Origin of the sequence: Polynucleobacter sp. TSB-Sco08W16, from assembly GCF_018687455.1 — a bacterium.
Classification (GTDB): domain Bacteria; phylum Pseudomonadota; class Gammaproteobacteria; order Burkholderiales; family Burkholderiaceae; genus Polynucleobacter.
Genome location: NZ_CP061291.1, coordinates 1,204,389 through 1,664,187, shown reverse-complemented (window position 1 = coordinate 1,664,187; position 459,799 = coordinate 1,204,389). Strand labels below are relative to the sequence as shown.

At 45.9% G+C, this 459,799-nt stretch carries 466 protein-coding genes, 4 tRNA genes, 2 other RNA genes and 2 pseudogenes (2 of these 474 only partly in view); 291 read left to right on the top strand and 183 right to left on the bottom strand.

Annotation, left to right across the window (positions count from 1 at the left end; genetic code table 11):
* The 5 genes from lnt to FD961_RS08290 all read right to left on the bottom strand — a co-directional run.
* Positions 1–325 carry the 5' portion of an apolipoprotein N-acyltransferase gene (gene lnt / locus FD961_RS08310; protein WP_215393441.1) on the bottom strand. The gene continues 1,202 nt to the left of window position 1, outside the view, so only the first 325 of its 1,527 coding nucleotides appear in the window; it begins with the start codon at positions 323–325; its stop codon lies off the left edge, out of view.
* Positions 326–334: 9 nt separating this feature from the next.
* Positions 335–1,171, bottom strand: a complete 837-nt coding sequence (locus tag FD961_RS08305; RefSeq protein WP_215393440.1) for an HlyC/CorC family transporter — start codon at positions 1,169–1,171, stop codon at positions 335–337.
* A gap of 37 nt (positions 1,172–1,208) precedes the next feature.
* On the bottom strand, positions 1,209–1,688 hold the full coding sequence (gene ybeY, locus FD961_RS08300) for an rRNA maturation RNase YbeY (protein WP_215393439.1): 480 nt from the start codon (positions 1,686–1,688) through the stop codon (positions 1,209–1,211).
* A complete protein-coding gene (gene miaB / locus FD961_RS08295) occupies positions 1,678–3,024 on the bottom strand; it encodes a tRNA (N6-isopentenyl adenosine(37)-C2)-methylthiotransferase MiaB (protein ID WP_215393438.1) in 1,347 nt (448 codons plus the stop codon). Before miaB ends, ybeY begins: the two co-directional genes overlap by 11 nt.
* Before the next feature lie 67 nt (positions 3,025–3,091).
* Positions 3,092–4,354, bottom strand: coding sequence for a putative Na+/H+ antiporter (locus tag FD961_RS08290; RefSeq protein WP_215393437.1), 1,263 nt, complete (start codon positions 4,352–4,354; stop codon positions 3,092–3,094).
* Positions 4,355–4,412: 58 nt separating this feature from the next.
* On the opposite strand from FD961_RS08290, the gene FD961_RS08285 reads away from it, so the two are divergent.
* Both FD961_RS08285 and FD961_RS08280 read left to right on the top strand, forming a co-directional pair.
* Positions 4,413–4,823 carry a rhodanese-like domain-containing protein gene (locus FD961_RS08285; RefSeq protein ID WP_215393436.1) on the top strand — a complete coding sequence of 137 codons (411 nt, stop codon included), beginning with the start codon at positions 4,413–4,415 and terminating at the stop codon, positions 4,821–4,823.
* Between the two features lie 43 nt (positions 4,824–4,866).
* A complete protein-coding gene (locus FD961_RS08280) occupies positions 4,867–5,256 on the top strand; it encodes an OsmC family protein (RefSeq protein WP_071466147.1) in 390 nt (129 codons plus the stop codon).
* 43 nt (positions 5,257–5,299) lie between these two features.
* Here the strand turns inward: FD961_RS08280 and FD961_RS08275 are convergent, their stop codons facing one another.
* Entirely contained in the window at positions 5,300–5,587 is a 288-nt protein-coding gene (locus FD961_RS08275) for a lipoprotein (protein WP_251371257.1), read from the bottom strand.
* Positions 5,588–5,634: 47 nt separating this feature from the next.
* Positions 5,635–5,997 carry a Rap1a/Tai family immunity protein gene (locus tag FD961_RS08270; RefSeq protein WP_215393435.1) on the bottom strand — a complete coding sequence of 121 codons (363 nt, stop codon included), beginning with the start codon at positions 5,995–5,997 and terminating at the stop codon, positions 5,635–5,637.
* A gap of 103 nt (positions 5,998–6,100) precedes the next feature.
* Between FD961_RS08270 and FD961_RS08265 the strand changes: the two genes are divergently transcribed.
* A complete protein-coding gene (locus tag FD961_RS08265; RefSeq protein WP_215393434.1) occupies positions 6,101–6,625 on the top strand; it encodes a gamma carbonic anhydrase family protein in 525 nt (174 codons plus the stop codon).
* Positions 6,626–6,637: 12 nt separating this feature from the next.
* On the top strand, positions 6,638–7,567 hold the full coding sequence (locus FD961_RS08260) for an AEC family transporter (protein ID WP_215393433.1): 930 nt from the start codon (positions 6,638–6,640) through the stop codon (positions 7,565–7,567).
* Here FD961_RS08260 and maiA read toward each other — a convergent pair.
* Positions 7,535–8,227: a maleylacetoacetate isomerase gene (maiA, locus tag FD961_RS08255; protein WP_215393432.1), complete on the bottom strand. Its 693-nt coding sequence runs from the start codon at positions 8,225–8,227 to the stop codon at positions 7,535–7,537. The two genes, FD961_RS08260 and maiA, sit on opposite strands and share 33 nt — an antisense overlap.
* 89 nt (positions 8,228–8,316) lie before the next feature.
* On the opposite strand from maiA, the gene FD961_RS08250 reads away from it, so the two are divergent.
* On the top strand, positions 8,317–8,946 hold the full coding sequence (locus tag FD961_RS08250; RefSeq protein ID WP_215393431.1) for a trimeric intracellular cation channel family protein: 630 nt from the start codon (positions 8,317–8,319) through the stop codon (positions 8,944–8,946).
* Here FD961_RS08250 and ggt read toward each other — a convergent pair.
* A complete protein-coding gene (gene ggt / locus FD961_RS08245; protein WP_215393430.1) occupies positions 8,933–10,531 on the bottom strand; it encodes a gamma-glutamyltransferase in 1,599 nt (532 codons plus the stop codon). The two genes, FD961_RS08250 and ggt, sit on opposite strands and share 14 nt — an antisense overlap.
* Positions 10,532–10,707: 176 nt before the next feature.
* On the opposite strand from ggt, the gene FD961_RS08240 reads away from it, so the two are divergent.
* Positions 10,708–12,378: an MFS transporter gene (locus FD961_RS08240; protein WP_215393429.1), complete on the top strand. Its 1,671-nt coding sequence runs from the start codon at positions 10,708–10,710 to the stop codon at positions 12,376–12,378.
* 64 nt (positions 12,379–12,442) lie between these two features.
* Here the strand turns inward: FD961_RS08240 and FD961_RS08235 are convergent, their stop codons facing one another.
* Positions 12,443–13,054, bottom strand: coding sequence for an MOSC domain-containing protein (locus tag FD961_RS08235; RefSeq protein ID WP_215393428.1), 612 nt, complete (start codon positions 13,052–13,054; stop codon positions 12,443–12,445).
* A gap of 50 nt (positions 13,055–13,104) precedes the next feature.
* Between FD961_RS08235 and FD961_RS08230 the strand changes: the two genes are divergently transcribed.
* The 11 genes from FD961_RS08230 (at position 13,105) to FD961_RS08180 (ending at position 22,560) form a co-directional block, all read left to right on the top strand.
* A complete protein-coding gene (locus tag FD961_RS08230; protein ID WP_215393427.1) occupies positions 13,105–13,512 on the top strand; it encodes a hypothetical protein in 408 nt (135 codons plus the stop codon).
* 54 nt (positions 13,513–13,566) lie between these two features.
* A tRNA-Met gene (locus FD961_RS08225) sits at positions 13,567–13,643 on the top strand.
* Between the two features lie 61 nt (positions 13,644–13,704).
* Complete coding sequence (locus FD961_RS08220) at positions 13,705–14,238, top strand: DUF2878 domain-containing protein (RefSeq protein WP_215393426.1); 534 nt, start codon at positions 13,705–13,707, stop codon at positions 14,236–14,238.
* 119 nt (positions 14,239–14,357) lie between these two features.
* On the top strand, positions 14,358–15,449 hold the full coding sequence (gene recA, locus FD961_RS08215; RefSeq protein ID WP_201721694.1) for a recombinase RecA: 1,092 nt from the start codon (positions 14,358–14,360) through the stop codon (positions 15,447–15,449).
* Positions 15,450–15,453: 4 nt separating this feature from the next.
* Positions 15,454–15,972: a recombination regulator RecX gene (gene recX / locus FD961_RS08210; RefSeq protein ID WP_215393425.1), complete on the top strand. Its 519-nt coding sequence runs from the start codon at positions 15,454–15,456 to the stop codon at positions 15,970–15,972.
* A 187-nt stretch (positions 15,973–16,159) separates the two neighbouring features.
* Positions 16,160–17,329 (top strand): ADP-forming succinate--CoA ligase subunit beta, encoded by a 1,170-nt coding sequence (gene sucC, locus FD961_RS08205; RefSeq protein WP_215393424.1) that lies wholly within the window; start codon positions 16,160–16,162, stop codon positions 17,327–17,329.
* Positions 17,330–17,344: 15 nt separating this feature from the next.
* Positions 17,345–18,238, top strand: a complete 894-nt coding sequence (gene sucD / locus FD961_RS08200) for a succinate--CoA ligase subunit alpha (RefSeq protein ID WP_215393423.1) — start codon at positions 17,345–17,347, stop codon at positions 18,236–18,238.
* An 83-nt stretch (positions 18,239–18,321) separates the two neighbouring features.
* Entirely contained in the window at positions 18,322–19,026 is a 705-nt protein-coding gene (locus FD961_RS08195; RefSeq protein WP_215393422.1) for a TerC family protein, read from the top strand.
* A 121-nt stretch (positions 19,027–19,147) separates the two neighbouring features.
* On the top strand, positions 19,148–19,669 hold the full coding sequence (locus tag FD961_RS08190) for a pilin (protein WP_215393421.1): 522 nt from the start codon (positions 19,148–19,150) through the stop codon (positions 19,667–19,669).
* Positions 19,670–19,834: 165 nt separating this feature from the next.
* Positions 19,835–21,403 (top strand): tetratricopeptide repeat protein, encoded by a 1,569-nt coding sequence (locus FD961_RS08185; protein WP_215393420.1) that lies wholly within the window; start codon positions 19,835–19,837, stop codon positions 21,401–21,403.
* A 170-nt stretch (positions 21,404–21,573) separates the two neighbouring features.
* The gene (locus FD961_RS08180; protein WP_215393419.1) at positions 21,574–22,560 is read left to right on the top strand and encodes a glycosyltransferase; all 987 of its coding nucleotides are present in this window, start codon (positions 21,574–21,576) and stop codon (positions 22,558–22,560) included.
* A 5-nt stretch (positions 22,561–22,565) separates the two neighbouring features.
* Here FD961_RS08180 and FD961_RS08175 read toward each other — a convergent pair.
* Positions 22,566–22,664, bottom strand: a pseudogene (locus tag FD961_RS08175) (cyclic pyranopterin monophosphate synthase MoaC); the annotation flags it as partial.
* Positions 22,665–23,006: 342 nt separating this feature from the next.
* Between FD961_RS08175 and FD961_RS08170 the strand changes: the two are divergent.
* Positions 23,007–24,908, top strand: coding sequence for an acyltransferase family protein (locus tag FD961_RS08170; RefSeq protein ID WP_215393418.1), 1,902 nt, complete (start codon positions 23,007–23,009; stop codon positions 24,906–24,908).
* 213 nt (positions 24,909–25,121) lie between these two features.
* Here the strand turns inward: FD961_RS08170 and moaC are convergent, their stop codons facing one another.
* A complete protein-coding gene (gene moaC / locus FD961_RS08165) occupies positions 25,122–25,598 on the bottom strand; it encodes a cyclic pyranopterin monophosphate synthase MoaC (RefSeq protein WP_215393417.1) in 477 nt (158 codons plus the stop codon).
* Positions 25,599–25,621: 23 nt separating this feature from the next.
* Between moaC and FD961_RS08160 the strand changes: the two genes are divergently transcribed.
* Positions 25,622–27,322: a M48 family metalloprotease gene (locus FD961_RS08160; protein WP_215393416.1), complete on the top strand. Its 1,701-nt coding sequence runs from the start codon at positions 25,622–25,624 to the stop codon at positions 27,320–27,322.
* Here the strand turns inward: FD961_RS08160 and FD961_RS08155 are convergent.
* From FD961_RS08155 to FD961_RS08135, 5 genes are read right to left on the bottom strand one after another with little or no spacing between them, the layout of a single operon-like run.
* Complete coding sequence (locus FD961_RS08155) at positions 27,315–27,932, bottom strand: DUF2946 family protein (RefSeq protein ID WP_215393415.1); 618 nt, start codon at positions 27,930–27,932, stop codon at positions 27,315–27,317. The genes FD961_RS08160 and FD961_RS08155 overlap by 8 nt on opposite strands.
* A 6-nt stretch (positions 27,933–27,938) precedes the next feature.
* On the bottom strand, positions 27,939–28,373 hold the full coding sequence (locus tag FD961_RS08150) for a nuclear transport factor 2 family protein (RefSeq protein ID WP_071466128.1): 435 nt from the start codon (positions 28,371–28,373) through the stop codon (positions 27,939–27,941).
* A 20-nt stretch (positions 28,374–28,393) separates the two neighbouring features.
* Positions 28,394–29,428, bottom strand: coding sequence for a lipopolysaccharide heptosyltransferase II (gene waaF, locus FD961_RS08145; protein WP_215393414.1), 1,035 nt, complete (start codon positions 29,426–29,428; stop codon positions 28,394–28,396).
* Between the two features lie 46 nt (positions 29,429–29,474).
* Positions 29,475–29,657 carry a zinc-finger domain-containing protein gene (locus FD961_RS08140; RefSeq protein WP_215393413.1) on the bottom strand — a complete coding sequence of 61 codons (183 nt, stop codon included), beginning with the start codon at positions 29,655–29,657 and terminating at the stop codon, positions 29,475–29,477.
* Between the two features lie 24 nt (positions 29,658–29,681).
* Positions 29,682–30,605: a branched-chain amino acid transaminase gene (locus tag FD961_RS08135; RefSeq protein WP_071466126.1), complete on the bottom strand. Its 924-nt coding sequence runs from the start codon at positions 30,603–30,605 to the stop codon at positions 29,682–29,684.
* Between the two features lie 209 nt (positions 30,606–30,814).
* Between FD961_RS08135 and FD961_RS08130 the strand changes: the two genes are divergently transcribed.
* From FD961_RS08130 to FD961_RS08100, 7 genes are all read left to right on the top strand, one after another.
* Entirely contained in the window at positions 30,815–32,026 is a 1,212-nt protein-coding gene (locus FD961_RS08130) for a phosphoglycerate kinase (RefSeq protein ID WP_215393412.1), read from the top strand.
* 2 nt (positions 32,027–32,028) lie between these two features.
* Positions 32,029–33,465, top strand: coding sequence for a pyruvate kinase (pyk, locus tag FD961_RS08125; RefSeq protein WP_215393411.1), 1,437 nt, complete (start codon positions 32,029–32,031; stop codon positions 33,463–33,465).
* 63 nt (positions 33,466–33,528) lie between these two features.
* Positions 33,529–34,593 (top strand): class II fructose-bisphosphate aldolase, encoded by a 1,065-nt coding sequence (gene fba, locus FD961_RS08120; RefSeq protein ID WP_215393410.1) that lies wholly within the window; start codon positions 33,529–33,531, stop codon positions 34,591–34,593.
* 7 nt (positions 34,594–34,600) lie between these two features.
* The gene (locus tag FD961_RS08115; RefSeq protein WP_215393409.1) at positions 34,601–35,497 is read left to right on the top strand and encodes a phosphoribosylaminoimidazolesuccinocarboxamide synthase; all 897 of its coding nucleotides are present in this window, start codon (positions 34,601–34,603) and stop codon (positions 35,495–35,497) included.
* A gap of 51 nt (positions 35,498–35,548) precedes the next feature.
* On the top strand, positions 35,549–36,043 hold the full coding sequence (gene purE, locus FD961_RS08110) for a 5-(carboxyamino)imidazole ribonucleotide mutase (protein WP_215393408.1): 495 nt from the start codon (positions 35,549–35,551) through the stop codon (positions 36,041–36,043).
* 4 nt (positions 36,044–36,047) lie between these two features.
* Positions 36,048–37,232 carry a 5-(carboxyamino)imidazole ribonucleotide synthase gene (locus FD961_RS08105; RefSeq protein WP_215393407.1) on the top strand — a complete coding sequence of 395 codons (1,185 nt, stop codon included), beginning with the start codon at positions 36,048–36,050 and terminating at the stop codon, positions 37,230–37,232.
* Positions 37,233–37,234: 2 nt separating this feature from the next.
* Positions 37,235–38,323: an L-threonylcarbamoyladenylate synthase gene (locus FD961_RS08100; protein ID WP_215393406.1), complete on the top strand. Its 1,089-nt coding sequence runs from the start codon at positions 37,235–37,237 to the stop codon at positions 38,321–38,323.
* On the opposite strand, the gene dacB is transcribed toward FD961_RS08100, so the two are convergent.
* Genes dacB through FD961_RS08080 form a run of 4 tightly spaced genes read right to left on the bottom strand, consistent with a single transcriptional unit; the run spans position 38,269 to position 43,742 of the window.
* Complete coding sequence (dacB, locus tag FD961_RS08095; RefSeq protein WP_215393405.1) at positions 38,269–39,801, bottom strand: D-alanyl-D-alanine carboxypeptidase/D-alanyl-D-alanine-endopeptidase; 1,533 nt, start codon at positions 39,799–39,801, stop codon at positions 38,269–38,271. The genes FD961_RS08100 and dacB overlap by 55 nt on opposite strands.
* Positions 39,802–39,848: 47 nt before the next feature.
* Positions 39,849–42,257 (bottom strand): ATP-binding protein, encoded by a 2,409-nt coding sequence (locus FD961_RS08090; RefSeq protein WP_251371256.1) that lies wholly within the window; start codon positions 42,255–42,257, stop codon positions 39,849–39,851.
* Between the two features lie 19 nt (positions 42,258–42,276).
* Positions 42,277–42,900, bottom strand: coding sequence for a response regulator transcription factor (locus FD961_RS08085; protein ID WP_071466116.1), 624 nt, complete (start codon positions 42,898–42,900; stop codon positions 42,277–42,279).
* The gene (locus FD961_RS08080; RefSeq protein ID WP_215393403.1) at positions 42,900–43,742 is read right to left on the bottom strand and encodes a diguanylate phosphodiesterase; all 843 of its coding nucleotides are present in this window, start codon (positions 43,740–43,742) and stop codon (positions 42,900–42,902) included. Before FD961_RS08080 ends, FD961_RS08085 begins: the two co-directional genes overlap by 1 nt.
* Before the next feature lie 315 nt (positions 43,743–44,057).
* Here FD961_RS08080 and FD961_RS08075 point away from each other — a divergent pair, with 315 nt between their 5' ends.
* The 3 genes from FD961_RS08075 (at position 44,058) to oxlT (FD961_RS08065) (ending at position 47,490) form a co-directional block, all read left to right on the top strand.
* Positions 44,058–44,348, top strand: coding sequence for a co-chaperone GroES (locus tag FD961_RS08075; protein WP_071466095.1), 291 nt, complete (start codon positions 44,058–44,060; stop codon positions 44,346–44,348).
* A 28-nt stretch (positions 44,349–44,376) separates the two neighbouring features.
* The gene (groL, locus tag FD961_RS08070; protein ID WP_071466094.1) at positions 44,377–46,029 is read left to right on the top strand and encodes a chaperonin GroEL; all 1,653 of its coding nucleotides are present in this window, start codon (positions 44,377–44,379) and stop codon (positions 46,027–46,029) included.
* 216 nt (positions 46,030–46,245) lie between these two features.
* Positions 46,246–47,490 (top strand): oxalate/formate MFS antiporter, encoded by a 1,245-nt coding sequence (gene oxlT / locus FD961_RS08065; RefSeq protein ID WP_215393402.1) that lies wholly within the window; start codon positions 46,246–46,248, stop codon positions 47,488–47,490.
* An 86-nt stretch (positions 47,491–47,576) separates the two neighbouring features.
* Here the strand turns inward: oxlT (FD961_RS08065) and FD961_RS08060 are convergent, their stop codons facing one another.
* The 4 genes from FD961_RS08060 to FD961_RS08045 form a co-directional block, all read right to left on the bottom strand.
* Positions 47,577–48,554, bottom strand: coding sequence for a tripartite tricarboxylate transporter substrate binding protein (locus FD961_RS08060; protein WP_215393401.1), 978 nt, complete (start codon positions 48,552–48,554; stop codon positions 47,577–47,579).
* A gap of 112 nt (positions 48,555–48,666) precedes the next feature.
* Positions 48,667–50,034, bottom strand: coding sequence for an NAD(P)(+) transhydrogenase (Re/Si-specific) subunit beta (locus tag FD961_RS08055; protein WP_215393400.1), 1,368 nt, complete (start codon positions 50,032–50,034; stop codon positions 48,667–48,669).
* 29 nt (positions 50,035–50,063) lie between these two features.
* Positions 50,064–50,405 (bottom strand): proton-translocating transhydrogenase family protein, encoded by a 342-nt coding sequence (locus FD961_RS08050; protein WP_071466091.1) that lies wholly within the window; start codon positions 50,403–50,405, stop codon positions 50,064–50,066.
* 26 nt (positions 50,406–50,431) lie between these two features.
* Positions 50,432–51,562, bottom strand: coding sequence for a Re/Si-specific NAD(P)(+) transhydrogenase subunit alpha (locus FD961_RS08045; RefSeq protein ID WP_215393399.1), 1,131 nt, complete (start codon positions 51,560–51,562; stop codon positions 50,432–50,434).
* A 175-nt stretch (positions 51,563–51,737) separates the two neighbouring features.
* Here FD961_RS08045 and mnmA point away from each other — a divergent pair, with 175 nt between their 5' ends.
* A complete protein-coding gene (gene mnmA, locus FD961_RS08040) occupies positions 51,738–52,850 on the top strand; it encodes a tRNA 2-thiouridine(34) synthase MnmA (protein ID WP_215393398.1) in 1,113 nt (370 codons plus the stop codon).
* A 13-nt stretch (positions 52,851–52,863) separates the two neighbouring features.
* On the opposite strand, the gene FD961_RS08035 is transcribed toward mnmA, so the two are convergent.
* Entirely contained in the window at positions 52,864–53,478 is a 615-nt protein-coding gene (locus FD961_RS08035) for a glutathione S-transferase (RefSeq protein ID WP_215393397.1), read from the bottom strand.
* Positions 53,479–53,573: 95 nt separating this feature from the next.
* On the opposite strand from FD961_RS08035, the gene purB reads away from it, so the two are divergent.
* Together purB and FD961_RS08025 are read left to right on the top strand one after the other, a co-directional pair.
* Positions 53,574–54,953 carry an adenylosuccinate lyase gene (gene purB / locus FD961_RS08030; RefSeq protein WP_215393396.1) on the top strand — a complete coding sequence of 460 codons (1,380 nt, stop codon included), beginning with the start codon at positions 53,574–53,576 and terminating at the stop codon, positions 54,951–54,953.
* Positions 54,950–56,311, top strand: a complete 1,362-nt coding sequence (locus tag FD961_RS08025) for a 3-deoxy-D-manno-octulosonic acid transferase (protein ID WP_215393395.1) — start codon at positions 54,950–54,952, stop codon at positions 56,309–56,311. Before purB ends, FD961_RS08025 begins: the two co-directional genes overlap by 4 nt.
* 13 nt (positions 56,312–56,324) lie before the next feature.
* On the opposite strand, the gene secF is transcribed toward FD961_RS08025, so the two are convergent.
* From secF to queA, 5 genes are all read right to left on the bottom strand, one after another.
* Positions 56,325–57,299, bottom strand: a complete 975-nt coding sequence (secF, locus tag FD961_RS08020) for a protein translocase subunit SecF (RefSeq protein ID WP_071466085.1) — start codon at positions 57,297–57,299, stop codon at positions 56,325–56,327.
* Positions 57,300–57,302: 3 nt separating this feature from the next.
* On the bottom strand, positions 57,303–59,162 hold the full coding sequence (secD, locus tag FD961_RS08015) for a protein translocase subunit SecD (RefSeq protein ID WP_215393394.1): 1,860 nt from the start codon (positions 59,160–59,162) through the stop codon (positions 57,303–57,305).
* Between the two features lie 25 nt (positions 59,163–59,187).
* Positions 59,188–59,514 (bottom strand): preprotein translocase subunit YajC, encoded by a 327-nt coding sequence (gene yajC, locus FD961_RS08010; protein WP_071466083.1) that lies wholly within the window; start codon positions 59,512–59,514, stop codon positions 59,188–59,190.
* Positions 59,515–59,647: 133 nt separating this feature from the next.
* Positions 59,648–60,805 (bottom strand): tRNA guanosine(34) transglycosylase Tgt, encoded by a 1,158-nt coding sequence (tgt, locus tag FD961_RS08005; protein WP_071466082.1) that lies wholly within the window; start codon positions 60,803–60,805, stop codon positions 59,648–59,650.
* Positions 60,802–61,848 carry a tRNA preQ1(34) S-adenosylmethionine ribosyltransferase-isomerase QueA gene (gene queA / locus FD961_RS08000; RefSeq protein WP_215393393.1) on the bottom strand — a complete coding sequence of 349 codons (1,047 nt, stop codon included), beginning with the start codon at positions 61,846–61,848 and terminating at the stop codon, positions 60,802–60,804. Before queA ends, tgt begins: the two co-directional genes overlap by 4 nt.
* Before the next feature lie 30 nt (positions 61,849–61,878).
* Here queA and recG point away from each other — a divergent pair, with 30 nt between their 5' ends.
* Together recG and ubiA are read left to right on the top strand one after the other, a co-directional pair.
* On the top strand, positions 61,879–63,948 hold the full coding sequence (gene recG / locus FD961_RS07995; RefSeq protein ID WP_215393392.1) for an ATP-dependent DNA helicase RecG: 2,070 nt from the start codon (positions 61,879–61,881) through the stop codon (positions 63,946–63,948).
* A 7-nt stretch (positions 63,949–63,955) separates the two neighbouring features.
* Positions 63,956–64,819, top strand: a complete 864-nt coding sequence (ubiA, locus tag FD961_RS07990; protein ID WP_215393391.1) for a 4-hydroxybenzoate octaprenyltransferase — start codon at positions 63,956–63,958, stop codon at positions 64,817–64,819.
* Here the strand turns inward: ubiA and proC are convergent.
* Genes proC through FD961_RS07965 form a run of 5 tightly spaced genes read right to left on the bottom strand, consistent with a single transcriptional unit; the run spans position 64,816 to position 70,349 of the window.
* Positions 64,816–65,685, bottom strand: a complete 870-nt coding sequence (gene proC, locus FD961_RS07985) for a pyrroline-5-carboxylate reductase (RefSeq protein WP_215393390.1) — start codon at positions 65,683–65,685, stop codon at positions 64,816–64,818. The two genes, ubiA and proC, sit on opposite strands and share 4 nt — an antisense overlap.
* Positions 65,682–66,407: a YggS family pyridoxal phosphate-dependent enzyme gene (locus FD961_RS07980; RefSeq protein ID WP_215393389.1), complete on the bottom strand. Its 726-nt coding sequence runs from the start codon at positions 66,405–66,407 to the stop codon at positions 65,682–65,684. The genes proC and FD961_RS07980 overlap by 4 nt, the downstream gene beginning before the upstream one ends.
* A complete protein-coding gene (gene glcF, locus FD961_RS07975; protein ID WP_215393388.1) occupies positions 66,404–67,681 on the bottom strand; it encodes a glycolate oxidase subunit GlcF in 1,278 nt (425 codons plus the stop codon). Before glcF ends, FD961_RS07980 begins: the two co-directional genes overlap by 4 nt.
* A gap of 8 nt (positions 67,682–67,689) precedes the next feature.
* Positions 67,690–68,844: a glycolate oxidase subunit GlcE gene (glcE, locus tag FD961_RS07970; protein WP_215393387.1), complete on the bottom strand. Its 1,155-nt coding sequence runs from the start codon at positions 68,842–68,844 to the stop codon at positions 67,690–67,692.
* A complete protein-coding gene (locus FD961_RS07965) occupies positions 68,844–70,349 on the bottom strand; it encodes an FAD-linked oxidase C-terminal domain-containing protein (protein ID WP_215394405.1) in 1,506 nt (501 codons plus the stop codon). Before FD961_RS07965 ends, glcE begins: the two co-directional genes overlap by 1 nt.
* 27 nt (positions 70,350–70,376) lie before the next feature.
* Between FD961_RS07965 and FD961_RS07960 the strand changes: the two genes are divergently transcribed.
* Positions 70,377–70,946: a cob(I)yrinic acid a,c-diamide adenosyltransferase gene (locus FD961_RS07960; protein WP_215393386.1), complete on the top strand. Its 570-nt coding sequence runs from the start codon at positions 70,377–70,379 to the stop codon at positions 70,944–70,946.
* Positions 70,947–70,993: 47 nt separating this feature from the next.
* On the opposite strand, the gene FD961_RS07955 is transcribed toward FD961_RS07960, so the two are convergent.
* From FD961_RS07955 to FD961_RS07940, 4 genes are read right to left on the bottom strand one after another with little or no spacing between them, the layout of a single operon-like run.
* Complete coding sequence (locus FD961_RS07955) at positions 70,994–72,118, bottom strand: 3-deoxy-7-phosphoheptulonate synthase (protein ID WP_215393385.1); 1,125 nt, start codon at positions 72,116–72,118, stop codon at positions 70,994–70,996.
* Between the two features lie 30 nt (positions 72,119–72,148).
* Complete coding sequence (tldD, locus tag FD961_RS07950; RefSeq protein ID WP_251371358.1) at positions 72,149–73,639, bottom strand: metalloprotease TldD; 1,491 nt, start codon at positions 73,637–73,639, stop codon at positions 72,149–72,151.
* Positions 73,640–73,659: 20 nt separating this feature from the next.
* On the bottom strand, positions 73,660–74,493 hold the full coding sequence (locus FD961_RS07945) for a carbon-nitrogen hydrolase family protein (RefSeq protein ID WP_251371255.1): 834 nt from the start codon (positions 74,491–74,493) through the stop codon (positions 73,660–73,662).
* Positions 74,494–74,499: 6 nt separating this feature from the next.
* Positions 74,500–78,618 (bottom strand): YhdP family protein, encoded by a 4,119-nt coding sequence (locus FD961_RS07940; protein WP_215393384.1) that lies wholly within the window; start codon positions 78,616–78,618, stop codon positions 74,500–74,502.
* A gap of 78 nt (positions 78,619–78,696) precedes the next feature.
* Between FD961_RS07940 and glnE the strand changes: the two genes are divergently transcribed.
* Positions 78,697–81,495, top strand: coding sequence for a bifunctional [glutamate--ammonia ligase]-adenylyl-L-tyrosine phosphorylase/[glutamate--ammonia-ligase] adenylyltransferase (gene glnE / locus FD961_RS07935; RefSeq protein ID WP_215393383.1), 2,799 nt, complete (start codon positions 78,697–78,699; stop codon positions 81,493–81,495).
* Positions 81,496–81,501: 6 nt separating this feature from the next.
* Here the strand turns inward: glnE and recN are convergent, their stop codons facing one another.
* Both recN and FD961_RS07925 read right to left on the bottom strand, forming a co-directional pair.
* Positions 81,502–83,172, bottom strand: coding sequence for a DNA repair protein RecN (gene recN / locus FD961_RS07930; RefSeq protein WP_215393382.1), 1,671 nt, complete (start codon positions 83,170–83,172; stop codon positions 81,502–81,504).
* A gap of 26 nt (positions 83,173–83,198) precedes the next feature.
* Positions 83,199–84,104: an NAD kinase gene (locus tag FD961_RS07925; protein WP_071466374.1), complete on the bottom strand. Its 906-nt coding sequence runs from the start codon at positions 84,102–84,104 to the stop codon at positions 83,199–83,201.
* A 37-nt stretch (positions 84,105–84,141) separates the two neighbouring features.
* Between FD961_RS07925 and hrcA the strand changes: the two genes are divergently transcribed.
* The 5 genes from hrcA to dnaJ all read left to right on the top strand — a co-directional run bounded on the left by hrcA (position 84,142) and on the right by dnaJ (position 90,257).
* Positions 84,142–85,152 carry a heat-inducible transcriptional repressor HrcA gene (hrcA, locus tag FD961_RS07920; RefSeq protein ID WP_071466068.1) on the top strand — a complete coding sequence of 337 codons (1,011 nt, stop codon included), beginning with the start codon at positions 84,142–84,144 and terminating at the stop codon, positions 85,150–85,152.
* 40 nt (positions 85,153–85,192) lie between these two features.
* Entirely contained in the window at positions 85,193–86,284 is a 1,092-nt protein-coding gene (hemH, locus tag FD961_RS07915) for a ferrochelatase (protein WP_215393381.1), read from the top strand.
* 66 nt (positions 86,285–86,350) lie between these two features.
* Positions 86,351–86,899, top strand: a complete 549-nt coding sequence (gene grpE, locus FD961_RS07910; RefSeq protein WP_215393380.1) for a nucleotide exchange factor GrpE — start codon at positions 86,351–86,353, stop codon at positions 86,897–86,899.
* 190 nt (positions 86,900–87,089) lie between these two features.
* Entirely contained in the window at positions 87,090–89,021 is a 1,932-nt protein-coding gene (gene dnaK, locus FD961_RS07905; protein ID WP_071466065.1) for a molecular chaperone DnaK, read from the top strand.
* A 99-nt stretch (positions 89,022–89,120) separates the two neighbouring features.
* Complete coding sequence (dnaJ, locus tag FD961_RS07900) at positions 89,121–90,257, top strand: molecular chaperone DnaJ (protein WP_071466064.1); 1,137 nt, start codon at positions 89,121–89,123, stop codon at positions 90,255–90,257.
* On the opposite strand, the gene panB is transcribed toward dnaJ, so the two are convergent.
* The 6 genes from panB to FD961_RS07870 are packed head-to-tail and all read right to left on the bottom strand — an operon-like array spanning position 90,258 to position 95,540.
* On the bottom strand, positions 90,258–91,073 hold the full coding sequence (gene panB / locus FD961_RS07895) for a 3-methyl-2-oxobutanoate hydroxymethyltransferase (protein WP_215393379.1): 816 nt from the start codon (positions 91,071–91,073) through the stop codon (positions 90,258–90,260).
* A 17-nt stretch (positions 91,074–91,090) separates the two neighbouring features.
* Entirely contained in the window at positions 91,091–91,618 is a 528-nt protein-coding gene (gene folK, locus FD961_RS07890; protein WP_215393378.1) for a 2-amino-4-hydroxy-6-hydroxymethyldihydropteridine diphosphokinase, read from the bottom strand.
* Between the two features lie 52 nt (positions 91,619–91,670).
* On the bottom strand, positions 91,671–93,074 hold the full coding sequence (gene pcnB, locus FD961_RS07885) for a polynucleotide adenylyltransferase PcnB (protein ID WP_215393377.1): 1,404 nt from the start codon (positions 93,072–93,074) through the stop codon (positions 91,671–91,673).
* Entirely contained in the window at positions 93,071–93,751 is a 681-nt protein-coding gene (locus tag FD961_RS07880; RefSeq protein WP_215393376.1) for an HAD family phosphatase, read from the bottom strand. Before FD961_RS07880 ends, pcnB begins: the two co-directional genes overlap by 4 nt.
* Before the next feature lie 19 nt (positions 93,752–93,770).
* Positions 93,771–94,526: a DnaA regulatory inactivator Hda gene (gene hda / locus FD961_RS07875; protein WP_215393375.1), complete on the bottom strand. Its 756-nt coding sequence runs from the start codon at positions 94,524–94,526 to the stop codon at positions 93,771–93,773.
* Between the two features lie 24 nt (positions 94,527–94,550).
* The gene (locus tag FD961_RS07870; RefSeq protein ID WP_215393374.1) at positions 94,551–95,540 is read right to left on the bottom strand and encodes an AI-2E family transporter; all 990 of its coding nucleotides are present in this window, start codon (positions 95,538–95,540) and stop codon (positions 94,551–94,553) included.
* 72 nt (positions 95,541–95,612) lie between these two features.
* On the opposite strand from FD961_RS07870, the gene purM reads away from it, so the two are divergent.
* On the top strand, positions 95,613–96,665 hold the full coding sequence (gene purM, locus FD961_RS07865) for a phosphoribosylformylglycinamidine cyclo-ligase (RefSeq protein ID WP_215393373.1): 1,053 nt from the start codon (positions 95,613–95,615) through the stop codon (positions 96,663–96,665).
* Positions 96,666–96,680: 15 nt separating this feature from the next.
* On the opposite strand, the gene miaA is transcribed toward purM, so the two are convergent.
* Positions 96,681–97,685, bottom strand: coding sequence for a tRNA (adenosine(37)-N6)-dimethylallyltransferase MiaA (miaA, locus tag FD961_RS07860; RefSeq protein ID WP_215393372.1), 1,005 nt, complete (start codon positions 97,683–97,685; stop codon positions 96,681–96,683).
* Between the two features lie 58 nt (positions 97,686–97,743).
* Between miaA and FD961_RS07855 the strand changes: the two genes are divergently transcribed.
* Positions 97,744–98,388, top strand: a complete 645-nt coding sequence (locus tag FD961_RS07855; RefSeq protein ID WP_215393371.1) for a DedA family protein — start codon at positions 97,744–97,746, stop codon at positions 98,386–98,388.
* Positions 98,389–98,394: 6 nt separating this feature from the next.
* Here the strand turns inward: FD961_RS07855 and FD961_RS07850 are convergent, their stop codons facing one another.
* Both FD961_RS07850 and murJ read right to left on the bottom strand, forming a co-directional pair.
* The gene (locus FD961_RS07850; protein ID WP_071466056.1) at positions 98,395–99,237 is read right to left on the bottom strand and encodes a SirB1 family protein; all 843 of its coding nucleotides are present in this window, start codon (positions 99,235–99,237) and stop codon (positions 98,395–98,397) included.
* A gap of 5 nt (positions 99,238–99,242) precedes the next feature.
* Positions 99,243–100,796, bottom strand: a complete 1,554-nt coding sequence (murJ, locus tag FD961_RS07845; RefSeq protein ID WP_215393370.1) for a murein biosynthesis integral membrane protein MurJ — start codon at positions 100,794–100,796, stop codon at positions 99,243–99,245.
* Positions 100,797–100,947: 151 nt separating this feature from the next.
* Here murJ and rpsT point away from each other — a divergent pair, with 151 nt between their 5' ends.
* Positions 100,948–101,214, top strand: coding sequence for a 30S ribosomal protein S20 (gene rpsT / locus FD961_RS07840; RefSeq protein WP_071466054.1), 267 nt, complete (start codon positions 100,948–100,950; stop codon positions 101,212–101,214).
* A gap of 75 nt (positions 101,215–101,289) precedes the next feature.
* On the opposite strand, the gene FD961_RS07835 is transcribed toward rpsT, so the two are convergent.
* Positions 101,290–101,604, bottom strand: a complete 315-nt coding sequence (locus FD961_RS07835; RefSeq protein WP_215393369.1) for a DUF3579 domain-containing protein — start codon at positions 101,602–101,604, stop codon at positions 101,290–101,292.
* A 152-nt stretch (positions 101,605–101,756) separates the two neighbouring features.
* Here FD961_RS07835 and argF point away from each other — a divergent pair, with 152 nt between their 5' ends.
* From argF to FD961_RS07815, 4 genes are all read left to right on the top strand, one after another.
* The gene (argF, locus tag FD961_RS07830; RefSeq protein ID WP_215394402.1) at positions 101,757–102,704 is read left to right on the top strand and encodes an ornithine carbamoyltransferase; all 948 of its coding nucleotides are present in this window, start codon (positions 101,757–101,759) and stop codon (positions 102,702–102,704) included.
* Positions 102,705–102,756: 52 nt separating this feature from the next.
* Complete coding sequence (locus FD961_RS07825; RefSeq protein WP_215393368.1) at positions 102,757–103,989, top strand: argininosuccinate synthase; 1,233 nt, start codon at positions 102,757–102,759, stop codon at positions 103,987–103,989.
* A gap of 36 nt (positions 103,990–104,025) precedes the next feature.
* The gene (locus FD961_RS07820; protein WP_215393367.1) at positions 104,026–104,331 is read left to right on the top strand and encodes a pyrimidine/purine nucleoside phosphorylase; all 306 of its coding nucleotides are present in this window, start codon (positions 104,026–104,028) and stop codon (positions 104,329–104,331) included.
* Between the two features lie 66 nt (positions 104,332–104,397).
* Positions 104,398–105,138 carry a hypothetical protein gene (locus tag FD961_RS07815; RefSeq protein ID WP_215393366.1) on the top strand — a complete coding sequence of 247 codons (741 nt, stop codon included), beginning with the start codon at positions 104,398–104,400 and terminating at the stop codon, positions 105,136–105,138.
* Between the two features lie 13 nt (positions 105,139–105,151).
* On the opposite strand, the gene FD961_RS07810 is transcribed toward FD961_RS07815, so the two are convergent.
* Both FD961_RS07810 and FD961_RS07805 read right to left on the bottom strand, forming a co-directional pair.
* Positions 105,152–105,601: a DUF192 domain-containing protein gene (locus FD961_RS07810; protein ID WP_215393365.1), complete on the bottom strand. Its 450-nt coding sequence runs from the start codon at positions 105,599–105,601 to the stop codon at positions 105,152–105,154.
* Positions 105,602–105,685: 84 nt separating this feature from the next.
* Positions 105,686–105,889, bottom strand: coding sequence for a cold-shock protein (locus FD961_RS07805; RefSeq protein ID WP_011903586.1), 204 nt, complete (start codon positions 105,887–105,889; stop codon positions 105,686–105,688).
* Positions 105,890–106,165: 276 nt separating this feature from the next.
* Here FD961_RS07805 and clpS point away from each other — a divergent pair, with 276 nt between their 5' ends.
* Genes clpS through FD961_RS07790 form a run of 3 tightly spaced genes read left to right on the top strand, consistent with a single transcriptional unit; the run spans position 106,166 to position 109,090 of the window.
* Positions 106,166–106,522, top strand: a complete 357-nt coding sequence (clpS, locus tag FD961_RS07800) for an ATP-dependent Clp protease adapter ClpS (RefSeq protein WP_068949325.1) — start codon at positions 106,166–106,168, stop codon at positions 106,520–106,522.
* Positions 106,519–108,825 (top strand): ATP-dependent Clp protease ATP-binding subunit ClpA, encoded by a 2,307-nt coding sequence (clpA, locus tag FD961_RS07795; protein ID WP_071466049.1) that lies wholly within the window; start codon positions 106,519–106,521, stop codon positions 108,823–108,825. The genes clpS and clpA overlap by 4 nt, the downstream gene beginning before the upstream one ends.
* A 31-nt stretch (positions 108,826–108,856) precedes the next feature.
* Complete coding sequence (locus FD961_RS07790) at positions 108,857–109,090, top strand: hypothetical protein (protein WP_071466048.1); 234 nt, start codon at positions 108,857–108,859, stop codon at positions 109,088–109,090.
* 98 nt (positions 109,091–109,188) lie between these two features.
* Here FD961_RS07790 and FD961_RS07785 read toward each other — a convergent pair whose 3' ends face one another.
* Positions 109,189–109,977 carry a hypothetical protein gene (locus FD961_RS07785; protein ID WP_215393364.1) on the bottom strand — a complete coding sequence of 263 codons (789 nt, stop codon included), beginning with the start codon at positions 109,975–109,977 and terminating at the stop codon, positions 109,189–109,191.
* Between the two features lie 361 nt (positions 109,978–110,338).
* Here FD961_RS07785 and oxlT (FD961_RS07780) point away from each other — a divergent pair, with 361 nt between their 5' ends.
* The gene (gene oxlT, locus FD961_RS07780) at positions 110,339–111,589 is read left to right on the top strand and encodes an oxalate/formate MFS antiporter (RefSeq protein ID WP_215393363.1); all 1,251 of its coding nucleotides are present in this window, start codon (positions 110,339–110,341) and stop codon (positions 111,587–111,589) included.
* A gap of 80 nt (positions 111,590–111,669) precedes the next feature.
* On the opposite strand, the gene dut is transcribed toward oxlT (FD961_RS07780), so the two are convergent.
* The 5 genes from dut to FD961_RS07755 are packed head-to-tail and all read right to left on the bottom strand — an operon-like array spanning position 111,670 to position 117,690.
* Positions 111,670–112,119: a dUTP diphosphatase gene (gene dut, locus FD961_RS07775; RefSeq protein WP_215393362.1), complete on the bottom strand. Its 450-nt coding sequence runs from the start codon at positions 112,117–112,119 to the stop codon at positions 111,670–111,672.
* Between the two features lie 43 nt (positions 112,120–112,162).
* On the bottom strand, positions 112,163–113,374 hold the full coding sequence (gene coaBC / locus FD961_RS07770; RefSeq protein WP_215393361.1) for a bifunctional phosphopantothenoylcysteine decarboxylase/phosphopantothenate--cysteine ligase CoaBC: 1,212 nt from the start codon (positions 113,372–113,374) through the stop codon (positions 112,163–112,165).
* 9 nt (positions 113,375–113,383) lie between these two features.
* Entirely contained in the window at positions 113,384–113,872 is a 489-nt protein-coding gene (lspA, locus tag FD961_RS07765; protein WP_215393360.1) for a signal peptidase II, read from the bottom strand.
* Positions 113,873–113,885: 13 nt separating this feature from the next.
* On the bottom strand, positions 113,886–116,765 hold the full coding sequence (ileS, locus tag FD961_RS07760; protein WP_371817171.1) for an isoleucine--tRNA ligase: 2,880 nt from the start codon (positions 116,763–116,765) through the stop codon (positions 113,886–113,888).
* On the bottom strand, positions 116,740–117,690 hold the full coding sequence (locus FD961_RS07755) for a bifunctional riboflavin kinase/FAD synthetase (RefSeq protein ID WP_215393359.1): 951 nt from the start codon (positions 117,688–117,690) through the stop codon (positions 116,740–116,742). The genes ileS and FD961_RS07755 overlap by 26 nt, the downstream gene beginning before the upstream one ends.
* A gap of 39 nt (positions 117,691–117,729) precedes the next feature.
* Here FD961_RS07755 and purN point away from each other — a divergent pair, with 39 nt between their 5' ends.
* The 3 genes from purN to FD961_RS07740 are packed head-to-tail and all read left to right on the top strand — an operon-like array spanning position 117,730 to position 121,137.
* Positions 117,730–118,359, top strand: a complete 630-nt coding sequence (gene purN, locus FD961_RS07750; protein WP_215393358.1) for a phosphoribosylglycinamide formyltransferase — start codon at positions 117,730–117,732, stop codon at positions 118,357–118,359.
* Positions 118,356–119,915, top strand: coding sequence for an RsmB/NOP family class I SAM-dependent RNA methyltransferase (locus FD961_RS07745; RefSeq protein ID WP_215393357.1), 1,560 nt, complete (start codon positions 118,356–118,358; stop codon positions 119,913–119,915). The genes purN and FD961_RS07745 overlap by 4 nt, the downstream gene beginning before the upstream one ends.
* A gap of 28 nt (positions 119,916–119,943) precedes the next feature.
* Positions 119,944–121,137 (top strand): acyl-CoA desaturase, encoded by a 1,194-nt coding sequence (locus tag FD961_RS07740; RefSeq protein ID WP_215393356.1) that lies wholly within the window; start codon positions 119,944–119,946, stop codon positions 121,135–121,137.
* A gap of 66 nt (positions 121,138–121,203) precedes the next feature.
* Here the strand turns inward: FD961_RS07740 and rpmG are convergent, their stop codons facing one another.
* From rpmG to radC, 3 genes are all read right to left on the bottom strand, one after another.
* Entirely contained in the window at positions 121,204–121,371 is a 168-nt protein-coding gene (gene rpmG, locus FD961_RS07735) for a 50S ribosomal protein L33 (protein WP_015421876.1), read from the bottom strand.
* Positions 121,372–121,382: 11 nt separating this feature from the next.
* Entirely contained in the window at positions 121,383–121,616 is a 234-nt protein-coding gene (rpmB, locus tag FD961_RS07730) for a 50S ribosomal protein L28 (RefSeq protein ID WP_011903570.1), read from the bottom strand.
* Positions 121,617–121,770: 154 nt separating this feature from the next.
* Positions 121,771–122,493 carry a DNA repair protein RadC gene (gene radC, locus FD961_RS07725; protein WP_251371254.1) on the bottom strand — a complete coding sequence of 241 codons (723 nt, stop codon included), beginning with the start codon at positions 122,491–122,493 and terminating at the stop codon, positions 121,771–121,773.
* A gap of 3 nt (positions 122,494–122,496) precedes the next feature.
* Between radC and FD961_RS07720 the strand changes: the two genes are divergently transcribed.
* The 7 genes from FD961_RS07720 (at position 122,497) to FD961_RS07690 (ending at position 128,678) form a co-directional block, all read left to right on the top strand.
* A complete protein-coding gene (locus FD961_RS07720; RefSeq protein ID WP_215393355.1) occupies positions 122,497–122,943 on the top strand; it encodes a peptidylprolyl isomerase in 447 nt (148 codons plus the stop codon).
* Positions 122,944–122,946: 3 nt separating this feature from the next.
* Positions 122,947–123,888 carry a 4-hydroxy-3-methylbut-2-enyl diphosphate reductase gene (gene ispH, locus FD961_RS07715; protein ID WP_215393354.1) on the top strand — a complete coding sequence of 314 codons (942 nt, stop codon included), beginning with the start codon at positions 122,947–122,949 and terminating at the stop codon, positions 123,886–123,888.
* A 62-nt stretch (positions 123,889–123,950) separates the two neighbouring features.
* Positions 123,951–125,105, top strand: coding sequence for a branched-chain amino acid ABC transporter substrate-binding protein (locus FD961_RS07710; RefSeq protein WP_371817170.1), 1,155 nt, complete (start codon positions 123,951–123,953; stop codon positions 125,103–125,105).
* A gap of 70 nt (positions 125,106–125,175) precedes the next feature.
* Entirely contained in the window at positions 125,176–126,111 is a 936-nt protein-coding gene (locus FD961_RS07705) for a branched-chain amino acid ABC transporter permease (RefSeq protein ID WP_215393352.1), read from the top strand.
* A gap of 43 nt (positions 126,112–126,154) precedes the next feature.
* Entirely contained in the window at positions 126,155–127,192 is a 1,038-nt protein-coding gene (locus FD961_RS07700; RefSeq protein ID WP_251371356.1) for an ABC transporter ATP-binding protein, read from the top strand.
* Positions 127,192–127,965 carry an ABC transporter ATP-binding protein gene (locus FD961_RS07695; protein WP_215393350.1) on the top strand — a complete coding sequence of 258 codons (774 nt, stop codon included), beginning with the start codon at positions 127,192–127,194 and terminating at the stop codon, positions 127,963–127,965. Before FD961_RS07700 ends, FD961_RS07695 begins: the two co-directional genes overlap by 1 nt.
* Positions 127,965–128,678, top strand: a complete 714-nt coding sequence (locus FD961_RS07690; RefSeq protein WP_071466034.1) for an ABC transporter ATP-binding protein — start codon at positions 127,965–127,967, stop codon at positions 128,676–128,678. Before FD961_RS07695 ends, FD961_RS07690 begins: the two co-directional genes overlap by 1 nt.
* A gap of 20 nt (positions 128,679–128,698) precedes the next feature.
* On the opposite strand, the gene FD961_RS07685 is transcribed toward FD961_RS07690, so the two are convergent.
* Positions 128,699–129,889: an acetylornithine transaminase gene (locus tag FD961_RS07685; RefSeq protein WP_215393349.1), complete on the bottom strand. Its 1,191-nt coding sequence runs from the start codon at positions 129,887–129,889 to the stop codon at positions 128,699–128,701.
* Between the two features lie 63 nt (positions 129,890–129,952).
* Positions 129,953–130,993 carry a CDP-6-deoxy-delta-3,4-glucoseen reductase gene (locus FD961_RS07680; protein ID WP_215394399.1) on the bottom strand — a complete coding sequence of 347 codons (1,041 nt, stop codon included), beginning with the start codon at positions 130,991–130,993 and terminating at the stop codon, positions 129,953–129,955.
* Positions 130,994–131,020: 27 nt separating this feature from the next.
* Here FD961_RS07680 and FD961_RS07675 point away from each other — a divergent pair, with 27 nt between their 5' ends.
* Positions 131,021–131,917: an SDR family oxidoreductase gene (locus FD961_RS07675; protein ID WP_371817148.1), complete on the top strand. Its 897-nt coding sequence runs from the start codon at positions 131,021–131,023 to the stop codon at positions 131,915–131,917.
* On the opposite strand, the gene FD961_RS07670 is transcribed toward FD961_RS07675, so the two are convergent.
* The 3 genes from FD961_RS07670 to FD961_RS07660 form a co-directional block, all read right to left on the bottom strand.
* On the bottom strand, positions 131,898–133,670 hold the full coding sequence (locus FD961_RS07670; RefSeq protein WP_215393348.1) for a glutamine--tRNA ligase/YqeY domain fusion protein: 1,773 nt from the start codon (positions 133,668–133,670) through the stop codon (positions 131,898–131,900). The two genes, FD961_RS07675 and FD961_RS07670, sit on opposite strands and share 20 nt — an antisense overlap.
* Before the next feature lie 85 nt (positions 133,671–133,755).
* Complete coding sequence (locus FD961_RS07665) at positions 133,756–135,258, bottom strand: tripartite tricarboxylate transporter permease (RefSeq protein WP_215393347.1); 1,503 nt, start codon at positions 135,256–135,258, stop codon at positions 133,756–133,758.
* 18 nt (positions 135,259–135,276) lie between these two features.
* Positions 135,277–135,738: a tripartite tricarboxylate transporter TctB family protein gene (locus FD961_RS07660; protein WP_215393346.1), complete on the bottom strand. Its 462-nt coding sequence runs from the start codon at positions 135,736–135,738 to the stop codon at positions 135,277–135,279.
* Positions 135,739–135,858: 120 nt separating this feature from the next.
* On the opposite strand from FD961_RS07660, the gene alaS reads away from it, so the two are divergent.
* Together alaS and FD961_RS07650 are read left to right on the top strand one after the other, a co-directional pair.
* Positions 135,859–138,483, top strand: coding sequence for an alanine--tRNA ligase (gene alaS, locus FD961_RS07655; RefSeq protein WP_215393345.1), 2,625 nt, complete (start codon positions 135,859–135,861; stop codon positions 138,481–138,483).
* A gap of 11 nt (positions 138,484–138,494) precedes the next feature.
* A complete protein-coding gene (locus FD961_RS07650; RefSeq protein ID WP_071466366.1) occupies positions 138,495–138,722 on the top strand; it encodes a sulfurtransferase TusA family protein in 228 nt (75 codons plus the stop codon).
* Positions 138,723–138,803: 81 nt separating this feature from the next.
* Here FD961_RS07650 and galU read toward each other — a convergent pair whose 3' ends face one another.
* Positions 138,804–139,688, bottom strand: a complete 885-nt coding sequence (gene galU, locus FD961_RS07645) for a UTP--glucose-1-phosphate uridylyltransferase GalU (protein ID WP_071466028.1) — start codon at positions 139,686–139,688, stop codon at positions 138,804–138,806.
* A gap of 14 nt (positions 139,689–139,702) precedes the next feature.
* Entirely contained in the window at positions 139,703–142,594 is a 2,892-nt protein-coding gene (locus FD961_RS07640) for a valine--tRNA ligase (RefSeq protein WP_215393344.1), read from the bottom strand.
* Positions 142,595–142,618: 24 nt separating this feature from the next.
* On the opposite strand from FD961_RS07640, the gene FD961_RS07635 reads away from it, so the two are divergent.
* A complete protein-coding gene (locus FD961_RS07635; RefSeq protein ID WP_215393343.1) occupies positions 142,619–144,982 on the top strand; it encodes a UvrD-helicase domain-containing protein in 2,364 nt (787 codons plus the stop codon).
* A gap of 22 nt (positions 144,983–145,004) precedes the next feature.
* Here the strand turns inward: FD961_RS07635 and FD961_RS07630 are convergent, their stop codons facing one another.
* Genes FD961_RS07630 through FD961_RS07620 form a run of 3 tightly spaced genes read right to left on the bottom strand, consistent with a single transcriptional unit; the run spans position 145,005 to position 147,135 of the window.
* The gene (locus FD961_RS07630) at positions 145,005–145,778 is read right to left on the bottom strand and encodes a BPSS1780 family membrane protein (protein ID WP_215393342.1); all 774 of its coding nucleotides are present in this window, start codon (positions 145,776–145,778) and stop codon (positions 145,005–145,007) included.
* Positions 145,775–146,752, bottom strand: coding sequence for a homoserine kinase (locus FD961_RS07625; RefSeq protein WP_215393341.1), 978 nt, complete (start codon positions 146,750–146,752; stop codon positions 145,775–145,777). The genes FD961_RS07630 and FD961_RS07625 overlap by 4 nt, the downstream gene beginning before the upstream one ends.
* Positions 146,753–146,778: 26 nt before the next feature.
* On the bottom strand, positions 146,779–147,135 hold the full coding sequence (locus FD961_RS07620) for a hypothetical protein (RefSeq protein ID WP_251371253.1): 357 nt from the start codon (positions 147,133–147,135) through the stop codon (positions 146,779–146,781).
* 139 nt (positions 147,136–147,274) lie between these two features.
* Between FD961_RS07620 and polA the strand changes: the two genes are divergently transcribed.
* The 3 genes from polA to FD961_RS07605 are packed head-to-tail and all read left to right on the top strand — an operon-like array spanning position 147,275 to position 151,776.
* Positions 147,275–150,100 carry a DNA polymerase I gene (gene polA, locus FD961_RS07615; RefSeq protein WP_215393339.1) on the top strand — a complete coding sequence of 942 codons (2,826 nt, stop codon included), beginning with the start codon at positions 147,275–147,277 and terminating at the stop codon, positions 150,098–150,100.
* 23 nt (positions 150,101–150,123) lie between these two features.
* Entirely contained in the window at positions 150,124–150,999 is an 876-nt protein-coding gene (locus FD961_RS07610) for a dienelactone hydrolase family protein (protein WP_215393338.1), read from the top strand.
* A gap of 3 nt (positions 151,000–151,002) precedes the next feature.
* Entirely contained in the window at positions 151,003–151,776 is a 774-nt protein-coding gene (locus FD961_RS07605) for a ZIP family metal transporter (protein WP_215393337.1), read from the top strand.
* Here the strand turns inward: FD961_RS07605 and FD961_RS07600 are convergent.
* Both FD961_RS07600 and FD961_RS07595 read right to left on the bottom strand, forming a co-directional pair.
* Positions 151,773–152,603, bottom strand: a complete 831-nt coding sequence (locus tag FD961_RS07600) for a sulfurtransferase (RefSeq protein WP_215393336.1) — start codon at positions 152,601–152,603, stop codon at positions 151,773–151,775. The two genes, FD961_RS07605 and FD961_RS07600, sit on opposite strands and share 4 nt — an antisense overlap.
* A gap of 54 nt (positions 152,604–152,657) precedes the next feature.
* Entirely contained in the window at positions 152,658–153,764 is a 1,107-nt protein-coding gene (locus FD961_RS07595) for an SRPBCC family protein (protein ID WP_215393335.1), read from the bottom strand.
* Positions 153,765–153,925: 161 nt separating this feature from the next.
* Between FD961_RS07595 and xseB the strand changes: the two genes are divergently transcribed.
* From xseB to folE2, 4 genes are read left to right on the top strand one after another with little or no spacing between them, the layout of a single operon-like run.
* On the top strand, positions 153,926–154,159 hold the full coding sequence (gene xseB / locus FD961_RS07590) for an exodeoxyribonuclease VII small subunit (protein ID WP_215365543.1): 234 nt from the start codon (positions 153,926–153,928) through the stop codon (positions 154,157–154,159).
* Positions 154,160–155,056: a polyprenyl synthetase family protein gene (locus FD961_RS07585; protein ID WP_215393334.1), complete on the top strand. Its 897-nt coding sequence runs from the start codon at positions 154,160–154,162 to the stop codon at positions 155,054–155,056.
* A gap of 15 nt (positions 155,057–155,071) precedes the next feature.
* Positions 155,072–156,973 (top strand): 1-deoxy-D-xylulose-5-phosphate synthase, encoded by a 1,902-nt coding sequence (gene dxs, locus FD961_RS07580; RefSeq protein WP_215393333.1) that lies wholly within the window; start codon positions 155,072–155,074, stop codon positions 156,971–156,973.
* 25 nt (positions 156,974–156,998) lie between these two features.
* Entirely contained in the window at positions 156,999–157,826 is an 828-nt protein-coding gene (gene folE2, locus FD961_RS07575) for a GTP cyclohydrolase FolE2 (RefSeq protein WP_215393332.1), read from the top strand.
* A 6-nt stretch (positions 157,827–157,832) separates the two neighbouring features.
* Here folE2 and tsaD read toward each other — a convergent pair whose 3' ends face one another.
* Positions 157,833–158,906: a tRNA (adenosine(37)-N6)-threonylcarbamoyltransferase complex transferase subunit TsaD gene (gene tsaD / locus FD961_RS07570; RefSeq protein ID WP_215393331.1), complete on the bottom strand. Its 1,074-nt coding sequence runs from the start codon at positions 158,904–158,906 to the stop codon at positions 157,833–157,835.
* Positions 158,907–158,983: 77 nt separating this feature from the next.
* Here tsaD and rpsU point away from each other — a divergent pair, with 77 nt between their 5' ends.
* From rpsU to FD961_RS07520, 10 genes are all read left to right on the top strand, one after another.
* On the top strand, positions 158,984–159,196 hold the full coding sequence (rpsU, locus tag FD961_RS07565; protein ID WP_011903537.1) for a 30S ribosomal protein S21: 213 nt from the start codon (positions 158,984–158,986) through the stop codon (positions 159,194–159,196).
* Between the two features lie 121 nt (positions 159,197–159,317).
* Positions 159,318–159,764 carry a GatB/YqeY domain-containing protein gene (locus FD961_RS07560; protein WP_215393330.1) on the top strand — a complete coding sequence of 149 codons (447 nt, stop codon included), beginning with the start codon at positions 159,318–159,320 and terminating at the stop codon, positions 159,762–159,764.
* A gap of 27 nt (positions 159,765–159,791) precedes the next feature.
* Positions 159,792–161,750 carry a DNA primase gene (dnaG, locus tag FD961_RS07555; protein ID WP_215393329.1) on the top strand — a complete coding sequence of 653 codons (1,959 nt, stop codon included), beginning with the start codon at positions 159,792–159,794 and terminating at the stop codon, positions 161,748–161,750.
* A gap of 223 nt (positions 161,751–161,973) precedes the next feature.
* On the top strand, positions 161,974–164,580 hold the full coding sequence (gene rpoD / locus FD961_RS07550; protein WP_215393328.1) for an RNA polymerase sigma factor RpoD: 2,607 nt from the start codon (positions 161,974–161,976) through the stop codon (positions 164,578–164,580).
* A gap of 13 nt (positions 164,581–164,593) precedes the next feature.
* Positions 164,594–164,670 (top strand) — tRNA-Ile (locus tag FD961_RS07545).
* 368 nt (positions 164,671–165,038) lie between these two features.
* Positions 165,039–165,863: an ABC transporter ATP-binding protein gene (locus FD961_RS07540; RefSeq protein ID WP_251371252.1), complete on the top strand. Its 825-nt coding sequence runs from the start codon at positions 165,039–165,041 to the stop codon at positions 165,861–165,863.
* 17 nt (positions 165,864–165,880) lie between these two features.
* A complete protein-coding gene (locus FD961_RS07535; protein WP_251371250.1) occupies positions 165,881–166,675 on the top strand; it encodes an ABC transporter permease in 795 nt (264 codons plus the stop codon).
* A 28-nt stretch (positions 166,676–166,703) separates the two neighbouring features.
* Complete coding sequence (locus FD961_RS07530) at positions 166,704–167,675, top strand: ABC transporter substrate-binding protein (RefSeq protein ID WP_215393326.1); 972 nt, start codon at positions 166,704–166,706, stop codon at positions 167,673–167,675.
* 65 nt (positions 167,676–167,740) lie between these two features.
* Positions 167,741–169,045 carry an amidase gene (locus tag FD961_RS07525; RefSeq protein WP_215393325.1) on the top strand — a complete coding sequence of 435 codons (1,305 nt, stop codon included), beginning with the start codon at positions 167,741–167,743 and terminating at the stop codon, positions 169,043–169,045.
* A 52-nt stretch (positions 169,046–169,097) separates the two neighbouring features.
* Complete coding sequence (locus tag FD961_RS07520) at positions 169,098–169,922, top strand: sulfite exporter TauE/SafE family protein (RefSeq protein WP_215393324.1); 825 nt, start codon at positions 169,098–169,100, stop codon at positions 169,920–169,922.
* Here FD961_RS07520 and FD961_RS07515 read toward each other — a convergent pair.
* The 3 genes from FD961_RS07515 to FD961_RS07505 all read right to left on the bottom strand — a co-directional run bounded on the left by FD961_RS07515 (position 169,912) and on the right by FD961_RS07505 (position 172,268).
* A complete protein-coding gene (locus FD961_RS07515) occupies positions 169,912–170,679 on the bottom strand; it encodes an ABC transporter permease (protein WP_215393323.1) in 768 nt (255 codons plus the stop codon). The two genes, FD961_RS07520 and FD961_RS07515, sit on opposite strands and share 11 nt — an antisense overlap.
* A complete protein-coding gene (locus FD961_RS07510; protein ID WP_215393322.1) occupies positions 170,669–171,610 on the bottom strand; it encodes an ABC transporter ATP-binding protein in 942 nt (313 codons plus the stop codon). The genes FD961_RS07515 and FD961_RS07510 overlap by 11 nt, the downstream gene beginning before the upstream one ends.
* Before the next feature lie 76 nt (positions 171,611–171,686).
* Positions 171,687–172,268: a histidine phosphatase family protein gene (locus FD961_RS07505; RefSeq protein WP_215393321.1), complete on the bottom strand. Its 582-nt coding sequence runs from the start codon at positions 172,266–172,268 to the stop codon at positions 171,687–171,689.
* 147 nt (positions 172,269–172,415) lie between these two features.
* Between FD961_RS07505 and FD961_RS07500 the strand changes: the two genes are divergently transcribed.
* Positions 172,416–172,949 (top strand): superoxide dismutase family protein, encoded by a 534-nt coding sequence (locus FD961_RS07500; RefSeq protein ID WP_215393320.1) that lies wholly within the window; start codon positions 172,416–172,418, stop codon positions 172,947–172,949.
* 148 nt (positions 172,950–173,097) lie between these two features.
* Here the strand turns inward: FD961_RS07500 and FD961_RS07495 are convergent, their stop codons facing one another.
* Genes FD961_RS07495 through FD961_RS07485 form a run of 3 tightly spaced genes read right to left on the bottom strand, consistent with a single transcriptional unit; the run spans position 173,098 to position 175,130 of the window.
* The gene (locus tag FD961_RS07495; RefSeq protein WP_215393319.1) at positions 173,098–173,496 is read right to left on the bottom strand and encodes a dihydroneopterin aldolase; all 399 of its coding nucleotides are present in this window, start codon (positions 173,494–173,496) and stop codon (positions 173,098–173,100) included.
* A gap of 16 nt (positions 173,497–173,512) precedes the next feature.
* Positions 173,513–174,511 (bottom strand): NAD(P)/FAD-dependent oxidoreductase, encoded by a 999-nt coding sequence (locus tag FD961_RS07490; protein ID WP_215393318.1) that lies wholly within the window; start codon positions 174,509–174,511, stop codon positions 173,513–173,515.
* On the bottom strand, positions 174,504–175,130 hold the full coding sequence (locus tag FD961_RS07485) for an alpha-ketoglutarate-dependent dioxygenase AlkB (protein WP_215393317.1): 627 nt from the start codon (positions 175,128–175,130) through the stop codon (positions 174,504–174,506). Before FD961_RS07485 ends, FD961_RS07490 begins: the two co-directional genes overlap by 8 nt.
* Before the next feature lie 80 nt (positions 175,131–175,210).
* Here FD961_RS07485 and FD961_RS07480 point away from each other — a divergent pair, with 80 nt between their 5' ends.
* The 4 genes from FD961_RS07480 (at position 175,211) to FD961_RS07465 (ending at position 176,463) form a co-directional block, all read left to right on the top strand.
* Complete coding sequence (locus FD961_RS07480) at positions 175,211–175,609, top strand: MAPEG family protein (RefSeq protein ID WP_215393316.1); 399 nt, start codon at positions 175,211–175,213, stop codon at positions 175,607–175,609.
* A gap of 1 nt (position 175,610) precedes the next feature.
* Positions 175,611–175,790: a hypothetical protein gene (locus FD961_RS07475; RefSeq protein WP_215393315.1), complete on the top strand. Its 180-nt coding sequence runs from the start codon at positions 175,611–175,613 to the stop codon at positions 175,788–175,790.
* A gap of 63 nt (positions 175,791–175,853) precedes the next feature.
* Positions 175,854–175,997: a hypothetical protein gene (locus FD961_RS07470; protein ID WP_215393314.1), complete on the top strand. Its 144-nt coding sequence runs from the start codon at positions 175,854–175,856 to the stop codon at positions 175,995–175,997.
* A 37-nt stretch (positions 175,998–176,034) separates the two neighbouring features.
* Positions 176,035–176,463, top strand: a complete 429-nt coding sequence (locus FD961_RS07465) for a DUF2244 domain-containing protein (RefSeq protein WP_215393313.1) — start codon at positions 176,035–176,037, stop codon at positions 176,461–176,463.
* Here the strand turns inward: FD961_RS07465 and FD961_RS07460 are convergent.
* Positions 176,455–177,000: a DUF4149 domain-containing protein gene (locus FD961_RS07460; RefSeq protein WP_215393312.1), complete on the bottom strand. Its 546-nt coding sequence runs from the start codon at positions 176,998–177,000 to the stop codon at positions 176,455–176,457. The genes FD961_RS07465 and FD961_RS07460 overlap by 9 nt on opposite strands.
* A gap of 35 nt (positions 177,001–177,035) precedes the next feature.
* Here FD961_RS07460 and FD961_RS07455 point away from each other — a divergent pair, with 35 nt between their 5' ends.
* The 6 genes from FD961_RS07455 (at position 177,036) to FD961_RS07430 (ending at position 182,990) form a co-directional block, all read left to right on the top strand.
* Complete coding sequence (locus tag FD961_RS07455; protein WP_215393311.1) at positions 177,036–177,623, top strand: Rrf2 family transcriptional regulator; 588 nt, start codon at positions 177,036–177,038, stop codon at positions 177,621–177,623.
* Positions 177,624–177,642: 19 nt separating this feature from the next.
* Positions 177,643–179,058 (top strand): 3'-5' exonuclease family protein, encoded by a 1,416-nt coding sequence (locus FD961_RS07450; RefSeq protein WP_215393310.1) that lies wholly within the window; start codon positions 177,643–177,645, stop codon positions 179,056–179,058.
* The gene (locus FD961_RS07445; protein ID WP_215393309.1) at positions 179,055–180,317 is read left to right on the top strand and encodes a DASH family cryptochrome; all 1,263 of its coding nucleotides are present in this window, start codon (positions 179,055–179,057) and stop codon (positions 180,315–180,317) included. Before FD961_RS07450 ends, FD961_RS07445 begins: the two co-directional genes overlap by 4 nt.
* Before the next feature lie 55 nt (positions 180,318–180,372).
* Positions 180,373–180,771, top strand: coding sequence for a BLUF domain-containing protein (locus tag FD961_RS07440; RefSeq protein ID WP_215393308.1), 399 nt, complete (start codon positions 180,373–180,375; stop codon positions 180,769–180,771).
* A gap of 213 nt (positions 180,772–180,984) precedes the next feature.
* Entirely contained in the window at positions 180,985–181,950 is a 966-nt protein-coding gene (locus tag FD961_RS07435) for a cyclase family protein (protein ID WP_071465183.1), read from the top strand.
* 44 nt (positions 181,951–181,994) lie between these two features.
* Complete coding sequence (locus FD961_RS07430) at positions 181,995–182,990, top strand: tripartite tricarboxylate transporter substrate binding protein (protein WP_215393306.1); 996 nt, start codon at positions 181,995–181,997, stop codon at positions 182,988–182,990.
* Here the strand turns inward: FD961_RS07430 and FD961_RS07425 are convergent.
* The gene (locus tag FD961_RS07425; protein WP_215393305.1) at positions 182,977–183,657 is read right to left on the bottom strand and encodes a TetR/AcrR family transcriptional regulator; all 681 of its coding nucleotides are present in this window, start codon (positions 183,655–183,657) and stop codon (positions 182,977–182,979) included. The genes FD961_RS07430 and FD961_RS07425 overlap by 14 nt on opposite strands.
* A gap of 24 nt (positions 183,658–183,681) precedes the next feature.
* Between FD961_RS07425 and FD961_RS07420 the strand changes: the two genes are divergently transcribed.
* The 7 genes from FD961_RS07420 (at position 183,682) to FD961_RS07390 (ending at position 189,780) form a co-directional block, all read left to right on the top strand.
* Positions 183,682–184,566: a 3-keto-5-aminohexanoate cleavage protein gene (locus FD961_RS07420; RefSeq protein ID WP_215393304.1), complete on the top strand. Its 885-nt coding sequence runs from the start codon at positions 183,682–183,684 to the stop codon at positions 184,564–184,566.
* A gap of 8 nt (positions 184,567–184,574) precedes the next feature.
* The gene (locus tag FD961_RS07415) at positions 184,575–185,147 is read left to right on the top strand and encodes a cupin domain-containing protein (RefSeq protein ID WP_215393303.1); all 573 of its coding nucleotides are present in this window, start codon (positions 184,575–184,577) and stop codon (positions 185,145–185,147) included.
* 8 nt (positions 185,148–185,155) lie between these two features.
* On the top strand, positions 185,156–186,130 hold the full coding sequence (locus FD961_RS07410) for a tripartite tricarboxylate transporter substrate binding protein (RefSeq protein WP_215393302.1): 975 nt from the start codon (positions 185,156–185,158) through the stop codon (positions 186,128–186,130).
* A gap of 17 nt (positions 186,131–186,147) precedes the next feature.
* Complete coding sequence (locus FD961_RS07405) at positions 186,148–187,311, top strand: enolase C-terminal domain-like protein (protein ID WP_305848932.1); 1,164 nt, start codon at positions 186,148–186,150, stop codon at positions 187,309–187,311.
* Positions 187,312–187,335: 24 nt separating this feature from the next.
* Positions 187,336–188,097: an SDR family NAD(P)-dependent oxidoreductase gene (locus tag FD961_RS07400; RefSeq protein ID WP_215393300.1), complete on the top strand. Its 762-nt coding sequence runs from the start codon at positions 187,336–187,338 to the stop codon at positions 188,095–188,097.
* 44 nt (positions 188,098–188,141) lie between these two features.
* Positions 188,142–189,011 (top strand): fumarylacetoacetate hydrolase family protein, encoded by an 870-nt coding sequence (locus FD961_RS07395; RefSeq protein ID WP_215393299.1) that lies wholly within the window; start codon positions 188,142–188,144, stop codon positions 189,009–189,011.
* Positions 189,012–189,126: 115 nt separating this feature from the next.
* A complete protein-coding gene (locus FD961_RS07390; RefSeq protein WP_215393298.1) occupies positions 189,127–189,780 on the top strand; it encodes a cupin domain-containing protein in 654 nt (217 codons plus the stop codon).
* A gap of 21 nt (positions 189,781–189,801) precedes the next feature.
* Here FD961_RS07390 and FD961_RS07385 read toward each other — a convergent pair.
* Positions 189,802–189,876, bottom strand: a tRNA-Cys gene (locus FD961_RS07385).
* Positions 189,877–190,055: 179 nt separating this feature from the next.
* Between FD961_RS07385 and FD961_RS07380 the strand changes: the two genes are divergently transcribed.
* On the top strand, positions 190,056–190,403 hold the full coding sequence (locus FD961_RS07380) for a hypothetical protein (RefSeq protein ID WP_215393297.1): 348 nt from the start codon (positions 190,056–190,058) through the stop codon (positions 190,401–190,403).
* Between the two features lie 26 nt (positions 190,404–190,429).
* Here FD961_RS07380 and FD961_RS07375 read toward each other — a convergent pair whose 3' ends face one another.
* On the bottom strand, positions 190,430–190,609 hold the full coding sequence (locus tag FD961_RS07375; protein WP_215393296.1) for a hypothetical protein: 180 nt from the start codon (positions 190,607–190,609) through the stop codon (positions 190,430–190,432).
* A gap of 304 nt (positions 190,610–190,913) precedes the next feature.
* On the opposite strand from FD961_RS07375, the gene FD961_RS07370 reads away from it, so the two are divergent.
* The 3 genes from FD961_RS07370 (at position 190,914) to FD961_RS07360 (ending at position 193,269) form a co-directional block, all read left to right on the top strand.
* Positions 190,914–191,156 (top strand): hypothetical protein, encoded by a 243-nt coding sequence (locus FD961_RS07370; protein WP_215393295.1) that lies wholly within the window; start codon positions 190,914–190,916, stop codon positions 191,154–191,156.
* Positions 191,157–191,173: 17 nt separating this feature from the next.
* Positions 191,174–191,848 carry a CDP-diacylglycerol diphosphatase gene (locus tag FD961_RS07365; RefSeq protein WP_215393294.1) on the top strand — a complete coding sequence of 225 codons (675 nt, stop codon included), beginning with the start codon at positions 191,174–191,176 and terminating at the stop codon, positions 191,846–191,848.
* 107 nt (positions 191,849–191,955) lie between these two features.
* Positions 191,956–193,269: an alpha/beta fold hydrolase gene (locus tag FD961_RS07360; protein ID WP_215393293.1), complete on the top strand. Its 1,314-nt coding sequence runs from the start codon at positions 191,956–191,958 to the stop codon at positions 193,267–193,269.
* Between the two features lie 11 nt (positions 193,270–193,280).
* Here the strand turns inward: FD961_RS07360 and FD961_RS07355 are convergent, their stop codons facing one another.
* Positions 193,281–194,888, bottom strand: coding sequence for an MFS transporter (locus tag FD961_RS07355; RefSeq protein WP_071465197.1), 1,608 nt, complete (start codon positions 194,886–194,888; stop codon positions 193,281–193,283).
* Positions 194,889–195,074: 186 nt separating this feature from the next.
* Between FD961_RS07355 and FD961_RS07350 the strand changes: the two genes are divergently transcribed.
* The 6 genes from FD961_RS07350 (at position 195,075) to FD961_RS07325 (ending at position 201,615) form a co-directional block, all read left to right on the top strand.
* Complete coding sequence (locus FD961_RS07350; RefSeq protein WP_215393292.1) at positions 195,075–196,184, top strand: patatin-like phospholipase family protein; 1,110 nt, start codon at positions 195,075–195,077, stop codon at positions 196,182–196,184.
* Positions 196,185–196,271: 87 nt separating this feature from the next.
* Positions 196,272–197,225, top strand: a complete 954-nt coding sequence (locus FD961_RS07345; RefSeq protein ID WP_215393291.1) for a tripartite tricarboxylate transporter substrate binding protein — start codon at positions 196,272–196,274, stop codon at positions 197,223–197,225.
* A 90-nt stretch (positions 197,226–197,315) separates the two neighbouring features.
* Positions 197,316–198,860 (top strand): M20/M25/M40 family metallo-hydrolase, encoded by a 1,545-nt coding sequence (locus FD961_RS07340; RefSeq protein WP_215393290.1) that lies wholly within the window; start codon positions 197,316–197,318, stop codon positions 198,858–198,860.
* A 43-nt stretch (positions 198,861–198,903) separates the two neighbouring features.
* Positions 198,904–199,974, top strand: a complete 1,071-nt coding sequence (locus tag FD961_RS07335; protein ID WP_215393289.1) for an isocitrate/isopropylmalate dehydrogenase family protein — start codon at positions 198,904–198,906, stop codon at positions 199,972–199,974.
* A gap of 53 nt (positions 199,975–200,027) precedes the next feature.
* Positions 200,028–201,305, top strand: coding sequence for an alpha-hydroxy acid oxidase (locus FD961_RS07330; protein ID WP_215393288.1), 1,278 nt, complete (start codon positions 200,028–200,030; stop codon positions 201,303–201,305).
* A 10-nt stretch (positions 201,306–201,315) separates the two neighbouring features.
* Positions 201,316–201,615 (top strand): hypothetical protein, encoded by a 300-nt coding sequence (locus FD961_RS07325; RefSeq protein ID WP_215393287.1) that lies wholly within the window; start codon positions 201,316–201,318, stop codon positions 201,613–201,615.
* Here FD961_RS07325 and FD961_RS07320 read toward each other — a convergent pair.
* Entirely contained in the window at positions 201,612–202,370 is a 759-nt protein-coding gene (locus FD961_RS07320; protein ID WP_215393286.1) for an SDR family oxidoreductase, read from the bottom strand. The two genes, FD961_RS07325 and FD961_RS07320, sit on opposite strands and share 4 nt — an antisense overlap.
* A gap of 151 nt (positions 202,371–202,521) precedes the next feature.
* On the opposite strand from FD961_RS07320, the gene FD961_RS07315 reads away from it, so the two are divergent.
* Genes FD961_RS07315 through FD961_RS07305 form a run of 3 tightly spaced genes read left to right on the top strand, consistent with a single transcriptional unit; the run spans position 202,522 to position 204,487 of the window.
* A complete protein-coding gene (locus tag FD961_RS07315; RefSeq protein ID WP_215393285.1) occupies positions 202,522–202,791 on the top strand; it encodes a TIGR03643 family protein in 270 nt (89 codons plus the stop codon).
* Positions 202,788–204,323, top strand: coding sequence for a cryptochrome/photolyase family protein (locus FD961_RS07310; RefSeq protein WP_215393284.1), 1,536 nt, complete (start codon positions 202,788–202,790; stop codon positions 204,321–204,323). The genes FD961_RS07315 and FD961_RS07310 overlap by 4 nt, the downstream gene beginning before the upstream one ends.
* A 2-nt stretch (positions 204,324–204,325) precedes the next feature.
* Complete coding sequence (locus FD961_RS07305; protein WP_083393467.1) at positions 204,326–204,487, top strand: DUF2256 domain-containing protein; 162 nt, start codon at positions 204,326–204,328, stop codon at positions 204,485–204,487.
* Positions 204,488–204,500: 13 nt separating this feature from the next.
* Here the strand turns inward: FD961_RS07305 and FD961_RS07300 are convergent, their stop codons facing one another.
* A complete protein-coding gene (locus tag FD961_RS07300; protein ID WP_215393283.1) occupies positions 204,501–205,196 on the bottom strand; it encodes an SDR family NAD(P)-dependent oxidoreductase in 696 nt (231 codons plus the stop codon).
* 61 nt (positions 205,197–205,257) lie between these two features.
* Here FD961_RS07300 and FD961_RS07295 point away from each other — a divergent pair, with 61 nt between their 5' ends.
* Genes FD961_RS07295 through FD961_RS07285 form a run of 3 tightly spaced genes read left to right on the top strand, consistent with a single transcriptional unit; the run spans position 205,258 to position 206,770 of the window.
* Positions 205,258–205,671, top strand: coding sequence for a thiol-disulfide oxidoreductase DCC family protein (locus FD961_RS07295; RefSeq protein WP_215393282.1), 414 nt, complete (start codon positions 205,258–205,260; stop codon positions 205,669–205,671).
* A gap of 11 nt (positions 205,672–205,682) precedes the next feature.
* A complete protein-coding gene (locus FD961_RS07290) occupies positions 205,683–206,222 on the top strand; it encodes a chalcone isomerase family protein (protein WP_251371249.1) in 540 nt (179 codons plus the stop codon).
* Positions 206,222–206,770: a DUF3833 domain-containing protein gene (locus tag FD961_RS07285; RefSeq protein ID WP_071465209.1), complete on the top strand. Its 549-nt coding sequence runs from the start codon at positions 206,222–206,224 to the stop codon at positions 206,768–206,770. Before FD961_RS07290 ends, FD961_RS07285 begins: the two co-directional genes overlap by 1 nt.
* Before the next feature lie 35 nt (positions 206,771–206,805).
* Here the strand turns inward: FD961_RS07285 and FD961_RS07280 are convergent, their stop codons facing one another.
* From FD961_RS07280 to FD961_RS07270, 3 genes are read right to left on the bottom strand one after another with little or no spacing between them, the layout of a single operon-like run.
* Positions 206,806–207,510, bottom strand: coding sequence for an outer membrane protein (locus tag FD961_RS07280; protein WP_215393280.1), 705 nt, complete (start codon positions 207,508–207,510; stop codon positions 206,806–206,808).
* Between the two features lie 45 nt (positions 207,511–207,555).
* Positions 207,556–209,310, bottom strand: a complete 1,755-nt coding sequence (locus FD961_RS07275; RefSeq protein ID WP_215393279.1) for a hybrid sensor histidine kinase/response regulator — start codon at positions 209,308–209,310, stop codon at positions 207,556–207,558.
* 3 nt (positions 209,311–209,313) lie between these two features.
* Positions 209,314–209,907 carry a response regulator transcription factor gene (locus FD961_RS07270; RefSeq protein WP_215393278.1) on the bottom strand — a complete coding sequence of 198 codons (594 nt, stop codon included), beginning with the start codon at positions 209,905–209,907 and terminating at the stop codon, positions 209,314–209,316.
* 301 nt (positions 209,908–210,208) lie between these two features.
* On the opposite strand from FD961_RS07270, the gene FD961_RS07265 reads away from it, so the two are divergent.
* The 3 genes from FD961_RS07265 to FD961_RS07255 all read left to right on the top strand — a co-directional run bounded on the left by FD961_RS07265 (position 210,209) and on the right by FD961_RS07255 (position 211,473).
* Entirely contained in the window at positions 210,209–210,529 is a 321-nt protein-coding gene (locus tag FD961_RS07265; protein ID WP_215393277.1) for a hypothetical protein, read from the top strand.
* Positions 210,501–210,890, top strand: a complete 390-nt coding sequence (locus FD961_RS07260; protein ID WP_215393276.1) for a helix-turn-helix domain-containing protein — start codon at positions 210,501–210,503, stop codon at positions 210,888–210,890. Before FD961_RS07265 ends, FD961_RS07260 begins: the two co-directional genes overlap by 29 nt.
* A gap of 94 nt (positions 210,891–210,984) precedes the next feature.
* Positions 210,985–211,473 carry a cupin domain-containing protein gene (locus FD961_RS07255; protein WP_215393275.1) on the top strand — a complete coding sequence of 163 codons (489 nt, stop codon included), beginning with the start codon at positions 210,985–210,987 and terminating at the stop codon, positions 211,471–211,473.
* Positions 211,474–211,564: 91 nt separating this feature from the next.
* Here the strand turns inward: FD961_RS07255 and ahpF are convergent, their stop codons facing one another.
* Together ahpF and ahpC are read right to left on the bottom strand one after the other, a co-directional pair.
* Positions 211,565–213,145 (bottom strand): alkyl hydroperoxide reductase subunit F, encoded by a 1,581-nt coding sequence (ahpF, locus tag FD961_RS07250; protein ID WP_215393274.1) that lies wholly within the window; start codon positions 213,143–213,145, stop codon positions 211,565–211,567.
* Positions 213,146–213,245: 100 nt separating this feature from the next.
* A complete protein-coding gene (gene ahpC / locus FD961_RS07245) occupies positions 213,246–213,809 on the bottom strand; it encodes an alkyl hydroperoxide reductase subunit C (protein ID WP_071465220.1) in 564 nt (187 codons plus the stop codon).
* 218 nt (positions 213,810–214,027) lie between these two features.
* Between ahpC and FD961_RS07240 the strand changes: the two genes are divergently transcribed.
* A complete protein-coding gene (locus FD961_RS07240) occupies positions 214,028–214,678 on the top strand; it encodes a hypothetical protein (protein WP_251371248.1) in 651 nt (216 codons plus the stop codon).
* Between the two features lie 127 nt (positions 214,679–214,805).
* The gene (locus FD961_RS07235; RefSeq protein WP_215393273.1) at positions 214,806–215,354 is read left to right on the top strand and encodes a phasin family protein; all 549 of its coding nucleotides are present in this window, start codon (positions 214,806–214,808) and stop codon (positions 215,352–215,354) included.
* An 18-nt stretch (positions 215,355–215,372) separates the two neighbouring features.
* On the opposite strand, the gene FD961_RS07230 is transcribed toward FD961_RS07235, so the two are convergent.
* Together FD961_RS07230 and FD961_RS07225 are read right to left on the bottom strand one after the other, a co-directional pair.
* The gene (locus FD961_RS07230) at positions 215,373–216,272 is read right to left on the bottom strand and encodes a histone deacetylase (protein WP_215393272.1); all 900 of its coding nucleotides are present in this window, start codon (positions 216,270–216,272) and stop codon (positions 215,373–215,375) included.
* A complete protein-coding gene (locus FD961_RS07225; RefSeq protein ID WP_215393271.1) occupies positions 216,269–216,655 on the bottom strand; it encodes a DUF2237 family protein in 387 nt (128 codons plus the stop codon). Before FD961_RS07225 ends, FD961_RS07230 begins: the two co-directional genes overlap by 4 nt.
* A gap of 147 nt (positions 216,656–216,802) precedes the next feature.
* Between FD961_RS07225 and FD961_RS07220 the strand changes: the two genes are divergently transcribed.
* The 21 genes from FD961_RS07220 (at position 216,803) to FD961_RS07120 (ending at position 232,709) form a co-directional block, all read left to right on the top strand.
* Positions 216,803–217,237 carry a DUF2452 domain-containing protein gene (locus FD961_RS07220; protein ID WP_215393270.1) on the top strand — a complete coding sequence of 145 codons (435 nt, stop codon included), beginning with the start codon at positions 216,803–216,805 and terminating at the stop codon, positions 217,235–217,237.
* A gap of 35 nt (positions 217,238–217,272) precedes the next feature.
* A complete protein-coding gene (locus FD961_RS07215; protein WP_215393269.1) occupies positions 217,273–218,253 on the top strand; it encodes a quinone oxidoreductase in 981 nt (326 codons plus the stop codon).
* 82 nt (positions 218,254–218,335) lie between these two features.
* The gene (locus FD961_RS07210) at positions 218,336–218,746 is read left to right on the top strand and encodes a carboxypeptidase-like regulatory domain-containing protein (protein WP_215393268.1); all 411 of its coding nucleotides are present in this window, start codon (positions 218,336–218,338) and stop codon (positions 218,744–218,746) included.
* Between the two features lie 129 nt (positions 218,747–218,875).
* Positions 218,876–219,733, top strand: coding sequence for a metal-dependent hydrolase (locus FD961_RS07205; protein ID WP_215393267.1), 858 nt, complete (start codon positions 218,876–218,878; stop codon positions 219,731–219,733).
* Positions 219,734–219,851: 118 nt separating this feature from the next.
* Positions 219,852–220,265: a MarR family winged helix-turn-helix transcriptional regulator gene (locus FD961_RS07200; RefSeq protein ID WP_215393266.1), complete on the top strand. Its 414-nt coding sequence runs from the start codon at positions 219,852–219,854 to the stop codon at positions 220,263–220,265.
* Positions 220,266–220,298: 33 nt separating this feature from the next.
* On the top strand, positions 220,299–220,853 hold the full coding sequence (locus FD961_RS07195; RefSeq protein WP_071465229.1) for a flavodoxin family protein: 555 nt from the start codon (positions 220,299–220,301) through the stop codon (positions 220,851–220,853).
* A complete protein-coding gene (locus FD961_RS07190; protein ID WP_215393265.1) occupies positions 220,853–221,401 on the top strand; it encodes a cytochrome b in 549 nt (182 codons plus the stop codon). The genes FD961_RS07195 and FD961_RS07190 overlap by 1 nt, the downstream gene beginning before the upstream one ends.
* Positions 221,391–221,966 carry a YceI family protein gene (locus FD961_RS07185; protein WP_215393264.1) on the top strand — a complete coding sequence of 192 codons (576 nt, stop codon included), beginning with the start codon at positions 221,391–221,393 and terminating at the stop codon, positions 221,964–221,966. The genes FD961_RS07190 and FD961_RS07185 overlap by 11 nt, the downstream gene beginning before the upstream one ends.
* Positions 221,967–222,011: 45 nt before the next feature.
* Positions 222,012–222,587 (top strand): YceI family protein, encoded by a 576-nt coding sequence (locus FD961_RS07180; RefSeq protein ID WP_215393263.1) that lies wholly within the window; start codon positions 222,012–222,014, stop codon positions 222,585–222,587.
* Between the two features lie 196 nt (positions 222,588–222,783).
* A complete protein-coding gene (gene ccmA, locus FD961_RS07175) occupies positions 222,784–223,431 on the top strand; it encodes a cytochrome c biogenesis heme-transporting ATPase CcmA (protein ID WP_215393262.1) in 648 nt (215 codons plus the stop codon).
* Complete coding sequence (gene ccmB, locus FD961_RS07170; protein ID WP_215393261.1) at positions 223,428–224,093, top strand: heme exporter protein CcmB; 666 nt, start codon at positions 223,428–223,430, stop codon at positions 224,091–224,093. Before ccmA ends, ccmB begins: the two co-directional genes overlap by 4 nt.
* Complete coding sequence (gene ccmC, locus FD961_RS07165) at positions 224,090–224,860, top strand: heme ABC transporter permease CcmC (RefSeq protein ID WP_215393260.1); 771 nt, start codon at positions 224,090–224,092, stop codon at positions 224,858–224,860. Before ccmB ends, ccmC begins: the two co-directional genes overlap by 4 nt.
* Positions 224,860–225,048 (top strand): heme exporter protein CcmD, encoded by a 189-nt coding sequence (ccmD, locus tag FD961_RS07160; protein WP_215393259.1) that lies wholly within the window; start codon positions 224,860–224,862, stop codon positions 225,046–225,048. The genes ccmC and ccmD overlap by 1 nt, the downstream gene beginning before the upstream one ends.
* On the top strand, positions 225,045–225,479 hold the full coding sequence (ccmE, locus tag FD961_RS07155; protein WP_215393258.1) for a cytochrome c maturation protein CcmE: 435 nt from the start codon (positions 225,045–225,047) through the stop codon (positions 225,477–225,479). The genes ccmD and ccmE overlap by 4 nt, the downstream gene beginning before the upstream one ends.
* Positions 225,476–227,395 (top strand): heme lyase CcmF/NrfE family subunit, encoded by a 1,920-nt coding sequence (locus FD961_RS07150; RefSeq protein WP_215393257.1) that lies wholly within the window; start codon positions 225,476–225,478, stop codon positions 227,393–227,395. The genes ccmE and FD961_RS07150 overlap by 4 nt, the downstream gene beginning before the upstream one ends.
* Complete coding sequence (locus tag FD961_RS07145) at positions 227,392–227,922, top strand: DsbE family thiol:disulfide interchange protein (protein ID WP_215393256.1); 531 nt, start codon at positions 227,392–227,394, stop codon at positions 227,920–227,922. The genes FD961_RS07150 and FD961_RS07145 overlap by 4 nt, the downstream gene beginning before the upstream one ends.
* The gene (locus FD961_RS07140) at positions 227,919–228,398 is read left to right on the top strand and encodes a cytochrome c-type biogenesis protein (protein ID WP_215393255.1); all 480 of its coding nucleotides are present in this window, start codon (positions 227,919–227,921) and stop codon (positions 228,396–228,398) included. Before FD961_RS07145 ends, FD961_RS07140 begins: the two co-directional genes overlap by 4 nt.
* Positions 228,395–229,588, top strand: coding sequence for a c-type cytochrome biogenesis protein CcmI (gene ccmI / locus FD961_RS07135; protein WP_251371247.1), 1,194 nt, complete (start codon positions 228,395–228,397; stop codon positions 229,586–229,588). Before FD961_RS07140 ends, ccmI begins: the two co-directional genes overlap by 4 nt.
* A gap of 48 nt (positions 229,589–229,636) precedes the next feature.
* Complete coding sequence (locus tag FD961_RS07130; protein WP_215393254.1) at positions 229,637–230,941, top strand: TAXI family TRAP transporter solute-binding subunit; 1,305 nt, start codon at positions 229,637–229,639, stop codon at positions 230,939–230,941.
* Between the two features lie 11 nt (positions 230,942–230,952).
* Entirely contained in the window at positions 230,953–231,921 is a 969-nt protein-coding gene (locus FD961_RS07125) for a tripartite tricarboxylate transporter substrate binding protein (protein WP_215393253.1), read from the top strand.
* Positions 231,922–231,953: 32 nt separating this feature from the next.
* Complete coding sequence (locus FD961_RS07120) at positions 231,954–232,709, top strand: 2OG-Fe dioxygenase family protein (protein WP_215393252.1); 756 nt, start codon at positions 231,954–231,956, stop codon at positions 232,707–232,709.
* 8 nt (positions 232,710–232,717) lie between these two features.
* Here FD961_RS07120 and FD961_RS07115 read toward each other — a convergent pair whose 3' ends face one another.
* Complete coding sequence (locus FD961_RS07115) at positions 232,718–233,701, bottom strand: tripartite tricarboxylate transporter substrate binding protein (protein ID WP_215393251.1); 984 nt, start codon at positions 233,699–233,701, stop codon at positions 232,718–232,720.
* Between the two features lie 85 nt (positions 233,702–233,786).
* Here FD961_RS07115 and FD961_RS07110 point away from each other — a divergent pair, with 85 nt between their 5' ends.
* The 10 genes from FD961_RS07110 (at position 233,787) to FD961_RS07065 (ending at position 242,991) form a co-directional block, all read left to right on the top strand.
* Positions 233,787–235,013 carry an MFS transporter gene (locus FD961_RS07110; RefSeq protein WP_215393250.1) on the top strand — a complete coding sequence of 409 codons (1,227 nt, stop codon included), beginning with the start codon at positions 233,787–233,789 and terminating at the stop codon, positions 235,011–235,013.
* A 15-nt stretch (positions 235,014–235,028) separates the two neighbouring features.
* Complete coding sequence (locus FD961_RS07105) at positions 235,029–237,461, top strand: heavy metal translocating P-type ATPase (protein ID WP_215393249.1); 2,433 nt, start codon at positions 235,029–235,031, stop codon at positions 237,459–237,461.
* Between the two features lie 9 nt (positions 237,462–237,470).
* Positions 237,471–237,650, top strand: coding sequence for a cbb3-type cytochrome oxidase assembly protein CcoS (gene ccoS, locus FD961_RS07100; RefSeq protein ID WP_071465245.1), 180 nt, complete (start codon positions 237,471–237,473; stop codon positions 237,648–237,650).
* Between the two features lie 166 nt (positions 237,651–237,816).
* On the top strand, positions 237,817–239,259 hold the full coding sequence (gene ccoN / locus FD961_RS07095) for a cytochrome-c oxidase, cbb3-type subunit I (protein WP_071465246.1): 1,443 nt from the start codon (positions 237,817–237,819) through the stop codon (positions 239,257–239,259).
* 10 nt (positions 239,260–239,269) lie between these two features.
* On the top strand, positions 239,270–239,920 hold the full coding sequence (gene ccoO / locus FD961_RS07090; RefSeq protein WP_071465247.1) for a cytochrome-c oxidase, cbb3-type subunit II: 651 nt from the start codon (positions 239,270–239,272) through the stop codon (positions 239,918–239,920).
* A 19-nt stretch (positions 239,921–239,939) separates the two neighbouring features.
* Positions 239,940–240,107: a cbb3-type cytochrome C oxidase subunit 3 gene (locus FD961_RS07085; protein ID WP_071465248.1), complete on the top strand. Its 168-nt coding sequence runs from the start codon at positions 239,940–239,942 to the stop codon at positions 240,105–240,107.
* Positions 240,104–241,030 carry a cytochrome-c oxidase, cbb3-type subunit III gene (gene ccoP, locus FD961_RS07080; RefSeq protein WP_215393248.1) on the top strand — a complete coding sequence of 309 codons (927 nt, stop codon included), beginning with the start codon at positions 240,104–240,106 and terminating at the stop codon, positions 241,028–241,030. The genes FD961_RS07085 and ccoP overlap by 4 nt, the downstream gene beginning before the upstream one ends.
* A 12-nt stretch (positions 241,031–241,042) precedes the next feature.
* On the top strand, positions 241,043–242,500 hold the full coding sequence (ccoG, locus tag FD961_RS07075) for a cytochrome c oxidase accessory protein CcoG (RefSeq protein ID WP_215393247.1): 1,458 nt from the start codon (positions 241,043–241,045) through the stop codon (positions 242,498–242,500).
* A gap of 30 nt (positions 242,501–242,530) precedes the next feature.
* On the top strand, positions 242,531–242,734 hold the full coding sequence (locus tag FD961_RS07070; protein ID WP_215393246.1) for a FixH family protein: 204 nt from the start codon (positions 242,531–242,533) through the stop codon (positions 242,732–242,734).
* Complete coding sequence (locus FD961_RS07065) at positions 242,731–242,991, top strand: hypothetical protein (protein WP_215393245.1); 261 nt, start codon at positions 242,731–242,733, stop codon at positions 242,989–242,991. Before FD961_RS07070 ends, FD961_RS07065 begins: the two co-directional genes overlap by 4 nt.
* Here the strand turns inward: FD961_RS07065 and fnr are convergent.
* The gene (gene fnr / locus FD961_RS07060) at positions 242,988–243,755 is read right to left on the bottom strand and encodes a fumarate/nitrate reduction transcriptional regulator Fnr (RefSeq protein ID WP_215393244.1); all 768 of its coding nucleotides are present in this window, start codon (positions 243,753–243,755) and stop codon (positions 242,988–242,990) included. The genes FD961_RS07065 and fnr overlap by 4 nt on opposite strands.
* Positions 243,756–243,831: 76 nt before the next feature.
* Between fnr and FD961_RS07055 the strand changes: the two genes are divergently transcribed.
* Positions 243,832–244,551 (top strand): sulfite exporter TauE/SafE family protein, encoded by a 720-nt coding sequence (locus tag FD961_RS07055; protein WP_215393243.1) that lies wholly within the window; start codon positions 243,832–243,834, stop codon positions 244,549–244,551.
* On the opposite strand, the gene FD961_RS07050 is transcribed toward FD961_RS07055, so the two are convergent.
* Together FD961_RS07050 and FD961_RS07045 are read right to left on the bottom strand one after the other, a co-directional pair.
* Positions 244,548–246,173, bottom strand: coding sequence for a SulP family inorganic anion transporter (locus tag FD961_RS07050; RefSeq protein ID WP_215393242.1), 1,626 nt, complete (start codon positions 246,171–246,173; stop codon positions 244,548–244,550). The two genes, FD961_RS07055 and FD961_RS07050, sit on opposite strands and share 4 nt — an antisense overlap.
* A gap of 17 nt (positions 246,174–246,190) precedes the next feature.
* The gene (locus FD961_RS07045; protein ID WP_215393241.1) at positions 246,191–246,592 is read right to left on the bottom strand and encodes a DUF2177 family protein; all 402 of its coding nucleotides are present in this window, start codon (positions 246,590–246,592) and stop codon (positions 246,191–246,193) included.
* A gap of 87 nt (positions 246,593–246,679) precedes the next feature.
* Between FD961_RS07045 and FD961_RS07040 the strand changes: the two genes are divergently transcribed.
* A complete protein-coding gene (locus FD961_RS07040; protein WP_215393240.1) occupies positions 246,680–247,120 on the top strand; it encodes a universal stress protein in 441 nt (146 codons plus the stop codon).
* Positions 247,121–247,202: 82 nt separating this feature from the next.
* Here FD961_RS07040 and FD961_RS07035 read toward each other — a convergent pair whose 3' ends face one another.
* On the bottom strand, positions 247,203–248,636 hold the full coding sequence (locus FD961_RS07035; protein WP_215393239.1) for a M23 family metallopeptidase: 1,434 nt from the start codon (positions 248,634–248,636) through the stop codon (positions 247,203–247,205).
* Positions 248,637–248,800: 164 nt separating this feature from the next.
* Between FD961_RS07035 and FD961_RS07030 the strand changes: the two genes are divergently transcribed.
* Positions 248,801–249,934: a mandelate racemase/muconate lactonizing enzyme family protein gene (locus FD961_RS07030; RefSeq protein WP_215393238.1), complete on the top strand. Its 1,134-nt coding sequence runs from the start codon at positions 248,801–248,803 to the stop codon at positions 249,932–249,934.
* A gap of 80 nt (positions 249,935–250,014) precedes the next feature.
* Here the strand turns inward: FD961_RS07030 and FD961_RS07025 are convergent, their stop codons facing one another.
* From FD961_RS07025 to FD961_RS07010, 4 genes are all read right to left on the bottom strand, one after another.
* Positions 250,015–252,027, bottom strand: a complete 2,013-nt coding sequence (locus FD961_RS07025) for a TRAP transporter fused permease subunit (protein ID WP_215393237.1) — start codon at positions 252,025–252,027, stop codon at positions 250,015–250,017.
* 76 nt (positions 252,028–252,103) lie between these two features.
* A complete protein-coding gene (locus FD961_RS07020; RefSeq protein ID WP_215393236.1) occupies positions 252,104–253,054 on the bottom strand; it encodes a TAXI family TRAP transporter solute-binding subunit in 951 nt (316 codons plus the stop codon).
* Positions 253,055–253,089: 35 nt separating this feature from the next.
* Positions 253,090–254,016 carry a dihydrodipicolinate synthase family protein gene (locus FD961_RS07015; protein ID WP_215393235.1) on the bottom strand — a complete coding sequence of 309 codons (927 nt, stop codon included), beginning with the start codon at positions 254,014–254,016 and terminating at the stop codon, positions 253,090–253,092.
* Between the two features lie 12 nt (positions 254,017–254,028).
* Positions 254,029–254,958 carry a 2-hydroxyacid dehydrogenase gene (locus FD961_RS07010; RefSeq protein ID WP_215393234.1) on the bottom strand — a complete coding sequence of 310 codons (930 nt, stop codon included), beginning with the start codon at positions 254,956–254,958 and terminating at the stop codon, positions 254,029–254,031.
* Between the two features lie 84 nt (positions 254,959–255,042).
* Here FD961_RS07010 and FD961_RS07005 point away from each other — a divergent pair, with 84 nt between their 5' ends.
* On the top strand, positions 255,043–255,984 hold the full coding sequence (locus tag FD961_RS07005; protein ID WP_071465263.1) for a 3-hydroxyacyl-CoA dehydrogenase family protein: 942 nt from the start codon (positions 255,043–255,045) through the stop codon (positions 255,982–255,984).
* Here FD961_RS07005 and FD961_RS07000 read toward each other — a convergent pair.
* A complete protein-coding gene (locus FD961_RS07000) occupies positions 255,977–257,182 on the bottom strand; it encodes an MFS transporter (protein WP_215393233.1) in 1,206 nt (401 codons plus the stop codon). The genes FD961_RS07005 and FD961_RS07000 overlap by 8 nt on opposite strands.
* Positions 257,183–257,225: 43 nt before the next feature.
* Between FD961_RS07000 and FD961_RS06995 the strand changes: the two genes are divergently transcribed.
* A complete protein-coding gene (locus FD961_RS06995; protein WP_215393232.1) occupies positions 257,226–257,909 on the top strand; it encodes a cytochrome b/b6 domain-containing protein in 684 nt (227 codons plus the stop codon).
* Here the strand turns inward: FD961_RS06995 and FD961_RS06990 are convergent, their stop codons facing one another.
* Positions 257,910–258,356: a cytochrome c gene (locus FD961_RS06990; RefSeq protein ID WP_215393231.1), complete on the bottom strand. Its 447-nt coding sequence runs from the start codon at positions 258,354–258,356 to the stop codon at positions 257,910–257,912.
* 70 nt (positions 258,357–258,426) lie between these two features.
* Positions 258,427–259,089 (bottom strand): site-2 protease family protein, encoded by a 663-nt coding sequence (locus FD961_RS06985; RefSeq protein ID WP_215393230.1) that lies wholly within the window; start codon positions 259,087–259,089, stop codon positions 258,427–258,429.
* A 28-nt stretch (positions 259,090–259,117) separates the two neighbouring features.
* On the opposite strand from FD961_RS06985, the gene FD961_RS06980 reads away from it, so the two are divergent.
* Genes FD961_RS06980 through crcB form a run of 4 tightly spaced genes read left to right on the top strand, consistent with a single transcriptional unit; the run spans position 259,118 to position 260,644 of the window.
* Positions 259,118–259,285: a hypothetical protein gene (locus FD961_RS06980; protein WP_215393229.1), complete on the top strand. Its 168-nt coding sequence runs from the start codon at positions 259,118–259,120 to the stop codon at positions 259,283–259,285.
* 44 nt (positions 259,286–259,329) lie between these two features.
* Positions 259,330–259,467, top strand: a complete 138-nt coding sequence (locus tag FD961_RS06975) for a hypothetical protein (protein ID WP_201721761.1) — start codon at positions 259,330–259,332, stop codon at positions 259,465–259,467.
* A gap of 9 nt (positions 259,468–259,476) precedes the next feature.
* Entirely contained in the window at positions 259,477–260,256 is a 780-nt protein-coding gene (ygiD, locus tag FD961_RS06970) for a 4,5-DOPA dioxygenase extradiol (RefSeq protein WP_215393228.1), read from the top strand.
* A 10-nt stretch (positions 260,257–260,266) separates the two neighbouring features.
* On the top strand, positions 260,267–260,644 hold the full coding sequence (gene crcB, locus FD961_RS06965; RefSeq protein ID WP_215393227.1) for a fluoride efflux transporter CrcB: 378 nt from the start codon (positions 260,267–260,269) through the stop codon (positions 260,642–260,644).
* 53 nt (positions 260,645–260,697) lie between these two features.
* Here crcB and FD961_RS06960 read toward each other — a convergent pair whose 3' ends face one another.
* From FD961_RS06960 to FD961_RS06930, 7 genes are all read right to left on the bottom strand, one after another.
* Entirely contained in the window at positions 260,698–261,675 is a 978-nt protein-coding gene (locus FD961_RS06960) for a tripartite tricarboxylate transporter substrate binding protein (protein ID WP_215394394.1), read from the bottom strand.
* 20 nt (positions 261,676–261,695) lie between these two features.
* Complete coding sequence (locus FD961_RS06955; RefSeq protein ID WP_215393226.1) at positions 261,696–262,220, bottom strand: chromate transporter; 525 nt, start codon at positions 262,218–262,220, stop codon at positions 261,696–261,698.
* The gene (locus FD961_RS06950; protein ID WP_215393225.1) at positions 262,217–262,753 is read right to left on the bottom strand and encodes a chromate transporter; all 537 of its coding nucleotides are present in this window, start codon (positions 262,751–262,753) and stop codon (positions 262,217–262,219) included. Before FD961_RS06950 ends, FD961_RS06955 begins: the two co-directional genes overlap by 4 nt.
* A gap of 2 nt (positions 262,754–262,755) precedes the next feature.
* On the bottom strand, positions 262,756–263,733 hold the full coding sequence (locus FD961_RS06945) for a D-2-hydroxyacid dehydrogenase family protein (protein ID WP_215393224.1): 978 nt from the start codon (positions 263,731–263,733) through the stop codon (positions 262,756–262,758).
* Between the two features lie 22 nt (positions 263,734–263,755).
* Positions 263,756–265,129 (bottom strand): MmgE/PrpD family protein, encoded by a 1,374-nt coding sequence (locus FD961_RS06940; protein ID WP_215393223.1) that lies wholly within the window; start codon positions 265,127–265,129, stop codon positions 263,756–263,758.
* Positions 265,130–265,162: 33 nt separating this feature from the next.
* Positions 265,163–266,155 carry a tripartite tricarboxylate transporter substrate binding protein gene (locus tag FD961_RS06935; RefSeq protein WP_215393222.1) on the bottom strand — a complete coding sequence of 331 codons (993 nt, stop codon included), beginning with the start codon at positions 266,153–266,155 and terminating at the stop codon, positions 265,163–265,165.
* 81 nt (positions 266,156–266,236) lie between these two features.
* Positions 266,237–267,007 (bottom strand): sulfurtransferase, encoded by a 771-nt coding sequence (locus FD961_RS06930; protein WP_215393221.1) that lies wholly within the window; start codon positions 267,005–267,007, stop codon positions 266,237–266,239.
* An 88-nt stretch (positions 267,008–267,095) separates the two neighbouring features.
* Between FD961_RS06930 and FD961_RS06925 the strand changes: the two genes are divergently transcribed.
* Genes FD961_RS06925 through FD961_RS06910 form a run of 4 tightly spaced genes read left to right on the top strand, consistent with a single transcriptional unit; the run spans position 267,096 to position 270,716 of the window.
* A complete protein-coding gene (locus tag FD961_RS06925; protein ID WP_215393220.1) occupies positions 267,096–268,097 on the top strand; it encodes a tripartite tricarboxylate transporter substrate binding protein in 1,002 nt (333 codons plus the stop codon).
* Positions 268,098–268,106: 9 nt separating this feature from the next.
* On the top strand, positions 268,107–268,658 hold the full coding sequence (locus FD961_RS06920; protein WP_071465276.1) for a carboxymuconolactone decarboxylase family protein: 552 nt from the start codon (positions 268,107–268,109) through the stop codon (positions 268,656–268,658).
* Positions 268,659–268,680: 22 nt separating this feature from the next.
* On the top strand, positions 268,681–269,535 hold the full coding sequence (locus tag FD961_RS06915) for a pirin family protein (protein WP_215393219.1): 855 nt from the start codon (positions 268,681–268,683) through the stop codon (positions 269,533–269,535).
* A gap of 14 nt (positions 269,536–269,549) precedes the next feature.
* On the top strand, positions 269,550–270,716 hold the full coding sequence (locus FD961_RS06910) for a class I SAM-dependent methyltransferase (RefSeq protein ID WP_215394393.1): 1,167 nt from the start codon (positions 269,550–269,552) through the stop codon (positions 270,714–270,716).
* Between the two features lie 36 nt (positions 270,717–270,752).
* On the opposite strand, the gene ssrA is transcribed toward FD961_RS06910, so the two are convergent.
* The 4 genes from ssrA to ompA all read right to left on the bottom strand — a co-directional run bounded on the left by ssrA (position 270,753) and on the right by ompA (position 273,218).
* Positions 270,753–271,111, bottom strand: a transfer-messenger RNA (tmRNA) gene (gene ssrA / locus FD961_RS06905).
* A gap of 63 nt (positions 271,112–271,174) precedes the next feature.
* Positions 271,175–271,855 carry an HAD family hydrolase gene (locus tag FD961_RS06900; RefSeq protein ID WP_215393218.1) on the bottom strand — a complete coding sequence of 227 codons (681 nt, stop codon included), beginning with the start codon at positions 271,853–271,855 and terminating at the stop codon, positions 271,175–271,177.
* A gap of 8 nt (positions 271,856–271,863) precedes the next feature.
* The gene (gene ubiG, locus FD961_RS06895) at positions 271,864–272,553 is read right to left on the bottom strand and encodes a bifunctional 2-polyprenyl-6-hydroxyphenol methylase/3-demethylubiquinol 3-O-methyltransferase UbiG (RefSeq protein ID WP_215393217.1); all 690 of its coding nucleotides are present in this window, start codon (positions 272,551–272,553) and stop codon (positions 271,864–271,866) included.
* A 92-nt stretch (positions 272,554–272,645) separates the two neighbouring features.
* Complete coding sequence (gene ompA / locus FD961_RS06890; protein ID WP_215393216.1) at positions 272,646–273,218, bottom strand: outer membrane protein OmpA; 573 nt, start codon at positions 273,216–273,218, stop codon at positions 272,646–272,648.
* A gap of 159 nt (positions 273,219–273,377) precedes the next feature.
* Between ompA and gyrA the strand changes: the two genes are divergently transcribed.
* The 15 genes and pseudogenes from gyrA (at position 273,378) to cysM (ending at position 290,676) form a co-directional block, all read left to right on the top strand.
* The gene (gene gyrA, locus FD961_RS06885; protein WP_215393215.1) at positions 273,378–276,089 is read left to right on the top strand and encodes a DNA gyrase subunit A; all 2,712 of its coding nucleotides are present in this window, start codon (positions 273,378–273,380) and stop codon (positions 276,087–276,089) included.
* A gap of 26 nt (positions 276,090–276,115) precedes the next feature.
* Positions 276,116–277,213 (top strand): 3-phosphoserine/phosphohydroxythreonine transaminase, encoded by a 1,098-nt coding sequence (gene serC / locus FD961_RS06880; RefSeq protein WP_215393214.1) that lies wholly within the window; start codon positions 276,116–276,118, stop codon positions 277,211–277,213.
* Positions 277,213–278,292 (top strand): prephenate dehydratase, encoded by a 1,080-nt coding sequence (gene pheA, locus FD961_RS06875; RefSeq protein WP_215393213.1) that lies wholly within the window; start codon positions 277,213–277,215, stop codon positions 278,290–278,292. Before serC ends, pheA begins: the two co-directional genes overlap by 1 nt.
* Before the next feature lie 60 nt (positions 278,293–278,352).
* The gene (gene hisC / locus FD961_RS06870) at positions 278,353–279,471 is read left to right on the top strand and encodes a histidinol-phosphate transaminase (protein ID WP_215393212.1); all 1,119 of its coding nucleotides are present in this window, start codon (positions 278,353–278,355) and stop codon (positions 279,469–279,471) included.
* A complete protein-coding gene (locus FD961_RS06865; protein ID WP_215393211.1) occupies positions 279,468–280,349 on the top strand; it encodes a prephenate dehydrogenase/arogenate dehydrogenase family protein in 882 nt (293 codons plus the stop codon). The genes hisC and FD961_RS06865 overlap by 4 nt, the downstream gene beginning before the upstream one ends.
* Positions 280,349–281,677 carry a 3-phosphoshikimate 1-carboxyvinyltransferase gene (aroA, locus tag FD961_RS06860; RefSeq protein ID WP_371817147.1) on the top strand — a complete coding sequence of 443 codons (1,329 nt, stop codon included), beginning with the start codon at positions 280,349–280,351 and terminating at the stop codon, positions 281,675–281,677. Before FD961_RS06865 ends, aroA begins: the two co-directional genes overlap by 1 nt.
* A gap of 14 nt (positions 281,678–281,691) precedes the next feature.
* Entirely contained in the window at positions 281,692–282,354 is a 663-nt protein-coding gene (gene cmk / locus FD961_RS06855; protein WP_071465301.1) for a (d)CMP kinase, read from the top strand.
* Positions 282,355–282,484: 130 nt separating this feature from the next.
* The gene (rpsA, locus tag FD961_RS06850; RefSeq protein WP_011902345.1) at positions 282,485–284,158 is read left to right on the top strand and encodes a 30S ribosomal protein S1; all 1,674 of its coding nucleotides are present in this window, start codon (positions 282,485–282,487) and stop codon (positions 284,156–284,158) included.
* 52 nt (positions 284,159–284,210) lie between these two features.
* A pseudogene (locus FD961_RS06845) lies at positions 284,211–284,549 on the top strand (integration host factor subunit beta); the annotation flags it as partial.
* A gap of 66 nt (positions 284,550–284,615) precedes the next feature.
* On the top strand, positions 284,616–285,827 hold the full coding sequence (gene lapB / locus FD961_RS06840) for a lipopolysaccharide assembly protein LapB (RefSeq protein ID WP_215393209.1): 1,212 nt from the start codon (positions 284,616–284,618) through the stop codon (positions 285,825–285,827).
* A 42-nt stretch (positions 285,828–285,869) separates the two neighbouring features.
* Positions 285,870–287,234: a UDP-glucose/GDP-mannose dehydrogenase family protein gene (locus FD961_RS06835; RefSeq protein ID WP_215393208.1), complete on the top strand. Its 1,365-nt coding sequence runs from the start codon at positions 285,870–285,872 to the stop codon at positions 287,232–287,234.
* 30 nt (positions 287,235–287,264) lie between these two features.
* Positions 287,265–288,194, top strand: coding sequence for a D-glycero-beta-D-manno-heptose-7-phosphate kinase (rfaE1, locus tag FD961_RS06830; RefSeq protein WP_215393207.1), 930 nt, complete (start codon positions 287,265–287,267; stop codon positions 288,192–288,194).
* On the top strand, positions 288,191–289,210 hold the full coding sequence (rfaD, locus tag FD961_RS06825) for an ADP-glyceromanno-heptose 6-epimerase (RefSeq protein ID WP_215393206.1): 1,020 nt from the start codon (positions 288,191–288,193) through the stop codon (positions 289,208–289,210). The genes rfaE1 and rfaD overlap by 4 nt, the downstream gene beginning before the upstream one ends.
* Positions 289,211–289,333: 123 nt before the next feature.
* The gene (locus FD961_RS06820) at positions 289,334–289,723 is read left to right on the top strand and encodes a helix-hairpin-helix domain-containing protein (protein ID WP_251371245.1); all 390 of its coding nucleotides are present in this window, start codon (positions 289,334–289,336) and stop codon (positions 289,721–289,723) included.
* 41 nt (positions 289,724–289,764) lie between these two features.
* Entirely contained in the window at positions 289,765–290,676 is a 912-nt protein-coding gene (gene cysM / locus FD961_RS06815; protein ID WP_215393204.1) for a cysteine synthase CysM, read from the top strand.
* An 18-nt stretch (positions 290,677–290,694) separates the two neighbouring features.
* Here the strand turns inward: cysM and FD961_RS06810 are convergent, their stop codons facing one another.
* Complete coding sequence (locus FD961_RS06810) at positions 290,695–291,954, bottom strand: lytic transglycosylase domain-containing protein (RefSeq protein WP_215393203.1); 1,260 nt, start codon at positions 291,952–291,954, stop codon at positions 290,695–290,697.
* A gap of 83 nt (positions 291,955–292,037) precedes the next feature.
* On the opposite strand from FD961_RS06810, the gene FD961_RS06805 reads away from it, so the two are divergent.
* The 5 genes from FD961_RS06805 (at position 292,038) to FD961_RS06785 (ending at position 298,235) form a co-directional block, all read left to right on the top strand.
* Positions 292,038–292,958, top strand: a complete 921-nt coding sequence (locus FD961_RS06805) for a histone deacetylase family protein (RefSeq protein ID WP_071465309.1) — start codon at positions 292,038–292,040, stop codon at positions 292,956–292,958.
* Between the two features lie 25 nt (positions 292,959–292,983).
* Positions 292,984–294,636 (top strand): acyl-CoA synthetase, encoded by a 1,653-nt coding sequence (locus tag FD961_RS06800; RefSeq protein WP_215394391.1) that lies wholly within the window; start codon positions 292,984–292,986, stop codon positions 294,634–294,636.
* 86 nt (positions 294,637–294,722) lie between these two features.
* Positions 294,723–295,472, top strand: a complete 750-nt coding sequence (locus tag FD961_RS06795) for an electron transfer flavoprotein subunit beta/FixA family protein (RefSeq protein ID WP_215393202.1) — start codon at positions 294,723–294,725, stop codon at positions 295,470–295,472.
* Positions 295,473–296,408 (top strand): electron transfer flavoprotein subunit alpha/FixB family protein, encoded by a 936-nt coding sequence (locus FD961_RS06790; RefSeq protein ID WP_215393201.1) that lies wholly within the window; start codon positions 295,473–295,475, stop codon positions 296,406–296,408.
* A gap of 39 nt (positions 296,409–296,447) precedes the next feature.
* The gene (locus FD961_RS06785) at positions 296,448–298,235 is read left to right on the top strand and encodes an acyl-CoA dehydrogenase (protein ID WP_215393200.1); all 1,788 of its coding nucleotides are present in this window, start codon (positions 296,448–296,450) and stop codon (positions 298,233–298,235) included.
* A 53-nt stretch (positions 298,236–298,288) separates the two neighbouring features.
* Here the strand turns inward: FD961_RS06785 and FD961_RS06780 are convergent.
* Positions 298,289–298,365: transfer RNA gene (locus tag FD961_RS06780), tRNA-Met, on the bottom strand.
* Positions 298,366–298,534: 169 nt separating this feature from the next.
* Between FD961_RS06780 and FD961_RS06775 the strand changes: the two genes are divergently transcribed.
* From FD961_RS06775 to radA, 3 genes are read left to right on the top strand one after another with little or no spacing between them, the layout of a single operon-like run.
* On the top strand, positions 298,535–300,475 hold the full coding sequence (locus FD961_RS06775) for a potassium transporter Kup (RefSeq protein WP_215393199.1): 1,941 nt from the start codon (positions 298,535–298,537) through the stop codon (positions 300,473–300,475).
* Positions 300,472–300,981 (top strand): hypothetical protein, encoded by a 510-nt coding sequence (locus FD961_RS06770; RefSeq protein WP_215393198.1) that lies wholly within the window; start codon positions 300,472–300,474, stop codon positions 300,979–300,981. The genes FD961_RS06775 and FD961_RS06770 overlap by 4 nt, the downstream gene beginning before the upstream one ends.
* A gap of 35 nt (positions 300,982–301,016) precedes the next feature.
* Positions 301,017–302,381 (top strand): DNA repair protein RadA, encoded by a 1,365-nt coding sequence (gene radA / locus FD961_RS06765; protein WP_071465320.1) that lies wholly within the window; start codon positions 301,017–301,019, stop codon positions 302,379–302,381.
* 12 nt (positions 302,382–302,393) lie between these two features.
* On the opposite strand, the gene prmB is transcribed toward radA, so the two are convergent.
* The 3 genes from prmB to dapD are packed head-to-tail and all read right to left on the bottom strand — an operon-like array spanning position 302,394 to position 305,323.
* The gene (prmB, locus tag FD961_RS06760; RefSeq protein WP_215393197.1) at positions 302,394–303,290 is read right to left on the bottom strand and encodes a 50S ribosomal protein L3 N(5)-glutamine methyltransferase; all 897 of its coding nucleotides are present in this window, start codon (positions 303,288–303,290) and stop codon (positions 302,394–302,396) included.
* A 42-nt stretch (positions 303,291–303,332) separates the two neighbouring features.
* The gene (gene dapE / locus FD961_RS06755) at positions 303,333–304,484 is read right to left on the bottom strand and encodes a succinyl-diaminopimelate desuccinylase (protein WP_215393196.1); all 1,152 of its coding nucleotides are present in this window, start codon (positions 304,482–304,484) and stop codon (positions 303,333–303,335) included.
* 11 nt (positions 304,485–304,495) lie between these two features.
* Positions 304,496–305,323 carry a 2,3,4,5-tetrahydropyridine-2,6-dicarboxylate N-succinyltransferase gene (gene dapD / locus FD961_RS06750; protein ID WP_215393195.1) on the bottom strand — a complete coding sequence of 276 codons (828 nt, stop codon included), beginning with the start codon at positions 305,321–305,323 and terminating at the stop codon, positions 304,496–304,498.
* Between the two features lie 175 nt (positions 305,324–305,498).
* Here dapD and smc point away from each other — a divergent pair, with 175 nt between their 5' ends.
* From smc to ligA, 3 genes are read left to right on the top strand one after another with little or no spacing between them, the layout of a single operon-like run.
* A complete protein-coding gene (smc, locus tag FD961_RS06745) occupies positions 305,499–309,020 on the top strand; it encodes a chromosome segregation protein SMC (protein WP_215393194.1) in 3,522 nt (1,173 codons plus the stop codon).
* Complete coding sequence (locus FD961_RS06740) at positions 309,021–310,091, top strand: cell division protein ZipA C-terminal FtsZ-binding domain-containing protein (RefSeq protein WP_251371244.1); 1,071 nt, start codon at positions 309,021–309,023, stop codon at positions 310,089–310,091.
* Between the two features lie 9 nt (positions 310,092–310,100).
* Positions 310,101–312,116, top strand: coding sequence for an NAD-dependent DNA ligase LigA (gene ligA, locus FD961_RS06735; protein ID WP_215393193.1), 2,016 nt, complete (start codon positions 310,101–310,103; stop codon positions 312,114–312,116).
* A 4-nt stretch (positions 312,117–312,120) separates the two neighbouring features.
* Here ligA and FD961_RS06730 read toward each other — a convergent pair whose 3' ends face one another.
* Positions 312,121–314,718, bottom strand: coding sequence for a [protein-PII] uridylyltransferase (locus FD961_RS06730; RefSeq protein WP_215393192.1), 2,598 nt, complete (start codon positions 314,716–314,718; stop codon positions 312,121–312,123).
* 4 nt (positions 314,719–314,722) lie between these two features.
* Positions 314,723–315,559 carry a type I methionyl aminopeptidase gene (map, locus tag FD961_RS06725; protein WP_215393191.1) on the bottom strand — a complete coding sequence of 279 codons (837 nt, stop codon included), beginning with the start codon at positions 315,557–315,559 and terminating at the stop codon, positions 314,723–314,725.
* A 268-nt stretch (positions 315,560–315,827) separates the two neighbouring features.
* Between map and rpsB the strand changes: the two genes are divergently transcribed.
* From rpsB to FD961_RS06645, 16 genes are all read left to right on the top strand, one after another.
* A complete protein-coding gene (gene rpsB, locus FD961_RS06720; protein ID WP_071467757.1) occupies positions 315,828–316,577 on the top strand; it encodes a 30S ribosomal protein S2 in 750 nt (249 codons plus the stop codon).
* Positions 316,577–317,461 carry a translation elongation factor Ts gene (gene tsf / locus FD961_RS06715; RefSeq protein ID WP_071467758.1) on the top strand — a complete coding sequence of 295 codons (885 nt, stop codon included), beginning with the start codon at positions 316,577–316,579 and terminating at the stop codon, positions 317,459–317,461. Before rpsB ends, tsf begins: the two co-directional genes overlap by 1 nt.
* Positions 317,462–317,646: 185 nt before the next feature.
* Positions 317,647–318,357 carry a UMP kinase gene (gene pyrH / locus FD961_RS06710; RefSeq protein WP_071467759.1) on the top strand — a complete coding sequence of 237 codons (711 nt, stop codon included), beginning with the start codon at positions 317,647–317,649 and terminating at the stop codon, positions 318,355–318,357.
* Between the two features lie 11 nt (positions 318,358–318,368).
* A complete protein-coding gene (gene frr, locus FD961_RS06705; protein WP_071467760.1) occupies positions 318,369–318,929 on the top strand; it encodes a ribosome recycling factor in 561 nt (186 codons plus the stop codon).
* A gap of 23 nt (positions 318,930–318,952) precedes the next feature.
* Positions 318,953–319,726 (top strand): polyprenyl diphosphate synthase, encoded by a 774-nt coding sequence (gene uppS, locus FD961_RS06700; protein ID WP_215393190.1) that lies wholly within the window; start codon positions 318,953–318,955, stop codon positions 319,724–319,726.
* 19 nt (positions 319,727–319,745) lie between these two features.
* Positions 319,746–320,573: a phosphatidate cytidylyltransferase gene (locus FD961_RS06695; protein WP_215393189.1), complete on the top strand. Its 828-nt coding sequence runs from the start codon at positions 319,746–319,748 to the stop codon at positions 320,571–320,573.
* On the top strand, positions 320,573–321,763 hold the full coding sequence (ispC, locus tag FD961_RS06690; RefSeq protein WP_215393188.1) for a 1-deoxy-D-xylulose-5-phosphate reductoisomerase: 1,191 nt from the start codon (positions 320,573–320,575) through the stop codon (positions 321,761–321,763). The genes FD961_RS06695 and ispC overlap by 1 nt, the downstream gene beginning before the upstream one ends.
* 21 nt (positions 321,764–321,784) lie before the next feature.
* Positions 321,785–322,915, top strand: coding sequence for an RIP metalloprotease (locus FD961_RS06685; RefSeq protein WP_215393187.1), 1,131 nt, complete (start codon positions 321,785–321,787; stop codon positions 322,913–322,915).
* A 29-nt stretch (positions 322,916–322,944) separates the two neighbouring features.
* Entirely contained in the window at positions 322,945–325,260 is a 2,316-nt protein-coding gene (bamA, locus tag FD961_RS06680) for an outer membrane protein assembly factor BamA (protein WP_251371355.1), read from the top strand.
* Between the two features lie 18 nt (positions 325,261–325,278).
* Positions 325,279–325,806 (top strand): OmpH family outer membrane protein, encoded by a 528-nt coding sequence (locus FD961_RS06675; RefSeq protein ID WP_215393186.1) that lies wholly within the window; start codon positions 325,279–325,281, stop codon positions 325,804–325,806.
* 2 nt (positions 325,807–325,808) lie between these two features.
* Entirely contained in the window at positions 325,809–326,873 is a 1,065-nt protein-coding gene (lpxD, locus tag FD961_RS06670) for a UDP-3-O-(3-hydroxymyristoyl)glucosamine N-acyltransferase (RefSeq protein ID WP_215393185.1), read from the top strand.
* Positions 326,874–326,921: 48 nt separating this feature from the next.
* A complete protein-coding gene (fabZ, locus tag FD961_RS06665) occupies positions 326,922–327,371 on the top strand; it encodes a 3-hydroxyacyl-ACP dehydratase FabZ (RefSeq protein WP_071465359.1) in 450 nt (149 codons plus the stop codon).
* The gene (lpxA, locus tag FD961_RS06660; protein WP_215393184.1) at positions 327,371–328,168 is read left to right on the top strand and encodes an acyl-ACP--UDP-N-acetylglucosamine O-acyltransferase; all 798 of its coding nucleotides are present in this window, start codon (positions 327,371–327,373) and stop codon (positions 328,166–328,168) included. Before fabZ ends, lpxA begins: the two co-directional genes overlap by 1 nt.
* 7 nt (positions 328,169–328,175) lie before the next feature.
* Positions 328,176–329,387 (top strand): lipid-A-disaccharide synthase, encoded by a 1,212-nt coding sequence (gene lpxB / locus FD961_RS06655; protein ID WP_371817169.1) that lies wholly within the window; start codon positions 328,176–328,178, stop codon positions 329,385–329,387.
* Entirely contained in the window at positions 329,384–329,977 is a 594-nt protein-coding gene (rnhB, locus tag FD961_RS06650) for a ribonuclease HII (protein WP_215393182.1), read from the top strand. The genes lpxB and rnhB overlap by 4 nt, the downstream gene beginning before the upstream one ends.
* A 3-nt stretch (positions 329,978–329,980) precedes the next feature.
* Entirely contained in the window at positions 329,981–330,805 is an 825-nt protein-coding gene (locus tag FD961_RS06645) for an RNA methyltransferase (protein ID WP_215393181.1), read from the top strand.
* A 21-nt stretch (positions 330,806–330,826) separates the two neighbouring features.
* Here the strand turns inward: FD961_RS06645 and FD961_RS06640 are convergent, their stop codons facing one another.
* Positions 330,827–331,654, bottom strand: a complete 828-nt coding sequence (locus FD961_RS06640) for a pyruvate, water dikinase regulatory protein (protein ID WP_071467768.1) — start codon at positions 331,652–331,654, stop codon at positions 330,827–330,829.
* A 106-nt stretch (positions 331,655–331,760) separates the two neighbouring features.
* Here FD961_RS06640 and ppsA point away from each other — a divergent pair, with 106 nt between their 5' ends.
* The 4 genes from ppsA to FD961_RS06620 all read left to right on the top strand — a co-directional run bounded on the left by ppsA (position 331,761) and on the right by FD961_RS06620 (position 336,855).
* A complete protein-coding gene (gene ppsA, locus FD961_RS06635; protein WP_215393180.1) occupies positions 331,761–334,157 on the top strand; it encodes a phosphoenolpyruvate synthase in 2,397 nt (798 codons plus the stop codon).
* Between the two features lie 126 nt (positions 334,158–334,283).
* A complete protein-coding gene (locus FD961_RS06630) occupies positions 334,284–335,477 on the top strand; it encodes a CaiB/BaiF CoA-transferase family protein (protein ID WP_215393179.1) in 1,194 nt (397 codons plus the stop codon).
* A 26-nt stretch (positions 335,478–335,503) separates the two neighbouring features.
* Positions 335,504–336,430 carry a hydroxymethylglutaryl-CoA lyase gene (locus tag FD961_RS06625; protein ID WP_215393178.1) on the top strand — a complete coding sequence of 309 codons (927 nt, stop codon included), beginning with the start codon at positions 335,504–335,506 and terminating at the stop codon, positions 336,428–336,430.
* A gap of 20 nt (positions 336,431–336,450) precedes the next feature.
* Positions 336,451–336,855 carry a VOC family protein gene (locus FD961_RS06620; RefSeq protein ID WP_215393177.1) on the top strand — a complete coding sequence of 135 codons (405 nt, stop codon included), beginning with the start codon at positions 336,451–336,453 and terminating at the stop codon, positions 336,853–336,855.
* Here the strand turns inward: FD961_RS06620 and FD961_RS06615 are convergent.
* From FD961_RS06615 to smpB, 5 genes are all read right to left on the bottom strand, one after another.
* The gene (locus FD961_RS06615) at positions 336,852–337,757 is read right to left on the bottom strand and encodes a proteasome-type protease (protein ID WP_215393176.1); all 906 of its coding nucleotides are present in this window, start codon (positions 337,755–337,757) and stop codon (positions 336,852–336,854) included. The genes FD961_RS06620 and FD961_RS06615 overlap by 4 nt on opposite strands.
* Before the next feature lie 47 nt (positions 337,758–337,804).
* Positions 337,805–338,602: a transglutaminase family protein gene (locus FD961_RS06610; protein ID WP_215393175.1), complete on the bottom strand. Its 798-nt coding sequence runs from the start codon at positions 338,600–338,602 to the stop codon at positions 337,805–337,807.
* Between the two features lie 17 nt (positions 338,603–338,619).
* Positions 338,620–339,597, bottom strand: coding sequence for an alpha-E domain-containing protein (locus FD961_RS06605; protein WP_215393174.1), 978 nt, complete (start codon positions 339,595–339,597; stop codon positions 338,620–338,622).
* An 18-nt stretch (positions 339,598–339,615) separates the two neighbouring features.
* Positions 339,616–341,028 carry a circularly permuted type 2 ATP-grasp protein gene (locus FD961_RS06600; RefSeq protein ID WP_215393173.1) on the bottom strand — a complete coding sequence of 471 codons (1,413 nt, stop codon included), beginning with the start codon at positions 341,026–341,028 and terminating at the stop codon, positions 339,616–339,618.
* 132 nt (positions 341,029–341,160) lie between these two features.
* Positions 341,161–341,613 carry an SsrA-binding protein SmpB gene (gene smpB, locus FD961_RS06595; RefSeq protein WP_215393172.1) on the bottom strand — a complete coding sequence of 151 codons (453 nt, stop codon included), beginning with the start codon at positions 341,611–341,613 and terminating at the stop codon, positions 341,161–341,163.
* A 25-nt stretch (positions 341,614–341,638) separates the two neighbouring features.
* On the opposite strand from smpB, the gene FD961_RS06590 reads away from it, so the two are divergent.
* The 12 genes from FD961_RS06590 to FD961_RS06535 all read left to right on the top strand — a co-directional run bounded on the left by FD961_RS06590 (position 341,639) and on the right by FD961_RS06535 (position 350,991).
* Positions 341,639–342,070 carry a type II toxin-antitoxin system RatA family toxin gene (locus FD961_RS06590; RefSeq protein WP_215393171.1) on the top strand — a complete coding sequence of 144 codons (432 nt, stop codon included), beginning with the start codon at positions 341,639–341,641 and terminating at the stop codon, positions 342,068–342,070.
* On the top strand, positions 342,063–342,413 hold the full coding sequence (locus tag FD961_RS06585) for an RnfH family protein (RefSeq protein WP_215393170.1): 351 nt from the start codon (positions 342,063–342,065) through the stop codon (positions 342,411–342,413). Before FD961_RS06590 ends, FD961_RS06585 begins: the two co-directional genes overlap by 8 nt.
* Positions 342,414–342,439: 26 nt before the next feature.
* Entirely contained in the window at positions 342,440–343,903 is a 1,464-nt protein-coding gene (gene guaB / locus FD961_RS06580) for an IMP dehydrogenase (RefSeq protein ID WP_071465373.1), read from the top strand.
* 13 nt (positions 343,904–343,916) lie between these two features.
* On the top strand, positions 343,917–345,524 hold the full coding sequence (gene guaA, locus FD961_RS06575; protein ID WP_215394388.1) for a glutamine-hydrolyzing GMP synthase: 1,608 nt from the start codon (positions 343,917–343,919) through the stop codon (positions 345,522–345,524).
* Positions 345,525–345,544: 20 nt separating this feature from the next.
* Positions 345,545–346,342, top strand: a complete 798-nt coding sequence (locus FD961_RS06570; protein WP_215393169.1) for a ferritin-like domain-containing protein — start codon at positions 345,545–345,547, stop codon at positions 346,340–346,342.
* 26 nt (positions 346,343–346,368) lie between these two features.
* The gene (locus tag FD961_RS06565) at positions 346,369–347,067 is read left to right on the top strand and encodes a hypothetical protein (RefSeq protein ID WP_215393168.1); all 699 of its coding nucleotides are present in this window, start codon (positions 346,369–346,371) and stop codon (positions 347,065–347,067) included.
* Positions 347,043–347,771: a hypothetical protein gene (locus tag FD961_RS06560; RefSeq protein ID WP_215393167.1), complete on the top strand. Its 729-nt coding sequence runs from the start codon at positions 347,043–347,045 to the stop codon at positions 347,769–347,771. The genes FD961_RS06565 and FD961_RS06560 overlap by 25 nt, the downstream gene beginning before the upstream one ends.
* A 28-nt stretch (positions 347,772–347,799) precedes the next feature.
* The gene (gene queE / locus FD961_RS06555; protein WP_215393166.1) at positions 347,800–348,453 is read left to right on the top strand and encodes a 7-carboxy-7-deazaguanine synthase; all 654 of its coding nucleotides are present in this window, start codon (positions 347,800–347,802) and stop codon (positions 348,451–348,453) included.
* 38 nt (positions 348,454–348,491) lie between these two features.
* A complete protein-coding gene (gene queD, locus FD961_RS06550) occupies positions 348,492–348,956 on the top strand; it encodes a 6-carboxytetrahydropterin synthase QueD (protein WP_215393165.1) in 465 nt (154 codons plus the stop codon).
* A complete protein-coding gene (gene tadA / locus FD961_RS06545) occupies positions 348,957–349,415 on the top strand; it encodes a tRNA adenosine(34) deaminase TadA (RefSeq protein WP_215393164.1) in 459 nt (152 codons plus the stop codon).
* A complete protein-coding gene (locus FD961_RS06540) occupies positions 349,412–350,356 on the top strand; it encodes an LD-carboxypeptidase (RefSeq protein ID WP_215393163.1) in 945 nt (314 codons plus the stop codon). Before tadA ends, FD961_RS06540 begins: the two co-directional genes overlap by 4 nt.
* Before the next feature lie 68 nt (positions 350,357–350,424).
* Positions 350,425–350,991 carry a heme-binding protein gene (locus FD961_RS06535; protein ID WP_215393162.1) on the top strand — a complete coding sequence of 189 codons (567 nt, stop codon included), beginning with the start codon at positions 350,425–350,427 and terminating at the stop codon, positions 350,989–350,991.
* Between the two features lie 13 nt (positions 350,992–351,004).
* Here the strand turns inward: FD961_RS06535 and FD961_RS06530 are convergent, their stop codons facing one another.
* Genes FD961_RS06530 through FD961_RS06510 form a run of 5 tightly spaced genes read right to left on the bottom strand, consistent with a single transcriptional unit; the run spans position 351,005 to position 356,551 of the window.
* A complete protein-coding gene (locus FD961_RS06530) occupies positions 351,005–351,880 on the bottom strand; it encodes a 23S rRNA (adenine(2030)-N(6))-methyltransferase RlmJ (protein WP_215393161.1) in 876 nt (291 codons plus the stop codon).
* Positions 351,881–351,886: 6 nt separating this feature from the next.
* Positions 351,887–352,678 (bottom strand): phosphatase PAP2 family protein, encoded by a 792-nt coding sequence (locus tag FD961_RS06525; protein ID WP_215393160.1) that lies wholly within the window; start codon positions 352,676–352,678, stop codon positions 351,887–351,889.
* A gap of 5 nt (positions 352,679–352,683) precedes the next feature.
* Complete coding sequence (locus FD961_RS06520; protein WP_215393159.1) at positions 352,684–353,943, bottom strand: glycosyltransferase family 9 protein; 1,260 nt, start codon at positions 353,941–353,943, stop codon at positions 352,684–352,686.
* A gap of 18 nt (positions 353,944–353,961) precedes the next feature.
* On the bottom strand, positions 353,962–355,005 hold the full coding sequence (locus FD961_RS06515; RefSeq protein ID WP_215393158.1) for a lysylphosphatidylglycerol synthase transmembrane domain-containing protein: 1,044 nt from the start codon (positions 355,003–355,005) through the stop codon (positions 353,962–353,964).
* A 49-nt stretch (positions 355,006–355,054) separates the two neighbouring features.
* Entirely contained in the window at positions 355,055–356,551 is a 1,497-nt protein-coding gene (locus tag FD961_RS06510; protein WP_215393157.1) for a glycosyltransferase family 39 protein, read from the bottom strand.
* Between the two features lie 56 nt (positions 356,552–356,607).
* Between FD961_RS06510 and FD961_RS06505 the strand changes: the two genes are divergently transcribed.
* The gene (locus FD961_RS06505) at positions 356,608–357,408 is read left to right on the top strand and encodes a DUF3047 domain-containing protein (RefSeq protein WP_251371242.1); all 801 of its coding nucleotides are present in this window, start codon (positions 356,608–356,610) and stop codon (positions 357,406–357,408) included.
* A gap of 26 nt (positions 357,409–357,434) precedes the next feature.
* Here FD961_RS06505 and FD961_RS06500 read toward each other — a convergent pair whose 3' ends face one another.
* The gene (locus tag FD961_RS06500) at positions 357,435–359,711 is read right to left on the bottom strand and encodes a cation-translocating P-type ATPase (RefSeq protein ID WP_215393156.1); all 2,277 of its coding nucleotides are present in this window, start codon (positions 359,709–359,711) and stop codon (positions 357,435–357,437) included.
* A gap of 51 nt (positions 359,712–359,762) precedes the next feature.
* Here FD961_RS06500 and FD961_RS06495 point away from each other — a divergent pair, with 51 nt between their 5' ends.
* From FD961_RS06495 to FD961_RS06440, 12 genes are all read left to right on the top strand, one after another.
* Positions 359,763–359,957, top strand: coding sequence for a heavy-metal-associated domain-containing protein (locus FD961_RS06495; protein ID WP_071465910.1), 195 nt, complete (start codon positions 359,763–359,765; stop codon positions 359,955–359,957).
* Positions 359,958–360,078: 121 nt separating this feature from the next.
* A complete protein-coding gene (gene apbC / locus FD961_RS06490) occupies positions 360,079–361,167 on the top strand; it encodes an iron-sulfur cluster carrier protein ApbC (RefSeq protein ID WP_215393155.1) in 1,089 nt (362 codons plus the stop codon).
* Positions 361,168–361,199: 32 nt separating this feature from the next.
* Positions 361,200–361,715, top strand: a complete 516-nt coding sequence (locus FD961_RS06485; protein WP_251371241.1) for a DUF3305 domain-containing protein — start codon at positions 361,200–361,202, stop codon at positions 361,713–361,715.
* Positions 361,712–362,242 carry a DUF3306 domain-containing protein gene (locus FD961_RS06480; protein ID WP_215393153.1) on the top strand — a complete coding sequence of 177 codons (531 nt, stop codon included), beginning with the start codon at positions 361,712–361,714 and terminating at the stop codon, positions 362,240–362,242. The genes FD961_RS06485 and FD961_RS06480 overlap by 4 nt, the downstream gene beginning before the upstream one ends.
* Positions 362,243–362,252: 10 nt before the next feature.
* Positions 362,253–364,343 (top strand): 4Fe-4S binding protein, encoded by a 2,091-nt coding sequence (locus FD961_RS06475; protein ID WP_215393152.1) that lies wholly within the window; start codon positions 362,253–362,255, stop codon positions 364,341–364,343.
* Positions 364,340–364,972, top strand: coding sequence for a molecular chaperone (locus FD961_RS06470; RefSeq protein ID WP_215393151.1), 633 nt, complete (start codon positions 364,340–364,342; stop codon positions 364,970–364,972). Before FD961_RS06475 ends, FD961_RS06470 begins: the two co-directional genes overlap by 4 nt.
* A gap of 115 nt (positions 364,973–365,087) precedes the next feature.
* Positions 365,088–365,309, top strand: a complete 222-nt coding sequence (locus FD961_RS06465) for a hypothetical protein (RefSeq protein ID WP_215393150.1) — start codon at positions 365,088–365,090, stop codon at positions 365,307–365,309.
* Positions 365,310–365,376: 67 nt separating this feature from the next.
* Entirely contained in the window at positions 365,377–368,355 is a 2,979-nt protein-coding gene (locus FD961_RS06460) for a formate dehydrogenase subunit alpha (protein ID WP_215393149.1), read from the top strand.
* 27 nt (positions 368,356–368,382) lie between these two features.
* Positions 368,383–369,039 (top strand): formate dehydrogenase FDH3 subunit beta, encoded by a 657-nt coding sequence (gene fdh3B, locus FD961_RS06455; protein WP_215393148.1) that lies wholly within the window; start codon positions 368,383–368,385, stop codon positions 369,037–369,039.
* Positions 369,039–369,275, top strand: coding sequence for a hypothetical protein (locus FD961_RS06450; RefSeq protein ID WP_215393147.1), 237 nt, complete (start codon positions 369,039–369,041; stop codon positions 369,273–369,275). Before fdh3B ends, FD961_RS06450 begins: the two co-directional genes overlap by 1 nt.
* A 47-nt stretch (positions 369,276–369,322) precedes the next feature.
* Positions 369,323–370,378: a formate dehydrogenase subunit gamma gene (locus FD961_RS06445; protein WP_215393146.1), complete on the top strand. Its 1,056-nt coding sequence runs from the start codon at positions 369,323–369,325 to the stop codon at positions 370,376–370,378.
* 10 nt (positions 370,379–370,388) lie between these two features.
* Positions 370,389–370,676: a hypothetical protein gene (locus FD961_RS06440; protein ID WP_215393145.1), complete on the top strand. Its 288-nt coding sequence runs from the start codon at positions 370,389–370,391 to the stop codon at positions 370,674–370,676.
* A 7-nt stretch (positions 370,677–370,683) separates the two neighbouring features.
* Here the strand turns inward: FD961_RS06440 and FD961_RS06435 are convergent, their stop codons facing one another.
* Positions 370,684–371,403, bottom strand: coding sequence for an ATP-binding cassette domain-containing protein (locus tag FD961_RS06435; RefSeq protein ID WP_215393144.1), 720 nt, complete (start codon positions 371,401–371,403; stop codon positions 370,684–370,686).
* Positions 371,396–372,091, bottom strand: a complete 696-nt coding sequence (locus tag FD961_RS06430; RefSeq protein WP_215393143.1) for an ABC transporter permease — start codon at positions 372,089–372,091, stop codon at positions 371,396–371,398. The genes FD961_RS06435 and FD961_RS06430 overlap by 8 nt, the downstream gene beginning before the upstream one ends.
* 67 nt (positions 372,092–372,158) lie before the next feature.
* On the opposite strand from FD961_RS06430, the gene FD961_RS06425 reads away from it, so the two are divergent.
* Genes FD961_RS06425 through cls form a run of 3 tightly spaced genes read left to right on the top strand, consistent with a single transcriptional unit; the run spans position 372,159 to position 374,586 of the window.
* Positions 372,159–372,359 (top strand): hypothetical protein, encoded by a 201-nt coding sequence (locus FD961_RS06425; RefSeq protein WP_215393142.1) that lies wholly within the window; start codon positions 372,159–372,161, stop codon positions 372,357–372,359.
* Positions 372,359–373,111, top strand: a complete 753-nt coding sequence (locus FD961_RS06420; protein ID WP_215393141.1) for an endonuclease/exonuclease/phosphatase family protein — start codon at positions 372,359–372,361, stop codon at positions 373,109–373,111. The genes FD961_RS06425 and FD961_RS06420 overlap by 1 nt, the downstream gene beginning before the upstream one ends.
* Positions 373,108–374,586: a cardiolipin synthase gene (gene cls / locus FD961_RS06415; protein ID WP_215393140.1), complete on the top strand. Its 1,479-nt coding sequence runs from the start codon at positions 373,108–373,110 to the stop codon at positions 374,584–374,586. Before FD961_RS06420 ends, cls begins: the two co-directional genes overlap by 4 nt.
* On the opposite strand, the gene FD961_RS06410 is transcribed toward cls, so the two are convergent.
* Together FD961_RS06410 and FD961_RS06405 are read right to left on the bottom strand one after the other, a co-directional pair.
* The gene (locus FD961_RS06410; protein ID WP_215393139.1) at positions 374,583–375,767 is read right to left on the bottom strand and encodes a CaiB/BaiF CoA-transferase family protein; all 1,185 of its coding nucleotides are present in this window, start codon (positions 375,765–375,767) and stop codon (positions 374,583–374,585) included. The two genes, cls and FD961_RS06410, sit on opposite strands and share 4 nt — an antisense overlap.
* Positions 375,768–375,788: 21 nt before the next feature.
* The gene (locus tag FD961_RS06405; protein WP_215393138.1) at positions 375,789–376,958 is read right to left on the bottom strand and encodes an acyl-CoA dehydrogenase family protein; all 1,170 of its coding nucleotides are present in this window, start codon (positions 376,956–376,958) and stop codon (positions 375,789–375,791) included.
* Between the two features lie 158 nt (positions 376,959–377,116).
* Here FD961_RS06405 and FD961_RS06400 point away from each other — a divergent pair, with 158 nt between their 5' ends.
* Positions 377,117–377,620: a YqaA family protein gene (locus FD961_RS06400; RefSeq protein WP_215393137.1), complete on the top strand. Its 504-nt coding sequence runs from the start codon at positions 377,117–377,119 to the stop codon at positions 377,618–377,620.
* 52 nt (positions 377,621–377,672) lie between these two features.
* Positions 377,673–378,449, top strand: a complete 777-nt coding sequence (locus FD961_RS06395; RefSeq protein WP_215393136.1) for a 3-hydroxybutyrate dehydrogenase — start codon at positions 377,673–377,675, stop codon at positions 378,447–378,449.
* 53 nt (positions 378,450–378,502) lie between these two features.
* On the opposite strand, the gene FD961_RS06390 is transcribed toward FD961_RS06395, so the two are convergent.
* A complete protein-coding gene (locus FD961_RS06390; RefSeq protein WP_215393135.1) occupies positions 378,503–379,483 on the bottom strand; it encodes a tripartite tricarboxylate transporter substrate binding protein in 981 nt (326 codons plus the stop codon).
* A 155-nt stretch (positions 379,484–379,638) separates the two neighbouring features.
* Here FD961_RS06390 and FD961_RS06385 point away from each other — a divergent pair, with 155 nt between their 5' ends.
* Positions 379,639–380,232: a urate hydroxylase PuuD gene (locus FD961_RS06385; RefSeq protein ID WP_068948206.1), complete on the top strand. Its 594-nt coding sequence runs from the start codon at positions 379,639–379,641 to the stop codon at positions 380,230–380,232.
* A 74-nt stretch (positions 380,233–380,306) separates the two neighbouring features.
* Here the strand turns inward: FD961_RS06385 and FD961_RS06380 are convergent, their stop codons facing one another.
* From FD961_RS06380 to FD961_RS06370, 3 genes are all read right to left on the bottom strand, one after another.
* Positions 380,307–381,476, bottom strand: a complete 1,170-nt coding sequence (locus tag FD961_RS06380; RefSeq protein ID WP_215393134.1) for an NAD(P)/FAD-dependent oxidoreductase — start codon at positions 381,474–381,476, stop codon at positions 380,307–380,309.
* 50 nt (positions 381,477–381,526) lie between these two features.
* A complete protein-coding gene (locus FD961_RS06375) occupies positions 381,527–381,694 on the bottom strand; it encodes a rubredoxin (protein WP_071465408.1) in 168 nt (55 codons plus the stop codon).
* Between the two features lie 62 nt (positions 381,695–381,756).
* Entirely contained in the window at positions 381,757–382,242 is a 486-nt protein-coding gene (locus tag FD961_RS06370) for a rubrerythrin family protein (protein ID WP_215393133.1), read from the bottom strand.
* Positions 382,243–382,398: 156 nt separating this feature from the next.
* Here FD961_RS06370 and FD961_RS06365 point away from each other — a divergent pair, with 156 nt between their 5' ends.
* Together FD961_RS06365 and FD961_RS06360 are read left to right on the top strand one after the other, a co-directional pair.
* On the top strand, positions 382,399–383,322 hold the full coding sequence (locus FD961_RS06365) for a hydrogen peroxide-inducible genes activator (RefSeq protein ID WP_215393132.1): 924 nt from the start codon (positions 382,399–382,401) through the stop codon (positions 383,320–383,322).
* A gap of 90 nt (positions 383,323–383,412) precedes the next feature.
* A complete protein-coding gene (locus tag FD961_RS06360; protein WP_215393131.1) occupies positions 383,413–384,513 on the top strand; it encodes an alkene reductase in 1,101 nt (366 codons plus the stop codon).
* A 52-nt stretch (positions 384,514–384,565) separates the two neighbouring features.
* Here the strand turns inward: FD961_RS06360 and FD961_RS06355 are convergent, their stop codons facing one another.
* From FD961_RS06355 to FD961_RS06335, 5 genes are all read right to left on the bottom strand, one after another.
* Positions 384,566–384,742 carry a hypothetical protein gene (locus tag FD961_RS06355; protein ID WP_201721708.1) on the bottom strand — a complete coding sequence of 59 codons (177 nt, stop codon included), beginning with the start codon at positions 384,740–384,742 and terminating at the stop codon, positions 384,566–384,568.
* Between the two features lie 17 nt (positions 384,743–384,759).
* Positions 384,760–385,302, bottom strand: a complete 543-nt coding sequence (locus tag FD961_RS06350) for a cytochrome b (protein WP_215393130.1) — start codon at positions 385,300–385,302, stop codon at positions 384,760–384,762.
* 76 nt (positions 385,303–385,378) lie between these two features.
* Complete coding sequence (locus FD961_RS06345) at positions 385,379–385,570, bottom strand: hypothetical protein (RefSeq protein ID WP_071465413.1); 192 nt, start codon at positions 385,568–385,570, stop codon at positions 385,379–385,381.
* Positions 385,571–385,593: 23 nt separating this feature from the next.
* Positions 385,594–386,202 carry a hypothetical protein gene (locus FD961_RS06340; RefSeq protein ID WP_251371240.1) on the bottom strand — a complete coding sequence of 203 codons (609 nt, stop codon included), beginning with the start codon at positions 386,200–386,202 and terminating at the stop codon, positions 385,594–385,596.
* A gap of 192 nt (positions 386,203–386,394) precedes the next feature.
* Positions 386,395–387,540 carry an alpha-hydroxy acid oxidase gene (locus FD961_RS06335; protein WP_215393129.1) on the bottom strand — a complete coding sequence of 382 codons (1,146 nt, stop codon included), beginning with the start codon at positions 387,538–387,540 and terminating at the stop codon, positions 386,395–386,397.
* Between the two features lie 145 nt (positions 387,541–387,685).
* Here FD961_RS06335 and FD961_RS06330 point away from each other — a divergent pair, with 145 nt between their 5' ends.
* From FD961_RS06330 to FD961_RS06300, 7 genes are all read left to right on the top strand, one after another.
* Entirely contained in the window at positions 387,686–388,600 is a 915-nt protein-coding gene (locus FD961_RS06330; protein ID WP_215393128.1) for a DMT family transporter, read from the top strand.
* A 65-nt stretch (positions 388,601–388,665) separates the two neighbouring features.
* Positions 388,666–390,084, top strand: coding sequence for an FAD-dependent tricarballylate dehydrogenase TcuA (gene tcuA / locus FD961_RS06325; protein WP_215393127.1), 1,419 nt, complete (start codon positions 388,666–388,668; stop codon positions 390,082–390,084).
* Positions 390,071–391,216 carry a tricarballylate utilization 4Fe-4S protein TcuB gene (gene tcuB / locus FD961_RS06320; RefSeq protein ID WP_215393126.1) on the top strand — a complete coding sequence of 382 codons (1,146 nt, stop codon included), beginning with the start codon at positions 390,071–390,073 and terminating at the stop codon, positions 391,214–391,216. The genes tcuA and tcuB overlap by 14 nt, the downstream gene beginning before the upstream one ends.
* A 44-nt stretch (positions 391,217–391,260) precedes the next feature.
* A complete protein-coding gene (locus tag FD961_RS06315; protein WP_215393125.1) occupies positions 391,261–392,190 on the top strand; it encodes a fumarylacetoacetate hydrolase family protein in 930 nt (309 codons plus the stop codon).
* The gene (locus FD961_RS06310; RefSeq protein ID WP_371817146.1) at positions 392,142–393,143 is read left to right on the top strand and encodes a Bug family tripartite tricarboxylate transporter substrate binding protein; all 1,002 of its coding nucleotides are present in this window, start codon (positions 392,142–392,144) and stop codon (positions 393,141–393,143) included. Before FD961_RS06315 ends, FD961_RS06310 begins: the two co-directional genes overlap by 49 nt.
* A gap of 54 nt (positions 393,144–393,197) precedes the next feature.
* On the top strand, positions 393,198–394,346 hold the full coding sequence (locus FD961_RS06305; protein WP_071465420.1) for an aminotransferase class V-fold PLP-dependent enzyme: 1,149 nt from the start codon (positions 393,198–393,200) through the stop codon (positions 394,344–394,346).
* Positions 394,347–394,494: 148 nt separating this feature from the next.
* On the top strand, positions 394,495–394,773 hold the full coding sequence (locus FD961_RS06300) for a protein tyrosine phosphatase (protein WP_215393123.1): 279 nt from the start codon (positions 394,495–394,497) through the stop codon (positions 394,771–394,773).
* A gap of 24 nt (positions 394,774–394,797) precedes the next feature.
* Here the strand turns inward: FD961_RS06300 and FD961_RS06295 are convergent, their stop codons facing one another.
* Both FD961_RS06295 and FD961_RS06290 read right to left on the bottom strand, forming a co-directional pair.
* Positions 394,798–395,775 (bottom strand): DMT family transporter, encoded by a 978-nt coding sequence (locus FD961_RS06295; RefSeq protein WP_215393122.1) that lies wholly within the window; start codon positions 395,773–395,775, stop codon positions 394,798–394,800.
* 6 nt (positions 395,776–395,781) lie between these two features.
* Complete coding sequence (locus tag FD961_RS06290; protein ID WP_215393121.1) at positions 395,782–396,675, bottom strand: NAD(P)H-hydrate dehydratase; 894 nt, start codon at positions 396,673–396,675, stop codon at positions 395,782–395,784.
* 64 nt (positions 396,676–396,739) lie between these two features.
* Here FD961_RS06290 and FD961_RS06285 point away from each other — a divergent pair, with 64 nt between their 5' ends.
* Positions 396,740–398,155 carry an MBL fold metallo-hydrolase RNA specificity domain-containing protein gene (locus tag FD961_RS06285; RefSeq protein WP_215393120.1) on the top strand — a complete coding sequence of 472 codons (1,416 nt, stop codon included), beginning with the start codon at positions 396,740–396,742 and terminating at the stop codon, positions 398,153–398,155.
* 15 nt (positions 398,156–398,170) lie between these two features.
* Here the strand turns inward: FD961_RS06285 and FD961_RS06280 are convergent, their stop codons facing one another.
* Together FD961_RS06280 and FD961_RS06275 are read right to left on the bottom strand one after the other, a co-directional pair.
* Complete coding sequence (locus FD961_RS06280) at positions 398,171–399,001, bottom strand: ABC transporter substrate-binding protein (RefSeq protein ID WP_371817145.1); 831 nt, start codon at positions 398,999–399,001, stop codon at positions 398,171–398,173.
* Between the two features lie 54 nt (positions 399,002–399,055).
* Positions 399,056–399,259, bottom strand: coding sequence for a hypothetical protein (locus FD961_RS06275; RefSeq protein WP_215393119.1), 204 nt, complete (start codon positions 399,257–399,259; stop codon positions 399,056–399,058).
* A gap of 152 nt (positions 399,260–399,411) precedes the next feature.
* On the opposite strand from FD961_RS06275, the gene FD961_RS06270 reads away from it, so the two are divergent.
* Genes FD961_RS06270 through FD961_RS06260 form a run of 3 tightly spaced genes read left to right on the top strand, consistent with a single transcriptional unit; the run spans position 399,412 to position 402,058 of the window.
* A complete protein-coding gene (locus FD961_RS06270; protein WP_215393118.1) occupies positions 399,412–400,269 on the top strand; it encodes an LOG family protein in 858 nt (285 codons plus the stop codon).
* 45 nt (positions 400,270–400,314) lie between these two features.
* Complete coding sequence (locus FD961_RS06265; protein ID WP_215393117.1) at positions 400,315–400,827, top strand: hypothetical protein; 513 nt, start codon at positions 400,315–400,317, stop codon at positions 400,825–400,827.
* 13 nt (positions 400,828–400,840) lie between these two features.
* On the top strand, positions 400,841–402,058 hold the full coding sequence (locus FD961_RS06260) for an aminoacetone oxidase family FAD-binding enzyme (protein WP_215393116.1): 1,218 nt from the start codon (positions 400,841–400,843) through the stop codon (positions 402,056–402,058).
* Between the two features lie 16 nt (positions 402,059–402,074).
* Here the strand turns inward: FD961_RS06260 and FD961_RS06255 are convergent, their stop codons facing one another.
* Positions 402,075–402,848, bottom strand: coding sequence for a TerC family protein (locus FD961_RS06255; protein WP_215393115.1), 774 nt, complete (start codon positions 402,846–402,848; stop codon positions 402,075–402,077).
* 16 nt (positions 402,849–402,864) lie between these two features.
* A complete protein-coding gene (locus tag FD961_RS06250; protein ID WP_201721710.1) occupies positions 402,865–403,254 on the bottom strand; it encodes a group II truncated hemoglobin in 390 nt (129 codons plus the stop codon).
* Positions 403,255–403,356: 102 nt separating this feature from the next.
* On the opposite strand from FD961_RS06250, the gene FD961_RS06245 reads away from it, so the two are divergent.
* Positions 403,357–403,887: a phasin family protein gene (locus FD961_RS06245; protein WP_236638683.1), complete on the top strand. Its 531-nt coding sequence runs from the start codon at positions 403,357–403,359 to the stop codon at positions 403,885–403,887.
* Positions 403,888–403,934: 47 nt separating this feature from the next.
* Here the strand turns inward: FD961_RS06245 and FD961_RS06240 are convergent, their stop codons facing one another.
* Both FD961_RS06240 and FD961_RS06235 read right to left on the bottom strand, forming a co-directional pair.
* Entirely contained in the window at positions 403,935–404,156 is a 222-nt protein-coding gene (locus FD961_RS06240; protein ID WP_071465432.1) for a TIGR02450 family Trp-rich protein, read from the bottom strand.
* Positions 404,157–404,165: 9 nt separating this feature from the next.
* Positions 404,166–404,531 carry a hypothetical protein gene (locus tag FD961_RS06235; RefSeq protein ID WP_215393114.1) on the bottom strand — a complete coding sequence of 122 codons (366 nt, stop codon included), beginning with the start codon at positions 404,529–404,531 and terminating at the stop codon, positions 404,166–404,168.
* A gap of 94 nt (positions 404,532–404,625) precedes the next feature.
* Here FD961_RS06235 and FD961_RS06230 point away from each other — a divergent pair, with 94 nt between their 5' ends.
* A complete protein-coding gene (locus FD961_RS06230; protein ID WP_215393113.1) occupies positions 404,626–405,675 on the top strand; it encodes a fumarylacetoacetate hydrolase family protein in 1,050 nt (349 codons plus the stop codon).
* Positions 405,676–405,703: 28 nt separating this feature from the next.
* On the opposite strand, the gene FD961_RS06225 is transcribed toward FD961_RS06230, so the two are convergent.
* Positions 405,704–407,293, bottom strand: coding sequence for a rhodanese homology domain-containing protein (locus tag FD961_RS06225; RefSeq protein WP_215393112.1), 1,590 nt, complete (start codon positions 407,291–407,293; stop codon positions 405,704–405,706).
* Positions 407,294–407,650: 357 nt separating this feature from the next.
* Between FD961_RS06225 and FD961_RS06220 the strand changes: the two genes are divergently transcribed.
* From FD961_RS06220 to mmsB, 3 genes are all read left to right on the top strand, one after another.
* Positions 407,651–407,839: a hypothetical protein gene (locus FD961_RS06220; RefSeq protein ID WP_011903187.1), complete on the top strand. Its 189-nt coding sequence runs from the start codon at positions 407,651–407,653 to the stop codon at positions 407,837–407,839.
* A gap of 66 nt (positions 407,840–407,905) precedes the next feature.
* The gene (locus FD961_RS06215; RefSeq protein ID WP_215393111.1) at positions 407,906–408,175 is read left to right on the top strand and encodes a cupin; all 270 of its coding nucleotides are present in this window, start codon (positions 407,906–407,908) and stop codon (positions 408,173–408,175) included.
* A 30-nt stretch (positions 408,176–408,205) separates the two neighbouring features.
* A complete protein-coding gene (gene mmsB, locus FD961_RS06210; RefSeq protein ID WP_215393110.1) occupies positions 408,206–409,081 on the top strand; it encodes a 3-hydroxyisobutyrate dehydrogenase in 876 nt (291 codons plus the stop codon).
* Between the two features lie 7 nt (positions 409,082–409,088).
* Here mmsB and selD read toward each other — a convergent pair whose 3' ends face one another.
* From selD to FD961_RS06175, 7 genes are all read right to left on the bottom strand, one after another.
* Entirely contained in the window at positions 409,089–410,159 is a 1,071-nt protein-coding gene (gene selD / locus FD961_RS06205; RefSeq protein ID WP_215393109.1) for a selenide, water dikinase SelD, read from the bottom strand.
* Between the two features lies 1 nt (position 410,160).
* Entirely contained in the window at positions 410,161–410,634 is a 474-nt protein-coding gene (locus FD961_RS06200; protein WP_215393108.1) for a TlpA disulfide reductase family protein, read from the bottom strand.
* 91 nt (positions 410,635–410,725) lie between these two features.
* Positions 410,726–411,835: a transglutaminase family protein gene (locus FD961_RS06195; protein ID WP_251371239.1), complete on the bottom strand. Its 1,110-nt coding sequence runs from the start codon at positions 411,833–411,835 to the stop codon at positions 410,726–410,728.
* Between the two features lie 53 nt (positions 411,836–411,888).
* Complete coding sequence (locus FD961_RS06190) at positions 411,889–413,175, bottom strand: DEAD/DEAH box helicase (protein WP_215393107.1); 1,287 nt, start codon at positions 413,173–413,175, stop codon at positions 411,889–411,891.
* A gap of 103 nt (positions 413,176–413,278) precedes the next feature.
* The gene (locus tag FD961_RS06185) at positions 413,279–413,869 is read right to left on the bottom strand and encodes a hypothetical protein (RefSeq protein ID WP_215393106.1); all 591 of its coding nucleotides are present in this window, start codon (positions 413,867–413,869) and stop codon (positions 413,279–413,281) included.
* Positions 413,870–413,889: 20 nt separating this feature from the next.
* Positions 413,890–414,324, bottom strand: coding sequence for a YbgC/FadM family acyl-CoA thioesterase (locus FD961_RS06180; RefSeq protein WP_215393105.1), 435 nt, complete (start codon positions 414,322–414,324; stop codon positions 413,890–413,892).
* Between the two features lie 6 nt (positions 414,325–414,330).
* Entirely contained in the window at positions 414,331–414,777 is a 447-nt protein-coding gene (locus tag FD961_RS06175) for a GNAT family N-acetyltransferase (RefSeq protein ID WP_215393104.1), read from the bottom strand.
* Between the two features lie 167 nt (positions 414,778–414,944).
* On the opposite strand from FD961_RS06175, the gene FD961_RS06170 reads away from it, so the two are divergent.
* Positions 414,945–415,526 (top strand): hypothetical protein, encoded by a 582-nt coding sequence (locus FD961_RS06170; protein WP_251371238.1) that lies wholly within the window; start codon positions 414,945–414,947, stop codon positions 415,524–415,526.
* 84 nt (positions 415,527–415,610) lie between these two features.
* Here the strand turns inward: FD961_RS06170 and FD961_RS06165 are convergent, their stop codons facing one another.
* Positions 415,611–416,435, bottom strand: a complete 825-nt coding sequence (locus FD961_RS06165; protein ID WP_215393103.1) for a substrate-binding domain-containing protein — start codon at positions 416,433–416,435, stop codon at positions 415,611–415,613.
* A gap of 264 nt (positions 416,436–416,699) precedes the next feature.
* Here FD961_RS06165 and FD961_RS06160 point away from each other — a divergent pair, with 264 nt between their 5' ends.
* Positions 416,700–417,527 carry a substrate-binding domain-containing protein gene (locus FD961_RS06160; RefSeq protein ID WP_251371237.1) on the top strand — a complete coding sequence of 276 codons (828 nt, stop codon included), beginning with the start codon at positions 416,700–416,702 and terminating at the stop codon, positions 417,525–417,527.
* Positions 417,528–417,550: 23 nt separating this feature from the next.
* The gene (gene modA / locus FD961_RS06155; protein ID WP_215393101.1) at positions 417,551–418,306 is read left to right on the top strand and encodes a molybdate ABC transporter substrate-binding protein; all 756 of its coding nucleotides are present in this window, start codon (positions 417,551–417,553) and stop codon (positions 418,304–418,306) included.
* Here the strand turns inward: modA and FD961_RS06150 are convergent.
* Complete coding sequence (locus tag FD961_RS06150) at positions 418,303–418,920, bottom strand: FMN-binding negative transcriptional regulator (RefSeq protein ID WP_215393100.1); 618 nt, start codon at positions 418,918–418,920, stop codon at positions 418,303–418,305. The two genes, modA and FD961_RS06150, sit on opposite strands and share 4 nt — an antisense overlap.
* A 44-nt stretch (positions 418,921–418,964) precedes the next feature.
* Positions 418,965–420,452 (bottom strand): carbohydrate porin, encoded by a 1,488-nt coding sequence (locus FD961_RS06145; RefSeq protein WP_251371236.1) that lies wholly within the window; start codon positions 420,450–420,452, stop codon positions 418,965–418,967.
* Positions 420,453–420,553: 101 nt separating this feature from the next.
* Here FD961_RS06145 and FD961_RS06140 point away from each other — a divergent pair, with 101 nt between their 5' ends.
* Together FD961_RS06140 and FD961_RS06135 are read left to right on the top strand one after the other, a co-directional pair.
* On the top strand, positions 420,554–420,799 hold the full coding sequence (locus FD961_RS06140; protein WP_215393099.1) for a FeoA family protein: 246 nt from the start codon (positions 420,554–420,556) through the stop codon (positions 420,797–420,799).
* Positions 420,792–422,705, top strand: coding sequence for a ferrous iron transporter B (locus FD961_RS06135; RefSeq protein ID WP_215393098.1), 1,914 nt, complete (start codon positions 420,792–420,794; stop codon positions 422,703–422,705). Before FD961_RS06140 ends, FD961_RS06135 begins: the two co-directional genes overlap by 8 nt.
* A 108-nt stretch (positions 422,706–422,813) precedes the next feature.
* Here the strand turns inward: FD961_RS06135 and FD961_RS06130 are convergent, their stop codons facing one another.
* Positions 422,814–423,701 carry a fumarylacetoacetate hydrolase family protein gene (locus tag FD961_RS06130; RefSeq protein ID WP_215393097.1) on the bottom strand — a complete coding sequence of 296 codons (888 nt, stop codon included), beginning with the start codon at positions 423,699–423,701 and terminating at the stop codon, positions 422,814–422,816.
* A 111-nt stretch (positions 423,702–423,812) separates the two neighbouring features.
* Here FD961_RS06130 and FD961_RS06125 point away from each other — a divergent pair, with 111 nt between their 5' ends.
* From FD961_RS06125 to FD961_RS06115, 3 genes are all read left to right on the top strand, one after another.
* Complete coding sequence (locus tag FD961_RS06125) at positions 423,813–424,799, top strand: tripartite tricarboxylate transporter substrate binding protein (RefSeq protein WP_215393096.1); 987 nt, start codon at positions 423,813–423,815, stop codon at positions 424,797–424,799.
* Positions 424,796–425,596, top strand: a complete 801-nt coding sequence (locus tag FD961_RS06120) for a class II aldolase/adducin family protein (protein WP_215393095.1) — start codon at positions 424,796–424,798, stop codon at positions 425,594–425,596. The genes FD961_RS06125 and FD961_RS06120 overlap by 4 nt, the downstream gene beginning before the upstream one ends.
* Positions 425,597–425,701: 105 nt before the next feature.
* Complete coding sequence (locus tag FD961_RS06115; protein WP_215393094.1) at positions 425,702–426,436, top strand: transporter; 735 nt, start codon at positions 425,702–425,704, stop codon at positions 426,434–426,436.
* A gap of 11 nt (positions 426,437–426,447) precedes the next feature.
* Here the strand turns inward: FD961_RS06115 and FD961_RS06110 are convergent, their stop codons facing one another.
* The 4 genes from FD961_RS06110 to FD961_RS06095 are packed head-to-tail and all read right to left on the bottom strand — an operon-like array spanning position 426,448 to position 428,767.
* Complete coding sequence (locus FD961_RS06110; RefSeq protein WP_215393093.1) at positions 426,448–426,879, bottom strand: DUF6152 family protein; 432 nt, start codon at positions 426,877–426,879, stop codon at positions 426,448–426,450.
* A gap of 33 nt (positions 426,880–426,912) precedes the next feature.
* Entirely contained in the window at positions 426,913–427,740 is an 828-nt protein-coding gene (locus FD961_RS06105; protein WP_215393092.1) for a hypothetical protein, read from the bottom strand.
* A gap of 16 nt (positions 427,741–427,756) precedes the next feature.
* On the bottom strand, positions 427,757–428,263 hold the full coding sequence (locus tag FD961_RS06100; RefSeq protein ID WP_215393091.1) for a DUF6644 family protein: 507 nt from the start codon (positions 428,261–428,263) through the stop codon (positions 427,757–427,759).
* An 18-nt stretch (positions 428,264–428,281) separates the two neighbouring features.
* On the bottom strand, positions 428,282–428,767 hold the full coding sequence (locus FD961_RS06095) for a DUF6644 family protein (RefSeq protein WP_215393090.1): 486 nt from the start codon (positions 428,765–428,767) through the stop codon (positions 428,282–428,284).
* 76 nt (positions 428,768–428,843) lie between these two features.
* Between FD961_RS06095 and FD961_RS06090 the strand changes: the two genes are divergently transcribed.
* Complete coding sequence (locus tag FD961_RS06090; protein ID WP_215393089.1) at positions 428,844–429,836, top strand: tripartite tricarboxylate transporter substrate binding protein; 993 nt, start codon at positions 428,844–428,846, stop codon at positions 429,834–429,836.
* Between the two features lie 77 nt (positions 429,837–429,913).
* On the opposite strand, the gene FD961_RS06085 is transcribed toward FD961_RS06090, so the two are convergent.
* Positions 429,914–430,912, bottom strand: a complete 999-nt coding sequence (locus FD961_RS06085; RefSeq protein ID WP_215393088.1) for a tripartite tricarboxylate transporter substrate binding protein — start codon at positions 430,910–430,912, stop codon at positions 429,914–429,916.
* Between the two features lie 103 nt (positions 430,913–431,015).
* Here FD961_RS06085 and FD961_RS06080 point away from each other — a divergent pair, with 103 nt between their 5' ends.
* Both FD961_RS06080 and FD961_RS06075 read left to right on the top strand, forming a co-directional pair.
* Positions 431,016–431,327 (top strand): SemiSWEET family sugar transporter, encoded by a 312-nt coding sequence (locus FD961_RS06080; RefSeq protein WP_371817144.1) that lies wholly within the window; start codon positions 431,016–431,018, stop codon positions 431,325–431,327.
* 3 nt (positions 431,328–431,330) lie between these two features.
* On the top strand, positions 431,331–432,023 hold the full coding sequence (locus FD961_RS06075; protein ID WP_215393087.1) for a fumarylacetoacetate hydrolase family protein: 693 nt from the start codon (positions 431,331–431,333) through the stop codon (positions 432,021–432,023).
* 13 nt (positions 432,024–432,036) lie between these two features.
* On the opposite strand, the gene FD961_RS06070 is transcribed toward FD961_RS06075, so the two are convergent.
* Positions 432,037–432,816 carry an enoyl-CoA hydratase/isomerase family protein gene (locus FD961_RS06070; RefSeq protein ID WP_215393086.1) on the bottom strand — a complete coding sequence of 260 codons (780 nt, stop codon included), beginning with the start codon at positions 432,814–432,816 and terminating at the stop codon, positions 432,037–432,039.
* An 87-nt stretch (positions 432,817–432,903) separates the two neighbouring features.
* Here FD961_RS06070 and FD961_RS06065 point away from each other — a divergent pair, with 87 nt between their 5' ends.
* The 5 genes from FD961_RS06065 to FD961_RS06045 all read left to right on the top strand — a co-directional run bounded on the left by FD961_RS06065 (position 432,904) and on the right by FD961_RS06045 (position 435,779).
* Positions 432,904–433,062 carry a DUF5993 family protein gene (locus FD961_RS06065; RefSeq protein ID WP_215393085.1) on the top strand — a complete coding sequence of 53 codons (159 nt, stop codon included), beginning with the start codon at positions 432,904–432,906 and terminating at the stop codon, positions 433,060–433,062.
* A 6-nt stretch (positions 433,063–433,068) separates the two neighbouring features.
* Positions 433,069–433,632, top strand: coding sequence for a disulfide bond formation protein B (locus tag FD961_RS06060; protein ID WP_215393084.1), 564 nt, complete (start codon positions 433,069–433,071; stop codon positions 433,630–433,632).
* A 33-nt stretch (positions 433,633–433,665) separates the two neighbouring features.
* Positions 433,666–434,676 carry a tripartite tricarboxylate transporter substrate binding protein gene (locus tag FD961_RS06055; protein WP_215393083.1) on the top strand — a complete coding sequence of 337 codons (1,011 nt, stop codon included), beginning with the start codon at positions 433,666–433,668 and terminating at the stop codon, positions 434,674–434,676.
* A gap of 138 nt (positions 434,677–434,814) precedes the next feature.
* Positions 434,815–435,270, top strand: a complete 456-nt coding sequence (locus tag FD961_RS06050) for a hypothetical protein (protein ID WP_215393082.1) — start codon at positions 434,815–434,817, stop codon at positions 435,268–435,270.
* Between the two features lie 47 nt (positions 435,271–435,317).
* Positions 435,318–435,779 (top strand): glycine zipper family protein, encoded by a 462-nt coding sequence (locus FD961_RS06045; RefSeq protein ID WP_215393081.1) that lies wholly within the window; start codon positions 435,318–435,320, stop codon positions 435,777–435,779.
* Positions 435,780–435,794: 15 nt separating this feature from the next.
* On the opposite strand, the gene FD961_RS06040 is transcribed toward FD961_RS06045, so the two are convergent.
* The 5 genes from FD961_RS06040 to trxA form a co-directional block, all read right to left on the bottom strand.
* Entirely contained in the window at positions 435,795–437,186 is a 1,392-nt protein-coding gene (locus FD961_RS06040) for an MATE family efflux transporter (RefSeq protein WP_215393080.1), read from the bottom strand.
* A gap of 4 nt (positions 437,187–437,190) precedes the next feature.
* Positions 437,191–438,909 carry a glycosyltransferase family 39 protein gene (locus tag FD961_RS06035; RefSeq protein ID WP_215393079.1) on the bottom strand — a complete coding sequence of 573 codons (1,719 nt, stop codon included), beginning with the start codon at positions 438,907–438,909 and terminating at the stop codon, positions 437,191–437,193.
* Positions 438,910–439,010: 101 nt separating this feature from the next.
* The gene (locus FD961_RS06030) at positions 439,011–439,358 is read right to left on the bottom strand and encodes a type B 50S ribosomal protein L31 (protein WP_068948267.1); all 348 of its coding nucleotides are present in this window, start codon (positions 439,356–439,358) and stop codon (positions 439,011–439,013) included.
* Between the two features lie 166 nt (positions 439,359–439,524).
* The gene (rho, locus tag FD961_RS06025; RefSeq protein WP_011903147.1) at positions 439,525–440,787 is read right to left on the bottom strand and encodes a transcription termination factor Rho; all 1,263 of its coding nucleotides are present in this window, start codon (positions 440,785–440,787) and stop codon (positions 439,525–439,527) included.
* Between the two features lie 268 nt (positions 440,788–441,055).
* On the bottom strand, positions 441,056–441,382 hold the full coding sequence (gene trxA / locus FD961_RS06020) for a thioredoxin TrxA (RefSeq protein ID WP_068948270.1): 327 nt from the start codon (positions 441,380–441,382) through the stop codon (positions 441,056–441,058).
* Positions 441,383–441,480: 98 nt separating this feature from the next.
* Here trxA and FD961_RS06015 point away from each other — a divergent pair, with 98 nt between their 5' ends.
* The 8 genes from FD961_RS06015 to FD961_RS05985 all read left to right on the top strand — a co-directional run bounded on the left by FD961_RS06015 (position 441,481) and on the right by FD961_RS05985 (position 452,906).
* Positions 441,481–444,492, top strand: coding sequence for a PD-(D/E)XK nuclease family protein (locus tag FD961_RS06015; protein ID WP_215393078.1), 3,012 nt, complete (start codon positions 441,481–441,483; stop codon positions 444,490–444,492).
* Positions 444,489–448,007: an exodeoxyribonuclease V subunit beta gene (locus FD961_RS06010; protein WP_251371234.1), complete on the top strand. Its 3,519-nt coding sequence runs from the start codon at positions 444,489–444,491 to the stop codon at positions 448,005–448,007. Before FD961_RS06015 ends, FD961_RS06010 begins: the two co-directional genes overlap by 4 nt.
* Positions 448,008–448,112: 105 nt before the next feature.
* Complete coding sequence (locus FD961_RS06005) at positions 448,113–448,925, top strand: tetratricopeptide repeat protein (protein WP_251371232.1); 813 nt, start codon at positions 448,113–448,115, stop codon at positions 448,923–448,925.
* A 65-nt stretch (positions 448,926–448,990) separates the two neighbouring features.
* Positions 448,991–449,494, top strand: a complete 504-nt coding sequence (locus FD961_RS06000; protein WP_215393076.1) for a DUF1993 family protein — start codon at positions 448,991–448,993, stop codon at positions 449,492–449,494.
* Positions 449,495–449,781: 287 nt separating this feature from the next.
* Positions 449,782–450,285 carry a LexA family transcriptional regulator gene (locus tag FD961_RS05995; RefSeq protein WP_251371231.1) on the top strand — a complete coding sequence of 168 codons (504 nt, stop codon included), beginning with the start codon at positions 449,782–449,784 and terminating at the stop codon, positions 450,283–450,285.
* Entirely contained in the window at positions 450,282–451,607 is a 1,326-nt protein-coding gene (locus tag FD961_RS05990) for a Y-family DNA polymerase (RefSeq protein ID WP_215393075.1), read from the top strand. The genes FD961_RS05995 and FD961_RS05990 overlap by 4 nt, the downstream gene beginning before the upstream one ends.
* 46 nt (positions 451,608–451,653) lie before the next feature.
* On the top strand, positions 451,654–451,785 hold the full coding sequence (locus FD961_RS09525; RefSeq protein ID WP_256438050.1) for a hypothetical protein: 132 nt from the start codon (positions 451,654–451,656) through the stop codon (positions 451,783–451,785).
* 146 nt (positions 451,786–451,931) lie between these two features.
* Positions 451,932–452,906, top strand: coding sequence for a tripartite tricarboxylate transporter substrate binding protein (locus FD961_RS05985; protein WP_215393074.1), 975 nt, complete (start codon positions 451,932–451,934; stop codon positions 452,904–452,906).
* Positions 452,907–453,141: 235 nt separating this feature from the next.
* On the opposite strand, the gene ffs is transcribed toward FD961_RS05985, so the two are convergent.
* An RNA gene (ffs, locus tag FD961_RS05980) (signal recognition particle sRNA small type) lies at positions 453,142–453,240 on the bottom strand.
* 32 nt (positions 453,241–453,272) lie between these two features.
* Between ffs and dnaX the strand changes: the two genes are divergently transcribed.
* The 6 genes from dnaX to FD961_RS05950 all read left to right on the top strand — a co-directional run.
* Positions 453,273–454,937 carry a DNA polymerase III subunit gamma/tau gene (dnaX, locus tag FD961_RS05975; RefSeq protein WP_215393073.1) on the top strand — a complete coding sequence of 555 codons (1,665 nt, stop codon included), beginning with the start codon at positions 453,273–453,275 and terminating at the stop codon, positions 454,935–454,937.
* 87 nt (positions 454,938–455,024) lie between these two features.
* Complete coding sequence (locus tag FD961_RS05970; protein ID WP_215393072.1) at positions 455,025–455,348, top strand: YbaB/EbfC family nucleoid-associated protein; 324 nt, start codon at positions 455,025–455,027, stop codon at positions 455,346–455,348.
* A gap of 32 nt (positions 455,349–455,380) precedes the next feature.
* Positions 455,381–455,995 carry a recombination mediator RecR gene (recR, locus tag FD961_RS05965; RefSeq protein WP_215393071.1) on the top strand — a complete coding sequence of 205 codons (615 nt, stop codon included), beginning with the start codon at positions 455,381–455,383 and terminating at the stop codon, positions 455,993–455,995.
* Positions 455,996–456,050: 55 nt separating this feature from the next.
* Positions 456,051–457,499 carry a carbohydrate porin gene (locus FD961_RS05960; protein WP_251371230.1) on the top strand — a complete coding sequence of 483 codons (1,449 nt, stop codon included), beginning with the start codon at positions 456,051–456,053 and terminating at the stop codon, positions 457,497–457,499.
* Positions 457,500–457,685: 186 nt separating this feature from the next.
* On the top strand, positions 457,686–459,188 hold the full coding sequence (locus FD961_RS05955; protein ID WP_215393070.1) for a TolC family protein: 1,503 nt from the start codon (positions 457,686–457,688) through the stop codon (positions 459,186–459,188).
* Between the two features lie 9 nt (positions 459,189–459,197).
* A protein-coding gene (locus tag FD961_RS05950) for an efflux RND transporter periplasmic adaptor subunit (RefSeq protein ID WP_251371229.1) crosses the window boundary here: on the top strand, positions 459,198–459,799 show its 5' end (the start). It continues 679 nt past the right edge of the window; 602 of the gene's 1,281 nt are visible here — the first part of the coding sequence; its start codon is at positions 459,198–459,200; the stop codon falls past the right edge of the window.

The window sequence follows — 459,799 nt, the reverse complement described above, 5'->3', positions numbered from 1 at the left end:
AATAGAGCGCTACATAAGCTGAAAGTAAAAATACGGCGACACATGAAAGCAGCGAGTTCATGCCGCCTACATCATGCAAGCTGATATAGAGCCACCACAAGCCGATTACGAAGTAGCCAAGCCCAAAAGCAAATCCAAGAGCAAAAAAGTTTTTGAAGGACTTAGATTTTTGAGTATCTAGTTGCCACCAAATAAAACTGAGAATAGGAATCTGAATCCAGCCGCCATAAGGCAGTTCTGCAGCTCCAGCGAGTAATGCGCCTAATGAAAAAAGGATCAGCACTTGTACTGCATAAAGACTCTTAGAGGATTGCTGCTTAAGCAAAGGGGGTCCTTAGTCAGCTTTTTTGGATGCTTGTCGCGCTAGCAAGATATGTATTTGCCGCGGATCAGCGCGCTGCACTTCAAATTCAATACCTTCTATTTCAATGAGCTCGCCCATTTTAGGAACGCGACCTAGATGCTGAATTACGAGACCGGCAACTGTTTCAATGTCTTCAACTGCAAAGTGAGTGCCAAGCTTGTCGTTCAACTGCTCGAGTTCAGTAATTCCTTTGATGCGAATATCACCGTTATCTAAAGAAATGATGTTATCCGCCTCTTCATCAATATCGTGTTCATCCTCAATGTCACCAACAATTTGCTCCAGAACATCTTCGATGGTGATGATACCTGCGATTCCGCTGTATTCATCAACCACTACAGCTAAGTGATTACGATTGTCTTTAAAGTCACGCAATAAAACGCTTAAACGTTTTGATTCAGGAATAAACACTGCTGGGCGTAACCAGTCGCGCACCTGAAAATCTTTTTCAGTGGAGTGACGTAGTAGATCCTTGGCAAGCAGAATTCCGATGACGTTATCACGAGTTCCTTCAAATACTGGAAAGCGAGAATGTGCAGCTTCAATGACGCTTTTTACAATTTCAGAAAGGGGTAGATTGATATCAATCCAATCGATTTGCGCGCGCGGCACCAAGATATCTCGTGCAGATAGCTGGCCTACTTGAAATACACCCTCAATCATTGACAGTGCATCGGCATCAATGAGGCCTTCTATTTGGGCCTCGCGGAGTGTATCAATCAGCTCTTGACGACGTTCACTAGGACTAGTCGGTTGAGGAGATAAAAAATCAGCTAAGCGATCTAATAGGGATTTGGGGTCAGACATCTTGCAAGAATAGCGTAGAAATGTGTCAGATTAAGAATTACAGCGACAGATAGGGGTTAGCAAAGCCTAATTTTTTAAGGAGGGCAATTTCTAGAGCCTCCATCTTTTTAGCGTCTTTTTCTACTTCGTGATCGAATCCATGGGCATGCAGGCAGCCATGAATAATTAAATGAGCTAAGTGCGCCTTTAACGTCTTGCCTTGTGCTTTCGCTTCTTTCTGAATCACGGGCAGACAAAAAATAATATCTGCTACAACATAACCTTTCGAATGCTCATAAGGAAAGGTTAAAACATTGGTAGCGTAATCTTTTTTGCGAAATGCAAAGTTCAGCTTTTTACCCTCAGCTGCATTTACAAAGCGCAGTGTCAATAGACCCTCTTTATTAGTCGTAGATTTAATCCACTTCCTAATTAGCACATTAGAGGCGGTCTTTTCGATCGTAGACTCAATTGCAGGGCTTGCAAACTGAATGTCGATAACGAGCTTGGAGTTACTTGGCCTAGGATTAGTTTGCATGGGCCCCTACTAATTCGCCTCTCAGGGTGTAGTTGAGCACTTCGGTAATCTGTATATCAGCCATTTTGCCAATGAAAGGCTCAATATTTTGAGCGGGTGCTTTGAAGTGAATCACGCGATTATTTTCAGCGCGCCCTTGCAGGTTTACGCCATCTTTTGCCAAACCTTCAATCAATACCTTCTCGGTATTACCTAACATTTTTTGACTAATGTGATTGGCTTGTCCTTCAATCACGCTAAGTAATGTTTGCAAGCGTTTCAGCTTCACTTCGTAGGGCGTGTCATCACTTAAGTTTGCAGCTGGCGTTCCAGGACGCGGACTGAATATAAAGCAAAAGCTATTATCAAACTCTAGTTCTCTAACCATCTTTAAGAGTTTCTCAAAGTCCGCATCAGTTTCCCCTGGAAAACCCACAATGAAATCGCTAGAGAGGGTGAGGTCTGGACGAACAGCGCGCATCTTGCGAATAATGCTTTTGTACTCAAGCGCTGTATAGCCACGTTTCATCGCCGATAGCATGGCGTCTGACCCATGCTGTACCGGCAAGTGAAGATGGCTTACAAGCTTTGGTACCTTTGCATAAACATCGATTAAGCGCTGTGTAAATTCTTTCGGGTGACTGGTTGTAAAGCGTATGCGTTCAACCCCAGGAATTTCTGCAATGTACTCAATGAGAAGCGCAAAGTCAGCAATCTCTTCGGTGCCACCCATTTTCCCAAGATAGGCATTGACGTTTTGCCCAAGAAGAACAATTTCTTTGACGCCCTTGCTGGCAAGTCCAGCAACCTCAGTCAGGACATCATCAAATGGCCTAGATACTTCTTCACCACGGGTATAAGGTACGACGCAGTAACTGCAATATTTTGAGCAGCCTTCCATGATCGAAACATAAGCTGAGCCACGGGTCTGGCGTGAGGCAGGGAGGTGATCAAACTTTTCAATCTCTGGGAAAGAAATGTCTACTTGAGAAACTCCAGTTTTTCGACGCTGAGCAATGAGGTCTGTTAAGCGATGTAATGTTTGTGGACCAAACACCACATCTACATAAGGCGCACGACTGACGATTTGTTGACCTTCTTGACTGGCAACACAACCACCAACTCCAATTAATAGATCAGGCTTCGTTTTTTTGAGTTCACGTAAGCGACCCAGATCAGAGAACACTTTATCTTCTGCTTTTTCTCGAATCGAGCACGTATTTAAGAGTACGACATCCGCATCTTCGGGAGTGTCAGTCATGACCATGCCTTCATCAGCATGGAGGAGGTCTGCCATCTTGCCCGAGTCGTACTCGTTCATTTGGCAGCCAAAGGTTTTGATATAGAGCTTTTTCATATGCCGTTCTCAGGTTTATAGCTGGGGGCGAAGCTCAGATTTTACTGTGAGAACGGGTTTGACCTTCTTATAAGAGTCGGTAAGCCGCAATCGCAACCAGTGTGGGCGGTATTGCGGCCAGTAGCAGGTAGACAGCTGACACAGCGCCGCCAGGAAAATGGCCGCGGAGTATGGCGATGCCAGCAGGATTTGGTGCATTAGCAATGACTGTAAGGCCTCCACCAGCCACTGCTCCGCCCACTAAGGCTAGTTTGAAATCCAATGAGGTTCCGGTAACAAGCGAACCTAAATACGTCAGCGCAGCATTATCGGTAATCGCTGTGAGCGTTAAGCTGCCATAAAACACCGCTGTAGGACTCATCATCTCAAGGATTGGTTGTAACCACCATCCTTGAAGGCCTCCTAAGACCACTAATCCAGCCAAGAAGAAGCCCACCAGTAAAGCTTCTTTGAGAATTAGCGGGCTTTGATGTTTTGGATAGGCGGTGGTGTAACCAATAAAAAACAGCAATAACCACATAAAAATAATCGGATCGTGTGCAAATATGACCACACCAAACAAAAAGAGGAGGTGCATGAAAATTACGGCGAACGGTATTCTATTTTCTTTATTAGCAGTGTTGGGTTCAATCAACTGCTGATGAAACAGCAAAGTGGCAGCAAGGGCATTGATAAAAATAGCAATGCATGATTCCAATCCAAAGTTAGAAAACATGAATGCTGAACTCCATTGCCAAGTAGAGGCAACCATCAGCACGGGAGGCGCAGCAAAATTAGTAAGCGTGCCGCCAATCGAAATATTGACGAAAAGAACACCCAAAGTTCCAAAGAGTAAAGTCTTCGAGCATTTGTGACGGTAGACTAGGTCGCGCAACAGAAATGCGGCAAGTGTCATTGCTGCTGGCTCTGTAATGAGTGAGCCAAGGAGTGGGGTAATGCCAAGCGTTAAAAAATAAAGCGTTGGTGCGCTACGGGTGCGTAATAAAAACTGTAGTCCTTGTGCAAGCTTATGTAGGATTTGTGTGGAAACAAATAAGATAGGCTTGCTACCCGCCACAATCATGATGGCAAAAACAAATAAGGGTTCAGTAAAGTTTCGTTGGTCTAAATATGCTTTAGCAGAGCCCAGGCTGTCTATGAGAGACATGTAGATCACAAGTACAGCAGCCCAAAAACCGAAGACAATTTCTACCTCACCTAAGAGATGCCAAAGACCGGCATGCCTTGGAGAATTTTTGGCTAAAGACTCAAAATAACCTGTGCAAAAGGTGTGCAGGACGGCAATTGCAAAAATAATGCTTGCGCCAAGTTCTGTAGGGGTAAAGTTCATAGCAGAATGTTAGCAGGTGGCCCAATGATTTGGGATGCTTTCACTTTAGGAGATTTTGGTGAAATTGAAGATTGGATATCAGGCGCTGATTGATGATGCAATGGCGCAGGTTGAAACGGTGCCCTTAGATCAAGCACAGAAATTATTGGCTGATCCCAGTACGGTATTTGTAGATATACGGGATATTCGCGAGCTTGAGCGTGAAGGCATGATTCCAAACGCGCTACATGCACCACGTGGCATGCTGGAATTTTGGGTTGATCCAGACAGCCCGTATTACAAACCTATTTTTGGCGAAGGTAGGCGTTTAGTTTTATATTGCGCTTCTGCTTGGCGATCCGCTTTAGCAACTGAGACCTTACAGAGAATGGGGGTTCCTAATGTTTCTCATTTGGAGGGTGGCTATAGTGCGTGGAAAAAAGCTGGATTGCCAGTGGCGGAAAAAGTAAGTAAGCCTACTGTGGTTTGAATGAGTAATGAGAAAATAGTGACTTGAGATAATTGGAGACATCATGAAAAAAGTGGTATCGCAGTTCGGTGAAGGACCTTTACAGCAAAAATTGACCGTGGGAGATTTACATTTCTTATCGGATGCTTACACCAGCAATGGCGGCACAGAAACTGGCCCTACTCCGCACGAGTATCTGGGTGCGGCATTGGCTGCATGTACAAGCATGACATTAAAAATGTATGCAGGTCGCAAGTCGATGAGCTTGGAGAATGCGATTGTGACGGTAGATATTGAGCGTCTAGATGATGTTGAGACGTTTACCCGTGATATCCAATTAATTGGCAGCTTAAGCGCGGAAGAGAAAGTACGTCTAATCGAAATTGCTAATAAGTGCCCGATTCATAAGGCCTTAGCAGGTGACATCCAAATAAAAACCCAGCTTGTAAATTAATACAAGCTGGGCATTTTGATGCTGTAATACTTAAAGCGTTAAATTAGTTTGGTGCGTTTGCAGGTTTGTTAGTCTTGCCAGCGTTATAACCAGCGTTGTATTCCGATGCCTGCTCTTTTTTGTAAGCATCGTATACATAGCCAGATGCTGCGCCAACCGCTGCGCCACCAACGGCACCCCAAATTGGATTGCCATGGAAAATGGCGGTACCAACAGCGCCAGCTGCTGCACCAATACCTGCGCCAGATAATGTACGTTGTTCAGTATTGCTCATATTTGAGCAGCCAGCTACTGTAAGAATTGCTGCGGTAATCGCGATAATTTTTTTCATATCAACGGATCCTTTAAATTAATTTTGAATTGATTTGCTTGTCTGAATTATTTTCTGGCGCAAGGAAAACGTGCGGCCAAGAAGCCCAAGAAAACACCTGAGGCTGGTTTATCAGCAACTTGTTGGTTGGATTGGCCAAACTTGACAAAATCAGCAATAACTTCATCACGACCTGGAGCTGGCTGTTTTACACAAATAAATGGTTTTGCACGCTGGGGATGACGTGTAGCTAGATACGTGTCATAAATTGCAGTTGAATAACCAATACAGAAGCTACGTGATTCTGGGCTGGCTGGAAGCTTGCAAACATTGACGAGCTCTTGTGTGCTGAGAACTTTGACGGATTCTTGTGCCTGCGCTAGGCCAGAAAATGCTGCAAGAGCGGCTAAAACTACGAGGACTTTCTTCATGGGTTCTCCCTTATATGTATGTGGAACTATCATAAACTAGGACATTGGAATAATGATATCTCTATGTGATTAGGGATGACCCTAGAGAATTGATAATAAATTTATGGCCATATTTGAACTAGATGGAAATGTCCCTCAACTTGCTGAGGGCGCTTGGGTTGCTGAAAGTGCAGAAGTGATTGGTAAAGTAGAGCTCCAAAAGGATGCCAATATTTGGCCCAAAGTTGTTATCCGTGGCGATAACGACCTGATTCAAATTGGTGAGGGCAGTAACGTGCAAGATGCATCTGTTCTGCATACCGATCCTGGTTATGAGCTCATCATTGGTAAGGGTGTGACTGTTGGTCACCAAGTCATGTTGCATGGTTGCCATATTGGCGACGGTAGCTTAGTTGGCATCGGCGCAGTGATTTTGAATGGTGCCAAGATTGGTAAGCATTGCTTAGTTGGGGCTGGTGCACTCATCACCGAAGGAAAAGAATTTCCTGATGGCTCAATGATTATTGGCTCGCCTGCTAAGGCAGTTAAAGAGTTAAGTCCGGAGCAAATCAATAGTATCGGTGCGATTGCTGGGCGCTACGTAAAAAATGCTCAGCGCTATATCAAAACTTTGAAGAAGATCTCTTAAGATTTAAATCAATTGCTCTACGTATTTAATGTAGTCCTACCTGTATTTGCACTCATACTGATTGGGTATGTCTGTGGTCGCGCAGGCAAATTAGGCGAGAGTGCATCGATTGAGCTAAATCGCTTCGTAGTTTGGCTGGCCTTACCAGCCCAACTTTTTAATTTTGCAGCCAATAGTGGATGGCAAACACTTTGGCAACTAGAATTCATCACTGCTTTCTTCTTAAGTTGTCTGATTGTTTTTGTTTTAGTGCTTGGTGCTAGCTATTGGAGAAGTGGGGACTTAGCGGCAGCGAGCTTTAATGGCCTCAGCGCCTCCTATTCAAATACGGGCTATATGGGCATCCCCCTTTGTGCGCTAGCTTTGGGGCAAGATGGATTGGCGCCCGCCATCATTGCGACTTTCATTGTTTTTGTGATGTTTGCGTTGGCTACAGTATTAATTGAGATTGGGATCTTGTCTCATAAAAAGTCCCATGATGTTATTTTGAGTGTACTGAGATCGCTTTGTAGTAATCCACTCTTGATTGCGCCAGTTGCCGGCTTACTGTGGGCGTCTTGCAACGTAGCAATGTATGACCCTATCGCACAAATTATTTCATTTTTAGCTGCAGCTGCGACTCCTTGCGCTTTAGTATCGATCGGATTATTTTTGCTACAAAAAAGTAAAGCAGTATCCAGTCAAGCATGGGGTATTAGTATTGCTAAACTCATTATTCAACCCATCATTGCATGGGTAATTGCTGGGCCGATTTTGAAATTACCCACACTTTGGTTAAATGCGATTGTCATTTTGAGTGCATTACCAACGGGGACAGGACCGTTTATGTTAGCCCAGTATTACAAAGCAGATGGCAGCATTATTTCTCGGGTGGTATTGATTACCACGGTGGGTTCCTTGCTTACCCTGTCATTTTGCCTGTGGTGGAATAGCGGGATTTAATCCTTCCGCATCTATTTGCTTTTCCCAGGAGGCGCTGATAAAAGCAGGAAGCCCCATGCATTCATTTAAGATGCGCACGAGTGTTGGATAAGGACTTAAATCTATTTTGCTGGCTAGGGCATTAAATAGTTGCGGTACTAAGCAAATATCAACGAGACCCGGTTGATCACCATAGGCAAAGCGACCCACACGTCTGTCGCTACTGAGGCGCTTTTCTAAGCTAGCTAAGCCAACTGTTATCCAATGTTGATACCAAGTGTCTTTTGCTTCTACACTAATTCCCAGTTGTTTTATTAAGTAGCGCAAGACTCTTAAATTATCGATAGGGTGAATATCGCTAGCGATATCTAAAGCAAGAGCGCGTACCCACGCACGATCAATAGGTGAGATAGGGAGTAGCGACGGATTGGGCTGCATTTCTTCTAAGTACTCAATGATGGCCAATGATTGATGAATATGAGTTTTTCCATCATCGAATAGCGGTACTAGGCGATTGGGATTCTTGTTGGTGTATGCCTCTGAAAGTTGATCGCCGCCATTTTTATTTAAATGGACGGGGATTACTTCATAGTCTATGCCTTTGAGATTGAGGGCAATACGAACTCTAAAGGCTGCAGAGCTGCGCCAAAAACTATATAACTTAGGTTTAATTGCATTCATATCAATCTCTTAATGAGCTGGTATTGATTAGTATATTGATGATGAATAGTTTAGGTTGAGTTTGGACAAAGTGCTTTAGACTAATTGCTATGGAACAGATTCAATTTTGGATTGGTGTGATCGCAACAATGGCGTTTGCTGTTACGGGCGTTCTGGCGATTGCCGATCGTGGAGTCGATCTCTTTGGCGTATTGGTTCTTGGCCTCATTACTGCAATTGGCGGGGGAACCATTCGTGACATTATTTTGCAGGCACCTGTTTTTTGGTCAGAGAACCAAATTTACGTCTGGCTTGCATTGGCTGCGAGTGTATTGACCTTTGTTGCCGAATCCTTTTTTACTCAACCTCAAATTTATCGATGGATGCTCTACATCGATGGGTTTGGGGCAGCGCTATTTGGAATTCAGGGTGCAGATAAAGCATGGGGTATGGATTTTGGTTTGCCCGTAGCCCCAGTCATCCTCGGTGTGATTACGGCGATTGGTGGCGGCCTGATTCGTGATATTTTGGCTGGCAGAAAAACACTCATCATGTCGCATGAGCTGTATGCGATTCCAGTAACGTTAGGATGTTGCGCCTATGTATTGATCCTAAACTTCGCTCCGCAATATGCGATTCAAGGTTCAGTGCTGTGCATGCTGGCAATCTTTGGATTACGCGCAGCCGCAATTTATTGGGATCTGCGCGTACCAAAATTATTTATTACTAAAACGCGCTAACAGCTCCATCACTGCGAGGATCCCAGCCGCCACGTAATGTGCCGGATGGTTCTCTAATGATGCAGCCTGCATGACCAACGGTCTCATCAAATGCATCGAGCATTTCAATTTCATGGCCCATTGCATGCAGCTCTTTTGCAACCCAAGGACTAAAGCGAGACTCTAACTTCAAACTATCACTGGTTTGACCCCAGGTGCGTCCTAGTAACCAGCGTGGACGACTGATAGCATCTTGTGGATCAAGCCCATAAGTTGCTGTACGCGTAAATACTGCACATTGTGTTTGTGGTTGACCATCCCCGCCCATTGTTCCGTAAACCATTGAACGCCCATCTTTAAATAAAGCCATCGCTGGATTTAAGGTGTGGAATGGCTTGCGATAGGGCTCAAGATGATTGAGTGTTTTTGGATCTAGGGAAAAACTGCAACCACGGTTTTGCCAGTTCACGCCTGATTTTGGTAAAACAATTCCGGCACCAAATTCGTGATAAATACTTTGAATGAAGGACACGCAGTTACCGTCACCATCAATCACTCCCATCCAAATAGTGTCTGCAGGCCCTTTACCTTGGCCCCAAGGTAAAGCTTTATTTGGGTCAATATTTTTTGCCAGTTTTTTCAGGAATGCAGGTGATAAGAAAGATTGCGCATGTTTTGTCATATAAGCAGGATCAGTAACGAATTGGTCACGGATCTTAAATGCTTGCTTCGTGGCTTCAACGCAGTGATGAACATACTCAGCGCTATCTACCTTGAACCGTTTTAAATTCAATTGATCAAGGATGCCAATAATCATCAAGGAGACTACGCCTTGTGTTGGTGGAATCATGTTGTAAACGTTGCCAAGGCTGTGTTTGAGCTCAAGCGGATCAATTAGTTTTGCCTGATGACGCTGCAGGTCACTTAACCGCAGAGGGCTACCAATATCCTCGAGCTCTTTACCTAATATGGTTGCAAGGTCGCCGCGATAAAAATCATCAGTTCCCTTTTCTGCAATTTGACGCAAGGTCTTAGCAAGACGTCCTTGTTTAAAAATACTACCCACCGCTGGCGCTTTGCCATTAACGAGAAACGTTTTTGCAAAGCCAGGAATAGGACTCAGTTCCTCACGTTTTTTCGCAGTTAGGCTCGATTGACTAAAGGTAACTGGCACACCAGCTTCTGCGTAATAGATGGCATCAGCCAAAAGACGTGAAAGAGGAATTTTGCCGCCTAGACCCTGCTGAGATAATTTGTGCGCTGCACCCCAGCCAGAGATCGTGCCAGCAACTGTATTGGCTGCGACTGGGCCGCGAAATGGAATCGCCTTAGTGATACCACGCTCTGCATACCACTGCTTGGTGGCTAAACCAGCAGCTGCGCCACAGGCATCGATGCCGCCCATTGCCTTACCTGGAGAGTGGACAACCCAAAAAGAATCGCCACCAATCGAGTTCATGTGGGGGTAGACCACGGCGATAGTAGCTGCTGCAGCAACCATTGCTTCTAGGGCATTACCACCCTCTCTTAATACTGCTAGTGCCGACTCCGATGCGAGTGAGTGCGGCGCTACTGCCATTCCTCGAATTCCCCATTTGGCTTGCATTTATTTAATCTCCGCTTTCAATGTTGTGTTTAGCATTTATTACATTGTAGAGCTCGGGAAAACCCCACCCTTAATTGATGAGGAATTACCCTAAGTAGTGGATTTCTTTGATTTTTTTCAAAGCATAATCGACCCGTTGTTTTTACTTCATTAAAAAAAATAGTTAGGAGCTACTGATGTCAACATCAACTAAAGCAGCCCCAATGACCGCTGAAGAGCGCAAAGTTATTTTTGCTTCCTCATTAGGTACGGTTTTTGAGTGGTACGACTTTTATCTTTACGGTTCACTTGCTGCAATTATTGCTAAGCAATTCTTCTCAGGCTTAGATGCTGGCTCTGCCTTCATTTTCGCTTTGCTAGCGTTTGCTGCCGGTTTCATCGTGCGTCCATTTGGCGCATTGGTGTTTGGTCGCTTGGGTGATTTGATTGGTCGTAAGTACACCTTCTTGGTCACCATCCTCTTAATGGGTGGCGCTACCTTTATCGTAGGTATCTTGCCTAACTATGCAACGATTGGTGTTGCTGCTCCAGTTATCTTGATTGCATTGCGTATGCTTCAAGGTTTGGCTTTGGGTGGTGAGTACGGTGGTGCTGCAACCTATGTTGCAGAACACGCTCCTAACGGTCGTCGTGGTGCATATACTGCTTGGATTCAGACAACAGCTACTCTCGGCTTGTTCCTCTCCTTGCTCGTGATTTTGTTTACACGTGAATTCACAGGTCCAGACTTTGATGTTTGGGGCTGGCGTGTTCCTTTCATCGTTTCTATCGCATTGTTGGCAATCTCTGTCTGGATTCGTTTATCCATGAATGAGTCACCAGCTTTCAAGAAGATGAAAGAAGAAGGTAAGTTATCTAAGGCACCATTGACAGAGTCATTTGGTCAGTGGAAGAACTTGAAGATTGTGATCTTGGCATTGTTTGGTTTGGTTGCAGGTCAAGCAGTGGTTTGGTATACCGGTCAGTTCTATGCCTTGTTCTACCTTACACAAGTGTTGAAGGTGGATGCCAAGACTGCAAACTTGTTGATTGCTGCTTCATTGGTAATCGGCACACCATTCTTTGTGGTATTCGGTAGCTTGTCAGACAAGATTGGCCGTAAGGTCATCATCATGGGCGGTTTGTTATTGGCTGTGATTACTTACATCCCTAACACGCCAGTTTCTGTGTTTAATGCCTTGACCCACTTTGCTAACCCAGCTTTAGAAAAAGCAATGGCAACCGCACCAGCAACTATTACTGCCGACCCAGCTGAATGTACCTTCCAGTTCAACCCAACTGGTACAGCGAAATTCACTAGCTCTTGTGATATTGCAAAGCAAGTGATGGCCTCCAACTCTGCTAGCTATAGCACTGTTGCCGCTCCAGCAGGAACTACGGCTGTTGTGAAAATCGGTGATATCGAAATCCCGGGTTACACATCAAAAGGTATTGATCCTGCTGAAGCAAAAGCGAAAGATGCTGAATTCAAAAAGGCGATTCGCGAAGCTTTGAATAAAGAGGGTTATCCAGTTAAGGCCGATCCAGCACAAATTAATTATGTTGCTGTATTGCTCTTGTTGGTTTACTTAGTGCTATTGGTAACTATGGTTTATGGCCCAATCGCTGCGATGTTAGTTGAGATGTTCCCAACTCGCATTCGTTACACCTCTATGTCATTGCCTTACCATATTGGTAACGGTTGGTTCGGCGGCTTATTACCAACGATCTCCTTTGCCTTGGTTGCGCAAAACGGTAACATTTACTACGGTCTCTGGTATCCAATCATCATTGCTGCAATGACTTTGGTTATCGGTACATTGTTTGTACGTGAAACTAAAGATGTAGATATTTATGCACGTGACTAATCGGATTTAAGTATCTTTAGTCCGCGGTAACGAAAAAACCCGATCACAAAATGATCGGGTTTTTTTATTCCCATAAGTCTTTTTGATTGCGATTGCCTAATAAACTTTTATTTTGCTGCGCAATCGAGGTATCTCTTGATCCTGGAATCAAGGTGATTGAGGCTCCAGCAGTAAGCGTCCCCGTCTTGAGAACTCGTAGGTACCAGCCGCTATAGCCTGACTGGAGCATCGCTTTACTGGCACCCTTATAGGCAACGGCAGCATTAAATTTGAAGCAAGGTTCACGGAGTTTGACAACGGCAAATTCGAGCTCTCCAATGATGAATTTGTCGCCAACAAAGACTTCGGTTTCTACTAAGCCTTCAATAGTGAAATTCTCACCTATTGCACCATACTCAAGAGAAACGGATTTTTTAGTTTCACGAGTAAGTAGTTCGTTCCAAAAAGCATAGTGTTCTGCTGGGTAGACATAAATTGCTTTTTCAATTCCGCCATGTACGCTCAGATCTGCTTGCTCATCACCTTTAATTCCAAGATGATTGATCTCAACCGAGATAGGATTCTCTATATTGCTGATGCTTTTTTTATGAATGGCTGAAGCAACAGATTTGTAGTTAGGATGGTGATTGCCAAATAGAGGAAGTACTTTTCCGCTCGAGATCGATAAGATGCGCATATATAAAATTGACTGATAAGATCTGCGTTATAAAACCATGAAAGCAAATAATGCGCCTTTCTGTGCCGCTAGCCACAATATTTTTTTACATGCTTATTGCTCCAGTCGCATTTGCTAAATGGGATGAAGAGCGGGATATGACTACCAATGGCAAGGAGGAGTTGGTCTACTATTTCAAGGTGAATGAGCAAGGCCAAAAGTTAGTCCTTGATAAATATGTAAAGCGCTTAATCTTTATCCAAAAGGATCGTTTGTACAAGCGCTTTATTAAACAGATCAAAATTGATGGGGTGCCGGTTGAAACAATGAGTGATCCCTTCTCGCATTACCCAGAGCAAACAGCCATCACCTTTGAAAACAAGGATGAAGTACTGAAAAAGCTATTTTTAGCCAAGGCAATTGAGGTTGATGTTCAGTATGGCCGTGACCAAGGGGTCAGTATTTTTAAGATTAAATAGGCCTCAGAGTCTTATTTGGACAGAGTCTCTCCTATCATTTATAATTACCAGTTCGGCGAATTAGCTCAGCTGGTTAGAGCGACGGAATCATAATCCGCAGGTCCGGGGTTCAAATCCCTGATTCGCCACCAAATCTAAAGGCCATTGCCCCGCGGCAGTGGCCTTTTTCTTAGGCTGGTTGGGTGCTTTGATATGGCTAAATTTTGGAATTTTGTCTTTTTCCAGCTCGGTTGGTTTGCCTGTGTATTGGGTGCGGCTAATAAACAGGTGTTTTGGGCTGTTCTTGCTACCTTGGCTTATATAGCCTTTCACGTTTGGCGCTTGGATGAGCCTGCCACTTCAATGCGGCTCTTGAGTAAGGCGCTAATTTATGGGATTGTGGCCGATACCCTGATAGTTCATTTGGGCTACTTAGACTTTCAGGATGCCTGGCCTGGAAGTTATCTATCTCCAGCATGGATGTGGGTGCTCTGGGTTTTGGTAGCTACCACCATTAATGGCTCTTTATCTTGGCTTCGCGGCAGGCCCATTTTAGGGGCTGTTTTAGGCGGAATTTGTGGCCCCATGTCCTATGAAGCGGGTATTCGGATGGGAGCGGGCGCCTGGGGTCCTGGAGGCCAAACTATTGGATTTGTCTTGGTTGGCGTGGTTTGGGCTGTAGCCATTCCCTTGTTTTTCTATTGGGATCGCACCCCGCTCGAACGTGGCCTAGTAGAAAATCTGTAAATTCCTTTAAAAAGTCGCTTGCAAATACTACTGTTTTTATATACAGTGACTCATAAGTTGTTACACAGTAGATAAGACTTCGGGAAAAAGCCCAATACATAGCGAAAAGGGAATTAAAAATGGCCTTGGATGACAAAAGAAAATCAGCCTCCTCAGAATTTGAGGGAATGAGCGGAGACAAACAAAAAGCATTAACAGCAGCCTTGGCACAAATTGAGAAGCAATTTGGCAAGGGTTCAATCATGAGATTGGGCGATGCTGAAATTAGTCAAGACATTCAAGTGGTGTCGAGTGGTTCACTCGGTTTGGATATCGCTTTGGGTGTTGGTGGTCTCGCACGCGGTCGCGTGATTGAAATCTACGGCCCAGAATCATCAGGTAAAACTACTTTAACTTTGCATGCGATTGCAGAAATGCAAAAGCTTGGTGGTACTTGTGCGTTTATCGATGCTGAGCATGCATTGGATGTGCAGTACGCATCACGCCTTGGTGTAGATGTAAATAATTTATTGATCTCTCAACCGGATACTGGTGAACAGGCTTTAGAGATTGCTGATGCTTTAGTGCGTTCAGGATCCATTGATTTAATTGTCATTGACTCGGTTGCCGCATTGGTTCCAAAGGCTGAGATTGAAGGCGATATGGGCGATTCATTACCAGGCCTGCAGGCTCGTTTGATGAGTCAAGCCTTACGTAAATTGACTGGTGCCATTAAGCGTACCAATACAACGGTAATCTTCATCAATCAAATTCGTATGAAAATTGGCGTGATGTTTGGTTCTCCAGAAACCACTACTGGTGGTAACGCGCTCAAGTTCTATGCTTCTATGCGCTTGGATATTCGTCGCATCGGTAGCATCAAAAAAGGTGATGAGGTTGTCGGTAATGAAACTCGTGTGAAGGTTGTCAAGAACAAGGTTTCTCCCCCATTCCGTGAAGCTATTTTTGACATCATGTATGGTGCCGGCATTTCTAGAGAAGGTGAAATCATCGATATGGGTGTTGAAGCCGATCTAGTTGAGAAGTCAGGCTCTTGGTATAGCTATAACGGCGATCGCATTGGTCAGGGTAAAGACAATGTACGTGAGTTTTTGAAAGAAAATCCAGCAATTGCAAAAGATATCGAAACAAGAATCCGCGAGAAATTGGGCGTTAAGTCCGGTTCAGCAGTAGTGACTGACGTGCTCAGCGAGGAAGAGGAAGTCGAATAATTCGATGTCAGAATTAGGTAGCAAAAAACCTAAACAAAGCCCGAGTCTCAAAGCTCGGGCTTTGCGTCTTTTATCGCTCCGAGAATACAGCCGTAAAGGTTTGAGGGCGAAGCTTTCTGAATCAGAAGCAAGATGGGCGAAGCTGGGGGGTGAGCAACTCGAGCAAACCCCGCAAGCGACTGCCTTAAGTATTGAGGTAGTTTTAGATGATTTCGAGTCCAGAGGCTGGTTATCGGATGAGCGCTTTGCTGAGGCCTTAGTTCGAAGGCGTAGCGAGCGTTATGGCATGCGTAAGATTGCTGACGAGCTCGAGAGAGCGGGTGTGGACATAAAGCAGTCTGCCAAACTTCTTGGGGTGCTTAAGGAGACTGAATTTCAGCGTGCTTATGATTTGTGGGCAAGAAAGTATGGCGAAAAAGCGCAAGATCAAAAAGAGCGCGCTAGGCAATATCGCTTCTTGGCATCCAAAGGATTTGGTGCCGATGTGGTCGCTAAGGTGATCGGCGGCCATTGTCCAGATTAGGGCAATTACGGATCTGCAGACACAATTTGCCGCGTTGCAGCATGCTAGACTTAAGAAGTCGGTAAAACCGTTCGCATTTATTCAAATTTAGCTAATTTAGCTAAATTCAGAGTAGGTATGGGATTTTGACGACATTGCTTTACCAATCCTCATTGCTTGCTAAAAAAGATACCGTTTCGGAGTAATTATGAAAATTCATGAGTACCAAGGCAAAGAACTTCTGCGCCAATTTAATGTGCCTGTACCAAACGGCATTCCCGCATTTAGTGTTGACGAAGCGGTGAAAGCTGCTGAGAAACTAGGCGGCCCAGTTTGGGTTGTTAAGGCTCAGATTCATGCTGGTGGACGCGGCAAAGGCGGTGGTGTGAAGTTGGCTAGAAGCATGGATGAAGTGAAGAAATATGCTTCTGAAATTTTGGGTATGCAACTCAAGACGCATCAAACAGGACCAGAGGGTCAAAAAGTTAACCGCCTCTTAATCGAAGACGGCGCAGATATTAAAAAAGAGTACTACTTCAGTATCGTTACAGATCGTGGCACACAAAAAAATGTGATCATGGCTTCTAGCGAAGGCGGTATGGACATTGAGGAAGTGGCTGAATCTCATCCAGAAAAAATTATTAAAGTATTTGTTGATCCATTGATTGGGTTGACAGATGCGGATTGCGATATCGTTGCTAAGGGCATTGGTGTTCCGGATGCCTCTATTCCTATGGCTCGGGATGTATTTAAGAACTTGTACAAGACTTACTGGGAAACCGACGCTTCATTGGTTGAAATCAACCCATTGATTCTGGAAGGTAACGGCAAGATTAAGGCGTTAGATGCGAAGTTCAACTTTGATCCAAACGCATTATTCCGTCATCCAGAAATCGTTGCATACCGCGATATCGATGAAGAAGATGCTGCTGAAATCGAAGCTTCTAAATTTGACCTTGCATACATTTCTTTGGACGGCAATATCGGCTGTTTAGTGAACGGTGCTGGTTTGGCAATGGCGACAATGGACACCATTAAGTTATTCGGTGGCGAGCCTGCAAACTTCTTAGACGTTGGTGGTGGTGCCACAGCAGAAAAAGTGACTGAAGCTTTCAAAATCATGTTGAAAAATAAAAGTGTTGAAGCCATTTTGGTCAATATCTTCGGCGGCATTATGCGTTGTGACGTGATTGCTGACGGCGTTGTTACTGCATGTAAAGCAGTAAACCTGACGGTACCCTTGGTTGTGCGCATGAAGGGCACAAATGAAGAGCTCGGCAAGAAGATTCTGGCTGACTCAGGCCTGCCAATTATTAGCGCCGATTCAATGGCTGAAGCTGCTACCAAGGTAGTTGCTGCTGTTGCCAAAAACAAATAATCCGGGAATTTCAATATGTCTATTTTGATTAATAAAAACACCAAAGTTATTACACAGGGTATTACTGGTAAGACTGGTCAGTTCCATACTGAAAAATGTCAGGAATACGCAAACGGTAAAAACTGTTTTGTTGCTGGCGTGAACCCTAAAAAAGCAGGCGAGTCAATTTTTAATATTCCTATTTATGGAACTGTTAAAGAAGCTGCTCAGCAAACTGGCGCAACTACTTCTGTAATCTATGTTCCGCCTCCCGGTGCTGCTGCTGCGATTTGGGAGGCAGTAGATGCTGACCTCGACTTCGTTATTTGCATTACTGAAGGTATTCCAGTGCGTGACATGCTTGAAGTGCGTAACAAGATGCGTGCAAAAGAAGCGGCTGGCGGCAAGAAGACTTTATTGCTTGGACCTAACTGCCCAGGCATCATTACTCCAGACGAACTGAAGATTGGCATCATGCCTGGCCATATTCATAAGAAAGGCCGCATCGGTGTTGTGAGTCGTTCCGGTACATTGACTTACGAAGCAGTTGGTCAGTTGACAGCAATTGGCTTAGGTCAATCAACAGCAGTTGGTATTGGTGGAGACCCAATCAACGGGTTAAAGCACATTGACATCATGCGCATGTTCAACGAAGACCCAGAAACTGATGCCGTCATCATGATTGGTGAAATCGGTGGACCAGACGAGGCTGAAGCAGCTCGTTGGTGTAAAGAAAACATGAAGAAACCAGTGGTTGGCTTTATTGCTGGCGTAACTGCGCCTCCTGGGAAGCGTATGGGCCATGCCGGCGCATTAATTTCCGGTGGTGCAGATACTGCTGATGCCAAGCTCGCCGTAATGGAAGAGTGTGGCTTCAAAGTAACTAAGAACCCATCTGAAATGGCTGCTTTATTAAAAGCGATGTTGTAATAAAAAGGGCACTGCTTACGCAGTGCCCTTATCTAGTTTTGAATTATTAGTAAATAAAAAATAAAAAAGTAGGGAGACAAGATATGGATTTTTCAGCATTTTCAGACGCCACTTTTTGGGCGGCTCTTTTATCTATCATCGTTGCAAATATCTTGCTATCTGGTGATAACGCAGTTGTGATTGCTTTAGCATCACGTAATTTACCATCGCATCAGCAAAAGAAAGCCATTTTCTGGGGTAGCGCGGCAGCTATTATTTTGCGAGTGGTCCTCACAATTACTGCGGTTCAATTGTTAACACTGCCTTATCTCAAGATCATTGGCGCAATTCTTTTGGTTTATATCGGTGTACAGCTATTGGCAGATAGTGATGATGATGCGGATATGGAAGGCAGCTCACATATCTGGGGCGCTATTCGGACAATCTTGGTAGCTGACTTGGTGATGAGTTTGGATAATGTGATTGCTGTTGCAGCAGCAGCTCAAAAAGGTCCAGAAGAAACCCGTTTAATTTTGCTAATCATTGGCCTGGGCTTATCAATCCCCTTGATTATTTTTGGTAGCACCATGTTGTTAAAGGTAATGGATCGCTTCCCAATCATCATTACCTTAGGGGCAGGCTTGCTTGGTTTGTTGGCTGGCGGGATGTTGGTTGATGATCCTGCTATCAAGGACTCTATTCAAGAAGCAATGTCGGATGCGCATATGATTTTTGAAGGGGTTGGTGTTGCGTTTGTTATCTTGCTTGGTAATTATCTTAAGAAAAAGAACGCGTCTAAAGAGGGCTAGTTTTCTCACCCAAGAATCAGAAAAAGCCAGCCCTAAAAGCTGGCTTTTTTATTGATAGCTTCCTTGAGTGTAAGAGGTATAGACTGGATGATGAGGCATTTCACCTCAGGAGCTAAAAGATATGCAGAGTTCAAATAAAGACTACAAAATCAAAGACAACAATGAGCAACAGGCGGGATTTACACTAATTGAAGTGATGGTGGTGGTTGCCATTATTGGAATCTTGGTGGCGGTTGCGGTACCTCAGTATCAGGATTACATAGCTCGTAGTCGCGTTATAGAAGGCATGAATCTCTCTTCTAGCGCCAAGCTTGCGGTTACAGAAGCATTTGCTAGTCGCGGTACCGTACCAATGGATCAAGCCACCAATGGATCATTCACATTTACTCCGACACGAAGTGTAAAGTTGATTGAAGTGACTCCATCAGGAGCAATTGCCATCGACTACCAAATTAGCGTAGCACCCGAAGGAAAAAACACCTTACATCTGGTGCCAACAAATGAGCCTGATGCTAATTCTCCAAGACCAATTGATTTATCAAAACCAGAGGGTTCTTCTTGGGCTGGTGGCTGGTCATGCAGATCAACCGAGACCAATTTGATTTCCCAGTTATTGCCTTCGGAGTGCAGAATTAGTAAGTAAACCCTAGATTTTTCCGGGCCACATTTTGCAAGCTACCCCACTTTGTAATATCAAAAAGCATAAATGTTGAATTAGTTTCGATTTCTGGCTACGGATTAAAATGTGGAAGTGATGAGTAATCTTGAGGGCATCCCCCCTAGATTGCTAACTATAAAAATAAGAACTATGACTAACTTTGAATTAGCAAAAAAATATTTTTTAGATGGCTGTGTATTTTTGAAGGCTGAAAATTTTTCTCAAGCAGAATTCCATTTTAAAAAGTCACTGGAGCTTATGCCTAATAGAGCTTCGACTCTAACCAATTTGTCTGCAACACAATTAAAGCTGAAAAAATATTCTGAAGCTAAAGCTGCTGCGCAAAAAGCTATTTCAATTGAGTTCGGTAATAGTGAAGCGTATCTCAACTTGGGACTCATTGAAAAAGAATTTAATCATTATGAAGCAGCTGCTACTTTATTTGATAAAGCATTAAGTCTACAACCTGATTATGCAGAGGCATGGTCGAATAAAGGCAATGTACTGAATGAGCTAAAACGTTTTGAAGAGGCACTCTATCACCATGATAAGGCGCTGAGTCTAAGGCCTGATTACGTGGAGGGTTGGTCTAATAAAGGCGTTACGCTGCATGAGCTAAAACGTTTTGAAGAGGCTCTTAAGCACTATGATAAAGCGTTGAACCTAAGGCCTGATTACGTGGAGGGTTGGTCTAATAAAGGCGTTACCCTGCATGAGCTAAAACGTTTTGAAGAAGCTCTTCATCACTACGATAAGGCGCTGAGTCTAAAGTCCGACTACCATGATGCATCTTGGAACAAAAGTCTTTGTCTTCTCTTGGAGGGAAATTATGAAAAAGGTTTTCCACTTTATGAGAGAAGATGGGATTCTGAAAAGGTCAGCGAAGGTGCAGGTAAACGTTCCTTTAAAAAGCCTGTTTGGCTTGGGGTTGAGTCTCTTCAGGGGAAGACAATTCTGATTTATGGGGAGCAGGGGTTTGGCGATTTCATTCAGTTTTGCAGGTATGTCAAATTAGTTGCTGATTTAGGCGCCAAAATTATTTTGGAAGTTCCAGAGGCACTTGCTGGTCTGATGAGAAATTTGGAGGGGGTGTGGCAATTAGTTATTAAGGGCAATGAAATACCATTCTTTGATTATCAATGCCCACTTTTGAGTCTTCCGTTAGCATTTAAAACAACTATTTCTTCGATTCCTGCAGGCACCCCTTATCTGGCTGCAAATCCGAATAAGATTTCCGAATGGAAACAGAAATTAGGGGATAGAGTAGGGCGGCGCATCGGTTTGGTGTGGAGCAGTATGTCTAATTTTAAGGTTGACTCTCAAAGAAGTTTGAGGCTTGCTGATTTTATTGAAGCGCTTCCCTTGGAGGGGGCGGAATATATCTGCTTGCAAAAAGAGCTAAAAGACGGCGATAAAGAATTTTTTAAAAATTATAAGAACATTAAATTCTTTGGCGATGAATTAAAAGATTTTGAAGATACTGCGGCGCTTATTGAAAATGTTGATTTAGTTATTAGTACCTGCACTAGTGTTCCCCACTTAAGTGCAGCCCTTGGCAAGGAAACTTGGATTCTTTTGTCTCATGTCCCTGATTGGCGTTGGTTGTTGGATAGGGGGGATAGTCCATGGTATCCATCAGTAAAGTTGTATAGACAGAAAGCTATTGGCGACTGGAGTAGTGTGTTGCAAAAGATCAAATTAGACTTAGGTGTAAGGTAAGGTTTTGCGTCTACCCTCCATTTTTAAAAAAGATATTAAATCTGAGCACAGTTGGTGTTTCTAGCCAAAGCTACTTAGGTTGCGTTAAGAATAATATGTTGATACTTTAAGATAGCCTACTTAAGGATACCATTTATACATGGGTGCTAACTCTGAGGAATCATGTTTTCATGGAACTACAAAATCAATTTGATGTCGCTGTGGTTATACCAACCACTTTAAGGGACAGCCTTACTAAAAGTATCCACTCCATCTTCAATCAAAATTACAAAGGCAGTATTCAGATATTGGTTGGGATCGACTCTAAGATGGGAAAAATATCTCAATTAGATCTGCTGTTACAGCAATGCCCAAAAAATATGGCAATTACTATTTTAGATTTAGGGTATTCAACATCAGTAAGACATGGTGGGATCTACTCGAATAGATACAGTGGGGCCATTAGAACGATCTTAAGCTATGCCGCCAATAGTAAATATGTAGCCTATTTAGACGATGATGATTGGTGGCGTCAAGACCATATAGAAAAATTGATGAATGTTGTAGTTGGAAAAGCTTGGGCATTCTCATTGAGGTGGTTTGTTGATAAAAATACAGCCTGGCCAATTTGTAAGGATGAGTGGGATTCCCTTGGGCCGGGCAAAGGTATAAACCAAGAACGCTTTGGAGGATTTGTTAGTCCAAGTAATCTCATCTTAAGTAAAGATGCGTGCCATTTTATTTTTCCTTACTGGGCACTCTCGCCTTTTGAGGATGGCACAGGAGAAGATAGATTGATATTTGATGCCCTACTTAAGCTGAATAGTTATTCATCATCAGATGCATACACTTGTTTTTATGCGATTCCAAGTGATGTGCAAATGCATGAGCATCATAAAAAAGAGTTTGAACTTAGAGGGATTCAATGGCTTCATCAGCCATCAATATTAGATCAATTAAATTTTTTGGAAGCAAGGGTCAAAAGTGAACTTAAGAATGCAGTAGTACCGTCTGAAGAGCTATTAAAAAAATTACTAGCCATAAACCCATATTCTGTGAATGCCTTGATCGGATATATTCGCCTAGCTGAAATAAAAGATGATATTGCATCGAAAGATGCTTATTTAGAAAAGTTAAGAGACCTAATTGGGCCCGAACTTTTTTCATTGAATGATTAAGTCGACTAAATTGGATGACCACTCTTCTCAAGTAGCTTTACATCACCTATCACCATGCCACGGGCTACTGATTTGCACATGTCATAAATTGTGAGGAGGGCAACTTAGACTATGGTAAGAAACCCAGTAAAAAACGTATTAAGAAAAGCTAAATTTGATATGGCCAAACTTTGCATAGTTGAATTAATAAACAAGCGGAACCAAATTTGGCTACGAAAAAGAATAGCGTCGGAGTTGTATAGGACGGAATCCGTCCACATCCTAAATAATAGGGGCACCCCTTTATATTCTCTAGAAAATAAAACCCGCCATACCCCCACCTCCGTTTATTAATAGAATCCCATCCAGATAACCACTCCACTTTGTTTTGCTCAAACGAGAAGGTAATTACGGTATTTAAGGGCAACCAAAGGTTATCGTATCGCAAGCAATTATCATAACTACTTATGCCAAATCACACCCCTCAGTTACACCCCAAATACCGACCTGATATAGATGGACTTCGTGGCATAGCTATTTTGTCGGTTGTCATTTACCACGCTTTCCCACAATTATTGAATGGCGGCTTTATTGGGGTTGATATATTTTTTGTAATTTCTGGGTACCTAATTACCTCCATTATCACGTCAAATTTAAATCAATCCTCATTTAGCTTTATAGATTTTTACTGTAGAAGAATTGCGAGAATTTTTCCTTCTCTTATTGTGGTGCTGGTTTTTACCTATGCATGCGGGTGGTTGGGCTTTAGTGCGGCAGAATTTTCACAGCTTGGAAAGCATATAGCTTCGGGGGCTGGCTTTGTATCTAACTTGGTTTTGTGGCAAGAGGTTAGTTATTTTGATAATTCTGCCGAGACAAAGGCTCTATTACACCTTTGGTCTCTAGCTGTTGAAGAACAATTTTATCTTTTTTCCCCGCTCATTTTTTGGGTATGTAAAAAAAGGAATTTTTCATTTTCAAAAATTATAGTAGCCGGACTATTGCTATCGTTTTCTGCAAACATTTACTTTGCTAGCAACAATTTATCGACAGATTTTTATTCGCCATTATCGAGGATATGGGAGATTCTTTTTGGATCGATATTGAGTCAAATTGAAATTCAAAACCCAAGGAAAAAATTATTAAAATTCATAGAACCCATTTCATGGATGGGGGCAGTGTTGATTGTTGTCGGGCTAATTTTAATCAACACAAATAGAGAGTTTCCTGGTTGGTGGGCATTAATTCCAGTTATTGGGGCCGTTTCTTTGATTTTTTCTGAAAAGTCATGGTTGAATCGCAAGATATTATCTAATCCACTACTTGTATGGGTTGGATTGATTAGTTACCCGCTATATTTATGGCACTGGCCAGTACTTACCTTTTGGCGAATGAGCCACATTCAAGAGCCATCTGCACTCACCTACACTTTTCTGGTAACAGTTTCGATAATTTTGGCATGGACCACTTATAGGTGCATAGAAATACCACTTAAGCATGCCCCTTTAAAACTAAGAGCAACGTTACTGCTACTGGTAATGAGTTTGATAGGCTTTGCGGGATTTAATGTTTTTGACCGTGAGGGATACCCTTATAGGGCTGTTGCAAAGGATAAACTTAACTATCACTTAGATTCCGCTTATTGCCCATCTAATTGTCAAGATTTACCACTACAAAAAAATAATACAAAACCAATCATTTATCTTTGGGGTGATTCTCACGCTGGCCACCTATATGCAGGATTAAAGGCGCAGTCTGATTTGTTAGGATTCTACCTCTACGATGCGAGCAAGTCAGCATGTCCCCCATTGCTTTCATTTGGGCCGAGAGGCAAGAGGTCAGGAGCACTTGCTGAAAACAAAATTTGTATTGACCACAATAACTCAGTATTTGAATCCATTAAAAAAAATCAACCTGAAATGATCATCTTGGCTGCAAATTGGAGTCAATATGATGGGATAAATCAATGGAACAAATTAACTGATACGAGTATTCAGAATACTGTAACCGCTCTTAGGCAAATCGGAATCAAAAATATCACCCTAATAGGCAACTTCCCCGCATTTGAAATTTATCAGCCTAGATTGGCTGCAGCGTTATTTTCCGATGGCAAAGAGGCTAGAACCTATAAAAGGTTTAGTTTTTCAACCAGAGAGTCTGATATAAGAGTAATGGGCATCTCTAAAAATCTGGGAATCAATTTTATATCGCCTATGGATATTCTGTGTAATTCTGCAGGCTGTCTTCTTTCTAGCTCGAGCCAAGTTCTTACCCCAATTGGAATTGATGATTCTCATTTATCTAGAGAGGGTTCGATTTATTTTGTTAATGCTGCAGTACGTGAGAGAAGTCTTGTATTTCCCAGGTGAATGTCCCAGTATGATTTAGCTATTGATTTAATTGGTTTTTAGATGTTGTAAAAGCCAATTGATATGAATTGGATAAGATTAATTATGAATATCCTGGGGGCTGATCACGTCCTTGCCAGCGCCTGTTACTTATTTTTGTGAAGTGTTGCCACGATTTCTGCTCATCAGGGAGCGGAAATGAGTCTTATCTTTTGCTCTGCTAGTTAGCGACCGCTAGGTCGCCTTCCACTCTCCAGACTTACCACCACTCTTCTCTAGCAGCTTTGTATCGCTGATTACCATACCTCTATCAACGGCTTTGCACATGTCATAAATTGTGAGCAGGGCAACTTGGACTGCGGTGAGGGCCTCCATCTCTACTCCGGTTGGCCCAGTGGTTTCGGCCCTAACTTGGCAGGTAATGCTGCTAGTTTTTTCCTCTAACTGAAACTCAAGGCTAACGTGAGTTAGCGAGAGTGGGTGGCAAAGGGGGATTAGATCTGCAGTTCTCTTAGACGCTTGGATGCCTGCAATACGGGCAATTCCAAGAACATCTCCCTTCTTCTGAGTGCCTACTTCAACCATTTTGAAGGTTTCTGGGAGCATCGTAATCTTGCCAGTAGCAATAGCTACACGGTGGGTATTAGGCTTATCTCCAACGTTTACCATGTGGGCTTGCCCACTACTATCAAAATGAGTTAGTTTGTTCATAGGATAAGTTTTACCATATAGGGATGCAAGACATAAAGTCATCCAAAAAAACACCTGTATTTAAGCGTGCTTTGGCATTTTTGCTAGCGCTATCCCTGGAAGTTTCTGGGGCTGGTGTAATTATTGCCGCGCCGGCTGTGGGTGATGTATTGGTAGAGGGAAATTCTGCCGCCATTCAGAATATTGGTCGAGCGATGCAGTCTCCCGATGCTCGTCCTGCTAATGCCCCGACTCGCAATAATATTCAAACTCAGCCTAATATTATTTTGCCGGATATGGGCGATCCGGGTGGCGATGCTTTAAGCCGCATTGATGAGCGTAAGTATGGTGAGCTGATCATGCGCGAGATTCGGCCCGATCCGGATTACTCCAATGACTTGCCGCTATATGATTACCTGAATCAAATGGAGCGACGCCTCATTCAGACTGCTAAAAAATTGCAACTTGGCGGTGCTAATGAACAGGGTAGTGGTGCCTATAACTTTGAAATATTTGCCGTTAAAGATTCCAGTATTAATGCATTCGCATTGCCGGGTGGCTTCATTGGTTTTCATACTGGCTTGATTGTGGATGCAGAAACAGATTCTGAAGTGGCTTCTGTGATGGGTCATGAAACTGGACACGTTTTGCAGCGTCACCTTGCCCGTCAGATGGATAGGCAGACCACTAATACTATGATTGCACTAGCTGGGATGGTGCTTGGTGCTTTGGCAATGTCACGCAACCCTCAGGCGGCTGGTGGCTTGATGCAGGGTGGCCAAGCCGCAGCAATCAATAATCAACTTTCCTATTCGAGGGATGCTGAGCGTGAGGCTGATCGTGTAGGCTTTCAGATTCTCAATGCAAGTGGCTACGACGTCAATGGCGCACCAGATTTTTTCCAGCGCCTACAAAAAATCACTGGAATTATGGATAAGGGTGTGCCAACCTATGTGCGCTCTCACCCATTAACTACCGACCGTATTGCTGACATGCAAGACCGAGTTCGTAGTGTGCCTCAGCATAATGTACCCGCAACTTCTGAATTCTTTTTCATTAAAGCCCGCGCAAGGATGGAACAGGCTGGTACATCAAGTGGTATTTATGACCTCAAGAATGTATTTGAAAGTTTGAGTAAACAAGCCCCCATTGGAAAGCAGATGGAGGGATTCTATGGTTTGGCACTCATTGCACAACGACAGGGCAAGATAGATGTGGCTGAGGCCAATTTACAGCAGGCCCGCAATTTATCCCAGAAATATAGTTCGACTGGCTCATCGGGTCAGCGTCAGAGTCTTTCCTTGGACATCACCTCTTCGGAGCTTGCGCTAGCTAAAGGCAAGAATGATGAAGCTTTACAAATTGCCCAGTCTGCTTTGCGAGCATATCCCCAGTCTTATGCCGCCGCTGTAGCAATGGTGAATGCAGAATTGAGGCTGGGAAAAACAAACGATGCTATTGCTTGGCTAAAGGCTCGCACTAAAGCCCAGCCAAATGAGGTGATTTGGTGGAGCCTACTTTCTAAGGCATATGATCAAGCTAATAATGTGCCAATGCGTCACTATGCCCTCGGTGAAAAATATGCGCTTGAGGGAGCTTGGCCCTCTGCTTTGGAGCAGATGAGAATTGCTAGAGCTGCAGCAGGCTCTGATTTTTATCAAGGCTCAACGATTGATGCTCGTCTGAGAGAAATGCAAAGGCAGTACAACGACGAGCTGAAAGAGAAAAAGCAGCTACCTAGTTAGCCTGTGGTTTCTGGATAAAGCCAAATCGTTTGCCTAATTCTTGTGAGTGAATAGGGTCTAGAGGCAGTTGCTCACCATGCCAATTCCACGATCCACCAAAGCTACAAGCTGCTTCATGAAATTTGGCTAACTCGGAGAATTGGTCTAAGTCATGATCATGCAAGAGGGCAATACCTTCGCAATCCTCAACCTCAAATTGATTGGCGTGCAAATCTTTGTAAACCGTCTGTTGAAGTAATCCAACAATATAAATATTGCCATGCTCATCGCTAAGGGCGGCGCTTGGTTTGATTTCACCTTGGCATTGGGTAATCAATTTCGAGCCCCGTTCGCTCGGGGTCATGCGAACTATCCAGGGTGTTGCCGCTAGCGTGATAAATACTCGCTGAGGACCATTTTGAAAAAAGAACCTTCCCGATGTGTCGCTAGCGTAATTACGGGAAATAAATTCATTTAAAGAAACATGTTTAATTACCTGGCCGGGCAATTGATTCTGTTGAGCAAACTCATCACACATACGCCATTGACCCCTGCGATCTAAGGCAAGCCAGCCATAGCAATCTGGCACATTTGGCCATTTAATGAGTGAGCGCAGTACTTGCTCATCCATCTTGAATTAATGTAAGCCGTGAGGTGTTGACGGTGCGTCAAAAGTGTCGTCTGTCGAGCGACTGGCGTGAAGGTGGGCAATACGCCAACCCTGACTATCTTGTAGGAGTACTAGGGTAATGTTGAGAAAAAATTCTGCCTCAACTTGATCCGCTCTTAGATGAACAGCTTCAGTTGTGTCATATACAGCAGCGCCTAGAATAGAGTGACTAATGCAAGCAATTGGTTCTAAAAATAAGGCTTGCTTTGACAGTAGCCTTTCTAGGCCCTCCCGAATCTCTGCATGACCACTGAGGCGATGACCCTCAGGTAGTACGCAAGTAATAGAATCATCATCTAGCCAAATATCTAAGGCACCTTTGACGTCACGATGCTTTAACGCATCACGCCAAGCCTCAACTACATCATCTGCGTTGTGAAAGAGTCTGGCTAGTTTGGTCATGGCTCACGATTCCTAAGGATTTATTGCAATGTATTGAGTGTAGCCAAAACTTGCTGCGGGAGGATGTCATTAAGGCATCGTAAGTGACCCAATGGGCATATCTTCTGATGACATGGGCTGCAGGGCAGATTTAGCCAGATTACCTTAGCCTTGTCTGATAGGGGCGGGGTATGTGCCGGATCGCTTGATCCAAATATGGCCACTTGAGGAGTTTGAAGGGCAGCAGCAATATGCATCAATCCAGAGTCGTTACTCACCACAGCGCTGGCCATGCCAATGAGGGCAATGGCTTCATCCAGGGTGGTATCGCCACACCAGTTAGATATGTTTGGGAGTTGCTTTGCCTGAGAGGCAATATCCTCGGCAATACTGTGATCGCCTTTACCGCCCAAGAGGATGATGTGAGCTTTTGAATTTTGTTCGACAAGACTTTGAGCAAGTTTTGCAAAGTGCGCAACAGGCCAGCGTTTTGTTGGTCCATATTCAGCTCCAGGACAAAATACAAAAATAGAAGCGGTGTTAATGTTGGCGACAGCTAATTTATTTTCTACAGATTGCTTTGCAATAGGCGATATATTAAGTTGGGGTGTTATAGAGTTGTAAAACTCTTGTTCACCATCTTTCAAAAGATTACCTAGAGCGAGATAGTGCTCAACCATTGGTGGGCGATTAACTTTGCTTGGATTCTTAAGCGATAAGTTGATTAAGCCAAAACGAAACTCACCACGATAGCCAATCCGAAATGGGATATTGGCCAGCCAAGGAATAAGGGCAGATTTAAAGCTATTAGGCAGAACAAAGCAGGCTTGATAGTTTTTCAACGTAAGCTCTTTAGCTAACTGCTTTCTTAAGCCCCATTGCAACTGTTTGTGCTCGAATTTTGCTTCAATAACTTCATTGACCTCATTGCAAGCACGATAAATAGGTGCCACCCAAGTGCTGGCAAGCACATCGATATTTGCTTTTGGATATTGAGTCTTGAGGTTTGCCAATAATGGCTGGGTCATGACGGCATCCCCAATCCAGTTTGGGGCGATGATCAGAATACTTTTCATGAGATGTATCCCGACTCAGCGCCCCGCGGAGAGGCGCTGATGAGGCTTAGTGTCCGTGCGGCTCAGTGCCAGGAATCAGTTTGTACTCAGCGCCACAGTATGGGCACTTCGCTTCCCCGGTTTTAATAATGTCTAAAAATACCCGTGGATGTGAATTCCACGCGGGGGTGTTGTTGGTGGGGCAATGCAATGGTAGATCTTTGCCATTCACCATAGTTGCTTGAGTCATATTCTGCTTCCTGATTGCTAAATATTATTTAACGTAAGTGAGCCACGCTTTGTATTGATCACTTCTACCGTACACCGCATCAAAATACGTCTTTTGAATTTTTTCGGTGATTGGACCACGCTTACCATCGCCAATCGTACGGTCATCTAATTCACGAATTGGAGTCACTTCAGCAGCAGTACCGGTAAAGAAGGCTTCATCGGCTGAATAGACTTCATCACGAGTTAAGCGTTTTTCGCGAACTTCGTAGCCGAGATCTTTTGCAATCTGAATCACGGAGTCACGGGTAATGCCATCTAAGCAAGATGCGAGATCTGGCGTATAGACAATGCCGTTGCGAACCATAAAGAGGTTTTCGCCAGAGCCTTCGGACACATAGCCTTCGGTATCGAGTAATAAAGCTTCGTCATATCCATTGGCGGTGACTTCTTGGTTAGCCAAAATGGAGTTGATGTAGTAGCCAGAAGCTTTCGCGCGAACCAACGAAGAGTTCACAAAGTGACGGGTAAATGAAGAGGTCTTTACGCGAATACCTTTATTGAGGCCATCTTCACCCAAATAAGCACCCCATTCCCATGCCGCAATGGCAGTATGAATGGTGTTGCCCTTAGGGGAGATCCCCAGCTTTTGGGAGCCAATGAAGATGATTGGGCGGATATAGCAAGCTTCCAGCTTGTTGCTGTTAACCACATCCACAATCCCCTTTGTGATCTCTTCTGGGCTGTAAGGCATATTCATTTGGAAGATCTTGGTGCCGTTAAAGAGGCGCTTAACGTGCTCTGGGAGGCGGAAAATAGCCGTGCCTTGAGGGGTTTTGTAGGCACGGATGCCTTCAAATACGCCCATTCCGTAGTGGAGACTATGGGTCAGGACGTGAACATTGGCCTCGCGCCAAGGAATCAGCTTCCCATCGGACCAAATAAAGCCATCGCGGTCGGACATCGACATTTTTTCTACCTTTTGTGTCTGTTAACTATCTGTAATAGTGAATTAATGGGGCGCCAGGCCAAGGGGTTTGAGCTTTCTTGACTCAAGGCGCGTCCAAGCCCCTATTGTAGAGCAGGCGGTGGAGTCTGTTATGGAGGTCCTTTGGGGTCTCGGAGCTAGACGATTTAGAATGGAGTATTCCCTTTAAACCTCCATATTTAGCCTATCTCATGCCGGAATCCTTATTTAAAGTTAAGCGTCTAAGCGAATTAGCCGAAGCAGGCCTATTAAAGGGTAAGCGGGTCTTTATCCGTGCCGACCTTAATGTTCCCCAAGATGAGTCTGGAAACATTACCGAAGACACTCGCATTCGTGCGTCGATGCCTGCGGTGCAGATGTGTTTGGATGCGGGTGCTGCCGTGATGGTTACTTCTCATCTGGGCCGCCCAACGGAGGGTGAATTTAAGCCTGAGGATAGTTTGGCGCCTGTTGCAGATCGCATTGCTACTTTGCTCAATCGCAAGGTTCCTCTAATTAGCGATTGGGTGAATGGTGGCTTCGAGGTTAATCCAGGTGAAGTTGTTCTTCTAGAAAACTGCCGCTTAAATATTGGTGAGAAAAAGAACAGTGATGAGTTGGCAAAAAAGATTGCTGCTCTATGTGATGTTTATGTGAATGATGCATTTGGTACGGCACATCGTGCTGAAGCAACCACCAATGGTGTTGCGAAGTTTGCGCCAATTGCATGTGCTGGTCCTTTAATGGCTGCAGAGTTAGATGCCTTAAGTCGCGCGTTAGCAAGTCCGAAGCGCCCACTTGTAGCTATTGTTGCAGGCTCAAAAGTTTCTTCTAAGCTAACCATTCTGAAAGCGCTCTCTGAAAAGGTTGATGAGCTGATTGTTGGCGGCGGCATTGCTAATACCTTTATGTTGGCTAAGGGTTTGCCAATCGGCAAGTCTCTTGCTGAGCCAGACCTAGTAGATGAAGCTCGAGAAATTATGGAGCTCATGGAAAAGCGCGGTGCTCATGTTCCTATTCCGGAAGACGTTGTGGTTGCAAATGAACTCTCTCCGTTGGCTCGCGCTAACCGTGTGCCCGCCGATCAAGTTGCTGAAGACGACATGATTTTGGATATTGGGCCTAAGACTGCTGCGCGTTTATCTATCATGCTTGCGCATGCCGGCACGATTGTTTGGAATGGCCCGCTGGGCGTATTTGAAATCGATCAATTTGGCGGTGGCACCAAAATGCTGGCTGCAGCAATCGCTCACTCTCCCGCATTCTCGATTGCTGGCGGCGGCGATACATTAGCAGCGATTGCGAAGTATGGCATCGAAAATCAAGTGGATTACATCTCAACTGGGGGCGGCGCTTTCTTGGAATTCCTTGAAGGTAAAACCTTGCCAGCCTTTGCAGTGCTTGCCGAACGGGCGAAAGATTAAATATGCTTAGAGCAACCAAAATCATTGCTACTTTGGGGCCTGCATCAGAAAAGCCTGAAGTATTACGTGACATGATTCGTGCAGGTGTTGATGTGGTGCGCATGAACTTTTCGCATGGCACAGTAGCGGATCACAAAGCACGCCATGATTTAGTGCGCAGCATTTCTGCTGAAGCTGGTAAAGAAGTTGGCATCATGGCCGATCTTCAGGGTCCAAAAATTCGTGTTGGCAAGTTTGCTGACAGTAAGATTTTGCTCCAAGAGGGTGAGAAATTTATTCTTGATGTGGCTTGTGAGTTAGGTAATCAAGGTCGCGTAGGGCTTGATTACAAAGAGTTGCCTAACGATGTCAAACCAGGCGATCGTCTTTTGTTAAATGATGGCTTAGTGGTGCTACGTGTTGAAAGCGTTAAAGGTGGGGAAATCTTCACCCTTGTTGAGCAGGGCGGCCCACTTTCTAATAACAAAGGAATCAACCGAGCCGGTGGGGGTTTGACTGCACCTGCATTGACTGAAAAAGACATCGCTGACTTAGATGCAGCAATCGCAATGGGGGTTGATTTTCTGGCAATTAGTTTCCCAAAAGATGGCGCTGATATGGCATATGCTCGCAAGTTAGCAGATGCTGCTAGCGCCAAGTATGGTGTTGGCAAAGTAAGAACGATCGCCAAAGTAGAGCGTGCTGAAGCTATTGAACCTGAAGCCCTCAAGAGCATTATTGCTGAGAGTGACGGCATTATGGTTGCTCGCGGGGATCTTGCCATTGAGGTTGGCAATGCTGCCGTACCAGCATTGCAAAAACGGATGATTGCTTGGGCGCGTGAGGCGGATAAATTCACAATCACTGCAACGCAAATGATGGAGTCGATGATTAATGCTCCAGTGCCAACGCGTGCAGAGGTGAGTGACGTGGCTAATGCAGTCCTGGATGGCACTGATGCGGTAATGCTATCTGCAGAATCCGCTGCCGGTATGTACCCAGTTCAGACTATCAAGGCGATGGCAGAGATTTGTGTTGAAGCTGAGAAATCAGATCGCGTGAAGTTGGATACCGATTTCTTAGACCAAACATTTACCCGCATTGATCAAACGATTGCCTTGGGCGCCTTGTTTACTGCTCACCATTTGAATGCAGATGCCATTGCGGCCTTAACGGACTCTGGTTCAACTGCAATCTGGATGAGTCGCCACAATATTCATGTGCCGATCTTTGCCTTAACTTCAAAGATAGCTACCCAGCGTGCTTTAAGCACATACCGCAATGTCACGCCCATTGGCCTGGATTACACCAAAGATCGTGATACTGCATTGCAAGAGGTAGAGGCCTGCCTAAAGAAACTGGGTGCAGTCAAAAAAGGCAATACCGTAGTATTAACTTCCGGAGAGCCAATGGGCGAACCTGGCGGCACTAATACTCTCAAGATTATTCAGGTGAAGTAAACCTGCTTCGATATTTAGAAATTGAATTACAACCTTAAACACTCAACATATTAAGAAAACATTATGGCTTTAGTATCTTTAAGACAACTCTTGGATCATGCGGCTGAAAACGGCTACGGCTTGCCAGCATTTAACGTCAATAACTTAGAGCAAGTTACTGCGATCATGGAGGCTGCTAGTGAGGCAGACTCTCCGGTGATCATGCAAGCATCCGCTGGTGCGCGCAAATATGCTGGCGAAGCATTTTTACGTCATTTGATTTCTGCAGCAGTAGAGGCTTATCCACATATTCCAGTAGTGATGCACCAAGACCACGGGCAAAGCCCAGCAGTCTGCATGGCTGCGATTAAGAGTGGCTTTACGAGCGTGATGATGGATGGCTCTTTGGAGGCTGATGGCAAATCAGTTGCCAGCTATGAGTACAACGTCGATGTATCAAGAGAAGTAGTCAAGTTTTCTCACTCTATTGGAGTTACGGTTGAGGCTGAGCTAGGTGTTCTCGGTTCTTTAGAGACCATGCAAGGTGATAAAGAAGATGGTCATGGTGCTGACGGCAAGATGACGCGTGAACAACTGCTGACTGACGTTGAGCAAGCTGCTGACTTTGTAAAGGCAACACAATGTGATGCTCTGGCAATTGCAATTGGTACCAGCCATGGAGCCTATAAGTTCACCAAAAAGCCTACTGGCGATATTTTGGCAATTGACCGGATTAAAGAAATTCATGCACGTATCCCAAATACACACTTAGTGATGCATGGTTCTTCTAGCGTTCCACAAGAATTGCTTGCTGAGATTCGTCAGTTTGGTGGTGATATGAAAGAAACCTATGGCGTTCCTGTTGAAGAAATTCAAGAGGGCATTAAGAATGGTGTTCGTAAGATCAACATCGATACTGATATTCGTTTGGCAATGACTGGCGCTATCCGCCGATACCTGTTTGAAAACCCAAGCAAGTTTGATCCACGTGATTATTTAAAGCCAGCTCGCGAAGCTGCTAAGAAAGTATGTATCGCACGTTTTCAGGCTTTTGGTTCTGCTGGTCAGGCATCTAAAATCAAACCTATTCCATTAGAAAAAATGGCGGAGCTTTACAAGAGCGGTAAGTTAGCTCAGATCGTGAAGTGATTTAAATATGCCAGCTCTATACGCAACCTCAATTAAGTCATTGCCTTTACTCTCTAAGGGTAAGGTGCGCGATGTCTACGCACTGGGCGATGACAAGCTCCTCATGATTACTACTGATCGCCTTTCTGCATTTGATGTGGTGATGGGCGAGCCCATTCCAGAAAAAGGTATTGTGCTCAATCAAATGGCCAACTTCTGGTTTGACAAGTTAGGCAAGGTCATTCCTAATCATTTGACTGGTATTGATCCTGTAACTGTAGTTAGCGCTGATGAGATTGATCAAGTACAGGGGCGTGCGGTGGTTGCAAAACGCCTGAAGCCAATTTTGGTTGAAGCAGTAGTGCGCGGCTATCTTGCTGGTAGCGGTTGGAAAGACTACAAAGAAACTGGCAAAGTTTGTGGCATTGCATTGCCCGCTGGTTTGGAGAACGCCCAAAAATTACCTGAGCCTATTTTTACTCCTGCCGCTAAAGCTGATGTGGGTGAGCATGATGAAAACATCTCTTTCGATAAAGTCATTGAGTTGATTGGTGAGAAGCTTGCCAATCAAATTCGTGAAGTCAGCATACGTCTGTACAAAGAGGCCTCTGAATATGCCGCAACTCGTGGAATCATTATTGCGGATACCAAGTTCGAGTTCGGCCTAGATGATGCCAATCAATTGGTATTAATGGATGAAATTTTGACGGCAGATTCTTCACGTTTCTGGCCTGCTGAGACCTACTATGTTGGCTCAAATCCACCGTCCTATGACAAGCAATTTGTCCGTGATTGGTTAGAAACTGCCCAGGTAAATGGTAAGTTGTGGCCAAAGACTGCTCCTGCACCAAAATTACCATCTGATGTCATCGAAAAGACGGCCCAAAAGTATCGTGAAGCCCTAACCCGTTTAACTCAGGGATAATAGAGTCCTTAATAGTTAGTAAGTGAATATTTAGGGCATTTGGAGAGCTAGATGAGCAAGAAGCCAATAGTCGGAATAGTGATGGGTTCCAATTCAGATTGGGACACTATGCAGCACGCTGCTCAGATGCTCGAGCAATTTGGTATTGCCCATGAGGCAAAAGTACTTTCCGCCCATCGGATGCCTGACGATATGTTCCAGTATGCAGAGAATGCCCAAGCAAATGGCCTGCAAGCCATCATTGCTGGTGCTGGAGGTGCTGCTCATTTACCAGGCATGCTTGCCTCTAAAACAATCGTTCCCATTTACGGGGTTCCTGTCGCTAGTAAATATTTGCGTGGTGAAGATTCTTTGTATTCCATTGTGCAAATGCCTAAAGGCATTCCAGTAGCTACCTTTGCTATTGGTGAGGCTGGTGCAGCAAATGCTGCTTTACATGTCATCGCGGGTTTAGCGTTGCATGATGCTGATTTAGCAAAGCGCTTAGAAGAGTTTCGCGTGAAGCAATCTGATACTGCACGCTCCATGAATTTGCCGGGATATTAATTACATGGCAGATCGTATGGAACCCATTTTGCCGGGTTCATATTTAGGAATATTGGGTGGTGGCCAATTAGGGCGGATGTTTACTCAGGCTGCGCAAGCTATGGGTTACAAAGTTTGTGTTTTGGATCCAGGCTCTGATAGTCCTGCTGGCTCCATTGCGGAAAAATTTATCCAAGCCGACTACACAGACTCAGCCGCCTTAAAAGAAATGGCTTCTCTCTGTGCATCCGTAAGCACCGAATTTGAGAACGTTCCTGCTCAAGCATTGGATGAATTGGAGTCCTTGGGGGTTTTTGTAGCGCCCCGTAGTAGCTGTGTATCGTTGGCTCAAAATCGTATTGCTGAGAAAAATTTCTTGGCTACCTGGAAATCAGAGACCAATATCGGCCCAGCTCCTAATTTTGTGATTGAGCATGACGCAGATATTGAGCATGTTCCTGCAGAGCTCATTCCCGGAATCCTGAAGACAGCCCGTATGGGGTATGACGGAAAAGGACAGATTACTGTTCATGCTCTCGCCGACCTGTCTGCTGCTTGGGCTGAATTGGGCAAGGTCCCTTGTGTATTAGAAAAGCGTATGGAGCTCGATTTCGAAGTCTCTGCTTTAGTAGTGCGTGGCTATGACGATGCAGTAGTTGCATACCCAGTCTCTCAAAATATTCACCGCGATGGTATTTTGCATACCTCTACAGTGCCTGCACCTTCTCTCAAGCCCGCTCAAGAGAAGAAGATTGTGGATGCTGCTAAAGCACTCATTCGAAAAATTGATTATGTAGGTGTTCTCTGTGTTGAGTTCTTTGTACTCAAGAATGGTGACATCATTGCGAATGAAATTGCACCGCGTCCGCATAATTCCGGTCACTACACAATGGATGCTTGTGTCAGCAGTCAATTTGAGCAGCAAGTCAGAGCAATGGCACGTTTGCCCTTAGGCGACACTCGTCAGTTGGCGCCTGTTTCAATGCTGAACCTATTAGGCGATCTTTGGTTTGAGGGAAGCGAAGATCAAGCAAAAGAGCCTGCGTGGAACAAGGTGCTTGCGCATCCTGATGCAAAGTTACATCTTTACGGAAAATCAGCGCCCCGTATTGGTAGAAAAATGGGCCACATCAATTGTTTAGGTGAAGCCTTAAATGAAGCACGTCAAAATTGTGCAGCTGTTGCTACTGAATTAGGCATCGAGCCCTAGAAATGTCCACCGACAGTACGCCACTGCAATCTTCTGCGGTGATCAATGAAGCAGTTCAAAGCTTACGGGATGGTGGCTTAGTCGCTTTTCCTACTGAGACGGTTTATGGCTTAGGTGCTGATGCCAGAAATCCCGAAGCCATTAAAAAGATTTTTATAACCAAGGGTCGACCCTCCAATCATCCACTGATCGTGCATATTGCTGCTCCAGATAAATTCGATCAAGCGCAAGTCGATTGGGTATCAGTCTTGGCTCCTTGGGTGAGAGATCTTTCTGAAGATGCGCTCAAGCTCATTCATGCATTTTGGCCAGGCCCGTTGACACTAGTCTTTAAGAAAGATAAAAGTGTCTTGGCTGACCTTACTGGCGGTCAAGATACTGTGGCGATCCGTGCGCCAGCACATCCACTTGCACAAGAGTTATTACGTAAATTTAAAGGTGGTGTAGTTGCCCCCTCTGCCAATCGTTTCGGCAAAGTATCCCCAACTAGTGCTGCAGATGTACGGAATGAGTTTGAGGGTGAGCTCGGTCTCATGGTATTAGATGGTGGCGATTGTGAAGTGGGCATTGAATCGACCATCATTGATTTATCCGGCGGTGATCACGCTATCTTGCTGCGTCCTGGATTAATTACGCCGAAAGAGATTTTGGCCAAAACTGGAATTAAGGTCTATCAAGCGGGCGAAGAGATTAAAGAAGGTAATAGCTTACCTAGGGTATCGGGAAGCTTGAAGGCGCACTATGCACCAAGCACTCCATTGCGCTTATATTCTCCGGGGCGAGTATTGGATGCACTGAGTGAGTTTCCAGATATTAAATCTCGCGTTGCTGTAGTGGTGTGGGACTCAGAATCTTCCTTGGTTCTGGAAGATCACCCATCTATTGATGCGGAGGAAGTCATTGTCTCTAGTGATGCCGCTATTTTTGCTAGCCGCCTCTATCGGAATCTTAGAGATTTGGATGAGCAGGGCTGGGATTTGATTTTGTTCCCAGAGCCTCCAACTGGGGAGGAGTGGGATGGCGTGCGAGACCGACTTCAGCGCGCAAGTTTTGGCTCTGGACCATCTTCGAGTAGCCACGATAGTAATTGATCGTGAGCATCTAAGCCCTTCCAGGCGTTTGGATGATTAATAAAAGAAGTAACTGCATACATCTTTCCAGATTTGCTAATGACGTAGCCCGATATTGCACGGACATCTGCAAGTGATCCGGTTTTAATTCTGGCTTCAGGCTTTTTCTGAAGATGTAAAAACTTACGTAACTGAGTCATCAGACGATTACGCATTGTCCCGTCAACTCCGGCAATTGGTAGGCTGTTATAAAAAACCTCTGCAACTGGTAAGTTGCGGGCAGTCAATAAAAGTTGATTCATCTGCCCTGTAGAAATGGCTTCATTACGTGAGAGACCAGAGCCATTCTCAATTACTAAGCCTGAAAAGATTAAACCGTTTTTACTGAGCCAATCTTTTATTACTAAGTCACCATTAGCAGTTGTGGCTGGTTTACCCATTTTTTCTAGAGCTAGTGTTAACAGCAGTTGGCGGGCCATCACATTATTGGAGTACTTATTAATATCCTGTACGTCATCACCAAGAGTGATGCCCTCATATTGCAAAAGTAATCTTGCCGAAAGGGGTGCGGCACCATCTTTACCAATAGGAGCTTGAGCCCAAGTGCCGCCCGACAGTTCCCATGCCGCTGCAAAGCCTTGTGTGAGGAAGGTATTGGCATCGAGTGCCACTACGTTGTAAGTGACACCTTTACAAGCGCTTGGGAAGGCGCCGGAGAATTGCACTGTGAGCGCTTGATCTGTGCTGCTCACAATTTCAGGGTCTAATTTGAAGCGAATATTACTTTTCCAGTTATCACAGGGTCGCTCTGCTAACTGCATTTGATTATCGACTTTAAGTTGCGAGAGGGCGGGTGTGTAGCTGATGTCAATAAAATCAGCCGTCTTGGATTTCCCCAATTGAAATGAGAGTGTTCTGAATGCATACAGCAAGGGATCTGGCGAGACGTTATAAGCGCGTAGCGATTCACCATCAATCGTAGTAGGCTCCATGACGCTCTGAGCATAGGCGCTGCGATCAAAAAACAGATTACCATCAATTTTCTGAATACCAAGACCTTGCAAGTCTTTCATCAGCTTGGCAAATTCTTCAGGAATGAGTTTGGGATCTCCGCTACCTTGAAGATAAAGATTACCTTTGAGTATTCCTTGGCGAATGACACCATCAGTATAGATTTTGGTGCGCCAACGATACTTTGGGCCTAGGATATCTAGTCCTGCGATGGTTGTCAGGAGTTTCATTGTGGAGGCTGGATTCATAGCCTCTTGAGCACGCCAGCCCAAAATATTTTTGGAAAGCTGCTTACCAGGTTTTCCTGGTTCAATTTCCATTACGGAAATACTGATCGAATCGAGCGGTATTTGATTGCGCTCTAAGCTGTTTTTGATGGACGCAGGAATGGGGCCTTCCTGAGCTACGGCTGCATTCATCATGCAATGGCTAGCAATCCAAAGAATTACTAAAAACAGGCGGAGTGAATAGTTTGGGATAGCTTTCATTCACCATAGGATAAACCCACGGAGTCAGAAAACAAATCTTCCTAGATTTAAAAAGTGGTGTGCATCCTTTGGTAGCGTTCGATAACCAGATTCTGCTCTTCTAGTAAATGCTGAAAAGAGGCAATCTTGATATGAAAATCTTGTTCTTTTTCGATAGATTCGCATGATTGAATAAATTGCTTGGCATTCAGTAATTGAGCCCCTCCTTTCACCTTATGAATCATGCCGGATATAGCATGGAAATCCATGGGCATGGTGGTGATAGCACTGAGTATTTCATCATGCACTTTTTTAATTTCATCAAGGATGACTAGGATCTGCTTTGGGTCATCTTTTAATAAGGCAGAGAATGCATCAAAGGAGTAAGTCTCTTCAGGGTTGGATTGAGCACTTACTTCTTGAGAGTCAAAATAGCGCGTAAGTTCATTTTCAAGGCTCATGAGGCTGAGTGGCTTAATGAGTACCCCATTCATACCCGCTGCCAAGAACTGGTGGCGAGAGTCTAGGGCATAGATATCGGCTGTCACTCCAATAATGATGAGCTCACTAAATCCTATACTTCGTATTTTCTGGGCCAGCTGAGAGCCCTGCATGCCTGGAATGGATTGATCTGTGATTAAGAGGTCAAAGTGCTTTTCATTGACTATTTTCAGCGCGGTAGTTGCGTTATCGCATACAGAAACACGTATCCCTAGGGCTTCAAGCTGCAAGGAAATGATTTGACGACTAGCGGGATGGTCTTCTACCACTAAGGCACAAAGAGATTGATTCCTTGCTTGGGGATTTCGAGAAATAAGCTGTCTTGAGACGGTTTTTGTATTTTCAGAGAGCGCACTTCTGGATGCGGCAATACTGGTTCGGGGAAATGCTACACAGAAATGAATATTGCTTCCAAAACCTGGCGCACTTTCAAAATAGAGCTGACTATTCATGGAGGTGACAAGATGATTGGTAATGGTTAAACCAAGACCTGTACCATTCTCTTGTTCGCTATTACCAGGTAGTTGCTCAAATGCTTGCAGGGCAAGATGAATTTGGTCTGCGCCCATGCCAACACCGGTATCAATTACCCGAAACTCAATCAGTTGACCCGCATGGTCATCAGCTAAAACGCTAATCGAGAAATAAATCTCTCCATGTTCGGTAAATTTAATCGCATTACTAATGAGGTTCTGTAAGATCTGACGCAAGCGTAGGGCATCGATCATGAGGACCTGTGCAATGCGGGGATCTTTCGAGGTGTGCAGGATCAGATTCTGTTTATGCGCTACTGCTGAAAATGCAGAATCAATGTCATCGATAAGGCTGATCAAGCAGCAGGGCTCTAGATTCAAGGTGAGCTTGCCTGCTTCAATCTTTGATAGATCTAATACTTGATTCAGAATGCCTAAAAGCGATTCGGCTGAGGTATGAGCGCTTTTTAGTAAAGACTTTTCGTGCGCTGGAAATTGCTGGCTATTGAGTAGTAACTCTTGGACCCCCAGAATGGCATTCATAGGCGTACGAATTTCATGGCTCATGGTTGCTAAGAAAGAAGACTTCGCTGCATTAGCCTTTTCGGCCAATTCCTTAGAGGAGAGGAGTGCCGCGGCTTCTTGTTCTTGTAATAACTGTTTATTGCGCATCCGCCAAATTAAGATGATGCCGGCAGTGAATATCAAGAGAGTGGATAACCAGGGGAGTACTTTTAGGTGAGGTTTACTTGGTTCGGCATGGCCATGCGCAAAAGCAAAGAGTTGACGTGACTCGATGGGGTCAAGGCTTTCTAGAAAACGGTCAAGCACTTGATGGAGTGGTTCGTCTTCATGTGAAATTAGCCAGCGATAGGCAAAAGGCTCTCGGTTGTAGAGACCATCAACTTGTAGATCTGAATCTTTCAGCTCTTGAATCAGTTGGTGGGCTAGTCGAATGGGGAGAACTAACGCTTCAATCTCGTTTTTTAAAAGCTTGGCAATGAGTTCATCCGTTTTGCTTGAGACGCTAGTTTGTAAAGTATTGATTGAAGGAGGATTTTCATAGCCTCGATCAAAGTGAGCAATATTTGTAGAAGAAATGGCATCGCTTACCAGCGTGTGTTTTGTGATAACTGCATCTTGCCCCCAGAAGATGGCCTCTGATAAGGATCCAAAGCGAAGATAATCATCATTTGTAGGCGGTGGATCAATGATGAAGTCGACCTCACCGTTAGCTAATTGCCTCAAACCTTCTTGCTCTGATTTTCTCCACTTGGGGCGAAATTCTTGCTGAGTAAATCCGCTTAGTCTTTCTAAGAGGTGATGAAAAATACCTGCACCCCTCTCGTCTTCTGAGGTATTGAGATAGGGTGCATATTTCTCATGAATGCTGAAATGAACAATAGGGTGAGCATCAATCCATCGCTGTTCTTGGGCGCTCGGTGTCACAGCATGTAATGCACCGCTACATAGGGCGCTTAAAAGAACAATGTTACGAATCATGAATCGACGCATACGATTTTTAGTTCTCGATGATGTTATTCATTCTGCAGAACAGGATTAGATCCGCAATATTGTTAATTCCCAGCTTGTCAAAGACCCTTGTCTTGTAAGTAGCCACTGTTTTATTGCTGATGTGGAGCATGTCTGAAATTTGTTGATTGGTGTTGCCTTTACCAAGGTATTTCATGACCTGTAGTTCACGATCTGAGATCAGAGCCAATTTGTCGTTATCAGTTAAAGAGGTATTACCATTTTTGCCATGAGTAAAGAAGTTATAACCCTGAGAGATGGCTACGCACGCAGCCAGAATCACATCAGCTCCTGCTGTTTTATTAACAAAGCCATGACCCCCTAAAGAGCGAACCCTGCCACCATAGACGGCTTCATCCATGCTGGACAAAATCAGCATACGAACATCCGGATACATCAGGCCGATTCGACGAATGACATCAAAGCCATCGGTCTTGGGCATATCTAAATCCAGGATGACCATGCTTGGATTGACCTCCTTGATAGATCTTAGACATTCCTCGCCATTCTGAGCTTGCCCTACTACTTCAAATAACAATTGGTCTTGCAACATACTTTTTAGAGCCATCAGCATTGCTGGATGGTCATCTACCAACATCACGCGTTTTCTCATTACTTGTCTCCATTTGGGTTTAGTTGTTGATGAGGGTGCAGCGAAAAAATGGCTTTTGCAATTCGGCTATCGTTGATCTGTAGCATTTGATGACGGTTTAAGGGTGACATCATCAGTCCGCCATAGCAGTGATCAATCTGCCAATGAGAGACGTTCTCTAAGTCTTTCACTAGCGCAACATTGCTGGCATAAATTTGCGTAGATGAATAGGGTGAACGTCTAATCTTTGCAAGTACATCATGCGAAATTGCTTGTGCGCGAAGCTGACGCATATCCAAATGTATGCCTTCCATTTGCATTTCTTCAGTCCAACGCAGCTCTTCTGCTTTGCCAGTGAAATTCATTAAGTGGAGTAAGACCCCCAGTCTTCGCATCCGGAGTAAGCCTTCTTTGCAGGCATCTACGTTCTCGGTTTCTGGTAAGGATTGAATGCCTAGAGCTACGAGACCTACCGGTAGTCGAGAATTGAGAATGAGGTCGCTTAATGCATCCACATAGCCGCTAGATGCAATCACATGAGTTGGGATTGGCAAAATGCCGGGTATGAAACGGCCACTGCGATACCAGTAGGAAATCGTATCTAGGCCTTCCATGAATAGGCGCAGTAATTGCATATCCGAGATATCGAGTAATGGTCTAAATAAAGAGCCGGTCAGTTTTGTCCCCTTACAGTTAAAAATGGGTTCATGACTAATCGCTTGTCGCTTGGACCAGGATTGGTGTTCTTCAAGGGCTTGGCTACTTAAGCCAAGCCAAGGTTCGCCACAGGCGTCGCGTACTTCTTGGAAGGGTTTGTTCTTCCATGCCTTTACAAGCGTGTACAGCCGGGATTTCGGGCTCATCAGCATTCTCCAATCGGTGACTGTCCAGTCTAGGCAGGACGGATTGGAGCGGTAAGGGCTTTGGGCTTATTTATCTGTAGGAATCTTCCTACCAGCCTGTCCCCAGTATAGGGAGGGGTTAAATCCTTAAAGAATTTATGGTGATCGACCCTTGAAATGTCGGGATCCGGACCTATATAATCAGCACTCCCTACATGCGAGTGCTAAAACTGATTGTTTTTAAGCAATTTTGGCTTAGCTTCCATGTGAGAGATTATAAAGCACTGATTTATATAGATTTTTAATTAGTTAACACTTACTAACATAGGAGAAGAGATGAATTTGCGTCCTTTACATGATCGCGTAATCATCAAGCGTTTGGATCAAGAATCAAAAACTGCATCTGGAATCATCATTCCTGACGCTGCTGCAGAAAAGCCTGATCAAGGCGAAGTATTGGCAGTTGGTCCAGGCAAGCGTGATGATGCAGGCAAGCTCAATGCGCTTGATGTCAAAGTAGGCGATCGCGTCTTATTTGGCAAATATGCTGGTCAAACCGTTAAGGTCGACGGCGACGAACTCATCGTGATGCGTGAAGACGACATCATGGCTGTTGTACAGAAGTAATTTCGGTATTTAAGAGAGGAATTTAATCATGGCAGCAAAAGACGTTGTATTTGGAGATAACGCTCGCACCAAGATGGTCGAGGGTGTCAATATTCTTGCGAACGCAGTTAAAACAACTTTAGGACCAAAAGGTCGTAACGTTGTTATCGAGCGTTCATTCGGCGGCCCAACTATCACTAAAGATGGTGTGTCCGTAGCAAAAGAAATCGAACTCAAAGATAAGCTTCAAAACATGGGCGCTCAGATGGTGAAGGAAGTTGCTTCCAAAACTGCTGATATCGCTGGTGACGGTACAACTACCGCTACTGTTTTGGCGCAGTCAATTGTTCGTGAAGGCATGAAATATGTTGTTTCAGGCCACAACCCAATGGACTTGAAGCGCGGTATTGATAAGGCAGTTACAGCTGCAATTGCAGAGCTCGCAAAAATCAGCAAGCCTTGCACCACGACCAAAGAAATCGCCCAAGTAGGTTCTATTTCTGCAAACAGCGATCACAGCATTGGTCAACGCATTGCAGAAGCAATGGAAAAAGTAGGCAAAGAAGGTGTTATCACTGTTGAAGATGGTAAATCTTTAGAAGACGAGCTAGAAGTAGTTGAAGGTATGCAGTTTGATCGCGGTTACCTCTCTCCATATTTCATCAATCAACCTGAGAAACAAGTGGCTGTATTAGAGAGCCCATACGTACTCTTGTTCGACAAGAAGATCGCTAACATCCGTGATTTACTCCCGGTACTCGAGCAAGTTGCTAAGTCTGGCCGTCCATTGCTGATCATTGCTGAAGATGTTGAAGGTGAAGCCTTGGCAACTTTGGTTGTAAACAACATTCGCGGCATCATTAAAACTTGTGCTGTTAAGGCTCCTGGTTTTGGCGATCGTCGTAAAGCGATGTTAGAAGATATTGCTATCTTGACTGGCGGCACTGTTATCGCTGAAGAAATTGGCCTCACACTTGAGAAAACAACTCTTGAGCACTTGGGTCAGGCGAAGCGTATCGAAGTAGGCAAAGAAAACACCATCATCATTGACGGTGCTGGCGATGCTAAGGCGATCGAAGCGCGCGTGAAGAACATTCGTGTTCAGATCGAAGAAGCTACTAGCGACTACGACAAAGAAAAATTGCAAGAGCGCGTTGCCAAGTTGGCAGGCGGTGTTGCAGTGATTCGAGTTGGTGCTGCTACTGAAGTAGAGATGAAAGAGAAGAAAGCCCGCGTTGATGATGCATTGCACGCTACGCGTGCTGCTGTGGAAGAAGGTATTGTTCCTGGCGGTGGCGTAGCTTTGATTCGTGCTATGCAAGGTATCAAGGGCTTAAAAGGCGATAACGCTGATCAAGATGCTGGTATCAGCATCGTGTTGCGCGCTATGCAAGAGCCTCTACGTACTATCGTTAGCAACGCTGGTGAAGACGCTGGTGTGGTTGTGAATGCCGTGCAAGAGAGCAAGGGTAATAACGGTTACAACGCAGCTACCGGTGAATATGGCGACCTCGTTGCACAAGGTGTGATCGATCCAACTAAGGTAACAAAGACTGCATTGGTAAATGCAGCCTCTGTCGCTGGCTTATTGTTGACTACTGATTGCGCAATCTCTGAAGCACCAAAAGATGATTCTGCTGGTGGCGGTATGCCTGATATGGGCGGTATGGGCGGCATGGGTGGAATGGGCGGCATGATGTAACTGCTGTAACCCTTTCATCGGCAACTTAGCCGTAGAAGTAAAAACGCCTGGTTCAAAAGACCGGGCGTTTTTTTATGCACTACTTGCTGAATGCGCCTATGATTCAAAAAGAAGCATGGTGCACCAAGCTGGAGCAATTGCCAGTGGAAACCCGTAGTGAATCCATAAAATGAATCAATCGAATTTAAATTGGTTTTAATCATTAGGAGATAAACAATGAGTGAGAGTACGAACCCTTTGAAGTCAAAGTGGGTCCAGCTGGCTTTAGGTGTCATCTGCATGATGTCCATCTCGAGCCCGCAGTATGTATGGGCTTTGCTTACTAAACCCATTATGGGCCAGCTAGGCGTCACCTTAACTGAGCTACAAGTTACATTCTCCATCTTGATTGTGCTGCAAACATTTTTCTCCCCATTCCAGGGTTACTTGGTAGAAAAATTTGGGCCAAGACTATTACTCTCCATTGGCACTGCGTTGACTGGATTGAGTTGGGTGTTGTCTGCAAATATGACTTCAGTTTCTAGCCTTTACATCACCTATGGTGTATTGGGTGGCTTGGGTACCGGCATTGTTTATATCGGTGTTGTTGGTTTGATGGTGCGTTGGTTCCCGAATAATCGTGGTTTTGCAGTAGGAATGGTGGCCGCAGGTTACGGAATTGGCGCTCTACTAACAACCTTCCCAATTTCTACCAGCTTGGCTGAGACAGGTCTACAAGGAACATTAACCTTCTTTGGTTATGTTATTGGCGTAGTTGGTTTGCTCGCAGCCCAAGGGATTCGTGTGCCACATTCAGGCATTACTCAAGCAGCTGGCCAGCTCGAAGTTGCAGCTTCAGGAGTAGCGCCAAAAACAATGTTGAAGACACCCGTTTTTTGGCTCATGTTTTTGATGATGTCCATGATGTCAACATCTGGCCTGATGGTAATTTCTCAAATGGGTGCCTTTGCTAAGGACTTTGGTATTACTGGTGCCATGGTGTTTGGTATGGCAGCACTACCATTGGCATTGACAATTGATCGTGTAACCAATGGTCTAACTCGACCTTTCTTTGGTTGGATTTCTGACAGGCTTGGTCGTGAGTACACGATGACAATCGCCTTTGGTCTTGAGGCTATTGCGATGTTCATCTGGATTTCTACCCGCTCAGATCCAGTATTGTTTGTGCTGATGTCTGGTGTTGTGTTCTTTGGTTGGGGTGAGATTTTCTCCTTATTCCCATCTACTTTGACTGATACCTTTGGTTCGAAGCATGCCACTACCAACTATGGCTTTTTGTACATGGCGCAGGGCGTAGGTTCTATTATTGGTGCACCAGTAGCAGCCTATATTCATGGCGTTGCTGATAGTTGGATCCCAGTATTTGGCATCATGATTGCCCTCGATGCTACTGCTGCGTTATTAGCTTTCTTTGTATTACGTCCAATGCGCGCTAAATATATGAAGGCTCAAGCGGCGTAATTTGGATGTAGTGGTTTCAGAGCAAAATAAAAAGGCTGCTTCGGCAGCCTTTTTGCATCGAGGTTCCCCATAGCTATCTTCGTGAATCAGTCAGGCTGAATGCCGCCATCCTTAATAACTTTTTTCATCTTCACCAATCCTTGCGCAATCATTTCTTTTAAATGATCTGGGCCAAGTGGCACAAATTCAAATCCTTGCTGAATGAGTTGTTCACGTAACTTAGGATCTTTTAATGTGATTGCTAATGATTCATTGATCTTATCGATAATTGCTGGAGAGGTGCCCTTAGGGGCTAGGAGTGCGCCCCAGGTTGAGAACTCATAGCCTTTGACGCTTTCATTGATGGTTGGCGTGTTTGGTAGCAATGGAGAGCGCGTTTTACTTGCAACCCCCAATACTTTTAGCTTGCCAGCCCGAATATGCGGAAGCACTACAGATAAGGCGCTAATCATGACTGGTACTTGACCAGCCATAACATCGGTGACTGCCGCTGCAGCGCCGCGGTAGGGAATATGAACGATTGGGGCACCGGTGTACTGGCGAAAGATTTCCATACCAATATGCTGTGGTGAGCCATTGCCGCCAGAGGCGTAATCAATCTTGCCAGGCTTTTCTTTTGCGATTCGGACTAAATCTGCTGCGGTATTGCCAGGAAAAGATGGGTTCGCGACCAGCACAAAGGTAATTGCGGCCACTTCTGAAATGGGTGAAAAACTTTGTATGGGATCGTAGTCAATCTTTTTGTATAGATTGGGAAGCATAGTGAGGATGCTGTCATTAAATGCACCCAAGACATAACCATCTGCAGGACTCTGCGCAATCTTGGCTGCACCAATGATCCCGGCCCCGCCTGGAATATTTTCAATAGTGATAGCTTGACCTAAGCTCTCGCCCATCTTTTGTGCAATAGGCCGCATCAAAATATCGACACCGCTACCTGCCTGCAAAGGCATGATGGTTTGAATAGTGCGATTTGGGTAATTAGTTTGAGCGCTAACTGAATTTACTGAAAGTAGATTGGAAAGTAATAAAGCTAAGGTAAGAAAGAATGGCTTGGTTTGCATTTTGTCTCGATATTCATTTTGATTGAGCATTCTAGGGATGCCTCTTTGCTATATCTTAGCTCAATAAAAAACCGCCCGTAGGCGGTTTTTTGAAGAGACCAAATCTTGGCTACTATTCGATCGACTTCACCATGTCTTCTACGACCTTCTTGGCATCGCCGAAGACCATCATGGTTTTATCCATGTAGAACAGTTCATTATCCAGACCTGCATAGCCAGCTGCCATTGAGCGTTTGTTAACGATGATGGTTTTAGCTTTGAAGGCCTCCAAAATTGGCATACCGAAAATAGGGCTTCCAGGTGTACGTGCTGCAGGGTTCACCACGTCATTAGCACCCAAGATCAACACTACGTCAGCCTGACCAAAGTCGCTGTTGATATCTTCCATCTCAAATACTTGATCATATGGAACTTCAGCTTCAGCCAAGAGAACGTTCATATGACCAGGCATACGACCAGCAACTGGATGAATCGCATATTTCACGGTAACACCATGATGGGTTAACTTTTCTGTTAATTCTTTTAAGGCGTGTTGAGCACGAGCAACCGCAAGACCATAGCCTGGAACAATGATGACAGTGTCCGCATTTTCCATGAGAAATGCTGCATCTTCAGGTGAACCTGTTTTGTAATTCTTCGGGCTGCCATCATCGCCACCGGCAGCAGCAGATTCAGCGCCAAAGCCGCCAAGCAATACTGCAAGGATGGAACGATTCATTGCCTTACACATAATGTAAGACAGAATTGCGCCTGATGAGCCCACACAAGCACCAGCAATAATCAACACTGGATTGTTTAAAGTAAAGCCGATACCTGCTGCAGCCCAACCAGAGTAGCTATTTAGCATTGATACAACCACTGGCATATCAGCACCGCCAATAGGAATGATCAAGGTAATGCCGAGTACTAATGCAATAGCGCACATTGCTAAGAAGGCAGCATGGCTATCAACCATGTAGTAAGCAATACCAGCGCCAATCATAGAAACAGCCAATATTAAATTGAGCAAATGTTGACCAGAAAAGCTAACTGGCTTACCACTCACTTTGCCTGATAGCTTGCCAAAAGCAATAACTGAAGCGGTAAACGTAATTGCACCAATGAATGCACCGATGAAGAGTTCGATCTTCTGTGCACCGGTATGGTCGTGTGCAGTATTAAATACAGCTGCGATTGCGATCAATACGGCTGACAAGCCAACGAAAGAGTGCATCAAAGCAACCAGCTCTGGCATCTTAGTCATCTGCACACGTTTAGCTGCAAGCGTTCCGATAATTGCGCCACCTACAACAGCGGCAGCAATTAATGAGACTGCTGGCTTGAAATCAGGAATGAAGAAGGTGGTGATGACGGCGAGTAACATACCAATCATGCCAAAGGTATTGCCTTGGCGTGAGGTAGTTGGTGAAGACAAGCCACGCAAAGCGAGGATGAACAACACCGAAGAAATCAGATAAGAAATAGCAGTTATGTTTGACATTATTTTGGTCTCTAAAAGTCTTGTTCTATTTATTTAGCAGCATCGGCCGCATTTGCCTTAGGCGCTTTTTTCTTAAACATCTCTAGCATGCGACGGGTAACCATAAAGCCACCAAAAATATTGATTGAGGCCAAGAAAACGGCAACCGCACCAATGATGCTGGTGAGGGTGATTTCATCGCCACCAATGACTTCAGTCTGCAAGAGGGCGCCAACAATGATGATTCCAGAAATAGCGTTAGTAACCGCCATCAGAGGAGTATGCAGAGCAGGGGTTACGTTCCAAACAACGTGGTAACCAACAAAAATAGCCAATACAAACACGGTGATGTTTTGGACTGTGAGGATACTTTGAAAAGCAGCGAGATCCATGATGTTTCCTTAGTATGAATGTTCTATTAGTTTTTGCGGACAGCTTGGCCGTCACGACACATTAAGCAAGCAGTAACGATGTCGTCATCACTTGGGATAACTAACTTCGCTTCTTTATCGATGATTAACTTCATGAAGTCGAGTAAGTTGCGCGCATAAAGTGCGGATGCATCAGCAGCTACCATGCTGGCTAAATTGGTGTAGCCAACAATCTTAACGCCATTTACATCAACGACTTTGTCAGCTTGCGTTAAAGGACAGTTGCCTGATCCGTTGTCGCCTTTACCAGCTGCCAAGTCAATCACAATAGAGCCAGGCTTCATATTGGCAACAGTGTCGCTATGCAAAAGAACTGGTGGCTTGCGACCAGGGATCAGCGCGGTAGTAATGACGATATCTGCTTGTTGAGCGCGCTCAGCAACTAAAGCTGCTTGACGCTTCATCCAGGCTTCTGGCATTGGGCGCGCATAACCTCCAACGCCTTGAGCGATTTCGCGCTCTTCATCTGTTTCGTAAGGCACATCAACAAACTTGGCACCCAAAGATTCAATTTGTTCTTTTGCAGCAGGACGTACATCGGATGCCTCGATCACGGCGCCCAAACGTTTGGCTGTAGCAATTGCTTGTAAGCCTGCAACACCGGCACCAAGAATTAGTACACGAGCCGCCTTAACAGTTCCTGCAGCCGTCATTAACATTGGCATGAAACGTTGATATTCATTTGCAGCAACCATCACCGCTTTGTAACCAGCGATGTTTGCTTGAGATGACAAGACATCCATGCTTTGTGCACGAGTGGTGCGAGGTGCAGCCTCTAAAGAGAAGCTAGTAACGCCTTGTGCGGCCATGGCAGCAATGTTGTCGTTATCAAACGGGTCGAGCATGCCAATGAGCACACTGCCAGATTTAATCTGTTTGAGTTCTGCTGCTTCAGGCGCACGCACTTTGAGAACGATCTCAGCACCAAAGGCATCAGCAGCGCTGCCGATAGAAGCCCCTACGGCCTCAAAAGCGGAATCTGGTTGGCTAGCTTGTACGCCAGCACCTTTTTGGATGACAACGGTGTGGCCTTGGCCAATCAGTTTTTTAACGGTTTCTGGTGTGGCAGCTACTCGAGTTTCCCCAGGCCTGGTTTCCAGTGGCACTCCTATGCGCATGGCATGTCTCCAAAAGCAAAATTTATAAAGAATCTATTTTAGTTAATTGGGTCAAAATCTGCCCACTTACTTGCGTCTAAGTCCAGAACATCGTTTTTGCCTAAATTTCTGTCAAAACAGACTAAGACTTCTACAATGTGATCTGTCAGCTTATATTGAATTTTCGCATTTTTTGATGATCCACCTCAATTCTTCAGCAATCCCACCTACAAATCCCAAGAAAGTCGTTATTGGCATGTCTGGAGGGGTGGATTCGTCGGTTGCCGCCTGGATGCTTAAAGAGCAGGGTTATGAAGTTGTAGGCCTTTTTATGAAGAACTGGGAAGATGACGATAACGATGAGTATTGCTCGGCCCGTCAAGATTGGCTAGATGTGGTTTCAGTAGCCGATTTGATCGGAATTGATGTGGAGGCCGTGAATTTCGCTGCTGAATATCGTGAGCGTGTATTTGCTGAATTTTTACGCGAATACGCCGCAGGGCGAACCCCTAATCCAGATGTGCTTTGTAACGCTGAAATTAAATTCAAAGCTTTTTTAGATCACGCCATGAGCTTGGGTGCAGATGCGATCGCAACAGGTCACTATGCGCGAGTACGCCATGAGGGTGGCAGAGTCCAATTATTGAAAGCATTGGATGCCAGTAAAGATCAGAGTTATTTTTTGCATCGCTTAACTCAACAACAGCTAGCGAATGTTTTATTTCCTTTGGGTGAGATCCCAAAAACAGAAGTGCGAACCATTGCAGAAAAAATTGGCTTACATAACGCTAAGAAAAAAGATAGCACCGGAATCTGCTTCATCGGCGAGCGCCCGTTTAGAGAATTCTTAAATCGTTATTTACCTTGTGTTCCAGGACCAATTAAAACGCCCGAAGGAAAAGTAGTCGGCGAGCATATGGGCCTGGCATTTTTTACTCTTGGGCAGCGTAAGGGCATTGGTCTGGGTGGTAGCCAAGATGGTAATGGCGATGCATGGTATGTGGCTCGGAAAGATGTTACTAACAACACCTTATACGTAGTACAGGGCCACGAACACCCATGGCTATTGGCTAACAGGCTCGAGGCTATTGATGCTAGTTGGGTTGCTGGTGAAGCGCCAGCCCCCGGAAATTATTCCGCTAAGACGCGTTATCGCCAAGCAGATTCAGCTTGTGTGCTGAATGCAGGCGATGATCTGTTGAGTTTTGGTTTAAATTTTCCAGATGCACAGTGGGCAGTAACACCTGGCCAATCTGCCGTCTTATACGATGGTGATATTTGCTTAGGCGGTGGAATTATTTCCGCCTAAACCAAAAAACAGATTACGCCTTGGGCGGCTCAGTTTCAATAAATGAAGATCGCTGCAATAATTTCTCATAGAGACGATCCAAATTTGGATATTGCGCTTGCCATTTGATATTTGGGAAGCGGAATAATAAATATCCTAGAGCGCATCCAACGGAAATATCAGCCAAAGTCATTTGATTGCTATGGCACCAAGCATTTCCACCCAGTAGCTCAGACATTTGACGTAGTGAGTTTTGAATCTTCTCTGTTTGACGGTCAACCCAAGCAGAGCTTCTCTGGTCTTCTGGTTTCCAAGTCATCTCCAGGCGAGCCAAAATACTGGCATCTAAAACGCCATCAGCCAAGGCCTCCCAGGTTTTTACTGTAGCCCGCTCCCGGTTATCGGCAGGAATGAGTTTGCTTACAGGGCTGAGGGCATCTGCGTATTCAGCGATGACACGAGAGTCGTAAATAGCCTCTCCATCGTCCAAAATCAGGCAAGGAACCTTCCCCAGGGGGTTAGATTGGGTAATTTTGGTGTCTGCGGCCCATACATTGTCTATTTCGAGGTCAACATCAACCTTTTTTTCCAGAAAAACAATGCGTACTTTGCGTACGTAGGGGCTAGTGAGGGATCCGATAAGTTTCATAGGGCACAGTATAGCTATCTAGATTGGGGTTTGCCTAAGCCTAGAACGCATTAAAATCAGGTTTTATTGACATATTCAATGTAAAGGCAATATTCGTGAGTCAGCCGCTTTCTACCCTCAACGCCCTTTCTCCTCTAGACGGCCGCTATGCTGGCAAGTTGGATGCCTTACGCCCTTGGCTGTCTGAGGCTGCTTTTATGCGCCAGCGTGTCTTTGTAGAAATCCATTGGCTTTTGGCCTTAGCTTCCGCAGGTCTGCCGGATGTACCAAAGATTAATGCTGCAGATGAGACTTTTTTACTTTCATTGCCAGAAAATTTTTCTGATGCCGATGCGCAACGTATTAAAGACATCGAGGCAGTCACCAATCATGATGTAAAAGCCGTTGAATATTTTTTAAAAGAGAAAGTAGCGGGTCGTCCTGATTTATTAAAAGCGAGTGAGTTCATTCACTTTGCCTGTACCTCTGAAGACATTAACAACACATCGCATGGATTGATGTTGCGTGGTGCACGCGATGAAGTACTCTTGCCACAACTTCGAAAAATCCTTTCTGTGCTAACTGATTTGGCAATTGAGCACGCTAAGGTGCCCTTGCTCTCTCGCACACATGGTCAACCAGCTTCCCCGAGCACCTTGGGTAAAGAGATTGCCAATATTGCTAAACGTTTAGAGCGTGCGATTGAATCCATTGCGGCAGCGCCATTACTTGGCAAGATGAATGGTGCAGTAGGTAACTACAATGCACACTTGTCTGCCTACCCTGATTTTGATTGGGAAAATTTCTCCAAAAGTGTCGTTGAGAAGCGTCTTGGTCTCACTTTTAACCCATACACAATTCAGATCGAGCCGCACGATGGTATGGCACAACTCTTTGATGCAATTGCGCGCGCCAATACGATTCTCTTGGATATGGATCGTGACTTCTGGGCCTATATTTCAGTGGGCTACTTTAAGCAGCGCACTAAGGCTGGTGAGATTGGGTCTTCCACTATGCCGCATAAAGTCAATCCAATTGATTTTGAAAACTCCGAAGGAAACTTGGGGGTTGCTAACGCCTTGCTACGTCACTTAGCAGAAAAATTACCGATCTCTCGGTGGCAGCGCGACTTAACTGACTCCACCGTCTTGCGCAACCTTGGCCCTGCTTTTGGCCATAGCGTATTAGCTTATGACAGCGCTCTACGTGGTCTAAGTAAGCTAGAAGTCAATCATGCTGCTATCGCTGCTGATTTAGATGCCTGCTGGGAAGTATTGGCTGAACCAGTACAGACGGTGATGCGTCGATATGGCATCGAGAACCCGTATGAGCAATTGAAAGAATTAACTCGTGGCAAAGGTATCAATCAAGCCGACTTGCAAAACTTTATTCGTGGTTTGAAGATTCCAGAAGATGCAAAAGCCCGTTTGCTTGAAATGACGCCTTCTTCCTACTTAGGTAAGGCGGTTGAATTGACCGAACGCCTCAAAAAGTGAGTGTGAGCTCGAATTCAGAATACGGGGCGCGTCCTCGGTTCTGGTTTGCTGTTTATCAACTGCTATGGCATCTTCTGTTGCCACTAGCTTTTGTGCGTTTAGCTTGGCGTGCACGACACTCCTTTGCCTACCTGCATCACATTCCGGAGCGCCTTGGTTTTGGGTATGACAAACCCAATACCAAAGGGTCAATTTGGATACATGCCGTATCTGTTGGGGAGACTCGTGCAGCTCAGCCCCTGATTGAGGCTTATCTTGCTCGTGGCGAATCTATTCTGTTGACCCACATGACCTTGAATGGCCGTCGAACTGGAAAACAGCTCTTTAGCAAAGCCATAGCAGCCGGGAAAATTCGCCAGGTATATCTGCCTTATGACCTGTGTTGGTGTGTAGGGCATTTTCTAAGAACTTTTAAGCCAAAGTTTGGGCTCTTCATGGAGACCGAAGCCTGGCCAACGGTTGTATTTCGTTGTGCAGAAATTGGTTTGCCTTTGTTCTTAGTCAATGCTCGCTTGTCCGAAAGAAGCGCACGTCGAGTAAATCGTTTCGGTGAAGCTGGGCGTGCATTGTTTCAAGCATTTGCTGGAATATTGGCTCAAACAGAATTTGATTCACAACGCTATCGTAGTCTAGGTGTGAAAAACGTAGTAATCACCGGCAATATGAAGTTTGATGTTCCTTTGGATGCAAATCTAGTTGCTCAAGGAAAAGAGTGGCAAGAACATTTGCATGCAAGTAAACGCCTCATGATATGTGCTGCAAGTACGCGTGACGGTGAGGAAGAAATTATTCTTAAGGCCTGGAAAGATCTATTGCTGTGCAATGCTTTTGAGATACAGCCCTTGCTATGTTTGGTTCCGCGTCACCCTGAGCGTTTTGACGAGGTGGCTAATCAGATTCATACTGCTGGTTTGAAATTCCGTCGCCGCTCTGAATGGGCTGGTTTGCCAAAAGATAGCGTAGACCTAGATGTCATCTTGGGCGACTCAATGGGTGAGATGCCGCTGTACTACAGCGCATCAAATCTAGTGGTGATGGGCGGTAGCTTATTACCCTTTGGCGGCCAGAACTTAATTGAAGCTTGTGCTGCAGGTTGCCCCGTCTTGCTCGGTGAGCACACTTATAACTTCCAGCAAGCCGCCTTAGATGCAATTGCAATCGGCGCTGCTAAGCGCATCAAAGGTGAGCTGCTAGTGGGCGAAACGATTGCTTTGACAGAATCTTTGAAGGGAATGCTCTTAAATACTTCTGAGCTTACTAAGATGGGCGAAGCTGCTAAGACCTACACCATTGAACATCAAGGGGCAACTAAACGAATCTTAGCTGCCCTTGATCAAGAAATGCTCGCCTTAAGCTGATCCAGACAAAGGCTTAAACCCTCGCTCCGAAATTTGGATCATCATTGCGAGCATTGTCATCAGGCTTTTTATCACCCTTCACTAAATCTTCGCGAGTAACTCCTAGCCACATTGCTAGGGCTGCAGCCACGAAGACTGAAGAGTAAATACCAAATAAGATGCCGATAGTCAGCGCTAAGGCAAAGTAGAAGAGCGTTGGGCCACCAAAGATCAGCATTGCAAGAACCATCATTTCGGTACTGCCGTGGGTAATGACAGTTCGGCTGATGGTACTGGTGATCGCATTATCAATAATCTCGCGCGTATTCATCTTGCGATATTTGCGGAAGTTTTCTCGAATACGGTCAAAGATCACCACTGACTCGTTTACGGAGTAGCCCAGAACTGCTAAAACGGCTGCCAAAACAGAGAGTGAGAACTCCCAATGGAAAAAAGCGAAGAAGCCAAGAATAATCACGACGTCATGTAAGTTCGCAATGATGCCGGCAAGGGCAAACTTCCACTCAAAGCGGAAAGAGAGGTAGAGCACGATGCCGATGATCACAAAGATCAGCGCCTTTAGACCATCAATCGCTAATTCTTGACCGACTTGTGGCCCCACGAACTCAACGCGCTGTAGTTTGACGCCAGAAGTGGCTGGGTCAAGCGCTTGCATGACGGCATTGCTTTGGTCGGCAGATGAAATCAACTTACCTTCAGCGTCTTTTTGCAAAGGCAGGCGAATCATTACGTCGCGTGAGCTACCAAAGTTCTGAATTTGGGTATCCGCATAGCCGAGTTTTTCAACTTTGCTACGAATTGACTCCAGTGGTGCAGTTTGAGGATAGGTAACCTCCATCACTGTACCGCCTGTAAATTCAATCGAAAGATGCAGGCCGTTATGCCAAAGGAAGAAGACTGCAGCTAAGAAGGTAATTAAGGAAATGGCATTGAGCACCAATGCATGGCGCATAAATGGAATATCTTTTTTGATTCTAAAAAATTCCATGACTTATTTCTCCTGTGGACGCCAAACTTGGCCGATCGCGAGTTTTTGAATCTTCTTGTGTCTACCGTACCAAAGATTGACTAGACCACGTGAGAAGAAGACGGCCGAGAACATGGAGGTCAAAATACCCAAGCAGTGAACTACCGCAAAGCCTTTGATAGGGCCAGAGCCGAAAGCCAAGAGCGCAAGACCAGCGATCAAAGTAGTGACGTTGGAATCCAAAATAGTTGCCCAGGCTTTATCAAAACCAACTGAAATGGCAGTCTGTGGTGAGGAACCATTGCGAAGCTCTTCACGAATACGCTCGTTAATCAAGACGTTAGAGTCAATCGCCATACCCAATGCCAATGCCATCGCAGCAATGCCTGGTAGCGTAAGGGTTGCCTGCAGCATCGATAAGACAGAAATGAGTAGTAATAGGTTCACAGCCAATGCGACCACAGAGAAGGTGCCAAACAATAAGTAATAGGCAACCATGAAGATAGAAATCGCAGCAAAACCAATTAAAAGAGACTTAAAGCCTTTTTCAATATTCTCGGCGCCCAAGCTCGGTCCAATCGTACGTTCTTCGATAATTTCCATTGGGGCAGCTAGCGAGCCAGCGCGCAGCAAGAGGGCCAAGTCGTTTGCACTCTCGGTAGTGGGTTGACCAGTAATTTGAAACTTAGACCCAAATTCACCTTGAATCGTGGCAATGGTGAGAACTTCACCTTTACCTTTTTCAAACAAAATCATGCCCATGGGTTTGCCAATATTTTCACGAGTTACTTCTTGCATCACTCGACCACCAGCTGCGTCCAAGGAGATATTGACTGCAGGGCGTTGGTTTTGATCAAAGCCAGCACTTGCATCAGTGATGCGATCACCACTAAAAATCACTGACTTTTTAAATACGCCTAAACGATTCTCTCCAAAGCGGAAGGTATCCATTCCAGGAGGTGGTGTTTCGCCAATTCCGATTGAGGAGACTAGAGGATCAGCAAGACGGGATTCCAATGTTGCTGTACGACCAATAATATCTTTGGCACGTGCGGTATCTTGTACGCCAGGCAACTGAACAACAATGCGCTCAGCACCCTGTTGTTGAATCACAGGTTCTTTCACTGCTAATTCATTCACGCGCTTGTTCAGAGTGATGATGTTTTGTTTAACAGCGTTATCTTGAATATCCTTTAAAGCCTTAGGCTTAAACTCTCCAGATAACTTCGCAGAGCCACCGCTAGTTTTTACTAACCAAATCAAATCAGGCTGGGAAGTATTTAAGAGGGTACGAGCCACTTCAGCTTCATCGCTGCTACCGAAATTAATGGAGATTGACTCTGGATTGCGATCGATACCTTGATGACGAAGATTCTTATCGCGTAATTGGCTGCGAATATCTGTCGCTAAAGAAGTTACCTTTTTCTGTACGGCGCCTTTCATATCTACTTGTAAAAGGAAGTAGACACCGCCACGCAGATCTAGGCCTAATGGCATTGGTAGGGCATTGATTGCATTTAACCAGCCCGGTGTATTTGATAGCAGGTTTAAGGCGACCGTGTAATTGGGATCATTCTGATCAACGTTCAATTTTTGCTGCAAGAGATCGCGAGCACGTAGTTGAATATCAGTATTGTTAAAGCGAATTTTGATCGAGCCTACATTGCCGGCATTTTCAAAAAATAGGCCGGTGTTGTTAATGTCAGCATCAGCAAGAATTTTTTCAACACGAGATTGTGTCGCCAAATCAACCTTAATGGTTGGTTTGGCGGACGAGACTTGAACCGCTGGAGCCTCACCATAGAAATTGGGTAATGAGTAAAGTCCGCCGATCAGTAAAGCAACGGCGATAACAATATATTTCCAGAGAGGGTAGCGATTCATATCGAGATACTTTTAAACAAACGAATTAAGCAGACTTCAAAGTGCCCTTAGGCAATACTGTAGTGATGGCGCCTTTTTGCAATTGCACTTGTGTGCCGGCAGCAATTTCAACAGTAACTACATCATCTTTCAAAGCGCTTACTTTGCCGAAGATGCCGCCAACAGTCACCACTTCATCGCCAACAGCCAAAGCTGAGAGCATTGCCTTGGTTTCTTTTTGACGCTTCATTTGTGGGCGAATCATGATGAAGTACAGCACTGCAAACATCAAAATTAAAGGTAGGAAGCTCATCAAGCCGCCTGCATCAGAACCCCCGGCTGAAGCCTGGGCAAAAGCGTTACTAATCCACATACAAAACCTCCGTTAATTACCAATTGGAAACTGCTTCATTTTTAGGCTTGAAATAGAAAGCCGTAAACCCGCAATTCTAAACTGTATGGGGCTTTGGAGCTGATTTGAGGGGGTTAATCCCCCTCTGGGGCTGTTAATCCTGCCCGGGTTCGACGCCCCGCTGCCGATTAGCGTGAAATTCCTCACGATAGGCGCTAAAACGATCCTTGCTGAGGGCTTCCCTGACTTCAGTCATGAGTTGGAGGTAATAGGTCAAATTGTGGATGGTATTGAGTTGGGAGCCCAAGATCTCATTAGCCTTCTGGAGGTGATTTAAGTAGGATCTGGTGAAGTTCTGACAGGTATAGCAAGTGCAGGTAGGATCTAGTGGGCGATCATCGTCTTTATAGCCAGAATTACGTAGCTTGAGGTCCCCAAAGCGAGTGAATAACCAACCATTACGCGCATTGCGGGTAGGCATTACACAATCAAACATATCGATACCTAGGCTCACCCCCAACATTAAATCTTCAGGAGTGCCTACACCCATAAGGTAGTGCGGCATATGCTCTGGTAATTTAGGTGCCGTGAAATTGAGGATGCGCTCAAACTCTGGTTTTGGTTCGCCAACAGATAAGCCGCCAATGGCGATGCCGTCAAAACCCTGCTGACTCACTGCATCTAAAGAAAACTCGCGGAGGTTTTCAAACATCCCACCTTGAACAATGCCAAAGAGTCCATTACCAGTATTGAGTTCTCTAAAACGTTTGAGTGAGCGATCACCCCAGCGCAATGACATCTCCAAGGAGGCACGTGCCGTTTTCTCTGATGTAGGTTGACCCTTTATCTCGTAAGGGGTGCATTCATCAAATTGCATGGCTATATCACTATTTAATACCGCCTGAATTTCCATCGACACTTCAGGGGACATAAAAAGTTTGTCGCCATTAATTGGTGAAGCAAAAGTGACGCCCTCTTCAGAGATCTTACGTAGTGCTCCTAAGCTAAATACCTGAAAGCCGCCAGAGTCAGTCAAGATAGGTTTATCCCATCCCATGAAGCGATGTAAGCCACCATGTTTTTTAATGACATCTAAGCCTGGGCGCAACCAAAGATGAAACGTGTTCCCTAAAATAATTTGTGCTTTGGCCTCATGAAGATCGCGCGGTGTCATCGCTTTCACAGTGCCATACGTTCCCACTGGCATAAAGATCGGTGTTTGCACGCTGCCATGTGGCAGATCAAGCTGACCAAGACGCGCAGGACTTTGGGAGTCGCGCGCCAAGATATTAAAGTGAACGGGTTTGGTCATGGCTTTGTATTCTCAAGTCGACTCAGAAACATCGCATCCCCATAACTGAAGAAACGATATTTTTGATGAATGGCATGTTGATAAGCAGTGCGGATATTGTCCATACCCGCAAAGGCGCTCACCAACATTAATAAAGTAGATTTTGGTAGATGAAAGTTAGTTAGCAAACAATCTACCGTTTTAAATTGAAATCCCGGAGTAATAAATAGATTCGTCTCGCCGCTTGTTTGAGCTGTTGCTGCATGGCTCTCTAAGGCTCGCAAGCTGGTAGTACCAACAGCAACAATTCTTCCACCATTACGCTTAGTTTGTTCAATGGCTTGTAAGGTGGCCTCTGGAATGGAGAACCATTCGTAATGCATTTTGTGTTTTGATAAATCTTCTTCGCGAACTGGTGTGAAGGTTCCAGCCCCAACATGTAGAGTCACGGTGGCTTGTTCAACACCTGCAGTATGGAGTTGTTGAAGAATGTTCTCATCAAAATGAAGGCCTGCGGTTGGCGCTGCAACTGCTCCAGGATTCTTGGCGACAACAGTTTGATAGCGCTGCGCATCTTCACCATCGGGTTGATGTTCAATATAGGGTGGTAAAGGTAGTTCACCAAAACGCTCAAGTAAGGCAAATACATTCTCGGGAAACTGGACTTCATAAAAGCGCCCGTCATAACCAATCATTTCAACAGGAAATGTTTCGCCCGCTTGGTTGTGGATATGAACGGTGGAACCAGTCTTAGGCACTTTGGAGGCGCGGATTTGGACCCAAGCTTGTTTATCACCGCTAATGCGCTCAATGAGGAGTTCGACATTGCCGCCAGTCTCTTTTTTCCCATGCAGTCGGGCCGGAATCACCTTGGTATCGTTAAATACCAATAAGTCCCCTGGCTTAATCAGGTTGAGAATGTCTTTAAACTGGCGATCTAGTAACTGGACGTGATTTCCCCCCTCAGCCTTCACCTCTAAGAGGCGGCTATCGGTTCTATTCGCCAAGGGGTGTTGGGCGATTAGTTCGGGTGGAAGTTCGTAATTGAAGTCGGAAAGTTGCATAGCATTACCATCAGGTATTAGATTTTAACGATGACTACTAAGCAAGCGCCAAACACACTCCAAAAAATGGGTTTAGATAGCCCAATGGCCCTTGCTTTGCATCTTCCATCCCGTTATGAAGATGAGACTGAGTTGCTCACTATTGAAGAAAGCCTCCTTCAGGGACGTTTCAGCTCAGTGCAGACGCAGGGTATTGTCATTCGTAATCAGGTCCTCTTTCGTCCCAGAAGGCAGATGCTGGTAACTATTGAGGATGATTCAGAGACCCTAAACCTTCGTTTTCTCAATTTCTACCCTAGTCAGCAAAAGCAAATGGCCGTTGGCGCACATATTCGTGTGCGGGGAGATGTACGCGAAGGATTTCAGGGGCCTGAGATGGTTCATCCAACAGTTCGTGCGGTGACTCCAGATGCGCCATTACCAATGAGCTTGACCCCAGTCTACCCAGCAAGCGCTGGAGTATCGCAAACAGTCATTCGTAAGGCGGTTACTCAAGCAATGCGTGATCCAAGTTTGCGAGATAGTTTGGCGGAGTTCCTACCTAAAAAACTCATGGCAGAGCTACTACCAAGTAATGAATGGCCCAACTTGCAGACTGCAATTACTTACTTGCATCAACCACCGGCAGATGCTAATACAAATGCCTTGCTAGAGCGCACACATCCCGCTTGGCGTCGCGTCCAATTTGAAGAACTCCTAGCGCAACAAATTTCTTTAAAGCGGGCACATGCTATTCGTAGAGAGCGACATGCACCCAGTTTTGCTGAGCAAACTGTGGGTAGCAACAGCTTGGAGGCGGGATTGATCAAGGCGTTGCCTTTTCAATTAACTAGCGCCCAGACACGTGTTTGGGATGAAATTAGCAAGGATCTCTCCAAGTCCTTTCCTATGAATCGCCTGCTTCAGGGCGACGTGGGTAGCGGCAAGACTGTGGTGGCTGCTTTGGCAGCAGCACGAGTGATGGATTATGGCTACCAGGCTGCAGTGATGGCGCCTACTGAGATTTTGGCTGAGCAGCACTATCTCAAAATGAAGGAGTGGTTTGAGCCCTTAGGAGTCGAAGTCGCTTGGCTATCAGGTAGTCTAAAAGCAAAAGAAAAAAGGCTTGCTCAAGAGAAGATTGAAAGTGGTAGCGCTCAACTCATTATTGGTACGCATGCCTTGATTCAGGAGAACGTACGGTTTGCTAAGTTAGGCCTTGCGGTAATTGATGAGCAGCATCGCTTTGGAGTACGTCAGCGTTTAGAGATTCAGCAGCGCGTTGGCTCAGAGCTGTTTTACTGCCATCAACTGATGATGTCCGCCACCCCAATTCCACGTACATTGGCAATGACCTACTACGCTGACTTAGATGTGTCAGTAATTGATGAATTACCTCCTGGACGCAAGCCTATCGCTACCAAAGTAGTCAAGGCTAGTCGTCGTGATGAGGTGATTGCTGGATTGCAGAGCTGGCTATCCAAAGGCTTACAGGCCTATTGGGTATGCCCATTGATTGAAGAGTCAGAAGCATTGCAATTACAAACTGCTGTAGAGAGTTTTGAGCAATTAACCCAAGCCTTGCCAGAATTTAAAGTGGGTCTAGTACATGGACGCCTTAAAGCAGATGAAAAAGCCGCTGTGATGGCGGCCTTTAAGACAAATGAAATTCAATTGCTAGTAGCTACTACCGTAATAGAAGTTGGTGTGGACGTTCCTAATGCAGCGCTGATGGTAATTGAGCATGCTGAACGTTTTGGGTATGCTCAAATTCACCAATTACGGGGGCGTGTGGGTCGCGGATCGGCAGATTCAGTCTGTATCTTGATGTATGCAGAACCCTTATCACTTGCCGCCAAAGAGCGTTTACAAACCTTACGCGAGACATCGGATGGTTTTGTCATTGCTGAGCGAGATTTATCTCTACGTGGTCCTGGTGAATTATTGGGGGCCAAGCAGTCAGGCGATGCCATGCTGCGCTTTGTGGATCTCCAGCGAGATGCTTGGTTGATTGAGTTGGCTCAGCAAGCTGCCGATCGTCTATTGGCTGATCATGGCGACATTGTCGAGCGTCATTTAGAGCGCTGGCTGGGGTCTAGAGCAGAATTTCTGAAGGCATAATTCGGCTATGCCTCTGAAAGATCGCCTTAAAGCCTACGCTTATCTCATTCGCTTAGATAAGCCGATTGGCACACTCCTTCTTTTATGGCCTACGCTCTGGGCGCTTTGGTTGGCAAGCTCCGGAATCCCTGACCTAGAAACCTTATTCATTTTTGTGGTTGGCACGTTTCTGATGAGAAGTGCAGGTTGCGCCATCAATGATTATGCTGATCGTGACTTTGATCGTCACGTGCAGAGGACTCAGGGGCGTCCTGTTACTAGTGGAAAAATTTCTGGGAAAGAGGCGGTTGCCGTAGCGGCTTGCTTAGCGCTGATTGCTTTTTTATTGATACAGCCACTTAATGCCTTCACAAAGCAACTTTCAGTGCTCGCACTATTGATTGCTTTTATCTATCCCTTTACTAAACGCTTCTTTGCAATGCCACAAGCAGTCCTTGGCATTGCTTTTGGCTTTGGTATTCCTATGGCCTATGCAGCAGTTCTGAACTACATTCCCTTCGAGGCTTGGATTTTATTTGGAGGCAATATTTTTTGGGCAATTGCTTATGACACTGCATATGCAATGGTGGATCGTGAAGATGATTTACGACTAGGATTGCGTACGTCTGCAATTACTTTCGGTAAATATGAGGTGCTCGCGATTGGTCTGAGCTACGCTGTGTTGTTCCTTAGTCAGTTGTGGGTAGCAGCACTGGCAGAACTTGGCAATTACTTTTTAGTTGGATGGGTGATGGCCTTAGCCTGTGCGATCTATCACCTCAAACTCGTTTCCACCAGGAAGCGGGAAGAGTGTTTTCTAGCCTTCCGTCATAACAACTGGTTGGGCGGGTTTTTATTCCTAGGAATTGTGTTGGGGCTCAGTCTGAATTAGCTTTGACCTAGCTCATCGCCCATGGCTTTGCCACGCTGACTGGCAGCATCAATCGCTTTTTCTAAGATCTCATGCCAGCCATGTTGTTTCATCACCTCAAGAGCAGCAGCGGTAGTGCCGCCTTTAGAGGTAACGCGTTCGCGTAAGATGCCCGCATGTTCATCTGAGTTATGCGCTAGCTGGGTGGCGCCTTCAAGAGTGGCGTAAGCTAATTGACGAGCAGTTTGCGCATCTAGCCCAAGTTTTTCCCCAGCAGATTGCATAGCTTCCAAGAATGCAAATACATACGCAGGGCCGCTACCAGATACTGCTGTAACGGCATCCATCAATTTTTCTTCAGAAACCCAAACCGCTTGACCAACGGCATTACAAATAGTTTCTGCTAGAGCGCGATCAGGTTCATTGACTGCGGCATCTGCAAATAGGCCGGTAATACCTTTGCCAATGAGTGCGGGAGTATTGGGCATAGCACGTACGCATCGAGTATGGTCTAGCCAGCGACTCATATCTTTTAAGCGAATACCTGCAGCAATGCTCAAAATAAGTGGACCAGGAGCGCTTGCATGCTTAAGCTTAGAGGCTAGGCCTTTAGCAACCACATTAAAGTCTTGTGGTTTGATGGCCATGACAAGCACATTATTTTTTGAAAAATCAAATGCAATTTGCTCTAAGGCAGCAATACCTTGCACCCCAAAATCTTCATGTAGTTTTAGAGCGGTGGACGCGTTTGCTTCAACTACTGAGATTTGGTTAGGCTCAAATCCATTAGCCAGAAGGCCGCTAATTAATGCGCGACCCATATTGCCACCACCAATAAAGGTGATGTGTGCATTACTGTTGATTTGCATATTATTTTGTTGACTCATTTAGTAATCTTATCGCGCTTCCCAAAAATAGCTGTTCCAACTCGCACCATAGTGCTACCTTCGGCTATCGCCGACTCTAAATCATCAGACATTCCCATTGATAGGGTGTCAAAGAATTGATAGGCTGGGTCAAGCAAATGGCTCGATTGAATGCGCATAAAGCAGTTACGCACAGCCGCAAACGCCTCACGCTGGACTTGGGGGTCTGGGTTTGGTGCAGGTATTGCCATTAAGCCTCTGAGGACTACGTTTGGTAATTTGCTGACTGCATTACAGAGGGTCTCTGCTTCGGCAAGTGCTACACCACTTTTGCTGTCCTCTTCACTTACGTTTACTTGCACACAAAGTTGCAATTCCGGAAGATTTGGAAACTCGCCACGTTGGGCAGATAAACGCTCAGCAATTTTTAGACGATCTACGCTATGTACCCAGTCAAAATGCTCAGCAACTTCTCTAGTCTTATTGCTTTGGAGTGGCCCAATAAAGTGCCAGACTAACCAAGGACGCAGCTTTTCGAGCTGAGTAATTTTTTCAACTGCTTCTTGCACATAGTTTTCGCCAAACGCAGACTGACCAGCATGCATTGCTTCTTCGATAGCTGATGCAGGAAAGGTCTTACTGACGGCCAGCAGTTCAATTTCTTCAGGCTCCCGCTTGGCAGCTAAGGCGGCTAGCTCAATGCGCTCTTTAACTTGAATCAGATTAAAAATAAGAGAGCTCATTGAGTCTTGGTTTGCTTCCCAATCAGTTGGTCCACGATTTCAATCCAGTGTAGTACGGGTGTGTCGTCTTGCTGGAGATGGGTGATACAGCCAATATTCCCGGAGACGATGACTTCAGCGCCAGATTCCTCGCAGGCAGCATTAAGGTGAGTCAATTTATTCTTACGCAATTGCTCCGAAAGCTCTGGTTGCGTTACAGAGTAGGTGCCTGCAGAGCCACAGCATAGATGGCTGTCATTACATAGGCGTACACCGATACCTAAACCGGAAAGCAAGGCCTCCACTTTTCCGCGGATCTGTTGACCGTGTTGCAATGTGCAGGGTGGATGATAAACAACGCCTGGTTTTTGATCGGAGCCAATCAATTGAACTAACTCATTTTGTAATGAGGGCAAAATCTCTGCGATGTCTTTGGTGAGATCTGAAATTTTCCTAGCCTTAGCTGCATAAGTGGGATCATCGGCAAGTAGATGGCCATAATCTTTCACCATCACTCCACAGCCAGAGGCGGTCATCACAATCGCTTCAACGCCATCTTCAACTATTGGCCACCATGCATCAATATTTTGTCGGGCATTTTCGAGGCCACCCACTTGATCATTTAGGTGATAACGCAAAGCTCCGCAACAAGTAGCGTTTGTTGCACTAATCAGTTGGATTTTTAGGGCGTCTAGAACTCTTGCAGTTGCTGAATTGATATTGGGCAACATGCCCGGTTGAACGCAACCCTCAAGAATGAGCATCTTGCGCGCATGTTGGGTATTTGGCCTAGCATAGGGATCGGTTGCTTGATTCAAGGCCTTATTCTTGGCAAGTGGAATCTTGCGCTTGATGCCACTTGGCATCAGTGGGCGCACCAAGCGACCCAATGTCATTGCCGAATTAAATAATGCCGGCTTTGTTAAGCCCTCCTTAAGAGCCCAGCGCGTTAAGCGCTCTCGTAGGGGGCGAGCTGGGGTATTTTCTTCGGCCCATTTGCGGCCAATATCTACCAGATTCCCATATTGCACACCACTAGGGCAGGTGCTTTCGCAATTGCGACAGGTTAGGCAGCGATCCAAATGTAGGCGCGTCTTTTCAGTTGGCGCTTGTCCTTCTGCCATTTGTTTAATTAAATAGATGCGACCCCGGGGGCCATCAAGCTCATCGCCTAACAGTTGATAAGTTGGGCAAGTAGCAGTACAAAAACCGCAGTGAACACACTTGCCTAGAATACGGGCTGCCTCTATACCTTCAGGTGTATTGGCAAATTGAGGAGCGAGTTGAGTTTGCATAGAAAAACTTATGGAAGACGTTTAGTGGCAAATACACCGGCTGGATCAAATGCAGATCTCAGGCGTGCTTGTACTGCTTCAAGGGCTTTGGAGTGGGCTTGTTCGCTGAGTAAAGTAAAGCGCTCAAAAGAGGGATTCACATTGGCGCCTTGCCTAAAGCGAGTCGCATGACCACCATGGCTATTGGCTAGTTTCTTGATAGACGTAAATGTTGTTTCATCACCGGCAGCTTTAATCCAACGTTGCTGACCATGCCATTCGAGAACAACATCATTGCTCGAGTTTGGAATGGTTAAGGGCCCACATGCTGCCGGTAGCGCCAGACGATAGAGGGTTTGATCAGCGCCCAGGTTATTGAAAGACGATAATCTTTGCTCACGTAAATCATTCCAAAATGTTTCTGCAGTTTCTGCAGAAATTTCATGAGCGTTAACGAGTGAGCTCATCAATGGAATAGCCGCCTTAACTGCAGCCGCAGCTCCTGCCAAACGAATCGTCAACTCACCATCAGCATCTTTGTCATTACCAATCCAACAGCTAGCTGAGAGTGGTAGAGGCTGACCAGCCCATTCATTTAGGACCTTCAATGCAGCCCCTTGTGAGATTTGACAGCGCAGAGTTACTGTTGCTGCTGGCTTTGGCAATACCTTGACGGATGCTTCAAGCAATAAAGAAAGCGTTCCCATAGATCCTGGCAGCAAACGAGAAACATCATAGCCTGCGACGTTCTTCATGACTTTGCCGCCAAAGGCGAGGTCTTGACCTTTGCCGTCAAGGATCCGAGCACCCAAAACGAAGTCGCGGAAATTGCCAACGCTGATTCGGCCAGGCCCAGCAAGTCCTGCGGCAATTGCGCCACCAAAAGTAGCCTGCTCACCAAAGTGAGGCGGCTCAAAAGCAAGCACTTGATTCTTTTCTTTAAGCGCGGCTTCAATTTCTTTAAGGGGTGTGCCTGCACAAGCAGTGATTACCAGCTCTTCAGGTTGGTATTCCAAAATGCCTGCATAAGAGCGAGTATCTAATTTTTCAAACTGATTAGGGTTGCCATACCAATCCTTTGTGCCACCACCTTCAATGGAAAGCGGTGTATTGGTCTTGGCAGCATTTAGGATCTGTTCACGGAATGCGTTGATCTGGGGGTTGCTTGAATTGGAGCTAGTCATTAGAAGCGCTCCAATTCAGGATGGGGCAGCTTGCCGCCACTAATGCGCATACGGCCGTATTCCGCACAACGGCTCAGCGTCGGAATGGCTTTATCTGGGTTGAGGAGTTTCTCTGGATCAAATGCAGCCTTAACGCCCCAGAACGATTCACGCTCACCTTCACCAAACTGCACACACATAGAATTAATTTTCTCAATACCAACGCCGTGTTCGCCAGTAATCGTGCCGCCTAACTCCACACAGGCTTCTAGAATTTCTGTGCCGAATTCTTCAGCGCGATGCCACTCTTCTTGATCGGCGCCATTAAACAGAATGAGTGGATGCATATTGCCATCGCCTGCATGGAAAACATTGAGACAGCCAAGACCATACTTTTCTTCCATATCCTGAATGCGTTTAAGTAAGGTGGCAATATGACGCCGTGGAATCGTGCCATCCATGCAGTAGTAGTCAGGCGCTAGGCGACCTGCTGCAGGGAATGCATTCTTACGACCACTCCAAAATTTCAAGCGCTCAACCTCATCCTTAGAGATCTGAATTCCACTTGCACCTGCTTGTTCAAGCACTTTAGTCATGCGTTCAATTTCTTCAGCAACTTCTTCTGGGGTGCCATCAGATTCACACAACAAAATAGCTGCTGCATCTAGGTCATAGCCTGCATGAACAAATTCTTCTACTGCGCGAGTAGTGGCTTTATCCATCATCTCTAAGCCCGCAGGAATAATGCCGGCAGCAATGATGGCGGCAACGGCATTGCCACCTTTTTCAATATCATCAAAGCTGGCCATGATGACGCGCGCCAGTTTTGGTTTAGCAACTAATTTGACAGTCACTTCAGTAACTACGGCGAGCATGCCTTCGCTACCCATCATGATGGCAAGTAAATCTAATCCTGGAGAGTCGGGCGCCAAGCTACCAAACTCGATGATCTCGCCATTCATGAGAACACCGCGAACTCGCAAAACGTTATGCAGGGTTAATCCATACTTTAGACAATGCACGCCACCAGAGTTCTCGTTGACGTTGCCGCCGATCGAACATGCAATTTGTGACGATGGGTCTGGTGCGTAATACAAGCCTAAGTGACCTACTGCTTCAGAGATGGCTAAATTACGAACACCAGGCTGTACTACCGCGGTACGGGTAAATGGATCAATACTCAAAATCTTTTTGAGTTTGGCAAGTGACAGCACCAAACCCTGTGACAAGGGCATGGCACCACCGGAGAGGCCCGTTCCGGATCCACGAGGTACTACTGGAATTGCCATCTCAAAGCAAACCTTCAGAATCTGGGCAACTTGCTCTTCAGTTTCTGGCAGAGCTACTGCTAATGGCATGCGCCGATATGCTGCCAAACCATCGCATTCATAGGGAATCGTGTCTTCAGGCTCCCAAAGCAAGGCATGCTCAGGGAGTATCGGTCGTAGAGCCGAAACAAGTTTGGTCTGAAGGGCGCTAATAGCGGCCAAATCGGGGGGCGGGGTCACCATATTCATAACAATCATTTTAGCCATTTACCTATAATTAGGCTCATGGGAAATCGACTATCAAAAATCGCTACTAGAACGGGCGATGCTGGCATGACCGGTCTTGGAGACGGAAGTCGCGTTGAAAAGGATCATTTACGCATTTGCGCCATGGGTGACGTTGATGAGCTCAATTCTGAAATCGGCGTTTTGATGACCGAAGAGATCCCTCAAGGCATTGCCGAAGAGTTAAAAGCCCTCTTTTTGCAGATTCAGCATGATTTATTTGATTTGGGTGGCGAGCTTTGCATTCCCAACTACAAGCTGCTCAATCCAGATCACGTCTCTCAATTGGATGTTTGGCTTGAAAAATACAATCAGCAGTTACCGCCTTTGACAGAATTTATTCTTCCCGGTGGTACACGTGCCGCTGCACAAGCACATGTATGCCGCACAGTTTGCAGAAGAGCAGAGCGCTCAATTGTGCGTTTAGGTTGGGAAGAGCCTTTGTATGATTCGCCTCGTCAATACGTCAATCGTTTATCCGATCTACTCTTTGTGTTGTCACGCATTCTGAATCGTGCTGCAGGTGGTACAGACGTATTGTGGAAGCACGAAAAAAAAGAGACTAAATAAATTAGTCTCTTTCAGTAGGATGGCTAATTTAATTTAGCAACAGCACATCACTTTTTCTGGCTTCTGCGTTTCTTGACTGCAGCCGCAAGTCGTTCGAGCACTTGAACAGAATCATCCCAATTAATACAGGCATCGGTAATGCTCTTGCCGTATTCGAGCTTGCTTGGATCATCTTTACCAGGCGTGAACTTTTGAGCGCCGTCATTTAGATGGCTCTCTACCATGACACCGAAAATCTGATGTGAACCGGACTCAATTTGCTGAGCAACATCATCAGCCACAATGATTTGGCGCTCATGTTTTTTACTTGAATTGGCATGTGACAAATCAACCATCAAACTGCCTGGAAGCTTGGAGGCTTCTAGCTCAGCGCAGGCTGCTTGAACAAACTGAGCCTCGTAATTTGGCTCTTTACCGCCGCGCAAAATAACGTGACAGTCTTTATTGCCCTTAGTTTCAACAACCGATACTTGACCATTTTTATGAACAGATAAAAAGTGGTGTGGACGACCCGCAGCCTGAATAGCATCGGTTGCAATTTTGATATTCCCATCGGTACCATTCTTGAATCCAATCGGTGCAGATAAACCAGAAGCGAGTTCACGATGAACTTGACTTTCGGTTGTGCGTGCACCAATAGCACCCCAAGAAATGAGGTCAGCAATGTATTGCGGAGAAATGACGTCCAAGAATTCACTGCCCGCTGGCATACCAAGGCGATTAATTTCCATGAGGACTTGACGAGCCAGACGCAGGCCTTCTTCAATACGGTAGGACTCATCGAGGTAAGGATCGTTAATCAACCCTTTCCAGCCAACCGTAGTGCGTGGTTTCTCAAAGTAGACACGCATCACGATTTCGAGTTCACCTGCAAAGCGGGTACGCTCTGCTAAAAGACGTTGGCAGTATTCCAATGCAGCTTTGGGGTCATGAATCGAGCAAGGTCCAATGATGACGAGTAAGCGGTCATCCTTGCCATGAATAATGTCGCGAATTTTTTGGCGAGTTTTACTGATGAGCGATTCTGTCGGTGTTCCAGAGATTGGAAAAAACCGAATCAAATGCTCTGGCGGTGGCAGAACAGTAATGTTATCAATGCGTTGATCGTCGGTATCAGACGTTTTATCAACGGCGGAGTACCAATTAGCGGGATTAGTATTTTGTTGGCTCATACGGCTATTTTAAGCCGTAATTAAGCCGTCTTAGGCTGTTCCGCCAACAGTCAGGCTATCAATCCTTAAAGTAGGCTGTCCAACCCCTACCGGTACACTTTGGCCTTCTTTGCCGCAAACCCCAATTCCGCCGTCTAATTTAAGGTCGTTACCGATCATGGAGACCTGTTTTAAGGACTCTGGACCGCTACCGATAATCGTGGCGCCTTTGACGGGGTATTGAATTTTTCCGTTTTCTACCCAATAGGCTTCGGAGGCAGAAAAGACAAATTTGCCGCTAGTGATATCCACTTGGCCGCCGCCAAAATTGACCGCATATAGACCTCGTTTAATGCTTGCCACAATTTCTTGGGGATTGTCTTTGCCGGCCAGCATATAAGTATTTGTCATGCGGGGCATTGGTAAGGAAGCAAAACTCTCACGGCGTCCATTGCCTGTGAGTGGCATCTTCATCAGACGTGCATTCAGGCTATCTTGAATATAGCCCTTCAAGATTCCATCTTCAATCAAGGTAGTGCACTGTGTAGGCGTGCCTTCGTCATCAATATTGAGCGAGCCTCTACGTCCAGACAATGTGCCATCATCAACTACAGTGACACCTTTAGCGGCAACACGTTGGCCGATGCAACCAGCAAAAGCAGAAGATCCCTTTCGATTGAAGTCACCCTCAAGACCATGTCCTACTGCTTCATGTAAAAGCACGCCTGGCCAACCTGGACCCATGACTACGGTCATTGGGCCTGCGGGTGCTGGTCGTGATCCAAGATTAACTAAAGCTCCATCTACAGCTTCATCAACATAGCGATTAATTAACTCAGTATCAAAGTAAAGGTAGTCGTGACGTGCGCCACCACCAGAGGAGCCAGATTCACGGCGACCATTTTGTTCGGCAATCACGTGAACTGAGACGCGAACGAGGGGGCGAATATCTGCCGCAAGAAGACCATCTGCTCTTGCTACTAAAACAACATCAAACTCACCAGCAAGACTAGCCATGACTTGAATGATGCGAGGGTCTCGTGCTTTTGCGCGACGCTCAATGCTTTCTAGTAGAGCAATTTTTTCATTTGGCTGTAATGAGTCTAGAGGATTGAGATCAGAGTACAGCTTGTTAGATAGCGGGTTAAATAGCTTGCTGGCTACTGCTCTCTTGCCACCTTCGGGGCCGATCACACGAGTTGCTTTTGCTGCTTTATTTAAAGCCTCTAGATTAATTTCATCTGAGTAAGCAAATGCCGTTTTATCACCATAAATGGCCCGCACCCCAACGCCTTGGTCAATATTGAAGCTGCCAGATTTCACAATACCTTCTTCAAGGCTCCAGCTTTCGCTGCGAGTATGTTGAAAATATAAATCAGCATCATCCAAGCGATGCGTAAACATATTGCCAAAAGTGCGGTGTAAATCTTGCTCGGATAGTCCGGTTGGTTCAAGCAAGATGGACTTGGCTAATTTAATGAGGTCTGCTTGCTTTTTGGCTTTTGTCAAATTGGCAGGAAATAGTGCTTCTGGTGCATTCATGTGATTCGGCAAATCTTTCATTAAAGCTTGCGGTGTGCAAGTGCAGGTAACTGAGAGCGTACCTCGTTTAATTTATCTTTGCTTAAAGTCCCTGAGATAAAGCCTTCCCCCTCAGGGAGGTCTGCCAATATCGCCCCCCAAGGGTCAATCAGCATGCTGTGGCCCCAAGTGCGGCGTTGATTGGGATGTATGCCCCCTTGTGCCGAGGATAAGACGTAGCATTGATTTTCAATGGCACGAGCACGTAGCAAAATTTCCCAGTGGGCTTTGCCTGTTGTGTAAGTAAACGCCGCTGGAATAATATGGCAATCCACTGGACCCATCGCACGATACAGTTCTGGAAAACGGAGGTCATAACAAATGCTCAGACCAAAAGTCCAGTCTTCATTGTTGTGATGGATTTTGAGAAGTTGGGGAGCATTGCCCGCTTCAATGGTCTCAGACTCTTGATAGCGCTCTGCTTTGGTTTGAAAGCCAAAAAGATGAATCTTGTCGTAACGCCCAATTTGTTTGCCGCTGGGATCGTAGCTCAGCATGGTATTTAGCACCTTGCCTGGATCTTTTGTTTCTAGTGGAATAGTGCCAGCCACCAAATAAATCTGATTATCTTCAGCAAAACTTGCTAGCTGTTCTTGAATTGGACCGCTACCAAGTGCTTCGCGAGCAGCAACTTTGTCAGTATCCTTTAGCCCCATTAAGCAAAAATATTCCGGAAGCACTACCAATTGAGCCCCATCTTTGGCCGAAGCGTCAATGAGTCTCCTAGCCGTATTGAGATTTTCCTGAATGTCTGGACTGGAAACCATCTGAATAGAGGCTATTTTCAGTTCTGCCGAGTTCATAGGTTTACTCATCTCAATCTAGTTGGTGGTTTGTGCGTCGCTACCCGAATTGTTTGGGGTGCTATTAGAGCTGGGCTTACTTTGCTCCATGAGCAGCTCTTTTTTTCGAATGGAGTCAAAAGTTTGAGTATCAATCGGTTGACCTTTTTGATCCAATGGAATGACCTCTGGGTTATCCCATGAGCCCTGCACTAAATAATCGGATTGAAAGCTACGGTTAATCTGACTCGTAAGGAGGTACTGACCAACTAGGGCACCCAGACCCACGATGGGGTTGATTGCAAATGCAGCAAGCGATCCTGCAGTCGCATCAATTGTCGGAAAAATAGTGATGCGCAAATCCTGTGTTTGCTTTGAAAGATTGATTTGCCCAGTCATTGCAACACGCGCTTGATCTAAATTCATATTGAATTGTTTGGCTTGTGCAACACCGTTACTAATATCAAAGTTGCTTGTAATCGAATTAAAAGGTGTGCCCTTAGTAACGATATTGCCAAGGCCACCTTGGATATCTAGAGTGGCAAATCTAAATAAGCTTTGCAGACTCAGTACGTCTAATATTTTTGCGCTGCTAGTATTGACTTCCAACAGCCTTCCTTTTTCAAGATTAAGGCTTGCCTTGCCGGAGAGGGTTTCATATTGCGGATTAAATGGTGAGCCATCCCATTCCACATTGGCACTAACTTTGCCGTGTCCACCCTCAATGGATTTTTGTGATGTCCAATGTGCAATGATCTGACCGGCATCTTTGACATCCATATCGATGTTCAGAGTACTGTGTTCGGCTTCATTCTTAGTGCCCCCATTCCACTGACCATTAATTTGGCTGGAACCTTGAGGATTATCAGTCTGTATCGAATCAATTTTTAGCGTGTTATCGCTGGTTCTGGTTTTAATTTTGATCTGGCCAAGTCGCGCCTTACTCCAGCTCAGATCGTCAATGGAGATATCTAAGCTCGGAATAGAGTCGGGGGTAAATGTTGCTTGGTTTGATGAGCCTGGTTTTGTGGGTAGGTTTGCAATAACATCCGGAATTTTGAGTTTAGTAAGGCGTCCACTGATCAGGCCACTTGCGTTGTTTTTATTAGCCGCTTGGTATTGAAATTGGCCGGATGCCTGGAGAGATCCAAGCATTACATCCCAAACATTTTTTTTGTTATTTGCTGATAGGTTCACGTCCTGCCACAGTCGATCAAATAAAGTGAGCTTCTTAACCTGCGCTGTGATTTGAATGTTTCCAGTATTGGATTCAGCTTCTTGTGTGCGTGAAGGTGATTTAGCTCCCAAAAAATCTCGCCAAGCATCTAGGTTGAGTTCACTGCTTACTAAATTGAGGTTGAAGCCTTGCTGTGGCAAATTAGGTGGGGCGCCGATTCCAAGGCTATAGCGCAATTCATCATCGCGGCTCAGGACTCCTTGTGTGGAATAAAGTTCACCAATCTTGCCAGACCAACTTGCGCGATTAGCATTATTTTTTTCGCTAGAAAATGTTTTTATATTTACTTCGCCTGTCATTGCGGCGCCTGCTAATTTCTTAACTGGTGCTGGGGCGTTGATAGACCAATCCCGAAGATCAAAGCGAAGGTTTGAATCGCTGCCAAGCTTATTAAAGCTAATGGTGCCATCGTATTTGATGGTGCCATTCATAGCATTGAGCATGGCATTTGGCTGTGAACGTGAGGAGTTGGCAAGATAGGCCTTTAGAAAGCTAGCCTGGATGTCCCCGGCGATATTGAAATTTTGTTTATTGCTATTTTTGTCATTGCTAGAAATTTTGACCGAACCACCCAGGAAATTTGCAGAAACATCTTCGAACTCTGGGTTACTTTCGGTAATGCGGATGTTTCCTTTGAGATTTTCAAATGGAGGGAAGTCACCCCATTCAGCACGGTTACCCGGGAGCGTTAATTTCAGATCAATATTGGTATCGGCGGATCCAGATAGGGGAACTTTTAAACCAATGCCCAGATCAATGGGCCCAGTAACACGTAGGCTTTGCGCAATCTTGTCTTGTTTTTTTCCGCTTGGTGAAGCATAAAAATACTCCAGTAGTTCTGGTGCCTGGCCTTGGGCCTTGCCAGTTACGGATAGCGTTAATTGATTAGCGCTGACATTGGGAATTTCTGCATGAAAGCCGCTCAGCGCCACCTGCTTGTAGCTTGCGGTCGGAATATCTACTGCAAAACTAGAATTGCTCATGGCGACAGTGCCATTTACATTGGTAAAGGTGGACCAGGTTCCTTGATTGCTTGGTAAGAGCGGTACTGGAGTAAACGCTGCGCTAGAGATTGGAAGATTTAAGCTGAACTCACCTTGTTGTTTATCAGGGAACGGTACTTGATTGGGATCTCCTTTGATATGCAGAGTGCCATTTTGAATAGTGCCAGCATTAAACGCCTTGCTTAAATACACTCTCGCATCTTTGCCCATACCAACAGGTAAATAGCGATATGCTGTTTTTGCATTGGCATGTAGGAACTGCATATCTAAGGCCATAAAGTCAGCCTCTTTCGGTGTACCAATAATGTAGTTAAGACTCAAATTGGTATTGATTTCAGGATTACTTAGGGAGAGTTTGTTGGTGTTAACGACCCAGCGCCCTCTTTTTTTGGCCCAGCTAATCTGCCCGCTTGCACGGTCAAGTTGAATCTTCGGATCTTCGAGGAAGTCATTAATTTCTAATCCAAGGTCTTTGGAGTTGAGGGAGAAGCTTCCCTCACTTTGGCTGCTGGAAATAAAGCCGGACAGATTCGATACCGAGGGCATCGACTTATTGACGCCAATAAAGCTCAAATTAATCAGTTTGGCGCTCACTGTGAAATCCAGTTTATTGGACTTGAACCATCCTCCAGGAATATTCAGGGCTGAAAGAGCGGATTTACTTTCTGACCAGTGGATATCAACATTCTCCAAATCGCCCTCAGCTTGAGCAGCCTTGATCCATTGATGCACTTTTTTAGAGAGCGGTAGGTTCAGTGCAAATAAGGTTGCATCATCTATTGAAATCTTGGGTGAAGAAAATCCGAATTCTTTAATCTCTCCATCAGCTGCGGGAGGGCGCCAGCGAAAGGTCATCGGACTTAATTTTTCCAGTGGCGCAGATTTTGGGCTGTCCATATCGCGCCAAGCAAATGTTTTCGTTGAGATTGCGATCAAGCCATCATTTGTTTCTTGTACGAGATTAGCTTCGAGCCTACCTAGTGCAATTGCATCTTCACTTTTTGCGGATTGAACAACCAGGTTATCGACTGCAACATAAAATTCACCACCATCAGGCTGGGCATTATCAATTTTGAGATTGCCATTCGAGCTCAACACACCTTCAAGTGTATGAATGCCAAGATTGAACTCTTTGGATACTTGATTTAGGTCTAGGTCCGCTAAATTCCACGAGATCGTACCAATCCAGTCACGCCAGTTTCCTGCTTGCCCACCTAAGTGTGGGACAAAGTTTACTTTGACTTCAGTTGGTCCTTTTGTCCATGGGGTAATGGCGATGAGCGAGCCATCATGTCTACGAATGCCATTGGTGAGGTCTAAATTGAGCACCTCAATCGATGTAATGGCTTTCTTATTCTGCTGATCATTCCAAAAAAGTTTAACCTTTTTTGCCTCAATACTGTCCTGTGCAAACAACCAATTTTCAGCAGAGTAATCGCTTGAGTTACCGTCCAGAGGAATGCCTGCTACTGAGATGGCACCCTTAGTATTGCGTTGCGCATAAATTTCTGCGCCTTCGAAATGAATCTCATGGAAATAAGGAGCTAAGTGATAGAAAGAGTTCCAGCTGAGTTCGCCATATATCTTTTCTATGGAGAGCAGGGCTTTCGTTTTGTTGGGACTGTTAAAACGCAAACCATTCATTTCAAATGCTGGCCTAATGCCCGTCCAAGAAACCTTCAGATCATCAATCGTGACATCTATTCCTGTGCGGGTGCTGATGAGTTTTTCAACGGATGCCTTAGATTTTTGAATTTGGGGCCAAAGCACATATCGCACCCCAAGATGCCCAATGACAAAGAGCGCCAACACAACTCCACCCAAAATCAGGGCGCGCTTACGCCAATTCCTACCCAAACCTGGAGGACGTTTTGCAAGCACGCTCTTAAGGCGAGGTGGAATGATGTTTTGCAGCATGACCTCTATTATCCGTCAGGCTCTGTACGATCGGCAATCATCTCTTGATCGACTTTTAGTCGGGATTAAGATGGGGGGATGGATGAATTTTCAAGGCAAATCGAGTTTTTAGAGCGACACTCCAATTATGCAAGGCGTTGGCTTCATGCCAAGCCGGAATGGCTTGATTGGCTCAGATCCCATGGGCAGCAAAAAATTGATTTAGCTGGGATTAAGGGCCTTCTTGATCCCTGCCGGATTGATGTCTTGAGCGAGGGGCATGATGAGGCGCAATTTATGTCTGATTTGCGCTTGGCTCGTCAGCGTCTAATGCTATGGCTGGCCTTTCGTGATCTAAACGGCATGGCCAGTCTGGAAGAGGTTACTCATAGTCTTAGTCACTTTGCGCAACTGGCTACCACGGACTCTATTGCATTTATCCGCAGAGATTTGCAAAGTCGCTTTGGATTACCTTGGAGTAGCTCAAGCAATACTGAAATGCCACTCATGGTAGTTGGCATGGGGAAGCTAGGTGGTTTTGAGTTGAACCTGTCTTCCGATATAGATTTGATATTTCTCTATGAGCATGAGGGTGAAACGCGAGGAGGTCCCAAAACCTTATCGAATCATGAGTGGTTTACACGCATGGGTCAGCGTTTAATCAAAATGCTATCTGAGCATGATGCCAATGGGTTTGTGTTTAGGGTGGATATGCGTTTGCGCCCCAATGGTGATTCTGGTCCTTTGGTTTGCAGTCTCGATATGCTCGAAGAGTACTTGCTCGTACAGGGTAGGGAGTGGGAGCGTTACGCTTGGATTAAGGGCAGGCTTATTGCGCCATTACCCGGATCGCATGACTATGCCCATTGTGAAAAATCTCTAGACCAAATCATTCGACCATTTGTCTATCGCCGGCATTTAGATTACGGTGTTATCGCCTCTATTCGTGATCTACATGCGCAAATTCAGCGTGAAGCGGAGAAGCGTTCTGCTGGTCATCAAGGCCGCTCCCATGATATTAAGTTGGGACGTGGCGGTATTCGGGAGATTGAGTTTTTAGCGCAAATGGTTCAGTTGATGCGCGGTGGTACCGACCCTCGTTTTAGAGTGCGCCCAAGTTTAGAAGTGCTCAATCTGATTGGGCGGCGTCGCATCATGCCTTTACCAGAGGTAGAAGCGCTCAGTGACGCCTATATTTTTCTACGACGTCTTGAACACCGTATTCAGGTTTGGGATGATCAGCAAACGCATTACCTCCCTGATGATTCTGCTGTTCGACTGCGCTTAGCTGAAGCTATGGGCTTCACAGATGATGCGAGTTTTCTTGCCCAGTTGGAGCGGCACCAAAATAATGTTGCACGTTTATTTGAAAAAGCATTTTTATTGGACGATGAGGAAAGGCTTGACCTTGCACCGCAGGATTGGATGCCAGATGAAAAGTATTTTCCTCAATCTCTGCTTCGATGGCAGACCTGGATTGCTAGCCCTAAAGCAAGGCAGCTGCCAGAAAAAAGCCGCTTAATTTTTGATAATTTAATGCGTAGTGCCGCTGATATTTTGATGGCAGATCAAAGTCATTTGCCAACAGTAGATCAGACCCTATTGCGTTTTTTTGACTTACTGGAAGCAGTTGCACGACGTAGTGCCTATTTATCGATATTGGCTGAGTACCCCAAAGCTTTATTTAATGTGCTGGCTTTGTTAAAGGCATCACAGTGGGGCGCGCAATACCTTACGCTGCATCCTCATCTATTGGATTATTTATTGAACTCTCATGCAGAGAGAGCGCTGATTGATCGCCCTGAGGATTATTGGCGTGAAGTAAGGGCCAACCTAAATGTGCGTTTAGACGATGTCATGGCTGAGGGCGATGCCTCAGAGCAGGCCATGGATATCTTAAGGGTCACCCACCATACAGAGACCTTTATTACGCTGCTAGCTGATTTAGGAATCGGGGTAGAGCAAGCCCTTTCTGTTGAAAAGGTGAGTGATCACTTATCGGCTTTGGCTGATTTGATGTTGCAGGTTACCTTTGAGCGAGTCTGGCCTACGGTAGCTAAGAAATATGACTTACCGTTTGACACTACCCCATCCTTTGCAATCATCGCCTACGGTAAGTTGGGTGGCAAGGAATTAGGTTACTCCTCTGATTTGGATTTGGTGTTTTTATATCAAGCCAATGAAAACGATCATGCTGCTCAAGAAATATATGCGCTCTTGGCGAAGCGCATGATTAATTGGTTGACTGCTTTTACTGCAACGGGTAGTTTGTTTGAGGTTGACACCAGACTTCGCCCCAATGGATCAGCAGGCTTTTTGGTTACTAATGCAGAGGCATTTAGAAAGTATCAATTGCGCCAAGGCGATAACGCCGCTTGGGTTTGGGAGCATCAAGCCTTAACGCGCGCCCGCTTTGCTGCTGGCAATCTTGCGGTAGGCGCTCAGTTTGATATTGTCAGATCAGAAGTACTAAGTCAGAAGCGCAATATTGACCAATTGCGATCTGAAATTTTGGAGATGCGCCGTAAGGTACATGAAGGCCATCCGAATCTGGGCGAGAGCTTTGATTTAAAGCATGATGCTGGCGGCATGGTTGATATTGAATTTATTGTTCAATTTTTAGTCTTGGCTTATGCACATCAATACCCACAATTGATTGGTAATCTTGGCAATATTGCTCTTTTGAGGATTGCTGGTGAAGCAGGCTTAATTCAAGCGCTTGCCGCTCAAAAGGTTGGAGATGCTTATCGCTTATTAAGGGCGCATCAACACCGCTTACGTTTGGATGGCGCAGAAAAGACGCGCATTCATTTGGAGGATGAGTCTGAACTGCTTAGGGCTCGAGATGATGTTTTGCTGCTTTGGCAAGACATCTTTAGGGCACCATCGGGCATTTAAATGAATTTAATGTTGTTCTAGTAACTCGCGTGCATGTCGTCGAGTGGTGTCAGTGATGGTTGCCCCACCGAGCATTCTGGCAACTTCCTCGACCCGCTCAATTCTGCCCAAAGGCTGAACTTGTGAAACTGTCTTATCCCCATTTTGAGATTTGCTCACTTTGAGATGGTGATTGCCCTGTGCGGCAACTTGCGGAAGATGGGTAACGCATAGAATTTGATGTGTCTGACCCAGTTGATGCAAGAGCTTGCCAACCGTTTCGGCAACAGCCCCGCCAATGCCGGCATCAACCTCATCAAATATGAGAGTCGGCGTAAAGGAAGCCTTACTAGTAATGACGCTAATGGCAAGGCTGATACGAGCAAGTTCACCGCCGGAGGCTACTTTCGCTAATGATCGCGGTGTGCTACCTGCGTGACCTGCTACCAAAAACTCAATTTGTTCTAGGCCGTGTGATCCACCTTCCTGTAGTGGTGTGAGGGCAATTTCTAAGCGACCACCAGCCATAGATAAATCTTGCATAGCATCGGTTACCAGCTGACCAAGTTCGGTTGCAGCTTTGCTGCGCTTCTGTGAGAGTTGCTTTGCTAACTTAAGAAAGTTTGCTTCTTCTTGATTTACTTTTTCTCTCAGGGCATCAATATTCTGTGATGCAGTTAATGCCTCTAAGCGCTCAGCAGTCTCAATAAGTAAATTCGGGAGCTCATCAGTTTCAGTGCGATATTTTCTGGAGGCGCCATGCAAGGCCTGCATCCGCTCTTCAACTTGCTCAAGTCTGGCCGGATCCAAATCAATTTTTTGTAGATAGCGATTGAGTCCATGAATGGCCTCATCCAGTTGAATTTGCGCACTCTCCAGAGATTCGCTAATACTAACTAATGCAGGATCATGTTCAGCTAATGCGCCGATATTACCGCTGACTTTGGATAGTGAGGACTCTAGAGAATTATCGGCATCACTTAAGATTTCAATGGCTTCTTGGCATCCACCAATGAGTTTGGCTCCATTGGCCAATCTTGCATGCTCACTTTGAATATTTGCCCACTCACCTTCTTGAGGAGAGAGCTCTGTTAATTCTTCTAGTTGCCACTGTAGACGTTCACGTTCACGCTCGACATCTTGCCCCGCATTTTCTGCTTGCTGTAAGCGACGACGCGATTCACTTAGGGTTTTGAATGCGAATCCTACTTCTGTAGAGAGCGGTAACAAACCTGCATGACGATCCAAAAGTTCGCGTTGCGCGCCACCCTTCAAAAGTAGTTGGTGCGCATGTTGCCCGTGAATATCAACTAGCTGATCACCAGCCTCACGTAGCTGCGCTAATGTTGCAACGCTGCCATTGATAAAAGAACGACTTCTACCGCTACTTTCAACCGTTCGTTTGAGTAATAGGCTTTGACCATCATCTTCCACGGGAAAGCCCTGATCATCTAGCCATTGGCTAAAGGACTGAATGAGTTCTGGATCAATCCGAAAGAGGGCGGAGATCTCGGCGCGATTAGCACCTTCTCGAATTTGACTGCTATCTGCGCGCTCGCCCAGCACAAGACTTAGGGCATCTAGCAAAATAGATTTGCCGGCACCAGTTTCTCCAGTGAGAACCGTAAAGCCACTTGCAAAGTCGAGCTCAAGTTGGTCAACAATGACAAAGTCACGAAGTGAGATGGTTTGAAGCATGTATTAGCGTAGCAAAGAACTCGACATCAGAATGTCGACGGGTATTCATTCCAATGCAACTTCTCGCGCAAAGTTTTGTAGTCACTATGATTGCTCGGGTGCAAAAGAGCAATCGTTTTATCAGATTGACGCACTTCAACCTTGTCACCACTTTGCAGATTAGTTTGCGACTGCATATCAAAGTTGACAATCACTTCCAGTCCATTAATTACCTCGATTACCGTAAGACTATCTTGGGGCAAGACAATCGGGCGATTGGAGAGTGAGTGCGGCGCAATCGGTACTAGCAAAATCCCAGCAACGTGTGGATGCAAGATGGGCCCACCAGCCGATAAGGCGTAGGCGGTAGATCCTGTCGGAGTAGAGACAATCAAACCATCCGAACGCTGGTTGTACATAAAGGAGCCATTGACGCGAACTGCTAGCTCAACCATTCCAGAAATACCAGAGCGATTTACGACCACATCATTGAGTGCTAAGGCGCGATTAATTTCCTTACCATCGCGCAGCACGACAGCGTCGAGCAGAGTTCTGGTATCGGCTTCATATTCACCGGCGATGATTTTTGGCAAAGTCTCTTTGACAGATTGAATTGGAATGTCGGTCATGTAACCAAGACGACCCATATTGATACCAACTAGGGGAACATTGCTACCTGCTAATTGGCGAGCAATACCTAACATGGTGCCGTCACCGCCCAACACCACTACCAGATCAATGGCTCCAGCAAAGTCTTGGGCCGTTTTAGTGGGGTAGTCACTTAAGCCCAGATGAGCGGCAGTACCAGCCTCAATAAAGACCTCGCAACCCAATCCGGAGACCAATTTGGCTAGATCCTGAAGGTGCTCCTCGATGCCGTCTGTCTGCAGTTTGCCGACGAGCGCCACCCGGCTAAAAGCCTTCTTGGAGGAATTTGGGGATGGGCTTAACATATAACGATTAAACCATAGGCATAAAATCCCTTCCAACATGGATGAACGTTCCCGCGCTTTACTTAAAACCCTCATCGAGCGCTATATCGAGGAGGGTCAGCCTATTGGCTCGCGTACGCTATCGAGATTCTCAGGTTTAGACCTCTCAGCCGCCACTATTCGCAATGTCATGGCTGATTTAGAGGACATGGGCCTAGTTACTAGCCCCCACACCTCTGCTGGCCGTATTCCAACCCCTAGGGGGTATCGCCTCTTCGTTGACACCATGGTGACTGTCCGTCCCTTGGAGGCAATGGCGGCTCGTGAAGTTGAAAAGGGACTCTTGCCAGATTCTCCACAGCGGGTGCTGAATTCAGCGGCTCAGATTTTGTCCAATCTCACCCATTTCGCCGGTGTCGTGATGACCCCAAAGCGTGCCCAAGTGTTTAAGCATATCGAGTTTCTGCGTTTGGGTGAGGGCAAGATTTTGCTCATTATGGTCACTCCAGAGGGTGATGTGCAAAACCGCATTTTGCCGACCACTCAAGATTACACGCCCAGTCAATTAATTGAGGCGGGTAATTACATTAACGCCCAGTTTGCTGGAAAAAGTTTTGAGCAAGTACGCTTGCATCTCAAATCGGATTTAGATAATTTACGTGCAGACATTTCTGGCTTGATGGCTTTAGCATTGCAGAGTGGTGTTGCTGATTACGACATGAGTCGGGGTGACATGGTGCTTTCCGGTGAACGGCGCTTACTTAATGTCGGTGATTTAAGTTCTAACCTTGATAAGTTGCGCAAGATGTTTGATATGTTGGAGCAAAAATCAGTTCTGATGCAATTACTTGATGTATCGAGTCATGCTGATGGTATTCAGATCTTTATTGGCGGAGAGAGTGATCTCTTGCCTTACGAAGATTTAGCGGTAATCAGCGCCCCATATAGTGTTGATGGGCAGATCGTAGGAACCCTAGGGGTGATTGGCCCAACCCGTATGGCTTATGACAGGGTGATACCAATTGTCGATATCACCTCTAAATTATTATCGGGCGCGTTAAGCTCCTGAGCTTTGAACTGAATACTATTTTTAACTAGAGACACTTATTTTGAATCAGAATCCACACTTACGCGCTTCCAAAACGGCAGTATTGTTATTGAATTTAGGCACGCCATCTGCTCCAACACCAAAAGCAGTGCGAGCTTACTTAAAAGAATTTCTCTCCGATCCGCGAGTCGTAGAAATTCCACGCTTTATTTGGTGGATGATTTTGAACGGAATTATTCTGCCGATTCGCAGTGGCGCTTCTGCTAAAAAATACGCTTCTATTTGGTTGCCACAATTAGGCTCACCACTCATGCATTACTCGCGTTTACAGGCGAAGGAGTTGGGCGAGAAATTTGCCAATGAGGGCCATACTATTTTGGTCGATTTGGCGATGCGCTATGGCAAGCCCTCGACCCAAGAGGCCCTGGAAGACCTGAAGGCCCAAGGAATGGAGCGCTTGCTGCTATTACCCCTATACCCACAATACTCAGCCACTACTAGCGCCTCAAGCTTTGATGAAGTCTTTCGCGTACTCGGCACTTGGCGCGATCAACCTGAGTTGCGTCTGGTGAAGCACTATCACGACAATGCTGCCTACATTGCTGCTTTACGTGATCAGGTGCTTAGTAGTTGGGATAAAGATGGACGCCCAGATTTTGCACGTGGCGATCGTTTTGTGATGTCTTTCCATGGGTTGCCAAAACGCAATTTAATGAAGGGCGACCCATACCATTGTGAGTGTTTAAAAACAGGACGCTTGCTGGGTGAATCTCTGGGATTAGAGCCAGGGCAGTATCTAGTAACTTTTCAATCTCGTTTTGGAAAAGCCGAATGGTTGAAGCCGTATACCGCACCAACTATTGAAAAATTAGCGAAGGAAGGTTGTCAGCGAGTCGATATTTTCTGCCCTGGATTTCCGGCGGATTGTCTTGAAACACTGGAAGAGATTGCTATGGAAGCCAGAGAAGACTTCTTGGCACATGGTGGAAAAGACTACCGTTATATTCCTTGCATGAACAGTAACCCTAAGTGGATAGAGGCTCTGAGCGATATTGTCTATCAGCATTTATTGGGCTGGTCTTTGGGTACAGAGTCTGCAGAAGAGCTTGCTAAGCGGAACGAAAGAGCCGAGCAAGCGAAGAACAGGTCTTGAAATTGAATACACTGACCCCACATAGCAAAGTAATAGCCTCAACTACAGAAAAGTGAATTAGCGTCCATGACACAAGAAAATCAAAACCCAACACCAGAGCAGGAGAACCCTGCGGCTGATCCAGTTGTTGAGACTGCAGCAGAAACTCCTGCGGTAAAAACACCTGAACAAGAGATCGCTGAACTCAATCAGAAGGTATCCGACTTACAAGACAACTTCCTGCGCGCCAAAGCTGAAGGTGAAAATATCCGTCGCCGTGCAGTTGAAGATATTGCGAAGGCCCATAAGTTTGCGATTGAAAGTTTCGCTGAGCACTTAGTGCCAGTAACTGACAGTTTGTATGCGGCCTTGAGTACAGACGCAGGCGATGCTAAGGCCTTTAAAGAAGGTCTGGAAATCACCTTAAAGCAGCTTTTATCTGCTTTTGAAAAGGGTCGGATGACAGAAATTAACCCTGCGGTGGGGGATAAATTTGATCCGCACCATCACCAGGCTATTGCCTCAGTTCCATCTGAGCAAGAGGCTAATACCGTAGTTTCAGTGCTTCAGCGGGGTTACACCGTGGCAGATCGGGTTCTCAGACCTGCTTTGGTGACCGTTAGCGCCCCGAAATAAGCCCAAAAGAGGGTTTAAATCCCGAATAAAGCATAAAAAGAGCAGATTTCTGCCTTTTTTGCTCTTCTACCCCTTGAATTCCCTTTTTTAGACCCCATTTATTGGGTATTGGAATATTCGCGGCAGTTCAGATGAATTGCCTCAATCAACTTAGAAGTACAACAAAGTAACTTAATTTTTTGGAGTAATTATGGGAAAGATTATCGGAATCGACTTAGGAACCACTAACTCGTGCGTTTCAGTCGTTGAAAACAATGCACCTAAAGTTGTCGAGAACGCAGAAGGCGGTCGTACAACTCCATCCATCATTGCCTATGTTGAGGATGGTGAAGTATTGGTTGGTGCGCCAGCAAAACGTCAGTCAGTGACTAATCCTAAAAATACGATTTATGCAGTGAAGCGTTTGATGGGTCGTAAGTTTACCGATCCTGAAGTGCAAAAAGACATTAGCCTGATGCCTTATGAAATTATTCAAGCAGACAATGGCGATGCTTGGGTTCAGGCACGCGATAAGAAAATGGCGCCACAGCAAGTTTCTGCTGAGATCTTGCGCAAGATGAAAAAGACTGCCGAAGACTATCTTGGCGAAGAAGTAACCGAGGCGGTGATTACTGTTCCTGCTTACTTTAATGACAGCCAACGTCAAGCTACCAAAGATGCTGGTCGTATTGCCGGCTTAGATGTCAAGCGCATCATTAATGAGCCAACTGCTGCCGCATTGGCTTTTGGATTGGATAAGCAAGACAAAGTAGATCGTAAGATTGCTGTGTACGACTTGGGCGGCGGTACATTCGACGTATCCATTATTGAGATTGCTAACGTTGATGGTGAGAAGCAGTTTGAGGTGCTCTCTACCAACGGTGACACATTCTTGGGTGGTGAGGACTTTGACCAACGCATCATTGACTGGATCATTGCTGAGTTTAAGAAAGAGCAAGGCGTTGATTTGAGCAAAGACGTTTTAGCATTGCAACGCTTGAAAGATGCTGCAGAAAAAGCCAAGATCGAATTGTCATCTGCACAACAAACTGAAATTAACCTGCCTTATGTGACAGCTGATGCTAGCGGTCCTAAGCATTTGAACTTGAAGTTGACCCGTGCTAAGTTGGAATCTTTGGTAGAAGAGTTGATCAAGCGTACCGCTGGTCCTTGCTTAACTGCCATTAAAGATGCCGGCGTAAACGTAGCGGATATCGACGACGTGATTTTGGTCGGTGGCCAGACTCGTATGCCTGCAGTTCAAGACAAAGTAAAAGAAATCTTTGGCAAAGAGCCACGTAAAGACGTAAATCCTGATGAAGCGGTAGCCGTTGGTGCAGCTATTCAAGGTTCCGTATTGTCTGGCGATCGCAAAGACGTATTGCTCTTGGATGTGACTCCATTGTCTTTGGGTATCGAAACTCTTGGTGGCGTGATGACCAAGATGATTCCGAAGAACACAACGATTCCTACCAAGCATTCACAGGTTTACTCTACTGCAGAAGATAATCAGCCTGCGGTAACTATCAAATGCTTCCAAGGTGAGCGTGAGATGGCGGCTGCAAATAAATTGCTCGGTGAATTTAATCTCGAAGGTATTGCACCTGCGCAACGCGGTATGCCACAAATTGAAGTGACTTTTGATATCGATGCCAACGGTATTTTGCATGTAACTGCAAAAGACAAGACCACTGGTAAAGAGAACAAGATCACCATCAAGGCAAACTCTGGTTTGACTGAAGAAGAAATTCAACGCATGGTGAAAGATGCTGAAGCCAATGCTGCTGAAGATAAGAAAGCATTGGAGCTGGTAACTGCACGCAATACTGCAGATGCCTTGGCTCACTCTACCAAGAAGGCCTTGGAAGAGCATGGTGCTAGCTTAGAAGCCGCTGAAAAAGAGGCGATTGAAGCGGCCCTCAAAGAATTGGATGAAGCAATCAAAGGTAGCGATAAAGAAGCCATTGAAGCCAAGACCGAAGCTTTGGGTAAAGCAAGTCAGAAGCTGGGCGAGAAAGTCATGGCTGCTGAACAAGCTAAAGCAGGTGCTGCTCAAGGCGCAGCTCCTGGTGGCGAGCCAAAAGCAGCCCCAGATGCTGATGTTGTTGATGCGGACTTCAAAGAAGTTGATGACAAGAAATAATCTAGTCAACACGTATCGTTAACGTAGTTTTGATGTACTTAAATAACAAGTCGGCCTCGTGCCGACTTGTGTCATTCAGGTTGTTGAGAGGAATAGGCTGTGTCTAAAGGTAAACGCGATTTTTACGAAGTGCTTGGTGTAGCAAAAGGTGCCAGTGACGATGAGTTGAAAAAGGCTTATCGCAAGATGGCAATGAAATATCATCCAGATCGCAATCCCGATAGTAAAACGGCTGAAGCCCAATTTAAAGAAGTTAAAGAAGCCTACGAAACACTCACAGATCCTAATAAGCGAGCAGCTTACGACCAGTATGGGCACGCTGGCGTAGACCCATCTATGGGCGGCGGTTTCGGTGGAGGTGGTTTTGGCGGCGGCGGCTTTGCAGATGCCTTCGGCGACATCTTTGGTGATATTTTCGGTCAAGGCGGCGGCCGTCAGTCTGGTCCACAAGTCTATAAAGGCGCAGATTTACGCTACAACATGGACATTAGCCTTGAGCAAGCAGCTGAGGGTTATACAACTCAAATTCGGGTGCCCAGTTGGAGTAACTGTAAGCCATGCCATGGCACTGGCGCAGAGCCTGGATCTAAGGCTGAGACATGTACTACTTGTAATGGTCATGGTCAGGTCCGTGTGCAGCAGGGCTTCTTCTCTATGCAACAAACTTGTCCTAAATGTCGTGGTACTGGCGAGTACATTCCTAAGCCTTGCAAAACTTGTCATGGCACCGGTAAGCATAAAGAACAAAAAACCCTAGAAATCAAAATTCCAGCGGGCATTGATGATGGTATGCGCGTACGTTCGGTCGGTAATGGTGAGCCAGGTATTAATGGCGGTCCAGCGGGCGATCTATATGTAGAGGTGCGCGTTAAGCCCCATAAGGTATTCGAGCGAGATGGCAGCGATTTACATGTGCAGATGCCAATCTCATTTGCAACAGCCACTATTGGTGGCGAGATAGAAGTGCCAACACTTTCAGGTCGGGTTGAGTTCCCCATCCCCGAGGGAACTCAGACAGGCAAAACCTTCCGCTTGCGTAATAAAGGCATTAAAGGCTTGCGCTCAACCTTAGTGGGTGATTTATTTGTTCACGTTGTCGTTGAAACGCCTGTGAAGTTGACTGACGAGCAAAAGAAAATGCTGCAGAAGTTTGATGACAGTCTTAAATCTGCTGGTGACAAACATAGCCCACAGCAAAAGGGTTGGTTTGACGGTGTAAAGAGTTTCTTTAGCTAATTAGCCAGCAAAACCGTACTCAGGTCCGGGAAATTTTCCGGACTTGACTTCACGCACGTAGGCCTTAACTGCGGCCTCTACAGAGTGATGGCCTTCCATGAAGTTCTTAACAAACTTGGGAGGTCTGCCGGGGCTAATGCCCAGCATATCTTGCAGAACTAATACCTGACCAGAGCAATCTGGGCCCGCTCCAATTCCTATGGTCGGAATATGGAGTTCAGCGGTAATCTTTTCGCCAAGTGAGGACGGGATAGCTTCAAGCACAACCATTTGCGCCCCTGCTTCTTGGCAGGCAAGTGCTTGCTCCAACATATGCGTAGCAGCATCTTTGGACTTGCCTTGAACTTTGTAGCCGCCGAGTACGTGCACGGACTGAGGAAGCAAGCCAAGGTGAGCGCAGACAGGAACGCTGCGTTCTACCAGATAACGGATGATGTCGACTTGCCAGTCTCCACCTTCTAGTTTGACCATATCAGCGCCAGCACGCATCAACATTGCTGCAGAATCCAAAGCCTGCACCGGGTCACCATAGCTGGCAAAAGGTAAGTCAGCGATCAAAAATGCGTGGGTGTTGGCGCGGGCGACACATTCGGTGTGATAAGCCATTTGTTCAATAGTCACCGGCGTTGTGCTGGAGTGGCCTTGAATGACGTTACCCAAAGAGTCGCCAATTAAGATGACCTCAACCCCGCAGCGATTTAGCAATGCAGACATAGTCGAATCATATGCAGTGAGCATGGTGATTTTTTCATGCTCGGCATGCATCGCCAGCAGCTTAGTAATTGAGAGTGGCTTGTCGCCTTGTAAGTAACCCATGGCGTGAGTTTAATGAATTAATGCGCCGTTTGGCTATAAACGTCTTTTTCCCCGCAATTGCAGTTACGGCAAGCGAGTTTTTCGATTCTTTGATGGGCTACTTTTGGGAGGTAGGCCTTTAGTTCGCCTAGATTCGGCAGGAAGAAGTCTGGCGCGATTTCGAGTAAAGGGAGCAATACAAATGAGCGTTCGATGATTCTGGGATGAGGAAGCATTAACTCAGTTTCATTTTGAATAACGCCCTCAAAAGACAAGATATCGAGATCCAGGGTGCGCGGCGCATTTGCATATGGACGCTCTCTACCAAATTCTTGTTCAATAGCTTGGCAGACATGAAGAAGGCCGTAAGGGCTTAATTGAGTTTCAATTTCAATAACGGCATTGATGTAGTCGCCACCAAGTGCGTCGACAGGTGCGCTTTGATAAAAGCAACTTTTGGCCAGAATATGTAATTCTGAGCGCTGTGCCAGACAAACGATGGCGTCAGTGATGAGTTGACGCGTGTCGCCGATATTGCCACCAAATCCGATAAATGCTCGTGCCATACGATTCCAAACTAGAGATGAAACTACTTTACTGAAATTTCTCTAAGTCTGCTTAGCTTGCCTCAGGTTCTGTTGGGGTGGCTGCTTTGGGTTTCCTGCGTCGGCGTCTTTTGACTGGCGATCCTAGTGTCGAGCCAGATTCATTTTTAGCCCTGGCCATCAGCTCCTCTTGGCCCACAGGGTCGGCCGCAATGAAGTTAGTCCACCATTCGCCGATGGCTGGATTCTGTTCGCCTGTGGCGCAGCGCAGAAGCATGAAGTCATAACCCGCCCTGAAGCGTGGGGATTCAACAAGGCGATAAGGGTAGCGCCCCACCCGTTTTTCGAAACGGGGCTGCATAGACCAGATTTCCCGCATATCACTCTCAAAGCGGCGCTGGATCGTCATGCCGCTACTTTGTGTGGCGATCGTGTCATCCATGGCATCGTGCAGTGCTGGGATATTAGCCATTCCTTTGGCGATATTTGCTTTCCAGTTTTGGAGGAGATCGGGCCAAAGTAATGTGGCAAATAAAAAGCCTGCTGAAACACTTTTACCTGACTGGATTCGTTCATCCGTATTGGCAAGGGCTAGCTTTACAAAATCATTGGCACCTTTAGAGGCTTCATTGTTATCTAGGATGTGATCTAGAAGCGGCAACAAGCCATGATGTAAACCAGCATCTCGTAGTCCTTGAATAGCAGCCCAAGAATAGCCTGACATTAAGAGTTTGAGAATTTCATCAAAGAGTCTTGCTGATGGCACATCTTGTAATAGCTTGCCCAGCTTGGCAATTGGCGCACGGGTAGCAGCATCCAGGGTAAATTCAGTTTTAGCTGCAAAACGAATCGCCCTGAGCATGCGAATAGGATCTTCTCGATAGCGTTTTGTAGGATCGCCAATCATGCGCAATGTTTTCTTTTGCATGTCGACCATACCACCGTGATAGTCCAAGACTGTCTCGCTTGAAGGATCGTAATACATTGCATTAATCGTAAAATCACGACGTGCTGCATCCTCACCTTGCGATCCCCAAACGTTGTCACGCAAAATGCGACCGCTTTCAGCAACATGGTCACCGGCGTTATCTAGCAGGGCTCTAAAGGTTGATACCTCAATAATTTCTGGATGACCCTTGCCAAAGAAGGTCACGTGCACAATCTGAAAGCGCCGACCAATGAGGCGCGCCTTGCGGAATAGTCTTTGCACCTGATCAGGGGTTGCATTGGTTGCTACATCAAAATCCTTGGGGCCAATTCCGAGAACAAGATCGCGTACTGCGCCACCAACAATAAATGCTTCGTAACCTGCTTGTTGCAAGGTTTGAGTTACTTTGACAGCATTCTTAGAGAGTAAGTGTGGATCAATGCGATGCGATTTTTTTGGGATGCGCTTAGGGGCTCCCGTATTGTTCGCTTGCGTATGTTTGACCATAGGGTCACGACGCAAGATGCGCTTAATAAATTTAGTAATCATGCAAACAATTCAAGAATGGGCCAATCGCGCTTTTGCGCTTCACTGCGCAGCCGATCATCAGGGTTAGTGGCAACAGGATGTCTTACTTGTTCAAGTAGGGGTAAATCATTCATCGAGTCAGAGTAGAAGTAACTGCGCGGCAATGTGCTCAAGCTCAGTTTTTGGTTCGCTAGCCAATCATGCAGATTCTGAATCTTTCCTTCGCGAAAGTTTGGAATGCCTTTGACTTCACCGGTGTAATTTGACAGAGGGTGATCATCGCTAGTCGCCGGCTCAGTAGCAATGAGATGCTCAATCCCAAAACTTTCAACAATTGGGCGAGTCACAAAGCTATTAGTGGCGGTGACCACACAGCATAAGTCGCCTGCATCTTGGTGGCGCTTTACTAAATCAATAGCTTCTTGCCGCAATTGACCGCGAATCACTTCTTCCATAAAAGCGTCGTGCCATTCTTTTAATTGGGCGCGTGAGTGTTCAGAGAGAGGCTTTAATGCGAAACGCAGAAACTCATGAATATCGAGCTTGCCGTCTTTGTAGTCCTGATAGAAGCGTTCATTTTGGCGAGCATAGTATTGGCTATCAACTACGCCGATGCGAGCCAAAAATTGGCCCCACTCATAATCGCTATCGCAAGGGAGTAGGGTGTGGTCTAAATCGAAAAGGGCTAGCTGGGTCACAAATAGAGTAATGAATGGATTATTTGGGCTGTAAGAGTTCGCGCACCAGGGGCAAGGTTACAGCACGTTTTGTTTCTAATGAATAAGCATCTAAAGCATCAATTAAAGCCATTAAATTGGGCATGTCACGGTAAAAGCGATTTAGCAACCATGGCAAGACGTCTGGAGATAAGACTAATCCACGCTCTTTGGCTGCCTGCTCCAATGCTTGTATTTTCTCATCATCGTCTAAAAGTTGGGTTTGGAAGATCAAACCCCAGCCTAGACGTGTTCGGAGGTCCTCTCGGAGTGTCAAATTAGTCGGCGCCGCTTTGCCAGCCATGAAGATATGAATATTTTTACTGGCATGAACTTCATTCAAAATCCGAAAGAGGGCGCCAACCAAGCGTTCATCTAAACGATCAACATCATCTACCGTGATGACTGAGGCGGTATCGGTTTGTACAAGAGTAGGTAATTTTTCCTCAAGGCGCACCCAAGATACAGGCTCACTCGGATTTAACGAGAAAGATTGAAGGCTGGCATTTTCTGCAGCCTGTTCCATGGCTTGAAGTAAGTGTGATCGGCCAGAGCCTTCAGGTCCCCACCAATAGATCCACCGATGGTTGAGTGGATTATTAGGCTCCTCTGTAGAGGGGCTTACCCAAGATTGACACAGTCTTTGTAATGTCGCTACTAATGCGCGATCTTTTCCTGGCAGGTAGTTGTCTAGACTGGCTTTAGGTGCGTGGCTAATATCTAAGGCGAATTGTCTTGGAAGCGGAGGTATGTTCACGAAGAGGTAATCATTAAAGCGAAATTATTTTTGATACCAAGAACTTTGTGCATAGACAGACCAAAGGTATTGAACGAGCACTAAGCTGACGGCGCTAATTGGCAAGGCAAGCAACACGCCAAAGAAACCAAAGATCTTGCCAAAGAGTAGCAAAGCAAAAACCACTGCTACTGGGTGAAGTCCAATGCGCTCACCCACTAGGCGCGGGGTTAGGAAGAAGCCCTCTAGAAATTGTCCCAGACCAAACAGGGCAAGGACTCCAACTAGTTGAGTACTCATACCAAATTGTAATAACGCAGAGAGAACTGCAAGGCTTAAGCCTAAAGTGATTCCAATATAAGGAATCACAATCATGATGGCAGTAAAGACGCCTAGTGCAACAGCTCCTTTAATTCCGATTACGGTTAGGCCGATACTATAAAAAACGGCCATGATAGAAATGACGATCAACATGCCGCGCAAATATTGGGATAACAAGCCATCGGTATGCATGGCTAAGTGATGTACGGTTTCTTGTGCGCGTGGCGGAACCAATTTTTTGATCAGACCAAAAAAATGTTCCCAATCAATCAGCAAATAAAACATCACAAAAATAATTAAGACACCATTTACAAATCCAGAGAGGACAGAGCTTCCAGATACGAGCACGGTATCTATCGTGCTGCCAATTAAGGTATCTGCGTTATCGCTAATATGTTCCGTAATTTTTGCTGTGACATTACTTTTGAAGGCGCCCCAATCAATATCAATATGCATTTGGACTAGCTTGGGTCCGAGCCAAGACTGAGTGCTGGCAATCCATTCCGGGAGTTGGGCTTTAATTAGGGGAATCTCAAATTTCAGAAGGCCAATTAAGAGACCAAAGATGCCAAAAATCAGAGATAGGCCAACCACCATGCTGAGCGCTGCGGCCAGAGGGCGGGGAATCTGACGCCTCTCCAGCCACAGGCAAAGGGGGCGCAGGGCATATGCCAGGATGAATGCCGTCAAAAAAGGGGTAAAAATTTCAGCCATTACGAGTAATCCTCTAGAATTCAATGATTCTACTGATCCATTAGCATTTTTTACTATTATCCCAGCTCAAATATGACTTCATCTATCAATTCTTCCTCAAAAGGCCTTTCCTACCGTGATGCGGGGGTTGATATTGATGCTGGTGATGACTTAGTCGACCGCATTAAGCCTTTGGCTAAAAAGACCATGCGAGAAGGTGTTTTGGCTGGAATTGGTGGTTTTGGCGCTCTTTTTGAGATTCCAAAGCGTTATAAAGAGCCCGTTTTGGTATCTGGCACAGACGGGGTAGGAACAAAACTACGTTTGGCATTTGAGTGGAATCGTCACGATACGATCGGTCAAGACTTAGTTGCGATGAGTGTGAATGACATTTTGGTTCAGGGTGCAGAGCCGATGTTCTTCTTAGATTACTTCGCCTGCGGTAAGTTAACCGTGGATACAGCAGCAACTGTTGTTGGCGGTATTGCCAAAGGTTGCGAATTATCTGGCTGCGCACTTATTGGTGGCGAAACTGCAGAAATGCCTGGTATGTATCCTCCTGGCGAATATGACTTAGCTGGCTTTGCAGTCGGCGCAGTTGAAAAATCCAAAATTATTACCGGCAAAACCATTGTTCCTGGTGATGTGGTGTTGGCAATTGGCTCGAGTGGCGCGCACTCCAATGGTTACTCTTTGGTGCGTAAGATTATTGAACGTGCAGGTGCAAAGCCTAGCGATGACTTAGGCGGTCGCTCCTTGGGCGATGTTGTGATGGCCCCTACTGAAATTTATGTCAAACCATTATTGAAATTAATTTCTGAGATTGACGTTAAAGGAATGGCCCATATTACTGGTGGTGGCTTAGTGGATAACGTACCACGTGTCTTGCCGGAAAACACTCAAGCAGTTTTACATCGTGACAGCTGGCAAATGCCAGAACTCTTCCGTTGGTTGCAGATGAAGGGTGGCGTTGCGGATGCAGAGATGGTGCGTGTATTTAACTGCGGTATCGGCATGGTAGTGATCGTTGCCCCAAGCCAAGCAGATGTTGCGATCAAATCATTAACCTCGCAAGGTTTAAAAGCGTGGACAGTTGGTGAAGTGCTTGAGCGTCCTCAGGGCGCTCCACAAACGATCGTGATTTAAGCGCTCAACGCAAACTTACATCTTTAAGTTGTTTTTACAGTAATCCAAAGCTGCCTTCAGCTCTGCTGGGTTGAAGGGGTCAAAAGTATTCCTACCGGCAATGGCTCGGAGCCAAGTCAGCTGCCGTTTTCCGAGTTGTCTTGTTGCAGCCAACGCTTTATAGCGCATTTGCTCCGCATCAATTTCCCCATTCAGGAATTCCCAAGCCTGACGGTAGCCTACGGAGCGAATAGCAGGCAGATCTGCATGCAATCCAGAATTGCTGCGCAGTGTTTTAACTTCCTCTAAAAATCCGGCAAGCAGCATTTCATCAAAACGCTTTTCTAAATTTTGGTGGAGTCGTTTACGATCACTCGGTTCAAGCGATACCAATTTGATCCAGTCAGGAATAGTTGATCCTTCTCTGCCATCTTCGCTGGGTGAATCTGCTAGCAGCGTGGACATTGGCTTGCCGGTGATTTCAAATACCTCTAGGGCGCGCTGCACTCGTTGAGAGTCATTAGGCATTAAGCGTGCTGCAGTTTCTGGATCAACTAGAGCAAGTTTGGCGTGCATCGCAGGCCAACCTAATGTTTTACCTTCTTCATCTAAGCGGACTCGAATTTCTGGATTAGCGGTTGGTAATGAAGAGAGGCCATATGCCCAAGCTCTCCAATACAGCATGGTGCCACCCACTACGACGGGAATATTTCCGCGAGCACGAATTTCTTCACAGAGCCGTTTAGCATCTTTAGCAAATCGCGCCGCTGAATATACTTCGGTGGGCTCAAGGATATCGATGAGGTGATGAATTACAGCAGCTTGTTCTGCTGGAGTTGGTTTTGCGCTCCCAATATCGAGACCGCGATACACCAAAGCTGAGTCCATGCTGATTAATTCAATGGTGATACCAATGGATTTAGCGTGCTCAGCCAATGACATGGCGAGATGGGTTTTGCCTGCACCAGTAGGCCCCACAATACAAAGTATTGGACTGACTTTTGGCGACTGCATAGGCTGAATGTAGGGTTCAGTTTGCATGCTTCATTATAAGAGCCTGTTAATATCCGCAACAAACTACATGTTAGAGAGCGACTAGATGGATACCCTTTTGCAAATTAGTGATTTATTGCTTCATATTGATAAACACCTAGACGTTGTCATTTCTCAATATGGTCCTTGGGCATATGGCTTACTTTTTGCCATCATCTTTGCTGAAACGGGTTTAGTAGTAGCTCCATTTTTGCCTGGCGATTCTCTTTTGTTTATTGCGGGCGCCTATTGCGCTACAGAGCACTTCAATATTTGGACTTTATGTATTGGACTATTGATTGCCGCAGTGGTCGGTAATACCGTGAATTATTTCATTGGTCGCTGGATTGGGAAAAAGATCTTTAGCAGTCAATCGCGTTGGATCGATCAGGGCGCCTTGCTTAAAACGCATGCCTTTTATGAAAAGCATGGTGGCAAAACCATTATTCTGGCGCGCTTTCTACCTATTATCAGAACCTTTGCGCCATTCATTGCCGGTGTATCGGAGATGAACTTCACGCGCTTTCAGTTATTTAATGTCACGGGTGCAGCACTGTGGGTATTTGGATTAGTGATCGCCGGATATTTTTTTGGAAATATCCCTGTTATTCGTCAAAACTTAAACGTGATCGTACTGATAGGTATCGGTGCGGCAGCTGTGCCAGTAGTATTTGCTGCACTCTATAAATTATTTCAGCGCAAGAACAACTAAGCTGAATTAATGCAGCTTAGTTTGACTTTCTAAAGTAGCGATATGTTCACGTATGTCGCTAGCATCTTCTGCCTCAGGAGATTCGCTGAGATAACGATGCATATCTTCCAAAGCGGGGCGTAAATACTCTAGCTGCGCAAAGATGAGGCCACGATCTCGGATCTCCTCAATAGAGTCTGGCAGCAAAATCACCAAACGTTCCTGAATGCCTAGCAAGCGCTCCCAGCGTTCATGTTCTGAGTAAATCACCTTGAGGTTTCGCAGGAATCGAGACAAGATCTCACGTGCGCTTGAGGCCCTTAAGAAGACGTTTAGCGGGAGGCTGAGCTCACCACGATAGCCTTTGGCATCGAGATAGGGATCAAGCATCTCCTGCAGTTGATTCTTCGAGAGGGATTCTCCAGTCAAAGGATCCATGATCACTTCACCTTGTTGCAAGGAGATGCGCATCATGAAGTGATTCGGAAACGAAACCCCCCGAATTTTCAGGCCAATCTGTTGGCCCAATTCCATCATCAGAATTGCTAGGGAGATAGGAATGCCTCTACGATTCTCAAGCACATAGTGCAAATAAGAATTTTCAGGGGCATAAAAATCATTTGGGTTGGGACCAAAACCCAGTTCGGTATAAAAAAAGTGCTTCAGAATTTGCAAGCGCTGAACTGGTGAAGTATCGGGTGTAATACGTGTTTTTAATTTATTGCCCAGCTCATCAAGATGATCGAGAACACCTTGAACATCCAGATCTGGATATGCATGCTGTGCTACAGCGATGGCAGCTTCCGTTAATGGGAAGTGTTCGTCCTCAGTGACCAGGGAAGTGAAGTAGTCAAGTTGTTGTGTTGGCATACATCCTATTTTGCATGACGCAGGAATTTTTGCCAGCGAATTCCAACTAAAGCTAGGGCACCAAAGTAAACAATGGCTGCGGCAGCCAACCATAAAGCAACTAGGCCAATGCGCAGCCAAGGTTGCGCTTGAAGGGCAATCCAATTGTGGGCGCCTGCGGCATAAAAAAGGACTGCCGAAAAGGGGATTAAAGCTACAAGAAGTTGCCCCAAATACTTAGCCCATGAAGCGCCTGGAAGAGCCCCTCGTTTGTGTAGGCCAAACCATAGCAGGGCGGCATTGAGACAGGCGCCGGTGCCCACAGATAAGGCCAGACCAGCATGACCAAGCCAAGGTACGAATACTAGGTTTGCCAGCTGAGTGGCGACTAGAACCAATAGGCCAATTTTGACGGGGGTGCGAATGTCTTGGCGTGAGTAGAAGCCCGGTGCCAAAATCTTCACTAGGATTAATCCAATGAGGCCCACTCCATAGGCAGCTAATGCACGTTGCGTCATCAACACATCAAGCGCATTAAATTTTCCATAGTGGTACAAGACTGCAGCTAATGGCTCGCCAAAAATAAAGAGTGCAATTGCAGAGGGCGCTGCAAGCAAGAAGGTCAGCTGCAAGCCCCATACCAATAGTTCACCAGCATGTACTAAATCATTTTTTGCATTCGCCTTGCTCAGGCTTGGTAGCAGAACGGTGCCGAGTGCAACCCCGAGTAGTGCCGTTGGGAATTCCATCAGGCGATCTGCATATGAGAGCCATGAGACGCTACCGGCTTGTAAGCGCGATGCGATGTTGGTATTAATGATCAAAGAGATTTGCGCAACTGACACGGCAAATACAGCTGGCCCCATGAGTCTCAAGACGCGTCTTGCATCAGGATTGGCGATGGCTGCTTTGATGGCTCCAGGCAATAAACCAATCCGTGGCAAAAGACCTAGGCGAGAGAGAGCTGGAACCTGAATTACCAGTTGCAGAATGCCGCCTAAAAGAACACCAATGCTTAACGCATAAATTGGTTGCTCTAAGTGAGGTGCTAAAAAGATGGCGCTACCAATCAAAGCGAGGTTGAGCAAGACGGGCGTAAAGGCAGGAAGCGCAAACCGATGGTAGGTGTTCAAAATCCCTGCTGAGAGGGACACCATGGAAATCAGCCCGATATAAGGGAACATGATCCGGGTCATCACAACGCTGGCATCGTAGGCCGGCCCACCTTGAAAGCCTGTAGCAATCACCAAAATGAGCAAGGGCGCGCCAATAACGCCCAGTAGTACCGTTAGGAGCAAAGCCCAGAATAAGAGCGTGGCGACCGCATTAATGAGGATTTTGGCCTTGCTTTGATCCTCTTGGGTGGCAATTTCGCCCAAAATCGGGACAAATGCCTGGGAAAAGGCCCCCTCAGCGAAGAGTCGGCGAAGTAAATTGGGTAGCCTAAAAGCGACATTAAAGGCATCTGTCCACTCTGAAGCCCCGAAACTACGGGCAATCAGGGTCTCCCGTAGCAGGCCCGTAATACGGGAAAGCATGGTGAGAGAGCTAACCTTGGCGGCGGCAGAAAGCAGATTCATGAGCCGATTTTCACCTATTTGTGGGTGGACTGGGCTTTTTTGCCCCTTTAAGGTAAAATCTTGGGTTTTGGCGAGCTTGCTTATGAATCTAGCAAGTCCGCGAGATTTTTAACTAATCGCATTTTGCAATTTATAGAGGCAAGGTTTAAAGATGGCCAATACAGCACAAGCGCGCAAGCGCGCACGCCAGGCAGTAAAACAGAACGAGCATAACTCCAGTTTGCGTTCAAAGCTCCGCACTTCCATTAAGGCAGTTCGTAAAGCAATCGAAACTGGTGACAAAGCTTCTGCAGCGAAAGTATTCGCAGCAACTCAAGCAACAATCGACAAGATTGCTGACAAGAAGATTGCTCACAAAAATACTGCAGCACGTCAAAAGTCACGTTTGTCTGCAGCTATCAAGGCGATGGCAGCGTAATTTAGTAAAAGTTTTAGGCTGGTCGAATCATCGTTTCGACCTAAGCCCGCTCCTTATCAGAGCGGGTTTTTGTTTTTAAGGCTGAGCTGTGGGTGTTGGGTTGAACTCGCAGGCCTCTTCGATTGGTAGGTCGTTGTCTTGGGCAAAGTTCATGACAAAGTCTAGCGCCCGAGGATCGAGATCGCGCAGTCTAGTATCGATAACAACGCATTTCACTTTGGCAATAAGCACTGGTCTGACATAGGGCGAATAAGTGAAGCGAGGGTCTCCAGAATCTCCTGGAGGGCGAAAGGTAGCCATCACCCCGCAAAGACGCTCCGCCCAATCGCTGGGCCGAAATGGTTTGCCAGAAGTGGTAATGCCTTGAATGAAAAGCTTTTTGTGGTTCAAGTTGGCGTAAAGAAGTTCGTAAGAATCAGTATTACTAAGCCCTCTAGCTTAACAGCCTGAGGTGGCCGTAAGATGGCTTTATGTTCTATTTTCGTGCAGTTGAATGGTTTAAGAAAAAAATGCAAGCCAAAACTTTAGTAGAAAGCTCAACTATGACATCTCTGGCAAAGCCTCAAGTGCCTGGTCAGGTAAAGCACTACCTGCAGTTTTCTGACCTCACTCGTGAGGAATATGAATACTTACTAAAAAGATCAGCCTGGCTCAAAGCCAAGTTCAAGAGTTATGAGACTTGGCATCCTTTGCATGACCGTACTTTGGCAATGATTTTTGAAAAGCATTCTACGCGCACTCGCCTGTCCTTTGAAGCGGGCATACATCAGCTTGGTGGTCATGCGGTATACCTGAACACTCGCGATACTCAATTAGGTCGTGGTGAGCCTGTAGAGGACGCAGCGCAGGTGATCTCGCGCATGACTGACATCATCATGATTCGCACTTTTGGCCAAGAGATTATTGAGCGTTTTGCTGCGAACTCACGGGTCCCAGTCATCAATGGCCTTACAAATGAATATCACCCTTGCCAAGTTTTGGCAGATATCTTTACCTTCGTTGAGGCGCGCGGCCCGATTCAGGGTAGAACGGTGGCTTGGGTCGGTGATGCTAACAATATGGCTTACACCTGGATTCAGGCGGCTGAGTGCTTAGATTTTCAATTGTGCTTCTCGGCACCTGCAGGCTACCAATTGGATCCTGCGCGTTTGACGCAGAATGCAGCAAAACATTTGACGATCTGTGCTGATCCTAAGGATGCCTGCAAGGATGCAGATTTAGTCACCACTGATGTTTGGACTAGCATGGGCTATGAGGCTGAAAATACTTTGCGTATGAATGCTTTCCAAGACTGGATGGTTGATGAAGAGTTGATGGCAGTAGCAAAACCAGATGCTTTATTTATGCATTGTTTGCCAGCACACCGGGGTGAAGAAGTTTCAGCAGGCGTGATTGATGGTGCGCAAAGTGTTGTGTGGGAAGAAGCAGAAAACCGTTTACATGTCCAAAAAGCCTTGATGGAGTATTTACTCTGCGGTCGCTTGGACTAAGCAAGAAAATAGTAATTAATCCATTTATTAATTTTTGATTGAATAAGAAATCATGTCTGATATTAAAAAAGCCGTACTAGCCTATTCTGGTGGACTCGATACCAGTGTGATCTTGAAGTGGCTTCAAGACACCTATGGTTGCGAGATTGTGACCTTTACTGCTGACTTAGGTCAGGGTGAAGAGTTAGAGCCAGCGCGTGCTAAGGCATTGCAATTTGGCATCAAGCCTGAGAATATTTTTATTGATGACTTGCGTGAAGAGTTTGTGCGTGACTTTGTCTTCCCGATGTTCCGTGCCAACACCATATATGAGGGTGAGTATCTTTTGGGCACTTCAATTGCTCGCCCATTGATCGCTAAACGTCAAATCGAAATCGCTCGCTTAACTGGTGCTGACTCTGTATCTCACGGTGCTACTGGCAAAGGGAATGACCAGGTTCGCTTTGAATTGGGCTACTACGCTCTTGAGCCGGGAATTAAGGTGATCGCACCCTGGCGTGAGTGGGATCTCCTCTCCCGCGAGAAGTTAATGGCTTACGCTGAGAAGCATGGCATTCCAGTTGAGATGAAGCATAAGCAAGGCGGCTCTCCTTACTCAATGGACGCTAACTTGCTTCATATCAGCTATGAGGGCCGTCATCTTGAGAATCCAAATGCCGAGGCTGAAGAGTCAATGTGGCGCTGGACAGTTTCTCCTGAGAAGGCACCAGATACCCCAGAGATCATTGAGATTGAATTTAAAGCTGGCGACCCTGTGGCAATTAATGGCAAAGCTTATAAACCGCATGAATTGTTGGCAGAGCTCAATCGTATTGGCGGCATGCATGGAATTGGTCGCCTTGACTTGGTTGAGAACCGCTTTGTTGGTATGAAGAGCCGGGGTTGCTATGAAACTCCTGGCGGCACCATTCTTTTGAAGGCCCATCGCGGAATCGAGAGCATTACTCTAGATCGCGAAGTAGCTCACTTAAAAGACGACCTCATGCCTCGCTACGCTAGCTTGATATACAACGGCTTGTGGTGGTCTCCCGAGCGTCTCGCACTGCAAACATTAATTGATCATACTCAACAGATGGTGAATGGTGTTGTCCGTCTCAAGCTCTACAAAGGTTCTGTATCCGTGATTTCACGTGACTCAGCCAATACTTTGTTTGATCAAAATATTGCTACCTTTGATGATGATGGTGGTGCGTATAACCAAGCAGATGCCGGTGGTTTTATCAAGCTAAATGCATTGCGTATGCGTATTGCTGAAATTGCTAAGCGCAAGCGTGCTCAGAAATAATCCAAATTAGAACCAAACGAAATAGAAAGAACTCAGATGCAATTTGATCAAGTTTCAGTTGGCAAAAAAGCCAATGTATTTTTTGATGGCAAATGTGTTTCACACACAGTGACCTTGCCTAATGGTGTACGTAAGTCTGTTGGCGTGGTATTGCCAAGCACTTTGCGCTTTGACCTCAGTACCAAAGAAGTAATGGAAGTGGTTGATGGCAACGCATTTGTCAGCATCAATGGCGCTCCAGAGCAAGAGTTCAAGGCTGGTCAAACCTGGGAAGTAGAAAAAGGTGGTTACTTTATTATTCGCGCTGAGCAACCAGTGCACTATGTCTGCCACTTTGAGTAATGAGTACTTGTTTTAAATAAAGCCACCTTCGGGTGGTTTTATTTCGTGCCATGTAAGAATCCGCAAATGAAGATCATTTACATAGTTATTGCGATCGGGGCGCTGATGTCCTCTTCCGCATATTCTCAGGTTTTTGATGTTCCCCATAAAGACGATGCTCCGACTAGAACATTGCTTACTCCAGTTAAAAATGCCAAGGCAGTTGTGTTGCTATTTCCTGGTGGTGGTGGCGTCTTAAATTTGCAGGACGATGGCTCAACTACTAACGGCCATACTTTTGTCAGATCCAAGGATCTCTGGGCTCAATACGGAATAGACTCTGTTTTGGTTGATACCCCTTATGACCTGGGGGCTGGTATGCGTAACTCTCGATCCATTAGAGATCATCAGCAAAGAATTTTGAATGTCATTTCTTATTACAAAGAAAAGTTCAATCTACCAGTATGGATATTTGGTCACAGCATGGGTACCGTAAGCGTTACCGAATTTGTTAATGGCGGAAAAGAAAAAGAAAGACTCATAGCTGGAGTCATAGTGGCAGGAACTTTCAGATCTGCAACGGTAGATTCGGATGTGACGGTGCCGGTACTAGCAATTCATCATGTTGACGATGGCTGTGGATCAACGCCATTCGTTTCGTCTGAGAGAATTATCGAGGGACGATCAAAGCAATTGAGATCCCAGTTCATTCAGATTGAAGGCGGAATTAGCGAGGGTGATGTTTGCGGCTCAAGGGCTTATCACGGCTTTAATCAAAAAGAGTCTGAGTTTGTGAAATCTGCCGCCCAATTCATACTAAAGAATTAGAAAAGCCTAATGATTATTTTGGTAAGCCGCTGATAATGCTGCCCGGCACAATCACCCTGTCGGAGAACCACTGCTTATTCATTTCGAGAGCATAACGAACATTAGCTCTTGGGCAATGATTGTTGGTTGTCTCTGCTTGCATCTCTTCGATGTTCACAATCCTGCCATCGTCTGCGATGAATGCAATCGACAATGGAATCTTGGTATTGTTCATCCAGAAGCAATGACCAGCTTTTTGTTCAAAGATAAACAGCATTCCAGAATTCGTAGGCATGCTAGTGCGATTCATGAGGCCAACTTCTCTTGCTTTGGGGGTATCAGCAAGCTCTGCCTGAATGCGATAGATGCCGGTCTTGAGTTCAATAGTCGGTAAGCCTACGTTCACTTGTGCCAAGGCCAGCGACGATCCGATAAAAAGAGTAGCTGCAATGAGCTTGCAGAAAAATTGAGCAGTTGTTTTCATTACTAGTATTTTAAGTGAGCCAATTTTTAGACGAAAAAAAACCCAGGAACGAATCCTGGGTTTTCCATAATGATCTAAGGACTATTAAGCCGCTTGGATATTGGTAGCTTGCTTGCCTTTAGGACCTTGGGTAATGTCAAACGTTACCTTTTGGTTTTCCTTAAGGGTTTTGAACCCAGGCATAGTAATTGCGCTGAAATGCGCGAACAACTCTTCTTCACCATCATCAGGTTTGATAAAGCCAAAACCTTTTGCATCATTGAACCACTTAACAATTCCGGTCGCCATGCGAACTCCATTACATAAACTTAAAACAACCGTGATGAGGGTAAATACTTTTTAATCAGTCTCAATCCACAACACGCCTAAATAGAACCTCTTTTGAAGCCTACCCCCTGATTGTTTGCCCTTTTTGTAGGGGTGTCAAGGAGTTATATGCACTTACCCCCTATTAATGACCCCTTTTTTTATCGAAAAATGCCCCAATATGGTTTAAATGGGGCTTTTTGCGTGTTTTTCGCAACAAGACCCTCCTTTAAATAAGTTTGGATATCTGTGTTTAGAATGTTTCTCATGAGCCGCACTCCCAAAAATCCCACTACTGGCGTCCCCGCCAATCCCTACGTTGAAGACACCCTTTTGCTCGAAAAACAGGTCGAGCAAGTTAAGGCTCCTTCAATGTACAAAGTTTTGTTACTGAATGACGATTACACGCCGATGGAATTTGTAGTGATGGTCATTCAGGAGTATTTTAATAAGGACCACGAAACAGCAACGCGCATCATGTTGCAAGTTCATTTGGTTGGTAAAGGCGTTTGCGGAATATTTACCCGTGATGTTGCTGCCACCAAGGTGCATCAAGTTATTGAATTATCCCGTGAAGCGGGTCACCCACTACAGTGCACTATGGAGGAAGCATGATTGCCCAAGAACTAGAAGTAAGTCTGCACATGGCGTTTGTTGACGCACGGGCATCCCGACACGAATTCATTACCGTGGAACATTTGCTGGCCGCCTTGCTTGACAACGCTACCGCGGTAGAAGTACTCAAGGCATGCGCTGTCAATATCGCAGAGTTACGCGCTCAACTGAAAAACTTTATCAATGACAACACACCAGTAGTGCCCGGTAATGATGAAGTAGATACACAGCCTACATTAGGATTTCAGCGAGTGATTCAACGTGCCATCATGCACGTGCAATCGACATCCAATGGTAAGAAAGAAGTGACTGGTGCAAATGTATTGGTTGCCATCTTTGGCGAGAAAGATTCTCATGCGGTGTACTTCTTGCAACAGCAAGGCGTTACTCGCTTAGATGTCGTGAACTTCATTAGCCATGGCGTTCGTAAAGACCAAACTGAGCATGTAAAGCCTGCTGACACTACGCAAGAGACAGAAGAGGCAGCCTCGTCAGGTAAAGAGAGCCCTCTCGATCAGTACACCCAGAACCTAAATGCCTTGGCTCGCCAGGGGAAGATTGACCCACTGATTGGTCGTGAGAGCGAAGTAGAGCGTGTGATTCAAGTGCTTTGCCGTCGCCGCAAGAACAATCCTTTGTTAGTTGGCGAAGCTGGTGTTGGTAAAACTGCCATTGCTGAAGGCTTGGCCTGGAGAATCGTTAAGGGCGATGTACCCGACATTTTGGCTGACGCCACCGTGTATTCATTAGATATGGGTGCATTACTGGCTGGTACCAAATACCGTGGTGACTTCGAGCAACGTTTAAAGAGTGTTCTTAAGTCACTAAAAGATCACGCTCATGGCGTTTTATTTATTGATGAGATTCATACCCTGATTGGTGCGGGCGCTGCCTCGGGCGGCACTTTAGATGCAAGTAATTTATTAAAGCCAGCCCTGTCTAATGGGCAACTCAAATGTATTGGTGCAACCACCTTCACTGAATACCGTGGCATCTTCGAAAAAGACGCAGCTCTATCACGTCGCTTCCAAAAAGTAGATGTAGTGGAGCCAACCGTTGATCAGACTGTGCAAATTTTGCGCGGCCTGAAATCTCGCTTCGAGGAACACCACAGCGTGAAATACGCAGCTGGCGCTTTAGTGGCTGCAGCAGAACTTTCTGCCCGATATATCAATGATCGTCACTTGCCTGATAAAGCAATTGATGTGATTGATGAGGCAGGTGCTGCTCAACGTATTTTGCCGAAGTCCAAGCAGAAGAAAACCATTGGTCGTCCCGAGATCGAAGAGATTGTTGCCAAGATTGCTCGTATACCGCCCCAATCTGTCACTGTGGACGATCGTAGCAAGCTGCAAACCTTGGATCGCGATATTAAGAGCGTGGTTTTTGGTCAAGATCCTGCCATTGAGGCTTTGGCTAGCGCCATTAAGATGACTCGTGCCGGTCTTGGCAAGATTGATCGCCCAATTGGCTCATTCTTATTCTCAGGGCCGACAGGTGTTGGTAAGACTGAGGTTGCAAAACAGCTTGCTTATATCCTAGGTATTGAGCTTCTACGTTTTGATATGTCTGAGTACATGGAGCGTCATGCCGTTAGCCGTTTAATTGGTGCCCCTCCAGGTTATGTTGGCTTTGATCAAGGCGGCCTGCTTACTGAAGCCGTCAATAAGAAGCCGCATTGCGTCCTCTTGCTCGATGAGATTGAAAAAGCCCATCCAGATATTTTCAACATCCTCTTGCAGGTGATGGATCACGGTACTTTGACGGATAACAATGGTCGCAAAACTGACTTCCGTAACGTGATCATCATCATGACCACAAATGCTGGTGCTGAAGCGATGCAGAAATCCACCATGGGCTTTACCAATGTCCGTGAGACTGGTGATGAGATGGCTGATATTAAGAAATTCTTCACGCCTGAGTTCCGCAACCGTTTAGATGCTATCGTTTCCTTCAAGGCACTTGATGAAACTATCATCATGCGTGTGGTGGATAAGTTCTTGATGCAGTTAGAAGAGCAATTGCATGAGAAGAAGGTCGATGCTACCTTTAGCCCAGCATTACGTGCACACTTGGCTAAACATGGTTTCGACCCACTCATGGGCGCGAGACCAATGCAGCGGATTATTCAAGATACTGTACGCAAGGCCCTTGCTGATGAATTACTGTTTGGTAAGTTGGCTCAGGGCGGTCATGTAGATGTGGATATCGATGCAGATGGCAAAGTGCTGTTGAACTTTGATACCCCAAAATTACCAGGTAAGGCTGCTAAGGCTGATATAGCTCCTGCAGAAGAAATTTAATCCACACTAGATTTACTAATAAAGGGAAAACATGTCTCATCACGATAAATTGCTGGAAGCTTTTGAAACTTACAAAGCGGAGAATGAAAAGTTTCAAGGTAAAGGAATCAAAGCATCTGCAGCGCGTGCTCGCAAGGCCTTGCAAGAAATTGCTGGCTCATGCAAAGAGCGTCGCAAAGAAATCACTGCTGAAAAAGAATCTCGTGAAGGTGCTGGTGCTGGCATGTCGCAAGACGCTGCTCGTCATGCGCATATTCGTAAGTAATCCCCTTCATACCTTGTGAGTAAAAGTAAGGCCACCTTTAGGTGGCCTTACTTTTTTTTTGTATTTCATCAGCACTTGTTTGCTTAGTCTTACGTTTGTTATGCGCTATCTGTGTAACGAATCTCCCCACTTTTTGTTAGTCGATACCATGCTTGATTAAAGGTTGCTTTGGAGGGAAAGAGCTCATAATTTTGGAGGGCTAATTGTTGAATTGCCAGCTTTGTGGAGCTGGGGTCAGCCGGTAGTCGGCGGGGTAGATTAAGTGGGTCTAGCTTAAGGTATGCAATCTGGGCCAAAATTTGGTTAGCTTGACTTAGCATTTTGTAACCGCGTATCGAATGCAATGGCGGTGGTTCACCAAATAATGTTTTTGAGCTCTCCAAGTATTTATCGAGCAATTCAGATGAAACCAGGCAGTCACCGTTAAGCTCGGATATTGATCTAATTGGGTTTCCGTTCTGATCAAAGGCTAATGAAATGCCATTTTTCAAATTACTATCAATGAGATCTTTGATCTTTAAGTAATGATTGCCCGCAGTTTTTAACCTCTTCCCGCCCGCCAGAATAAATTGGGGGATTAGTTCATAACCCTTCTTTTTGGCAAGCTTCTCGTAAGAACTCCACTCAGCCTCGGAAATAAATCTTTTAGGCAGTCCGTGATCTTGCCATACGACCTCGCTTAAAAAATCAATATCTTCCTTTTTAAGCGGTTCAATACCGCCACTATTCTTATTGAACCGCGAATAGTCCCAAAGGATTCTGGTGGTTTTGGCAGCTCTTTTCTTCTCGGGATCAAAGTCTGTTGCATCCGATAGAACAGCAAGGAAGGCCATCAATGCAATGATGGCTACATTTTTTGGAATATAGCAAAACTTCAGTAATTTCAAATTTCACTCTAAATGTTAGTGGAGATAAATTTGGGCTTGCGTGGGTAATATATTTGCAATCTCAGAAAGGTAAATAACTATTTCCTCAAAGATTGATGCCCGTCAATTTTTAATATCTAAATTAATTTTTCTTAGGTACAAACGATTAAAAAATACGCTATATAAAAAAATGTGTACATGTGAAAATTTTATCCTTAGAAGCGCGATAAAAAATACAAAAATTATTTTATTGCTACTTTGATTTGTGGTCACCGACCCCTATTGGTAAAAGTTGCATTAATAGACAAGTTGATGTTTTTTGATGGGCTGCGCCAATAAGTTGATGTGCAATTATAAAATTTATAAATCGGAGACAGATTAAATGAGTACAAAACCCTGGCATAACAGGTGGGCGCAGCTTTTTTTTGGCATTCTATGTATGGGGCTGGTCGCAAATTTACAATATGCGTGGACTTTATTTGTGAGTCCAATGCAGGTCAAGACAGGCTGGACTCTTTCTGCAATTCAGTTATCTTTTTCGATTTTTATTGTTGTTGAAACCTGGTTAGTTCCAGTTGAGGGCTGGATGGTTGATAAATTTGGTCCTCGCTTTGTCATTCTTATCGGCGCGGTATTTGCGGCGGCTGGGTGGGTGCTTGATAGTTTTGCCACCAGCCTAGAGATGCTTTATGTTGCGGCTGTCATTGCTGGTATTGGCGCGGGTTGTGTTTATGGAACTTGCGTTGGTAATGCCTTGAAATGGTTCCCAGATAAGCGTGGATTAGCAGCTGGTTTAACTGCTGCAGGCTTTGGTGCTGGTGCTGCAGTTACCGTTATTCCTATTGGCAATATGATTTTGACCGATGGATATGAGCATGCATTTTTATTTTTTGGAATCGCACAAGGCGCTTTAATCTTTTTACTCGCCTTACTCATGACTAAGCCAAAACCTCCGGTTGGAGTTCAGGCCGCTCCTCGTATTGTGACAACCAAGGTTGATTACACGTCTGGCGAAATGATTAAAAAGCCAATCTTCTGGTTGATTTATGTCATTTTCGTGGTTGTTGCAGCCGGCGGTCTCATGGCAACTGCGCAAATTGGCCCTATTGCTAAAGATTATGGTTTAGCCAAATTACCCATTACCTTGTTTGGTTTAACTCTGCCGCTGTTAACAATGACTTTATCTATTGATAACCTTTGCAATGGCTTTACACGTCCTCTTTGCGGCTTCATCTCTGACCGTTTAGGACGGGAAAATACTATGTTTTTTGTATTTTTTGGTGAGGGGTTGGCAATGTTAGGGCTAATGAAGTATGGCCATGAGCCAATGGCATTTATGACTTTTGCCGCCTTAATATTTTTGTTTTGGGGTGAAATTTTCTCGATTTTTCCAGCCATTTGTGCCGATACTTTTGGCGTTAAGAATGCAGCTGGTAACGCAGGAACTTTATATACCGCAAAAGGCACTGCTTCTTTAATTGTGCCTTTGGCATCAGTATTGTCTGCGGGTGGTAACTGGGATATTGTGTTGATTTTAGGAGCTGCCGTAACAATTACCGCAGCATTTACGGCAAAGTTTGTTTTGGCACCAGCTCGAAAGAGATTTATCGAGAGCGCTAATAAATCAGCTTAAAAACCAATTTTACTTATTGATAAATGCAGAAGACCACCCAAGGGTGGTCTTCTGCATTACGAGTGGCGGCTTTTATAACTTTAAGTTCTGCCAGTACTTCCAAATCCACCGGCACCACGACTACTTTCAGTAAACTCTTCCACTACTTTGAGTTCAACTTGCTGTACTGGCATCACTACCAATTGAGCCAAACGCTCCATTGGCTCGAGTTTGAATGGGGTGGATCCACGATTCCAGGTGCTCACCATGAGTTGACCTTGGTAGTCCGAGTCAATTAGGCCAACTAAGTTGCCCAACACAATACCGTGTTTATGTCCCAGGCCAGAACGTGGCAGGATAAAGGCGGCATAGCGAGGATCTTCTACATAAATGGCAAGCCCGGTTGGGACTAATACAGTTTGGCCCGGGGCAATCTCAATGGCTTCATCGATACAGGCTCGTAGATCTAGACCGGCACTTCCTGGTGTGCCATAACTAGGCAACTGATCGCGCATACGTTCATCGAGAATTTTGACTTGAAGAGCTTGCATGGGATTTCCTAAAACTGGAGGTGAAAATGAAAAAACTTTGAAGCTAAATTTTCTTGGCAACTAGCTGAATCAATTGACGAGCCAAATGTAGTTTCTCAGCCTTGGCAAGTTTTTTGCTGCCACTAGCATATATTACGAGTAATTGATTTAGATCGCTACCAAAGGTGTCGGGACCAATATTGCCAACAATCATCGGAATGCCTTTACGCTTTCTTTTTTCATCAGTATGTTGCTCTAGATCAGTCGATTCAGCTGCAAAGCCTACGCAGTATGGGTAAGGTTTGCCACTTTTAGTTTTGACTGTTTTAGCAACATCAAGAAGAATGTCTGGGTTGGCTATAAATTCGATGCTTGGAGCTTCTTTGCCATTGCGCTTAATCTTTTCCTTCGCGGGCTTGGCAACACCCCAGTCCGCTACTGCAGCCACTGCAAAGAATAGATCACAATCCGCTGCCGCTAATGTCGCAACATGCATCTCTTGAGCGCTTACTACATTCGTGCGGGTAATCTTACCCGTGGCTTCTAGTGGAGTAGAGAGATCACAAGGGCCTGCAATCAGATGAACCTCTGCACCAGCCTCTAGGGCTGCTCTCGCGATAGCAAAACCCATCTTGCCAGAGCTATGGTTAGTAATGCCTCGAACTGGATCAATTGCTTCAAATGTTGGGCCAGCAGTAATCAGTACTTTTTTCCCGATTAGCGTTTTTTTCTGAAAAAAGGCAATGACTTGCTCAGTAATTTCAGCGGGTTCTAGCATGCGACCCATGCCAACTTCACCACATGCCTGAAAACCGCTAGCGGGACCAAGTAATGTCACACCATCTTTTTCGAGTCGTTCGGCACTTCTTTGGGTGGCCGCATGTTCCCACATCTGCTTATTCATTGCTGGTGTGAGTAGAAGGGGGCAATCTCTTGCTAGGCAAAGTGTAGTCAATAAGTCATCTGCGAGGCCTAGAGAAAGCTTCGCCATGAGATCAGCACTTGCAGGCGCAATCAGAATGACATCGGCCGAGCGAGACAGCTCAATGTGTGCCATGTTGTTTGGAATAGTGCTATCCCATTGACTCAAGTAAACCGGATTGCCAGTCAGGGCTTGCATAGTTACAGGAGTTACAAATTGCTGAGCTGCTTCTGTCATCACTACCTGCACTGATGCACCTTCTTGCATCAAAAGGCGCGCGAGCTCTGGCGTCTTATAGGCGGCAATACCACCGGAGATGCCAAGAACGATTTTCTTATTTAAAAGGGATTGCATGGCGCCAGCTTAATGGGATTGAGGGGATTTGCCAAATGACTTGTGCAATTCACCGAAAATGATTAGTACTGCCCCGATGCAAATAGCGCTATCGGCCACATTAAATGCTGGCCAATGCCAATGGGCATAGTGCACATCAATAAAGTCGACCACTGCGCCATACATCAGCCGATCCAATACATTGCCTATGGCTCCGCCAAGAATGAGGCTCAGGGCCACACAAAGCAGACGATCTTCTTGATGTTTCCGTAAAACAATCAGAATGTAAATACAGGCAACTAAACCGAGAATAGTAAAAAACCAACGCTGCCAACCAGAACCTTGAGCCAGAAAAGAAAACGCTGCGCCTGGATTAAACAGTAGCAACCAATTGAGAAAGGGAAGTACCTGATCTGGTATGCCCATCTGTAAGTGACTCAGTGCTAGCCACTTGGTTGATTGGTCCAGCAGCAGAGTTACTGTGGCAATCGCTAGGCAGCGTAAAAAAGTTATGCTCATCAAAATTTAATATTTAGGCAAACAAGCGATGATCACCATCGCCAAATAGGTTGCTAATGCAGCGCCCACAAAGTTCTGGATGATCCGTATTGGCACCAACATCTTGGGTGTGATGCCAGCAGCGCCCACACTTCTTATATTGACTGCCGCGCACGAGAACTTCTAAGCCCGCATTGCTTAACTCAATATTAGCGCTTGAGGTGATCGTGACAAAACGTAAGTCATCTTCCAGTGAATGCAAGATAGCAAAGTCGACATCGCCTAATTTAATTGTGAGCTCGGCTTGTAGGGATGAGCCAACATTGCCAGCTTCGCGTTCCACTTCAATTGCTTTCGTGACTTCTGAGCGAATCTCGCGAATACGATGCCACTTGGCAAGCAATTCATCGGCATTGTTAATGGCAGGTAAAGCGCCAAACTCTTCCATGAAGATGGATTCAGAAGGCTTGCTACCTGAGCCATACGGTAATGATTGCCATGCTTCCTCGGCAGTGAAGGAGAGGAAGGGTGATAACCACTTCAAGAGATTCTTGGTGATGTGAAAGAGCGCATTCTGGGCGGCACGACGATCGGGTGAATTTGCTGCGCTGGTATAGAGGCGGTCCTTCAGGATGTCTAAATAGAAACCACCTAAATCTTCCGAGCAGAAATTGAGCATTCGAGTAACCGCTGGGTGGAATTCATAAGCCTTGTAATGCGCTTCGATGTCACCTTGTAATTGATTGGCGAGCGCCACTGCATAACGATCAATTTCGAGCCATTGCTCCGCAGGCATCGCATGTTCGATTGGATCAAAGTCAGAGAGGTTGGCTAGCAAGAAGCGCAAAGTATTACGAATACGACGATAGCTCTCAGTAATGCGCTTGAGAATCTCGTCGGAGATAGTCATCTCACCAGAGTAGTCGGTTGAGGCGACCCAAAGGCGAATGATTTCAGCGCCGAGTTTGTCGGCGACCTGTTGTGGGGCAATGACATTTCCTACAGACTTACTCATCTTGCGACCTTGACCATCCACAGTAAATCCGTGGGTGAGCAATGCTTTATATGGCGGCTTGCCATCGAGCATAGCGCCAGTTAGCAAGGAAGAGTGGAACCAGCCACGATGTTGATCTGAGCCCTCAAGGTACAAATCAGCCAAGCGGCCATTAGGTGTTTCGGCGGCAGCAGTCAGCAATTCATTGCGGTGTGAGCCGCGAATCACATGCCAGTGCGTTGTTCCAGAGTCAAACCAAACATCTAGTGTGTCGCGATTTTTTTCGTATTGAGCGGCTTCATCACCAAGTAATTCAGAAACTTCGAGTTGTTGCCAGGCTTCTATACCGCCTTTTTCTACACGCTTAGCGACTTCTTCGAGTAAGTCAACGGTGCGCGGATGTGGATCACCAGTTTCTTTGTGCACAAAGAAGGCCATCGGCACGCCCCACTGACGTTGACGAGACAAGGTCCAGTCAGGACGGTTGGCAATCATGCTGTGTAAGCGCTGCTTGCCCCAGGCAGGGAAGAATTCAGTGCTATCAATACCTGCTAGAGCAGTCTCACGCAAGCTAGTTTTGCCATCAGCTGGCTTCTTATCCATGCTCGCAAACCACTGTGAAGTAGCGCGATAAATAATTGGGGACTTATGGCGCCAGCAATGCATATATGAGTGGGTATAGATCTTATCGCGCAATAAGCTTCCCGCCTCACGCATAGCTTCTACAATCTTTGGATTGGCTTTCCAGATATATTCATTGGCAAAGAGTGGCAACCAAGAGGCATACACACCGTTGCCCATGACTGGATTGAGAATATCTTTATCGGCCAATTGATTTGCTTTGCAGGACTTAAAGTCTTCCTCACCATAGGCGGGGGCAGAGTGAACGATGCCGGTACCTGTATCGAGTGTGACGTACTCAGCTGGATAAATTGGGGACAGGCGTTTATAGCCTTCATGCAATGGCGCTAGCGGATGCCAGAAAGAGATGTTTGCTAATTGAGCACCGCTACAAGTTGCAATCACTTTACCTTCTAGACCATAGTCTTGTAGACAAGTTTCCACACGATCCTTAGCCAGGATCAAAAGCTTGTCACCAACATCCACTAATGCATAAGTAACTTCTGGATGAACGTTCATTGCCTGGTTGGCAGGAATGGTCCACGGGGTCGTTGTCCAAATCACAATCTGACCGGGCTTGTTTGGCAGCTCAGAAAGTCCAAATGCTTTGGCAAGCTGTGGGCGCTGGGCCTCATCAAAGGCAAAGCCGACATCGACCGTTGGATCCGTTTTATCTTGGTACTCAACTTCAGCTTCAGCGAGCGCTGAGCCGCAATCAAAACACCAATTCACTGGTTTTAAGCCGCGGAATACATAGCCTTTTTCCCAGATCTTGCCTAAGGCGCGGATTTCATCGGCCTCATTGCGATAGTTCATGGTGAGGTAAGGATTATTCCAGTCGCCTAAGACACCTAAGCGTTCAAAGTCAATCTTTTGCTTGTCTACTTGGACTTGGGCATATGCGCGAGCTTTGGCTTGTACTTCCGCAGTTGGCAGGTTCTTGCCAAATTGTTTTTCAATTTGAATCTCAATTGGCATCCCATGACAATCCCAACCTGGTACGTAAGCAGAATCAAAGCCCATGAGCCAGCGGGACTTCACAATCATGTCTTTCAGAATCTTGTTGACCGCATGGCCAATATGAATGTCGCCGTTTGCATAGGGAGGACCATCATGCAAAATGAATTTTGGTTGATTGGCATGTGCCGCACGAATTTTTTCGTACAGCTTATTTTTCTGCCATTGAGCAACCCATTGTGGCTCACGCTTAGCTAGATCCCCTCGCATTGGAAATGAGGTATCAAGCAGATTGACGGGGTAAGAATTTTCTTTTTCAGACATACGCTTTTTTCTGGAAATAATTTCTGGCATGCTTTGCATCGGATGCAATCGCATTTGTTAGGGCATCGAGACCGTCATACTTGGCCTCGTCACGAATTTTTTCTAAGAGTTCAACGGTAATAATTTTTCCGTAAACATCTTGTTGATAGTCAAAGATATGGGTTTCAAGTAGTACCCGACCTTCGTCTTCTACTGTAGGCCTTACGCCTAGGCTGGCTACGGCTGGCAGGGGCTTATCACTTAAACCCAAAACCTGCGCAGTAAAGATGCCAGTAGTCGCTGGTTTGCGGTGATGCAAGTGATTGGCAACTGCTAAATTCAAAGTCGGAAAGCCAAGTGTGCGGCCGAGTTTCTGTCCATGAATAACGTGACCAGAAATGGCATAAGGACGCCCCAATAATTTTTCTGCATGCGTCATATCACCATTAGCAAGTGCAGTTCGTAATGCTGAGCTCGAGATGCGCTCACCATCTTCCAAGATAGTTTGAATGCTAGATACCTCAAAGCCGTATTTTTCACCGGCCGCTTTAAGGCTTGCAAAATTACCAGCACGTTTTGCGCCATAGCAAAAATCATCGCCAATCAAGATCCATTTAGCATTTAGACGCTTAACAATAATTTCAGAAACAAACTCGTCGGGAGAGAGGCGCGCAAAAGCAGTATTGAAATGTTCGACTACTGCACGATCGATTCCCAGTTCAGATAGCGCCGCTAATTTGTCGCGCAGATTCAGAATGCGAGGGGGTGCTTGCTCGGGAGAGAAAAATTCTTTGGGGTGTGGTTCGAAGGTCATGACACAGCTCACCAGACCCCTTTCTTTGGCGCCATCCACGAGCTGTTTGAGTAGGGCGCGATGACCCCTGTGCACACCATCGAAATTACCGATGCTTAGGGCACAAGCTGGTCCTGCAGAAAACTGGGTCGGGCCACGGAATACGTTCACAAAATCGCTTTCAGGGTAGCCATCAATTATATTGTGGGCATGCTTTCTATCGTTACCTTAATCTCAGGCCGCGGATCAAATTTCGAGGCCATCGTTAAAACTGCTCAAAAAGAGCAATGGCCAGTCAAGTTTGCAGGGGTTATAGCCAATCACTCTGCGGCCAAGGGTCTTGATTTTGCTCGCTCGCAGGGTATTTCTGCCTTTGCTATTGAGCACAAGGAGCATGCCTCGCGTGAGTCCTTTGATGCTGCCCTCATCCAGAAAATCGATGAACTGGGGGCTGATTTGGTGGTCTTGGCGGGCTTTATGAGAATTCTGACCCCAGGCTTTATTCGCCATTTCGAGGGTCGATTGATCAATATTCACCCGGCTCTATTGCCAGCATTCCCCGGTTTGCATACCCACGAGCGGGCTTTAGAAGCTGGCGTCAAGGAGCATGGGGCGACAGTTCACTTTGTAAATGAGGGGGTAGATGAGGGGCCAATCATTTGCCAGGCCTCTGTGCCAGTGCTCGCTGGCGACAATGCGGATACTTTGGCGGCACGTGTTTTGACTGCCGAGCATCAGATTTACCCGCGGGCCGTAAAATGGTTCCTTGATGGACGATTGCGAATAGAAGGTAATCAAGTGAAGTTACAACCCCCAGAGTCGCAATTTTTTAAATTATGAGTGCAGAACGCCCACCCCGGAAATCTGGCAACAGATTAGCGCCACATAAAAGCTACGCAACCAAATCTAAAGATCCCTTGCGCCGCCCAGAGCGACGTAATGCTAGCGGCAATCTCATTGCACCCGAAGGTCAAAAGAATTTTTCTAATGCCAAAGCATTGCCTCAACATGCAATTCATTTAGAGCGCTTGCTTCCAGAATTGCTCAGCTTTGAGCAGCCAGCCGATCGCGTAGTGAGTCGTTATTTCCGTGCTGAACCTCAGCTCGGCAATCGTGATCGTGCACTTATTGCGGAGAGTGCATTTGCAATTTTGCGTCGTAAAAATGAGTTCTCTCAATTTGCAGTGAGCGGTGAAGGTTCCCAGTCTAGACGCTTAGCCCTATTGGGTTTGCTGTCCGCCCTATCGGAAGGCGGGTTAGGTTCTGCGAACCGTGCGGAGAGCGCAATTGCGGACCTCGCTCACGTTCTCAAGGCTGGAGAATACGAATGGCTGCAACGATTTGCTACCGTTGACCCTACTGCTTTAAATCCCTTGGTTCGCAACAATTTGCCAGAATGGTTGTGGGATGCTTTTGGAAAATATCCTGGTGAAGATACGCGTGAAGAGCTTGCGAAATCATTAATGCATCCAGCGCTTCTCGACTTGCGTGCAAACACCATGAAAACCAATCGCGAAGAATTGCTGGCGCAGATGAATGCATTGGGTGGTCGTTATCAAGCAATACCAACTCCCTATGCACCTGATGGTGTGCGCATTATGGGTAAACCTGCGTTGCAGAATACCGCTGGTTTTAAGGCTGGCATGTTTGAAGTGCAAGATGAAGGCAGTCAGCTTTTGGCCTATTTGCTTGCCCCTAAACGTGGCGAGATGGTGGTTGACTTCTGTGCCGGTGCCGGAGGTAAGACTTTGGCAATTGGTGCCTTGATGCGCTCTACAGGCCGTCTTTATGCTTTTGATACATCAGAGCGTCGCTTGGCGAATTTAAAGCCAAGACAGGCCCGTAGCGGCCTCTCAAATGTTCATCCCGTTTGGATTGATAGCGAGAACGATGCCAAGATCAAGCGCTTGGCTGGCAAGATTGATCGAGTCCTGGTGGATGCCCCTTGCAGTGGCATGGGTACATTGCGCCGTAATCCTGATCTGAAGTGGCGTCAAACTCCAGCTGGGGTCTTGGAGCTAAATCAGAAGCAGATGAGTATCTTGGCCTCTGCTGCCCGCTTGCTTAAGCCTGGTGGACGTTTGGTTTATGCCACTTGCAGCCTTTTGCCTCAGGAAAACCAAGCAATTGCAGAGGATTTTCTGGCAAAACACCCTCAATTTGAGGCTGTTCCAGCTGCTGAGGTTCTTAAGCCATTGTTTCCAAAGGATAAATTGCCTTTAGGTTGTTCTACAGATAATCCTTGGTGGCAGTTGTGGCCTCATATTCACGGCACTGATGGCTTTTTTGGAGCCGTATTCCAGAAGAAGGCTGCCGCCCCTGCTCCTGAATTAGAAAAAGACGATCAAAAAGAGACTAAGGTCAAAAACAAGAAGGCCCCTAAAGAACTAAAATAGAGTTTTAGACCTCTTTAGGGATTCCCTTTTGAACACAGTTTCAGGTTTTGATGTATTCCTCAATTGGCTTGCCAATGGATATTTAGATTGGTCATGGTGGCAGATCACGCTGTTCACTTTGGCTGTAACGCACATTACGATTGCGGCAGTCACGATCTTCCTGCACCGCTGCCAGGCACATCGGGCTTTAGACCTCCATCCAATCGTTTCACACTTCTTCCGCTTATGGCTTTGGCTCACTACCGGAATGGTGACCAAAGAATGGGCCTCGATTCACCGCAAGCATCACGCCAAATGTGAAACTGTAGACGACCCCCATAGCCCACAAATTTTGGGTATTGGCACCGTTCTCTCGCGCGGCGCAGAACTCTATAAAAATGAAGCTAAGAATCAAGAAACGATGGATAAGTTCGGTCACGGCACACCTGATGATTGGATCGAGCGCAATATCTATTCCAAGTTTTCTTGGCAGGGTGTCGCCATCATGCTCATCATCGACGTCTTTTTATTCGGCGGCATTGGCTTAACCGTATGGGCTGTCCAGATGTTATGGATCCCTATTACTGCTGCAGGCGTTATTAATGGTATCGGTCACTTTTGGGGCTATCGCAACTTCGATTGCGAAGATGCGTCTAGGAATATTTTCCCCTTGGGCATTTTGATTGGTGGTGAAGAGCTTCATAACAATCACCATACTTTTGCAACGAGCGCTAAGCTGTCAAATAAGTGGTACGAGTTTGATATAGGCTGGTTCTACATTCAGATGATGAGTGCAGTCGGTCTGGCAAAAGTGAAGAAGACTCCACCTAAACCAGTGTTGAGTGACCTGCGTCCTGCTGATCAGAATACGCTGGAAGCCATCATTGCAAACCGTTACGAAATCATGGCGCGCTATAGCAAGACATTGCGCAACTTCTTTAGTAACGAAGTACAACATATGCAGGTTCTGGCGTCTCATTTGAGTGATGCTCGTACTTGGCTTTCCAAAGATGAGTCTCGCTTAAGCGAGGAAGAGAAAGCTAAGCTAGAAGAGTTGATGGCAAGTAATGCTCAGTTACGCAAGATGATTGAGATGCGTCGTGACCTACAGGCAATCTGGGGCCGCTCTAGCGCAAGCAGAGAGCAGTTGGTGTCACAGTTGCATTCGTGGTGTCAGCGTGCAGAAGATAGCGGTCTCACAAGCTTGCGCGAATTTTCTTTAAGACTGCGTCGATACGCTTAAGTTGAATAAAAATTAAGGTAATAAAAAACCCGCTCTTAAGCGGGTTTTTTAATTGCGTGAAGTAGATTACTTCAGCTTTGTTTCTTTATAAGCAACGTGCTTGCGAATGGTTGGATCAAATTTCATGATCTCCATTTTCTCAGGCTTAGTACGCTTGTTTTTTGAAGTTGTGTAGAAGTGACCAGTACCTGCTGATGACTCTAACTTGATTTTTTCTCTACCGCCTTTAGCCATTTGTGCGCTCCTTAAATTTCGCCACGTGCACGCAGATCAGACAAAACAGCATCGATGCCATTCTTGTCGATAACGCGCAAACCAGCATTGGTTAAGCGCAAGCTAATCCAACGGTTTTCAGATTCAACCCAGAAACGACGGTTTTGCAAATTCGGCAAAAAGCGACGCTTCGTTTTATTGTTTGCATGGGATACATTGTTGCCAACCATCGGCTTCTTCCCAGTGACTTGGCAAACTTTTGCCATGACATAACTCCATTAATTGCGAAAAAAGAAGATTGTATCAGTCAAAGCTGATTTTGGGCTAGTCCTTATTAGCTTTAGTGAGGGGGTTGGGCCTGAAAAACGGCCTATATACAAGCTAAAGTGCTTCATTATTACTATAAGTTAGTAATTACTATCATTTATGTTCAATATTCATAAGGCCTGACTCAGTAAAAGAGAAAAATCCGCTATTACTCACAATGCAATGATCTAACAGCGCAATATCCACCAGCTCAAGCGCTTTGGACAAGGTTTTAGTGAGCTCTTGATCTGCCGAACTCGGGAGCGGGTTCCCGCTGGGGTGGTTGTGTGCCACGATCAGAGCGCTGGCGTTCCTCGCCAAGGCTTCTTTGAGGATTTCACGGGGATAGACAGCGGTTTGGGTAATGGAGCCCCTAAAAAGCTCCTGACACTCAATGAGTTGCAGCCTTGAGTCTAAATAAAGGCATAAAAAGACCTCATGTGGAAGAGCCCCAATTTTGGTTTGAAGAAATTCCTTAACGTGGCTGGAAGAGGAAAAAATGCCGTTCTGAGAAAGTCCATCCTCCAGGCTGCGCTTTACTAGTTCATGAGCCGCCTGGATTTGAGACCACTTGGAGATGCCCATGCCATGGATGCGGGTAAATTCTTCTGGGCTACTAGCCAGAAGGCGTGGCAGGCTGCCAAAGTAATGTAGTAAATCCTTGGCTAGGGTTACAGCGCTTTTCCCTTTGATGCCGACCCGTAAAAAGATGGCTAATAATTCTGGATCAGTCAGACAGCGGGCTCCATGGAGTCTGAGCTTTTCTCGAGGCTGCTCATTTTTGGGCCAATGAGGGATCGGAGAATCCACTACTGACGCAGGGCTAGATACAATCACCTTATGACTAAGCTTACCGTTTTGCCTAACTCCTATTTGACTCTCAACTATCGGCTGACTTTGCCGAACGGGGAGGATTACATCAATACTTTTGTTGATCGTCCTGCGACGGTTTTGATGGGTTCTGGACAATTTGCACCTTGCTTTGAAAAAGTGTTGTTGGGTTTAGGTGTTGGCGATAAAAAAAGCGCTTTGCTAGTTCCTGATGAAAGTTTTGGCGAACGCAAAGAAGATTTAGTGCAATGGGTTTCTTTGAAGGCGCTGAAAGAAGGTCGCGATGATGATGCGGAATTCAATCCTGGTGATGTCATTGAATTTAATGCGCCTGGTGGCGCTCAATACGCTGGTGTTTTGCAATCGATCAACGAAGAGGGTGCGTGGTTTGATTTCAATCACCCTCTTGCTGGAAGAGAAGTCACTTTTGAAGCACAGATCGTGGCCATTCTCTAAAACATGAGCACAGTCGATCACCCTGAAATTTTGATGGCTCAGCCCCGCGGATTTTGTGCGGGTGTTGATCGTGCAATCAATATTGTTAACGAAGCCCTGACTCGTTTTGGGGCTCCTATTTATGTACGCCATGAAATTGTTCACAACGCTTATGTTGTTGATGAGCTGCGTGGTAAAGGTGCAGTCTTCGTAGAGGAGTTGCATGAAGTGCCCAAGGGCGGCATTGTGGTTTTTAGTGCCCATGGCGTTTCGCAAGAGGTTCGTAAGGAAGCTGAGCAGCGTGGCTTGCAGGTATATGACGCGACTTGTCCTTTGGTTACCAAAGTGCACCTTGAAGTTGTCAAGATGTGTAAAGATGGCTACACGGTGCTGATGATTGGTCATGCTGGACACCCTGAAGTTGAAGGTACGATGGGGCAGGTAAAAGAGGGTGTTTTCTTGATTGAAAAAGTGGCTGATGTTGCAACATTGTCATTTTCTAGTGAAGAGAAAATGGCTTTTGTGACGCAAACGACTTTGTCAGTTGATGAGACCAAAGAAATAGTTGAAGCGCTCACTAAAAAATTTCCTAGTATTGTCCAGCCTCGCAAACAAGATATCTGTTACGCCACTCAAAATCGCCAAGATGCTGTGAAATTTATGACGCCTCAAGTAGAGGTAGTTATTGTGGTGGGAAGTTCGTCAAGTTCAAACTCCAATCGTTTGCGTGAATTATCAGAAAAGTTGGGGGTACCGTCTTACATGGTCGATGCTCCCGAGCAGCTGAAGCCAGAATGGTTTGTGGGTAAAAAACGCGTAGGCTTAACCGCTGGAGCCTCTGCCCCTGAAAGTTTGGCGCAGTCGATCGTCTCCCGCATTCAAGAGTTTGGGCCACGCAGTGTGCGTGCCTTACCAGGGGTAGTAGAGGATGTCACATTCTCATTGCCTAAAAATTTAGTCGATTGAAGTATTGATTCATAACCGAGGAGCTGTAGATGATTAAGTCAAAAGCATCAAAAGTGATTTTTATGAAAACTGCTATCGCCTTATCGGCGGCGGCACTGATTTTGGCTGGCTGTGGCAAGAGTGGCGATAAAGCTGCTGCAGTTCCCGCTGATGGTATTGAGGTCAAGATTGGCCACGTAGCCCCCTTAACTGGCCCTATTGCTCACTTGGGTAAAGATAATGAGAACGGTGCACGTTTGGCGCTTGAAGAAATTAATAAAGCAGGCTTGACGATCGATGGCAAAAAAGTAGTTCTCACTCTGGTGCCAGAGGACGATGCAGAAGATCCAAAAACAGCAACGCAAGTTGCACAAAAATTAGTAGATGCAAAAGTGGTCGGCGTTGTAGGCCACTTAAATTCTGGAACTAGCATTCCTGCTTCAAAAATCTATAGCGATGCAGGCATTACTCAAATTTCTCCATCCTCAACTAATCCCGATTACACCAAGCAAGGATTTAAAACAACGTATCGTCTCGTTGCGACTGATGCCCAGCAAGGCCCAGCTTTAGGCAATTACGTTGCTAAAACCTTGAATGCCAAGACGGTAGCTATCGTTGACGACTCTTCTCAGTATGGCAAAGGTTTGGCTGATGAGTTTGAGAAAACAGTGAAAGCTTCCGGTGTGAAAGTGGTAACACGTGAAGCAAGTAACAATAAGGCAACTGACTTTAAGGCAATTTTGACCAAGATTAAAGGTAGTAAGCCTGATGTCATCATGTATGGCGGAATGGACGCTACCGGTGGCCCTTTAGTGAAGCAAGCAGCCGAGCTGGGCATTAAAGCCAAGATTGTTGGTGGCGATGGCATGTGTACTGAGAAGCTGGCTGAGTTGGCTGGTGATGCAGTAGTGAATGTCACATGCTCTGAAGCTGGTAAAGCACTCTCTAAGATGCCTCAAGGCGCTGAATTCCAGAAGCGTTATAAAGAGCGCTTTAACTCTGATGTACAAATCTACGCTCCGTTTACTTACGACGCTGTATTTGTATTAGTAGATGCAATGAAGCGCGCCAACTCAACTGATCCAGCTAAGATCTTACTAGTTATGCCAGACACCAAGATGAATGGCTTAGTCGGTAACATCGCCTTTGATAGCAAAGGTGATATGAAGGAGGGGGTAATTACCCTCTATGACTTCAAGGACAAAAAGAAAACAGTTCTTGACGTCATCAATATGTAAGATTCATTAAAAGGGCGCCGCAGATGCGGTGCTCTTTTTTTGTACCCTTCAGTTTTTATTCAAATCACTCATGGATATTTTTCTTCAGCAGATCATCAATGGCTTAGTGCTCGGTAGCATCTACGCCTTGATCGCCTTGGGTTACACCATGGTTTATGGCGTGCTGGGAATTATTAACTTTGCACATGGTGAAGTACTCATGATTGGCGCAATGGTGTCGCTGTCTTTGCTGCGCTTGATTCTGAGTTTAACTAGCGATTTACCAGGTTGGCTTACTCTATTGATCGTATTGCCAGTGACAATGGCGGTTTGCGCAGGTCTGAGTTATTGGATTGAACGTATTGCATATCGGCCCTTGCGTAATGCGCCTCGTTTAGCTCCACTCATTTCTGCAATTGGTATGTCAATCTTGCTGCAAACCATTGCGATGTTGATTTGGTCTCGCAATCCGATGACCTATCCACAACTATTACCCTCAATCCCAATTGAAATTGGTGCTACTGGTGCAACAATTACCGGTAAAGAGATCGTGATCATCATTGTTGCTTTAGTGGTGATGTGTGGTCTATTGTTTTTGGTTGAAAAAACAAAGCTTGGCAGAGCGATGCGTGCTACTGCTGAGCAAACTCAAATTGCTGCATTGATGGGTGTGAATCCCAATCGTGTCATATCCATCACGTTTATGTTGGGCGGCGCTTTGGCGGGTCTGGCTGGCGTAATGATCGCTAGTAACTATGGCAATGTGCATTTTTATATGGGCTTCATTCCTGGCTTGAAGGCCTTCACTGCTGCTGTGTTGGGTGGTATTGGTAATTTGCAAGGGGCTATGCTGGGAGGCTTATTGCTGGGCTTAATAGAGGCCTTAGGCGCTGGCTATATTGGCGAGCTTACTGGTGGCGTCTTTGGTTCGAACTATCAAGATATCTTTGCCTTCTTAGTATTAATTCTGGTACTCGTGTTACGCCCTACTGGCTTATTGGGTGAGAAGGTTTCTGATCGTGCTTAAGAAGCTTGCCGCAAATCATCTCAATCGTTCTACCTATTTTTGTTTGGGTGCTCTCGCACTGCTTCTGTTGCCATGGATTGTGGGTGCAAGTGGTGGCAACTATTGGGTGCGGGTTGTAGATTTTGCGCTGCTTTACATCATCCTTGCTTTAGGTCTCAACGTTGTTGTGGGCTTTGCCGGTCTTTTGGATTTGGGCTATATCGCCTTTTATGCATTGGGTGCATACAGCTATGCTTTATTGGCTTCACCACATTTACCCCAACATTTTGAAACGATCGCAGCCGCACTTCCGCAGGGGATGCAATTTTCTCCATGGATGGTAGCCATCTTCTCGATGATCTTGGCCGCACTCTTTGGAATTCTTCTGGGCCTTCCTACTCTGCAGTTACGTGGAGATTATTTGGCAATCGTCACCTTGGGTTTTGGTGAGATTATCCGCATCTTCATGAATAATCTCGATCGCCCTTTAAATCTGACCAATGGGCCTAAGGGTATTACTGCAATTGATCCTATTCAGCTGTTTGGCATCTCTTTTGCAAAGCCTTTAGATCTGGGTTTTGTGCAAATTCCTGGTTTGTATTTAGTGTTTTATCTATTCTTGATATTGGCGATTGCAGTGACGATTGTGTGCCTCCATTTACAGAACTCTCGGATTGGCCGAGCTTGGGTCGCTATTCGCGAAGATGAGATTGCTGCTAAAGCCATGGGTATCAATACGCGCAATATGAAGTTACTTGCTTTTGCAATTGGCGCATCTTTTGCCGGTGTGGCGGGCGTATTCTTTTCGGCATTCCAAGGGTTTGTATCGCCAGAGTCCTTCACTCTTTGGGAGTCGATTGTCGTCTTGGCTATGGTAGTACTTGGTGGTATCGGCCACATCCCCGGTGTGATCTTGGGTGCGATTGTGTTAGCGGTATTTCCAGAGGTGCTACGTGGTGTTGCGGAACCTGTTCAAAAAGCACTCTTTGGGCACGTGATCGTAGACGTTGAAGTGATTCGTCAGTTGATTTACGGCCTAGCCTTGATTCTGGTGATGCTATATCGCCCAGGCGGTATTTGGCAAAAAGGTGGTGGCAAATAATGGCCGCTCGTTTATTGCTCGATGTAGCCGATGTATCAAAGCGCTTTGGCGGTGTACAAGCCTTAGATTCAGTCGGATTACAAGTTCCCCATGGCTCGATTGTTGGTTTGATTGGTCCCAATGGCGCCGGGAAAACAACGTTCTTTAATGTTATCACCGGCCTATATCCAGCCGATTCAGGAATTTTTTTATTTGATGGCAATGCTTACTTCCCAGAATCCGTATCACAAGTGACTCAATCTGGAATGGCAAGAACCTTTCAGAATATTCGCCTCTTTGGTGAAATGACTGTGCTTGAGAATGTGATGGTAGGGTGTCATTGCCGCTCTAAAGCAGGGTTGCTGGGCGCTATCTTCCGCTTTCCATCAACCAAGCGTGAAGAGCTTGCTATTCGGGAGAAATCCCTTGCATTGCTCGCTTATGTTGGTTTGAGTGACTATGCGCAGTTGCAAGCGCGTAATTTATCTTATGGCCATCAACGTCGCCTAGAAATTGCGAGAGCCTTGGCGACTGAGCCTAAGCTTCTCGCTTTGGACGAGCCAGCTGCTGGTATGAACGCTACCGAGAAATTGGAATTACGTGAGTTGCTGCTCCGTATCCGTGCAGATGGTAAAACGATACTTTTGATTGAACATGATGTGAGTTTGGTGATGGGTATTTGCGATAGCTTGACCGTGCTCGATTACGGCAAGGTGATCGCTGCCGGTAAACCTGCAGATGTGCGCGTTCATCCTGAGGTAATTAAAGCGTATCTAGGTCAAGGGGCGGTGTAATGGGCGCCTTACTTCATGTACAAGATCTCAAAGTAGCTTATGGCGGCATTAATGCTGTCAAAGGAATTGACCTGCACGTTAATCAGGGGGAGTTGGTTGCCCTGATTGGTGCGAATGGTGCAGGTAAGAGCTCTAGTCTCAAAGCCATAGCAGGCTTGTTAAAGCCCGCTGCAGGTGTGATTGCGTTTATTGATCAAAATACCGACCAATTGCCCGCCTATGAATTAGTCCGCTTAGGTTTGGGCCTTGTGCCGGAGGGTCGAGGCGTATTTAAGCGCATGACCATCTTGGAAAACCTGCAGATGGGTGCATTCTTAAAGAAAGATGCGAAAGCCATCAATTTGAAATTAGAGGAAGTATTTTCTTATTTCCCACGACTGAAAGAGCGTCTCTCGCAACTTGCTGGCACTTTGTCTGGTGGTGAGCAACAAATGGTCGCGATGGGTAGGGCAATGATGGCAGAGCCTAAGCTCTTGTTGTTAGATGAGCCTTCTATGGGCTTGTCACCCATCATGGTGGAAACCATTTTTGATGTTATTCGTAATCTCTCAAAAAATGGGATGACGATTCTCTTGGTCGAACAAAATGCCCGACTAGCCTTGCAGATGGCCGATCGGGCTTATGTGATGGAAAGTGGTTTGATCACGCTGACTGGCGCGGGGCAAGAGCTACTTCAAGACCCGAGAGTGCGCACTGCCTACTTAGGCGAGTAAGCCAGTTGTCACAAAACAGCTTAAGCAGTTTCTTTGAGTAACTCGCGCAGCATATTGCACATCTGACGAATTTCATCATCGCTGACATTTAATGCTGGCATAAAGCGCAAGAGGTTTGGTCTTGGAGAATTAATCAATAGACCTTCAGGGCCGCGATCACGAGCAAGCTCTACTAATTTAGGTCCGATATCTTTCCCTAGCATGAGAGCGCGCAGCAAACCTTCGCCACGCTCACCCTCGAGATTGAACTCAGCGCAAAGTTTGAGCAATTCGGATTTGAGTAATTCACCTTTAGCTTTAACGCTATCTAAAAAGCCTGGGGCTAATAACTGTTCGATCACGCTAATACCTACTGCAGTCATCAATGGGTTGCCGTTATAGGTCCCACCTTGATCACCAGGCACAAAGCAGGCAATCGCATCAGTTGCCATGAGGGCTGCCAAGGGAACGCCACCACCAATACCTTTACCCAAGGTCATGATGTCAGGCTCGATGCCGGATTGTTGGTAAGCGAAGAGGGTGCCAGTACGGCCACATCCTGCTTGTACTTCATCAGCAATGAGAAGGATGTTGTTATCTTTCGTGAACTGACGCAGCTCGCGCATAAATTCTTTAGTGGCTGGGATGACGCCGCCTTCTCCTTGAACAGGCTCAAGCATTACGGCAACCGTTTTATCGGTCACCAGCTTTTTAACAGAATCCAAATCATTCAGATCTGCTTTTGGAAAGCCAGCTACTTGAGGAGCAAACATCGTGTCCCAGTTTGGCTTACCAGAGGCACTCATGGTTGCTAATGTGCGACCATGAAAGCTGTGATCAAACGTAATGATTTCAAAGGCGCCGTTTTTATTGAGCTGACCCCATTTACGAGCCAACTTAATTGCACCTTCATTTGCTTCGGCACCACTATTAGCAAAAAAGACTTTATTAAAGCAGCTATTAGAAGTTAATAGATTGGACAAACCAATCATGGGCTCGTTATAAAACGCAGGGCTTGGGTTAATCAGTTTCTTAGCTTGCGTATTCAGTGCCGCAATCATTCCTGGATTGCAATGACCCAAACAATTCACCGCCCAGCCTTGCAAGAAATCTAAATAGCGTTTGCCGTTGTTATCTGTTAACCATGAGCCATTGCCCTCAACCATCACCACATCTGGGCGTTGAGTAATAAACATCACTGAATGGGTATCGATAGGGGCTGGATTGTTCATGCTGGTTTGCGGTAAGGAATGAATGAAGGCTAATGAGGTTTCTATTATCTAACTTTATGAAGTTTAGTTTGCGGCTAAATCTGCTGCGCTGGTAAAGGAGTCTGCAAAGAATTCTTCTTCAGGTAGATGACATTTGGATGAAAAGTCTTCGCGGGCGGCATTAACCATGGCTGGAGCCCCGCAGGCGTATACCTGAAAGTCCTTGAGGCTGGGATGGTCATCAACCACGGCCTGATGCACAAAACCTGTGCGGCCACGCCATGCATCTTCTGGTAGACCATCTGAAATCACCGGAATGTACTTGAAATTTGGGATTTCTTGTTCCCAGGTTTTACATAAATCACTCAGGTAAAGATCACTTGGACGACGTCCACCCCAATACAGCTCAATTGGGCGCTCAATCTTCTTGGTCTGCATTTGTTCAATGATGGATTTAATGGGTGCAAAGCCTGTACCTGCAGCCAAAAAGATAATCGGCTTCTTGGAGTCCTCTCTTAAAAAGAAGCTGCCCAGAGGGCCTTCAAAGCGCAGGATATCTTTCTCTTTTAATGCTGGGCTTACTGCGCCAAACACAAAGTCTGTAAATAGCCCGCCGGGTAAGTGACGAATATGGAGTTCTAATGGCCCTTCTTGTTCGGGGGCGTTGGCAATCGAGTAAGCACGACGTTGCCCATCCTTTAGAAGAAACTCCAAATACTGGCCAGCTAGAAATTGAAAGCGCTCGGCAGCGGGAAGTTGTAGCTTGAGAATGGCAACATCATTGCTAGGTTTGCTGATGGTATTTACACGGCATGGCACCTTACGAATGGCAATATCACCTGCGCCTTGAACCTCGCGGGCCTCAATGAGGAGGTCTGATTGAGGGTGTGAGCAGCAAAATAAGATGCCCCCTGCAGTTTCATCGGTTCTGCTGAGGGCGTTTTCACTGTGCTGACCGTGGGTGATTTGACCCTCTAAGACTTTGCCTTTGCATGAGCCGCAAGCTCCGTTTTTGCAGCCATAGGGAAGATTGATGCCTTGGCGAAGGGCGGCCTCCAGGACAGTCTCATCCTGGGTAACAGTAAATTGTTTGCCGCTCGTTTTGAGCGTGACCTGATAAGACACTCTCATTCCTTTCAATAAATCGTTACGATGTTACTTATGCAATCTTTTGGTAAACCTTCAATCCTGATTATTGGCTGCGGCGACATTGGTCTTCGAGTGGCAAGACAGCTATCTCGTAGCCATCGTGTTTTTGCACTCACTTCTTCGCAACATCGTTTTCAGGAGCTGAGGGAGGTTGGCGCGATTCCAATTTTGGGTAATCTAGATCATCCAGAAACTTTATGGCGCCTATCCGGCTTAGCTCAAACCGTGATTCATTTGGCACCACCCCAAAACCAAGGAAATCGTGATTGCCGAACCCGCAACCTGCTTAGAATTTTAGCCCAAGGCTCCAATGCCGTCAGGCGCCTCATCTATATCAGTACCACGGGCGTGTATGGGGATCATCGGGGCGCTAAAGTGAGTGAGGTAACCCCTGTAAGTCCTCAAAGTGAGCGTGCTCACAGAAGGGTAGATGCCGAGCGGATCTTGCGTTTATGGGGGCCTGCTCATGGCGTTGCTGTCACCATTTTGCGGGTTCCTGGAATCTATGCGGCTGACCGTCTACCAATCGAGCGTTTGCAATCCCAAACCCCGGCATTGCTTCCTGAGGAAGACGCATATTCAAATCATATTCACAGTGATGATCTGGCCCGACTGGTGTGTGCAGCGGTGTATCACGGAAAGCCACAGCGAGTTATCAACACTTGCGATGGTGGCGAAACCAAAATGGGTGATTATTTTGATGAAGTGGCGGATGCATTTGGATTAAATAGGCCGCCTCGTATGTCGGGCAGTGAGCTGCAAAAAATAGTTAGCCCAATGCTTTGGTCATTTATGCGTGAGTCTAGGCGAGTAACAAACGCTCGCCTACATGAGTTGAAAACCCCGCTGCGTTATCCCAGCGTAGCAGCCTTTCTGAAGACTACTTCCAAGAATCCTTAAGGCCGACTGTACGGTTAAATACAGGCGCGCCCGGCTTAGAGTCAGTCTGATCAGCAACAAAGTAGCCATGACGTTCAAACTGAAAACGATCCTCTGCTTTAACGTCTTTCATGCAAGGCTCTAGATAAGCAGTGATTGTCTCTTTAGAGTTGACATTAATTGCGTCAAGGAAGTTTTTATCGCCACTATCTGGGTGTGGATCACTAAAGAGGTGATCATATAAACGCACTTCAGTTGGAACGGCTTCAGCAGCACTAATCCAGTGAATATTGCCCTTCACCTTATAGTTATTCGATCCAGCGGTGCCACTCTTGCTATCAGGGAAATGGGTGACATTGACTTGGGTGACATTGCCTGCTGCATCGGTCTCAAAGCCAGTGCACTCAACCACAAAGCCATGACGTAGACGTACGCGGCTACCCGGTTGGTCACCAATTGGCGGATAAAGTCTGAAAAATCCTTTGATAGGTTCTTTCATAAAGTCATCTGACTCAATCCACAGTTCGCGCGTGAAGTTAAATTCACGATTACCCCATTCAGGATGCTGTGGATGACGTGGTGCTGAGCAAGGTTCTTTTATTCCGGCATCAAAATTCTCAACCACTAGTTTGAGTGGCTTCAATACTGCAGTCGCACGGGGCGCCCTTGCCTCAAGATCATCGCGCAAGGCTTGATCCAAGGTACTCATATCTATCCAGCTATCAGCTTTGGATACACCAATACGTTCGCAAAATAAGCGAATACTTTCAGGTGTGTATCCACGGCGACGGATACCTACAATAGTTGGCATACGTGGATCGTCCCAACCATCCACATGTTTTTCTTCAACTAGCTGCAATAACTTGCGCTTACTGGTGATGGTGTAAGTCAAATTAAGACGCGCAAACTCATATTGGTGAGGAACTGGATCCTTGAAGACGCCCAGTTCTTTTAAGGAATGAACGATCCAATCATAGAGTGGACGGTTGTTCTCAAACTCCAGTGTGCAAATAGAGTGAGAGACATTTTCTAGGGCGTCAGAGATGCAATGGGTAAAGTCGTAAAGCGGATAAATGCACCATTTGCTCCCTGTGCGGTGGTGATCAGTATGACGAATGCGGTAAACCACAGGATCGCGCATCACAATGTTCGGATGCGCCATATCAATCTTCAAGCGCAGTACATGTTCACCATCTTTAAATTTGCCGTCACGCATTTCGCGGAAGAGGGCAAGATTTTCTGCGGGGCTGCGATCGCGGTAAGGACTGTTTTTGCCAGCTTGACCAAAGTTACCGCGGTTCGTATGAATGTCATCAGCGCTTTGACTATCAACATAGGCTTTGCCATTCTGAATCAGAATTTCTGCGAACTCATAGAGGCGATCAAAGTAATCGCTTGCATGGTAGAGATGTGTGCCCCAGTCAAAGCCGAGCCATTTAACGGCATCCAAAATACTGTCCGCATATTCAACATCTTCTTTCACTGGGTTGGTGTCATCTAGGCGCATATTGCAACGCGCGCCACCAGCTTGATTGTTGTAGTCAGCTGCTAAACCGAAATTGAGGCAAATACTTTTTGCATGACCAATGTGTAAATAGCCATTGGGTTCAGGTGGAAAGCGAGTAATGATCGAGGGGATAGCTTCACCGGCTAAATTGGTGCGCTGGGAAAAAGCACCGCTCGCTAAGTCATGATCAATGATCTGACGTAAAAAGTTAGAGGGCTCAGCGACTGCGCCAGCGGCTACTTTAGAGGGTTTGCTATCTTGGGACATAGCCACATTGTAGAGAAAACCCCGCGACCCATAAAGAAAAAGCCCGCAAACTGCTGCGGGCTCGTTTCTATTGAGGTGTGAAGAATCAATCTTCGACGAAAGCCTCTTCGCGAGTCTTCTTCACCGCTGGTAAGGCTACGATCACTACCAAGAGGGCGGCTGCAATCAGCAATCCCAAGGAGAGTGGGCGGGTTAAGAAGGTGGTGAAATCACCGCGGGATAGCAACAAAGCACGGCGGAAGTTCTCTTCCATCATTGGTCCGAGCACAAAGCCTAAAAGTAATGGAGGAGGTTCGCAACCGAGTTTGAAGAAGAGGTAACCAATTACGCCAAAGGCTGCAGTTACATAAACGTCAAACACAGTGTTGTTCACGGTGTACACACCGATACAGCAGAAAACCAAAATGGCTGGGTACATAAAGCGATAAGGAATCTTCAAAAGCTTTACCCAAATACCGATGAGGGGCAAGTTCAAGAGAATCAACATCACGTTACCAATCCACATAGAAGCGATCAGACCCCAGAACAAAGCTGGGTTGCTGGTCATCACTTGTGGACCTGGTTGAATGTTGTGAATCGTCATTGCGCCAACCATCAAGGCCATTACCGCGTTTGGTGGAATACCTAAGGTCAGCAATGGAATGAATGAGGTTTGAGCGGCAGCATTGTTAGCTGACTCTGGACCTGCAACACCTTCAATCGCACCCTTACCAAATTCATGGCTGTACTTAGAGGATTTCTTTTCAACGGAGTAAGCGCCGAAAGCAGCAAGTGCAGCGCCGCCGCCAGGCAGAATACCGAGAATGGAGCCAATCGTAGTGCCGCGCAAGATCGATGGAATCATGCGCTTGACGTCTTCCTTGGTGGGAATCATGGTGGTCATCTTGTTTAAGAAGCCCTCGTCCTCATCCGTTTTCTCAAGGTTGCCCATGATCTCTGCGAAACCGAATACACCCATCGCAACCGCTACGAAACCAATACCATCGCTCAATTCAGGAATATCAAATGCATAGCGTGATACGCCAGAGTTCACGTCAGTACCGATCAAGCCCATTAACAAACCGAGCACGATCATGCCAATGGCTTTAACGAGTGAGCCTGATGCCAATACAACCGCACCAATTAAACCTAGCACCATGAGTGAGAAGTACTCAGCAGGGCCAAACTTAAATGCAAGTTGAGAGAGTGGAGCAGCAAAAGCAGCCAACACTAAAGTTGCTACGCAACCGGCGAAGAAGGAACCCATACCGGCAGTGAACAATGCCACGCCTGCTCGACCATTTCTGGCCATTTGATATCCATCGATCGCCGTCACCACCGAGGATGTTTCACCTGGAATGTTTAGCAAAATAGCAGTTGTAGAGCCGCCGTACTGTGAGCCGTAATAGATACCAGCCAACATAATCAAAGCGGCGATTGGAGGCAGGGCGTAGGTTGCAGGCAGCAACATCGCGATAGTTGCGATTGGGCCAAGGCCTGGCAATACGCCAATCAAAGTGCCCAAGACGCAGCCAATGAGGCAGTACAAGAGATTTTGTAAAGTAAATGCGGTATCGAAACCGAGGGCTAAATTAGCAAATAAGTCCATTTTCAGTATCCCGGTTCGTTATTGTTGTAAGAAGAAAGGCAGTAATGGGAACTGTAATTTCAGACCCAAAACGAATACCGAATAAGTGAACACAATGAGGAAGGTTGCATTAATTAAAGTGCCCTTCCAGTGGAACTCATGGCTCGCGCTTGCTGACATGAATACCAGAACAAACACAGCCACAACAAAACCCATCGTTGGCAAGAGGATGCCGTATAAAACAACCGAGCCAGTAATCAGACCAATGATTCTCCAGTTAAATGGAGGAATCTTTTCAATGGCTGCTTTAGCGCTCAATGATTTGACTAGGATTAAGAGGCCCAAGGCCGTCATTACTAAGCCAAGCCAAAATGGGAAATAACCTGGCCCCATTTTGGCGGCAGTACCCATCTGGTATTGGGTAGCCATGTAAGTAAAAAATAGGCCAATGACTATATACATCAAGCCAGCCCCAAAATCTTTTTGATTACGGATTTCCAAGTTGCGCTCCTTATTTATCGACTTAATGCCGATTTATTAATGTTGTGCGATTGTAAGGCAAGGGAGGGGGGTCTTGTCTAGGGTTTGCCCTAGACAGGTGCCAATGCGATAATTATTGCCATGAAAGTCTCCCAAATTCGCCAGGCTTACCTGGATTTCTTTGCCCAAAAAGGCCACCAAATCGTCCCCTCTAGCCCAGTGGTGCCTGGAGACGATCCAACCTTGCTCTTTACCAATGCGGGTATGAACCAGTTCAAGGACGTGTTTTTGGGCTTCGATAAGCGTTCTTACAGCCGAGCCACCACCGCCCAAAAATGCATCCGCGCCGGTGGAAAGCACAATGACTTAGATAACGTCGGTTACACCGCACGTCATCACACCTTCTTTGAGATGCTGGGGAACTTTTCCTTTGGGGATTATTTCAAGAAGGATGCCATTCAATTTGCTTGGGATTTATTAACTGAGGTATTCAAGCTTCCTAAAGAAAAACTATTGGTAACCGTCTACGCAGAAGACGATGAGGCATATGGCATTTGGAAGGACCAAATTGGGGTGCCTGTAGAGCGCATTATTCGTATTGGCGATAACAAAGGCGCACGTTACGCTTCAGACAACTTTTGGATGATGGGTGATACCGGCCCTTGCGGTCCGTGTACTGAAATTTTCTACGATCACGGTGAGCACATTCCCGGCGGTCCTCCTGGTAGCCCAGATGAAGATGGCGATCGTTTCATTGAAATTTGGAACAACGTCTTCATGCAATTTAATCGGGATGAGGCTGGTGTAATGCACCCATTGCCAAAACCTAGTGTCGATACTGGTATGGGTCTTGAGCGCATTGCTGCAGTGTTGCAACATGTTCACTCCAATTATGAAATCGACCTCTTCGTCAATCTCCTGAAGGCTTCGAAGGATGCTGTAGATGCTGCTGGCGGAGAAAATTGTGATGCAGCCAGCCCTTCGCTGAAGGTAATCGCAGACCATATTCGTGCTTGCAGTTTCATTGTTGTCGATGGCGTGATCCCAGGTAATGCTGGGCGCGGTTATGTATTACGTCGTATTGCTCGTCGCGCGATTCGCCATGGTTATAAATTAGGCGCCCGCAAACCATTCTTCTATCAATTGGTACCAGCTCTTGTCAAAGAGATGGGTGAGGCATATCCCGAGTTACGCGCAGCACAAGATAAGGTCAGCGAAGTCCTCAAGCAAGAAGAAGAGCGGTTCTTCCAAACGATTGCCAATGGCATGGAAATTTTGGACGGTGCTTTAGCTGGTGGTGCAAAAGTAGTGGATGGTGAAACAGCATTCCGCTTGCACGACACATTTGGCTTCCCGTTAGATTTAACTGCAGACGTTTGTCGTGAGCGTGGTGTGACAGTAGATGCTGAAGGCTTTGAAGTTGCTATGCAAAAGCAGCGAGATCAAGCAAGGGCGGCTGGTAAGTTCAAGGTAGCTCAAGGCTTGGATTACAAGGGCAAGCCTACGCAGTTCCATGGCTACGATACGCTCAAGCATGAGGGCGCCAAAGTCACCGCTCTGTATGTGGATGGCTCTGAAGTCCCTTCAGTGAAAGCTGGCGATGCAGCGGTAATCGTATTGGATAACACTCCGTTTTATGCGGAATCTGGAGGTCAAGTCGGCGATAAAGGTGAGTTGCGCAATGAAACAGTGCGTTTCTCAGTGGATGACACCTTTAAGATTCAGGCTGATGTATTTGGCCATCAAGGCGAGGTGCATGAAGGTGAACTCAAGGTCGGCGACTCTCTCAATGCCCTGGTAGATATTCAGCAAAGAACAGACACGATGCGTAACCACAGCGCTACGCATATCTTGCATAAAGCCTTGCGTGAAGTCCTGGGTGATCATGTGCAGCAAAAGGGTTCTTTGGTAGATGCCACTAAAACTCGTTTTGACTTTACTCATAACGCGCCCATTACTGCCGAACAGATTCGTCGCGTTGAAGATATTGTGAATGCAGAGATTTTGGCAAATACCGCCACCTCTGGAAAAGTGATGTCCTTAGATGATGCTCAGAAGACTGGCGCCATGATGCTCTTTGGTGAGAAGTACGGCGATGAGGTGCGCGTTCTCGAAATCGGTACCTCCAAGGAGCTTTGCGGTGGCACTCACGTCTCTCGCACTGGGGATATCGGTAGCCTCAAGATTGTTTCTGAGGGCGGCGTAGCTGCTGGCATCCGTCGTATTGAGGCAGTTACCGGCAATAATGCACTGCAGTTCTTACAAGGGCTCGAAGACAAAATTAATGAAGCGGCAGCGATCCTCAAAACTCACCCCGGTGATTTAGTGAATCGTGTTGCACAGCTTCAAGATAGCTTGCGCCAAGCTGAACGTGAGTTAGAAAAAGTAAATTCTAAGTTGGCTGCAAGTCAAGGCGATGAGTTGGCAGGTCAAGCAATGGATGTCAATGGAATCAAAGTATTGGCAGCCCGTCTTGATGGCGCTGATGCTGGTGTATTGCGTGAGACCATGGATGCACTCAAGGCAAAACTTAAAACGGCAGCGATTGTCTTGGCATCTGTGCAGGGCGATAAGGTCAGCTTGATTGCTGGCGTGACTGCAGATTCAATTGGAAAAGTGAAGGCAGGTGATCTGGTGAACTTTGTTGCCCAGCAGGTAGGCGGCAAGGGTGGCGGTAAGCCAGAGATGGCGATGGCTGGCGGTAATGACCCAAGTAAGTTGGGCGAAGCCTTGGCTGCTGTTAAAGATTGGGTCGCAAGCAAATGAGCGAAGTGAATATTGCTTTTGATGCAGAGGTAGATGCGATTGGCATGAACTGTCCATTGCCGATTTTGCGTACTAAAAAGGCCTTAGCGACTATGCAATCTGGTGAGGTCCTCAAAATTAAAGCGACAGATTCTGGTGCTGCAAGAGACTTTCCCGCATTTGCAAAGCAAACCGGTAATGAGCTCATAGGGAGCGCAACTGAAGGCGATGTCTTAGTGTTCTTCTTAAAGAGAAGATAAGCAAAGACAAAACTGAAGAAGTTTTAATCCAAAGAAAAGGCAGGAAATCCCTGCCTTTTTTGCATTCTGCACAACAGCAGCTTAGGTGAGTGAGCGACTCTTCAGATAAGCGGCAAAGTCCGCAGATACTTCTGGATGTCGCAGGGCAAATTCCACAGAAGCCTTGAGGTAGCCAAGCTTACTACCGCAGTCATAACGCACACCATCATATTCATATGCAAATACAGGCTCTTCTTTGAGTAAGGTAGCAATCGCATCGGTGAGTTGAATTTCACCACCAGCACCAGGCTTCAGATTACGAATATGTTTGAAAATATCCGAGGACAGTACATAGCGCCCCACCACTGCCAAGTTAGATGGTGCATCTTTAGGTTGTGGTTTTTCTACAATGCCATTGAGGCGATAGATGCCTTTGGCTACTTCTGCTCCCGCTACGATTCCGTAGGAGCTACTCTTGGCAGGATCAATTTTTTCGACAGCAATAACAGAGCCATTCTGCTCATGAAACACCTCTAGCATCTGCTTGAGTACTGGAGGCTGGCCATCCAATAAGTCATCCGCCAAGATGATGGCAAAGGGCTCATCACGTACTAATTTTTCTGCACAGAGTACGGCATGACCTAAACCCAATGCTTCTGGTTGGCGAACATACACACAATCTACGTGGCTTGGTTTAACGCTGCGCACAATTTCTAAAAGAGCTTGTTTATTTTTTGCCTCAAGTTCAGCTTCAAGTTCGTAGGCTTTATCAAAGTGATCTTCAATTGCGCGCTTACTACGACCGGTTACAAAAATCATCTCAGTGATGCCAGCTGCAATGGCTTCCTCAACCGCATACTGAATCAATGGCTTGTCGACTACATTGAGCATCTCTTTAGGGCTTGCCTTGGTGGCAGGCAAAAAGCGAGTGCCTAGGCCGGCAACAGGAAAGACTGCTTTAGTTACGGCTTTAGTATTCAATGGCATTGGATGTCCAATCTTTATTTAAGACGCTCTAATTGTGCAACAAGCTTCTCATGATTTTGCTCAAAACCAGCAAGGCGTTGTTTCTCTTGGGCTACAACCTCGGCTGGGGCCCTTGCTACAAAGCTTTCGTTGCCCAGTTTGCTGCGGGCTTTAGTGATTTCATTGGCTAAGCGCTCAATTTCCTTGCCAAGGCGAATACGCTCTGCTGCCACATCAACCTCGATCTTGAGCAAGAGCTTGATATCGCCAACCAATGCAATCGGCGCACCAGGAGCATCTTTCTCGAGGGCAGATTCATCGCTATAGATTTTTACTTCGGCCAGCTTGGCTAATGCGAGCAAGTAGGGAGTCGCTTTTTGTAAGAATGCTTCTGGTCCGTAAATCCAGAGTGGTACTTTTTGGCCTGGAGGCACCTGCATTTCGCCACGCAAGTTTCTGCACGCATCCACAATCGCTTTTACTTGGTCCACCCAAGCTTCGCTTTGCTCATCAATCTTCTCGGGCTGGGAGACTGGATACGGTTGCAAGGCAATCGTTTGTTTGGCTTGTTTTGCCAACTCTTTGCCAGACTTAGGCCCAACGGTTTGCCACAAAGTTTCCGTGATAAACGGAATCAGTGGGTGCGCCATCCGTAGAATAGTTTCAAGCACGCGCAATAAAGTACGACGAGTAGCGCGTTGCTGGGCAGGAGTACCCGTTTGGAGTTGTACCTTGGCTAGCTCTAGGTACCAATCGCAATACTCATCCCATACAAATTGATAGATGCTGCTTGCGATGTTGTCAAAACGATAGTTCTGGAAGCCCTTAGCTACTTCGGCTTCTGTTCTTTGAAGTTGAGACACAATCCACTTATCTGCTGGCGAAAAGTCCGAATAACCATCAGGGCCACATTGGTTGTCGCAAGGCGCTAAGCCGTTGTCTTCATCACTACCAGGGCAGTTCATCAGAACAAAGCGGGTGGCATTCCACAGTTTGTTACAGAAGTTACGATAGCCTTCGCAACGCTTTTGATCAAAGTTAATGTTTCGACCAAGCGAAGCAAGAGATGCAAATGTAAAACGCAAGGCATCGGTACCAAATGCTGGAATACCTTCCGGAAATTCTTTTTTGGTTTTCTTGCTGATGCTCTCAGCTTGTTTGGGGTTCATCAAGCTAGTCGTACGCTTGCCTACTAACTCTTCAATCTTGATGCCATCAATCAAATCAATGGGATCCAAAGTATTGCCTTTGGACTTGCTCATCTTTTGGCCTTCAGCGTCACGTACTAAGCCATGAACGTAGACTGTATGAAATGGCACCTTACCGGTGAAGTGGCAAGTCATCATGACCATGCGTGCCACCCAGAAGAAGATGATGTCAAAACCCGTTACCAATACTGATGAAGGCAAGAAGTGATTTAAAGCAGGGGTTTCATCAGGCCAGCCTAATGAGCTAAACGGAACAAGGGCAGAGCTAAACCAGGTATCGAGAACATCTGGGTCGCGATTGAGCTGGCCTGTATAGCCCGCAGCCGCAGCTTTCGTCTTGGCTTCCTCTTCAGAGCGAGCAACAAAGATCTGTCCATCATCGCCGTACCATGCTGGGATTTGATGGCCCCACCAAAGTTGACGAGAGATGCACCAGTCTTGAATATTTGCTAACCATTGGGTGTAGGTGTTAATCCAGTTTTCTGGAACAAGCTTGATATCACCTTTAGTCACCGCATCAAGAGCTGCCCCTGCAATCGATGACCCTGGTTGGTATTGATTGTCTGGGCTAGGCTTAGACATTGCCACAAACCATTGGTCTGTGAGCATCGGTTCAATAATGGTTTGTGTACGGTCACCGCGAGGCACCATCAACTTATGTGGCTGCACTTTTTCCAATAAACCGGCTGCATCTAAATCGGCAACGATTTGTTTGCGCGCAGCAAAGCGTTCCATGCCTTGATAAGCGGCAGGTGCATTCTCATTAATCTTGGCATCTAAAGTCAGGATATTGATGAGCGGTAGTTGATGGCGTTGTCCTACTGCATAGTCATTAAAGTCATGGGCAGGGGTTACCTTGACTACGCCAGTGCCAAAGTTCAAATCAACATAGTCATCTGCAATGATCGGAATTTGTCGATCACATAAAGGCAAATTCACTGATTTGCCAATCAAGTGTTTATAGCGCTCATCTTCTGGATTAATCATCACTGCAACGTCACCCAATAGGGTCTCAGGGCGAGTGGTGGCAACAGTCAAATGACCGGAGCCATCAGCCAGTGGATAGTGGATGTGCCACATGGAACCATCTTCTTCTTCGCTCACCACTTCTAAGTCAGAAACAGCGGTGCCTAAAACAGGGTCCCAATTAACAAGACGTTTGCCGCGATAAATCAACCCTTGCTCATGCAGACGGACAAATACTTCCACCACTGCCTTGGACATCTTGCTGTCCATCGTGAAATATTCTTTACCCCAATCAATCGACGCGCCAAGGCGACGAATCTGACGAGTAATCGTATTGCCAGAAGTTTCTTTCCACTCCCATACTTTTTCAAGGAACTTTTCGCGACCTAAGTCATGGCGAGACACTTTTTGTGCATCGAGTTGACGCTCAACAACGATTTGAGTGGCAATACCAGCGTGGTCAGTGCCAGGCACCCACAAAGTATTTTTGCCAGACATACGAGCATGACGTACCAAGCCATCCATGATGGTTTGGTTAAAAGCATGACCCATATGGAGGGTGCCAGTCACATTCGGTGGCGGCAGCTGAATAGAAAAGTTATCTTTACCCTCATCCATGCTGGCATCGGCAATGCCTCTGCGTTCCCATTCCGGACCCCAATAGGCCTCTATTGGGGCGGGTTCATAGGATTTAGCCAGTTCATCTACTGAACCGGCCGCTGGTGAATTAGGGGTATTTGAGGCATTTGGCATAAGAGGCAAATTATAATTGGGGCGATGTACTCAGACTTGCTCGCGAACCTCAATCCAGAACAGCGCGAGGCAGTAACCCTCCCGCCCGTTAACCCAGATGGCCATGCCCAATCAGCCCTGATTTTGGCTGGCGCAGGGAGCGGTAAGACGCGCGTGCTCACCACCCGTATAGCCTGGTTGATCCAAACAGGCCAAGTTTCTCCTATTGGCGTCCTAGCTGTTACCTTTACCAATAAAGCCGCTAAAGAGATGATGGTGCGCCTAAGTGCCATGTTGCCCATCAATACTCGAGGAATGTGGATTGGCACTTTTCACGGTCTATGTAACCGTTTATTGCGCGCTCACCACAAAGAAGCTGGTTTACCGTCCACCTTTCAGATCTTGGATACCCAGGATCAACTCTCTGCCATCAAGCGTCTTTTGAAGGGTTTGAAGGTGGATGATGAGAAGTATCCCCCTAAGCAGTTGCAATACTTTATTGCGCACGCTAAGGAGCGCGGTCAACGCGCCAAAGATTTATCAGTGGGTGACGACTTTCAGGCAAAGATGGCTCAACTCTATGCCGCCTATGATGAGCAGTGCCAGCGTGAAGGGGTGGTTGATTTTGCTGAGCTACTGTTACGTAGCTATGAGTTGCTGAAGTACAGTGAACCGATTCGGACGCACTATCAAGAACGCTTTCGTCACATCTTGATTGATGAGTTTCAAGATACCAATGCGTTGCAATATGCATGGCTTAAATTACTTTCGGGTCATGACGCTAGCAAAGTGAATGTGAGTGGCATGGGGAGTAGTTCTGTATTTGCGGTAGGCGATGACGATCAAAGTATTTATGCCTTCCGTGGGGCCGATGTTGAGAATATGCGTCTTTATGAAAAGCAATTTCATCCGCTGTTGGTCAAGCTAGAGCAGAACTATCGCTCGCATGGGCATATTCTGGATACCGCAAATCAGCTCATTGCTAATAATTCTGAGCGCCTTGGTAAAAACCTACGAACTGATGCTGGTCATGGCGAGCCAGTCCGTATTTATGAAGCCCCTAGCGATCATGCAGAAGCAGCTTGGCTGGTCGATGAGATTAAGGCCTTGGTCAATAGCGGTATCAAGCGGACGGAAGTGGCGCTGCTCTATCGGAGTAATGCGCAATCTCGAATCATTGAGCATGCCTTGTTCTCTGCGGCTATTCCGTATCGTGTTTATGGTGGCTTGCGATTCTTCGAGCGTGCCGAGATTAAGCATGCACTCGCTTATTTGCGTTTGCTGGAAAATCCAAATGACGATACTTCTTTCTCGCGAGTGGTAAATTTTCCAACTCGCGGTATTGGTGCGAGATCGATTGAGTCCTTACAAGATGCGGCTAGAGCACAGCAATGTTCTTTGTATACGGCAGCATCCTCTCTCGAAGGAAAAGCGGGCGCTACTTTAGGTGGTTTCATTCGCCTAGTTGACCACATGCGTGAAGCAACACGCCATAACACCTTGCCTGAAACTGTTGAGTTCGTGATTCAGCATAGTGGCTTGATTCAGCACTATTTATCTGAGCGCGAAGGACAGGATCGCGTAGAAAACTTACAAGAATTGATTAATGCTGCCACTGCATTTATTGCAGAAGAGGGTTATGGCCAAGATGCTGCTGCAGCCATGCTCCCTGGTGAGAATGCGCCTGGAGTGGTGGAAGTTTCTCCACTAGCCGCCTTCTTATCCCATGCTTCTTTAGAGGCGGGAGACAATCAGGCTCAGGCTGGTCAAGATGCTGTGCAATTGATGACAGTTCACTCAGCCAAGGGGCTGGAATTCACCTCAGTCTTTATTACAGGTCTTGAAGAGGGGCTATTCCCTCACGAGAACAGCATTAACGAACAGAATGGCCTTGAGGAAGAGCGTCGCTTGATGTACGTAGCGATTACCCGCGCCAAGGAGCGTTTGTATTTATCGCACACTCAGTCACGCATGTTGCACGGTCAGGTGCGTTACAACATGCCTTCTCGTTTCTTGGAAGAGTTGCCATCCGATTCTCTTAAATGGCTCACACCCAAAGCAAAAGATGCGCGTTGGGGCGGCAGCTCCAAATCAGGCTCGACTTGGCAAGATGGCTATACCCGTCAGCGCGATTATGAGTCTAATGATTTCTTTGACTCTGGCAGTGATCGTCAGAGGCCGGTTAAACGAGTGGGCTCTGCTTCTATGGAAGTGAAGCGATTGGCTTCACCGCCGCGTGGCGACTATCCGTTCAAGATTGGCCAGAATGTATTTCATACCAAATTTGGCGAAGGGCGCATTACTGGCTTAGAAGGTGTGGATGCCGACGCAAGAGCACAAGTCAATTTCAAGCGTCATGGTGTGAAGTGGTTACAGCTCAGTATTGCAAAGCTTGCTGCGATTGATTAAGCAGCGAGCCTAGTTCAGCGCTTTATAGAATGACTTCATCCTCAGTAAAGCAGGCTTTCCAGCTTGCATAGAAAGAGCAATGCATGATAGTTAAGCCTGCCATCGAGATGGGCGCAACAATGAATGAAGCAGCCTGACCAAAATCTAATGCGTCAAACACCATGCCGATGCTTAGGGGGATTGCAATCAGTACGGCACTCCAAATAGCGAGATAGAAAAAGAAGGCTGCTTTATTGGTCCAGCAGGCTAGCCAGCTAGAAAACAGCGCCTGTGGAATAGACATGTCTGCCCAAGCCACCAAGATTGGTGAGAACCACATCAGCATGGCTACTGGAATATAGAGAATGGCGCCAAAGATCAGAGCTAGGTAGATTTGTCGTAATGCTTCTGGAGTGATGGGCTTATCACTCGTCATGATTGGGAGTAGTGTTTCAAAGTCTATTAAGAGGCTTAAGGCAAAACTCATCAGCAATATTAAGGCGGCATAAACCAAGCCTAATTGCATCATCCGTTTGCGGATGAGCACCCCTGATTGCAATGCCACAAGATAAACCATCGGTCGGATACGTTCCTTTTGAATGGCTTGGCGACAGGCTGTCATAAATCCAACGGATAAAGTTGGCGTCAGAAGTAAGACAGCAAATACACCAACTACTGGAATAATGACTGCTAGCTGGGCTACAAAAACATACATGAAGACCAGCATCAAAAAGCCTAAGGGGTTTTGTTTGAATAACCAAATACCTTGCTTAATCCAGGTATAGCCTTCTTTTGGGGGTACTGAATTGAGTTTCATAGGGTGCGACGACTCAGCAGAATACGTTCGAAATGAGTGGGGTCATGAGGCGTCAGCATCTGCGCATCACGCGGCAAATAGAAATCCCAAAGACGGGATACCCAGAACCGTAGTGCCGCTGCCCGAACCATGAGGGGCCAGCTAGCTTGCTCTTCTTTTGTCAGAGGGCGCACAGATTGATAGGCCTTCATAAGAGCATCAAAGCGCTCTGGATCAAGATCTTGCTTGTTCTCGGCGAGGCACCAATCATTGACAGTAACCGCAAGATCAAACAACCACTTATCTGTTCCAGCGAAATAAAAATCAAAGAAACCGCCCAATCGATCGTTACTAGTATCGGAAGCCCCTTGAGGGTCGAATAGGACGTTATCACGAAACAGATCGCAGTGACTTGCGCCCTGAGGCAGGGCATCGTAATTGCCTGAAGAGAAAAATGTTTCCTGAGTAGCGAGCTCATGGGTGAGCAAATCTTTTTGCGAGGAATTTAAGTGCGGCAATACTAAAGGAATCGTTTGTTGCCACCAAGCTAAGCTGCGAAGGTTTTCTTGTGACTTTGAAAAGTCTTTTCCTGCTAAGTGCATCTTTGCCAACATCTCGCCAACCAAGGCGCAATGTTTTGCCTCTGGCTGCATTCGGGATAGACCAGGAAGCTTGCTCACAATAGCCGCTGGCTTGCCTTTGAGGGAGAACAAAATCTCACCTTGCTTATTTTCAATCGGCTTAGGAACGGGAATACCTTGGTTTGCCAAGTGACGCATTAACTCAAGGTAGTAAGGCAATTGCTGCGCAGACAATCTTTCAAAAATGGTGAGCACGTATTCATGCTGTTTGCCATCCTTGATGGTATCTAGGAAAAAATTGGAGTTTTCAATTCCGCCATGGATGCCACGAATTTCAGTAGCCTCTCCGATATTGAAATCTTGCGAGATCCATGATGAGATCTCACTAAGTTCAATGGGGGTAAATACGGCCATACAGCGGTAACGATGCGTCTTGAGATTTATTGAATTGGAATACTGATACTAGGCACGCTCAAGAGGCTGCCTTCGCCAGACTGAACGCCTGGTTTGACAGAGTCCGGGGGAGACATCTCATACGTGGTGTATTTAGTTTTAACTTGAACCTGAGTCGGACTGTTAGCATCCTTATATTCAGTGATTTCTGTGCCGGTGACTTCCTTATGCTGAAAACTCGGCTGCCGCTTTTGTGGGCCCTCTAAAACGCCTGCTGGACTGACGGTCGGAGCGAGTGGCTGGTTATTGATGCGATTGAGTTCTGATTGGCTTAAGGCTTGGCTGGTATTCTGAGCCTGTGCTGAGCCCACTCCAAAAAGGCCAAAAGTCAGCAAAAAGCTCATCAGGATTAGGCTTTGGCTCAGGGTGTGGCTAATTAAGTTTGTTAGTGCATGCATCATTTTTCACCTTTTTAGGCCTACTCTCGGGTGGTTCCTTAACCAGACCTGTAGGCAGTTCACAACTAGATTGTACGATTGCGGTATGACTAAACATAGACTCTTGTTGGTAGACGGCTCTAGCTACCTCTACCGTGCCTTCCACGCCATGCCAGACCTCAGAAATGGGGCTGGTGACCCCACGGGGGCTATATATGGCATGGTCAACATGATGAGACGGGCTAGGTCCGAGCTCAAGGCTGACCATATTGCCTGCGTCTTTGATGCTAAGGGTAAGACTTTCCGGGATGAAATGTATTCCGAGTACAAGGCGCATCGCTCCCCAATGCCTGAAGATTTGGTGAAGCAAATTGAGCCAATTCATGCGATGGTCAAGGCTTTGGGGTGGCCGGTTCTGATGGTCTCAGGAGTTGAGGCTGATGATGTGATTGGCACCTTAGCTTGCCAAGCAACTGAAGCGGGTTGGGAAACGATTATCTCGACTGGCGATAAAGATCTAGCGCAGTTGGTCAACCCATCGGTCACGCTTATTAATACCATGACCAATGAGAAGCTCGATATCAATGGTGTGATAGAAAAATTTGGTGTGCCACCGGAGCGTATCGTTGATTACTTATCGATTATTGGTGATGCAGTAGATAACGTTCCAGGCGTACCAAAAGCGGGACCGAAAACTGCTAATAAGTGGTTAGCTGAGTTTGGCGATCTTGATAATTTGATGGCGAATGCTGATCAAGTAAAGGGTGTCGTTGGAGAAAATCTTCGCGCTACTCTCGATTGGCTACCACAAGCACGACAACTGATCACTGTAAAAACAGATTGTGATTTATCACCGCATTTACCAGGCTTAGATGATTTACATGCTAAACCTGAAGATGCCACTTTGCTTCGAGAGCTATTCGAACGCTATGCATTTAAGACTTGGTTGCGTGATGTCGAGAAACAGCTCACAAGCCCAGAGAATAAGGGTTCCGAGGAGGGCGCATTTGACTTGGCAGGTACGCCAATTGCCAACGAATCTGAAGAGGGTGAAGCTAAGAAACCCAGATCAATTGCAAGTGCACCTACTAAAGCTTTGTCGCAAGATACTACGGATTTGCAAGATGCGATTGAGCGTCATTACGAGTGCGTAACGGATGAGTCCAGCTTAGATCGGTGGTTGAAAAAAATTGAAGCTGCAGACCTTACTGCGGTGGATACGGAAACCACTAGCCTAGATGCATTGGCTGCAGAGTTGGTTGGTATTTCTTTATCGGTGAAACCGGGTGAGGCTTGTTACATTCCAGTGGCACATCGAAATGGTGAAGTACAACTGAATCGAGATGCCGTGCTTGCAAAATTAAAGCCTTGGTTAGAAAGTGCAAGTCATTTAAAGGTAGGTCAAAACTTAAAGTATGACGCGCATATTTTTGCGAACTATGGAATTACTCTAGGTGGCGTGGCATTCGATACTTTGTTGGAATCATATGTACTAGAGTCACACATGCCGCACAATATGGATAGCTTGGCTGAGCGCCATCTGGGCATGAAAACCATTCGTTACGAAGAAGTTTGTGGCAAAGGCGTTCATCAAATTGGTTTTGATCAGGTTGATCTTCAGATTGCCACTGCCTATGCCGCAGAGGATGCGGATATTACCTTGCGCTTACATGAAGAGCTTTGGCCGCAGATACAAGAGAGCCCAGGCCTTCTATATGTCTACGAAAAGATCGAAATGCCGGCAATGCGGGTGCTTGGAATCATGGAGCGTAATGGCATTCGGATTGATTCAGCGCTATTAGCTAAGCAGGGTCAGCAGGTGGGCAAACGCCTCTTGGAGCTCGAAGGGGAGATTCATCAACTGGCAGGGCAACCATTCAATATCCAATCGCCTAAACAAATCGCAGAAATCCTTTTTGTGCAGCAAGAGTTACCAGTAATTAAGAAGACTCCATCGGGCGCGCCATCTACCGATGAAGAAGTGCTGCAGAAATTAGCGGAAGACTATCCATTGCCTGCTCGTATCTTGGACTACCGCAGTCTGGCAAAGTTAATGTCAACGTATATTGAGAAGTTGCCACGCATGGCTGATCCAAAGACGGGTCGTATTCATACGAACTTCTCTCAAGCTACTGCAGTAACGGGACGTCTGGCGTCAAGCGATCCGAACTTGCAAAATATTCCAGTGCGCACCGAAGAGGGTCGTCGTATTCGGGAGGCATTTGTGCCAGCAGATGGTTGTAAATTGTTGTCTGCTGATTATTCCCAAATTGAGTTGCGCATCATGGCGCACATTGCTGAGGATGAGAATCTTTTGACGGCCTTCAGGGATGGCAAGGATGTACACCAAGCTACTGCTGCCGAGATCTTTGGTATCGCGCTAGATGAGGTGAGCTCAGAGCAACGTCGTTATGCCAAGGTAATCAACTTTGGTCTGATTTACGGTATGAGTGCCTTTGGCTTGGCGGGGAATTTAGGTATTGAACGGGCAGCAGCGCAAAACTATATTGCCAAGTACTTTGACCGTTATCCCGGTGTTGCGCAGTATATGGAGCACACTCGCTTAGAGGCGAGAGAGAATGGCTATGTTGAAACTGTCTTCGGTAGGCGCTTATGGTTGCCCGAGATCAAAGGCTCTAATGGCCCCCGTCGTCAAGGCGCTGAACGTGCAGCGATTAATGCGCCAATGCAAGGAACTGCAGCTGACCTCATTAAGTTGGCCATGATTGCAGTAGAAAATTGGCTTGAGAAAGAGCAACTGAAAACCAAGCTACTCTTGCAAGTACATGATGAATTGGTATTGGATGTGCCTTTTGACGAGCTTGATTTAGTGCAAGCAAAATTGCCCGATTTAATGTGCAATGTAGCCCAACTCAAAGTGCCTTTGGTAGTGAGTATTGGTATTGGCGATAATTGGGAAGAAGCGCATTAGAAATTAGCTAGGAGACAAGCAATATGAACGATACAACGCAAAACGGCAGAAGAAATTTTATGAAGACTTCAGTCATTGGGGTTGCTGGGATGGGTGTTGGTTTTGTCGCCGCCTCTGACCCGGTGATGGCCGCTGCCATTGAAACCGATTTCAAGGGCCTCAAAGCAGGCGAGCAAATGATTTCAGTAGGCAGTTTTCAGTTGCCTGCTTATGTCTCTCGCCCAGAAAATGCCAAAGGTAATTTGCCGATCATCATTGTGGTAAGTGAGATCTTTGGTGTGCATGAGTACATTGCTGATGTCACGCGACGTTTTGCAAAGTTAGGATATCTTGCTATTGCCCCAGAATTTTTTACTCGCGCAGGCGATCCGAATGCTTACGGCACTATCGCTGAAATTCAGACGAATATTGTTGCTAAGACTCCAGATACTCAAGTGATAAATGATTTACAAGCCGCTTTGGTATGGGCCGGCAAGAATGGGGGTGATTTAAAACGGGTAGGGGTAACTGGTTTTTGTTGGGGTGGTCGCATTACTTGGCTATCTGCAACCTTACCGCAGGTCAAAGCAGGTGTTGCTTGGTATGGCCGCTTGGTTGGTGAGAAAACTGAAGGTAATCCGCGTCATCCGGTAGAAATTGCAGCAGAGTTAAAGGCACCAGTCCTAGGTTTATATGGCGGCGCCGATACCGGTATTTCTTTGGAGAGTGTCGAGCAAATGCGCGCAGCGCTTGCACAGGCGGCATCTAAAAACCCTGCGGCCAAGTCTTCCATAATTGAGGTCTATCCCGATACACCCCATGCTTTTCATGCGGACTATCGCGCCAGCTATCGCGAGGGTCCCGCCAAAGATGGTTGGGAAAAGTGTCTCGCTTGGTTTAAGAAAAACGGAGTGGTCTAAATAGTGAGCGTTTTAGAGAGCATCGTATTAATTACTGCGGCGGCAGGAGTCACTAGCGTCTTAATTGCCGCCAGTTGCTCCGTGACTCTGCTTTCTCGCATGATCAACAATATGGTCAGCCTTTCTGTTGGCATTTTGCTAGCTACTGCGTTGTTGCACTCCCTTCCAGAAGCGTTCAATATTCAAGGGACTAATCCTCAGTACTTGTTCGCTACTTTGTTAGCCGGCTTGCTTGGTTTCTTCTTGTTAGAAAAGATTGCTTTATTGCGTCACGACCATCACCACGAGGGTGATGGCCATCATCATCATCACGGCCATGATGCTGAAAATGCAGGGCGTAGTGGTTGGATGATTTTGGTTGGTGATGGCATTCACAACTTTGTGGATGGCATCTTGATTGCTGCTGCTTTTATGGCCGACTACCAAGTCGGTATCTTCACAGCTATTGCGATCATTGCCCATGAGATTCCGCAAGAGATTGGGGATTTCATTGTCTTACTCAATGCCGGCTTCTCACGTACCCGTGCCTTGCTCTACAACTTGATTTGCGGCTTATCTGCAGTGGCCGGCGGGGTATTAGCGTATTTCTTCTTAGAGCGCGCGCATGCAGCAATGCCTTACTTGCTCGTGATTGCTTCAAGTAGTTTTATCTATATTGCGGTAAGCGATTTGATCCCACAGATGCATCGCCGTCCTCATTGGGCAGAGTCTTTACGTCAAACAGTATTGATTGCGTGCGGCGTTGGGTTTGTACTGCTGTTATCGCTGCTGCATTAAAGCTCAATCGGCCTGCTGGAATCAGCACACCATTCACTCCAGCTGCCTGCATACAATCGGGAACCTTTAAGTCCAGCAACTTCCATTGCTAAAAGATTGTGGCAAGCTGTTACACCTGAACCACACTGGTGAATGACTTCTGATGGCTTGATTGGTCCAAGCAATTCAACAAAGTCTTTAAAGAGTTGTTCTGCTGGTTTGAACGCAGTCGCAGATAAATTGCCTTTAAAGAAGCGATTGATCGCGCCTGGTATATGTCCACCAACGGGATCCAAAGTTTCATTCTGACCATGAAAGCGATCATTGGCGCGTGCATCGATGACAGTATTTTTCTGAGTTTGCAAATTACTAACAACTTCATCAACCAAGACAAGTCCCACATAAGGTCTTGGATCAATAGCTTGAGAGGCGGGCGTTGGTTTACGTGCTACGTTGCCCATTGGGCCATTCCAGGCATCTAGGCCCCCATCTAGGACCTGTACATTGGCATGTCCAGTGGCTTTGAGCATCCACCAAAGACGACTTGCATAGACTGAGCCTTGCTTGTCATATGCCACTACTAAGGTATTTGGACTGATGCCTAGGCGAGTTTTGGTTTGTGCCCACGCATCCGGGGTGGGTAAAGGATGTCTACCGTTGGTGCCCGTTTTATTGCCGGACATGTCGTGATCGAGATCGACATAAATGGCCCCAGGAATGTGATTCTCTTCATATGCTTTTTTACCCGCCTGTGGATCGACCAAATCAAAGCGGCAATCACAGAGCAACACATTCTCGCCACTATTGATGATTTTTTCTAACTGGTTTGCGGTAATTAGAGGAGTCATGATGCTTCCTATTATTGGTGGCGAAGAGAGCTAAAAGGCGCGCTACTTTTTAGATTATGCGCCCTGAAAGTTCATGACGCGACGGTACCATTCATGGAAATGTTGCATGCCATCTTCCATTGGACTTTGGTAAGGCCCAACTTCATTAATTCCGCGTGCATATAAAGCCGCTCTACCTTGATCCATGCGTTCGCCAATTTCATCATCTTCGATACAGGTTTCCATATAAGCAGCACGTTCTGCTTCTACGAATTCACGCTCGAATAAGGCAATTTCTTCTGGGTAGTAGAACTCGACAATATTGCGAGTCTTATTCACACCCATGGGGTGCAAAGTCGATACGCAGAGAACGCCTGGATACCACTCCACCATCACATTAGGGTAATAGGTGAGCCAGATAGCACCGTGGCGTGGGGTTTTGCCGTCAAATTGACGGAGAACTGCCTCATGCCAATGGCGATAGGTTGGAGAGCCTGGCGTACGCAAATCTTTATGGATGCCCACGGTTTGAACACTGTGCCAATCACCGAATTCCCAATGCAAGTCTTCGCAAGAAACAAACTTGCCCAAGCCAGGGTGAAAAGGTACTACGTGGTAATCCTCGAGATAAACCTCGATAAAGGTTTTCCAGTTGTAGTTGCAGTCATGTACTTCAACATGGTCAAGTACATAACCGTCAAATTTGAGATCGTCAGCTACGCCAAGTTTCGCGAGATCACTGCGGACATCGCGCGGCCCTTCAAATAAGAGACCTTGCCAATTCTGTAAGGGCGACTTTCCTAGATTGAGACAGGGCTTGTCTTCAAAGTGTGGTGCACCTAGTAGGTTGCCGCCCAAGTCATAAGTCCAGCGATGGAGTGGACAAACAATATTGTCAGCCTTACCTTTGCCGTTCAGCATTAATGCTTGGCGATGACGGCACACATTAGAAAGCAGTTCAACACCCTCGTTGTTGCGAACCAGGATGCGACCTTCGTTTTCTGCACTAATAGTTTGATAGGAGCCAATTTCAGGCACCATGAGTTCGTGGCCAACATAGCCAGGTCCCTGCTTAAAAAGCAGTTCAATTTCCCGCTGATACAAGTCAGCGTCAAAATATGCCGAAACCGGCAGTTGTAGATTGGACGGCGCAAGCTTCTGCGCGGTAGCCAGATTAGTCATTCTCCCCACCCCCGAAAACGTCAGCCGAAGCTAAGCGGAATAACCAATCCAACCATCGACGGATCGATATTGGAAAGGAAGGGGTGAATTATACCCATCCAAGGGGCTTCTCGCTTTAATATATAGGGTTATCCGTCCGAGAAATACCAAGGAAATTGCTTATGCCAGCCAAGAAGTCAGAGAGTCAAAAACCAGGCCTTGAGGTCCAAATCGACCCAGATCTTCGCTATGAGCAAGCGGTAAAAGAGCTTGAAAAGCTGATTTCTGACATGGAGTCAGGCAAATTCTCTTTAGAAGAGACCCTTCTGGCTTATCAGCGTGGGGCCGCTTTGCTCAAACATTGCCAAGGTGTTCTTGCACAAGTAGAGCAACAAGTTCGGGTATTCGAGGCTTAATTGACCGCCGCTTTTCAATTTCAGGAGTGGCTTGCCACTCACTCTGAGCGAGCTGAATCTGCCTTAGATCGTTTGCTTGATTCTGCACAAACAACGCCCCATCGCCTGCACGAAGCCATGCGCTATTCAGCTCAAGGTGGAGGCAAACGTATTCGTCCTTTATTGGTTTATGCCGCAGGTCAATTGAGTAAGGGCAAAGAAAGTGTTGAAGCATTAGATGCGGCTGCTGTCGCGATTGAATGTATTCATGCTTATTCATTGGTGCACGATGATTTGCCCTGCATGGATGATGATGACTTGCGCCGTGGCAGACCTACTGTTCACAAAGCATTTGATGAAGCAACCGCTTTGCTCGTTGGCGATGCATTACAAACGCGTGCTTTTGAAATTCTGGCCAATGCCAATATCGATGCCACTCATCGTTTGCGCATGATCAGCGCTTTAGCTGCAGCCTCTGGCTCGCGCGGTATGGCGGGCGGTCAAGCGATTGATTTAGAAAGTGTCGGCAAGAAACTGGATTTAGTAGGCTTAAAGCAAATGCATGCCATGAAGACGGGGGCCTTGCTTTCATGTGCAGTAGAGATGGGCGGCATTGCTGCACAACTTGACTTCACTCAAATGACACAGCTTGCAAATTATTCCCAAGCACTGGGTCTGGCTTTCCAGATTGTGGATGATGTGCTTGATGCCACCGCGGATAGCCAAACGCTTGGAAAAACCGCTGGTAAAGACGCTGCAGCCAATAAGCCGACCTATGTCACCTTGATGGGTTTAGACTATGCACAGAAACAGGCTAAGGAGTTACAAGAAACCGCCATCACTAGCTTGGATGGTTTTGGTAGCAAAGCACAAGCCTTAAAAGATTTAGCTCTATTGGTAGTCAATAGAGGTAAATAAACAAAATTAGATGCAATGACTTTACATTCCGTTAACTCTCCCGACGACCTCAAAAAACTTTCTCGCGAAGAACTACCCGAGCTTGCTGATGAATTACGTCAATTTGTTTTGGATTCGGTATCTAAGACTGGGGGTCACCTTTCCTCTAATTTGGGAACGGTCGAGCTATCCATTGCCTTGCATTACATCTTTGACACCCCCCGCGATCGCATCGTGTGGGATGTAGGACATCAAAGTTATCCTCACAAAATTTTGACTGGCCGTCGTGAGCGCATGCATACACTGCGTCAGTTCAAGGGTCTTTCAGGGTTCCCGCATCGGGGTGAGAGCGAGTTTGATGCCTTTGGTACCGGGCATTCGTCGACGAGCATTTCTGCGGCGATGGGTATGGCGCGCGCATTCCAAACCAAGGGTGAGCGGCAAGTAGCTGTTGCAGTGATTGGCGATAGCGCAATGACGGGCGGCATGGCTTTTGAGGCTATGAACAACGCTGGTGTTTATGACGACTTACCATTGGTGGTCATATTAAATGACAACGATATGTCGATCTCTCCAGCTGTGGGCGCGCTCAATCGCCATTTGGCGAGATTGCTCAGTGGCAATATTTATTCTGCGACTAAAAAGGGTATTGATAGCGTTCTATCTATTGCGCCTCCCTTAAGAGAATTTGCAAAACGCCTAGAAGATCATGCCAAAGGGATGGTTTCTCCATCCACCATCTTCCAAGAGTTTGGATTTAATTACTTCGGTCCGATTGATGGCCATGATTTAGATGCTTTAATTCCAATGCTGCAGAACGTGCGCCGTTTAGCGCTTGAAGGGCGCGGCCCCCAGTTCTTGCATGTAGTGACTAAAAAAGGTCAAGGCTATGAGTTAGCTGAGGCTGATCCAGTGCTTTATCACGGACCCAGCAAATTCAACCCTGAAGAAGGGGTTAAGAAAGTAGCTGCCAGCAAGAAAACCTTCACACAAGTATTTGGTGAGTGGCTTTGCGATATGGCGCATGCTGATCCTTTGTTGGTGGGGATTACTCCGGCGATGCGCGAAGGTTCAGGTTTGGTGGAATTTGAGAAAAATTTTCCGAAACGCTATTACGACGTTGGTATTGCAGAACAGCACGCGGTGACATTTGCTGCAGGAATGGCATGTGAAGGTATGAAGCCGGTGGTAGCGATTTACTCTACCTTCTTACAACGTGCTTACGATCAACTGATTCACGATGTGGCCTTGCAGGACTTGCCAGTCTTGTTCGCACTTGATCGCGCTGGTTTAGTTGGTGCTGATGGTGCAACCCATGCCGGTGCGTATGACATTCCATTCTTGCGGTGCATTCCAAATATGTTGGTGATGACGCCAGCAGATGAGGCAGAGTTGCGCGATTTATTAACCACGGCATTTCATCAGCCGCATCCTAGTGCAGTGCGCTACCCACGGGGTTCTGGTGTTGGCACCACTCCTTCGACTGAGCTGCGCACATTACCATTAGGCAAGGGTGAGATTCGTCGTAAATCCAACGCACCTGTTGGACAGCGTGTAGCCATTTTGGCATTTGGTACTTTGTTGTATCCCGCTCTAGAAGTTGCCGAGGGAATTGATGCAACAGTCGCCAATATGCGTTTTGTAAAACCACTCGATATTGATCTCATCAAATCATTGGCTGAAAATCACGATTATTTGGTAACTATTGAAGATGGTGCTATTGCGGGTGGCGCTGGTAGCGCCTGTCTTGAGGCGCTTTCCAATCTGGGAATTAATAAGCCCCTATTGCAGCTAGGCCTTCCAGATCAGTTTATCGAGCATGGCGATTACCAGCTGCTCATGACCAAGTGCGGCCTTGATGTAGAAGGCATTGCAAACTCCATTCAGCAGCGTTTTCCTGCTGTGTTGATAGCAAATTCAGTGATTTCGGGCAAATAAGCCCGTTTTGCTTGAAAATAGAGCCATGAATGATATGAACCCCGCCTTTCTCAAAGCCAGCGCAATGCCTGACGTGCAGTCCACTCTGGATGAGCGCGCATTGCCAATTGAGCAAGTCGGCATTCGCGGAGTACGTCATCCGCTGACGATTCGCAGTAAAACAGGAAACTTTCCATCCGTTGGCACTTTCGAGATGGACGTGGCATTGCCTGCGCATGTGAAGGGTACCCATATGTCCCGTTTCATGGCGCTCCTACAAAAGCAAGATGCTGCAGTTGACAGTACAACGGTAGTTGCCTTGGTACGTGAGATGTTGCCTTTGCTCGATGCTAAAGAAGGTCATGTGCAATTTACTTATACCCACTTCGTGAAAAAAGCAGCGCCAGTATCTGGTGTGGAGAGCTTGATGGATTACGAAGTGACTTGGATGGCAACAGGCAAGCAAAACGCAAATGGTGCTGCTGATATTGAACTCACTTTGCGTGCACAAGTGCCGGTGATGAGTTTGTGCCCTTGCTCCAAAGAAATTTCTGAATTTGGTGCGCACAATCAACGCTCTCATGTCACGATGACAGTCACGCTTGATGACAAAACACAAATGACAGTGGAAGACCTGGTTACCGCTGCAGAGAGCGAAGCCTCTAGTGAGTTATGGGGTTTACTGAAGCGCCCTGACGAGAAGTGGGTCACTGAGCATTCTTACAGCAATCCTAAGTTCGTAGAAGATTTAGTGCGCGATGTAGCTGGCAACCTCAAGGCGGATCAGCGCATCCAGTCTTTTGTGGTTGAAGCTGAGAATTTTGAATCCATCCACAATCACAGTGCATTTGCGCGTATCAGCCACAAGAAGTAAGGCTGGCTAGACCAAGTTATTGCTCTGCAAATCCCAGCGGGGTTTGATGTCAAAGGCTCCAGAAGTTGTGGAGCCATTATTTTTGGCAAGCATTCTGAGTGCCCCAGCAAATGCAATCATCACGCCGTTATCCGTACATAACTCGAGGGGTGGGTAATGCACTTCAAATCCATTCTTCTTTGCTTTTTCATTGAGGGCGCTGCGCAATTGCAAATTAGCACCAACACCACCAGCAAGAACTAAATGTTTACAGCCAGTTTGCTTGAGCGCTTTTTCAGACTTGCTGACTAAGACCGCAACAATGGCATCGACAAAACTTCTAGCCAGGTCTGCATGAAATTGCGCCACTTCGGACGGGTCAACAATATTTTTCTCTGCAAACTTTTTGACTTGATTGAGAACGGCGGTTTTTAAACCCGAGAAAGAGAAATCCAAGTCGCCTGAGTGCAGCATGGGTTTGGGCAAATCGAATATTCCGACGCGACCTTGTTCTGCCAATTTAGAAATCGCTGCGCCACCTGGGTAGTCAAGACCCAATAACTTGGCAGTTTTATCAAAGGCTTCGCCAGCAGCATCGTCCAAAGACTCTCCCAATAGTTCGTATTGGCCAATCCCAGAGACTTTCATGAGTTGGGTGTGACCGCCAGAGACTAAAAGGGCAATAAAGGGAAATTGAGGGGCAGTTTGACCTAAAAGCGGGGAAAGTAGGTGCCCTTCGAGATGGTGCACTCCAATGGAGGGTAAATGAAGGCCCTGGGCTAATGATTTGGCAAAAGCGCTACCAACGAGGAGGGCGCCAGCTAGGCCAGGGCCCTGAGTGAAGGCAACGGCATCAATATCCGCTAATGTGAGGCCAGATTGGGCTAGGGATTGGTCTAAAAGGGGTAAAACACGACGAATATGGTCTCTTGAGGCCAACTCTGGGACAACTCCCCCATAATCCCGGTGCATGGCGATTTGGGAGTGCAAACCCTGGCCCAGGATGCCCTGGAATGCGGGTTTGCCGTCTTCCCAGGGGGCTGTGTTGTATAAAGCCACCCCAGTTTCATCACAAGAAGTTTCTATTCCTAAAACAATCATTTTTTTGCTTTGCCGTGCTAGAATCGCAATTCAGTTAATTTTTCGATATTTATCGAGCATATACGAGTTAAATAAGTATGACTACAGTCCGCCTCCGTGAAAACGAACCATTTGAAGTGGCATTGCGCCGTTTCAAGCGCACCATTGAAAAAAATGGTCTTTTAACCGACTTGCGTGCTCGCGAGTTCTACGAGAAGCCAACAGCTGAACGTAAGCGTAAGAAGGCCGCTGCTGCTAAACGCCATTACAAGCGTATTCGTAGCCAAATGTTGCCTAAGAAGCTTTACTAATAGAATTTAAAAGCTCTCTTCACCGAGAAGCTTTGAAACCCGCTGACGGTGAAACGCAGCGGGTTTTTGCTTTTTGAATTGTTCATTACATCTAGATACATTCAACATCAGGAAGAATCAAATGAGTTTGAAAGATCAAATTACCGAAGATATGAAAAACGCTATGCGTGCCAAAGAGACTGCACGTCTTGGCACGATCCGTCTTTTGTTAGCCGCCATCAAGCAGCGCGAAGTAGATGATCGCATTGTGCTCGATGATGCAGCGATCATTTCGACTATCGAAAAAATGATTAAGCAACGCAAAGACTCGATCTCTCAGTTTGAAAAAGCACAGCGTGATGACTTGGTTGCTGTAGAAGCTGCTGAGATGGTCATTTTGCAAGCCTATATGCCAGCACAAATGTCAGATGCTGAAGTAGAAGCAGCTGTTGCTGCAGCGGTTGCCTCAACAGGCGCTGCTGGTCCACAAGATATGGGTAAAGTCATTGGAGTACTCAAAGGCCAGTTGGCTGGTAAGGCTGATATGGGCAAGGTCTCCGGCTTGGTAAAAGCCGCACTCGCAAAATAAGAGAACTCACTCCATACTCTTAGCCTTATGGCGCTCATTCCCCAATCCTTCATTGCCGATCTTTTAAATCGGGTCGACATCGTTGATGTGGTTGGGCAGCACGTGAAGTTAAAAAAAGCGGGCGCAAACTATCAAGGTTTGTGCCCCTTTCATTCAGAGAAGTCTCCTTCATTTTCAGTTTCACCAACGAAGCAGTTTTATCACTGCTTTGGTTGCGGCGCCCATGGCTCTGCCATCAGTTTCATGATGGAGTATTCCGGGCTAGGATATGTTGATGCGATTGAAGAACTTGCGCGCTCTGCGGGTTTGGATGTGCCACGCGAAGAGCGTACTGCCAACGACGTAGCAAGACAGCAACAGGCTATGGCGCTGAGCGAAGTGATGAGTTCTGCAGCAGATTGGTATCGCCAACAACTCAAAGGCAGCACACGCGCCGTGGAATATCTCAAAGGTCGCGGCCTAACGGGTGAGATTGCGAAGCGCTATGGCTTAGGTTATGCACCTGACGGCTGGCAGGGCCTGGAAGGAGTATTTGGCCCTTATTCCAATGATGAAATTGCCAAGACCTTAGTTGAAGGCGGCTTAATTATTCAGGGCGAGCAGGCTGAGGGTGCTCCAGTAAAGCGTTACGACCGTTTTCGGGATCGAGTGATGTTCCCGATTCGCAATCCCAAGGGTCAAACGATTGGTTTTGGTGGACGTATTCTGGATCAAGGTGAGCCGAAGTATTTAAATTCACCAGAGACCCCCCTCTTTTCTAAAGGCAACACACTCTACGGTTTATTTGAAGCAAGACAAGCGATTCGTTCGCAAGAATATGTCTTAGTGTGTGAAGGTTATATGGATGTCGTAGCACTTGCACAATTGGGCTTCCCCAATGCGGTGGCTACATTAGGAACTGCCTGTACCGCAAACCATGTACGCATGTTATTGCGCCAAACTGACAAAGTGGTTTTCTCATTTGATGGTGACTCAGCTGGTCAACGCGCTGCGCAACGCGCCCTCGAAGCATGTTTGCCTCTCATGTCTGACGATAAAGAAATTCGTTTCTTATTTTTGCCAACTGAGCATGATCCTGATAGCTATGTTCGCGCCTATGGTGCTGCTGCGTTTGAGAAAGTCATCAAAGAAGCAATGTCCATCTCGAGCTTCTTCTTTAAGGTTGCTAGCGAAGGCCATGAGCTTACAACCCCCGAGGGTAGAGCGCATACGCATCACGCTGCTAAGCCACTACTACTCTCTATGCCACCAATTGCTTTACGTACTCAGATTTTGCGTGAGTTGGCGATTCGTACAAATACGACACCAGCAGAGTTAGAGGCTTTCTGTGGATTAACTGTGGTGCCAGCACCTGCGCAACAAACTTCGTATCAGCCAGCCCAGCCAAGACAGCAAAATTATCAAAACAATCAAGGCAACTATGCCAATAATGGCAATAGGCAGGGCGCGCCTTGGCAAGCTTCTAAAGGTTCTGCCAAGAGAGCTGCTATACAGAATATTGAGCCGCCAAAAGCACCAATGGATTTGGCAGAGCAAATGCTGCGTGTCTTAATTCAGTTTCCGCATCTGGGAAAAGCGCTTGATAGTAATAAGCGTGCACTCGCACTCAAAGCTGCTGAACAACGATCAGCAAATGCGCTGGCATTAATGAAAGATTTGTTGGCCCAATGCGATCAGGTGGAATTAATCCCTGGTGAAAACGGCAAACCGGGCTCGGTAGGAGCCGGTGCATTTGCGATGTTCCAAGATCAACTCTCTCGTAGTGAGCTTGCACCCATGTATGAAGTCCTCAGAAAGCGGGTCATGGGCTCTGATTTGGAATTGGATGGCGCAACAGCTGATCTCGATGGAAGCTTTAAAAAGCTAGAGCTCACGAGTCTCAAACAAGAAATGACTGATATTGCCCAAAAGATCGCTGGAGGCACTGCCAACGACCTAGATCGGGCGCGTTATCGCGAATTAGGCGAAAAACTGAAATCCGTCTAAGAATTTACTGAAGCACCCCTAGTAATACTCGAAAAATGCCCCATATTTTTAGGTAAGCAGGGGTTAAAAAAGTCGCAATCGACTATAATCCTCTGTTCCCAAGAAAAAAACGAATTAATTCAGCCACTTGCGCTTTATTTTCATGAAATTTGGGGTAAGTGGACAACGGGGCTGTACTTAATCAGTCGTGACCTATAACAGTAATGTGAGTAAGTGCTAATAAATGCCTAATACCAAGACCAAAAAACCAGCTAAACCAGTAAAAGCAGCTGCTAAACCAGCGCCTAAAGCGAAGCCTGCGGCAAAAGCGCCAGCAAAACCGGTGAAGGCCGCTGCAAAGCCAGCACCTAAAAAAGTAGTTGCAAAAGCGCCAGCTAAACCAGCGCCTAAAGCGAAGCCTGCGGCAAAAGCGCCAGCAAAACCGGTGAAGGCTGCTGCAAAGCCAGCACCGAAAGCAAAAGTAGTTGCAAAAGCGCCAGCTAAACCAGCGCCTAAAGCGAAGCCTGTTGCAAAAGCGCCAGCAAAACCCGTGAAGGCTGCTGCAAAGCCAGCACCGAAAGCAAAAGTAGTTGCAAAAGCGCCAGCTAAACCAGTTAAGGCTGCTGCAAAGCCAGCACCGAAAGCAAAAGTAGTTGCAAAGGTGCCTGCCAAACCGGTTAAGGCAGCAGCACCGGTAAAGGCGCCTGCTAAAGCAGAGGTAAAAGTAGAGCCAGCTAAAAAAGGTAAAGCAGTTGTTGCTAAGGTCGAGGAAGCAAAAGAGACTAAAGACAAAAAAGCCAAGACTGCTGAAGTAGCGGTAGAGGTAGTTGAGGAAGAGAAAAAGCGTGGCCGCAAAGCTAAGGCTGATGCTCCTGCAGAAGCTGCTGAGCCAGTTTTGACGGATCGTCAAAAAGCACGCGAGCGTAAGGCAAAAGAAAAGGCACTCTTAAAAGAATTCGCAGCACAACAGTTAGGTAGTGAAGAGCAACAAGAGTTGCGTCGTGCTCGCTTGAAGACCTTGATTAAGATGGGTATGTCCAAGGGTTACTTAACCCATGGCGAGATGAATGACGTGATGTCTGATGAGTTGTCTGATGCTGATGCATTGGAAACGTTGATCAGCTTATTGAACGACATTGGTATTACTGTTTACGAACAAGCACCTGATGCTGAAACTTTAATTCTGTCTGATAACACTGCTGCTGCAGCGTCTGAAGAAGAAGCGGAAGAAGAGGCTGAAGCAGCGCTTTCTACAGTAGATTCAGAGTTTGGTCGTACAACTGACCCAGTCCGTATGTATATGCGTGAGATGGGCACGGTAGATTTGTTAACTCGCGAAGGCGAGATTGTGATTGCCAAGAAGATTGAGGCTGGCCTCAAAGATATGGTGATGGCATTGGCTGCATGCCCAGTAACTATTGGTGAAATCTTGAGCAACGTTGACAAGATCGCTAGTGGCGAGATGGAGATTGACCAGTTTGTGGATGGTTTGGTTGATCCAAATGCAGAAGATATTAAGCTTGGACCTGAAGAGCCAGAGGTAGATCCGGATGCCGATGAAGGCGAAGAAGACGGCGGCGAAGATGAAGGCGGCGGCGGTGGCGGTGGCGCTGCAACGGCTAACGCAAAGCAATTAGAAGAGCTAAAGCAGATTTCTTTAGAGAAGTTTGCAATTGTTCGTACGCAAGCTGACAAGATGCGCCGTGCTTTTGATAAAGATGGCTATAACTGCCCTGCATATCTCAAAGCACAAGAAGGTATTCGTGCTGAGTTACTCGGCTTCCGCTTAACAGCAAAGAGTGTTGAGAAATTATGTGACACCATGCGTTCACAAGTGGACCAGGTATGGAAGCTTGAGCGTGGCATCGTCAGTTTGTTGGTGGATAAAGTAGGCGTTAACCGTGGCGAAGTTCTCAAAGACTTCCCTAAGATGTCCATGAACCTCACCTGGACAGAGAAGTTGCTCAAAGAGAACAAGCCTTACACCGCACTATTGCAACGTAATGTCCCTGCGATTCAAGAGCTGCAACAGAAGTTGATCGATATTCAGAAGAACGTGGTTATTCCACTTCCTGAGTTGAAAGAAGTAAACAAGCAAATGATCGCGGGTGAGAAGCGTGCTCGTGAAGCAAAACGTGAGATGACTGTAGCCAACCTCCGTTTGGTAATCTCGATTGCTAAGAAATACACAAACCGTGGCTTGCAGTTCTTGGATTTGATTCAAGAGGGCAATATCGGTTTGATGAAGGCGGTAGATAAGTTTGAATACCGTCGTGGTTATAAGTTCTCTACCTATGCAACTTGGTGGATTCGTCAGGCGATCACTCGCTCTATTGCTGACCAGGCGCGTACGATCCGTATCCCTGTGCATATGATTGAGACGATTAATAAGATGAACCGTATCAGCCGACAGATCTTGCAAGAAACTGGTCATGAGCCGGATGCTGCAACCTTGGCGCTGAAGATGGAGATTCCTGAAGACAAGATTCGTAAGATCATGAAGATTGCTAAAGAGCCAATCTCTATGGAAACACCAATTGGTGACGACGAAGATTCTCATTTAGGTGACTTCATTGAAGACGGCAATACCCTTGCTCCAGCTGAAGCTGCATTGCATGACTCTATGCGTGATGTAGTGAAGGATGTTCTGGATTCGTTAACACCACGTGAGGCAAAAGTATTGCGTATGCGCTTCGGTGTTGAGATGAGCACAGACCACACCCTCGAAGAAGTGGGCAAGCAGTTTGATGTTACTCGCGAGCGTATTCGTCAGATTGAAGCTAAAGCTCTGAGAAAAATGCGTCATCCTAGCCGCAGCGATAAACTCAAGACCTTCCTCGAAGAAGATTGAACCAAAGACTAACGGGCCTATAGCTCAGTTGGTTAGAGCAGAGGACTCATAATCCTTTGGTCCCAGGTTCAAGTCCTGGTGGGCCCACCAGAAATGAAAATACCAACCTTCGGGTTGGTATTTTTTTGGCATGACTTTAAGTAACCTTATCCCTGTGAATAACTCACTACGCATTTGCTCGCACACAGCTATTTACCGCTCGGAGACCTAGTATTTCTAGGCCTCTAAGGTGGGTTTCTACTTCTATAGTTCTTTGGTCCCAGACTCAAGTCCTGATGCCATTTAAAACAAGAAATTTTCTCTTGTATTGCTAAGAACCACCTGCGGGTGGTTTTTTATTTGAGGTGATCAAGATCATTAATTGTGCGCACCATATTGATGAATGCTGCACTCATATTGATGCTTGTCGCACTAAATGAATGCAAGCGGATTCGTTGATGGTGCAGGTGCATGTAAGTATGAACCCTAATAAAAATAATGAATGGAGATTGATGGTGAGTAATCCTGTAGTACAACTTTCATTAGATTCAATTCATAAATCCTTCGCTAGCAAGAGCGGTCCAGTTCCTGTTCTTGATGGGCTCACCTTCGATGTGATGGAGCAGGATTTTCTGAGCATCATTGGGCCAAGCGGGTGCGGAAAGTCAACTATCTTCAATATCATTGCCGGCCTACTGGAGTCTGATAACGGCAGCATGATCTATCGAGGCAACAAAATTCAAAGCCTAAGAGGTAAGGTAGGCTACATGATGCAAAAGGACTTGCTATTCCCATGGCGGACGGTTCTGGAGAATGTCATGCTTGGGCTGCGGGTACGGGGTGAGGATGATGCTAATGGTGTTGAAAAGGCAAGAGACTATCTCAATACTTTTGGCCTATCCGGATTTGAAAAAGCCTATCCTCAAACCCTTTCAGGAGGCATGCGACAGCGCGTTGCGCTCATTCGTACTCTTTTAATGGACCCAGACATTCTGTTGTTGGACGAGCCATTTTCAGCTTTAGATTATCAAACCAGGCTTTACCTCGAAAGTGTTTTATTAGATGCGGTAGCCAAGTTCAAAAAGACGGTCATTTTGGTTACTCACGATATTGATGAAGCAGTTGCCTTATCTAAGCGGGTAGTAGCTCTCAGTACTAGACCCACCATCGTCAAAAATGTGCATCAAATTGAGATTGAGCGCTCCTCGCCAATAGAAGCACGTTCTCATAAAAATTTCGGCGAGTACTTTCATCTACTTTGCTCTGAGTTAGATATTCAAACCAGAAAGGATGAAGTGGTATGAGGCAAGAAAAGCATTCTATGAGTCAAATGCTAGACACAAGTCTTGGAAAGTCTCTCATCCAAATTCTATCGGTCGTCATTTTCTTTGCAATTTGGCAAACATTGGCAGAGTTTGGCCTTATCTCTGAGTTCTTAATTGGAACACCATTTGGAATTTGGAAGCGTTTCATCGCGAGCGTTATGGATTACTCGCTATTTATTGATACTGGATATACGCTCTGGGAAGCTTTGCTAGGATTTGTCATTGGCACTTTGGTTGGAACAAGTATCGGCCTTTTACTTTGGTACTCGAAATGGGTCTCCCAAATTGTGGAACCTTTTATTGTGGCAATCAATAGTGTTCCCAAAATTGCTTTGGCCCCAATTATCTTGCTTTGGTTTGGTACTGGCTTAGGGGCTAAGGTTGTATTGGTTGTCTCAATGACAGCCATCATTGCCCTCATTGCAGCCCATCAAGCTACCAAAGAGGCGGATAAAGATTTGCAATCCTTGCTGTACTCAATGGGTGCCGATCGTAAGCAAATATTCCGTCAGGTGGTTGTGCCTTCATCTATGCCAGCGATTGTTTCCAACTTTCGTATCAACGTAGGCTTTGGATTGGTTGGTGCGGTTGTGGGTGAATTTATTTCATCTAAAGCAGGTTTAGGCCACATGATTTACAACGCCTCAAGCTTGTACGAACTCAATTCTGTTTGGGTTGGCTTATTCATGCTCATGATCGTTGGATTCTTTCTCTACCACTGCATTGATTCCTTGGAGCGTTTCTTGTTTCCTTGGCGAAATGATGCAGGACGTACACAAATTCGGATGTAATTTTTTAATAATCTCACGGAGGTTTTTCATGAAATCGATTTACAGAAGGCTACAAGTTAGTATTGCTGCGTTAGTCATTGCTGGAATGTCCTTTAGTGCCGCAGCTGAAGTAAAGACGGTCACTATCTCTCAGGCATTTCAGTCAATGTTGTACCTACCACTTTATGTTGCAATTGATAAAGGCTTCTTTAAAGATCAGGGCTTAAGCGTAATTAAAGAAACCGCAGGATCTCCTACTGCAGCTTTATCTTCAGTCCTATCAGGAAGTTCACAATTCTCTATTCACGGTCCTGAGTGGACTGCCATTGCCGCTTCTAAAGGCGCCAATGTCGGCGTGATTAGTAATGCAGTTAATGGCGCAGCGGTATGGATTGCAACGGCCCCTGATGTCAAATTTACAAGCATTAAAGACATCAAAGGCCAAAAAGTAGTGACTGGTTTGATGCCAACAACAAGTACTTCTTTATTTCTAAAGTTGCTTAAAGAAAACGGTATGAGCGATAAGGATGTCGATATGATCCAAGTTCCTTTGGGTACAGAGCCGGCAGCCCTATTAGGTGGTCAAGCTAAAGTGGCAGTGTTGTATGAGCCAGGTCTTGATCAAGTGGCAATCAAAGGGATGAAGGTTGTTTTGGGTTTCCCAAAAACTTATGGTCCTTACGCCTTCTCTTCCATTACCGCAATGAAGACGGTTGATCCTGTATCTGCTCAGAGAATGGTGAATGGTATGGAAGTTGCACTTCGTTTTATGGCCAAAGATCCTAAGGGTGCTATTGAGGTTGCTAAGAAAGAATTTCCAACTCTCGATCCTCAAGTTGTTGAGAATGCAGTAACACGCATGATGAGCGAGAACGTGTTTCCTAAGAGCGTTCAAATTACTCCTGCAGCACTCAAAATTTCAATGGATACACAAATTGCTTTGGGTAACCTAAAAGAGCAGCCTGTATTTGAGAACTTCATTAACGAAACTTATATACAGAACGCTATAAAACTGAAGTAATTACCGTCATTAATCTAACTGGGGCGTGTTTTTTGCGCCCCATTTCTTTGAATAAACTAAAAATTATGAAAAACACAATTGGACTGACTGAGGCTTGTAACTTAATGGCAGCTAATCAATTAAAGCCTGTCGATGTATTGCAGGTATCTTTTGATAAGGCTAATGAAGTAGAGCCAGTTCTCAAGGCTTTTGTCTCAAGAGCTTCAATGGACTCAATGGCAAAGCAAGTAAAGCCTGGCCCGCTCTCAGGAATTCCGATTGCTGTTAAAGACATTATTAATACCGTTGATCTTCCAACAACCAATGGTTCACCAATCTATAAAGATAAGACCCCTGCTGAAGACGCGGCAATTGTTAAAAAGATTCGTAGTCTGGGCGGCGTAATTTTTGGAAAATCAGTCACTACTGAATTTGCATGGCGCAATCCCGGCCCTACGACAAACCCTTTTAATGCAGAACATACGCCTGGCGGCTCTTCTAGTGGATCAGCAGCATCCGTTGGTGCAGGGATTGTTCCTTTGGCGCTAGGCTCACAAACACAAGGCTCAATCATTCGGCCGGCAGCGTATTGCGGCGTAGTGGGATACAAGGCAAGCTATGGAGCGGTTTCTAAGTCTGGAGCTCACGCTTTATCTTATTCATTGGATCACATAGGGTTCTTCACGCGTTCAGTGGATGACATGGCTTATGCCTTGAATCATCTAAAAAATAGCGATGCCTCTGATCCAGAGTTAATCGTTCTCCCAGATTTGGTATTTGGTGTAAATCGACAGCTGCCAATGTTGGATAAACCCAAGATCGCTCTACTAGAAACACCCTTAGATCATATGATGTCTGATGATCAAAAGCAGGCCTTGCACCTAGCCGTTCAAAAGCTAGAGAAGTCAGGCGCTGTTGTTCAAAAGCTTTCTCTGCCACAGGCATACTGGGATGCAATTCAGGCAATGAATCTCATTATGGAGTCTGAAGCTGCAGAAATTCATGCGGATCACTCTGACAAAGTAAATGACTTGCTGAGTATCCATATTCAAGAGTTGGTAGCTAGGGGTCTGAAGCATAGCGCTCCTGCTTATATTGCTGCAAAGTTCTTGCAGAAAAAACTACGCGCTTCTATTGGTGCTTATTTTGATGAATTTGATGCATTCTTAATGGCGCCTGCAAGTGGGGAGGCTCCAAAGAGCTTGGTCTCCACTGGTGATCCGATTTTCTGTGCTCTTTGGAGTTTTTTAGGAATTCCATCTATTACTATTCCTGCGACTAAGTCAAAGAATGGATTGCCCTTGGGTGTTCAGCTCATTGGAAATTACCGTGGCGATGCTAAATTACTCAGTGTTGCTAAATTTGCCGAGTTTGCTCTGGCCCAGAAATAGTATTTTCATGTCCCATCTGGTGCAGTGCTGTTTACCCTCTTTAGGGTGAGACATGTTAATCAGTGATATTGCGTGGCTGATGTTGGGTGGAAGTCTGTCAGGTTTTTTGGCAGGCTTATTAGGAATTGGCGGTGGGGTAATTTTAGTTCCACTCATGATTCTGATATTTAGCCGCTTGGGCTTTCATGAGAATGTTCTGATGCATATCGCCATTGCAACAGGTATGGCTAGCGTTTTATTTACCACTTCTTCAGCGGTGATGGCGCATCAGAAGCGTGGCAACATTGATTGGAAGCTAGTTGGCGCCTTATCGCCGGGGCTTGTGTTGGGTGCTGTAGTCGGTGGCGGAAAATTTTTTGATGTGATTAATGGAGCTTGGCTATCGCTAGGATTTTCCATTTTTATGATTTACTCATCTACCCAAATGATTCTGAATAAATCCCCTCATGCTGCACGTGGATTGCCTGGACGCTTTGGCCTTTTTGGCTTTGGTGTCTTGACGGGCATCATTGCAAGCCTACTAGGGGCAGGTGGCGCATTCATTACCGTCCCATTTATGATTTGGTGCAATGTGAAGCCCCATAACGCCATGGCAAATTCATCGGGCTTAGGCTTTCCAATTGCTGCCTCATCGACGTTGGGCTATATCTATGGGGGCTGGGGTAACGCATCCTTGCCCGAGTATTCGCTTGGCTATGTTTATGTGCCTGCTTTATTGTGCATTGTGATTACCAGCATGCTTGCTGCACCAATAGGGGCAAAGGTGGTAAGCAGGCTAGAGGCGCCTAGATTAAAGCGTATTTTTGGGTTTACCCTGTTACTTGTTGCCTTGTTCATGCTGAACGAAAGCAGAAAGGCTTTTGGAATTACTTTTTAAGACGATAACCTGTCTTAAATATCCAGATGACAACTGCAATTGATATTGCTAAAAAGGACATTGTCATTCCGAGGCTTACCCAAAGCGATACATCTTCAATGCCATAAAAGCTCCAACGAAAGCCACTGATGAGATAGACGACTGGGTTGAGTAAGGCTACTTTTTGCCAGAAGGCCGGTAAAACAGAGATGGAATAAAAGCTTCCGCCCAAAAAGGTGAGGGGCGTAATGATTAGTAGTGGAACTACTTGGAGTTTTTCAAAGCCATCTGCCCACACGCCAATGATGAAGCCAATCATGCTGAAGGTAATGGAAGTAATCACTAGGTAAAACAGCATCCAGAAGGGATGATCTATTTGCAGGGGTACAAAAAAGGTTGCGGTAGCAAGAATAATCAATCCCAAAATAATCGATTTACTCGCTGCAGCGCCAACGTAGCCCATCACAATCTCTAATGGTGAGATTGGGGCAGAGAGAATTTCATAGATGGTCCCACTAAATTTAGGAAAGTAGATTCCAAAAGAGGCATTCGAGATACTTTGCGTCAGCAGTGACAGCATGATGAGGCCGGGAACGATAAATGCGCCATAGGAAATGCCCTCCATTTGCGTCATGCGTGAACCAATAGCAGAGCCAAAGACAATAAAGTACAAAGAAGTCGAGATTACCGGGGCAATAATGCTTTGCATTAAAGTGCGGCGCGTTCTTGCCATTTCAAATTTATAAATGGCACGTACACCATAGTAATTAAGCTTCATGGGTATTTGCCTCTGAGTTAATAAGATTGACAAAGATTTCTTCTAGCGAACTCTGTTTTGTATGGAGGTCTTTAAAGACAATGCCCAGGCTAGTAATTTTTTGTAATAGCTGTGCAATATTGATATCTTCGTCTTTGGAGTCAAAGCGATACGTAAGCTCACATTTATCTTCGGAAAGACTTAAGCTTGGAAAATCCAGCTCCTTCGGAAGGCTCTGCAGTGGATTTTGCAGTTGAAGAGTTAACTCTTTTTTGCCCAATTTATTCATGAGCGCTAATTTGTTATCCACCATGATGAGCTCGCCACCGCGAATAATGCCAATGCGGTCCGCCATCTCCTCGGCTTCTTCAATGTAGTGGGTCGTCAGAATGACGGTGGTGCCATTGTCCTTGAGAATTTTGACTAAATTCCACATGTCTTTTCTGAGGCTGACGTCTACACCAGCAGTGGGCTCATCCAGAAAGAGAATGCTAGGTTCATGCGAGAGCGCTTTTGCAATCATCACTCGGCGTTTCATGCCACCTGACAGCGTCATGATTTTGCTATTACGCTTATCCCATAAAGACAGGTCTTTCAGGATTTTTTCAATGAAGGCTGGATTGGGTGCTTTCCCATACAGGCCGCGACTAAAGGTAACGGTATTCCAGACGGTTTCAAAAGAGTCAGTCGAGAGTTCTTGGGGAACCAGACCAATCAACTCTCTTGCCTCACGGTAATCGCCGATGATATTTTTACCATCCACCAAAACTTGACCACTGCTAGGACTCACAATTCCACAAATAATGCTGATCAGCGTAGTTTTTCCTGCGCCATTTTGTCCAAGTAGAGCAAAGATTTCACCTTTGGCTATCTCTAAATTAATATCCTTTAGTGCTTGGAAGCCGGATTGATAAGTCTTAAAAAGATGGGAAATCGAGAGGATGTTATTCATAGGACTAATCATATTGGAAATTGAGCGCTTCCCCTATGAAGCAATGAATTACTACTAGATTGTTACGCGTAAATCCTCAAAAGCTTGGGCTTGGATAGATCTGTTGAGAGAGATTCTTGCCACTCGGATCTACTTTAACTAAAACCATGTCTCCAACATTCACCACTTTTCCTGCATAAGCCTGAATATTGACGTGGTGTGTCACCAGAATCAGGGGCGTCTTTGGGTTTTCATGCAATTGGATCTGAATGAGTTTTTCTAGATCTTGAGTTTGTTGCTTCTGCAGACTCATGTCATCAAAAAAGGAGCCTAGCGCAGGTGAGGTAGTAACCGCACCTTTATTTAAGAGTTTTGCCGTATCAAGACAGCGGCACCAGACACTACTGATGACTTTTGCTGATGAAATTCCTTGGCTGGTTAGCCATTGGCCGATGATGACAGCCTGTTTTTTGCCCTTATCTCCTAAATTTCTTTGGGTAGAGCATTTATCTAGTTGATAGCCTGCGGGATCTCCATAACCTGGCGCATCAGCATGGCGCATTAGTAGGACATGCTGACCATCACTTAGATCGCTAGCAAGGCTTGCTTGTGCGGGCAATGTAAAAAAATGAAGTAAAGCGCCTACTGTCAGAGTGGTAATTATCTTGTGTAGTTTCATGGTTTTATGCATTTCTAGGGCCTCAGTGTATTCAAAATTTACAAATGATGCAGGGTTCTGATGCTAGAGCCAATTACTCAGCGCAAGCCCTTTATTTGTGTCAAACTGAAGCAGTCATTTGAATAACAAAAAAGTATGGAGTCATCTATGAACATCAGCAAAAAACAGTCGCTTCTCATGTTGTCCGTGGCTAGTCTATTTTCGCTAGCTGCTTGCCAGTCCATGGAGCAGGGTACTGGCCAGAAAGCCAGCGCGTCATTGGAATCAAAATCGGGCTCTCAAGCCAAAGGTGAGGTCACCTTTGTTTGGCAAGGTCACGATGTATTAATTAATGGCAAATTTTCTGGTTTGAAGCCTAACTCTGAGCAAGGTTTTCATGTGCACGAGAAGGGGGATTGCTCCTCTCCGGACGCAATGAGTGCAGGACCGCACTTTAACCCTGATACAAAGATGCATGGTGTTCCAGATAGTGGCATGAATCACGCGGGAGATATGCCAAATATCAAAGCAGATGCAAATGGCAATGCAACTTACACAGCTAAATTACATGGTTTTGCTGTAAATACTGGATCAACAGGTATTGTTGGTCGTGCTGTAGTGGTGCACAGAGATCCAGATGATTACAAGAGTCAGCCTGCTGGTAACTCTGGCCCGCGCATTGCCTGTGGCTTGATTAAATAAGTAATTGTCATCGGACTGCAATTCTGAAAGCTGTTGCTCTGCTGAAGCCCTCAAATCTAGTCACTCATTTTTATGGAGTGACTAGATGAGATTCATCCAAAAGATTCGCCAGATCTATGACGATATCTTAAGTTTTATCAGGGCCAATTTACGCTGAAGTACTAGAAGCTCTATAGGTATTCAGGGTTAATGAATCTACCGAGAGTCTCACACCAAGCGATCCTGATCCTGCGCGAACAGGAAACTTTCTGAGGCCAATATCCATCGCCTTAATTTCAGAATATTTTGCACAGGCTTCAATGATGCGAGTCATGAGTCTTTCTTGGGATTCGTAATGACAGTCTCCAGCAAGTCTATCAATCTCAATAATCAGGGGGTCGTAATCAAACACGTTCTCCATCACATCTTCTGCAATCAGAACCAGTTTTGCATCAATCCAAAGGGTTAAATCCAAAAGATGTTCTTTGGGAATGATCGCTCCTGGCGCATAAGTGCCGATTTGGGTTTGGAGTTTGAGATCTCGTAATTCGATGGATGCTAAAGCCATTGCAATTCCTTATTCATTAAAGTGTTGTTTGAGCGGTAATTGCATTTGCTAACCGATAAGCGCTAAGCCAAGCACCTTCCACTCTACCGCCATGCAGCCAGTCTCCGCAAAGACCTAATTGGATGTCCTCAAAAACTTTAAACCCTGGGTTAGCTACAGTAGAACCGCTCGCATAACGCCAGCGATGAATAGAAATTGCGGCATGCTGACAATCTAAACCTAATCTTTTGGCACATTCCAATATTTGTTTACTAGCCTCATCTTTGTCTAGTTCAATCCATTCTTGACTCCACTGTGGATTAGCGTGAATCGTCCAAGACTCTTGGCCTTCTCGCTGTGGCTTTGAATTGTTTCTAGAAATCCAGCTGATGATTTCACCATTAATAAAAGCGGCATCAAAAGGAATGCTCTGCTTTTCATTAAATACGGCCATTACCGTCCAGCAGCCCAGCATATCGACCTGATTTTTAGCTTCAATCGACTGGTCTACTAAGTTCGTTAGGGCAAAGGCTTGTGGTGACGGAATTGCTAGTACTAAAAAATCAAATTGACCTTCAAGTTTTCCATTTTCAAGGCTGCTTAGAGTCCATTTCCCATTCTTGTGGGCAATGCTATGAATAGTTTGACTGTAAATAACATCCAAGTTCTTAGCTAAATATTTTCCAGGAGAATTCATGGAGGGTATGCCAACATAGCGCTGGTCATTGGAGGCACTCTCTCGCCACTGCCCATCTTCATAGACCTTGAGGTGTGGATGCCATTTAGCCGCAACGCCAGCGGTAAGCCAGGTGTTTAGTTCATCCATAAAAAGAGGGTCTCTTGCCATGAAATATTGAGCGCCATGGTCAGCAGACCAGCCCTCCCCATTGCGGGTACTCATACGACCGCTGGGTCCACGACTTTTTTCAAATACCTGAACCTTAAATCCTTTTGCTTGTAATTGAGTGGCGCAGCTCAGACCTGCTAGGCCGGCCCCAATGATGGCGATCGTTGGCCCAGTATTGTGATTAAGCATTTTGAATCAGAATTTTTCTAAATGTTAAGTTGATACGAGAAGTAGAAACTTTTTTGCTTTTTAGCAATGCATGCTGCCAAAATTTTTGTGTGGGACTGCGCATGATGAGGACGCTAGCATTTTCTAAATAAACAGGAATGGTCGTTTTGTCTTCTTTATGACGAAAGGCAAACTTACGTTGAGCCCCAAGACTAAGTGAGGCAATTGGCGCGCTTGCATCTAGTTCTTTTTCATCATCGCTATGCCAGCCCATGCCATCATCGCCATCGTGATAGAGATTGAGGAGGCAAGAATTAAATTCCGATTGAGCAAGTTCTTCCATTTCTTGCTTGATTGATAGCAATTCTGGCGTCCATGCTTGAGGGCTCTTTTTAACTCCGGAGTAGGTATATGAGCAATCCAAATCCCCAACCCAAGCTACCTTACGGCGGGTGGTAATCTTTTTACCAAATAGGATGAGCTGATCAGATTCCCATGCAAGCGATCTCTGTAGCTGATCCATTAAATTGGCGGCATGAACATCGCCTAGTACCTCTGGTAGGTACTGTGCAGAACCATCCCTGGGCAGCAGATTAATCGTGCTGTCAGAGTGCTTAAATTCAAATAAGGAGCTTTGCATTACTGAAAGGGTTTTGCGGCAAGCGCCAGTTCTATAAAAACCCTAGAATAGCCTTAAATTCAATTTCTTGAAGGCGGCAAATGAACCAATATCTTTACACCTCGTTTATTACCTTACTTACGGTTTTACTGATGCTTGGCTTAACGTTTAATGTGGGCAGAGCTAGAGGTAAATATCAGGTCAAAGCACCTGCAGTTTCAGGTCATGAGCTATTTGAGCGTGCCTATCGTATCCAGCTCAATACGATTGAAAGTGTATTGATGTTTTTACCTGCCCTATGGCTTTATGCCATCTTCATTGGAGATAAAGGGGCCGGTGATTCTGGCGTCATTTGGTTAATTGCTAGGCTTGTGTATGCGATTTCTTATCAACTCAATCCATCCAAACGGGGTTTAGGTTTCTTGGTATCTATTTTGGTAATAGCCGGTTTATGGGCTGGTGCTGCCTATGGCATCTTTCATCAATACATGAAGGTCTAACGTGAAAGCTCCAGATAAGCGCTGCTGTGGCTCCGGTGTTTGCATCATTAATGATGCAGGCGAGTGCTGGTGTGGACAGGTTTGGGATGGTGAAAAAATGGCTGCACCAAGCTTAAATCTGAATGTGTCGGCATCCCCCAGTCGGAATTCAGACTCGGATAAGACTGAGCCTGAGCATTGATACTTTTTATTTCATGTTGTATCGCAGACCAATTTCAATTAAAGAAAAAAATAGGAGATTTAAATGATTCAAAAGTTACGCATCAAACTCGCTCGCTTCATTCTGGGTAAACATTGCCCTTGCTATCAAATGGGCTATCACAATATGGTCGATTTTCAGCAACGTAGTGCTGACCAGTTAGCCAAAGCTCAAGCGCGTAGCAAGTAAGTTATTTATCGGCAATTCCTAGGGCATGGATATGAGCGTGAGACGTTGGCAAATGCGCAGAAACTGTGCTTTGACTCCGAAGCAGTTACTCCAGTTTTATATTGCCCTGGTCTGCCTCTCATTAATTGTCGCAACTGGCTTTTTCTTGGCTGGTGTGTGGGTTATTCCCATTTTTACAGCCTTAGAGTTAACTGCAGTAACGATTGGTTTCTTAATCTACTGCAGACATGCCCTTGATTCAGAAACGATTGAGGTTGATGGCAAGCGCCTGATGGTTAAAAAGTTCATTGGCTATAAAGAAACTTTTTACGAGTTCAATACCCAGTGGGCAAAAATTGAACCTCCGATAGAGGGCTCGAAAATATTTCATATTAGCCAATCCAACATGCGGGTTGAGCTTGGGCAGTTTATTCGATACGAACAACAGCTTGCTTTGATTAGGCAGATGCGAGCGTGCTTAGGTTGATTGTGTATTGCTTAATCTCCATGCTACTAGGATGCTAGAGAAAATTTGAGTGCATAGCAATATAAAAGTAAGGCTGTTGACGATTACAAAGTAGTTTGCAAAAGGTGAGAGCATTACAGGCATGCCATCTTGCAGCGCTGTTTCTCTTAAGTAATCCATGCGCGGTATGAGTAAAAAACTTGCCACCCCAACAGCGACTATCAATATCAACGATGGCAGACGAACTACTTTCAGTTGAGAGATGCCACGCTTAATCAAGATATTGGAGAGACTGAGGATGATAAAAGCGCATCCTAAAAAGTAATATGAGAGATGTTGCATTAGTAGGTGGGCAATCATTCCAGCCGCTTGAGAATCTTCCATTAAAAAATAGGGAGCGAGGCATCCAAGAGTTTGAGCCATGATGCCGCCGGCCATCAGGCAGGCAAGCAAGCGCATTAAGCGCAGTGATAAGCGGTATTTGATCGTAGAAGCTTCAACCATGGGATAAAAAGGGTTAATTAATGCGCTGCAGCACAAAGTTGGAATCAGTTTCATACTAGCCCTAATCTAATTTTTATGCCAAATACACCATGGAAGTCACTAAAGCAGTCAAGGTAGCCCTAAACGCCTTGGTCGATATTGCAAGCCACTCTACCAATGGTCAGCTAGTACCTGTTCCAGAAATAGCTCAGAGACTACAGATGTCGATTAGTCGTATTGAGCTTTTACTACGACCTCTTCGGGAGTCGGGCTTAGTGATTGGAATCAAGGGGCGAACTGGCGGCTATCAGCTCCTAAAAGATCCTCGCATGATTACGATTAAAGACATTGTTTTGGCGATGAACCGTATTAAAAAGAGAAAAGTAGAGGTATCTGATATTGCAAAAGAACTTTATCAGTCTCTAGAGACTTATATGATGAACTGCATCTCTAATGTGACTTTAGCATCTGCTATCAAAGACTATATTCCACGCTTTAGTGAGGCACAAACTGCGCCCGAAAGAAAGCCCTACTTTCCCATCGAGTCTGAAGTGAAGGCGAAGCAAGAAAAAAGACCTAAGGGAGAGTTTCAGAAAGTGGTGAAGACTTCATTTAAAAAGTCAGAAGAATTCCCGCGCGGCCCAAACTCAATTTTTAGCTTTGCTGACTATCTGAATAAAAACTCACCAGCAAACTAAAGCTGCCAAGTTATTTGCCGTGGACATCAAAGAGGTTTCCTATCCTGATTTAGCTTTTGTAGATATTGAAACCACGGGTTCTCATTTTGATCGTGATCGGATTACAGAGATCGGTATCAAAACGCTTGCAAGCAATCAAATTCAGGTATGGGAACAGTTAATCAACCCAGAAACCTTTATTCCACAAAACATTCAACGACTTACCGGCATCTCCCCCCAAATGGTGGAGAACCAACCCTCCTTTGAGCAGATTGCGAGAGATTTAAAACAAGAGCTTGAGGGAAAAATCTTCGTTGCTCATAACGCCCGATTTGATTATGGATTTATTAAGGCTTCTTTTAAAAGAATCGGAATTGAATTCAAGCCCAAGGTCTTATGTACGGTAAAGCTTTCTAGGCTTCTGTTTCCAGAGCAACCTCGCCATAATCTCGATACCATTATTAATGCCCACGGTCTTCTGGTTAGCGCTCGTCATCGTGCACTCGGTGATGCTGATTTATTGCTGCAGTTTTGGAAAGTATGTGAAAGAAAGTTTGGCAAAGAAAAACTCAATGAAGTAATCAATCAACTCATTGGTAATCCAAGCCTACCGCCAAATATAGATAAGGCATTGATAGATTCGATCCCCGAGGCTCCTGGCTGCTATATTTTTTATGGCGAAAACAAAATACCTCTCTACATCGGCAAAAGTATCTCCTTGCGTAGCAGGGTAATGGGGCACTTTCAAGGAGCCCTAACGCAGCGTAAAGAAATGAAACTCTCTTTGCAAATCCGAGATATTGATTGGATCGAAACGAGCGGAGAGCTTGGCGCCCTCATTCTGGAGTCCAGGTTAATCAAAGAACGTATGCCCAGTATGAACATCAAGCTGCGTAGATCAAAAGATCTTTGTGCTTGGAGTTTGGTTGAAGATGACTCTGGGGTGCTTACACCCGTCTTGGTTACCCATCATCAACTAGCCCCTGGATTGCAAGAGAACTTATATGGCTTGTTTTACAGCAAACGAGAGGCACATGCATATTTGAAGGCTATTGCTAAAAAACATCATCTTTGTGAAGCATTGCTCGGTATAGAGAAGAGAATTGATGGTAAAGCATGTTTTGGATATCAGGTAAAGCAGTGCGGGGGCGCCTGCCTCAATCTCACCCCGATTAGCCTGCATAACCTACAGCTGAAGACAGCGCTAGAGCTCTTCAAAGTTCAGGTGTGGCCTTATGCTGGCCCTATTGCGATTAAAGAAGGTGGCGAGATGATTGTGATTGATCAATGGTGCTATCTTGGTACTGCCATTAATCAAGATGAGCTTTATGAGCTAGCGGAATCTGGCGAGGCTGAGTTTGATTTGGATATTTATAAGATAGTCAAAAAAGCCTTATCGGGTGTCTATAAACAACATGTGATGCCCATTAGCATGCAATCATCTTCCAATAAATGACTACTGCAATCTACTGGTTTAGAAACGATCTTCGCTTAGAAGATAACCCAGCATTGGTGCTGGCTTGCAAGAGCGCTGATTTTCTCCTGCCTATTTACGTTCATGACAAGCACTTAGAGGAAGAAACCCCATGGGGATTTCCAAGAATCAGTGAGCACCGTAAAGTCTTTTTACAAGCGTCATTAGAAGATTTAAGAGCGCAGCTAAGAAGCTTGGGATCTGATTTAGTTGAACTTTCTGGTGATTTTAGGGAGGTATTTTCAAATCTACGCACTCAACTTGGCGTAAGTCAGATCTATTGTGAGCAAATTGAAGCGCCCGAAGAATTGCAGCAAGTCTCTGCGTTGCGAGATATTGGCTTTGAGGTTCAAGCTTTATGGCAATCGAGCATGTTAGATCCCCATTCTTTGCCATTTCAATTGAAGCAAATGCCAGATATCTTCACGCAATTCCGGCAACAGATTGAAAAGTCTAAATTAAGATTTGCAAAGCCTGTAGATAGCGTACAAGCGATTCCGTCATTGCCAAATGATGGAGCGGCTTATGGCCTGCAAACTGGGGTCTACACTAAGGCCAGCAATAGCTTATTTATCGGCGGGGCTAGTGGCGCGCATGCGCATATTCATCAATACTTTGAGCGTCGTCTAGTCGACACCTATAAGCTCACTCGTAATCAGCTCGTGGGCATGGATTACTCCAGTAAATTTTCTCCTTGGCTTGCTTTGGGCTGTTGCTCTGCAAGAACTATTGCAAATGCGCTCTCAGACTATGAGAATCGGTATGGTGCAAATGACGGTACATACTGGCTTTGGTTTGAGTTGCTTTGGCGGGATTATTTCCGTTTCCTACACTTTAAGTATGGTGCTAGGCTTTACCGGTCAGCGGGTCTGGGTAATAACAGAAGCAATCCATTTGATGGTCTCAAATTCAATCAGTGGGCCTCAGGAAATACTGGGACGCCCTTGGTTGATGCCGCTATGCGTGAATTAAGCAAGACAGGTTTTCTATCTAACCGCATGCGTCAGATTGTGGCAAGTTTCTGGATATACGATATGCAAGGTGACTGGCGAGCCGGTGCCGCATGGTTTGAATCTCAACTCATTGACTACGATGTGTATAGCAACCAAGGAAATTGGCTCTATATTGCCGGCAAAGGTACAGATCCCAGGGGTGGCAGACCATTTAATGTCGCCAAACAAGTAAAGGACCATGATCCTGATGGCGTATATCAAAGGATGTGGCTAAACGAGGCTGCCTAGTACGCTGGGGTAAATGCCTAGAGCAATTGACATGTGAGCTCTCTAGTATTAGCGAATGTCTCAGCTAATCGAATTAACTTATGTAAGTGAACCAGCTCAAAATATGTCTTTTTTGGGTTTGATGCGTCTTTTATATCACTCATATTCGAATAACCAAGCCCTGGGCATCACTGGAGCGCTGATTTATGAGAATAATAAATTTGGTCAAGTGATTGAAGGGGCGGAAAAAGATATCGAAGCCTTGTGGCAAAAAATTCAAAAAGATGGCCGACATAAAAATGTTCGCTTAATTGAGGCCAAGCCCATTAGCGAGCGAAGCTTTAGTAAATGGACCATGGTTTTTCAAGGAAGTGAAGAGATTGCCAAAACCCTGCCAGAAGTGAGTGCTGCGGTTGAGGATATTGAGTTTCCGGTAGGTCACCCATTATTAATTGCCTTGAGAGATAGCGGTTAAGAAGACTGGGTATTCATCGGTATTTGCTTTACTGATTAGACTTCAATCTAGTAAACCCTTTAGCAAAATCAATGACTTAGGAAAAAACTCCTAGGTCATTTTTCTATCTGTGTCGCTCAAGAATTAAGTAATTGATATCGGCTATTGACACAATTGCCGTTCCTCGATAAATTAAACAAGTGTTTAATAAAACTTAAATAAGGCATGGAGACAATGAAAAAAATTAATCGCGCTGATTTAACGGCAGCTTCAGAAAAATATAAAAATTGGGGTAAGTGGGGACCAGATGACGAGATTGGAACTCTGAATTTCACTAGTCCAGAAGACATTGTCTCGGCAGCACAATTGGTTCGTAAGGGCAAAGTGATTTCATTGGCTCTCAATTTTGATAGCAATGGCCCTCAAGGAGCTAAGACAAAATATCCATCCATGGGACGCATTAATCCTGTGCACACCATGCTCCGTACAGGAACAGATGCCTATGCGGGTGTATTGGATAAACGTGGCATTCGTGCTGCTGACGATATGGTTGTGATGCCTCTTCAATGCGGTACCCAATGGGATGGATTGGGACATGTCTTTTATGAAAACTACATGTATAACGGCTACGATTGCCGTGAAGTCTCTTCAGCTGGTGCAGCAAAATGCGGTATCGAAAAAACGAAAGCCAAGATGGTTGGGCGAGGCATCTTGCTCGATGTAGCAAGAGCTAAAGGGATGGATTGCTTGCCTGATGGTTACGGTATTACCTGTCAGGACTTAGATGACACCGCCAAGAAGCAGGGTATCGAAATTAAGCGCGGCGATTACATCATTGTTCGTACTGGTCAGATGGAAGAAAAAATTAAATCCGGAAGCTGGGATGGATATCCTGGTGGTGATGCTCCTGGATTTGCATTTGAAACTCTTGAGTGGATTCAGCGTACCGAGTTGGCAGCATTAGCTAGCGACACCTGGGGGTGCGAGGTTCGTCCAAATGAATCTGAGGCTGGCATCAATCAACCATGGCATTGGATCACCATTCCAATTATGGGCATGACGATGGGCGAAATTTTTTATTTGAAAGACATCGCTGATGACTGCTTAGCAGATGGCATTTATGAATTTATGTTTGTCGCCCCTGCCATTCCAATTACTGGGGCTGTTGGTTCGCCGACTAACCCGTTAGCAATTAAATAAGAGCCTTAGGCCAAAAAATTCCATACATGTGGATTGGAGACAAAATGCGCATTTCTGTTTGCGACGTATACAGTTATTTCTATAAGGTACTGCGGCTCGGGCTGATTGGTGGTCTTAGCCTGTTGGCAATGAACGCTATGGGGGCTTATCCTGACAAACCTATCAAATTGGTTGTCGGATTTCCTCCTGGCGGGCCAACAGATATGACCGCTCGTATCATTGCGCCGAAGCTAGGTGAACTCCTGAAGCAGTCTGTTTTTATTGAAAATAAGGCAGGTGCAGGGGGCAACGTTGCCGCGCAGGTAGTAGCGAATTCTCCTCCCGACGGCTACACCTTTTTGGTGAATTCTGCAGCTTTTGCGGTAAATCCAGCGCTGTATGGCGCGGCAGCAGGTTATAGTCCGGAAAAGAATTTTGTGCCAGTAGTATTCGTTTCCACTCAGGCTAATGTTATTAGTGTGAATGAATCTGTTCCAGTAAAAACATTGGCTGAACTTAAAGAGTATTCGGCTAAGAATAAATTATCGTATTCAAGCCCAGGTTATGGAACAACGCCACATTTAACTTGTGAAAATGTATTTCGCTTGCAATGGAAGCAAGATATTAATCACATTCCGTACAAAGGTGCTGGCCCTGCTTCAATGGCTGTAGTAGGTGGTGAGACTCCTATTGCTTGTACAGCAGTAGCTGGCGTGTACCAGTTTTCTAAACAAGGAAAAGTGCGCATCTTAGCAATTTCCAGTGAGAAGCGCTCTCCTAACTTGCCAGATGTCCCTACCTTAGTTGAATTAGGATATCCGCAGATTAAGGATTACACCTGGTCTGCAATGATGGCCCCAATCAAAACACCTAATGACATTGTTCTGAAGATGAATCAAGCGGTCAATACAGTTCTGCAGATGCCTGATGTCAGGGAGCAGATGGATAAGGCTGGTTTGGTTGTGATGGGCGGAAATCTTCAGCAGACCAATGAATACATGGGTGAGGAAGTTACCCGCTGGTCGGCTATTGTTAAAGCGCTGGGGGCTAAGGTTGAGTAGGAGGAGCTAAGAAACCTTGTTCGCAAAAATCCAAAATTTCAGGGATAGCTTGCGTGAGGTTTCCTCCTTTACATCGACCTTTTGAGATCACTTCTATGCGACCAGTATTGGACGCTACATACAAATATAGACCCATGACAAAAATTAGGCGCCAGGAAATGGATTCTGCACTTAATTTAGGAAGAGTTATTTTCAACTCCTCCATAAAGCGTAGGCTGGTTTTGTCATATAGCTTTGATCGCAAAGCGTTTTCAATACTTTTTGGTTCGTTATGAAGTCGTGCTTGCAGCTTTACAAAGCTTTTTCCGCCTTTATCTTCATTTGCCATCCGCAATGGGGGGTAGATAAATGCGTATATCAATTCGCGCAAAGGTATCGGTTTATTTTTGGCTCTTGTTTTAGCTTCGCTCAAGAGCGTGTTGCGTTCTTCCAGAATAATGCTGGCGCGTCGCTCAAATACGGCGTTAAACAAACCCTTTTTATTTTGAAAATGGTAATTAATCAATGCCTGATTTACTTTTGCGCGGGTTGCAATATCGCGCACCGTAGTCATGGCATAGCCATGTTCAGAAAACAGGGCTTCTGCAATGTCGAGCAAACGCACGGCAGTGGTATTGCTTGAATGAGGACGTACTTTTTTAACCATTATTTTTTTAATTAATTTCAAATCACTTTAACAAAAGGAAATGCGATGAGCAAAACAATTTTGACATGTGCAGTAACAGGGAATTTAACAAAACCAGAGATGACCCCTTATCTCCCTATAACGCCGCAGCAAATTGCTGATTCTTGCTTGGGCGCGGCTGATGCAGGGGCTGCAGTAGTCCATATCCATGTACGCCACCCAGATACCGGCAAGCCATCCATGGAAGTGGATCATTATGCCGAGGTTATTCAGCTTATTCAAAAACACAATAAAGAGCTCATTATTAATTTAACAACAGGCCCTGGCGGTAGATATGTGCCAACCGAAGGTGATCCTAAGTTATTTGCCCCTGGCACCACCTTATGTGACCCGCTAAAGCGCGTAGAGCATATTGCAAAACTAAGGCCTGATATTTGCTCTTTAGACTTGAACACAATGAATTCTGGTCCAGACGTGGTGATGAATACGCCCTCTAACGTCCGTAAGATGGCAAAAGTAATCAGAGATGCAGGCGTAATGCCTGAGTTGGAGATCTTTGATACTGGGGATTTGAATTTAGCAAAAGATTTATTTAAAGATGGTACGCTTGAGGGTCCGGGTTTGTATACCTTTGTCATGGGTGTGAAATACGGTCTCAATACTGATCCTGCAACTCTGCTTTATATGCGAGATCAACTGCCTGCGGGTGCTCAATGGGCGGCATTTGGTATTAGTCGCGCTGAATTTCCGATCGTTGCACAAGCATGGCTCTATGGCGGACATGTTCGAGTTGGCATGGAAGACAATATTTACCTTGAAAAAGGCGTGCTCTGCGAAAGTAATGCTCAATTAGTTGAGCGTGCTCATCGTATTCTGAGGGATATGGGTGGTGAATTAGCTTCATCCAACGAGGCGCGAGCGATGCTGGGTCTCAAGAAAACCAATTCATAGAGGCAACAATGGAGCACCCAAAAGGCTACGTTCGTCGCATTGTTACAGGTCATGATGCTGAGGGGAATGCCGTCGTTACGCACGATGGTGCGGCCCCCTCGGTCCATTCAAATCCCCTAAGAGTTGGATTTTATTTAACCAATTTGTGGCATACCGATGCAATGCCAACTCCGATTGATAATTCACCGGATACTACTTCACGCCCATTGCAATTAGAGCCCCCAAAAAATGGCACTGTTGTAAGAATTATTGAATTTGGTCCTGAGGGCGAGTGGCTTCATAAATTGGCTCAAAATGAAGCGAAAAGTGTCTTTGGCTCCATGGGTACCAATAAGGCCTCGACCTATGAGGCTGGCGCCCATCCTCTCATGCATCGCACTGAAACGGTAGATTATGCGGTGGTGCTTGAGGGTGAAATTTATCTTGTATTAGATAAAGAGGAGCGTCTCATGAAGCAAGGTGACTTCTTGGTAGAAAGAGGGACAAATCATGCTTGGAGTAATCGCTCCGGTAAGCCTTGCAAAATGCTTTTTGTGTTGATTGATGGCAAGTTTGATCCTGAGATTCAGAAACACTTTTAAGGTAAATCATGAAGGCTTTATTGCGCTCATTAGCTTGTATTTGTACTCTGTTTTTTCTGGGATCCACGCACTTTGTGAGCGCCCAAAGCTATCCAGATAAATCAATCCGCTTGATGGTAGGTTATGCACCCGGCGGTCTGACTGATGGAGTTGCGCGCACTTTGTCCCCGCAATTATCTGAAATACTGGGCAAGCAAGTAGTTGTTGAAAATCGTGGCGGCGGCGGGAGTTCAATTGCAACTGATGTAGTCGCAAAAGCACAGCCTGATGGCTATACGCTGCTCATGGCAGATCAGGCATTAATTAGTAATCCCAGCTTATTTCCAGCATTGCCCTACGATACCTTCAAAGACCTTCAGCCAGTAGCTCTTGTTGGAACAGCGGCTTCGGTGATTGTCGTAAATTCATCGGTGCCGGTTCGAGATTTAAAAGCCCTGATTGCTTTGGCTAAGAGTAAGCCAGGTACTTTGAACTATGCATCGGGCGGAAATGGAACGATGACGCATTTGGCTGGTGAGTTATTTAAACAAGTTGCTCGTGTTGATATTGTGCATATTCCTTATAAAGGCACTGGTCCTGCAGTTGTTGATTTACTGGGGGGTCAGGTGCCAATGATGTTCAGTAGTATTGGGCCTGTAGCGCAATACATCAAGTCAGGGCAATTAATTGCCTTAGCGGTTACAGGAGAGAATCGCTCACCTGTGTTGCCTAATGTGCCAACCCTCTCTGAATTGGGTCTTGCGCAAGCAACGGTAATTGGTTATTGGGGAGTAATGGCGCCTGCGGGGATGTCTAATGAAATTACCGAGAAACTTGCAAAGGCTATAAATGAAGCAGTTAAGCGTCCCGATGTGAATCAGCGACTCGTCAATTTAGGAATTGATCCGTCTTTTGCATCAGGACCCCGTTATGAAAAGATCTTAAGCACCGAGATTCCTAAATGGAGTCAGGTAATTAAGAATGCCAATATCCGAATTGACTAAGCTTTAGAAAGGTGCCAGTGAGAATCGTAGACATTAGAGAAGTTGCGATACCCTTGAATTCAAGTATCCGCAATGCGGTATTTGATTTTAGTGAGATGACTACATCAGTAGTGGCGGTGATAACGGATGTGATTCGCGATGGTAAGCCCATAATTGGATTTGCCTTTAACTCTACAGGGCGCTATGCCTGTGGTGCGCAAATGCGGGATCGTTTGATTCCACGCATTATGAAAGCCAATCCCGAATCCCTATTAAATGATGCAGGTAATAATTTAGATCCTGAAAAAATACTAAGCTGCATGATGCAGCGAGAAAAACCAGGTGGACATACGGAGAGATCTGTAGCAGTTGGAACTATTGAGGTTGCCATTTGGGATGCGGTTGCAAAGATTGAAGGCCTGCCATTGCATGTCACCTTGGCAAACCAGTTTTCTGGCGGAAAAGTGCGCAAAGAGATTCCTTGCTATGTAGGCGGTGGGTGGTACGCACCCAATAAAGGAATCCCTCAGTTATTGGAGGAGATTCAGAGTCGACTTGATCAGGGTTACACCACCATGAAAATCAAGGTTGGTGGCGCTCCTATAGAAGAGGATATTGCCCGAGTAGAGGCTTCCTTGAAGATTGTTGGGGGAGGGCAAAATTTGGCAGTTGATGCTAATGCGGGGCTGAGTCCAGAGCGTGCAATTGCTTACGCTAAAGCCCTACAACCTTACCAACTGCGTTGGTTTGAGGAGCCTACCGATCCGCTAGATTTTGCCTTACTTGCAGAAATTGTTGACATCTATTCAGCGCCGATAGGAACTGGAGAGAATCTCTTTTCAACACAAGACATCCGTAATCTCGTTCAGTTCGGTGGCTTACGTAAGGAGACTGACATTATTCAAATTGACATTCCACAGTCCTATGGAATCGTTCAATTTAGTAGAACATTGAAAATGCTAGAGGATCGTGGCTGGGGAAGACATTCCATTTTCCCTCATGGAGGCAATCAAATGACATTGGCAATTGTTGCTGGCTTTGGTTTGGGTGGATGTGAAGCATATCCAGGAACATTCGGAGTCTTTGCAGGATTTGCAGACGATTCTCGAGTTGCTAATGGAAAAATCAATTTATCCGAGCGGCCTGGCATCGGTTTTGAAGGACAAAATGCCCTTTATGAAATCATGCGCAATATTGTTTAGTGTTAGCTATCACCCGGGAGAGCAATGAGTTCCTTTCAATCAGTAGATGAATTAAATGGCAAGGTTGCGGTAATTATTGGCGGCAATGGCGCTGTCGGATTTGCTACGGCCAAACGATTGGCTAAATTAGGTGCAACTTGTGTATTGATTGGGCGACATTCCCTTGAAAAGGAGGTCGAGCAGATCAAGCAATTGCCTCCTGGCAAACAATTTTGCTTGAATGCTTCAATTACGGATTCGGCCACTTTAATTGCCGCAGCAAAAGAAGTGGAAAAACGTGTGGGTAGATGCGATATCTTGGTGAACTCAGCAGGCTTTACAAAACCAGTCCCAGCTGCAGATTTAGATGCATTAACAGATGACTTAATTGATGAGGTGTTGAAGGCCAACTTTCGAGGGGTTTTTGCTTCGATTAGGGCATTTCAGCAGCTGCTAAAGGCAAATGGCGATGGATTGGTTGTGAATGTCTCTTCAATTGCTGGCTTCACTGGTGTTGGCAGTAATCTTGCTTATGTCGCTGCTAAGGCAAGTCTTGATATTGTGAGTGAGTCTTTAGCAAAAGTTTTAGCGCCGGAGATACGCGTCTTATGCGTGTCTCCAGGTGTAGTGGATTCTGGTTTTGTACCGGGACGTGGAGCCGACTTCAATGATAAAACTGCAGCAACAACCCCATTAAAGCGTATTGGCACCCCTGATGATGTTGCGGCTGCGATTGAAGCTTGCGCAACCCGGTTAAGATTTTCAACAGGAACCCGAATAGTGGTTGATGGTGGTCGACACCTCTAATTCGAAGGAGGAGACCGGACTCAAAAATAATATAGAAAGAGACTATGAGATTATTTAGCTTTATTCAAAACGGTAGAAAAAGTATCGGTGTTCTTTGCAAGAAAGATTCGAATGAATTTGTAGATTTATGTGCTACGAACTCAAGTATTCCAGCAGATTTGTACGGTCTGATTGCGATAGACCCTCAGTTTACAAAAGCAAAAGAAGCACTTTCTAATCCGAATGCTGTCATCAAAAATATTGCTGATATTCAGTTTGATATTTTGATTGATCGTCCTGGAAAAATAGTTTGCATGGGTTTGAACTATGCTGACCATGCTAAAGAGGGCGGCAATGCTCGGCCAGACTATCCAAGCTTTTTTCTACGAGGCCCTAGTTCGCTTGCCTCACATCAGGCTAGGATCATTAGGCCTAAGGTATCCGATAAGTTAGATTATGAAGCTGAGTTGGCCTTTGTTGTTGGTAAAAAGGGGCGTAATTTAACCAGAGAAAACGCGCTGGATTGTATCGCTGGCTACAGTATCTTTAATGATGCTAGCTTAAGAGATTACCAGCGCAAAACAACCCAATGGACTATAGGTAAAAACTTTGATCAGACCGGAGGATTTGGTCCATGGCTGGTAACGCCAGATGAATTGCCGCTGGGCGCACATGGCCTACAAATTCAGTCAAGATTAAATGGCGCAGTAATGCAGAATGCAAATACCAAGGATTTCTTATGGGATGTCGTAGAAACCATTGTCTTAATAACAGAATGCATGACCTTGGAGCCTGGTGATGTAGTGATTACAGGAACGCCTGCAGGAGTAGGCTATGCTAGAACTCCACCAGTATTCATGAAGTCTGGCGACATCTGCGAAATTGAAATCGAAAATATTGGCGTATTGCGTAATTCGATAGAGGATCAGACGTAATAATCTTCAGAGGAATAGGGGCCCTCACTGGAAATAGTGGGGGCTTTGACTTCAAGCGCACATTCAATAGGCTTGCTATCCTTAGCCTTGTTTTCCTATATTTGAATTGCAATCAATGAATATCCATGCCGATTACAGTAAGCGAGTTGTCATTAATCACCATGACTTACCTTGGGAGCCTAGTCCTGAATTCGGGATTGAAAGACGCATGCTCGATCGCATGGGTGATGAGGTAGCAAAAGCAACCTCAATTGTTCGTTACCAGCCCGGCTCCAAATTTCCAACACATACCCACGAGTTTGGTGAAGAGATTCTTGTTTTAGAGGGTGTCTTCAGTGACGAAACTGGTGACTATCAAGCTGGCACCTACATCATGAATCCGCCGGGTTCATCGCATGCACCCTATAGCCAATCTGGCTGTACGCTGTTTGTTAAGCTCAGACACCTTGGTCCAGAACAGGTCGAGCGAGAAATTATTGACACCACAAAAGCACCTTGGTATCAAGGCATGGTCCCTGGTCTTACAGTCATGCCGCTGATGCAGCAGGGAAGTGGATCGACTTTAGTACGCTGGGCTCCTCAAACCTATTTCAATCCACACAAACATTATGGCGGCGAGGAAATCTTTGTTGTTGATGGCGTATTTGAAGATGAGCATGGCTGCTACCCTGCAGGTTCATGGATTAGAAGCCCTCATATGAGTCTACATCAGCCTTTCAGTAAAGAGGGTTGCACTATCTTTGTAAAGACGGGGCACTTACTGTCATAAGGCCATAAGCCCAAATGAGATTGGAGGCGGAAGCCTAGAATCGAACCAGGGTAATGAGATTTGCAATCTCATGCATAACCACTCTGCCATTCCGCCACAGCTGTCTTTATAACTGAAAAATATTTTTTCCGCTGGATGGATGATCTGGTGCTGAACGCATATTCAGTAACAGTATGTACTAACTTGTCATGAAATCTTCATCAGATTGACTTATCTCCCTCTTACATTGATTGAGCAGAAATTTATTTCTAAATCATATAAAGGGTAAAGAAAAGATGAAAACGCTTATTAAAAATTTCATGGGCCGTAGACCGCATTTCTGCTTCATCATGATTGCTGCAAGTTGCCTAGGAATTGGCTTAGCTGTAACTCAGGTTCAAGCAAATATTCCGGATGCTTCAGCAGAGGCAAATAATCCGCACCATCTGCCAAATGCATTCAATCCAAAGTTACAAACCTTGGATGAAAAGATTCAAATAGCCACCCTTGAGGCAAAGAAGGTCCTTGGCATGACACAAGAGGGAGTGTCACACGAGATTGAGACTATCCATAGCATTGCCCTCAGAGGCGTGGCTGTCAGCTCTAAGCCAGTGTTTGATTACACCACCGGTACATCAAACTAATTCAATGGAGGACTATGTATTAAAGCCTAGTCCTCTAAATCCTCGCTGCTATCATCGATTCGATATTCCACTTTAATTTTCTTCAGTATCGGATGCAGAAGTGCATCCGTGCTTTTTGAAGTCGGATCGGTTAAATGGCAATTGCCATAAAAAGGAATCGGTTCTTTTTCAACCAGCTCGCGATCTTCAGTAGTAAAGGTAGTCATAGAGCTCTCCCTATATCAATCAGATGGTTACCTATGGGCTGTTGGAACAAACGAATCGCAACCAGTAGCAATCCGAATTGATCCACATCTCCCATAAGTAGATTGCATTCTTCGCGTTTTAGTGTGACTTGTCTATCGCTTCCAAAATTATTTTTTGATAAATTTTAATAGGTGAAATTGTCATATTTGAGCCTTTTATCTCAAGCTTAAATATGACAAAAAGTGATGAAAAAATTCATAAAGATGTCACATGAAAGGTAGAGCATTTCAGTCGAGTTCAATGCAAAATTGGAGGAGCATCAACATGACAGATCAACACTTAAATGACAAGGTCATTAACTTTAGAAGAATGGCTGCGGAGTATTTTCAAAAAGCGGCCTGGAATCAGTTATTAGCCTTGGATAATTACAGGGAAAACAACTTTGAAGTGGCGGAGCGATTTGCCCAACTTTCTTTCGATGATCAAATGAATGCGGTAGAGTATGCAGAGTTGGCAGATGCCGAATCAGGACTCTTGCTAGATTTGGAGTTATTGGAGGAAAGTTGATCGTTAAGAGTGGCCGAGTGGCTATCAAAGTTTTAGCTTCCTTATTCCTAGCCTTTGGAATTTCATACCCAGGCGCCTCAGCTACTGTCGCTAGAAGCGATATTCTTTTGCACATTGCCACTCAGTGTGTTGATCCATCCAAAACTAATTACTGCTCTAACTGTATGCTGCCAAGAGCGGATGCAGGCTGTGGAAATATTTCAGAGTGCAAGAAAACCAACGAAGTTTGGGCGCTCAATAAAAAATATACCGCAATCAGAGATATTAAGATGTGCGGTTGTCCGGCTAGCTTTGTTCATGGGCTGGCGATACCTAGTGATGTCATCACTGGTATTGAGGATCCTAATCGAGAAGAGGATATCTGGCAATTTGCTTGGGTCATCGGCCTGGAGCGTATTGAGCCAGAATCACTGGCATTGGTAGTCAATCCCAAATCAGAACGATCACAGAATCAACTGCATGTGCATATTCTCAGGTTGGATAAAAATGCACGCGCTACATTTTCTGACTATTCCCATGCGTATGTTCAAAATCTTGATCAGGTTTGGGGTGTCGCTCAAAAGATTGCTAATTCTCAGGGTTTAAATGATTACGGAGTCTTGGTCGCTCAAGAGTCTTCTGGTCGATATATCGTGCTTGTTAGTCCCCAGAGCCCTGAGGCTGCTTTTACAGTATGGAATTGCAATAATTAGCTACCCAACCAGCATCGATTGAATAGCATGCTTTATTTGATGTGCATTTTCGGTTTGGGTATAGTAATAGTTATCAGCAGGCCATCTCAATAACTTAATTGCAAGCCATGAAAAAACTAATTTCCATTTTGATTCTGGGTATCTTTGTAGGAGCAAATTCTTCTACTGTTTTTGCTAATCCTCCTGTTGCTCCATTCTATGCATCCCTCCAGAACATGACCCCAAGCGGTCAATTGGGTCAGGTAATCAAGAAAGAGTCTGTTCAAACCTCGGTAAAGGGTGCTCAGGCATGGAGGATTGCGTACATTTCTTCGGATTTTGGTGGCAAGAAAACAATTGTCACTGGCCTAGTAGTTGCCCCAAAAGGAGTGGCACCCAAAGAGGGTAGGCCCATCATGACTTGGGCGCATGGGACAACAGGTGCTGCTCAAAATTGCGGCCCATCACAGGTTCTGGACCCTGTAGTCCCGCTCAATGAATATTTTTTAATTGGCGGAAACTCTTGGACGGATTATGGAATCCCTGCTGTTGAAGAATTTATTCAAGAAGGCTATGTAGTCGTTGCAACCGACTATCAGGGTCAGGGTGGTGGGGGAAGGCATCAATACGCTCTCGCTTCCACAAACTCTATGGATACGATTGATGCTGCTAGAGCGGCCAGCTTCATGAAAGAAACTGGCGCCGGCAAGAAAACCATTGTCTATGGTTGGTCGCAAGGCGGTGGCGTAGCAGTGGCAGCAGCGAGCATGCCAGAGTATTTCTCGAAAAAGGGTACAGCTGCTGACAACCTTGAATTAGTTGGTTCCGTGGCTCTGGCTCCTGACGATATTGCCATCATGTTGCCTGGAGCTACAGTCGATCAGGCTAGCGCGCAAAAGTCTCTGAGTGGATTGATTCAGATGTTTACTGGTAATGTCTTTGATTTTTCTCACATGGCAATGAGCATGTGGGGAGTGCAGGCCGCTAATTCAAAATTAAAGTTAACGGACATCTTTACCGATGATGGCGCTAAAGTTCTGGATGAGGTTATTAGTAATAAGTGTATGCATGCTTTTGCAGACACGCTAAATTTCAACTTTGGTACACAGTACAAAACACTCTTGAAACCGCAAATCAATAATCCCTTGGAGTGGACCAAGACCATGGTTAATGGTAGCGTCAACCCCATCAAGCCTATTGCACCAGTAGTCATTTATTGGGGAAATAAAGATACGACCAATCCTCCAATCATGGGTAAGCTCTACCAAGAGCAGATGTGCAAAATGGGCGGTAATGTGAATCGGGTTGAATTGCCAGGCAATCAATCGCACTTCACTACACCTGGGGCCTCAAAGCCTTTTTATCTGCCATGGATTAAGGATCGCTTAGCTGGTAAGCCCGCCACCAACAATTGTGATCTGGCCGCGCAACTCCCAAGTTAAGCGCTTGGGGCCTATTGCTTCAATTGGGTAGCAATACGCCTAGTCAGCTTGGGTGGGCTTGAATCAATGTGAAAGCGATGGCGCTCTTCTTGCATGAGTAAGTCATCAGCCGTGAATCGATCAAAACGTCTTAAGTAGTCTGCCCAGGTTTCAAATACGAAATATTCTAAAAATTTTCCTGCATGCTCAGCATCCTCAAAGAGGCTCCAAGATAGCGCCCCTTGCTTTAGACGCGAACGTCTAGTCTTTGCCATCAATTTTCTGAAATGCTCCACCTGTTCTTTGTGAATATGGTATTCGACTGAGATCATGACTGGGCCCTCATCCAGATCAATATCTCTCGAGGGGTGTGGGCGTTCTATTGGGCATACTGGTGTGAGATCTTCCACCTCATGACCATGAATGCGGTGTTTGCGTATTAATAATAGGGCGATGATGCCAAAAATGGCGCTTGCTACTATGCCCGTTGTTACATCAGTTGAATTAGTAATTTTTCCCCATACAACTGCACCAAGCGCGCTTCCACCCATCAGACTCATTTGGTAGAAAGACATGCCACGAGCCCTAATCCAATTTGGTAGAGAGAGTTGAGAGGTGGTGCTTAAGGTATTGCCAACACTAAACCAAGACATGCCGCTCACAATCATGATCGGTGCTGCATACCAAAGATTGGGTGCGAGCACTACGCCAGCTGAGCTGATAGAGAGAAAAATGATTCCGTAACTTGCCATTTGCTGCGGTGTAAATTTCTCCCGCAAGTACTGCAGTTGAGAGCCGACAATGATGGCGCCAAAACCAAGGCAAGAGAGTAGCAAGGTAAATGTGTTGGCATCTCCGCCAAAGTGGGATTTTGCGATCACTGGTAATAGCGCCAGCAGACTAGACGACTGCATATAAAACAAAAATGATCGAATCAGAATCGATCGCATAGGCTTAGATTGGCGAATATATTGGGCGCCAACTCGCATCGCACCAAAGAACCGCTCTCCTGGCAAGGTGGAGATATAACTCTGATTTTTCCAACGCAAGACAATCGCAGTCATGGCTAATGACAGAATCATATTTAAGGCAAATACATATTCAGTGCCTACCGATGCAATGATGAGGCCGGCAACGAGTGGGCCAAGAATACGTGAGGCATTCATGGCGATGGAATTAAGTCCAAGTGCCAGATGCAAAGTGTCGCGAGGGACTAAATCTGGAACGATGGCGGCATACACTGGCCAGCGCATTGCTAAGCCAATACCATTAATAAAAGTGAGTAATAGCAAGAATATTGGATCTAGGAGATTAAATACGGCAGATAGAAAAAGTAAGGTTGCATTAATTGCAAGCCATAGCTGAGTAAATACTAAGAAGTGTTTTCTATTGAGGATATCTGCCAGCGCTCCGCTAGGAAGGCCAAACATTAATACCGGTAAGTTAGCGGCAGTTTGAACCAGAGCAATTAGGGTTGCAGATGTCGTTAGGGACGTCATCATCCAGGCTGCTGCTACATCATTGGTGTACATACATATATTGGCCACCAGCCAGGTCGACCATAGTGCTCGGAAGACGGGAATCTTTAAGGGCTCAAGCCATACGGGAAGCTTGGTGGGTAGCAGGGAATCAGCGCTCATTGCATCATTATTCCCTAAACTCTACAGTTGTGATTGAGAGTATTCAATCTATCTATAGAAAGGCAGCTATACCAGCCTTTGCAGTACTGCTGGCTCTATCCTTTATGGCGAGGGTTTTGTCTTATTGGGCCAGGCATAGTTCGCTTGTAAAGTAATGTAAAACAAAGCTCATTAAGAAAGGCAGTCATGACTCACCAACCACGCCGTCATTTTCTGAAAACTACAGTCGCAGGTACCGCAGCAGCAGTTGGCGGTTCGGGGTTCAGTATTCAAACAGCTCAGGCTCACACCAACTCTGAGGCTAAGCTAGAAGCCAAGGCAAATCAAATCTCCCAAAAGCTGTTTGCTCAGGATGGTATGGCGGTGCCTATTGCAACCCAGCCTACAGTTTCACCATTGGCAAAAGGTCTTGATCGGACCATGGTCCTTGGTGGAGGGGGTGAGTACTACATTGCTTGGTATTGCGGATTCTTTCATGGCCTTTATGAGGCAGGATTGGATATGGCCAATATTCCTGAGATGGTTGTAGGAACATCGGCAGGCTCTTATATGGGCTCCTCACTTTTGTCGGGAGAGTTCGGCCGCCTTCGTGCTGAGTTTGATTTCTTTGGCAAGTTCCCGCAAATCTTTGCAAAGATGGCGCCATTAGCAAACCCCAATCTTAGCCAGCAACGAGCTGATCAAATCAATATGAGTGCAAGTGATGGCAGCATTAAAACGCGCCAGATTATTGGGGCTGCAGCTTTAGCAGCTGACAACACGCTCAACAGTGACCATATTGAAAAATTAGCGGCACTTTTGACGGGCGATAGTAAAAAAGATTGGCCTACCGCTCGGATGTTTACAACTGGGATTGATTGCTATTCAGGCGAGCGTTTAATTATTGGTCAAGCGGTTGCTAGAAAAAATAATATTCCATTGGCACATGGTGCTGCAGCCAGCAGTTCGTTGCCCGGTATTGGGGGTCCAACACTATTAGGTCAACGTTATGTCATGGATGGCGGTATCTGCTCCAATCCTGCGCATGTGGATATTGTGGCTGGATCCAAAAGGGCGTTAGTGATTACTTTGACCGATGGTGTTACTGGTGCGATATTGACGAGCATTCCGCATCCGATTGCACAAAATATTAAAGACGTTCAAGCAACGGGTACAAAGGTGCATTGGATTGTTGCTGGAACCCCTCCTGGAGTTAATCTTCTAGATCCAAGACAGATTGAAGGCGCTCTAAGAGTGGGGTACGAACGAGCAAAGGTAGAGGCGCCAAAAATTAAGGCCTTTTGGGCGCAGGTTTGAAACATGCTCTATTTAATAGCGGCGTAAGAATGGTATGGAAATTCTAAAAATTCAGTTCTTGAGGTGAATTAAAGGAGGCAATCTTCAATGGCATTCAAAAATGTATTCCTTATGTTGGCAATTGTTTTTTCAAGTGCGTGTCTTTCTCAGGAATATCCCAATCGAACGGTCAAGGTGATTGTGGGCTATCCGGCTGGATCATCAGTAGATCTTTACACCCGCAACATTAGCTCAAAACTACAAGATAGACTGAAACAGGCATTTGTTGTCGAAAACAGAGTGGGGGCAGCAGGCACGGTTGCTGCAGAAGCGGTGGTACACGCTAGTCCGGATGGTTACACCCTTCTGAGTACAGCATCTCAGATTGTCATTAATCCTTTTGTGCAAAAGATTTCATTTAACACTGAGAAGGATCTTGTTCCGATAGCTCAGACACTTTCTATTAGCTATCTTTTGGTAACCTCGCCGAATTTTCCGGCGAATAATTTAAATGAGCTGGTTGATTATGTTCGCAAGAATCCCAAGAAATTCAATTACGGCTCCTACGGTAATGGTTCTGGACCTCACTTAGCTATGGCCATGCTGCAAAGGGCTTCAGGCATCGAAGTAACTCATGTGCAGTACAGGGGCTCAGGACAAATGTTGACTGCATTAATGGCAAACGATATACAAATGTCTTTTGATACTACAACTGCCACATTGGAGTTGATTAAGGCTAGAAAATTAAAGGCAATTGCTATAGGCGGCCCTAAAGTGGTTGATGTTCTACCCAGTGTCCAACCCATTGCCCAGCTGTACCCGGGATTTAATTCGGATGGGTGGCAAGGAATCTTTGCTCCAGCCAATACGCCTTCTAATGTTGTTAGGAAGCTGAATCTCGAAATTAACCAGATTATTCAAGGAGTAGAATTCCGCGATTTAGCTAAATCAAAAGGCGTCTCAGTTAGCCCTTCTTCACAAGCTGAATTTGCTGACTTCGTTAAGTCGGAGTTAAAGAGGTATGAACAAATAGTTAAAGAAAATAATATTTACTTAGATTGAGTTCTAATTGCTTTGCTTGAGCTAAGAGATGGTCTCGAGTAAGAATGGTGTAGAGTTTCTGCAGAAGACTGCAAAATAGTGGGAGACAAAATGTATAAATTGAAGGCAATAGCGCTTTTCTTATTCCAGTGTTTTTGGATTACACATGTCCAGGCAGAACTGCCAGCGGGAATAAATGATCAAGCTATCCGGGCTGCAGCACTTCAAAGTTTTCCAGAGTATTTAAACTTACTGACTCTACCTAACGATTCCATTGCTAGCGCAAAGGATATCCAAGTTAACGCCGATCAGATTGAGAAACTTTTTCAAAAGAGGGGATTCTCAACTAAGCAGTTTGCAAATAATGGAAAGCCGCTCGTATTAGCCGAATTCCCTGCAGATCCTGGCAAAAAAACTATTTTGTTCTATATCCACTTTGATGGTCAACCTGTTATCCCTTCTCAATGGAGTCAAGCGAGTCCATGGCAACCCGTATTGAAGAAAAAAGGCGCGGATGGAAAGTGGCAGACAGTAGATATGCAGGAATTGATGAGGCCAGATTTTGATCCTGAGTTGCGGGTCTTTGGTAGATCCTCCGCGGATGATAAGGGTCCGATCATGATGTTCTTGGCTTCAATGGATCTCATGAAATCAAAAGGCCTAAAGCCTGCTATGAATATCAAGGTTATCTTGGATAGCGAAGAAGAAGTAAATTCTCCTGGCATTCCTCAGGCAGTTATTCAGAATAAAGAATTTTTAAAGGCGGATGCGCTAGTGATATTTGATATGGCTAGCCATCCTAGTGGCAGGCCTACGGCTATCTTTGGTAATCGCGGAGTGCAGTGGATTAACTTAACAGTCTATGGACCTAAAGCTCCACTGCATAGCGGCCACTATGGTAACTATGTTCCCAATCCCGCTTTTAATCTGGCAAGACTATTAGCCACGATGAAGAATGAGAAGGGGCAAGTTCTCATCCCTGGGTATTACTCAATAACTAAGCTAAGCCCAGAAGATTTAAAAGTGCTTGATGCAGTTGGTGATGATGAAGTAGCTCTAAAAAAACGTGTAGGTATTGCGAGCTCAGATCAGGTTGCCTCGAACTACCAGCGTTCGCTGCAGTACCCATCTCTCAATATTCGGGGATTATCTGCAGCAGGTGTTGGACAAGAAGCTGCCAACATCATTCCAAAAGAAGCGATTGCTGATATTGATATCAGAACAACAACTGAAGCCAATGCTCAATACTTAACGGCTTTGATTAAAAAGCATATAGAGAAACAAGGCTTTCACATCATTGATCATGATCCAACTGATGCTGAGCGGGCTCAATATCCTTTATTGGTAAAAATTACCGAAGGTTTACCAGCCGAAGCTGCACGTCAACCTATTGATACTCCCGTAAGGAGATGGGTTGAGTCGGCTGAGTTGAGCGCCTATAGTGATGTGGGGGGTGTTAAGCCAGTCGTCATTCGGGCATCTGGCGCCACGGTACCAACCCATGAAATTGTTGGTCCATTAGATTTACCCTTTGTTATTGTGCCAACCGTTAATACTGATAACAATCAACATGCATACGATGAGAATCTCCGTATGGGAAATTATTTATCGGGTATGCGCACCATGTTGGGGTTGATGAATACGCCCTATAAATAAAGATCTATCATATGCTAGCGATCAATAAACAGAAAAGTAAGTAATGTCAAAAAAATTACGAGTAGGTATTTTAGAAGGCGATGATATTGGGCATGAGATTGTGCCTGTCGCAGTCGAAGTTGCAAAGGCTGCAGCCAAGCTTCATCAGGTCGATATTGAGTGGGTGCCTTTACCCATCGGTCGGCGTGCGCTTGATACTCATGGGCACACTCTGCCACCAGAGACCCTAGAAACATTGCACACTTTGGATGGATGGATCTTAGGCCCTATTGGGCATCGCGCATATCCAAAGCAAGCTAATGCGATCAATCCACATCCTATTTTGCGCAAGCAATTCAATCTATTTGCCAATGTAAGGCCCACCCGCTCATATCCAGACATCGGGTGTTTACGCGATGATATTGATTTGGTCATTGTGCGAGAAAATAATGAAGGCTTTCAGCCAGACCGAAATATGTTGGTGGGTAATGCAGAGTTTCGTCCAAGTGACGAGATGACTTTATCGATGCGGGTGATCACTAGAACCGGTAGTCGTCGGGTGGCGCAGGCTGCCTTTGAATTGGCACGTCAACGCAAAAAACACTTGACCTATGTGCATAAAGATACAGTCTTCAAGCTGGGTTGCGGTATGTTCGTTGAAGAGTGTAAAAAGCTTGCATCTGAGTACCCAGATGTTTTAGTAGATGACGTCATTGTGGACACCATGGCCATGCGCCTTGTGCGAGACCCTCAGAATTTTGACGTAGTTGTCACCACCAATATGTTTGGCGACATCCTCTCGGATGAGGCAGCAGGTCTTGTGGGTGGTTTGGGCATGGCGCCAGGTTTGTGTATTGGTGATGGCGATGTGGTGATGGCGCAAGCAACCCATGGTTCCGCTCCTGATATCGCCGGCAAAGGTATTGCCAATCCGTATTCCATGATTGAATCGACTCGTATGTTATTTGATTGGCTTGGACATAGCCGTAATATTCCTGAGGCAGTCGCAATGGCAAAGGCAATGTCTGCCGCCACTACATTAGCTTTAGCAAATCCCAATGCTAGAACAGGAGACATTAATGGTAAGGGTAATACCGCTTCAATGGCTAAGGCGGTATTGGAGGCTTTGAAGTAATGTATTAGAGTTGGTTTAATTCATGGGCATAAAAATATCAAAATGGAGATGATATGAGCAACAGTGCAGATCGAGACGAACAACGTAGACAATTGCTCACGTGGCTTGCAGCAAGCCCACTATTTGCACTGGGTGCTAATCAAGATCTTTTTGCACAAGAGGCAAAAGACCCTAAGGAATTAATTCGAAACTTTACAAAGCGCCCTGATCCGATGGTCTGGGCGCCAAATACACCTTTAGACTTGATCTCTAGCCCAAAGGATGCCATTAATGTTTTTGATTTTGAACCAGTGGCTTTTACTAAAGTGCCACCAGCTCACTTTGGTTATATGGCCTCAGGTATTGATGATGAAGTCACTCTAAGGGCAAACCGCACTTCATTTCTGAAATATCAATTGCGTCCAAGACGTTTGCGAGATGTAAGTCAAATTGATAGTTCTATTACGCTCTTTGGAACCAAGTGGAAATCACCCATCATTATTGCCCCCACCGGTGGGAATAAGGCTTACGACCCCGAGGGAGAGGTAGCGGTCGCAAGGGCAGCTAGGGCGGGTGGCTTCTTAAACATCCTATCTAATGCCGGTGCCTCAACTATTGAAGAGGTAATTGCCGCACGCCAAGGCGAGGTTTGGTTTCAGTTATATGCAACCTCAAGTCCTGAGGTGGCTAAGCAAGTCATTCGACGCGTAGAAAAGGCGGGTGCACCCGTATTGGAAATTACGGTTGATCGCAATGGCGGTAGAAATCAAGAAACTTTTGCAAGATTGAAAAAACTAGATCCTAGAAATTGTGCGGGCTGTCATGTCCATGGTTTTGGCAGTGCTCAAGAAAGGCCTAATTACGATGGTATCGACATGACTGGTGTGAAGATGTCTTCATCAAATATGACTTGGGATTTTATTAAGCAGGTTCGCGATACCACTAAGATGAAAATTATCGTCAAGGGAATTTTGACTGAGGAAGATGCAAAGCTTTGCCTTAAATATGGGGTAGATGGCATCCATGTCTCGAATCATGGTGGCAGGAGTGAGGATGGTGGGCGTGGCTCAATTGAATGCTTGCCAGAAGTGGTAAAGGTGGCCAAAGGCAAGGTACCTATTCTGTTTGATAGTGGCGTGCGTCGCGGTAGTGATGTATTTAAGGCTATGGCCTTGGGTGCGAATGCAGTCTGTGTAGGCCGTCCTTATTTGTGGGGCTTAGGTGCATTTGGTCAGCCGGGAGTGGAGCGCGTCATGGAAATTCTGCAAACTGAGTTTCAGTCTACGATGCAGCAGATGGGCGCCGCCAATATAGCCGCTATTCAATCTTCAATGGTTATTAAAGAAGGTTAATACAGCGCTTGTGTTTAGTATTCAAACGACAAAATCAGTCCTCTTCATTATTGCGGTAATGTATTCATTCTTGTCGTATGGGGATGAGTCGCAGGCAGAGATTGATAAGGCACGAGTATTTTCCGTACAGAAAAACCCAATCGTAGAACATAGCCAGAAAACCAATCAGTCAGTAGGCACTACGGGGGAGGTGGATAAGAAAAAGCCAGACCCTAAAGATACAAAATTCAATCTTGATGGGAATGGCGGTTCTACAAATCGATCGGCGGGTGGGAAGGCAATGCTAAAGCAGCGCATCCCATTTGATTAGCCTCGACCAACAAAAGGCATTTTTGTTGCCATGATGGTCATATTAAGAATATTGCTCTCGAGAGGTAGTTGGGCCATATGTAGTACGGCTTGACCAACATGGTCTACATCCATGCGAGGCTCAACCTTAATGGACTGATCGGCCTGCATAATGCCTGCGGCCATACGTTCTGTCATTTCAGTAGCAGCATTACCAATATCGATTTGACCGCAAGCAATATTGAATGGACGCCCATCTAAAGAGATAGTTTTAGTGAGACCACTAATAGCATGTTTCGTTGCCGTATACGGTGCAGACATCGGTCTTGGTGCATGAGCAGAAATGGAGCCATTGTTGATAATTCTTCCGCCTTGCGGAGATTGCGCTTTCATCATTCGAATAGCTTCTTGTGAGCATAAGAATGCACCACAGAGATTGGCATTGACTACATCCATCCACTGTTCGTAGGTGAGATCTTCCATGGGAATTGCGGGAGCGCCAATACCGGCATTATTAAAAAGCACATCGATGCGACCAAACTTTTCCCTGATAGCAGCGAACAGTTTTTTGACTTGATCTGGTTTGCCAACATCACAGGCAACTGCTAAGCAGTTATCAGCCGTACCGCCAATGTCACTCATTGCTTTTTGTAGCTTATCTAAATTGCGACCAGTCAGGACGACTTGATAGCCACCCTGTAACAGGGCTTTAGCAGCTGCTCTACCGATACCAACGCCAGCTCCAGTGATGAGGGCGACTTTATTGTTTTGGCTCATTTGCTTCTTTCGAATTTTTGTCTCACCACTATTTTATAGGGTTCTGAATGAGGCCATTCAAGACTAGCTTAAATTAGCTTTGGAATATCTATTTTTTGCATATTTTCCTGATCACTCTGCGAGTTTAGTAAATAAGTCTTAAACTTGCGTAGTGCCAAAGTCCTCATCTCAATTACTCTCGGAATCTGATATTTCTCGCCTCATTGAAATGGCGTGGGAAGATAGAACCCCATTTGATGCAATTGAAAAATCATTTGGGCTATCTGAGTCTCAAGTGATTCAATTGATGCGCCAAGAGCTCAAGCGAAATTCCTTTGAGCTATGGCGAAAAAGGGTCACTGGAAGGGCAACAAAGCATGTTGCGCTTCGAAGTAAGTTGGTCGATCGCGCCTATTGTCCAACGCAGTATAAAAACAAATGATCTCCTCCAAAAGACTTATCCTGATTCTGGGGGATCAGTTGGATTTACAGGGTGCCGCCCTACGAAATTTTAATTTCCAGACTGATGAAATCATCATGATTGAGTCGGCAGCTGAGGCTCAGTATGTATGGACACATAAGGCAAAGATTGCACTATTTTTATCGGCTATGCGCCACTTTGCGCAAACCTTAAGCAACCTCAAGTATCCCCTTGCCTATATTAAAAATTCATCTCTGCCCATCGTAGAGGTCTTAAAAGAAAAGCTGATTAAAGATGGCATTACCCATCTCATTTGTGTGGAGCCTGGAGAGTGGCGCTTAAAGCAGCAAATTGAAGAAATGGCTGCAACACTCAAGATTAAGCTTGAGATGCGTGAAGACGACCATTTCTTTTGCTCTCATCAAGAGTTTATTGCTTGGGTTGCTGACAAAAAAGAGCTGAGGTTGGAGTACTTTTATCGCCTTATGCGCAAGACTCACAATATATTGCTTGACGCAGATGGGAATCCAGAAGGCGGCCAATGGAATTTTGATCAAGATAATCGTAAGCCATATCCCAAGAAGGGCCCGGGAATTATTGAGGCACCAGTCTTATTTGCGCCGGATGCAATGACACAAGAAGTGATTGAATTCGTAAATCAAGCTTATGCAAAACACCCTGGATCTTTAGAAGCCTTTTCTTGGCCAGTGAATCGTGAGCAGGCATTAGAAGCCTTAGATTATTTCATTGAGTATCGCCTGCGAAACTTTGGGATCTATCAAGATGCCATGTGGACTGATACTCCTTTTGGTTGGCATTCTATTCTCTCTAGCTCACTGAATTTAAAGCTATTAAATCCTCGTGAGGTGATTGCTGCAGTTCTTGTCGCTTGGAAAAAATATTCTTTAGATCTTTCTACGGTTGAAGGTTTTATCCGGCAAATCTTAGGATGGCGTGAGTTTGTCCGAGGTATGTACTACCTAGATATGCCGCAGATGGCACAAGATAACTATTACAAACATCAGAGGTCTTTGCCAAAATGGTATTGGACTGGTAATACAAAAATGTCTTGTATGAGAGACGCAGTCGGTCAGACTCTGCAATATGGCTATGCGCATCACATTCAGCGCCTTATGGTGACTGGTAACTTTGCCCTCTTAGCGGAGATTCTTCCAAAAGAGGTGTGTGATTGGTACTTGGCAATTTATGTTGATGCGATTGAATGGGTGGAGCTCCCAAATACTGCTGGCATGGCTTTGTTTGCTAACGGCGGGCGCTTTACTAGTAAGCCCTATATCGCCAGCGGTGCCTATATCAAGCGTATGAGTAATTATTGCGATTCTTGCAAATACAAGCCCGATGTCCGCTTTGGGGAAACGGCTTGCCCTGTTACTACCCTGTATTGGAATTTTTTAATTAAGCATCGTGCTCAGTTTGAGTCAAGCCCACGTACCAGACTCATGACGGCAAATCTGAAGCGCATTAGTGATGACGATCAGCAAGCGATTGTTCTTCATGCAGAGCATGTGTTGAATCGCTTGGATGATCTCTAAAGATGAGCACCTCTTTTAAAGGAAATAAAAGTTTCTTACCAAGCAAGATTTGCATTGTCTGTAAAAAAGAAATGACCTGGAGAAAGTCTTGGGAAAAAAATTGGGAGTCAGTTAAATACTGCTCGGATGCATGTCGAAAGAAGGCTCCCAAGAGTAAGGCTTAGATCAATATAGCCTCTACCAAGGTAATTTTTCACCTGAGTAAGAGAGGAAGCTGCCTGTATCCTCTTTCTGTAGATTTTCAATCACTCGAAACATATCAGCTACGGCCTCATTTGCAGGTCTGCCAATCTGTTGTCCTCTAAAAGGTTTAGAGAGTCTGGAGTTAACCGTCCCAGGATGCAGAGCAATTAATGCCGCGTTGGGTTTAGTGCGAGTGAGCTCTATTGCCGCAGTCTTAATGAGCATATTGAGCGCTGCTTTAGAGGCTCGATAGCTGTACCATCCGCCAAGACGGTTGTCCTCTATGCTGCCGACCTTGGCTGAAAGAGTGACCATGATGCTATTTTGTGGATCTAACAGCTTGGAAAAGTGACGAATAGTAAGGGCCGGTCCAATAGCATTAATTTTCATTAAATCTATTAATTGATCCGCATTGAGATCATCCAGTCTTTTTTCAGGCATCCAGTGTTCGCTGTGCAATACCCCTATCGTATTGATAATGAGTTGATAGGGTGCTTCTGCTGCAAGCTCTGCAGCACAGGACTCGATTGAATCGGGATTGAGGTAATCAAGAGGGTATTTAGAGTGTCGATGCACGCCTGTAAGCTCTGAGCAGGCAGGGTGATTTGTGAGAAGTTCCACAAAAGCATCTCCAATGGTGCCAGAGGCTCCAATGACGAGCGCGCGAAAGGGGGTTGGAAGTAGTTTCAAGGGGATTTCTGAATTAGTGGTGCTATCAGCCAGTTTATTGAATAAGTCTTAAACTTGCACAATGGCCCCTGACTTACAAAAACTGACCCTGTTTTACGATGGCGCATGTCCTTTATGCCAGGCAGAAATTTTGTTTCTTGGAGGACGCAATCAAGCCGGCCTGCTCGATTTTGTAGACATCAACTCAGATCAGTACAACCCAGCAGCCGTAGGCGTATCGTGCGAACAAGCTTTGGCGGCGATGTATGGTCAATATGCCGATGGCGTTTTAATTAGCGGTGTCGCTGTTTTTCCTGAAGCCTATCGCAGGGCGGAGCTGCCTTTTATGGCTTGGTTATTTTCTCGTAAAGTTCTACAACCTTTTTTGCGATTTGGGTACCGCTTCTTTGCAAAAAATCGTCATGCGATTTCACAAATATTTGGGCCAGGTGCACTACGCCTAGTCAAGGCCAATACAAAGCAGGGCACTTCATGACAGCAAAATGCATGTTACTTCGTTTTTGTATCTTGGCTTGCCTATTTACCTCTTCCGCCATTGCTAGTGATGCATCTCATATCGATCAAGTATTAAATTCAGCTAAGCTACAAGGTAGTGGAAAATTAACGTGGTGGGGTCTGCATGTTTATGATGCGTCCTTTTATCGAGGTGCCAGTTCCAACTCTTCAGAATTTGCCCTTGATCTACGGTATCAAAAATCTTTTTCTGGTAACGCTATCGCCAATCGAACGATTGAGGAAATGAAAAAACTCGGAGTACCAGAAGCTCAGGCACAGAGCTGGGGGAAGCAGTTGGCAACCTTCTTACCGAATGTAGAGCCTGGCCAAAATATCACTGCCATTTATGCTCCGAAGCAGGGAACTACCTTTTATTTTGAAGGTAAGCCTTTGGCTCAAATTGCAGGAGCAGAGTTTCCTAAAGCCTTTTTTGGTATTTGGCTCGATCCAAAAACAAGTGCACCCAAGTTACGCGAGCAATTGCTAGGACAAAGTTGTCCTCCACCCCTTTTTCAAGAGAGTTGTAATTAATGAAACATCACTTTATTAAATTCACGATCACTTTGTTTGTTGCCGTATTTTTATTTGGCTGCTCTGGACCTCAGGTCTCTCAGTATGCTAAAGAAAAACCAACGCTGGATTTAAGCGAGTACTTTTCTGGAAACATTGATGCTTATGGCATCTTCACTGATCGAAGTGGCGCTGTTGTAAAGCGCTTCACCGTCTTGATCCAAGCTAACTGGAAAGTAGTTGACGGTAAGAAGATTGGTACTCTAGATGAAAGCTTTGAATATTCGGATGGCTCTAAGCAAAAACGTATTTGGACGTTGACCGAAGTCGCGCCAGGTAAATACATTGGAAAGGCAGACGACGTAGTGGGTGAGGCAAATGGTTCATCTGCAGGTAATGCCCTCAATTGGGCTTATACATTGGCTTTACCTGTGGATGGCACCGTCTATCATGTTCAATTCGATGACTGGATGTACTTGGTGACACCTAAAGTAATGATTAATAAAGCCCAGATGAGTAAGTTTGGCATTAATTTAGGCGAGGTCACACTCAGTTTCTATAAGCGTTAAGGTCATTTAATTCTGCTTGCAGACTGAATCCCACATTAGAAACGATAGCCAATACCAAAGAGCACATCGTAACCTGATGCTTTAGCAGTTGAATTAACAACTAAGCCATCATCGGTTGTGACGGTGACTTGTTTTGCTTTATCTACAGCATAGTTAGCTTCAGCAAAACCATAAATGGAGCCGGAGATGATTTGCTTATAGCCGAGTCCATAGACCATGCCACTCATTTGAGTTTTTTGCTCAGGAAAGTTACCTGCTGCATTGCCTGAAGCGCTCGAATTCACTGTAGCTCCCGTATAACCAATTTTTATATAACCAAGTTTTTCTTGGTCGATTGCGTAGGATGGAGTTAAAAAGATGCTGAAGACATTGCTCACGTTATAGGTTCCAGAGACAACACCGCCAGCATTCGTTGCAGTTGTAGAAGCCGATCGAGAGTGACCGGGATATAGGGCTGCACCAATGCCAATGAGATAGGTTTGATTGATTGCAAAGTTATAGCCAGCCGCAATATTTGCAGCTGGACCATTGGAATGATTGGCCGTTGTAAAAGTAGGCAGGACATGGCCAGATGGTGTGGTTGTTGTGCCGTTGGCAGCTACCGGTATATAGCTCTCAAAACCAATCAGACCAAGTTGGCCATATGCGCCTTCCCAAGCATTTTTAGTAGTTTGCGCTAGTGCTTGCCCAGAGCATAGGATTGCAATTACTAGTGCGACAAGTTTTATGTTGTTTTGCATGTCTCTCTCTTCATTTTTTAATGTATTTTTATTTAATGAATTAGCTTAAGAAATTAATTTCTTGATTGCCTCAACGATTTGCGTGTACCCAATTGGCTTATATAGGACCTTGATATTGAGATCATTAAATAATTGAATATGTTTTGGGGAGGTATCGGCAGTAATAATGATTGCTGGAATATCAACGCCGAAACTATCCCTTAATTGCTGAATGATGAGATCGCCAGTCGTGCTTTTTAGCCTATAGTCACTCAGAATGCAATCAATGTGATTCACATTTGCCAGTTGATTAGCCAGCTCAGTGCTATTTTCAGATAGTGAGATGACATGAAATCCATTTTGTGCCAATGCCTTTTCATAGGCGCTAAAAATCGAGGGATCATCCTCGAATATGGCAATAGACTTAGTTGTGAAGAGAAGTTCTTGGCGTCCAGAATTTGAGTGCAAAAAATCTTTATCACTCATTTTTTCATTTTCAGGAAGTAATCTTGCGCTGTACTTGGTTTGGATATTGAAAATAGTGCCTTTACCAACTTCTGACTCTACAGATAATTCAATATCTGACAGCTTACAAAGCCTTCTGACGATTGAGAGGCCTAAGCCTAGGCCATCGTGCATATTACGAGTGCTATCTACTCTAAAAAATTCATCAAAGATTTTTTCTAGAGATAAATTATCAATTCCACATCCAGTATCTTCAATATGAATGTGCAGACAATCTTGTTTGATAGAAAATTCTGCCAAGATGGAGCCTGTTGTGGTGTACTGGATTGCATTTGACATGAGATTACCAAGCAATTGCTGAAGAACAACAATATCTCCATTCACTTCAATGTTAGAAAATTCAAAATGAAGAACTAGGTCCTTGCTTGAAGCAATCGGGGTATAGGTCCTTGAGAGGCTACTTACTAGCTCAATCAGTTCAAATGGTTTTTGTATTTGATCTGCTGATCCAGCATCTAATTTACTGAGATCAAGCAGAGAATTGAACATCGAGTTAAGAGATTGAATACTTTTTCTGATTTGGAAGAAGTTGATTCGATCTTTGGGATTTAGTGTTTGCGGCTCAAATAGATCTAGGTAAATATTGACGGCATGTAAGGGTTGCCTGAGGTCATGGCTGGCAGTGGCGATAAATTTAGATTTAGCAGTATTAGCCGAGATTGCAGCATTTCGCTCTATCTCCAAATCTTGATTGAGCATTTGGTTCTGAATTTGGAGGCTTACTGTTCGAATCCAAGAGTCTGAAAAGTAAGAAGCCATCTTGATGGTATAGATAGAGAATGCAAACTCCCCAAGCAAAATGGGCCAAGGAAAGATTAACGGGGGGATCAGCGAAATAGTGAATTGGCAGATGAAGATGGGCAATGCAAAACAGAGGAATATAGGTCGATGGATGGAGTAGCCATATAGACCCACAAACACAGCAGTACAGCTCATCAAGAGGTAGAGGCATTGGAGATTGAATGGTATGGTTGGAACCACAATCAGCCAGCCAAGACCCCAGCACATTGTTACCGAAAACACCCCAATGGTTAAGTTAGTAATTTTCTTTTGGGTCGATAGTCCGCGCTCTTTGTTTTTCACAAAAACCATGTATGCCCTGAATGACACACAAATAGTCATGGTTGTAAGCCAAATGATGAGAGCGGTTAAGTGCGCCTCCTGAAAGATCAATATCCCTGTAAGCAGCGGACCTATGATCGTACCTGCGGTATTGGTTTTGGATGCAGTTTGAAGAAATGTATATTTCTCTTCAAGTAGCAATGGGTTATCCGCCTTTAGGGGAAATGTTGTCATAGCCTAGACCCAGCCATTTTCCTTGGCCTTAATGACGGCCTGGGTTCGATTAAAAACTTTGATTTTCTTAAAAATCTCACCAAGATGTACTTTCACCGTTTGCTCGCTAATATTGAGCGAATAGGCAATCATTTTGTTTGAGTGGCCGTTAGCAATTTGCGACAGAATTTCTTTTTGTCTATCTGTGAGCTGATTAATTAAAGCATCTTGGGGCTCTAATCCAATTAATGTACACAGGCTTTCATAGATATGGGCGCTATCACTATTTTTGGATATGAAAATATTGCAGCCGGCATCAATGCATTGCTTTTCAATCAGTTCTTTTTCTAAGCCTGAAATAGCGGCAATGGCTATGACATTGGGCAGTTTTTTAAATTCGACAATTCCAGAAAATTGATCTTCACAGTCTGGTACTAATAGGTCCAAAAGAACTACCCAATTCGTTTTCTGGCTTTGGGCAATTTTTAAGCCCTCACCTAAAGAGTCTGCCGAGAAGACTGGAATATTGCTTGCGAGAAATTTTCTAGTGAGGAATTGGTGGAGGGCATCCCTATAGACTGGATGATCATCGACGACTAAAACTGACGCGGATTGCATGGCTCTGCCCTTGGTATTCATCAAGCCTTTTTAGGAGCTTGGCTTTAGCAAATATTATGACATTCATATTAAACGCTTGACTAATACTTTAGCTCTAGAGATGGCGTCAATAATGTTGACCAAGATCAATTATTTAGACGGGGGAACTTTCTTACCCCTTAGGCATAGGCTTATTTAAGTTTTGAGATCCACTTTTTTCGATGCCGATTAATGACAGTCTGATGACTAGAGCTAAAGTGCTATATCTAAATAGGGGTGATCTTTCTAGGATGGGTGCATTCATTCTTTATAGGGAGTCATCGTGGGTCAATTCATCGGTCGCCATTCTCGTTTTAGCTTTTTGTTCTCATTATTCCTGGTGGGTCTGTTGATGGCTTTAATTGGCTCCCGAGCCCAGGCAAAGATCGACCCTCAGGGCGTAGTGGAAGTTAATAATCCCCATCGTATTCCCAATGAATTTAACCCTCGGCTTCACCGTGCAGAGGATGAAATTATCACTATCAAGCAGGAGCTAAACGAGGAAGTGGTGGAGGCTACCGAATCAATTCATGAACTTGCTTTTAAAAATCAACATCTCGCTGCCCAGTCAACTTATGACTACACAACAGGTACATCAAACTAATTCTCTGACACCCTTTGCTCTAAAGGGTTCATCAGGCTTCTTTCATGGGAATGTAGAGTCGCTTCGCTACTGCGAAGTATTTGAGGCGCTTGGACATGAAACCCGGCTACGAGTATTTGATTTTATCTATCGGGCCGGTGAACAGGGTGCCAGGCCAAAGGACATTATTAATTGCTATGGCGTTGATTCTGGAACTCTGGATTTTCATTTAAAAAGACTCATGGCTGTTGGATTGATTGTCCTTAAGTCGGGATGTCTTAGAGGCAATTATTCCGTTAGCCCTAATCTCCCCTTAGGATTAACATTAATGTTTGACTCTAGACAGGTCCAAAATCATCCATCTTGTTTAGCTAGCGCCTAATTTTCTCGGGTTATCCCTGAGAACCGATATGAGTTCTCCATGTTAGATTGCGTCAAGAAGATGTGATTAAAAATATAACAATGTGGAGACTAAATTGAGAGTACTTTCTTTAGCTAAAAAATACTTTGCTGTTGCAATTCTGGGGTTTGCATCTGCGCAGGCATATGCCCAAGCCACTGCCAAAGATTTTGTGATCGTCAAGCCTGACCAAGTGGTGTGGACCGATGCTAGTGCTGGAGTGAAAACTGCTTTTCTGTATGGTGATCCGAATAAGCCGGGGATGTATGTCGTGCGCAATATCTTTCCAGAGGGCATTATGAGTTCCCCACACTTCCATACCCAAGATCGTTTTGTAACAGTTATCAAAGGAACTTGGTATGCGGGTACTGATGCAAGCTGGGATCCTGCTACGACTGTTGGTTTGCCGGCTGGCAGCATGATGTTTCATCCTGCTGGCGTAGTCCATTTTGATGGCGCTATGAAAGGCCCAACTGAAATTCAGATTATCGGCATGGGGCCAGTGAGCACCACCCCGGTTTATCCAGATGCTCCTCGCTTTGGTAATCCGCGTAAACTCAATTAGTAGCTTTCTTCACCCAGAAAGACAAAACCCCAGAGATTCCTCTGGGGTTTTTATTTACCAAGGCAATTCTGGCAAGCGCTGGGATCAAATATCAGGCAGCAATCTTGCTTGGTTCTTCTTCGCTCACAGAGTGACGAATGAGATAGTCAAAGGAGCCAAGTGATGCTTTTGCACCTTCACCCATGGCGATAATGATTTGCTTATAAGGGGCTGTGGTGCAGTCACCTGCGGCAAATACACCCGGTAACGATGTCTCGCCTTTGGCGTCAACAATAATCTCGCCACGTGGAGAGAGGTCAACGGTGCCTTTGAGCCATTCGGTATTTGGGAGTAAGCCGATCTGCACAAAGATGCCCTCTAACTCCAAGGTGTGATCTGCTTTAGAGGTGCGATCCTCATAGCGCAAGCCATTCACTTTGCTGCCATCACCCAATACTTCTTTAGTTAATGCGCTTGTAATAACTTGAACGTTGGAAAGGCTGAATAATTTCTTTTGCAATACAGCATCTGCACGCAATTGGCTATCAAACTCAATTAAGGTGACATGGCTCACAACGCCAGCCAAATCAATTGCAGCTTCAACCCCTGAATTGCCACCACCAATTACAGCAACACGCTTACCTTTAAATAAGGGGCCATCGCAATGTGGGCAGTAGGCAACCCCTTTGTTGCGATACTCTTGTTCGCCAGGCACATTCATTTCTCTCCAGCGCGCACCAGTGCTGATGATGACCGATTTACTATTAAGTACTGCACCGTTCGCCATCTCCACTTCAATGCCTTTGCTGGTTTTTCGTAGTGCATTGGCACGCTGCAAGTTCATGATGTCAACTTCATAATCTTTCACGTGTTGCTCTAAGGCCTGCACCAGTTTTGGTCCCTCTGTATGTGAGACTGAGATGAAGTTTTCGATTCCGAGAGTGTCCATGACTTGGCCGCCAAAGCGCTCAGCAACAATACCGGTGCGAATGCCTTTGCGGGCCGCATAAATTGCAGCTGCAGAACCAGCGGGGCCACCACCAATGACTAGAACATCAAAATCGTCTTTGGCATTGAGTTTGGCAGCCTCTTCTTCAGCGCTGCCGGTATCGAGTTTGGCAATAATTTCTTCAACGCCCATACGACCTTGACCAAATACTTCGCCGTTCAGAATGACGGTTGGAACAGCCATGATCTGATATTGATCAACTAGATTCTGGTAAAGGGCGCCATCAATCATTTCATGCTGTACCTGAGGATTGAGTGCGGCCATTAAGTTCAAGGCTTGCACAACGTCAGGGCAGTTATGGCATGACAAAGAAATAAATGTCTGAAAGCGAAACGTACCTTCGAGTTTACGAATGCGAGCAATGATGTCTTCTTCCACTTTGGGTGGATAACCACTAGCTTGCAAGATCGCCAAGATAAATGAAGTCATCTCATGACCCATTGGTAAGCCAGCAAATGTAATGCGGGCTTCTTCATCAAGTTTACTTACGGTAAAGCTTGGAGAATTCTGAGCTTGGCCGTTAGTCTTAACCGTAATCTTGTCAGATTGTTCTGCAACTTCATTCAAGAGCTCAAGCATCTGTGCTGACGCTGGGCTTTGATCAAGGGTCGCTGTCAGAACGATCGGGGCGACGATCTTTTCAAAGTAGGCTTTTAATTGGGTCTTGATATTGTTATCTAACATGGTAAATCCTTAATCTTTAATTTCAGTGAGTCTATTGGGCAGGATCTGATCCTCTCCAATAGACTCTCCGGAGAGAGTCTGATTGGTTAAGTCTGATCTATTAGATCTTGCCTACGAGGTCTAAAGATGGAGTCAAAGTAGCTGCGCCTTCTTTCCATTTCGCTGGGCAAACTTCACCTGGGTGAGCAGCTGTGTATTGAGCAGCTTTGAGCTTGCGCAATGTTTCAGATACGTCACGTGCGATTTCATTGGAGTGAATTTCTGCAGTCTTGATAACACCTTCTGGATTGATGATGAATGTGCCGCGCAATGCCAAGCCAGCTTCAGGGATGTGTACGCCAAACGCATTTGTCAAAGTGTGTGTTGGATCGCCAACGAGCGGGAACTTTGCTTTACCAACAGCTGGTGAAGTTTCGTGCCAAACTTTGTGTGAGAAATGGGTATCAGTTGTTACGATATACACTTCAGCACCTAACTTTTGAAACTCAGCATAGTTCTCGGCTGCATCTTCAATTTCTGTTGGGCAGTTAAATGTAAAAGCTGCTGGCATGAAAATCAAAACTGACCAATGGCCCTTGAGGCTTTCATCAGAAATAGTGACAAACTTACCGTTATGGAAAGCTTCGGTTTTGAATGGCTGAACTGCGGTGTTGATAATAGACATGGTGCTCCTTTTGTTAAATGAATTGGGTTAATCAATCATGGAATGCTTTGACAACGGAGTCCATTCTAGGCACTATTTTATTATTTGTATAATGAATAATTTAGATGTAAGTGATCGAATTTATTGATAATTAAATAAGGCATTGCTTAAAGTGGGGATAATGGGGTCTTAAGGCTCTAAACAGCCATTTACCAGTCTTTTTGAGAGGCCTTATCGATATGCCAATTCAGTTCAAACATTTGATTCGATCTATTTCCCTCCTTGCCTTGGGCTTGTTTTTGCTTTCAGGCTGTCAATCTACGGGTAAAGATGGCAAGCCGCTCACACAAGCGGAAATTGTTCAAAAGCGCCAAGCAACAATCGAGATGGCTAAAACGGGTCTCGATGCCTTAATCAAACAAAATCCTAAGATTAGGGAAGATATTGAAAAGGCTCCTGGTTATGCCGTATTTAGCACTACCAATGTTAATGTGGTCCTAATCGTAGTGGCGCGCGGTGAGGGTGTGTTGTATGACAAGCGTCGTAAAGAGCCTGTGTTTATGCAGGCACTCAAGACAGGCGAAGGTCTGGGCGCTGGATATCAAGACCAATATCAAATTGTGATTTTCAAAACCACTGCTGCAATTGATCAATTTTTATTGACTTCAATCGATGGGCATAAGGGTGGCATCGACGTAGACGCTAATTTCTCTGCAGGCTCAGGTGGAACAATTCGCTCCTTTAATCCCGAGATTACTTTTTACACCGTTGGTTTATCTGGTTATGATTTACAGGCTAACTATGGTGGCACGCTCTACCTAGTGGATCAGCAGTTGAATGATGCAGCCACACTGAACAGTCTCCCCAAGAAGGCTCCTGCAGCTAAATAATCATTCCAAACCCATATTGGCCGGGTTCTACTGGTATTTCTCTATAGAAACACTCTTAAACGAGAGTAGATTGGTATCTGTATTCGTATAGATATCAATCGTATATCTCTCACCTAAAGGGGTTGTTATGAGCAAAGATTCATTGAGTGCCGCTGCAGCTAAAAGTCAACAAAAGGCAGTTGATGCTAGTAAAGCCGTTGGTCGAGTTGCCATGGAAAGTGCACAAGCGATTGCCCAAATTAATCAACAAGCTGCACAAGAATTTGCAGAGCGCATTCAGAAGCGAGTTTCCGAGCTCATGAAAACCCAAGACCCAAAATCGGCTTTTGACTATGTACACGCAGAGGTATTGCAAGATGCCTCAAAAGAAGTGGCGCATTACCACCAGCAATTACTCAATGTTTTAAGAAGTGGGAATAAAGAGCTAGCTGACATTGCAGAAGTAATGATTCAGGACTCAAAGGCCGACCTCATTCATTTTGTTAATGATGCCACTGACAATGCGCCTCCCGGCAGTGAAGCCTATGTGTCGGTCTTTAAAACTTCGTTTAATAATGCCCTGCAAAACTTTGAATTAGTGCGCGCAGCAATGGCAGATTCATTTGCTAACTTTGAGAAAAGCGTGGAAAGTGTTGGCAATCTCACTGCCACAAAGGGCTCTTCTAAAAAGAAATAGTGTAATTTTTATAGAGAGTCAATAGCGCTCTTGAAACTGTAGAGCATTTTGGATCGTCTGAACATGGATCTCAATAGTGGAGCCAATTTCTTTACCGTAACCGCCCGCCATTGAGAAGGCGACTGGGATTTGCCTGCTTAAGGCATATTCAAATACCGCCTCATCTCGCTGACGCATTCCCGCTTTGCTAATCTTGAGTCTGCCGAGTCGATCGCCCTCGTGGGGATCTGCTCCGGCAAGATAAATAACAAAGTCTGGCTTGAATCGAGCATCCAGTTGACCTAAACATTGGGATAGTGCATCGAGATAGGTATGATCATCGCAACCATCTGCCAATCCAAAATCTAGGTCACTTGCTTCCTTTTTAAATGGGAAGTTATTCTCCCCATGAATTGAAAGTGTGAAGATAGAAGCATCATGCTGAAGAATGGATGCTGTGCCATTGCCTTGATGTACATCTAAATCAATGATGGCTACCTTTAGTTTTGAACTTACTTCTTTCTGAAGGGCGCGTGCAGCAATTGCGGAATCATTAAATACACAAAAACCACTCCCCAAATTGCGATAAGCATGATGTGTGCCGCCAGCTAGATTCCCAGAGATTCCCTCCTTGATAGCGGTTTTGGCAGCAGCTATTGTTGCTCCTGCAGAGCGTCTAGAGCGCTCCACCATTTTTTCGCTCCACGGAAAACCAATTTCTTTTTGCTCTTCAGGGCTCAGTTTCCCCTCTATGACTTTGAGTAGGTAACTAGCATCATGAGCATAGAGAATTTGGGTATCCGTCGCGGCTGGTGCTTCTATCAGTTCTAAATTAGCAAGAGTGCTTACTAAGTCGCGGACTCGAGAATACTTTTCCATGGGAAAGCGATGACCTGCCGGAAGTGGCAAGACAAAGTGATCAGAATAAAAAGCCTTCAAACAGAACTTCCTACATCACTCGCATATTGTTCAAGTAAATCAAGGGAGACTGTTTCTAGTGCTTTGATATGGGTGCTCTCTAATTTAATCAGGGGCGCACAATTGGCTTCAACAGCCTCGACCCAGCGATTGATACAAAGGCACCATTGATCTCCTGCGACAAGACCTGAAAATCGATATGCTGGCCTAGGCGTCATGAGATCGTTACCTTTAGCTAGGCTAAATTGTAAAAATTCATCGGTAACAATGGCGCAGACTAGATGGCTACCCACATCTTCCTCGTTAGTTTTGCAGCAGCCATCCCTAAAGAATCCAGTTAAAGGATCAAAAGAGCAGGGGACCAAGGGTTGCCCTAAAACGTTGAGGGCGACATCATTACGCATCAAATTATTCCTTAATCATGGTTAAAGCAGGTGCATTCATGGGGCGGTGTGCTGCTCGGCAAAAATCCCCTTTTTGTGTCACACTTTCTTCGTTAATACGGGCTGTACGGCTAATTTTGCAGTAAAACATGAATTCACGGGCAAGCAATGAGAATTGAAGACACTGATCCAGCAAGACATGCGGGTATTGAATATCCCATGGAAGTTGGCGCTCCAGTTTTTGCACCCATCAAAGTAGTTGAAGAAAAAGATAAAGCGGTAAACGTTGCACGCCAAAATGCCAAGCAAGAATACGAGCGCATTATGGAGCAAGCTGAGGTGCTGATGAAACAAGCTAGAGCACTACAGGCAAGATTGGATGCCACTGAAATGGTCCATAGTGCTAAGTTTGGTTTCAATCCCATTCATGGAAAAATTTACCATCTGTATTACGACAGCAGAAACTCGACCAATGTGCTTATTCAAAATGGGCCTAAAGAGTGGAGCTGTGGAATTCCGGATGGATGGACTTATGCCATGGCAGTGAAGAAGCTGGGCGATAGCACCTGGGCGGTGGTGGAAGAAAACGCTCTTGCAGTATGATATTTTTTCTTATAACAAATATAAATAGGTGACATGTGACAAAAGCACGAGTAGTTAGCCTGGACAAATTAGGCAGCGCAGACATAATCAAGCTTATTGATAAAGAATTGCCTCCTCCCGCCAAAGGTGAGGTACAAATTCGTCAAACTGCGATTGGTTTTAATTTCATCGATGTGTATCAGCGCTCAGGTGTTTATCCCCTCGAACTGCCTACAGGACTTGGTCATGAGGCGGTCGGTGTTGTGGAATCTTTGGGTGAGGGTGTGACAGGTCTAAAGATTGGCGATCGTGTGATGTATATGAATGCCGGTATTGGTGCTTATGCTAGCGCACGTAATGTTGCTGCAGATAAACTAGTGCCAGTACCAAATGATGTTTCAGACGAAGTTGCTGCTGCAGTGTTCTTTAAAGCAATGACTGCGCAATATCTGGTACAAAAAACATATAAAGTAAAAGCGGGTGACGTCGTATTAGTTCACGCTGCTGCTGGTGGAGTTGGGCAAATTTTGGCTGGTTGGGCAAAAGCCTTGGGTGCTTTTGTAGTGGGCACTGTTGGTTCGCAAGCTAAAGTAGCGATAGCTAAAGAAGCTGGATGTGATGCGGTGGTGGATTACTCGCAGCCAAATTGGGTTGAGGAAGTTTTAAAAGCAACTGGCGGTAAAAAAGCCAACGTGGTGTATGACTCTGTCGCTAAAGATACCTTCCTAGGTTCACTAGAATGCACTGCACCTTTTGGTACGGTTGCGCTCTTTGGTGCCGCCTCAGGTCCTGCACCAGAAATTCATCCAGAGATTTTGAATAAGAAAGGCTGCTTATTCTTAACTAGGCCTTCTGTATTTCCGCACAACGCGACACATGCTTTATTGCAAGAGAATGCTAAAGCCGTCTTTGATGCTATTGCCAAGGGTTATGTCAAAGTGCAGATTGGTGCAAAATTCCCGCTCGAGCAAGCTGCTGATGCACATCGAGCTGCTGAAAGCCGAAAGGTGTCTGGCGCAATTGTGATGATTCCTTAGGCAGTAATAGAAATTCGAGAGCAATCCTAAAGTCGAAGCCCCGCATTGCGGGGCTTTTGCATTTGAGTTGTAGTATGGGAGCATGAAAACACTCACCAACATCATCTTCTCAATTGCGGTGTTCACCGTAAGTCATTTTGCAGTTGCGCAAATTCCTCCAACATTGCATTCGAATGAGATCTCCTATATCTCTGGTGGCGTGGGTGAAGAAGAGACTATGGCGATATTGGCTGAAGCCAAGCAATGGCCTCTCCTATTGGAGTTATCGCAAATAGAAAATGGTAGGGGGGTTTGGATCTTTGGTGCCAATATCAAAATCAGCAATGCCAAGAAGCAAGTGATTTTTGATGCTCAAGCAGATGGTCCGTATATGTTGATCAATCTTTCGCCAGGTGACTATGTCATCCAGGCGAGTTATCAAGGTATTGAGCAAAGTAGGGCGCTGAGTGTGAAAGCAGGTTCACCGCAAAAGATTACGCTTTTCTGGAAATAGCATTTCAGCGAACTTGAGGCTGCAAAATTGGTGCAGCGCCATATAGCTTTATAAAGGGAGTTCAGCTTCTGTTTCTAATTTCGGATATAGTTTTCCCATCCGAATAAATAGATCACGGGAGACAGGGTAATGAGAAATACTTCACTTAAGAAATGGATTGCAAAAGCATTGGTGCTGCCAGTGCTACTTACTGCGAGTACATTCGCATTGGCGCAGACATCTGCAGGTACTAACGCACAAAACAAAACTGAACTTTTATGGTTTGGTCAAGCAGGCTTTAGGATTAAGTCTCCCGAGGGCAAGATGATCTTAATTGATCCATGGATCACTGGTGGACCAAAGACTCCCCCGCAATATAAAAATGATTTGGCTGCCATTGGCCCAATCGATTTGCTGTTGGTTACTCATGCTCACGTTGACCATCTGGGCGACGCACCTGCAGTAGCTAAGGCCAATAACATTAAGCTATATGGTCCTGCTGATATGGTGACCCCGCTGACGACATTAGGCATCATTCCTGCTGACCTTGGCTGGCGGTTTAATAAAACCGGCCGTGTGACTCCATTGCCGGGTATCAAGGTAACTGCAGTACAGGCTGAGCATTCTTCATTATTGGTTTGGAAGAATCCAGCCACCGATAAGCTCGAGTCACATCCAGCTGGTGAACCTGTTGGTTACATCATTGAGTTGGAGAACGGTTTCAAAATTTGGCATATGGGTGATACAGGCTTGTTTAGTGATATGAAATTTATTAGCGAGCACTACAAACCCGATTTAGTCTTGATTCCAATTGGCGGCAATTTCACAATGGCGCCGGAAGATGCAGCCTTTGCATTAAAAACTTGGGTTAAGCCAAAAATGGTGATTCCGATGCATTACGGGTCTAATCCAATGACCAAAGGCACCTTGGCTGAGTTTCAGGCGGCCATGAAGGGAAGTAGCATCAAGATCATCCCAATGACAGAAGGTGAAACAGTCCAGTTTTAAGACTTTTCTTCACTAGTCTCCAAACCCCGCATTGATTGTGGGGTTTTTTATTTCTAGGTGCTTGCATTTAGTTCGTATTAGTACTAATATAGTACTAACTAGTACTTTATTACCTCAAATGAACTTTTTACCCACCCTTCGAAGCTTAGTTTCTGCCTATCAAGCGTTTGAGCATTACTCTGCGCCAGATTTAAAGGGCCTGGGCCTCACAATGACTCAATTCGATGTCATTGCTACCTTGGGCAATCAGCCGCCAATGACTTGCAAGGAGCTGGGAGAAAAAACCTTGGTGACCAAGGGCACCTTAACGGGTGTGTTGGAACGTCTACAGACAAAAGGCATTTTAGAGAGGAAGATGAATCCAGAGGATGCTCGTAGCCAAATGATTGGTTTAACAGATGCAGGTCAAAAGTTATTTGAAAGAGTATTTCCTGCGCACTTACAGCATTTGGAAAAGGCATTTGAGAAGCTGTCTCCAAAGCAATTAAAGGAAGTGCAGGAGTCATTGAATTTACTTAAAGATATTTTTTAATCAACGATCAAACTGAGTTAATAGGAGAAGAGCATGAGTAAAGTAGCCGTAGTTTTTCATAGTGGATATGGGCATACCGTAAAACAAGCTGAAGCTGTAGCTAAAGGCGCTAATGGAACATTGGTCGCAATTGATGCAGAAGGTAATATTTCGGATGCTCAGTGGGCTGCATTAAACGATGCGGATGCCATCGTATTTGGCTCACCAACCTATATGGGTACTGTGAGCTGGCAGTTCAAGAAGTTTGCTGATGCAAGTTCTAAACAGTGGTTTTCACAGCAGTGGAAAGACAAAGTATTTGGCGGGTTTACCAATTCAGCAACGATGAATGGCGATAAACATTCCACTTTGCATTACTTCTTCACTTTAGCAATGCAGCACTCTGGTGTATGGGTTGGTACTGGCTTGATGCCATCAAACGCCAAGTCAGCTAAGCGAGATGATGTGAACTATGTTGGCTCATCTGCAGGTGCAATGATGACAACGCCATCTGATGCAAGCGCTGATGAAGTAAATGCTGGCGACTTAGAGACTGCACGTTTATATGGCGAGCGCATAGCTAAGATTACACAGAAGTTGCGCGGCTAATGAAGCAGTCTCGATACACCGGCTTCGCTATCCTCCTTCACTGGGTGATGGCACTTCTAATTTTAGTTACTTGGTCTATTGCGATTGTGGTGAGTGATATGCCCTTGAGTCCCACCAGGATTGCTGGGTACAGCTGGCATAAATGGCTTGGTGTAACTGTTTTCTTCTTGGCGGTAGTTCGCTTGCTTTGGCGTAGTACCCATCCCGCTCCTGAGCTGAATTTGAGGATGCCCGCTTGGCAAGAGAGGGTGATGAAGTTGACCCATGTAGCCCTGTACTTATTAATGGTTGCCATTCCGGTAGTAGGTTGGCTCATGAGTTCTGCCAAAGGTTATACCGTTAACTACTTTGGGCTCTTTGAATTACCTGATTTAGTCGAAAAAGATAAAGCCCTAGGTCATACCCTAAAAGAGGTTCATGAATGGCTCGCTAACGGCTTAATGGCTTTGGTAGTTCTGCATATCTTAGCTGCCCTTAAACATCAATTGATTGATAAAGATGGTTTATTAAGTCGCATGTCTTTTAGGGGCGCTCGCAATGAGAAATAATGTTTCTTTCTTTAGAAAAGGCTTGGTAGCAATTCTGGCAATGACTCTATCAGCATCCCTGTATGCGGTTGAGTATTCATCGATTGATGTTGCTAAAAGCAAAATTACTTTTACAACGAAGTTGATGGGCTCCAAACTGGCAGGTGGTTTTGGGAAGTTTTCTGGAAAAGTTTCTTTTAATCCCGATGGGCCTGAAAAAGCTAAAGCCTCTTTGATGATTGATATTGCTAGCTTTAATGCGGGCGGCGAAGAGTTGCAAGAAGAGGCTAAAGGGAAGGATTGGTTCAATACCAAACTCTATCCTAACGCCACATTTACCTCTGATGCAGTTAAGGTCACTGGCCCTAATAGCCTTGAGATTCATGGCTCTCTGGCTATTAAAGGAAAGTCGGTACCAGTAGTTATAGCGGCAAAGTATCAGACGCAAGGCAAGCAAATCATATTTGATGCCAGCTTTCAGTTGTTGAGATTGGACTATGGTTTAGGCGCTGGTAATTGGGCTGACACATCAGCCGTATCCAATGAAGTGCCTGTCAAGGTCAATTTAGTGTTGAATCAAAAGTAGTATTGAGATATTTTTTTAATTAGATTTTTTATCACGGAGAATTACATGAAATTCAAGTTATTGTTTACATTATTGGCAACCATTGGTTTGGCTACATCAGCTTTTGCGGCGCCATCTACCTATTCGACAGATGCGAATCACACCTTCGCTCAGTTTGAATACAACCATTTAGGTTTTTCAAAACAAACGAGTCGCTTTAATACTGTTACTGGCACAGTGACGATTGATCAAGCAGCAAAAAAAGGTAGCGCAGATATCATTATCGATACCAAGTCAGTAGATACTGGCTCAACCTTCTTTAATGGCCATATTCAAAGCGAAGATTTTTTATCTACAACACAGTTCCCAACAGCAACATTTCAGTCAAATGACATGATTTTCAAGGGCGATAAGCCAGTTGAATTGAAGGGCACTTTGACATTAAAGGGTGTCAGCAAGCCGGTTACCTTGGCTATTACACACTTCGAGTGCAAAAAGCATCCAATGTCTGGTGTTGATTACTGCGGTGCCAATGCTGAAACTAAGGTAAAGCGTACTGAGTTCAATATGGGTAAATATGCTCCTAACGTTGGCGATGACGTCACCATCATGATTGCGATTGAAGCAGCGAAAAAAGAGTGATTTTGATCAAGAGGCTTCAGTTTTTCCAAAAGACCACCTTCGGGTGGTTTTTTATTTCCCTGAAGAGTAGGTTTATAATTCTGTAAATACTTGAATTAAAAGAGATTATTCTGAAAAATCCCTTTCTGTGCGTTTGACAGCCTGTAGGGGCTCTTGGACAATGCGTTTGGCGGTTTGATTCAAGCCATCACCTCTAATGACAGCCTATATTTCCACAATCTCTAGTCAACCCAGCTTAGTGCTTGAAGCACGTGCTTTAAGTTGTGTACGCGGTGATAAAGCCTTATTTTCTGGTTTAAATTTTCAGATTGCAGCTGGAGATTGCCTACATGTCCGTGGCGAGAATGGCGTAGGTAAAACCACTTTATTGCGAATTTTGACAGGACTGTCTCAGCCTGAATCTGGTGAAGTGTTATGGAATCAACAAGCGCTTAATTCACAGTCCAGCGCTTATCATCGCGATCTATTATTTCTGGGTCATCGCGATGCTCTGAAAGAGGAGCTTACTGCTCTCGAAAATTTACAAATGTACGCGGCAATTGATGATGTCGAGCTATTGCTAGAAGATGCTATGGCAGCATTGCGGCGTTTTGGTTTACGTGGTCGTGAAAATTTACCGATTCATTGTTTGTCTGCAGGTCAAAAGCGACGGGTGTTAATGGCCCGTATGCTGACCCGTCAAGCCCGCTTGTGGATTTTGGATGAGCCTTTTAATGCCTTGGATGCTAAGGCTGTTGTTGAGCTTGAGGGCTTAATTGCTGAGCATCTGTCTGCCGGTGGCTTATTGGTATTAACTAGCCATCAGGCGGTCAACATTGCCAATGTGAAGGTCTTAGAGCTATGAACGCATTGCTAGCAATGATTCGTCGGGACTTGCTCTTAGTGATGCGTCGCAAGAGTGAAGTGCTGACGGCATTATTTTTCTTTGTTGTTGTGACCAGCTTGTTTCCTCTGGGTATCGGTGCTGATACAGCCCTTCTGAGAAAAATTGCTCCTGGGGTAATCTGGGTTGCTGCTCTGTTATCTACTTTGCTTGGCTTGCAGCGCATGTTTGCGGCCGACTATGCTGATGGCGCTTTGGAGCAAATTGCTTTATCGCCTCAACCTATGGTTCTGTTGGTCGCTGGAAAAATGATTGCGCACTGGATGGTGTGTGGACTACCGCTGGTGATCTTGGCGCCGATCATTGGGATTCAGTTTGATCTGGACTTGAGTTCTCTATATATATTGATGGGAACTCTATTATTGGGTACTCCCGTACTGTCTCTCCTAGGCTCTATTGGTGCTGCGCTCACACTGGGAGTGCGTGGCGGCAGCATACTCATGAGTTTATTGGTCTTGCCCTTGTATATTCCGGTTCTCATTTTCGGTGCCGGTGCGGTATACGCCAACAGCGTGGGGCTGGATACTTCAGGGCATTTTTCGCTGTTAGGCGCCTTATTGATTTTGGCTTTAGCATTTGTACCTTGGGTTACTGCTGCAGCTGTAAAGATTGCGATTGAATGACTGATACAAATAATTTTGACAAGAATCGCTTGGTTAACTGGTTTAAGTTATCAAGCCCAAGTACCTTTTATCCGGTAGCGGGCAAACTCATTCCCCTTTTCTGGGTATTAACAGCCATCTTTGGTCTGGCAGGTCTTTGGGTGAGTTTCTTTATTGCTCCAGTAGACGCTGTGCAAGGTCAAGGCTATCGCATCATTTTTATTCATGTGCCGGCATCCTGGATGTCGATGTTTATTTATTTGGTGATGGCTGCGTGGGCAGGATTAGGCTTAATTTTTAACACGCGTTTATCAGCCATGATGGCGCAAGCGCTTGCACCCATTGGTGCATGGATGGCCTTTCTGTCTTTGTGGACAGGAGCATTCTGGGGTAAGCCAATGTGGGGCGCTTGGTGGGTGTGGGATGCACGCCTGACTTCAGAGTTGATTTTGCTCTTCCTATATTTAGGTTTCATCGCCTTGCAGGCTTCAATTGATAATCCACGCAGGGCTGATAAGGCAGGTGCAATTTTGGCCTTGGTTGGGGTAGTGAATGTGCCAATCATTTATTTTTCCGTGAAGTGGTGGAACACGCTGCATCAAGGCGCTTCCGTGTCCCTAACTAAAGCCCCGGCTATGGCGCAAACCATGTTGCTAGGAATGTTATTAATGGCTCTGTGTTTCTGGATGTACACCATTGCTGTGGGCTTGATGCGAGTACGCACCATTATTTTGGAGCGTGAAGCCCATACAGATTGGGTGAGACAATTAGTTGAGGTGAAAGTCTAATGTGGAATAGTCCAGCAGAGTTTCTTGCGATGGGTGGCTATGCACTTTATGTGTGGAGCAGTTTTGGAGTCTGTCTAGCCGTTTTATTGTTTGAGCCTCTTAGTATTCGCGCTCGTAATAAAGCCATTATTCGTAGACTGAAGCAAGAGCAGTTAGCCGAACAGTTTGATAAAGAAGGTAGTCAGTGAAGCCCAGACATAAGCGCGCATTAATGATTGTTGCTGCCCTAGCAGTCATCGGGATAGCTGCGCTTCTGATTTTGAATGCACTCAACAGCAATATTGCACTTTATGTCACCCCAAGTGAGGTCGCTGCAGGTAAAGCCCCTCAGGGCCAAGCTTTTAGGATTGGGGGAATGGTCAAAGATGGCTCCTTGAAACGTGATGGTTTGACTGTGCATTTCGTGATCACCGATTTAGTGAAGGATATCCCCGTTGCCTATACAGGCATCCTGCCTGACCTATTTAAAGAAGGTAAGGGTGCCGTGATTCAGGGACGCATGAATGCTAATGGGGAATTTATAGCGAGCGAAGTCTTGGCAAAACATGATGAAAACTATATGCCCCCTGAAGCGAAACATGCTTTAGAGCAAGCGCAAAAAAATGGAAGTGGTAAATGATTCCAGAGTTCGGGCACTACGCACTAACCTTAGCTTTATGTGTTGCATTAATCCAGGGGGTTTTGCCTTTAGTGGGCGCACATTACGGACGTCGTGAGCTATTAGCATTGGCCAGGCCAGCTGCGCAAACGGTATTCATGCTGCTTGCTATTGCCTTTGGAATTTTGGCATGGAGTTTTTATGCAAATGATTTCTCCGTACTCTATGTTGCGGAGCATTCCAACTCACAGTTACCAGTGGTATACCGTTTTGGTGCGGTATGGGGTGGCCATGAAGGTTCATTGTTATTGTGGATTTTTCTATTAAGCACTTGGACAATCTTGGTGTCGCAGCTTTCTAAAGCTTTGGATGAGTTCATGGTTGCTAGAGTAATTGGCGTTCTTGGCCTCGTTACTAGCGGCTTACTGCTCTTTGTGCTGACTACCTCCAATCCCTTCGAACGTTTGCTGCCAGCAGCTCAAGATGGCAGATCATTAAATCCACTTCTCCAAGATCCAGGCTTAGTCTTTCATCCGCCAATGTTGTATATGGGTTATGTTGGCTTCTCTGTAGCATTTGCATTTGCAATTGCCTCCTTATTATCCGGAAGGTTAGACGCTGCTTGGGCACGTTGGTCGCGTCCATGGACCACGGCTGCATGGGTGTTTCTAACTCTCGGCATTGCATTAGGCTCTTGGTGGGCATATTACGAACTCGGTTGGGGCGGTTGGTGGTTTTGGGATCCTGTTGAGAACGCATCCTTTATTCCTTGGCTAGTAGGCACTGCTCTATTGCATTCTTTAGCGGTGACAGAGAAGCGCGGTGGTTTTAAGAGCTGGACTGTGTTGTTGGCAATTACTGCATTCTCACTTTCACTCTTGGGTACATTCTTAGTGCGTTCTGGTGTTCTAACATCAGTACACGCTTTTGCAACTGACCCAAGGCGCGGCATCTTTATTCTCATATTCTTATCGCTAGTCGTCGGTTCTTCATTGGCTCTATATGCATGGCGTGCCCCAAAAAATACTTTGGGCGGAAAATTTAGTTTGAGCTCAAGAGAAACATTTATTTTGTTGGGTAATGTGTTCTTAGTAGTTTCTGCTGGCTCGGTTTTGTTAGGCACACTTTATCCTTTGTTGATTGACGCGCTTCACTTAGGAAAAATCTCTGTAGGCCCCCCTTACTTCAATAGCGTCTTTGTACCAATCATGATTCCATTATTGGTATTGATGGGCATTGGTCCATGGACTAGCTGGAAAAATACTGATCTACTTACTGTAATTAAGCGTTTGTGGTTTGCTGGCTTGATTGCCGTCTTTGCCGGAATTGCAATACCGTTCTTCATGGGCCCATTTACTTGGCTTGCAGGCCTAGGATTTTTATTGGCCTTTTGGCTCATCGCTTCTGGATGTTTGCAAGTGATTCGCCAAATGAAGATTGGTAAACCCACGCGCTCCTTTATTGGAATGCAAGTTGCCCATTTGGGTATCGCCATTTTTGTAATTGGGGTCACCATGGTTGGCGCCTATCAAGAGGAGAAGGATGTGCGCATGCTCACTGGTGAGACAGTGACTGTAGGCGGCTATCAAATTCAGTTGATGGGTGTAGAGGCTGTGCCGGGACCAAATTATCAAGCCATGCGCGGCACTTTTTTACTAACCAAAAATGGCAATTCTCAAGCATTTCTTTATCCAGAAAAACGTAGCTATTTTTCTTCTACGATGCCAATGACTGAGGCGGCGATTAATACCTCTCTCACTCGTGATATTTATGTTTCTCTCGGCGAGGAGTTGGGTGATAAAGCTTGGGCTGTTAGGGTTTATTACAAACCCTTTGTAGATTGGATCTGGGGTGGATGTTTATTCATGGCCTTAGGTGGTGTTCTGGCGATGTCAGATAAGCGCTACCGTATGAAATTAAAAAGAGTAGCGGTATGAAAGCAAAATTTTTAATCCCTTTGCTACTCTTTGTTGTGCTGGTAGGATTTTTGGCTGTTGGCTTAAATCTTGATCCTCATGAAGTGCCATCACCTCTCATTAATAAACCTGCACCTACTTTTGAAGTCCCACAATTAGGGCAAGCTAATAAAACGTTTTCACCTGCGAGCATGAAAGGTCAAGTGTGGATTCTCAATGTGTGGGCCTCATGGTGCGTGGCTTGTCGTGAGGAGCACCCCGTTCTTGTTGAGATTGCTAAATCAGGATTGGTTCCGCTAATTGGCCTTGATTACAAAGACAAGCGTGAAGATGCTCTCGCCATGCTAGAAAAACAAGGCAATCCTTACCTACTTTCCGCCTTTGATGCGAATGGCAGAGTTGGAATTGATTATGGGGTGTATGGTGTACCTGAAACGTATGTAATAGATCGGACGGGGGTCATTCGCCTAAAGCACATTGGTCCGATTACCCCTGAAATTCTGAAGCAGAAGATATACCCATTAGTCAGTGAGCTCCAAAAGTCATGAAGCCACTCTTTTTAGTATTCGCCTCGATCCTCTTCCTGCAGTGTGCATTTGCCAACGATGCTGCGCCTTTAGCAGATGATCCGGTGACCGAGCAACGCTTAATTAGTATCTCTGAAGAAATGCGTTGTTTAGTTTGTCAAAATGAATCACTGGCAGGGTCTCGCTCTGATTTAGCAAATGATCTGCGTAGAGAAATTCGTACCTTGATTAAAGAGGGCAAGAGCGATGATCAAATCAGAAATTTTATGGTTGAGCGCTATGGCGATTTTGTTTTGTATCGTCCACCAGTAAAGCCAATCACATGGTTGCTGTGGATTGGTCCCTTTGTGATATTGGCAATTGGCATTGCGGTATTGCTTGGCTATTTGCGTAGACGTAATGCGGCCGCTCCAAGTAAGGCTCTAAGCGCTGAAGACAATCAAAAAATGGATGCTTTGTTAGCTGGATTGGGAAAAGATGATCGGAATGAAAAATGATGACTAGCTTTTTCATCGCCGCTTTTTTATTGCTTGTGCAGGTGTTGTTCTTGCTGCTTCGTCCATTTATCTTCTCAGGTAAGGGCGAAGAAACCTCTCGTCGCCAAATGAATGCTGCTATTTATCGCGAAGAGCTAGATAAGCTGGTCGCAGAACATGCGGCGGGCCTCATTAATGCAGATGAGTATGAAATGAGTCATGCAGAAATGCGTCAAAGACTTTTTCAGGACACCAGTGAAGAGGATGACCGCTCGGTGATGGGCTCCTCGAAGAAGGTAGTCATTGGCCTCTGTGTATTTATTGTGTTGCTTTCTTCTGCCATGTATTTTTCATTGGGTGACGTGATTCGTATTGCTCAATATAATGAGCAAAGACCAACCACTCAGGCTGGTGTTGAGAAGATGGTTGCTGAGTTTGCTCTGAAGATGGAGAAAGATCCAGACAATCTAAAGGGCTGGGCAATGTTGGCGCGCTCGTATCGAATTTTAGGGCGCAATCAGGATGCTGCTAATGCATATGCTCGTGCAGGTAGTTTTATTAATGACGATCCTGAACTCTTGGCTGAATATGCCGATACATTAGTATCCGTTTCCAATGGAAATTTCTCTGGTAAACCATTGGCACTGATTAACCAAGCACTAAAAATTGACCCTAATAATTTATTGGCTTTATGGTTATCAGGATCTGCCTCTTTTGCAGCGCAAAATTACAAGGCTGCTGTACAAGCTTGGGAAAGGCTTGCAAATCAATTGCCTCCTGGATCTGAAGAGGCGCGTGCAATTCAAGGATCCATTGCCGAGGCCCGTTCTAAGGGTGGGCTAACAGGCACTATCGCCTCTGTAGGTGGCTCAAAAGGGATCAGTGGCAAGATTGAGTTGTCGGCTGAGTTGAAGTCTCAGGTTAAGCCTAGCGATACCGTATTGGTGATTGCACGCCAACCTGGCGAGCGGATGCCGGTAGCTGTATTAAAAGTGGCCGTAGGTGATTTTCCAATGAATTTTGCTTTAACAGATGCATTAGCCATGAATCCAAATATGCCGATTTCTAAATTATCCGAAGTGGCTATTGAGGTGAGAATTTCTAAGACAGGAATGGCTAAGCCTGAGGCAGGAGATTTAATGTCTTCAGTACAAACTGTTAAGGTTGGCTCGAATCAAGTGAAACTATTGATTAATCAAGTACGGCAGTAATCTAATCGCCTGACTTTACTGAGCATGAGAAAAAACGATAGAGGCCTTATGAACTCCCTAAAAAGACAAATCTATAACCCTTTTGCGATTGCCATTGGTTTTTGTGTTCTGCTTATTTCTATTTTTGCTGTCTTATGGATACTGGTGCCACCCCCATCAAAAGTCATTGAGATGGCTACAGGCTTTCCAACAGGTCTTTACTACCAGTTTGGTGAACGCTTAAAGGAAGAGGTTGCTTCAGATGGTGTCACATTGAATGTGAAGGCTACAGGCGGCACGATTGATAACTTGGCCTTATTAAGTGATCCCAAGTCTGGCGTCAATTTTGCAATGGTCCAGGGTGGTGTTGCAGATGTTAGTAAGTATCCAAATTTAGTTTCTATTGCGGGCATGTTCTATGAGCCTATTTGGGTTTGGTATCGCGAGCCAGCATTTAAATCCGAAGGTGGCCGGTTGCAAGTTTTAGGTCAGCTCAAAGGTAAGCGTGTGGCCATTGGTAATGAAGGAAGTGGAACCTTAGCCTTGAGCACTACCTTGCTCAACATTAGCGGCATTACTGAAAATGAAATCCACGCTGAGAAACTGAAACCAGATCAGGCCTTAGCAAAACTTAATAGTGGTGAGTTAGATGCGGTATTTATTGTTGCTGCAGCCGAAGCCCCAGTTCTGAAAAAGTTTTATGAGATTCCAGGTATTCGTTTAATGAGTTTTGATCAGGCTGATGCATATACCCGCAATCTGCCGTATTTATCCAAGGTCAATGTCCCCAGAGGTCTTCTGAGTATTCAGCATGACCTGCCGCGTCAGGATATTCAGGTGATTGCGCCTACAGCTACTCTGGTGACGCAGGATCATGTTAGTCCAGCAATGATCTCTTTATTACTAAGCGCTTCCTATGATGTCTTGAAATCCTATTCCCGCCTACAAAAGCCAGGTGAGTTTCCTTCAAGCGCTGGTATGGATTTTCCTTTGCATGCTGATGCAGAGATTTATCTGAAAGATGGTCCTTCCTTTTTGCATCGCCATCTTCCTTTTTGGACGGCAGTTTGGGTAGGGCGCTTTGTCAAGATTGTGATTCCTTTGTTGGTGATCTTTATTCCGCTGTTTACTTATATTCCAACAGCTAAAAATTTCCTATTACGCCTGAAGCTTGCACAAGTATATGCAGAGCTTAGAGATCTTGAGAAGAATGCCTTTAATCCAGACCTAAAGGAAAAGAACTTTAAAGATCTTGAGGTCATTGAGAGACGGGTTAACAACATCAAAGTCTCTATGATGGACTCTAAGGAGTTATACGATCTTAAAGGGCATGTGGGCGATGTCCGCGCTCGCTTGAACCATCTGTATTCTTAAATAGAGACAATATGAATAAAAAATGGAGTAAGTTGCTAGGCGCCTTAATTGGAGTTTTAATTGCATCTTCAGCGCTCGCACAGGCTTATCCAAGTAAGCCGGTTGCATTGGTGGTTCCTCAAGCGGCTGGTGGAACCAATGACATTGTGGCGCGCTTGATTGCGCCTGCCTTTGGTGAGGCGCTCAATACTTCGATAGTGGTTGAGAATAGGCCTGGTGCAGGCGGCAATATCGGCACCCAAAGTGTGGCGCGTTCTGCAAAGGATGGTTATACCTTGCTGCTAACGATTAATAGCGCACAAGCTATTAATCCTGCCTTGTATAAAAACCCAGGCTTTGATCCGATCAATGACTTTGTTCCCCTGTATTACATTGGAGCAACACCCTATGTATTGGTTTCACCTCCAGGATCCCCTTATAAAACGCTCGCGGAAGTAGTTACTGCTGCTAAGAAGAGACCGGGTGAGCTCTCTTACGCCTCTGCTGGTAATGGCACCATCAGTCATTTGTTAGGTGCGATGTTAAATACTAGTGCTGGTATAGATATGCAGCACATTCCGTATAAAGGGGTTGCACCTGCAATTAATGATGTTTTAGGTGGCCAAGTGCCACTCGCATTTGCAAGTCTGCCGTCAGCCTTAAATTACATTAAAGCGGGTAAGCTGCAAGCTATTGCCATCAGTTCAGCAAAGCGCTCTAGCGCTGCACCAGAAATTCCGACGATCGCTGAAACGTATCCTGATTGTGTGGGTGAGGTATGGGTAGCCATGTTTGCCCCGATTGGAACCCCACCAGAGGTGGTTAAGAAAATTCAAGCAGCATTAGATAAGATGATGGCAAGACCAGATATCCGCGAAAAGCTAATGGCCCAAGGTTTAGACTTAAGCCCTGTACCACCAGCAAAGCTGAGTGTCCTTCTAAAGGACGAACTGGCTAAGTGGATCAAGATTGTGAAAGCATCGGGCGCCCAGCTCGATTAAGTATTTCTGGTGGATTACCCTAAAATGAACGCATGAGTACAGCTAACCTATCCTCTGCTTTAACTTCGGCAAAAGACCTCCCTCAGGCCATGCGTGATGAGGGCTTTGCAGTCGCGTCAGCTGAAACTGTTGCAGAGATTTGTAAGGTTGATTTATCGGACTTGCAAAACCTGACTCAATATTGGGAGGGTTTACCGCGGGACCCTTACCTTAAGGATGGTGGTCGTTATCGCGCTCGTCGACATGCTAGTTATGAGATTAAAAATAATGCCTTAACTTTAGTGCCTCATCGCGCTCACTGGCAATCGGTTGACTACAACGCTTTGCATGGTGGTATCGAGCGCTGGTTTGAGCCTATTCAAGTAAATTTACAAAATGATCCTGCTTGGCAGGCTGTATTACTTGGTCTTGGAAATACCTTGAGCAGCTTAAAGCCAGTGACAACTTGGTTTGTAGAGGCCCATCAATTTCGGATTGATACTACGGATGGAATTGGTCGTCCAACTCCTGAGGGGGCTCATCGTGATGGCGTTGATTTTGTTGCTGTGTTTTTGCTAAATCGCGATGGTATTAAGGGTGGAGAGACGAGAATATTTGAGGCAAATGGCTCAGCAGGTTTGCGATTTACACTCACGCAGCCTTGGTCTTTATTGCTGATGAATGATGAGCGCATGATTCATGAATCTACTCCGATTCAGCCACTTGGCAACTACGGCTACCGAGATACTCTGGTGCTCACCTTTAGGTCTAATGGTTTTCAGGACTCTCCAAATCGCAGTCAACAGTAATAGATTATTTATTCTGGCTCCATCCCTGCTTCTTTAATTGCCTTGGCCCACTTAGCAGTTTCTAGTTTTATCTTTTGACCAAGCGCTTCAGGAGTGCCAGGTTGTGTTTCAAATCCCATGGTGGAAAGTCGCTCAACTAAATCTTTTGACTTGGCTGCATCATTAATTGCTTTATTGAGTTTGATGACCGCATCCTTTGGCATGCCTGCGGGGCCAAACGCTGCAAAGAAGGCAATCAACTCATAGTTTTTAATCCCAAGCGCTTCATTTACAGTGGGTAACTCGGGGATAGCAGGCGAGCGCTTTAGTGACGTAACAGCTAGTCCACGGATTTTTCCAGCCTGCACCTGCGGAAGCGAAACACCAAAGTCTGAGGTGAACATATTGACCTGTCCTCCTATGAGGTCAGTCATCGCATTGGGCCCGCTTTTATAGGAGACGCCAGTCATTTTGATGTTGGCAGCACTGGCCAGCATCTCAGACGATACCCGTTGCGAGGTGCTTGCATATGCAAAGGTCATTTTTCCAGGATCTGCTTTGGCGAGCGATACAAACCCATTAAGAGATTTTGCAGGAACGTCGTTGTTGATGGCAATAATGAGCGGCGCTGAGCCAAAGTAGCCAATAGGAGTGAATGCAGTCTCTTGGTTGTAGGGCAAATTTTTAACCAAACTTTTAAGAGCTGCATTTGTACTGTTGGTTCCAAATAATATTGTGTAACCGTCAGGCTGAGCTTTAGCTACGAAATCAGCTCCAATCATGCCATTAGCCCCAGGTCGATTTTCAATGATGATGGGCTGCCCTAGCGCTTCGGATATTTTGGTGGCGAAGGCTCGTCCAATTTGATCGGTAGTGCTACCTGGTGCAAATGGAACAATTGCCTTAATTGGTTTGGAGGGGTAGTTATCGGCAAACGCTATCGAGCTAGTGAGGCTGATAAATAGGCTTATTAAGATCTGAATCCCAGTACCTAGGAAGGGCGTGCTTTTCATGCTGTCTCCGTCTATTTTTCTCTAGTGTAGCGGGTCTTTAAAGCCTGGGGCGAGTAGAATGAGTTCACGTTTTTACCGATACTCTATGCGCTTTCGTTCAACTGGTTACACCCCTCTGATGCTACTGGCACAAACCTGTGCTTTATTAGGTTTTGCCTGCTATGCCGTTGTACTTAAGCCTTTGCAGGAGGAGTGGCACCTAAGTAATCTCCAGTCAGGTCTTATTGCCAGCGCTTTTTTCTTTGGATATATGCTCGCTGTACCACTGGCAACAGCATTGACCGATCGAGTAGATGCACGCAAGGTGTATTTGGTGGGAGGGCTCTCTGCGACATCCGGCCTTTTGGGGATGTGTTTCTTTGCCAGTAACTTTTGGACTGCCATGTTATTTATGGCTATTAACGGTGCAGGGCTGGCAGGCACTTATATGCCGGGACTCAAGATTTTGTCTGACCGAATTCAGTCTGGAGAGTTAACGCGGCACATTGCTTTTTATACGGCCTTCTTTGGAATTGGTACAGGCTTCTCTTATTTGTGCTCTGGTTGGATTTTGAATGCCATGGGTTGGCACTCTGTATTTGGCATTATTGCGCTTGGGCCTTTTAGTGCATTCTTGATTGTCTTGTTATTAATTCCTCCACTTGCTCATGAAAAGTGGAGTGGCCCCATCAAGATTAATATCCAAGATTTATTTCCAGTGGGCAAATGGAAATTGGTGTTGCAAGATAAACAAGCCGCTGGATTTATTTTTGGCTATACAGCTCACACCCTTGAGTTATTTGCTTCTCGTAGCTGGATTGTTGCCTTCCTAGCCTTTTGTGTAGCCACCTCAGGAGAGTCAGCTTTTTTAGCGATTACAACATTAGCCGGAATTATTAATTTCTTTGGCGTGCCTTCATCTATATTGGGTAATGAGGTTGCATTACGCATTGGTCGACAAAAGTGGGTCTGTATTGTGATGCTAGCTAGTGCTGTTTTAGGCATTACGCTCGCAAGCTCAACTGGGAATTCATGGTGGCTTATTCTCACTTTGGCAATTGCGCATTCAATCTTCACTATGGCAGACTCAGCTACTTTGACTGCTGGCTTAGTCATTAATGCCAAAGAAAATATCAAGGGTGCTGCAATGGGGTTGCATTCCTTGATGGGCTTTGGTGGCGGTCTTCTAGGCCCTGCCATTTTTGGTTTTGTATTAGATATTTCTGGCTCTCAGACATCGAGAACGGCTTGGATATGGGCGTACTCTGCAATTGTGATTTGGGGCGTACTCTTTGTGATTTATGAGCGCCGTAATGGTTGGGCTGAGAAATAAATTCATGAGCCAGCAATGAATAACAGCATCAAATTGACCTGTTATCACTGCCTAAGTGCAATTTTGCCTGGCGAGTTGATAGAGGCAGAATTAGGTGGAGTACAGCACCAGTTTTGTTGTCCTGGTTGTATGGCCATTGCGCAAACAATTCATGGAGAAGGTCTGGAGGTCTTCTATGCAAGAAGGGCTCAATCTAGCGATAAGCCTGCTGCATACCTTGCGGGTAATGAAATCCCTGAAAGACTAAGGCCTTATGATGACCCCTCTTTGCGCGGACGTTTTACTAGGCCATATGGTGATGCGGGTGAGTTAGAAACGACATTGCGTCTAGAGAAGATTCGGTGTGCAGCTTGTGTATGGTTGTGTGAACAGCATCTGCGACGCCTGATTGGCGTAAAGGATGTGCAAATAAATTATGTGACCCAAAAAGTCATTGTGCATTTTTTACCCGAGCAAACCAGTTTAGCTAGATTACTTTTTGAGATCGAGCGTATTGGATATGAGGCTTGGCCATTTGAGCCTTCACTCTCACTCGATAGAGCTAAACGAGAAAGGCGTCAATTACTTACTCGCCTTGGTGTCGCTTTACTTGGCATGATGCAGGTGATGATGTACGCGTGGCCTACCTATGTAGGTGCTGATATCACGCCAGAGTTTGAAGTTCTGTTGGGTTGGACAAGCTGGGCTCTAACGGTGCCTGTGATGGTGTACTCAGCAGGCCCCATCTTTCAAGCTGCTTGGCGAAGTATTCAAACCTTCAAGCAGACTCGTATGCTGGGGATGGATGTACCAATTGCCCTAGCTTTAGGTTTGGCATTCATTGCTGGCACGATTAATCTAATTAAGGGGTCTGGTCAAAGTTATTTTGATTCCATCACTATGTTTGTCGCCTTCATCTTGGCTGCGCGTTATGTGGAGTTGCTTGCCAGACAGGATGCACAAGGTGGGGCAGAGGCTTTGGCAAAGCAATTACCAGCAACCTGCGATCGTTTGCCGCATTACCCAGCCTCTCAAGATTTTGAAATTGTTCCAGTAGTTAACTGCAATCCAGGTGAAGTGCTGCGTGTATCGCCGGGCGAAGTGGTTCCTGCGGATGGGATTTTGATTGAAAACGTTAGCGCCCTAGATGAATCGCTGCTAACTGGAGAGGCAAAGCCAGTAGAGAAAAAAATTGGGGATCGCGTTTATGCCGGTACCCACAACATCCTTAATCCACTGATTATGAGAATCGATGCTGTTGGGCAATCTACTCGCATCGCTGGAATTGCTTCTTTACTAGATCAGGCATTACTTGCTAAGCCGGTGATGGTCAGTCTGGCTGAAAAGTGGGCCGCATACTTTGTTGCTTTTTTATTGCTTAGTGCATTTATTTCGTCAGCAATTTGGCTGTACTTTGACCCCAGTCAGGCATGGACCGTTTTAGTTTCAGTGCTAGTGGCAAGTTGTCCATGTGCATTATCACTTGCAGTACCAACTGCAATGGCAGCAGCGCAGGGTGCAGTGACCAAGCTGGGCGTATTGATTGTGCGGGGCCATGTGATGGAGGGCTTGGTAAAAGCAAGCGATCTTGTATTGGATAAGACTGGTACCCTCACAATGGGCCAACCAGAGCTTCAAGAAATTATCAATCTGCGCCAAGGCTATAGTCGTGAAGATGCATTAGCACTTGCGGCAGCAATGGAGGCTGGGCAACGGCATCCATTAGCGCTTTCTATTTTGCGCGCCATAGAGTTAGAGAACTCAAACCCCGTTCTGTTGAGCAATCCCGTTACAAATGAAATGGGCAAAGGCTTAAGTTGTGGTTCTTACCGCCTGGGAAGCGCCGTCTGGCTAGGGTTAGAGCGGAACACGCATGATGGTCAATACGGTCAAGTTCACCTCGCGGATGAACATGGCTTGATTGCAAGCTTTATTTTCTTGGATACGCCAAGAGTGGGGTTACAACATTTACTTCGCGCCGCGCAGGCTAGAAATATTACAGTGCATTTGGTGTCGGGTGACGATCCCGCAACGGTTGCTTGGTGGGCTAATCATGTTGGCATTCAACACTATCGAGGGGCCTGTACCCCTGAAGATAAATATGAATACATTGAGCGCCTACAAAAAGAAGGGCGATTTGTATGGGCAATTGGTGATGGAGTAAATGATGCACCTTTGTTGGCTCGCGCTAATATTTCAATTGCTGTGGGGGCAGGGGCGCCGCTTGCTGCTGCAGGTGCTGATGCCATCCTCACGGCTAGTTCATTAGAGCCATTAGCAAAAACATTGGCGCTGGCTGACAAGGCTCAAGTCATCATTAAAGAAAATTTACTATGGGCACTAGTCTATAACTTGCTAGCTATTCCTGCGGCAATGCTCGGTTTGGTCAATCCGTGGATTGCCGGAATTGGAATGTCACTTTCTTCTCTGGCGGTCACACTCAATGCCTGGCGTTTACGAAAGGCTTAGACTACAGAAATGGAGAGCCTTTTTATTCTGATTCCTCTATCTCTGCTATTGGTTGGGCTCTTGGCCTGGATTTTGCATTGGTCAGTCAAAAGTGGCCAGTTTGATGACTTAAATGGCCCTGGTGAGTCGATCTTGATGGATGATGATGCTCCAATTACGCCAAAAGTTAGCAAAGACTCTCAAAAGTAGCCAATGAATCATTGGTTTTGCCTGACCTAGGGTTCTCCTTACGGGGACTTATGTAATTTGGCCCACCCTTTTTGATGTAGATCAAACTCCCTTCAAAGCCTTAATTTGATAATCCATTCAGTCTATTTGGATTATGTCGCTGTTTAGTCACAAAAAAGGAGAAACCATGGGACTCACCGTGGGGAGTAATCAAGATAACTTCAATTACAAGGTTATCAGTCAATTTGCCATTGTTACCGTGCTCTGGGGAATTGTTGGCATGCTCGTGGGGGTTATTCTTGCGGCGCAGCTCATCTGGCCTGAAATCACTTTCAATATTCCTTGGCTAAGCTATGGTCGTTTGCGCCCATTGCATACCAATGCGGTTATTTTTGCCTTTGGTGGATCGGCATTATTTGCAACCTCTTACTATATTGTGCAAAGAACCTGTCAGGTACGTCTCTTCTGTGACAAGTTGGCAGCATTTACATTCTGGGGTTGGCAAGCAGTGATTGTTTCTGCCGCCATTACATTACCACTGGGTATCACTACTTCTAAAGAGTATGCAGAATTAGAGTGGCCAATTGATATTTTAATTACCGTTGTTTGGGTTGCTTACGCAATTGTCTTCTTTGGCACAGTGATCAAGCGCAAGACAAAACATATTTATGTTTCTAACTGGTTCTTTGGTGCTTATATCCTAACCATTGCAGTCTTGCATATTGTGAACAATATCGAGATGCCCGCAAGTCTTTTTAAGTCTTATTCGGCATACTCAGGCGCACAAGATGCCATGATTCAGTGGTGGTATGGTCACAATGCAGTAGGCTTCTTCTTAACCACCAGCTTCTTGGGCATGATGTACTACTTCATTCCAAAGCAAGCTGAGCGTCCAATCTATTCCTATCGTTTGTCTATCGTTCACTTCTGGGCTTTGAACTTTACGTATATGTGGGCGGGTCCTCACCACCTACAGCACACTTCCTTGCCTGACTGGACTCAGTCCTTAGGCATGGTGTTCTCATTGATTTTGTTGGCGCCATCCTGGGGCGGCATGATCAACGGCATCATGACCTTATCGGGGGCATGGCACAAATTACGTCGCGATCCTATTCTGAAGTTCTTGGTAGTGGCATTGTCTTTCTACGGCATGTCTACCTTCGAAGGTTCGATGATGTCTATTAAGACTGTGAATAGCCTTTCTCATTACACAGACTGGACTATTGGCCATGTTCACTCTGGCGCTTTGGGTTGGGTTGCGATGATCACGATTGGTTCTTTGTACTATCTCATCCCGCGTTTAGTTGGTCAAAGAGATATGTACAGCACCAAGTTAATTGAATTGCATTTCTGGATTGCAACAATTGGCGTAGTAATTTATATCGCTGCGATGTGGATTGCTGGCGTGATGCAGGGCTTGATGTGGAGGGCTTTTGAACCAGACGGTACTTTGACATACAGCTTCGTTGAGTCTGTCAAAGCGACCTATCCTTTCTATGTCATTCGTTTGTTGGGCGGATTGTGCTACCTCAGCGGTATGTTGATCATGGCTTACAACGTTTACAAGACCGTGATTGATAAAAAATTCATTGACGCGCCGATTCCACAAGCGTCCATTGCTGCTCACTAAGGAAAAGAACATGTCAGAACAACGTCGATTTTTCTCCCACGAAACGCTTGAGCGTAATGTTGGTTGGTTGATCATTGCAACGATTGCAGCAATTTCGGTTGCCGGTTTGGTGCAGATCGTCCCATTATTTTTCCAACACTCTACAACTGAACCAAGTCCCGGAGTTGTGCCTTACTCCGCCTTACGTTTAGCTGGACGCGATATCTATCAACGTGAAGGATGTATGGGTTGCCATTCACAACAAATTCGTACGCTACGTTCAGAAGTGGAGCGTTACGGACCTTACTCATTGGCTGGCGAGTCGGTATACGACCATCCATTCTTATGGGGAAGCAAGCGTACAGGCCCAGATTTAGCTCGTGTAGGCGGTAAGTATTCTGATGCATGGCATCAGATTCACTTGAATAACCCACGTGATGTAGTGCCTGAGTCTAATATGCCTGCCTATCCATATCTGGCTCAGAGTCCTGCTGATGCAGGCTCTATTCAATCTCATATGGTTGCGATGCGTCGTTTAGGCATTCCTTATACCGATGAAGAGATTGCCAATGCCCCTAAAGAACTTGAAGGGAAGACAGAGCTAGATGCATTGGTGGCGTATCTTCAAGGTCTTGGTATCAACCGTAGATATATCACTGTTGAAGAGGTAGTTGCTAAGTAATTCTTGGCAAAGAGAAGCTATGCAAAATATCGCTCCCTACCTCTCAGCAATTTCTACCGTGCTTGGCTTGGTAGTTTTTTTAGGAATCGTTTGGTGGGCGTGGTCTGCAAAAAGACAGCCCGCTAATCAAGAATCCGCCGAACTTCCGTTCGATCTACCCGATGAATTCAGTAAGGATAAATCATGAGTGACTTTCTTGGTGCCGGTTGGAGTACCTACATCGCCTTAGTAACACTGGTCGGTATTGTTTGGTGTATCTGGCTGTTATTTTCCCAACTTAAAGTGAAGGTGAAGTTGAAGCCTGACGGTGAAGTTGCTGATACTGGGCACGTTTGGGATGGTGACTTACGTGAGTTGAATAATCCTCTGCCACGTTGGTGGATGTGGATGTTTTTGATCTCCTGCATCTTTGGTCTGGTTTATCTAGTTCTCTATCCGGGACTGGGCTCCTATCCAGGCCTTTTGGGTTATAGCACCGACGGCGCATTGATGAAGTCAATGACTACTGCCAATGATGAATTAAAGCCGGTCTATGCAAAATACGTGAAGATGGATGTTGAGCAAGTTGCCGCCGATCCTCAAGCGCATGAAATGGGCCAACGCTTATTTTTAAATTCTTGTGCACAGTGTCATGGTTCGGATGCAGGCGGTGCTAAAGGCTTCCCAAACTTAACTGATGGTGACTGGCTCTATGGCGGTTCTCCAGAAAACATTAAGACTTCGATTACTTATGGTCGCGGTGGCGTGATGCCTCCTTTCCCACTGTTAGATAGCAATCAAATTGTGGATGTTGCCAACTATGTACGTAGCCTCTCAGGTTTGTCAGCAGATGATGCGAAAGCAGCCCGTGGTGCACAAGTATTCGCTGCAAACTGTGTAGCCTGTCATGGTCCTGATGCCAAAGGCAATATTGCCATAGGTGCCCCGAATTTAACCGACAAAACTTGGTTATATGGCGGCTCAGAAGCAACCATTATTGAGACGGTGACAAAAGGTCGCATGGCCATGATGCCTGCTCAAGATAAGGTATTAAGTCCTGAGAAGATTCAATTGTTAACAGCATATGTATGGGGCTTATCCAATAATAAGCAGCCAGCAGAAGCCAAGTAAGCATCCTGATTAGTGACAGATAATTCGCCGGGTGGAAAACCCATTCCAATAGATGTTATTGAGGAATCTCTTTACGAGGTCCGGCGAAAAATTTACCCACGCTCAGTATCAGGCCTGTTTGCCCGTTGGCGTTTGGCATTAGTTTTTGCTACCCAACTTCTATTCTATGGATTGCCTTGGCTAAATTGGAATGGCCGCCAAGCCGTTCTCTTTGATTTAGTCCAACGGAAGTTTTATATTTTTGGTTTAGTACTGTGGCCACAAGATGTGATCTATCTCACGCTCTTGCTCATTCTTTCTGCTTTAGCTTTATTTCTTTTTACAGCAGTTGCTGGTCGCTTGTTCTGTGGTTATGCCTGCCCACAAACTGTCTATACCGAAATCTTTATGTGGATCGAGCGCAAAGTTGAGGGTGATCGATTTGCACGTATTCGTTTAGATGGGGAAGAGTGGCCTTGGGGTCTTAAAAAATGGCGCCTGAAAATCACTAAGCATTTCCTATGGTTGTTAATTGCGTTCTGGACGGGTTTTACCTTCATTGGTTACTTCACTCCAATTGAAACCTTGGGTGCAGCTTTATTGCATTTATCGCTTGGGCCATGGCAGACCTTCTGGCTGTGCTTCTATAGCTTTGCAACTTGGGGTAACGCAGGCTTTATGCGTGAGCAGGTTTGTAAATATATGTGCCCATACGCTCGCTTCCAGAGTGTGATGGTGGATAAAGATACTTTCTTAGTTACTTATGACAAGGTACGTGGTGAGCCTAGGGGTAGTCGAAGTAAATCTGCAGACCATGGCTCATTAGGTTTGGGTGATTGCGTTGATTGCAGTATATGTGTACAAGTATGTCCAACAGGAATTGATATTCGCGATGGTATGCAATACATGTGTATTGGTTGTGGAGCTTGTATCGATGCCTGTGATCAAGTGATGGAAAAAGTAGATTATCCAAAAGGATTAATTCGCTACACCACCGAACGTGCTATTGAGGAAAAAGAATCCAATCAAAGTGCGATTAGACATATTCTGCGCCCTAGAGTCTTAATATATACAGCCTTCATTACAGTCTTAGCCTCTGCCTTCTTCATTTCTTTAGCTACCCGTAACCCATTACGAGTTGATGTGATGCGGGATCGTGGCGCTTTAGCTCGTGAGGTTGAGGGCGTCCGTATTGAAAATATCTACCGTATTCAAATCATGAATGCTTCAGAACATCCCATGAAGGTACATGTAAAGGCAACCGGCCTAGATGGTTTGAAAATCCTCAACTCCCAAGGTCAGGAAATTAGCGTAATTAATGTCGGCCCAGCTAGCAATCAACTGCTTCCAATTAAAGTCAGCACTGCCATTGGCGTAAATGAATCCGGTAATTACCCAATCTTTTTTGATGTTAGTGCACAAGAGATCGACGAAGATGAGGTAGTTATCAGAACTCGTAATGAAAAATCTACCTTTATTATTCCTCGTTAAGTCGGTAAGTAAAAGATGGAGAGCATATATATGACCGAAGAACACATCAATAAGCCCTGGTGGAAACAATTATGGCCTTGGCTACTCATTAGTGGTCCTGCAGTTGCCATCATCGGCTGCGCAATTACGATTTGGTTAGCAGTCAATCTCTATGCTGATAAACCTTTACGTGAAGGCGTGATGAAGCAAGGTTTAAAAGTTGAGCAACTTAAAGATGCACAGGTCAGCAAATGAAGTACCGTCTGTTGATCTGGATTCTGTGGCCTGCATTTTTAGTGGCAGGTATGGCAGAGGGTCTACTATTTACAGTGGTCCATCCACAAGACTTATTGTTCTTTGGTTATCACCCAGACATCTCTGATGAAGGCATTTATACCATTGGCTTTTTTATTATCTGGACGTTTTGTGCAGTATCAAGCGCTCTGACTGCTTATATTCTGCCTGGCATTGAATCGCCAGATAGTAAAGGGGTTGACCGCGGCCTGCTCTAAATCTGTTTGATAGGGGTTGTAGTGCTGCAACTGTGGCGGTCTGGATTGGGGATGCCCGCCAATTCATATAGTCCATCCATATCAATCAACTTAATATGACGCTGTTTGATTTGAATCAGACCAGATTCCGCAAAACGCGACAGCATGCGGCTAACAGTTTCAATCTGAATACCAAGGTAGCTACCAATCTCTACGCGACTCATGCGTAAATCGAATTCATTATTGAGATAGCCACGGGCTGCTAGACGTTGCGAGAGGCTCAGTAAGAACGCAGCCAATCGCTCTTCAGCGCGCATCGTACCTAAAGAAAGTAGGTGGCGTTGATCTTGCGTTAATTCCCGACTCATGATCTTATGAAACTGATTTTGTAGCACTGGAATCTGTCTCGCTAAATCTTCAAATGCGTCATAGCGAATGATGCAAACCTCGCTTTCTTCAAGCGCAACCGCATCTGACTGGTAATGACCATTGCCAATGCCATCAAGACCTAAGATTTCACCAGGAAGATGAAAGCCAATTACTTGCTGGCGGCCATCTTGCAGACAGTATTCAGTTTTGAGGGTACCAAAACGGACGCTATATACCGAAGTCAGAGGGTCGCCGTGACGATAGAGGCTTTCCCCTTTTTGTAAATGGACACGTTCTTTAACCAGGGTATCGATTCTGGAGACATCGCTGGGATTAAGGCCAACTGGAAGGCAAAACTGACCCAGAACGCAGACTGAGCATTTGCTGTTTGGGGTATCGGTTGGCTTGTAATTCATATTGATACTGATCTATGAGAGCAGTTTATTCTATTAATATGCATATTCACGCTTTTACCTATTTTCCACATACTCTATGCTAACTACTAGCCTCATTTTGGCTGTTTTTTTAGGTTCTCTTGTTAGTGGCTGGCATTGCGCCCTGATGTGTGGCGGCATTGCTGCGGCGATAGAGCGCCCGGTGGTGTCTGAGGCCCCTATACGCTCCAAATCTGAGCTCTTCTATCTGCAACTGATCATGCATTTAGGTCGTGTGACAACCTATGTTCTGTTGGGTGCCCTTGCTGCTTGGATTGGGGTAGTGGTTTGGCAGCAAAGCTTGCTTCCGATTCAAAGAGCTTTATTTTTCCTGACATCCCTCATTCTGATTTTGATGGGCTTTCGCTTATTAGGCTTGGGTAAATCGAAGACTCCGATTGGTGGCAAGTGGCTTGGCAGTCAAATTGCCAGTTATTGGGCAAAGTACCTAGGCCGCTTTGCAAACGGCCCCTCTCGTTGGTTTAGCGGAATGTTGTGGGGTCTAGTGCCTTGCGGTTTGGTATACAGCGTCTTGCCTCTAGCTTTTTTATCTGGCGATGTATTAACGGGCGCAACGCTGATGTTGGCATTCGGCTTGGGAACCTTGCCAAACCTGTTGTTGATTTCTAAATTCTCTGCAGCCTTAACCCAGTTTGGGCAGTATGTCTGGGTGCGCTACTTCGCAGTTCTGTTGCTTTTGATCGCTGGTGGGTTTGGCCTATATCGCGCTTGGGTTCTTCCTGAAGCTTTACTCAAAGGCGGTTTCTGTATTGCTTAATACGTAGCTGCTGCAATGCCAGATGCTAGGTCTGGATAAAGGCAACCAGATTCAAGGGCCTCAAGAAAGCCGCTACGTTGTGCCATCTCATAAGGTTGATGATCTAAGCCGCAAATAATGAGTTTGATATTTCGAATTTTGCAAAGGTGGGCTAATTCAGTGATTGCCTCAATACCCGATGTATCAATATAAATGACGTTCTTAAGATCTAATATCAATATTTGAGAAGGCAGTTTTGACTCAATATTTTCGAGTAGCTTCACGGCACCAAAGAAGATTGCGCCATAGATGCGATAAGCATCAATTTGACCGGCAAGGTTGCTCAGCTGAGGAGAGGCATTGGCATCAGCAATTTCACAACGCGACAAACTGGAGATGCGATAGATAAAAGTAATGAAGGCCAGTAGCAACCCTACCTCTACTGCGATTGTCAAATCCAGGATAACAGTCAGTAGAAAAACGCTAATAATCGTTACGCGATAAGGTAAGCGGAACTGCTTTAAATCAATCAATTTTTTCCACTCACCCATATTCCAGGCGACATACATCAAAATGGCAGCCAGACTTGCCAAAGGAATATCTTTTGCTAAGGGGGCTGCAAATAAAACAACAGTTAATAAAGTGAGTGCATGAACGATTCCAGCAATTGGGGTGGTGCCGCCACTCTCGATATTGGTGACTGTTCTGGCGATCGTCCCCGTTGCCGGCATGCCACCAAAAAATGGTGAGACTAAGTTTGCTATGCCTTGCGCCATCAACTCTTGATTGGACTCATGGCGATCATGAATCAATCCGTCTGCAATACGAGCGCAGAGCAAAGATTCTATTGCACCCAATAAAGCTAAGGTGAGCGCAGGAGCCACCATATACTGGGCCGTGCCCCAGCTAATGGGGATCAACTCAAAATGGGGGAGGCTAGATGGAATGCCGCCAAAGCGACTGCCGATCGTATCGACGGGTAGATTGAAAAGACCGGTGATGAGTGTTGCGGCAGCCATTGCCACTACGGTTCCTGGAATATGCCTTAAGAACCCTAGACGGTTTTGAAAGACCTTCCAAAGAATAATCAGACCCAAGCTGCCACAAGCCAAGCTTAGGGCTGTCATATTTACAGTATCAGCGGCCGCATAAAGAGTATGGATAGATTGAAAGAATTGCGCAGGCATTTTTTCAATGGTTAATCCAAAAAATTCCTTCACCTGGGATAGGCCGATTAAAACAGCAATTCCATTGGTAAAGCCCACAATTACAGCAATCGGTATGAAGCGTACCAAAGTTCCTAGCTTAAATATTCCCATCAGGAAAAGAAATACCCCAGACATGGCTGTTGCAAGCAGAAGATTTGATACGCCATAACGCTCCACAATGCCATACACAATGACAATGAATGCGCCCGCAGGTCCGCCAATTTGTACGCGACTTCCGCCTAATAAAGAAACAATTCCACCAGCAATAATTGCCGTGAAGATGCCTGCTTCTGGCTTTAGCCCGCTGGCAATTGCAAATGCCATAGCTAAGGGAAGTGCAACTATACCTACGGTTATCCCAGCAAGAACATCTTTAGTAAATAGGGTCCGGTTGTAGTCCTTGAATGAGTCGAGGATTTTCGGATGAAAAAACATGAATTTATGAAGTCAGACTAAGAGAGGTGATCGCCAACCCAATAAGCAATTCCGGCTGCTAAGGTAGTTACGAGTGAGCCCCAGGCAATATCAATCAAGGCGAGCCTGGTTGGAAAATCTCGAATGACAGCTAGGTTGGTCAGGTCATAAGTCATATAACAAAACAAGCCAAATAGAGCGCCATATTGCAACGCATAAGTGATAGATTGTTTTGAGAGTGCTGGTGCAATCACAAAAATACAGACACCAAGTGCATAGAGGAGGTAAAACGCTAAGCCGGCAATCAGTTTTGGCTCGCTAGCCATGAGATCGCCCATTTCATCGCGATAAAGGGATTTTGCGATGCCCAACAGCCAGACTAAATCCACCGCGATGAGGGTGATCAGAAAAGAGAAGTAAATCCCAAAATACTTGAGCAATTAAGTTACCTTTTGAGCTTTTATAGGCTAATAATAAGCATTATGATGGAAAGATCAGGCCAGTAGTTCAATTTAAAAGGGGTTTATATGTTTAAGCATTTATTAGTACCGGTAGATGGTTCAGATGTCAGCAAAAAGTCCTTAAAAAAGGTTGCTGAGCTTGCTAAGGCTGACGGCGCTGCGGTGACTTTGGTTTATGTTTCTGATCCAATGCCACCCCTCGTATATTCAGACAGCACTATGGCTTACGGTGTTTCTGCGAAAGAGCATAAGGATGCTTGTGCTGAGTACGCTAAAGATGTCTTCAAAAAATCTGCTACCGCGCTCGGCGCCAGCATTAAAGCAAAATCCTTGCACATTCAAAACTCGAATCTATCCGAAGGTATTTTGGATGGTGCTAAAAAAGCTAAAGCCGATGTTATCGTGATGGCTTCACACAAACGCACCGGTATTAAAGGCGTGTTGTTGGGCAGTGAGACTCATGAAGTGATTGTGCATTCCAAGCTACCGGTTCTAGTACTCGGCTAATAGGTCAATCGGTAGTAAAAAATAAATGGGGTCCAATTGGACCCTATTTTTTTATCAAGTACCAGAACTTAATTTCCAGCAATCATCTAAGGACTGGACTTCCTAAAAGCAAAACCTCTCTAGTCAATTGACCGCTCTCGCTATCACGCATAGACCATAGGTCGAGTTGGGTTTTGGATGCATACGGATCAACGTATATGCCATCTTTTCGAAGTTCAAAGTGAAGATGCGGTCCGGTAGAGCGGCCCGTAGTTCCAACGTACCCAATCTCAAGGCCACGCCGTACTTCATTGCCTAACTCAAGCTCAGTGTTGTAGTTGCTCAAATGGGCGTAATAGGTGTGATAACCACCGGGATGCTCTAGAACAATCAGATTACCAAATGCGCCGCTAAAGCCAAGATGGACTACTTTGCCATTAGCCACACTAAAGATTGGGGTGCCAATGGGTGCCGCATAGTCGATTCCCATATGGGCGCGGTAGCGCTGTTTAGTTGGGGCTGGTTGTGCAACAGCGGCATTACTCTTGGAACGTTTAGCGCTGCCAGCCCGCACCATACCCACTCCCCGAGAGATGCGTCGATAGCTCAGTGGATTGGTCCAGAACGAGCGTTCTAAGGATTCCCCGTTGCCAGTGAAAAATCCACCCGGTAGTTCATTACGCTCAACCCAGAATGCGTTCGCAAATACCTCTTTGTTGGCTGGATCAATAATCTCGACAGCCCAAATTTGTGCCCAGCGCTCCCGATCTCCGAAATCCACAATCAAACGAACAATGCTATTGGTGTTCTCAAGTGAGTTGTTATCTTCAGGGTAAATTTGCTTGATGATGGAATTGAGTTCCCAAACCAGTTCAACTGGCAACTTATCGCCTAGCTTACGAGGGTCATATAGAACCTCTTTTAAGGGCACACGGATTTCAGTGAGATTCTTTGACTCATTTCTTAAGAAATCTTGTTGCACCAAAAATCCGCCGAAGGCTGACGGTGTGAATGTCCATACTTCTGTTTTGCTATCCAAAATCGGACCATTCATGATGCTCAATGAGTCAAAGCGATTACGTGTAGTAAATGCGGCTGCATAGGGAATGCAATCCCCGCGCATACGGTCAAAAAATCCCTTGGTCTGACTTTTGAAGAACTCGGCAAATTGACGATTATCAATACCAACACTCGATGGCAGGTTGTCTTCATTGAAGTTACGGCGCAGACATCCTTGCGTCACCCGATAGTCGAGATTGGCATCGCTATCAAGCATCAGCTCGCTAGGATCTTTCTTTTGAAAGAGTGAAGGGTTCAAGCTCATGCTGCTTGATTTTGTGCCCACGCCCGCAGACTTGTCTTTAAAGCCAACTTGCTTTGTATTTTGAACAAGGACTTTTTTGCGAGCCTGATTGGATTTTGAGCTTTGGCTAGTTTGTGCTTGAGCAACACTTCCTAGACTTAGGAATGTGCATCCCAAAAGAATGAGAGCTCCTTTTACGAGCCAATGATGGGTGCTGACTTTTTTATTCACCATGCAATTATCTAATAATGTGAACCCCACCCCGGGGAAATTTGTTGTGCTGCAATAAATTAGCCCTTGCTAGGGCGACCCCCAGCTTTAATACCCCTATTCTTGGCCCTAACTGAGTATTTCTATTTCAATACTGACTACAATATTTTTTTCAATAAGGAGTTCAGATGCCGATCATCGAATCTGTGCAAGTTGCTTCAGTTGCAGTGCCTTTAGACAAGGTGACTTCGTTTTCAACCCGTACCGTGTCTGAGCGCCACTATTGCTTGGTTAAAGTTCGTGGCAAAGATGGTAATGAGGGCATTGGTTTTTGTTATGTCGGCAGCGCCGGTGGTGATATTGCCAAGCTGGCTGTGGAGCAATTACTGGCGCCTAAACTGATTGGGCAGAACAGCCATCGTAGCGAAGGCTTGTGGATGGAGATGTATAACGAATCCATTTTGCAAGGCCGCAGCGGTGCAGTGATGCGTGGCATCTCAATCTTAGATACTGCGCTTTGGGATCTCAATGCCCGCGCTGCAGGTCTACCACTTCATCATTATTTAGGGTCAGTAGTGGATGATCGCGTACCTGCTTACGCCAGTGGCGGCTATTACCTTGAAGGTAAAACGCCTGCAAAACTGGGTAAAGAAATGGAGGCCTATGTAAAACAGGGCTTTAAAGCGGTCAAAATGAAAGTGGGGCGCTTATCTCCTGCGGAAGAAGAAGATCGCGTGAAGGCTGCTCGTAAGGCTATTGGCGATGATATTTTGCTCACACTAGATGCAAATAATGCATGGCGCGATTTACCAACAGCGCTTGAGTATGTAAGACGTTTTGAAGCTTATAACCCTTACTGGATTGAAGAACCTTTTTCACCAGATGCCATTGACTTACATGCTGCTCTAGCTCGTCAAACTAAGATTAATGTGGCTACTGGTGAGATGGAGGCAGGCCGCTGGCGTTTCAGGGAGTTGATTGATGCAGGTGGCGCAGCGATCTTGCAATCGGATGCGGCTGTCTGTGGCGGCATTACTGAATGGCGTCGTATCTCAGCATATGCCGATGCTAAAGGGATTACTGTATGCCCCCATTGGATGCATGACTTGCATGCTCCTTTGGTAGCAGCCACCCCGAATGCCCGTTTTGTGGAATTCTTCTTGGATGATCAAGTATTGAACTTCCGCAGATTAATTAATAAACAGCTCACCTTTAAGAATGGCGATTTGATTCTCCATCAAACGCCAGGACTTGGATTTGAGTTTGATGAAGCTGCTATTAAGAAATACGCTGGCAAAACTCCGTGGACCAAGATTGCATAGATCTATCAAGTCCTAAAACAATCAAGCCCGCTAATGCGGGCTTGATTGTTTCTAGTCATTAGTAAGCTTGCTACTAAACCCTACGTTGTTCTAGGATGCAGCTTGAAGTGCCTAATGGTCTGTGTGATCAACACCAAACCAAAGCCAACAAAGCCAATCAAATCGGCCTCAGTGGATGGGTAGGCTAGAGCAACTCCAGATACCACCATCAGAATGCGTTCAAATACTTTGGTCTTCTCAATAAACCAGCCTTGCAAGCCGCCAGCCAAGCAAATGATTCCAACTACTGCTGTGAAGGAGACCCAAGCAATTTGCAACCAGTCTGCCTTTTCAAGAGCCTCGGTTGATCCCATCAGCAGCAAGCTCACACCGGATTTATCCAATACAAACATGAAGGGAACCAAAATGGCTGGCGCAACATATTTCCACGTTTGTAAAGTTGTTTTATAGGGATTCCCTTTGCAAATTGCTGCCGCTGCAAATGGTGAGAGTGCAGTCGGAGGGGATACCTCAGATAAAACAGCATAGTAGAAAATAAACATGTGCGCAGCAAACGCAGGCACACCTAAGTTAATTAAGGCGGGTGCAGCAATCACCGCGCAAATAATATAAGAGGCTGTTACTGGTACTGCAAGACCAACTACCCAGACTACAAGTGCTGTAAAGATCGTCGTGAGCAAGAGTGAGCCACCTGCATACTGAATCACGATGGAGCTAAATTTGAGTCCAAGCCCAGTAAGGGTTACCGTACCCACAATTAAGCCTGCACCCGCGCAAGTAGCCGCAATTGCTAGGACGCCAGTAGAGCCGGAGGCCAAGGCTTTGGTAAGGTTGGAGTTGTAGAGCCCAGAAAGAATTGGCTCTTTACCTTTAAACCATGCCCAAGGAATAATGGCGGTGTCTTCTCTGAGCATGCTGGACAGTGCCGAAACAATGGTTGCCCAAAATACTGACATCACTGGTGAGAATCCCATCAACATGAATACCACAATGGAGATGAGAGAGAAGAAGTGGAACCAGTATTTTTTGGTGAGCTGCCACGCAGACTCAGCTGATTCAAAGTGAATACTCTTCATGTTGTACTTGCGTACATCAATTTCTACCATGACAAATAAACCAAGGTAGAACAAGATAGTTGGGATACTAGCCATCAAGAGGACGTCTAGATAGGAAATCTTTAAAAAGTCTGCAATCAAGAATGCAGCAGCACCCAATACTGGTGGCGAAATGATGGCACCTAAACCACCTGCAGCTAACAGTCCACCTGCTGCATTTTTCTCGTAACCAACCTTTTCCAGCATAGGCGCTGCAACAGAGCCTACTGTGACAGTTGTTGCCACACCGGAGCCTGATGGTCCACCCAACAAGAATGAGGACATCACAATTGTTCTACCAACACCAGAGGATTTGCCGCCCATGGCCGCAAAAGAGAAGTCAATGAAGAACTTACCTGCGCCAGTAAATTGCAAGAAGGCGCCAAAGATAGTAAACAAAATAATCAGGGTTGCCGAGACATCCACCGCAGTACCGTAAATACCTTCTAGGGTCATGTACATGTATCCGACTAAGCGATCGAGATCGTAGCCTTTGTGAGTCCAAGGCGCAGGCAAATAATTACCAAATAATGCGTATAGCAAAAATAGAACGGTGACGGATACCAAAATCATGCCATTGGTGCGCCTTACGCTTTCTAGAATAAGCAGTATTAAAGCAATTCCTACCATGACATCAGTTGAATTTGGGGCGGTGTTTCTATCCATGAAATCATCGCCGCCACTCAGGATGTAATAAGCAATTGCTACTGACACTAGGGCGCAGACAATATCCCATGGCATGAGACGATTTTTAAAACGTGTAGCAATCGGAAAGCTCAAAAATACTAAAAACAGAACGAGTGCTACGTGGATTACGCGCAACTCTTGGGTTGGCACAATCGAATAAGCGGCATACAGGTGGAATAAGGACATTCCAACTGCAACCAGGGTAATAAATTTAGCCAATAGACCCTTGTAGTCATTCGAGTCGCCTTCTTCCTGCTTGATGAAGGCATCTAATTTTTCTTGGGTTTCGTTATCTATAACGTTTTGATTCATGTCTCAACCTATATCTTTATATTTATTTACAGCCCTAAAGCATAAGGGGCGAGATTTACTCACCCCTTATGTAGTCTTAGTTCAACTTGACATTTTTTTCTTTGAAGTACTTCAAAGCGCCTGGGTGAAAATCAATCGGCGTTGCTTTGGTCTTCTGATTATCTAGGCTGACATTCATAAACTCTTGATGAGTGCGCACTAGCTCTAGCTTGTTATCAAACATGGCTTTGACAATCTTATATGCCTGATCTTCGGGCATATTGGCATTGACTACTAGGATGTTGGCAACAGCTGCAACCTTATTGTCTTTAGCCATGCCGCTGTAGGTTGCTTTTGGAATATTAGCCACGAAGTATAGGTTGCCGTATTTTTTATTCATAGAGGCCACTTCATCGCCTGTATCAACCATGACGATTTTGGTCCCTGGAGTATTGGCTAAGTCAGTAACAGCAGCAGTTGGCAAGCCACCTACCCAGAAGAATGCATCAATCTTGCGATCCTTCACGGCATTGACAGATTCCGCAACGCTTAAGCGCTCACGTTTAACGTCTTTATCTTTATCTAAGCCAGCTGCCTCTAGCAAACGAAATGCCATCACTTCTGTCGCACTTCCAGGGGCGCCTGTACTGATGCGCTTCCCTTTTAAATCTTTCATAGACTTGATGCCAGTTGAGTCAACAGTAACCACATGCATCAAGTTTGGATAGAGCACAACCAATGTACGCAGATCTACTTTCTTCCCAGCAAACTTGCCTTCTCCTACTTGTGCATCTTTCGCGGCATCTGCCATGGAGAAGCCAACATAAGGCTTGCCAGTGCCGATGAGATTTAGGTTATCTACTGAGCCGCCAGTTACCTCGGCAGTTGCAGACATCCCAGGGACTTTGCTCGAAAGAACAGAGGCTAAGCCACCACCCATAGGGTAGTAAACGCCGCCAGTGCCACCAGTCGCAATTGAAATATTTTGCGCTTGTGCGCTAGCCCACAAAAAGCTGAGGGATAGCACAATGACTTTAAGTAGTTTCATGGATGTCTCCTGTTTATCTTTTTAATATATATGGATTAAAGACCGGGCATGCTGAAGTTAATTTGCTTGAGTTCACTCAGTAACTGCGCTTGTTGATCAGCGTTGAGCTGCATGAGTGGTGGGCGAACCCGTAACCATTCTGGATCTTTGCTGTAGTGAGCTACAGCAGTTTTCATACCAGCAATCATTTGGTATTTGGCGAATATACCGCGTACTTGATCCAATCCCGCTTGAAGCTCATCCGCATTGGCGTCTTTCCAGTGGGCCGCTAAATCAGCAATTGCTTTTGGATTGACGTTAGCGGTCGCAGAGATACAGCCTACTCCGCCAGCACGCAGGGCGCGCATGAGGAAGACTTCACTACCAGCATAGACGCGGAAACCAGAGGGTGCCAACAGTTTGATAACCGATTCGGTGTAAGCCCAATCGCCAGAGCTATCTTTCATGCCAACGATGGTGTTTGGATATTCTTTAGTCAAGCGCTCTAGCAGAGAGAGGCTAAAGCTAATTTTGGTGACAGGTGGAATGTTATACAAATAAACTTGCAATGTGGAGCTGCCTACCTTTTGAATTACTTCTGAGAAGTAGGCAAACAGTCCATCGTCGCTGACATCTTTGTAGTAGAACGGTGGCAACATCAGCACGCCAGCACATTGATGATTGACTGCATGACGCGTCATGTTAACGGTGGCATCAATGGAAGATGCACCTGTGCCCGGCATCATATGTGCTGGATTTAAACCGCCTTCAATCAGTGCGGTTAAGGTGCTCATCTTTTGCGGAGCAGACATGGAGTTGGCTTCTGAGTTAGTACCAAAGATTGCTTGACCAACACCATTGGATTCCAACCACTTACATTGCTTCAGTAATTTTTGGGCATCTGGATTGCCGTCTGCCATAAATGGCGTTAATACAGGCGAGAGCACTGCCGGCAAAGTTGAGGGATGCAAAGTGATGGTCATTCTGACTCCGATTTAATAATGAACTTCTGATAGAAGTGGTTGTTGTGTAAAGAAAGCTTCTAAATTATCTACGGCTAAGTTGGTCATGGCTATCCGTGTTTCTGAGGTAGCGCTCCCAATGTGCGGCGTTAATAAAACATTATCCAATTCTAAAAAGGCAGAATTGGGATTAGGTTCATTATTAAATACATCTAATGCTGCGCCGGCGATCTTTTTATGTTGCAGTGCATATAAAAGTGAAGCCTCATTTACGACACTCCCTCGGGCAATATTAATTAAATAAGATGACGAGCCAAGGGCTTCAAGTACAGCGGAATCTATCAAGTTATCCGTATCAGTTGTTGCTGGGCAAGCCAAAAATAAAACATCACAAGCAGTCGCCAAATCTTTCACATCTTTGTAATAGGTATAGGGCACTTGTTTGGGGTTTGGCCCTGAGTAAGCGAGCTTCACTTTAAAAGGCTCCAAGCGTTTTGCTAAGTCTTGGCCAATACGGCCCATGCCTGCAATACCAACACATTTACCTGCTAAGGTGGTTGTGAGCGGGAAGGGTGCCTTAGACCAGGCAGTACTCTTTACATAGTCCTGAGATTCAGGGATACGGCGCATTAAGCTCAGCATCATGCCAATAGCGAGCTCGCATACAGCATCATTGAGAACGCCTGGCGTATTGGTCGCTTTAATGCCGCTTTCTTTTAGGTATGTCAGCGGGAGGTTGTCATAGCCTACGCCACAAGTAGATACCAGCTTAACGCCGGGAATCTGTTTGACTAGGGCCTCTGGCAGCTTGGTATTGGAGCGAATCAAGATCGCCTCAAAGTTGCCTGCGGGAGGAGGCGCAGTGAGATCCATGTGGCGCGTTGGTGTAAAGCGGCGATCAATTTCCGCCTGCATAATTTCAGGGAAATGGCCGACCTGCAGCACCGAATTGACGGGGATCATGTCTGTCTCTATTTTTTATTGGAATAATGATTGCATTGTAAGAGGATTTTTTCTAAAAAGTCCCCCCACTTAGGAGAATATGTCATGTTGTTTACCCCAGCAGAAACCAAGGTAGTGATCGTCGGTGGTGGCACCATGGGTGCAGATGTTGCCGCGGTCTGTGCTCGTGGTGGTTGCGCAGTTCAAGTGGTTGAGCCCACTACAGAGCGCCGTGCTTTATTACCAGATTACTTTGTAAACACGATGACTGATCTCGGCTACGAGCATCGCATTCATCTTCTGACTGTTGCGGGTTCATTAGAAGAGGTAGATTGGTCTGATATTGATCTAGTAATTGAATGTGTGCCAGAGCGCTTAGATATCAAGCGAGAATTGTTTGCGAAGTTAGAGCAGTATGCAAAACCTGAAGCAGTTTTAGCTAGTAATAGCACTAGCTTTCCAATTAGTGAAATTGCGAGCGGATTAAAAACTGCTGCGCGTATGATTGGTTTGCATTTCTTCATGCCTGCCCATTTAGTTCCCTGTGTAGAAGTTGTGTATGGCGAGAAAACTTCACCGATGGTTGGTGATAGCTTGACTAGACTAATGACAGCTTGCGGCATGGTGCCAGTGACTGTGAAAAAAGACTTGCCTGGTTTCTTGGCCAATCGTTTGCAACATGCCTTGTCACGTGAGGCTTTTGCAATGGTGGATGCGGGCATCTGCACTCCAGAAGATATTGATAAAGCAGTGCGCTTTGGCTTTGGCTTCAGGTATATCGCTGCTGGTCCAGCAATGCAAAGAGATCACGCTGGCCTGGATGTGCATGCGGCAGGGGGCGCGACGATTTATCCATCGCTCAACAACTCTCCGAATATTGCTAAGTGCTTGAGTGAGCGTGTAGCCAGTGGAAAATTTGGTATGAAAACAGGCGAAGGGTTTTTTCCTTGGACTGCCGAAACCATTAAAGCCGAACGCGAACGATATCAAGAAGCTTTAAGGGCGGGCCTCAAGATTATTCAAAAGGAATTACCAGAGATTAAGTAATATCTCGGATATGAAATTTGTAGAGGTGTGGGGCAAGTTTGTACGTTATGAAGACGATACCCACGGTAGCAAAGCCACCAAAAATAATTGATGGCACTAAACCCATGAGACTGGCAGCAATGCCAGACTCTAGGGCGCCAAGTTCATTTGAAGAACCAATAAAGATCCCATTTATTGCGCTAATGCGACCACGCATGTGATCGGGAGTGGTGAGCTGCACAATACTGCTACGGACTACTACAGAGACAGAGTCACAGCAACCAGAGGCAAATAGAAACAGGGCGCATACCCAGAGATGGGTCGATAGTCCAAACCCAATAATAGATAGGCCAAATCCAGCTACTGCTAGTAAGAGATATTTGCCTGAGTCGTTGAGAATAGGGCGTGTTGCCAGGAATACTCCCGTTAAGACGGAGCCTGCCGCTGGTGCGGCTCTTAATATGCCCAGCACCTCCGGACCAGCATGCAATACCTCGCTTACAAATGCAGGAAGAATGGAGACCGCACCCCCAAACAAGACTGCAAACATATCGAGTGCCATGGTACTCAGAATTAGTTCATGTTTTTTAACGTAATCAAACCCCTCCATAAAGCTTTTGAGGAAGTGACTATTTGCATGAGAAGACTTTTCTTGTTGGGCTTTAATAAAAGTTACGCCATAAAGGCTGACAACGCCGCACAGAGCGGCTAACGCATATGTCCAAGTAAGACTAGTAAAGCCAATCATGAGCCCCCCCAATCCAGGCCCTGCTACTACGCAGATTTGAAAGGACGCATTGGCATAAGCCATGTACTTGGTTAGCTGATCGCGCGGAATAATCTGCCCAAACAGAGCCTGATAGGAGGGGCGCAATAGTGCTCTGGCTACACCGATAAAACCAACGGCTGTATAAATCAATGGCACTGGGGGTGATAGCCAGCCCAAGGCAATCGCAGTTAAAAATAAAGCCACCAAAATATGGATTGTGGAGGCAATGCCAGAAATCAGTTTGCGCGAGTAGTGGTCTACAGCGTGGCCAGAGTACAGCGCTAGAAGAAAGTAGGGAACCAGCTCCGCAAGACCAATAAGACCGAGCGAGACAACGCTGTGAGTAATCTCATAAAGATGCCAGCCAACTGCCACCATCATGATTTGATAGCTGAGAGTTGCGCCGATACGGTAAAGCAGTAAGGTTCTAAAAGCTTTGCTTGGATTCATGTTTTAGTGAGTTTAAGGGAGTTTCTGTTTTATCCTTAAGCTTATGAAGAAATTAATTCGTGTTTGGGATCTGCCGATCCGCTTATTTCACTGGTTGCTAGTGGCTTGCATTGTGGGCAGCCTGATCTGCGTCAACATTGGCGGTAACGCTATTCAATGGCACGCTTATTTTGGCTATAGCATTTTGACGCTACTCATCTTTAGGATTATTTGGGGATTCATAGGCTCTACTTATGCGCGGTTTTCCTCATTTCTTCCAAACCGCGAGGCGATCACCAATTACTTGCAGGGAAAGTCGCCCCGCTTTTTGGGGCACAACCCAATTGGCGCACTTTCAGTATTTGCCTTGCTATTGGTTTTGAGTGTTCAAGCTGTTACTGGCTTGTTTGTTGATGATGAGATTGCATTTCAGGGACCATTATCCAAATACCTATCTGAATCTTCAGTTTCTTTTTTATCAGAGATACATGAGAGTAATCAGGTGGTGATTTATACCTTGATCGCCATTCATATTGCAGCAATTTGGTATTACAAAAAATTTAAGGGCGAAGATTTAATTCGTCCAATGATCAGTGGCGATAAAGAAATCGACCCAAGCGAGGAAGCAAAGTATTTGCCTTCTGACTTGGGTCGCCCCTCCAAGGATGGAGGCTTGCAACGGGGGTTGGCTCTATTACTATTAAGCTTAATCGCCGTTGTAGTAGGTTATCTCATTACGGTAAGCTGATTATTTCTTTTTGAAATCTTCGTGGCAGCCTTTGCAGGTTTGACCTGTCGCGCCAAATGCTTTTTTGATATTTTCAAGATCACCTGATTGAGCAGCCGTATTCAGATTCGCTGCGGCTAGCTGCATTTTTTCTGCAGCCGCTTTGAATTTCGCACTATCTGACCAAACATCTGCTTGTGCTTTGCCGCCTTCATAGCCAGGACCAAATGCTGACCATGGCAATGTAGAAAGCATTGCAACTACCGCTGCATTTTTAGCTACTTCATCTTTGTTGTATGGAGCCTCACCCTTAACCACGGCTCCAATTCTGGCGAAATGCGTATTAATCACCGTCATAACACTTTGACGGTAATCAACTGCTTTTTCTGCATTCTGAAATTGCGCAAAGGCAGCGCTACTTATCGTGAACAAGGCTACTGCACTTAAAACAATTTTTTGAAATTTCATGAAGGTTCTCCATTAACGGTTTGGGTTTGCCCGAAATCAGAATAGCCTAGAACACTATTTTCTGCCAAGATTAAAAAATCATCCGTAAGGGGCTGGTCAACAGCAGGATGACCCATTCAAAGAAGCTGATGAGGGGTGCCATCCAGAGACTGCCAATGACTCCAGTAAAGACGAGGCCTAGGACAATAAAAAAGCCCCAAGGCTCTAATCTGCCAAGTGCAATCGATTGGCGGGCTGGTAAAAGACTGGAGAGAATGCGTCCACCATCGAGCGGGGGAAGCGGAAAGAGGTTAAAAACCAATAAACCCAGATTCCAAGAAATGCCAGCTTGAGACATCGAAATTAAGAATTTTTCATCGATTCCAAGGCCTACTAGCAGGATAAGCAGAATTAGCCAGATCAGTGCTTGAATAAAGTTAGAGCCAGGTCCAGCCAAGGCAACCCAAATGGAGTCAATTCGGGGGTTGCGCAGGCGTCCGAAGTTCACCGGTACTGGTTTGGCATACCCCACTAAAAAAGGGGATCCCGTCAGAATGAGCACCAAAGGAATCAGGATCGTGCCAACGGGATCTATATGTTTAGCGGGATTCAAGCTGACTCTACCCAGCATGTATGCCGTGTTATCCCCAAATTTACGGGCGGCAAAGCCATGGGCTGCCTCATGGATTGTGATGGCAAAAATCAGGGGAATCGCGTTAATGGCGACGGCTTGGATAGAATAGTCAGTAATCATGGCAATATGATATCCATAGGAGCTCAAAGTGACTGACGAAAAGAAACCCGATTCAAAAACCCCAGCAAAGGCCGTTGCGGCTAAGCCCCCAGCCCGTCCACCCGTTCCAAAGGGACCATCTGGCCCCGCTGGTAGGCCTCAGGCAGGTTTTGGCGGCGGAAAAGGCATGATGCGTAAGGCCGGCCGCGGTCGATAGTGGATAATTACACTCATTATTAATGTGTTTACAGAGGATTTAGCATGAACGAATGGCATAACGAATCTAAAGGCGAAATCAACAAAAAGATCATTACTTTGATCGTGATGTTGGCAGCCGCTACCAGCTTGGCGATTTTGTTTGCATTAGTAGCTGCTCATACTGGTTACGTATTCGGTTAATCGGTCTTAATGACTAGCCATCGCCAACCTGCAGTATTTGCTGGCCATGGCAGTCCGATGTACTCCATTGAGCCCAATCGCTTTACAGCGACCTGGTCTGCTCTTGGCAAATCATTAAAACGTCCTGATGCTATTTTGGTGATCTCTGCACATTGGGTAACTCGAGGTACTTGGGTTACTGCAATGGCTAAACCCAAAACGATTCACGACTTTGGCGGCTTTCCCCAAGCACTCTTTGATGTTCAGTATCCGGCGCCAGGTAGTCCAGCGTTGGCTGATCGCGTTCAAGAATTATTAAGTGTCCCGGTAGTGCTTGAAGAGAATGAGTGGGGCATTGATCATGGCGCATGGTCCGTTCTCAAGTATCTGTACCCCAATGCTGATGTACCAGTGGTGCAGTTGAGTCTCGATGGCTCTATGTCTGCGCGTCAACATTATGATTTGGCAAAACAACTTCGCCCTTTGCGTGACGAAAATATTTTGATTTTATCTAGCGGTAATGTTGTGCACAATCTGCGTATGATTCATTGGCAAGATGGCGCGCAACCTTATCCTTGGGCTCAGGAATTTAACGAGTTTTTCACTTCTGAAATCCATGCGAATCACCACGATACTCTGATTGAGTGGGAGAAATATGGTGAGGCAGCCCACTTATCTATTCCAACCCCAGAGCATTATTGGCCTGCTTTATATACTTTAGCTTTGCAACAGGATGGTGAGCATGCCAAAGTCTATGTTGATGGAATTGAGATGAGTTCGATTAGCATGCTGGGTTTTTCTATTCAATAAAGAGCGGATTATGTGGCTATCTATTCTGGCGGTTTTTTTTGGTGCAGGACTTGGCGCTTTATTGAGAGCAGGCTTTAATGCTTTGACTGTAGGTGCGGCCTCCATCATCCCTCTAGGTACGCTGATATCGAACATGGTAGGTGGCTATCTCGTTGGTCTTGCAGTAGCCTTCTTTGGAAACAATCCACAGCTTTCGCCAGAGTGGCGACTTTTGGTAGTGACTGGCTTCTTGGGAGGCTTAACTACCTTCTCGAGTTTCTCTGCAGAAGTGGTGGGATTTGTTCAGCGCGGAGAGGTTACCTGGGCATTAGGTACGGCCTTACTACATCTGATTGGCTCACTTGTGTTGACCTTCTTAGGTATCTTGACTTACCAAGCCCTCAAATAAAAATCGGGGGCTACTAAGTCTTAGTGGCCCCCGATTAAATCAGCGTTCTTTTTTTACTCTGGTTTGATATTGGCTGTTTTAACAACAGCACTCCATTTGGCAGACTCTGATTTAATCAGAGCAGAAAATTCTGCAGGGCTACCACCCCCAATTTCATTTCCTTGAGAGAGCATCAGCTCACGTAATTGTGGGTCTTTCAAGGCTTCATTTGCAGCAGCATTAAGCTGATCTATGATGGCTTTTGGTGTTCCCTTAGGCGCAATCAATCCCTGCCAGTTGAGCACTTCAACCTTTGGATAGCCTGCTTCAGCAAAGGTGGGTACATTAGGTAGCAATGGCGAACGTTTCTTGCTAGTGATAGCAATCGGACGCAACTTATCCGCCTTGATACTGGGCATTGCTGAATACATTTGATCGAACATCATGGTGACATTACCGGCCATGAGATCTGTTAAGCCAGCAGAGCCACTTTTATATGGCACGTGGATCATATCGATTCCAGCGTTTTGCTTAAATAACTCTGCAGATAGTTGATGGCTGCCGCCAATGCCGCCAGAAGAGAAGGTCAGTACACCCGGTTTTGCCTTAGCAGCCGCCACAATATCCTGAACTGTTTTGTATGGAGAGTTCGGATTAACGACCAACACCAAAGGACCTTTTTCAATTAAGACGATCGGGGTGATATCAGTTTCTGGGTCGTAGCGTAAATTGCCAAAGAGTGTTTTATTTACGGCCATAGGTGCGAAGTTGCCCATACCGATGGTGTAACCATCTGGAGCAGCACGAGAAATAAATTCAGTACCGATATTGCCACCAGCGCCAGGCTTGTTATCTACGATGATCGGTTGCTTGAGGATGACACTCATTTTTTGAGCGATCTGACGACTACGAGAATCTGCGCCACCACCTGCACCATAAGGCACGATGAAGTTAATGGGTTTAGTTGGGTAATTGGTCTGCGCAAAAGATGCGGTGGTTGTAAGAGAGGCGAGACCGAGAAGTGAAACTGAAATTAATTTAGATAGCTTCATATTCATTTTGTGAATCTTTCTTAAATAAAACCAAGAACCCCAAGCACTGCACCAATGGCAATTAAATATAAAGGATGCCAACGTGTAAAGAAGACTATAGCAATAGTACTAATTGTTAGTACATAGGCTGCCACACTTTGATTGATTTGCAAAGCAATTTGCCAGGCAGCCGATAAAACCAGGCCCACTGCAAGGGCGCCAGCCGCAAACTGAATCGCCTGCTGCTTTTCTTTATCTTGCATATTGAGAATCGTGCGCTGCAAGAAATAAATCATGATGGATGAGGGCCAGGAGATGGCCAATGTTGCGATGGCTGCCCCAAGGACGCCACCTACATTCCAGCCAATCAAGGTGACGGTCATGAGGTTGGGGCCGGGAGCCGCTTGCGCTATCGCAAAGTAATCCGAGAATGTTTGCCCGTTAATCCAATGCTCTTGGTTGACCGATAAATCATAGAGCACCGGGAGCAGGGCATTGATGCCCCCAAAGGCCAGCAATGAGAAAGCGGATAATTTAAAAAAGAGGCTAAAGAGGGTGCTGATCATTTCTTAACCTTTTTCCAGGCTAAAAGAATCGCCAGTGGCGATGCGAGAAGAACAACCCAACCTAAACCTAAATGAAAATAGACTGCTGCTATTAGCACCAAAAAAATGACGGCAAGCATGGGGGGATATTTCAGCTCGGTGCGTAACATTTTGAAGCCTGTACTGGCAATTAAGCCAACACCTACAGCAGATACGCCTCTTAGCATTCCTTGCACAATTGGCATATAGCTATAGTGCTCATAGAGAACCGCAATCACTAGTAATAAAGCAACTGGCCCCAACATAAGTCCAAGCACGGCTGCAAAAGCACCTGGCACCCCAGCAAAGCGGCTACCAACACAAACTCCAAGATTGACAATATTGGGGCCCGGAACAATTTGGCAGATACCCAGCATGGCGCTAAATTCTTCAGCGGTCAGCCACTTTTCCTGTTCAACAATCGTACGTCGGGCCCACGGCAATACCCCACCAAAACCAGACATACCGATTTTGCTAAACCCGATAAAGAGTTCCTTGGGGGTTAGAGTTTTCAAGATTACTGTGGCTTAAAGGGGTGAGGTGCAGGTTTGTTATCGAGCCATGCTTCTAGTGCTTCCGTAATGCCTTTTGAGAATGCCTCAAAAATGGGCTCAGCGATAAAGCCTAAATGCGGAGTCACCAAAAGATTGGGGGTGTTGCGCAAAGGATCATTTTCTGGAAGCGGCTCAACATCAAATACATCGACTGCTGCCTGACTTGGTTTTCCGGCTTTCAGAGCCTTTTGAAGATCGGTCATATTGATTAATGCAGCACGGGAGGTGTTGATCAAGATGGAATCGGGTCGCATCAGTGCTAATTGATCAGCGCTAATGATTCCTTTGGTTCCAGGACCAGCTACGAGATGCATCGAGACAACCTTAGAGGTAGAAAGTAACTCATCTAAGCTCACTGATTTTGCATTCTCTGCAGCAGCACGCTCAGGGGTCATACGAGGGCTCCAAGCCACTACCTCCATGCCAAAGGCGGCGCCAACACGCGCAACGCGACTACCAATAGCACCTAGACCCATGATGCCTAAGCGCTCACCAGAGAGCATCGGCAGAAGAGACAGCTCATCTCGCCAACCACCAGAGGCAATCAATTTATTTTCTTCAATGAGTCGCTTGGATGCGCCAAGGATTAATGCCCAAGTGAGCTCTGCAGTGGTTTCTTTAGAGGGACCCCCAGGTGAGCAGGCCATTGGAATATTGCGTGATACCAAAGCTGCTGCATCTAGAGTGCCGTTGCGCTCACCAGTAAACATTAAAAATTTGAGCTTTGGTAAGCGGGCAATCATCGCTTCATTGAGAGGCGCGCGATCACGCACGATAGCGATAGCGTCTGCATCTTTGATGACCTCATAGAGCGCTTCATCACGCAGCGGCTCATGATGAAAGCTTAGGTTTGCTTGCTTTTCTAATTTTTCCCAATTGGAGAAGCGACGCAGGGCGCGTTCGTAATCTCCGAGAATGACGATGTTTGGTAATGAAGCCATTGATATTTACTCTTTTTTAAATTTAGTCAGGTGTGCAAAGGCTTAGGATCCGCTTAAGATCGGCTGCTTGACCTAATTTCCATAAAGCAGAAATCAGTTGACGGGTTTTCTCTTTGCCAATGATAGGCTCAGCCAAGCTAGTGAACTTCTGCTCTAAATTGGCATCGCTCATTGGGTTTTCAACGGAACCAATCGCATTCTTCACAAAGATATGAACTTCTTTGCCATCATTTAAGAAGGCTTTAACGTCAACTGAAGCTTCGCTAATAGAGGTATCGGTTGTGGCATTTACTTTTGCGCGTAAGGCAACAACATCGGGGCGGTTCACGATGTCATCAGCGTATTCACCTTCACCTGCTTGACCAAAAATTAAGCCAACAGCGCAGCCGTGATACACACTAAATTTACCTTCGAGACCATCCTTAGGTGTTTTCTTGCCAGTGAGTTCAAGTACGAGTGGATGTGCACGTAATTCAATACGCTCAACATCTTCTGCCTTAACTCCTTGGGCGCGTAATTGTGCGCAAGCATCAATTGCTGGGTGGATCACGATACCGCAAGCAAAAGGTTTGTAGGTATTTAAAGAAATCTCAAATGATTTTCCGAGGGCGCGATCAATTTCAGTCCAGTCACATTTTGTGGAAACGGTTTGCATATAACCGCGACCTGCTTCGAGTGCTTTAGGGCTGGCTGTGAAGCCATGCTTAGCCAACATTGCCGAGAGTTGACCGGCACGTGCTGCGCCACCTGGGTGGAAAGGTTTGGTCATCGTGCCAAACTGTTCACGCATACCAACTGGCTGTGAAGCAGCAATGCCTAAGGCCATAGTTGTTTTTTGTAGGTCAAGACCCATCATGCGAGAGCAAGCTGCAGCTGATCCCAGCATTCCGGTGGAGCCAGTGATGTGCCAGCCACGGTGATAGTGGTCAGGGTACATCGCATTGCCAACACGACAGGCAACATCAATACCCAAAATGAGGGAGTCGATGATTTGACGACCATTTGCATTGATATGCTCACCTAATGCCAAGATGGCTGAAGCCACTGGGCCTGCAGGATGAATCACTGTTTTGAGGTGTGTGTCATCAAAGTCAAAGGTGTGAGAGCTAATGCCATTGATGAGGGCAGCGCCGCCCATGTCCACTTTGTCTTTGCGACCAAGAATGCTAGCTTGGGCAGCAGGTTGAAATTCACGAATGGCAGCCAAAGAGGATTCAACGCTTTCATGGTTGGCTGCGCCAATGGCGCAACCCAACCAATTCAAAAATGTGCGATGGGCCTCATGATCTACTTCTGGAGTCCAGCCTTGGCTTGGATGTGAGGTAACAAACTCTGCCAGAATTTTTGTAACTGGTGGCGCGTTGAGATCGGCTGCTGCGGCAATTGCGTGGGACATATATTTTCCTAGTCTGATTTCTTAATGGGTGATTTATTCAATTTCAATATGGCGATCTTTAGCGACCTTAGTCCAGCGCGCAATATCTTCTTTGATGTAATTGTTAAATTGTTGTGGAGTCATTGGCATCACAGTCATGGCTTCACTTGCCATTTTTTCTGCAAATTCTGGGCTTGCAAGTACCTTGTTCAACTCCGCATTGATCTTGGTGACGATCGGTTCAGGGAGGTTAGCGGGCCCTGCAATGCCATACCATTGCTGACCATCAAATCCTGGATAACCCAATTCTTTAAAAGTGGGCACGTTGGGTTCGGTAGGGCTGCGCTTTTGACCGGTTACAGCTAAGGCCCTAACCCGACCAGTTTGAATATAAGGAATGGCTGCGAATAAAGTTGGGAACATGGCGTCAGTTTGACCGCCAATGATGTCGGTAAAGGCAGGTGCAATTCCACGGTAGGGTACATGAACCATAAAAATACCGGACGCCATCTTGAATTGCTCCATGCCTAAGTGGGTAAGCGTTCCAGGGCCCGAGCTGCCGTAGCTTAATTTAGCAGGATTCTTTTTGGCGTACGCAACAAACTCTGCTAAATTTTTTGCAGGAACTTTGTTGTTGACGATGAGTACGTTTGGAGTAGCGCCAATCATGCCAATCGGTGTGAAGTCTTTCACGGCATCGTAATTGAGTTTACGCACTGCAGGATTGGTTCCATGGGTGCCCACATATGCAATCATGAGTGTGTAGCCATCAGGTGCTGCCTTAGCGGTTGTTTGTGCTGCAATTGCACCACCACCACCAGATAAGTTATCAACAATGACGCTTTGACCCAATCCTTTGGATAGTCGCTCAGCTACAGCACGTGCGATGTTATCTAAACCTCCGCCAGCGGATACTGGGGCAATTAAGCGAATGGTTTTAGTTGGATAGGCGCTCTGGGCGCTGACAAAATGACTAGTCAGAGCTGAAACAGCAAAGATCACAAAGGATAAAAAAATCGGCGCGTGCCGATGAATAATTTTAGACATGTCTCAAGTCCAGTTTGTTGTTAGTTATTTATGTAATACAGCTTCGAGATTTTACTATTTATGGCAGATATTGGGCTTATCTCACCCGGTTTTGAGCTTTTTCCGAATAGAGTGCTCCACAGGGATGGAGGCTAGATTGGGCTCCAAAGCTTCTCGCTCATCAAAGACAAAGCAGCTGCCCTGATAGTGTGCAGAACCCACTTCCTCGAAGTACTTAAGGATGCCTCCCTCTAGCTGATAGCTGTGCTCCATGCCGATTTCTCGCATGTAGAGCCCTGATTTCTCACAGCGAATGCCGCCCGTGCAAAAGCTCACCAGGGTTTTATCGGCCAATGCTTCTTTGTGTGCTGAAATCGCCGCCGGAAATTCAGTGAACTTTTCAATATTGAAATGCAAGGCGTTTTCAAAGGTGCCATAGTCCACTTCAAATGCATTGCGGGTATCAACCATGACTACGGGGCGACCCAAGTCATCGGTTCCACGATCTAGCCACTCTTGTAATTTTTTGGGTGAAATGAAATTGGCCCGACCTTTCTCAGGCTGAATGGTCGGGTGGTTCATGCGAATGATTTCATTCTTGAGCTTGATGAGCATTTTTTTGAAAGGCTGATCGTCCGACCAGCTTTCTTTTGCCTGCAGCGGAGCAAACCGCTCATCTGTACGAAGCCAATCTAGAAAGCCGCGTAACTCATCTGCCTTGCCTGCCAGAAACAAATTGATGCCTTCACCGGTGAGTAAGATGGTGCCTTTTAAGCCCCTAGAATTGCATTCTTCGAGCATTTTGGTGCGCAGATTTGGCAGCTCATCTAGGCTGACAAATAAATAGGCGGCAATGTTCAGAATCGACTTCATGTTTTCTCTCTTCAAGCTACCCCTGCATTATCGAGCAAATGGCCCATGGGGGTGGTAATCTTGAGGTCTTATTCAAAGGAGACAATCGATGCTGGATCTCGCAAAAATGGCCAAAAGAGCCCTGTTTCTCGTTTTATTAACGCTTGGGCTAAGTAGCCTTGTTTTAGCTCAAACAACAGGGACTGGCGCTTGGCCGACCCAAAAACCCATTCGTTTAATTGCTGTTTTCCCACCTGGGGGATCAGTTGATCAAGTGGCCCGTATTTTGGCTCCTGCTTTGCAGTCTGAATTAAAGCAAAACGTCATCGTGGAAAACGTGGGTGGCGCATCAGGGGTGATTGGAACTTCTGCAATGACTCGCTCCGATCCTGATGGTTACACCTTTGCGGTAGTTTTTGATACTCACGGTGTTAATCCAAGCTTAAAAGATAAGCTTCCCTACGACACCATCAAAGACATTGCCCCAATCATTTTGGTGGGGACTTCACCTATGGTGCTCGTTGCCAGTAAAAAATCCGGTATCACCAGTTTTAAGCAGTTAGTCGAACTCTCTAAAACAGGCAAGCAATTTAGCTATGGTTCAATCGGTATTGGTAGCTTAGGTCACCTTGCGATGGCGCGTTTAGCTAAGCAAGCCGGCTTTGATTGGAATCACATTCCTTATCGTGGTGGCGGCCCCTTGATGCAGGACGTATTGGGTGGCCAAGTTGAGTTAGCGGTAGGCTCTGAGTTTTTGGTGAAACCTCATATTGAGAGTGGCGGCGTTATTCCTTTGGTCATTACTACTGCTAAACGATCACCAGCATTGCCAAATGTTCCAACCATTGCAGAGAGTGGCTTCCCAGGCTTCAGCGCACCAGCATGGTGGGCAGTACTGGCTCCAGGCAAGACGCCTCCTGCATTAGTTGATGCGATGAATAAAGCATTGAATAAGGTATTAAAAAATCCTGCGGTTGCTGCGAAGTTCAAGGCGCAGGGAATTGAAATTATTGGTGGCCCTCCAGATACATTGCGCGACTTTATTGGCAAGCAAATTGCTATCTGGGGTAAGTTCGTCATTGAAAACAATATTAAAGAAACTGCTCAATAGAAAGTATTTATGTCAGAACGTTTAATTCCTTACCAGCCAATGGATTTGGCTGAGCCTGCTGAGTTAGTGGCTGCGATTCGTCAAAGACGCGGCGGTCAATTTATCAACCTAGATCGCATGCTATTGCATAGTGTGCCGATTGCCGAAGGCTGGAATCATTTTATTGGTGAGATTCGCAATAATCTGTCCTTGGACCCTAAGCTAAGGGAGTTGGCAATGTGTGGTGTTGCTGTTTTAAATGGCGCTGAATATGAATTCTTTCATCATGCGCCTCCGTTTAAAAAGGCTGGCGGCACCGAAGAGCAAGTTCAGGCTTTGCGTTTAATTGGGCAAGCATCTTTCCCTAAAAATCTCTTCTCTCAAGTGGAGAATGATGCTGCTGATCTGACTTTTCAGATGACCCGCAATATCAAAGTTGACCCTGAGTTAATGAAGCGCTTACAAAAAGAGTTGGGTAGCACCGATACAGTCGAGCTGGTAACGGTGATTGCTGCATACAACATGGTGTCTCGTTTCTTAATCGCTTTGGATGTCAATCCAGAAGATCATCCACCGGCTTAATTGGAAGATCAATCGTCTATCAATGATCCGCAACATACAAGCTGTTATTCCTGGCATTGCAACCTCTGATGGCGCCGGCGTAAAACTACGCCGTAGTCTAGGAGGTCAGCAGCAGGTGAGGCTAGATCCTTTCTTGATGCTTGATGAGTTTTCATCGAATGATCCCAATGATTATGTGGCGGGCTTTCCAGCTCATCCCCATCGTGGCTTTGAGACAGTGACTTATATGCTGGAAGGCCACATGTTGCATGAGGATCATTTAGGCAATCAAGGACATCTGAAATCTGGTGGAGTGCAATGGATGACAGCTGGGCGCGGCATCATTCATTCTGAGATGCCCCAGCAGGTTAGCGGAGCAATGCGCGGCTTTCAGTTGTGGATTAATTTGCCTGCAATAGAAAAGATGAAGACGCCTGGCTATAAAGACATTCAGGTAGAAGATATTCCAAGCACCACTTTGGCCAATGGCGGATCAGTCAAAGTCATAGCAGGCTCTTATCTAAATGATGGTGCGAGTGTTCGGGGTCCTATCCAAGGAATTACGACTGCCCCATTATTTCTGGATGTGCATTTACCTTCCGGCGGTGAATTTGAGCATCGCATTCCTAAGGAATTGAATGCATTTGTCTATATCTATGAGGGTGGATTAGAAATTGGTGGTCCAATGCGGGCTGTACCTAAGCAGGCAGCTATTGTTTTGGGTGACGGGGATCTTTTGAAGGCTAAAGCAGGCGTTGATGGAGCGCAATTCATCGTACTCGCAGCATTACCCCTGCATGAACCTATCGTTCAGTATGGTCCCTTTGTGATGAACACCCGCGCTGAAATTGAGCAGGCAATTGACGATTATCAAAACAATCGCTTTGTGACTACTTGAATGATGAATTCGTGATGATCAATTGGGACGAAGGCGGTCAATCTTGCTCTGCCAAATGGCATTCTGAAAATGGCATTGCCCCACACAAAAAAATCCAGATTGGTGATGATACGCTGACGGCTGATGAAGCCTATAGATTAGCCTGCGAGGGCACAGCAATTCTCTATAGAGGTGACTTTCAGAATGCTCGCCAACTACTGCAGGCTTTAGTAAGAAGGGTGGATAAGCCTTCCAAGAAATCTAAGCGAGCAGATAAGAATACAAAAGCTGAATCAGTAATAAAGAAAAGTCTTCTCGATACATTTAATCTACATCGGCTTTCTCAGTCGCAACGAGCTCGAATTCTGGGGATGTTGCTTATTCAAGTTAACGCAGATCACACTATTTCACTGAGGCGTGCTCCGGATGTAACGCAAGCCTGTCTTGAGGCTTATGGTCATCAGACCGAATCGTATGTGATTTCATTGCGAGAATTGCTCGGCGTGATAAGCGCTCATGAATGGCGCAAGAAGGGCGTGCCCATCCTGGCGAGGGATGATGAAGAGATTCGCATTCATCCGCACTATGGTGTTTTTTCACCTGTTCGTGGTGAATATATCGAGCTGGTTCTCAAAGCGCCATTGCCAGCTGCATTGAAACAAAGTTCTACAGCATTTGATATTGGCGTTGGTTCGGGCGTCTTATCGGTAGTGCTGGCTGCGCGAGAAATTGACAAGATTGTGGCAACCGATTTAGACGATCGGGCGATAACCTGTGCACGAGACAACATTGATCGCTTAGACTTAAATGCTTACGTGGAAATACTGAAAGCGAATTTATTCCCTGAAGGAAAAGCAGCGCTAGTTATTTGTAACCCACCTTGGTTGCCAGCACGACCAAGTTCGTCTTTAGAGCATGCAGTCTACGACCCCGATAGTCAGATGCTCAAGGGTTTCCTTGGAGGGCTCAGGGAGCATTTGCTGCCTAATGGTGAGGGCTGGCTAATTCTGTCGGATTTAGCAGAGTACTTAGGTTTGCGCACTAGAGAAGAGTTGCTTTCTTGGATTGAGACTGCAGGACTGAAAGTGCTAGCTCGATTGGATACCAAGCCGCAGCATCCAAAAGCGTTTGATAGAGCGGATGCGCTGCATGCCGCAAGAGCCAAAGAAATCACTTCTTTGTGGCGTTTGGCTGCTATATAAAAAACCCCTCTAAAAATCAGAGGGGTTTGCTTTAATTGGTGGAGTCGGCGGGAATCGAACCCGCGTCCGCAAATCCTCCACAACAAGTTCTACATACTTAGTCATATCGTTTGATTTAATCAGTTAGGCACGGACTGACACGTTCCTTGCTGACGATTCACTAGGTTTTCGAATCATTCCCCGTGACATGAAATGATCTTATCTCTTGTAAATGACCCTGATCTAGCTTTCGCTAGCTGACCCAAGAGAGAATCAGTTCAGGGGCAACCGCAATTAAGCGGCTAGTGCGAAACGTTCGTCGTTTGCAGTTATTACATTCCCATTGATTTACGAGATAACGGGTCCTCGGTATGCCCTTGATGCTTTGTAATCCACGTCGAAACCATGTCGACCCCAGAGTTCATGCATTGGAAACCCTATTTTAAAGCTGCCAGCCTTAAATTGTTGAATATCTTTGCTTATCCCTTGCTGGGGAAGATGATTTGCAATAAATCAAGCGGAGCGTGGATGATGAAATCAGCCCCCCAGGCCTCTGGAGGCTCTTTACAGCCACAATAGCCATAGGCTGCTGCGACCGTTTGCATGCCAGCAGCTTTGCCCGCCAAAACGTCTCTAATGTCGTCGCCCACATAAAGTGATTTTGTGGGATCAATGTTGGCCTCTCTGGCGGCATGCAGAATAGGCTCAGGATGTGGTTTTGAGTGTGGCGTAGTGTCGCCAGAAACGGTTGAAGCAGATCTTTGGCTTAAGCCCAGCAAATCTACTAATGGGTTCGTAAAGCGCTTGCTCTTATTGGTCACTATTCCCCAGGGAAGGTTGGCTTGATCCATTTGATCGAGCAAATGATCCATATCGTCGAATAACTTGCTCTCCACCAATAAGGCTTTTTCATAATTAGCAAAAAACTCATCGCGCAAGGGGATGAAATCCGGATGATCTGGAGCGATGCCAAACGCGCCTTCGAGTAAGCCGCGTGCACCTGCAGAAGCATGAGGGCGAAGCAGTTGGTAGGGTTTAGGCTCTAAATTACGAGCAATGAGCAGTAGATTGGTAGCGGCAACTAAATCCGGCGCTGTATCAGCTAATGTGCCATCTAGATCAAAAAAGACACCATGGTATGGGCTTGATAAGTTAGTCATGCTTTGGTTTATTTCCGCACCGCAATCATGTAGTTCACATCTACATCATCATTCAAGCTATACACCTGAGTCAGTGGGTTATAGCTGAGCCCTTTCATGCCCATCATCTCTAATCCCGCATTGCGAGTGAACGCGACCAATTCAGAGGGTTTGATGAATTTTTTATATTCGTGAGTGCCTTTTGGTAGCAACCTGAGGATGTACTCGGCGCCAATAATGGCAAATAAGTAGGACTTTGGGCTGCGATTGAGGGTGCTAAAAAAGAGTGTGCCGCCCGGTTTACAGAGTTTGGCGCAGGCGCGCACTACTGAAGCGGGATCAGGGACATGCTCAAGCATTTCCATGCAAGTCACAACATCGTATTGCTCAGGTTGCTCATTGGCCAAATCTTCTGCTGAGATTGAGCGATAAGTCAGTTTTGCACCTACCTCTAACGCATGCAGTTCTGCAACTTTGAGTGCTTTTTCAGATAAATCGATCCCGGTAGTTTCAGCACCGGATTGAGCAATCGATTCCGCCAGAATGCCGCCACCGCAACCAATATCAACTACTTTTTTACCCTCTAGATTGACGATGGATTTAATCCAATTGAGACGCAATGGGTTGATTGCATGCAAAGGCTTGAACTCGCTGTTGGGATCCCACCAGCGATGGGCTAGGGCGCTAAATTTGGCGATTTCAGATTGATCAACGTTCATATTGGATAAGCAAAGAGCTAATGTAGGAATTGATGAATATAGCGGAAATAAAAAAGCCCGCTAGAAGCGGGCTTTTTTACAAGTAAAAAGAATTACTTAGCTGCTGTACCAACAACTTCGATATCAGTACGGCGGTTCTTAGCGCGGCCTTCAGCAGTTGCATTTGATGCAACTGGATTGCTCTTGCCTTTTGATTCTGTGTAGATGCGGCTACCGTCAACACCCTTGCTTACGAGGTATGTTTTAACGGATTGTGCACGACGTTGACCGAGAGCCATGTTGTAAGCATCTGTACCAACGCTATCAGTGTTACCAACAGCGATGATTACTTCCAACTTGATCTTGCTCAAATCAGCAGCGATCTTGTCCAAAGTAGCTTTACCTTCTGGTTTCAAATCAGACTTGTTGAAGTCATAAAGTGTGTCAGCTTGCAAAGTGATTTTGCTTTGGCTAACGCCAGCAGCAGCAGCACCTTGAGTCAACGCGCCATCGCAACCTTTAGCTGCAGTTGCAGGTGTCCAGTTGTTATCACGCCAGCACAATGTGCCGTCGCCGTTTTTCCAGTTTAGGGCGCCGTCGCCGTTTTGCCAGTTATCAGAAGCCATCGCTGCAGTAGCAGAAACGGTAATAACAGAAGCGAGCAACACTTTTAGGGTTTTGTTCATTTTTAGTCCTCAAAAATCTCTTTTTTAATTAAAGTCAAACTTAAATGTAATTCGCCCTACCTTGAAACAAATACTGCAAAGCGACACATCTCAATTTCGTACAAACTGACAGAATCTTAGCATAGCGCCCCTCTGTCATCAAAATGATATTATTTCTAGATGGAACAAGCCGCTAAAGAAACACTACCAATATCCCTCGAAGACGAAATGCGGCGGTCCTATTTGGACTACGCAATGAGCGTCATCGTCGGCAGAGCCCTGCCAGACGTGCGTGATGGCCTCAAACCGGTTCACCGCCGGGTCTTATTTGCGATGTATGAATTAAACAACGATTGGAACCGAGCTTACAAAAAATCTGCCCGTATAGTTGGCGATGTAATCGGTAAATACCACCCGCACGGTGATTCTGCGGTGTATGACACGATCGTTCGGATGGCCCAGGACTTCTCCCTGCGCTATATGCTGGTTGATGGGCAGGGTAACTTTGGCTCCGTAGACGGCGATAACGCTGCTGCGATGCGGTATACCGAGATCCGCCTACGCAAGATAGCTCATGAGCTTTTGGCTGATTTAGACAAGGAAACCGTTGATTTCGGGCCAAATTACGACGGTAGCGAGAAAGAACCCCTGATTTTGCCGGCCAAAGTGCCGAATTTGCTGATTAATGGCAGTTCTGGCATTGCTGTAGGCATGGCAACCAATATCCCTCCCCATAACCTGGACGAGGTGATTTCTGCCTGTTTACACGTGTTGCACAACCCAGAATGCTCGATCGATGAGTTGATTGAGATCATTCCAGCACCAGATTTCCCGACCGCCGGCATTATTTATGGCGTTCAAGGTGTTCGCGAGGGCTATCGCACTGGCCGTGGCCGCGTAGTGATGCGTGCCAAGACCCACTTTGAAGACATTGACAAGGGTTCACGTCAAGCCATCATCGTTGATGAGTTGCCATATCAAGTTAACAAAAAGAACTTGCTCGAGCGCATTGCCGAGTTAGTGAACGAGAAAAAAGTTGAAGGTATTTCCGATTTACGTGATGAATCAGATAAGTCGGGTATGCGCGTTGTCATTGAACTTAAGCGTGGTGAAGTGCCCGAAGTAGTTCTGAATAATTTATATAAGAGCACTCAGCTACAAGATAACTTTGGTATGAACATGGTGGCGCTGGTGGATAACCAGCCACGCTTGTTGAACCTGAAGCAGATGTTGGAGTACTTCTTACAGCATCGTCGTGAAGTGGTTACACGTCGCACGATTTTTGAATTACGCAAAGCGCGTGAGCGTGGTCACGTTTTAGAAGGTTTAGCAGTTGCGTTAGCAAACATCGACGAGTTCATTGCGATTATCAAAGCCGCTGCTAACCCAGTTATTGCCAAACAAGAGTTGATGGGCAAAGCTTGGGATTCATCGATGGTGCGTGAGATGTTGGCACGCGCTGAGACTGATACGCCAGGCGGCCGTAACGCCTATCGTCCAGAAGGTTTGCTGCCTGAATACGGTATGCAGACAACCGGCCTGTATCGCCTCTCTGATAGTCAGGCGCAAGAAATTTTGCAGATGCGCTTGCAACGCTTGACTGGCCTTGAGCAAGACAAGATTGTTAATGAATATAAAGAAGTGATGGCAGAGATTTCTGACTTGCTCGATTTATTAGCTAAGCCAGAGCGTGTTACTTCTGTAATTGAAAGTGAGCTCAAAGAAGTTCAGTCGGAGTTTGGTGCCGCTGGTAGTGATAACGGTCGCCGTTCATTTATTGAAATGAATGCAACCGAACTCTTCACGGAAGATTTGATCACGCCTCAAGATATGGTGGTCACACTTTCTCATACTGGTTATATGAAGAGTCAACCGCTCAGCGAATACCGCGCACAAAAACGCGGTGGTCGTGGCAAGCAAGCGGCAGCAACAAAAGATGAAGACTGGATTGATACTTTATTCGTAGCGAATACGCACGATGCAATTTTGTGCTTCTCCGATCGCGGTCGAATGTATTGGCTCAAAGTTTGGGAAGTACCGCAAGGAAGTCGTACTTCTCGCGGCAAACCAATCGTGAATATGTTCCCGCTGATCGAAGGCGAAAAGATTACTGTGATTCTCCCGATTAAAGGGTATCAAGATGATCAGTACGTCTTTATGGCAACTAGCCTTGGAACGGTTAAGAAGACCCGTTTGTCTGATTTCTCTAATCCACGTAAGGCCGGCATTATTGCAGTTGACCTGAACGAGGGCGACTTCTTGGTTGGCGCAGCTATTACCGATGGTCAGCATGATGTGATGTTGTTCTCTGATGCTGGTAAAGCAGTGCGTTTTGATGAGAATGATGTTCGTCCAATGGGCCGTACCGCACGTGGTGTTCGTGGTATGAATTTAGGTGAAGGTCACCAAGTAATTGCGATGCTCGTAGCTCCAGCAGAAGCTGCCGAAGGCGCTGAAGCGGCAGTAGTAGATGCGAATGGTATTGCGATTCCAAGTAGCGTCTTGACTGCTACCGAAAATGGTTACGGAAAACGTACGCCAATTGCTGAATACACGCGACATGGCCGTGGTACTAAGGGCATGATTGCGATTCAGACTACAGAGCGTAACGGCAAAGTCGTTGCAGCCTCTTTAGTTTCACCAGAAGATCAAATTATGTTGATCACAACTGGTGGTGTCTTGGTTCGCACACGCGTTTCTGAAATCCGTGAGATGGGTCGCGCCACTCAAGGCGTTACTTTGATTAACGTTGATGAAGGCACTCGTTTATCTGGTTTACAACGAATTGCAGAGAGTGATTCGGATGACGATGGTGTTGATGAAGCAGAAGATGGTGATGCATCTGCAGATCCAGCGACTGATTCCAATTCTGATGCGGCAGGTGACGCTTAAGGCGTCATCACAAGACTAGTAACGCTATGACTTTTGACCGCCGCATCTTCAATTTCGCTGCGGGGCCTGCTACTTTGCCTGAAGAGGTATTGAAGCAGGCTGCTGATGAAATGCTCAATTGGCGTGGACTCGGTACGAGCGTGATGGAGATTAGTCACCGCAGTAAAGAATTCATGGAAGTGTACGAAGAGACTTTGCAGGATCTACGTACCTTGATGAATATCCCCGATACCTACGAGATCTTGCTACTACAAGGTGGTGGTCTTGGTCAGAATGCGGCGATCCCAATGAACTTAATGCCTTTGGCCAAGAATGGCCCTAAGGCGGATTACATTGTTACTGGCATATGGTCTGAGAAGTCCTTCAAAGAAGCGCAAAAGTACGGCACTGCTAATTTGGTGGCATCTTCTGCTGCTGAAAAATTCAACACAATTCCTCCAAGAAGTTCTTGGAAACTATCGAATGATGCAGCCTATGTTCTCTACTGCGCTAATGAAACTATTGGCGGTGTTGAGTTTTCAGATGTGCCAAATGTTGGCGATGTTCCTTTAGTGGCGGATATTTCTAGCAATATTCTTTCTAAAGAGATGGATGTGAATCAGTGTGCTGTTTGGTTTGGTGGCGCGCAAAAGAATATTGGACCCTCTGGCGTGACGATTGTGATTGTTCGCAAAGATTTGCTGGGCCATAGCATGGGTATCACGCCGACGATTTGGGATTGGTCAGTTCAGGCCAACACCCAATCCATGATCAATACGCCCCCTACATTCTCAATCTACATGGCTGGCTTGGGCTTTAAATGGTTGCTCAAGCAGGGTGGCGTTAAAGCAATGGAGAAACGCAACCAAGAAAAGGCCGCTTTGCTTTACAACTTCTTAGATCAAAGCAGTCTGTATGAAAATCGCGTTACTAAAGAATATCGCTCACGCATGAACGTGACTTTCTTCTTAAAAGATGAGAACCTAAACGCAGAATTTCTGGCACAGTCCAATGCTGCTGGTTTGGTTGCCTTACGCGGCCACAAAGCTGCAGGTGGAATGCGCGCCAGTATTTACAACGCAATGCCCATTGAAGGCGTAAAAGCCTTGGTTGAATTTATGCGCGACTTTGAAAGGCGGGCTTAATGAGTACTGAAGAACAGCGCTTAGCTCCCTTGCGGGAAAAGATTGACTCACTAGATGCGCAAATTTTAGATTTACTGACTCAGCGTGCAAAAGCTGCGCAGGAAGTCGGTCATGTCAAGGGTGGTTTTTCCTCGCCAGTATTTCGTCCTGAGCGTGAGCGTCAAGTCGTTGCCCGTTTACAAGCAATCAATGCAGGCCCTTTATTGCCTGATGGTATTGCAGCCATTTGGCGTGAAGTCATGTCTGCATGCAGAGCTTTAGAGGCTCGTCAAACCATTGCGTACCTAGGTCCAGTAGGAACCTTTTCTGAGCAAGCTGCGCAAACGTATTTTGGACATTCCATTGCAGGTTTGCCTTGTGCAAGCCTCGATGAGGTATTTAAGGCAGTAGAGAAGGGCGCCGCACAATTTGGCGTTGTTCCTGTTGAGAACTCCAGTGAGGGCGCAATCTCTCGCACACTGGATTTGCTTCTAGATTCTTCTATGCGTATCAGTGGCGAAGTTGTTCTACCGATTCGTCATCACCTCTTAACCAAGAGCGGCAATTTAGATGGTGTCACAACTGTTTGCGCTCATGCTCAAGCATTGGCGCAGTGCCAGCAATGGTTAAGCATCCATGCCCCACAATTAAAGCGTCAAGCAGTCAGCAGCAATGCTGAGGCTGCTCGTATGGCGGCAAGCGACCCAACACTGGCTGCAATTGCTGGCGATCCTGCGCAGGAAGCCTACGGTCTCCAAGCAGTTGCTGCACAGATCCAAGATGATCCCCATAACCGCACACGTTTCGTAGTTGTTGGTAACTATGCATGCTCATCTACCGGCAAAGATCAAACTTCTTTAGTGCTCTCTGTAGATAACCAGCCTGGTGCTGTGCATCGCTTATTAGCACCTTTGGCTAAACATGGTGTGTCGATGAATCGCTTTGAGTCACGCCCTGCTCGTAAGGGTACTTGGGAATATCACTTCTATATCGATATTGCCGGGCATTCTGATGATGCGAAAGTGGTGAAGGCTTTGGAAGAACTCAAAGAGGTTGCCGCGTTCTATAAGAACCTGGGCTCCTATCCTCATTCGGTGTAACTAATCGCGCAATAGATTTAGCAACAAGATTCAATAACAAATAAATTGAGTAGAGCTCAAATGACTTCCAAGATTGGCTTAAAACATATCCATGCGATTGCGCCTTATGTAGGCGGTAGACCTATTAGTGAGGTTGCTCGCGAGTACGGTTTGGACGAAAACAAGATTGTGAAGTTGGCCTCCAATGAAAACCCATTGGGTATGCCAAAGTCTGCACAAGAAGCAATGCTTAAGGCGGCTAGTGATCTTGGCCGCTATCCAGACTCCAATGGTTTTGAACTTAAAAATGTTCTCTCCGCTGCATTAGATGTTCCAAACGACTGGATTACCTTGGGGAATGGTAGTAACGACATCTTGGAATTGGCAGCACGTGCTGTCGCCCAAGCTAATGATGAAATCATTTTCTCTAAACATGCATTTGCTGTTTATCCGCTAGCGACACAGGCTGTTGGCGCAAAGGCAGTGGAAGTATCTGCAACGGCAACTTATGGCCATGATTTGCCAGCAATGTTGGCAGCGATCAAGGCTGCCGGTGACAAGGCGAAGCTGGTCTTTGTTGCTAATCCAAATAACCCTACAGGTAGTTATTTGACCGCTAAAGAGATCGAAGACTTCCTGTTGGCTGTACCGTCTCATGTGGTGGTGGTTTTGGATGAGGCCTATAACGAATACCTTACGCCAGACCAGCGCTACGATGCAATTGCTTGGGTTAAGCGTTTCCCTAATATGATTTTGTCACGTAGTTTCTCTAAAGCCTATGGGCTAGCTGGTCTGCGCATTGGTTACGGCGTCGCGCAAGCTCATTTAACGGATTTATTAAATCGCATACGTCAGCCTTTTAATGTGAATAGTCTGGCTCAGGCTGCAGCGATTGCCGCCTTTCAGGACAAAGCATTTCTGCAGCAGGGATTTGAACTTAATTGCGCTGGTTATGCCCAGTTAACCAAAGGCTTTGATGAATTGGGTCTCGAGTATTTACCATCTGCCGGAAACTTTGTCTTGGTGAAGGTAGGTGATGATGATCAAGCAGGCGCGCGTATCAACTTGGCCTTACTCAAGCGCGGCATTATTGTTCGCCCAGTAGGTAACTATGGCTTGCCACAATGGTTGCGCATCTCTATTGGCTTACAAGAAGAGAATGCAGCATTCATTGCAGCCTTAAAAGACATTCTGAAATGACCATCATTAATCCATCAAGTAATTACGGCACAGTCACCATTGTTGGTGTTGGCTTGATTGGAGCGTCCTTGGGATTGGCTCTTAAGCAAGCGGGCGTTGTTAACAAAGTCTTGGGTGTAGGTCGTAGTAAAGAAAACTTAGATCAAGCGCAAAAGATGGGTGCGATTGATGGCGTTGTTGATTTAGTTGAAGCTGCAAAGCAATCAGATGTAATCGTACTGTGTATTCCGGTAGCGCAGATGCGTGCAGCATTTGAGGTGATGGAGCCGCATCTTGAGTCGCGCACCATGATTACAGATGCGGGCAGTACTAAGGGCGACGTGATTCTGGCTGCCAAAGAAGTATTGGGTAAAAAAGCATGCCAGTTTGTGCCGGCTCATCCGATTGCGGGTGGCGCACAGCATGGTGCAGCTGCTGCCAAGGCTGATTTATTTCAAGGTAAGCAAACGATTATTTGTCCTTTGCAAGAAAACTCCCCAGAAGACATAACGTTGATTACCGGTTTTTGGGAATCAGTTGGTTCCGAGGTTAAAAAGATTGGTGTTGTGCAACACGATGCGATTTATGCGGCCGTCTCTCATTTGCCACACATCCTGTCCTACGCTCTGATGGCTAGTGTTGTGAACTCTGAAGATGCTGATCAAAAGCTTAGCCACGTGGGCGCTGGCTTTAAAGACTTCACACGCATTGCTGCATCCAGTCCAGAAATGTGGCGCGACATCTGTTTGGGTAATCGCACGGCAATTTTGAAAGAGTTGGACCAGTATCTGTTGATCGTGAACCATATGCGTAAGTTAATTGCTGAGAATGATGGCGCTGGCCTGGAGAAATTATTTAATAAGGCAAGTAAAGCGCGCCAAGATTTGGATGTTATTTAATGAGTGGTTTGCCCGATATTAGTATTGGCCCATTCAAGCGAGCGCATGGCTCAATTGTCTTGCCAGGCTCCAAGAGTATTTCCAATCGCGCCTTACTGTTAGCTGCGCTTTCCTCTGGGACGACAACCCTTACGAATTTATTGGATGCAGATGACACCCAGGTCATGCGCAATGCCTTGCGTCAGCTGGGTCTATCTGTCACTGATAAAGCTGACAAAGTTTGTGTGGTTGAGGGTTGTGGTGGCAGATTTCCGGTGCGTGATGCCGATCTCTTTATGGGTAATGCAGGCACAGCCATACGCCCCCTTACCGCTGCGCTAGCAATGCAAGGTGGTAACTACCGTTTATCTGGGGTCGCTCGTATGCACGAAAGACCCATCCGGGATTTGGTTGATGGTCTACGTCAAGTAGGCGCCAAGATTGAATACGAATTGCAAGAAGGCTATCCACCAATCAACATCTTGGCATCTGATATTCAGATTAAAGATGTTGTGAGGGTGCGTGGGGATGTGTCGAGTCAATTCTTAACGGCTTTGCTGATGGCTTTGCCATTAGTCGCAATTAATCCTGTACGTATAGAAGTAGTTGGTGAATTAATTTCTCGACCCTACATCGACATTACTTTGAAATTGATGGCACGCTTTGGTGTGAATGTAGCTTCTCCAGATGCGCAATCATTTGTGATTCCAGCAAAAATATCTAATGCGGTTTACAAGAGCCCCGGACAGCTCTCGGTTGAGGGTGATGCCTCCTCGGCTTCTTACTTCTTGGCCCTTGGCGCTCTTGGTGGGGGTCCTGTACGAGTGCTGGGCGTAGGTAATGACAGTATTCAAGGGGATGTGGCATTTGCGGATGCGCTTGCTTTAATGGGTGCCAACATTACCGCTGGCGAAGATTGGATTGAAGTATCGGGCGTGAAGAATGTCAATGGAAAACTCAATGGCATCACGATTGATTGCACTGAGATTCCAGATGCTGCGATGACACTCGCTGTTGCCGCTTTATATGCAGAAGGCCCAACACGTTTAAATAATATTGCCAGTTGGCGCGTGAAAGAAACGGATCGCATTGCCGCCATGGCCAAAGAATTAAAAAAGGTTGGCGCGATCGTTGAAGAGGGTGCCGACTACATTGTTGTGCAAGCCCCAAGCTCGCAAACAGATTGGAAGTCGCCTAGCGAAGGGATTGATACTTATGATGACCATCGCATGGCAATGTGTTTCTCGCTAGCTGCATTTGGTCCGAATGCCATGAAGATTAATGACCCGAATTGCGTAGCCAAAACATTCCCAACTTATTTCGCTGAATTTGCGAAAGTTGTGAGCTAACTCAAAATAAATTGATGACCCATTACCCAGTCATTGCGATTGATGGTCCCACTGCCTCGGGCAAAGGAACGGTAGCCTCTTTGATTGCGGAGAAGCTCGGTTTTCATTATTTGGATAGCGGGGCGCTGTATCGACTGGTTGCCTTGGCGAGCGAAAAAGAGGGTATTGACGTCAAAAATGGCCCTGAATTAGGCCTTTTAGTTCCTAAGTTATTGATTTCATTTAAAAATAGCCAGGTTTTCCTCAATAATGAGGATGTTACGAATGCTATTCGGACTGAAAGTATCGGCTTGAGAGCCTCGGCTTTGGCTGTCCATCCCGAGGTTAGATCTGCTTTAGTTGGTCTGCAACGCAGTTTTCGGCAATTACCAGGCCTAGTGGCCGATGGTAGGGATATGGCTAGCGTCATATTCCCAGATGCAGTTTTGAAGGTTTTTCTGACAGCTACGGCCGCCGCTAGAGCTGAACGTCGCTATAAGCAATTGATAGCTAAGGGAATTTCTGCTAAACTTTCTGACTTACTGCAGGATTTGCAGGAGCGCGATGCCAGAGATAGTAATCGAGGTGCCGCACCCTTGTTAGTCGCAGATGGTGCAAAAGTGCTTGAGACATCAGATTTATCAATAGATCAAGCAGTTAAGACGGTTTTAGATTGGTATCAATCTTCAATTGCCTAGTTTTGTAAGTAGTTGGTAGTAGTTTTGGCGTCTTAAGAAACTCCACAACGCGATCATTTCATTAGCGTGTTTCTTTGAGACTTTTTTAACCTAACCCGTCAGGCCTTCTGGCGGCACAAAGTGAATACACATGTCTGAATCATTTGCAGAATTATTTGAAGAATCATTAACCCGATCGAATATGAAGACCGGCCAAGTTATTTCGGCTGAAGTTCTTCGCATCGACCATAACTTCGTCGTTGTTAACGCTGGCTTAAAGTCTGAAGCGTTTATTCCTGTTGAAGAATTCCATAACGACGCTGGCGAGATTGAAGTAGCTCCTGGCGATTTCGTTTCTGTTGCTATTGACGCCCTCGAAAACGGCTATGGCGACACCATCCTCTCCCGTGACAAAGCTAAACGCTTGGCTTCATGGTTGAATTTGGAAAAAGCTCTCGAGCAAGCTGAGATCGTTACCGGTACTGTTACTGGTAAGGTTAAAGGCGGCTTGACTGTGATGGTTAACGGTATCCGCGCATTCTTGCCTGGATCACTCGTTGATACACGCCCAATTAAAGACACCAGCCCTTACGAAGGTAAGACGATGGAGTTCAAGGTTATTAAGCTCGACCGCAAGCGTAACAACGTAGTGTTGTCACGTCGTGCAGTGGTTGAAGCTAGCCAAGGTGAAGAGCGTGCTAAGTTGATGTCTAACCTTAAAGAAGGCGCGGTTGTTACTGGCCTCGTTAAGAACATCACTGATTACGGCGCATTCGTTGACCTCGGTGGTATCGATGGCCTCTTACACATTACCGATTTGGCATGGCGTCGTGTGCGTCACCCAAGCGAGATGTTGACTGTTGGTCAAGAAGTTACCGCGAAGATTTTGAAGTTCGATCAAGAGAAAAACCGTGTTTCCCTTGGTGTGAAACAACTTGGTGATGATCCATGGGTTGGTATCGCTCGTCGTTACCCACCAAACACCCGTTTATTCGGCAAAGTAACCAACTTGACTGATTACGGCGCATTCGTTGAAATCGAATCTGGTATTGAAGGTTTGGTACACGTTTCAGAAATGGATTGGACCAACAAGAACGTTGCTCCAAGCAAAGCTACTGCATTAGGAACTGAAGTTGAAGTAATGGTTCTGGATATTGATGAAGACAAGCGTCGTATTAGCTTGGGCATCAAGCAGTGCAAAGCAAATCCATGGGAAGAGTTTGCACGTTCACAGCAAAAAGGCGATAAGTTATCTGGCGCAATCAAGTCCATTACTGACTTTGGCGTGTTCATTGGCTTGCCTGGCGGTATCGACGGTTTAGTTCACCTCTCAGACCTCTCATGGAATGAGCCAGGCGAAGAAGCTGTTAAGAAATACAAAAAAGGTGATGAAGTTGAAGCCACTGTATTGGCAATCGATGTTGAGAAAGAGCGCATCTCTCTTGGTATCAAGCAATTGTCTGGCGACCCATTCAATAACTACACATCTGTCAGCGACAAGGGTAGCCTCGTTACTGGTACTGTGAAAGCTGTTGATGCTAAGGGTGCAACGATTCACTTGGCTGATGAAGTTGAAGCTTACTTGCGTGCTTCTGAGATCTCAACCGATCGCGTTGAAGATGCACGCAATGTATTGAAAGAAGGCGATAGCGTAACTGCAATGATCATCAATATTGATCGTAAGTCACGTGTTATCAATCTTTCAATCAAAGCAAAAGACAGCTCTGATCAACAAGATGCAATGAGCAAGCTCCAAGGTGATGCGCAGTCTGGCACAACCAATTTGGGTGCTTTGTTAAAAGCAAAATTGGACAATCAAGGCTAAATCAATATCGCCGCTTTCCATTAGGAGAGCGGCGGTTTTTTATTGATAGATCATGACAGATCAAGAGCAACAAGCAATTACCCGCTCCGAACTAGTGGAGAGTCTCGCGGAACAGTTTCCGCAGCTTTTGCCTAGGGACGTGGAGTTGGCTGTAAAGACATTGTTGGACACAATGACTCAAGCATTGGCCGAAGGTAAGCGTATTGAGTTGCGTGGCGTGGGAAGTTTTGTGCTTCATCATCGTCCTGCACGCACTGGACGCAATCCAAAGTCTGGCGAGAAAGTATTAATTCCAGAAAAACGCGTTCCGCACTTTAAGCCTGGTAAAGAATTGCGAGAGCGAGTTGATTACAAGCCATTGAAGCAGGCGGGCCCCAAAGAGAGTTCTGGTGCCTAGTATTCTGGCTCATCCTCAGTGGTCCGTTCGGACCATTTTTTTATTTAGATTCTGCACGCTATGATTCAGATAGCTACTTCTTGGTTGCTGCTTCTACCAGTCATGTTTGGCATTGGCTGGTTGGCATCTCGTTGGGATTTGCGTCTTGAAAATCGTATGGATGAGCGTGAGCGTATGCGTCAGCAGCGCTCAACCTTTAAGGGTTTGAGTTTGCTATTGAATGAGCAACCAGATCAGGCGATTGAAACGCTGGTGAAGATTGCCCAGCTGGATCCAGAAACAGTTGAATTACATTTTTCGCTTGGTAATTTATTTCGTCGCCGCGGCGAGACTGAGCGCGCCATTAAAGTGCACCAACATTTAGCAAATCGTGATGATTTAAAACCGCGTGATCGCGATCACGCTGCTTATGAGTTGGGTCGTGACTTCTTGCGCGCAGGTTTATTGGATCGTGCTGAAGCATCCTTAAATCGTGTGGGTGATGGTAAGTACGCAGTTCCCGCAAAAGAGAGTCTCTTGGAGATGTATCAAGTAGAGCGTGATTGGACAAAAGCTATCATTGCCGCCAGTGAGCTCGAGGGCTTGCAAGGAAAATCACATCGTACTGAGATTGCTCAGTTTCATTGTGAATTGGGTCAAGATGCTCTGCGTCGTAAAGATCTTGCTGAGGCTGAACAGTCGATTCAACGTGCCTTGCAAGCAGTTCCTAATCATGCTCGTGCGCTGATTTTGCAAGGCGACTATTTAGTGGCTGTAGAACGCCCAGCACAAGCCATAGAAGCTTGGAGCTTGGTGGCCGCTTCGCATCCCGCTTATATGCATTTATTAGCCGACCGGTGGATGGCAGCTCATGCCACCTTAGATAAGGCGAATGAGGGATTGGATCTCCTCCTGCAATTGCTCAAGACACAAGCCTCTGGCGAGTTGTTGGATATTGTTTACAAGCAGCTTATGCAACTTCGCGGCCCCAAAGCTGCCAATGCCATGTTGGCTGAGGTGATGCAGTATTCACCTAGTTTGAGCGCCTTATCTAAGATGGCAGAAACTCGTCTTGCCTTAGAAGAGGGAAGCGCAAGTCCTGAAAGATTATTAGAACTTCAATCCATTTTGAAGCTTTTACGCGAACGGACAACTAGCTTAGCTCGCTACACCTGCGGTAACTGTGGTTTCCGCGCCCGCAGATTTTATTGGCAGTGTCCTGGTTGTAATAATTGGGAGGCATACTCCCCAAGACGTTCTGAGGGTGTCGCTCCAAGCGGTCCTTCCATGTAATACCATTTAAAAATAGTTACTTAGACATTACTAGGAGTTCAATTGAAAGTTACGATTGTCGGCAGTGGTTACGTAGGTTTGGTTACCGGTGCATGTCTTGCTGAGCAAGGAAATAATGTTTTCTGTTTAGATTTGGACCCAAAGAAGATCGAGATTCTGAACTCTGGTGGTGTACCAATCTATGAGCCGGGACTAAAAGAAATGATCGAGCGCAATCGTGCTGCTGGTCGTTTACAGTTTTCAACTGATATCGCTGCCTCTGTAGCACATGGTGATGTTCAATTTATTGCAGTAGGAACACCTCCAGATGAAGATGGTTCAGCTGATTTGCAGTATGTAGTTGCTGCCGCTCGTAATATTGGCCGTCATATGACCACAGCTAAAGTGATTGTGGATAAATCGACTGTTCCAGTGGGCACTGCGGATAAAGTATCTGCAGCGATTACTGAAGAGCTGGAAAATCGTAATCTTCCTGCTGAACTTTGCTCAGTAGTTTCTAATCCAGAGTTCTTAAAAGAGGGCGCTGCTGTAGAAGACTTTATGCGTCCAGATCGTATCGTGATCGGCACTGAAAATACTCCGGCAGGCTTACGTGCTAAGGACCAGATGCGGAAACTCTATGCGCCATTTAATCGCCATCATGAGCGTACTTATTACATGGATGTGAAGAGTGCAGAACTAACAAAGTATGCTGCAAATGCGATGTTGGCAACCCGCATCTCCTTTATGAATGAATTAGCGAACTTAGCTGATCTAGTTGGCGCAGATATTGAGGCGGTTCGCCAAGGCATTGGCTCGGATTCACGTATTGGTTTTGGCTTCTTATATCCTGGCACTGGCTATGGTGGCTCTTGCTTCCCGAAAGACGTATCGGCTTTATCTAAAACCGCCAAAGAACATGGTCGAGATCTGAAGATTTTAGATGCGGTTGAAGCGGTTAATGAAATTCAGAAATATGTCTTAGTAGAAAAGATTGAAAAACGCTTTGGTAAGGATCTCAAGGGCATGAAGTTTGCCTTATGGGGTTTAGCGTTTAAGCCCAATACCGATGACATGCGTGAAGCACCAAGTCGCGTCATTATTCAAGAATTAGTAAAGCGTGGCGCAACTGTTATAGCTCATGATCCTGTGGCGATGCCTGAGGCGAAACATTGCTTAGATTTGGATTTTCAAGGAAACCCAGATGGTCTAAAGCAGGTTTCTATGGTTGAAGACCCAATGGCTGCTTTGGACGGTTGTGACGCACTGGTGATTGTGACTGAATGGAAGGCCTTCCGTAGTCCTGATTTTGATGTGGTTATGCAGAAATTAGTACGCCCAGTGATTTTTGATGGACGTAATCTGTACGAGCCACAAGCCATGCAAGAATTGGGTATTGAGTACTACGGCATTGGACGACATAATTAAGTTGTAATAAGAAAATAAAAAAGTATTCAAATGGAAAAAGCCAGCCGCGAACAATTTTCTAAAGCACGTCTACTAGTGGTGGGCGATGTCATGCTAGATCGCTATTGGTTTGGGGACACTCATCGTATTTCTCCTGAGGCGCCAGTACCAGTTGTGCAGGTTGGCAAGATTGATGAGCGCTTGGGTGGAGCAGCCAACGTAGCTCGTAACGTCGCTGCCTTAGGTGCGCAAACCACCATTCTCGGAATTGTTGGTCAAGATGAGCCAGGTCAACGGGTCATTGATTTGCTCAAGTCCGGTGGTGTTGATAGTCAATTGGAAATTGATGCAGAAGTGCCAACCATTGTGAAGTTGCGTGTGATTGCACGTCAACAGCAACTCATTCGTTTGGATTTTGAAGAAACGCCCAGTGAAAAAGCATTGGCCCATAAATTAGAGCGTTTTGAAAAACTGGTCGGGTCTGCTGATGTCATTATTTTGTCGGATTATGGCAAGGGCGCTTTGGGTCAAGTCGCCCACATGATTGAGCAGGCAAGAGCACAAAATAAAGTAATCCTGGTTGACCCTAAGGGCGAGGATTATGAAAAGTATCGTGGCGCCACTGTCTTAACCCCGAATCGTAGCGAGTTGCGCCAAGTAGTTGGGCAATGGACTAGCGAAGAAGATTTAAGTAAAAGAGCGCAAGATCTCAGAAAATCTCTTAATCTTCAGGCATTGCTGTTGACTCGCTCTGAAGAGGGAATGAGTTTGTATACCGAGGCTGGTGTCAGTCACGTCAAGGCGCAAGCCAGAGAGGTATTTGATGTCTCTGGTGCTGGGGATACAGTGATTGCAACCTTGGCTGTAGCATTAGCTGCTAAGTGGCCTTTAGAAAAAGCGATGGCATTAGCTAATCGGGCTGGTGGTATTGTGGTTGGTAAGTTGGGTACTGCTACCGTTACTTCAGAGGAATTACAGTGACTATTATCGTAACTGGCGCCGCCGGTTTTATTGGCGCAAATATTGTCCAGGCGCTCAATGCGCGTGGCGAGAAAAATATTATTGCAGTTGATGACTTACGTCCTGCAGATAAGTATCGTAATCTAGCCGATCTAGATATCGTTGACTATCTCGATAAAGATGAATTTCTAGAAGCCTTCAGAAGCGGTCGCTTAGGCAAGGTAAAGGCCGTGTTTCATGAGGGGGCTTGCTCCGACACCATGGAAACTGATGGCATCTTTATGATGGCGAATAACTATCGCTACACCATGGATTTGCTCGATATTTGTACGGCTCAAAAAGTTCAGCTTCTGTATGCATCTTCAGCAGCTACTTATGGTGGCTCCGATGTGTTTGTGGAGAGTCGTGAGCATGAGAAGCCACTTAATATCTATGGCTACTCCAAATTCTTATTTGATCAGGTGATGCGAAAGCGTTTTTCTGAAAATGCCAACACAGCGCAAGTAGTGGGATTTCGTTACTTCAATGTCTATGGACCCCGTGAATCACACAAAGGTCGCATGGCATCAGTTGCATTCCATCAATATCATCAATACAAAGCCAATGGCCATGTAAAGCTATTTGGTGAATATGGCGGCTATGCTGCCGGAGAGCAGAGCCGTGACTTTGTCTCTGTAGAGGACGTAGTCAAAGTAAATCTCTTCTTCCTAGAGCATCCTGAAATTAGTGGCATCTTTAATTTAGGCAGTGGTCGCGCACAACCCTTTAATGATGTGGCGCATGCAGTAGCAAATACTATGCGTAAGCTAGATAAGGCCCAAGCGGCAACCCTGCAAGAGTTGGTAAAAGAAAAGGTCATTGAATACATCCCATTCCCGGAAGCGCTCAAAGGCAAATACCAGTGCTTCACTCAAGCGGATTTAACCAAGCTGCGTGCTGCTGGCTACACAGAGCCCTTCTTAAATGTTGAGCAAGGTGTAGGACGCTATATTGAGTGGTTGGAGGCAAATTCTGGTTTTCTAGCCAACCCACTGTAAGCCCGTCAACTTAAAATTAATCCCTTCGTTGTAAACGATCCACGCGCACTTTGTGTTCGTGGATTTTTTATTTACTACGGAGAATGTATGACAAAAAGTTTCAACATAAGAAGTACGGGCTTCATGAGATCAGCCTTGGTATCAGCAGTTCTGGCGATTGCTTCTTTAGGATTGGCCAATGCCTCGCCGATCAATGTTAATACCGCTACACAGTCAGAGCTGGAGAGTATCAAAGGAATTGGTCCATCAAAGGCAAAAACAATCATTACAGAGCGTACGGATGGTGGACATTTTCAAGATGCCAATGATCTGCAAAAACGCGTACGTGGCATTGGTATGAGATCAGTCGAAAAGATGGTGGATAACGGCTTAACGATCGAAGCCCCTAGCTCTTTTCGGGAACCAAATGGGCGCACCAAAAAGGAGGGCAGTGCCTCTAGTAGGCGCAATTCGCGTAATCAAGCTGGTAATCGGAATCAGCAGGAGCGTCCGACATCACAGCGCCGAAATTAAGCCCTTCAGAGCATAGGCTTGCTTATGGCTAAAATGGGCTCATGAGCAGACCTTCTTACCTAACGATTTCACAAACAGTCGGCAATACGCCTTTGGTGCGTTTGCAGCGTATTCCCGGTTTGGAAAACGAGAATCGAAATAATGTGATCTTGGGTAAGCTAGAGGGTAATAACCCAGCCGGGTCGGTTAAGGACCGACCTGCGCTGTCGATGATCACGCGCGCCCAAGAGCGTGGCGAAATTAAACCTGGTGATACCTTAATCGAAGCAACTAGCGGTAATACTGGAATTGCTTTGGCAATGACAGCTGCAATGCTGGGCTACAAGATGATATTGGTAATGCCTGAAAGTCAAAGTATTGAGCGTCGCCAAAGTATGGCTGCTTATGGCGCAGAATTAATTCTGACTGCCGCCTCTGGAGGTATGGAATTTGCTAGAGACTATGCCATGCAGCTTCAACGTGAAGGTCGCGGTCGATTGCTTGATCAGTTTGCTAATGCAGATAATCCACGTGCTCATATTGAAACAACTGGTCCAGAGATTTGGCGCGATACCGATGGTCAGGTAACCCATTTTGTTTCTGCGATGGGTACTACAGGAACAATCACGGGTGTATCAACTTACCTGAAGTCCATGAACCCGGAGATTCAGATTATTGGCGCTCAGCCAGAAGAGGGCTCTCAGATACCCGGTATTCGCAAATGGGCACCAGAGTATTTGCCGAAGATTTACCAAGGCGATCGAGTAGATCGTATTGAGTATGTGACACAAGCAGATGCCGAAGATATGGCAAGGCGCTTGGCCGCTGAAGAAGGCATCTTTTGTGGTATCTCCGCAGGAGGTGCGCTAGTGGTGGCCTTGCGTATTGCTCGCCAAGTTGAAAACGCTACGATCGTCTTTATTGTGTGCGATCGTGGTGATCGTTACTTGTCTACAGGCGTCTTTCCTGCCTAACTTATCGATTGAGTTTACTTAACTCGTTTTTAACTTTTTCTTAGCGCTAGACTTTTTGGCTTTTGCCTTTGATTTTTCTGCAACGCTTTTGGGATCAACCGTTTTTTCTGGTGCATCAACGGGTACTACACTTTGATTTTTATAGCCTAAGGCTTCAGCAAACTCTGCTACGCTTTGTGCATAAAAGTAACTCCGGTTGTATTGAACAATTGTTAAGAAGTTATTTAAACCCACAAAGTACTGTGCTTGATCGATCCCATCTTTATCGGGATAAGGTAGATCCACAATTAATGCCTTGCTTTGGGGTTCTACGCCGCCGCGCTGAAGGTCTCCTTGTTGCGGTAACAAGATACCTTTCTCAACGAGTTCTGTAACGGTATATTTAAGCTGCGGCTCCCCGTCAGCCAATTTTTTGGCGGCAGCGATGCCATTTTCTTGCACCGGAAAAGAGATCGGCATGCCCGCTTGCCAGCCATGCTTCTTCATAAAGTTAGCGACACTAGCAATCGCATCTTTAGGACTTTGCTTAAGATCGATATGACCATCACCATCACCGTCGACTGCAAAGCTCCGAATACTGCTTGGCATAAATTGTGGCAACCCGATGGCTCCAGCGTAGGAGCTGTTTTGATTGAGGCAGGAATTAAAGCGAGCAGCATTGAGACCCTGACTTCTGTTTTGAGCGGGCAATTTGCCGCCAGCATCAGTCCAGCACATCAGAATGAGTTCTTGGAGTTGATCCTTAAATAGTTGTTCTCTGGCAGGCTTATTGGGCGTATCTGGATAGCTAAAGGCTAAGGTAGATAAAACATCTTTGACCCGAAAACCCCCCGTTTGGCGTCCATAAATGGTCTCAATTCCGATAATGGCCACAATGATCTCAGCAGGCACACCAGAATCTTGCTCTACTTGGCTTAAAAACGTTTGGTTTTCATCCCAAAAGACCTTTCCGGCTTTCAGGCGTATAGGCTCAACAAAGCGCTTGCGGTAAACCAGCCAGTTCTTCTTAAAGGTGCCCGATGGGGGTAATACCAATTTGCGTATTGAAGGAATCGTTTTAGCATCTAAGAAGCCATTTTCTAGGGTCTGTAGGGGGATTTCTTGAGTTTGAGAAACTTGGCTCAGTAAGGCCTTCAGATTTTGGCTATAACTGGCTTCAGTGGCTGCATCATCGGCTTGGTTTACGATGGGCTGTTGGGTATTGCTTTGCTGTGTGGGGGCGCTAGAGCAGGCCCCAAGAGCAAGCGCTAAAAGTAGGTAGGAGACACGAAAGCGCATACGCAAGGATATAAGTTGTAGAGAATTAAGCACAATTAATTAGATTATAAAAACGACAGTTTTGCTATTGAGGATTACAACTAATGACAACAGGATACATAACTCATCCCGATTTTCTGAAACATGAGATGGGAAGTCATCATCCAGAATGCCCTGAGCGGATTCAGGCAATCAATGACCAGATGATTCGTAGTGGGGTAGATCGCTTTGTTCAGCACCTGGATGCGCCCTTAGCCAGTGAAGATCAGCTCGAGTTAGTCCATAGCCCTGACCATATTGCTTTTGTCAAAGAGCAGGCCCCCCAAAGTGGTTATTCCATGTTGGATGGCGATACGATTATGAATCCACACACTTGGCAAGCTGCATTACGCGCAGCTGGTGCTGCAATTGCTGGCGTTGATGCAGTCATGAAAGGTGAGGTTGAGAACGTCTTTTGCGCAGTAAGACCTCCAGGCCATCATGCTGAGCCAACCCGTTCAATGGGCTTTTGTTTATTTGACAACGTTGCCATCGCTGCCCGGTATGCAATGGAAGAATATGGCATTGAGCGTGTAGCAATTATTGATTTTGATGTGCACCATGGCAACGGCACTGAAGCAGCATTTTTCAATGACCCTAATGTCATGATGTGCAGTTTTTTCCAGCACCCTTTTTATCCTTATAGCGGACTCGATCACGCCAATAATATGGTCAACGTGCCCTTGCCAGCGGCAACTCGCGGTGATGTTGTGCGATCGATTGTTGAAGAAAAGTGGTTACCAGCTTTGCGCAATTTTGAACCGCAACTGATCATTATTTCAGCTGGCTTCGATGCTCATCGCGAAGATGACTTGGGTCAAATGGGTTTAGTCGAGGATGATTATGTATGGATCACCAAGCGCCTGAAAGAAATCGCACATCAGTATGCTAATAACCGAATTGTGAGTTGCTTAGAGGGTGGTTATAACTTATCTGCCTTAGGGCGTAGCGTAGTTGCTCACGTTAGAGCATTGGCTGATATTTAAAAAGTAGTGTTATTGAAAGTAGATGATGGCAAATATTTATGAACAAGGTTTAGAGCGCAATTCTGCTAACTACACTCCAATTACTCCACTATTGTTTTTAGAGAGATCTGCTCAGATCTATCCAAACAAGGTTGCAGTGATTCATGGCAAGTTGCGTCAAACCTGGTCACAAACGTATGAGCGCTGCCGTCGCCTAGCTAGCGCCTTGCAAAAGCATGGCATTGGTCTTGGAGATACGGTTGCTGTAATGTTGCCCAACACGCCACCCATGGTCGAGGCGCACTTTGGCATCCCAATGGCGGGGGCAGTACTAAATGCCTTAAATACTCGCTTGGATCCAGAATCCATTGCTTTTATGCTCAATCATGGCGAGGCAAAAGTAGTCATTGTGGATCCGGAGTTTTCTGGAGTGATGAAAAAAGCGCTTGAGATCGCCAAGCAGGAAACTGGTCGCGAGTTTCTGGTAATTGATGTTGAAGAAAAAGAATATGACGTGCCTGGCGATAAGTTAGGCAAGCTGACTTACGAACAATTACTTGCAGAGGGTGAACCACAATTTGTGTGGCAAGTGCCTGCAGATGAATGGCAAGCAATCTGTTTGAATTACACCTCTGGCACTACCGGCAATCCTAAAGGGGTGGTGTATCACCATCGTGGCGCTGCCATTAATGCGGTTTCGAACATTTTGGATTGGGATATCAATAAGCATCCCGTGTACTTGTGGACTCTGCCAATGTTTCATTGCAATGGCTGGTGTTTCCCATGGACAATTGCTGCTCGTGCCGGGGTCAATGTTTGCTTGCGTCGTGTTGATGCACAACATATATTTGCAGCAATTAAAGAGCATGACGTCACACATTACTGCGCGGCGCCGATCGTACATAACCTTTTAGTCAATGCTCCCGATGAACTCAAAGAAGGAGTGCCAGCAGGTGTGAAGGGTTTGATTGCTGGAGCTGCGCCCCCTGCCTCCATTATTGAAGGTATGGAAAAGTTAGGATTTGATTTAACACACGTCTATGGTTTGACCGAGGTCTATGGTCCTGCAGCGGTATGCGTAAAGCAAGACGAGTGGAATGATGTAGATATTAGTGAGCGCGCTCGTTTGAATGCGCGTCAAGGTGTTCGTTACCACATGCAACAAGCAATCGCTGTGCTTGACCCCGAAACAATGCAGCCCGTTCCTGCCGATGGAGAAACCATGGGTGAGATTATGTTTAAGGGCAATATTGCGATGAAGGGTTATCTTAAGAACGAAAAGGCAACCAAAGAGGCGTTTGAAGGTGGTTGGTTTCATTCTGGCGATTTAGCGGTTATGAATCCTGACGGCTATGTGAAGATGAAGGACCGCAGCAAAGACATCATTATTTCTGGCGGAGAAAATATTTCTTCTGTTGAAGTGGAGGATGTGCTCTATCGTCATCCAGCGGTAATTGCTGCCGCAGTGGTGGCGAAGCCGGATCCGAAGTGGGGAGAAACCCCTTGCGCCTTTTTGGAGATCAAGTCAGGCATCCAGGTCACTCCAGAGGACATCATCGCCCATTGCAAACAGCACTTGGCTGGCTTTAAGGTGCCCAGGGCAATTGTTTTTGGGGAGCTTCCAAAGACCTCCACCGGAAAAATTCAGAAATTTGAGCTTCGTAAGCAGGCAGGCTCAGCCACCGCTATTGATGTCTAGGTCAGTGGTGAGGGCGGTAAAATAGTGGTTTCCCGAGTTTTTAAACAAATCGTGTTTTTGTAAAGATTGAGGATTGTGAAAGTCAGATGAAGATCTTAGTTGCGGTTAAACGTGTTGTTGATTACAACGTCAAAGTTCGAGTGAAGTCAGATAACTCTGGCGTCGATATTGCTAACGTCAAAATGAGTATGAACCCCTTTGATGAGATCGCAGTTGAAGAAGCAGTACGCCTTAAAGAGGCTGGCGTAGCAACTGAAGTGGTGGTTGTTACCGCAGGTGTGACTCAGTGCCAGGAAACTCTACGCACAGCAATGGCGATTGGTGCGGACCGCGCTATTTTGGTTGAGACTGACGCTGAGTTACAGCCTTTAGCCGTTGCCAAAATCCTCAAGGCCCTCTCCGAGAAAGAACAGGCTCAGATCATCATTCTTGGTAAGCAAGCAATTGATGACGATAGCAATCAAACTGGTCAGATGTTAGCCAGTCTTTTGGATGTTCCACAAGCTACCTTTGCTTCCAAGGTAGTCATTGCCGATGGCAAAGCTACCGTGACCCGTGAAGTGGATGGCGGTCTAGAGACGATTGCCCTCACGTTGCCTGCAGTTATCACTACTGACTTGCGTCTCAATGAGCCACGTTACGTAACCCTGCCCAACATTATGAAAGCCAAGAAGAAAGCGATTGACATCGTTAAGCCTGAAGAGCTTGGCGTCGATATTGCCCCGCGCTTAAAGACTCTCAAAGTTGAAGAGCCGCCAAAGCGTAGTGCCGGTGTCATGGTTGCTGATGTTGCAGCCCTTGTAGAGAAACTCAAAAATGAAGCGAAGGTGATTTAAATGGCTGCTCTTGTAATTGCTGAACACGACAATCAATCCTTAAAAGCGGCTACCTTAAATGCCGTTGCTGCTGCGTTGCAGTGCTCTCCTGAGGTGGATGTACTAATTGCTGGCAATGAATCAGATGCTGCTGTGGCTGCTGCAGCGCAAATCGCTGGTGTACGTAAGGTCATTCAAATAGATGATTCTGCTTTAGCGGATCAATTAGCTGAACCTTTAACGGCACAGATTCTCTCGCTTGCGATCGGCTATAGCCATATCTTGGCCCCAGCAACTGCTGGCGGTAAGAACGTACTTCCTAGAGTAGCGGCAAAGTTAGACGTAGCCCAGTTATCAGACATTACTAAAGTAGTCTCACCAGATACTTTTGAGCGTCCTATCTACGCAGGTAATGCTATCGCTACCGTCCAATCTAGTGACCCAGTAAAGATCATCACCGTTCGCACTACCGGTTTTGATCCAGTCGCAGCTACTGGCGGATCTGCGGTTATTGAAAAAGCAGCCGTTGCACAAAGTGCTGGTAAATCTTCTTTTGTAGGTCGTGAACTCACTAAATCAGATCGCCCTGAGCTGACTGCAGCCAAAATTATTGTCTCGGGCGGACGTGGTTTAGGTTCGGGTGAGAAGTATCAAGAGCTGGTTGTTCCGTTGGCTGACAAACTTGGTGCAGCCTTAGGTGCTTCACGTGCTGCGGTCGATGCTGGTTATGTGCCTAATGATTATCAGGTTGGTCAAACAGGCAAGATTGTTGCCCCACAACTGTATGTGGCTGTTGGCATCTCTGGTGCGATCCAGCACCTAGCTGGCATGAAGGATTCCAAGGTCATCGTAGCAATCAATAAAGACCCAGAGGCTCCTATTTTTGGTGTAGCTGATTATGGTTTAGTTGCCGATCTTTTCACTGCTGTGCCTGAGCTAACGAATGCCCTCTCGTAATTTTCAATTGCTGATTGATCTCAAATCATAGGAGTAGTAATGCCATACGTAGCCCCCGTTAAAGATATGTTGTTCGTAATGAATGAATTAGCGGGACTATCTGAAGTAGTGGCTTACCCTTCCTATGCAGAGGCAGGTGCTGATGTTGATTTAGCGCCAGCTATCTTGGAAGAATCCGCCAAGTTCAATCAAGACGTGGTCGCGCCGCTGAACTGGATTGGAGATCAAAAGCCTAGTTCACTAAAAGATGGTGTTGTCACAACAACTCCTGGTTTTAAAGAGGCATTTGAGCAATTTGGTTCTGCTGGATGGCAAGGCGTTATTCATCCTGCGGAGTTTGGTGGCCAAGGCCTTCCAAAACTCATTGCGACTGCCTGTTTTGAGATGGTCCATTCCGCTAGCCTGTCCTTTGCTTTATGCCCGATGTTGACTGACGGCGCAATTGAAGCCTTGTTGACTGCTGCAAGCCCAGAGTTACAAGAGCAATTTGTGCCAAGCATGATCGCTGGTGAGTGGACGGGGTCCATGTGCTTAACGGAACCGCAAGCGGGTTCTGATTTATCGATGGTGCGTTCTAAAGCGGTGCCTGAGGGCAACGGCACTTATAAGATATTTGGCACCAAGATCTATATCACCTATGGTGAGCACGATATGGCTAAGAATATTATTCATTTAGTGTTAGCCAGAACCCCAGATGCACCTGAGGGCGTTAAAGGAATTTCTCTATTTGTCGTACCTAAGTTTTTAGTGAACGCTGATGGTTCTTTGGGTGAGCGTAATGATGTTCATTGCGTCTCGATTGAGCATAAGCTTGGCATCAAGGCGAGCCCAACAGCTGTACTGCAGTTTGGTGATCATGGTGGCGCAATTGGCTATTTAGTTGGCGAAGAAAATCGTGGCCTCGAATACATGTTCGTCATGATGAATGCTGCTCGTTTTGCGGTAGGCATGCAAGGCATTGCCGTTGCAGAGCGAGCTTATCAAAAGGCAGTGCAATACGCGAAGGATCGCGTACAAAGTCGTGATTTAGCGGGGTCTGACGGCCCTGTCGCAATCATCCATCAGCCGGATGTTAAACGCATGTTGATGACGATGCGCGCTTATGTAGAGGCTTCTCGTGCCTTAGCGTATTACGCTGCTGCTGCATATGATGCGCAACACGCTGCGCCAGATGAGGACGTTCGTAAATCCAATCAATCCATATATGAATTCTTGGTGCCGATCGTAAAGGGTTTCTCAACCGAGATGTCGATTGAAGTTGCAAGCCTGGGTGTACAAGTTCATGGCGGTATGGGGTTCATTGAAGAGACGGGTGCCGCACAGCATTATCGTGATGCCCGTATTTTGACAATCTATGAAGGCACCACTGCGATCCAGGCGAATGATTTGGTTGGCAGAAAAACAGTTCGGGATGGCGGGGCAACTGCAAAAGCACTTTCACAAAGAATTGCTGAAACTGAAAAAGCACTGGCAGCTAGCGGTACTCCAGATGCAATGGCGGTTCTCAAGCAATTGACCGCAGGACGTGCTGCATTTGAAGCGGCTGTAGCCTATATCTTGGCAAATGCGAAGAGCGATACCAAAGCCGTCTATGCCGGTAGCTTTGCTTATCTGCGTTTATCTGGCCTGGTTCTGGGGGCATGGCAAATGGCACGTGCCTTATTAGCTGCAGAGCGTCTGCGTGACAGTGATCCCGTTTTCTATAACACCAAGATAGCGACGGCTCGTTTCTTTGCAGAAAACCTATTACCTCAAGCTGGAGCCTTGGCAACTTCTATAGTTGAAGGTGGCCACTCGACTAATGCTTTAGAAGTAGAGCAGTTCTAAATAGCCAAAAAAGCAAAAAGCCCTTAAAAATTAAGGGCTTAGTACTGAATTACTGGTTGCGGGGGCAGGATTTGAACCTACGACCTTCGGGTTATGAGCCCGACGAGCTGCCAGACTGCTCCACCCCGCGTCTGAAGCTGAAATTCTACCATTTTTTGACCCTCTCTGTCGAGGTATTCCTGCAAAAGACGCATAAATAAGCGGTTTTTAAGTAGAAATTCCAAATTTAATAGCCGCTTATAAGGAGTAACATATTGCCACGCAATATGTTGAATATTTAGCCCACACAAGGATCATTCATGTCAGTTAGCAATCCTGAATTTTCACAATCAGAAATATTACGCCCTGTTGATATACAAGGTTCAGATCATCATCAGAAAGGTGGCTTGGCGACATTGGCACTTGGCGCAATTGGTATTGTGTTCGGCGATATTGGCACTAGTCCGCTCTATGCTTTAAAGGTTTGCTTTGATCCTCAAAACGGCATTCCGATGACACCCGACTCCATCTTTGGTGTCATCTCTATGATTTTTTGGTCATTTATTTTGGTGGTATCGCTTAAGTATTTATTGTTTGTGATGCGGGCAAATAACCATGGCGAGGGTGGCATTCTGTCTCTCATGGCGCTGGCTTTGCGAACTGCTAAGACTAACTCCAAGCGATCCATTGTGATCATGATCGTTGGTGTTTTAGGCGCCTGTCTTTTTTATGGCGATGCCGTCATTACGCCTGCTATTTCTGTTCTCTCTGCCATTGAGGGCACCACAGTGGTCTCTGATAGTTTTATCCCCTACGTACTTCCCATCACGATTGGGATTTTGTTGTGCCTATTTTTATTCGAGAAAAAAGGGACTTCAGTAGTAGGTGCGCTATTTGGTCCCGTCATGTTGGTTTGGTTTGCTTCCCTGGCTTTGATGGGCTTTAATCAAATTCAGGATGCACCGCAAATTATTGCTGCTTTAAATCCGATTCATGCATTTAAATTCATGACGCAGGATGCAGGGATTGCTTTTGCAGTCACCGGATCGATCTTTTTGGTTCTTACCGGCGCTGAGGCTTTGTATGCTGATATGGGGCACTTTGGCATTCGCCCAATCAAGTACGGCTGGTTCTTATTGGTGATGCCTTGTTTGCTGATTAATTACTTTGGTCAAGGAGCAATGCTCTTAGCTCACCCGGAGACAGTTGCAAACCCATTTTTTATGATGGTTCCAGAATCCTATACTTTTGCATTAGTTGTATTGGCAACCCTGGCTACAGTCATTGCCTCTCAGGCCTGTATCTCTGGGGCTTATTCGATGACAAGTGAAGCTATTTTGCTTGGCTTTTTGCCGCGCATGAAGATCGCATTCACTTCAGATAAAGAAAAAGGGCAGATTTATGTTCCCTTTATTAATTGGGTACTTTGTTTTGTTGTGATTGGTATTGTTTTGGCTTTCAAGAAGTCAGAAAACTTGGCGAATGCCTATGGTGTCGCAGTATCAACCACAATGCTCCTGACCACTTTGTTGGCTGCGGTAGTGATGAAGGCCTTATGGAAATGGAATTCCATTTTGGTAGCCATCATTATCAGCTGCTTCTTGATCATTGATGTTGGCTTCTTCACTGCTAATCTTGTCAAGTTGCTTGAGGGTGGTTGGTTCCCAGTAGCAATTGCTTCGATCTGCTTCTTGTTAATGATGACTTGGTACCAGGGCCGTCAAATTGTTCGCAAACGCGTGCTCGACGAGGGGATTCGACTCGATACTTTTATCACCAGCTTATTACAGAATCCGCCACATCGTGTTGAGGGTACTGCTATTTTCCTCACTGCCCATGTGGACTACCTTCCAGTCTCTTTTTTACATAACCTCAAACATAACCATATCCTGCATGATCGAGTCTTTTTCCTCAAGTGCAGCATTTGGGACGTGCCTTATGTAAATGATGACCAAAGGCTTACTCTGAAAGAGTTGGGTCCAAATATTTATGTGGTGCGCGCAGTTTACGGATTTAAAGAAACTCCAGATGCCAATCAAATTTTGGCCTTGCTTGAAAGTCAGTTTGATTTGAAATTTGATTTGATGAACACTTCCTTCTTTCTTTCAAAAGACACGATTGTTCCCACTAGCTTGCCTGGTATGGCTATTTGGCGTGAGCGCTTGTTTGCTTGGATGTACCAAAATGCGGGTCGTCAATCCGATTTCTTCAAAATTCCAGCGAACCGTTTGGTTGAGTTGGGTGCCAAGGTGGAAATTTGAGGAAAGATATTTTTTCTTGCTTAAAAATATTCTCAGCAATATTTTTACTCAGCACTTCTGTTGGTGGACTTGCTTTAGCCACTCCAGCAGAAGAGGCTGAGCTCAAGAAATTAGACAAGATAGAGCAAGAGTTAGAGCTCCAACGCGACTGGGCTAAGTATCGTTGGGGTAAAGCCTCTTCTGAGTGTTATCAAAATTACTGGGTCAACTATTGTTTGCGTAGTGCAAGAGCTGATTACCGTAAAGAGATTGATCCGATCAGCGAGCAAGAGCGCGCCTTGCATGAGGTACAACGTAATTTACGTAAGAGCATTAAAGATCAGGATGATCAAAAGCGAATAGCGGAACGTGCTTCCCCAGAAAAAGCTGCTGAGCGGGTTGATAATCAACGCGAGTTCGATGAAAAGCAAAAAGCGGCAGCGGCGAGGGCGGCTGATTTGGAGCAACGTCGTAAAGATGCGCCTAAACGTGCACAAGAGAATAAAGCTGGCACTCAGCTCGATTAATTACATTCGTATCAATCTCATTTATTAGGTACCCCTTGGCTAAAGTCAAAACGGTTTATATCTGCCAATCTTGTGGCGGCACCTCTGCAAAATGGCAGGGCCAGTGCCCATCTTGTCAGGCTTGGAACACGATGGAAGAGGGTTTACCAGAGACGACCTCGAATGCGCGTTTTCAAGGGTTGGCTCAATCATTGCCAAGACAAAAACTATCCGCTATTACTGCGGAGGATTTGCCGCGATTCAGTACTGGCGTAGAAGAGTTCGATCGAGTATTGGGTGGTGGCTTAGTTCCAGGTGGCGTGGTACTGCTGGGCGGTGATCCTGGTATCGGTAAGTCAACACTCTTACTGCAAGCGCTTGCAGAGATGAGCGCTTCCGGTATGAATGTGCTCTATAGCAGCGGGGAAGAATCTGCGGCACAAATTGCTCTGCGTGCAAAACGTATTGCATTGAATGCACCCCAACTCGAAGTGTTGGCAGAAATTCAGTTGGAGAAACTGATCTCCATTATGGATACCGTAAAGCCACAAGTATTGGTGGTGGACTCTATACAAACTCTCTACTCCGAGGTACTTAGTTCGGCTCCTGGCTCTGTAGCGCAAGTCAGGGAGTGCGCTGCTCAATTAACAAGAGCGGCTAAATCTAGCGGCATCTGTGTATTAATGGTGGGTCATGTCACCAAAGATGGGCACTTAGCTGGACCACGTGTTTTGGAGCATATTGTTGATACCGTGTTGTACTTCGAGGGTGATACGCACTCCTCGTTTCGCTTGGTACGATCCATTAAGAATCGCTTTGGCGCAGTCAATGAGCTTGGTGTATTTGCGATGACTGAAAAAGGTCTTCGTGGCGTCACCAATCCATCTGCAATTTTCTTATCTCAACACGAGCAGATGGTTCCTGGGGCATGTGTCCTAGTGACACAAGAGGGCAGTAGACCGCTCTTGGTTGAAATTCAGGCGCTGGTCGATACAGCGCATGTTCCTAACCCACGTCGTTTGGCAGTTGGTTTGGAGCAAGCGCGTCTAGCAATGCTCTTGGCAGTACTGCATCGCCATGCTGGGGTGGCTTGCTTTGATCAAGACGTGTTCTTAAATGCGGTGGGTGGCGTGAAGATTTCTGAGCCGGCAGCTGACTTGGCTGTGCTCTTAGCTATTCAATCATCGATTCGTAATCGTGCACTCCCTAAAGAGCTCATTGTGTTTGGTGAGGTTGGATTGGCTGGGGAAATACGTCCATGCCCACGTGGTCAAGAGCGCTTAAAAGAGGCCGCAAAACTTGGATTTACTGTGGCGATCATTCCAAAAGCGAATATGCCTAAGTCTAAAATTCCAGGCTTAAAAGTCATTCCAGTAGAGCGCATTGATCAAGCCATCGCAGCGGCGGCCGAGCTCAGTTAATTCTTGCTTGATCTATCTCAGGTCTTCGGCCTGTATTAAAAGTACTTGCTCTTCGCCGGCAGAAACTTCCATCCAGATTGCCGGAATTTGTGGGAAGGCCTTTTTGAAGTTCTCATACTCATTACCAATTTCAATCAAAATGGCGCCACGCTCTGAAAGATAGTCAGGGGCTTGGGCTATGATTCTCCGAATGAGATCCATGCCATCATCACCGCCTGCTAGAGCAAGGACTGGCTCAGCATGATATTCAGCCGGAAGTGCATTCATCGACGTGGAATTTACATACGGTGGGTTACAAATAATGAGGTCGAATAGATTATCTTCATTGGGCTCAGGCAGGGCATCCCAAAGATCACCATCCAAAAGTTCTACTTGGGAGTTCAAGCCGTGACGATCAAGGTTGCGTGCTGCAACGGAGAGGGCTGGCATGCTGATATCGCAAGCGCTCACATGAATATCTGGACAAGAGAGTGCAAGCAAGATTGCAAGGGAGCCGTTGCCAGTACATAGGTCTAGGGCTTTGCCATCTGCTGGAAGCCATGGCTCAAGTGAGCCATCCACAATGAGCTCTGCAATCCAAGAGCGCGGAACAATACTTTGTTCGCTGCAAAAGAATGGCACACCCATTAGCCATGCTTCGCCCAAGATATAGGCGAGGGGTTTACGGGAGGCAATTCTTTCTTCGGTAACCGCCAGGGCTTTTTGATATTGATCACTGGAGAGTGTTTGCTCTAGATGCTCTAAGGCTTCCGCAGGGCTAAGATCAATTTGTTTACTCGCAATCCACAAGGCTTCGCTTTGCGCGTCGATGGCCCCATGCCCATAATGCAAATTTGCTGCTTCTAATTTCTGTGCGATCTGATCAATGCACTGATTAACTGTAAGGGCTGGAGAAGGCTCAGGGTCCATGATGGATAAGTTGTGTATTAAGAGAGAGGGGCGGTAGCTAGCTTAAGCAATCAGTTGCTCAAGCGTTTTGCGATAAATATTTTTGAGGGGCTCAACATCATCCACAATCACACACTCGTCGATTTTGTGGCTAGTGGCATTGAGTGGGCCAAACTCTACAACCTCTTTGCAGACTTTGGCAATAAAGCGTCCATCACTTGTTCCACCAGTGGTCGATAGCACGGTATCTACTTGAGTTTCTGATTTGATCGCCTTGCGCAGTGCGCCCGCAAGATCGCCATCGCCAGTGATAAAGGGACTACCACCTAAGACCCAATCGATTTCAAAATCTAAGCCAGCATTTTTGAGGATAGTTTCAAGACGTTCGCGCAGCTGCTCTGGTTTGCTCTCAGTTGAAAAACGGAAATTGAAATCGACCACCAATTCACCGGGAATGACATTGTTTGCACCAGTGCCTGCATGAACGTTAGAGATTTGAAAGCTTGTCGGCTGAAAATACTCATTACCTTTATCCCACTCAGTTTCTACTAAAGCGGTAATCGCTGGAGCGGAAAGGTGAATTGGATTCTTGCCCAAGTGAGGGTAGGCAATATGCGCCTGAATACCTTTAACTTTGAGCTTGCCGGATAAAGAGCCGCGACGACCATTCTTAATCATGTCGCCTAGTTGATCAACCGAAGTTGGCTCGCCGATCACACAATAATCTAGGCGCTGACCATGCTTTTGTAGACGCTCACACATAATGACAGTGCCATCATTGGCGGGGCCTTCTTCATCGCTCGTAATTAAAAAAGCGATTGATCCCTCGTGATCAGGATGGGCGGTGACAAACTCTTCGGTAGCTACAACAAAACCTGCTAAAGAGGTTTTCATATCCGCAGCACCACGGCCATAAAGCATGCCGTCACGAATAGTAGGAGCGAATGGATTGCTCGTCCACTTTTCCAATGGTCCTGTTGGTACGACATCAGTATGACCAGCAAACACGAGTACCTTGCCTTGATCGCCTGCCTTCCCCTTTTTAATTGCCCACAAGTTAGTCACTTGAAAGTGATCGGGTCCACTCACAACACTCTCGGTATGAAAGCCGATCGCTTGAAGACGCTTTGCAATCAAATCTTGGCAGCCACCATCAGCTGGCGTAACAGAATGGCAGGAGATGAGAGCTTCAGTTAGCTCGAGAGTGGCGCTCATAAATAGTTTGCTTAGTCGCGGAGAAGTTCGTTGATGGCCGTCTTAGCCCTGGTTTGAGCATCCACCTTCTTCACGATGATGGCTGCATACAAACTGTATTTGCCACAAGCGGAAGGTAGGGAGCCTGGAACCACTACTGAGCCTGCAGGAACGCGACCGTAATGTACTTCGCCAGTCTCTCGGTCATAAATTTTGGTACTTTGACCAATATAGACGCCCATGGAGAGAACAGCATTTTCTTCAATAACAACCCCTTCGACGACCTCAGAACGGGCGCCAATAAAGCAGTTGTCTTCAATAATCACAGGACCAGCCTGAATTGGCTCCAAAACACCACCAATCCCAACGCCACCAGAAAGGTGTACGTTCTTACCAATTTGGGCACAAGAGCCAACGGTAGCCCAAGTATCGACCATGGTTCCTTCGCCGACGTAAGCGCCAATATTGACGTAAGAGGGCATTAAAACGGCATTTTTGCCAATAAATGAGCCGCGGCGGGCCATTGCAGGAGGAACTACACGGAAGCCACCGGCAGCAAAATCTGCTGCCGTGTAGCTTTCAAACTTACTAGGAACCTTGTCGTAGAACTGGGTATACCCACCAGCACCCATAGGTTTGTTGTCTTCTAGGCGGAAAGAGAGCAAAACGGCTTTCTTAACCCATTGATTTACTTCCCACTTGCCGACATCGCGGCGTTCGGCAACGCGGATGGAGCCTGCATTTAGGCCTTCTAGGACGGCATTTACAGCCTCGCGGATGTCCGCTGGAGCGCTATTAGGTGAGAGGTCGGCGCGGTTTTCCCAGGCTTGTTCGATGATGCTTTGTGGTGATTGGCTCATGCTTTTTAGTTAACTATCAGATTGTTAAGGGATTTTGTCCCTGGAGGTAGATTTATCATTATATCGATGGGGCAAAAAGGCGTCTAAGTAGCCTCAAGCTTGCTATCATCTTCCCACTTTAGATGTAATTTTTACCCCTTTATTTGAACCCTCTTTTTTCCCTGCAAAGTACGCCGTGCAACTGAAATCCATCAAACTTTCCGGCTTTAAGTCTTTCGTTGACCCAACCCATTTTGAAATGCCTGGCCAATTAATTGGTGTTGTAGGCCCTAACGGTTGCGGAAAGTCGAACATTATTGATGCTGTCCGTTGGGTTTTGGGTGAATCCCGCGCGAGTGAATTACGCGGTGAATCTATGCAGGACGTTATTTTTAATGGTTCTGGATTACGTAAGCCTTCTGGCCGTGCTAGCGTGGAACTCATTTTTGACAATACAGAAGGACGCGCTCAAGGACAGTGGGGCGCTTTTACAGAATTAGGTATTAAACGCGTTTTAACTCGTGATGGAAATTCGAGTTACTACGTTAATAATCAAGTTGTTCGTCGAAAAGATATTCAAGATATTTTCTTGGGTACCGGTATGGGTCCAAGAGGCTACGCCATTATTGGTCAAGGTACGATCAATCGCATCCTGGAATCAAAGCCGGAAGAATTGCGTGTGTTCTTGGAAGAAGCGGCTGGAGTTTCCAAATACAAAGAACGTCGCAAAGAAACTGCCTCTCGTTTAGAAGACACTGTTGAAAACTTAACGCGTGTTGAAGATATCTTGCGAGAGCTGGACCAACAGCTCACTCGCTTAGAAAAACAAGCTACTGTTGCCGAGCGACATGCAGAGCTTTCAACGCTGATGAAATCGCAGCAACAGCTACTTTGGTTTGTACGTCAAACTGAGGCTGGTAAAGAGCAAGAGCGCCATGCTAATGGTATTCGGGACACTCAGGTAGGGCTTGAAGAGCAGACCGCTAAGCTACGCCACGCTGAGGCTGAGCTTGAGACTATGCGTACTCAGCAATATGCATTGCAAGATAAGGTATCTGAAGCGCAAGGCGAGCTTTATCAGACGAACTCTGATGTCAGTCAAGTAGAGTCACAGATTCATTATGTGCAAGAAGCGCGTCAACGCCTGCAACAACAAACCCAAGATTTACAAGCACAGTTGCAACGTTGGACTGTGCAAGAAACAGATGCTGCTCAGGCACAACGAACTGCCGAATATGAGTTAAGCGAAGCTTCTGAAAAAGAACAGACTTTATTGGCGAGCTTAAGTGGTTTGCAAGACCAAATGCCAGGCTGTGAAGAAACTTATCAAACTGCCTCACGAGATTTGAATCAAGCGCGCGAGACATTGGCAACGATTGAACAGCGTCTTGCTAGTTTGGGTGAGCGTATACGTGCCATGTCAGCTCAATCTGATGAACTCAAAGGGCGCGAAGCGCGCTTGACGGGTGAGTTAGATGCAATGCGTAGACCCGATGCGGAAGCTTTGCAAATGGCGGTTGATCGTCATGCCATGGCACAACGTAAAGTGGAAGAAGCAAAGCAGCGTGCTGGTGAAACGCAACAACGTGTGCCTGCTGCTGATGAGGCTCGCAACACTGCTCAACAAAAAATTCAGGCTGCCAATCAAGATTTGGCACAGACTGAGGCAAAGTTAACTGCTTTAACTGCGTTGCAGGCAAGCGTACAGGCCCAAGGCAAAATTGGTCCTTGGCTAGAAAGTAAAGGCCTCAAAGAAAGTAAGCGTCTCTGGCAAGAACTTAAGGTGGAGAGTGGCTGGGAAGCTGCTCTAGAGTCAGTCTTGCGTGAACGCCTGGCTGCAGTTACCGCAAAGAGCGTCCAAGAAACATTGGCATTAGCCAATGATGCGCCTCCAAGCCGATTAGCTATTTTGCTGACAGAAGAGATTACTCCTGCACACACTACAGTCCCAGCAGATTTCACGCCTTTACTGAGTCGCGTTCAAAGCGCTGGTGCACCAAGACTCACTTCAGTGCTGCAAGAGTGGTTAGACAATATTTATATTGCTACTAGTTTGGAAGATGCATTGCATCGTCGTGAAAAATTACCAGCAGGCGGTGCGTTTGTAACTCAACAAGGTCATTTAGTTAGTCGTGTTGGTGTTCAGCTATATGCCGCCGATTCTGAGCAAGCAGGTATGTTGGCTCGCGCTCAAGAGATGGAAAGTCTCGAGAAGCAGTTGCGTGCTCAAAAACTGATGCAAAGTGAATTACAAGGTGAGTTGGATCAATGCGTTGCTAACTATCAAGCGGCGCATCAAGCAGCAGAACAAGCCCGCATCAACGCTGAGCAAACTGTTCAAGAAGCGCATGGTTTTGAAGTTGAAAGAATGCAGTTGACGCAAGCTGAAGAGCAGTACAGTCAACGCGCTGCACAAATTCAGGGTGAGTTAAGTGAGCTGCGCCAGCAAGGGGAGCAGCTAAGCCTGACTCAAGGGCAGGCTAATGAAGAGTTGGCGCAATCGGAAGAGTCTAAACAAGGCTTCCAAGAAGCACTGGCAACCGCTCAAGAAAAATTAGAACTCTCGACCCAAGAACGAGATCGTTTACGTGAATCATTACGGGTTGCTGAGATGGCTGCGCAAGAGGCAGCTTTTGCAACCCGCTCATTGCAACAGCGCATTGCTGACTTGCAGCGTGATCAAAGTACAGCTCGCACACAGATCATGGAGATTCAAGATAAACATGATCTAGCTACTAAAGAGCTCGAAACTTTAAGTGACGAAGAGGCGCAAGATAAGTTACAAGGTCTTTTACTTGCTCGTAGTGCTCGTGAGGCTGCTTTGGCAAATGCCCGTACTGAGCAAGACGCCTTATTGCATCAATTGCGTGAAGCGGATGAAGCGCGTATGCAGGTAGAGCGCAGCTTACAGCCTATGCGTGACAAGGTAGTGGATTTGCAGCTCCGTGAACAAGCGGCTCGTTTAAATTTCGAACAATTTGCTACTTTATTGGCGGATGCAGAAGCAGACTTAATCGCTTTGGAAGCGAATTTTAGTCCTGACCTCAAAGTAGGCGCCTTGCAAACCGAAGTCAATCGTTTGAGTACAGAAATCCAGTCTTTAGGTCCAGTAAATATGGCCGCGCTTGATGAATTGTCTAGCTCACGTGAGCGTAAACAATTCTTGGATGCCCAATCCGCTGACTTGAATGAAGCAATGCAGACTTTGACTGACGCTATTGCGAAGATCGATGCCGAGACTCGCGATTTGTTGCAAGGCACCTTTGATCAAGTAAACAGCCACTTTGGCAAACTGTTCCCTGAGCTGTTTGGTGGTGGCCATGCAGAATTGGTGATGACTGGTGAAGAGATTTTGGACTCCGGTGTACAAGTGATGGCTCAACCTCCAGGCAAGAAAAATAGCAGCATTTACTTGCTCTCAGGTGGTGAAAAAGCATTGACTGCTATTGCTCTGGTCTTCTCACTCTTCCTCTTGAACCCAGCCCCATTCTGTTTATTAGATGAGGTAGATGCGCCATTAGACGATGCAAATACCTTGCGCTATGCTCAGCTAGTTGCCAAAATGTCAGATAAGACACAGTTTTTGTTTATCTCGCACAACAAGATTACTATGGAAATCGCTAATCAACTGATTGGTGTCACGATGCAAGAGCAAGGCGTATCCCGCATTGTTGCTGTGGATATCTCTTCAGCCGTCTCAATGGTGGAGGCCGCCTAAGTGTACGTAGAACAAATCATGACGATGCTGGGCCTGTCTGATTTGCAATTCGCTTTGGCTGCAATTGGGTTGTTGATCTTGATTGCAGTAGCAATCTTGAATTTCAAATACTCACGCGCTCGTCGTAAGGCAAAAGAGCAGAGCCAATCTGCTATGGATGAGCGTTTTGCTCGTGAGCCCAGTTTTGGGCAGGGTTTTGCAGATGCTGGCGAACGTGCAGAGCCTAGTTTTGGTGAACCATTATCGAGCGCTACAAGCACTTCCGAAAAATTTGTGATTGATCCTCGTATTGATTGCGTCATAACACTCCGGTTTGATGAGAGTATCAGTGGTGCAGAAATCTTGGCAGAGATTTCTGCTTGGAATGATCTACACGTAAAGCCATCTGCAAGGTGGATATGCGAAGGCTTAAATGCTGACCAAGATGCCGCTGAAGACTGGGAAGAGTTAAAGCCAGAATCAACTTATTCCGAGCTCCAGCTTGCCATTCAGTTAGCTAGCCGTCGCGGTGCTATTGGGGTTTTAGAGTTATCTGACTTTTGCTCTCGCGTACAAGCGCTTGCTGATACCTTGGGCTCTCAAATAGACATGCCTAGTGTTAACACTATGCTGGAAAGTGCCAAAGAGTTAGATGTGATGGCGGCAGATAGCGATATTCAGTTGAGTATCAACGTGCTGTTTGATGAGTCTTGCCCTTGGGGCAATTTTGATGCCTTAATGCGTCAACGCGGATTCAAATTGGCTCGTAACGGTAGGCAATATGAGTTTCATAGCAACGGTAAATCCATCTTTAATAGCGCTGACTTAGATCCCAATAAGCCTGTTACTCAACTCACACTACTTCTAGAAGTTCCCTTGGTGCCCCAAGATGATCGCGCCTTTGAAAGAATGTTGGGTGAAGGTGTTGAGATTGCTCAGGCCGCCAATGGCCGCTTGGTTGATGACAATGGCATTAATTTAAGTGAGGCAGCAGTCATTAGTATTCGTCAGCACTTGGATGTGCTCTATGCCAATCTTGAGAGATACGGCATTCCAGCGGGCTCTTCAACAGCCAGCAGACTATTTAGCTAAGGAATTGTCTTGTCGTCTAATAGTCCGACAAATTTAGCGGAGCGTTACGCATTTTTACAAGCCGAGCTTGCCCGTCTTGAGCATGCGTATTACGTTTTAGATAATCCACTACTTCCTGATATTGAATACGATCGACTCTATCGTGAGTTATTGGAGATTGAAGTGACCCACCCTGAGTGGGTAACATCAGAGTCACTCTCTCAAAGAGTGGGTGGTGCAGCCTTAAAAGAATTTGATTCAGTTACCCATCAAGTGCCGATGCTTTCACTCAATAACGCATTTGAGGATGCAGAGTTGATTGCCTTTGATCGACGTTGTCGAGAGGCTTTGCATGCAGATCATGTGACCTATGCAGGTGAGCTGAAGTTTGATGGCTTAGCTATTTCCCTTCGTTATGAAAATGGCTTATTGATCACTGCTGCAACCCGGGGCGACGGTGCTAGCGGCGAGGACGTTACGGCAAATATCAAAACTATTCGCGCTATTCCACTGAAGTTAACAGGTAAGAATATTCCTCAAGTTTTAGAGGTTCGTGGTGAAGTCTTTATGTATCTCAAAGATTTCCAAAAAATGAATCAACAGGCGGCGGCTACAGGTGAAAGAGAGTTTGCCAATCCTCGTAATGCTGCTGCAGGCAGCTTGCGCCAACTAGATTCCAAGATCACCGCCAAAAGACCACTTTCTTTCTTTGCCTATGGCCTGGGCGCCCTTGAGCCACAGTCTTGGTTGCCTAAAACACATGAAGAATTGCTCAATGCTTATGCAGAATTAGGCTTGCCAGTATGTGCAGAGCGTAAAGTGCTGCACTCCGTAAATGAAATCTTAGCCTTCTATAACGAGATTGGCGCTAAGCGTGATTCCTTGCCCTATGACATTGATGGGGTTGTTTATAAAGTTAATTCATTTGCAGAACAAGCAAAGCTTGGCTTTGTATCTAGGGCTCCACGTTTTGCCTTGGCACATAAATATCCAGCGCAAGAGGCGTTGACTACTGTTTTGGGAATTGATGTACAGGTAGGTCGTACGGGCGCAATTACTCCAGTAGCAAGGCTAGCTCCAGTCGAAGTGGGTGGTGTCACTGTTACCAATGCTACGTTGCACAATGAAGATGAAGTCAAACGCAAGGATGTGCGCATTGGTGATACTGTTTCAGTGCGTAGGGCAGGAGACGTCATTCCTGAGGTGGTATCAGTGATTAAAGATCGCCGACCAATAGATGCGCTAGAGTTTGTCATGCCTACCCGCTGTCCGGTTTGCGATTCTCATATTGAGCGCTTAGCTGATGAGGCGGTAGCGCGATGCAGTGGTGGATTATTTTGTGGTGCACAACGTAAGCAAGCGTTAATTCACTTTGCTCATAGAAGGGCGCTTGATATTGAGGGTCTAGGTGAGAAGATTGTGGATCAATTAGTGGATCAAAATCTCGTTAGAACACCAGCAGATCTCTATAGGTTGGGATTTTCTGCCTTAGCAAATCTAGAGCGGATGGGCGAGAAGTCGGCAGACAATCTGATTCAGGCAATTAACCAATCCAGAAATACCACTCTAGCTAGATTTATCTTCGCTTTGGGTATTCGTCATGTGGGCGAGACTACTGCAAAGGATTTGGCCAACCACTATCAGTCCATGCATGCCCTCATGGATGCCAGCATGGACGACCTACTGACTGTGAAGGACGTTGGCCCAGTAGTAGCAGACTCCATTACGAGTTTTATGGAAGAAGCACATAACCGTGAGGTGATTGAACAACTTCTCGCATCTGGAATGCAGCTTGCTGTTGAGGAAAAAATCATTAGTGCAGCAGTAGCAGGCAAAACATTTGTCCTAACGGGAACTTTTCCAACCCTCACAAGAGATGAAGCTAAAGATCTACTTGAAAAAGCAGGGGCCAAAGTGGCAGGCTCAGTTTCTAAGAGGACGGATTATGTCGTTGCGGGCACAGATGCTGGTAGCAAGCTCACCAAAGCAGAAGAGTTGGGTGTGCCAGTAATTGATGAAGCCGCAATGCTGGATTTATTGAAATAAGGGATTAAGCCCCTAAAGCTTCCAACAACTCTGTCTCAAGCTGGATCTGTAGCTTTGGATTCTTGCCCAAGTTAGCAGCATCCAAAAGAAGAATGTCTTCCACTCGCTCACCAAGAGTATTAATCCTTGCTGTATGAATCGATACTTGATGTTTGGCTAACACTCTAGAGATGGTGTAGAGCAGGCCTGTACGATCACTCGCAGAGAGAGCCAGGGTGTAATAGCGACCCCGGTCATCTGGAACCATGTGAACCCGCGGTTGAATTGGGAAGGTGCGTGACTGCCGAGAGAGGCGACCCATGCTTGGGTTGGGTAGTGGATCTGCGGTTGTTAATGCTTGTGTTAATTCAAACTCAACCAGTTGAATGAGATCGCGATAACTACCGCCTTCATCAACTAGATTGCTACCAGAGATTTGGAAGGTATCAAGAGCGTAGCCATGGCGAGTCGTATGAATGCGGGCATCCCAAATTGAGAATCCATGTCTTTCAAAGTAGGCGCAGATTCTGGCAAAAAGATCTTCTTGGTCTTTAACATAGACGGCTATCTGCAAACCTTCGCCGATAGGTGAAAGTCTTGCTCTCACAATCGGCTCATCGCTATTTACTTTGTTATAAAGATGGCGAGTTAACCAAGCAATGTCTGATGAGTCTTGCCTGAGGAAGAATGCAACATCTAATTGTTTCCATAACTCCTCATAAGACTCATCGTTAATGCCATAGAGACGGAGTTTGGCTTTGGATTCTTCTTGGTGTTGAGCTAGCTCTGAGTTGGCATCTGGTTTCGCACCACCCAATACTCTTAGGGTCGCACGATAGAGGTCCTCTAGTAATTTGCCTTTCCAAGCATTCCAAACTTTAGGGCTGGTGCCACGGACATCTGCAACCGTAAGGAGGTAGAGGGCAGTGAGGTGGCGCTCATCACCGACTTTCTTGGCAAAGGCTCTAATCACATCTGGATCAGTAATATCTTGCTTCTGAGCCACCTGACTCATATTCAGATGCTCTGCAACAAGCCACACTAAAAGTTCAGTGTCTTGTTTATCTAGGCCATGATCTTTTGCAAACTTGCGTGTGTCGGCTTTCCCCAGTTGAGAGTGATCCCCGCCGCGCCCTTTGGCGATATCGTGAAATAGAGCCGCAATCACGAGTAACCAAGGTTTCTCAAAATGGGCAATTAGGCCACTGCAAAAAGGAAACTCATGGGTATATTCCACCACCATGAAACGACGGACATTCCGCAAGACCATCAAGATATGCTGATCGACTGTGTATATGTGAAATAAGTCGTGCTGCATTTGCCCAACAATTCTTCTAAAGGCAGGCAAATACCTTCCTAAGACGCTACTGCGATTCATAAGTTGGAATGCGCGGCTGACACCTTCAGGCTGCTTAAGAATCTCAATAAATAAAGCGCGATTAATGGGGTTGGCACGCCACTTGCTATCCATTTTTTGACGAGCGTTGTATAGCGCTCTAAAGATGGTGGCAGAGAGACTCTTGACATTAGCAGTCTGTGCAAAGACTAAGAAGGTTCGCAAAATTTGCTCGGGGTGCTTCTGAAACAGTTGTGGATCAGTGATATCCAAGACGCCTTGACGCTCAATGAAGAACTCATTCCCCTCACCAGGGATGGGGAGTATCGTTTTTGATTCTTGTGGAAACAGCAGGGCCTCAATGTTTTGCATCAATACATCGTTTAACTGAGTAACGGCTTTTGCTGCCCAGTAGTAGCGACGCATGATCGCTTCGCTAGCCTGGCGTGATGAGTCAGTTTCAATACCCATGACTTTGGCAAGGGGTGCCTGCAAGTCAAAAGCAATGACGTCTTGACGCCGACCGGCTAGTAGATGCAGATTAGCCCTAAGGGTCTCTAGAAAACGTTGGTTACGGTTTAATTCCGTAAGCTCACGCTGCGTCACTAAACCTGCTTGGTTTAGGTCCTTAAAGGTGTCACCGAGTAAAGCCGCTTTACTGACCCAAGAAATAACCTGTAAATCACGCAAACCACCAGGGCTTTCTTTGCAGTTGGGCTCAAGAGAATAAGGGGTGTTCTGATACTTGTAATGCCGCTGAATTTGTTCTGCCTGTTTTGCTTGGAAGAATATCTTTGGGTCCATCGCAGATTCAAAGGCAGTAGCAAATTCTTTAAAAAGTATTTTCTTACCGCAGATGAGGCGCGCCTCAAGCAAAGAAGTGCGCACGGTAATATCTTGTTCGGATTCAGAGATACATTCGGCAACAGTTCTGACTGAGGAGCCAATCTCCAGTCCGGTATCCCAGCAGCTAGCAACGAATTGCTCTACTTTTGCTGATAAGGACTCAGCTGACTTAGTATCTGCTGGAAGCAAGATCAAGATATCAATATCAGAGTAAGGAAATAGGGCGCCCCTACCGAAGCCGCCAACCGCTACCAAAGTAGCTTCATTATTTAAGCCACAGTTATTCCATAGTTGACTTAGTAGTTGGTCAGTCAGTTTGCTAAGTTGCTTAGTGAGTTTTCCAACGGCCTGAGTTTGCTTGAACTCAGCGTACGCAATTTCTCGGGCAGCACGCAATCCAGCGGCATCAGTAATTTTGTTTGTCACTGGAGGCTTGCTCATCAATTTAGATGTTGGCTACAGCAGGCCTAAAAGCAAGGCCTTTAACGCAATCAGGCGGAGGATTGCTGCCTTCTGACCAGGTCAATACTTCAACACCGCTTGAAGTTACCAGAAGCGTATGTTCCCATTGAGTAGAGAGGCTGCGATCTTTGGTTTTAACTGTCCATTGATCCGGCATCGTGCGAATATCTCGACGACCAGCATTGATCATTGGCTCAATGGTGAACGTCATGCCGGCTTGTAGTTTTTCACCGGTTCCTGGTCGACCATAATGCAGAATCTGAGGATCTTGATGAAATACTTTGCCGATGCCGTGACCACAATATTCGCGGACAACGGAATAGCCCGCTTTTTCTGCATGCGTTTGTATCACGTGACCAATGTCACCCAGTGAAGCGCCGGGTTTGACTTGAGCAATACCAAGCCACATACATTCAAAAGTAATTTGGGTTAGGCGCTTTGCCATGACTGATACTTCACCAACCATAAACATGCGGCTGGTATCACCATAGTAACCATCTGGAGTGATGACGGTGATATCTAGATTTACTACGTCACCATTTTTAAGAACTTTTTCTCCAGGAATGCCATGACAAATCACATCGTTCACTGAAGTACAAATCGATGCAGGAAAGGGTGGGTAGCCAGGAGGTTGGTAATTTAGTGGCGCGGGAATCGTTTTTTGAACATCACGCATATATTCATGGCAAATCCGATCTAGTTCGCCAGTAGTTACCCCAGCAACAACGTGGGGGCTTACATGGTCCAACACCTCGCTGGCCAAACGGCCAGCTTCTCGCATCCCTTGGATGTCTTTTTCTGCAGTAAACACACTATTCATTCCTTGATTATCAACGACTTGAGTCCCTTTGGCTTGGCTTATTTGCTTAAAATTTAGGCAGTATTCCTCATTTTGATGCATTCTGATGCGATTTTGGGATTCCCCATCTGCTGGTAAGTAAGGGTAGGGCTGGCTAGATCCTTGATATTTAAGCTATAATTTCGTTCTCAGGTCTATTTTGGACTTGAAATCGCGAGTTGAGCCTTCCAGGGTGGCGTTTTTTAGCGCAGCTAGGACTCAACTTTAGAAACAACCCTTAGGAGAAGTTATGTCAGTAACTATGCGTCAAATGCTGGAAGCCGGTTGCCATTTTGGTCACCAAACACGCTTCTGGTCCCCAAAGATGGCCCCATTTATTTTCGGTCATCGCAATAAGATCCACATTATCAACTTGGAAAAAACATTGCCAATGTTTCAGGATGCCCTGAAATTTGCAAAACAAGTTGCTGCTAATCGTGGCACGATTTTGTTTGTTGGTACTAAGCGTCAATCACGCGAGATCATTGCTGAAGAAGCTGCTCGTGCTGGTATGCCTTACATCGACAGCCGTTGGTTGGGCGGTACGCTCACTAACTTTAAAACCGTTAAAGGTTCCCTCAAGCGTTTGAAGGATATGGAAGTTGCTAAAGAAGCTGGCGACTGGGAAAAGCTTTCCAAGAAAGAGGCTTTGACTAATGACCGTGATCTCGATAAGTTGCAAAAAGCGCTTGGCGGTATCAAAGATTTGAATGGTGTTCCAGATGCGATTTTCGTAGTGGACGTCGGTTATCACAAGATTGCTATTACTGAAGCTAACAAGCTTGGTATTCCAGTGATCGCTGTTGTGGATACCAACCACTCACCAGAAGGTGTTGATTACATCATCCCTGGTAACGATGACTCCAGCAAGGCTGTAACCCTCTATGCACGTGGCATTGCAGACGCAATCCTCGAAGGCAAAGCAAACTCTGTTCAAGAAATCTTGACAGCAGTTAAAGAGGGCGAAGAAGAGTTCGTTGAAGAAGGGAAAGCTGAATAATGGCCGCTATTACCGCTGCAATGGTTGGCGAGTTACGCGCCAAAACTGATGCTCCGATGATGGAGTGCAAAAAAGCTTTGACAGAGGCTGATGGTGATATGGCTCGTGCAGAAGAAATTCTGCGTGTCAAACTGGGTAGTAAGGCTGGTAAAGCCGCTTCACGTGTTACTGCTGAAGGTATCGTTGCAACTGCAATCAATGGCAGCACTGGCGCATTGCTTGAAGTGAACTGCGAAACAGACTTTGTTTCTAAGAATGATGACTTCTTGGCATTCGTAAATGATTGCGTAAAGTTGGTTGCTGAAAAGAACCCTGCTGACGTTGCAGCTTTGCTCGCATTGCCTTTAAACGGTCAAACTGTTGATGAAGTTCGTAGCGCATTGATCGGTAAGATCGGTGAGAACATCATGCCACGTCGCTTTAAGCGTTTCTCTGGAAGCAATAAGTTAGTTTCTTACCTCCATGGCACCCGCATTGGTGTAGTGGTTGAGTTTGAAGGTGACGACGCTGCTGCTAAAGACGTTGCTATGCACGTTGCAGCAATGAAGCCAGTAGCTTTGTCTATGGCCGACGTTCCTGCTGAATCAATTGCGATTGAGCGTAGCGTTGCCGTTCAAAAGGCTGCTGAATCTGGCAAACCACCAGAAATCGTTGAGAAGATGGTTGAAGGTTCTATTCAGAAGTACCTTAAAGAGGTCTCTTTGTTGAACCAAACTTTCGTCAAAAACGATAAGCAAACCGTTGAGCAAATGCTCAAGGCCGCTAATACAACAGTTAAAGGTTTTACTATGTTTGTTGTAGGTGAGGGCATTGAGAAGCGCCAAGACGACTTTGCTGCTGAAGTAGCTGCTCAAGTGGCTGCTGCCTCTAAAGCAACTGCTTAATTAGCTAGCCTGGGGCTAGCCCCAGTAGCTTGGCAATACCCAAAAGGGCATGGAAACCTTAGTTTCTGTGCCCTTTTGTTTGATCTCCAGCAAGCCCTTTATAATTTGGTTAATACATTAAAAAGTACTTAAAGATCAATAAGCTAAGTATGTAAAGTGCTTAGCAAATTACGGAAAATCAAAACATGCCAGGCTATAAACGCGTCCTCCTCAAATTATCTGGTGAAGCCCTTATGGGAGATGATGCTTTTGGCATCAATCCAGTCACCATCGATTCCATGGTTTCTGAAATTGCTCAAGTAGTCAGTAGCGGTGTTGAACTGGCTATCGTCATTGGCGGCGGAAATATTTTCCGCGGCGTTGCCGGCGGTGCTGCAGGCATGGATCGTGCAACAGCTGACTACATGGGAATGTTGGCGACCATGATGAACTCACTCGCATTGCAAGATGCTTTGCGTCAAAAAGGGGTTGAAGCTCGGGTTCAGTCTGCCCTCAGAATGGACCAAGTGGTAGAGCCCTATATTCGTCCTCGTGCGATCCGTGCGATGGGTGAGGGCAAGGTGGTGATCTTTGCTGCGGGTACAGGTAACCCATTCTTTACAACTGACACTGCTGCCGCTTTGCGTGGTGCCGAGATGGGGGTGGAGATCATGCTTAAGGCAACTAAGGTTGATGGCATCTATAGCGCCGATCCAGTAAAAGACCCAACGGCAACTTTATATAAGACCATCACATTTGATGAGGCAATCATCAAGAACTTACAAGTCATGGATGCTACAGCGTTTGCATTGTGCCGTGACCGTAAATTACCAATCAAAGTATTTTCAATTCTGAAGCCAGGCGCATTAATGCGCGTAGTGCAGGGTGAAGCTGAAGGTACTTTGGTGCACGCTTAATAGGAGGCATGATGTCTGCAGTAGAAATTAAAACCAATACCAACCAAAAGATGGAAAAGTCTCTCGAGGCTTTGAAAACCAACTTAGCAAAAATTCGTTCTGGCCGTGCTAACCCAGGAATCTTGGAGCATATTCAAGTCGACTATTACGGCAATCCAACCCCGTTGAGTCAAGTGGCTAGCTTGGGTCTTGCCGATGCTCGTACCATCAATGTTCAACCATTTGAAAAGACCATGGTTGCGGTAGTTGAGAAAGCAATTCGAGATTCTGACTTAGGTTTGAATCCCGCTTCACAGGGCACTGTGATTCGTGTGCCAATGCCTGCTTTGACTGAAGAGCGCCGTCGTGAGCTGACTAAAGTGGTCAAGAGCGAAGGCGAAGATACAAAGATCGCTGTGCGTAACTTGCGTCGCGATGCAAATGAGCACCTCAAACGCTTAACTAAAGACAAAGAAATTTCAGAGGATGAAGAGCGTCGTGCTACTGATGAGATTCAGAAGATGACCGATAAGGCAGTGGTTGATATTGACAAGATCATTGCTGAAAAAGAAAAAGAGATCATGACGGTTTAAGGCCGTAATGAGCTTTATTTTTTATGACCCAACACCTTAGCTCCACACAGGCGATACCAGAGGTCAATGCTATCCCTCGCCATGTGGCAATCATCATGGATGGTAATGGGCGTTGGGCTAGTAAGCGGATGATGCCCCGTGTGGCAGGTCATTCAGAAGGTTTGGGTGCGGTTCGTAAGATTGTTCAAGAATGCCGCAAGCTAGGCGTTGAGTACTTAACGGTATTTGCGTTTAGCTCAGAAAATTGGCGCCGCCCACCCGAAGAAGTGGGGTTTTTAATGAAGCTCTTTCTCAAATCGCTTAAGGGCGAGGTTTCGCGCCTTGCTGACAACGATATCGCATTGCGGCTGATCGGTGATCTGAGTCGATTTGATTCTGCTATTCAAGATATGGTGCGGTTTTCAGAAGAGAAGACTGCTGGATGTAAGGCGCTCACCTTCACGATTGCTGCAAATTATGGTGGTCGTTGGGATATCTTGCAGGCGATGCGCCATTGCCTGGAGGCCAACCCTAACTTAAAGCCTGAAGAAGTTGGCGAAGAGCTACTGCAGCCTCATCTTTCAATGGCATATGCTCCGGAGCCAGATTTATTTATTCGTACAGGTGGCGAACAACGCGTTAGTAATTTCTTGTTATGGCAACTGGCTTATACAGAGTTATATTTCACGGATGTTTTATGGCCCGACTTTGATGAGGCAGAGCTACATAAAGCCTTTGATTGGTTTAGTCAGCGCGAGCGGCGCTTCGGACGCACTAGTGCTCAGCTTGCTTCGCAAGCAATGAGTGACGCAGTTTAATCCTTAAATTCACTTTGACATGCTCAAAACCCGAGTAATTACTGCCCTTGTTCTATTGGCAGTTCTTTTGCCAATTTTATTTTTATTGCCACCTGTTTATGTGGGCGCATTCTTTTTGGTGGCTTTATTAGCTGCTGCTTGGGAGTGGAGTCGCCTATTGTTTCCTGAAGCATCTCGCGCTGCTTGGTTATATGCATTATTTTGTTTGTTAATCATTCTGCTTTTGCTGGGCATGCAGAACACCGCTTGGCAGTTCTCCCTGTTATTGCTAGCAGTTATTTTTTGGTTTTTTATCGCACCATTTCTTTTGGCAAGAGGTATGAATCTTTCTTTGCCTAAGTTACGTCCTTTTTATGTAGTGCTTGGATTAATTTTGTTGCCAGCAACTTGGTTTGCTTTGATATTTCTGCGTGAACTAGGTTTAGTGTTTCTTTTATCGACAATGGCCTTGGTATGGGTTGCAGATATTGGTGCTTATTTTGTTGGAAAGGCCTTTGGAAAGCGTAAGTTGGCAGTGCAAATCAGTCCTGGCAAATCCGTTGAGGGTGCGATTGGCGGTCTAGTTCTTTGTTATGTGTACGCCCTTGTGTGTGTAATTTGCTTGCCGTTTGAAGCCACCTTATTTGGGGCATGGGCTATTCGCTTTGGTTGGGTTCCAATGCTGCTGATGGTGACGGTACTCACCACATTCAGCATTTTTGGAGATCTCTTTGAATCTCAATTGAAGCGTTTAGCGGGGGTCAAAGACAGTAGCCATTTATTGCCAGGGCATGGTGGAGTATTAGATCGTGTGGACGCTTTGATTCCAGCAATGCCGATAGCGGCGCTCTTAGCAGGATTGGTGTGATGTCAGTGAAGCAGGTTGCCATTCTAGGTTCAACTGGGTCTATTGGTATCAATACACTCGACGTCATTCGCTCGCACCCAGATCGTTTTAATGTAGTCGCACTGACTGCCGCAAAACAAGTTGATTTGCTGGCTGAGCAATGTGATGAATTCAGGCCAGCTATTGCTGTAGTGGCAGATGCTGATGGCGCTCTCCGCTTAAGCAAGCTCTTACTTGAGAAAAAAATCCAGACTCAAGTACTGTATGGCCCAGATGCGCTTGTTACCGCGGTTACGAATTCGGATTGCGATACTGTGATGGCTGCTATTGTTGGAGCAGCAGGGTTAGTGCCGGCACTCGCCGCCGCCAATGTGGGCAAAAGAGTATTACTCGCAAACAAAGAGGCGCTAGTAATGTCTGGCAATTTGTTTATGCAGGCCATGAAGAGTGGTGGGGGCGAACTCCTGCCAATCGATAGCGAGCACAATGCTATCTTTCAATGTCTGCCCAATGATTTTACAAAGGCGCCACATGCGCATTTAGGCGTTGAAGAGTTATGGCTAACCGCATCTGGTGGCCCCTTCAGAAATACTCCCTTAGATCAATTGGCGAGCATTACGCCTGAACAAGCCTGCGCCCATCCTAACTGGGTAATGGGTAGAAAAATTTCCGTTGATTCTGCAACGATGATGAACAAGGGTCTTGAGGTAATCGAGGCTTTTTGGTTATTTGGTTTGCCACTTGAAAAAATTAAAGTATTGATTCATCCGCAAAGTGTTGTGCATTCGATGGTGCGCTATCGTGATGGCTCAGTTCTGGCGCAAATGGGTCAGCCTGATATGCGCACTCCAATTGCTTACGGTTTGGCTTGGCCAGAGAGAATAGAGGCAGGGGTTGCGCCTTTAAACTTGGCGCAACTTGCAAGCCTTAATTTTTCAGAGCCAGAGTTAGCTCGCTTCCCATGTCTCTCTTTAGCATTTGCTGCAGCTAAAGCGGGTGGTACAGCTCCAGCAGTACTTAACGCTGCCAATGAAGTAGCGGTAGCGGCTTTTTTGGATAGCGGACTTCCTTATTTGCAAATAGCATCCTTGGTTGAAAGGGTGTTGAATGCCATTCCCGTATCTAGCGCAGATTCTCTAGAGACTATTCTGTCTGTCGATACGCAGGCAAGAAAAGTTGCGCAGGATTTCATCGCAGCGCTATATAAGTAATTTAGATAAATAGGAATTTCTGTGCAAGCGCTCATTACACTCGCTGCATTTTTGGTAACCCTCGGTGCATTGGTTAGCTTTCATGAGTTTGGACATTTTGTTGCAGCTCGCGCTTGTGGGGTGCGAGTACTTCGCTTTGCGATCGGTTTTGGGAAGCCGCTATTGATTTATCGAGCGAAGAATAAAACGGAGTGGGTGCTTGCCTCCATTCCTTTGGGTGGTTATGTGAAGCTATTAGATGGTCGTGACCGTAGTCAGTTGATTGCGAGTAATGAGCAGTCTGAGTCCTTTGATCAAAAGCCACTTTGGCAGCGTTCTTTGATTGTGGCTGCTGGTCCATTAGCTAACTTCTTTTTGGCAATAGCTCTATTTTCGGTAATTTATATTTCCGGAGCTCCTCAGTTGCCAGCAGTCTTGCAAAATCCACAAGAGAGTTCTGTTGCTGCGAAATTGGGGGTGATTGAGGGAGAAAGGGTGCTTGGATGGCAAAGCCTGAATTCTGAGGGTGCCGTGCCCGCTTTTGGTGAATTTGAACCCATCCCCAGTTGGAATGCCCTGCGGTGGAATTTAATGGATGCTCTTAGTGGTGAGAATGGTTTTGCCTTGCAATTGCAGGATCCTGCCGGCAACCAAGTCATTAAGACCTTTAAAGCCCCTGATTTGCCACGGATTAGCCCTGATGGCGATCCCATGGGGCAATTGGGATTGCTGCCTAAGATGACCCCATTGGCTGATTGGCAGGAGCTCAAATTAGACCCTTTGAATGCCATCCGTTTTGCATCCCAAAGGGTGTGGCTAATTAGCAAGGTTTCTGTCAGGCTCATGCTGGGGATGCTTACTGGTCAAACCTCTATCAAACAGCTCGGAGGCCCATTGAGTATTGCTGATATGGCTGGCAAGTCAGCTCAGGTTGGTTGGCAGCCTTTTTTGGCATTTTTAGCATTGATTAGCATCAGCATTGGCCTTCTGAACTTGCTCCCTTTTCCTATGCTTGACGGGGGTCAGCTCCTGTATGATGCATGGGAGCTGGTGGCTGGTAAGCGGATTCCGATATCGATGCAGGAGCAGTTCCAAAAAGTGGGCTTCCTGTTGCTGATTTCTCTGTCTATGCTGGCCTTGTTTAACGATTTACAACGCTATTTTTCGCCTTGAATTTTCTGATCTCATTCCCTTCTGCTTTTATTCGCCTTGCAGCCCAGCTGCTGGTCATTATTGCCGTCAGCTTCGGTGTAAATGCACATGCTGCTGATTCATTTGCTGTCAAAGACATCCGGGTTGAAGGTTTACAGCGCGTAGAGCCAGGCACAGTATTTAGTTATTTATCAGTTCAAGTGGGTGATACGTTTACAGAAGAAAAAGGTGCAGAAGCGATTAAAGCGCTTTACAGCACTGGATTTTTTAGGGACGTGCAAATTCAAGCTCAGGGTGATGTTTTGATTGTGATTGTTGAGGAGCGCCCAACAATCTCCCGTATTGAATTTACGGGAATGAAAGAGTTTGATAATGAGATTGTTAGGAAATCTCTTAAAGCTGTTGGTGTAGCAGAGGCTCGTTTTTACGATAAGGCTCTAATTGATAAAGCAGAGCAAGAGCTGAAGCGCCAATATGTTGGTAAGGGCATGTTTGCTGCGGAGGTGGTAGCAACAGTTACCCCTGTGGAACGCAATCAAGTTGCTGTTTACTTCAACATCGACGAAGGTCCGGTTGCCAAAATCCAAGAAATTAACTTCATTGGAAATGAAGCATTTAGTGAAGGCACTCTAAAAGGTGAAATGCAGCTCAAAACCGGTGGTTGGTTATCTTGGTACAGTAAAGATAATCTTTATTCAAAACAAAAGCTCACTGCTGACTTGGAGACTATTCGTTCCTTCTACTTGAATCGCGGGTATTTAGAGTTTGTTATTGAGTCCACGCAAGTCTCGATTACGCCAGATAAAAAAGGAATTTATTTGACCATCAGCATTCGTGAGGGCAATAAATTTACCGTGAAGGATGTGCGCTTAGCAGGGGAGACTTTAGGTAAAGAGGCTGAGCTCAAGCAGCTTATCGTTTTAAAGCCTGGCGATACTTTTTCATCCGCCAAATTAACAGAGAGCACTAAGGCTATTGCGGAAGTCTTGGGTTCGTATGGTTACGCCTTTGCAACGATTAATCCTCAGCCTGATATTCGCCGTGATCTCTCTGAGGTTGATCTGACTCTGGTGATTGATCCAGGTCGTCGAATTTATGTTCGCAAGGTGGACATCTCCGGTAATGCAAAAACGCGTGATATGGTGATTCGCCGTGAAATGCGCCAGTTCGAAAGCTCGTGGTTTGATAGCGATAAGATCGACTTATCCAAAAAACGCTTGGGTAGGCTTGGTTATTTCACTGAAACCGATATCACTACAGAGGATGTCCCAGGCTCACCCGATCAGGTTGACGTCAACGTGAAGGTAACTGAAAAACCAACTGGTGCCGTAACTATTGGCGCAGGTTTTTCTTCAACAGAAAAGGTGATTTTGACTGCTGGTATTAACCAGGATAATGCGTTTGGTACTGGAACATCCGTAGGCTTGAATGCGTCTGTGGGCAAAATTAATCAGAATTTAACTCTGTCAAATTACGACCCTTATTTCACTGAGGATGGTATTAGTCGATATACCGATTTGTACTATCGCTCATCTAAGCCCTTGTATTACGTTGGCGATCCTGATTACCAAATTAAATCAGTAGGTTCAAATATTAAGTTTGGCGTCCCTTATACAGAAGTGGATCGTGTTTTCTTTGGAACAGGTATTGAGGCTTTCCAAATTCAGACTACTTCCAATACACCGATTCCGTATTTAAATTATGCGCAAAGTTATGGTATTGCTGCTCCTGGTTACCCAGCAACTTTGACTACCTACAACGTACCAATAACTGTAGGTTGGTCTCGCGATGGAAGGGATAGTGCTTTAATTCCATCGGATGGATCTTTGCAGCAATTGTCAGCCGAGGCAGGCACTCCGGTTGGAAATATGACTTTTTACCGGCTGTATGGCCAATATCAAAAGTATCACTCTTTCTCCAAAGGAAATATTCTTTCCTTCAATGGGGAGGTTGGTTACGGCGATGCTTATGGCAACAATCCCTTCCCGATTACCAAAAACTACTATGTTGGTGGTATCGGGTCGGTTCGCGGTTATTCCCCAGGATCATTGGGTCCTCAGTACTACAACACCAGCATTGGAGCTTGGCAACCTACGGGCGGACAGTCAAAGATTGTTACTAATGTGGAATATACAGTCCCAGTCCCAGGTTCGGGAGTTGATAAAACCTTGCGAGTATTCACCTTCGTGGATGGTGGTAATGCTTTTGGACAAAATATCAATCTAGTCCTTAAATATTCATACGGTTTAGGTTTATCATGGATATCACCACTAGGCCCTTTGAAATTTAGCTACGGTATACCGGTCAAGTCGCAACCAACGGATAATATTCAGCGCTTGCAGTTTCAGGTGGGTACAGCGTTTTAATTGTTTAAGGAAAGTATTATGAAGTTTTTGCAATCTTCAAAATTAATTCAATTTGGTATGGTAGCTGTTATTGCTGCCTGTGCAGCTCCACAAGCTTTTGCTCAAGATGCAGGAACGCGGGTTGCAGTAGTGAACTCAGAGAAAGTATTTAACGACTCAAACCTAGCCAAAGCGATGCAAACTCGCTTGCAAAATGAATTTACTAAGCGCCAAAATGATTTGCGCGATAGTGCTCAAAAAATCAAATCTGCAGCTGAGAAGCTGGATCGTGATGCTGCAGTCATGAACGAAGCTGAGCGTTCACGTCGTCAACGTGAGTTGGCGGATCAAGATCGCGAGCTCCAGCGTAAGCAGCGCGAATTTACCGAAGATCTTAATCAGCGCACTTTCGAAGAGCGTGCAAAGATCGCCGAAAAGGCAAACTTGGTTTTGCGCCAAATTGCAGAGCAAAGAAAATTAGATGTCATTGTTCAGGAAGCGGCATTTGTAAATCCAAAAGCTGATATTACTGATGATGTCATCAAGGCTTTAAATAGTCAGAAGTAAATATGCCTACCGCCATTGAGCTGGCCGAACAGTTTCAAGCAAGCTTGGTGGGGGAGGCCTCTGGTGTCTTTGTTGGCCTTGCGCCATTAGAGCAAGCCCAAGCCAATCAGATCTCCTTTCTTTCAAATCCGCTTTATCGACAGCAGGCTGGTGATAGTGGCGCCGGCGCCTTGATTGTAAACAAGGCAGATTTAGATTATTTGCAAGCAAACCCAAGTGTTAATTTTGCAAAGCGGGTTTACTTTGTCTCAAAAAATCCTTACGCTACTTTTGCTAGGATGGCGCAGCACTTCGCTAAACAAGTGGCGCCAAAATATGCGCCCGGTGTTCATCCTAGTGCCGCAATAGATCTGTCAGTAGTTATCCCGGCTTCATGTCACATTGGCCCCTTTGTACAAATCGCTGCCGGTGTAAAACTAGGTGAACGTGTTTGTATTTTAGGTAATACGACGATTTCCGAAAACTGCAGTATTGCTAGTGATGCACTTATCTATCCATCGGTATCTATTTATCATGGCACTCAGGTTGGTGAGCGTTGCATTATTCATAGTGGCGCAGTCATTGGAGCTGATGGTTTTGGATTCGCACCAGACTTTTCTGCTGCAGGTGGAGAGTGGATCAAGATTCCGCAAACAGGTAATGTGGTGATTGGGGATGACGTCGAGATTGGCGCATCAACCACAATTGATCGGGGCGCAATGAATGATACGGTCATTGGCGCCGGTAGCAAAATTGATAATCAAGTACAAATTGCGCATAACGTTATTGTGGGCAAGTGCTGTGTGATTGCTGGTTGTGCGGCAATTTCAGGTAGCACAAAAATCGGTAATTTCTGCATTATTGGCGGCGCAGCTAACTTTGCCGGCCATTTAAGCATTGCTGATAGAACTACAGTCTCGGGAAATACCTCGATTATTCGTTCCATTACGGAGCCGGGGCAGCATTTCACGGGAGTCTATCCGTCTATGCTTCATTCTGCCTGGGAAAAGAATGCGGCAATCCTTCGTGGTCTAGATAAAATACGTCAACGCTTGCGTTTATTGGATAAAAACAAAAACACCGAGTGATAGATCTCCCAACAACACAATTTATTATTTACTTTTAAGACGATGAATATGAGCAAACCTATCGCGATTGATATCAATAAGATATTGCAGTTATTACCACATCGCTACCCATTTTTGCTGGTAGATCGTGTCTTGGAAATCACTCCTCGTGAAACAATAACTGCTCTCAAGAATGTCACCATGAACGAACCGTTCTTTCAGGGGCACTTCCCAGATTTTCCGGTAATGCCAGGTGTTTTGATTATTGAAGCGCTAGCTCAGACCGCAGCATTACTGACCTTCTCTGAAGAGCGTGCTGAAGATGCTGTCTATTATTTTGCAGGCATTGATGGTGCGCGCTTTAAAAAGCCTGTATTGCCGGGCGATCAACTTATCATGACTGCTAAGCTGGAGCGTGAACGTGCAGGAATCTATAAGTTTGCAGTCCATGCAACTGTTGATGGTGAGCTTGCTGCTGAGGCAAATATTACTTGTGCGGTACGTTCGAAAGGCGCTTAATGACTCGGATTCATGCATCCGCTGTTGTAGACAGTCAAGCTGAGCTCGCTAGTGACGTTGAGGTAGGTCCTTATTCTGTCATTGGGCCCCATGTCAAAATTGGGGCAGGAACTAAGGTGGGTTCCCATACCGTGATTGAAGGTCATACAACTATCGGCAAAGATAATAATTTTGCACACTTTGCTGCAATTGGCGGGGCTCCACAGGATATGAAATATCGTGGTGAACCTACCCAATTAATTATTGGTGATCGCAATACTATTCGTGAGTTCACAACGATTCATACGGGCACATCTCAAGACGAAGGTATTACGCGTATTGGTAATGACAACTGGATCATGGCTTATGTTCACATAGCGCATGATTGCCAGGTCGGTAACCACACCATTTTTTCTAGCAATGCACAAATCGCGGGTCACGTACAAGTGGATGACTGGGCGATTATGGGCGGTATGTCAGGAGTCCATCAATTTGTCCGCATTGGTCAGCACGCCATGCTTGGCGGCGCCTCTGCTTTGGTTCAAGATATTCCACCATTTGTGATAGCTGCTGGTGATAAGGCCTCTCCTCACGGTATTAACGTCGAGGGGTTAAAGCGCCGCGGATTTTCAAGTGATACGATTTCGGCTCTGCGACAGGCATACAAAGTTCTCTACAAGGATGGCCTTAGCTTTGAAGAAGCTAAAGTAGAGATTCAGAAGATGGTTGGGGCAAATGCGGCAGACTCGGCTACTGCTGAAAGGCTTGCTCAGTTCCATGACTTTATTGCCGCCTCTACACGCGGCATTATTCGCTAACGATAGGATTACTTTGCCAAAGTTAGCTTGTGTGGCTGGCGAACCTTCTGGCGACTTACTTGCTGCGCCAGTCCTGAGTGCGCTAAATCAAATTCCAGAGATGTCTAGTTTAGAAGTCTATGGCATTGGTGGTTCGCGTATGCAAGCCCAAGGCATGCGCTCTGATTGGTCTATGGAAACATTGAGTGTCCGTGGTTACGTGGAAGCTATTAAACAGCTGCCTGCTATTTTGAAACTTCGCAAAGAGCTGATTCAAAATCTTCTCCACGAAGGTCGGCCTGATGTCTATCTTGGAATTGATGCGCCTGACTTTAATTTGGGGGTTGAGCTTGAGCTACGTAAGGCAGGCATTTCAACTTTGCATTTAGTATCGCCTTCTATATGGGCGTGGAGAGCAGGACGCATTAAGAAAATCTCTCAAGCAGTAGAGCGCATGCTTTGCATTTTCCCTTTTGAAACCGAGATCTATGACAAGGCTGGCGTCGCCTCAACTTATGTTGGTCACCCCTTAGCTAGTGAAATCCCGCTTGAGCCCAATACCCATCAAGCAAGAGAAAAATTAAGTCAGCACCTCAACATCCCTGGGACATCCCTAGATGGGCTGGTAATAGCTGTTCTGCCTGGAAGCCGTGGTTCTGAGATTGAGCTCATAGCCCCAGTCTTTTTTGAAACGATGCAACTGCTATCAGAAAGATTAAAAGGGCAGAAACTCCATTTTTTAATTCCGGTAGCAACACCACGATTACGTGAGCCGCTTGAACAGCTTGCACTCAATACAAAGAATAGGAATCCAGATATTCAGATTCATTTACTAGATGGCATGGCAGATGAAGTGCTGGAGGCATCCGATGTAGTGTTGATCGCTAGCGGCACGGCCACTCTACAGGCGGCTTTATGGAAAAAGCCTATGGTGATTTCTTATAAGGTGCCTTGGTTGACTGCGCAGATCATGAAGCGCCAGGGTTACTTGCCCTATGTAGGTTTGCCAAATATTCTCTGCGGTGAGTTTGTTGTTCCTGAACTTCTACAAAATGATGCGACTCCTGAGAAGCTAGCCAATGCCCTGCAAGAATGGCTTGAGCATCCAATTAAAGTTGTCACACTCAAAGAGCGATTCGCACAAATGCATGAAACATTGCGTCGTCCTACTGGCTTATTGGTTGCCCAGGCAGTTGCTCAAACGATTGCCAATCAACGCAAGAATAAAGTTAGCGTATGAGCCTCATTTGGATCTGTGGTGTAGATGAAGCAGGGCGCGGCCCGTTGGTTGGTGCCGTGGTCGCTGGTGCCGTAGTGCTCGATCCCAATAATCCCATAGAAGGTCTCAAGGATTCTAAGAAGCTCACACCTGCAAAGCGCGAGTTTTTGTATGAACAAATTATGGAAAAGGCAAAAGCCTGGGGAGTGGGTGAAGCCAGCCCAACAGAGATTGATCAGGTCAATATCTTGCAAGCCACGATGCTGGCAATGCGCAGGGCAATTGAAGATCTCACTACTCGCTTAGGCAATTGGCCAGATAAAGCATTAATTGACGGCAATCGCTGCCCAGAGCTACCAATCGCCGCAGAAGCAATAGTGAAGGGCGACTCTAAAGAGCCTGCAATTTCAGCGGCATCAATCATTGCTAAAGTCACACGTGATCGCCAGATGCAGCTTTTGCATGAGCGTTATCCTGAGTATGGCTTTGCCCAACATATGGGTTACCCAACAGAAGCCCATTTTGCAGCCCTTAAACAATATGGGGCATGCGATCAACATAGAAGAAGTTTTTCACCGGTACGAAAAGTGCTAGAAAACCAAAACTACTAAGCCATGAACTTTGATCTCATCACCTCCAAAGAGAATCCTCTATTTAAAGAGATTCGCCTATTGCAGGCCACTGGCTCAAAGGGGCAGAAAGCAAGGCTGGCTGGTGGGCATGCATTGCTTGAGGGCATTCATCTAATTCAAACTTGGGTAGGCGACCCAGGTTTAAAGACCTTGCTCACTTCAGAGATCGGTTTGAAGAATGCAGAAATCGCTGAGGCGGTGTATTCACATATCGAGATCTGTCCAGAGGCAAGGGTATTTCAATTAGATAGTTCACTCTGGGACTTGCTGAGTGATCTAGTGAATGCACCCCATATTGCTGGTTTACTAGATCTTCCTCAATCTTGCCTTACTCCACCACAATCAATTTCTACATTGGCTGGTGACGTGGTGATCCTAGACCGTATTCAGGATGCGGGTAATGTCGGTTCGATATTGCGCACAGCAGCCGCAGCAGGCTTTACTCAGGTATTGGCTTTGTCTGGGTGCGCCCATCTATGGTCAAGCAAAGTATTGCGGGCTGGTATGGGTGCTCACCGCTTACTCAATCTATATGAGGGCTGGTCAAATCAGCAAGTACTTAGTGCCATTACCGCGCCCCTTCTGGCTACTACTGCTGATGCAGAGTCAGATCTATTTTCTTTAAAGAAAGAACTGCTTCACCCAGTGGCTTGGGTGATGGGTAGTGAAGGACAGGGTGTATCGGAAGATCTCTTGGCTCAAGCAAAAGGAGTTTCGATCCCGATTGATCCAAGGGTTGAATCTCTCAATGTTTCTACAGCAGCAGCAGTTTGTTTATTTGAAACAGTGCGCGTCAGACGCAATTGATGCAGAGCAGGACGCTCTTTGCTAACCCAAAATAGTTTTATCTGACTTAATTGCTTGCAAAACGGTTGTCGCAATTTCTTCAATGGATTTGCTGGTAGTGAGAACCCAAGGGATAGATTGCTTTTTCATCATCGCCGTTGCCTCATTAATTTCATAGCGACAGTTTTCAAGCTTTGCATAATTACTTCCTGGGCGGCGCTCATTACGAATTTCAGACAAGCGCTCAGCATCAATCATCAAACCAAAGATTTTTTGGCGATAGGGCACTAGGTCTTTAGGAAGCTGTCCTCGCTCAAAATCTTCGGGAATGAGTGGATAGTTAGCCGCCTTCAAGCCATATTGCATTGCCAAGTAAAGGCTAGTCGGCGTTTTACCAACCCGAGATATGCCCACCAAGATGACATCTGCCTCAGCTAAGTTTTGATTCGACTGCCCATCATCGTGAGCTAGCGAATAGTTAATGGCCTCGATTCGGTTTTTGTAGGCCTCGGTATCTGCGTTGTGGTGAAGGCGGTTCATGGCATGGGTGGATTTCATGCCCAGGGCAGCCTCTAAGGGGGCCACGAAAGTCTGAAACATATCCAAAATTAAGCCATTGGCTTTGGCCACAATGGCATTAAGCTCTGAATTCACCAAAGTAGTGAAAACAATGGGCTGAACACCATATTTGCTGGCCGCCTGATTGATGCTGCTGACCGCATCATGAGCCTTGTCTACGCTATCTACAAAAGGAACGCGGATGTGCTTAAAAGTGGCCTCAAATTGGGCCAAAATTGACTGGCTAAAGTTCTCGGCAGTGATGCCGGTGCCGTCAGAGACGATGAAAACAATGCGGGATTCGTTAGACATCAATTTGGCCTAAAAGTGGGGGTCAGCACTACAATAGAATGATATTAAAGTATGCCCCATTTTAGGTGGCCGCTAGACCAGTTTCCTTATCTTTTGAGAGTATTTTATGTCCAACCAACAGCAACAAAATAGTAGTGTGGCAGATGCCTATGTTTTGCCTTTTGAGCAACTCCGAATGACTGACGTTGAGTCAGTCGGTGGTAAGAATGCTTCCTTGGGTGAGATGATTTCTCAGTTAGCCTCAACCGGTGTTCGTGTACCAACTGGTTTTGCAACAACTGCACTCGCCTTCCGTGACTTTCTAAAACATAACAATCTGACCGAGCGCATTCAGCAGCGTTTAGAAGGTCTCAATATTGACGATGTACGTGCTTTAGCTCAGGCAGGCGCAGAGATTCGTCAATGGATTGAAACTGCTCCTTTTCAACCTAAGCTTGACGAAGAGATTCGTAAGGCATTTGCAACACTTGATGATTCTGGTAACGGATCTTTTGCTGTACGTTCTTCTGCTACTGCGGAAGACTTGCCAGACGCTTCTTTTGCTGGCCAGCAAGAAACTTTCTTGAACGTGGAGGGTATCGATGATGTCCTCAAGAAGATTCGCGAAGTATTTGCCTCCTTATATAACGACCGCGCCATCTCCTACCGTGTTCACAAGGGCTTTGCTCATGCTGAAGTAGCCTTATCTGCCGGTATTCAGCGTATGGTGCGCTCAGACCTTGGTGCTGCTGGTGTAATGTTTACTTTGGATACCGAGTCAGGTTTTGAAGATGTCGTATTTATTACCTCTAGCTATGGCCTTGGCGAAACAGTAGTCCAGGGTGCAGTGAATCCAGACGAGTTTTATGTGTTTAAGACTACTTTAGCTCAAGGTAAAAAAGCCATTATTCGTCGTGCACTGGGCTCTAAACTCATTCAGATGCAATTTGCACCAAAGGGCTCTGCTGAGAAAGTACAAACAGTCGATGTCACGCCAGAAAAACGTAATCGTTTTTCTTTAGAGGATGCTGATATTACAGAATTGGCCAAGTACGCTGTCATTATTGAAAAGCACTACGGTCGTCCAATGGACATTGAGTGGGGTAAAGATGGTCAAGATGGCCGCATCTACATTCTGCAAGCCCGCCCTGAGACTGTGAAGAGTCAGGCGGCCGGTCAAGTTGAGATGCGTTACAAACTCAAGGGTAGCTCTAAGGTGTTGGCTAAGGGTCGTGCAATTGGTCAAAAAATTGGTGCTGGTCCTGTCCGCATTATTCGTGATCCGAGCGAAATGGACCGTGTTCAACCTGGGGATGTATTAGTTGCTGATATGACTGATCCAAACTGGGAGCCGGTGATGAAGCGTGCTTCTGCGATTGTGACCAATCGTGGTGGGCGGACTTGCCATGCAGCCATTATTGCTCGTGAATTGGGTGTTCCTGCGGTAGTGGGTTGCGGAGATGCCACTGAGCATCTGCAAGATGGCATGGTAGTTACTGTGTCCTGTGCAGAGGGTGATGAAGGTCATATCTATGATGGCCTGATCGAAACTGAGGTAACTGAAGTTTCTCGTGGTGTATTGCCAGAGATCCCAGTGAAGATCACCATGAATATTGGTAATCCTCAGCTGGCATTTGATTTCTGCCAAATTCCAAATGCAGGGGTTGGTTTAGCTCGCCTTGAGTTCATCATCAATAACTATATTGGTGTGCACCCACGCGCAGTCTTGGAATACCCAAATATTGACCCCGATCTTAAGCGCGCCGTAGAGAGTGTTGCTCGTGGCTATGCAAGCCCACGTCAATTCTATGAAGATAAGCTGGTTGAAGGTGTTGCAACTATCGCAGCAGCTTTCTATCCAAAACCAGTCATCGTTCGCCTCTCTGACTTTAAGTCCAATGAGTATAAGAAGTTAATTGGTGGTTCACGTTACGAGCCCGATGAAGAAAATCCAATGCTTGGTTTCCGTGGCGCATCACGCTATGTATCTGAAGACTTTGGCGAGGCCTTTGCTCTTGAGTGCGCAGCAATGAAGCGTGTACGTGAAGATATGGGCTTGGACAATGTGGAGATCATGGTTCCATTTGTTCGCACCATTAAACAAGCTGAACGCGTCATTAATATGATGGAGAAATTAGGTCTCAAGCGGGGCGTCAATGGTTTGCGTCTCATCATGATGTGCGAGATTCCATCAAATGCAATTCTTGCCGATCAATTCCTAGAATACTTTGACGGTTTCTCAATCGGTTCAAACGATATGACCCAGCTCACTTTGGGGCTAGATCGCGATTCTGGTATGGAGTTGTTAGCGATTGATTTCGATGAACGTGACCCAGCGGTGGAGTTCATGATTGCCCGTTCAATCGAGGCTTGCCGTAAGCAAAATAAATACGTCGGCATTTGTGGTCAAGGCCCCTCAGATCATCCTGATTTTGCCCGTTGGTTGGTGGAGAAGGGCATTACCTCTATCTCACTCAATCCAGACAGCGTGGTAGAGACCTGGGAGATGCTGGGTAAAAAGTAATCACTAGAGGTTTGAAATCCCAAATAGGGCGCACTAATATGCGCCCTATTTTTTGTCGGCGCCATGTGAGATGATTGCAAAAAAGCGTAAATTAACAATATTTCGTAAGTGTTTGAAGGAATCTTTATGGAGCCATTATCTGGGTTGAAAGTTATTGAAATGGGGCAGTTAATTGCTGGTCCATTTGCTGCAAAAACATTGGCTGATTTTGGAGCGGATGTTGTCAAGATTGAGCCCCCTAAAGTTGGTGACGCTCTTCGTAAATGGCGTTTACTAAAAGACGGTACTTCCATTTGGTGGCAAGTTCAATCTCGCAACAAGCGATCTCTCTCCTTGGACCTGCGACAAGTCGAAGCTCAAGAAATTATGAGAACTCTGGCTAGTGAAGCCGACATCCTAATTGAAAATTTTCGCCCAGGTACTTTAGAGGGTTGGGGACTTGATCCTAATGAGCTGTTAAAAATCAATCCACGTTTAATTGTTTTAAGAATTAGTGGGTATGGACAAACTGGTCCCTATCGAGATAAGCCAGGTTTTGGTGTGGTTGCTGAAGCGATGGGAGGTTTGCGTCACCTTACAGCTGAGCCAGGGAGAGTTCCAGTGCGAGTAGGCATCAGCATTGGGGATACCCTTGCCTCTTTGCATGGCGTCATTGGAATTTTATTGGCATTACAAGAGCGTCATCAGAGCGGTAAGGGTCAAGTGATTGATGTTGCTTTATATGAGGCAGTCTTTAATTGCATGGAAAGTCTACTGCCAGAGTACAGTGCATTTGGAGAGATAAGACAGGCAGCTGGAAGTGCCTTGCCAGGGATTGCGCCAACAAATGCCTATCTTTGCGCAGATGGTGGCTATGTATTAGTGGCTGGTAATGGTGATAGCATCTTCAAGCGCCTGATGAAATTAATTTGTAGAGATGATTTGGGTGCTGATCCAGAGTTAGAAAATAATGATGGAAGAGTCAAGCGTGTAGTTGAGCTTGATCAAGCAATCGGTCAGTGGGCCAATCGTCTAAGCACAGATGAGGCCTTGGAGGCATTAGATTCTGCAGCTGTTCCTGCTGGCAGAATATATACCGTGGCCGATATCGCCAAAGATCCTCATTACAAAGCCCGAGGAAATATCGAAACTATTCAAATGGCGGACGGTAGTAAGGTAGACGTTCCTGGTGTATTTCCAAAGCTATCCCGAACACCTGGCTCCATCAAGACATTAGCACCCGATATCGGCCAAAATACGGAAGAGATATTACGCAGTATTGGACTAAATGATACGCAGGTTGCCTCTCTCAAAGAGCGCGGCATTGCTTTTACTAAATAAACAAATCAGTTAACAAAGATCCAATAATGACCAGAATTTATTTCAATGATGTAGTGACTAGAGATGGCTTTCAGATTGAGCCGAACTTTATTCCCACCGAAGATAAGATTCGTCTTATTAACGAACTGAGCCTATGTGGTTTTGCCAAGATTGAAGTGACATCATTCACATCTCCTAAAGCGATTCCGATGCTGAGGGATGCAGAAGAGGTGATGGGTAAGATCAAGCGACTGCCAGGAGTTGAATATACCGTTTTGGTTCCGAATTTAAGAGGTGCTGAACGTGCCCTAGAGTCACGCGCCGATGAGTTTAATTTAGTGATGTCTACTTCTGAGATGCATAACCTAGCAAACCTTCGCATGACGCGAGAAAAAAGTTTCGCTGGATTGGCTGAGGTCATTCAATATGTTGACGGCAGAACACCTATCAATGTTTCTTTATCCACTGCTTTTGGCTGTCCTATGGAGGGTGAGGTACCTCAAGAGGTGGTTGAAGGGTTTGTTAAGCGATTTTCGGATTTGGGTGTGCGTGGCTTAACCATTTGCGATACCACTGGCATGGCAAATCCTGCTCAAGTGACCAATATGTCAGAGTCCCTGCAACGCTTATTTCCTAAGCTTCAGCTAACAATGCATTTTCACAATACAAGAGGTATGGGGTTGGCTAATGTGCTGGCCGCAGTTCAAGCTGGGATCATTCGATTTGATGGATCACTAGGAGGATTAGGGGGCTGCCCATATGCGCCAGGAGCAAGCGGGAATATTTCTACTGAAGATGCCATTCATATGCTTGATGCAATGGGTTATGACACGGGCATCGATATTTCAAGGCTACTGGTTTTGGCGCGCGAGTTGCCGGCTATTGTTGGACATGCAGTGCCAGGTCAGGTTGCCAAAGCAGGTCGCACTTGCGATTTGCATCCAGCGCCCGATTTTATTTCTGACTTGCGTTAATGAGCATATTGGGGGGGTAAATGATTCATCGCTTAGACCATTTGGTACTGACAACTGCAAATGAAGCTGCTTGTGTTGACTTTTATACCCGAGTCTTAGGGATGTCCTTGGAGTCTTTTATAGGTGGGACACCGCCAGTTGAGCGCAAGGCATTCATGTTTGGTAATCAGAAAATCAATTTGCATATTCAGGGTAAAGAATTTGAGCCCAAAGCAAATATCCCCACTCCAGGATCATTGGATCTCTGCTTTATTGCAGATTGCCCCTTAACTGAAGTCATCAGCAGACTAGAGGGGGCGGATTGGCCCATTATTGAGGGGCCAGTGATTCGAACTGGCGCTACTGCAAAAATAAACTCTGTATACGTACGAGATCCTGATCTCAATTTAATTGAGATCAGTGAGATTTATAAGGCGCAAGACTAAACTTTCTTTGCAGTCTTTTTACTAGCGCTAGGTCTTGCTTTCGTGCTTCCAGTTGATTTGACTTTAGAGGCAGTTTTAGCAGATGGCTTGGCGACTCTTGACCTTGGAGGTTGGTGATGAATGGGTACTGGCCCCATCTTCTTGGCTGGCGCAGAGATTGCGCTGGATTTATGCGCGCCACTCCAGCTAGGTTCAGCAATCGAATTAAAGGCTGAGCGTAATTTTTCACCCCACAGTTGATGAATCATTTGAAAGTATGGATTGGATTCATCTAGCGTTACTAGCTTATCCGCCTTGAGAGAATTCTTTTCATAAACCAATAAATCGAGCGGTAATCCTACGGAGATATTACTGTTTAGCGTAGAGTCCATAGAGATCAATGCGCACTTAGTAGCCAGATTGAGTGGAGTAGAAAAGTTGAGAACGCGATCTAAGATCGGTTTTCCATACTTAGATTCACCAATTTGGAAATAGCAGGTCTCTGGAGTCGCCTCAATAAAATTACCGGCAGAGTAGATATTGAATAGGCGAGGTCTCTCACCTTTGATCTGTCCGCCAAAAATCAGATTACAGTTGAAATCAATTCCCGCCTTTTCAAGGGCTTCATGGTCACGTTCATAGACTTGCTTGATTGCATCCCCAACAACGACTGCGGCATCGTGAGCATTATCAACCGTCCATAGATTGCTACCATTGAGAAGCTGACTCTGCAGAAGGATTTCTTTAACGGCTTGGGTAATGGCGAGATTGCCAGCACTCATCAAAGTAAAGAAACGATCTCCGTTCTTTTGGAACAAAGTCATTTTTCGGAAGGTGCCGATTTGGTCTACGCCTGCATTAGTGCGGGTATCCGATAGAAAAACAAGACCATCCTTTAGGCACAGCCCTACGCAATACGTCATACCCTACCTCTTTAAATAATTTTTTAGAATTATCGCTGAATTCAGGTTCAGGGTAATCGTTGGATGGAGATTGTGGCGCTAAGCTCTTCGCCACCACCTCCAGACCGGACCCCTTTAACTGGGGCGGCGGAATAATAATCTCTTCCAATAGCTAAACGAATGTGACGTGAATCAGTCAAGCAGGCGTGGGTGATATCAACGCTCGTCCAGATTCCTTTATCTATATCGCTACAAAAGTCGATCCAAGCATGGCTGGCAAGATTTGGAGACTCTTCTGCAAAGAAATAGCCGCTGACATAGCGGGCGGGGATGCCAGAGGCCCGACAGAGTCCGAGCATGATGTGCGCATGATCTTGGCAAACGCCTAATTTCATGGCAAAAGATTGGGCAGCAGTTGTAGCAAAGTTGGTCTCGCCTGGAGAGTATTGAATCAGACCCTGAATAGCCTCTGCGAGTTTAACTATTTGATCAACCGAGTTTTTATTGGGAAGGGCGTATGAGAAATATTCCAGCATTTCTTCAGTAGGCTCAGTCAGATTAGTTTGCTGCAAAAGGTAATACGGTGAAACTGACTTGGCATCATCAATGAACTCGAATGCATCTTGAGTATGAATCTCACCCTCAGCCTCAATCATCATGGATGTGTATGGGCTTTCTTGTACGAAGACGCTACAGGCATTACCAAACGTATCAATTGAGTTGGATGCTTTAATGGGTGTGCTAATTTTCCATTTATCCACTTGCTGTCCAGCGACTGAGGGTGGCGTAAGACGTAACTCCTGAATGGAGTAACGTACTGGCGTTTCATAGCGGTATTCAGTACGGTGACGAATCTTTAAGTGCATATAGTCTTTATGAGGTCTTAGGCGACCGCTAACGGGATCAAGTAGGCGCTACTGAATTCATCTGCAATATGGTTGATGCGCTCCAAGAATGCCTCAATAAATTCTTCCAGTCCTTGTGAAAACACCTCATCAATATCCGAATAATCTAAACTTGCTTTGAGTTTTCCGAGCAGGCGTTCAATTTCTTTGGACTGTTGGTTTTTCACTTCAGAAATCAAGGGAATGAGTTCATTAACGCAGCACACTAATGAGCGTGGCATTTGCTTATTGAAAATGAGTAATTGAGCTACTTGCTTTGGGGTAACTTGATCGGAATAGATCTGGCGATAAATTTCAAATGCTGAGACTGAGCGGAGCAGGGCTGCCCAGTGATAAAAATCAAAGAATTCACCGTGAGTTCCATCTTCAGGGGAATTATCAGAGCTCAGAACCTTGAGTGCTGCTTGATCCTCATACTTGGTTTCCAAAATGCGAGCTGTATTGTCGGCGCGCTCTAACAGCGTCCCTACGTTGATAAAGTAGAAGGCCTCATTCTTGAGCATGGTGCCATGCATCACACCCCTAAAGAGGTGGCAGCGATGCTTTACCCATTCCAAGAGTCTGCTTGGATCTGCCTGATGTCTTGCCTCGAGAATGCGCTGCAATTCAAGCCAGGTAGTGTTTTGCGTTTCCCAAACCTCAGAAGTAATCTTGCCACGAATTACACGTGCATTTTCACGGGCGGCATAGAGGCAGGAAACAATACTAGATGGATTGCTGGTTTCATAAATCATGAAATCAAGAACATTCTCACGATTCACAACATCATATTTGCTTAAGAAAGCATCTTCTAATTTGGAAATCGTGAGTAGCTTCTTCCAGCTTTGCTCTAAAAACTCAGCAGGCTGTGGGAGCAATGAGGTTTGATGATTTACATCCAGCATGCGGGCAGTATTTTCTGCGCGCTCGGTGTAACGGGCCATCCAGTAAAGACAATCAGCTGTACGACTTAACATGTTATTTTCTTATTCCTCTTACTCTTCCAATACCCAAGTATCTTTGGTGCCACCACCCTGGGAGGAATTCACCACCAAGGAACCTTCTTTGAGGGCAACCCTGGTTAAGCCGCCAGGCACCATCTTGATAGTTTTTCCAGAGAGGACAAAGGGGCGCAAATCAATGTGTCGAGGAGCAACACCTGACTCTACAAATGTAGGACAAGTTGATAGCGCCAAGGTGGGTTGGGCAATATATTTATCGGGGTTAGCTACTAAATGGGTTCTAAATTCTTCAATCTCAGCTTTGGTAGATGCTGGGCCGACTAACATTCCATAACCACCTGCGCCATGCGTCAACTTCACAACTAACTTTTCTAGATTGGCTAAGGTATAGGCCAAATCATCAGGCTTACGACATTGGAAGGTTGGTACATTATTCAGAATTGGTTTCTCACCCAAATAAAACTCAATCATCTCTGGAACATAAGGGTAAATAGACTTGTCGTCAGCAATGCCAGTGCCGATTGCATTGGCTAAGGTTACATTACCAGCGCGATGAGCTGACAATAAGCCTGCCACGCCTAGTGTTGAGTCTGAGCGAAATGCAAGTGGATCCAAGAAATCATCATCGACGCGGCGATAGATCACATCTACTCGCTCCGGCCCTTGAGTTGTCCGCATGAAGACCTGTTCATTTTTCACAAACAAGTCTTTACCTTCCACTAACTCGACACCCATTTGTTGTGCAAGATAGCTATGCTCAAAATAAGCGGAGTTATACATGCCGGGCGTCAATACCACTACGTTTGGCTTCTTGACATCATCTGGTTTAACGGACTTTAAACATTCCAACAAGAGATCTGGGTAGTGCTCAACGGGAGCAATGCGATATTTTTGAAAGAGGTCTGGGAACAGACGCATCATCATCTTGCGGTCTTCTACCATGTAAGACACGCCGGAAGGAACGCGTAAGTTATCTTCTAAAACATAAAATTCGCCTTCACCCGCGCGCACAATATCGATACCTGCGATTTGCGCATAGATGTCTCGTGGCACGCTAACGTTGCGCATCTCTGGACGATATTGCGCATTGTTATAGATTTGTTCAGCAGGAACAATGCCAGCCTTAATAATTTCTTCATCGTGATACACGTCATAAATAAAGCGATTTAGTGCTTTAACGCGTTGACGCAAACCTGCTTCCAGCTGCTCCCATTCTTTTGCAGTGAAGATCCGGGGGACCTGATCAAATGGAATAGTTCGCTCTGAGCCCAAGTCATCACCATAGACGGCGAAGGTAATGCCCACTCGTCTGAAGATGAGGTCAGCTTCAGCGCGCTTCAAACCCATCAGGGTATCGCTCTGTTGCTTTAACCAATTGTGAAAAATTTGGTAGTGGGGACGCGCTTTGCCTGCGGCGTCAAGCATTTCATCGAAAGGCAATTTCATAGTTATAAAACTAATGCCTTTATAAAAGCTTGAATGAATTATGTGAAGCAGCTTGGTGCTACTATGCACCATAATAGTGCATAAATCCTCAGATGCTTTAGCTCAGGGCAGTCTACCTGAGTTTTTGGCAGATTAAGCGTTTAAATCGCCTCTGGCAATGCGCCCCTTTTGGACTTCCCATTCACGCTCTTTAGTGGCTGCGCGTTTGTCATGCTGCTTTTTACCTCTGCCTAAGCCAATTTCACACTTCACATTCCCTTTGGAAAAGTGAAGGTTTAAAGGAACCAGGGTGTAGCCCTTTTGCTCTACCTTGCCAATGAGCTTGCGGATCTCTATAGCATTGAGCAGAAGCTTTCTGGTGCGGGTGCTATCGGGCACGATATGGGTTGAAGCAGATAGTAGTGGGGTGATATGGCATCCGATCAGGAAAAGCTCCGCCTTGCGAATGACGACATACGCTTCTTTGACGTGCACGCGCCCAGCGCGGATAGCCTTCACTTCCCAGCCTTCCAGCACTAGCCCTGCCTCAAAGCGCTCCTCGATAAAATAATCAAAGAAGGCTTTTTTGTTATCGACGATACTCATATTTATTTAGCTTCCAAGATCGATTATGGCAGACGTCTATAAGACCGTTTTAATTGGCCAATCAGCCGACCGCATGTATGGCTTAGTCACTGATGTAGCGCGTTATCCCGAGTTTTTACCTTGGTGTGGTGGTGTGGAAATTTTTGAGCAGACTGAGACGGTTCTGGATGCCAAAATCAAGATCAGCTTTAAGGGCGTTAATCAGTTTTTTCATACCCGCAATATCAACCATCGCCCTGAGACCATTGATATGGTTTTTATAGATGGCCCATTTAAGCATTTTTCAGGCCAATGGAACTTCATTCCCTTGCGTGAAGACGCTTGTAAGGTGGAGTTCAAGTTGCATTGGGAGTTTAAAAGCATCATTCTCGATAAGATTATTGGCCCCGTCTTTGGCCATATCGCCGGGACCTTTGTGGACTGCTTTGTCAAACGTGCAGAAGCACTATATGGGTAAGCAAATGCTTGATATCTGGATTTGCGATGCTAGGGAGGGTGACCCAATACTGACCCCATTTCAGTTGTTGGTTGATCACAATGAGTCCCCGACAGTAGGTTTGGCCCTTGCTAAGGCAGGAATAGCAGATAGCCCGACAGATCCTGCTTTGGCTAGAAAGGGGTGCTTTGGTGTCTTTGGTAAACGCAAGGATTGGGATAGCCCGATCTATGCCGGAGATCGTTTAGAGCTCTATTCTCCGCTGTTGATCGACCCTAAAGCCGTCAGACGCAAAAAGGCAAACCAGAACCAGGACGCCAAATTCCAGGCTGCCGCAGCCAAAAGGAAGGCTAGGAGGCTATAATCTGTTTTTGCGACTAGGGGTTTTGCATGCGACTCATTCAAAAAGCACTCACTTTTGACGATGTGCTCCTCGTACCGGCCTATTCTTCGGTACTCCCTCGAGATGCCAGCTTGGCAAGTAAGTTAACTCGAGATATTTCACTCAATACACCATTGGTGTCTGCTGCGATGGATACCGTCACAGAAGGTCGATTGGCGATTGCCATGGCTAGTGAGGGCGGTATTGGCATCATTCATAAAAACCTAAAGCCTGCTGAACAAGCTCGTGAAGTGGCTAAGGTTAAGCGTTATGAATCTGGTGTTTTGCGCGATCCCATCACTATTAGTCCTGATGTCACATTGCGGCAAGTGATTCAGCTTTCTCGTGAGCATGGCTTCTCTGGATTTCCAGTTCTGACTGGTAAAGAAGTGGTTGGCATTATTACTAACCGCGACTTACGTTTTGAAGAAGACTTAGATGCACCTGTCAAAACAAAAATGACTCCACGTGAGCGCTTGATTACCGTGAAAGAGGGCTGCTCCTTAGAAGAGGCTAAACGCCTGATGAGTCAGCATCGTCTTGAGCGCGTGTTAGTAGTCAATGATAAATTTGAATTGCGCGGTTTAATTACCGTCAAAGATATCCTAAAGGCCACCGAGCATCCTAATGCTTGTAAAGATGGTGAAGGTAAGTTGCGCGTTGGCGCAGCAGTCGGCGTAGGCCCAGATAATGATGAGCGCATTGAACTCTTGGTACGTGCAGGTGTTGATGTGATTGTGGTAGATACAGCCCATGGCCATAGCCAGGGTGTATTAGATCGTGTTAAATGGGTTAAGAAAAACTATCCGCACGTACAAGTTATTGGCGGCAATATTGCTACTGGTGATGCAGCTAAAGCGTTGGCTGATCACGGTGCTGATGGGGTCAAAGTAGGTATTGGTCCAGGCTCTATTTGTACGACTCGTATTGTTGCTGGCGTTGGCGTTCCACAAATCACTGCGATCGTGAATGTGGCTACCGCATTAAAAGGTACTGGCATTCCATTGATTGCTGATGGTGGTGTACGTTACTCCGGTGATGTTGCCAAAGCATTAGCGGCTGGCGCAAGTTCAGTCATGATGGGTGGGATGTTTGCGGGAACTGAAGAAGCTCCTGGTGAAGTGTTCCTGTATCAAGGGCGTTCATACAAGAGTTATCGCGGTATGGGGTCTTTGGGTGCGATGGCCGATGGTTCAGCTGATCGTTATTTCCAGAGCGATATTGTTGCTAATGCTGAGAAGCTTGTTCCAGAGGGCATTGAAGGACAAGTCCCTTACAAGGGTAGTGTGCTTGCAATCCTCCATCAGCTCACCGGTGGCATTCGTTCCTCCATGGGTTATCTCGGTTGCAAGACAATTGCTGAGTTGCATGAAAAAGCCAATTTTGTGGAAATCACTTCTGCGGGCGTGCGCGAGTCACACGTTCATGATGTGAAGATCACCAAGGAAGCACCGAATTACCATATTGATTAAGACTGTTTCTGACGTGCACGACAAAATACTGATTCTCGACTTTGGTTCACAAGTAACTCAACTAATTGCTAGGCGTGTGCGTGATGCTCGAGTCTATTCAGAGATCCATCCCTACGATTGCGATCCAGAGTTCATCCGTAAATTTATTCAAGAGCAGGGCGGTAAAGGAATCATTCTTTCTGGAGGCCCCAGTTCAGTAACGGAAGAGGGCAGTCCGCGTGCGCCACAAATCGTATTTGAACTAGGGGTTCCCGTTTTAGGTATCTGTTATGGCATGCAAACCATGGCAACTCAATTGGGCGGCTCGGTAGCTTCGGCGGAAGCCTTGGGTAAGGCTCGTGAGTTTGGCTACTCTGAAGTGCGCGCGCATGGCCACACTAATCTGCTTAAAGGGATCCAAGACTTCTCGACCAGCGAAGGTCATGGCATTCTGAAGGTGTGGATGAGTCATGGTGATTCTGTGACTACAATGCCGCCGTCTTTTAAATTGATGGCATCCACTGAATCTTGTCCAATCGCAGGCATGGCTGATGAAGATCGTTGCTTCTATGCCTTCCAATTCCATCCTGAAGTAACTCACACTATTCAAGGAACTGCAATCCTTGAGCGTTTTGTGCATGAAATTTGCAAGTGCAAACCAGATTGGGTAATGGGCGACTATATTGCTGAGGCTGTCGACAATATTCGCAAGCAAGTTGGTGATGAAGAAGTTATTTTGGGCTTATCAGGTGGTGTTGACTCAAGTGTTGCCGCAGCCTTAATTCATCGCGCTATTGGTGATCAGCTTACTTGTGTATTTGTTGATCATGGCCTACTTCGCTTGAATGAAGGCGATATGGTTATGGAGATGTTTGCACGTAACCTTGGTGTTAAGGTCATTCGGGTTGATGCCAAAGAAACCTTTATGGGTGAGTTGGCTGGTGTAGCTGATCCAGAAGCCAAGCGCAAAATTATTGGCAAAGAGTTCGTTGAAATATTCCAAACCGAGTCTGGCAAGATTCAGAATGCGAAGTGGCTTGCTCAGGGAACTATCTATCCGGATGTTATTGAGTCTGCTGGTAAAGGTAAAAAGGGCGCACATACCATTAAGAGTCACCATAATGTTGGTGGCCTGCCAGAGGATATGCACCTCAAGTTACTCGAGCCGCTACGTGAATTATTCAAAGATGAAGTGCGTGAGCTTGGTGTTGCATTAGGCTTGCCGCGTGAGATGGTGTATCGCCATCCATTCCCAGGTCCAGGATTGGGTGTTCGCATCTTGGGTGAAGTAAAAGCAGAATTTGCCAGTCTATTACAGCGAGCAGATGCCATCTTCATTGAAGAATTACGTAATACGATTGATGAGGCTAGCCAAAAATCTTGGTATGACCTCACCAGCCAAGCATTCGCCGTGTTCTTGCCAGTGAAATCTGTTGGCGTGATGGGTGATGGTAGAACGTATGAGTATGTTGTTGCTCTTAGAGCAGTGCAGACACAAGATTTTATGACAGCACATTGGGCACATTTGCCACATGAGTTGCTTGGTAAGGTTTCGAATCGCATCATCAATGAAGTGCGCGGGATTAATCGTGTGGTCTACGATATCAGTGGCAAACCGCCTGCAACAATTGAGTGGGAATAACCCCCCCCACTCTTTTTTCAATGACCGAGTTACGCCAATCCGCCCTTGCTATATTGGCTCTTGCAGATGCGCAAATGAAAGTAAGTCGAGTATTTGAACTATTCGATGACTATCAACAGCAACGCATCACGCTCAAAACTGCAGACATATTGAATGAGCAGGGCCTTCAACTGCCAGGGCGCCCGCAAAAGCCCGAGTTAATTCCACCTTTGGAAGTTCCCAAAAGAAGAATGGATACCGTTGAAGGCAGGGCATCTCTTCTGCACTCACTTGCACACATTGAATATAACGCCATCAACTTGGCTTTAGATGCTATCTGGCGTTTTCCTAATATGCCTCAGAAATATTATGAAGATTGGCTGAAGGTTGCTAAAGAAGAGGCATACCATTTCACACTAGTGAATCGCTATATCCAATCATTTGGATTTACTTACGGGGATTTTCCTGCTCACAATAGTTTGTGGGAGATGGTAGAGCGCACCAAAGATGCAGTCATTGCCAGAATGGCCTTAGTGCCCAGAACAATGGAAGCCAGAGGCTTGGATGCTGTTCCGATGATTCGAGATCGTTTTAAGCAAATTAAAGAATTGGGCGCCGTAGAAATATTAGAAATTATTCTTCGAGATGAGATTGGACATGTCGGTATTGGTAATCACTGGTTCAATTTCTTGTGCGCTAAAGAAAATCTCTCGCCAATTTCGGCCTATAGAGATTTGGCTAAAAAATACTGTGCACCAAAATTAAGGGGGCCTTTCAATATGGAGGCTCGTAAACAAGCCGGTTTTAGTGATGAAGAGCTTGGCTTGCTTGGCGTATAGTTAATCCATCACCATTAGGAGGGCGTATGAATTTATCTCGTCGAACTTTTATCGCATCAGCAGTATTAGCGCCGGTAGCTTGTGGAGTTCCACTGGGATATGAGCACGGTACTCCCATCTCCCAGCCAAATCCATTGCCAACAGTTCGTACCCCTGAAGTTGGGCAGGAGTGGAACTATGTCAAGAAGGATGTTTTCAATGGGAAGACTCTTGGCATTATTACCGAAAGAGTTGCTAGTGTGGGCTCAAGCATTAACATTGAGCGCTCAGAAGATGGGAATATGCTTCCTAACGAAATTCAGTCTCCTTGGGGCTTCGTTAGCACTGATCCTCAGTGGCCCAGATTACTGAGCTTTAACCCAGCGCTGCCATTGTGGCCACTGGAGCTTTCCGGCTCCTGGAGCAAGCAATTCAATACCAAATACAGCATAGGCGGTTATTCCGATAACAAATTAGGCTGGCAGGAATATATGAGTGCCCATGGATGGGAGCGAATTACCGTTCCAGCAGGTACATTCTTGACCTTGCGTTATCAAAGCTTAATTAATTATGAAAGTGATGACGATAATAAAGTGAATTGCATTCGCAAGGAAACTGTTTGGTTTGCACCTCAGATCGGAAGATGGGTCGCACGAGAGGCATCAGGCTCCTATCAAATACAAGGTCAAATAGGCGCCGTGATTAACGAGGGCAGCTATCAATGGCAACTCACCTCATACAAGTGAAACAGTTGCGTAGATTAGTTTTGCTGGTCTTGCCAGTTTTATTAGTGGGCTGTATTTCTTCGCAGCCATTTCCTCAGGGTATGACCGTTGCCCAGCCTGTACTAACGCCAATAGTTCGCGCGCCTAAGGTGGGGCAGGAGTGGGTTTATCAAATCCGCAATGTTTTTAACCAAGAGATTGTTGATACCGTAACCGAACAAGTGGTTTCGGTTGGCAGGGAGATTCGCATTGCTAGATCTGGATTGAAAGCAGGCCCTCTTCCAGATGAAATTCAGTCGCCATGGGGATTTGTTGTGCAAGACCCCCATTGGAGCACTCCGCAAATATTTCAACCAGCGATTCCGCTTTGGCCGATACAACTACAGCCTGGCATGAATCAGTTTTATAAAACCCAATATCAAGTACCCGGATATCCAGATGGAAGTTATTACTGGGGCTTGAGCATGAATTCACTTGCTTGGGAGCAAATTCAGAGTCCTGCGGGTAATTTTCTGGTTTTCTATTTTCACAATGAAGCCCCCTATTTCCAAAGTAATGACCTCTTTCGGGTTCAAAATATCCGAGATGAAGACGTCTGGTTTTCCCCGGAAGTGGGGCGTTGGGTAATCCGCAGGGGGAGTGGTCGCTACATTACGCTTGGGGTTGCATGGGCTAATGCCTACTGGGAAGACTATATGCAATGGGAGTTAGTCTCCTGGAAGTGAGTAAAGCGCATAAAATAAGCGTATTCCTATGTATACCGTTAAAGAACTATTTCCAACCTTACAAGGTGAAGGTGCTCACGCCGGACGTGCGGCAGTATTTTGCCGTTTTACTGGCTGCAATTTATGGAGTGGTCGTGAAGAGGATCGCGCAACTGCTGTATGCCAATTTTGCGATACAGATTTTGTTGGTAGCGACGGTATCGGCGGCGGAAAGTTTCAGATTGCTAAAGACTTGGCGGATGCTATTGAATTCGCATGGATAAGTACCTTGGCAGGGCCTCAACAAAGATATGTTGTCTTTACTGGTGGAGAACCCCTTTTGCAGTTGGATGAAGAACTGATTGCAGCGCTTCATCAAAAAGGATTTGAGGTGGCTATTGAAACGAATGGCACTATCAAGGTTCCAAAGGGGGTTGATTGGATTTGTGTGAGCCCAAAGGTAGGCTCTGATCTGATCGTACTGCAAGCGAATGAGTTGAAATTAGTAATCCCTCAAGTAGGCCATGATTCTCTAGAAAATTTAATGGCCCGCTTTGAGAAGATGGATTACCGGAATCGATTCTTGCAGCCCATGGATGGACCAAACCTCAAAAGCAATACCGAATTAGCCGTAGGCTTATGTCAAAAAAGACCATTGTGGAGATTGAGTATTCAATCGCATAAACTGATTGGTATCCGATAAATAAGCATCAGCAAATACTCATTACTTTAAAGAATTGAATGACTAGTAAACAACCTGCTATCTCTATAACCCGCCGTCTTGAATTTGACTCCGGTCATCGCATCCCTAATCATGATGGGCAATGTAGGCACTTGCATGGCCATCGCTATGCTATTGAAGTTACCTTAACTGGTGAGGTTGCCGATCACCCCGGTAAAGCGGATGATGGCATGGTCTTGGATTTTGGCGATATTAAGCGCCTCACAAATCAATACGTAGTTGAGCAATGGGATCATGCCTTTTTGGTGGCCAGAGAAGATGAAGGTCTCGTTGCTTTCTTGGCCAGTTTGCCGAATCACAAGACGGTGATCATGGAGCATGTGCCTACGGTTGAAAATTTAGCGAATGCTGCATTCGCAATACTGCAACCAGTTTTTAGCAAAGCATTCGGTGGCCGTCTTGAGTTATCTGCGGTTCGACTGTATGAAACCCCAAATTGTTGGGCTGATGTTCATCATTCTTAAATGAATCAAGCTGAACTTGATCATCAGTTCATGCAGCATGCTTTCGAGCAAGCTCAACTTGCTGCTGCTGTGGGTGAAGTTCCAGTGGGGGCTGTGTTAGTCCGCGATGGACAGATCATCTCCAAAGCATTCAATAAGCCCATCTCAAATCATGACCCAAGTGCGCATGCAGAAATGCTGGCACTGAGAGAGGCTGCCAAAGCTGAGCAAAACTACCGTCTCCCAGGAAGCACTTTGTATGTCACTCTAGAGCCCTGTACGATGTGCTCCGGTGCCATTCTTCATGCCAGAGTTGATCGAGTGGTATTTGGCGCTCCGGATCCTAAAACAGGTGCTGCTGGAAGTGTTTTGGATGTATTCTCATCAAAACTAATCAATCATCAAACCAGCATTGAGGGTGGCGTTATGAGTGAAGAGTGTGGCCAGCTATTAAGAAGCTTCTTTAAGGAGCGGCGTTGAAGTCTATTCATCTTATTGCACCTTCTGGCGCTAGCTTGGATGAGAAAAGTCCCTTAGCCGCCATAGAGACCCTCAAATCCTTGGGAATTGCTATTCACAATCCTGACTGTATACATCGTGTGCACGAGCGATTTGCTGGCAGCGATACAGAGAGATTAAACGAGCTGAATCAAATTGCAACATTAGATCCTCAGCATCTTGTCATGGCGATGCGTGGGGGCTATGGTCTTCATCGCTTACTTTCGAATATCGAGTGGAATGCCATTGCAAAGGCCGTCAAGAATGGCCTGCAGATTTGTGGACATAGCGATTTCACAACATTCGAGTTGGGTTTATTGGCACAGACAGGTGCCATTAGTCTTTCTGGCCCGATGTTGAATTACGACTTTGGCAGAATCGATGAAAGCGGTAAGGTAGCTCCCTTGGATGAATTTACGTGGAAGCATTTCTTATCTGCAGTTCAAGACCGAAAACTCGATTGTGCTATCACTACTCCTCAGGCTTTCTTAGGGCAGTCTGTATCAGGTGCTATCTCTGGAATGCTTTGGGGTGGTAACCTCACTGTGCTAGCAAGCCTTATCGGTACACCATACATGCCATCGAGCTCTCAAACCCAGGGCGGTATCTTGTTCTTAGAGGATGTCAATGAGCATCCTTATCGACTAGAGAGGACCTTGATGCAGCTCTTGGACGCCGGTGTCCTTAATAATCAGGCTGCATTATTGTTAGGTGGTTTTTCTGCTTATCGTTTGTATGACAACGACAAGGGTTACAACCTTGAACGCGCCATCAATTTCATTCGTGAACGCTTACCAAAATCAATCCCGATCATGACGGATCTACCATTTGGTCATCAGGCGAGCAAGCTCACATTGCCTGTTGGTGCAAATGCAACCGTCGATTACAACACTTCAGGTTTTACGCTTAAGGCTCAGTGGTGAATATTTCTTTGAGAGTATTGGTTTCTCAAGGTCTCTTTTTTATAGTGCTTACATTCACGGGAGCAGCAATGGCAACCGAAGAGCCAAAATACTCTGTTCTTGAAAAATCAGCTCCATTTGAGCTTCGATCTTATGCGCCAATGATCTTGGCTGAGGTTCAAGTTGAGGGTGATTTAGATGAGGCATCAAGCCAAGGTTTTCGACTGATTGCAGCCTATATTTTTGGTCAAAACCAAGTTAGTGAAAAAATAGCGATGACCTCACCGGTTGCGGTTGAGGAGCAGCCTCCTAAAAGCGCCAAGATCGCGATGACTGCCCCAGTCAATATTGAAGGTAATGCTGGTCAGTGGACCGTCTCTTTTGTTATGCCCTCTGAATATTCCATGGAAACTCTACCGAAGCCTCTGAATGCAAAAGTGCAGCTAAGGCAAATCCCTGCAGTCAGAAGAGCGGTCATTACTTTTTCTGGTTTCTATAACAGCCAAAAAGTTGCCGAGAAAACAGTGGAGCTGGAAGGGTGGATGAAGACTAAAAATTTACAGGTAGCCGGTACGCCTAAGTTTGCTCGCTATAACCCACCTTGGACGCTACCATTCATGCGCCGTAACGAGATCATGATTGATGTGCGCGACTAAATCAGTTTAAGACTTAGTTTTTAGCTTCAAAACTCTTTAATAAGTATTGTGCCCCTCCGCCAATACCCAATGCTTTACTTAGGGTAGGCAGCGCATCAGCAAGGTGCTTTTCTAGTGTCCATGGGGGATTAATCACAAACATCCCACTGGCTTGTAGACGCCTCTCGCCTGGCGCATTCTCAACGCGTAATTCTGTATGAAGCCATGAGCGCTTATGCGCAGCGCAAATCTTCTTCATGCGATCAGGCAGCGCTGCTGATTCCCTTCTGGGGAGAACGGGATACCAGATTGCATAGCATCCAGTAGCGAAGCGCAGCAGGGCCTCCTCGATTGCAGTCTCAAGATAGCGATAGTCTTGCTTATCCTCATAAGAAGGGTCAATTAGCACTAAACCGCGCCTACTTGGAGGGGGCAGTAGGCCTTTAAGCCTACTAAAACTATCTTCAGCATAGACATCGATTTGCTTAGACTGCTTCAATTGACCAATATTGTGACGAAGAATATCAATTTCCTTGGGGTGCAGCTCAAATAACTTTAGTCGGTCTTGTGGCCTTAAGAGTTGCGCCAGAATAAAAGGAGAACCTGGGTAAGTATTGAGCTCGCCTTCAGCGTTGACGGATTCAACACACTCTATGTATTTTTGAATACTCTCAGGAATGGCATTTCCTGCCTCTTTAAACTTGAGCAAGCGAAATATTCCGCTCTCAGCTTCTTTACTAACCGCTGCAAACCCATCTTCCAGACTGTAAATACCAGCGCCAGCATGGGTATCAACCATTGTGAGGGCACCAGGCTTTTCCTGTAAATACTCAAGCAGATGAATCAGTGTGAGATGTTTGAGGATGTCAGCATGGCTGCCAGCATGAAAGGCGTGTCGATAGCTAAACATAGAGCTTTAGCCTAAGTTTCCAGATGATGGAGTAAATTGCGCTCTGATAAAAAATATCAGAGTGATTGCAATAATTGCAATGGATACGTACTGCAGTGGAAGGTTTAATTCCAGATCCATGATTTGAGTGATGTGCACGTAAATGGCAACAATACCGCTGAGGGCAATTAAGCGAGACCAAATGGCACGAGGGATGAGTTGTGATTGGGGAACGCGCAGCGCTAAAAGGGCTCCAAGCATGCCACACCACATGCCAACTCCAGAACCAGCGAGGACATCAGTTGGCCAATGCGCTCCAACTGCAATCCGGGATAGCCCTACAAGCGACGCAATGCCAAATAGGATTATCAAATGACTGCGCTTATCTCTGGGGGTGGCAAAGTACAACGCGCTCGCAATTGCAAAGGCCGTTAAGGTATGACCTGAAGGAAATGCCTTGAAAAGCAGGGGCTCACCAATGCGATGAAAGCTCCCGTCCTCCAAGAGCCCAGCTGGTCTTGGTAAATCAAATATATTTTTGAGGGTCGAGCTGCTTAAGCCGGAAATTACCCCGCCGAAGATGCCTGCAGTCAACAAACGTGGCGCTAAGAGAATTAGTGGAAATGCAAGAGCAAATATGCCCCAACCATTTCCGAGGAAGGTAAGCCATGCCCAAAGGGTATCTGGCAATAATTGCGTGAAGTCGTTGATAAATCTAAAGCTAGAGATCTGGAGTTCACTAAAGTAAATGGCAAAAGCCAGCGCAATAGGAAGTAACGGTAAAAACCAGATGTAATTTGGAATCGCTTGCTTACTCATCCAGCTTAACGACCTTTTGCCTTGTCAGCTTCTTGCAATTGGACTGTGACTTTGTCCAGCACCTGGGTAACGCTGATCGCTTGCATGCAAACGTTGTCGTGACATGGTGTTTTGCGATGATTAGCCGCACTCACGCAAGGAGAGCAAGCAAGATTAGCGGTGATAGCAATTGAGTTGCCTACAGAGCCATAGAGTGCAGGTGTTTCAGGACCAAAAAGAACCACAGTTCGCAGTGGCGTCACGGCAGAGAAGTGTCCAGGACCAGAATCATTGGTCACCATGACATCAGACAGGGTATACAACGGGGGCAACTCAGCAAAACTTACCTGTCCAGCAAAGTTCAACGCATTCTTCACGTTAGCAACGGAGCGCACCTTGTCGACATAGACAAATTCTGCAGGTGAGCCGGTGATCAAAATTAAATCATTGGGGTAGCGTTGATTTACCGCTTGAATGAGTTCAGAAAATCGTTGCTGAGCCCAGCGACGTTGAGGTAAAAGATCACTCGCATTTGGATTAATCAGAATCAGACGATCTTTTCCATAAGTGAATGGGATGCCAGCTTCAGATGCTTTCTTTTCAATGCGGGCCAATACTTTTTTCAAGACATCAGGGTTGATGATCGCTTGCTCTAGCTTGACTTCAGAATCTGAGATATGAATTTTGCTAAATGGCACTTCAATCTCTTTTGCAAATGCGGCATGAATTAAGGAGAGAAAGTTTTTGGTAATGTGAATATGTGGGTTGTAATGAACCTTGCGTGTGAGCATGAAGCCACGCCACAAGCCTTCACCATGAAAGATGTGATAGCCGACGCGACGACGAGCACCACAAAGACCTGTCAATAGGGCAGTAAACCGCGAGAAGAGCTCTAAATCAATGACGGTATCAATGCGATGAGTACGTGCCAAAACTAAAAAACGGAGAGTGTCTTTAATTAAGCCACCCAAGCTAGAAGAGTCAATTGTGAAAATATTTTCCGGTTTGACGGTGTTGAGAAGGGTGAGGCTGGCGCGATTGCTTTTAAAGATTAAAAAGAATAATTCAGCGCCGCGAGCTTGGGCATTACGCATTGCTGGGTCAACCAAGATAGCGCTACCCATTTCTGATAGTTCGATAAAGAGGAGTTTCTTGGGCTGATCTGGGCCGCGACTAAAAATATTTTTAATACCATCAATTAGAGCAACTATTGGACTAGCAATTGCACACAAGGGTACTCCAACCCAATGATCAATGGCACGCATGGTATTGACGCTAATAGTCATAGTTGTACTCGGAAAGAATTATTTTCGTTTTAATAAAAAGTATGCGCCAGGCAATACAGAGATGACCGTAATTGCACCATAGCTAATAGAAGCCAATACAGTTAATGAAGGGTTGACCCCCCACAGCGCCAACACAGAAGATAAAGTGGCTTCACGCAGACCCCAACCAGAAATGCTGATCGGCAACATTAATAGAAGGCTCAAGGCAGGTAGACCAATCATTAAGCCTTCGATTGGAGCATTTGCACCATATGCTTTCATACAGAAAAGGAATGTCAGGATCGTTAGGCAGTGAATGCCGATGGCAAAGATAGCCTGGGCTATATTCATAGGCCACGAAAAGGCCAAATGAATACCAGGCATCGCATTGCTCATGCGTAGGCGATTCAGTAGTTTCTGTAAGAGCTCACGACTAGGTGTCCAAGCCAGCCCTAGCGCAACGGCTAAGCCTGCAAAGATCATTATGGCTACTACTGCGTAGCCTAAGTCTTGACCCCATGCGGCAAGTGTGGCGCCCCCCAAAATAAGACCGAGACCACCCAGTAAGTTATTACCAGCTAGACCCAAGAGTCGGTCTACCAATACCATCGCGAAACTGAGCCGCAGTTTTGGATTGGCATGCTCTAGATCTACTGAGTGGTGTAACTCATCATCTAGCTTTTTCGTTTCACTCAGATTGCCGCCACTCGTTAAATGGGTTGCTGTAATTGCACGATAGCTGTCGCCACCCAGAGTGCTTGGCAGGCCTTGATTAATTAGTCCGCCTGCAAAGTAGAGGGCAATGTAACTTTTCAAGCTGCCATGAAAGCCTACGCTGCGCATTAAAAATCCCCAGCGAAGTCCACCACAAATAAAGGCGCAGCAAATCGCTAATGCAGCCGCGATCAACCAAGCTGGCTCCATCTTGATTTCAGAATGGAATAAGGTGTACCAGTCAATTCCGCTGGTTGCCTTCCAGAGCAGGGTAATCGACAACAGAATGCGGATAGTTGGCCACGCACGCTTCAGAATTGATTTCCACCCGGATGGGGTTTTTGGGGTGGATTGGGGTTGTGAACTCATAGGCGTAAGGATAATGCTTTGGGCGCCTAAGGTCTTGAATTTGGGCGAATTACTCCGCCAAACCCGAGCCCTGCCAGTTGCTACAAAGACTGAAGTCAAATTTGGACAAGACTTGGCCAAAACGCTTGATTTCCAGAGTCTCGATCGGATCGCAGCGTTCAAAAGCCGGCTTATTGCCAACTGGTGCCTCAAATGACAAGCCGGACCAGTTAATCAGAAGAATATTAGCGCCGCGGGGAAGTTGCCCAAACCAGAGGTCAAACTGATCTTGTCGCTGATCCAGTACAAAGACTGGGGTAGGTTTTGCATACCAGGCTGCACGGCTTCCGAGAGTCCAGTTTTGCACGGCAATGCCATTGGCTTTTGTTGTCTGCGTCAACTCAGCTGCTTTTTGCCCTGCAGCTTTCCAGCCATAGAGATCTGCAATTGGATTGGATTTGACTGTTGCGGAACTGACTCCCCCGGAAAGAACGTATGCAAATCCAATACAGCAAACTAGAACTTGAGTAATAAAAAGAGTGCGGATGAGTCGGTGATGTTGTGTTGACCATGCTTTAGCTAAACCGATGCCGGCAAATGGTGCAAGACAGAACCATGCCGGTGATGTCCAGTGAGGTAGACCACCGCCTCCTGATAGCCCGGTAAAAATCAAAAAAGGAATAACAAAAAATCCCAATAAGGCGAATAAAGAAAGTTTGCTACTGTGAATGCAGTGCTTAATAAATAAATAAGCACCTAAGATAAGTAGGGGGCCGTAGACTAAGACTTGGATTCCTAAATAAGCACCCAATCGACGCCAGAGCCAGGCGCCTCCAGCACCATGAGCAATTTGATATTTAAAAGATATCCAATCGTTTACCCAATTCCAATAGAGCACTGGTGTGATTAAAAGCAGAGCAATCCCAACTGCTACCCAAAAACCTGCAGTATTAATCCATCGCTTTTTAGGATTGCTCAAAAAAATGAACAGTACAGCTAGCGCAGTAAATATCGCAGTGTATTTGCTCAGACCTGCCAATCCTAATAAGCCCCCAGTAATGAGCCAGTCACTAATGCTGAAATGATCCTTGCTTAACCAGCGCAGCGACATCATCATCAGTCCGAGACTTAAGGGTGCGAGTAGGGTATCGGGTAACAAACCAATTGCTAAAACATGAGGCATGGGTGCGGCGATGATTGCGAGCACCGCCATCAGGCCGCAGCTATTTGCTGAGGGTAATGCGCTAGTTAAGTAGGCTGCATTGGGACCCTGGATGAATCGATGTACTTCCAGCGTCACTTGATATGCCAAATAGCAAGATAAGATCCAAAGTAATTCTGGGATGAGTCGAATGACTCCTTCGGAAGAGGTCAGAGTTACCAGTGGCCATTGAATCCACCCCACTAATGGAGGGTGATCAAAATAACTCCAAGCTAAGTGCTGTGCATATAGGGCGTAGTGGGCTTCATCAACTGAGAACTCAATTGCAAAGCCTAGGGCAAAGTGCACCAATGCTACGAGGCATACGCTGATTACAGCCCAGCTTGAAGGAGATTGATGGCGCATGCCTTGATTTTAGACTCAGTTTTTTATCGTCTTCAGCAATTATTTGGGACAATGGGATGATGCTTAAGATTGCCTCCTTTTCCTTCATTGTCTGCATGGCGCTTAGCTTGGCTGGTTGTGCTGGTTTTGGAGGCGGTGCGGTTGAAAATGAATCAGGGCAGGCTTTTAATGTGGACCAAATTCCTGCTCAGGAAGAGCTTCCAAAATTTTCAGCAGAGACCGCGCGTGAGGGAATGCCAAATGGTTGGAATTTTTATCGCATAGCGCCCTACAAAAAGAATACGGTTTACCGCCTTGAAAATTATCAAGGGCGTACGGTCCTTAGTGCCAATTCAAAAACCTCAGCCTCTGGACTGGCTGTGAAATTGCGTCCACGCCAGGCAAATAATTTATGGTTGCAATGGGAATGGAAAGCAACTGGCGCATTACCTGAGGCCGATAACACAGAAGGGTATCGTGATGATGCGCCCTTAAGAATCTTGGTGGCCTTTGACGGCAATAAATCCAAACTTCCCTTAAAAGAAAAAATGAATTTCGAGATGGCCAATCTCATTAGCGGCCAAGAGATGCCCTATGCAACCTTAATGTATATCTGGTCTGGTAAAGCTCCAGTCGATACGATCATTACCAACGCGCATACTGCAAGAGTCAAAATGATTGTGGTGGATTCAGGTTGGGAGAGTTTGGGAGAGTGGCGCAAGCATCAGCGTGATCTTGCTGCTGACTATCAGCGTGCCTATGGAGAAGCTGCCGGACAAGTGATTGGCGTCGCATTGCTTACTGATACCGACAATACTAAATCCGAAACCCGAGCCTTCTATGGCGACATTGAATTGATTCGGAAAAGCCCAAAATAACAAATCAGAATCTCAAGTGGGTTAGGCTAAATGTGAGAAGGGCTCCAACGTTTTAATAAAAGCGCGTTACTGAGAACGCAAAAGCTCGAAAGGGCCATCGCGCTCCCAGCTAGCATAGGCGATAGGTATCCTAGTGCCGCGAGAGGGATGCCAATGGAATTGAATGCAAATGCCCAAAACAAGTTTTGTTGAATCTTCTTCCAGGTTCTCTTCGAAATATCAATTGCATCAGCTACCAGGCTGGGATCGCCACGCATCAAAGTAATTCCAGCGGCTTGCATCGCTACATCAGTGCCCGTAGACATGGCCATACCCACATCAGCAGACGCTAATGCAGGCGCGTCGTTCACGCCATCACCCACCATGGCGACATATTGGCGAGCGTGATTTATTTCAGAAGATTGCAGTTGGCGAATAATGTCTGCCTTATCGCTAGGCATGATCTGTCCATACACTTTGTCAATAGAAAGAGACTGCCCTACGCGTTGGGCTGCAGCATTGTTATCCCCCGAAAGCATGACGGTTCGAATACGCATCTGATGTAGTGCAGCGATTGCTACCTTGGCATTGGGTTTCAGTTCATCACCAAATGCAATGATGGCAAGCGGGCTTGGTGGATTTGTTTGATTCATTAATACAGAAATAGTTTGACCAGCATCCAAGGCACTCTGCGCCATATTGAGAATATCTGCATAGTGTGGATTATTTTCTAAAGATGCAATGCTTTGCAAAGCAAGACTTTGGCCTATCCATGGGCCTGCACTAGGTTGGCCCATAATTCCTACGCCTGGTAATGCCTTACTTTCTGATGGGGTGACAGGAGTGAGACCGGCTTTTTTTGCGGCATCTAGTAATGCCTTTGCCAAAGGATGTTCGCTGCCCATTTGTAAGCCAGCAGCACTCGCCAGCATCTCATTGCTATTAAGCGCATTCGTAAACGGAATAAAGGCCAATACTTTAGGCTTGCCGATAGTAAGCGTGCCTGTTTTATCAAAGGCAACCACGTTTAAGCGATGCGCTAGTTCCAATACTTGAGGGTCTTTAATCAAAATACCAAAGCGCGCTGCAACTCCTGTGCCGGCCATGATAGCTGCCGGTGTTGCTAGACCAAGAGCGCAAGGGCATGCAATTACTAAGACGGAAACTGCCCGCAATATCCCGATGGAAGTGGAGTCTAAATAAAGCCAATTTGCCAAGCCGGTAAGTAGAGCAATCCCAATCACGCTTGGAACAAAAATAGCGCTGACACGATCTACTAATTTTTGGATCGGGGCCTTTTGAGTTTGCGCATCTTCAACTAAAGAGATGATTTGAGATAAGACACTCTCAACCCCCACAGCCTTAGTGTCAACGACCAATACACCTTCTCCATTCAGTGATCCACCAATGACTTTTGCGCCTTGTAATTTTTTAAGGGGTGCACTTTCTCCCGTGAGGAGCGATTCATCGATATGACTATTGCCAAACACGATGATGCCATCAACGGGAATGCGTTCGCCGGGCATCACCAAAATATGATCCCCCGGAAAGACTTGCTCTAAAGGTAATTCGCGGTATTGCTCTAAAAACGAACCTTCGCCAACAACGGCATTTGAATTAAGAACCTTAGCATTTTCCGGCCACAGTTTTTGGAGTGCACGAATCGCTTCACTTGTTTGTTGTTTTGCTCTAGCCTCTAGCCATTTGCCTAGCAAGACCATGCAAATAATGACAGTTGAACCCTCAAAATAAAGTTCATGACTTTCATCTGGCAATGTCATCATTAAATATACGCTTAAGCCATAAGCGGCACTAGTACCAAGAGCAACTAGCAAATCCATATTACCTGCGCCAGCAAGCAAAGATTTAAAGCCTGCCTTATAAAAACGCCAACCCAAAATAAATTGCACGGGAGTGGCCAAAATAACTTGCCACTTTGGTGAGAGCGCCCAATGTATTCCAAATGGCATTAGAAACATTGGAAGAAATAGCGGGGCGGAGAGGGTAAAGCTGAGTAGTACGCGACCCAGGCCATCCGATCCCCAAAAAGTGTGTGAGTAATTTGCTTTGGCATCACCATGAGGGGTGCTTACTATTGCCGAGTAACCCGTTTTTTCAACTAAGGCAATCACGCCATCGATGTTGATCTCAGATCTAGGCTTGAGCCGCACCTTAGCCTGTTCGGTGGCCAAGTTAACGCTAGCGGCCTCAACCCCAGGAATCCGAAGGAGTGCCTTCTCAACCCTAGCGACACAGGAAGCGCAGGTCATTCCGCCAATATCTAGGGTAAAAAGCGCTGAATTTGTCTCATTTGGGTTGCTCATATGGAAGATAATCTACTGAATGCAGGGCAAATTCAATGCAAAGGAGCCGATATGTTGAATCTGAAAGTATCTGGAATGACCTGTGGAGGCTGTATTAATGCTGTTACTAGGGCTGTTCAGGCTCAGGACCCGACAGCGAAAGTCCAGGCAGATCTTGCTAGCCAGATGGTCAATCTAGAAACGACGCTGAGTTTTAGCCAGGCCGCGCAATTAATAACTGAGGCAGGATTCCCTGTCTCCCAGTAAGTTACTTGGGTCGCACCAGCAAATTTTTGCCGGTGCGGTTAATCTACTCGCTATTTAATCAGAAGCACATTTAGCAATTTTGGATTCCAAGCCCCAGAATTTCGCATCATAGGAGAAGGTAGTGTCATTGACTGTAGAGACCGTTCAAGGAGCGCTGAAAAGCTTAATTGATCCAAACACGAAGATTGATTTTGTAACGGCAAAAAATGTAAAGAACCTCAAGGTTGAGGGAGGCGATATCTCTTTAGATATTGTTTTAGGTTATCCAGCTAAGAGTCAGTTTGATGCTGTTCGTAAATCTGTTATCAATGCTTTGCGTGAGTTACCTGGCGTCAAAAATGTGAGCGTCAATGTCTCTAGTCAGATTGTTGCGCATGCGGTACAGCGGGGGGTGAAGTTATTGCCCGGTGTGAAAAATATTATTGCGGTAGCCAGCGGTAAAGGCGGCGTAGGTAAATCAACTACTGCTGTGAACCTAGCATTGGCACTTGCAGCAGAAGGTGCTCAAGTTGGTATTTTAGATGCGGATATTTATGGCCCAAGTCAGCCGATGATGCTCGGCATTACTGGTAGACCTAACTCAATAGAGGAAAACACTATTGAACCGATGGAAGGACATGGTTTGCAAGCGAGCTCTATTGGCTTCTTAATTGATGATGATGCACCGATGGTTTGGCGTGGCCCGATGGTGACATCTGCATTAGAGCAATTACTGCGCCAAACCCGTTGGCGTGACTTAGATTACTTGGTCGTAGATATGCCACCAGGTACTGGCGATATTCAATTGACCTTATCGCAAAAAGTTCCCGTCACTGGTTCGGTGATTGTCACTACTCCACAAGACATTGCTTTGCTTGATGCTCGTAAAGGTTTAAAGATGTTTGAGAAGGTTGGCGTTCCAATCATTGGCATTATTGAGAACATGAGCACTTATATCTGCCCAAGTTGTGGTCATGAGGAGCATGTCTTTGGTGCTGGCGGTGGCGAGAAGATGTGCAAGGAATACGGCGTGGAATTTTTAGGCGCTTTACCCCTCAATTTATCTATCCGAGAGCAGGCGGATGCAGGTCGCCCAACCGTAGTTGCTGATCCTGATGGCGCTATCAGTGCAATCTACAAAAACATTGCTAGACAGGTTGCTATCAGAGTCGCTACTCTATCTAAAGATATGAGTAGTAAATTTCCGAACATCGTTGTTCAAAACACTTAAGGCCCTGAGTATCTATGCGCTTTGCGGTATTAATGCGTAAACAAAACATGGATAACCCATGGGTTTCATACCGGTGGGTGCCTCAGGAAGTATTGCCTGATTTTGGGCAATTCACTGGCAATTCAAGTCATTCACTCTCTGGTCAATTTTTGGAGCGTGATGCGGATGGAGAATCTTGGCTATTTACTGGTTATGAACTAGATCTCTTTCCGGATGAGGCTGAAGGTTACTATCTCAACGTATCTGCAACTACACCATGTTGGTTTGTGATGTGGAGATTAGAAGAAGACATTGAGCGCTATATTGATGAGCAATCACTGCCTTTGGCAAGAGTTGAGTCTACTATCGCAGTCCCACATCGAATTTGTGTGAGCTATAACGAAGCTGCACGTTTGCTTGATGGTGGAGAGTCAGTCGATACCATTCCCCTGAGCGATGAACATGCTTCTTGGTTGCAGGAGTATGTCAATGAGCACTATCGACCTGAACCTAAGAAGCGCCATAAGCCCGCATCATTCAAGGGTGCTGACCGTTCTGCGGGGGAATGATGGCAGATAGCTTTTTAAGTCGCTGGTCGCGCCGCAAGGCTGGTAAAGAAGATGAGCTCATTGAGCAGCCCAAATCTAATGTTGAGCCAGTTAAGCCATCAGAGCCCCAAGAGAGCGAGGCGCCACCCTCAGCCACGCTAGAAGACGTCGATAAGATTGACCGTTTTGCCCCAGATTTTTCTGCTTTCATGAAGTCTGATGTAGATCCGGCAGTTCAGCAGGCGGCACTCAAGAAGATGTTTACTGACCCTCATTTCAATATCATGGATGGCTTGGATATTTATATTGATGATTACTCCAAGGCGGACCCATTGCCTCCTGGCATGCTAGAGAGAATGGTCCAAAGCGATATGCTCAATTTGTTCCGCAAGAAGGACGAAGCAATTGCTCAGCAAGATTTAGCCCCAATCGAGCCGCCTTCTGCGGAGTCAGCAAAATCTGATTTAACATCCACACAATCTCTTTCTCAGGATAAATCTGCGAACTTGGATGAAATGCCGATAAAGTCGGATCAGAACAAAACCTAAAAGGTTGTCAATGAGTCAAAAATTAGTCTGTAACTGTAATGGCACGATGCCTTTGGATGCTAAGGCCTTGGGTGTACCAGTTCACAACTCCCTATGTAGGCAAGAAGTAGGCTCTTTCTTGAAGGCCTTAGATGGTTCAGATTCACTAGTCGTTGCCTGTACGCAAGAGGGTGCTTTATTTAATGAATTGGCAGAGCAAGCTGAAAAACCCTTAATTGCACCATTGCGCTTTGTAAACATTCGCGAAGTTGCGGGTTGGACCCAAGAGGCAAAATCATCGGGACCAAAGATTGCTGCTTTATTGGCCTTGGCTGATATGCCCGAGGCCGAGCCTGTCCCCGTCGTGAATTACGAAAGCCAGGGAAGACTCTTGATTGTTGGTCCTGGATCACAAGTAATCCCATGGGCTGAAAAACTCAGCACATCCTTAGATGTTTCTGTTCTCTGTACTGAACCTAGTGATCTTCCGCTCGCTCGTAATTACCCCATCTATAGTGGAGCGGTAAGTAAGTTAGATGGCTATCTTGGTAATTTCTCAGTCGAATGGGATTTGCAAAATCCAATTGATCCGGAAATGTGTACACGCTGCGGCGCTTGTGTGGACGCTTGTCCAGAAGCTGCGATCGATCTCTCGTTCCAGATTGATTTGGATAAATGCAAGTCACACCGATCCTGTGTTACCTCCTGCGCTAGCATTGGTGCCATTGCATTTGATCGTGTAGATCGTAGCCGTAACGCCCAATTTGATTTGATTTTGGATCTCCGCATGGATCCAAAAATGCGTATGAGCCAAACCCCACAGGGTTACTTTGCTCCTGGTAAGGATCCCCTGGATCAAGCTCTAGTAGTAAATCAATTGCTAGAGATGGTGGGTGAGTTTGAGAAACCAAAATACTTTGCCTATAACGAAAAAGTTTGCGCACACGGTCGCAACGGTAAAGTGGGCTGTAGTGCCTGTATAGATGTTTGCTCTACTGGCGCAATCAGTTCATTATTTAAAGGTGGTCAAGGTAGTGTTGAGGTAAATCCCAATCTATGCATGGGTTGCGGAGCCTGTTCCACGGTATGCCCATCTGGGGCAATGCGCTATAACTATCCGAGCGTGACGCATCAGGGCAAAGAATTAAAAGCGCTCGCTACAGTCTTCAGTGCTGAAGCCAAAAAAATCAATCTAGCCGCTGCACCAAGTTTGCTACTGCATAGCTTAAAGAAAGGTACTCAGCTGATCGATGGCTTAGGCCGTTCTGCGCATGTGTTGCCGAAGCAGTTTGAAGCATTGCCATCGTTCGTGATTCCTTATGGCATAGAGCATATTGCTTCTACTGGACCAGATTTATGGCTGGGCGCCTTGGCCTATGGTTTTGCAGAGGTGGTCCTATTGTTAAGTGGTGAAGAGGATCCCGCATATCACGCAGCCCTAGAAGATCAAGCTAATCTAGCTAATGCCATCTTAAAAGCTTATGGGTTTGATGAGCGTATTCAGCTGGTGATGGCTGATTCTGCACAAGACCTGCAGCGTGTCTCTAAAGCGATGGGCGCACTCCGCCAGCGTGGCGCTCTACCTGCGCTGTGTACTCCAGCTAGCTTTGGTTTGTCGAATCAGAAGCGCGAAACAGTGGAAGCGGTACTTGAGCATTTTCAAAAGCAAGCAAAGGCTGCATTGCCAGAGGCTGGAGTGCCGCTTCCGGCAAACTCTTTACTTGGCGGTCTTGCCATCAACAAAGAGGCTTGTACGTTGTGCATGTCTTGTGTGGGTAGCTGCCCGGAGGGTGCATTACTGGATAACGCAGATGAACCCATTTTGTCTTTTATTGAGAAGCAGTGTGTGCAATGTGGCATTTGCGTTCAAACCTGTCCTGAACATGCCTTGACTCTTCAACCCCGCTTACAAACAGTTGAGCAACGTAAGCAAAGATCAACCCTGAATGAAACTCAAGCCTTTCATTGCATTAGCTGTGGAAAGCCATTCGGAACCACAAAGATGGTGGATCTGATGCTGGCTAAGCTTGGAGCACATGGTGCGTTTGCTGGTGCGGCCATGGATCGAGTAAAGATGTGTGGTGATTGCCGAGTCGTGGATATGGTGAAAAAAGAACTATGAGTACAAAAGAAAATGTATCAACCGAAGTAGGTGATGTAGGTTTGCCTGAGGATTTAGCTAGAGCAGACCTCTATGGTTTAATCGCCCGATTTTTTCATCTGCCACCAGACCAAGAGTTATTGGATCAAATTGCCGCTACCGCTGATCAACAAGATACGGCAAATGAGGCACCGTTAGCTAAAGTCTGGATGGATGTTGTAGAAGTTGCTAAAAATAATCCAGCAAAAGCTTGGCACGAAGAATTCGATCTCAATTTCATTAGTGTTGGTAAGCCGAATGTGGTTTTGAATGGATCGTTTTATATGGCAGGACACCTGAATGAAAGGCCGTTGGTCAATATTCGCAAGGCTTTAGAAGAGTTTGAGCTTGAGTCAGCTGATGAAGTGACCGAGACTGAGGACCATATTTCAGCTCTTTGTGAAGTCATGCGCTATCTGATTGCTGGAGACGATGTAGGGGTATCAAACCTTACAAACCAAAGGGTTTTTTTCAATGAGCACATTCGTCCTTGGTATGACGAGTTATGTGATGCCATTGAAGGCATTCCAGAGATGCATCTTTACCGCCCAATTGCCGCGCTGACCCGAGAATTCTTGGCAATTGAAGGTCAAGGCTTTGACATGATTTAATGTTGCGCTGCAACAGAAATGAGGTGGTATCACCACCTTGTTAAGCCAATATGTCAAAAGTGCAATAAAAGATTAAACTTGATCGCAATCAAGAATAACCATGTAGGAGCATGCCATGAACACTAAAACTAAAGCAGCCGCAAGCGAAGAAACTAAGCCTTCACGTCGCAAGTTCTTTATTGGTGCAGGCGTCGCAGTTGGCGCTGTTGCAGCCATCTCTCAAACTCCTGTTGGCAAAGCCGTCATTCAAGAAATTGGCAGTGCGGTTAAAGAGAAGGGTGATAGCAAAACGATGACAGCCCACATGCGCAAGTACTACGAGAGCACCATGCTTTAAATGCTTCGATTACCCAATATTGATTAACTGCTCTACATAAATAAAAAAACTTTCTCAGGGACAACATATGAGTCTGACTCGTAAATCCAATACCCCACAAAGCAGTCGCTCCACATCACATTTGATTGGTAGCTTATCGCGTGGTTTAAAAGCTGCTGTGCCAACAATGGATCGCCGAACATTTTTAAAACGTTCTGGTGTAGGTGTTGGTGCCGGTATCGCTGCCAGTCAATTAAGCTTGGTGCAAAAAGCAGTAGCGGAACCAAGCAAGGCAATGTTGGATGGTAAAGGCAAGATCGAGGTTAAAAGATCCATTTGTACCCACTGTTCAGTAGGTTGCGCTGTTGATGCCACTGTTGAGAATGGCGTATGGGTTCGCCAAGATCCAGTATTTGATTCCCCGATTAATATGGGCGCGCATTGCGCCAAAGGTGCAGCCTTGCGCGAGCATGGTCATGGGGACTACCGTTTGCGTTACCCAATGAAGTTGGTTGATGGAAAGTACCAACGTATTTCTTGGGATCAAGCCTTAACTGAGATTACTGCACAGATGAAGGGCATTCGAGAGCGTTACTCTCCGGATGCAATGTTCTTCATTGGATCATCTAAGCACAACAACGAACAGGCCTACTTACTGCGTAAGTGGGTTTCTTTCTTTGGTACAAACAATACAGACCATCAGGCTCGTATTTGTCACTCGACCACAGTTGCTGGTGTAGCCAACACCTGGGGTTATGGTGCGATGACCAATAGCTATAACGACATGATGAATGCCAAGGCAGCTTTGTACATTGGATCAAATGCAGCTGAAGCTCATCCAGTATCGATGTTGATGTTGTTGCATGCAAAAGAAAATGGTTGCAAGGTGATCGTAGTTGATCCACGTTATACCCGTACCGCTGCTAAGTCTGACCAGTATGTCCGTATCCGTTCTGGAAGCGACATCCCATTTTTATTTGGCGTTCTGTATCACATCTTTAAGAATGGCTGGGAAGATAAGAAGTACATCAATGATCGCGTTTACGGAATGGATGAAATCCGTAAAGAGGTGATGGAAAAATGGACTCCTGCTGCCGTTGAAGAGGCTTGTGGAGTTCCTGAGGCTCAGGTTTATCAAGTCGCTAAAACAATGGCGATGAATCGTCCAAGTACAGTGGTTTGGTGTATGGGTCAAACTCAGCACACCACCGGTAATGCGATTGTGCGCGCATCATGTATTTTGCAATTAGCCTTAGGTAACATCGGTAAGTCTGGCGGTGGCACTAATATTTTCCGTGGTCACGATAACGTTCAAGGTGCAACGGACGTAGGCCCTAACCCAGACTCATTGCCTGGCTACTATGGCTTGGCTGCTGGCGCTTGGAAGCACTTCGCAGCGATTTGGGGTGTTGATTACGATTGGATCAAGGGTCGCTATGCCCCTGACATGATGGAGAAGTCCGGTACTACGGTTTCCCGTTGGGTTGATGCAGTTCTTGAGAAGAACGACATGATTGATCAGCAGACCAATGTGAAAGGTCTGTTCTTCTGGGGTCATGCACCGAACTCACAAACGCGCGGTCTCGATATGAAGCGCGCCATGAATAAATTGGATCTCTTAGTGGTGGTTGATCCATTCCCAAGCGCAACTGCAGCGATGGCAGCAATGCCTGCTGCAGAAGGTGATGTTGTAAATAAGAATCGCAATGTTTACTTGTTGCCAGCCACAACTCAGTTTGAGACCTGCGGATCTGCTACAGCATCAAACCGCTCATTACAGTGGCGCGAGAAAGTAATCGATCCATTATTCGAGTCCGTGCCTGACCACGTGCTCATGCAAGCTTTTGCAGATCGCCTAGGTTTTGGTGAAGAGCTGTCAAAGAATTACAAGATGCTCAATTCAAAATTTGCTGGCAAGCAATGGCGCGAACCACAGATTGAAGATATCTTGCGCGAAATTAATCGCGGTATGTGGACTATTGGCTACACCGGTCAAACACCAGAGCGTCTCAAGGCTCATATGAGAATGGTTGCTACATTCGATCCGAAGACCTTGAAGTCCCGTGGCGGTGTTGATCCAGTAACTGGTTATGACACCACTGGTGACTACTATGGATTGCCTTGGCCTTGTTATGGTACAGCTGCAATCAAGCACCCTGGTTCACCAAATCTCTATGACACCAGTAAGAGTGTGATGGAAGGTGGTGGTAATTTCCGTGCCAACTTTGGTGTTGAACGTGAAGGCGTGAGCTTGCTTGCAGCCGATGGTTCGTATTCCAAAGGTTCTGCGATCACTACTGGTTACCCAGAGTTTGATCACGTCTTGGTTAAGAAGTTGGGTTGGTGGGATCAGTTAACCGACGATGAGAAGAAGCTCGCTGAAGGCAAGAACTGGAAGACAGACTTGTCTGGTGGTATTCAACGTGTAGTTATGAAAAACGGTTGCCATCCATTTGGTAACGCTAAAGCACGTGCAATTGTCTGGAACTTCCCGGATCCAATTCCAATTCACCGTGAAGCGCTTTACAGTACAAACGCACCAATGATGCGTAAGTACCCAACGATTGCTGACAAGAAGAATTTCTGGCGCTTACCAACGCTCTATAAGACTGTTCAAGATCAAAACTTGAATAACAAGCTTTATGAGAAGTTCCCGATCATCTTGACCTCTGGTCGTTTGGTTGAGTACGAGGGTGGTGGTGATGAGACTCGTTCTAACCCATGGTTGGCTGAGCTACAACAAGAGAACTTTGTAGAGATCAACCCCAAGGCAGCTGCTGATCGTGGCATCGCTCACTGGGATTATGTTTGGGTCAAGTCACCAACTGGAGCCAAGATTAAAGTGCGCGCGTTGGTAACAGAGCGCGTTGATCAAGGAACCGCTTTTGTGCCATTCCACTTCGCTGGTTGGTGGCAAGGTGAAAACATCCGTAAGTATTACCCAGAGGGCGCCGCACCAGTAGTTCAAGGTGAAGCGGTCAATACGGCAACTACTTATGGTTATGACATGGTCACGATGATGCAAGAGACCAAGACCACCATGTGCCAAATCGAAAAATTTGCCTAAGTCAAAAAATAAAGTCAGGAGAACGCTATGGCAAGAATGAAATTTATTTGCGACACAGAACGCTGCATTGAGTGCAACGGTTGTGTCACTGCCTGTAAGAATGAAAACGAAGTACCTTGGGGTGTAAATCGCCGCCGTGTTGTTACCGTGAATGATGGCATCATCGGCCAGGAAAAATCAATATCAGTCGCTTGTATGCACTGTACCGATGCACCTTGTATGGCTGTATGCCCAGTAGATTGCTTCTATCGCACCGATGAAGGTGTTGTTTTGCATGACAAAGATATTTGTATCGGTTGTGGATACTGCTCCTTTGCTTGCCCATTTGGTGCGCCACAGTTTTTGAGTAAAGGTGCTTTTGGTTCACGCAGCAAAATGGACAAATGTACATTCTGTAGCGGTGGTCCTGAGGAGAACGGTAGCGTTGCCGAGTTCGAGAAGTATGGTCGCAATCGCTTGGCAGAAGGTAAGTTACCAATCTGTGCTGAGATGTGCTCAACTAAGGCCTTGATTGGTGGAGATAGCGACATCATCGCCGGCATCTTTAACAACCGCGTAGCTACTCGTGAGAAGAACGGCCATTACCCTGGCTCCAAGGCCTTTGGTTGGACAACTGCTTATGGTGGTCCTGATACCCCAACGCCAACGCCGACACCCGCTGACAAAATTCCAGGAGCTAAATAATGAAAGCCTATTTCAGAACTCTTGGTTTATGTTTTGCCGCTGCAACTATATTGACTGCTTGTTCAGAGCCACCAGAAATTGCAGCTAAGGCCGCTAAGCGTCCCGATGTTGCTCCTTATATGGGCGCTAATAATGGCTTTATGACCAAAGGATGGACCCCTGGTAATCAAGTCAGCTGGACTGAGGCAATCAATAAGCGCAATCAGGGTCAGAATGAATACAGTCGCATCAAGTGATCAACTAAACAACAATAAATAAAACGAAAACGTTTAAGGACATGTGTATGAAACGATCATTTTCTAAGGTTCTGCGTACTTTGATACTGTCTGCTGGTCTATCGCTGACTTTAGCAGGCGGGATCAGTTATGCGGAGCGCGCACCGATGGCTCCATTGCCTTCTCCTAGCGGAGTAGACATTCCTCCGGCATCAGTGCCAGCCAATCCCAACAGTTTGGCTAATGGAACTCAGGCTCAATCTCAGCCTGCCAATCCATCTATCTTCATCATGCCCAATGCGGATCCGCAAAATTACGTCAGCATTCCCGACAAGCAAGCTGGTGTTCTGATTCAACGATCCGGTCAAGCATGGCGAGTGATTCGCAATGGCGTGATTACTGTTTATGGTGGTTGGTTATTGGCAATTGCTTTCTTCGGCATCATTGCGGTTTACACCCTTAAGGGTTCTGTCAAATTGCATGAGCCATTATCAGGTGTCATGATTAAACGCTTTAGCGGATTTGACCGCGCAGTCCATTGGATCATGGCATTTAGCTTCATAGCCTTAGCATTTACAGGCCTGATGATTTTGTACGGTAAGTATTTTGCAATGCCTTTAATGGGCGGAATGGCTTACGGTTCATTCCTATTTGTCTGTAAAAATATTCACAATTTCTCTGGGCCATTATTCACGCTGAGCATTGTTATTTTCTTTATTCTCTTTGTTGGAAAGAATATTCCTGAAAAGGGTGATCTCGAGTGGCTCCTGACCTTTGGGGGCATGTTCAGTGGTAAACATGTGCCAGCCGGTTTTTTTAATATGGGTGAAAAATTCTGGTTTTGGTTTGGTATGACTTTCTTGGGCTTGGTGATTTCAGCATCCGGTTTTGTGCTCGACATGATCGTGCCATTTATGCAGATTGAATATCTGCGCGGCACAATGCAGATTGCCAACATCATTCATAGCACTGCCGCTATTTTGATGACCACCATGGCAATGGGCCATATTTATATCGGTACCATTGGTATGCAGGGCTCAATCGACGGCATGAAAACTGGTTACGTTGATGCTACATGGGCTAAAGAGCACCATGAAATTTGGTACAACAAAGTTAATAAATAAGGATAAAGCCATGAAAAAAATCATTGCTTTTGTATTGTGCGGACTTACTTGTGGAGCTGCTTTTGCAACATTGCCACCATTAAGTCCTGAGGCCCAAGCAGCTGCAGATCTAGCTAAGGCTAAAACAGCTTATGGCGATAAAGTTTCTGCCTATCAACTTTGCCAGGCGCAAAATCGCGTAGCGGATCGATTTAAAGTTGCTGGTACACCAGCACCAGCAGCATGTGTAGCGCCACCACCTTTTGTGGCACCAGTAGCGGCTGCGGCTCCTGCTCCAGCGACGCCCGCAGCTAAATAAGACGGCATTAGTCTACTAGCAGCTCTTGTTGTAAGTATCGTTTTGCTGCAGTTGTTTGTGGATTAGAAAAGAAGGGACCTACGGGTCCTTTTTCTTTTATTTCGCCCTGGTCAATAAAGAGAACATATTCCGCAAGTCTTTGTACTTGCGCCAGTTGATGAGACGAAAAAATAACATCAGACCCTTCTTGATTGAACTCGCGAATCATTTTTTCAACTTGCTCGGTTGCATTGGGGTCAAGGTTTGCAGTGGGCTCATCTAACAAGACTAAATTGGGTTTTTGCAAAAGCGCTCTACCAAAACAGAGTTTCTGTCTTTCTCCGGCTGATAATTTATGTGCTGGACTTGCAGCAAGAGACTGCAATCCAACGCGTTCAATCACTCGCTCAATATCACTGGTTGTAATTGAAGTATCCACATCTTTTACTAAACTCAGGTTAGCTCTGGCTGATGCCTTGATCATGGGGGTGTGATGCAAGACTAGGGCGGTCTTTACTGTAAAAGAATAAGAGATGCTTCCTGTGTCTGGTGCAATTAAGCCATTGAGAAGTTTGAGTAGGGTGGTCTTGCCAGCACCATTGGGGCCTATGCAAGCCGTAATGCGGTCTGCTGGAATGATGGCATGGGGAATATTAAGGATTGTTTTGCCATGACTTTGAACGGTAATATTTTTGAGTTCAATGAACTTGCTAAATTGCTCTAGTACGTTGTTGGTAGAGTTAACCATAGCGGTACTCCGCAATCTGCCGAACGACAAAAGTGATGATGTTAGCGATTAGCACGATTGCCAGCAAAACAATTCCGAGAGCAAGTGCTAGGGGTAAATCACCCTTACTGGTTTCTAATGCAATGGCTGTTGTCATTGTTCTGGTGGAATGATCGATATTTCCACCCACAATCATTACTGCGCCCACCTCCGAAATAGCCCTGGCAAGACCGGCAAGTATGGCGATAGTGAGGGAAAAGCGACAGTCCCAAATAAGCCATTTATAACGAGAGATTGCACGGAGACGCAGACTCAAAAAGGAATCCCTATGAATTTTCCAGGAGTCTTCCAGAATCTGACGGCTTAGGGCTGCAATTAAGGGGGTGGTAAGCAAGATTTGGGCAAGGATCATACCCTTGACGGTAAATAGCCAGCCCCAAGCTCCTAGGGGGCCTGTACGAGACAGTAGTAGGTATATAAGTACACCCACAATCACCGTCGGCACCCCCATTAAGGTATTGAGGGTCACAATAATCGTCTTTTTCCCCTTAAATTGCTCTGTGGCTAGGAGTGCTCCAATAGGCAATCCCAGAAGGGTTCCAAAGAACAAAGCCGTCAGACTGACTTGGAGTGAGACAAGAACGATCCCAATTACACCCCCATTTAAATGGGCAAGCAGGGTGATGGCGTCTTGAAAAGCGTTCAACATGTATTCGATTCTATCAAGGCGATGGCAAAATGGTCTTAATGAGACCAACCCCTTTAATTATTGACCTATGGCTGAAGTAGTTTGCCTCTGTAACGAGGTCCTTGATCTTGACCTACGTGAGTATTTGGATAGTCATTCAATCAATTCTATTGATGAGTTGAGGGAGCAAGCCTCAATCTGCAATAAATGTATGCAGTGCCAAGAATTGGTAGAGAGCGAAATTTATATGGCGCGCATTCGACGCCAGAGTGCAGCGGGGCAGGCTTAATGTCAATAGGTAAGGGTATGCGCTTCACCGTCATGAGCATGAATGTGCATAAAGGAATGTCGCCCTTGCATCGCTATTCCACAATTCATCAATTGCGCCAAAGGATGAGAAGCCATCATCCCGATCTATTATTTCTCCAAGAGCTACAGCAAGAACATCGAGGTAGGACTAGACGATTTAGCTCATGGCCCCTTACCGAGTTAACTCACTTTTTCTCTGAAGATTTTTGGCATGACTGGCATTACGGAAAAAACGTAGAGTATCCAGACGGCCATCATGGCAATGCCATTCTTTCTAAGCATCCTCTGCACAAGGGTCAGAATTACGATATTTCTGCATATCGCTTTGAAAAGCGAGGGCTATTACATAGCATGATTCAACTCGATGAACTCAGGCCGGCCATTCATTGTTTCTGTGTGCATCTTGCACTATTTGAGCGAGGTAGAGAGCGTCAATTGGAAGAGATCATTCATCATATTGATGTATTGACTAATGGCGCTCCGACCATTGTTGCTGGCGATTTTAATGATTGGCGCAATCGCGTTAGTGCCCCCATGCAAGAAGCGGGCTTTAAAGAGGTTTTTGAGGTATTAACTGGTGCACCCGCGAGAACATTTCCTAGCGTTAAGCCTCTACTGCCCATGGATCGTATTTATGTGCGAGGCATCAAAATCCATTCTGCTGAAATTTTGTATGAATGGCTTAAATTATCAGATCACCTAGGTATTACTGCTGAATTGGAGTTGCTATGAATGACTTATTAAGCTTTTTTACCAACACACACTCTGAGCTCAATTTGAGATTGATCTTATTGGCTCACTTCTTGTTGGTTACGTATTTTATTTTCGTAATTATCTCTGTAAGAAGGCCGGTTGGCGTAGCTTTTGCATGGATATTCATTGTGATGACATTTCCTCTGCTGGGGATTGGTTTATATGTTTTGATTGGCGAGCGTCCGGTTGGAAGGGCTTTGACTCGAAAAATTATTCGTATGAACCGTGAATACGAGAGTATTACGAAGCTCATGAGGCAGCAATTTATTGGCGATAGAGAGAAGTTGCCGCTTGAAGGAAGGGCCTTAAGTCTCCTAGCAGAATCTAAGAATGGATCTCCTGTAATTGCCGGAAATAAGATTGAATTGCATACGGATTCATTAAAAATCTTACAAAATTTTGTTGATGAAATTAACCAGGCTAAAAAAAGTTTGCACTTAGAGTTTTATATCTGGGCTATAGGCGGTGATGCGGATCGGGTATGCGAGGCCTTGATAGCGGCGGCTCAGCGTGGTGTAGCATGCCGCGTTTTATTGGATTCGCTGGGAAGTAAAGATTGGTTTAAGTCTTCTTGGCCTGCACGTTTCAGAAATGCAGGCATACAAGTAACTGAAGCTCTACCAATCCAGATAGGTCGCTTCCAGTTCAGGCGCGCTGATTTGCGCTTGCATCGAAAGATATTCGTGATTGATGGTGCTGTTGTTTGGACTGGAAGTATGAACTTGGTTGATCCGCGAACCTTTAAGCAGGACTCTGGGGTAGGTGAGTGGGTAGATGCCATGGTTCGCATTGAAGGCCCTGTTGCATCCCAGTTTGAACTCACTTTTTCTTTTGACTGGAGTGTTGATAATCCTAAGATTACCCACTTCAATGATCGTGAGCCACCAGTCTCACCACATGAAGGCGGCGTTTTAGCGCAAGAGTTTTCATCTGGCCCGGTGTATCGAGACGATATTCTTTATCAAGTGCTGTTGTCAGCCATGATGGATGCGCGCGATGAGTTAACCATTACTACGCCTTACTTTGGTCCTGATGATGGCTTGCTCCAGGCCTTGATGGCGGCGGCTGCCCGCGGTGTAAAAGTGACCTTGATTGTTCCGAAGTTGAATGATTCCAAATTGGTTGCCTGGAGCAGTAGAAGCTTCTATAGCGACCTATTGAATGCGGGAGTGAGGATTGCCGAGTTTCATGGAGGCTTGCTGCACACCAAGAGCCTCTTAATTGATAAGAGAATTGCTATATTTGGCTCAGTTAATTTTGATCAACGCAGTCTGCGCCTGAACTTTGAGATAAGCCTGATTATTTACAACGATGATTTTTGCGCTAAGCTAGAAAAATTGATTGAATCTTATTTGGCGCAATCTGATTTTGTAGATTTGAAAGTTTGGGAAAAACGACCCCGTTGGCACCACTATTTAGAGAATGCTGCCCATCTCACCTCGCCACTACTTTAGACCGCACCACTCGAACGCATACTGATGATCTCTGCATCAGTTATTCCAAGCTCCCGAAGAATGGAATCAGTATGCTGACCTACTGCTGGAATAGGATCCATGCGATAAGCGTAGCTATCATTCAAGCCCGGTGGTAGCAGTGCCGGAATTCTGCCATTTGGTGTGTCTACTTCAGTCCAGCGATTACGGGCCTTCAGCTGCTCGTGCTTCCAAAGCCCCGCCATATCATTAAGGTGGGCGTTTGCAATTTGCGCCTTCTCTAATCTTGCAATCAGTTGCTCAGATGTCAACTTGCTAAAGCAGGCATTAATAATTTCAAGTAGTTCAGAGCGTTTTTCATTGCGCTTGAAATTTTTATCAAAGCGTTCATCTTTGGCAAGGTCTGGATTTTCTAGAGCGATTTCGCAGAACTGTACCCACTCACGTTCGTTTTGAAGACCTAGCATGACGGTTTTGCCATCACCTGCTTTGAAGGGGCCGTAAGGATATATCGTTGCATGAGAAGCGCCATTTCTAGAGGGCGCATCAGCACCATCGTAGGCGTAATACAAGGGAAAGCTCATCCACTCGCCCAATGATTCAAGCATAGAAACATCAATCACTGAGCCCTTGCCTGTTTTGCCCCGCTGCAATAGGGCCGCCAGGATATTGGTATACGCATACATTCCTGCTGCAATATCAGCAATGGAGTTTCCCGCCTTGCTAGGGGTCTCTGGTGTTCCGGTTACCGAAAGAAATCCTGCCTCACTCTGAATGAGTAAATCATAGGCTTTTTTATCACGATAGGGACCATTGTTGCCATATCCAGAGATATCGCACAAGATCAATTGCGGATTTTCTTGATGAAGTAATTCGGCAGTCAGACCCATGCGTGCTGCAGCACCAGGTGCTAAATTTTGTACCAACACATCCGCTGTTTTAAGAAGTGTTTTTAGGGCCGCAAGGGCTGCTGGCTGCTTTAAATCTAGCGTCAAGCTTTCTTTGGAGCGATTGACCCAAACGAAATGCGAGGAAAGATCTTTGACTTGCTTGTCATAGGCTCTTGCAAAATCACCGCTACCTGGACGTTCAACTTTGATAACCCGAGCACCCAGATCGGCTAGTTGACGTGTGCAAAAAGGGGCAGCAATAGCATGCTCAAGAGAAACTACGGTAATGCCATCTAGCGGGCGAATACTCATATTCAATATCTATCAGGAAAATTAGAAGGATCTTGGTAGACCAAGAATATGCTCAGCCACGTAGGAGTAGATGAGGTTGGTAGAGATGGGAGCTACTTGATAAAGACGCGTCTCTCTAAACTTTCGCTCAACATCATATTCATTGGCAAAACCAAATCCACCATGGGTCTGTAGGCAAACATTAGCAGCCTCCCATGATGCTTTTGCAGCTAAGAACTTGGCCATATTAGCTTCTGGGCCACAGGGCAGTTGTTGATCAAATAATTCACAAGCCTTAAAGCGCATGAGATTGGCCGCTTCAGTTTCAATATAACTATCTGCAATCGGGAACTGAATACCTTGATTTTTACCAATCGGGCGATCAAAAACTACGCGATCATTGGCATAACGTCTAGCGCGATCAATAAACCAGTAAGCATCGCCAATACATTCAGCGGCAATGAGGACGCGCTCCGCGTTGAGGCCATCTAGGATGTATTTAAAACCCTGACCTTCCGTGCCGATTAAATTTTCCGCTGGGATTTCTAGGTTGTCGAAGAAAACTTCATTCGTTTCATGATTCACCATATTGGCAATAGGTCTCACTTCCATACCGTTGCCAATCGCATCGGCAAGATTAACGATAAAGATCGACATGCCTTCTGATTTGCGTTGAACTTCATTAATGGGGGTTGTACGCGCTAAGAGAATCATCAAATCTGAATGCTGAATACGAGAGATCCAAACCTTTTGACCATTCACTACATACTTGCCACCTTTTTTGACGGCAGTAGTTTTGAGTTTGGTTGTATCTGTGCCTGTAGTTGGCTCAGTGACTGCCATGCTTTGTAAGCGAAGTTCACCTGAAGCAATCTTTGGAAGATACATTTTCTTTTGAGCTTCAGAGCCATGGCGAAGCAATGTACCCATGTTGTACATCTGTCCATGGCATGAACCAGAGTTGCCCCCAGAAAAATTAATTTCTTCCATGATTACTGAGGCTTCTGCCAATCCCAATCCAGAGCCACCATACTCCTCAGGAATGAGTGCAGCCAGCCAACCTGCCTCAGTCATCGCCTTTACGAAGGCATCAGGATAGCTACGCTCATGATCAATCTTTTGCCAATAAGCTGAATCAAAGCTATTGCAAAGGTCACGCAATGCTTCGCGCATATCTTGGTATTGATCCGGCTTAGGTATGGGGTGATTCATGAATGTCTCGTTTAGTAGGATTTACGCTGATTTTTGCGCTTAAGGCACTAGTTTAAGCAAGATTTGAAAATCCTGGAGATTGGGTAAAACAGGGCAAAATAGCTTCAGTAGGGTTCAGAGAACCCTCAGAAAGTCATGGATAAAAGGGTGAGTATTTAATGGATCAAGCCTTACAGCATTTTTTTGGATGGTTTGGTATGCCCTCAGTGGGTTTGCCAGCAGTATTTATCAGCTCCTTTGTTTCGGCAACACTCCTTCCGGTTGGTTCAGAGCCCATACTTTTTGGGTATATCTCGCTAAATCCGCAGCTCTATTGGGTTGCAATTGTGGTGGCTACTGTTGGGAACACCCTTGGAGGCATGCTCGATTGGTGGCTTGGCCTCATTGCCCGAAGAAGTATGAAATCCGTTGGCGAGCCAAAAGATTCTCGTCTCAAGGATTGGCTGGAGGCCTGGGGCCCCAAGATTTTGCTGCTCTCATGGCTACCAGGTTTTGGTGATCCCTTATGTCTTGCGGCGGGATGGTTGAGACTCGCATGGCAACCATGTCTGATTTATATGTTTTTTGGCAAGCTTTTCCGTTACCTCACGCTAACCTGGTTATTGACTCTGGTGCCAGATAGTTTTTGGCACCAATTAGGCCATTGGTTGCATCTGATTTAGAACCACTCGTTGTATCCTATATTTTTATTTCTTCATTCTTGAGAGCACTGATATGTCTTCTTTAAAAGGTAAAACAGCCCTAGTTACAGGATCCACTAGCGGTATTGGTCTAGGTATGGCAATTGCTTTGGCAAAGCAGGGCGCCAACATCATGGTTAATGGCTTTGGTGAAAAAGATGAAGCAATGGCAAAGATTAAGGCTTGTGGTGTGGAAGTGGATTACCACGGCGCTGATATGAGTAAACCTGCTGAGATCAAAGATCTGATTGAGCAAACCGAAAAACGTTTTGGTTCATTGGATATCTTGATTAATAACGCTGGCATTCAGTACACAGCAAATATTGAAGACTTCCCAACTGATAAGTGGGATGCCATCATTGCTATTAATTTAAGTTCTGCATTCCATACAACGCATCATGCGCTCCCAGGGATGAAAAAACGTAACTGGGGTCGCATTATTAATATTGCTTCCGTTCATGGTTTAGTGGCTTCTACACAAAAAGCAGCTTATGTTGCTGCCAAGCATGGCATCGTTGGCTTGACTAAAGTAACCGCTCTTGAAAATGCACGTACCGGAATTACTTGTAACGCCATTTGTCCTGGATGGGTTCTAACTCCCTTAGTGCAAAAGCAGGTGGATGCCCGCGCTGAGCGTGATGGCGTTTCTAACGAGGTCGCCAAGAGTGCCTTGGTTTCAGAGAAGCAACCTTCAGGCGAGTTTGTCTCCCCTGAGCAATTGGCTGCGTTAGCGGTATTTCTTTGCGGCCCTGATGCCTCAGAGGTTCGTGGTGTCGCCTGGAATATGGATGGTGGCTGGACTGCTCAGTAGTAAAAGTAATTACTTGGATGGTAATTCAGGAAAAACAATAACTGCTGAATCATTTATTCAGCAGTTATTTTTCTATCTGCAATAATTTTTCCCCAAGTAGTCGATTGACTGGCGATGTACTTTGCCAAATCTTCACGACTTCCAGGGTTTGGTGTGAGGCCATGTTCTGCTAACTGTGCATTTGTAGTTTTGTCTTTCAAGACTGCTACCAAGGCTTTGTTCCACTTTTCCAAAATGATGTCCGGTGTCTTCCCAGGCGCCACAAATGCATACCAATTGCTGGCATCAAACCCAGGATAGCCAGACTCTGCAATCGTTGGGACATTCGGCAATGTGGGCGCGCGCTTTAAGCCTGTTGTTGCAATAGGGATGAGTTTGCCGTTTTTAATGTAGGGATCGGCAGTCGCTAGAGCGGAATAATAGGATGAAACTCTGCCGCCTAGGAGGTCCACCATAGCGGGGCTGCCACCTTTGTAGGGGACATGTACGGTATCAATATCAGCACGTACATTCAATAGTTCGCCTTGTAAATGGGATGCTGAGCCGCTACCTGTTGATGCAAAGGTAATCTTGCCTGGGTTCTTTTTAGCAAGAGCAATATATTCTTTGAAATTCTTGACCCCTAACTCTGGAATCACCACTAAGACATTTGGGAAAGTGACTCCCATCGTTAGTGGTGCTAAATCTTTCTGAGGATCGTAAGGGAGCTTCATCAGATGTGGGGCAATTGATAATGGACCAATTGAGCCAAACAGAATGACGGATCCATCCGCAGGTGCGGTAGCGGTGTAGGCATGAGCAATATTGCCGCCGGCACCAGGCTTGTTATCAACGATGACGTTTTGCCCTAAATCTTCACTCAGCTTTTTGGCGATGATGCGCGCTGCACTATCTGCTGAGCCTCCTGCTGAGAAACCAACCACCATCGTGATGGTCTTCTTGGGTGGGAATTCTTGAGCTTGGGCGCTAAAGGAGCATCCCAAGATTGCTATAAGGGCGCAATTGAGCGACTTGAGGAAAAGCGAGGTAGGCATAGACTGTCTCTTTTAGCTTATTGTTTTTTCTAATTTTGCCCTCTAAAGCAGGCTAAGTCACTATTTTAAGTAAGAATTATAGAATTTCGCCCAGTCGTACAAAATTAGCGGAATCGTTTATAGTTACAACGCATTCTTATATAGGAGATCCTCACATGGCTTCAATTTTGACCTCATTGGGACGCACAGTTTTTGCAGGTTTTGTGCTTCTCGTTTTAATTATTCTCGCTTTGGGCGGTAACTTTAGCTCTGCTGAATTGCCATTCGTATTCCGTTGGTTGCACGTGATGTTTGGTGTGATGTGGATTGGTTTGCTTTGGTACTTCAACTTTGTGCAAATTCCTTCCATGCCAAAAATCCCTGACGAACAAAAACCAGCTATCGGTAAAGTGATTGCTCCAGCAGCATTGTTCTGGTTCCGTTATGCAGCATTGTTCACAGTATTGACAGGTTTGATCGTCGCGACATTGAATGGCTATGCGCATCAAGCATTTACCTTGCAAGCACCATTCCGTGCAATCGGTCTAGGCATGTGGATTGCTTTGGTAATGGCTTTCAACGTTTGGTTCATTATTTGGCCTAACCAGAAACGTGCCCTTGGTATCGTGACTGTTGAAGCTGATGTAAAAGCTAAATCTGCTCGCGTTGCAATGTTGACATCCCGTTTGAACACATTGCTTTCTATACCAATGTTGTTCTTGATGGTTGCTCAATCACACAACACTACTTGGTTCGTGATCGTTTCTTAATCACACCTCAGGCATTAAAGAAAAGGCCCGCACTTGCGGGCCTTTTTGTTTTCCGGGAACATATTAAGGGGGTTTTAAGCTAGGACGGGCGGCAACTCTTTTGTCAGGGCGCTCCGTTGTGCTGTTGCTGTACCCATTAAAACAAAGCCCAACAGCTTGCCATCATTGGATTCAAAACGTGCCTCTAGCCCACCATCAACTGGCGTTGATTTCCATTGACCAACAGCACCCTTAGCGGGCGGAGAAACTACGGTTGCTAATACAGGTGTTTTCACCATTACAGGCATCGCAGGATAAGTTAAGGCAGTGGGTTTTCCGGTGAGCGTCACTGCCAATGCTCTAGCTGCTTGCATGATGGGCATGACGTAGGGAAGAACAAGTCCCTCTACTTCAGCGCAATCACCGAGTGCAAATACATCAGGTACGCTTGTTTCTAATTCACGGTTCACTTGAATCCCAACACCAGTGGCAATGCCTGCTGCTTTAGCAAGGTCAAGTCTCGGTTTTAATCCTACTGCAGAGAGAACAACATCGCTGCTAATGCTTGCACCATTCGCTAACGTAATATCGAGCTCATTCTGCTTGCGATCAATGGTCTGTACTGTAGTGTTGAAGTGCCAACGCACTCCCGCAGCACTGAGTTTTTCCTGCAAGTCATTTGCAGCAGCCTCAGGGATTAAGCGGCCTAGAGCTTGTGGCGCCAAGTCAATTACATCAACCTCAAAGCCGCCCAGAACGAGGTCATTGGCAAACTCGCAGCCAATCAAGCCCGCACCAAGAATTGCCACCTTCTTTTTGCCAGCAATAGCTGTCCGAAACTTTGCATAATCCTCAAGATCATTGACGGTCAAGACTTCATTAACCGCATTACCTTGCAAGGGAAGGCGAATTTGATCCGCACCTAATGCTAGAACTAATTTGCCGTAAGCAATTGCGCCTTTATTGGTGTTGATCTCCTTAGAAGCATGCTCGATAGAGCTGACATCGGTTTCAGCCAGGATATTAATTTCTAATTGAGTAGCCATTCCATCTGCCGGCGTGGAAACCAATTGAGCTGCATCTTTCTTTCCGGCTAGTGCAGTGGAGAGCATCGGCTTGGAATAAAAGTATCCAGGCTCTCTCGTCACTAAAGTGATCGGAATTTCTTTATCCAGTTTACGAATTTCACGTATGACGGTGTACCCAGCTAATCCACTACCTATGATGACAATAGCGGATGAAGATTGAGATAAGTTTTGATCCAAAGCTGGGCTCCCTAGTAATGCATTAAATACGTTAATTGGTATCGACTGGCTTAACCGATCTGAACCATTTCAAAGTCAGATTTCGCTACGCCACAATCTGGACATTCCCAGTCTTCCGGGATATCAGCCCAAAGAGTACCAGGGGCAATACCGTCTTCAGGTAAGCCTTTTGCTTCGTCATAAATGAAGCCACACACGATACATTGCCAAGATTTCATGTTAATTCCTTTAGTGATTAATGTAAGTTTAAATTCAGTTCGGTTTTATTTCTTGCAAAGGCTTATTGATCTGCAAACACTTTTGCCTTCTCTAAGGCTTGCTTATAGTGATTAGCGTGACGCTCTTCCACATTGGCCAAGGCTGCAAAACGCTTGGCCGCCTTAGTCAACATGGCCTGAAACTGCTCGGCATGCTCTTTAGACTCGGCAATTTGCTCGTCGATTTCTTGAATGGCAGCAGCATTACCTTCTTCCACAGCAGCTTTTCGGAACGATGGATACATTTCAGTGTATTCATAGGTTTCACCTTCAATCGCAATTTCTAAGGCGCGTGCTGGCGAAATGGTGTTGGCAGGGTAAAGTAAATCCAAGTGACCAAATGCGTGCATCACTTCCTGATCTGCGATCGCTTCAAAGATCTTTGCGGTTTCTTCATCTCCAGCAGCGCGGGCTAACTTTGCAAAATAGCGGTATTTAATGTGGGCCATGGATTCGCCTGCAAATGCGGATTCCAAGTTTTGGATGGTTTTGATTTCTGGACGTGCCATTTTTCGATTCCTTTACTCATGTTTAAAAGTTTGTTGGGCTTGCAGATCCTGCTTGAATGCTTGCTCAACCATGTAATGGATTGTGGCCCTCATTTCATAATCAGTCCAATGAATAATTATGCTACTATTTATCCAATTATTCGATAAGGAGGCATTATGGCCTATTTACCGTCATTAAAGCAGCTCAGTTACTTGGTAGCCCTGGCAAAGGAGTTGAACTTTACCCGTGCAGCCCAATCTTGTTTTGTTGGCCAATCTACCCTCAGCGCCGGCTTAAAAGAATTAGAAGATGGCTTAGGCATCCAACTAGTGGAGCGTGATCGACAAAATGTTTCGATTACTCCTGCAGGTCTAGAGGTGCTTGAGCGCGCTAAAACAATTTTGACTGCATCCGAAGATTTGGTTGAGTATGCTGGGGCATCTGGTAAGCCGATGACAGCCACAATTCGTTTGGGAGTTATTCCTACGATTGCACCATTTTTATTGCCGACTGTATTACCCGAGGTTCGTAAGCGATTCCCCGATCTCAAAATTACTCTGAGAGAAGACTTAACGGCAAACCTATTATCAAGAATTGCAGAGCATAAATTGGATTTCGCCTTGATTGCTTTGCCATATGATGTGAGTGGCCTTCTTGTTGAAGAATTATTCAACGATGAGTTTTGGTTGGTTGCTCGAGCGGGTGATCCAGCACTTAAGGGTAAGGAAGTGATTTTGCCTGCCAAAATGGCTGAGCGACTTTTATTACTGGAGGAGGGGCATTGCTTGCGCGAACATAGTTTGCAAGCATGCAAAAAAGCAGATATCCGCAAAGATGAGGGGATGGAGGCTACGAGCTTGCTGACCCTGCTGCAGATGGTCGAATCCGGTTTTGGCATTGCATTGTTGCCTGAGATGGCCGTGAAAAGTAGTCTTCTAAATCATTCTGAGTTGGTTGCTAAGGCAATGGCATCTCCAGCGCCCAAAAGAGTGATTGCCTTGGTAGCAAGATCCTCTACTGCACATCTCGCAGAATTTGCGGCCTTGTCCGAATGCATTCGCGAGCGATTCGGAGTTAGCCTCAATAGAGATTACAGTTAATCGGATTGCCCCCTTGAGGCTTCAAGCAAAACACGGCAAAACTTGTTAGAGTCACTCCAGTTGTTTCACCATTCACAAAGAAAGTATTTAATGTCCGGTAAAGAAATCATGTTCAGTCCAGTTCAACTGGGTTCAATTCAGCTAAAGAATCGCCTAGTCATGGCGCCGCTTACTAGAATGCGCGCCATTGCTGGCGATGTACCTAATCCATTAGCTAAGACGTATTACGCACAACGCGCGAGTGCTGGACTGATCATTACAGAGGCGACTCAAATTTCACCTCTGGGTATGGGTTATCCAGCCACCCCTGGTATTTATTCAGCTGCGCAAACTGCTGCCTGGAAAGAAATCGTTGATGCCGTGCATGCCAAGGGCGGGGCTATCGTTGCTCAGTTATGGCATGTGGGTCGCATCTCCCATTCCTCCTTGCATCCAGAGCAAGGTTTGCCTGAGGCCCCTTCTGCGATCGCTGCTTCTGGTCAAACCTATGGTGCTGACTGGAAGCTGCATGACTATGAGACACCCAAAGCAATGAGCCTGGATGATATTGCGCGTCTACTCAAAGAGTTTGAGATGGCGGCAATGAATGCAAAAGCTGCAGGTTTTGATGGTATTGAAATTCATTCTGCAAACGGCTACTTATTAGATCAGTTCCTGCAAGACAAAACTAACCAGCGTACTGATCAGTATGGTGGTTCGATTGAAAATCGATTGCGCTTATTGGGCGAAGTGATTGAGTCGGTAAGTAAAGTATTTCCAAGTGATCGGGTCGGCGTACGTCTTTCACCTTATGGGACATTTAATGATATGGCAGATAGCGACCCAGTTGCCCTATTTACTGCAGCAATCCATAAGTTAAATACCTACAAGTTGGCCTATGTTCATATGATCGAGCCACGTTCCACCAGCGCTGGTGGGGGCGATCAAGTGTATGAAGATGCTCCGATTACATCTGAAATGTTCCGCAAGGCTTACCAAGGTCAATTTATTACCGCAGGTGGTTACGACCAGACGATGGGTGAGAAGGTTTTGGAAGAGGGTCTAGCGGATGCGGTAGCGTATGGTCGTCTGTATATCTCCAATCCAGATCTGGCTGAACGCTTCCAAAAGAACGCATCCCTTAACCCATATAACCGCACTACTTTTTATGGTGGTCAAGAGCTTGGGTACACCGATTACCCAACTCTCTAAAAGAACCGCAGTTAATAAATAGTAAAGACCTCACCGCTTCGGCAGTGGGGTCTTATTTTTTATCTGTAGGATCGTTTAGCAAGTTGTAGTGATTGCCAATTAATATTAAAACAATGGAGAGACATCCCAGAGCAAAAAATTGCCATTGATGCAAAACTGCAGTACCAACAACGGTCATGAGAGCTGTCCAACTGACTACTAGCTTGGCTTTTTTAGAAAGCGGCTTCATGGTGATATTTCCTCTATTTAGTTTGAAGTCTTGATTTTATTCAACATGCGACGCAGGGTAGCATCTTTTAGAATGTAGTGATGCCACAGGGCAGAGGCTGCATGAATGCCAATGAGGAAGTACAAGGCGTTACCAAGCCATTCGTGCGCTTCCTTAAAGATCTTCTTAATAGCCAGATTCGGAGTGATTAGCTCTGGCCAGACCCAGCCGAAAAAATGAACTTCTTTGCCACCTGCCTGAAGAAAGACAAATCCCATAATGGGCAACGCTAGCAGCAGGACGTACAGTGCCCAGTGCATTGTTTTAGCGAAAATATTGAGAGCGCGATTAAGGTTCAAGGGCTCTGGAACTCCATAGATCCAGCGAGCAAGTAGGCGTAAAGCCATCGCGAAGAAAATGAGCTGCCCAAAAAGGCCGTGGATAGTTTTACATAGCTCGCGGGGTTCGCTACCTTTAGGAAACTGACCTTTAAGTTCTATGACTCCAAGGGCGAGCACAACTAGAATAAAAATGAACCAGTGGAATACGATAGAAAGAGGGTGGTAGTGATTGCGCAACATACAGTGAATTTATAAAGATCAATTCACATGATAAAGATCTGAGTGGCAATGCTCCCTATAGGGCTAATTCAGAGTCTTAATTAGTCAGTCGAACTTTTGCGCTGAGTTCGCTGATAAGACCTCTTTTATCAAGCTGTGAAAGCCTGAGGGCCTCCACTTCAAAATCAAGCTGCCCAGGATGAAATTCATCATCATTCTGTAGGTGAATGACATAAGTCCAAACCAATTCACGTCCGCGGTTCTTAAACACATCTACAACACGTTTCATGATTACCGCCTATTTGGTAAAACTTAATGGTTTGTCGAGGATGTATTGTTGAGATTCATCTTAGGAGTTAAATTTTGTTTGAGCGTCGTGAGATTGCGCGCTTCAATGCGAATCACCCCGCCTCTGGGGCTGTCGATATCTGCAATCAGAAAAAAGGAGACTGCGACCACAAAGGGGAAGATCATGAACAAGCCAATATTCCGCTTAAAGTTGCGTGCACCAAAGCCGACCAATAGGTTGGCGCATACCGCAATCGCCGCCATCAAAGCCCAAGCGGGATAGGGGATGCGATTCCACCACGCCGCTTGCACATAGCCTTGGGAATTCAAAACATCATTCATTCCTGAGACTATTAAAGCGGTAGTTGCCCCTGGTTGAGATCTAGCGAATGGGAGTATTTCGTTCCACATTGCGTTTTGTAGTTCATCGGTTTTTTGATGAATTTCTTCAATCTTCTCTTTGCTTTGTCTTGAATAGAAAAGGATGCGCTGGTCAAGGTACTGGTTGAGAAGATCCTTGGTTCTTGCAGAGGCTTTGCTTGGTAGAAGATCAGCTCGAAGATACTCAGTGCTAATCGCATTAGCCTCGCCCTCTTCAAGGGTTTCTCGATTGTCATGGCGATCAATAGCCATGGAAAAGGTAAAGCCAATAATCAGGGCTAGCAATGTTAACGTTGCAGTTTGGATGACACCAAGATCTTCTGAGGTCTCAGTATCTTTGGTGCGGTAGCGGCTTAGTACTGCGTTACCAAACCATACTGATAAAGCAAAGACTAGGAATGAAATTCCAAAGACAAGGGCTGGGTGGTTAAGAAGATAAGAAATTTAGAAGGTTCCTGGATAAAGAATATCTTTGGTTACATTTTGAATATCGCGATGACCTGTAAATGCCATGGTGATATCCATTTCATTATGAATAAGCTCTAAACACTTGGTAACGCCAGCTTCACCCATGGCACCCAAGCCATACAGGAAGGGGCGACCAATCATGGTGCCACGAGCACCCAAGGCCCAGGCTTTTAATACATCCTGACCTGATCGAATGCCGCCATCCATCCATACTTCAATATCTTTGCCGACAGCATCTACGATTCCTGGTAACGCCTTGATGCTTGAAATTGCACCATCCAATTGACGACCGCCATGGTTGGAGACGATCAACGCATCTGCTCCAGAATTCGCTGCTAGGCGTGCATCACCTTCATCCAGAATGCCTTTAATAATGAGCTTGCCACCCCACAGTTTTTTAATCCACTCCACATCACCCCAGTTGAGGCCTGGGTCAAACTGCTCTGCCGTCCAGGAGGACAGGGAAGACATATTGCCAACACCAGTAGCATGCCCAACGATATTGCGGAAGGTTCTACGTGGAGTCATTGCCATACCAAGGCACCAACGCGGCTTGGTTGCCATATTGATCATATTGGCGATAGTCAATTTAGGCGGTGCAGATAAACCGTTTTTCAAATCTTTATGACGCTGCCCCAATATTTGTAAATCTAGAGTGAGAACTAATGCAGAGCATTTAGCAGCTTTAGCGCGCTCAATGAGTCGCTCAATAAAGCCGCGGTCTTTCATAACGTAGAGCTGAAACCAAAATGGTTTGGTGGTGCGTTCAGCAACATCTTCGATAGAGCAGATACTCATCGTAGATAAGCAGAAGGGAACACCAAATTTTTCAGCCGCTTTAGCTGCCAAGATTTCACCATCAGCGTGTTGCATACCAGTAAGACCAGTTGGGGCAAGTGCAACCGGCATTGCCACCTCTTGACCGACCATCGTAGTTTTGGTAGTGCGATTGGTCATATCAACCGCTACGCGTTGACGTAATTTAATCTTCTGAAAATCGGATTCATTAGCGCGATAAGTCGACTCAGTCCATGAGCCTGAATCCGCGTAGTCGTAAAACATCTTGGGGGTGCGCTTTTGGTGTAAAACTCGTAAGTCTTCGATATTGGTGATGATGGGCACAGTTAGTCCTTGTTCTATTGCTCTTTTAGATCGGCAGTTCTCTAATTAAGCTCTATCTTAGCAACACCGAGGATTTGTTTCTACAATGCTAGGGTATCCCTAATGTAGAGGCCCTCAAATGGCCGCCCATCCATTCCCTGACTAAATGCCTAAATTAAACCTTGCTACCGTAGCCTATTTATTGATTGCGACTGCTTTATGGGCCGGAAATGCGATTGCTGGGCGCTTATTGGTGGGAAGCGTTTCCCCAATTACCCTAAGTGCAGTTCGCTGGGGTTTGGCTGCACTACTTTTACTCCCTTTGGGTTGGCGAGTTTTTAAGCCTAATAGTGCCTTGTGGCAGAACAAGAAGCGATTTTTACTACTGGGACTTTTTGGGGTTGGAAGCTACAACGTTCTACTCTATCTTGCATTGCAAACTTCAACAGCAATCAACGTGACTTTAATTGGCGCAAGTATGCCCATTTGGATGCTCTTTATTGGCGCTGTGTTCTACCAAACCAAACCAAATCTCTTGCAGTTGATTGGTGCGATTGTTTCCTTGCTAGGGGTAGCGATTGTTCTCACGAGAGGCGAGTTAGCTACCTTACTCTCGATGAAGATGGTGATAGGTGATTTACTGATCATGTTGGCCACTGTTCTATGGGCTATTTATAGCTGGATGTTAAGTCGCCCGGGCTCAAGCACTGAACGTCAATGGCCATGGGCAGATTTTTTGATGGCCCAGGTCTTGGTAGGTCTTTTGTGGACCGGATTTTTTGATGGCTTTGAGATTGCCAGTGGGCATGCATATTTGGATCTCAACCTGTGGACTGGCTCACTTATTCTGTTTGTGGCGGTAGGTCCTTCTTTGATTGCTTATCGTTGCTGGGGAATGGGAGTGAGCGGTGCCGGCCCTACCGTAGCCGCCTTTTTTGCAAACTTTATTCCTTTGTTTACCGCCATCTTGTCTGCAGCTATGTTGGGCGAACCCCCGCAGTTATTCCATGGGGTGGCGTTTGCCTTGATTGTTGCTGGAATCTGGGTTTCATCCAGCCAAAGTCGATCTGCCCGCTCTTGACCTGCGTCTAGGTAAAAAAGCCGAAAAAACAGTAAAGTGTTTTCTTTTCACGCGAAGTCATAGTCATGGTGGATGTCTTAGTGATTGGCGGCGGTAATGCCGCCTTATGTGCTGCCTTAATGGCTAAGGAGGCTGGCGCTAGCGTTCTGCTATTGGAGGCTGCTCCAAAAGAGTGGCGTGGTGGTAATTCATCTCATACTCGAAACATTCGTGCGATGCATGATGAGCCTCAAGATGTCATGCTCGAGGCATACTCAGAAGAAGAGTATTGGCAAGATGTATTGAAGGTCACCAGCGGAATCACTGATGAGTTTTTGGCAAGATTGGTTATCCGCGCATCTTCACAATGTCGAGATTGGATGCGCCATCATGGTGTTCGCTTTCAGGCGCCTTTATCAGGCACTTTAAATCTCTCACGTACTAACGCTTTTTTCATGGGTGGTGGTAAAGCATTGGTGAATGCCTACTATCGCAGCGCAGAAAAGTTGGGCGTGGGTATTCGTTATGAGTCTCCTGTTTCTTCTGTAGAGATCCAGGATGGAAAATTTATCGCTGCCTATATTGGTGATGAGCGGATTGAAGCAAAGACGTGTGTATTGGCAGCGGGTGGCTTTGAGTCCAATCGTGAATGGCTCAAAGAGGCATGGGGCACGAATCAATATGGCGAATCCCCTGCGGATAATTTCTTAATCCGAGGCACGAGATATAACAAGGGTGTTTTGCTTAAGCAACTCATCTCGCTTGGAGCTGACTCAGTGAGCGATCCAACGCAGGCTCATATGGTTGCTGTCGATGCACGCGCACCTTTGTATGACGGTGGTATTTGTACTCGCATTGATGCTGTCTCTTTTGGAATCGTGGTTAATAAAAATGCACAGCGTTTTTCGGATGAAGGCGAAGACTTTTGGCCTAAGCGTTATGCTTTTTGGGGAAGGTTGGTTGCTCAGCAGCCAGGCCAGATTGGCTATTCCATTATTGATTCAAAAGTACTGGGCCGTTTTATGCCACCCGTATTTCCTGGTGAAAAGGCAGATACATTAGCTGAGCTAGCCATTAAGCTGGGTATAGATCCTAAAGCTTTACAAGAAACAGTGAAGACCTATAACGCCGCCTGTCGGGTTGGGACGTTTGATCACACGATCTTGGACGATTGCCATACTGAAGGTTTGGAGCCAGCTAAAACCCATTGGGCCTTGCCGATTGATACCGGACCTTTTTATGGTTATACGGTTCGTCCTGGCGTGACATTTACCTACTTAGGTTTGAAGACCGATGAAACTGCAGCGGTACATTTTAACGGCGTATCAAGTGCTAACTTATTCGTTGCTGGAGAGATGATGGCAGGTAATGTATTGGGCAAAGGATATGCCGCTGGCATTGGTATGGCAATTGGCACAGCCTTTGGCAGAATTGCAGGAACGCAGGCTGCTAAAGCCGCACAAATATTGAATCAATCTCAAGGAGCTGAGCATGCAACAGCTTAACGCTCTGGTTAAAGAAGCAAATGAGTTAGCAATAGGCACGCCAGAGTCTGAGGCAGATCGCATGTTGCAGATTTGCAATGCATGCCGGTATTGCGAAGGATTTTGCGCCGTGTTTCCGGCGATGACTCGTCGCATTGAATTTACTCCAAGCGTTGTAAATTACCTAGCTAACCTCTGTCATAACTGTGGTGCCTGCCTTCACGCTTGCCAATATGCTCCTCCGCACGAATTCGGAGTCAATATTCCGCGTGTGATGGCTCAGGTTCGCAAAGATACTTATATGACGTATGCCTGGCCGAAGTCATTTGGCGCTCTTTATAAGAGTAATGGAGTGGTAGTGTCGGTGGCCGTATCGTTATCGATTGCGTTCTTCCTCTTATTAAGTGCATTGCTTAATGGCTCACTTTCTTCTGGACCGCTGGATGGTAATTTTTATGCGGTCTTCTCACACAACACGCTTGCTCTGATGTTTGGTGCAGTCTTTGGTTTTTCAATCCTTGCCATTGCGATTGGTCTTATCCATTTTTGGAGAGGAATTTCTGCTGGAGTGATTTCTGCTAGCGCTGCAGCAGAGGCAACGCACGATGCGCTGACCTTAAAGTATCTTGGGGGTGGCCATGGCGATGGTTGCAATAACGAAGACGATGCTTTTTCTCTTTGGAGAAAGCGTTTTCACCATTTCACTTTTTATGGCTTTATGTTGTGCTTCGCAGCTACTAGTGTGGCAACAATCTATCACTACTTCCTGGGCTTGCATGCACCATATGCACTCAATAGTTTGCCAGTCATCCTGGGTACGCTGGGCGGCATTGGATTATTGATTGGGCCTGCAGGTTTGTTGTACCTCAATCTACACAGAAATTCTGAGCATGGAGACGCAAGCCAAAAATCAATGGATAGAGCTTTCATAGTGCTTTTATTCATGATCAGCATCTCAGGCTTGCTTTTGCTGGCTTATCGAGATACGTCGGCGATGGTGGCTTTACTTGCTGTTCACTTAGGCTTTGTCATGGGTTTCTTCTTAACTATGCCTTACGGCAAATTTGCCCATGGTTTTTATCGAGTAGCAGCCTTATTAAAGAATTCGATTGAAAAGCGCCAGAAGAACCATTTGCAATTTGGTGCCGATTAATTGATTGGTTCGTAATTCAAAAACAGTAGAAAAAAGAAAACAATATGAGACTCATTACCTTTACTCGTGCCGGCTCTACTCATGCTGAAATCGGTGCACGCTTACCTAATCCTGCGGGCGATCAAATTTTGCCTTTCGCTGATGTAGCAAGCAAGCTAGGTATTCAAGATTTCCCAGGTGATATGAAATCCTTCTTACGGGCTGGCAGCAAAGTTATGGAGCAAGCAAAGTCTTGGGTTGCTGCTTCTGTTGACTACTCAGCACTATTCATCAGTCCAAAAACGATTACCTATTTGCCGCCGATTACCGATGCTGAGAAATTTCTCTGTGTTGGTAAAAACTACCGCACCCATTTGGAAGAGCTCAAGCGTACCAACTTGATTAAAGAGATTCCGCAAGAGCCCACTTCATTTATCAAGCTTAACTCCTGCTTGTCTGGCCATGAAGCAAAGGTGGTGCGCCCACAAGGAATTACTCGTCTCGATTACGAGCCTGAGTTGGTATTTGTGATTGGTAAAAGAGCCTTGGGTGCAAAAAAGGCGGAGGCGATGGATTATGTTGCTGGCGTTACCATCTTGAACGATTTAACTTGTCGTGATCTGCAATTACGCGAGGTTGCCTCGGGCTCTCGTTTTTGGACTGGCAAGAATATTCCAGGCTTTGGTCCCTTAGGGCCTGAGATTGTCACGATCGATGAGATTCCGGATGTCTATGATCTGTGGATGACGTGCTCTGTAAATGGTCAAGAGCGCATGCGTGTTAATACGGTAGATCAAATCTGGAAGATCTCCGATATCTTGGAGCATTTCTCTCGCTTTATTCCTATTGAAGCGGGAGATATGTTTTCAACCGGTGCTCCTGGTGGTGTAGCGGTGGGTAAAGAGAATGCAGAGGATCTGTACCTCAAGCCCGGTGATGTGGTTGAATGCGCAATCGATGGTATTTCAACTTTGCGCACTACCATCGTCGAGTAAATATGATGAAGCGGACTTTATGTTGGGTCGTCGCTTTATTTTCCTGTCTAGCTTTGGTCCCGTCTCTGGCGGGGGCGGCTGATAGCTATCCTAGTAAGTCGATTAAAGTAATTGTGCCCTTTCCACCGGGGGGTGGGGCAGATACCCTCATTCGCTTGATAGTTCCAACAATGAGCGAGGTCTGGAAGCAATCCATCATTGTCGAAAATCGTCCGGGTGCAAGTGGCCTCATCGGCGCAGAGCAAGTGGCTCAATCGCCTGCGGATGGATATACCTTATTAATGGGTTCGACTGCTGCAGTCACGGAAAAAAATATTGCGCAGTTTTCTCCGGTTGCCTTAGTGTCTGCCTCTCCTTATGTGGTCACTGTTAACCCTAGTTTGAATATCAACTCAATCAAAGCATTGATTGCCTATGCCAAAGCAAACCCAGGAAGCGTCCGATATGGCTCATCTGGTCCTGGTTCGGCATCTCATTTGGCTGGAGAATTATTCTCTTCGATGGCTGGCGTGACATTGCTTCATGTTCCCTATAAAGGAACTGGTCAGGCCTTAACTGATTTACTGGCGGGTCATATTGATTTGATGTTTGCTCCTGCGCAAACCGTGATGCCGCAAATTGAATCTGGAAAATTATTGGCCTTGGCTCAAACCGGTGCGAAGCGCTCAGAAGCGCTGCCAAATATTCCGACTGTTGCAGAGGCGGGTTTGCCGGGTTACAGCGCAGTAGGCTGGTTTGGTTTATTTGCCCCAGCGAATACTCCTAAACCTGTACTGCAAAAAATCAATCAAACGGTGATGTTCGTCTTGGGTCAGGACAAAATTCGTAAGGCTATGTTGGAGCGGGGAAGTGACCCTGCTAGCGGTAGTGCCGAGGAATTTGCGGCTTTTTTACGCCTAGATCAGTCAAAATGGGCCAAATTGATCAAAGAAAATAAGGTTGCAGTGCAATAAACCCTTAAATCAGTATCATTTAGGGCTAATCACTGAAATCCCTAGGAAATTACTATGCCAGGCTTACTTCCCAATGTTGATCCAGATGGATTATTAGAGTTCTCGGTTGTTTATACCGACCGCTCCTTGAACCACATGTCTGAAGAGTTCAAGCGCGTGATGGTCGACATTTCTAGCGTTCTTAAAGACGCCTATAACGCAAGCTCTGCTGTCATCGTTCCTGGTAGCGGTACTTTCGGTATGGAAGCTGTTGCCCGTCAATTTGCGAACAATGAAAAATGTTTGGTGTTGCGTAATGGCTGGTTTAGCTATCGCTGGACTCAAATTTTTGATCTGGCAAATATCACTAGTGATGTGACGGTCATCAAAGGTCGTCAACTAGAAAATTCCGCTCAAGGTGTATTTGCTCCTGCGCCAATTGAAGAGGTAGTGGCTTTCATCAAGAAAGAAAAGCCAGCGGTGGTATTTGCTCCTCACGTAGAAACTTCTGCCGGCATCATCTTGCCTGACGATTACCTCAAGGCTGTTGGAGAAGCAGTTCGCTCAGTGAACGGTTTGTTTGTATTGGATTGCATTGCCTCTGGCGCTATGTGGGTTGATATGAAGGCGTGTAATGTGGATGTGTTGATCACGGCCCCACAAAAAGGCTGGAGTAGTTCCCCTTGTTGTGCTTTGATTGCTCTTGGAGATAGAGCTCGTGAGCGTATTGATGCCACTCAAAGTAGCAGCTTCTCTATGGATTTGAAGAAGTGGTTGCAAATCATGGAGGCTTATGAAAAAGGTGGTCATGTGTATCACACGACTATGCCTACTGATGCATTAAAGATTTTGCGTAACGTGATGAAAGAAACTCAATCACTTGGTTTTGCAGCCTTGAAGGCCAAACAAGTTGAGCTGGGCACTAAGGTACGCGATCTATTGGTTTCACAGGGCTACCATTCTGTTTCCGCAAAAGGCTATCAGGCTCCTGGCGTAGTAGTAAGCTACACCAAGGATCCAGATATTCAATCCGGCAAGAAGTTCATTGCATTGGGTTTGCAAACAGCTGCAGGTGTACCTTTGCAGTGTGATGAGAGACCTGATTTCCGTACATTCCGCATTGGCTTGTTTGGATTGGAGAAGCTGGCTCATGTAGACCGTACTCTTGGCCACTTATCTGCCGCATTAGAAAAGATTACTGAGGCAGAAGCTCAGCCTGCGTAATACTTGCCTCCCTTAGAAAAAGGCCATCTGATGATGGCCTTTTCTTTTGGGGTGTTGTCGGTCTGGATGGCTAATATCAAAAAATGAAGCATTTATGACAGTTTTTTGGTTATTATTAAATCATCTACAAACCCTCTTGGAGAATTGCATGATTTCTCGTATCGTTCGCTTTAGCTTGGCCTCTCTTGTTTCTGCTGCTATTGGCTTAGCGCCAATGTCAGTCATGGCTGCTGATCCAGCTCCTGCGCCTGCAGCCGCTCCAATGGCAACCCCAACTGCGGCTCCCGCTCCTGCAGCAACGCCAGCCGATAAAGCTGCCGAGAAGAAAGCTAAGAAGCAGGCTAAGAAAGAAAAGAAAGCTGAGAAAAAAGCCAAGAAGAAAGCAAAGAAAAAAGCTAAAGCCGCTGCAGACGCAGCTGCTCAGTAATTTCAAAACCAGTATTGGAGCCGCTTAATTCAGGGGCTCAGCATTATCAAAGTCATCAGATTTTTTAGAGTCTGATGACTTTTTTCTTGGACTGTCGTTACGTACCAATAGCCACATTGCAGCAATGACCAGTGTCATGCCGCCAATCTGGGTCCAGGTAATGGGTTCAGACAAAATAAAGTAGCCTAGAAAAATGGTGGAAACGGGCCCTAGGATTCCCGCTTGCGCAACAAGCGGCGAGCCTATGCGATTGATGGCAATCATGATGAGCAGCATTGGAATAACAGTACATAAGCTCGCATTTAGAAGGCTGAGCCAATAGACTTGTGTGACCTGTTCGAATATAGCGCTCGGATTGTAAAAAGAAGATTGCAAAATACTCAGTACTGCAGATGCTGAGCTGGCATAAACCACTAAACGTACGCTACCAATACGTTTGACCATCTCACCGGAGCCAATCATATATAAGGCATAACTACAGGCGCTACCAAATACCAATACCATGCCAAGCCATGCATGAATACCAGTGGAGCTTGCATCTTGAATAAATACAACGAACACCCCGAGATACCCCACGACAAGGGCATACCATTGCATTCGCGAAATCGATTTTGATAACGCAAAATAAGAAATTAATAAAACAATCGTAGGGGTGAGGTAGAGAACAATGCGCTCTAGTCCGACAGAAATATATTGCAGCCCTAGAAAATCAATATAGCTAGATAAGAAATATCCCAAGAAACCCAGAAAGAATAATTTTCCGCGATCAAGCCAAGTGATCGGGCTCATCGGCTTTCTGCGTGATTCCCACCAATATACGGACCAAAACAAAGGGAGTGCTATTAGCATCCGCAAGGCTAGTAGAGTTTCTGCATTCGCGCCATATCCAAATGCCAGCTTCACTAAAACCGCTTTGCCAGAGAACAGCATTGAGCCAATACCGGCCATCAAAATACCATAGAGGTAACGTCGGTGATGATGTGCTGTGCTCTGGGATTCCATACAGATTTATAACAGTTTATTGAGCAGACTTCTCATCTCAAGGATCGTTTCAGAAGGGGTTAGTCCAATTGGTCCAGTCCCTTGTTGAACTAGGCTATCAGCCGCAGAGGCGTGCAGTTGAACTGCGATGCAACTCGATTCCCAAAGATCAAGATGATGACGAACGCCTTGTGCTGCAATCGCAGCAATGCTGCCGGTTAAGATATCACCCATACCGCCCGTTCCCATACCGGGATTGCCTGCTGTGCATTGGACAGTGGAATGAAGTGGAGAGCCTATTAAGGTGTATTGACCCTTAAGGACAACGATTGAGTGTGTAAGTTCAATTAATTGTTGAAGTGATCCTAAGCGATTGTCTTGCACGTCGGCGGTAGAAGATCGCAACAATCTTGCTGCCTCTCCGGGGTGGGGGGTAATCACAGTTTGATCTGGATATTGCTGGTTACGTAATTGAAGGGCGCTCAATAATTCTGCGTTGTCAGCGATCAGATTCAGGGCGTCAGCATCAATGATGACTGGAACTTTTGGATAGTTCAGACAAGCTCGAAGCCATTTCATTGCCAAGGCAGACTTACCAAGTCCAGGACCAATCGCAAGGATATCGGGTTCATTTTGATTTAAATAGTCGCTCACTTCCTCTGTAGCCAGGCGAATCATAAGCTCTGGTTGATTGGGATCTGCTTGTGCTGATGCAGGATCCAGCATCTCTAAAATAGTCCATCCCGCACCCAGATGTAAACAAGCACTACCTGCAAGCAGAAGGGCGCCAGCCATCCCCGGTGCACCACCAATCAGAATAGATTTACCTGCATCACCTTTGTGCTCAGCAGGTTCGCGTCTTAGCCGTTTGGCTAACTCAAGGGATTGAAGTGTGGCGGGCTTAGTGGACGCGGATGTCATCTCAATAGTATCGCTCTGATTCGATAGGGATTGAACTCATTGTAAGAGAGTGTATGCTGAAGGAATGAAGATTCAGTTTCTTGGTGCTGCAGGCGAGGTAACCGGTTCACGGCATTCCATTGAGGTGATGCTGGCCGGCAGACCCCGGCATTTCATGGTGGATTATGGAATGTTTCAAGGTGGTCGTGAGGCAAGCAATAAAAATCTAGAGCCCTTACCGATTAATCCAAATGATCTTGATTTTGTGGTGCTCACACATGCGCATATTGACCATAGTGGCTTGTTACCGCGCTTATGCGCGCAAGGCTTTAAGGGCCCCATTTATTGCACTACTGCTACCTATGAGTTATTAAAGATTCTGTTGCCAGATAGTGCGCATCTCCAATTTGCAGATCTTGAGCGCGCAGAACGAAAAGCTAAACAGGGAAAGTGGCATGGTGATATGCCGGTCGCACTGTATTCAAGAGTAGAGGTGGAAATGACTCTTGCGCAATTTGAGCCCTTGGATTACGGAAAAGTACTGGAGCTTGCCCCGGGTATTCAATTGGAATTTCGTAATGCTGGACATATTTTAGGTTCAGCTATCGCAGTGATGGATATACAGGAAGATGGCACCCCAAAAAAACGCTGCGTCTTTTCGGGGGATATTGGCATGAAAGGCAAAGTGCTGATGCCTAACCCAGATTTAATTACCGATGCCGACTTAGTCGTGGTCGAATCCACCTATGGTGATCGCTTGCACCGCACTCTCAGTGAGACCGAGGCAGAGTTAATAGAAGTGATAAACACCACCATGGCAAGCCAAGGTAATGTCATTATTCCGGCATTTGCAGTGGGGCGCACTCAAGAGATTCTATTTTTGCTGATTGATCTGGTCAGAAGGGGGTTGTTACCACATCTGGCTATCTGGGTAGATTCACCCATGGCAACGGCGGCAACCCATTTAACAGAAAAATTCTTTTCACAACTAGACGAGCAATCTCAAGCCACTTTTAGTTGGTATAAAAATAATCCAAATGCCGTTGATTTGCGATTTATTGCAGACGTGGAAGAATCAAAATCTTTAAATAGGATCAAAGGGGGAGCCATCATCATTTCGGCAAGTGGAATGTGTGATGCTGGTCGAATAGTGCATCACTTGGCCAATAATTTACCTAGAGAACAAAATGCCATCGTGATTACTGGATTCCAGGCCTATGGAAGTCTGGGTAGACGGCTAGTAGATCGAGCTAAATCCGTACGTTTGTTTGGAGAGGATGTGCCGGTGAAGGCCTCAATTCATACTATTGGTGGTTTATCTGCTCATGCGGATCAGGCTGGACTACTAGATTGGTTGCGGGGCTTTGAATCGCCACCTAAGACAGTATTTGTGGTTCATGGTGAACCAGAGGCAGCCTCCGTATTTGCGGAGCGCATTCGGGAAGATCTTGGCTGGAAAAATGTGATCATACCCGAGCGCCTGCATATTTATAGCTGCTAACAAATAAGATAATTGTCAGTCAGCAACTTTCGCACCTTCAATGTGGTGGCGTTGCATGGCTTGCGCAATAAAACCCGATTGCTTTAATTGGGTGATAACTTCAGTTAGGTAAACCGTGGTCTTTTGGTATTGAGGTCTTGCTTTAGGAATTCCAATAGCTTGATTGATTACCATAAAGCGACCTGGCAGCATTCGCAAGCCTTGGTACCGCTTAGCATCACTCTCTAATTGCTGTTTTACTCCAGCAGCTACATTGCCTTTCCCAGACATGAAATCATCAACAACTGCTTGTGAGCTAGCAGCCCTTAAGATGGTCGCGCTTTTAATCTCGCGCGTGAGGTAGAGGTCGTAGGCGCTACCTTTGCCAACAACAATCTCATTGCCAGCTACATCAACCTCTTCATTCATCTTGATAGGGGAGTTAGATTTCACCATATAAGCCCCTTCAATCTGAATATAGGGTGGGGTGTAGCTAATATCTGCACCTCTGACTGGATCGATCGCCACAAAGACTAAATCAACATCCCCATTCTTGACTGCATCAACGGTATTACCTGCCGTCTTAAATGGAATGAGCTCGATAGGCAATCCAGTGCGCCTCCCGATTTCGTGGGCGATATCAATGGTGACACCTTGTGGTTGCTGAGTAGCTGGATCTTCGTTCGCCAAAATAGGGTTACCCAAATTAATACCAACACGCAGTGTGCCTGTTGGAGCAAATGAAGCGATCATGGCTGGGTCAATAGTTTTCATAGTGCGTGTGGTCTGACTAAGGCAAGATTGAGAAATGCAGAAAGTGCAGAGTGCTGCAAGATACAAGGAGGGGTAGAAGAGAATGTTCTTCATGGAGAGAGTATAAAAAAACCGCGGCGGACCGCGGTTTAATTTGCTATTGAAAAATTACTTCTTAGCATCAGCTGCAGGGGCTGCTGCTGGCGCAACTGGAGCAGCAGCAGGAGCATCCTTCTTCGCTTCTTCAACATGAGTAGCCTCAGCACCATGTTTTTCACCGCTCATATCAACGTTGCCGTCGCCCTTGAGGAGTAAGTAGGCAGTGGCGCCAATTAATACCAGCACCATAATGATGATTGAACGATTACTCATGTGTTTTTCCTTCGGTTTAGTTGAAATTCCGCTAATCTTAACTCTACTTATGTGTTCGGTAAATCCTCCATAGCCCTAGTACTAGGTATAAATACTGACTTTTTAGGCATAAAGGGTAAGATGGTATGACACAGATGTTTTAAGGTTGCAATATGAGTCCAAAGCTTCCCACTAATAATGCTCAGACTATTACTGAGTTTCTAAATCTTCATCACAGTCAAGTCTCTGAGGAGGATTCTCAAGACTCTTATAAGTTTGCCTTTGATGATGAGGCCTTTCTATCTCGCAGGGAAACCATTGGAATTCGGTTTGAGTTGGAGTTGCTTAAGCCCGAGATCCTCCTGAAAGAGCATGGCATTGAACACACAATTACTGTTTTTGGTTCTACACGTTTTCTAAGTTCTGAGCGTGCTCATGACTTAGAAAAAAATGCGAAGACTCCAGAGGAGCGGCAGGCGGCAACTAAGGCAATATTGCATAGTAAGTTTTATGAGTCCGCAAGGGAGTTTGGCTCCTTGGTAGCCCAATACAACGCAACGCAGGAAAAGAATTCGAATAAGCTCCATATTTGTACTGGTGGTGGCCCTGGAATTATGGAGGCCGCTAATCGGGGCGCTTTTGAGGCGGGCGATCAAACTATTGGATTTAATATCAGCTTGCCGCGAGAGCAGCATCCAAACCCTTATATAAGTCCTGGCTTAAGTTTTCGCTTTCATTACTTTGCCCTGCGCAAGATGCATTTTATGTTGCGTGCCAGAGCAATCGTTGCCTACCCAGGGGGATTTGGATCATTTGATGAGTTGTTTGAGGTTTTAACCTTGATGCAGACTAAGAAGGTAGTTCGTATCCCAGTCATTTTGGTTGGCAGGGACTTCTGGAATGAAATGGTGAACTTTAAGCAAATGGTTGAATTTGGTGTCATTGATCAAGAGGATATGCAAACGATTCATTTTGCAGAGACAGCACAAGAGGCTTGGCAGGTGATTCAGGATTGGTATCAACTGGGCTAGACCAGCTATCAAAGTAAAATAGCAATAAGACTTTTCCTTTTATATATGAATCCAACCCAAACCAATTTCGCTACTGCTTTAGATCTGCCTGGCTACCTTTTGGGTGGAGTCATGCTATTGGTAGTGATGGTCTTTCATGGTGTACTTTTGCTGCAAATTGCTAAGCGCTACGAAGTCAAAACCTATTTATATTTAGCTGAGAAAAAATATTCCGCCGTTGCACTGTGCTTCTACGTAAGTGTGTTCTGTTTATTTCTAACGCATATTGCTGAAATTCTCATCTGGGGATTTTCTCTCTATGCCTTTAAATTACTGCCTGCTTTAGGCCAAAGCATTCTCTTTAGTGGTAGTACATATACCGCGATGGGCTTTATGGAAGACATACTGCCAGATGGCTGGAAAATGTTGGCAGTCATTATTGCTTTTTCTGGGATGTTCTCATTTGCTTGGACAGCATCTGTCATGATTTCAATGACAAAGAGCTTCCGTCAGGCATATACCAAGCTGCACATGAAAAAACTCAATATCTCTTCCGAGATGATTGATCGCTTTGAGTGATGCACAGCTAGGTATGACAAAGATATGGGATGCCATCGTAATTGGCGGTGGAGCTGCAGGTTTATTTTGTGCTGGAGTCGCTGGCCAGCTGGGGAAAAAGATCTTAGTGCTCGACCATGCGCCAGTGTTGGGTGAAAAAATTCGGATTAGTGGTGGCGGGCGGTGTAACTTTACCAATTTACATAGCAGCCCAGCAAACTTTCTGTCTCTCAATCCCCATTTCGTAAAAAGTGCTCTTGCGAGATACCCCTCAGCAGAATTTATCAAGCTGGTAACAGCTTATGGCATTAACTATCATGAGAAACATCAAGGGCAATTGTTCTGTGATGACTCTGCAAAACAGATTATTGAGATGTTATTTGCAGAATGCGCAAAAGGTAAGGTTACTGTTCGTCATCCGGTTGCAGTAGAGTCGATTGCTCAGGAGAGTGCGCACTGGATAATCCATGCCAGCGATGGTATTGAGAAGACTAAATCAGTAGTGATGGCTACCGGTGGCTTGCCCGTGCCAGCGATTGGCGCAAGCGCATATTCACTGGATATTGCTAAACAGTTTGGCCTCCAAGTGATTGAACCCAGACCTGCTTTAGTGCCGCTTTCATTTACTGCTGAGACCTTTGGCAATCTCAATGACTTAGCGGGTTTAAGTGTTCCCGTCAGAATTGCTTCGGGCTCTAAGGGCCATCGCTACGGCGCATGTCGCTTCATTGAGGATTTATTGCTCACTCACAAGGGCTTATCGGGACCCGGTGTACTTCAGGCTAGCAGCTATTGGGTCGAGGGAGAGCCTATTCATATTGATTGGCTTGGTGCTATTGAGCGACCTGGCGGCTTTAATTGTGATGAACTTTTCAATAACGAAGAAAATCGCCTAAAGCTTACTGAAACCATTCTATCTTCTGTACTGCCACAACGCTTGGCAAAAGCCTTTGCCGAGCAACAAAACCTGATGGGACGCAAGTGGGCAGAAGTTTCAAAAAAGGATCGTCAAGCCCTCAAAGAGTTGATTACCAATTGGTCTGTGAAGCCCGCCGGAACACTAGGCTGGAAAAAGGCTGAGGTAATGTTAGGCGGCGTGGATACAAAAGAGATGGATGGTCAGACGATGATGTCGCGCAAGCATCAGGGCCTCTATTTCATTGGAGAGTGCGTTGATGTCACCGGCCATTTAGGTGGCCATAACTTCCAATGGGCTTGGGCAAGCGGCTTTGCATGTGCTCATGCACTCTAAAGTGTGCTTAACCCAGTTAATTTTTCTCAAGCTTCGACCGCCTTTTCTTTTCACGCGAACGAATATTTAACAGCTCCACAGTTAGTGAAAATGCCATTGCTACATAAACATAGCCCTTAGGTATATGAACCCCCATACCTTCAGCGATGAGTACTACGCCAACGACTGTTAAGAAGGACAGAGCGAGAACTTTAATTGAGGGATGCTGGTGAACAAAGTCTCCAATAGGTTTGGCGGCGATCAGCATGATGAGTACAGAAGCAATCACTGCTGCAATCATGATGCTAATTTGATCTACCATCCCTACAGCAGTAATGACACTATCTAGGGAAAAGATAATATCGAGTAAGCCTATTTGCAAAACTGAGCCAACAAATAAACTGAGCATTGGCTTTGATGTCTCTTGGCTGGCAATATTCTCACCATCATTCTCGTGATCGCCGATTTCTACTTCGGTGTAGATTTCCTTAGATGCCTTCCAAATTAAGAAAAATCCACCTAGTAATAAAATAAGATCTCTGCCACTTATAGAATGCTCAAGTAATGAGAAGAGTGGGTTGGTAAGGCTCATGACCCATGACAGACTCAAGAGCAATAATATTCGGGTAATTAAGGCAAACATCAAGCCGAAACGACGCACCTTCTCGCGGATTTCTAGGGGTAGGCGATTGGCGATGACGCTAATAAAGATAATGTTATCGATGCCTAGAATAATTTCTAGAGCCGATAGGGTAAAAAATGCAATCCAAGCATTTGGATCGCTTAATAACTGAAGGGCGCTTTCGATCATTCTTTATTTCACTAATTTAGTTGGGTTGATTTCTCATCCAGTCGGCAGTGTTGAAAAAGGATTCTTCCAGCTGCTTTGCAACATCGCCTTCAATACCGCACTCCTCAAGGGCGCGGTACATGCAAGCTAGCCATTGATTGCGCTCAGCAAGTCCAATTTTAAAAGGTAAGTGCCTGGCCCTTAGCATGGGGTGGCCATACTTAGGGGAATAAATATCCGGTCCACCCATCCAGCCTGTTAAGAAGAATTTGAGCTTTTCACGTGAGCTAGAGAGGTCTTGGGGGTGCATGCTGCGCAGCTCCCCAAATTGAGGCTCTAGCGCCATTAAATCGTAGAAGCGATCGACCAACTCATCAACCTTATCGATGCCCCCAATCGCCTCATAGATATTTTGTTTTTCCATCATATTGTCATTTTAATGCCTTAAATTCAGGGTAATTGGCAGTGAGCCAATTTCGGTATAGAGTTGATATAAGAGATTTAATAACCCCTAATTAATAGGAGCTTAATGATGGATGCACAAGAATTACAAAAATGGCAACGTGAAAAAGCAAAAGAGCTATTTGATTACTCGCATACCTTGCTTGAGGCGGCGAAAAAATTAAGTGAGCATCATTTGGCTGAGATTGAGTGGGGCATGAAAAATGCTCTAGACAGCGCCAAGTCTGCGGCTAAAAATGATTTGAGCAAATTGAAGAGTTTGCAGGAAGATGCTGCGAAAGAAGCTACCAAGCGCGCAGCTGCCTACCAAAAGAAAGTTAAGTCCGTTCTTAAGGAGCTCGGCGAGGGTGCTGCCGATGAAACCGAGAAGCATCTTGAGAAAGTGCGCAGCTCCTTGGTAACTTGGTTAGAGGATGCAGAAAATAAAATGCCTGCACATGCTGACAAGCTTTCTAAAGTAGTTCATGAAATGTCTACAACCGGTCAGAATATGTTCAAAGAAGGGCGCCGCATTGTTAACCAAGTAGCAGAGACGGCAGAAAAGAATATTGATGAGCTGGTAAAAAAATCGTCATCAGGTAAGAAAAAAGAAGACTAATTTTATTTTCTTATAAATCAAACCGCCTGCAGTATTGAGGCGGTTTTTTATTTCCAGCCCTGAATCCAAAGCTCACTGTTCGTCAGATCGCGCCAAGCAATCTGCGTAGTTTTCTTACTGTAGACAGCTTCTATCTCAACAAACTCAATCTTTTCTTCTGGGGGCTCTGGAAGGATAACTTTACTGACTAAGAAGTGCTTTTGCTTGGCTATTGGTTGCACCGCAGTCCACTTAGTTAGCAATAATTTTTTAGGACTTAATTTATTCATTGGAAATGCTTACAAGGCGGTACATTGGTACTCTTGGCCACCGCTTACCATCAAGCCAGAAGAAGATGTAAAGACAGTATTTGACTGCTCTGTTTGAACGGTACATTTCTGATCAAAATAGCTTAGATTGCCTAAGCTGCCGCAAAAGTCTAGCTTGCTGCCTTTGAATTCCATTTGGGCTTTTCTGAGAATCATGGGGATCTTGGTCTCGGTAGGCGTGTTGCAGCTCCAAGTGCTATAGGTCTCGCGCTCGCAGGCAACAAGCCCCAGCAAGATAGCCGTACAAGCTAGCAGGCGAATAACACATAGGCTTCTTAAATGATTCATGGCCAAAGCATAGCGAAGTTTCAAATATTCTGCCCAAGATTGGCTCAAGAGGCAGTTTTAGTATTAATATTTACGTCAGATTGTTTAATAAACAACGTATTAAAGCTAATAAAGCTGCATAAAAATTAACAAAGGAGACGCTGTGGATACAAATCGGAGAGATGCGCTGAAGTTAGGTGCATCAGCTGCTATGAGTGGCATGTTTATTTCTAATGTGATGGCTGCTACTGACGGTCAACCGCCAATCGTAGTTGAGCCATTGACGGGTAAGGCTGGCTTGCGTATCGCCAACTACTTGCCAAAGATGGGCGCTACCTCAAGACTAGGTTTGGTAAGCAATGATGGCTTAGTAGTTGATATTCCGGCTGAGGCAGTGCGCCAAAAAATGCAGCTATCCTTTGATCCAACATCAATGATTTCCTTGGCTGCTTCTGGTAACCGTGGTCTAGTGGAGTTGGCCGCTATTTTCAAGAATCGCGGCTCAAACCTCCAGAACGTAAATCAAATTGTGCTCTTATCTCCCATTCCAAAGCCGCAAGCCAATATTTATTGTGTGGGCTGGAATTACCTCGATCATTTTGAAGAGGGTCTAAAGCATCGTGCGGATACTGCGGTCAAAGAGTATCCAAAAGTTCCCGTGTTATTCACCAAGGGCACTCAAACCATGAATGGTCCATTTGATAACATTCCTTATGATGCTGGCATCTCCACCATGATTGACTGGGAAGCTGAGTTAGCAGTAGTGATTGGTAAAAAGGGCAAGAATATTTCCGAAGAGAATGCCATGGACTATGTCTTTGGTTACTCTGCCTACAACGACACTACGGCGCGTGATATTCAGCAAAAACGTCAATCTGGTCAATGGTTTAAAGGCAAGAGCCTAGATGGTCATGGCCCAATGGGTCCATGGGTTGTTACTGCAGGCGGCGTGAATTTGGATGACACTCGCATTATTTGCCGTGTGAATGGTGTTGAAAAACAAAACGCGAGTTACAAGCAAATGTATTTCAAGATCCCAGCCATTATTGCTGAGCTATCACGCGGCCTAACCCTGTTACCTGGTGACATTATTGCGACTGGTACACCATCTGGAGTTGGTGCAGGCAGAACGCCTCAAGAGTTTATGAAGCCCGGCGATATCATGGAAACCAATATCACTGGTATCGGCATTCTGCGCAATAAGATTGCGTAACATCGGTTCTTAATACAGCTGCAAGGACTTAGAGGACCCAGAAGTGATGGGTTCCGTCCTTGCCCAGTTGTTCAACTAATCCAAACTCCCAGTCTAAGTAGGCCTGCATCGCTGCAGGATCTACGCTGGTACCTTCGTATGGACGCTTATAGCGATCTAGTGGAGGGGAGGCCAGGTGGCTCGGACCTTTTTCTAGATCTAATTCAGCTGCAACCCAGGCGGCATTTCCGCCTTCGAGCACTACTACTTCGGCTTGAGTGAGTGCCTGAAACTCTGGCGCAACAAAAGCGCTTAGTTCTGCAGGGGTGCTAGTTAATACATAGCGATCTACCTGCGGAATTTTTGCAATAGCTTCAGTCAGTTGTGAGCGTAAGGCGTACCAACTTCCAGGTATATGGCCCTTGACATAATTCGCATGCGTACTGAAATCAATCGCAATCGTATTGCTGTCAGTCTTGAGCCAATGAGAGACGGTAACTGCATCTACGGTCTCAAGCTGGGGCAGGGTGGGTAGCGGCGCTTTCCAGAGACCTTTTTCGCTCAGATCGGCAGTCTGAACGTGATCTAAAACATAAACATCCCAGGCCATCTGTGCCAACCAAGAGGCGGGCATATTTGCTCTTACACTGCCACCACTGGGATCAACTAAGACCACTCGCGCACCGCGCACTGGTGCCACCATTTCCGTTTCTTGAACAAGTTGACCGCCGGGTACAGAGCGAAATCCTGGAAGATGACCCGCTTCATATTCTTCAGGCGTGCGAGTGTCAAAGAAATACGTTGTACGCTCTGCTTGTGATTTCCATTGGGCGATGTCAGCAAGAGTGGCACGCTTTACGCCAGCGCGATCAGCGACGCTACGAGCACGTTGTGCAGCTTGAGCAGTTGTTTCCTCGCCAACTTCCTTAAACTTTCTACTTTGGCCTTTGTCGAGCTCTTGACCGGCCAAGGTCCAGCCAATGGTTCCGTTACGCAATGCATTCACCTCATTCGGAATGCCGGCATTGATTAAAGATTGCGTGCCAATAATGCTGCGTGTTCGTCCTGCGCAATTGACAATGATCTTGGTCTTCGGGTTAGGGGCGAGCTCAGGCAAGCGTAGGACTAGTTCTGCGCCTGGAACGCTAATCCCCGTTGGAATACTCATCGTGTTGTATTCATCAAAGCGGCGCACATCAACTACCACCACATCTTCTTTGTTGTCGATGAGTTGTTTCACTTCTTGAGCAGATAGGGAGGGTGTATGGCGCTTGGATTCAACTAGTTCACCAAACGATTTGCTTGGAACATTGACGTCTTTAAATACTTCACCGCCAGCAGCCTTCCAGCCCTGCACTCCCCCATCAAGTACAGAGACATTACTAAAACCGAGAGCGCTTAATCTTTGAGCTGCTAATTCTGCATAACCTTCCCCGTCATCTAAAGTAACAATAGGAACATCTTTTCTCGGCATCTTTGCATAGGCATCAATCTCAATCCGAGAGAGTGGCAGGTTTGCAGCAAACAACGGATGCTCGCGCGCATGCGGATCTTCTTCGCGTACATCTAAGAAGGCGATCTCTTCTTTATTTAAAAGTTTATTGCGTACAAAAGAATAATTTTTAGTTTGGTAGCTCATGCGAGTGATGTAAGGACTTAGTAGACGTAAATGATAGGGGGGCTTGTCTGACCCCCGTTTCTGGATGGCTCTATTTTGCTGCAACTGCACCAGAAACAGTTTTTTCAGAGGGCCTGAAGCCGTAATAGGGTGGTTTTAAGCTGGGTTTTGACAATATATTGCTCAGAATGCCCTAAAAGTGGGTTTTTTATCGTATTTCGGGTGATGACGGCCCTGATTACCAGGATCTCTGTTCCCCCTGCGTAGGCCTGATTCTAAGAGTTATCCCTGATCAAAACCTGCATTTTTTATAGTTTTTATAGGGATATACTGACTTCGTTGTTAAAACGAATATTTATTTGATTACTGGGAGACACGATGTCACAACACGATACATTGTTAGCTGCTTTTGAAGCATACAAAGCCGAAAACGAAAAGTTTATTGAAAAAGGTATTAAGGCATCTGCCGCTCGCGCTCGTAAGGCATTGCAAGAAATTGCTGGTGCTTGCAAAGAGCGTCGTAAAGAAATTACCGCGACAAAAGAAGCAATGGAAGCTAAGAAGTAATTCTTACCCAATTGATCTAAAAGCCTAGCCTTACCCGCTAGGCTTTTTTTATTCAAGAAATACAAGATGAAGAAAGATGAGTTTCTGCAGACGCTAAAAGCAGCAGGATATCCAGAGCCTGTCGAAGTGAGTCAAGTGCCTGACGGTCACATAGGCGATCATCAGCATCCATTTGCAGTGCAAGCGCTAGTAGTAGAGGGCAGCATTGAATTGCTTATTGACGGCACAGCTAAGCAATATGAAGTGGGAGATGTATTCCAGCTGGGCTATGAGCAAGTGCATACTGAGACCTACGGGCCCAAAGGCGTTAGATATCTAGCATCTAGAAAATCCTAGAGCACCTAGAAAAACTTCATTAGGAGCAATATGAACATCGGATTTATTGGTTTAGGAAATATGGGCCTGCCAATGGCCATTAATTTGCTAAAAGCAGGTTACCAAGTCACGGGATTTGATTTAGTTCAAAGTCAATTAGATGCTTTTGCTAAGGAAGGTGGAAAAACCGTCGCCAATGCAAACGATGCTGCAAAGAATGTGGATGTATTAATCAGCATGCTGCCAGCATCACGACACGTTGAAGGTTTATATTTAGGTGACTCTGGCCTATTGGCCAATACCTATCCTCAGACCATCCTGGTCGATTGCTCAACGATTTCACCAAAGGTGGCCCAAGCGGTTGCCAGTGCAGCACAAGCTAAGGGCTTTGAGATGGTCGATGCACCTGTCTCGGGTGGTACTGCAGGTGCTCAAGCCGGAACGCTAACCTTTATGGTCGGTGGTCAGCAGTCTGCCGTAGAGCGGATTCGTCCCCTCCTAGAAAAGATGGGTAAGAATATTTTCCATGCGGGCGCTAATGGTGCTGGCCAGACTGTGAAGGTTTGTAACAATATGCTCTTGGGTATTCAGATGCTGGGCACCTGTGAGGCACTGCGTCTGGGTATTGCAAATGGTATGGACCCAAAAATTCTTTCGGACATAATGTCTAAGAGTTCCGGGCGCAATTGGGCTTTGGAGCTATATAACCCCTGTCCTGGCGTCATGGATAACGTGCCTTCATCTAAGGATTATGCAGGCGGTTTCGGTGTAGATCTCATGCTCAAGGATATGGGCTTGGCGACAGAAAATGCGGAGGCCTTAGAAGCTAGTGTTCCGCTAGGTAAATTGGCGCAGCAACTCTACGAAGCACATAGCAAAGCAGGTTATGGTCAGCTTGATTTCTCAAGCGTATTTAATCTGAAGTAGAGATTGGTTAAGAAACAACCAAGGACTTACCGTGTCGTTTGCTCATCTGACCAATGACTCTGGCGCCTAAGAAGTGATGTTGTTTAAAGATATCCAGAACTTCTTTCACACAATCTGGGCTACAGGAAACTAGTAAGCCACCACTCGTTTGTGGATCAGTCAATAGGGCGCGTTGAGCCAAGGTAAAGTCTGTTGGAATACCCACTTCATCTCCATAGCTCAACCAGTTGCGATCGGATGCGCCAGTAATCACGCCATCATCTGCTAATGCTTGCACATTGGAGAGTAGGGGGACTTGGCTCCAGTCAATATGCGCTGTGCAGTTTGAGCCTCGCGCTAACTCAAGCGTGTGACCAGCTAAGCCAAAGCCAGTGACATCAGTTAATGCATGCACGCCAGTGAGTTTTGCTAATTCAGGCCCTGCAGAATTGAGCTTTGTGGTGTTGGAGATCATTTCTCGATAGCCGTCTGGACCCAGGAGATCTTTTTTCAGGGCAGCTGACATCACACCCACTCCTAATGGCTTACCCAAAATCAGAACATCACCTGGCTTAGCGCTAGCATTGCTCTTCACGCGCTTGGGCTCAACAATGCCAATCGCTACCAGACCATAAATGGGTTCAACCGAATCAATCGTATGACCACCAGCAATCGGAATACCGGCACTACGACAAGCTTCAGCACCACCCTCAAGAATGCGTGCAATGGTTTTATTGGATAGAACTTTGATTGGCATGCCAACTAGGGCGAGTGCAAATAATGGTGTACCGCCCATCGCATAAATATCGCTAATCGCATTGGTTGCGGCGATCTTGCCAAAATCAAACGGATCATCCACGATCGGCATGAAGAAATCTGTTGTAGCTACGATAGCTTGGGATTCGTTGATTTGATATACGGCGGCATCATCCGATGTTTCAATACCGATTAGTAATTCTTTTGGGAAAGGTAGCTGCGGAACATCCTTCAAGATCTCAGAAAGTACGCTTGGAGCAATTTTGCATCCACATCCGCCACCATGAGATAGGGAGGTGAGGCGCGGTTCAGTCAACTCAGGAATGGTGGTTTGTGTATTCATATTATTGGCGTAAAAGTGCTTCTACTTTACCTTTAACTTCATCGCTATCGACATTTTCAATAGCTCCAAACCAGACTCCCTCAATCTTGCCCGTTTTGCCAATGAGAAAGGTAGTTGGAATACCGCGCGCTTTCCAAGACTTGTAAGTGATGCTATTGCGATCCATCAAGATCTCAATGCCATTCTCAGGTAGTCCATTGCCCTTGAGGAACTGTGCGATCCGAGGTTTCATTTCCGCTAAATTCACAGCGAGAACCACCAGCCCTTTAGATCGATAGTTTTCTTGTAGTTGCATTAACTCTTCAAACTCTTCGCGGCATGGCTCACACCAGCTAGCCCAGAAATTCACAACTACTACTTTGCCTCTATAGCTGACAATATCAATCGCTTTGCCCGATAAGTTGTTTAGGACTAAGGGGGGAGATTGGGTTGGGCCTACTTGTGCAGCTGGACGCCATTGTGCTTGGACATTCATACTCAGACAGAAGAGAAAAGAAAAAGCCAGCGCAAGAAGAAAGTCTATAGCTGGCTTGGTGAAGCTCATCAAGATCAATCTACGTAATCTATTAGCCAATGCGACGGCTAGTAATTTTGTATTTAAAGTTATCTGGGTCTAGCGAATCAAAACGACCTTCAGTATTTTCTGCTTGCGGGTACATTAAGAAAGGAATGTCACCTTTGCTCCCAAGCTTGGATCCAGGTAGAGCAATGTCATGATCATAGTTGTATGCCATCCAGTTCATTTCCCAATTACCAAAGAGGTAATCCCGAATCGCGAGCACCTTGGGATCGTTTACTGCAAGACTCCCAGTTTCCTCAAGGATTACTTTGCGCACATCAGCAGGATCTACTGGAAACCAGCCATAGCCAGAGGCATAGAACTCGGCACGGCAATGCTGTGCTTTAGTAATATCACCAGATTTGCCAAGGCTCTTATAGCCACGAACAGAGTCAGCAATGCGGATACCGTATACATCGCGAGCAGGGATCCCCGCTGAACGCGCCAATGCCACAAATACAGCATTGATATCCGCGCATTTACCACCTAGATTATTGGTTTCGAGCATGAGTTTTACATCACCTTGGCCGCAACCACGTGTTTTTGGATCACGATGAGTGTTATCAACCACCCAGTTGTAAATTGCTTTTGCTTTTTCAATATCAGTAGCGTTAGCAGGAACATTAGCGAGCGCTTCTTGAGACTTCGTTTTCACAATGCCATCAATCGGCAGGTACTTAGTGCCACGAGTCCAAAAGCGTTGTTCTTCTTTAGAGAGTTTTAATGCCGGATTAGGAGAGGCAATCTCTAAGTTGCGATTACATGTGCTAACTAAGATCGACACTTTAACGCTATGACTTGTTGCTGATGCATCCCATTTGGTCCAAAGCATACGAGCTTGTTTATCTGGTGTTACATAAACCTGATTGACCGCTTTCGGATCGCTTGCTTCTGGTCGGATAGCCAAAGTACGGAAATAATTCGTATCTAAAACTAATGGCAATGGGATCCAACTTTGCGCAACACCATTGGGCGACTCTAAATTGACCTCCGTCACGATCTCATAAGTAGTCCAGTTGGGTGCAGACTGTGCAAATACAGCGGAGATAGGATTATAGGCTGGCAGCGCTAAAGCGCCAGCAATGGTTTTCATAGCGGAGCGGCGTGACGTAGTCATATCAAATCTCTTGGATAGTAATAAAAGCAAGAATGCTTATTTTAGCGAATCAATTAACGATTAAAGCTTCTCTTGGGTGGGCTACTGCGCTTGGCGGGTGTTTTTTTGGCTGGAGCACCACCACCGCTAGCTCCACTAGGCCGGGGCTTTCTAGATTGCTGGTGTTGCTGACTACGCAATTGAATCGGCTGAGCAACTGCATTGGGATCTGGTTCAAATCCAGCAATGACCTCTTGTGGCAGTTTTTGCTTAATGAGTTTTTCGATATCTCTGAGCATTTGATGTTCATCAACGCAGACTAAAGAGACGGCAACACCATTCGAGCCGGCGCGACCTGTACGACCAATACGGTGAACATAATCTTCAGACACATTTGGTAGGTCATAGTTCACTACATGGGGCAGTTGGTCAATATCAATTCCTCGTGCGGCGATATCGGTTGCCACTAAAGCGGTGAGTTTGCCTGCTTTGAAGTCAGCTAAGGCTTTGGTGCGTGCGCTTTGGCTTTTATTGCCGTGAATCGCCATACTGGTGATGCCATCTTTTTCTAACTGCGTCACGAGCTTATTGGCACCATGCTTAGTACGGGTAAAGACCAGTACTTGCTTCCAGTCATTGGCCTTGATGAGGTGCGCTAATAAAGGATGCTTCTTGGTTCTATCTACCGGGTGAATGAGCTGCGCAATGGCTTCGTTAGTACTATTGCTGCGGGCTACTTCAATGAGTTCAGGGGAGTTTAATAAGTCATCTGCCAGCTGCTTGATCTCCGTAGAGAAGGTTGCAGAGAACAAAAGGTTCTGACGTTTCTTAGGCAGTGCCGCCAAAATCTTTTTAATATCGCGTAAGAATCCCATATCCAACATGCGATCGGCTTCATCCAATACGAGAATTTCAATATCGTTGAGTGATACACAATTTTGTGACATTAAATCTAGCAAGCGACCTGGTGTTGCAACCAAAATATCTAGGCCACCAGCAATTGCCTTGATCTGTGGATTGGCACCAACGCCACCAAAGATGACGGTTGACTTTAAGCCAGTGTATTTGCCGTAAGTCACAACAGACTCTTGAACTTGAGCAGCCAATTCGCGAGTAGGAGTCAAAATCAATACACGCAACACTCTTTTGCCACCAGCTTTGGGAGTTGTGCTCAGGCGCTGCAGAATTGGCAAGGTAAAACCAGCAGTTTTGCCAGTACCAGTTTGCGCTGCTGCTAAAAGATCCCCGCCTTTTAAAACGGCAGGAATCGATTTTGCTTGAATGGGGGTGGGGCTGGTGTAGCCTTCTTCAGCAATAGCGCGAAGAATGGGTTCTGATAAACCAAGATCTGTAAATAACATAGGGGCCAATAATGTATTGACCCGTATTCAATTAAACGACTATCCCGGTCAATGGGGTGAGCTGCCACGCTAGAGCGTTTGCAGTAAGAGGCCCTATTTTAAGTCATTTACCTATTTGGGCTGGATTCCACAGGTTGGGCACGACTGTATTGGCATAACCGGATACAAACGATTTCTCGGCACCAGTGATTGGGTCAAATACGGAGCGATGGATTCGCCCGATATTCCCTCCATATACATGAATGCTGATGGATGTTTGATCCTGAAGATTGTTTTCGACAATGTGAATATCGTGGGTATTGGGTGAAACGGTGTCAACATGGCCTGGAGGAGAGATGCTGGTCTCGCCAGCTTTAAAGCCACCTTCTTCTTGGCGATAGTAAGGCGTCCCTTTTTCTTCGCCACGCAATTGACCAACCATACCCCAAACCGTGTGATTGTGCACAGGTGTTTTTTGACCTGGACCCCACACAAAGCTCACAATGGAGAAGCGATCCAAGGGATCGGCATAGAGTAAATATTGCTGGTAATACTGTGGGTGTGGTTTGGTGAATTCAACGGGCAACCAATCATCAACTGCAATCAGATTCTCTAAAAGTTTTTTGCCTTTAGTGAATACAATTTCTTCATTCGGCTTTTGCTCCAAGAGCAAACTCAGCTCTTTGACGAAGGTTAATAATTTTCCATCAGACATATCGCACTCCAGTACTCACATTACTGATTGGGGAAAAACCAATCAGGCCAGGCCTTTGGTTTCAGAGTAGTTGTGTCTACACAAACAATATGCAAAGTAGCGCTAGCAATGACTTGCAATTCTTCGCTATCCGGCAGCTTTCTCTGTGCATTTTGTTTTACTGAAACCTGTGTGCGACCACGGTGTTCAATGACTTGGTCAATATAGAGAATGTCATCAAGGCGACCTGGCTTATAAAAGTTCATCGTCAGTTCGCGCACAGGCATCACAATATTGTGGTCATTCATCAGCTTGGTAGGGCTCAGGTTGTATTGCGCCAACCACTCTGCACGGCTACGCTCAAAAATTTCTAGATAACGGCCGTGATATACGAAGCCAGCAGCATCTGTATCGGAGTAACAAACCCGATGAACATAAATGAAGGGTAAGGCGCTGGATGTAGAAAGGGCGGTCATAAAGAGTTAAATTGATTTAGGCAATATGAGCATCATATTACGATGGGGGATACCTGCTTCTTCATACATAGGCCCCTGAGCAAGAAAGCCTAGCTTTTCATAAAAGGGGATGGCAGATACTTGGGCGTGCAAGGTAAGGGTGCTCGAACCTAGAGACTTTGCTCGATCAATCAAGGCTTTTAAGATCTCCAAGCCAATGCCTTGCCCTCGGAAACTAGCCAATACCGCCATGCGGCCAATTTGGAAAGACTGCAGTCCCGAATCCACTAGCCTGGCAGTCCCTACGCACTGGCTTCCTAGGAGGGCGAGCACATGGTGTGCCGCAGCATCAAACTCGTCTAGCTCCATTTCTTCAGGTACCCCTTGCTCGTCAATAAATACTGCTTTGCGAATGCGAAAAGCCTCTTGGGAGGCTTGAGTCCAAGGTTTGATGAAGATTTCTAGGGAATTCAATGGATTAAGAGGTTTATGAGTGGGTTATCTAGGGTTAATTTACCAAATATGAGTAGCGTGAAGGGTTATCGTTTGAAACCACACAAGACAAGCTCAATCCATGTTTACAATGAATCAGAGGCTCCTGTTGGGGCCCATCTAAATCCTTCACTCAATTAGGAGTTATCTTGAAGAAATCTTTACTGGCTAGTTTATTTGTTGCGGTAGGCATTGCATGTGCATCTTCCGTTTTCGCACAATTGCCTGCAAAAATGTTGCCATTGGCAGCTGATGTTGCTGTATTGAGCGCAACGGTTGATTCTGTTGATGTTAAAAAGCGCATTGTTGTGTTGAAAGATGCTAATGGTAATTTGGCGCAGATGAACGTTGCTAAATCAGTAAACGATTTGGATAAAGTTAAAAAAGGTGATGTGTTCTTGGTTGAGCATGCACAAGCGATTGCAATTGGCTTAACTGCTGCTGGTAAAGATGCTAAGCCGGGTGTTTCTGGTGTACGTTCTGTAGTGATCGCTGGTAAGGGTTCTGCTAAGCCATTCGAAGAGACAACAGATACGATTTATGCAACTGTAAAGATTACAACAATCGATCAAAAAACCCGTATCGTGACTTTCACAATGCCAAGCGGCGAGAAGCAAAAGGTTAAGGTTGATCAAGCTGTTCTCGGTCTTGAGAAATTCAAGGCTGGTGATGACGTCATGGTTGAGTTTGTTGACGATACTGCTATTGGTTTCGTAACACCGAAGAAGTAAGTAACATTCCGCCAGTAGACATGCTGGCAGTAAATAAAAAGCCCGCAGATGCGGGCTTTTTTATTGATCAGTCTCTACTAAGCATTACCTCTTGGCATTAGGAAAGAAAAGTTGTTCGCCACCAATTTGGTAGCTGGCAATGACATCCTGACCATTCTTGGAAATCAGCCAATCAATAAAGGCTTGGCCTTCGGCTTTTTTCACAGATGGGAACTTGGCAGGATTTACTAGCATCACGCCATATTGATTAAAGAGTTTCGGATCACCTTGAACCAAGATTGCAAGATCGCCACGATTTTTAAAGCTAAGCCAAGTAGCTCTATCAGTCAGGATGTAGGCATTCATGGCGGAAGCGGTATTCAGGGCGGGACCCATTCCTGAACCTGTCTCTTTGTACCAAGTCTGGCTTGGTGAAACAGTGATACCAGCCCCTTTCCAATAGCGTAATTCAGCTGCATGAGTGCCGCTCTTATCGCCACGGGATACAAAAGGAGTTTGTGCTGCTGAAATCTTTTGCAGTGCTACTTGAATATCTTTGCCACCGCCTACTTTGGCTGCGTCAGACTTTGGTCCTACCAAGACGAAGTCGTTATACATCACTTCATTGCGTTTGGTGGAGTAGCCCTCTTGAACAAAGATCTCCTCAGCAGGTTTGTCATGGACAAACACCACATCTGCATCACCACGGCGGCCAATGTCCAGCGCTTGACCTGTGCCAACTGCAACTACTTTGACGGTAATTCCAGTTTTCATCTTAAAGATAGGGAGAATGTATTCAAACAAGCCAGATTGTTCGGTAGATGTAGTGGAGGACACCACAATACTTTTTTCTTGGGCAAAAGCTAAGGGGGTGCTAATGGCTACAGAAATAAATGCGCAGAAAATGAGTTTATGAATAATTTTTCTCATGGAGCTTATCAAGAGGTTGATTAAATCGATATCATCGCATACATTAATACTTATTGAATATGCAAAAAATTACATATGCAAATTGAAGTCCGACCTAGTTTAGTTGTTAAAAGTCAGGGTAAAAGCTCTGTCGACCTTATTTGGCTTTTGCAACTCCTCAAAGATATTCAAAGCGGTAGTTCTTTAGTGCTTGCCAGTAAAAAATCTGGCACTTCTTATAGGGGTGCCTGGGGTAAGTTGAATGATGTAGAGGTGGCCCTAGGCATGCAACTCATTACTCGGACCAAGGGACATGGGTCCAAGTTAACTGAATTCGGAATATTTCTTTGTAAATTTATTGATGAGATGCAAGCGGGACACCTTAAATATGGAAGCTCCTATCAAGACGCTTTATTAAAAGAGATTAATAAAATTCAAAAATCGGAAAACACGCGATGGAATTTTCTTTCAAGTAGCGATTCGATTATTCAAAGAGCTGTTACAGAGGTTAAGGGCTTCAATTTGAAAACTGCTGGGTCTGGAGAATCTTTGGAGAGACTTCTCAACAACGACGCACATCTTGCTGGGTACCATGTATCAGATCAGAAAAGTTCCCAAGTCATTCATCAGCGCCTATCTAAGAACGGCATTCAAATCTATCCAGTGATGAAGCGCACACAAGGCTTAATCGTAAAAAAGGGGAACCCTCTCAACATTCGATCAATTGAGGATTTGCTTAATCGAAAGATCCACTTTATTAATCGTCAAATTGGTTCTGGTACAAGACTTCTGCTTGATAATTTATTGCTGGAGGAGAACCTTGATCCTCTTGAGATCAATGGCTATTTACAAGAGGAGTTTACTCATTCAGCAGTTGCCAATGCAATTCTTGCTGGGAAGGCAGATGTAGGTCTGGGGGTTAAAAATATTGCCCTGGAGAATGGCTTGGGTTTCATTCCTTTGAAGGATGAAATCTTTTTCATTGCGATGCATAAGGAGATGGTATCTCAGCCAGAATCGTCTAAATTGATTCGAAAGATACGTAGTTATTCTGCAAATACGCCGGGCTATAAAGCAATAAGCCTTAATCGGCAAGTTAAGGGCTGGCTCTAAGTGCCCTTACAATCTAATTCAATATGATATTGCGCCTTTCCGCTATTTTCACATCATTGCTTTGTAGCGCAAGCTTGGTATTCGCTCAGAGCGCAACAGTTGCCGTTGCTGCCAATATGAAAGATGCTTTCTCTGAAATTGCGATTGCTTTTAAGGCTAATGGCAAGCAGGGCATGAGGGTAGTTTATGGATCTTCCGGAAACTTCGCCACTCAGATTATGAATGGTGCGCCATTTAATCTCTTCATAGCTGCTGATGAGTACTTTCCTCTTGAGCTTTATAAGCATGGTAAGACGATAGATGAAGGTGTGGTGTATGCAACTGGTAAGTTAGTCCTCATCGTTAAAACATCATCCGGAATTGTCTTGGCGGATAACAAAGCGGATATCGCTAAGGTTATAGCTAAAGCTAATAAAGTAGTTATTGCCAAGCCTGAGTTAGCGCCCTATGGCAAAGCAGCTGTTGAATATCTCAAGGCAGAAGGCTGGTGGGATCTTGCTAAAGACAAGTTAGTCTACGGAGACAACATTGGTGTCGCAACAACCTATGTTGTTACTGGTGCTGCCGATGTTGGGTTTACTGCTTTTTCTTTGGCCAAGTCACCAGAGGTCGCAAAAGAAACCAGCTTCTTATTGATAGATAGCAAGCTCTATGAGCCCATCAAGCAGCGCATGGTTTTAATCAAGGGTGCCCCTCAGGAGGCAGTCGATTTATACCAATTTATGCAAGGCGCTCAGGCTAAATCCATATTACGCAAGTACGGCTACAGCACGCCTTAACGCATGTATTCCCGCATGGCTTGCAAGATCTCTTGCGGCGATTGTTCAAGCTTCGCTACGACAGCGTCATAGTCTTCTGCAGGGCGGTTTTGGCTAAGCTTGAACTTGCCAAGCAAACTTTGAACATCAATCTCAATTCCAATAATAGCTTTGAGCATCATCTCCACATATTCTTCTGGAGCGTCATCTAGCTTCCAGTCTGATTGATATGTAGGTTCATGAATATTGGTCATTTGGGCTACATGATTTCTGAGCCACTGCGGATCATCAATGAGTTTGATGTTGCCTTGTGCATGTACGACAGCATAATTCCAGGTAGGCACGACTTTGCCAGTTTCTTTTTTGGAAGGGTACCAAGCTGGTGTGACATAAGCTTGTGGACCATTGAAGATCGCGGTTATCGCTGTATTGCCGCTGGCAGCAATTTTCGCTAATGGATTAGTTCGGGCGATATGGCCATAGAGCTTGCTTCTATCGCTACTGAGCATCAATGGCAGATGATTGACTTCTAATTGTTTCTCTAAGCTGCCAACAATAGTTGCTAATGGATATTCAGCGATGAGCTGTGCCAGTAGGGCTGGGTCATCAACTGCAAAGTGTTTTGGTAGGTACATAGCGCTTGACCTTGGTGGTATTTCTTAAAAGGGTTAAGCGTATCTTACATCTCAATATGGGCTCGTAAACCAAAGAAATTGACTGGTCCACGATCTGCGTTATATGCAGGATTGGCTATGCGCTGGTAATCTGCTGAGAGCGACAGGCTTTTATAGACATTCCAGCTATAAAAGGTCTCAAATATTTGTTCTTTCTTGTAATTAAGCCTGCCATCACCAATAAACATAGTCGCGCCACCTTGTTGAAGATAGGCAATTTGTTGGGAGGAGATACCATTTAATGCCGCACCAATTCCGACAGTATCTTGAGGTCTACCCCAGCTTGTTCCTTTGATAGATAAGCCGCCAGATAAAGAATTGCTGATGTCAGTAAATGCTTGTGTTTCAGTTTGGCCATTATTCCAACTCCACCTTGCAAATGCGCCAATATTTTCGGTGAGCGCTTGTTCGCCATTTAAGGCGTAACCCCATTTGGTTTGATAACCATATCTTGTATTAAGGATGTCTGGCGTTGTATTTGTTTGCTCTCCAAAAGCAATTGCATTGTTGTATGTCGACATAATTCCGCGATTCTGAAAGACCAAGACTCTTGCTTTGCCAGGTTGCCCATTAATGGTGTGTAGGTGAGTAAGCTCGGCAGTGTTGCCATATTGCTGTGTCAGGTCGTAATCTAGCGCTAATGAGTTTGGTGTCTTAGGCATTGCCAAGCGCGCAAGACGCATGACCCATTCTTCATCATGGTAGTACTCACCCACAAAACCATAGGTATAGCCGCGTGAGTTTGCAGCGTAGTCGTAAGCACCGCTGGCCATCAGGGACCAGTTTAAAAACTGGGTGCGGGGATCATGGCTATAAGTATTGGCATCAAAGAAATCGAGTGCTGAGAAAGTTCCGTAACTCACTACTAGGCGACGTTTATCTACGTTGCCAGCCAATTGATTGGCAACACCTTCAATATGTTCTTGTCCACCACCTAGGCCAAACGTTTGGCGCAAAAACATTCTAGCCATGTAATAGATTGGTGGAATGGCAGTGCCTTTTTGTAGTTCACCATTACTAAAGCCGCCTAAGCCGCTCAGACCGGAGAAGGGGGTTCCTTCAAACATTTCTGGGTTGATATAAGCTTCAGCGCCTTCCCATAATCTAGCCCCTAAAAATGCAGTTGCAGAGAAGGTATAGCTCTTACTGATATCACCATCAGTTTTATTTAAAAGACTTTTGGCTCCGTAGTAGGGGGAGTTGAAGTTATTTTTAAATTGATTGATGTAGGTAGTTTGCCCATGAATACTCCACTGTTCGGTGTCGCCTCCATCAGCATGGGGTCCATCTGCATAAGGTGTATCGCTTACAGGGGCGACAGCCAAGATGATCGGCGTATCACTCACTGGGGATTCAGCATATGCAGTGGAACATACCCCCAACATAAATAGGGGCAAAAGCAGGGTCTTGAGAATACTTAATTCAACATTAATGCCAAATCTGCAAATTCCTTTGCGATAGGTCAAAACCTGTTTTTTTGTATGTGAGAACATGTTTTTACTAGATTTAGCTACTTTGTAAATGAGAACTATTCTCAAGTATAAGGTATATAATGAGAATCGTTCTTATTAATTGATAAAAGTGACAATCCTCCATGCATTTGGACCAGGTTGATTTAGATGCCACCTACCGTGTCTGTTCGGTAAATGCCCCTAAGGGCGCGCCTCAAATTAAGGGGCAGCTGGAGGATATCGGTTTCTTGCCAGGCGAGCAGGTCACGCTGCTCCGTAAAGGCTTGCTTAAAAAAGGACCCTACCTAGTTCGAGTTGGAGCCTCCACTTTTGCATTGCGTCAATCAGAAGCACGCATGATCGAAGTTGAGTCAGTGACACATGCCTGAATCCAAAGTCCACTTTTTTCCTAGCGAGCCGCTAGTCGCGCTATTGGGTAATCCTAATTGCGGAAAGACGGCCCTATTTAATTTGCTAACCGGCAGCCGACAAAAAGTAGCAAATTATTCAGGTGTCACCGTAGAGCGAAAAGAAGGGCGCTTAACTCTCGACTCCGGAAAAAATATTCGCGTTCTAGATTTGCCAGGCGCCTACAGTCTCTATCCAAGATCCTTGGATGAGCGCGTTACTTGTAATGTGTTGCTAGGTAGAGCGGAGGGTGAGAAACGTCCTGACTTAGTACTTTGTGTATTAAGTGCCATGAACCTGAGACGCAATCTGCGCCTGGTTCTCGCCGCTAAGCGCTTGGGACTTCCCTGTGTGGTGGTGCTCAATATGCTTGATATTGCCAAGCGTCAAGGGCTGCAGATTGATACTGCGGCACTCTCTCATGAGTTGGGCTTACCGGTAATCACGAGTGTTGGCATTCAATCTAATGGAGCAGATGAGATTAAGAATTTCTTATCAGAATTGGATTGGAAAAATCTCCACGCTTTACGAACTGGTACTACTGATGCCACCCTCGAAAATGTAGCTTCCCATATTGCCCATACGGAATCTGACAATGTGCAGGTTCAGCGTATTTTGCAGAACTTGGGCCTTGATCAAATCATTCCAGATCATTTCAGCGATCGCCTGGACGCGGTGCTGTTGCATCCAGTATTGGGCCCCATCATTTTGGTGGCCTTGCTCTTCTGTATATTTCAGGCGGTCTTTAGTTGGGCGACCTTGCCAATGGAGCTAATTAAGACCGCAGTTGAATACCTCGGTGCACAAATTGGCGCGCTATTGCCGGACACTTGGTTGCGAAGTCTCTTGATTAACGGAATTTTGGCTGGCCTTGGTGGGGTAGTGATTTTCCTTCCGCAAATTTTGATTCTGTTCTTCTTCATTCTTCTGCTTGAAGAGTCGGGCTATCTTCCAAGGGCTGCTTATTTATTGGACAGGGTAATGGGTTCGGTAGGTCTATCGGGCCGTTCTTTTATTCCACTACTTTCCAGCTTTGCCTGTGCGATCCCAGGGATCATGGCAACGAGAAGTATCTCCAATGCGCGCGATCGCTTGGTGACCATCTTGATTGCACCAATGATGACCTGTTCTGCGCGCTTACCGGTATATGCCTTACTAATCTCTGCATTCATTCCAGAGAAAAAACTGTGGGCTACGATTGATTTGCAGGGCTTGGTATTGTTCTCGCTCTATCTTGCTGGCATCTTTGGCGCTATGGCTGTAGCTTGGATCTTGAAACGCTTTACAAGTGAGCAATTCAGAATGAACGCACTCATGATGGAGTTGCCTAGCTATCACACACCACGCATTGGTAATCTTGCTATTAGCTTGTGGCAACGTGCAGAAATTTTCTTACGCCGTGTTGGTGGGATCATTTTGATTATGACTATTGGGCTGTGGATTCTGTCCAGTTTTCCACTGCCACCCGAGGGAGCAACGCTATCTCCGATTCAGTACAGCTTTGCCGGAATGATAGGGCAGGCATTAGCGCACGTATTTTCTCCCATCGGGTTTAACTGGGAGATTAGTATTGCTTTGGTACCCGGTATGGCAGCGCGCGAAGTGGTGGTGAGCTCACTGGCAACCGTATATGCCTTGTCAAGTTCGAGCGCAGATGCAGCTGAGGCTCTGATTCCACTTATCTCCTCGGGCTGGTCATTAGCAACAGCGCTTTCACTCCTAGCCTGGTTTGTCTTTGCACCCCAATGCCTCTCGACAATTGCTGCTGTCAAACGTGAGACGGGTGGCTGGAAGATTCCAATCATTATGCTGAGTTACTTGTTCGGATTAGCTTATATTGCTTCATTCATTACCTACCGAATAGCGATCTTCTTCGGTCTAGGTTAATGTTCTACAAGGAGTCTTAGTGTAGATTTGCTAATGAGTAGTGCATACGCTCTGTGTAATGAAAAAGCCACCCTAGGGTGGCTTTCTTTTTCATCTAAATTGATTAGCTTAGACAGCAACAAACGTATTTTCAAGTTTGCCAATGCCACCCATCTCAACAACCACAACATCACCATTGACTAAATACTTTGGTGGCTTGAAGCCGATACCGACACCCACGGGTGTGCCGGTAGCAATGAGATCTCCAGGGTAGAGCGTGATACCTGCAGAAACTGTTGCAATCATGTTTGGAATATCAAAGATCAAATCTTTTGTATTGGAGTTTTGACGTAGTTCACCATTGACCCAGCACTTCACAGAGATATCCTCAGCATCAACCTCATCGGCTGTCACTACCCAAGGACCCATAGGGCAGAACGTGTCAAAGCTCTTGCCTAAGAACCATTGCTTGTGACGTTGCTGCCAATCACGTGCAGTCACATCATTGATGGCGGTGTAGCCCCAAACGTGCTTCATGGCATCTGCTTCGCTGATGCCCTTGCCGCCTTTACCGACCACAATCGTTAATTCCGCTTCATAGTCAATGCAGGTAGAGACGGCAGTAGGAATAATGACGTTGGTATTGGGGCCAGTCACGGACTCTGGCGGCTTAGTAAAGAAGATTGCGTGGCTTGGAATGTCTTCGCCAGGCTTAGCGCTACCATCAAAGCCGCTATTAGAAAACTCTTTTGCATGCTCGTGGTAATTTTTGCCAACACAGAATATATTTCTGCGAGGTCTTGGAACGGGGGCGAGCAGACGAATATCGCTCAATGCGTGAGTCGCAACTGGCTTAGGTAATTTACCTACTAGATCCGATTTGAGAATGGCAACAATGCCATCTTCACTCACATCCACGCCCAAATCGAGTTCCTGCACAGTCTGCCCATCGGCTGACACTATCCCGACAAGAGTCTTCGACGGCTCTTTTGCTAAAGAAAACGCTGCGTATTTCATGATTGCTATCTCCGTTGGGGTTATGACTACAACAACCCCTGTTTATTGTGATAATTCTTGTAGTAGGATAAAGAATATAAATAATAACGAAATTACATTTTCGAGACAAAAATGAGACAAAAATTCATACTCAGCTATGCGCTGGGCTGCATCGCAAGCGGTTTCTTAGCAATCTCTGCTTTTGCCCAGACCCCGGAGCCATGGCCTACCAAGGCAATCACAATGGTGGTGCCCTTTCCGCCGGGCGGAGTAGCTGATGCTGTTGGTCGACCGGTAGCTGAGGCGCTCTCCCGAATTTTGGGGCAACCCGTGATTGTTGAGAACAAAGCAGGTGCAGGTGGCGGTATCGGTATGGCTGCGGTTGCAAGAGCAAAGCCAGATGGCTACACCATTTTGATGGCGCTCTGTTCTATTTCTATTATTCCTGAAGCAGATAAAGTAGTAGGGCGTGAACAATCCTTTCAGTTAAATCAACTGAAACCAATTGCTCGTTTTACGGCGGATCCAACTGTATTGGTAGTGCGCGCCGATAGCCCATGGAAAGATTACAAATCATTCGTGACGGCAATGCGCGCCAATCCTGGTAAGTACAACTTTGGCTCTTCTGGAAACTATGGAACGATGCATGTGCCCATGGAGATGCTCAAGTCTTCTGAAAAGTTCTATATGGTTCATATTCCCTACACTGGAGCCGGTCCAGCGATTGTGGGTCTGCTAGGTGGACAGGTAGATGCGATAGCGACTGGACCATCTTCGATTGTTCAGCAGATCAAGGCAGGCAAGGTCAGGGCATTAGCGCACTGGGGTGATGGCAGATTGGCAAGCATGCCAGATGTGCCTAGCTTTAAAGAGATGGGTGTGAAGGTCGAGTTCTCACAATGGGCAGGATTATTTGTGCCTAGCGCCACACCTGATTACATTGTGACCAAGTTACGTGAAGCCTCTAAGCAAGCTGCAAACGATGAACGCGTGCGCTCAGTGATTAATGGTGCGGGTAGCCCCATTCAGTATATGGATGCCCCAGAATTTAAAGTCTACTGGGATAAAGAGTCGGCGCAAATGGGTGAGGTCGTGAGAAAAATTGGAAAGGTTGAATGATGAAAAGAATTCTGATCTCATTACTATTGCTGGGCATAGCCAATGCGTATGCTGCATCCGTTCAAGAGCAAATGGAGCAAGACCCCAAGATCAAAGCAGCGGTTGAAGAACTAGTAATTGCAAATCATATTTTGTATGACCAAAACGCAGTCGATGGTTATGGTCACATTAGCGTTCGCAATCCAGCCAATCCCAATACTTTCTTTTTGGCTCGTAGTGTTGCTCCATCGGTGGTGCAGGTAGAAGACATTATGGAATTTGATATGAACGGCAAGGCACTCAATGGCGATACTCGAGTTGCCTATGGCGAGCGCTTTATTCATAGTGGCATTCTAAAAAATCGCCCTGATATTAATTCAGTGATTCATGGGCATGCGGCCCCAATACTCCCTTTTGGTTTAACGGGCACTACGCTTAAGCCTGTGTATCACATGAGCTCATTCTTGGGTGAGGGTGCCCCCATTTTTGAGATTCGTAATTTTGCCAAACCTAATCCTGATACGGATATGTTTATTAGCAATATTGAGCTGGGTAATGCCTTGTCTCAAACCATGGGCCTACAGTATTTTGTCTTGATGCGTGGTCATGGATATGCTGCTGGAGCTGACTCGATTAAAAAAGCAGTCTTTAGAGCGGTCTATGCAATCCAAAACGCCAGCATTCAGAGTGAGGCGATGAAAATGGGGCAGGTTCAATACCTGACACCTGGCGAAGCGGTAATTTCACAAGAGACCATTGAAAAGACAATTGGACGTCCGTGGCAGCTCTGGAGTGAGCGCGTCAAAAAACCGCAATAGTTGTTAAACTCATGCATCATGAAGATGCAGTCAATTGCGCTGAGGCCGCTGATACAGCGGCTTCTAAAGCTACTCCTCGCCCCAACAATCATTTTGGCAAGCTTAATGCTGTTGCCCACTGCGGCAATGGCGGTGCTACAAGATGAGATACAGGTGTATGACGATGAGATTAATGCTAAGGGTGAATCAAGTCTAGAACTTCATATTAATAGCACGCCTCGCGGCATCCAGACACCCTCTTACCCAGGCGAGGTGATGAATAATAATGGCGTGCGCGTCACGCCAGAATTGGCTTATGGTCTTGGCCATGATTTAGAGGCTGGCTTATATATCTCTTACGTCAATTACGACAACAAATTTCAGTATGCAGCCACGAAAGTGCGTATGAAATGGTTGCCGTATCGCGAGGAGAAGGGTGACGATTTCTTTGCTGGCGCCAATTTAGAGCTTTCTAATGTGCAGCCACAGTTTGATGAGTCTCGATATAACGCAGAAATGCGTTTTATTTTCGGCAAACATTTTGATGAATGGTTGTTCTCATTTAACCCCATCGTCGATATGCCGCTATCGCAACCATACGTGCATCAATCGCCGTACTACTCGACGGCAACTCGCTTATCGCGAGAGGTCATTCCGGACTTGGCTTTAGGGGTGGAGTACTACACCAATCTCAATCAGCTAGGACAACCGATCAATTATCAAAACACCCAACAGCTGGGATTCTTGATGATGTACTACGATGGAAAGCCTATTTCATTTCAGGCGGGAGTAGGGAAGGGGTTTTCAAATAGCACTGACTCGTTAACGCTCAAAGCTATTTTTTCAATCCCGCTTCCCTAATTTGCAGCAGATTATTTCTGCTCGCGGTCTTCTAAGTTAGCGCTTTCTTGTGCGCGAATATCGGCGGTATAGAACTTGCCAGTGTCGGTTAAGGTAACTTTCTTCAAGTAACCACCCTTATTGCCATTGCGAAGTGGGTAGAAGTCAACCGATACCTTATCTCCTGCTTTGATGGAGTTTCTAGTCCAACCACCCGCACGAGTCAGGTTTCCAGGGCTAGATACTTCCATAATCCAAAGCGCTGGAGTATCGCCATCTTTGAGGGTGCCCGTGACAAAGATACCAACGTGTGGGTTAGTCCATTGCACTTCTTTGACTACCCCAGTAATAGTGATGACTTTATCTCGGTCAAACATGGTGGTGGCATGGTGCGCTAGGGCTAGTGCTGACGCTGATAGCGCGATGACAAATGCCGCTAGTCTCGTTAATGTTGTGAGTTTCAAGATCTTATCTCCTAAGAATGATGGCTATATAAATTATTGGGGTGGAATGCGATTGCCGCCCACATCGTATTCGACAGGAACGAAAATATCATTGCCACGTTTATCTTTGCCTGGGGCAAAAGAGCCTTCTAAGCAAACGCCTTCGACAATATCGTACTTACGTGCGCGTTGACGGAAGTAAATACGAGTTGTTTTCCAGGGCTTGGTTAATACGTTGGGCGCAATGATTTCAAGGTCATCATGCAATTCATCTTTGCCCACTAAATGGATGCGTTCGATGATGTGCATATCGCCGTTATTAGGAACACCAGCAGCTTCGCTGATCGCAATATAAGCCTGGGGTACAACGCCGACGGTATCAACTACCAGCGTATCGCCTTCCCATTTACCAATGGAGTGACCATGGAAAGTGGGATCTGGATCTTCTGGGTGAGGGCGACCATCGGTGTAGATGCGGCGCAACCGATTGCCGTCTGATTCCCCTAGGAGGGTCACTCTACCTGGGGTAAATAAGACTTCCATGGCATTGTGAGTAACCAACATCCATGCGGGCATGGATTCAGGTAAACAGTTGACGAATAAGGGAGGGGGTCTACCGGCTTTTTCTTCAGCCAGCTGATATTGGATGAGTTCATTGGCCGCAGGAGTCCAAGGGGGCATATTGGTTTTAGCCTGCATATCTTGATCGGTGATCTTTGGATTCCAAACACCACTCCAATCAGGAAGTTTGGCTAAATTATTCCAGTCCTTAGCGGTGGGTGGTGGATTGATCACTGGCTTAGTCGACTGTGCATAACTTGCATTAGCTAGAGCTAACCCAAGCCCTGCTGTTAATAATAGGCCGAGCATTTTTCTTTTCATTGTCTCCCTCTCTTTATTATGAAACTGCTAATACTGGTTCAAGCGTAAAACCAATCCATCGTCCAAAGAAAATAATGCTCACCCACAGTGCTAGTGAGATGGCTCCAGATAGGCGGGCAGAAGTGGGTAGCTGTTGATAGTGATTCCAGCTATCGATATTTTTGCCAATGATGAATTGAAAGCACATCATATTTACACCAGCCAAGCCCAGCAAAATCATTTTTCCTAGAAAATGAAAGTTCTGGCTGTAGCTCAGAGCATTCGAAGTAAATAGAATGGCCCCGGTGATGGCGGCGATCAAAAAAGCCATCCAAGTAATAGGCAGCAGTTCTTTGCTGATATTGCTGATTGGGCGATTCAGGGCGCGAATACCAATCAAACGCAAATCTACTAGGGCGATAGAGCCAATCACTAAGGTTACTGCGAGCACATGTAGGGACTCAACCCAAGGGAATAAAAATTCGTTTTCACGAATGGTTTCGGCAATCGGGTTGCCATAAATTAAAATCAGAATGTCGTTCATCTTTTTTGTGCTTATGAGTTATGCGTATGCAATCCAACGGCCTGCGGCAACTATGCCAATCCACAATGTCAGAGAAACGATGGATAACAATCGGTTGCCTAAATCTGCTTGAGCATAAGAATGGTTGTTGCGCCACTTTCTTTGAAAGTGTAGGGTGATGAGTATTACTATCACTAACATCAACATTTTCAGCTGAAAGGCTGGGTTAGTTAATGATCTTGCGGGCTCACCCACAATCATGATGCAACCAGTAATGAGCAGAACTGGTAAGGCGAACCAAATTAACGCTTGGTAACGAGCGATGACTGTTGCAATCGGGTCGCTTTGCCCATGAACACCAAGAATCCTCAGATTAATTAGGAGTACCCCCACTAGAACTGATGCAATGGCCAGAATATGAAGGCTTTGCATGGTAGGAACGATCCAAAAATGATCCTGTATCGCCGCATTGAGAGAGGTGCTCTCTAGGTAGTAACAGAATTGAAGCAATGCAGAATTTTGCATGGATTTAAACAATTATTTAATATTCGTGAGAAGAGTTTATATTACTCAGATAAATAAAATAGTTAACGGAGACAAAATGACACGGATCCCCTTTTCGCACGGTAGATGCTTAGGTATTTTTGCTGCAGTTGCAGCATTTTTATCCCTCACTTCTTTAGTCAATGCTGCTGAGCCTTTTCCCAATAAACCAGTCAGGATTATTGTGACTGCTGCGCCAGGAGGAACTACCGACATTTCTGCGCGTGCACTCTCAGAAGTCTTGGGTAAAGAGCTCAAACAAACAGTCATTGTTGAAAATAAGGCTGGAGGTGCTGGCATCATTGGTATTCAAGCATTGCTCTCGGCACCTGCTGATGGGTACACCATGGCAATGGGCAATATTGGTCCCAATGCAATTAACTACAGTCTTTACAAGAATCTTCCCTACAAGATGGAAGATATGGAGCCGGTCACGATTGTGATTGCAAATCCTAACGTCTTGGTTGTCAACCCAGAAGTACCGGCCAAGACGGTTGCAGAGCTGGTGGCTTTGGCTAAAGCTAATCCAGGCAAGTATTCATTTGCATCTTCTGGGCGCGGTCAGTCTATTCATATGTCTGGCGAGTTGTTCAAGACACAAGCAGGAATCGATATTATTCATGTCCCATATAAAGGGGCTGGCCCAGCCTTGGCCGATCTATTGGCCGGTCAGACCAGCATGATGGTGGATAACTTACCAAGCTCAATGCAGTACATCAAGTCTGGAAAATTACGCGCTTTGGCGGTTACTAGTAAGAACCGTGTTGCAGAGTTGCCTGATGTACCAACTATGATTCAATCGGGCTATCCTAATTTTGATGTAACTGCATGGTTTGGTTTGTTTGTTCCAGCAGGAACACCAAAACCAATCATCGATAAGCTCTATGTTGCTGTGAAGAAGGCGCTGGAAACTCCTGAGATTAAACAGCGTTGGAAAGATTTGGGTGGTTGGGCAGTCGGCGATACACCAGCCAATACCAAAATATTTATTGCTGCTGAGAAAAAGAAGTGGGAGCAGGTAGCGCAGCAAGCCAAGATTGAAGCTGAGTAATTTAGAGTAGATATCAGTAGTGTTAAAAAATGGGGCCTCATTGAGGCCCCATTGTTATTTAAAGCAAAGCGTTGTACTTAGTCAGCCTTGATATTGGCATCCTTAATGACTTTGTTCCACATATTCAATTCGCGAGTGATGCGCTTGCTCGATTCTGCTGGAGAAAGATAGTTCACATAGACCCCAGCAGCTAACATGCGCTCTTGAACGTCAGGACGCTGCAAAATAGATCTGATATCGCTACTCAATTTATTAACGATAGCCTTAGGTGTTCCTGCTGGCGCCTCAATACCAAACATGCTTACTACATCAAAGTTAGGTAAGCCTGTAGCCTCGGTGATCGTGGGTACATCGGGCAATTGGCTGATGCGTTTTGAGGTGGTGACAGCGAGAGCTCTTAATTGACCAGCTTGAATAAATTGCAAAGCCGCTGGCACGGTTTCTGACATTGTTAGAACCTGTCCACCAACTAAATCTGTCATGGCGGGACCGCTACCTTTGTAAGGCACATGCAATAAGTCGAGACCTAGTTGATAGCGGAACATTTCCATTGCCAAGCGCTGAGGAGCGCCAGCACCAGAGGATGCAAAGGTCAGTTTTCCTGGATTGGCTTTGGCGTAAGCAATGAACTCTTTCATATTCTTTACAGGGACAGAAGGATTTACAACAAAAACTAAGGGGACAACACCCACAACTGCCACTGGTGTGAAATCTTTCTCAAGGCTGTACTTAATTCGGTCTTTATCAAGAATGGCGTTAATCGAATGGGAAGTCAGTGCGCCCATTAACAAGGTATAGCCATCAGCAGGTGACTTAGCCACCATATCAGCGCCAATATTGCCGCTATCTCCAGCTCGGTTATCCGGTATTACCTGTTGGTTCAGGGTCTTAGAGAGCTCTTGCGCCATGATGCGGCCAATCACATCAGTTGCACCGCCAGGAGGATAGGGAATCACCAGGCGAATTGGCTTATCCGGATAATTTTTGAGGGCTGCCTCGCCTTGGGCAAACACGGGGCTAGCGATCAAGGCGGCGCATATGATTGTGCCAATCCACTGCTTATATTGTTGTCTCATTTTGTATTTTTAGCTTTAAGTTGAACTGCAAGCATCCATTATGTACAGAAAATACCTTCCTGCGCTAGATCAATGACTTCCGAGTTTCCCTAATTACAATCAAATGATGAGTCTTGAACCCCATCAAATAGAGATCATTGGTTATTGCGCCGCTTTTCTCACTACAGTCGCCTTTTTGCCTCAGGCGATCCAGTCTTGGCGCACCAAAGATCTCTCTGGAGTCTCCTTGGGGATGTATGCCTTGTTTACTGTAGGTGTAGGTTTGTGGTTAGTCTATGGCCTCATTATTGAGAAATGGCCCTTGATATTGGCCAACGCCCTGACTTTTGCTTTGGCTCTCAGTATCTTGCTACTCAAATTGCGTCATACTTCTAAAAACAGAAATATAGCAACACCAAAATCCATTGAAAGGTAAGTCATGAGTTCAGCTTTTGTTATCGATGCCCCAGTTCAAATCTCTTTGCCAGTGACTGGCGATAGTCGCCGCTTTGCAGTCAATCGCATTTATTGTGTAGGTCGCAATTATGCTGACCATGCGCGTGAGATGGGGCATGATCCTGATCGTGAGCCACCATTCTTTTTTATGAAGCCTGCAAACTCTATTGTTACTGATGGCAAAGACATGGCTTATCCCGCTTTATCAAATGATGTCCACCACGAAATCGAAATGGTTGTCGCCATTGGCAAAGGTGGCGCTAATATTGCTGCTGATCAGGCCTTAGACCATGTCTATGGCTATGGCGTTGGCTTGGATATGACTCGCCGTGACTTGCAGGGTGAGGCTAAAAAGATGGGGCGCCCTTGGGATACCGGTAAAGCGTTTGATCAATCTGCTCCCTGCGGTGAGATTACCCCTGTCAGTCAGTGTGGTCACCCAGCAAAGGGCTCCGTAAAGCTTTTAGTCAATGGGGAAGTGCGTCAAGAGGGCGATCTCAATCAGTTGATCTGGAATGTGCCAGACACTATTGCTTACCTCTCAACGCTATTTACTTTAGAGCCAGGCGATTTAATTTTCTCAGGCACTCCTGCAGGCGTAGGCCCTGTGAAAAAAGGGGATGTATTGGAGGGCAGTGTTGCTGGATTGAAAAATCTGAAAACTAAAATTATTTAATACCACTTAAATCTTACTTGCCCAACCACTTCGGTGGGCGCCCTTCCAAGAAGGCATTCACGCCTTCCTTAAAGTCCTGACTGTTATAGGTCTCACGCATGAGATCACTGCAGTCAGGCAGATTGTTCTGCAACAAACGCGCGATGGTTAACTTGCTTGCTTTTTGAGTAATCGGTGCAAGAGCTGCTAGCTTATGGGCTAGAGCATCTGCGGCACTGGTGATGTTCTGAGCATCCACTGTTTCATAAAGATAGCCTGTTGCGAGTAACTCTGGTGCTTTGATGAGTTCACTTGTCAGCAACATTTTTTTCACCATCGGAATGCCTAGGTGCGCACCAATCCAAGCTAGATTGCTTGGTGATAAACAGTTTCCTAAGGTGCGTGCAACTGGAATGCCAAAGCGTGCTTCAGGTGTAGAGATGCGAAAATCACAAGCTGTCGCAATCAGAAGGCCACTACCCACCGCCAAGCCTTCGATCAACGCAATCGTAGGCATAGGTAATAGTTGTAATGAACTAAAGATGTGGTCGACAGCCACTTCATAGGCCTCATCTTTTTTCATTGCCACAAACTGCTCGATATCACTCCCTGATACAAATGCTTTATCGCCAGCACCCCTCAATATCACTACACGAATGTCATGATTGCTAGCTAGTGAATCACAGATGACTTTGAGTTCTTCATACATCGGCCATGTCATGGCGTTACGGGCAGCAGGATTATTAAAGGTAAGCCTTGCAATCGGCCCATCAAAAAGGAGGTCTAAGCAGGGCGGGGTGGAGTTTCTAGTCATTCTTGGCATTCTAAACATAAGACCACTTTCTAAGCCCTGAATTTACTGGTTTACCCATCCCCGGGAGTCCTGCGCTAGAATTCATTTATGTACATGTTCCTACCTTTTCTGACGGCTTTTATCGGACTAGTCTTGGTCTGGTTTGAGAAACGTCTTGCAGGTCTCACTGTCTTGGCCATCACGGTTGTCATATTGATGGTTTGGTTCCGCTTTCACGCGACAGATCACCTCAACATCAGTCTGTAATTCATTGTGAGCAAACATTCCTTTCCTACTTTAGCGGCGCTTGGCAATCAGTTCGCCTTATTGGCCGTCATTGGTACTTTGTCATATGCGTTTATGGATCAACTCTATTTTGGTGAGTTGCCTTGCCCACTTTGTTTAATGCAAAGAGTCGGTTTTGTCATTATTGGATCGGCCTTAGTTTTGAACATTCGCTGTGGTGCGCACTCGGCGCATTATGGTTGGGGCATCATGGGTGGCTTAGTAGGGATGATGGTTTCACTACGTCAAGTGTTCTTGCATATTCTGCCGGGCGATCCAGGATTTGGAAAAACGTTCCTAGAGTTGCATTTTTATACCTGGGCCTTTGTAGGTTATCTGGGCTTATTGGGCGGCATTGCAATCTTATTGATGCTGCCTAATCGCGAAGTGCGTTCACGTTCGTGGTTTGCGAATGCCTTAATCATTATTTTTATTCTGATCGTATTGGGTAATCTGGTATCCACCTTGCTCGAATGCGGTATTGGTCCCTGTGCCGATGATCCAGTCAAATATGATGGATGGCTGTGGTTGCGTTCCCGATTTGGTTTTTAAGGTAGTCCGCCCAATACTCTGTTGGGATTTTGGATGATGCGGGTTTCGCGGATGGCTAAGCGCCTACTTCTAGTATTGTTCCTCAGCGTCACGATGCTAACAGCCCAAGCCCAGGCTCTCACAAAGAGCAGTGCCAATAACAGCTGGCCAAAGCAAGCAATTCGGATCATCGTGAGTTTTACCCCGGGTGGTGCGCCCGATATTTTGGCTCGCGTGCTTGCTGAAAGCTGGCAACAAAGTTTAGGCGTCCCTGTACTTGTAGAAAACCGTCCAGGTTATGGTGGCAACATTGGCGCAGATATCGTTGCTAAGAGTGAACCAGATGGCTATACGCTCCTCATCGGTACGGTTGGCATTCATGCGATCAATGGTGCCCTCTATGAAAAGATATCTTTTGATCCTATCAACGATTTCACACCCATTAGTTTTCTGGCAAGCACTCCCAATGTGCTGATTGTCAATAAACAACTCGGCGTGAATAGTTTGCATGAGCTCATTCAACTTGCCAAAGCTAAACCGAATCAACTGACTTTTGGCTCTTCTGGCGTAGGCACTTCATTGCACATGTCAGGTGAATTATTTAAAGAGATGGCTGGTATACAAATTCGGCATATTCCTTATAAAGGGCGCGCTCAATCACTACCCGATTTAGTAAGTGGTCGCATCTCCATGCTCTTTGATAACCTATCTTCTTCCTTGCCCTTAATTAAAGCCGGTGAAGTACAAGCTTTAGGGGTAACTACTTTAAAGCGTTCGCATGCCGCACCTGAGATTCCAACATTTGCTGAGCAAGGTCTGCCAGGATTTGAGGCAATTTCTTGGTTTTCATTAATGGCACCAGCTAATTTGCCACCCTCAATTCAGAAGCGCTTGAATCAATTAACGCGCCGCACTTTAAATAACCCAGACGTTAAAGCTCGACTCCTGGCTGGAGGCTTGGAGCCCAACCCAGGAAGCCCCAAAGAACTCTCCAAGCTAATCGCGCAAGAATCTGCAAAGTGGAGTAGGGTGGTATTGCAGTCAGGCGCAAAATTAGAGCAATAGGCAGGCCACTAATAGCTTTAATAAATAAGTCATTTTCTTGTCAGCCTAGTTGTATTTGAGGCGTTATTGATAGTAATACTAGAAAAAACTAGAATAGAAATTGAAGGTAGTAAAAGACCAAATATATGGGGGTCGATCATGAAACAAATCAATAAATTCAGCATCTTAGGTGTTGCCTTAGTGGCTTTATTAGCCACCTCACCGGTGATTGCCCAAGCGGGTAATGTGGGCTGGAATGTTTCGGTGGGGGGTGGCTACGGTGGTGGTTGGCGTCCAGCGGCCTATGGGCCTTATGGTGGAGGTTGGGGTCATGGTTGGGGCCCAGGATGGCGTGGTAATTGGGCATACGGCGGGGCTTATTACGGTCCTTATGCTGGTTACTATGCTCCACCAGTAGCATATGCACCTCCAGTTGTTTATATGCCCCCTCCACAACCGATGGTCTTGGCAGCTCAGCCTCAGCCTGCAGTTTGGTATTACTGCCAAGCTAGTGGAAAATATTTCCCTTATGCACAAGAGTGCCCTTCTGGATGGCAAGCGCAGCCTGCAACGCCACCCACAAGTAATGCACAGCCTAGAGGCCCGCAGCACTAAACTTCCAGAAGTTCAGAATAATTATTCAGGGTAATAAAGGATTAGATATGAAACGATTTGCTCGCACTGCAGTATTGACTGCATCCGTTCTTGCATCATTAACTGCTTGCGTATCTGCACCAACCGGTCCGACAGTGGCTATCATGCCGCGCGATGGAAAACCATTTGAGGTGTTCCAAAAAGAAGATCAGGTATGTCGTGAGTTCGCTGCCAATGCAGTGAAAGACACTAGTAATGCAGCGCTAAAAGAGGGTGTTACTAGTGCTGCTGTGGCTGCTGCTCTGGGCGCGGCTGCTGGCGCAGTGATTGGCGGCGGCAGTCATACCGGTGTTGGTACAGGTGCTGGAGTCGGTTTATTGGGTGGCGCTGCAATTGGGGCTATGAATGCATCCGGAAAAGAAAATCAAGCGCAGAACCAATACAACATCGCCTATCAACAGTGCATGTACTCCAAGGGTAATCAGGTTCCTAGCTATGCGACACCTGTTCCAGGCCCAAGCTATCGCTAAGACAGAATCAGCTCTCTAAGTCTCAAGCGGCGGATGCGTTTTTTCATAACGTTCCGCCGTTTTTCTAAAGAGGTAGAGAAGCAGGCAAGCAGCCAATCCTAGGCTAATGCTATTGCCAGCCCAAAAGCCATTTGCACCTTGCAAAAATGTTGGCGTATTACCCAATACATTAAAGCCCATCAGATAGCCACCACCAAGGCCTACACCCCAGAGTGATCCTGCGTAAATCAGCATTGGCCAAAACGCAATGCGATAAGCGCGCAGAATAAATGCGGCAGTCACTTGTAGTGCATCAAAGACTTGATAAAAAGCAATGAACAAAAAGAGTGGCACTGAAAATACCTTCACTGCTGCTGGTGGATCATATAAATCCAACAACTGCAGACGGAACACCCAGACAGCAATACCAATCGTGATGCACAAAGTAGTTGTAAAGAAGACGGATGACCAGCCAATCTCTTCAGCACGTTCTGGTTTATTGGCACCAATCGATTGCGAAACCAAAGTCATGGTTGCAATAGACAGAGATAGTGGCACCATATAAATCACAGTGCCCATATTTGCCACAATCTGATGACCCGCTAGGGCAGTAGTGCCTAAGCGTGCAATAAATAATGACATAAAGGTGAACGAGGTCACTTCAATCAAATAGCTAAAGCCAATAGGAGCGCCTAGCTTGAGCAAAGTCCAAATGCGATGCCAATCGGGCAAGCTAAAACGCTCAAAAATATTGAAAGAGCGGTAAAAGCGATCAAATAAGACAAAGCTGAGTGTCATTAGCAGCCAGGACCAGTTAATGATCACGGTGGCAACTGCGCAGCCAGGACCGCCCATACCTTCGATGCCAAAACCACCATAGATAAAGAGTAGATTTAAAGGCAGTTTGAGCCCTAAGCCAATTAATTGCACTATGGTGATCACGGCAGGGCGAGAGACCGCGTTATGTAAGGCCATTAAGACGCGCATACCCATGCTGGCGGGCAAACCCAGTGCCAAGATATTGAGATAGAGGCGAGCCTTACCCTCAATATCTGGACTCATATGTGAGATCGCCAATAAATGATCTGCATTGAGCAAAATAAAACACCCAAGTACAGTCAGACCTAAAGCGAGCCAAGTCGCTTGGCGCACCTCTTCTCCGATTTCGCTATAGCGTTTAGCACCAAAGAGTTGGCCGGCGATTGGGGCAAGTGCAGAGACCACACCAGTTAGACCCACATAGATGCTAATAAAGATGGCGGAAGCCATTGCTAGTGCCGCTAGATCCTCGGCAGAATAGCGCGCAGTCATTGCGGTATCTAAAACACCGAAAGTAATAACGGCTAATTGACCAATCAGTAAAGGGCCAGCAAGCTTCAGTAAAGCGGGGATATCTTCGCGCAGGCGCGATAGCTTAAAGTGCAACACGCCTTTATTCCGAAGTTACTTCGTAAAGTCGTAAGCGCTCATCTCGGTCAGCAGCACGACGATCTTCCCATAAGAGATGCAGCTTTTTATTATTCAGTTGTGCGTAAGCTTGTGCTTCTGATTGGTTATGCGTCAGCATCCAAGGGCAACTAGGATCATCACGCAAAGTCAACTTAGTGAAGTAATCAAATGATGCTAGCTGTGCAGGACCGATATTGCTTGTGTTGATGCACCCGCCGCCAGGAGGAACCACTTGCGAGAGGCGTGCAGAAACAATGCGATATGTTTTGGCGTAGTTAATTGTTGGCAGCCACAAGGTCATCAGCAATACCCACATTAAAGTTGTACCTGAAGCGGAAATAATTAAGCAACGCCAGATTTCCTTAGGGGCGCGTGAAGTTCTCCAGCGAACAACGGAGAGCCAGACACCCGTAATCGCTAGCGCTACGATAAAAGCAAGCCAATTAAATTGACCTTCAAAGCCAGGGAGTAGTCGAGCAATATTGGCTGCGGTAGTTTCTGGATAACCAGTCACTTTGGCCAACCAGATAATCCAAATAGCCAGCGCAATGAGCGTAAAGCTAAACATGGCAAACCAATCAATAAAACTAATGACGCTGCGCTTGAGGATCGGCAAGCTAAAGGCGGCAATAATCGAGAGACTTGGAATGAGGATCATCAGGTCATGCTCATTTGCCTCAAAGCGAAACAGCACATAAATTAAGCTACCAATAAATAGACTGAGTGGAATGCAAAGATGAGGGGCTCTCCAAGCGCCAGCAGATTTAGCGCGACCCCAGTGAGCTAAGGAAATGATTGCTAAGGGCCACACTGGCCAGGCATAGGCCCAAAAGTTCACACTCAAGAATCCCAAGGACTCAATTGAAGGGGCGGAGCGCATCTCCGGCATATTGCGCCAACCTTCTTCAGCGATATGACGCCATCCAATCGGCAGATCGGCGAGATACCAAAGCGCTGGCCATACTGCAAAACCGATTAAACCTAAAACAGTGCTCGCTAAGGTCCAGCGAAAACGGAGTTTTGCGTTACTTGCAATGACGGCGATGATGGTGGAGGTAACAATGATGAGGCTTAAAGTCAGGTTGCTAGAGAGTGCCACAATCGCAATACCAAGGCCGGTCCACAAACCACCTTGCCACGGCTTGTCTAAGCCGCGCACTGTGCCGTAGAGCACGATGCTGATGCCCATGAGTTGCGCCATCATAGGCGTAGTTTCATGAGCGCGCTGTGCAAGACCGACGCAAGCTAAGAAGATGAGAAGTGCGCCATCAGCCAGGGTCATACCATAGCTCTTCATATCTGGCTGGCCACCAACAGCCAATGCCATTGGTTGCACTTCACGACGACGACCTAATAAATAAGTGGTGTACCAAATCGCTAGGGCTGCTGCAAAGAAGCAAATTGCAGAATACAAACGTGCAGCATTGGCAGCGCCAATGAAGCCGCCAAATAACTTAATCAGAGTGGCGCCCATCCAATAAGGGAGTGGAGTACCTAAGGAAATATCGCGACCAGCTAAGTGGGGAACGAGCCAATCAATGGAACTACCACGGAATAAGCTCCACATGCCGCCAAAGCCAATCGCATCCTCATTCTTCCAAGGGTCGCGAAAGAACAAACCGGCAAAACCATAAACCAATGTCAGCGCAAAAATAATAATGCGCGGAATTGATTTAGTAGCGGCGGCGGTGAGTTTGACCATGAACTTAAGTTAAGTAAAACAAACAATAAAAAAGGCAGCAAACGCTGCCTTGATTATCTCGCAGAGAAGGGCATTTCCATACCCTGCGAATATAAGGTGTATTAAGCCTTCTTCTTAGCTGGCTTTTCAGCAGCTTTAGCTTCTGCTGCAGCAGCTTTTTTCTCAGCTGTTTTAGCAGCGCCATCTCCGGAAGCCTTAGCAACTGCTTTGGTACCGAATTTCTGACGGAATTTCTCAACACGACCAGCGGTATCCATGATTTTCTGGGTACCAGTGTAGAAAGGGTGTGATTCAGATGAAGTCTCGATCTTGGCTAATGGATACTCATTGCCATCTTCCCACTTGATTGTCTCTTTAGTAGACATTGTGGAGCGAGTCTTGAAGCTGAAGTTATTGGAAACGTCTACAAAGACGATTTCACGATATTCGGGGTGAATGCCAGGTTTCATTTTGAGTCCTATGAGCGGGTAGCCGTTTAAGTTAAAACAACCTAAATACTTACCCAAGTTAAAAGCAATAATTGGTGCAACAAAGGCGAAATTATGCCATGAAATCAACAACAAAGCGCATCTTTAGGGTCTAAAAAGGGCTAAAACAGCCCTCTAGACCTCTAAATTAGCCTCCGCGACGCATTAGGTCGAAGAATTCGCCGTTGTTTTTGGTCGATTTAAGCTTGTCTACGATGAAGTTCATCGCCTCGATATCGTCCATATCGGCCAGCAATTTACGCAATACCCAGATCTTCTGGAGATTCTCTGCTTTAACCAAGAGCTCTTCACGACGGGTGCCAGACTTATTGAGGTTAATCGATGGGTAAACACGACGCTCAGCCAAACGACGCTCAAGGTGAACTTCCATGTTGCCGGTACCTTTGAACTCTTCATAAATGAGGTCATCCATACGGCTACCAGTTTCAATCAGGGCAGTAGCGATGATGGTTAATGAGCCACCTTCTTCAATATTACGAGCTGCACCAAAGAAGCGTTTTGGGCGTTGCAATGCATTGGCATCCACACCACCAGAAAGCACTTTGCCTGATGAAGGAACAACCGTGTTGTAGGCGCGTGCCAAACGGGTAATCGAGTCAAGCAAGATGATGACATCTTTACCCATCTCTACCAAGCGTTTTGCTTTTTCAATTACCATCTCGGCAACTTGCACGTGACGTACAGCAGGCTCATCAAAAGTCGAGGCCACAACTTCACCGCGCACGGAACGTTGCATCTCAGTCACTTCTTCAGGGCGCTCATCAACGAGTAACACAATGAGAATAGCTTCAGGATTGTTGGCTGCAATCGCGTGTGCAATGTGCTGCATCATCACTGTCTTACCAGACTTAGGTGATGCCACGATCAAGCCGCGTTGGCCGTAACCAATAGGGGAGATCATGTCGATGATGCGGCCAGTCAAATTCTCTTCGGCTTTGATATCGCGTTCGAGGCTGATCACGCGGTTTGGGTGCAAAGGCGTTAAGTTCTCAAACATGATGCGGTTCTTGAGGGCCTCAGGAGCCAAACCATTGATCTTGTCTACCTTTACTAATGCAAAGTAACGCTCACCATCTTTAGGGGTACGCACTTCACCTTCCACGCTGTCACCAGTATGTAAGTTAAAGCGACGAATCTGCGCAGGGGAGATATAAATATCATCTGGTGAAGCCATATAAGAGGCCTCAGGAGAGCGCAAGAAACCAAAGCCGTCAGGCAAGACTTCCAAAGTGCCGTCACCGAAAACAGTTTCACCCGCTTTCGCACGCTTCTTCAGAATGGCAAACATCAGTTCTTGTTTGCGCATCCGTTGGGTGTTTTCAATCTCCAAGCTAGCTGCCATTTCAAGCAGAGCGGATACGTGGAGGACTTTGAGTTCAGTTAATTGCATGTGGTTCTCGGGTGTTGATAAAGATAAAAATGAATAAGGGGATTGTGTTTTGGGGTATCGCTGCGCCGATTTAGATCACGCAGATATGGAAAAACAGAATTTTTGGAATTTGCTAAAAGAAGGGGAGGTAAATTGCTGGAAAGGAGCACTCTAGAGAAAGCGCTGAACTACTGTTAAATGCAATAGTACACTAAAAAACGGGTCTGACAAGCACTAGAAACAGGTAAAAACCACAGGCTCAACTGGTGAACCTGCGGTCTGAGACTATTTACAGATGACTATCAATAAATGCAGTCAACTGGGATTTGGCCAAAGCGCCTACTTTTTGAGCAGCCACAGTGCCATTTTTGAATAGGATCAAAGTCGGAATGCCACGGATATTGAACTGGGCAGGTACGCCTTGGTTCTCATCAACGTTCATTTTTGCGATTTGCAACTTGTCGCCATACTCACCGGAAAGCTCTTCCAGGATTGGACCAATCATTTTGCAAGGACCGCACCACTCAGCCCAGAAGTCGAGCAGTACAGGTTTATCGGACTTGAGGACGTCTTGTTCGAAAGAGGCGTCAGTTACATATTTAATGCCGGCACTCATGAAAATTCCTTATTTAGGCTTATTTAGTTATTGCGTTACAGCGCTTATATTAGCAATAAGCGAAACATTCTGCTCAAAATAGATAAATTACTCAAGTCATGCCGCAGCCATTTCCAACCATTTCTGATCAAAAGCAAGTGCAATCATGGGCGATCACGCCTGATGCAAGTGCGCTAGAGCAGTTAGCAATGGGTATTTGGAATTGTGCAATGCAAACCAAACAGCGCCCCTTAGTGGTGCTTAGCACTGCAGGTCCTCTAATTGGCATCAGGGCAGCACTCGAAAAATATCGTCCCCCAGATCTTGATCCGAAGATTGCCTTCTTGCCGCAAGTGATCAGCTTTGCCGATTGGTTAGAAGCGGCACCAGGCTCATGGAAGTTTCCCAAGAAACAAACGGATTTAGAGAGATGGTTAGCGGTGTTTGTGAATTTGCGTAAACACAAAAAATTGCAAGCTTGGTTTAAAGCGGAGAGTGAAGCGGGGGCTTGGGGTTTAGCGCAAGCAGTCATTGATGCATGCGATGCATTGTCTGAATTAGTTGTGCCGCAGTTGCAAGGCGAACTCAATGACTTACTAAATAGCCATTCACTGGATACTGAAGTCTGGCTTAAAAAAGTAGAGTACGTTTTAGATCAAGCAGTCGCAAAAGCATATGTAGGTTTATCTAAAAATGTCGTGGATGAAGAGTCTGCAGTTCTTTTGGCGTTTTGGCGCTACCTGACCAATGTAGGCGACCCAGTCATTCGTAAACATCTAGCCATGTCCACTCATTTACAAATGGCAAAAGACAATCCAAGTAAAGACACGACAGCAGTTCGTCCATTTATCTGGGTGCAGACTGCCGATCCAAAGCCAATTGATCAAGAGTTAATTGATCGGTATTTAGCCGACTATGCCCAATGGGCACCAGTGTTTCATGTCAATTTAGATTGGACTACAGTTGCCTTATGGGCAGAAGCCCTTGGCGGTCTGGACGCGGAAGACGATATTGCTTCAGTTAACGAGGCAGAAGAACATCAAATAGAGGCCAATATCCAAACCAGCGTTCATGATGGTTGGCGCTTGCTTGCAGCAAACCGTTTTGAAGAGTTGGCATGGGCTGCAACCAAATCAATCGAATCTCATTTGATTGCTGACAAGAAAAATATTGCTTTAGTAGCGCAAGATCGCTTAGCGGCTCGCCGCGCTCGTGCGCTCTTAAGTCGCCTTGGCGGTTCCCTGCGTATTCGAGATGAAACGGGTTGGAAGTTATCAACCACTCGAGCTGCTGCAGCATTTGATAGTTTGTTAGAGCTGATTCGTGCGCCTAAAGAAGGGCCAAGTGCCAGCATCTTGCTCGAGTTTTTACAGAACCCTTACTTCGATCTTGCTCACAGCCTTCAAAAGACGCCTGAAGTTTGCGTTGGCTTGCTTGCGAAACTAGAAGATATTTTGGTCGCTAGCCAAGCAAAGTCCGGCTGGGAAACATTTATGGCAGCGATAGAGCGCGCCAATGGTTATGCAGTAAGTCATGGCGGCTCACCGAATGAGCAATTGATAGAGCTAATCCAGTTTGTCAAAAGGCTGCACTTCCAATGGCAACAAACTCTCCTAGAATGCGCGGATGCCTATAGTCAGCTACAAGACAGTCTCCAAGAGACGGGTATGTTCCAGCGATTAGAGAAAGATGCTGCTGGCAAGCAATTGCTCGAAGTTCTCCAGCGCTTTGATTTAAGTAATGGCCCATATCAAGAATTGAAGATGCGTTTGCCAGAATGGCTAAGCCTCTTGAAAACCGTAATTGAAGAGGCCTCTTACGAAGAGGCTGGTAAAGAGGCTCAGGCAACATTAAGTATTTTGCCCTTGAGCTCAACACGAGTGCGTGAATTTGATGCTGTGGTGGTAGTGGGATGTGATGAGCAGCAATTACCTGCTTTTTCAGAGCCACCACTATTCTTTTCAGATGCACTAAACCGTTATCTCAAGTCCTCCACGATTGCTGCGCAATATGTACAACAAGCTAGAGATCTTTCCCAGCTGCTTGTTTCATGCAAAAACGTAGATTTACTTTGGCAAAGCAAAAGTAAAAGTGGTGAACCTTTGAGGCCATCAGCTTGGATACAACGTTTGCAAGTAGCGCTTAAGAAAACCCCGCTAGAAGTGTTAGAGCCAAAGCTCAAGCCTTATGAAGGCCAATCACAACCCATTCGAATGGCGGTGAGTACGCCCGATCAGGATCTAGCAATCCCAACGACTGTTTCACCAAGCGCCTACAAGGCTTTGCGCGATTGCCCTTATCGCTACTACGTCAGTAGTTTATTGGGTTTGCGCAAGGCGAAAGAGTTTGAAGAGGGCTTTGATGCTTCTTTGGCTGGTCAGACTTTGCATGCGTTGTTGAAAAACTTTTTTCAAGCTCTCAAAACAGAAGAGAAGAAACCCCATTCCGTCATTCATGCTGGTGATGATGCTAGACGTCAGTGGATGATTGATCAATTAATGCATTATTCCGAAAAAGAGTTTGAAAGACTCATAGCAGGTGATGCCAGAGTATTGGGCACCTTACGAGACTGGCAAAAACAGATCCCAAGCTTTGTAGATTGGCAGTTAAAACGGGAGAATACTGGCTGGCGCTATCACGACGCTGAGTTAACAGTAGGCTTTAACTTAATGCTGACTGATCCTGATGGTGTGGAAAGAGAAATTCGGATTGCCGGACGTGCTGATCGATTTGATATACACGTATCTGATAAGTCAGTAGCTGCAGTCATGGACTATAAAAATCAGAATATAAAGAAGATCACCAATCGTGCTGAAAACGTTTTGGATGATCCGCAATTGTTAATTTATGCCCGCGGTGCTAATGAGAATTCCATTGCGGCACATTTGCCTGGGCGCACAGTACAGCAGGCAGAGTGGGTAACTCTGAAAGCTGAATTGAATAAGGGCGAAGAAAAGAATATTCGCGCTCATCCAATCGAGAATATGCCGGAACTGATGGAGCAATTTTCTGAGCAGATCGTTCAAGACTTAAATGCATTGTGGGCACGCAAGCCAATGCAGGCATTTGCGCCAGATAGTGTTTGTCAGTACTGCGAGGCACGAGGCATTTGCAGAAAGGGGATGTGGTGAACGAAGAGTTCGATAACGCCATCGCCTGTGATCCTGCAAGATCAGTGATTGTTTCTGCTTGTGCAGGCAGTGGTAAGACCTGGCTTCTGGTAGCCCGCATGGTTCGCCTATTGTTAGCAGGGGCTAAACCTCAAGAAATCTTAGCGCTGACTTTTACTCGCAAAGCTGCTCAAGAGATGCGTGACCGCTTGTATAAATTATTGGAAGAGTTTTCCGTTAGCGATGATGCAGCTTTAACTAAGCATTTGGTTGAAAGAGGACTTAAGGAAATTGAAGTCAATGCTTTGCTACCGCAAGCTAGAGGCCTCTACTTAAAGGTATTAGCAAGCCCACAAGCCATTGTGATTGACACCTTCCATGGTTGGTTTGGCCGACTCTTGGGCGCTGCTCCTGTATCGGCTGAAGTCCAGCCTGGCCTTAGCTTGCGAGAAGACGCCAAGCGCTTGCAAGAAGAATGCATGGCAGATTGGTGGGGAGATTTACCTAAAGGTCTTCAAAAGCACTATGACGTTCTATTGGAGGAGTTTGGTGCAGTAGAAACACAGAAATTTCTAATGGGAAATTACAGCCTCTTCAAGCAAAGAGGCGCATGGACATTTTTCCAAGACGCATGCAATACGCAGGGCCTTACACCGATTCAGTGTCTAGATAAAATTCTTCCACATTTGGGGAAAGATAATCCTCTGGAGGAGTATTGGCAACAGCCGCAAACTAAAGCTAATCTTGAAATGCTCTACAAATGCTTTAGCAACGGTACACCAACTCAAATAGGAAATGCACCTTATATAGAAGAGGTGATGAAGCATCATGCAGCTGGTGGATCTGTAATGGAGATCGCCGATCAATGGCAAAGTTATTTCCTGACTCAAAAACGTAGCCCCTTAGCTGATATTCAAAAGACTTCAGCTCCAATGTTGAGATACCTCAATAAGATTGGTCAGGATCCTGCTGAAATTACTGCCATTCGTAATGGCTGGGTGCAGGCATATGAGGCCCTTTTTGCATGGCAGAGCGAGCATTTGATTCATCAATTAAATGATGCTTGGTTTGCAATGAGTCAGGCGATGTTAGCCCATATGGAAAAGACTAAAGAAGCCATGCGCGTGCGTGACTTCGATGATTTGGAGATTGGCGTTAGCCAGCTCATGGCAAGCTCTGACAATGCAGCCTATTTGCAGGCGCGCTTAGATGCTCGTTACAAACATATTCTGATTGATGAGTTTCAAGATACCAATCCATTGCAATGGCAAATCTTGCGCTCTTGGTTAGCCGGCTATGGTGATGATGGTTCAATGCCAAGCGTCTTCATTGTGGGTGATCCGAAGCAGTCTATTTATCGCTTCCGCCGTGCTGACCCAAGATTGTTTGATAGCGCCCGAGATTTTTTAGAAGAAAAACTTGGGGCAGCAGCTTTGTATCAGAATAAGACTCGCCGCAATGCCCCTGAAATTAATGATGCAGTTAATCAGATTTTTCTATCTGGATCTTTGCCGGAGAGCTATCGATTCACAAAACAGTCAACAGCTTGGAAGCCCACCCTTGCTGGCCTGCCAGGGCAAGAGTTTGCAGCCAAAGGCGAAGCCTATCTATTACCCTTAATTCCTCGTGAAGAGCCAGTGATTGCAGAGCGCTCTGGTTCAGCCTTGGAAGGGCCGATTGAAGATGCTGGTCAAACTACAGGTGTTCAGCAGCGCTATGAAGAGGGTAAAGCCATTAGTCGATTGATTCATCACATCATGGCCACGCGCCAAGTGATGGATAAGAAAGACGGAAAAGATATTTGGCGGCCAGCAAGAGGTAGTGATTTCATCTTATTGGTAAAGCGACGCCAATACCTGCCTCAGTATGAAAAAGCCTTACGCGAAACAGGACTTGCTTATGACAGCTCACGTTTAGGTGGACTATTAAATACATTAGAGATTGACGACCTGATTGCATTGCTTACAGTACTGGTCTCTCCAAGACATGATTTGCCTTTGGCTCAAGTGCTGCGTAGCCCCATTTTTGGTTTTACTGAAGCGCAAATGCAAGAGCTTGCTAAGAGCATTGGTAATGGTTGCTCAACTTGGTGGGATGCTTTGCAAACTAATCACAGTGCAGAGATTCAAAAGGCTGCGCGGTATTTAGAGCACTGGCGTGGCTTAGGTGAGGTATTGCCAGTACATGATTTATTGGATTTGATTTATCACGAGAGTAATTTGCGGGTTCGTTACGCAACTACTGCCCAAAACCTGGCACGTGCCCAAGTATTGGCTAATTTAGATGCTTTCTTAGAGCTTGCCTTAAATCAGGATGGCGGTCGTTACCCAAGTTTGAGTCGGTTTATTGATGAGATGAATGCGATGCGTCGTGGTGATGATGATGAAACGCCAGATGAGGGAGATGTAGAGGCAGAAGCCGAGTCTGATGCTAACGATGACATTGGGGATGTTGAGATTGATGGTGAGACGTCTGAGGAAGATCAACATCGCCGCGTTCGTTTGATGACGATTCATGGTGCCAAAGGATTGGAGGCGCCATTTGTCATCATGTTAGATGCCAATAATACGGAGTGGCGAGCGCCACATCGAGGCGTACTCTTAGATTGGTCGCCAGAGAAAACTAGCCCAAGCCATCTTTCCCTATATACCTCTAAAACATTAACGGGCGATCGAAGCTTGGTGTTTAAGAAGGAGGGCGAAGTTAGCCTAAATGAGAATTGGAACTTACTGTATGTGGCAATGACAAGAGCCAAGCATGGACTATGGATTAGCGGCGTTGCATCTAACTCCAATAACGGCATTAAGGAAAAATCTTGGTATGGCAAAGCATTGACCGCCGGCATCAAGGTACTTGATCTAGAGGCGCTTAAGCTTGGGGACCTTGTGCCGAATACAGAAGAGGTCAAAGATGAGCTCGGCCCCATGGCATTTAAGATGGATCACTTCCAGCTTGAGTGGGATAGAGCAGTAGGTGACCATCAAGACCATTTAGCCAAAATCGTTAGTGGCGAGTTGGCTAAAGAGCTTGCTTCAAAATCATTAGAGCAGGCAAGAGAAGAGCCTGATCCAGAGATTTTGGAAGAGGGTACCCACTTTCATAAGCTGCTAGAGTTCTTAATCCCAGACTCTAGCAATCAAACAAAAGCTCTCATACCTAGCGAACAAGAGCTCATGAATTGGCTTGGAATAGATCAGACGCATGCCCAGAAATTACTTGAGCGCACGAAGACAGTTTTGGAGTCAGCAGAGCTCAAACCCTATCTGACTTCAGGTGAATGGATTGCCGCCTGGAATGAATTGGATGTTGCCAGTGAAAAAGGCAAGAGCTTCCGTATAGATCGTTTAGTAGAGTTGGGCGATCACATTGCCATCATTGATTACAAGCTCACCATTCCAGAAGTGGGTAGCGAGAAGTATGAAAAATATCGTGCGCAACTCAAAAACTATCAAGCCGAACTGTCCCGCATCCGCAAAGATAAGCCCAATAAGGCTTACCTGATCTCCTCAGAAGGCAGGCTCCAGGAAGTTATCTAGCCAAACCCTTGAATTTCCTCTAAAAGCCCCCATATACCTAGGGAATGGCAAAAATACCGAAACTAGCGATAATAAAAATCGCAGCAAAACATCTCACTAGGAGTCATGATGAAAATGCGTAATTTACTCAAGTTGTTTATTGGCGTATTTGCAAGTGCGCTATTGCTGACAAGCAACCTTGCTTTTGCAGAACCTACCTTGCCTGAGGTTTATCAAGCAATTGAAGCAGGGCAGTTAGCTAAAGCCGATGCCATGATGCAAGAGGTCTTGAAAAATCATCCCAATAGCGGCAAAGCACATTACATCGCATCTGAGCTCTACTTAAAAGAAGGCAAATTAGATGCCGCGAGAAATGCGTTTACTCAAGCAGAAAACCTAGCACCAGGTTTGCCATTTGCTCAGCCGGATTCAGTTCAGAGATTGCAAACACAATTACGTGCTGGTACTGTGCCAGCACAAACGAATACAGGCGCAGGCTCTATCTTTACTAGCCCCATCTTTTGGATTCTGATTGCAATCTTGATCGCAGGCATCGTCTTCTTTATGAGAAAGCGCCCGCAGCCGGTACAAGTCTATAACGCACCAACTGCTAATGGACCATATCCAGGAGCTCCTGGTGGCTATCCTTCAGGTTATCCAGGCGCGCCAGCCTCAGGCATGGGCGGCGGCTTGATGGGGAGCTTGGCAACTGGCGCAGCATTAGGTGCCGGCATGGTTGCAGGTGAGGCATTGGCAAGCCACCTTATGGGCGGCGGTAATCACATGAACCCTGGCGTCAATAACGATTTCAACCAAGTGGGCGGCCAAGTTCCAGATGCAAGCAACTTTGGTGTGAACGATACAAGCTCTTGGGACGATGGCGGCGCCAGTTCTTGGGATGACAGTGGCGGTGGCGGCGGCTTTATGGACGACGTCTAATGGATTTAACTAGTCACTAAATACAGCATTACAAACAGTAACATCTACAGAAAGTAAGAATCACTATGGCAATGTCAATGTATCAAGCATCAATCCCGCAGCTCACTAAGATGCTGACCAATCTTTCTAATATCCTTAAGAAAGGCGAAGAGTTCGCTAAAGCTAAGAATGTGGATGGTGCAGTATTGGTAGGTGATCGCCTTTCCCCTGATATGTTTCCGCTCTCAAAGCAAGTCCAAATTGCCTGCGATCAAGTGAAGAATGGGATGGCACGTTTGGCTGGCGTAGAACCACCGAAGTTTGATGATCAGGAATCTACTTTTGCAGAGTTGCAAGAGCGCATTGCTAAAACGATTGCTTTTGCCAATACTATTCAGCCTGCACAAGTGGATGGAACTGAAGCTAAGGAGATTAAGTTCTCCATCAAAGAATGGCACTTTGAATTTGTAGGTGAGCAATACCTATTAACTTGGATCATCCCTAATTTCTACTTTCATGTGACTACGGCATACAACATCCTGCGCCACAATGGAGTAGAGATTGGTAAGTCGGATTACTTGGGTGGTTAAGTAGCCATTACAATGCTCCCATGCAATATCTTTCAGAAATCGTTGAGGTAGTGAACCCCTGGCTTTTCCGGGCAAGCGTTTACATGTCTAACGCGTTTCTGGATGACCCTGCAATCTTGGCCTTTGCTTTTTGCTAAATCGCCAGTTAAAAAGAGCAGATGCCGAATAAAAAGCCACCGTAGAGGTGGTTTTTTATTGCCCAAAATTTGAGCAATAAGCCCAAAAACAACAAAATCAGGCTCATTTTTGCGGTTTTTACATATACTGTATAAACATACAGTATATTAATGACTATGAACCAGCAAATGAACGAGCAAAAAGTAACCCTAAGTCAGGCACCACAAGCCTTGGCAGGCCATTTTGCCGCCTATGAGCTCAAACTGCTGAGCCACCGAATTTCTGCTGGATTCCCAAGTCCGGCGGCAGATTACGCTGAAGACGGCCTGGATCTAAACCATTACCTCGTTCAAAACAAGCCAGCGACCTTCATGTTCACTGTGAAGGGGGACTCGATGTTGGGTGCGGGGATTTGCGATGGCGATAAGGTGGTTGTAGATAAAGCCCTCAAGCCAAAACATAAAGACATCGTGGTGGCAGTAGTAGACGGCGAGTACACGATTAAGCGCCTCTATCAATTACGTGGTCGCATCGAACTGCAACCAGAGAATCCGAACTATCAACCTATCACTTTTAATGAGGGTAGTGAGTTGCAAATCTGGGGAGTAGTCGTTGGAGTTGTGCGCAAGTACAGCAATGCCAGCACAAGATATAACAAAGGTGGCAAGCAATGAGTATGCAGTCACAAAACCCATCAAGCTCAACGAATGCACTATTCGCTTTAGTCGATGTAAACAACTTCTACGTTTCTTGTGAACGGGTATTTCAGCCCAAGCTAGAAGAGGTGCCTATGGTGGTGCTATCAAATAACGATGGTTGCGCAGTAGCGCGTAGCGCAGAAGTTAAGGCGCTTGGTGTGAAGATGGGTACACCCTGGTTTCAGATGCAAGCACTTGCCAGAAAGCATGGCATTCAAGCTTACTCGTCTAACTACACACTCTATGGCGATATGAGTAACCGCGTAGTCCAGGTATTACGTGGCTTTACACCTAATTTAGAGGTCTACAGTATTGATGAGAGTTTCTTGCAAATCGAGACGGTCTTAAAGCAACATCAAGACACGATTGAGTTGGGGCAGAAGATCAAGCAGCAAGTGAAAGATACCACTGGCCTGCCGGTATGTGTTGGTATTGGTGCTAGCAAGACCTTGGCTAAGCTGGCTAATCACTTGGCCAAAAAGCACAAACAGTTTGCTGGTGTATGTGACGTCAATGCCATGGACAAGGAAGAGCTCTACCAATGGATGAGCGAGACCGAGGTCGCTGAGGTGTGGGGTATTGGTAGGCAGTTAGCTAAAAAACTCAAAGCCCAACATATTCATAGCGTATTTGATCTGTTGCAGGCCTCACCACAAGCGATGCGCCAACAGTTTGGTGTGGTGATGGAGCGCCTCTGCTATGAGTTGCGCGGCGTATCTTGTCTGCAACTAGAAGAAGTAGCGCCAGCCAAACAGCAAATCATTGCCTCACGTAGCTTTGGCAAGCTTGTAACTAGTCATGTAGAGCTGGCTGAGTCGGTAGCCACCCATGTTGCGAGAGCGGCAGAGAAGTTAAGGGCTCAAAGCGGCGTAACAGGCGCGCTTACCGTGTTTATTCAGACAAACCCTTTTAAGGTAAATGAGCCACAGCATCATCAAAGCGTCACCATCCCGCTGGCAGATGCAAGCGATAACACGCTGACATTAACTAATGCTGCTTTAGCAGGTCTTAAGCAAATTTATCAGCCTAACTTTCGTTATAAGAAAGCTGGTGTCATTCTGAATCTCATTAGCGATAAGCCTACCGTGCAGCAATCCCTGTTTGAGGATATGGAAAGCAAAGGTAAGTCAGCTAGCTTAATGAAGGCTGTTGATCAGATCAATACACGCTTTGGTAACGCCGTGATTCGATCGGCAGCGGCAGGAATCAATGGCACCAAACAAGAATGGCAAATGCGATCCAACAACAAGTCACCGAACTACACCACGCAGTGGGATGAGTTACCGGTGGCGAGATAAGAATTCATTAACAAATAACACGTAACAACGCATAAAGGAGAAGCAAATGGACTTACTAAATAACTTCAACGGTATCTCATTGGCAGTCATCATGATTTTGTCTTATTGCGCTGTGTTGAAAAACACGAAGCGTCATGACAGCGAAACAAAGCAGATCTTTAATCGTCGATATCAGTAAAGATTAGCAGTAGCAGCAAAACGCAGCAGATGGTAAAAGTAGGGGGAATAAGGAAATCACGGATTCCTTATTCCCTTATTCTTTTTTGGGCCGTTCAAAGCTATTCAGTATTAAGATAGTCAATAACCCCATAGAGAATCTAAAACATGAAGCCCTTCAAAATCATTGCCTCACTCATATCCCTTATTTACATCATATCCAACGGCTCAGCATTTGCTGCAGATCCTTGGCCCAATCATCCGATTAAGTTTGTAGTAGGCTTTGGTCCTGGTGGCGCCAATGATTTAGTGGCGCGTGCCGTAGCAGAAGGGGTAAGTAAGCAATTAGGGCAGCCGGTGATTGTGGAGAATAAGCCGGGTGCTGGTTCGGTGCTAGGGGCAGACTATGTTGCTAAAAGTGCACCTGACGGCTATACCTTTTATGTCTCTGCTGCTGGCGGTGTAGTGACTATCCCGATGCTTCGTAGCAATATGCCTTATAAGGTAGATGACTTAGTGCCTGTTGGCATGATGGCAGTCAGTCCTTCAATTATTGTGGTCAACGCTGATTCACCAATTCAGAACTTTAAAGAGCTGTTAGCCAAAGCCAAAAATAAACCAGGCGTAACATTCGCAACGGCAGGTTCAGGTAGCACCCCACACTTCGTCGCTGAAATGCTCAAGATGTACGCGGGCGGTGGCAATTATGAAATCATTCCTTACAAGTCCGGGTCAGAGGGTGTATTTGCAGTCGTATCCAAACAAGTAGATGCCACATCAGAGGCTAGCGTAGTGGTGCTCCCGCAAATTGAAGGCGGCAAACTAAGACCGCTGGCATCTACATGGAATAAACGCATTACTCGCTTACCAAATGTACCAACGACTAAAGAGCTGGGTTACCCAAACATTTTCATTGGTCACTGGGCAGGCCTCTTTGCACCTAAAGGCACACCTCCAGAAGTGATTCAAAAGATGAATGCAGCCATTCAGGCGGCCTTAGATACTAATGTACTTAAATCTAGACTCATCCCGCAAGGTATTGAGCCAGCACCAGGGTCACAAGCAGACTTCATCAAGTTCCTCAATGATGAAAGAAGGCGTCTGCAGCCAATTGTGAAGAGTGCCAACATGAAGGATGAGTAAAGAGCTTCCTACGCCTTAATCATTCTTTGCCTCTATTCATTGCCCAAAAAAACGCTACGCTGAATCTCTCTATATAAGGAGATCAGCTTTGCGAGTTTCTATTGAGTGTTCTCACAGACGGTTGCAGCTATTTAAGATCCAGTTAGATGCACGAACTGTCTTGGTTTTAGGAATTATTTGGATAATTTGGGGAATTTTCAGGGTTCTGAAGATCTTCTGAATTCCAGGGGGCAGGGTGGATGAGCCAAACCCCCGGCACTGGCAGAAATTGGGTTTGGCTGCTTCGTTCCCGACCTGACCAGGTTATCCAACCCACCATGCGGGGAGGCCCATCCAATTCCATTTTAGCTTGTTAGAATGTAAGACATGACAGCATTGGCATTAGCCCGTTCGTGGCGCCCCAAAACATTCTCTGAGTTAGTAGGACAAGACCATGTGGTTAAGGCCTTAACCCATGCCTTGGATCAGGGCCGTCTACACCATGCATGGCTCTTTACGGGTACTCGTGGGGTAGGTAAGACCACCATTGCCCGCATTATGGCAAAAGCACTCAATTGCACCGGATCTGATGGTTCGGGCAAGATGACTTCCGAGCCTTGCGGAAAATGCCCAGCTTGCATGGAAATTGATGCAGGTCGTTTTGTTGACTATATTGAGATGGATGCTGCAAGTAATCGTGGTGTGGACGATATTGCCGCTCTCCTAGAAAAAGCAGCATATGCGCCAAGCAATGCTCGTTACAAGGTTTACATGATTGACGAGGTGCACATGCTCACCAATCATGCCTTTAATGCCATGCTCAAAACTCTGGAAGAGCCACCAGAGCATGTGAAATTCATTCTTGCAACAACAGATCCCCAAAAGATTCCAGTAACCATCTTGTCTCGCTGCTTGCAGTTCAATCTCAAGCAAATGCCAGTACCGCTCATTGTTGAGCACTTGGAAAAAGTACTCGCTGCTGAAAAGGTGGAATATGAGGTCAATGCCTTGCGTGTCTTAGCTAAAGCAGCTCAAGGATCTATGCGCGATGCTTTATCGCTTACTGATCAAGCCATTGCATACGCCGCAGGAAAAGTTACAGAAGAATCAGTACGCGGCATGCTCGGTACATTAGATGATGCTTATCTCATACGTATTCTGGATTGCTTAATTGCTAAAGATGGTGCAAGCCTCTTGGCAGTTGCCAATGAAATGGGTGAGCGCAGCATGTCTTTCTCATTAGCATTGCAAGACTTGTCTAGCCTGTTGCAAAAGATTGCAGCAGCACAAGTTGTTCCAGAATCCGTACTAGAGGATTGGCCTGAAGCCCCTGAAATTCGTCGCTTGGCCACTCAACTAACAAAAGAAGAAGCCCAGCTCTTCTACCAAATCACGATTACTAGTCGCCCTGACTTATCGCTTGCACCAGATGAGCAAACCGGTTTTGCGATGACACTTCTGCGCATGTTGGCATTTCGTCCTGGCAATGGCGGAGGGAGTTCAGCTCCAGCACCACCAGTCAATAGCGCTCGACCTTCATCTGCAGCTCCTGCTCCAGCCCCGGCCGCTAGAGCTGCTGCACCTACGCCTGTAGCTAAAGCAGCGCCTGCAGCTACAGCCACAATTCCACCTCCAGTAGCCTCAGTTGCTGCGCTTGGTAATCCAGCAGACCGCCCTGATTGGCACAGCTTGATGCGTCAATTACCAGTACGTGGTCTGGTGCAGCAGTTGGCATTTCAGACAGAATTACAAGATTGGGTAGATTCAGCAGCGGGAGTTAAAGCCACTGTTGTTACGCCCATGCCACAACTCGCTTCCGAAGCATCCGTCGGGCGCTTAGCTGATGCACTGACTGCTCACTTTGGGAAAACTGTGAAGGTCTTGATTGAAAAGGGCGAAGTAGAGGGCAAAACTGTTGCCAAAGTTGATGCAGCTATTCATCAAGAAAAGAAAATGAATGCTGAGCAAATGATTGCTGCCGACCCCTTTATTCAGCAATTAGAAAAAGAGTTTGGCGCCAAAGTGGTTGGCGGCTCAGTCAAACCGCTCTGATGAATAAAGCTTTAAATACATATTTAAAAAATACAGCAACGAATTTAATTTCACTCTATATAGATAAGTTCCAAAGGAAATAAAGCAATGATGAAAGGTGGACTTGCTGGCCTCATGAAACAGGCTCAGCAGATGCAAGAGAAGATGAAAGTAGCGCAGGAGCAATTGGCTGCGCTCGAGGTTACTGGCCAAGCGGCTGGCGGCTTAGTGAAAGTCACCGTCTCAGGCAAATACGAACTCAAGCGCGTACAAATAGATGCAGGTGCGATGGATGATCGCGAAATGCTCGAAGACTTAATCGTGACTGCTTACACAGAAGCATTTAAACAAGTAGAAGCAGCAAGTGCGCAAATGATGTCTGGTGCTACCGCTGGTATGCCAATGCCTCCTGGCTTCAAGCTACCTTTCTAATTGATTTTCAATACTGAATTGATAGTCTCTAGATGGCACGCATAGAAGCCCCTCAAGATGCACTTGGTCGATTGATCGAGGCATTGCGGGTATTGCCGGGAGTAGGACCTAAGTCTGCTCAGCGCATGGCCTTCTACTTATTGCAACATGATCGTAATGGGGCATCAGTATTGGCTCAATCATTGGGGGAAGCAGTAGAGACTGTCGGGCACTGCGCACGTTGCAATACCTTCTCAGAAACCCAAATCTGCAGCACTTGCTCCGATGAGCGTCGTGATCCTTCGCTGCTGTGTATTGTGGAAACGCCTGCTGACCAAGTGATGGTTGAGCAAACCCTCAGCTTCAAAGGCAATTACTTTGTGCTGATGGGCCGCATCTCACCGCTGGATGGCATGGGTCCGAACGAAATTCATTTTGATCGCTTACTGACTCGCATTGAGAGTCCCGACACTGGTGTATCTATTCGGGAAGTAGTGCTTGCCACTAACTTTACTAGTGAAGGCGAAGCTACTGCGCATTACATTGGCGAAGTTCTCAAAGCCAAAGGCATTAAGGTCACTCGTATTGCCAGGGGCATCCCAGTAGGGGGTGAGCTTGAATACGTCGATGCTGGAACCCTCGCGCGCGCTTTAATGGATCGCCGTTAAACCTCAAACAAGCTTTACATTGGGGTAGACACGAATATGTCATATAAATGACATATTGTTTAACATTCGTAATTTTTTCAGTCCGATGTCGAATATTGTTCGCCTTCTCTTTTTAGCCCTACTAATGCTCAGCTTGCCGGCTATGGCCCAAAGAGCAGGGTCAGGCGCTGACCAAATTGCAAGCTTCGCTGGTGATATCCCTTGGTTGCCAACAGAGGGTGAGATATTTGGTTTGCCCGTGAACGTGCATGGCCAAACTACTTACATCAATCAGCGTTACAACAATTTCACCTCAAGCTATTCAGGACAAAATAGTTTGTCTCAACAAAAGTCGATGAGCTATACCTGGTCTGGCACATTATTTTTTGGCGCACGCTTGGCTCCAAACACGGATGTGTATTTCAACCCTGAAGTGGTATCAGGAGTTCCATTTTCTGGTTTAGTTGGTTTAGGTGGCTTTACCAATGGTGAAGCAACGAAAGCTTCCGGTGCACAAGCACATTTTTATTCGGCACGTGCATTTGTGCGTCAGACGATCAATCAAGAGGGCGACAAAGTCGTGCTTGAAAACGACGCCAATCAAATTACACAAACTGTCAGTAGTAATCGAGTGGTGCTGACTGGCGGACAGTTTTCTACACTCGATATCTTTGATGACAGCAAGTACGCTAAAGACCCTCGTATTCAGTTTATGAACTGGGGCAATATGACTTACCTTGCTTATGACTATGCAGCAGACGCACGCGGCTACAGCTGGGGCTTAGCGGGCGAGTGGTACCTAGATAACTGGGTGATGCGGGCCTCGCGTATGTTGGCTCCTAAAACACCAAATGGCAAAGACTTAAATTGGCAAATCTTTAACACCTACGGTGATCAGGTCGAAGTCGAGCGTCAACACAATATTGCCGATTTGCCAGGCAAGGTGAGCGTATTGGCCTATCGAAATCGGATGATCTTGGCGCGTTTTCAGGATGCAACGAACTACGTGATTGCTAATAATGCGCAAGGTACACAAGCTATTAATAATGTCCGTACAAATTATCAATACAAAACCGGTATTGGTATCAATGGCGAGCAAGCATTGACTAAAGACTTGGGTATCTATGGCCGCGCATTTACATCCGATGGCCATACTGAGACCATGTCATTTACTGAGGCAGATAACTCAGTATCAGTTGGTATGAGTTTGAATGGTGCTGGTTGGACCAGACCGAGTGACACCATTGGTATCTCGATGATGCAAAACGGACTATCGAGCTATCGTAAGAACTACCTGCAAAATGGCGGCATTTCTTACTTTATTGGTGACACGCCTAGCCCTTATGTAGGCCCAAATCAAACCATTACCTATCGCCCAGAGCGTATCGGAGAGGTGTATTACAACGCCATGTTGGTTAAGAACGTCCTTCTAGGCGTGAACTTTCAGCACATCAATAATCCCGCCTATAACGGCGCTCGTGGCCCTGTGAATATTGCCTCTTTTAGGGTGCATGCCGAGTTTTAGGACTCTAGCAAGCAACGGGCTTAATTATTATCTTTAGAATCAATGAGATAGCAATTGTCAATAATTAGACTTTTGCCTTTTGTACCCTATAATCCATAAAACCCCCTGTATCAGGTGAGTGCGTGATCAAAATCTGCGTCAGGGGCTATAAAAACAGCATTTTTATTGATTTAGAGGCAGCCGCTTTTGTTCATTCTCGGCACACGCAAAATTAGCGCAGTATTTACAGTCAAAAGAATCGCTTTTGCGCTCTTCGCTTCTTCATTTTCTGTTGCCGTCTTTGCCCAGTCTGACTCAACTCCACCAGCTTCAGTAACAGTACAAACCGGTGATGCGAATTTAAGTGCGCCACCCTCAATTGGTGCTCAATTAAGTAGCCAAGAAAAACCTACCAAAGCAAATGAACTATTTGCTCCGGTAACTAAAGCCAATACTCCAAAGATTTATGCTAAGAGTGCGCCATCCGGTCCTGCCGAAATGGATCTGCGTCAGCTTTGGAGCGAGATGAAGATTAACAATCCGCAGCTTGCATCATTGCGTGAATCTTATCTAGCTGCTAAAGCAACGGTGCCCCAAATCAATGCGCCTGCTAATCCGCAAGTAGGGCTCGTGTGGTCAGGTATGCCAGTGGGTTCACCATTGGCCCTTGGTACTGCAGGTAGCAATCCGAATGTCAGTAATAACAATGCGATCTCGATAGCTCAACCATTTCAGTTCCCTGGAAAGAGAAGCTTGGCAGCCAATATTGCCGATACCAATGCCGAGGCGCTGCTAGCGCAGTCTGAGGCAACTTATCTGCAACTGGGCGCGCAACTCTCAAGCCTCTACTACAACGCTCTCGCAGCACAAAAGCAATTACAAGTACTGAAAGAGTCTGTCATTCGTTTAGAGATGATCAAGAATGTGGCTAAGGCGCGCTATGCAAATAACGCTGCAGCTTATGTGGAATACCTTAATGCACAAGTAGCTCAAAGTGCGGCAGAGGCAGATCAATTTAACGTCGATCGCCAGCTCCAAGTAGCGCTTAACAACATCAATACTTTGGTTGGCCGCCATTCGCGTGAGAGGTTAGTCCTTCGCGGAGATGTTCGTCGTGCCATGACCGGTGTGCCAACCTTGGTTGAGCTAGAGGACTATGCAGAGAGTAGTCACCCAGCGCTCAAGAGTTCTTCATTGCAATTAGAGGCAGCGCGTAAAGGGGTGGATCTTGCTAAGAAAGCTTACTTACCGGATTTTCAGGTGATTGGTTCTTCTTACACACCACGTGGACCATTTTCTGCAAACAATGGCGCGCTGTATTACCAATTTGAATTGGATCTCATCATTCCTCTGTATTTCTTTACCAAAGAGAAGTACGGAGTAGAGCAGGCGCAGCGTAACCAAGCTTCTGCCGAAGCGGGGAATATTTCCAATCGACAGCAGATTGTATTGGCGGTTAATTCAGCATATGCTGCCTACGAGCAAGCCAAGATGCAAACCCAGTTTCTGAAAGAGCGACAAGTTCCACAGGCAGATGCTGCTTATAAAGTAGGCTTGGTTCAGTACTCCAATAATGGCCAAGGTTTTAATGATTTGTTAACGGCGCAGACGCAGTTACGTAATTTAGAGGTGCAGTTAGCCTTATCAGAAGCAAACCTGATGCAGGCCCAAGCGGTATTGCTGGTATCTGCAGGCAAAGAACCTTTTTAAGGAGTGGTTTTGAAGGACAAACTCATTCAGCTATATCAACGTCTCAAGGATTTGTGTAAGCCTATTCTGGGAGAGTTCCACAAGCTAAAAACGAAATTGGATGCTCGTGTTGCAGCCAATACCAACAAGATCCATAGCTCTTACTGGAATCTTCCGGTGGAAACACGCGTTCGAATTCGTTTTGTGGTGATCTGCAGCTCCCTTTTGATGTTCGGCATTGTCATCGGTTTATTCGTGAATGTGAATCGCCCTGTAAAGTTTGATAAAACCATCAAAACTTTATCTATTGAAAATACTGGTGCGATGGAATTAAAGTTGCCTGGTGTGGATCTGAATCCCAATATTTATATCTTCCAGGATGCTGTTCTTGAGTCTGTCCCAGTTGAATTAAAAGTGCCTGGCCGCCTGGCTTTTAATGCTGAAAAATCCAAAGTTCTCTCCGCGCGGGCGCCAGGGAGGGTAGAGCGGATCTACGCATTTGATGGCGCTCCTGTTGAAGTAGGCTCCCCGATTATTGAGCTCTATAGCCCTGAGTTTCTCTCGGCACAGCAAGAGTATTTGCTCTCTTCAAAGACTGCGAAGGTATTGGAATCAAGCAAGACTATGAGTGA

Bases quoted from the DNA above. Each gene is read 5' to 3' on its own strand.
- moaC (WP_215393417.1), bottom strand. From the start codon at position 25,598: ATGAACAAACTAACTCATTTTGATAGTAGTGGGCAAGCCCACATGGTA.
- FD961_RS06420 (WP_215393141.1), top strand. From the start codon at position 372,359: ATGTCAATAGGTAAGGGTATGCGCTTCACCGTCATGAGCATGAATGTG.
- galU (WP_071466028.1), bottom strand. From the start codon at position 139,688: ATGCCATTGAATACTAAAGCCGTAACTAAAGCAGTCTTTCCTGTTGCC.
- FD961_RS08045 (WP_215393399.1), bottom strand. From the start codon at position 51,562: ATGCGCATAGGAGTGCCACTGGAAACCAGGCCTGGGGAAACTCGAGTA.
- FD961_RS07395 (WP_215393299.1), top strand. From the start codon at position 188,142: ATGAGATTATTTAGCTTTATTCAAAACGGTAGAAAAAGTATCGGTGTT.
- recN (WP_215393382.1), bottom strand. From the start codon at position 83,172: ATGCTTCAAACCATCTCACTTCGTGACTTTGTCATTGTTGACCAACTT.
- FD961_RS07320 (WP_215393286.1), bottom strand. From the start codon at position 202,370: ATGAGCCAAAACAATAAAGTCGCCCTCATCACTGGAGCTGGCGTTGGT.
- FD961_RS08155 (WP_215393415.1), bottom strand. From the start codon at position 27,932: ATGGATGAGCAAGTACTGCGCTCACTCATTAAATGGCCAAATGTGCCA.
- lapB (WP_215393209.1), top strand. From the start codon at position 284,616: ATGATTCAGATAGCTACTTCTTGGTTGCTGCTTCTACCAGTCATGTTT.
- FD961_RS06510 (WP_215393157.1), bottom strand. From the start codon at position 356,551: ATGCGCCATCAATCTCCTTCAAGCTGGGCTGTAATCAGCGTATGCCTC.
- FD961_RS06865 (WP_215393211.1), top strand. From the start codon at position 279,468: ATGACCATCATTAATCCATCAAGTAATTACGGCACAGTCACCATTGTT.
- FD961_RS06605 (WP_215393174.1), bottom strand. From the start codon at position 339,597: ATGTTAAGTCGTACAGCTGATTGTCTTTACTGGATGGCCCGTTACACC.
- rpsA (WP_011902345.1), top strand. From the start codon at position 282,485: ATGTCTGAATCATTTGCAGAATTATTTGAAGAATCATTAACCCGATCG.
- FD961_RS07225 (WP_215393271.1), bottom strand. From the start codon at position 216,655: ATGCGTAATGATGTCGCCCTCAACGTTTTAGGGCAACCCTTGGTCCCC.
- FD961_RS06135 (WP_215393098.1), top strand. From the start codon at position 420,792: ATGCCTGAATCCAAAGTCCACTTTTTTCCTAGCGAGCCGCTAGTCGCG.
- FD961_RS06900 (WP_215393218.1), bottom strand. From the start codon at position 271,855: ATGACTAACTTATCAAGCCCATACCATGGTGTCTTTTTTGATCTAGAT.
- map (WP_215393191.1), bottom strand. From the start codon at position 315,559: ATGAATAGTGTGTTTACTGCAGAAAAAGACATCCAAGGGATGCGAGAA.
- FD961_RS07235 (WP_215393273.1), top strand. From the start codon at position 214,806: ATGAGCAAAGATTCATTGAGTGCCGCTGCAGCTAAAAGTCAACAAAAG.
- FD961_RS07595 (WP_215393335.1), bottom strand. From the start codon at position 153,764: ATGACTAATCTGGCTACCGCGCAGAAGCTTGCGCCGTCCAATCTACAA.
- FD961_RS07035 (WP_215393239.1), bottom strand. From the start codon at position 248,636: ATGGTGAATAAAAAAGTCAGCACCCATCATTGGCTCGTAAAAGGAGCT.
- FD961_RS06370 (WP_215393133.1), bottom strand. From the start codon at position 382,242: ATGGCACGTCCAGAAATCAAAACCATCCAAAACTTGGAATCCGCATTT.
- recX (WP_215393425.1), top strand. From the start codon at position 15,454: ATGTCAGAATTAGGTAGCAAAAAACCTAAACAAAGCCCGAGTCTCAAA.
- ompA (WP_215393216.1), bottom strand. From the start codon at position 273,218: ATGAACAAAACCCTAAAAGTGTTGCTCGCTTCTGTTATTACCGTTTCT.
- FD961_RS06015 (WP_215393078.1), top strand. From the start codon at position 441,481: ATGCCGCAGCCATTTCCAACCATTTCTGATCAAAAGCAAGTGCAATCA.
- FD961_RS06500 (WP_215393156.1), bottom strand. From the start codon at position 359,711: ATGAGCAACCCAAATGAGACAAATTCAGCGCTTTTTACCCTAGATATT.
- FD961_RS06165 (WP_215393103.1), bottom strand. From the start codon at position 416,435: ATGAGAAAAATTATTCATAAACTCATTTTCTGCGCATTTATTTCTGTA.
- xseB (WP_215365543.1), top strand. From the start codon at position 153,926: ATGCCAGCCAAGAAGTCAGAGAGTCAAAAACCAGGCCTTGAGGTCCAA.
- rpsU (WP_011903537.1), top strand. From the start codon at position 158,984: ATGACTACAGTCCGCCTCCGTGAAAACGAACCATTTGAAGTGGCATTG.
- FD961_RS06925 (WP_215393220.1), top strand. From the start codon at position 267,096: ATGCTGGATCTCGCAAAAATGGCCAAAAGAGCCCTGTTTCTCGTTTTA.
- secD (WP_215393394.1), bottom strand. From the start codon at position 59,162: ATGAATCGCTACCCTCTCTGGAAATATATTGTTATCGCCGTTGCTTTA.
- FD961_RS07260 (WP_215393276.1), top strand. From the start codon at position 210,501: ATGACTACACAACAGGTACATCAAACTAATTCTCTGACACCCTTTGCT.
- FD961_RS06195 (WP_251371239.1), bottom strand. From the start codon at position 411,835: ATGACTACGTCACGCCGCTCCGCTATGAAAACCATTGCTGGCGCTTTA.
- FD961_RS08100 (WP_215393406.1), top strand. From the start codon at position 37,235: ATGTCCACCGACAGTACGCCACTGCAATCTTCTGCGGTGATCAATGAA.
- FD961_RS07525 (WP_215393325.1), top strand. From the start codon at position 167,741: ATGAAAAACACAATTGGACTGACTGAGGCTTGTAACTTAATGGCAGCT.
- FD961_RS08230 (WP_215393427.1), top strand. From the start codon at position 13,105: ATGCGCCTTTCTGTGCCGCTAGCCACAATATTTTTTTACATGCTTATT.
- FD961_RS07470 (WP_215393314.1), top strand. From the start codon at position 175,854: ATGATTCAAAAGTTACGCATCAAACTCGCTCGCTTCATTCTGGGTAAA.
- FD961_RS06995 (WP_215393232.1), top strand. From the start codon at position 257,226: ATGAAGAAATTAATTCGTGTTTGGGATCTGCCGATCCGCTTATTTCAC.
- queE (WP_215393166.1), top strand. From the start codon at position 347,800: ATGTATACCGTTAAAGAACTATTTCCAACCTTACAAGGTGAAGGTGCT.
- FD961_RS06300 (WP_215393123.1), top strand. From the start codon at position 394,495: ATGATTTCTCGTATCGTTCGCTTTAGCTTGGCCTCTCTTGTTTCTGCT.
- FD961_RS07630 (WP_215393342.1), bottom strand. From the start codon at position 145,778: ATGAAACTCAATTCAGTACCCCCAAAAGAAGGCTATACCTGGATTAAG.
- FD961_RS06435 (WP_215393144.1), bottom strand. From the start codon at position 371,403: ATGGTTAACTCTACCAACAACGTACTAGAGCAATTTAGCAAGTTCATT.
- ygiD (WP_215393228.1), top strand. From the start codon at position 259,477: ATGACTAGCCATCGCCAACCTGCAGTATTTGCTGGCCATGGCAGTCCG.
- FD961_RS06115 (WP_215393094.1), top strand. From the start codon at position 425,702: ATGCTGTTGCCCACTGCGGCAATGGCGGTGCTACAAGATGAGATACAG.
- fdh3B (WP_215393148.1), top strand. From the start codon at position 368,383: ATGGCAAGAATGAAATTTATTTGCGACACAGAACGCTGCATTGAGTGC.
- pheA (WP_215393213.1), top strand. From the start codon at position 277,213: ATGAGTACTGAAGAACAGCGCTTAGCTCCCTTGCGGGAAAAGATTGAC.
- FD961_RS07420 (WP_215393304.1), top strand. From the start codon at position 183,682: ATGAGCAAAACAATTTTGACATGTGCAGTAACAGGGAATTTAACAAAA.
- FD961_RS07925 (WP_071466374.1), bottom strand. From the start codon at position 84,104: ATGTTAAGCCCATCCCCAAATTCCTCCAAGAAGGCTTTTAGCCGGGTG.
- FD961_RS06085 (WP_215393088.1), bottom strand. From the start codon at position 430,912: ATGAGACAACAATATAAGCAGTGGATTGGCACAATCATATGCGCCGCC.
- FD961_RS06955 (WP_215393226.1), bottom strand. From the start codon at position 262,220: ATGATCAGCACCCTCTTTAGCCTCTTTTTTAAATTATCCGCTTTCTCA.
- FD961_RS06520 (WP_215393159.1), bottom strand. From the start codon at position 353,943: ATGACTATTAGCGTCAATACCATGCGTGCCATTGATCATTGGGTTGGA.
- FD961_RS06795 (WP_215393202.1), top strand. From the start codon at position 294,723: ATGAAGATCTTAGTTGCGGTTAAACGTGTTGTTGATTACAACGTCAAA.
- FD961_RS06125 (WP_215393096.1), top strand. From the start codon at position 423,813: ATGAGACAAAAATTCATACTCAGCTATGCGCTGGGCTGCATCGCAAGC.
- tgt (WP_071466082.1), bottom strand. From the start codon at position 60,805: ATGACCAAACCCGTTCACTTTAATATCTTGGCGCGCGACTCCCAAAGT.
- dacB (WP_215393405.1), bottom strand. From the start codon at position 39,801: ATGAAAGCTATCCCAAACTATTCACTCCGCCTGTTTTTAGTAATTCTT.
- FD961_RS07620 (WP_251371253.1), bottom strand. From the start codon at position 147,135: ATGAGCTTTTTGCTGACTTTTGGCCTTTTTGGAGTGGGCTCAGCACAG.
- FD961_RS06070 (WP_215393086.1), bottom strand. From the start codon at position 432,816: ATGACTAGAAACTCCACCCCGCCCTGCTTAGACCTCCTTTTTGATGGG.
- FD961_RS07530 (WP_215393326.1), top strand. From the start codon at position 166,704: ATGAAATCGATTTACAGAAGGCTACAAGTTAGTATTGCTGCGTTAGTC.
- FD961_RS07205 (WP_215393267.1), top strand. From the start codon at position 218,876: ATGAGAAATACTTCACTTAAGAAATGGATTGCAAAAGCATTGGTGCTG.
- glcF (WP_215393388.1), bottom strand. From the start codon at position 67,681: ATGCAAACTCAACTCGCTCCTCAATTTGCCAATACACCTGAAGGTATA.
- FD961_RS07515 (WP_215393323.1), bottom strand. From the start codon at position 170,679: ATGAAGCTTAATTACTATGGTGTACGTGCCATTTATAAATTTGAAATG.
- FD961_RS06180 (WP_215393105.1), bottom strand. From the start codon at position 414,324: ATGACCGCCCTTTCTACATCCAGCGCCTTACCCTTCATTTATGTTCAT.
- FD961_RS06395 (WP_215393136.1), top strand. From the start codon at position 377,673: ATGTCTTCTTTAAAAGGTAAAACAGCCCTAGTTACAGGATCCACTAGC.
- ispH (WP_215393354.1), top strand. From the start codon at position 122,947: ATGAGCACAGTCGATCACCCTGAAATTTTGATGGCTCAGCCCCGCGGA.
- uppS (WP_215393190.1), top strand. From the start codon at position 318,953: ATGACCCAACACCTTAGCTCCACACAGGCGATACCAGAGGTCAATGCT.
- FD961_RS06440 (WP_215393145.1), top strand. From the start codon at position 370,389: ATGAAAAAAATCATTGCTTTTGTATTGTGCGGACTTACTTGTGGAGCT.
- FD961_RS06035 (WP_215393079.1), bottom strand. From the start codon at position 438,909: ATGGTCAAACTCACCGCCGCCGCTACTAAATCAATTCCGCGCATTATT.
- prmB (WP_215393197.1), bottom strand. From the start codon at position 303,290: ATGGACCCTGAGCCTTCTCCAGCCCTTACAGTTAATCAGTGCATTGAT.
- cysM (WP_215393204.1), top strand. From the start codon at position 289,765: ATGAGCAGACCTTCTTACCTAACGATTTCACAAACAGTCGGCAATACG.
- FD961_RS08280 (WP_071466147.1), top strand. From the start codon at position 4,867: ATGAAAAAAGTGGTATCGCAGTTCGGTGAAGGACCTTTACAGCAAAAA.
- FD961_RS07855 (WP_215393371.1), top strand. From the start codon at position 97,744: ATGGATACCCTTTTGCAAATTAGTGATTTATTGCTTCATATTGATAAA.
- tsaD (WP_215393331.1), bottom strand. From the start codon at position 158,906: ATGATTGTTTTAGGAATAGAAACTTCTTGTGATGAAACTGGGGTGGCT.
- FD961_RS06305 (WP_071465420.1), top strand. From the start codon at position 393,198: ATGCCAGGCTTACTTCCCAATGTTGATCCAGATGGATTATTAGAGTTC.
- FD961_RS06265 (WP_215393117.1), top strand. From the start codon at position 400,315: ATGAATCCAACCCAAACCAATTTCGCTACTGCTTTAGATCTGCCTGGC.
- FD961_RS08160 (WP_215393416.1), top strand. From the start codon at position 25,622: ATGCAAGACATAAAGTCATCCAAAAAAACACCTGTATTTAAGCGTGCT.
- FD961_RS06805 (WP_071465309.1), top strand. From the start codon at position 292,038: ATGACAACAGGATACATAACTCATCCCGATTTTCTGAAACATGAGATG.
- ccoO (WP_071465247.1), top strand. From the start codon at position 239,270: ATGTCAGAACAACGTCGATTTTTCTCCCACGAAACGCTTGAGCGTAAT.
- FD961_RS07375 (WP_215393296.1), bottom strand. From the start codon at position 190,609: ATGACTACCTTTACTACTGAAGATCGCGAGCTGGTTGAAAAAGAACCG.
- FD961_RS07140 (WP_215393255.1), top strand. From the start codon at position 227,919: ATGAAGCCACTCTTTTTAGTATTCGCCTCGATCCTCTTCCTGCAGTGT.
- FD961_RS07125 (WP_215393253.1), top strand. From the start codon at position 230,953: ATGAATAAAAAATGGAGTAAGTTGCTAGGCGCCTTAATTGGAGTTTTA.
- FD961_RS07105 (WP_215393249.1), top strand. From the start codon at position 235,029: ATGAATAACAGCATCAAATTGACCTGTTATCACTGCCTAAGTGCAATT.
- FD961_RS06185 (WP_215393106.1), bottom strand. From the start codon at position 413,869: ATGTCTGATGGAAAATTATTAACCTTCGTCAAAGAGCTGAGTTTGCTC.
- ccoN (WP_071465246.1), top strand. From the start codon at position 237,817: ATGGGACTCACCGTGGGGAGTAATCAAGATAACTTCAATTACAAGGTT.
- proC (WP_215393390.1), bottom strand. From the start codon at position 65,685: ATGAGTCAACAAAATAATATGCAAATCAACAGTAATGCACACATCACC.
- FD961_RS06410 (WP_215393139.1), bottom strand. From the start codon at position 375,767: ATGAGTATTCGCCCGCTAGATGGCATTACCGTAGTTTCTCTTGAGCAT.
- FD961_RS08050 (WP_071466091.1), bottom strand. From the start codon at position 50,405: ATGGATCTCGCTGCTTTTCAAAGTATCCTCACAGTCCAAAACATCACC.
- FD961_RS07790 (WP_071466048.1), top strand. From the start codon at position 108,857: ATGTCTCATCACGATAAATTGCTGGAAGCTTTTGAAACTTACAAAGCG.
- FD961_RS06475 (WP_215393152.1), top strand. From the start codon at position 362,253: ATGAGTCAAAAATTAGTCTGTAACTGTAATGGCACGATGCCTTTGGAT.
- FD961_RS07065 (WP_215393245.1), top strand. From the start codon at position 242,731: ATGAAGTACCGTCTGTTGATCTGGATTCTGTGGCCTGCATTTTTAGTG.
- maiA (WP_215393432.1), bottom strand. From the start codon at position 8,227: ATGAATGCAATTAAACCTAAGTTATATAGTTTTTGGCGCAGCTCTGCA.
- FD961_RS06975 (WP_201721761.1), top strand. From the start codon at position 259,330: ATGAACGAATGGCATAACGAATCTAAAGGCGAAATCAACAAAAAGATC.
- recA (WP_201721694.1), top strand. From the start codon at position 14,358: ATGGCCTTGGATGACAAAAGAAAATCAGCCTCCTCAGAATTTGAGGGA.
- oxlT (WP_215393402.1), top strand. From the start codon at position 46,246: ATGAGTGAGAGTACGAACCCTTTGAAGTCAAAGTGGGTCCAGCTGGCT.
- FD961_RS06425 (WP_215393142.1), top strand. From the start codon at position 372,159: ATGGCTGAAGTAGTTTGCCTCTGTAACGAGGTCCTTGATCTTGACCTA.
- dnaX (WP_215393073.1), top strand. From the start codon at position 453,273: ATGACAGCATTGGCATTAGCCCGTTCGTGGCGCCCCAAAACATTCTCT.
- FD961_RS06260 (WP_215393116.1), top strand. From the start codon at position 400,841: ATGACAAAGATATGGGATGCCATCGTAATTGGCGGTGGAGCTGCAGGT.
- tsf (WP_071467758.1), top strand. From the start codon at position 316,577: ATGGCCGCTATTACCGCTGCAATGGTTGGCGAGTTACGCGCCAAAACT.
- mnmA (WP_215393398.1), top strand. From the start codon at position 51,738: ATGATCCACCTCAATTCTTCAGCAATCCCACCTACAAATCCCAAGAAA.
- FD961_RS07435 (WP_071465183.1), top strand. From the start codon at position 180,985: ATGAAAAAAATTAATCGCGCTGATTTAACGGCAGCTTCAGAAAAATAT.
- hisC (WP_215393212.1), top strand. From the start codon at position 278,353: ATGACTTCCAAGATTGGCTTAAAACATATCCATGCGATTGCGCCTTAT.
- FD961_RS07710 (WP_371817170.1), top strand. From the start codon at position 123,951: ATGAAAACTGCTATCGCCTTATCGGCGGCGGCACTGATTTTGGCTGGC.
- FD961_RS06445 (WP_215393146.1), top strand. From the start codon at position 369,323: ATGAAACGATCATTTTCTAAGGTTCTGCGTACTTTGATACTGTCTGCT.
- FD961_RS06820 (WP_251371245.1), top strand. From the start codon at position 289,334: ATGAGATCAGCCTTGGTATCAGCAGTTCTGGCGATTGCTTCTTTAGGA.
- FD961_RS06775 (WP_215393199.1), top strand. From the start codon at position 298,535: ATGTCAGTTAGCAATCCTGAATTTTCACAATCAGAAATATTACGCCCT.
- FD961_RS06095 (WP_215393090.1), bottom strand. From the start codon at position 428,767: ATGCAAAATTCTGCATTGCTTCAATTCTGTTACTACCTAGAGAGCACC.
- FD961_RS08090 (WP_251371256.1), bottom strand. From the start codon at position 42,257: ATGATTCGTAACATTGTTCTTTTAAGCGCCCTATGTAGCGGTGCATTA.
- dapD (WP_215393195.1), bottom strand. From the start codon at position 305,323: ATGAGCCAATCACCACAAAGCATCATCGAACAAGCCTGGGAAAACCGC.
- miaB (WP_215393438.1), bottom strand. From the start codon at position 3,024: ATGAAAAAGCTCTATATCAAAACCTTTGGCTGCCAAATGAACGAGTAC.
- FD961_RS08185 (WP_215393420.1), top strand. From the start codon at position 19,835: ATGACTAACTTTGAATTAGCAAAAAAATATTTTTTAGATGGCTGTGTA.
- FD961_RS06450 (WP_215393147.1), top strand. From the start codon at position 369,039: ATGAAAGCCTATTTCAGAACTCTTGGTTTATGTTTTGCCGCTGCAACT.
- sucC (WP_215393424.1), top strand. From the start codon at position 16,160: ATGAAAATTCATGAGTACCAAGGCAAAGAACTTCTGCGCCAATTTAAT.
- FD961_RS06535 (WP_215393162.1), top strand. From the start codon at position 350,425: ATGGCAACCGAAGAGCCAAAATACTCTGTTCTTGAAAAATCAGCTCCA.
- FD961_RS08035 (WP_215393397.1), bottom strand. From the start codon at position 53,478: ATGAAACTTATCGGATCCCTCACTAGCCCCTACGTACGCAAAGTACGC.
- folK (WP_215393378.1), bottom strand. From the start codon at position 91,618: ATGGCACGAGCATTTATCGGATTTGGTGGCAATATCGGCGACACGCGT.
- FD961_RS07310 (WP_215393284.1), top strand. From the start codon at position 202,788: ATGATCTCCTCCAAAAGACTTATCCTGATTCTGGGGGATCAGTTGGAT.
- argF (WP_215394402.1), top strand. From the start codon at position 101,757: ATGACATCTCTGGCAAAGCCTCAAGTGCCTGGTCAGGTAAAGCACTAC.
- FD961_RS08130 (WP_215393412.1), top strand. From the start codon at position 30,815: ATGCCGGAATCCTTATTTAAAGTTAAGCGTCTAAGCGAATTAGCCGAA.
- pyk (WP_215393411.1), top strand. From the start codon at position 32,029: ATGCTTAGAGCAACCAAAATCATTGCTACTTTGGGGCCTGCATCAGAA.
- rpmB (WP_011903570.1), bottom strand. From the start codon at position 121,616: ATGGCAAAAGTTTGCCAAGTCACTGGGAAGAAGCCGATGGTTGGCAAC.
- FD961_RS08135 (WP_071466126.1), bottom strand. From the start codon at position 30,605: ATGTCGATGTCCGACCGCGATGGCTTTATTTGGTCCGATGGGAAGCTG.
- lpxD (WP_215393185.1), top strand. From the start codon at position 325,809: ATGCCTACCGCCATTGAGCTGGCCGAACAGTTTCAAGCAAGCTTGGTG.
- pyrH (WP_071467759.1), top strand. From the start codon at position 317,647: ATGCCAGGCTATAAACGCGTCCTCCTCAAATTATCTGGTGAAGCCCTT.
- fnr (WP_215393244.1), bottom strand. From the start codon at position 243,755: ATGAATTACAAGCCAACCGATACCCCAAACAGCAAATGCTCAGTCTGC.
- rho (WP_011903147.1), bottom strand. From the start codon at position 440,787: ATGCAATTAACTGAACTCAAAGTCCTCCACGTATCCGCTCTGCTTGAA.
- FD961_RS07495 (WP_215393319.1), bottom strand. From the start codon at position 173,496: ATGGCTTTAGCATCCATCGAATTACGAGATCTCAAACTCCAAACCCAA.
- FD961_RS06625 (WP_215393178.1), top strand. From the start codon at position 335,504: ATGACCAGAATTTATTTCAATGATGTAGTGACTAGAGATGGCTTTCAG.
- FD961_RS06005 (WP_251371232.1), top strand. From the start codon at position 448,113: ATGATGAAAATGCGTAATTTACTCAAGTTGTTTATTGGCGTATTTGCA.
- FD961_RS06050 (WP_215393082.1), top strand. From the start codon at position 434,815: ATGAAACAAATCAATAAATTCAGCATCTTAGGTGTTGCCTTAGTGGCT.
- rfaE1 (WP_215393207.1), top strand. From the start codon at position 287,265: ATGGAAAAAGCCAGCCGCGAACAATTTTCTAAAGCACGTCTACTAGTG.
- FD961_RS07815 (WP_215393366.1), top strand. From the start codon at position 104,398: ATGAAGATCATTTACATAGTTATTGCGATCGGGGCGCTGATGTCCTCT.
- FD961_RS07520 (WP_215393324.1), top strand. From the start codon at position 169,098: ATGTTAATCAGTGATATTGCGTGGCTGATGTTGGGTGGAAGTCTGTCA.
- lspA (WP_215393360.1), bottom strand. From the start codon at position 113,872: ATGAGCATAACTTTTTTACGCTGCCTAGCGATTGCCACAGTAACTCTG.
- FD961_RS06785 (WP_215393200.1), top strand. From the start codon at position 296,448: ATGCCATACGTAGCCCCCGTTAAAGATATGTTGTTCGTAATGAATGAA.
- FD961_RS07430 (WP_215393306.1), top strand. From the start codon at position 181,995: ATGCGCATTTCTGTTTGCGACGTATACAGTTATTTCTATAAGGTACTG.
- FD961_RS07115 (WP_215393251.1), bottom strand. From the start codon at position 233,701: ATGAAAAGCACGCCCTTCCTAGGTACTGGGATTCAGATCTTAATAAGC.
- FD961_RS07390 (WP_215393298.1), top strand. From the start codon at position 189,127: ATGAATATCCATGCCGATTACAGTAAGCGAGTTGTCATTAATCACCAT.
- FD961_RS06485 (WP_251371241.1), top strand. From the start codon at position 361,200: ATGCGTAAACAAAACATGGATAACCCATGGGTTTCATACCGGTGGGTG.
- FD961_RS07625 (WP_215393341.1), bottom strand. From the start codon at position 146,752: ATGGCCGTATTTACCCCCATTGAACTTAGTGAGATCTCATCATGGATC.
- FD961_RS07955 (WP_215393385.1), bottom strand. From the start codon at position 72,118: ATGAGCCAACAAAATACTAATCCCGCTAATTGGTACTCCGCCGTTGAT.
- FD961_RS06140 (WP_215393099.1), top strand. From the start codon at position 420,554: ATGCATTTGGACCAGGTTGATTTAGATGCCACCTACCGTGTCTGTTCG.
- coaBC (WP_215393361.1), bottom strand. From the start codon at position 113,374: ATGCAATCCCTTTTAAATAAGAAAATCGTTCTTGGCATCTCCGGTGGT.
- glcE (WP_215393387.1), bottom strand. From the start codon at position 68,844: ATGACTAGCTCCAATTCAAGCAACCCCCAGATCAACGCATTCCGTGAA.
- FD961_RS06530 (WP_215393161.1), bottom strand. From the start codon at position 351,880: ATGTTTAGCTATCGACACGCCTTTCATGCTGGCAGCCATGCTGACATC.
- FD961_RS08080 (WP_215393403.1), bottom strand. From the start codon at position 43,742: ATGAGCCCGAAATCCCGGCTGTACACGCTTGTAAAGGCATGGAAGAAC.
- gyrA (WP_215393215.1), top strand. From the start codon at position 273,378: ATGGAACAAGCCGCTAAAGAAACACTACCAATATCCCTCGAAGACGAA.
- FD961_RS07070 (WP_215393246.1), top strand. From the start codon at position 242,531: ATGACCGAAGAACACATCAATAAGCCCTGGTGGAAACAATTATGGCCT.
- FD961_RS08115 (WP_215393409.1), top strand. From the start codon at position 34,601: ATGCCAGCTCTATACGCAACCTCAATTAAGTCATTGCCTTTACTCTCT.
- FD961_RS06985 (WP_215393230.1), bottom strand. From the start codon at position 259,089: ATGATTACTGACTATTCTATCCAAGCCGTCGCCATTAACGCGATTCCC.
- FD961_RS07455 (WP_215393311.1), top strand. From the start codon at position 177,036: ATGGAAGTCACTAAAGCAGTCAAGGTAGCCCTAAACGCCTTGGTCGAT.
- FD961_RS06340 (WP_251371240.1), bottom strand. From the start codon at position 386,202: ATGGCTATTGATCGCCATGACAATCGAGAAACCCTTGAAGAGGGCGAG.
- alaS (WP_215393345.1), top strand. From the start codon at position 135,859: ATGAAAGTCTCCCAAATTCGCCAGGCTTACCTGGATTTCTTTGCCCAA.
- ubiA (WP_215393391.1), top strand. From the start codon at position 63,956: ATGCCTCTGAAAGATCGCCTTAAAGCCTACGCTTATCTCATTCGCTTA.
- FD961_RS07370 (WP_215393295.1), top strand. From the start codon at position 190,914: ATGACAGATCAACACTTAAATGACAAGGTCATTAACTTTAGAAGAATG.
- FD961_RS07560 (WP_215393330.1), top strand. From the start codon at position 159,318: ATGAGTTTGAAAGATCAAATTACCGAAGATATGAAAAACGCTATGCGT.
- ubiG (WP_215393217.1), bottom strand. From the start codon at position 272,553: ATGAACGTTGATCAATCTGAAATCGCCAAATTTAGCGCCCTAGCCCAT.
- modA (WP_215393101.1), top strand. From the start codon at position 417,551: ATGATATTGCGCCTTTCCGCTATTTTCACATCATTGCTTTGTAGCGCA.
- FD961_RS06000 (WP_215393076.1), top strand. From the start codon at position 448,991: ATGGCAATGTCAATGTATCAAGCATCAATCCCGCAGCTCACTAAGATG.
- FD961_RS07485 (WP_215393317.1), bottom strand. From the start codon at position 175,130: ATGCAAAGCTCCTTATTTGAATTTAAGCACTCTGACAGCACGATTAAT.
- aroA (WP_371817147.1), top strand. From the start codon at position 280,349: ATGAGTGGTTTGCCCGATATTAGTATTGGCCCATTCAAGCGAGCGCAT.
- tcuA (WP_215393127.1), top strand. From the start codon at position 388,666: ATGGTGGATGTCTTAGTGATTGGCGGCGGTAATGCCGCCTTATGTGCT.
- FD961_RS07945 (WP_251371255.1), bottom strand. From the start codon at position 74,493: ATGAGTAAACCTATGAACTCGGCAGAACTGAAAATAGCCTCTATTCAG.
- FD961_RS08170 (WP_215393418.1), top strand. From the start codon at position 23,007: ATGCCAAATCACACCCCTCAGTTACACCCCAAATACCGACCTGATATA.
- FD961_RS06495 (WP_071465910.1), top strand. From the start codon at position 359,763: ATGTTGAATCTGAAAGTATCTGGAATGACCTGTGGAGGCTGTATTAAT.
- FD961_RS07820 (WP_215393367.1), top strand. From the start codon at position 104,026: ATGCAATTTGATCAAGTTTCAGTTGGCAAAAAAGCCAATGTATTTTTT.
- FD961_RS07850 (WP_071466056.1), bottom strand. From the start codon at position 99,237: ATGCCAACACAACAACTTGACTACTTCACTTCCCTGGTCACTGAGGAC.
- cls (WP_215393140.1), top strand. From the start codon at position 373,108: ATGAATGACTTATTAAGCTTTTTTACCAACACACACTCTGAGCTCAAT.
- FD961_RS05990 (WP_215393075.1), top strand. From the start codon at position 450,282: ATGAGTATGCAGTCACAAAACCCATCAAGCTCAACGAATGCACTATTC.
- FD961_RS06150 (WP_215393100.1), bottom strand. From the start codon at position 418,920: ATGTACCTACCAAAACACTTTGCAGTTGATGACCCAGCCCTACTGGCA.
- recG (WP_215393392.1), top strand. From the start codon at position 61,879: ATGACTACTAAGCAAGCGCCAAACACACTCCAAAAAATGGGTTTAGAT.
- miaA (WP_215393372.1), bottom strand. From the start codon at position 97,685: ATGCAAACTGAACCCTACATTCAGCCTATGCAGTCGCCAAAAGTCAGT.
- FD961_RS06515 (WP_215393158.1), bottom strand. From the start codon at position 355,005: ATGAGTTCACAACCCCAATCCACCCCAAAAACCCCATCCGGGTGGAAA.
- FD961_RS08290 (WP_215393437.1), bottom strand. From the start codon at position 4,354: ATGAACTTTACCCCTACAGAACTTGGCGCAAGCATTATTTTTGCAATT.
- FD961_RS06505 (WP_251371242.1), top strand. From the start codon at position 356,608: ATGATGCTTAAGATTGCCTCCTTTTCCTTCATTGTCTGCATGGCGCTT.
- FD961_RS07460 (WP_215393312.1), bottom strand. From the start codon at position 177,000: ATGAAACTGATTCCAACTTTGTGCTGCAGCGCATTAATTAACCCTTTT.
- FD961_RS07745 (WP_215393357.1), top strand. From the start codon at position 118,356: ATGAGTGCAGAACGCCCACCCCGGAAATCTGGCAACAGATTAGCGCCA.
- FD961_RS06525 (WP_215393160.1), bottom strand. From the start codon at position 352,678: ATGAGTAAGCAAGCGATTCCAAATTACATCTGGTTTTTACCGTTACTT.
- FD961_RS07665 (WP_215393347.1), bottom strand. From the start codon at position 135,258: ATGGACTTATTTGCTAATTTAGCCCTCGGTTTCGATACCGCATTTACT.
- FD961_RS07350 (WP_215393292.1), top strand. From the start codon at position 195,075: ATGACTCACCAACCACGCCGTCATTTTCTGAAAACTACAGTCGCAGGT.
- FD961_RS08220 (WP_215393426.1), top strand. From the start codon at position 13,705: ATGGCTAAATTTTGGAATTTTGTCTTTTTCCAGCTCGGTTGGTTTGCC.
- FD961_RS06465 (WP_215393150.1), top strand. From the start codon at position 365,088: ATGAACACTAAAACTAAAGCAGCCGCAAGCGAAGAAACTAAGCCTTCA.
- yajC (WP_071466083.1), bottom strand. From the start codon at position 59,514: ATGTGGATTAGTAACGCTTTTGCCCAGGCTTCAGCCGGGGGTTCTGAT.
- FD961_RS06645 (WP_215393181.1), top strand. From the start codon at position 329,981: ATGAACTTTGATCTCATCACCTCCAAAGAGAATCCTCTATTTAAAGAG.
- FD961_RS09525 (WP_256438050.1), top strand. From the start codon at position 451,654: ATGGACTTACTAAATAACTTCAACGGTATCTCATTGGCAGTCATCATG.
- FD961_RS06590 (WP_215393171.1), top strand. From the start codon at position 341,639: ATGGCAGACGTCTATAAGACCGTTTTAATTGGCCAATCAGCCGACCGC.
- FD961_RS07685 (WP_215393349.1), bottom strand. From the start codon at position 129,889: ATGAACAATCCAGCCCCTATCGATACCCATTCAGTGATGTTTATTACT.
- FD961_RS06055 (WP_215393083.1), top strand. From the start codon at position 433,666: ATGATGCGGGTTTCGCGGATGGCTAAGCGCCTACTTCTAGTATTGTTC.
- FD961_RS06570 (WP_215393169.1), top strand. From the start codon at position 345,545: ATGACCGAGTTACGCCAATCCGCCCTTGCTATATTGGCTCTTGCAGAT.
- FD961_RS06935 (WP_215393222.1), bottom strand. From the start codon at position 266,155: ATGTCTAAAATTATTCATCGGCACGCGCCGATTTTTTTATCCTTTGTG.
- trxA (WP_068948270.1), bottom strand. From the start codon at position 441,382: ATGAGTGCCGGCATTAAATATGTAACTGACGCCTCTTTCGAACAAGAC.
- FD961_RS06065 (WP_215393085.1), top strand. From the start codon at position 432,904: ATGTACATGTTCCTACCTTTTCTGACGGCTTTTATCGGACTAGTCTTG.
- FD961_RS06810 (WP_215393203.1), bottom strand. From the start codon at position 291,954: ATGCGCTTTCGTGTCTCCTACCTACTTTTAGCGCTTGCTCTTGGGGCC.
- pcnB (WP_215393377.1), bottom strand. From the start codon at position 93,074: ATGATTACTAAATTTATTAAGCGCATCTTGCGTCGTGACCCTATGGTC.
- FD961_RS08195 (WP_215393422.1), top strand. From the start codon at position 18,322: ATGGATTTTTCAGCATTTTCAGACGCCACTTTTTGGGCGGCTCTTTTA.
- queA (WP_215393393.1), bottom strand. From the start codon at position 61,848: ATGCAACTTTCCGACTTCAATTACGAACTTCCACCCGAACTAATCGCC.
- FD961_RS07295 (WP_215393282.1), top strand. From the start codon at position 205,258: ATGGCCCCTGACTTACAAAAACTGACCCTGTTTTACGATGGCGCATGT.
- FD961_RS07280 (WP_215393280.1), bottom strand. From the start codon at position 207,510: ATGCAAAACAACATAAAACTTGTCGCACTAGTAATTGCAATCCTATGC.
- FD961_RS06355 (WP_201721708.1), bottom strand. From the start codon at position 384,742: ATGAAGCCGCTTTCTAAAAAAGCCAAGCTAGTAGTCAGTTGGACAGCT.
- FD961_RS07505 (WP_215393321.1), bottom strand. From the start codon at position 172,268: ATGAAACTACACAAGATAATTACCACTCTGACAGTAGGCGCTTTACTT.
- FD961_RS07345 (WP_215393291.1), top strand. From the start codon at position 196,272: ATGGCATTCAAAAATGTATTCCTTATGTTGGCAATTGTTTTTTCAAGT.
- secF (WP_071466085.1), bottom strand. From the start codon at position 57,299: ATGGAATTTTTTAGAATCAAAAAAGATATTCCATTTATGCGCCATGCA.
- FD961_RS07960 (WP_215393386.1), top strand. From the start codon at position 70,377: ATGGGAAATCGACTATCAAAAATCGCTACTAGAACGGGCGATGCTGGC.
- FD961_RS06280 (WP_371817145.1), bottom strand. From the start codon at position 399,001: ATGAAGAACATTCTCTTCTACCCCTCCTTGTATCTTGCAGCACTCTGC.
- FD961_RS07415 (WP_215393303.1), top strand. From the start codon at position 184,575: ATGGAGCACCCAAAAGGCTACGTTCGTCGCATTGTTACAGGTCATGAT.
- lpxA (WP_215393184.1), top strand. From the start codon at position 327,371: ATGACTCGGATTCATGCATCCGCTGTTGTAGACAGTCAAGCTGAGCTC.
- frr (WP_071467760.1), top strand. From the start codon at position 318,369: ATGTCTGCAGTAGAAATTAAAACCAATACCAACCAAAAGATGGAAAAG.
- FD961_RS06940 (WP_215393223.1), bottom strand. From the start codon at position 265,129: ATGTCCCACGCAATTGCCGCAGCAGCCGATCTCAACGCGCCACCAGTT.
- FD961_RS06390 (WP_215393135.1), bottom strand. From the start codon at position 379,483: ATGCCTACCTCGCTTTTCCTCAAGTCGCTCAATTGCGCCCTTATAGCA.
- FD961_RS07180 (WP_215393263.1), top strand. From the start codon at position 222,012: ATGAAATTCAAGTTATTGTTTACATTATTGGCAACCATTGGTTTGGCT.
- fabZ (WP_071465359.1), top strand. From the start codon at position 326,922: ATGAGCAAACCTATCGCGATTGATATCAATAAGATATTGCAGTTATTA.
- FD961_RS06945 (WP_215393224.1), bottom strand. From the start codon at position 263,733: ATGGCTTCATTACCAAACATCGTCATTCTCGGAGATTACGAACGCGCC.
- FD961_RS06430 (WP_215393143.1), bottom strand. From the start codon at position 372,091: ATGTTGAACGCTTTTCAAGACGCCATCACCCTGCTTGCCCATTTAAAT.
- FD961_RS06275 (WP_215393119.1), bottom strand. From the start codon at position 399,259: ATGAGTAATCGTTCAATCATCATTATGGTGCTGGTATTAATTGGCGCC.
- FD961_RS06295 (WP_215393122.1), bottom strand. From the start codon at position 395,775: ATGGAATCCCAGAGCACAGCACATCATCACCGACGTTACCTCTATGGT.
- FD961_RS07010 (WP_215393234.1), bottom strand. From the start codon at position 254,958: ATGATCCCCGTCAATTCGGTGCTGCAGGTCGGCCATTTCCCTGAAATT.
- FD961_RS08150 (WP_071466128.1), bottom strand. From the start codon at position 28,373: ATGACCAAACTAGCCAGACTCTTTCACAACGCAGATGATGTAGTTGAG.
- grpE (WP_215393380.1), top strand. From the start codon at position 86,351: ATGACACAAGAAAATCAAAACCCAACACCAGAGCAGGAGAACCCTGCG.
- FD961_RS06790 (WP_215393201.1), top strand. From the start codon at position 295,473: ATGGCTGCTCTTGTAATTGCTGAACACGACAATCAATCCTTAAAAGCG.
- FD961_RS06990 (WP_215393231.1), bottom strand. From the start codon at position 258,356: ATGAAATTTCAAAAAATTGTTTTAAGTGCAGTAGCCTTGTTCACGATA.
- clpS (WP_068949325.1), top strand. From the start codon at position 106,166: ATGTTTCTCATGAGCCGCACTCCCAAAAATCCCACTACTGGCGTCCCC.
- FD961_RS07695 (WP_215393350.1), top strand. From the start codon at position 127,192: ATGGCCGCTCGTTTATTGCTCGATGTAGCCGATGTATCAAAGCGCTTT.
- FD961_RS08180 (WP_215393419.1), top strand. From the start codon at position 21,574: ATGGAACTACAAAATCAATTTGATGTCGCTGTGGTTATACCAACCACT.
- FD961_RS06915 (WP_215393219.1), top strand. From the start codon at position 268,681: ATGATCCGCAACATACAAGCTGTTATTCCTGGCATTGCAACCTCTGAT.
- guaB (WP_071465373.1), top strand. From the start codon at position 342,440: ATGCGACTCATTCAAAAAGCACTCACTTTTGACGATGTGCTCCTCGTA.
- FD961_RS06630 (WP_215393179.1), top strand. From the start codon at position 334,284: ATGGAGCCATTATCTGGGTTGAAAGTTATTGAAATGGGGCAGTTAATT.
- FD961_RS07285 (WP_071465209.1), top strand. From the start codon at position 206,222: ATGAAACATCACTTTATTAAATTCACGATCACTTTGTTTGTTGCCGTA.
- FD961_RS06675 (WP_215393186.1), top strand. From the start codon at position 325,279: ATGAAGTTTTTGCAATCTTCAAAATTAATTCAATTTGGTATGGTAGCT.
- FD961_RS07805 (WP_011903586.1), bottom strand. From the start codon at position 105,889: ATGGCGACCGGAATTGTTAAGTGGTTCAATGATGCAAAAGGTTTTGGC.
- ccoP (WP_215393248.1), top strand. From the start codon at position 240,104: ATGAGTGACTTTCTTGGTGCCGGTTGGAGTACCTACATCGCCTTAGTA.
- FD961_RS06910 (WP_215394393.1), top strand. From the start codon at position 269,550: ATGATCAATTGGGACGAAGGCGGTCAATCTTGCTCTGCCAAATGGCAT.
- murJ (WP_215393370.1), bottom strand. From the start codon at position 100,796: ATGAATCTGCTTTCTGCCGCCGCCAAGGTTAGCTCTCTCACCATGCTT.
- FD961_RS07940 (WP_215393384.1), bottom strand. From the start codon at position 78,618: ATGCTGCAAAACATCATTCCACCTCGCCTTAAGAGCGTGCTTGCAAAA.
- folE2 (WP_215393332.1), top strand. From the start codon at position 156,999: ATGAATGATATGAACCCCGCCTTTCTCAAAGCCAGCGCAATGCCTGAC.
- rpmG (WP_015421876.1), bottom strand. From the start codon at position 121,371: ATGGCTAAAGGCGGTAGAGAAAAAATCAAGTTAGAGTCATCAGCAGGT.
- FD961_RS06100 (WP_215393091.1), bottom strand. From the start codon at position 428,263: ATGAACGACATTCTGATTTTAATTTATGGCAACCCGATTGCCGAAACC.
- mmsB (WP_215393110.1), top strand. From the start codon at position 408,206: ATGAACATCGGATTTATTGGTTTAGGAAATATGGGCCTGCCAATGGCC.
- FD961_RS07480 (WP_215393316.1), top strand. From the start codon at position 175,211: ATGAACCAATATCTTTACACCTCGTTTATTACCTTACTTACGGTTTTA.
- dapE (WP_215393196.1), bottom strand. From the start codon at position 304,484: ATGAGCGCCACTCTCGAGCTAACTGAAGCTCTCATCTCCTGCCATTCT.
- FD961_RS07335 (WP_215393289.1), top strand. From the start codon at position 198,904: ATGTCAAAAAAATTACGAGTAGGTATTTTAGAAGGCGATGATATTGGG.
- ccmI (WP_251371247.1), top strand. From the start codon at position 228,395: ATGATGACTAGCTTTTTCATCGCCGCTTTTTTATTGCTTGTGCAGGTG.
- groL (WP_071466094.1), top strand. From the start codon at position 44,377: ATGGCAGCAAAAGACGTTGTATTTGGAGATAACGCTCGCACCAAGATG.
- tadA (WP_215393164.1), top strand. From the start codon at position 348,957: ATGAATCAAGCTGAACTTGATCATCAGTTCATGCAGCATGCTTTCGAG.
- ggt (WP_215393430.1), bottom strand. From the start codon at position 10,531: ATGCAAGCCAAATGGGGAATTCGAGGAATGGCAGTAGCGCCGCACTCA.
- FD961_RS06240 (WP_071465432.1), bottom strand. From the start codon at position 404,156: ATGAATAAATTAAGTCCTAAAAAATTATTGCTAACTAAGTGGACTGCG.
- FD961_RS07440 (WP_215393308.1), top strand. From the start codon at position 180,373: ATGTCTCAGCTAATCGAATTAACTTATGTAAGTGAACCAGCTCAAAAT.
- FD961_RS07290 (WP_251371249.1), top strand. From the start codon at position 205,683: ATGTTACTTCGTTTTTGTATCTTGGCTTGCCTATTTACCTCTTCCGCC.
- FD961_RS07690 (WP_071466034.1), top strand. From the start codon at position 127,965: ATGGGCGCCTTACTTCATGTACAAGATCTCAAAGTAGCTTATGGCGGC.
- FD961_RS06045 (WP_215393081.1), top strand. From the start codon at position 435,318: ATGAAACGATTTGCTCGCACTGCAGTATTGACTGCATCCGTTCTTGCA.
- panB (WP_215393379.1), bottom strand. From the start codon at position 91,073: ATGGGTTACTTACAAGGCGACAAGCCACTCTCAATTACTAAGCTGCTG.
- FD961_RS07270 (WP_215393278.1), bottom strand. From the start codon at position 209,907: ATGCAATCCGCGTCAGTTTTAGTCGTCGATGATCATCCAGTCTATAGG.
- FD961_RS06960 (WP_215394394.1), bottom strand. From the start codon at position 261,675: ATGAAGCTATCTAAATTAATTTCAGTTTCACTTCTCGGTCTCGCCTCT.
- hrcA (WP_071466068.1), top strand. From the start codon at position 84,142: ATGGATGAACGTTCCCGCGCTTTACTTAAAACCCTCATCGAGCGCTAT.
- FD961_RS07145 (WP_215393256.1), top strand. From the start codon at position 227,392: ATGAAAGCAAAATTTTTAATCCCTTTGCTACTCTTTGTTGTGCTGGTA.
- FD961_RS07000 (WP_215393233.1), bottom strand. From the start codon at position 257,182: ATGAATCCAAGCAAAGCTTTTAGAACCTTACTGCTTTACCGTATCGGC.
- fba (WP_215393410.1), top strand. From the start codon at position 33,529: ATGGCTTTAGTATCTTTAAGACAACTCTTGGATCATGCGGCTGAAAAC.
- FD961_RS07705 (WP_215393352.1), top strand. From the start codon at position 125,176: ATGGATATTTTTCTTCAGCAGATCATCAATGGCTTAGTGCTCGGTAGC.
- FD961_RS08105 (WP_215393407.1), top strand. From the start codon at position 36,048: ATGGCAGATCGTATGGAACCCATTTTGCCGGGTTCATATTTAGGAATA.
- FD961_RS07980 (WP_215393389.1), bottom strand. From the start codon at position 66,407: ATGAGCTCTCTTATTTTTAATCTGATTCAAGTTAAAGAGCGCATTGAG.
- FD961_RS06365 (WP_215393132.1), top strand. From the start codon at position 382,399: ATGGCCTATTTACCGTCATTAAAGCAGCTCAGTTACTTGGTAGCCCTG.
- FD961_RS07510 (WP_215393322.1), bottom strand. From the start codon at position 171,610: ATGAATAACATCCTCTCGATTTCCCATCTTTTTAAGACTTATCAATCC.
- FD961_RS06220 (WP_011903187.1), top strand. From the start codon at position 407,651: ATGTCACAACACGATACATTGTTAGCTGCTTTTGAAGCATACAAAGCC.
- FD961_RS06130 (WP_215393097.1), bottom strand. From the start codon at position 423,701: ATGAAATACGCAGCGTTTTCTTTAGCAAAAGAGCCGTCGAAGACTCTT.
- FD961_RS07085 (WP_071465248.1), top strand. From the start codon at position 239,940: ATGCAAAATATCGCTCCCTACCTCTCAGCAATTTCTACCGTGCTTGGC.
- FD961_RS06190 (WP_215393107.1), bottom strand. From the start codon at position 413,175: ATGTTATTTACAGATCTTGGTTTATCAGAACCCATTCTTCGCGCTATT.
- glnE (WP_215393383.1), top strand. From the start codon at position 78,697: ATGGATGAATTTTCAAGGCAAATCGAGTTTTTAGAGCGACACTCCAAT.
- FD961_RS06200 (WP_215393108.1), bottom strand. From the start codon at position 410,634: ATGAATGTCCAAGCACAATGGCGTCCAGCTGCACAAGTAGGCCCAACC.
- FD961_RS07965 (WP_215394405.1), bottom strand. From the start codon at position 70,349: ATGATTGTTATGAATATGGTGACCCCGCCCCCCGATTTGGCCGCTATT.
- FD961_RS06330 (WP_215393128.1), top strand. From the start codon at position 387,686: ATGCCTAAATTAAACCTTGCTACCGTAGCCTATTTATTGATTGCGACT.
- FD961_RS08270 (WP_215393435.1), bottom strand. From the start codon at position 5,997: ATGAAGAAAGTCCTCGTAGTTTTAGCCGCTCTTGCAGCATTTTCTGGC.
- FD961_RS07190 (WP_215393265.1), top strand. From the start codon at position 220,853: ATGAAGCAGTCTCGATACACCGGCTTCGCTATCCTCCTTCACTGGGTG.
- FD961_RS07720 (WP_215393355.1), top strand. From the start codon at position 122,497: ATGACTAAGCTTACCGTTTTGCCTAACTCCTATTTGACTCTCAACTAT.
- FD961_RS06075 (WP_215393087.1), top strand. From the start codon at position 431,331: ATGAGTTCAGCTTTTGTTATCGATGCCCCAGTTCAAATCTCTTTGCCA.
- FD961_RS06285 (WP_215393120.1), top strand. From the start codon at position 396,740: ATGAAGATTCAGTTTCTTGGTGCTGCAGGCGAGGTAACCGGTTCACGG.
- dxs (WP_215393333.1), top strand. From the start codon at position 155,072: ATGACTTTACATTCCGTTAACTCTCCCGACGACCTCAAAAAACTTTCT.
- ppsA (WP_215393180.1), top strand. From the start codon at position 331,761: ATGTCCAACCAACAGCAACAAAATAGTAGTGTGGCAGATGCCTATGTT.
- FD961_RS08305 (WP_215393440.1), bottom strand. From the start codon at position 1,171: ATGTCTGACCCCAAATCCCTATTAGATCGCTTAGCTGATTTTTTATCT.
- rpsB (WP_071467757.1), top strand. From the start codon at position 315,828: ATGTCAGTAACTATGCGTCAAATGCTGGAAGCCGGTTGCCATTTTGGT.
- FD961_RS08075 (WP_071466095.1), top strand. From the start codon at position 44,058: ATGAATTTGCGTCCTTTACATGATCGCGTAATCATCAAGCGTTTGGAT.
- FD961_RS07220 (WP_215393270.1), top strand. From the start codon at position 216,803: ATGAGAATTGAAGACACTGATCCAGCAAGACATGCGGGTATTGAATAT.
- FD961_RS07535 (WP_251371250.1), top strand. From the start codon at position 165,881: ATGAGTCAAATGCTAGACACAAGTCTTGGAAAGTCTCTCATCCAAATT.
- FD961_RS06610 (WP_215393175.1), bottom strand. From the start codon at position 338,602: ATGCACTTAAAGATTCGTCACCGTACTGAATACCGCTATGAAACGCCA.
- FD961_RS07305 (WP_083393467.1), top strand. From the start codon at position 204,326: ATGAGCACCTCTTTTAAAGGAAATAAAAGTTTCTTACCAAGCAAGATT.
- FD961_RS06245 (WP_236638683.1), top strand. From the start codon at position 403,357: ATGATGGATGCACAAGAATTACAAAAATGGCAACGTGAAAAAGCAAAA.
- FD961_RS06585 (WP_215393170.1), top strand. From the start codon at position 342,063: ATGGGTAAGCAAATGCTTGATATCTGGATTTGCGATGCTAGGGAGGGT.
- FD961_RS08275 (WP_251371257.1), bottom strand. From the start codon at position 5,587: ATGAAAAAAATTATCGCGATTACCGCAGCAATTCTTACAGTAGCTGGC.
- FD961_RS06920 (WP_071465276.1), top strand. From the start codon at position 268,107: ATGTCAGAACGTTTAATTCCTTACCAGCCAATGGATTTGGCTGAGCCT.
- FD961_RS05995 (WP_251371231.1), top strand. From the start codon at position 449,782: ATGACTATGAACCAGCAAATGAACGAGCAAAAAGTAACCCTAAGTCAG.
- ccoS (WP_071465245.1), top strand. From the start codon at position 237,471: ATGGAGAGCCTTTTTATTCTGATTCCTCTATCTCTGCTATTGGTTGGG.
- dnaG (WP_215393329.1), top strand. From the start codon at position 159,792: ATGGCGCTCATTCCCCAATCCTTCATTGCCGATCTTTTAAATCGGGTC.
- FD961_RS08140 (WP_215393413.1), bottom strand. From the start codon at position 29,657: ATGACTCAAGCAACTATGGTGAATGGCAAAGATCTACCATTGCATTGC.
- FD961_RS05985 (WP_215393074.1), top strand. From the start codon at position 451,932: ATGAAGCCCTTCAAAATCATTGCCTCACTCATATCCCTTATTTACATC.
- FD961_RS06250 (WP_201721710.1), bottom strand. From the start codon at position 403,254: ATGATGGAAAAACAAAATATCTATGAGGCGATTGGGGGCATCGATAAG.
- FD961_RS06315 (WP_215393125.1), top strand. From the start codon at position 391,261: ATGAGACTCATTACCTTTACTCGTGCCGGCTCTACTCATGCTGAAATC.
- FD961_RS08250 (WP_215393431.1), top strand. From the start codon at position 8,317: ATGGAACAGATTCAATTTTGGATTGGTGTGATCGCAACAATGGCGTTT.
- dnaK (WP_071466065.1), top strand. From the start codon at position 87,090: ATGGGAAAGATTATCGGAATCGACTTAGGAACCACTAACTCGTGCGTT.
- FD961_RS06480 (WP_215393153.1), top strand. From the start codon at position 361,712: ATGATGGCAGATAGCTTTTTAAGTCGCTGGTCGCGCCGCAAGGCTGGT.
- FD961_RS07200 (WP_215393266.1), top strand. From the start codon at position 219,852: ATGAACTTTTTACCCACCCTTCGAAGCTTAGTTTCTGCCTATCAAGCG.
- FD961_RS06620 (WP_215393177.1), top strand. From the start codon at position 336,451: ATGATTCATCGCTTAGACCATTTGGTACTGACAACTGCAAATGAAGCT.
- FD961_RS08190 (WP_215393421.1), top strand. From the start codon at position 19,148: ATGCAGAGTTCAAATAAAGACTACAAAATCAAAGACAACAATGAGCAA.
- clpA (WP_071466049.1), top strand. From the start codon at position 106,519: ATGATTGCCCAAGAACTAGAAGTAAGTCTGCACATGGCGTTTGTTGAC.
- FD961_RS07445 (WP_215393309.1), top strand. From the start codon at position 179,055: ATGACTACTGCAATCTACTGGTTTAGAAACGATCTTCGCTTAGAAGAT.
- FD961_RS06090 (WP_215393089.1), top strand. From the start codon at position 428,844: ATGACACGGATCCCCTTTTCGCACGGTAGATGCTTAGGTATTTTTGCT.
- FD961_RS07185 (WP_215393264.1), top strand. From the start codon at position 221,391: ATGAGAAATAATGTTTCTTTCTTTAGAAAAGGCTTGGTAGCAATTCTG.
- tldD (WP_251371358.1), bottom strand. From the start codon at position 73,639: ATGAATGCACCAGAAGCACTATTTCCTGCCAATTTGACAAAAGCCAAA.
- FD961_RS06360 (WP_215393131.1), top strand. From the start codon at position 383,413: ATGTCCGGTAAAGAAATCATGTTCAGTCCAGTTCAACTGGGTTCAATT.
- FD961_RS06225 (WP_215393112.1), bottom strand. From the start codon at position 407,293: ATGAGCTACCAAACTAAAAATTATTCTTTTGTACGCAATAAACTTTTA.
- FD961_RS07540 (WP_251371252.1), top strand. From the start codon at position 165,039: ATGAACCCTAATAAAAATAATGAATGGAGATTGATGGTGAGTAATCCT.
- FD961_RS06350 (WP_215393130.1), bottom strand. From the start codon at position 385,302: ATGTTGCGCAATCACTACCACCCTCTTTCTATCGTATTCCACTGGTTC.
- FD961_RS06255 (WP_215393115.1), bottom strand. From the start codon at position 402,848: ATGATCGAAAGCGCCCTTCAGTTATTAAGCGATCCAAATGCTTGGATT.
- FD961_RS06565 (WP_215393168.1), top strand. From the start codon at position 346,369: ATGAATTTATCTCGTCGAACTTTTATCGCATCAGCAGTATTAGCGCCG.
- purM (WP_215393373.1), top strand. From the start codon at position 95,613: ATGACTTCATCTATCAATTCTTCCTCAAAAGGCCTTTCCTACCGTGAT.
- FD961_RS07675 (WP_371817148.1), top strand. From the start codon at position 131,021: ATGTTACTTATGCAATCTTTTGGTAAACCTTCAATCCTGATTATTGGC.
- FD961_RS07020 (WP_215393236.1), bottom strand. From the start codon at position 253,054: ATGAAACTACTTAAAGTCATTGTGCTATCCCTCAGCTTTTTGTGGGCT.
- FD961_RS07005 (WP_071465263.1), top strand. From the start codon at position 255,043: ATGTTGTTTACCCCAGCAGAAACCAAGGTAGTGATCGTCGGTGGTGGC.
- ccmB (WP_215393261.1), top strand. From the start codon at position 223,428: ATGAACGCATTGCTAGCAATGATTCGTCGGGACTTGCTCTTAGTGATG.
- tcuB (WP_215393126.1), top strand. From the start codon at position 390,071: ATGCAACAGCTTAACGCTCTGGTTAAAGAAGCAAATGAGTTAGCAATA.
- FD961_RS07610 (WP_215393338.1), top strand. From the start codon at position 150,124: ATGAACGATACAACGCAAAACGGCAGAAGAAATTTTATGAAGACTTCA.
- FD961_RS07110 (WP_215393250.1), top strand. From the start codon at position 233,787: ATGCGCTTTCGTTCAACTGGTTACACCCCTCTGATGCTACTGGCACAA.
- FD961_RS06640 (WP_071467768.1), bottom strand. From the start codon at position 331,654: ATGTCTAACGAATCCCGCATTGTTTTCATCGTCTCTGACGGCACCGGC.
- FD961_RS06695 (WP_215393189.1), top strand. From the start codon at position 319,746: ATGCTCAAAACCCGAGTAATTACTGCCCTTGTTCTATTGGCAGTTCTT.
- FD961_RS06215 (WP_215393111.1), top strand. From the start codon at position 407,906: ATGAAGAAAGATGAGTTTCTGCAGACGCTAAAAGCAGCAGGATATCCA.
- FD961_RS06270 (WP_215393118.1), top strand. From the start codon at position 399,412: ATGAGTCCAAAGCTTCCCACTAATAATGCTCAGACTATTACTGAGTTT.
- ccmD (WP_215393259.1), top strand. From the start codon at position 224,860: ATGTGGAATAGTCCAGCAGAGTTTCTTGCGATGGGTGGCTATGCACTT.
- rpoD (WP_215393328.1), top strand. From the start codon at position 161,974: ATGCCTAATACCAAGACCAAAAAACCAGCTAAACCAGTAAAAGCAGCT.
- FD961_RS07355 (WP_071465197.1), bottom strand. From the start codon at position 194,888: ATGAGCGCTGATTCCCTGCTACCCACCAAGCTTCCCGTATGGCTTGAG.
- rnhB (WP_215393182.1), top strand. From the start codon at position 329,384: ATGAGCCTCATTTGGATCTGTGGTGTAGATGAAGCAGGGCGCGGCCCG.
- serC (WP_215393214.1), top strand. From the start codon at position 276,116: ATGACTTTTGACCGCCGCATCTTCAATTTCGCTGCGGGGCCTGCTACT.
- FD961_RS07340 (WP_215393290.1), top strand. From the start codon at position 197,316: ATGTATAAATTGAAGGCAATAGCGCTTTTCTTATTCCAGTGTTTTTGG.
- FD961_RS07600 (WP_215393336.1), bottom strand. From the start codon at position 152,603: ATGACTCCTCTAATTACCGCAAACCAGTTAGAAAAAATCATCAATAGT.
- recR (WP_215393071.1), top strand. From the start codon at position 455,381: ATGGCACGCATAGAAGCCCCTCAAGATGCACTTGGTCGATTGATCGAG.
- FD961_RS06375 (WP_071465408.1), bottom strand. From the start codon at position 381,694: ATGAAATCTTGGCAATGTATCGTGTGTGGCTTCATTTATGACGAAGCA.
- FD961_RS06560 (WP_215393167.1), top strand. From the start codon at position 347,043: ATGGCAACTCACCTCATACAAGTGAAACAGTTGCGTAGATTAGTTTTG.
- FD961_RS07360 (WP_215393293.1), top strand. From the start codon at position 191,956: ATGAAAAAACTAATTTCCATTTTGATTCTGGGTATCTTTGTAGGAGCA.
- FD961_RS06105 (WP_215393092.1), bottom strand. From the start codon at position 427,740: ATGAAAAGAAAAATGCTCGGCCTATTATTAACAGCAGGGCTTGGGTTA.
- purN (WP_215393358.1), top strand. From the start codon at position 117,730: ATGCTTTCTATCGTTACCTTAATCTCAGGCCGCGGATCAAATTTCGAG.
- ccmA (WP_215393262.1), top strand. From the start codon at position 222,784: ATGACAGCCTATATTTCCACAATCTCTAGTCAACCCAGCTTAGTGCTT.
- FD961_RS06400 (WP_215393137.1), top strand. From the start codon at position 377,117: ATGGATCAAGCCTTACAGCATTTTTTTGGATGGTTTGGTATGCCCTCA.
- oxlT (WP_215393363.1), top strand. From the start codon at position 110,339: ATGAGTACAAAACCCTGGCATAACAGGTGGGCGCAGCTTTTTTTTGGC.
- FD961_RS07635 (WP_215393343.1), top strand. From the start codon at position 142,619: ATGTACTCAGACTTGCTCGCGAACCTCAATCCAGAACAGCGCGAGGCA.
- FD961_RS07195 (WP_071465229.1), top strand. From the start codon at position 220,299: ATGAGTAAAGTAGCCGTAGTTTTTCATAGTGGATATGGGCATACCGTA.
- FD961_RS08240 (WP_215393429.1), top strand. From the start codon at position 10,708: ATGTCAACATCAACTAAAGCAGCCCCAATGACCGCTGAAGAGCGCAAA.
- FD961_RS08060 (WP_215393401.1), bottom strand. From the start codon at position 48,554: ATGCAAACCAAGCCATTCTTTCTTACCTTAGCTTTATTACTTTCCAAT.
- ccmC (WP_215393260.1), top strand. From the start codon at position 224,090: ATGACTGATACAAATAATTTTGACAAGAATCGCTTGGTTAACTGGTTT.
- FD961_RS07380 (WP_215393297.1), top strand. From the start codon at position 190,056: ATGAAAACGCTTATTAAAAATTTCATGGGCCGTAGACCGCATTTCTGC.
- FD961_RS07330 (WP_215393288.1), top strand. From the start codon at position 200,028: ATGAGCAACAGTGCAGATCGAGACGAACAACGTAGACAATTGCTCACG.
- FD961_RS07640 (WP_215393344.1), bottom strand. From the start codon at position 142,594: ATGCCAAATGCCTCAAATACCCCTAATTCACCAGCGGCCGGTTCAGTA.
- FD961_RS07050 (WP_215393242.1), bottom strand. From the start codon at position 246,173: ATGTTTTTTCATCCGAAAATCCTCGACTCATTCAAGGACTACAACCGG.
- FD961_RS07825 (WP_215393368.1), top strand. From the start codon at position 102,757: ATGTCTGATATTAAAAAAGCCGTACTAGCCTATTCTGGTGGACTCGAT.
- ispC (WP_215393188.1), top strand. From the start codon at position 320,573: ATGTCAGTGAAGCAGGTTGCCATTCTAGGTTCAACTGGGTCTATTGGT.
- rpsT (WP_071466054.1), top strand. From the start codon at position 100,948: ATGGCCAATACAGCACAAGCGCGCAAGCGCGCACGCCAGGCAGTAAAA.
- crcB (WP_215393227.1), top strand. From the start codon at position 260,267: ATGTGGCTATCTATTCTGGCGGTTTTTTTTGGTGCAGGACTTGGCGCT.
- FD961_RS07410 (WP_215393302.1), top strand. From the start codon at position 185,156: ATGAAGGCTTTATTGCGCTCATTAGCTTGTATTTGTACTCTGTTTTTT.
- FD961_RS07870 (WP_215393374.1), bottom strand. From the start codon at position 95,540: ATGGCTGAAATTTTTACCCCTTTTTTGACGGCATTCATCCTGGCATAT.
- FD961_RS06930 (WP_215393221.1), bottom strand. From the start codon at position 267,007: ATGAAGTCGATTCTGAACATTGCCGCCTATTTATTTGTCAGCCTAGAT.
- selD (WP_215393109.1), bottom strand. From the start codon at position 410,159: ATGAATACACAAACCACCATTCCTGAGTTGACTGAACCGCGCCTCACC.
- FD961_RS07240 (WP_251371248.1), top strand. From the start codon at position 214,028: ATGCCAATTCAGTTCAAACATTTGATTCGATCTATTTCCCTCCTTGCC.
- ybeY (WP_215393439.1), bottom strand. From the start codon at position 1,688: ATGCAAACTAATCCTAGGCCAAGTAACTCCAAGCTCGTTATCGACATT.
- FD961_RS07210 (WP_215393268.1), top strand. From the start codon at position 218,336: ATGAAAACACTCACCAACATCATCTTCTCAATTGCGGTGTTCACCGTA.
- FD961_RS07490 (WP_215393318.1), bottom strand. From the start codon at position 174,511: ATGCTTAATCACAATACTGGGCCAACGATCGCCATCATTGGGGCCGGC.
- cmk (WP_071465301.1), top strand. From the start codon at position 281,692: ATGACCCATTACCCAGTCATTGCGATTGATGGTCCCACTGCCTCGGGC.
- ahpC (WP_071465220.1), bottom strand. From the start codon at position 213,809: ATGTCTATTATCAACACCGCAGTTCAGCCATTCAAAACCGAAGCTTTC.
- FD961_RS07670 (WP_215393348.1), bottom strand. From the start codon at position 133,670: ATGTCCCAAGATAGCAAACCCTCTAAAGTAGCCGCTGGCGCAGTCGCT.
- FD961_RS07025 (WP_215393237.1), bottom strand. From the start codon at position 252,027: ATGAATCAAAACGTTATAGATAACGAAACCCAAGAAAAATTAGATGCC.
- FD961_RS07150 (WP_215393257.1), top strand. From the start codon at position 225,476: ATGATTCCAGAGTTCGGGCACTACGCACTAACCTTAGCTTTATGTGTT.
- FD961_RS06800 (WP_215394391.1), top strand. From the start codon at position 292,984: ATGGCAAATATTTATGAACAAGGTTTAGAGCGCAATTCTGCTAACTAC.
- FD961_RS06405 (WP_215393138.1), bottom strand. From the start codon at position 376,958: ATGAATCACCCCATACCTAAGCCGGATCAATACCAAGATATGCGCGAA.
- smpB (WP_215393172.1), bottom strand. From the start codon at position 341,613: ATGAGTATCGTCGATAACAAAAAAGCCTTCTTTGATTATTTTATCGAG.
- FD961_RS06600 (WP_215393173.1), bottom strand. From the start codon at position 341,028: ATGAAATTGCCTTTCGATGAAATGCTTGACGCCGCAGGCAAAGCGCGT.
- FD961_RS06160 (WP_251371237.1), top strand. From the start codon at position 416,700: ATGCAACTCATTACTCGGACCAAGGGACATGGGTCCAAGTTAACTGAA.
- FD961_RS06460 (WP_215393149.1), top strand. From the start codon at position 365,377: ATGAGTCTGACTCGTAAATCCAATACCCCACAAAGCAGTCGCTCCACA.
- FD961_RS07055 (WP_215393243.1), top strand. From the start codon at position 243,832: ATGCTAACTACTAGCCTCATTTTGGCTGTTTTTTTAGGTTCTCTTGTT.
- FD961_RS07275 (WP_215393279.1), bottom strand. From the start codon at position 209,310: ATGACAACATTTCCCCTAAAGGCGGATAACCCATTGCTACTTGAAGAG.
- FD961_RS07040 (WP_215393240.1), top strand. From the start codon at position 246,680: ATGTTTAAGCATTTATTAGTACCGGTAGATGGTTCAGATGTCAGCAAA.
- FD961_RS06615 (WP_215393176.1), bottom strand. From the start codon at position 337,757: ATGACGTATTGCGTAGGGCTGTGCCTAAAGGATGGTCTTGTTTTTCTA.
- FD961_RS06310 (WP_371817146.1), top strand. From the start codon at position 392,142: ATGCGCAATCGATGGTATTTCAACTTTGCGCACTACCATCGTCGAGTA.
- FD961_RS07130 (WP_215393254.1), top strand. From the start codon at position 229,637: ATGAACTCCCTAAAAAGACAAATCTATAACCCTTTTGCGATTGCCATT.
- FD961_RS07030 (WP_215393238.1), top strand. From the start codon at position 248,801: ATGCCGATCATCGAATCTGTGCAAGTTGCTTCAGTTGCAGTGCCTTTA.
- FD961_RS05970 (WP_215393072.1), top strand. From the start codon at position 455,025: ATGATGAAAGGTGGACTTGCTGGCCTCATGAAACAGGCTCAGCAGATG.
- FD961_RS06290 (WP_215393121.1), bottom strand. From the start codon at position 396,675: ATGACATCCGCGTCCACTAAGCCCGCCACACTTCAATCCCTTGAGTTA.
- FD961_RS06080 (WP_371817144.1), top strand. From the start codon at position 431,016: ATGATGAGTCTTGAACCCCATCAAATAGAGATCATTGGTTATTGCGCC.
- FD961_RS08055 (WP_215393400.1), bottom strand. From the start codon at position 50,034: ATGTCAAACATAACTGCTATTTCTTATCTGATTTCTTCGGTGTTGTTC.
- FD961_RS06730 (WP_215393192.1), bottom strand. From the start codon at position 314,718: ATGAGCAAGCCTCCAGTGACAAACAAAATTACTGATGCCGCTGGATTG.
- FD961_RS06120 (WP_215393095.1), top strand. From the start codon at position 424,796: ATGATGAAAAGAATTCTGATCTCATTACTATTGCTGGGCATAGCCAAT.
- FD961_RS08235 (WP_215393428.1), bottom strand. From the start codon at position 13,054: ATGCGCATCTTATCGATCTCGAGCGGAAAAGTACTTCCTCTATTTGGC.
- queD (WP_215393165.1), top strand. From the start codon at position 348,492: ATGACTAGTAAACAACCTGCTATCTCTATAACCCGCCGTCTTGAATTT.
- FD961_RS06385 (WP_068948206.1), top strand. From the start codon at position 379,639: ATGGCTTCAATTTTGACCTCATTGGGACGCACAGTTTTTGCAGGTTTT.
- FD961_RS07015 (WP_215393235.1), bottom strand. From the start codon at position 254,016: ATGACCATCACTTTGCATCCCTCAACTTTGCCGGCAGTGCTCTCGCCT.
- FD961_RS06145 (WP_251371236.1), bottom strand. From the start codon at position 420,452: ATGTTCTCACATACAAAAAAACAGGTTTTGACCTATCGCAAAGGAATT.
- FD961_RS07810 (WP_215393365.1), bottom strand. From the start codon at position 105,601: ATGAAAACAACTGCTCAATTTTTCTGCAAGCTCATTGCAGCTACTCTT.
- FD961_RS07400 (WP_215393300.1), top strand. From the start codon at position 187,336: ATGAGTTCCTTTCAATCAGTAGATGAATTAAATGGCAAGGTTGCGGTA.
- FD961_RS06470 (WP_215393151.1), top strand. From the start codon at position 364,340: ATGAGTACAAAAGAAAATGTATCAACCGAAGTAGGTGATGTAGGTTTG.
- dut (WP_215393362.1), bottom strand. From the start codon at position 112,119: ATGCAAGCTCTTCAAGTCAAAATTCTCGATGAACGTATGCGCGATCAG.
- FD961_RS06030 (WP_068948267.1), bottom strand. From the start codon at position 439,358: ATGAAACCTGGCATTCACCCCGAATATCGTGAAATCGTCTTTGTAGAC.
- purE (WP_215393408.1), top strand. From the start codon at position 35,549: ATGAGCAAGAAGCCAATAGTCGGAATAGTGATGGGTTCCAATTCAGAT.
- waaF (WP_215393414.1), bottom strand. From the start codon at position 29,428: ATGAAAAGTATTCTGATCATCGCCCCAAACTGGATTGGGGATGCCGTC.
- FD961_RS07120 (WP_215393252.1), top strand. From the start codon at position 231,954: ATGAGTACAGCTAACCTATCCTCTGCTTTAACTTCGGCAAAAGACCTC.
- FD961_RS08085 (WP_071466116.1), bottom strand. From the start codon at position 42,900: ATGAGAAAACGCGTGATGTTGGTAGATGACCATCCAGCAATGCTGATG.
- FD961_RS06345 (WP_071465413.1), bottom strand. From the start codon at position 385,570: ATGAAACGTGTTGTAGATGTGTTTAAGAACCGCGGACGTGAATTGGTT.
- FD961_RS07500 (WP_215393320.1), top strand. From the start codon at position 172,416: ATGAACATCAGCAAAAAACAGTCGCTTCTCATGTTGTCCGTGGCTAGT.
- ahpF (WP_215393274.1), bottom strand. From the start codon at position 213,145: ATGTTAGATAACAATATCAAGACCCAATTAAAAGCCTACTTTGAAAAG.
- FD961_RS08265 (WP_215393434.1), top strand. From the start codon at position 6,101: ATGGCCATATTTGAACTAGATGGAAATGTCCCTCAACTTGCTGAGGGC.
- sucD (WP_215393423.1), top strand. From the start codon at position 17,345: ATGTCTATTTTGATTAATAAAAACACCAAAGTTATTACACAGGGTATT.
- polA (WP_215393339.1), top strand. From the start codon at position 147,275: ATGACTAAACATAGACTCTTGTTGGTAGACGGCTCTAGCTACCTCTAC.